The 461,373-nt window shown below is 64.4% G+C and carries 407 protein-coding genes and 5 pseudogenes (1 of these 412 only partly in view); 247 read left to right on the top strand and 165 right to left on the bottom strand.

What is annotated here, in order from left to right:
- On the bottom strand, nt 1–728 hold the beginning of the coding sequence (gene fixL / locus GGD66_RS18575; RefSeq protein WP_183258593.1) for a sensor protein FixL. It extends 790 nt beyond the left edge of the window; the window shows 728 of its 1,518 coding nt (coding positions 1–728); it begins with the start codon at nt 726–728; its stop codon lies off the left edge, out of view.
- A 200-nt stretch (nt 729–928) separates the two neighbouring features.
- Between fixL and GGD66_RS18570 the strand changes: the two genes are divergently transcribed.
- From GGD66_RS18570 to ccoS, 10 genes are all read left to right on the top strand, one after another.
- Entirely contained in the window at nt 929–1,762 is an 834-nt protein-coding gene (locus tag GGD66_RS18570; RefSeq protein ID WP_179739622.1) for a universal stress protein, read from the top strand.
- Between the two features lie 34 nt (nt 1,763–1,796).
- Entirely contained in the window at nt 1,797–2,222 is a 426-nt protein-coding gene (locus GGD66_RS18565) for an HPP family protein (protein WP_183258592.1), read from the top strand.
- A 219-nt stretch (nt 2,223–2,441) separates the two neighbouring features.
- Complete coding sequence (gene ccoN, locus GGD66_RS18560) at nt 2,442–4,091, top strand: cytochrome-c oxidase, cbb3-type subunit I (RefSeq protein WP_183258591.1); 1,650 nt, start codon at nt 2,442–2,444, stop codon at nt 4,089–4,091.
- Between the two features lie 11 nt (nt 4,092–4,102).
- Nucleotides 4,103–4,837, top strand: coding sequence for a cytochrome-c oxidase, cbb3-type subunit II (ccoO, locus tag GGD66_RS18555; protein WP_183258590.1), 735 nt, complete (start codon nt 4,103–4,105; stop codon nt 4,835–4,837).
- A 13-nt stretch (nt 4,838–4,850) separates the two neighbouring features.
- Nucleotides 4,851–5,015 carry a cbb3-type cytochrome c oxidase subunit 3 gene (locus GGD66_RS18550; RefSeq protein ID WP_018322742.1) on the top strand — a complete coding sequence of 55 codons (165 nt, stop codon included), beginning with the start codon at nt 4,851–4,853 and terminating at the stop codon, nt 5,013–5,015.
- Between the two features lie 6 nt (nt 5,016–5,021).
- Nucleotides 5,022–5,897 carry a cytochrome-c oxidase, cbb3-type subunit III gene (ccoP, locus tag GGD66_RS18545; protein ID WP_183258589.1) on the top strand — a complete coding sequence of 292 codons (876 nt, stop codon included), beginning with the start codon at nt 5,022–5,024 and terminating at the stop codon, nt 5,895–5,897.
- 112 nt (nt 5,898–6,009) lie between these two features.
- Nucleotides 6,010–7,476, top strand: a complete 1,467-nt coding sequence (gene ccoG / locus GGD66_RS18540) for a cytochrome c oxidase accessory protein CcoG (protein ID WP_183258588.1) — start codon at nt 6,010–6,012, stop codon at nt 7,474–7,476.
- A gap of 15 nt (nt 7,477–7,491) precedes the next feature.
- Complete coding sequence (locus GGD66_RS18535) at nt 7,492–7,983, top strand: FixH family protein (protein ID WP_183258587.1); 492 nt, start codon at nt 7,492–7,494, stop codon at nt 7,981–7,983.
- 11 nt (nt 7,984–7,994) lie between these two features.
- Nucleotides 7,995–10,184, top strand: coding sequence for a cation-translocating P-type ATPase (locus GGD66_RS18530; RefSeq protein WP_183258586.1), 2,190 nt, complete (start codon nt 7,995–7,997; stop codon nt 10,182–10,184).
- Nucleotides 10,184–10,351: a cbb3-type cytochrome oxidase assembly protein CcoS gene (gene ccoS / locus GGD66_RS18525; protein ID WP_018322747.1), complete on the top strand. Its 168-nt coding sequence runs from the start codon at nt 10,184–10,186 to the stop codon at nt 10,349–10,351. The genes GGD66_RS18530 and ccoS overlap by 1 nt, the downstream gene beginning before the upstream one ends.
- Here ccoS and GGD66_RS18520 read toward each other — a convergent pair.
- Both GGD66_RS18520 and GGD66_RS18515 read right to left on the bottom strand, forming a co-directional pair.
- Nucleotides 10,348–11,550: an MFS transporter gene (locus tag GGD66_RS18520; protein WP_183258585.1), complete on the bottom strand. Its 1,203-nt coding sequence runs from the start codon at nt 11,548–11,550 to the stop codon at nt 10,348–10,350. The genes ccoS and GGD66_RS18520 overlap by 4 nt on opposite strands.
- Nucleotides 11,551–11,637: 87 nt before the next feature.
- On the bottom strand, nt 11,638–12,120 hold the full coding sequence (locus GGD66_RS18515) for a cupin domain-containing protein (RefSeq protein WP_183258584.1): 483 nt from the start codon (nt 12,118–12,120) through the stop codon (nt 11,638–11,640).
- Between the two features lie 13 nt (nt 12,121–12,133).
- On the opposite strand from GGD66_RS18515, the gene GGD66_RS41165 reads away from it, so the two are divergent.
- From GGD66_RS41165 to GGD66_RS18505, 3 genes are all read left to right on the top strand, one after another.
- Nucleotides 12,134–12,310, top strand: a complete 177-nt coding sequence (locus GGD66_RS41165; protein ID WP_177237262.1) for a hypothetical protein — start codon at nt 12,134–12,136, stop codon at nt 12,308–12,310.
- Nucleotides 12,311–12,358: 48 nt separating this feature from the next.
- Nucleotides 12,359–12,643 carry a hypothetical protein gene (locus tag GGD66_RS18510; protein ID WP_026202807.1) on the top strand — a complete coding sequence of 95 codons (285 nt, stop codon included), beginning with the start codon at nt 12,359–12,361 and terminating at the stop codon, nt 12,641–12,643.
- A gap of 85 nt (nt 12,644–12,728) precedes the next feature.
- Nucleotides 12,729–13,445, top strand: coding sequence for a peroxiredoxin-like family protein (locus GGD66_RS18505; protein ID WP_183237918.1), 717 nt, complete (start codon nt 12,729–12,731; stop codon nt 13,443–13,445).
- A 17-nt stretch (nt 13,446–13,462) separates the two neighbouring features.
- Here GGD66_RS18505 and GGD66_RS18500 read toward each other — a convergent pair whose 3' ends face one another.
- Nucleotides 13,463–14,344, bottom strand: coding sequence for a LysR family transcriptional regulator (locus GGD66_RS18500; RefSeq protein WP_183258583.1), 882 nt, complete (start codon nt 14,342–14,344; stop codon nt 13,463–13,465).
- A 178-nt stretch (nt 14,345–14,522) separates the two neighbouring features.
- Here GGD66_RS18500 and GGD66_RS18495 point away from each other — a divergent pair, with 178 nt between their 5' ends.
- The 3 genes from GGD66_RS18495 (at nt 14,523) to GGD66_RS18485 (ending at nt 17,596) form a co-directional block, all read left to right on the top strand.
- Entirely contained in the window at nt 14,523–15,347 is an 825-nt protein-coding gene (locus GGD66_RS18495) for a 3-hydroxybutyrate dehydrogenase (protein ID WP_183258582.1), read from the top strand.
- Nucleotides 15,348–15,405: 58 nt separating this feature from the next.
- Nucleotides 15,406–16,554 (top strand): patatin-like phospholipase family protein, encoded by a 1,149-nt coding sequence (locus GGD66_RS18490; RefSeq protein ID WP_092259969.1) that lies wholly within the window; start codon nt 15,406–15,408, stop codon nt 16,552–16,554.
- Nucleotides 16,555–16,645: 91 nt separating this feature from the next.
- A complete protein-coding gene (locus GGD66_RS18485; protein WP_183258581.1) occupies nt 16,646–17,596 on the top strand; it encodes an oxygenase MpaB family protein in 951 nt (316 codons plus the stop codon).
- 114 nt (nt 17,597–17,710) lie between these two features.
- Here the strand turns inward: GGD66_RS18485 and glgA are convergent, their stop codons facing one another.
- Entirely contained in the window at nt 17,711–19,126 is a 1,416-nt protein-coding gene (glgA, locus tag GGD66_RS18480) for a glycogen synthase GlgA (protein ID WP_183258580.1), read from the bottom strand.
- 192 nt (nt 19,127–19,318) lie between these two features.
- Here glgA and GGD66_RS18475 point away from each other — a divergent pair, with 192 nt between their 5' ends.
- From GGD66_RS18475 to GGD66_RS18440, 8 genes are all read left to right on the top strand, one after another.
- Nucleotides 19,319–20,515, top strand: coding sequence for a CaiB/BaiF CoA-transferase family protein (locus GGD66_RS18475; protein ID WP_183258579.1), 1,197 nt, complete (start codon nt 19,319–19,321; stop codon nt 20,513–20,515).
- A gap of 131 nt (nt 20,516–20,646) precedes the next feature.
- Nucleotides 20,647–22,191: an ABC transporter substrate-binding protein gene (locus GGD66_RS18470; protein WP_183258578.1), complete on the top strand. Its 1,545-nt coding sequence runs from the start codon at nt 20,647–20,649 to the stop codon at nt 22,189–22,191.
- A 7-nt stretch (nt 22,192–22,198) separates the two neighbouring features.
- Entirely contained in the window at nt 22,199–23,149 is a 951-nt protein-coding gene (locus tag GGD66_RS18465; RefSeq protein WP_183258577.1) for an ABC transporter permease, read from the top strand.
- The gene (locus GGD66_RS18460) at nt 23,136–24,008 is read left to right on the top strand and encodes an ABC transporter permease (protein WP_183258576.1); all 873 of its coding nucleotides are present in this window, start codon (nt 23,136–23,138) and stop codon (nt 24,006–24,008) included. The genes GGD66_RS18465 and GGD66_RS18460 overlap by 14 nt, the downstream gene beginning before the upstream one ends.
- Complete coding sequence (locus GGD66_RS18455) at nt 24,005–24,997, top strand: ABC transporter ATP-binding protein (RefSeq protein ID WP_183258575.1); 993 nt, start codon at nt 24,005–24,007, stop codon at nt 24,995–24,997. The genes GGD66_RS18460 and GGD66_RS18455 overlap by 4 nt, the downstream gene beginning before the upstream one ends.
- Nucleotides 24,994–25,965, top strand: coding sequence for an ABC transporter ATP-binding protein (locus tag GGD66_RS18450; RefSeq protein WP_183258574.1), 972 nt, complete (start codon nt 24,994–24,996; stop codon nt 25,963–25,965). The genes GGD66_RS18455 and GGD66_RS18450 overlap by 4 nt, the downstream gene beginning before the upstream one ends.
- 75 nt (nt 25,966–26,040) lie before the next feature.
- Nucleotides 26,041–27,108, top strand: coding sequence for an alcohol dehydrogenase (locus GGD66_RS18445; RefSeq protein WP_018322762.1), 1,068 nt, complete (start codon nt 26,041–26,043; stop codon nt 27,106–27,108).
- 135 nt (nt 27,109–27,243) lie between these two features.
- On the top strand, nt 27,244–28,323 hold the full coding sequence (locus tag GGD66_RS18440; RefSeq protein ID WP_183258573.1) for an isocitrate/isopropylmalate dehydrogenase family protein: 1,080 nt from the start codon (nt 27,244–27,246) through the stop codon (nt 28,321–28,323).
- 66 nt (nt 28,324–28,389) lie between these two features.
- On the opposite strand, the gene GGD66_RS18435 is transcribed toward GGD66_RS18440, so the two are convergent.
- From GGD66_RS18435 to GGD66_RS18420, 4 genes are all read right to left on the bottom strand, one after another.
- Nucleotides 28,390–28,677, bottom strand: a complete 288-nt coding sequence (locus GGD66_RS18435; RefSeq protein ID WP_183258572.1) for a hypothetical protein — start codon at nt 28,675–28,677, stop codon at nt 28,390–28,392.
- A 103-nt stretch (nt 28,678–28,780) separates the two neighbouring features.
- Entirely contained in the window at nt 28,781–29,602 is an 822-nt protein-coding gene (locus GGD66_RS18430) for an enoyl-CoA hydratase (RefSeq protein WP_183258571.1), read from the bottom strand.
- Between the two features lie 272 nt (nt 29,603–29,874).
- Nucleotides 29,875–30,246 (bottom strand): helix-turn-helix domain-containing protein, encoded by a 372-nt coding sequence (locus GGD66_RS18425; RefSeq protein WP_020608151.1) that lies wholly within the window; start codon nt 30,244–30,246, stop codon nt 29,875–29,877.
- Between the two features lie 29 nt (nt 30,247–30,275).
- Entirely contained in the window at nt 30,276–31,325 is a 1,050-nt protein-coding gene (locus GGD66_RS18420; protein WP_092259708.1) for a LysR family transcriptional regulator, read from the bottom strand.
- A gap of 481 nt (nt 31,326–31,806) precedes the next feature.
- Between GGD66_RS18420 and GGD66_RS18415 the strand changes: the two genes are divergently transcribed.
- Entirely contained in the window at nt 31,807–32,073 is a 267-nt protein-coding gene (locus tag GGD66_RS18415) for a hypothetical protein (protein ID WP_018322768.1), read from the top strand.
- 206 nt (nt 32,074–32,279) lie between these two features.
- Complete coding sequence (locus tag GGD66_RS18410; RefSeq protein WP_092259704.1) at nt 32,280–33,011, top strand: cytochrome c biogenesis CcdA family protein; 732 nt, start codon at nt 32,280–32,282, stop codon at nt 33,009–33,011.
- Between the two features lie 31 nt (nt 33,012–33,042).
- On the opposite strand, the gene GGD66_RS18405 is transcribed toward GGD66_RS18410, so the two are convergent.
- Together GGD66_RS18405 and GGD66_RS18400 are read right to left on the bottom strand one after the other, a co-directional pair.
- Complete coding sequence (locus GGD66_RS18405) at nt 33,043–34,260, bottom strand: 3-hydroxybenzoate 6-monooxygenase (protein ID WP_092259702.1); 1,218 nt, start codon at nt 34,258–34,260, stop codon at nt 33,043–33,045.
- 18 nt (nt 34,261–34,278) lie between these two features.
- The gene (locus tag GGD66_RS18400; protein ID WP_177237259.1) at nt 34,279–34,833 is read right to left on the bottom strand and encodes a MarR family winged helix-turn-helix transcriptional regulator; all 555 of its coding nucleotides are present in this window, start codon (nt 34,831–34,833) and stop codon (nt 34,279–34,281) included.
- 177 nt (nt 34,834–35,010) lie between these two features.
- Here GGD66_RS18400 and GGD66_RS18395 point away from each other — a divergent pair, with 177 nt between their 5' ends.
- The 3 genes from GGD66_RS18395 to GGD66_RS18385 all read left to right on the top strand — a co-directional run bounded on the left by GGD66_RS18395 (nt 35,011) and on the right by GGD66_RS18385 (nt 37,950).
- Nucleotides 35,011–36,078 (top strand): amidohydrolase family protein, encoded by a 1,068-nt coding sequence (locus GGD66_RS18395; protein WP_183258570.1) that lies wholly within the window; start codon nt 35,011–35,013, stop codon nt 36,076–36,078.
- Nucleotides 36,047–37,405 carry an MFS transporter gene (locus GGD66_RS18390; protein WP_092259696.1) on the top strand — a complete coding sequence of 453 codons (1,359 nt, stop codon included), beginning with the start codon at nt 36,047–36,049 and terminating at the stop codon, nt 37,403–37,405. The genes GGD66_RS18395 and GGD66_RS18390 overlap by 32 nt, the downstream gene beginning before the upstream one ends.
- Nucleotides 37,406–37,485: 80 nt before the next feature.
- A complete protein-coding gene (locus tag GGD66_RS18385; protein ID WP_183258569.1) occupies nt 37,486–37,950 on the top strand; it encodes a DoxX family protein in 465 nt (154 codons plus the stop codon).
- A 39-nt stretch (nt 37,951–37,989) separates the two neighbouring features.
- Here GGD66_RS18385 and GGD66_RS18380 read toward each other — a convergent pair whose 3' ends face one another.
- The gene (locus GGD66_RS18380; protein WP_183258681.1) at nt 37,990–39,447 is read right to left on the bottom strand and encodes a sensor histidine kinase; all 1,458 of its coding nucleotides are present in this window, start codon (nt 39,445–39,447) and stop codon (nt 37,990–37,992) included.
- Nucleotides 39,448–39,534: 87 nt separating this feature from the next.
- Nucleotides 39,535–39,894, bottom strand: coding sequence for a DUF1236 domain-containing protein (locus GGD66_RS18375; RefSeq protein WP_018322777.1), 360 nt, complete (start codon nt 39,892–39,894; stop codon nt 39,535–39,537).
- A gap of 542 nt (nt 39,895–40,436) precedes the next feature.
- Here GGD66_RS18375 and GGD66_RS18370 point away from each other — a divergent pair.
- From GGD66_RS18370 to GGD66_RS18360, 3 genes are all read left to right on the top strand, one after another.
- On the top strand, nt 40,437–41,435 hold the full coding sequence (locus GGD66_RS18370; RefSeq protein ID WP_092259690.1) for a TRAP transporter substrate-binding protein: 999 nt from the start codon (nt 40,437–40,439) through the stop codon (nt 41,433–41,435).
- Between the two features lie 84 nt (nt 41,436–41,519).
- Nucleotides 41,520–42,035, top strand: a complete 516-nt coding sequence (locus GGD66_RS18365) for a TRAP transporter small permease (protein ID WP_183258568.1) — start codon at nt 41,520–41,522, stop codon at nt 42,033–42,035.
- On the top strand, nt 42,032–43,351 hold the full coding sequence (locus GGD66_RS18360) for a TRAP transporter large permease (protein WP_092259688.1): 1,320 nt from the start codon (nt 42,032–42,034) through the stop codon (nt 43,349–43,351). Before GGD66_RS18365 ends, GGD66_RS18360 begins: the two co-directional genes overlap by 4 nt.
- A 52-nt stretch (nt 43,352–43,403) precedes the next feature.
- On the opposite strand, the gene GGD66_RS18355 is transcribed toward GGD66_RS18360, so the two are convergent.
- On the bottom strand, nt 43,404–44,678 hold the full coding sequence (locus tag GGD66_RS18355) for a serine hydrolase (RefSeq protein WP_183258567.1): 1,275 nt from the start codon (nt 44,676–44,678) through the stop codon (nt 43,404–43,406).
- A gap of 159 nt (nt 44,679–44,837) precedes the next feature.
- Between GGD66_RS18355 and GGD66_RS18350 the strand changes: the two genes are divergently transcribed.
- Nucleotides 44,838–45,755: an intradiol ring-cleavage dioxygenase gene (locus GGD66_RS18350; protein ID WP_183258566.1), complete on the top strand. Its 918-nt coding sequence runs from the start codon at nt 44,838–44,840 to the stop codon at nt 45,753–45,755.
- A gap of 388 nt (nt 45,756–46,143) precedes the next feature.
- The gene (locus GGD66_RS18345; protein WP_177237258.1) at nt 46,144–46,293 is read left to right on the top strand and encodes a hypothetical protein; all 150 of its coding nucleotides are present in this window, start codon (nt 46,144–46,146) and stop codon (nt 46,291–46,293) included.
- Between the two features lie 834 nt (nt 46,294–47,127).
- Here the strand turns inward: GGD66_RS18345 and GGD66_RS18340 are convergent.
- Both GGD66_RS18340 and GGD66_RS18335 read right to left on the bottom strand, forming a co-directional pair.
- Nucleotides 47,128–48,864 (bottom strand): bifunctional protein-serine/threonine kinase/phosphatase, encoded by a 1,737-nt coding sequence (locus GGD66_RS18340; protein ID WP_183258680.1) that lies wholly within the window; start codon nt 48,862–48,864, stop codon nt 47,128–47,130.
- Between the two features lie 60 nt (nt 48,865–48,924).
- Nucleotides 48,925–49,764 (bottom strand): formate/nitrite transporter family protein, encoded by an 840-nt coding sequence (locus GGD66_RS18335; RefSeq protein ID WP_026202814.1) that lies wholly within the window; start codon nt 49,762–49,764, stop codon nt 48,925–48,927.
- 673 nt (nt 49,765–50,437) lie between these two features.
- On the opposite strand from GGD66_RS18335, the gene GGD66_RS18330 reads away from it, so the two are divergent.
- The 11 genes from GGD66_RS18330 (at nt 50,438) to GGD66_RS18280 (ending at nt 64,003) form a co-directional block, all read left to right on the top strand.
- Nucleotides 50,438–51,757: a CmpA/NrtA family ABC transporter substrate-binding protein gene (locus tag GGD66_RS18330; RefSeq protein ID WP_183258565.1), complete on the top strand. Its 1,320-nt coding sequence runs from the start codon at nt 50,438–50,440 to the stop codon at nt 51,755–51,757.
- 61 nt (nt 51,758–51,818) lie between these two features.
- Nucleotides 51,819–52,715, top strand: coding sequence for a nitrate ABC transporter permease (ntrB, locus tag GGD66_RS18325; protein ID WP_179739540.1), 897 nt, complete (start codon nt 51,819–51,821; stop codon nt 52,713–52,715).
- Between the two features lie 14 nt (nt 52,716–52,729).
- Nucleotides 52,730–53,524, top strand: coding sequence for an ABC transporter ATP-binding protein (locus GGD66_RS18320; protein ID WP_183258564.1), 795 nt, complete (start codon nt 52,730–52,732; stop codon nt 53,522–53,524).
- 336 nt (nt 53,525–53,860) lie between these two features.
- Entirely contained in the window at nt 53,861–55,240 is a 1,380-nt protein-coding gene (locus GGD66_RS18315) for an MFS transporter (RefSeq protein WP_018322790.1), read from the top strand.
- Nucleotides 55,241–55,359: 119 nt separating this feature from the next.
- Nucleotides 55,360–55,788: a globin family protein gene (locus tag GGD66_RS18310; RefSeq protein WP_183258563.1), complete on the top strand. Its 429-nt coding sequence runs from the start codon at nt 55,360–55,362 to the stop codon at nt 55,786–55,788.
- Nucleotides 55,789–55,798: 10 nt separating this feature from the next.
- Entirely contained in the window at nt 55,799–57,016 is a 1,218-nt protein-coding gene (locus GGD66_RS18305) for an NAD(P)/FAD-dependent oxidoreductase (protein WP_179739532.1), read from the top strand.
- 28 nt (nt 57,017–57,044) lie between these two features.
- Complete coding sequence (locus GGD66_RS18300) at nt 57,045–59,741, top strand: nitrate reductase (RefSeq protein WP_183258679.1); 2,697 nt, start codon at nt 57,045–57,047, stop codon at nt 59,739–59,741.
- Between the two features lie 205 nt (nt 59,742–59,946).
- Entirely contained in the window at nt 59,947–60,849 is a 903-nt protein-coding gene (locus GGD66_RS18295) for an SMP-30/gluconolactonase/LRE family protein (protein WP_183258678.1), read from the top strand.
- A gap of 45 nt (nt 60,850–60,894) precedes the next feature.
- Entirely contained in the window at nt 60,895–61,734 is an 840-nt protein-coding gene (locus tag GGD66_RS18290) for an aldo/keto reductase (protein ID WP_183258562.1), read from the top strand.
- A gap of 187 nt (nt 61,735–61,921) precedes the next feature.
- Nucleotides 61,922–62,863, top strand: coding sequence for a DMT family transporter (locus tag GGD66_RS18285; RefSeq protein WP_183258677.1), 942 nt, complete (start codon nt 61,922–61,924; stop codon nt 62,861–62,863).
- A 60-nt stretch (nt 62,864–62,923) separates the two neighbouring features.
- A complete protein-coding gene (locus GGD66_RS18280; RefSeq protein WP_183258561.1) occupies nt 62,924–64,003 on the top strand; it encodes a zinc-binding dehydrogenase in 1,080 nt (359 codons plus the stop codon).
- Between the two features lie 142 nt (nt 64,004–64,145).
- On the opposite strand, the gene ppk2 is transcribed toward GGD66_RS18280, so the two are convergent.
- Both ppk2 and GGD66_RS18270 read right to left on the bottom strand, forming a co-directional pair.
- Nucleotides 64,146–65,066, bottom strand: a complete 921-nt coding sequence (gene ppk2 / locus GGD66_RS18275; protein WP_179739524.1) for a polyphosphate kinase 2 — start codon at nt 65,064–65,066, stop codon at nt 64,146–64,148.
- A gap of 96 nt (nt 65,067–65,162) precedes the next feature.
- The gene (locus GGD66_RS18270; protein ID WP_028144303.1) at nt 65,163–65,624 is read right to left on the bottom strand and encodes an Lrp/AsnC family transcriptional regulator; all 462 of its coding nucleotides are present in this window, start codon (nt 65,622–65,624) and stop codon (nt 65,163–65,165) included.
- Between the two features lie 134 nt (nt 65,625–65,758).
- Here GGD66_RS18270 and GGD66_RS18265 point away from each other — a divergent pair, with 134 nt between their 5' ends.
- Complete coding sequence (locus GGD66_RS18265; protein ID WP_183258560.1) at nt 65,759–68,122, top strand: transketolase; 2,364 nt, start codon at nt 65,759–65,761, stop codon at nt 68,120–68,122.
- Nucleotides 68,123–68,371: 249 nt separating this feature from the next.
- Nucleotides 68,372–69,802, top strand: coding sequence for an aldehyde dehydrogenase family protein (locus GGD66_RS18260; RefSeq protein ID WP_092259658.1), 1,431 nt, complete (start codon nt 68,372–68,374; stop codon nt 69,800–69,802).
- A gap of 199 nt (nt 69,803–70,001) precedes the next feature.
- Here the strand turns inward: GGD66_RS18260 and GGD66_RS18255 are convergent, their stop codons facing one another.
- The gene (locus GGD66_RS18255; protein WP_092259656.1) at nt 70,002–70,979 is read right to left on the bottom strand and encodes an SMP-30/gluconolactonase/LRE family protein; all 978 of its coding nucleotides are present in this window, start codon (nt 70,977–70,979) and stop codon (nt 70,002–70,004) included.
- 89 nt (nt 70,980–71,068) lie between these two features.
- Here GGD66_RS18255 and GGD66_RS18250 point away from each other — a divergent pair, with 89 nt between their 5' ends.
- The gene (locus tag GGD66_RS18250) at nt 71,069–71,893 is read left to right on the top strand and encodes an NAD(P)-dependent oxidoreductase (RefSeq protein WP_092259654.1); all 825 of its coding nucleotides are present in this window, start codon (nt 71,069–71,071) and stop codon (nt 71,891–71,893) included.
- 67 nt (nt 71,894–71,960) lie between these two features.
- Here GGD66_RS18250 and mddA read toward each other — a convergent pair whose 3' ends face one another.
- From mddA to GGD66_RS18230, 4 genes are read right to left on the bottom strand one after another with little or no spacing between them, the layout of a single operon-like run.
- Nucleotides 71,961–72,734, bottom strand: coding sequence for a methanethiol S-methyltransferase (gene mddA, locus GGD66_RS18245; protein ID WP_246786107.1), 774 nt, complete (start codon nt 72,732–72,734; stop codon nt 71,961–71,963).
- Between the two features lie 42 nt (nt 72,735–72,776).
- Complete coding sequence (locus tag GGD66_RS18240) at nt 72,777–73,088, bottom strand: hypothetical protein (protein WP_143109072.1); 312 nt, start codon at nt 73,086–73,088, stop codon at nt 72,777–72,779.
- Entirely contained in the window at nt 73,046–73,300 is a 255-nt protein-coding gene (locus GGD66_RS18235) for a hypothetical protein (protein WP_092259648.1), read from the bottom strand. The genes GGD66_RS18240 and GGD66_RS18235 overlap by 43 nt, the downstream gene beginning before the upstream one ends.
- 53 nt (nt 73,301–73,353) lie before the next feature.
- On the bottom strand, nt 73,354–73,659 hold the full coding sequence (locus tag GGD66_RS18230; protein WP_092259646.1) for a nickel-binding protein: 306 nt from the start codon (nt 73,657–73,659) through the stop codon (nt 73,354–73,356).
- Between the two features lie 151 nt (nt 73,660–73,810).
- On the opposite strand from GGD66_RS18230, the gene GGD66_RS18225 reads away from it, so the two are divergent.
- Nucleotides 73,811–75,604, top strand: a complete 1,794-nt coding sequence (locus GGD66_RS18225; RefSeq protein WP_183258559.1) for a transcriptional regulator — start codon at nt 73,811–73,813, stop codon at nt 75,602–75,604.
- 203 nt (nt 75,605–75,807) lie between these two features.
- Nucleotides 75,808–76,218, top strand: coding sequence for a hypothetical protein (locus tag GGD66_RS18220; RefSeq protein WP_183258676.1), 411 nt, complete (start codon nt 75,808–75,810; stop codon nt 76,216–76,218).
- Nucleotides 76,219–76,254: 36 nt separating this feature from the next.
- Here GGD66_RS18220 and GGD66_RS18215 read toward each other — a convergent pair whose 3' ends face one another.
- The 3 genes from GGD66_RS18215 to GGD66_RS18205 all read right to left on the bottom strand — a co-directional run bounded on the left by GGD66_RS18215 (nt 76,255) and on the right by GGD66_RS18205 (nt 78,881).
- The gene (locus tag GGD66_RS18215; RefSeq protein ID WP_183258558.1) at nt 76,255–76,812 is read right to left on the bottom strand and encodes a hypothetical protein; all 558 of its coding nucleotides are present in this window, start codon (nt 76,810–76,812) and stop codon (nt 76,255–76,257) included.
- A 34-nt stretch (nt 76,813–76,846) separates the two neighbouring features.
- The gene (locus tag GGD66_RS18210) at nt 76,847–78,022 is read right to left on the bottom strand and encodes a TAXI family TRAP transporter solute-binding subunit (RefSeq protein ID WP_183258557.1); all 1,176 of its coding nucleotides are present in this window, start codon (nt 78,020–78,022) and stop codon (nt 76,847–76,849) included.
- A 175-nt stretch (nt 78,023–78,197) separates the two neighbouring features.
- Nucleotides 78,198–78,881: a GntR family transcriptional regulator gene (locus GGD66_RS18205; RefSeq protein ID WP_183258556.1), complete on the bottom strand. Its 684-nt coding sequence runs from the start codon at nt 78,879–78,881 to the stop codon at nt 78,198–78,200.
- Nucleotides 78,882–79,055: 174 nt separating this feature from the next.
- Here GGD66_RS18205 and GGD66_RS18200 point away from each other — a divergent pair, with 174 nt between their 5' ends.
- The 4 genes from GGD66_RS18200 (at nt 79,056) to GGD66_RS18185 (ending at nt 83,936) form a co-directional block, all read left to right on the top strand.
- Nucleotides 79,056–80,771: an IlvD/Edd family dehydratase gene (locus GGD66_RS18200; protein ID WP_183258555.1), complete on the top strand. Its 1,716-nt coding sequence runs from the start codon at nt 79,056–79,058 to the stop codon at nt 80,769–80,771.
- 55 nt (nt 80,772–80,826) lie between these two features.
- The gene (locus GGD66_RS18195; protein ID WP_183258554.1) at nt 80,827–81,834 is read left to right on the top strand and encodes a TRAP transporter substrate-binding protein; all 1,008 of its coding nucleotides are present in this window, start codon (nt 80,827–80,829) and stop codon (nt 81,832–81,834) included.
- 186 nt (nt 81,835–82,020) lie between these two features.
- A complete protein-coding gene (locus tag GGD66_RS18190) occupies nt 82,021–82,599 on the top strand; it encodes a TRAP transporter small permease (protein ID WP_183258553.1) in 579 nt (192 codons plus the stop codon).
- A complete protein-coding gene (locus GGD66_RS18185; protein WP_092259633.1) occupies nt 82,596–83,936 on the top strand; it encodes a TRAP transporter large permease in 1,341 nt (446 codons plus the stop codon). The genes GGD66_RS18190 and GGD66_RS18185 overlap by 4 nt, the downstream gene beginning before the upstream one ends.
- Here the strand turns inward: GGD66_RS18185 and GGD66_RS18180 are convergent.
- The gene (locus tag GGD66_RS18180) at nt 83,896–84,504 is read right to left on the bottom strand and encodes a histidine phosphatase family protein (protein WP_183258552.1); all 609 of its coding nucleotides are present in this window, start codon (nt 84,502–84,504) and stop codon (nt 83,896–83,898) included. The genes GGD66_RS18185 and GGD66_RS18180 overlap by 41 nt on opposite strands.
- Nucleotides 84,501–85,295: an enoyl-CoA hydratase/isomerase family protein gene (locus GGD66_RS18175; RefSeq protein WP_183258551.1), complete on the bottom strand. Its 795-nt coding sequence runs from the start codon at nt 85,293–85,295 to the stop codon at nt 84,501–84,503. Before GGD66_RS18175 ends, GGD66_RS18180 begins: the two co-directional genes overlap by 4 nt.
- Nucleotides 85,296–85,523: 228 nt before the next feature.
- On the opposite strand from GGD66_RS18175, the gene GGD66_RS18170 reads away from it, so the two are divergent.
- Nucleotides 85,524–86,744 carry an NAD(P)/FAD-dependent oxidoreductase gene (locus tag GGD66_RS18170; protein WP_183258550.1) on the top strand — a complete coding sequence of 407 codons (1,221 nt, stop codon included), beginning with the start codon at nt 85,524–85,526 and terminating at the stop codon, nt 86,742–86,744.
- Here the strand turns inward: GGD66_RS18170 and GGD66_RS18165 are convergent, their stop codons facing one another.
- A complete protein-coding gene (locus GGD66_RS18165; protein ID WP_183258549.1) occupies nt 86,745–87,659 on the bottom strand; it encodes a ribokinase in 915 nt (304 codons plus the stop codon). It abuts the gene before it with no gap.
- 6 nt (nt 87,660–87,665) lie between these two features.
- Complete coding sequence (locus GGD66_RS18160; RefSeq protein WP_183258548.1) at nt 87,666–88,559, bottom strand: sugar kinase; 894 nt, start codon at nt 88,557–88,559, stop codon at nt 87,666–87,668.
- A 224-nt stretch (nt 88,560–88,783) separates the two neighbouring features.
- Here GGD66_RS18160 and GGD66_RS18155 point away from each other — a divergent pair, with 224 nt between their 5' ends.
- The 9 genes from GGD66_RS18155 to GGD66_RS18115 all read left to right on the top strand — a co-directional run bounded on the left by GGD66_RS18155 (nt 88,784) and on the right by GGD66_RS18115 (nt 98,650).
- Nucleotides 88,784–89,632 carry a VOC family protein gene (locus GGD66_RS18155; RefSeq protein ID WP_183258547.1) on the top strand — a complete coding sequence of 283 codons (849 nt, stop codon included), beginning with the start codon at nt 88,784–88,786 and terminating at the stop codon, nt 89,630–89,632.
- A gap of 211 nt (nt 89,633–89,843) precedes the next feature.
- A complete protein-coding gene (locus GGD66_RS18150; RefSeq protein WP_177237255.1) occupies nt 89,844–90,551 on the top strand; it encodes a TetR/AcrR family transcriptional regulator in 708 nt (235 codons plus the stop codon).
- Nucleotides 90,552–90,859: 308 nt separating this feature from the next.
- A complete protein-coding gene (locus GGD66_RS18145; protein ID WP_018322819.1) occupies nt 90,860–91,669 on the top strand; it encodes an ABC transporter permease in 810 nt (269 codons plus the stop codon).
- A 56-nt stretch (nt 91,670–91,725) separates the two neighbouring features.
- Entirely contained in the window at nt 91,726–92,718 is a 993-nt protein-coding gene (locus GGD66_RS18140; RefSeq protein ID WP_179739487.1) for an ABC transporter substrate-binding protein, read from the top strand.
- A 151-nt stretch (nt 92,719–92,869) separates the two neighbouring features.
- A complete protein-coding gene (locus tag GGD66_RS18135; protein ID WP_183237949.1) occupies nt 92,870–93,715 on the top strand; it encodes an ABC transporter ATP-binding protein in 846 nt (281 codons plus the stop codon).
- 203 nt (nt 93,716–93,918) lie between these two features.
- On the top strand, nt 93,919–95,316 hold the full coding sequence (locus GGD66_RS18130; RefSeq protein ID WP_183258546.1) for a hypothetical protein: 1,398 nt from the start codon (nt 93,919–93,921) through the stop codon (nt 95,314–95,316).
- Complete coding sequence (locus GGD66_RS18125; protein WP_183258545.1) at nt 95,313–96,464, top strand: Gfo/Idh/MocA family protein; 1,152 nt, start codon at nt 95,313–95,315, stop codon at nt 96,462–96,464. The genes GGD66_RS18130 and GGD66_RS18125 overlap by 4 nt, the downstream gene beginning before the upstream one ends.
- Nucleotides 96,465–96,596: 132 nt before the next feature.
- Nucleotides 96,597–97,787 (top strand): dihydrodipicolinate synthase family protein, encoded by a 1,191-nt coding sequence (locus tag GGD66_RS18120; protein ID WP_183258544.1) that lies wholly within the window; start codon nt 96,597–96,599, stop codon nt 97,785–97,787.
- A complete protein-coding gene (locus GGD66_RS18115) occupies nt 97,787–98,650 on the top strand; it encodes a sugar phosphate isomerase/epimerase (RefSeq protein ID WP_183258543.1) in 864 nt (287 codons plus the stop codon). Before GGD66_RS18120 ends, GGD66_RS18115 begins: the two co-directional genes overlap by 1 nt.
- Before the next feature lie 960 nt (nt 98,651–99,610).
- Here the strand turns inward: GGD66_RS18115 and GGD66_RS18110 are convergent.
- The 3 genes from GGD66_RS18110 to GGD66_RS18100 all read right to left on the bottom strand — a co-directional run bounded on the left by GGD66_RS18110 (nt 99,611) and on the right by GGD66_RS18100 (nt 104,203).
- A complete protein-coding gene (locus GGD66_RS18110) occupies nt 99,611–100,984 on the bottom strand; it encodes a Spy/CpxP family protein refolding chaperone (protein WP_245283118.1) in 1,374 nt (457 codons plus the stop codon).
- A gap of 589 nt (nt 100,985–101,573) precedes the next feature.
- The gene (gene rocD / locus GGD66_RS18105) at nt 101,574–102,788 is read right to left on the bottom strand and encodes an ornithine--oxo-acid transaminase (protein ID WP_183258542.1); all 1,215 of its coding nucleotides are present in this window, start codon (nt 102,786–102,788) and stop codon (nt 101,574–101,576) included.
- Between the two features lie 194 nt (nt 102,789–102,982).
- Nucleotides 102,983–104,203, bottom strand: a complete 1,221-nt coding sequence (locus GGD66_RS18100) for a cytochrome P450 (RefSeq protein WP_183258541.1) — start codon at nt 104,201–104,203, stop codon at nt 102,983–102,985.
- A 105-nt stretch (nt 104,204–104,308) separates the two neighbouring features.
- On the opposite strand from GGD66_RS18100, the gene GGD66_RS18095 reads away from it, so the two are divergent.
- The 9 genes from GGD66_RS18095 (at nt 104,309) to GGD66_RS18055 (ending at nt 115,780) form a co-directional block, all read left to right on the top strand.
- Nucleotides 104,309–104,851, top strand: coding sequence for a phosphonopyruvate decarboxylase (locus GGD66_RS18095; RefSeq protein WP_026201519.1), 543 nt, complete (start codon nt 104,309–104,311; stop codon nt 104,849–104,851).
- Nucleotides 104,848–105,438 carry a thiamine pyrophosphate-dependent enzyme gene (locus tag GGD66_RS18090; RefSeq protein WP_183258540.1) on the top strand — a complete coding sequence of 197 codons (591 nt, stop codon included), beginning with the start codon at nt 104,848–104,850 and terminating at the stop codon, nt 105,436–105,438. Before GGD66_RS18095 ends, GGD66_RS18090 begins: the two co-directional genes overlap by 4 nt.
- 161 nt (nt 105,439–105,599) lie before the next feature.
- Nucleotides 105,600–106,286: a TetR/AcrR family transcriptional regulator gene (locus tag GGD66_RS18085; protein ID WP_177237251.1), complete on the top strand. Its 687-nt coding sequence runs from the start codon at nt 105,600–105,602 to the stop codon at nt 106,284–106,286.
- Nucleotide 106,287: 1 nt separating this feature from the next.
- The gene (locus GGD66_RS18080) at nt 106,288–107,481 is read left to right on the top strand and encodes an efflux RND transporter periplasmic adaptor subunit (protein ID WP_183258539.1); all 1,194 of its coding nucleotides are present in this window, start codon (nt 106,288–106,290) and stop codon (nt 107,479–107,481) included.
- A gap of 70 nt (nt 107,482–107,551) precedes the next feature.
- Entirely contained in the window at nt 107,552–110,647 is a 3,096-nt protein-coding gene (locus GGD66_RS18075) for a MexW/MexI family multidrug efflux RND transporter permease subunit (RefSeq protein WP_038972774.1), read from the top strand.
- A 146-nt stretch (nt 110,648–110,793) separates the two neighbouring features.
- Nucleotides 110,794–113,391 carry an ATP-binding protein gene (locus tag GGD66_RS18070; protein WP_092259600.1) on the top strand — a complete coding sequence of 866 codons (2,598 nt, stop codon included), beginning with the start codon at nt 110,794–110,796 and terminating at the stop codon, nt 113,389–113,391.
- Entirely contained in the window at nt 113,388–113,777 is a 390-nt protein-coding gene (locus tag GGD66_RS18065; protein WP_018315558.1) for a response regulator, read from the top strand. Before GGD66_RS18070 ends, GGD66_RS18065 begins: the two co-directional genes overlap by 4 nt.
- Nucleotides 113,774–115,024 carry an adenylate/guanylate cyclase domain-containing protein gene (locus tag GGD66_RS18060; protein ID WP_183258538.1) on the top strand — a complete coding sequence of 417 codons (1,251 nt, stop codon included), beginning with the start codon at nt 113,774–113,776 and terminating at the stop codon, nt 115,022–115,024. The genes GGD66_RS18065 and GGD66_RS18060 overlap by 4 nt, the downstream gene beginning before the upstream one ends.
- 9 nt (nt 115,025–115,033) lie before the next feature.
- Nucleotides 115,034–115,780: a hypothetical protein gene (locus tag GGD66_RS18055; RefSeq protein WP_183258537.1), complete on the top strand. Its 747-nt coding sequence runs from the start codon at nt 115,034–115,036 to the stop codon at nt 115,778–115,780.
- 216 nt (nt 115,781–115,996) lie between these two features.
- Here the strand turns inward: GGD66_RS18055 and GGD66_RS18050 are convergent, their stop codons facing one another.
- The 12 genes from GGD66_RS18050 to GGD66_RS17995 all read right to left on the bottom strand — a co-directional run bounded on the left by GGD66_RS18050 (nt 115,997) and on the right by GGD66_RS17995 (nt 129,729).
- A complete protein-coding gene (locus GGD66_RS18050) occupies nt 115,997–116,881 on the bottom strand; it encodes an ABC transporter permease (protein ID WP_092259595.1) in 885 nt (294 codons plus the stop codon).
- A gap of 3 nt (nt 116,882–116,884) precedes the next feature.
- Entirely contained in the window at nt 116,885–117,826 is a 942-nt protein-coding gene (locus GGD66_RS18045; RefSeq protein ID WP_092259593.1) for an ABC transporter permease, read from the bottom strand.
- 10 nt (nt 117,827–117,836) lie between these two features.
- Nucleotides 117,837–119,345, bottom strand: coding sequence for an ABC transporter substrate-binding protein (locus GGD66_RS18040; RefSeq protein WP_183258536.1), 1,509 nt, complete (start codon nt 119,343–119,345; stop codon nt 117,837–117,839).
- Nucleotides 119,346–119,367: 22 nt separating this feature from the next.
- Complete coding sequence (locus GGD66_RS18035) at nt 119,368–120,474, bottom strand: ABC transporter ATP-binding protein (protein WP_092259589.1); 1,107 nt, start codon at nt 120,472–120,474, stop codon at nt 119,368–119,370.
- Nucleotides 120,474–121,463 carry an ABC transporter ATP-binding protein gene (locus tag GGD66_RS18030; RefSeq protein ID WP_018315565.1) on the bottom strand — a complete coding sequence of 330 codons (990 nt, stop codon included), beginning with the start codon at nt 121,461–121,463 and terminating at the stop codon, nt 120,474–120,476. Before GGD66_RS18030 ends, GGD66_RS18035 begins: the two co-directional genes overlap by 1 nt.
- A complete protein-coding gene (locus GGD66_RS18025) occupies nt 121,460–122,170 on the bottom strand; it encodes a DUF1028 domain-containing protein (RefSeq protein WP_092259587.1) in 711 nt (236 codons plus the stop codon). The genes GGD66_RS18030 and GGD66_RS18025 overlap by 4 nt, the downstream gene beginning before the upstream one ends.
- A 9-nt stretch (nt 122,171–122,179) precedes the next feature.
- Nucleotides 122,180–123,985 (bottom strand): gamma-glutamyltransferase family protein, encoded by a 1,806-nt coding sequence (locus GGD66_RS18020; RefSeq protein ID WP_183258535.1) that lies wholly within the window; start codon nt 123,983–123,985, stop codon nt 122,180–122,182.
- A gap of 81 nt (nt 123,986–124,066) precedes the next feature.
- Nucleotides 124,067–125,056 carry an ABC transporter ATP-binding protein gene (locus GGD66_RS18015; protein WP_091953652.1) on the bottom strand — a complete coding sequence of 330 codons (990 nt, stop codon included), beginning with the start codon at nt 125,054–125,056 and terminating at the stop codon, nt 124,067–124,069.
- The gene (locus tag GGD66_RS18010; protein ID WP_183258534.1) at nt 125,053–126,039 is read right to left on the bottom strand and encodes an ABC transporter ATP-binding protein; all 987 of its coding nucleotides are present in this window, start codon (nt 126,037–126,039) and stop codon (nt 125,053–125,055) included. Before GGD66_RS18010 ends, GGD66_RS18015 begins: the two co-directional genes overlap by 4 nt.
- A gap of 28 nt (nt 126,040–126,067) precedes the next feature.
- Nucleotides 126,068–127,039, bottom strand: coding sequence for an ABC transporter permease (locus GGD66_RS18005; RefSeq protein WP_028143436.1), 972 nt, complete (start codon nt 127,037–127,039; stop codon nt 126,068–126,070).
- A 9-nt stretch (nt 127,040–127,048) separates the two neighbouring features.
- Entirely contained in the window at nt 127,049–128,029 is a 981-nt protein-coding gene (locus GGD66_RS18000) for an ABC transporter permease (RefSeq protein ID WP_026201522.1), read from the bottom strand.
- 104 nt (nt 128,030–128,133) lie between these two features.
- A complete protein-coding gene (locus GGD66_RS17995; protein WP_018315572.1) occupies nt 128,134–129,729 on the bottom strand; it encodes an ABC transporter substrate-binding protein in 1,596 nt (531 codons plus the stop codon).
- Between the two features lie 305 nt (nt 129,730–130,034).
- Here GGD66_RS17995 and GGD66_RS17990 point away from each other — a divergent pair, with 305 nt between their 5' ends.
- From GGD66_RS17990 to GGD66_RS17965, 6 genes are all read left to right on the top strand, one after another.
- Nucleotides 130,035–130,292 carry a DUF6489 family protein gene (locus tag GGD66_RS17990; protein ID WP_028135213.1) on the top strand — a complete coding sequence of 86 codons (258 nt, stop codon included), beginning with the start codon at nt 130,035–130,037 and terminating at the stop codon, nt 130,290–130,292.
- Entirely contained in the window at nt 130,292–131,092 is an 801-nt protein-coding gene (locus tag GGD66_RS17985) for a triacylglycerol lipase (protein WP_092259579.1), read from the top strand. Before GGD66_RS17990 ends, GGD66_RS17985 begins: the two co-directional genes overlap by 1 nt.
- A gap of 47 nt (nt 131,093–131,139) precedes the next feature.
- On the top strand, nt 131,140–132,690 hold the full coding sequence (locus tag GGD66_RS17980) for a wax ester/triacylglycerol synthase family O-acyltransferase (RefSeq protein WP_183258533.1): 1,551 nt from the start codon (nt 131,140–131,142) through the stop codon (nt 132,688–132,690).
- A 10-nt stretch (nt 132,691–132,700) separates the two neighbouring features.
- Complete coding sequence (locus GGD66_RS17975; RefSeq protein WP_183258532.1) at nt 132,701–133,696, top strand: alpha/beta fold hydrolase; 996 nt, start codon at nt 132,701–132,703, stop codon at nt 133,694–133,696.
- Nucleotides 133,697–133,811: 115 nt separating this feature from the next.
- Complete coding sequence (locus GGD66_RS17970; RefSeq protein WP_183258531.1) at nt 133,812–137,048, top strand: bifunctional cytochrome P450/NADPH--P450 reductase; 3,237 nt, start codon at nt 133,812–133,814, stop codon at nt 137,046–137,048.
- A 30-nt stretch (nt 137,049–137,078) separates the two neighbouring features.
- Entirely contained in the window at nt 137,079–137,753 is a 675-nt protein-coding gene (locus tag GGD66_RS17965; RefSeq protein ID WP_092259571.1) for a spermidine synthase, read from the top strand.
- Here GGD66_RS17965 and GGD66_RS17960 read toward each other — a convergent pair.
- Nucleotides 137,750–138,664, bottom strand: coding sequence for an alpha/beta fold hydrolase (locus tag GGD66_RS17960; protein WP_183258530.1), 915 nt, complete (start codon nt 138,662–138,664; stop codon nt 137,750–137,752). The genes GGD66_RS17965 and GGD66_RS17960 overlap by 4 nt on opposite strands.
- Nucleotides 138,665–138,833: 169 nt before the next feature.
- Here GGD66_RS17960 and GGD66_RS17955 point away from each other — a divergent pair, with 169 nt between their 5' ends.
- The 16 genes from GGD66_RS17955 (at nt 138,834) to GGD66_RS17880 (ending at nt 152,867) form a co-directional block, all read left to right on the top strand.
- Nucleotides 138,834–139,217, top strand: a complete 384-nt coding sequence (locus GGD66_RS17955) for a hypothetical protein (protein WP_183258529.1) — start codon at nt 138,834–138,836, stop codon at nt 139,215–139,217.
- The gene (locus GGD66_RS17950) at nt 139,214–140,296 is read left to right on the top strand and encodes an alpha/beta hydrolase (RefSeq protein WP_183258528.1); all 1,083 of its coding nucleotides are present in this window, start codon (nt 139,214–139,216) and stop codon (nt 140,294–140,296) included. Before GGD66_RS17955 ends, GGD66_RS17950 begins: the two co-directional genes overlap by 4 nt.
- Nucleotides 140,293–140,886 carry a GNAT family N-acetyltransferase gene (locus GGD66_RS17945; protein ID WP_183258527.1) on the top strand — a complete coding sequence of 198 codons (594 nt, stop codon included), beginning with the start codon at nt 140,293–140,295 and terminating at the stop codon, nt 140,884–140,886. Before GGD66_RS17950 ends, GGD66_RS17945 begins: the two co-directional genes overlap by 4 nt.
- A gap of 207 nt (nt 140,887–141,093) precedes the next feature.
- Nucleotides 141,094–141,549, top strand: a complete 456-nt coding sequence (locus GGD66_RS17940) for a phasin (protein WP_183258526.1) — start codon at nt 141,094–141,096, stop codon at nt 141,547–141,549.
- A 220-nt stretch (nt 141,550–141,769) separates the two neighbouring features.
- The gene (locus GGD66_RS17935) at nt 141,770–143,056 is read left to right on the top strand and encodes a DUF445 domain-containing protein (RefSeq protein WP_183258525.1); all 1,287 of its coding nucleotides are present in this window, start codon (nt 141,770–141,772) and stop codon (nt 143,054–143,056) included.
- A gap of 188 nt (nt 143,057–143,244) precedes the next feature.
- Complete coding sequence (locus GGD66_RS17930) at nt 143,245–144,015, top strand: triacylglycerol lipase (RefSeq protein ID WP_183258524.1); 771 nt, start codon at nt 143,245–143,247, stop codon at nt 144,013–144,015.
- 207 nt (nt 144,016–144,222) lie between these two features.
- Nucleotides 144,223–145,089 (top strand): phenylacetic acid degradation operon negative regulatory protein PaaX, encoded by an 867-nt coding sequence (gene paaX, locus GGD66_RS17925; RefSeq protein WP_183258523.1) that lies wholly within the window; start codon nt 144,223–144,225, stop codon nt 145,087–145,089.
- A 76-nt stretch (nt 145,090–145,165) separates the two neighbouring features.
- A complete protein-coding gene (gene paaA / locus GGD66_RS17920; protein WP_183258522.1) occupies nt 145,166–146,158 on the top strand; it encodes a 1,2-phenylacetyl-CoA epoxidase subunit PaaA in 993 nt (330 codons plus the stop codon).
- 10 nt (nt 146,159–146,168) lie between these two features.
- On the top strand, nt 146,169–146,456 hold the full coding sequence (gene paaB / locus GGD66_RS17915) for a 1,2-phenylacetyl-CoA epoxidase subunit PaaB (RefSeq protein ID WP_008136594.1): 288 nt from the start codon (nt 146,169–146,171) through the stop codon (nt 146,454–146,456).
- A complete protein-coding gene (gene paaC / locus GGD66_RS17910) occupies nt 146,456–147,232 on the top strand; it encodes a 1,2-phenylacetyl-CoA epoxidase subunit PaaC (protein WP_183258521.1) in 777 nt (258 codons plus the stop codon). The genes paaB and paaC overlap by 1 nt, the downstream gene beginning before the upstream one ends.
- On the top strand, nt 147,226–147,729 hold the full coding sequence (paaD, locus tag GGD66_RS17905; RefSeq protein WP_183258520.1) for a 1,2-phenylacetyl-CoA epoxidase subunit PaaD: 504 nt from the start codon (nt 147,226–147,228) through the stop codon (nt 147,727–147,729). Before paaC ends, paaD begins: the two co-directional genes overlap by 7 nt.
- 2 nt (nt 147,730–147,731) lie before the next feature.
- Nucleotides 147,732–148,814, top strand: a complete 1,083-nt coding sequence (paaE, locus tag GGD66_RS17900; protein ID WP_183258519.1) for a 1,2-phenylacetyl-CoA epoxidase subunit PaaE — start codon at nt 147,732–147,734, stop codon at nt 148,812–148,814.
- A 101-nt stretch (nt 148,815–148,915) separates the two neighbouring features.
- Entirely contained in the window at nt 148,916–149,365 is a 450-nt protein-coding gene (paaI, locus tag GGD66_RS17895; RefSeq protein WP_092259549.1) for a hydroxyphenylacetyl-CoA thioesterase PaaI, read from the top strand.
- A gap of 28 nt (nt 149,366–149,393) precedes the next feature.
- Nucleotides 149,394–150,725: a phenylacetate--CoA ligase PaaK gene (paaK, locus tag GGD66_RS17890; protein ID WP_183258518.1), complete on the top strand. Its 1,332-nt coding sequence runs from the start codon at nt 149,394–149,396 to the stop codon at nt 150,723–150,725.
- A 76-nt stretch (nt 150,726–150,801) separates the two neighbouring features.
- The gene (locus GGD66_RS17885) at nt 150,802–151,806 is read left to right on the top strand and encodes a zinc-binding alcohol dehydrogenase family protein (RefSeq protein WP_183258517.1); all 1,005 of its coding nucleotides are present in this window, start codon (nt 150,802–150,804) and stop codon (nt 151,804–151,806) included.
- 2 nt (nt 151,807–151,808) lie between these two features.
- Complete coding sequence (locus tag GGD66_RS17880) at nt 151,809–152,867, top strand: YeeE/YedE family protein (RefSeq protein ID WP_183258516.1); 1,059 nt, start codon at nt 151,809–151,811, stop codon at nt 152,865–152,867.
- On the opposite strand, the gene GGD66_RS17875 is transcribed toward GGD66_RS17880, so the two are convergent.
- On the bottom strand, nt 152,846–153,760 hold the full coding sequence (locus GGD66_RS17875; protein WP_183258515.1) for a DMT family transporter: 915 nt from the start codon (nt 153,758–153,760) through the stop codon (nt 152,846–152,848). The two genes, GGD66_RS17880 and GGD66_RS17875, sit on opposite strands and share 22 nt — an antisense overlap.
- 100 nt (nt 153,761–153,860) lie before the next feature.
- Here GGD66_RS17875 and GGD66_RS17870 point away from each other — a divergent pair, with 100 nt between their 5' ends.
- Complete coding sequence (locus GGD66_RS17870; protein WP_183258514.1) at nt 153,861–155,291, top strand: PLP-dependent aminotransferase family protein; 1,431 nt, start codon at nt 153,861–153,863, stop codon at nt 155,289–155,291.
- A 9-nt stretch (nt 155,292–155,300) separates the two neighbouring features.
- On the opposite strand, the gene GGD66_RS17865 is transcribed toward GGD66_RS17870, so the two are convergent.
- From GGD66_RS17865 to GGD66_RS17845, 5 genes are read right to left on the bottom strand one after another with little or no spacing between them, the layout of a single operon-like run.
- A complete protein-coding gene (locus tag GGD66_RS17865) occupies nt 155,301–156,524 on the bottom strand; it encodes a bifunctional alpha/beta hydrolase/OsmC family protein (RefSeq protein WP_183258513.1) in 1,224 nt (407 codons plus the stop codon).
- Nucleotides 156,525–156,551: 27 nt separating this feature from the next.
- Nucleotides 156,552–157,211, bottom strand: a complete 660-nt coding sequence (locus GGD66_RS17860; protein ID WP_018315599.1) for a sulfite oxidase-like oxidoreductase — start codon at nt 157,209–157,211, stop codon at nt 156,552–156,554.
- Between the two features lie 3 nt (nt 157,212–157,214).
- Nucleotides 157,215–158,537, bottom strand: a complete 1,323-nt coding sequence (locus tag GGD66_RS17855; RefSeq protein ID WP_183258512.1) for an MFS transporter — start codon at nt 158,535–158,537, stop codon at nt 157,215–157,217.
- 28 nt (nt 158,538–158,565) lie between these two features.
- On the bottom strand, nt 158,566–159,786 hold the full coding sequence (locus GGD66_RS17850) for a cytochrome P450 (RefSeq protein ID WP_183258511.1): 1,221 nt from the start codon (nt 159,784–159,786) through the stop codon (nt 158,566–158,568).
- Between the two features lie 54 nt (nt 159,787–159,840).
- Nucleotides 159,841–160,050, bottom strand: a complete 210-nt coding sequence (locus tag GGD66_RS17845; RefSeq protein WP_007607931.1) for a ferredoxin — start codon at nt 160,048–160,050, stop codon at nt 159,841–159,843.
- 155 nt (nt 160,051–160,205) lie between these two features.
- Here GGD66_RS17845 and GGD66_RS17840 point away from each other — a divergent pair, with 155 nt between their 5' ends.
- The gene (locus GGD66_RS17840; protein WP_092259535.1) at nt 160,206–160,853 is read left to right on the top strand and encodes a TetR/AcrR family transcriptional regulator; all 648 of its coding nucleotides are present in this window, start codon (nt 160,206–160,208) and stop codon (nt 160,851–160,853) included.
- Here GGD66_RS17840 and GGD66_RS17835 read toward each other — a convergent pair.
- The 4 genes from GGD66_RS17835 to GGD66_RS17820 form a co-directional block, all read right to left on the bottom strand.
- Nucleotides 160,850–161,500, bottom strand: a complete 651-nt coding sequence (locus GGD66_RS17835; protein WP_183258510.1) for an aspartate/glutamate racemase family protein — start codon at nt 161,498–161,500, stop codon at nt 160,850–160,852. The two genes, GGD66_RS17840 and GGD66_RS17835, sit on opposite strands and share 4 nt — an antisense overlap.
- A 148-nt stretch (nt 161,501–161,648) precedes the next feature.
- Nucleotides 161,649–162,662 carry an amino acid ABC transporter substrate-binding protein gene (locus tag GGD66_RS17830; protein WP_018315604.1) on the bottom strand — a complete coding sequence of 338 codons (1,014 nt, stop codon included), beginning with the start codon at nt 162,660–162,662 and terminating at the stop codon, nt 161,649–161,651.
- 10 nt (nt 162,663–162,672) lie between these two features.
- Nucleotides 162,673–164,022, bottom strand: coding sequence for an aspartate aminotransferase family protein (locus GGD66_RS17825; protein ID WP_183258509.1), 1,350 nt, complete (start codon nt 164,020–164,022; stop codon nt 162,673–162,675).
- A 3-nt stretch (nt 164,023–164,025) separates the two neighbouring features.
- Nucleotides 164,026–164,898 carry a MurR/RpiR family transcriptional regulator gene (locus tag GGD66_RS17820; RefSeq protein WP_183258508.1) on the bottom strand — a complete coding sequence of 291 codons (873 nt, stop codon included), beginning with the start codon at nt 164,896–164,898 and terminating at the stop codon, nt 164,026–164,028.
- 88 nt (nt 164,899–164,986) lie between these two features.
- On the opposite strand from GGD66_RS17820, the gene GGD66_RS17815 reads away from it, so the two are divergent.
- Nucleotides 164,987–166,174 carry an amino acid ABC transporter permease gene (locus GGD66_RS17815; RefSeq protein ID WP_183258507.1) on the top strand — a complete coding sequence of 396 codons (1,188 nt, stop codon included), beginning with the start codon at nt 164,987–164,989 and terminating at the stop codon, nt 166,172–166,174.
- Nucleotides 166,175–166,176: 2 nt separating this feature from the next.
- A complete protein-coding gene (locus tag GGD66_RS17810) occupies nt 166,177–167,283 on the top strand; it encodes an amino acid ABC transporter permease (RefSeq protein WP_183258506.1) in 1,107 nt (368 codons plus the stop codon).
- 184 nt (nt 167,284–167,467) lie between these two features.
- On the opposite strand, the gene GGD66_RS17805 is transcribed toward GGD66_RS17810, so the two are convergent.
- Nucleotides 167,468–168,886: an amidase gene (locus tag GGD66_RS17805; protein WP_183258505.1), complete on the bottom strand. Its 1,419-nt coding sequence runs from the start codon at nt 168,884–168,886 to the stop codon at nt 167,468–167,470.
- A 122-nt stretch (nt 168,887–169,008) separates the two neighbouring features.
- Complete coding sequence (locus GGD66_RS17800; protein ID WP_038972756.1) at nt 169,009–169,785, bottom strand: SDR family oxidoreductase; 777 nt, start codon at nt 169,783–169,785, stop codon at nt 169,009–169,011.
- Nucleotides 169,786–169,939: 154 nt separating this feature from the next.
- Between GGD66_RS17800 and GGD66_RS17795 the strand changes: the two genes are divergently transcribed.
- Complete coding sequence (locus GGD66_RS17795; RefSeq protein ID WP_183258504.1) at nt 169,940–171,013, top strand: tartrate dehydrogenase; 1,074 nt, start codon at nt 169,940–169,942, stop codon at nt 171,011–171,013.
- A 183-nt stretch (nt 171,014–171,196) separates the two neighbouring features.
- Here the strand turns inward: GGD66_RS17795 and GGD66_RS17790 are convergent, their stop codons facing one another.
- The 4 genes from GGD66_RS17790 to GGD66_RS17775 all read right to left on the bottom strand — a co-directional run bounded on the left by GGD66_RS17790 (nt 171,197) and on the right by GGD66_RS17775 (nt 175,544).
- Complete coding sequence (locus GGD66_RS17790) at nt 171,197–172,270, bottom strand: malate/lactate/ureidoglycolate dehydrogenase (RefSeq protein ID WP_183258503.1); 1,074 nt, start codon at nt 172,268–172,270, stop codon at nt 171,197–171,199.
- A gap of 148 nt (nt 172,271–172,418) precedes the next feature.
- A complete protein-coding gene (locus tag GGD66_RS17785; protein WP_183258502.1) occupies nt 172,419–173,330 on the bottom strand; it encodes an NAD(P)-dependent oxidoreductase in 912 nt (303 codons plus the stop codon).
- A 12-nt stretch (nt 173,331–173,342) separates the two neighbouring features.
- Nucleotides 173,343–174,593, bottom strand: a complete 1,251-nt coding sequence (locus GGD66_RS17780; protein WP_183258501.1) for a Zn-dependent hydrolase — start codon at nt 174,591–174,593, stop codon at nt 173,343–173,345.
- Between the two features lie 33 nt (nt 174,594–174,626).
- Entirely contained in the window at nt 174,627–175,544 is a 918-nt protein-coding gene (locus GGD66_RS17775; protein WP_092259506.1) for a LysR family transcriptional regulator, read from the bottom strand.
- A gap of 119 nt (nt 175,545–175,663) precedes the next feature.
- Here GGD66_RS17775 and GGD66_RS17770 point away from each other — a divergent pair, with 119 nt between their 5' ends.
- The 6 genes from GGD66_RS17770 to GGD66_RS17745 all read left to right on the top strand — a co-directional run bounded on the left by GGD66_RS17770 (nt 175,664) and on the right by GGD66_RS17745 (nt 181,242).
- The gene (locus tag GGD66_RS17770) at nt 175,664–176,479 is read left to right on the top strand and encodes a putative hydro-lyase (protein WP_092259503.1); all 816 of its coding nucleotides are present in this window, start codon (nt 175,664–175,666) and stop codon (nt 176,477–176,479) included.
- A gap of 89 nt (nt 176,480–176,568) precedes the next feature.
- Nucleotides 176,569–177,813: an ABC transporter substrate-binding protein gene (locus GGD66_RS17765; protein WP_026201530.1), complete on the top strand. Its 1,245-nt coding sequence runs from the start codon at nt 176,569–176,571 to the stop codon at nt 177,811–177,813.
- 196 nt (nt 177,814–178,009) lie between these two features.
- Nucleotides 178,010–178,843: a branched-chain amino acid ABC transporter permease gene (locus GGD66_RS17760; RefSeq protein ID WP_244550725.1), complete on the top strand. Its 834-nt coding sequence runs from the start codon at nt 178,010–178,012 to the stop codon at nt 178,841–178,843.
- Complete coding sequence (locus tag GGD66_RS17755; protein WP_018315619.1) at nt 178,843–179,826, top strand: branched-chain amino acid ABC transporter permease; 984 nt, start codon at nt 178,843–178,845, stop codon at nt 179,824–179,826. Before GGD66_RS17760 ends, GGD66_RS17755 begins: the two co-directional genes overlap by 1 nt.
- Nucleotides 179,823–180,554 (top strand): ABC transporter ATP-binding protein, encoded by a 732-nt coding sequence (locus GGD66_RS17750; protein WP_183258500.1) that lies wholly within the window; start codon nt 179,823–179,825, stop codon nt 180,552–180,554. Before GGD66_RS17755 ends, GGD66_RS17750 begins: the two co-directional genes overlap by 4 nt.
- Entirely contained in the window at nt 180,538–181,242 is a 705-nt protein-coding gene (locus tag GGD66_RS17745; protein WP_183258499.1) for an ABC transporter ATP-binding protein, read from the top strand. Before GGD66_RS17750 ends, GGD66_RS17745 begins: the two co-directional genes overlap by 17 nt.
- 16 nt (nt 181,243–181,258) lie before the next feature.
- Here GGD66_RS17745 and GGD66_RS17740 read toward each other — a convergent pair whose 3' ends face one another.
- Together GGD66_RS17740 and GGD66_RS17735 are read right to left on the bottom strand one after the other, a co-directional pair.
- Nucleotides 181,259–181,660, bottom strand: a complete 402-nt coding sequence (locus GGD66_RS17740) for a hypothetical protein (RefSeq protein WP_018315622.1) — start codon at nt 181,658–181,660, stop codon at nt 181,259–181,261.
- 235 nt (nt 181,661–181,895) lie between these two features.
- Nucleotides 181,896–182,582: an aldolase gene (locus GGD66_RS17735; RefSeq protein WP_177237244.1), complete on the bottom strand. Its 687-nt coding sequence runs from the start codon at nt 182,580–182,582 to the stop codon at nt 181,896–181,898.
- 104 nt (nt 182,583–182,686) lie between these two features.
- Between GGD66_RS17735 and ltnD the strand changes: the two genes are divergently transcribed.
- The 6 genes from ltnD (at nt 182,687) to GGD66_RS17705 (ending at nt 192,185) form a co-directional block, all read left to right on the top strand.
- Entirely contained in the window at nt 182,687–183,604 is a 918-nt protein-coding gene (ltnD, locus tag GGD66_RS17730; RefSeq protein WP_092259490.1) for an L-threonate dehydrogenase, read from the top strand.
- A gap of 14 nt (nt 183,605–183,618) precedes the next feature.
- Nucleotides 183,619–184,401 (top strand): 2-oxo-tetronate isomerase, encoded by a 783-nt coding sequence (gene otnI / locus GGD66_RS17725; protein ID WP_091953525.1) that lies wholly within the window; start codon nt 183,619–183,621, stop codon nt 184,399–184,401.
- Nucleotides 184,398–185,672 carry a 3-oxo-tetronate kinase gene (gene otnK, locus GGD66_RS17720; protein WP_092259487.1) on the top strand — a complete coding sequence of 425 codons (1,275 nt, stop codon included), beginning with the start codon at nt 184,398–184,400 and terminating at the stop codon, nt 185,670–185,672. The genes otnI and otnK overlap by 4 nt, the downstream gene beginning before the upstream one ends.
- A 168-nt stretch (nt 185,673–185,840) precedes the next feature.
- Nucleotides 185,841–187,532 (top strand): methyl-accepting chemotaxis protein, encoded by a 1,692-nt coding sequence (locus GGD66_RS17715; protein ID WP_183258498.1) that lies wholly within the window; start codon nt 185,841–185,843, stop codon nt 187,530–187,532.
- 284 nt (nt 187,533–187,816) lie between these two features.
- Nucleotides 187,817–190,996, top strand: coding sequence for an efflux RND transporter permease subunit (locus tag GGD66_RS17710; RefSeq protein ID WP_183258497.1), 3,180 nt, complete (start codon nt 187,817–187,819; stop codon nt 190,994–190,996).
- A complete protein-coding gene (locus GGD66_RS17705; RefSeq protein WP_018315630.1) occupies nt 190,983–192,185 on the top strand; it encodes an efflux RND transporter periplasmic adaptor subunit in 1,203 nt (400 codons plus the stop codon). Before GGD66_RS17710 ends, GGD66_RS17705 begins: the two co-directional genes overlap by 14 nt.
- Before the next feature lie 116 nt (nt 192,186–192,301).
- On the opposite strand, the gene GGD66_RS17700 is transcribed toward GGD66_RS17705, so the two are convergent.
- Nucleotides 192,302–193,816: an acetyl-CoA acetyltransferase gene (locus tag GGD66_RS17700; RefSeq protein WP_183258496.1), complete on the bottom strand. Its 1,515-nt coding sequence runs from the start codon at nt 193,814–193,816 to the stop codon at nt 192,302–192,304.
- 228 nt (nt 193,817–194,044) lie between these two features.
- Complete coding sequence (locus GGD66_RS17695; protein ID WP_018315632.1) at nt 194,045–195,178, bottom strand: nitronate monooxygenase; 1,134 nt, start codon at nt 195,176–195,178, stop codon at nt 194,045–194,047.
- Between the two features lie 316 nt (nt 195,179–195,494).
- Here GGD66_RS17695 and yghU point away from each other — a divergent pair, with 316 nt between their 5' ends.
- Nucleotides 195,495–196,376, top strand: a complete 882-nt coding sequence (gene yghU, locus GGD66_RS17690; RefSeq protein WP_092259468.1) for a glutathione-dependent disulfide-bond oxidoreductase — start codon at nt 195,495–195,497, stop codon at nt 196,374–196,376.
- 338 nt (nt 196,377–196,714) lie between these two features.
- Here yghU and GGD66_RS17685 read toward each other — a convergent pair whose 3' ends face one another.
- The 3 genes from GGD66_RS17685 to GGD66_RS17675 all read right to left on the bottom strand — a co-directional run bounded on the left by GGD66_RS17685 (nt 196,715) and on the right by GGD66_RS17675 (nt 199,558).
- Entirely contained in the window at nt 196,715–197,992 is a 1,278-nt protein-coding gene (locus GGD66_RS17685; RefSeq protein ID WP_028143270.1) for an acyl-CoA dehydrogenase family protein, read from the bottom strand.
- A gap of 298 nt (nt 197,993–198,290) precedes the next feature.
- Nucleotides 198,291–198,671, bottom strand: coding sequence for a VOC family protein (locus tag GGD66_RS17680; protein ID WP_092259462.1), 381 nt, complete (start codon nt 198,669–198,671; stop codon nt 198,291–198,293).
- A gap of 107 nt (nt 198,672–198,778) precedes the next feature.
- Nucleotides 198,779–199,558 carry an SDR family NAD(P)-dependent oxidoreductase gene (locus GGD66_RS17675; protein WP_183258495.1) on the bottom strand — a complete coding sequence of 260 codons (780 nt, stop codon included), beginning with the start codon at nt 199,556–199,558 and terminating at the stop codon, nt 198,779–198,781.
- 165 nt (nt 199,559–199,723) lie between these two features.
- Between GGD66_RS17675 and GGD66_RS17670 the strand changes: the two genes are divergently transcribed.
- From GGD66_RS17670 to GGD66_RS17660, 3 genes are read left to right on the top strand one after another with little or no spacing between them, the layout of a single operon-like run.
- On the top strand, nt 199,724–200,512 hold the full coding sequence (locus GGD66_RS17670; RefSeq protein ID WP_183258494.1) for an enoyl-CoA hydratase/isomerase: 789 nt from the start codon (nt 199,724–199,726) through the stop codon (nt 200,510–200,512).
- Nucleotides 200,509–201,495 carry a phosphotransferase family protein gene (locus GGD66_RS17665; RefSeq protein WP_183258493.1) on the top strand — a complete coding sequence of 329 codons (987 nt, stop codon included), beginning with the start codon at nt 200,509–200,511 and terminating at the stop codon, nt 201,493–201,495. Before GGD66_RS17670 ends, GGD66_RS17665 begins: the two co-directional genes overlap by 4 nt.
- A 3-nt stretch (nt 201,496–201,498) precedes the next feature.
- On the top strand, nt 201,499–201,876 hold the full coding sequence (locus tag GGD66_RS17660) for a DUF6285 domain-containing protein (RefSeq protein WP_183258492.1): 378 nt from the start codon (nt 201,499–201,501) through the stop codon (nt 201,874–201,876).
- Nucleotides 201,877–202,044: 168 nt separating this feature from the next.
- On the opposite strand, the gene GGD66_RS17655 is transcribed toward GGD66_RS17660, so the two are convergent.
- Nucleotides 202,045–202,824: an enoyl-CoA hydratase-related protein gene (locus tag GGD66_RS17655; RefSeq protein ID WP_092259450.1), complete on the bottom strand. Its 780-nt coding sequence runs from the start codon at nt 202,822–202,824 to the stop codon at nt 202,045–202,047.
- A gap of 213 nt (nt 202,825–203,037) precedes the next feature.
- Here GGD66_RS17655 and GGD66_RS17650 point away from each other — a divergent pair, with 213 nt between their 5' ends.
- Nucleotides 203,038–204,312 carry an acyl-CoA dehydrogenase family protein gene (locus GGD66_RS17650; RefSeq protein WP_183258491.1) on the top strand — a complete coding sequence of 425 codons (1,275 nt, stop codon included), beginning with the start codon at nt 203,038–203,040 and terminating at the stop codon, nt 204,310–204,312.
- Between the two features lie 151 nt (nt 204,313–204,463).
- Here GGD66_RS17650 and GGD66_RS17645 read toward each other — a convergent pair whose 3' ends face one another.
- A complete protein-coding gene (locus GGD66_RS17645) occupies nt 204,464–206,041 on the bottom strand; it encodes a fatty acid--CoA ligase (RefSeq protein WP_183258490.1) in 1,578 nt (525 codons plus the stop codon).
- Nucleotides 206,042–206,317: 276 nt separating this feature from the next.
- Nucleotides 206,318–207,190: an SDR family oxidoreductase gene (locus GGD66_RS17640; RefSeq protein WP_183258489.1), complete on the bottom strand. Its 873-nt coding sequence runs from the start codon at nt 207,188–207,190 to the stop codon at nt 206,318–206,320.
- 116 nt (nt 207,191–207,306) lie between these two features.
- Between GGD66_RS17640 and GGD66_RS17635 the strand changes: the two genes are divergently transcribed.
- From GGD66_RS17635 to GGD66_RS17615, 5 genes are all read left to right on the top strand, one after another.
- Nucleotides 207,307–208,116, top strand: coding sequence for a crotonase/enoyl-CoA hydratase family protein (locus GGD66_RS17635; RefSeq protein WP_183258488.1), 810 nt, complete (start codon nt 207,307–207,309; stop codon nt 208,114–208,116).
- A 127-nt stretch (nt 208,117–208,243) separates the two neighbouring features.
- Nucleotides 208,244–209,788: an acyl-CoA synthetase gene (locus GGD66_RS17630; protein ID WP_183258487.1), complete on the top strand. Its 1,545-nt coding sequence runs from the start codon at nt 208,244–208,246 to the stop codon at nt 209,786–209,788.
- Between the two features lie 161 nt (nt 209,789–209,949).
- Complete coding sequence (locus GGD66_RS17625; protein ID WP_183258486.1) at nt 209,950–210,744, top strand: enoyl-CoA hydratase/isomerase family protein; 795 nt, start codon at nt 209,950–209,952, stop codon at nt 210,742–210,744.
- A gap of 86 nt (nt 210,745–210,830) precedes the next feature.
- Nucleotides 210,831–211,916 carry a rhomboid family intramembrane serine protease gene (locus tag GGD66_RS17620; RefSeq protein WP_183258485.1) on the top strand — a complete coding sequence of 362 codons (1,086 nt, stop codon included), beginning with the start codon at nt 210,831–210,833 and terminating at the stop codon, nt 211,914–211,916.
- A gap of 88 nt (nt 211,917–212,004) precedes the next feature.
- Nucleotides 212,005–212,409, top strand: a complete 405-nt coding sequence (locus tag GGD66_RS17615) for a YccF domain-containing protein (protein ID WP_018315647.1) — start codon at nt 212,005–212,007, stop codon at nt 212,407–212,409.
- Nucleotides 212,410–212,488: 79 nt separating this feature from the next.
- On the opposite strand, the gene GGD66_RS17610 is transcribed toward GGD66_RS17615, so the two are convergent.
- Nucleotides 212,489–213,406, bottom strand: coding sequence for an NADP-dependent oxidoreductase (locus tag GGD66_RS17610; RefSeq protein WP_179740078.1), 918 nt, complete (start codon nt 213,404–213,406; stop codon nt 212,489–212,491).
- Between the two features lie 350 nt (nt 213,407–213,756).
- On the opposite strand from GGD66_RS17610, the pseudogene GGD66_RS42045 reads away from it, so the two are divergent.
- Nucleotides 213,757–213,904, top strand: a pseudogene (locus GGD66_RS42045) (YccF domain-containing protein); the annotation flags it as partial.
- Nucleotides 213,905–215,533: 1,629 nt separating this feature from the next.
- On the opposite strand, the gene GGD66_RS17600 reads toward GGD66_RS42045, so the two are convergent.
- Nucleotides 215,534–215,749: a hypothetical protein gene (locus GGD66_RS17600; RefSeq protein ID WP_183258484.1), complete on the bottom strand. Its 216-nt coding sequence runs from the start codon at nt 215,747–215,749 to the stop codon at nt 215,534–215,536.
- Nucleotides 215,750–217,024: 1,275 nt separating this feature from the next.
- Between GGD66_RS17600 and ppc the strand changes: the two genes are divergently transcribed.
- A complete protein-coding gene (gene ppc / locus GGD66_RS17595) occupies nt 217,025–219,823 on the top strand; it encodes a phosphoenolpyruvate carboxylase (protein WP_183258483.1) in 2,799 nt (932 codons plus the stop codon).
- A 67-nt stretch (nt 219,824–219,890) separates the two neighbouring features.
- Here the strand turns inward: ppc and GGD66_RS17590 are convergent, their stop codons facing one another.
- The 4 genes from GGD66_RS17590 to GGD66_RS17575 all read right to left on the bottom strand — a co-directional run bounded on the left by GGD66_RS17590 (nt 219,891) and on the right by GGD66_RS17575 (nt 223,694).
- Nucleotides 219,891–221,003 carry an SMP-30/gluconolactonase/LRE family protein gene (locus GGD66_RS17590; protein ID WP_183237325.1) on the bottom strand — a complete coding sequence of 371 codons (1,113 nt, stop codon included), beginning with the start codon at nt 221,001–221,003 and terminating at the stop codon, nt 219,891–219,893.
- A gap of 116 nt (nt 221,004–221,119) precedes the next feature.
- Complete coding sequence (locus tag GGD66_RS17585) at nt 221,120–222,034, bottom strand: SDR family oxidoreductase (RefSeq protein ID WP_018315654.1); 915 nt, start codon at nt 222,032–222,034, stop codon at nt 221,120–221,122.
- 103 nt (nt 222,035–222,137) lie between these two features.
- Entirely contained in the window at nt 222,138–223,277 is a 1,140-nt protein-coding gene (locus tag GGD66_RS17580; protein WP_018315655.1) for a thiolase C-terminal domain-containing protein, read from the bottom strand.
- Nucleotides 223,278–223,280: 3 nt separating this feature from the next.
- The gene (locus GGD66_RS17575; RefSeq protein ID WP_183258482.1) at nt 223,281–223,694 is read right to left on the bottom strand and encodes a Zn-ribbon domain-containing OB-fold protein; all 414 of its coding nucleotides are present in this window, start codon (nt 223,692–223,694) and stop codon (nt 223,281–223,283) included.
- A gap of 193 nt (nt 223,695–223,887) precedes the next feature.
- Here GGD66_RS17575 and GGD66_RS17570 point away from each other — a divergent pair, with 193 nt between their 5' ends.
- The 4 genes from GGD66_RS17570 (at nt 223,888) to alkB (ending at nt 227,564) form a co-directional block, all read left to right on the top strand.
- Nucleotides 223,888–225,237, top strand: a complete 1,350-nt coding sequence (locus GGD66_RS17570) for an amidase (protein ID WP_183232455.1) — start codon at nt 223,888–223,890, stop codon at nt 225,235–225,237.
- The gene (locus GGD66_RS17565) at nt 225,230–225,916 is read left to right on the top strand and encodes a DUF2848 domain-containing protein (protein ID WP_183258481.1); all 687 of its coding nucleotides are present in this window, start codon (nt 225,230–225,232) and stop codon (nt 225,914–225,916) included. Before GGD66_RS17570 ends, GGD66_RS17565 begins: the two co-directional genes overlap by 8 nt.
- Before the next feature lie 238 nt (nt 225,917–226,154).
- Nucleotides 226,155–226,901 (top strand): 2OG-Fe(II) oxygenase, encoded by a 747-nt coding sequence (locus tag GGD66_RS17560; protein ID WP_183258480.1) that lies wholly within the window; start codon nt 226,155–226,157, stop codon nt 226,899–226,901.
- A 9-nt stretch (nt 226,902–226,910) separates the two neighbouring features.
- Nucleotides 226,911–227,564 (top strand): DNA oxidative demethylase AlkB, encoded by a 654-nt coding sequence (alkB, locus tag GGD66_RS17555; protein ID WP_183258479.1) that lies wholly within the window; start codon nt 226,911–226,913, stop codon nt 227,562–227,564.
- Nucleotides 227,565–227,720: 156 nt separating this feature from the next.
- Here the strand turns inward: alkB and GGD66_RS17550 are convergent, their stop codons facing one another.
- The 6 genes from GGD66_RS17550 to hpaH all read right to left on the bottom strand — a co-directional run bounded on the left by GGD66_RS17550 (nt 227,721) and on the right by hpaH (nt 234,111).
- A complete protein-coding gene (locus GGD66_RS17550) occupies nt 227,721–229,349 on the bottom strand; it encodes a thiamine pyrophosphate-dependent enzyme (RefSeq protein ID WP_183258478.1) in 1,629 nt (542 codons plus the stop codon).
- Nucleotides 229,350–229,368: 19 nt separating this feature from the next.
- Nucleotides 229,369–230,238: a fumarylacetoacetate hydrolase family protein gene (locus GGD66_RS17545; RefSeq protein ID WP_183258477.1), complete on the bottom strand. Its 870-nt coding sequence runs from the start codon at nt 230,236–230,238 to the stop codon at nt 229,369–229,371.
- Nucleotides 230,238–231,221 (bottom strand): 3,4-dihydroxyphenylacetate 2,3-dioxygenase, encoded by a 984-nt coding sequence (gene hpaD, locus GGD66_RS17540; RefSeq protein WP_183258476.1) that lies wholly within the window; start codon nt 231,219–231,221, stop codon nt 230,238–230,240. The genes GGD66_RS17545 and hpaD overlap by 1 nt, the downstream gene beginning before the upstream one ends.
- A gap of 122 nt (nt 231,222–231,343) precedes the next feature.
- The gene (gene hpaE / locus GGD66_RS17535) at nt 231,344–232,882 is read right to left on the bottom strand and encodes a 5-carboxymethyl-2-hydroxymuconate semialdehyde dehydrogenase (RefSeq protein ID WP_183258475.1); all 1,539 of its coding nucleotides are present in this window, start codon (nt 232,880–232,882) and stop codon (nt 231,344–231,346) included.
- Nucleotides 232,875–233,273, bottom strand: a complete 399-nt coding sequence (locus tag GGD66_RS17530; RefSeq protein ID WP_183258474.1) for a 5-carboxymethyl-2-hydroxymuconate Delta-isomerase — start codon at nt 233,271–233,273, stop codon at nt 232,875–232,877. The genes hpaE and GGD66_RS17530 overlap by 8 nt, the downstream gene beginning before the upstream one ends.
- Nucleotides 233,274–233,304: 31 nt before the next feature.
- Nucleotides 233,305–234,111 carry a 2-oxo-hept-4-ene-1,7-dioate hydratase gene (gene hpaH / locus GGD66_RS17525; protein WP_183258473.1) on the bottom strand — a complete coding sequence of 269 codons (807 nt, stop codon included), beginning with the start codon at nt 234,109–234,111 and terminating at the stop codon, nt 233,305–233,307.
- Between the two features lie 111 nt (nt 234,112–234,222).
- Here hpaH and hpaR point away from each other — a divergent pair, with 111 nt between their 5' ends.
- The 15 genes from hpaR to GGD66_RS17450 all read left to right on the top strand — a co-directional run bounded on the left by hpaR (nt 234,223) and on the right by GGD66_RS17450 (nt 254,364).
- Nucleotides 234,223–234,741: a homoprotocatechuate degradation operon regulator HpaR gene (gene hpaR, locus GGD66_RS17520; protein ID WP_183258472.1), complete on the top strand. Its 519-nt coding sequence runs from the start codon at nt 234,223–234,225 to the stop codon at nt 234,739–234,741.
- A gap of 387 nt (nt 234,742–235,128) precedes the next feature.
- Nucleotides 235,129–235,905: an HpcH/HpaI aldolase/citrate lyase family protein gene (locus GGD66_RS17515; RefSeq protein ID WP_008549964.1), complete on the top strand. Its 777-nt coding sequence runs from the start codon at nt 235,129–235,131 to the stop codon at nt 235,903–235,905.
- A 95-nt stretch (nt 235,906–236,000) separates the two neighbouring features.
- Complete coding sequence (locus GGD66_RS17510) at nt 236,001–237,524, top strand: UxaA family hydrolase (RefSeq protein WP_092256842.1); 1,524 nt, start codon at nt 236,001–236,003, stop codon at nt 237,522–237,524.
- Nucleotides 237,525–237,754: 230 nt separating this feature from the next.
- Nucleotides 237,755–238,273 (top strand): PAS domain-containing protein, encoded by a 519-nt coding sequence (locus GGD66_RS17505; RefSeq protein ID WP_183258471.1) that lies wholly within the window; start codon nt 237,755–237,757, stop codon nt 238,271–238,273.
- Complete coding sequence (locus GGD66_RS17500; RefSeq protein ID WP_183258470.1) at nt 238,251–239,555, top strand: methyl-accepting chemotaxis protein; 1,305 nt, start codon at nt 238,251–238,253, stop codon at nt 239,553–239,555. Before GGD66_RS17505 ends, GGD66_RS17500 begins: the two co-directional genes overlap by 23 nt.
- 320 nt (nt 239,556–239,875) lie before the next feature.
- Nucleotides 239,876–243,145 (top strand): DUF2126 domain-containing protein, encoded by a 3,270-nt coding sequence (locus GGD66_RS17495; RefSeq protein ID WP_183258469.1) that lies wholly within the window; start codon nt 239,876–239,878, stop codon nt 243,143–243,145.
- A 27-nt stretch (nt 243,146–243,172) separates the two neighbouring features.
- Nucleotides 243,173–245,695, top strand: coding sequence for a circularly permuted type 2 ATP-grasp protein (locus GGD66_RS17490; protein ID WP_183258468.1), 2,523 nt, complete (start codon nt 243,173–243,175; stop codon nt 245,693–245,695).
- Nucleotides 245,692–246,570: a transglutaminase family protein gene (locus GGD66_RS17485; protein ID WP_183258467.1), complete on the top strand. Its 879-nt coding sequence runs from the start codon at nt 245,692–245,694 to the stop codon at nt 246,568–246,570. The genes GGD66_RS17490 and GGD66_RS17485 overlap by 4 nt, the downstream gene beginning before the upstream one ends.
- Before the next feature lie 214 nt (nt 246,571–246,784).
- Entirely contained in the window at nt 246,785–247,612 is an 828-nt protein-coding gene (locus GGD66_RS17480) for a hypothetical protein (protein WP_018315673.1), read from the top strand.
- A 114-nt stretch (nt 247,613–247,726) separates the two neighbouring features.
- The gene (locus GGD66_RS17475; RefSeq protein WP_183258466.1) at nt 247,727–248,617 is read left to right on the top strand and encodes an alpha/beta fold hydrolase; all 891 of its coding nucleotides are present in this window, start codon (nt 247,727–247,729) and stop codon (nt 248,615–248,617) included.
- Nucleotides 248,618–248,753: 136 nt separating this feature from the next.
- Nucleotides 248,754–249,380, top strand: coding sequence for a GTP cyclohydrolase I FolE (gene folE, locus GGD66_RS17470; RefSeq protein WP_018315675.1), 627 nt, complete (start codon nt 248,754–248,756; stop codon nt 249,378–249,380).
- 27 nt (nt 249,381–249,407) lie between these two features.
- Nucleotides 249,408–250,931 carry an FAD-dependent oxidoreductase gene (locus GGD66_RS17465; RefSeq protein ID WP_183258465.1) on the top strand — a complete coding sequence of 508 codons (1,524 nt, stop codon included), beginning with the start codon at nt 249,408–249,410 and terminating at the stop codon, nt 250,929–250,931.
- Between the two features lie 128 nt (nt 250,932–251,059).
- Nucleotides 251,060–251,635: an HdeD family acid-resistance protein gene (locus tag GGD66_RS17460; protein WP_026201537.1), complete on the top strand. Its 576-nt coding sequence runs from the start codon at nt 251,060–251,062 to the stop codon at nt 251,633–251,635.
- 116 nt (nt 251,636–251,751) lie between these two features.
- A complete protein-coding gene (locus tag GGD66_RS17455; RefSeq protein ID WP_018315678.1) occupies nt 251,752–252,963 on the top strand; it encodes an ABC transporter substrate-binding protein in 1,212 nt (403 codons plus the stop codon).
- A gap of 186 nt (nt 252,964–253,149) precedes the next feature.
- Complete coding sequence (locus GGD66_RS17450) at nt 253,150–254,364, top strand: acyl-CoA dehydrogenase family protein (RefSeq protein WP_183258464.1); 1,215 nt, start codon at nt 253,150–253,152, stop codon at nt 254,362–254,364.
- 65 nt (nt 254,365–254,429) lie between these two features.
- On the opposite strand, the pseudogene GGD66_RS17445 reads toward GGD66_RS17450, so the two are convergent.
- Nucleotides 254,430–255,333 (bottom strand): annotated as a pseudogene (locus GGD66_RS17445) (LysR family transcriptional regulator).
- Nucleotides 255,334–255,552: 219 nt separating this feature from the next.
- On the opposite strand from GGD66_RS17445, the gene GGD66_RS17440 reads away from it, so the two are divergent.
- Complete coding sequence (locus GGD66_RS17440) at nt 255,553–256,569, top strand: zinc-dependent alcohol dehydrogenase family protein (protein WP_092256810.1); 1,017 nt, start codon at nt 255,553–255,555, stop codon at nt 256,567–256,569.
- Nucleotides 256,570–256,651: 82 nt separating this feature from the next.
- Complete coding sequence (locus GGD66_RS17435) at nt 256,652–257,416, top strand: SDR family NAD(P)-dependent oxidoreductase (RefSeq protein WP_092256807.1); 765 nt, start codon at nt 256,652–256,654, stop codon at nt 257,414–257,416.
- Between the two features lie 25 nt (nt 257,417–257,441).
- Here GGD66_RS17435 and GGD66_RS17430 read toward each other — a convergent pair whose 3' ends face one another.
- Entirely contained in the window at nt 257,442–258,782 is a 1,341-nt protein-coding gene (locus tag GGD66_RS17430; protein WP_183258463.1) for an epoxide hydrolase family protein, read from the bottom strand.
- Nucleotides 258,783–259,346: 564 nt separating this feature from the next.
- Here GGD66_RS17430 and GGD66_RS17425 point away from each other — a divergent pair.
- Complete coding sequence (locus GGD66_RS17425; protein ID WP_183258462.1) at nt 259,347–259,739, top strand: hypothetical protein; 393 nt, start codon at nt 259,347–259,349, stop codon at nt 259,737–259,739.
- A gap of 242 nt (nt 259,740–259,981) precedes the next feature.
- Here GGD66_RS17425 and GGD66_RS17420 read toward each other — a convergent pair whose 3' ends face one another.
- Entirely contained in the window at nt 259,982–261,721 is a 1,740-nt protein-coding gene (locus tag GGD66_RS17420) for a methyl-accepting chemotaxis protein (protein ID WP_183258461.1), read from the bottom strand.
- Nucleotides 261,722–261,943: 222 nt separating this feature from the next.
- Between GGD66_RS17420 and GGD66_RS17415 the strand changes: the two genes are divergently transcribed.
- The 7 genes and pseudogenes from GGD66_RS17415 (at nt 261,944) to GGD66_RS17385 (ending at nt 270,736) form a co-directional block, all read left to right on the top strand.
- The gene (locus tag GGD66_RS17415; protein WP_183237344.1) at nt 261,944–263,326 is read left to right on the top strand and encodes an ethanolamine ammonia-lyase subunit EutB; all 1,383 of its coding nucleotides are present in this window, start codon (nt 261,944–261,946) and stop codon (nt 263,324–263,326) included.
- A gap of 148 nt (nt 263,327–263,474) precedes the next feature.
- Nucleotides 263,475–265,061, top strand: a complete 1,587-nt coding sequence (locus tag GGD66_RS17410; RefSeq protein WP_183258460.1) for a B12-binding domain-containing radical SAM protein — start codon at nt 263,475–263,477, stop codon at nt 265,059–265,061.
- 6 nt (nt 265,062–265,067) lie between these two features.
- Entirely contained in the window at nt 265,068–265,853 is a 786-nt protein-coding gene (gene eutC, locus GGD66_RS17405) for an ethanolamine ammonia-lyase subunit EutC (RefSeq protein WP_183258459.1), read from the top strand.
- Between the two features lie 208 nt (nt 265,854–266,061).
- Entirely contained in the window at nt 266,062–268,428 is a 2,367-nt protein-coding gene (locus tag GGD66_RS17400) for an RND family transporter (protein WP_018315688.1), read from the top strand.
- A 66-nt stretch (nt 268,429–268,494) separates the two neighbouring features.
- Nucleotides 268,495–268,671: pseudogene (locus GGD66_RS42230) on the top strand (hypothetical protein); the annotation flags it as partial.
- A gap of 85 nt (nt 268,672–268,756) precedes the next feature.
- Nucleotides 268,757–269,287: a class I SAM-dependent methyltransferase gene (locus GGD66_RS17390; protein ID WP_409362373.1), complete on the top strand. Its 531-nt coding sequence runs from the start codon at nt 268,757–268,759 to the stop codon at nt 269,285–269,287.
- A gap of 234 nt (nt 269,288–269,521) precedes the next feature.
- Entirely contained in the window at nt 269,522–270,736 is a 1,215-nt protein-coding gene (locus GGD66_RS17385; RefSeq protein ID WP_183258457.1) for an MFS transporter, read from the top strand.
- On the opposite strand, the gene GGD66_RS17380 is transcribed toward GGD66_RS17385, so the two are convergent.
- On the bottom strand, nt 270,702–271,535 hold the full coding sequence (locus GGD66_RS17380) for a hypothetical protein (protein ID WP_183258456.1): 834 nt from the start codon (nt 271,533–271,535) through the stop codon (nt 270,702–270,704). The two genes, GGD66_RS17385 and GGD66_RS17380, sit on opposite strands and share 35 nt — an antisense overlap.
- A 91-nt stretch (nt 271,536–271,626) precedes the next feature.
- Complete coding sequence (locus GGD66_RS17375; protein ID WP_018315692.1) at nt 271,627–272,124, bottom strand: hypothetical protein; 498 nt, start codon at nt 272,122–272,124, stop codon at nt 271,627–271,629.
- A gap of 460 nt (nt 272,125–272,584) precedes the next feature.
- Here GGD66_RS17375 and GGD66_RS17370 point away from each other — a divergent pair, with 460 nt between their 5' ends.
- From GGD66_RS17370 to GGD66_RS17340, 7 genes are all read left to right on the top strand, one after another.
- The gene (locus GGD66_RS17370; protein ID WP_018315694.1) at nt 272,585–272,818 is read left to right on the top strand and encodes a hypothetical protein; all 234 of its coding nucleotides are present in this window, start codon (nt 272,585–272,587) and stop codon (nt 272,816–272,818) included.
- Between the two features lie 192 nt (nt 272,819–273,010).
- Complete coding sequence (hpnC, locus tag GGD66_RS17365) at nt 273,011–273,895, top strand: squalene synthase HpnC (protein ID WP_179733952.1); 885 nt, start codon at nt 273,011–273,013, stop codon at nt 273,893–273,895.
- A complete protein-coding gene (gene hpnD, locus GGD66_RS17360) occupies nt 273,885–274,724 on the top strand; it encodes a presqualene diphosphate synthase HpnD (protein WP_183230993.1) in 840 nt (279 codons plus the stop codon). Before hpnC ends, hpnD begins: the two co-directional genes overlap by 11 nt.
- On the top strand, nt 274,724–275,980 hold the full coding sequence (gene hpnE, locus GGD66_RS17355) for a hydroxysqualene dehydroxylase HpnE (protein ID WP_183258455.1): 1,257 nt from the start codon (nt 274,724–274,726) through the stop codon (nt 275,978–275,980). The genes hpnD and hpnE overlap by 1 nt, the downstream gene beginning before the upstream one ends.
- A 51-nt stretch (nt 275,981–276,031) precedes the next feature.
- Complete coding sequence (gene shc / locus GGD66_RS17350; protein ID WP_183258454.1) at nt 276,032–278,029, top strand: squalene--hopene cyclase; 1,998 nt, start codon at nt 276,032–276,034, stop codon at nt 278,027–278,029.
- The gene (locus tag GGD66_RS17345) at nt 278,026–278,775 is read left to right on the top strand and encodes a phosphorylase (protein ID WP_183258453.1); all 750 of its coding nucleotides are present in this window, start codon (nt 278,026–278,028) and stop codon (nt 278,773–278,775) included. Before shc ends, GGD66_RS17345 begins: the two co-directional genes overlap by 4 nt.
- A gap of 119 nt (nt 278,776–278,894) precedes the next feature.
- Complete coding sequence (locus GGD66_RS17340; RefSeq protein WP_183258452.1) at nt 278,895–279,104, top strand: hypothetical protein; 210 nt, start codon at nt 278,895–278,897, stop codon at nt 279,102–279,104.
- A gap of 1,563 nt (nt 279,105–280,667) precedes the next feature.
- Here GGD66_RS17340 and hpnH read toward each other — a convergent pair.
- Nucleotides 280,668–281,828, bottom strand: a complete 1,161-nt coding sequence (gene hpnH, locus GGD66_RS17335; RefSeq protein WP_018315701.1) for an adenosyl-hopene transferase HpnH — start codon at nt 281,826–281,828, stop codon at nt 280,668–280,670.
- 36 nt (nt 281,829–281,864) lie between these two features.
- Nucleotides 281,865–282,791 (bottom strand): 4-hydroxy-3-methylbut-2-enyl diphosphate reductase, encoded by a 927-nt coding sequence (gene ispH, locus GGD66_RS17330; protein ID WP_018315702.1) that lies wholly within the window; start codon nt 282,789–282,791, stop codon nt 281,865–281,867.
- Between the two features lie 462 nt (nt 282,792–283,253).
- Here ispH and GGD66_RS17325 point away from each other — a divergent pair, with 462 nt between their 5' ends.
- On the top strand, nt 283,254–285,842 hold the full coding sequence (locus tag GGD66_RS17325; RefSeq protein WP_183258451.1) for an MMPL family transporter: 2,589 nt from the start codon (nt 283,254–283,256) through the stop codon (nt 285,840–285,842).
- Here GGD66_RS17325 and GGD66_RS17320 read toward each other — a convergent pair.
- Nucleotides 285,810–286,445 (bottom strand): DUF2147 domain-containing protein, encoded by a 636-nt coding sequence (locus GGD66_RS17320; protein ID WP_183258450.1) that lies wholly within the window; start codon nt 286,443–286,445, stop codon nt 285,810–285,812. The genes GGD66_RS17325 and GGD66_RS17320 overlap by 33 nt on opposite strands.
- A gap of 141 nt (nt 286,446–286,586) precedes the next feature.
- Here GGD66_RS17320 and hpnO point away from each other — a divergent pair, with 141 nt between their 5' ends.
- Nucleotides 286,587–287,978 (top strand): aminobacteriohopanetriol synthase HpnO, encoded by a 1,392-nt coding sequence (gene hpnO, locus GGD66_RS17315; RefSeq protein WP_018315705.1) that lies wholly within the window; start codon nt 286,587–286,589, stop codon nt 287,976–287,978.
- 123 nt (nt 287,979–288,101) lie between these two features.
- Here the strand turns inward: hpnO and GGD66_RS17310 are convergent, their stop codons facing one another.
- The 6 genes from GGD66_RS17310 to GGD66_RS17285 all read right to left on the bottom strand — a co-directional run bounded on the left by GGD66_RS17310 (nt 288,102) and on the right by GGD66_RS17285 (nt 293,559).
- Nucleotides 288,102–288,866, bottom strand: a complete 765-nt coding sequence (locus GGD66_RS17310) for an anti-sigma factor (RefSeq protein ID WP_018315706.1) — start codon at nt 288,864–288,866, stop codon at nt 288,102–288,104.
- Nucleotides 288,863–289,414 carry a sigma-70 family RNA polymerase sigma factor gene (locus GGD66_RS17305; RefSeq protein WP_183258449.1) on the bottom strand — a complete coding sequence of 184 codons (552 nt, stop codon included), beginning with the start codon at nt 289,412–289,414 and terminating at the stop codon, nt 288,863–288,865. Before GGD66_RS17305 ends, GGD66_RS17310 begins: the two co-directional genes overlap by 4 nt.
- A 103-nt stretch (nt 289,415–289,517) precedes the next feature.
- On the bottom strand, nt 289,518–289,853 hold the full coding sequence (locus GGD66_RS17300; RefSeq protein ID WP_183258448.1) for a cupredoxin family copper-binding protein: 336 nt from the start codon (nt 289,851–289,853) through the stop codon (nt 289,518–289,520).
- Between the two features lie 14 nt (nt 289,854–289,867).
- Complete coding sequence (locus tag GGD66_RS17295; protein WP_183258447.1) at nt 289,868–290,812, bottom strand: metallophosphoesterase; 945 nt, start codon at nt 290,810–290,812, stop codon at nt 289,868–289,870.
- 234 nt (nt 290,813–291,046) lie between these two features.
- Complete coding sequence (locus GGD66_RS17290) at nt 291,047–291,928, bottom strand: alpha/beta fold hydrolase (RefSeq protein WP_183258446.1); 882 nt, start codon at nt 291,926–291,928, stop codon at nt 291,047–291,049.
- Nucleotides 291,929–291,939: 11 nt separating this feature from the next.
- Nucleotides 291,940–293,559 carry a GMC family oxidoreductase gene (locus tag GGD66_RS17285; RefSeq protein WP_183258445.1) on the bottom strand — a complete coding sequence of 540 codons (1,620 nt, stop codon included), beginning with the start codon at nt 293,557–293,559 and terminating at the stop codon, nt 291,940–291,942.
- Nucleotides 293,560–293,758: 199 nt separating this feature from the next.
- Here GGD66_RS17285 and GGD66_RS17280 point away from each other — a divergent pair, with 199 nt between their 5' ends.
- Nucleotides 293,759–294,931: a M20 aminoacylase family protein gene (locus GGD66_RS17280; protein WP_018315712.1), complete on the top strand. Its 1,173-nt coding sequence runs from the start codon at nt 293,759–293,761 to the stop codon at nt 294,929–294,931.
- A gap of 73 nt (nt 294,932–295,004) precedes the next feature.
- On the opposite strand, the gene GGD66_RS17275 is transcribed toward GGD66_RS17280, so the two are convergent.
- The 3 genes from GGD66_RS17275 to GGD66_RS17265 form a co-directional block, all read right to left on the bottom strand.
- Complete coding sequence (locus tag GGD66_RS17275) at nt 295,005–296,633, bottom strand: inorganic phosphate transporter (RefSeq protein ID WP_183258444.1); 1,629 nt, start codon at nt 296,631–296,633, stop codon at nt 295,005–295,007.
- A gap of 98 nt (nt 296,634–296,731) precedes the next feature.
- On the bottom strand, nt 296,732–298,174 hold the full coding sequence (locus GGD66_RS17270) for a UdgX family uracil-DNA binding protein (protein ID WP_183258443.1): 1,443 nt from the start codon (nt 298,172–298,174) through the stop codon (nt 296,732–296,734).
- Nucleotides 298,174–299,409 carry a putative DNA modification/repair radical SAM protein gene (locus tag GGD66_RS17265; RefSeq protein WP_183258442.1) on the bottom strand — a complete coding sequence of 412 codons (1,236 nt, stop codon included), beginning with the start codon at nt 299,407–299,409 and terminating at the stop codon, nt 298,174–298,176. Before GGD66_RS17265 ends, GGD66_RS17270 begins: the two co-directional genes overlap by 1 nt.
- Nucleotides 299,410–299,571: 162 nt before the next feature.
- On the opposite strand from GGD66_RS17265, the gene GGD66_RS17260 reads away from it, so the two are divergent.
- From GGD66_RS17260 to GGD66_RS17250, 3 genes are read left to right on the top strand one after another with little or no spacing between them, the layout of a single operon-like run.
- A complete protein-coding gene (locus tag GGD66_RS17260; protein ID WP_183258441.1) occupies nt 299,572–300,360 on the top strand; it encodes an ImuA family protein in 789 nt (262 codons plus the stop codon).
- The gene (locus GGD66_RS17255; protein ID WP_183258440.1) at nt 300,257–301,852 is read left to right on the top strand and encodes a DNA polymerase Y family protein; all 1,596 of its coding nucleotides are present in this window, start codon (nt 300,257–300,259) and stop codon (nt 301,850–301,852) included. The genes GGD66_RS17260 and GGD66_RS17255 overlap by 104 nt, the downstream gene beginning before the upstream one ends.
- On the top strand, nt 301,849–305,223 hold the full coding sequence (locus tag GGD66_RS17250; RefSeq protein WP_183258439.1) for an error-prone DNA polymerase: 3,375 nt from the start codon (nt 301,849–301,851) through the stop codon (nt 305,221–305,223). The genes GGD66_RS17255 and GGD66_RS17250 overlap by 4 nt, the downstream gene beginning before the upstream one ends.
- A gap of 328 nt (nt 305,224–305,551) precedes the next feature.
- On the opposite strand, the gene GGD66_RS17245 is transcribed toward GGD66_RS17250, so the two are convergent.
- A complete protein-coding gene (locus GGD66_RS17245; protein ID WP_183258438.1) occupies nt 305,552–306,322 on the bottom strand; it encodes an SDR family NAD(P)-dependent oxidoreductase in 771 nt (256 codons plus the stop codon).
- Nucleotides 306,323–306,559: 237 nt separating this feature from the next.
- The gene (locus GGD66_RS17240; protein ID WP_028146977.1) at nt 306,560–306,847 is read right to left on the bottom strand and encodes a hypothetical protein; all 288 of its coding nucleotides are present in this window, start codon (nt 306,845–306,847) and stop codon (nt 306,560–306,562) included.
- A 53-nt stretch (nt 306,848–306,900) separates the two neighbouring features.
- Here GGD66_RS17240 and GGD66_RS17235 point away from each other — a divergent pair, with 53 nt between their 5' ends.
- The 3 genes from GGD66_RS17235 to GGD66_RS17225 all read left to right on the top strand — a co-directional run bounded on the left by GGD66_RS17235 (nt 306,901) and on the right by GGD66_RS17225 (nt 312,846).
- Nucleotides 306,901–308,295, top strand: coding sequence for a CoA transferase (locus GGD66_RS17235; protein ID WP_183258437.1), 1,395 nt, complete (start codon nt 306,901–306,903; stop codon nt 308,293–308,295).
- Nucleotides 308,296–308,446: 151 nt separating this feature from the next.
- Nucleotides 308,447–309,691, top strand: coding sequence for an efflux RND transporter periplasmic adaptor subunit (locus GGD66_RS17230; RefSeq protein WP_183258436.1), 1,245 nt, complete (start codon nt 308,447–308,449; stop codon nt 309,689–309,691).
- A gap of 38 nt (nt 309,692–309,729) precedes the next feature.
- Nucleotides 309,730–312,846 (top strand): efflux RND transporter permease subunit, encoded by a 3,117-nt coding sequence (locus GGD66_RS17225; protein ID WP_183258435.1) that lies wholly within the window; start codon nt 309,730–309,732, stop codon nt 312,844–312,846.
- A gap of 3 nt (nt 312,847–312,849) precedes the next feature.
- Here GGD66_RS17225 and GGD66_RS17220 read toward each other — a convergent pair whose 3' ends face one another.
- From GGD66_RS17220 to GGD66_RS17200, 5 genes are all read right to left on the bottom strand, one after another.
- A complete protein-coding gene (locus tag GGD66_RS17220; protein ID WP_092256706.1) occupies nt 312,850–313,812 on the bottom strand; it encodes an amidohydrolase family protein in 963 nt (320 codons plus the stop codon).
- Nucleotides 313,813–313,863: 51 nt separating this feature from the next.
- On the bottom strand, nt 313,864–314,421 hold the full coding sequence (locus tag GGD66_RS17215; protein WP_092256703.1) for a hypothetical protein: 558 nt from the start codon (nt 314,419–314,421) through the stop codon (nt 313,864–313,866).
- A 24-nt stretch (nt 314,422–314,445) separates the two neighbouring features.
- Nucleotides 314,446–315,876, bottom strand: a complete 1,431-nt coding sequence (locus tag GGD66_RS17210; protein WP_092256701.1) for a TolC family outer membrane protein — start codon at nt 315,874–315,876, stop codon at nt 314,446–314,448.
- Between the two features lie 188 nt (nt 315,877–316,064).
- Complete coding sequence (locus GGD66_RS17205; protein WP_092256698.1) at nt 316,065–316,844, bottom strand: enoyl-CoA hydratase; 780 nt, start codon at nt 316,842–316,844, stop codon at nt 316,065–316,067.
- Nucleotides 316,845–316,978: 134 nt separating this feature from the next.
- A complete protein-coding gene (locus tag GGD66_RS17200; protein ID WP_092256694.1) occupies nt 316,979–317,659 on the bottom strand; it encodes a hypothetical protein in 681 nt (226 codons plus the stop codon).
- Nucleotides 317,660–317,950: 291 nt separating this feature from the next.
- On the opposite strand from GGD66_RS17200, the gene GGD66_RS17195 reads away from it, so the two are divergent.
- Together GGD66_RS17195 and GGD66_RS17190 are read left to right on the top strand one after the other, a co-directional pair.
- Nucleotides 317,951–318,496: a sigma-70 family RNA polymerase sigma factor gene (locus GGD66_RS17195; protein WP_092256690.1), complete on the top strand. Its 546-nt coding sequence runs from the start codon at nt 317,951–317,953 to the stop codon at nt 318,494–318,496.
- Between the two features lie 2 nt (nt 318,497–318,498).
- The gene (locus GGD66_RS17190) at nt 318,499–319,137 is read left to right on the top strand and encodes an NrsF family protein (protein WP_183258434.1); all 639 of its coding nucleotides are present in this window, start codon (nt 318,499–318,501) and stop codon (nt 319,135–319,137) included.
- A gap of 11 nt (nt 319,138–319,148) precedes the next feature.
- Here GGD66_RS17190 and GGD66_RS17185 read toward each other — a convergent pair whose 3' ends face one another.
- Both GGD66_RS17185 and GGD66_RS17180 read right to left on the bottom strand, forming a co-directional pair.
- On the bottom strand, nt 319,149–320,252 hold the full coding sequence (locus GGD66_RS17185) for a DUF2336 domain-containing protein (RefSeq protein ID WP_183258433.1): 1,104 nt from the start codon (nt 320,250–320,252) through the stop codon (nt 319,149–319,151).
- Nucleotides 320,253–320,315: 63 nt separating this feature from the next.
- Nucleotides 320,316–321,473: a GGDEF domain-containing protein gene (locus GGD66_RS17180; protein WP_183258432.1), complete on the bottom strand. Its 1,158-nt coding sequence runs from the start codon at nt 321,471–321,473 to the stop codon at nt 320,316–320,318.
- 437 nt (nt 321,474–321,910) lie between these two features.
- On the opposite strand from GGD66_RS17180, the gene GGD66_RS17175 reads away from it, so the two are divergent.
- The 4 genes from GGD66_RS17175 (at nt 321,911) to GGD66_RS17160 (ending at nt 326,188) form a co-directional block, all read left to right on the top strand.
- Nucleotides 321,911–322,480 carry a sigma-70 family RNA polymerase sigma factor gene (locus GGD66_RS17175; RefSeq protein WP_018315733.1) on the top strand — a complete coding sequence of 190 codons (570 nt, stop codon included), beginning with the start codon at nt 321,911–321,913 and terminating at the stop codon, nt 322,478–322,480.
- On the top strand, nt 322,477–323,172 hold the full coding sequence (locus GGD66_RS17170; RefSeq protein WP_018315734.1) for a hypothetical protein: 696 nt from the start codon (nt 322,477–322,479) through the stop codon (nt 323,170–323,172). Before GGD66_RS17175 ends, GGD66_RS17170 begins: the two co-directional genes overlap by 4 nt.
- A gap of 16 nt (nt 323,173–323,188) precedes the next feature.
- On the top strand, nt 323,189–324,904 hold the full coding sequence (locus tag GGD66_RS17165) for a S8 family serine peptidase (RefSeq protein ID WP_183230989.1): 1,716 nt from the start codon (nt 323,189–323,191) through the stop codon (nt 324,902–324,904).
- A gap of 537 nt (nt 324,905–325,441) precedes the next feature.
- Nucleotides 325,442–326,188 (top strand): TIGR03809 family protein, encoded by a 747-nt coding sequence (locus tag GGD66_RS17160; RefSeq protein ID WP_177237118.1) that lies wholly within the window; start codon nt 325,442–325,444, stop codon nt 326,186–326,188.
- 29 nt (nt 326,189–326,217) lie between these two features.
- Here GGD66_RS17160 and GGD66_RS17155 read toward each other — a convergent pair whose 3' ends face one another.
- The 6 genes from GGD66_RS17155 to GGD66_RS17130 form a co-directional block, all read right to left on the bottom strand.
- Nucleotides 326,218–327,588, bottom strand: a complete 1,371-nt coding sequence (locus GGD66_RS17155) for a TIGR03808 family TAT-translocated repetitive protein (protein WP_092256676.1) — start codon at nt 327,586–327,588, stop codon at nt 326,218–326,220.
- Between the two features lie 201 nt (nt 327,589–327,789).
- Nucleotides 327,790–328,446: a pyroglutamyl-peptidase I gene (locus GGD66_RS17150; protein ID WP_183258431.1), complete on the bottom strand. Its 657-nt coding sequence runs from the start codon at nt 328,444–328,446 to the stop codon at nt 327,790–327,792.
- Nucleotides 328,443–329,432 (bottom strand): methylmalonyl Co-A mutase-associated GTPase MeaB, encoded by a 990-nt coding sequence (gene meaB, locus GGD66_RS17145; protein ID WP_183258430.1) that lies wholly within the window; start codon nt 329,430–329,432, stop codon nt 328,443–328,445. The genes GGD66_RS17150 and meaB overlap by 4 nt, the downstream gene beginning before the upstream one ends.
- 52 nt (nt 329,433–329,484) lie before the next feature.
- Nucleotides 329,485–330,996, bottom strand: a complete 1,512-nt coding sequence (locus tag GGD66_RS17140) for a tripartite tricarboxylate transporter permease (protein ID WP_183258429.1) — start codon at nt 330,994–330,996, stop codon at nt 329,485–329,487.
- 4 nt (nt 330,997–331,000) lie between these two features.
- Nucleotides 331,001–331,492, bottom strand: coding sequence for a tripartite tricarboxylate transporter TctB family protein (locus tag GGD66_RS17135; protein WP_183237382.1), 492 nt, complete (start codon nt 331,490–331,492; stop codon nt 331,001–331,003).
- Nucleotides 331,493–331,927: 435 nt separating this feature from the next.
- Entirely contained in the window at nt 331,928–332,920 is a 993-nt protein-coding gene (locus GGD66_RS17130; RefSeq protein WP_183258428.1) for a tripartite tricarboxylate transporter substrate binding protein, read from the bottom strand.
- Between the two features lie 216 nt (nt 332,921–333,136).
- Here GGD66_RS17130 and GGD66_RS17125 point away from each other — a divergent pair, with 216 nt between their 5' ends.
- Nucleotides 333,137–333,604, top strand: a complete 468-nt coding sequence (locus GGD66_RS17125; protein ID WP_183258427.1) for an SRPBCC family protein — start codon at nt 333,137–333,139, stop codon at nt 333,602–333,604.
- 7 nt (nt 333,605–333,611) lie between these two features.
- On the opposite strand, the gene GGD66_RS17120 is transcribed toward GGD66_RS17125, so the two are convergent.
- From GGD66_RS17120 to GGD66_RS17080, 9 genes are all read right to left on the bottom strand, one after another.
- Nucleotides 333,612–334,400: an RsiV family protein gene (locus GGD66_RS17120; RefSeq protein WP_246788907.1), complete on the bottom strand. Its 789-nt coding sequence runs from the start codon at nt 334,398–334,400 to the stop codon at nt 333,612–333,614.
- Nucleotides 334,401–334,438: 38 nt separating this feature from the next.
- On the bottom strand, nt 334,439–336,595 hold the full coding sequence (gene scpA / locus GGD66_RS17115) for a methylmalonyl-CoA mutase (protein ID WP_183258426.1): 2,157 nt from the start codon (nt 336,593–336,595) through the stop codon (nt 334,439–334,441).
- A 16-nt stretch (nt 336,596–336,611) separates the two neighbouring features.
- Nucleotides 336,612–337,076 (bottom strand): GFA family protein, encoded by a 465-nt coding sequence (locus GGD66_RS17110; RefSeq protein ID WP_018315747.1) that lies wholly within the window; start codon nt 337,074–337,076, stop codon nt 336,612–336,614.
- Nucleotides 337,073–338,944 carry a methylmalonyl-CoA mutase family protein gene (locus GGD66_RS17105; protein ID WP_183258425.1) on the bottom strand — a complete coding sequence of 624 codons (1,872 nt, stop codon included), beginning with the start codon at nt 338,942–338,944 and terminating at the stop codon, nt 337,073–337,075. Before GGD66_RS17105 ends, GGD66_RS17110 begins: the two co-directional genes overlap by 4 nt.
- A gap of 81 nt (nt 338,945–339,025) precedes the next feature.
- Complete coding sequence (gene folK / locus GGD66_RS17100; protein WP_018315749.1) at nt 339,026–339,517, bottom strand: 2-amino-4-hydroxy-6-hydroxymethyldihydropteridine diphosphokinase; 492 nt, start codon at nt 339,515–339,517, stop codon at nt 339,026–339,028.
- Nucleotides 339,517–339,885, bottom strand: coding sequence for a dihydroneopterin aldolase (gene folB / locus GGD66_RS17095; protein WP_018315750.1), 369 nt, complete (start codon nt 339,883–339,885; stop codon nt 339,517–339,519). Before folB ends, folK begins: the two co-directional genes overlap by 1 nt.
- Nucleotides 339,882–340,742 carry a dihydropteroate synthase gene (gene folP, locus GGD66_RS17090; RefSeq protein ID WP_018315751.1) on the bottom strand — a complete coding sequence of 287 codons (861 nt, stop codon included), beginning with the start codon at nt 340,740–340,742 and terminating at the stop codon, nt 339,882–339,884. Before folP ends, folB begins: the two co-directional genes overlap by 4 nt.
- 230 nt (nt 340,743–340,972) lie before the next feature.
- The gene (locus GGD66_RS17085; protein WP_018315752.1) at nt 340,973–341,380 is read right to left on the bottom strand and encodes a DUF4332 domain-containing protein; all 408 of its coding nucleotides are present in this window, start codon (nt 341,378–341,380) and stop codon (nt 340,973–340,975) included.
- 26 nt (nt 341,381–341,406) lie between these two features.
- The gene (locus GGD66_RS17080) at nt 341,407–341,772 is read right to left on the bottom strand and encodes a DUF2267 domain-containing protein (RefSeq protein WP_183258424.1); all 366 of its coding nucleotides are present in this window, start codon (nt 341,770–341,772) and stop codon (nt 341,407–341,409) included.
- A 348-nt stretch (nt 341,773–342,120) separates the two neighbouring features.
- Here GGD66_RS17080 and GGD66_RS17075 point away from each other — a divergent pair, with 348 nt between their 5' ends.
- From GGD66_RS17075 to GGD66_RS17065, 3 genes are all read left to right on the top strand, one after another.
- Nucleotides 342,121–343,743, top strand: a complete 1,623-nt coding sequence (locus tag GGD66_RS17075) for a helicase HerA-like domain-containing protein (protein WP_183258423.1) — start codon at nt 342,121–342,123, stop codon at nt 343,741–343,743.
- Between the two features lie 246 nt (nt 343,744–343,989).
- On the top strand, nt 343,990–345,318 hold the full coding sequence (locus GGD66_RS17070; protein WP_183258422.1) for a glycosyltransferase family 87 protein: 1,329 nt from the start codon (nt 343,990–343,992) through the stop codon (nt 345,316–345,318).
- A 25-nt stretch (nt 345,319–345,343) separates the two neighbouring features.
- On the top strand, nt 345,344–346,738 hold the full coding sequence (locus GGD66_RS17065) for a M20/M25/M40 family metallo-hydrolase (protein ID WP_183258421.1): 1,395 nt from the start codon (nt 345,344–345,346) through the stop codon (nt 346,736–346,738).
- A gap of 220 nt (nt 346,739–346,958) precedes the next feature.
- On the opposite strand, the gene GGD66_RS17060 is transcribed toward GGD66_RS17065, so the two are convergent.
- Together GGD66_RS17060 and GGD66_RS17055 are read right to left on the bottom strand one after the other, a co-directional pair.
- On the bottom strand, nt 346,959–347,738 hold the full coding sequence (locus tag GGD66_RS17060; RefSeq protein ID WP_092256635.1) for a class II aldolase/adducin family protein: 780 nt from the start codon (nt 347,736–347,738) through the stop codon (nt 346,959–346,961).
- Between the two features lie 181 nt (nt 347,739–347,919).
- A complete protein-coding gene (locus GGD66_RS17055; protein WP_183237391.1) occupies nt 347,920–349,569 on the bottom strand; it encodes a glycosyltransferase family 39 protein in 1,650 nt (549 codons plus the stop codon).
- Between the two features lie 312 nt (nt 349,570–349,881).
- On the opposite strand from GGD66_RS17055, the gene GGD66_RS17050 reads away from it, so the two are divergent.
- Together GGD66_RS17050 and GGD66_RS17045 are read left to right on the top strand one after the other, a co-directional pair.
- Entirely contained in the window at nt 349,882–350,784 is a 903-nt protein-coding gene (locus GGD66_RS17050) for a DUF308 domain-containing protein (RefSeq protein WP_179734040.1), read from the top strand.
- A gap of 133 nt (nt 350,785–350,917) precedes the next feature.
- Entirely contained in the window at nt 350,918–351,337 is a 420-nt protein-coding gene (locus GGD66_RS17045) for a MucR family transcriptional regulator (protein ID WP_183258420.1), read from the top strand.
- A 152-nt stretch (nt 351,338–351,489) separates the two neighbouring features.
- Here GGD66_RS17045 and GGD66_RS17040 read toward each other — a convergent pair whose 3' ends face one another.
- Together GGD66_RS17040 and GGD66_RS17035 are read right to left on the bottom strand one after the other, a co-directional pair.
- Nucleotides 351,490–351,918 carry a SufE family protein gene (locus tag GGD66_RS17040; protein WP_092256626.1) on the bottom strand — a complete coding sequence of 143 codons (429 nt, stop codon included), beginning with the start codon at nt 351,916–351,918 and terminating at the stop codon, nt 351,490–351,492.
- A 67-nt stretch (nt 351,919–351,985) separates the two neighbouring features.
- Entirely contained in the window at nt 351,986–352,429 is a 444-nt protein-coding gene (locus GGD66_RS17035; RefSeq protein ID WP_092256623.1) for a DUF5330 domain-containing protein, read from the bottom strand.
- Nucleotides 352,430–352,839: 410 nt separating this feature from the next.
- On the opposite strand from GGD66_RS17035, the gene GGD66_RS17030 reads away from it, so the two are divergent.
- From GGD66_RS17030 to GGD66_RS17015, 4 genes are all read left to right on the top strand, one after another.
- A complete protein-coding gene (locus GGD66_RS17030; protein WP_183258419.1) occupies nt 352,840–354,705 on the top strand; it encodes an ATP-binding protein in 1,866 nt (621 codons plus the stop codon).
- Nucleotides 354,698–355,408: a peptidoglycan-binding domain-containing protein gene (locus GGD66_RS17025; RefSeq protein ID WP_018315766.1), complete on the top strand. Its 711-nt coding sequence runs from the start codon at nt 354,698–354,700 to the stop codon at nt 355,406–355,408. The genes GGD66_RS17030 and GGD66_RS17025 overlap by 8 nt, the downstream gene beginning before the upstream one ends.
- Before the next feature lie 145 nt (nt 355,409–355,553).
- Entirely contained in the window at nt 355,554–355,763 is a 210-nt protein-coding gene (locus GGD66_RS17020) for a hypothetical protein (protein ID WP_026201548.1), read from the top strand.
- Nucleotides 355,764–355,816: 53 nt separating this feature from the next.
- Nucleotides 355,817–356,161, top strand: a complete 345-nt coding sequence (locus tag GGD66_RS17015) for a DUF1491 family protein (RefSeq protein ID WP_018315768.1) — start codon at nt 355,817–355,819, stop codon at nt 356,159–356,161.
- Nucleotides 356,162–356,240: 79 nt separating this feature from the next.
- Here the strand turns inward: GGD66_RS17015 and GGD66_RS17010 are convergent, their stop codons facing one another.
- Nucleotides 356,241–357,215, bottom strand: coding sequence for a DUF2336 domain-containing protein (locus GGD66_RS17010; protein ID WP_183258418.1), 975 nt, complete (start codon nt 357,213–357,215; stop codon nt 356,241–356,243).
- Nucleotides 357,216–357,469: 254 nt separating this feature from the next.
- Between GGD66_RS17010 and GGD66_RS17005 the strand changes: the two genes are divergently transcribed.
- The gene (locus GGD66_RS17005) at nt 357,470–357,658 is read left to right on the top strand and encodes a hypothetical protein (protein WP_018315770.1); all 189 of its coding nucleotides are present in this window, start codon (nt 357,470–357,472) and stop codon (nt 357,656–357,658) included.
- 15 nt (nt 357,659–357,673) lie between these two features.
- Nucleotides 357,674–358,435: a hypothetical protein gene (locus GGD66_RS17000; protein ID WP_183258417.1), complete on the top strand. Its 762-nt coding sequence runs from the start codon at nt 357,674–357,676 to the stop codon at nt 358,433–358,435.
- On the opposite strand, the gene GGD66_RS16995 is transcribed toward GGD66_RS17000, so the two are convergent.
- Nucleotides 358,419–359,288: a LysR family transcriptional regulator gene (locus tag GGD66_RS16995; RefSeq protein ID WP_183258416.1), complete on the bottom strand. Its 870-nt coding sequence runs from the start codon at nt 359,286–359,288 to the stop codon at nt 358,419–358,421. The genes GGD66_RS17000 and GGD66_RS16995 overlap by 17 nt on opposite strands.
- A gap of 97 nt (nt 359,289–359,385) precedes the next feature.
- Between GGD66_RS16995 and GGD66_RS16990 the strand changes: the two genes are divergently transcribed.
- Nucleotides 359,386–360,249: an MBL fold metallo-hydrolase gene (locus GGD66_RS16990; RefSeq protein ID WP_183258415.1), complete on the top strand. Its 864-nt coding sequence runs from the start codon at nt 359,386–359,388 to the stop codon at nt 360,247–360,249.
- Here the strand turns inward: GGD66_RS16990 and GGD66_RS16985 are convergent.
- Nucleotides 360,233–361,150 (bottom strand): LysR substrate-binding domain-containing protein, encoded by a 918-nt coding sequence (locus GGD66_RS16985; RefSeq protein WP_049814764.1) that lies wholly within the window; start codon nt 361,148–361,150, stop codon nt 360,233–360,235. The two genes, GGD66_RS16990 and GGD66_RS16985, sit on opposite strands and share 17 nt — an antisense overlap.
- A 133-nt stretch (nt 361,151–361,283) precedes the next feature.
- On the opposite strand from GGD66_RS16985, the gene GGD66_RS16980 reads away from it, so the two are divergent.
- From GGD66_RS16980 to GGD66_RS16960, 5 genes are all read left to right on the top strand, one after another.
- A complete protein-coding gene (locus GGD66_RS16980; RefSeq protein WP_018315774.1) occupies nt 361,284–362,045 on the top strand; it encodes an SDR family NAD(P)-dependent oxidoreductase in 762 nt (253 codons plus the stop codon).
- A gap of 20 nt (nt 362,046–362,065) precedes the next feature.
- Nucleotides 362,066–362,911: a transketolase gene (locus GGD66_RS16975; RefSeq protein ID WP_018315775.1), complete on the top strand. Its 846-nt coding sequence runs from the start codon at nt 362,066–362,068 to the stop codon at nt 362,909–362,911.
- Entirely contained in the window at nt 362,908–363,918 is a 1,011-nt protein-coding gene (locus tag GGD66_RS16970) for a transketolase family protein (protein WP_183258414.1), read from the top strand. The genes GGD66_RS16975 and GGD66_RS16970 overlap by 4 nt, the downstream gene beginning before the upstream one ends.
- Before the next feature lie 160 nt (nt 363,919–364,078).
- Entirely contained in the window at nt 364,079–365,104 is a 1,026-nt protein-coding gene (locus GGD66_RS16965) for a TRAP transporter substrate-binding protein (RefSeq protein ID WP_183258413.1), read from the top strand.
- The gene (locus GGD66_RS16960; protein WP_183258412.1) at nt 365,101–366,993 is read left to right on the top strand and encodes a TRAP transporter large permease subunit; all 1,893 of its coding nucleotides are present in this window, start codon (nt 365,101–365,103) and stop codon (nt 366,991–366,993) included. Before GGD66_RS16965 ends, GGD66_RS16960 begins: the two co-directional genes overlap by 4 nt.
- Nucleotides 366,994–367,011: 18 nt before the next feature.
- Here the strand turns inward: GGD66_RS16960 and GGD66_RS16955 are convergent, their stop codons facing one another.
- The 3 genes from GGD66_RS16955 to GGD66_RS16945 all read right to left on the bottom strand — a co-directional run bounded on the left by GGD66_RS16955 (nt 367,012) and on the right by GGD66_RS16945 (nt 369,258).
- Complete coding sequence (locus GGD66_RS16955) at nt 367,012–367,593, bottom strand: amino acid synthesis family protein (RefSeq protein WP_092256585.1); 582 nt, start codon at nt 367,591–367,593, stop codon at nt 367,012–367,014.
- A gap of 7 nt (nt 367,594–367,600) precedes the next feature.
- On the bottom strand, nt 367,601–368,464 hold the full coding sequence (locus GGD66_RS16950) for a fumarylacetoacetate hydrolase family protein (protein ID WP_183230987.1): 864 nt from the start codon (nt 368,462–368,464) through the stop codon (nt 367,601–367,603).
- A gap of 92 nt (nt 368,465–368,556) precedes the next feature.
- The gene (locus GGD66_RS16945) at nt 368,557–369,258 is read right to left on the bottom strand and encodes a GntR family transcriptional regulator (RefSeq protein ID WP_183258411.1); all 702 of its coding nucleotides are present in this window, start codon (nt 369,256–369,258) and stop codon (nt 368,557–368,559) included.
- Nucleotides 369,259–369,370: 112 nt separating this feature from the next.
- Here GGD66_RS16945 and GGD66_RS16940 point away from each other — a divergent pair, with 112 nt between their 5' ends.
- From GGD66_RS16940 to GGD66_RS16910, 7 genes are all read left to right on the top strand, one after another.
- Nucleotides 369,371–370,363 carry a zinc-dependent alcohol dehydrogenase family protein gene (locus GGD66_RS16940; RefSeq protein WP_183258410.1) on the top strand — a complete coding sequence of 331 codons (993 nt, stop codon included), beginning with the start codon at nt 369,371–369,373 and terminating at the stop codon, nt 370,361–370,363.
- 16 nt (nt 370,364–370,379) lie between these two features.
- On the top strand, nt 370,380–371,285 hold the full coding sequence (locus GGD66_RS16935) for a VOC family protein (protein ID WP_183258409.1): 906 nt from the start codon (nt 370,380–370,382) through the stop codon (nt 371,283–371,285).
- Between the two features lie 71 nt (nt 371,286–371,356).
- The gene (locus GGD66_RS16930; protein WP_183258408.1) at nt 371,357–372,334 is read left to right on the top strand and encodes a tripartite tricarboxylate transporter substrate binding protein; all 978 of its coding nucleotides are present in this window, start codon (nt 371,357–371,359) and stop codon (nt 372,332–372,334) included.
- A gap of 132 nt (nt 372,335–372,466) precedes the next feature.
- Nucleotides 372,467–372,832 carry a hypothetical protein gene (locus GGD66_RS16925; RefSeq protein WP_183258407.1) on the top strand — a complete coding sequence of 122 codons (366 nt, stop codon included), beginning with the start codon at nt 372,467–372,469 and terminating at the stop codon, nt 372,830–372,832.
- A 101-nt stretch (nt 372,833–372,933) separates the two neighbouring features.
- Nucleotides 372,934–373,326 carry a FixH family protein gene (locus tag GGD66_RS16920; RefSeq protein WP_179734069.1) on the top strand — a complete coding sequence of 131 codons (393 nt, stop codon included), beginning with the start codon at nt 372,934–372,936 and terminating at the stop codon, nt 373,324–373,326.
- A gap of 79 nt (nt 373,327–373,405) precedes the next feature.
- Nucleotides 373,406–374,827: an efflux RND transporter periplasmic adaptor subunit gene (locus GGD66_RS16915; RefSeq protein WP_183258406.1), complete on the top strand. Its 1,422-nt coding sequence runs from the start codon at nt 373,406–373,408 to the stop codon at nt 374,825–374,827.
- The gene (locus GGD66_RS16910; protein WP_183258405.1) at nt 374,824–378,012 is read left to right on the top strand and encodes an efflux RND transporter permease subunit; all 3,189 of its coding nucleotides are present in this window, start codon (nt 374,824–374,826) and stop codon (nt 378,010–378,012) included. Before GGD66_RS16915 ends, GGD66_RS16910 begins: the two co-directional genes overlap by 4 nt.
- A gap of 36 nt (nt 378,013–378,048) precedes the next feature.
- Here the strand turns inward: GGD66_RS16910 and GGD66_RS16905 are convergent, their stop codons facing one another.
- On the bottom strand, nt 378,049–379,119 hold the full coding sequence (locus GGD66_RS16905) for a Cj0069 family protein (RefSeq protein WP_183258404.1): 1,071 nt from the start codon (nt 379,117–379,119) through the stop codon (nt 378,049–378,051).
- A gap of 419 nt (nt 379,120–379,538) precedes the next feature.
- Here GGD66_RS16905 and GGD66_RS16900 point away from each other — a divergent pair, with 419 nt between their 5' ends.
- Nucleotides 379,539–379,772 carry a hypothetical protein gene (locus GGD66_RS16900; protein ID WP_179734077.1) on the top strand — a complete coding sequence of 78 codons (234 nt, stop codon included), beginning with the start codon at nt 379,539–379,541 and terminating at the stop codon, nt 379,770–379,772.
- A 46-nt stretch (nt 379,773–379,818) separates the two neighbouring features.
- Complete coding sequence (locus GGD66_RS16895; RefSeq protein WP_183258403.1) at nt 379,819–380,706, top strand: DUF1259 domain-containing protein; 888 nt, start codon at nt 379,819–379,821, stop codon at nt 380,704–380,706.
- A 33-nt stretch (nt 380,707–380,739) separates the two neighbouring features.
- Here the strand turns inward: GGD66_RS16895 and GGD66_RS16890 are convergent, their stop codons facing one another.
- The gene (locus GGD66_RS16890; RefSeq protein ID WP_183258402.1) at nt 380,740–381,147 is read right to left on the bottom strand and encodes a GFA family protein; all 408 of its coding nucleotides are present in this window, start codon (nt 381,145–381,147) and stop codon (nt 380,740–380,742) included.
- Nucleotides 381,148–381,423: 276 nt separating this feature from the next.
- Between GGD66_RS16890 and GGD66_RS16885 the strand changes: the two genes are divergently transcribed.
- Nucleotides 381,424–381,849 carry a hypothetical protein gene (locus GGD66_RS16885; protein WP_018315792.1) on the top strand — a complete coding sequence of 142 codons (426 nt, stop codon included), beginning with the start codon at nt 381,424–381,426 and terminating at the stop codon, nt 381,847–381,849.
- A 146-nt stretch (nt 381,850–381,995) separates the two neighbouring features.
- Here GGD66_RS16885 and GGD66_RS16880 read toward each other — a convergent pair whose 3' ends face one another.
- Nucleotides 381,996–382,625 (bottom strand): Crp/Fnr family transcriptional regulator, encoded by a 630-nt coding sequence (locus GGD66_RS16880; RefSeq protein ID WP_245283122.1) that lies wholly within the window; start codon nt 382,623–382,625, stop codon nt 381,996–381,998.
- Nucleotides 382,626–383,526: 901 nt separating this feature from the next.
- On the opposite strand from GGD66_RS16880, the gene GGD66_RS41520 reads away from it, so the two are divergent.
- Together GGD66_RS41520 and GGD66_RS16870 are read left to right on the top strand one after the other, a co-directional pair.
- Nucleotides 383,527–383,994, top strand: coding sequence for a phasin family protein (locus GGD66_RS41520; protein WP_143109050.1), 468 nt, complete (start codon nt 383,527–383,529; stop codon nt 383,992–383,994).
- Nucleotides 383,995–384,203: 209 nt separating this feature from the next.
- Complete coding sequence (locus tag GGD66_RS16870; RefSeq protein ID WP_092256539.1) at nt 384,204–384,419, top strand: hypothetical protein; 216 nt, start codon at nt 384,204–384,206, stop codon at nt 384,417–384,419.
- Nucleotides 384,420–384,628: 209 nt separating this feature from the next.
- Here GGD66_RS16870 and GGD66_RS16865 read toward each other — a convergent pair whose 3' ends face one another.
- Nucleotides 384,629–385,636 (bottom strand): LysR family transcriptional regulator, encoded by a 1,008-nt coding sequence (locus GGD66_RS16865; RefSeq protein WP_092256536.1) that lies wholly within the window; start codon nt 385,634–385,636, stop codon nt 384,629–384,631.
- Nucleotides 385,637–385,869: 233 nt separating this feature from the next.
- Between GGD66_RS16865 and purU the strand changes: the two genes are divergently transcribed.
- The 9 genes from purU (at nt 385,870) to GGD66_RS16820 (ending at nt 397,133) form a co-directional block, all read left to right on the top strand.
- A complete protein-coding gene (gene purU, locus GGD66_RS16860; RefSeq protein WP_183258401.1) occupies nt 385,870–386,742 on the top strand; it encodes a formyltetrahydrofolate deformylase in 873 nt (290 codons plus the stop codon).
- A gap of 16 nt (nt 386,743–386,758) precedes the next feature.
- Complete coding sequence (locus GGD66_RS16855; RefSeq protein ID WP_246788906.1) at nt 386,759–388,039, top strand: aminomethyl transferase family protein; 1,281 nt, start codon at nt 386,759–386,761, stop codon at nt 388,037–388,039.
- 7 nt (nt 388,040–388,046) lie between these two features.
- Nucleotides 388,047–388,955 carry a bifunctional 5,10-methylenetetrahydrofolate dehydrogenase/5,10-methenyltetrahydrofolate cyclohydrolase gene (locus GGD66_RS16850; protein ID WP_183258400.1) on the top strand — a complete coding sequence of 303 codons (909 nt, stop codon included), beginning with the start codon at nt 388,047–388,049 and terminating at the stop codon, nt 388,953–388,955.
- Nucleotides 388,956–388,973: 18 nt separating this feature from the next.
- Nucleotides 388,974–390,428 carry an MFS transporter gene (locus GGD66_RS16845; RefSeq protein WP_183258399.1) on the top strand — a complete coding sequence of 485 codons (1,455 nt, stop codon included), beginning with the start codon at nt 388,974–388,976 and terminating at the stop codon, nt 390,426–390,428.
- Between the two features lie 486 nt (nt 390,429–390,914).
- Nucleotides 390,915–392,420, top strand: a complete 1,506-nt coding sequence (locus tag GGD66_RS16840; protein WP_183258398.1) for a CHASE3 domain-containing protein — start codon at nt 390,915–390,917, stop codon at nt 392,418–392,420.
- Nucleotides 392,421–393,069: 649 nt separating this feature from the next.
- Nucleotides 393,070–393,582: a phasin family protein gene (locus GGD66_RS16835; protein ID WP_183258397.1), complete on the top strand. Its 513-nt coding sequence runs from the start codon at nt 393,070–393,072 to the stop codon at nt 393,580–393,582.
- 157 nt (nt 393,583–393,739) lie between these two features.
- Complete coding sequence (locus GGD66_RS16830; protein ID WP_183258396.1) at nt 393,740–394,699, top strand: alpha/beta fold hydrolase; 960 nt, start codon at nt 393,740–393,742, stop codon at nt 394,697–394,699.
- A 251-nt stretch (nt 394,700–394,950) separates the two neighbouring features.
- Nucleotides 394,951–395,907 (top strand): ABC transporter substrate-binding protein, encoded by a 957-nt coding sequence (locus GGD66_RS16825; RefSeq protein WP_161499992.1) that lies wholly within the window; start codon nt 394,951–394,953, stop codon nt 395,905–395,907.
- 245 nt (nt 395,908–396,152) lie between these two features.
- Entirely contained in the window at nt 396,153–397,133 is a 981-nt protein-coding gene (locus GGD66_RS16820; protein ID WP_092256520.1) for an ABC transporter substrate-binding protein, read from the top strand.
- Between the two features lie 216 nt (nt 397,134–397,349).
- Here the strand turns inward: GGD66_RS16820 and GGD66_RS16815 are convergent, their stop codons facing one another.
- From GGD66_RS16815 to GGD66_RS16805, 3 genes are read right to left on the bottom strand one after another with little or no spacing between them, the layout of a single operon-like run.
- Nucleotides 397,350–397,934 (bottom strand): DUF1254 domain-containing protein, encoded by a 585-nt coding sequence (locus GGD66_RS16815; protein WP_092256516.1) that lies wholly within the window; start codon nt 397,932–397,934, stop codon nt 397,350–397,352.
- Nucleotides 397,931–398,509: a DUF1214 domain-containing protein gene (locus tag GGD66_RS16810; protein ID WP_018315808.1), complete on the bottom strand. Its 579-nt coding sequence runs from the start codon at nt 398,507–398,509 to the stop codon at nt 397,931–397,933. Before GGD66_RS16810 ends, GGD66_RS16815 begins: the two co-directional genes overlap by 4 nt.
- A gap of 9 nt (nt 398,510–398,518) precedes the next feature.
- A complete protein-coding gene (locus tag GGD66_RS16805) occupies nt 398,519–400,807 on the bottom strand; it encodes a transglycosylase domain-containing protein (RefSeq protein ID WP_018315809.1) in 2,289 nt (762 codons plus the stop codon).
- Between the two features lie 294 nt (nt 400,808–401,101).
- On the opposite strand from GGD66_RS16805, the gene GGD66_RS16800 reads away from it, so the two are divergent.
- A complete protein-coding gene (locus GGD66_RS16800) occupies nt 401,102–401,617 on the top strand; it encodes a YcgN family cysteine cluster protein (RefSeq protein ID WP_018315810.1) in 516 nt (171 codons plus the stop codon).
- Between the two features lie 163 nt (nt 401,618–401,780).
- Entirely contained in the window at nt 401,781–403,364 is a 1,584-nt protein-coding gene (locus GGD66_RS16795) for an MDR family MFS transporter (protein WP_092256511.1), read from the top strand.
- Nucleotides 403,365–403,469: 105 nt separating this feature from the next.
- On the opposite strand, the gene GGD66_RS16790 is transcribed toward GGD66_RS16795, so the two are convergent.
- From GGD66_RS16790 to GGD66_RS16780, 3 genes are all read right to left on the bottom strand, one after another.
- Entirely contained in the window at nt 403,470–405,170 is a 1,701-nt protein-coding gene (locus tag GGD66_RS16790; protein WP_183258395.1) for an alpha/beta-hydrolase family protein, read from the bottom strand.
- Nucleotides 405,171–405,197: 27 nt separating this feature from the next.
- The gene (locus GGD66_RS16785) at nt 405,198–408,758 is read right to left on the bottom strand and encodes a GAF domain-containing protein (RefSeq protein ID WP_183258394.1); all 3,561 of its coding nucleotides are present in this window, start codon (nt 408,756–408,758) and stop codon (nt 405,198–405,200) included.
- Nucleotides 408,759–408,844: 86 nt separating this feature from the next.
- The gene (locus GGD66_RS16780) at nt 408,845–410,521 is read right to left on the bottom strand and encodes a thiamine pyrophosphate-requiring protein (protein ID WP_312014148.1); all 1,677 of its coding nucleotides are present in this window, start codon (nt 410,519–410,521) and stop codon (nt 408,845–408,847) included.
- 482 nt (nt 410,522–411,003) lie between these two features.
- Between GGD66_RS16780 and GGD66_RS16775 the strand changes: the two genes are divergently transcribed.
- Complete coding sequence (locus tag GGD66_RS16775; protein ID WP_092256502.1) at nt 411,004–411,675, top strand: type 1 glutamine amidotransferase domain-containing protein; 672 nt, start codon at nt 411,004–411,006, stop codon at nt 411,673–411,675.
- A 617-nt stretch (nt 411,676–412,292) separates the two neighbouring features.
- On the opposite strand, the gene GGD66_RS16770 is transcribed toward GGD66_RS16775, so the two are convergent.
- The 4 genes from GGD66_RS16770 to GGD66_RS16755 all read right to left on the bottom strand — a co-directional run bounded on the left by GGD66_RS16770 (nt 412,293) and on the right by GGD66_RS16755 (nt 417,808).
- The gene (locus tag GGD66_RS16770) at nt 412,293–415,046 is read right to left on the bottom strand and encodes a calcium-binding protein (protein ID WP_183258392.1); all 2,754 of its coding nucleotides are present in this window, start codon (nt 415,044–415,046) and stop codon (nt 412,293–412,295) included.
- Between the two features lie 1,018 nt (nt 415,047–416,064).
- Complete coding sequence (locus tag GGD66_RS16765; RefSeq protein ID WP_018315817.1) at nt 416,065–416,229, bottom strand: Flp family type IVb pilin; 165 nt, start codon at nt 416,227–416,229, stop codon at nt 416,065–416,067.
- Nucleotides 416,230–416,518: 289 nt separating this feature from the next.
- On the bottom strand, nt 416,519–416,755 hold the full coding sequence (locus tag GGD66_RS16760) for a hypothetical protein (RefSeq protein ID WP_183258391.1): 237 nt from the start codon (nt 416,753–416,755) through the stop codon (nt 416,519–416,521).
- 57 nt (nt 416,756–416,812) lie between these two features.
- Nucleotides 416,813–417,808, bottom strand: a complete 996-nt coding sequence (locus tag GGD66_RS16755) for a Ku protein (RefSeq protein WP_183258390.1) — start codon at nt 417,806–417,808, stop codon at nt 416,813–416,815.
- A 237-nt stretch (nt 417,809–418,045) separates the two neighbouring features.
- Between GGD66_RS16755 and GGD66_RS16750 the strand changes: the two genes are divergently transcribed.
- The 12 genes from GGD66_RS16750 to GGD66_RS16695 all read left to right on the top strand — a co-directional run bounded on the left by GGD66_RS16750 (nt 418,046) and on the right by GGD66_RS16695 (nt 430,968).
- Complete coding sequence (locus GGD66_RS16750) at nt 418,046–418,201, top strand: hypothetical protein (protein WP_018315820.1); 156 nt, start codon at nt 418,046–418,048, stop codon at nt 418,199–418,201.
- Nucleotides 418,202–418,431: 230 nt separating this feature from the next.
- On the top strand, nt 418,432–419,097 hold the full coding sequence (locus GGD66_RS16745) for a response regulator transcription factor (protein WP_018315821.1): 666 nt from the start codon (nt 418,432–418,434) through the stop codon (nt 419,095–419,097).
- Between the two features lie 94 nt (nt 419,098–419,191).
- On the top strand, nt 419,192–420,568 hold the full coding sequence (locus GGD66_RS16740) for a sensor histidine kinase (protein WP_018315822.1): 1,377 nt from the start codon (nt 419,192–419,194) through the stop codon (nt 420,566–420,568).
- A gap of 160 nt (nt 420,569–420,728) precedes the next feature.
- The gene (locus tag GGD66_RS16735; RefSeq protein WP_183258389.1) at nt 420,729–422,129 is read left to right on the top strand and encodes a hypothetical protein; all 1,401 of its coding nucleotides are present in this window, start codon (nt 420,729–420,731) and stop codon (nt 422,127–422,129) included.
- Nucleotides 422,130–422,229: 100 nt separating this feature from the next.
- A complete protein-coding gene (locus GGD66_RS16730; protein ID WP_028143006.1) occupies nt 422,230–422,499 on the top strand; it encodes a hypothetical protein in 270 nt (89 codons plus the stop codon).
- A 131-nt stretch (nt 422,500–422,630) separates the two neighbouring features.
- On the top strand, nt 422,631–423,740 hold the full coding sequence (gene ccmI / locus GGD66_RS16725) for a c-type cytochrome biogenesis protein CcmI (RefSeq protein WP_092256895.1): 1,110 nt from the start codon (nt 422,631–422,633) through the stop codon (nt 423,738–423,740).
- Nucleotides 423,741–423,777: 37 nt separating this feature from the next.
- Nucleotides 423,778–424,305, top strand: coding sequence for a cytochrome c maturation protein CcmE (gene ccmE, locus GGD66_RS16720; protein ID WP_028143008.1), 528 nt, complete (start codon nt 423,778–423,780; stop codon nt 424,303–424,305).
- Complete coding sequence (locus tag GGD66_RS16715; RefSeq protein ID WP_183258388.1) at nt 424,302–426,284, top strand: heme lyase CcmF/NrfE family subunit; 1,983 nt, start codon at nt 424,302–424,304, stop codon at nt 426,282–426,284. The genes ccmE and GGD66_RS16715 overlap by 4 nt, the downstream gene beginning before the upstream one ends.
- A gap of 4 nt (nt 426,285–426,288) precedes the next feature.
- On the top strand, nt 426,289–426,771 hold the full coding sequence (locus GGD66_RS16710) for a cytochrome c-type biogenesis protein (protein WP_183258387.1): 483 nt from the start codon (nt 426,289–426,291) through the stop codon (nt 426,769–426,771).
- Between the two features lie 105 nt (nt 426,772–426,876).
- Nucleotides 426,877–428,220: a methyl-accepting chemotaxis protein gene (locus GGD66_RS16705; RefSeq protein WP_183230980.1), complete on the top strand. Its 1,344-nt coding sequence runs from the start codon at nt 426,877–426,879 to the stop codon at nt 428,218–428,220.
- A gap of 215 nt (nt 428,221–428,435) precedes the next feature.
- Nucleotides 428,436–430,013, top strand: coding sequence for a Do family serine endopeptidase (locus tag GGD66_RS16700; RefSeq protein WP_092256476.1), 1,578 nt, complete (start codon nt 428,436–428,438; stop codon nt 430,011–430,013).
- A 274-nt stretch (nt 430,014–430,287) separates the two neighbouring features.
- A complete protein-coding gene (locus tag GGD66_RS16695; protein WP_038947105.1) occupies nt 430,288–430,968 on the top strand; it encodes a response regulator transcription factor in 681 nt (226 codons plus the stop codon).
- 96 nt (nt 430,969–431,064) lie between these two features.
- Here GGD66_RS16695 and GGD66_RS16690 read toward each other — a convergent pair whose 3' ends face one another.
- From GGD66_RS16690 to GGD66_RS16680, 3 genes are all read right to left on the bottom strand, one after another.
- Nucleotides 431,065–431,301, bottom strand: coding sequence for a helix-turn-helix domain-containing protein (locus GGD66_RS16690; RefSeq protein ID WP_179734115.1), 237 nt, complete (start codon nt 431,299–431,301; stop codon nt 431,065–431,067).
- Between the two features lie 823 nt (nt 431,302–432,124).
- Nucleotides 432,125–432,946 carry an SDR family NAD(P)-dependent oxidoreductase gene (locus GGD66_RS16685; protein WP_183237422.1) on the bottom strand — a complete coding sequence of 274 codons (822 nt, stop codon included), beginning with the start codon at nt 432,944–432,946 and terminating at the stop codon, nt 432,125–432,127.
- Between the two features lie 22 nt (nt 432,947–432,968).
- On the bottom strand, nt 432,969–433,802 hold the full coding sequence (locus GGD66_RS16680; protein ID WP_183237423.1) for a MurR/RpiR family transcriptional regulator: 834 nt from the start codon (nt 433,800–433,802) through the stop codon (nt 432,969–432,971).
- Between the two features lie 185 nt (nt 433,803–433,987).
- Here GGD66_RS16680 and GGD66_RS16675 point away from each other — a divergent pair, with 185 nt between their 5' ends.
- The 7 genes from GGD66_RS16675 to GGD66_RS16645 all read left to right on the top strand — a co-directional run bounded on the left by GGD66_RS16675 (nt 433,988) and on the right by GGD66_RS16645 (nt 440,859).
- A complete protein-coding gene (locus GGD66_RS16675; RefSeq protein ID WP_183237446.1) occupies nt 433,988–435,232 on the top strand; it encodes an ABC transporter substrate-binding protein in 1,245 nt (414 codons plus the stop codon).
- A gap of 91 nt (nt 435,233–435,323) precedes the next feature.
- Complete coding sequence (locus GGD66_RS16670) at nt 435,324–436,244, top strand: branched-chain amino acid ABC transporter permease (RefSeq protein WP_183237424.1); 921 nt, start codon at nt 435,324–435,326, stop codon at nt 436,242–436,244.
- A gap of 3 nt (nt 436,245–436,247) precedes the next feature.
- Nucleotides 436,248–437,291: a branched-chain amino acid ABC transporter permease gene (locus GGD66_RS16665; RefSeq protein WP_183237425.1), complete on the top strand. Its 1,044-nt coding sequence runs from the start codon at nt 436,248–436,250 to the stop codon at nt 437,289–437,291.
- The gene (locus GGD66_RS16660; RefSeq protein ID WP_183237426.1) at nt 437,288–438,031 is read left to right on the top strand and encodes an ABC transporter ATP-binding protein; all 744 of its coding nucleotides are present in this window, start codon (nt 437,288–437,290) and stop codon (nt 438,029–438,031) included. The genes GGD66_RS16665 and GGD66_RS16660 overlap by 4 nt, the downstream gene beginning before the upstream one ends.
- Nucleotides 438,028–438,729 carry an ABC transporter ATP-binding protein gene (locus GGD66_RS16655; protein WP_183237427.1) on the top strand — a complete coding sequence of 234 codons (702 nt, stop codon included), beginning with the start codon at nt 438,028–438,030 and terminating at the stop codon, nt 438,727–438,729. The genes GGD66_RS16660 and GGD66_RS16655 overlap by 4 nt, the downstream gene beginning before the upstream one ends.
- A gap of 1 nt (nt 438,730) precedes the next feature.
- Nucleotides 438,731–439,390 (top strand): ATP-binding cassette domain-containing protein, encoded by a 660-nt coding sequence (locus GGD66_RS16650; RefSeq protein WP_183237428.1) that lies wholly within the window; start codon nt 438,731–438,733, stop codon nt 439,388–439,390.
- Nucleotides 439,391–439,422: 32 nt separating this feature from the next.
- Complete coding sequence (locus GGD66_RS16645) at nt 439,423–440,859, top strand: NAD-dependent succinate-semialdehyde dehydrogenase (RefSeq protein WP_183237429.1); 1,437 nt, start codon at nt 439,423–439,425, stop codon at nt 440,857–440,859.
- A 139-nt stretch (nt 440,860–440,998) separates the two neighbouring features.
- Here GGD66_RS16645 and GGD66_RS16640 read toward each other — a convergent pair whose 3' ends face one another.
- Together GGD66_RS16640 and hisD are read right to left on the bottom strand one after the other, a co-directional pair.
- A complete protein-coding gene (locus GGD66_RS16640; protein ID WP_183237430.1) occupies nt 440,999–441,358 on the bottom strand; it encodes a RidA family protein in 360 nt (119 codons plus the stop codon).
- Entirely contained in the window at nt 441,355–442,683 is a 1,329-nt protein-coding gene (gene hisD, locus GGD66_RS16635; RefSeq protein ID WP_183237431.1) for a histidinol dehydrogenase, read from the bottom strand. The genes GGD66_RS16640 and hisD overlap by 4 nt, the downstream gene beginning before the upstream one ends.
- A gap of 68 nt (nt 442,684–442,751) precedes the next feature.
- On the opposite strand from hisD, the gene GGD66_RS16630 reads away from it, so the two are divergent.
- Complete coding sequence (locus GGD66_RS16630) at nt 442,752–443,468, top strand: GntR family transcriptional regulator (protein WP_183258386.1); 717 nt, start codon at nt 442,752–442,754, stop codon at nt 443,466–443,468.
- Between the two features lie 6 nt (nt 443,469–443,474).
- Here GGD66_RS16630 and GGD66_RS16625 read toward each other — a convergent pair whose 3' ends face one another.
- Nucleotides 443,475–443,825: a RidA family protein gene (locus GGD66_RS16625; RefSeq protein WP_183237433.1), complete on the bottom strand. Its 351-nt coding sequence runs from the start codon at nt 443,823–443,825 to the stop codon at nt 443,475–443,477.
- A 109-nt stretch (nt 443,826–443,934) separates the two neighbouring features.
- Here GGD66_RS16625 and GGD66_RS16620 point away from each other — a divergent pair, with 109 nt between their 5' ends.
- From GGD66_RS16620 to GGD66_RS42225, 7 genes and pseudogenes are all read left to right on the top strand, one after another.
- On the top strand, nt 443,935–445,014 hold the full coding sequence (locus GGD66_RS16620) for an ABC transporter substrate-binding protein (RefSeq protein ID WP_183237434.1): 1,080 nt from the start codon (nt 443,935–443,937) through the stop codon (nt 445,012–445,014).
- The gene (locus GGD66_RS16615; protein ID WP_246783427.1) at nt 444,957–446,111 is read left to right on the top strand and encodes an ABC transporter ATP-binding protein; all 1,155 of its coding nucleotides are present in this window, start codon (nt 444,957–444,959) and stop codon (nt 446,109–446,111) included. Before GGD66_RS16620 ends, GGD66_RS16615 begins: the two co-directional genes overlap by 58 nt.
- A gap of 13 nt (nt 446,112–446,124) precedes the next feature.
- Nucleotides 446,125–447,900 (top strand): ABC transporter permease subunit, encoded by a 1,776-nt coding sequence (locus tag GGD66_RS16610; protein WP_312014143.1) that lies wholly within the window; start codon nt 446,125–446,127, stop codon nt 447,898–447,900.
- A gap of 4 nt (nt 447,901–447,904) precedes the next feature.
- Nucleotides 447,905–449,170, top strand: coding sequence for an FAD-binding oxidoreductase (locus GGD66_RS16605; protein ID WP_183237435.1), 1,266 nt, complete (start codon nt 447,905–447,907; stop codon nt 449,168–449,170).
- Nucleotides 449,171–449,216: 46 nt separating this feature from the next.
- Nucleotides 449,217–450,194, top strand: a complete 978-nt coding sequence (locus GGD66_RS16600) for an aminotransferase class IV (protein WP_183237436.1) — start codon at nt 449,217–449,219, stop codon at nt 450,192–450,194.
- Between the two features lie 108 nt (nt 450,195–450,302).
- Nucleotides 450,303–450,842, top strand: a complete 540-nt coding sequence (locus GGD66_RS16595; protein ID WP_312014142.1) for an inositol monophosphatase family protein — start codon at nt 450,303–450,305, stop codon at nt 450,840–450,842.
- A 101-nt stretch (nt 450,843–450,943) separates the two neighbouring features.
- A pseudogene (locus GGD66_RS42225) lies at nt 450,944–451,069 on the top strand (hypothetical protein); the annotation flags it as partial.
- A 148-nt stretch (nt 451,070–451,217) separates the two neighbouring features.
- Here GGD66_RS42225 and GGD66_RS16585 read toward each other — a convergent pair.
- The 6 genes from GGD66_RS16585 to GGD66_RS16565 all read right to left on the bottom strand — a co-directional run bounded on the left by GGD66_RS16585 (nt 451,218) and on the right by GGD66_RS16565 (nt 455,043).
- Entirely contained in the window at nt 451,218–451,424 is a 207-nt protein-coding gene (locus GGD66_RS16585) for a hypothetical protein (protein ID WP_183237437.1), read from the bottom strand.
- Nucleotides 451,425–451,444: 20 nt separating this feature from the next.
- Nucleotides 451,445–451,699: a PilZ domain-containing protein gene (locus GGD66_RS16580; RefSeq protein WP_409333954.1), complete on the bottom strand. Its 255-nt coding sequence runs from the start codon at nt 451,697–451,699 to the stop codon at nt 451,445–451,447.
- A gap of 22 nt (nt 451,700–451,721) precedes the next feature.
- On the bottom strand, nt 451,722–452,096 hold the full coding sequence (locus GGD66_RS16575; protein ID WP_183237439.1) for a hypothetical protein: 375 nt from the start codon (nt 452,094–452,096) through the stop codon (nt 451,722–451,724).
- A gap of 366 nt (nt 452,097–452,462) precedes the next feature.
- Nucleotides 452,463–452,666: a hypothetical protein gene (locus GGD66_RS41505; RefSeq protein ID WP_312014147.1), complete on the bottom strand. Its 204-nt coding sequence runs from the start codon at nt 452,664–452,666 to the stop codon at nt 452,463–452,465.
- Between the two features lie 660 nt (nt 452,667–453,326).
- A complete protein-coding gene (locus GGD66_RS16570; protein WP_183258385.1) occupies nt 453,327–454,136 on the bottom strand; it encodes a hypothetical protein in 810 nt (269 codons plus the stop codon).
- Between the two features lie 181 nt (nt 454,137–454,317).
- A complete protein-coding gene (locus GGD66_RS16565) occupies nt 454,318–455,043 on the bottom strand; it encodes a Crp/Fnr family transcriptional regulator (RefSeq protein ID WP_183237441.1) in 726 nt (241 codons plus the stop codon).
- Between the two features lie 335 nt (nt 455,044–455,378).
- Here GGD66_RS16565 and GGD66_RS16560 point away from each other — a divergent pair, with 335 nt between their 5' ends.
- Nucleotides 455,379–456,029 carry a uridine kinase gene (locus GGD66_RS16560; protein WP_183234893.1) on the top strand — a complete coding sequence of 217 codons (651 nt, stop codon included), beginning with the start codon at nt 455,379–455,381 and terminating at the stop codon, nt 456,027–456,029.
- Nucleotides 456,030–456,650: 621 nt separating this feature from the next.
- On the opposite strand, the gene GGD66_RS16555 is transcribed toward GGD66_RS16560, so the two are convergent.
- The 4 genes from GGD66_RS16555 to GGD66_RS16540 all read right to left on the bottom strand — a co-directional run bounded on the left by GGD66_RS16555 (nt 456,651) and on the right by GGD66_RS16540 (nt 459,528).
- Nucleotides 456,651–456,881 carry a DUF6894 family protein gene (locus tag GGD66_RS16555; protein WP_183234892.1) on the bottom strand — a complete coding sequence of 77 codons (231 nt, stop codon included), beginning with the start codon at nt 456,879–456,881 and terminating at the stop codon, nt 456,651–456,653.
- A 731-nt stretch (nt 456,882–457,612) separates the two neighbouring features.
- A complete protein-coding gene (locus GGD66_RS42430) occupies nt 457,613–457,783 on the bottom strand; it encodes a Lar family restriction alleviation protein (protein WP_157644390.1) in 171 nt (56 codons plus the stop codon).
- Nucleotides 457,784–457,851: 68 nt separating this feature from the next.
- Nucleotides 457,852–458,058: a hypothetical protein gene (locus GGD66_RS16545; RefSeq protein ID WP_183234890.1), complete on the bottom strand. Its 207-nt coding sequence runs from the start codon at nt 458,056–458,058 to the stop codon at nt 457,852–457,854.
- Between the two features lie 297 nt (nt 458,059–458,355).
- Nucleotides 458,356–459,528 (bottom strand): tyrosine-type recombinase/integrase, encoded by a 1,173-nt coding sequence (locus tag GGD66_RS16540; RefSeq protein ID WP_312014141.1) that lies wholly within the window; start codon nt 459,526–459,528, stop codon nt 458,356–458,358.
- 635 nt (nt 459,529–460,163) lie between these two features.
- Between GGD66_RS16540 and GGD66_RS16530 the strand changes: the two genes are divergently transcribed.
- Nucleotides 460,164–461,048, top strand: coding sequence for an AraC family transcriptional regulator (locus GGD66_RS16530; protein ID WP_183233463.1), 885 nt, complete (start codon nt 460,164–460,166; stop codon nt 461,046–461,048).
- Nucleotides 461,049–461,247: 199 nt separating this feature from the next.
- A pseudogene (locus GGD66_RS42425) lies at nt 461,248–461,373 on the top strand (ABC transporter substrate-binding protein); the annotation flags it as partial.

The raw sequence follows: 461,373 nt of genomic DNA, 5'->3' as shown, positions 1-461,373 counted from the left end.
GATTCCATCTCGCCGATCGACAGGTGCATCGGAAAGGTCGTGCCGTCGCGGCGCTTCCCGGTCACGATGCGGCCGATGCCGATGATGTGCGGATCGTTCGTGGAGCGGTAGCGGGCGATGTAGCCGTCATGGCGGGTGCGATCGGGCTCCGGCATCAGAATGCTGACGTTCTGACCGATCGCCTCGTGCTCGGACCAGCCGAACAGGCGCTCCGCGGCCGTGCTGAACAGCTGCATGATGCCGTGGCCGTCGATGACGATCATGGCGTCGGGAATAGTATGGAGAATCGAGCGGAGGTGGGTCTCGCGCGTGCGTAGCGCCTCCTCGACCTGCTTTTCCTCGTCGATGTCGAGAAAGATGCCGCTGAGATGACGCGCCGTGCCGGCTTCGTCCCGAATGAGTCCGGCCCGGGCGCGGATCCATTGCCCGTTGCCTGAGGTGTTCGCGACCTTGAAAGACACGTCGAAGCTGCCGCCACGCTCGGAAACGCGCTTGATTGCGCTCTCGACCCGCTCCCTGTCCGTCGGTTGAAGCCGCGACAGGAAGAGATCGTAGCTCGCCGGCTGACCCGGCTCGACGCCGAGCAGGGCTCTGGCGGTATCGGACCAATCCAATTCCCGTGTCGCGAGGTCGAGATCCCAGGTGCCGACGCCAAACCCTTCGATCCGAACGCGAAAACGTTCGCCCCCACCGTCGTCCTGCGAGTGCGTTACGCGGGTCGGCGACAAATGATGTTCCTCATCCTGATGCGGCGGCTCCGGACGCGGTTACCGCTCCCCTAATGTCGCCTAAGGCCGGGCCGGAGGCAAGTTCTGTCGGCTTGCCGATTGACGGCAAGTCGGGTGCCGGCGCCCTCCTTGATCTATCTCATCCCGATGTGCGGAGGCAGGCGTAAATTCTACCAAAGTCTTTGCACTGGAGAATACCGATGACATACGCGACGGTGATGGTCAGCCTGGCGCTCGACCAATCCAACGAAGCGCGCCTTCAGGTCGCGGGCGAACTCGCCGAACGATTCGAGGCCACGCTCGTCGGGGTTGCTGCAGCCCGGTTTACGCCGCCGCTTTATTTCACCGACGGTGCGGAGGCCCAGCGCCTGATCGATCAGGAGGAGGCCTCAGTCAAGCGGTGTCTGGGCGATCTGGAGGCGGAATTCCGCGCCGCGACCCGGACTCGCGGCGGGCGCGTGGAATGGCGCTGCGCCACGGATTTTCCCACGCGGTTCGTCCTGGCTCAGGCGCGCTGCGCCGACATCATCGTCAGCGGCGGGCAGAGTCCGGCCTTCTCCGATGCCTTTTCGCTCGCAAGCCCCAGGGACTTGGTGATGCAGGTCGGCCGACCGTTGCTGGTGGTGCCTGATCGAATCAACTGGCTCGATCTGCGGAATGTGCTGGTGGCCTGGAAGGACACGCCGGAGGCGCGGCGGGCGGTGGCCGATGCGCTTCCGATGCTGCGCAAGGCAAGAGACGTCACCATCGCCACAATTCCGGAGCGCGACGACGACCGTTCGGTCGTCATGGCCGGCGTCACCGACGTTGCCGCCTGGCTCGCCCGCCACGGCGTCACCGCGGCCGCGCGCATCTGCGAAGGCGCCCGGAACGAAACCGCCGCCGCGCAATTGGAGAAAGTCGCCGGCGACGTCGATGCCGGACTGATCGTTGCGGGTGCCTATGGTCATTCGAGGTTTCGTGAACTGATCCTGGGAGGCGTCACCCAATATCTGGTCACGCAGACCGCCCGCAGCGTGCTGCTGTCACACTGACGGCCGGCCAGAATCGAATCGAGGAGGACGCGCCGTGTACAGATTTCTTGAACAGACCGTCGACGGCTACATGACGCGCAACGTCAAGACGGTGCAGCGCGACCGTGACGTGCTCGAGCTCAGCCAGATGTTCGAAACCGACGATTTCAACTCCTATCCGGTCGAGGACGATGGGCAGGTGGTCGGCATCGTCACCAAATTCGACATCCTGAAGTGCTTCGCCTTCACGCCGAGCCAGATGCTGCCGCGCTATCACGACCTGATGAGCCGCAAGATCGGCGACGTCATGACGCCCGAGTTCATCTATGTCAGCCCCGACACGCGGCTGACGCGCGTGCTCCAGATCATGGTGGAGCACCGCATCAGGAGCATCATCGTGCTCGATGGTGCGCAGAAGCTGGTCGGAATCATCGCCCGTGAGGATGTCATCGCGGCGCTGAAGGCGACGGCGCGCGACTGACGGAATAAGCCTGATCGATTTCATTGTCGCCTCCGTGATCATACGGAGGCTATTCCCGCTTGCGCGTCACGCCGGGCGGCCTGCTCGTGCGTCGAGATTTTGAAGGGAACCAGCGGGATCGCCTGCTCCGAAGAACTTAAATGCCGCTCTTGATTTCAATCAATTCCGAGTGAGGATGAATGTGGTTTCTGGCGCTGTGTTCTTTCAGAGAGAATCCGCATGAGCCAGCCCTCCATTTCCAAATCCATGACCATCGGTGAAAGCGGCCTGGCTGTCGTGTTCGCAATCACCGCTTTCCTCTGCGTGGTCGCCTCGGCCAAGGCGCTCGATGCGCCGTTCGCCTTTCACGCCGCGCTCAGCGCGGCGGCGAGCCTTGCTGCGGTGTTCGTCATCGTCAACCGCTACCTCGACCGTCCGGTGGCGCTGCCGCCACAGGAGATCAACGGGCGCCCGAACTACAACATGGGCCCGATCAAATTCTCCTCCTTCATGGCGATGTTCTGGGGCATTGCCGGCTTCCTCGTCGGCCTCATCATCGCCTCGCAGCTGGCATGGCCTGCGCTGAACTTCGACCTGCCCTGGACCAGCTTCGGCCGCCTGCGGCCGCTGCACACCTCCGCCGTGATCTTCGCCTTCGGCGGCAACGTGCTGATCGCGACCTCCTTCTACGTGGTGCAGAAGTCCTGCCGCGCGCGCCTCGCCGGCGACCTCGCGCCGTGGTTCGTCGTGGTGGGCTACAATTTCTTCATTCTGATCGCCGGCACCGGCTATCTGCTCGGCGTCACTCAATCGAAGGAATATGCCGAGCCGGAATGGTATGCCGACCTGTGGCTGACCATCGTCTGGGTCGTCTATCTGCTCGTCTTCCTTGCCACCGTCATCAAGCGCAAGGAGCCGCACATCTTCGTCGCGAACTGGTTCTATCTCGCCTTCATCGTGACGATCGCGGTGCTGCATCTCGGCAACAACCCGGCGCTTCCCGTCTCGGTGTTCGGCTCGAAGTCCTACGTCGCCTGGGGCGGCATCCAGGACGCCATGTTCCAGTGGTGGTACGGCCACAACGCGGTCGGCTTCTTCCTGACCGCCGGCTTCCTCGCCATCATGTACTACTTCATCCCGAAGCGCGCCGAGCGGCCGATCTATTCTTACCGGCTGTCGATCATCCACTTCTGGGCGCTGATCTTCCTCTACATCTGGGCAGGTCCCCACCATCTGCACTACACGGCGCTGCCGGACTGGACGCAGACGTTGGGCATGACCTTCTCGATCATGCTGTGGATGCCCTCCTGGGGCGGCATGATCAACGGCCTGATGACGCTGTCGGGTGCCTGGGACAAGCTGCGCACCGATCCCGTGCTGCGCATGCTCGTGGTCTCCGTCGCCTTCTACGGCATGTCGACCTTCGAAGGCCCGATGATGTCGATCAAGGTGGTCAACTCGCTCAGCCACTACACCGACTGGACCATCGGCCACGTGCACTCCGGCGCGCTCGGCTGGGTCGGCTTCGTGTCCTTCGGCGCGCTCTACTGCCTGGTGCCGTGGGCCTGGAATCGCAAGGGGCTCTACAGCCTGAAGCTCGTCAACTGGCACTTCTGGGTCGCGACCCTCGGCATCGTCCTCTACATCTCGGCGATGTGGGTGTCCGGCATCCTCCAGGGCCTGATGTGGCGCGCCTACACCTCGCTCGGCTTCCTCGAATATTCCTTCATCGAGACCGTCGAGGCGATGCATCCCTTCTACATCATCCGCGCCGCCGGCGGCGGGCTGTTCCTGATCGGCTCGTTGATCATGGCCTATAACCTCTGGATGACCGTTCGCGTCGGCGAGGCGGAAGTCCAGATGCCCGTCGCTCTTCAGCCGGCGGAATGAGGAGCTCCACCATGTCGTTCTGGACACGCCACCAAATCTTCGAAAAGAACTCGATCATCCTGATCGTCGGCATCCTGCTGGTGATCGCGATCGGCGGGCTCGTCGAGATCACCCCGCTGTTCTACCTCAAGAGCACGATCGAGAAGGTCGACGGGGTCAGGCCCTACACGCCGCTGGAGCTGGCGGGCCGCAACGTCTATGTCCGCGAGGGCTGCTATCTCTGCCACTCGCAGATGGTCCGCCCGCTGCGCGACGAGGTCGAGCGCTACGGCCACTTCTCGCTGGCCGCGGAGAGCATGTACGACCATCCGTTCCAGTGGGGCTCGAAGCGCACCGGTCCCGACCTCGCCCGCGTCGGCGCAAAGTATTCCGACGACTGGCACGTCACCCATCTGACCAACCCGCGCGCGATCGTGCCGCAGTCGGTGATGCCGGGCTATCCGTTCCTCAGCCAGACCGAGGTCGATCCGGACGCGATCTCCGACCACATGCGCACGCTGAAGGCCGTCGGCACGCCTTATACGGACGACCAGATCGCCAACGCGGGCGCCGACATGAAGGCCCAGGCCGACCCGGACAATTCCGGCGGCGACGCCTTCAACAAGCGCTACGCCAAAGCCGTCGTGCGCAATTTCGACGGCAAGGCCGGCACGCCGACCGAGATGGACGCGCTGGTCGCGTACCTGCAGATGCTCGGCACGCTGGTCGACTTCAAGATCTACAACGAGAAAGCCAATCTTCGCTGAGAAGGCATGAACGATGAAAGCTATCCTGTCAGTCCATAATCTAGCGTCCGAGCTCGTGACGACGATCTGGACCCCGGTGTTCGTCGCGATCTTTCTCGCGATCATCGCCTACGCATTTTGGCCCCGTAACAAGGCTGTCTTCGACGAAGCAGCGCACCTGCCGTTGCGGGAGGAGTGAGAGACCATGACCGATCATCATAGCGACATCGATTCCGTCTCCGGCAAGTCCACGACTGGACACGAGTGGGACGGTATCAAGGAGCTCAACACACCGCTGCCGCGCTGGTGGGTGATCTCGTTCTACCTCACCATCATCTGGTCGATCGGCTACTGGATCGTCTATCCGGCCTGGCCGCTGATCTCCAGCAATACCACGGGCATGTTCGGCTACTCCTCGCGCGCCGACGTCGCGGTCGAGCTCGCCAACCTCGAGAAGATCCGAGGTGACAAGATGGCGGCGCTGGGCGTCGCCTCGCTCGCCGACATCGAGAAGGACCCAGCCTTGCTGGCGCTCGCCCGCGCCAAGGGCAAGACCGTGTTCGGCGACAATTGCGCGCCTTGCCACGGCTCCGGCGCCGCCGGCGCCAAGGGCTATCCGAACCTGAACGACGACGACTGGCTGTGGGGCGGCACGCTCGACCAGATCATGCAGACCATCCAGTTCGGCGCGCGCTCCGGTCATGCCAAGACGCATGAGGGCCAGATGCTCGCCTTCGGCAAGGACGGCGTGCTGAAGGCCGACGAGATCGTCACGGTCGCCAATTACGTGCGGTCGCTGTCGGGCCTTTCGACCCGCAACGGCTTCGATGCCGCCAAGGGCGAGAAGATCTTTGCGGAGAATTGCGTCGCCTGCCACGGCGACGGCGGCAAGGGCAATTTGGAAATGGGCGCCCCGAACCTCACCGACAAGATCTGGCTCTACGGCTCCGACGAGGCGAGCCTGATCGAGACCATCAGCCAGGGCCGCGCCGGCGTGATGCCGGCCTGGGAAGGGCGGCTCGATCCCGCCACCATCAAGGCAATGGCGGTCTACGTCCATTCGCTGGGCGGTGGAAAATAACAGATCTCGCTGCAGACGGGGGTGAACAAAAGTGCCCCCGTTTGCGCTGGATCAACTGACGCGGCAGTGTCGGGTCTAGGTTCAATCGCACCTTTTCGAGAAGCACCAGGCGATGAACAAGACCGTGAACCCCAAAGACCTCACATCGGAAGATGACGTTGGGCCGCTCTACGCAGCCCACAAGAAGGTCTATCCCCAGAGCGTCAACGGCACCTTCCGCCGGATCAAATGGAGCCTGATGGCGATCTGCCTCGGCGTCTATTATTTCCTGCCGTTCGTGCGCTGGAACCGCGGTCTCGGCGCCCCCAGCCAGGCGGTGCTGATCGATCTTCCCAACAGCCGCTTCTACTTCTTCTTCATCGAGCTGTGGCCGCAGGAGGTCTACTACTTTACCGGCCTGTTGATCGTGGCCGCGGTGGCGCTGTTCCTGATGAACTCGGTCGGTGGTCGCATCTGGTGCGGCTATCTCTGTCCGCAGACGGTCTGGACCGACCTGTTCTATGCCGTCGAACGCCTGGTCGAGGGTGACCGGCGCGAGCGGATGAAGAAGGACAAATCGTCCGACCCGTTGAAGCTCGAGCGGATCTCCGAGATCGTGCTCAAGCATTCGATCTGGCTCATGATCGCCTGGTGGACCGGCGGCGCCTGGGTGCTCTACTTCAACGACGCGCCAACCCTGGTGAAGGAGCTCGTCACCTTCCAGGGCCCGATGATTGCCTATATCTGGATCGGAATCCTCACGGCGACGACCTATCTGCTCGCCGGCTACATGCGCGAGCAGGTCTGTACCTATATGTGCCCGTGGCCGCGCATCCAGGCCGCGCTCACCGACGAATGGGCGCTGAATGTCACCTACCGCTACGATCGCGGCGAGAAGCGCACCTCGGTCAAGAAGGCCGCCGAACTGCGCGCGCTCGGCGAGCAGGTTGGCGATTGCGTCGATTGCTACCAATGCGTCGCGGTTTGCCCGACCGGCATCGATATCCGCAACGGACCGCAGATGGAATGCATCCAGTGCGGCCTGTGCATCGACGCTTGCGACAACGTCATGACCAAGATCGGCCGGCCGAAGCGACTGATCGGTTACGACAACGACATCAACATCCATCGCCGCCAGGAGGGCAAGGCGCCGATCTACCGGATCGTCCGGCCCCGCACCATCGTCTACAGCGCGATCATCGCGGCCATCGGCGGCTTCATGGTCTACATGCTGGCGACGCGCAGCCTGCTCGACGTCAACGTGCTGCACGATCGCAATCCGGTTGCGGTCAAGCTCAGCGACGGCTCGATCCGCAACGCCTACACGGTGCGCCTGCTGAACAAGAGCGGCTACGACCGCGCTATCGCCATCGACGTGGAGGGGCCAGCCAACCCCACGATGCATGTCGTCGGCGTCGATTCGGTGACGCCTGATAGGCCGATCATCGTGATTCCGCGCGACTCCACCAGTGAGCTGCGGCTGCTCGTCACCGCGCCGGCCGAGAACAATCCGGAGAAGTCGATTCCGGTCCGCTTTCACGTCATGGACATCGGACTAGGCGTCGCCGCGAGCGCCGTCGACAATTTCGTCGCGCCGTAGATCCAGGAGACTATCATGGCATCCGCCCCGAAGCCGCTGACCGGAACGAAAGTCTTCCTGATGCTGGTCGCCTTTTTCGGCCTCGTGATCGGCGTCAACGTCACCATGATGAAGCTCGCGATCGCGACGCTGCCCGGCACCGAGGTCGACAGCCCCTATGCCGCGGGACTGACCTATGATCGCGAGATCTCGGCAGCGCAGGACCAGACCGCGCGCAAATGGAAGGTCAACGCCCATATCGAGCGCCGCAACGACGGCGGTGCCTTGCTTCAGGTCGAAGCACGCGATGCCGGCGGCCAGCCGATCGCCGGACTTAAATTCGGCGGCCGGCTGGAGCGGCCGACCGACAAGCGCGCCGATCTCGCCGTCGAGCTCACCGAAGCCGGCATCGGCCTCTATCGCGGCGATGCCGCGTCCGTCGCGCCGGGCCAATGGGACCTAGTGATCGAGGGCGAGGCGCGGGGGACGCGCGTGTTCCTGTCGCGTAATCGCGTGATCCTGAACTGAAGGACTTCGACATGCACGTCACGCGGGATTTTTCGCACTACGTCCGGGCTGCGGCCGAGGGCGTCCAGCACATCGATCTCGCGGTGGAAGGCGTTCATTGCGCCGGATGCATGGCCAAGATCGAACGCGGCCTGTCCGCCATTCCTGACGTCACGCTGGCGCGCGTCAACCTCACCGACCGCCGCGTCGCGCTGGAATGGAAGGCTGGCACGCTCGACCCAGGTCGGTTCATCGATCGCCTCGAGGAGCTCGGCTACAAGGCCTATCCGTTCGAGACCGAGAGCGCGGAAGCGTCCGAGGTCGCCGAATCGCGTTTCCTGCTGCGCTGCCTCGGCGTCGCCGCCTTTGCCACCATGAACGTGATGATGCTGTCGATCCCGGTGTGGTCGGGCAACGTCTCGGACATGCTGCCCGAGCAGCGCGACTTCTTCCACTGGCTGTCGGCGCTGATCGCATTGCCGGCGGCGGCCTATGCCGGCCAGCCGTTCTTTCGCTCGGCCTGGCGTGCGCTGTCGGCGAAGACGACCAACATGGACGTGCCGATCTCGATCGGCGTGATCCTCGCGCTCGGCATGTCTGTAGTCGAGACCATCCACCACGCCGAGCACGCCTATTTCGACGCGGCGATCATGCTGCTGACCTTCCTGCTCGTCGGCCGCTTCCTCGACCAGAACATGCGGCGGCGGACCCGCGCGGTCGCCGGCAATCTCGCGGCGCTGAAGGCGGAGACGGCCGCGAAGTTCGTCGGCTCCGACGAGATCTCGCAGGTGCCGGTGGCCGCGATCCATCCGGGCGACATCGTGCTGCTCAGGCCCGGCGAGCGCTGTGCGGTCGACGGCACCGTGATCGAGGGCCGTTCGGAGATCGACCAGAGCCTGATCACCGGCGAGACGCTCTATGTCACGGCCGGGCAGGGCACGCCGGTCTATGCGGGCTCGATGAACATCTCCGGCACGTTGCGGGTGCGGGTCTCGGCGGCGTCCGAGGCGACGCTGCTCGCCGAGATCACGCGGCTGCTCGACAACGCGCTGCAGGCGCGCTCGCGCTACATGCGGCTTGCCGACCGTGCTTCGCGTCTCTACGCGCCGGTGGTGCATGCGACCGCGCTTCTGACCATCCTCGGTTGGGTCATCGCCGGCGCGTCCTGGCATGATGCGATCGTGACGGGCGTTGCCGTGCTGATCATCACCTGTCCCTGCGCGCTGGGGCTCGCCATTCCGACCGTGCAGACGGTCGCCTCCGGCGCGATGTTCAAGTCCGGGGTGCTGCTGAATTCCGGCGATGCGATCGAGCGGCTGGCCGAAGCCGACCATGTCATCTTCGACAAGACCGGCACGCTGACGCTGCCCGATCTCGAAGTGATGAATGCCGCCAACATCCCCGCCGACATCTTCGAACTCGCCGGCCGGCTCGCGCTGTCGAGCCATCATCCGGTCGCCGCCGCCGTGGCGCAGGCGGCCGGCGCCAGATCGCCTGTTGTCGGTGCGGTCGAAGAGGCCGGGCAGGGCGTCCGTGCGACCGTGGAGGGCGTCGAGCTTCGCCTCGGCCGCCCCTCCTTCTGCGGTGCCGAGGCGCTGGTTGGGAGCGCCGTTGTCGATCCCGAAGCTTCCATCGTCGCTTTCAGCAAGGGCAGCGAAAGGTTCATCCTCTCGGTCCGCCAGGGCCTGCGTCCGGATGCGCAGGCCGTGATCGCGGCGCTGAAGGCGCGCAACATCGGCATTGAGATTCTCTCCGGCGATCGGGAGCCGGCAGTGATCGCGGCGGCCCATGCGCTGGGCATCGCGGAATGGCGTGCCGGCGTCACGCCGGCCGACAAGATCGCACGGATCGAGGAATTGAAGCGGCGCGGCGCCAAGGTGCTGATGGTTGGCGACGGCATGAACGACGCGCCTTCGCTGGCGGCAGCCCATGTTTCGATGTCGCCGATTTCGGCGGCGCATTTGAGCCAGGCCACCGCCGATCTCGTCTTCCTCGGCCGACCGCTGGCACCGGTGGTTGCCGCCATCGACGCCTCGCGCAAGGCGCTGCATCTGATGCGGCAGAATCTCTGGCTTGCGATCGGCTACAACGTGCTCGCGGTGCCGGTTGCGATCAGCGGCGTCGTGACGCCCCTGATCGCGGCGGCGGCCATGAGCGGATCCTCGATCCTGGTGATGCTGAATTCGCTGCGCGCGCGTAGCGCCTCGCGGGAGATCTTGTGATGGAGATCCTGGTCATCCTGGTCCCGCTGGCGCTGATGCTCGGCGGCGCTGGTCTCGTCGCCTTCCTGTGGTCGCTCAGAAGCGGCCAGTACGACGATCTCGACGGCGCCGCCTGGCGCGCCATCGCCGACGACGAACCGCCGCAGGAAGTGCCGGCCAAGCGCTAGCGCTTCAGTTTCAGTGCGAGCAGGCCAGCGGCCGCAAGGGCTATGCCCACGCCAGTCATGCAAGCGTGCCAGCCGAAGGCATCGAACAGTCGGCCGAGCACGGCGGTGCCGACTAGACCCCCACAGAAGTAGCACGCTAGATAGGTGCCGCTGGCGACGCCGCGGTGCTCGGTCGTCGTCTGTCCGACGAAGCCGGTCGCTGCCGCCTGCGCAAAGAAGGTTCCGACCGCGACCAGCACCATCCCGGTGAGCACTTCAGGTAGCCGCCCAGTCAGCATCAGTGGCAGCCCGATGCCGGCAACGGCGAGCGAGCCCCAGATCGTCGGGCGTGCTCCGATGCGTGAGGCAACCCGCCCCGCCAGCAATGTCGTGACGACCGAGGGCAGGAACACCAGGTAGACGAGGCCGAGATCCATCATCCCGAGCGACAGCGGCGGCCGGACCAGAACGAAATTGACGAAGGTGAAGGTGCCGATGAAGGCGAACAGGATGCAGAATCCGATACCGAAGGCGGCGCGCAATCGCGGATTGCGCCAATGCGCCATCGTGGCGGCCAGCGGCGATGCCGCCGGCGCCGCCGCATGCATCGGCGGCACGCGCCTGATCGTGAAGTAAACCAGCACCGCACCGGCGAGATTGAGCGCTGCGAACAGATAGAAATTCCAGGCAAGGCCGAGGCTTTCGGCAACAGCCGCCGAGACCAGCCGGCCGACAAGATTGCTCGCGACATTGCCGGTGATATAGGCGGCGAAGGCGCCGCCGGCGTCCATCGCGCTGCATTGCTCGCCGAGATGAGCCAGTGTCAGCGCGAAGGCGGAGGCCATGCACAGGCCCTGCGCGACGCGCAGGGCGGTGAAGACGGCGAGATTTGGCGCGATCGCCAGCAGGCCGGTCGGGAGCGCCAGCAGCATCAGGCTGAGCAGGATGCCGGTGCGGCGGTCGATATGCGGGCTAAGAAAGCCAATCACGAGGCTGGCTGCGGCCATGCCGAACGTGCTGGCGTTGACGGCAAAGCTCATCGCCGCGGGCGTGACGTCGTAATGGCGTGTGAGCGAGGGCAGGATCGCCTGCGTTGCGAAGAGATCGACGACGGTCAGGAACGCGGTGAGGCCGATCACGAGCGAGCGCAGCGCCAGTCCCGGCGCCTGCGCCTCCATCGTCATTGCGGCCGGTTTGATCGGCGCGGAAAGATCGGTCATGGCGATTGTCCTGTAGGGATGCGGCGCCCGGGGAAAGTCCGGGCGCCACCTCTCGTAACGAGATGTGATGGGGCCGGGGGCACTCGGTTACATGTGGTGGTCGTTGGGATCCTTGCGGACATCGCCGACATAGAGAATGACGGTCTCCTTGCCGAGGTTCTTCCACCAATGCGAGGTGCCGTGAACCTCGGGGCGGATGTCGCCAGCCTTGTGCACGATCGGATCGACGCAGTTGGAGGCATATTCGACGATCTCGCCCTGTTGCACGAAAATGAGAGCGGGGCGGTCGTCATGGCTATGCCAGGGCACGATGCCGCCGGGCTCGATGGTCAGCTTGCGGAAGCGCAGCTCGCGGCCCTCGATATGCGCCGGCTGCTTGCCGAGGTCGATCGTGCCCAGCGTGACGTCGGTCACCCCGACGGGTTTGTAGTCGACCATCTGCTGGGCGTTCGGCTTGATCTTGCCGGCCGGACATTCGCCGGCAACGACCGGCTGCGCCGAGAGCGTCAGCGCGCCGACGATGGCAAGGCCCGGCCAGATCAGACGCGACAAGGCGTGGCTCTTGGACATGGAAAGGTCTCCTGTGTTGGCCGCAACCCCGCTGGTCGCCGGCGATGACGGGAGCTTCATCGAGATCGCGTCCATCCTGAAATGCCGGCTTGCTCTCGATGCGATAGCGGCGCGCTATGTCGATGCGCAGCGGCTATCGATCCGATTGGGCAATGGCATTTCCGCTTTCGTAGCATCCGGCGTTCGATGACAGGGCGCCCCATTGGCGGGCGTTCACGTCAATTTGGAGGAGCACCCCATGCCGAAATTGTCCAAGACCCTGATCGCCACCGCCGCGTTTGCGGTCATCGCCACCTCGGCCTTTTCGGAGGCCGCCTGGGACTTCAAGGCCGGGATGGCCTATGTCTATGGCGGCCCCGGCAAGATGTCGGCGATGGCCATGGCGCCGGCCGAGAAGAACCACGAGGCGATGATGAAGAACGCCAAGAAGGTGCCCGACAACACCGTCTTCTTCATGAGCAATGGGTCGATGTACACCACCTCGGGACGGCTTGATCCGACCGGCAATTTCTACGTGAACTGAACGGGCCCTGGCATCGTGGCCGCCCCCTTGCGGGCGGCCGAACCGGGAAACTAATATTCGCCGAAGGGAATGCCGGAGCAGAAAGATGACAGCTCTCTCGCCAGCCGACGCGGAACAGCTCAGGCTTGCCTTCCAGCGCTGCCGCGACATGGACGGTACGCTGAACGATCAGCTCCGCGCCTATGCCGATGCCAGCCGTGAGGTCTTTCCGGCGTATGGTGAGGCCGTCGATCGACTGGTGGCGAGATTGGGCGGGAACGGCGGTGGTGAAACCGCGCCGCGCCCGGGCGATGCGATGCCGCCGTTCATGCTGCCGGACGAGTCCGGGCGTCTCGTCACGTTGCCGTCGCTGCTGGAGCGCGGTCCGCTCGCCGTAATGTTCTTCCGCGGCCATTGGTGTCCCTATTGCCGGCTCAATGTCCGCGCGGTGGTTCAGGCGCTCGATCGCATCGAGGCCATGGGTGCGCAGATCGTTGCAGTGATGCCGGAGACGCAGGAATACACGAGGCAGCTCAAGGCTGAATCCGGCGCGCCGTTTCCGATCCTGACCGATCTCGATAACGGCTATGCGCTGTCGCTCAATCTCGCGATCTGGCTCGGCGCCGAGATCCAGGACCTGTTGTCCTACCAGGACATGGCGAAATTCCACGGCAATGACGGCTGGATGCTGCCGATCCCGGCCGTGTTCGTGGTCGGCCGCGACGGGATCGTGAAGGCCCGCTTCGTCGATCCCGATTTCCGCAAGCGCATGGAGATCGATGATCTGCTCGCAGCGCTGGAGAGCGCGGGCAGGGAGAACTGAGCGCTCGCGACGCGGGCTTATCCTGCAATCTCCCGCCAGTCGGCGCCGCGCAGCATACGCATCACGGCGTTGGCGACCGCCGTGCGTTGCCGGCCGGCGACCCCGTAAAGGCTGACGGTGCGGCGGGCGTCGAGCCCGGCGACCGTGGCGCGCGTCAGTGTCTGCGGCAGGGGCGAAGTGTGCGGCATCATGGCGACGCCGATGTCGGCCTCGACCAGCTCGATCAGGTCGCGCTCGCTCGAAATCTCGTGTCCATGCTCGATGCCGTGCTCACGCAGGCTGGCGGAGATGCGGCGCGAGTGCTCGCAGAACGTCCGGCCCAGCAATTGCTCCGAGCGCAGATCGTCCAGTTCGATGCTGCTGCGCCCGGCCAGCCGATGCCCGTCGCCAACGACGAGCTCGAAGCTCTCGGTGAACAGCGGCCAGGCGTCGAGCCGGTCCCAGGCCTCGTCGATCTCGGCGGCGATGCCGAGCTCGGCCTCGCCCTTCTTGAGGAATTCACCGACCTCGCGGCTCGTCCCGCGCAGGAAGCGCAGTTCGAGCCGGTTGAACTGCCGCCTGATCTCGTTGAGATGGGGAATCAGCAGTGCGAGGTCGATCGAATGCGTCAGAGCGATGCGGAGCGCGCCAACCTCTCCGCTTTTAAACGAGGAGGCGAGCGATCGCGCGCCGGCGGCGGCGTCAAAACACTGTTTCAGGAGCGGATGCATGCGCTGGCCGAGTTCGGTCAGTTGCGCCGCCGGCCGCTCGCGGCGGAAGAGGTCGCCGCCAAGCTCGGCCTCAAGCTGCTTGATCGCGCGCGTCAGCGAGGGCTGCGTGACGTTGCACTCCTCCGCCGCGCGCGTGAAGTTGAGCAACTGCGCCACCGCGAGGAAATAGCGGACCTGGTGCATTTCCATGGATCGGCTCCCGGCAAGATACGCGATCTTATCCGATCGGGACGGCGAATGACATCCCGGCCGCTATAGCACGCGCCTATGGATTCGGAAGCCAGCTGGTATTTCCGTTTGGGCGGCCAATCCGCGAGGGTTCTGAAGCTCGGCCTCGAAGCCAGTCGTCGCCAAAGGAGATCGCGTCATGAACATACCGCTGAAGCCGCAGACATCTCAGTCTGCACGCGTGCTGGCCGGCAAGGTAGCGCTGGTCACCGGGTCGACCAGCGGTATCGGACTCGGCATCGCACGCGCCCTGGCTGCGGCCGGCGCCGATGTCGTGCTGAACGGCCTTGGTGTCGCCAGCGAGATCGGCCGGACACGCGAGCAGATCGCCGCCGAGTTCGACGTCAAAGCGAGTTACTCGCCGGCCGACATGACGAGGCCGAAATCGATCGCCGAGATGGTCGCTGCGACGATCGCCCAATCCGGTCGGCTCGACATCCTCGTCAACAATGCCGGCATCCAGCATGTCGCGCCGCTGGACCAGTTTCCGGTCGAGAAATGGGACCAGATCCTCGCGATCAACCTGAGCTCGGCCTTCCACACGACGCGGCTCGCGCTGCCGGCGATGCGCCAGAACGGTTTTGGCCGGATCATCAACATCGCCTCGGCGCACGGCCTGGTCGGCTCACCGTTCAAGGCGGCCTATGTCGCGGCCAAGCACGGCATCGTCGGCCTGACCAAGGTCACGGCGCTGGAGACCGCGGAGGAGGGCATCACCTGCAATGCGGTCTGTCCCGGCTACGTCTATACGCCCCTGGTCGAAGCGCAGATCGACGGGCAGGCCAAGGCACACGGCATTTCCCGCGATCAGGTGATCCACGACGTGCTGCTGGCGCAGCAGCCGAACAAGCGTTTTGCCACGGTCGATGAACTCGGCGCGCTCGTGGTGTTCCTGTCGACGGATGCGGCGGCTTCGATCACCGGCGTTGCGCTGCCAGTCGACGGCGGCTGGACCGCCCATTGACATGAGCCAGCGCAACAAGTCGAATCTTCAGCCAATGCAAGCTCATCAGGAGCGAGATATGAACGGCACACAGGACAACGCACGAGGCGAGAGCCACGACCTGCCGGGTCAGGTCGTCCTCGTGCTGCAAGGCGGCGGTGCGCTTGGCTCCTATCAGGCGGGTGTCTACCAGGCGCTGCATGAGGCTGGCATCGAGCCGGACTGGGTCATCGGCACCTCGATCGGTGCCATCAATGCGAGCCTCATCGCAGGCAACGCGCCGGAGCATCGGGTCGCTCGCTTGAGGGAGTTCTGGAAGCGGATGGAGCAGAATCCAGTCTGGGACTGGCGCGCCGCGTTTCCAGGCTTCAATGAGAAGCTGGCCTATTGGTCGACGGTCACTCACGGCATTCCAGGTTTCTTTCGGCCCAATCCGCTGGCGCATGCCGGCGATTCCTATCCGCTCGGTGCCGACAATGCGGGCTATTATTCGACCGTACCGCTGGAGAAGACTCTGAGCGAGCTGGTCGATTTCGACCTCGCCAATCGCTGCGCGCCGCGCCTGACGGTCGGTGCGGCCCACGTCGGGACCAGTGAAATGCGCTATTTCGACAGCCGCGACGGCGAACTGACGGTCAAGCATATAATGGCGTCGGGCGCGCTGCCGCCGGCTTTCCCGGCGGTGCGCATCGACGGCGAGCTCTACTGGGACGGCGGCATCCTGTCGAACACGCCGACGGAAGCGGTGTTCGATGACAACCCGCGCAGGGATTCGCTGATCTTCTCCGTGCATTTGTGGAATCCCGTCGGGGCCGAGCCGAGCACCATGGCGGAGGTGCTGAACCGGCACAAGGACGTGCAATATTCCAGCCGCATTTCGAGCCAGATTGCGCGCCAGCAGCAGGCCCATCGTCTGCGTCATGTCATCAACCAGCTCGCGGCACGGCTTTCGGAGGTCGAGCGCAACGATCCTGCTGTGAGGGAGTTGACGAGCTACGGCTGTCCGACCCGCATGCACGTGGTGCGGCTGCTCGCGCCGCAGCTCGAGCGCGAGACCCATACCAAGGATATCGACTTCAGCCCGTCGGGAATCACGCGGCGCTGGCACGCTGGTTATGCGCACACGAAGTCGGTGCTTGCGCGCAAGCCTTGGATCGGCGAATTCGACCCGCTCGCCGGCGTGGTGCTGCACGAGCATATGGAGGAGATGCCGATTGCGGCGGAGTGAGGGCCTTGCGCGTTGTTCTCTGGCGCAGTGACGATTTCCCGGCGGAGCGGTCTGGGCTATTGTTGCGCCGTCTTGGTCGCGAGGCTTGCAATTGGTTGCTGAAAAGGATCTCGAGGCAACGCTCGATCTGGTCCGCGCCAACGCGGCGGGGCCGGTGGCGGGCGTGTTCGGTCCTGAGACGCTGACCTGGCGGATCGACCGGGAGGCCGTCATCTTTCTCGGCGCCGGCCGCGCCTTGTTACTGCAACTGGCGCATCCCTGGGTCGCCGCCGCCATCGCCGAGCATTCGAAAACCCTGGCCGATCCGATCGGCCGCTTCCATCGCACCTTCGATATCGTCTTTGCCATGGTGTTCGGCTCGCTCGACCGTGCCTTGCGCTCGTCCCGGCAGCTGCACCGGCGGCACGGCATGATCGTCGGAGAGATGCCCGAGACGGTCGGCCCCTTTGCGGCAGGCTCGCGCTACTGCGCCAACGATATCCCCTCGCTGCGTTGGGTCCATGCGACGCTGGTCGAGACGGCACTGATGGCGCACGAGCTGGTTTTGCCGCCGTTCTCGGTGGAGGAGCGCGAGCGCTACTGGACCGAGAGCCGGATGTTCGGTGCGTTGTTTGGATTGACGGCGGATGATCTGCCCGCGGACTGGGCCGGTTTTACGGCCTACACCGCGGCGATGGCGCAGTCGGATACGCTGACCGTGAGCCCGGCGGCGCGCGAGATCGCGGCGCAGATTTTTGACGGCGCGCGTCCGTGGTTGCGGCCGCCGCGATGGTATCGCGCGCTGACGGCGAGCCTGTTGCCGGAACGATTGCGCGCCGGCTTCGGGTTTGAGCTCGGCGAGCGGGAGCTCAGATCGGCCGACAACGCGCTGCGATGGATCCGGCGCATCTATCCGACATTGCCGGACCGGCTGCGCTATGTCGGCCCCTATCAGGAAGCCCAGGCGCGGCTGCGAGGCGAAGCGCAGCCGGACTGGATGACGCGCTGCCTCAACAGGGCGTGGATCGGGCGGCCGCAAATGGATGTGCGCGGGAGAGGGTGAGGTTCGCTGCCTTTAGCCCCGTCGCCCTTCGAGGGCCGCTGAAGAAGCGGCCACCTCAGGGTGACGGGGAGAGATAAGCCGCGCAATGACCGAGCGTGCGGAAGCGCCTCTGTCTCACACCGAAGCCAGCTTCCGGTACAGCGCGCTGTAGCTCCCCGCCGAGATGCTCCAGGAGAACGACCGTCCCATGGCGCTGCGGCGCATGGTGTCGAGCTGGTCCTGGGCCATGAAAGCGGAGAAAGCCCGGCGGACACCGCCAAGGAAGGACTCGCGCGAGGGCCTCGAGAACAGGAAGCCGGTCTCGCCGTCGGTGATGGTTTCGGCAAGGCCGCCGGTCTGGTGACCGATCGGCAGCGAGCCGAAGCGCTGGGCGTACATCTGGCTAAGCCCGCACGGCTCGAAGCGCGAGGGCATCAGGGTGAAATCGCTGCCGGCAAAGATACGGCGGGCCTGGGCATCGTTGAAGCCGATCACCACCCCGATGGCGTCGGGGCGGCGACGATGCGCGTCGATCAGAGCTTGCTCCAGCGCCGGCTCGCCGGAACCGGTGACCACGATCTGCCCGCCGGCATCGACGATCTCGTCGGCCGCCGACAGCACGAGGTCGATGCCCTTCTGGTGCACGAGACGCGCGACGATGCCGAACATGGGGCCGCGCGACACCGCTAAGCCGAACTGCTTGCGGACGTAATCCGCATTGGCCCTCTTGCCGACCCAGTCGCCGGCGCCGAACTGCTGGGCGAGCTGGGCGCAGGAGCGCGGGTCCCAGCTCTCGTCGATGCCGTTGAGGATGCCGGTGAGCTCGGATGCGTCCGAGCGCAGGCGGAGCAGGCCCTCCAGGCCGCAGCCGAATTCGGCCGTGGTGATCTCGCGCGCATAGGTGCCGCTCACGGTGGTGAGGTGCGAGGCGTAGACGAGGCCGGCCTTGAGGAAGGAGAGCTGGTCGTAGAACTCGACGCCGTCGATGTGGAAAGAGCTTTCCGGTGCGCCGATCCGCCGCAACGAGTCCTTCGGGAAGAGGCCCTGATAGGCGAGGTTGTGAATGGTCAGGATCGAGGGCAGCTTGGAGCCGCGCCAGGCGAGATAGGCCGGCACGAGCGAGGCCTGCCAGTCATTGGCATGGATCAGGTCTGCTGCCCAATTCTTGTCCAGCTTGCCCATGGCCAGCTCAGCGGCGGCCGAGGCAAAGCGCGCGAAGCGGATGTCGTTGTCCGGCCAGTCCCGCCCGGACTCGTCGCCATAGGGGTTACCGGGCCGGTCGTAGAGTTGCGAGCAGAGCAGCACGTAGACCGGCAGGCCGTCCTTGGTCGCTGCCCGTCCGAGCGAGCAGGCCGGCATCTCCGCGAGCGCCGGGCAGCGCCCAACGATCTGAATATGCGTGAGTTGCTCGATGATGTCGCGATAGCCGGGCAGCATGATCCGGATATCGGCAAAGGAGCGAAGGGCGCGGGGCAGCGCAGCGGACACGGCTCCAAGGCCGCCGACGCGGACGAAGTCGTCCAACTCCGTGGTGACGAACAAGACCCTCAAGAACAGCTGCCCTCTGTCGATCCCGTTCGCTACTATGCAAGAACGGGTCCAGTTGTCCGGGAATTCTTAAAGCCCGCCTACGCGGCGCGTCGGTTCGGTAAACACTTTCCTACTCGGCCGCCGCCCTCTAGGGTCGCCGCATCAACAACAGAGAACTTCGAGAGTTCCTAAGACCCAAGGACGTGAGCAGGCATGCAGCTAGCAGATAAGCATGAGGGGACGACGACAAAAGCCTTCGCCGGGCTCAGGGTCCTGGATTTTTCGACCACCATCGCCGGTCCTCACTGCGCGCGGATGCTTGCCGACATGGGCGCCGAGGTCATCAAGATCGAGACCGACGGCGGGGAGACGATGCGGACCCGGCCGCCGCTGCGCAAGGGGTGCAGCACCGCGTTCGGCCAGCTCAATGTCGGCAAGAAGAGCGTCGTGCTCGACCTCAAGTCCGAGGACGGCAAGGAGGCGGTGCGCCGGCTGGCCGCGACATCAGACATCCTGGTCGAGAACTTTCGCCCCGGCGTGATGCACCGGCTGCGGCTCGACTACGACAGGCTGCGCACCGTCAATCCGAGGCTGATCTATTGCTCGATCTCAGGCTACGGGCAGACCGGCCCCTCGGCCGAGCTGCCGGCTTATGCTCCGGTGATCCATGCCGCCTCCGGCTATGACATGGCGCATCTGGCCTACCAGCCTGGCCGCAGCCGCCCGGATTATTGCGGCATCTATCACGCCGACGTCGTCACCGGCACCTATGGCTTCGGCGCGATCGCGTCCGCGCTCTATCAGCGGACCGTGACCGGCCTCGGCCAGCACATCGATGTGTCCATGCTGGAATCGATGCTGTCACTGACGCTGACCGAATTGCAGAGCGCACAATTCGCCGTGAAGCCGCCGCCGCGCCCGATGTTCGGCCCGACCGAGACGGCAAGCGGCTATGTCATGATCACGGTCGCCAGCGAGAAGACGTTCCAGGGATTGATGGGCGTTATCGGTCACCCCGAATGGATCTCCGATCCGCGCTTTGCGACCTATGCCGCGCGCCGCGAGAATTGGGCGGAGGTGATGGACGGCGTCGAAGCCTGGTCGCGGGAACTCACGACCGATGCGTGTCTCGCAGCGCTTGGCGCGGCCGGCGTGCCGGCGTCGGCTTATCGCACCGTGTCCGAGGCGCTGGCCGATCCGCAGCTCGCGCACCGGCAGGCGCTTTCCGAGGTGCGGGATGAGGGCGGCTCCTTTCAGGTGCTCAACCTGCCATTCCGGATGTCGGGTGCCGATACCACGCCGGCCAAGACGATGGCCGTGCTCGGCGAGCATACGGATGCGCTGCGCGAGGAGATCAGCCTCGCCGATGATGCATCAATTCCGACAGGCAAAACTGCCGCGACAGGCTGAGCACCATTACGCCGCACGTGCGGCGTGTGATCTGTCGCGCGTTCCTCTTGCCGTGGCGAGCTTTTGTCGCCAATCTCGTCCTCAGTCATTCAACGATCCGAAACATCGGACGAGGGATCCCGGGAGGAACCATGACGAACATCGCTGCCGCAGCGCGCAAGCACGCGCCGATTTTCCTTGTTGCGGCATTTGCCCTCCTTCCGCTGGCCGGGCCGGTGCAGGCACAGAAGCCGGGCGGCAGCATCACAGTCGGCCAGGAGCTGGAGATTGCGGGCTTCGATCCGCTCAAGGTCGGTGTCTACGACACCTCCACCTTCACCGCGGCCGCCGCGATCTTCGATACGCTGACCACGCTCGACGACAAGGGCGAAGCCGCGCCAAAGCTCGCGATGTCCTGGACTCATTCCGACGATTACAAGAGCTGGACCTTCAAGCTGCGCCAGGGCGTGACATTCCACGACGGCACGCCGTTCGATGCGCAGGCCTTCAAGGAGAATTTCGACCGACAGAAGGACCCCGCCAACAAGTGCCGCTGTGCCTTCTACATCACCAACGTCAAGGAGGTGCTGGCGCCGGACGAAACCACCGTTGTCTTCAATCTGACCGATCCCTCGGTGAACTGGCCGGCGGTGATCACAATCCAGAGCTCCAACAACGTCATTCATTCACCGACCGCGTGGAAGACCAAGGGTGACGACTACAATCGCAATCCCGTCGGCACTGGTCCCTACATCCTGAAATCGTGGACCGCAGGCGACCGCATGGTGCTGGAGAAGAATCCCAATTACTGGGACAAGGGCCGGCCCTATCTCGATCGCATCATCCTGAAGCCGCTGCCCGATGCACAGTCGCGCTCCGCCTCGCTGCAATCGGGCGAGGCCGACATCATCTGGGACGACGAGAACGACGCCGACAACATCATGAGGGCGCAGAAGGACTCCAAGCTCACGGTGCACACCTACAAGGGCTCGGGTGCCCAGGTCTACGCCTTCAACACCAAGGTCGCGCCGTTCGACGATGTCCGCGTGCGTCAGGCGCTGGTGATGGCGCTCGACCGCCCGAAAATGTCGCAGGCGATCAGCAACGGCTTGAGCCGGCCCGCGACCAATCCCTATGGCGATGGCTCCTGGGTCAAATGCAAGGACGACGGCGCGCTGCCGTTCGACGTCGAGAAGGCCAAGGCGCTGATCAAGGAGTACGGCAAGCCGGTCGAGTTCAAGATGCTGGTGACCGCGACGCCGCGCGGCCGCATGATCGGCCAGGTGCTCCAGCAATTCTGGAAGCGCGTCGGCGCCAGCATGGAGATCGAGCAGGTCGATCAGGCCACCATTCCCTCGCGCGCCTTTACACGCCAGTTCCAGATGACGCCATGGCGCATCGTCGATCTCGCCGATCCCGACCCGCAGATGTACGCGAATTTTCGCAGCGGCAGCCCGCTGGCATTGGCCGGTTTCTCGAATCCCGAGCTCGACAAGCTGCTGGACCACGCGCGCGTCACCGCCGACCTTGGGCAACGCACCGAGGATTACTGCGCCATCAGCCGCCTGATCAACAAGGAGGCAATCTGGTTCTGGACCTTCCAGAATACTTACTACGCGCTATCTAGCGTCAAGCTGAAGGGCTTCCCGAAGATCTACAATGGCGTGATCGACGTTTCGACGACCTGGCTGGAATGATGGCGCGATGCTGAACTTCGTCGTTCGGCGGCTGCTTGCCATGCTGCCGGTGCTGCTCGCCGTCTCGCTGCTGACATTCCTGATCGCCTCGCTGCTGCCGGGTGATCTCGCTCTCGTCATCCTCGGCGATCAGGCGACGCCGGAGAATGTCGCGGCGCTACGCCGGGACATGGGGCTCGACCAGCCGCTGTGGTGGCGTTACCTGAGCTGGCTCGGTCACGTCTTGCAGGGCGATCTCGGCCGCTCGTTCCGTACCGGGCAGACGGTGCTTCAGGCGGTCGCCGAGCGCATTCCGGTTTCACTTCAATTGATGCTGATGGCTGAGTTCATAGGCCTCTTGATCGGCGTTCCCGTCGCGATCGCCTGCGCCGCGCGCGCCGGCGGCGCCTTCGACCGCTTCATGACCGGCAGTGCGTTTGCGATGCTGTCGATGCCGTCCTTCCTGGTGGCGATCCTCTTGATCTATCTGTTCGCGGTCGAACTGCACTGGCTGCCGGCGACGGGCTATGTGCCGTTCACCGAAGCGCCGCTGGCGAATTTACGCTTCTTCGTGCTGCCGGCACTGACGCTGGCACTGGCGGAATGGCCCGGAATCATGCGGGTGCTGCGCTCCGACATGATCGCGACCCTGCAGGAGGATTATATCGCGCTCGCCAAGGCCAAGGGTCTCAAGCCCGCGCGTATCCTGTTCGTGCATGCGCTCAAGCCCTCGTCGCTGACGCTGGTGACGGTCACAGGCATCAATATCGGCCGCCTGCTCGGCGGCACGCTGATCGTGGAATCGATCTTCGCGCTACCGGGCATCGGCCGGCTTCTAGTCGGGGCGATCTACACCCGCGACCTCGTCATCCTCCAGGGCGTGGTGCTGCTGGTCGCCTGCGGCTTCGTCATCGTGAATTTCATCGTCGACATGCTCTACGCCGTGCTCGACCCCAGGATCCGCCATGGCCACGCTTGAGCTCTCGATGCAGGACGAGGCGGTGCCCGTGCCGGTCGGCCGCAAGCGCAGGCTCGGCCTGTTGTTCTGGATCGCGAGTGCCTGGCTCGCGATCATCCTGACGCTCGCAATCCTCGCGCCGGTGCTGCCGCTGCAGAACCCTGTAGACATGGACATGCTGGAGCGCCGTGCGGCGTTCTCTTCCGGGCACTGGCTCGGCACCGATGGGCTCGGCCGCGACGAACTCTCCCGCCTGATTTTCGGGGCGCGGGTGTCGCTGACTGTCGGGCTGATCGCGCCGATGATCGGCCTTACGCTCGGCGGCGCGCTTGGGCTGCTCGCCGGCTACTTCCGCGGTCGGTTCGAGACGCTGGTGGTCGGCAGCATGGACGTGCTGCTCGCCTTTCCGCCGCTGATCTTCGCGCTCGCCGTGACCGCCTATCTCGGCCAGTCCGTCCCCAACCTCACCTTGATTCTCGGTGTGCTCGGCATTCCCGCGTTTATGCGCGTGGCGCGCGCGGCGACGCTGAGCTTGGCTCGCCGCGAATTCGTGATCGCGGCCGAGGCATTAGGTGCCAGCCATGCGCGCATCCTCATGCGCGAGCTGTTGCCGAACGTGATCCTGCCGCTGCTGGCCTTCTTCCTGCTCGGCGTCGCCGTCACCATCGTGGTCGAGGGTGCGCTGTCCTTCCTCGGTCTCGGCGTGCCACCGCCGATGGCGAGCTGGGGCAGCATGATCGGCGAGGGGCGCGACAGCCTCGACGTCGCGCCGCGGCTGGCGTTCCTGCCGGCGGCCGGACTGTTCCTCACCGTGCTGGCCTTCAATCTGGTCGGCGACACCTTGCGGGCACTGACCGACCCGCGTCAGGGGGCGCTGTGAGCGCTGCGCTGCTGACCATCGAGGACGTTGCAGTCGAGCTACCGACGCCGCGCGGCAATCTGCGCGCCGTGGATCATGTCGACCTGTCGCTGGAGGCGGGCCGCACGCTCGGGATCGTCGGCGAATCCGGTTGCGGCAAGACCATGCTGTCGCGCGCGGTGCTTCAACTGCTGCCGAAAAAAGCAAGGCTCACGGGACGCGTGATGTTCGACGGCCAGGACCTGGTGCGACTCGATGCGGAACGCTTGCGTCGCTTGCGCGGGCGCGATCTCGCAGTCGTGTTCCAGGACCCCATGACCTCGCTCAACCCGGTGCTGACCATCGGCACGCAGCTGATGGAGACGATCCAGGAGCATCTCGAGCTTGACGTCTCCGCGGCGCGGAAGCGCAGCGTCGAGCTGCTGGCGGCCGTCGGCATTCCCGCGCCGGAGCAGCGGCTCGCGCAATATCCGCATCAATGTTCCGGCGGCATGCGCCAGCGCATTGCGATTGCGATCGCGCTGTCCTGCGAGCCGAAGCTCTTGATTGCGGACGAGCCGACCACGGCGCTCGACGTCACCATCCAGGCGCAGATCCTCGATCTGCTCGCGCGCGAGCAGCGCCGCCGCCACATGGCCATGATCATCATCACCCACGATCTCGGCGTCGTCGCCGGCCGGGCCGACGAGGTCGCGGTGATGTATGCGGGCAGGGTGGTGGAGCGCGCGCCGACGCAAGCCTTGTTCAAGCGTATGCACATGCCCTACACCGAGGCGCTGCTGGCGGCGATCCCGAAGCTGGATGCCGCGCCGCATACGCCGCTGCCGGCGATCTCCGGACGTCCGCCCGATCCGACACGACCGCTCAAGGGCTGCTCCTTTGCGCCGCGCTGCCGCTATGCCGCTAGCGGCTGTCATGAGGCCAAGCCCGACCTGAAGAGCGCTGAGAAGCCCGATCATCTCTATGCCTGCTTCCACCCGATCCAGATGGCGGAAGGAATCGGCGCATGATGCAGCTTGCCGCGCGCGTCGAGCCGCTGCTGAACGTCGACAATCTCGTCGTCGAATATGGCCTCGGCAACAAGACGGTGCACGCCGTCTCCGGCGTCAGCCTCCAGGTCGCGCGCGGCGAGACGCTCGGGCTGGTCGGAGAATCCGGCTGCGGCAAGTCGACGCTGGGGCGCGCCGTGCTGCAATTGCGCCGCGCCAAATCCGGCCGGGTGCTGTTCGACGGCGAGGACCTGACCGTGATGGAGGGCGAGGCGCTGCGCAAGATGCGGCGCCGCGTGCAACTGATTTTTCAGGATCCGATCGCCTCGCTCAATCCGCGCCGTCGCATCGGCGACATCGTGGCCGAACCGCTGATCATCGCCGGCGTCAGGGATGCCGCCGAGCGCAAGCGTAGGGTTTACGAGGTGCTCTCTGCGGTCGGGCTCGATCCTGATCTCGTCGCGGGCCGCCTGCCGCATGAGTTCTCCGGCGGGCAGTGCCAGCGCATCTGTATCGCACGATCGCTGGTGCTCAACCCCGAGTTCATTGTCTGCGACGAGCCGGTCTCGGCGCTGGACGTCTCCATTCGCGCGCAAATCCTCAATTTGCTGGAGGAGATGAAGGCGCGCTTCGGCCTGACGCTGTTGTTCATCGCGCATGATCTCGCGGTGGTCAAAGCGGTCAGCGACCGCGTCGCGGTGATGTATCTCGGCCGGCTTTGCGAGGTCGGTCCGTCGGAGCAACTGTTTGCAAATCCGGCGCATCCCTATACCGGGCTCTTGTTGCAGGCGATCCCGGTGCCCGATCCGGATATGCGTCCCGCCGAGAGTGTGGCAGCGGGTGAGCCACCATCGCCGATTGCGCCGCCGTCCGGCTGCCGCTTCCGCACCCGTTGCCCGCGGGCCGACCAGCGATGCAGCGCTGAGATACCGGAGTTGCGCGAAATCGCACCCGGCCAGTTCGCGGCTTGCCATCATCCGCTGGCCTGAACTAAGACCGGTTTGTCTCGCCTTGCCGACCATGGCATGGTGGCGCGGCGACAAGAAGAATGCGGGAGAACGCCGATGAAGAGTTTCAAGGTTGCCGATTTCAAGGCGCCGCTGCAGGAGTTCGACGAGGCGACGCCGCAGCCGTCGGGCACGCAGGTGCTGATCAAGGTGAAGGCCGCCGGCGTCTGCCACAGCGACCTCCACATCTGGGAGGGCGGCTACGATCTCGGCCACGGCCGCAAGCCGCTGTCGCTGAAGGACCGCGGCATCAACCTGCCGCTGACCATGGGTCACGAGACGGTCGGCGAAATCCTGGCCTTCGGCCCCGACGTGAAACCGACCGACCAGGGCGACCTCAAGCTCGGCGAAGTCGGCCTGGTCTATCCCTGGATCGGCTGCGGCAAATGCGCGACGTGCCTGGCCGGTGACGAGAACATGTGCCTGACGCCGCGTTCGCTCGGCGTCTATTGCGACGGCGGCTATTCCGATCACATGCTGGTGCCGCATCCGCGCTACCTGCTCAATCTGAAAGGGCTCGACCCCGCGACGACCGCGCCCTATGCCTGCTCGGGCGTCACCACCTACAGCGCGCTCAAGAAGGTCGAGCAGCATTTCGACACCCCGATCGTGATGTTCGGCGCGGGCGGGCTTGGCCTGATGGCGCTGTCGCTGCTGAAGGCGATGGGCGGCAAGGGCGCGATCATGGTCGATATCGATGCCAGGAAGCGTGAGGCGGCGGAGAAGGCCGGCGCGCTCGCCACCGTCGACCCCAAGGCGCCGGATGCGCTGGAGCAGCTTGCCAAGAAGGCGGGCGGGCCGATCCGCGCCGTGATCGACCTCGTCGGCAATGCCGCGACGACGCAGCTTGGATTCGACTGCCTGACCAAGGGCGGCAAGCTCGTGATCGTTGGCCTGTTCGGCGGCGGGGCGACCTGGGCGCTGCCCCTGATTCCGATCAAGGCAGTGACGATTCAAGGCAGCTATGTCGGAAACCTGCGCGAGACGCAGGAATTGCTCGATCTCGTCCGCACCAAGAAGGTGCCGCCGATCCCGGTGACGACGGCACCGCTCGCCAAGGCCAACGACGCGCTGGTGCAATTGCAGCAGGGCGCGGTGGTCGGGCGCACAGTGCTGACGCCGTAGTGAACACTCTCTCCTCCGTCATTGCGAGGAGCGAAGGCGACGAAGCAATCCAGACTGCCTCTGCGGATGGATTTCTGGATTGCTTCGCTTCGCTCGCAATGACGACTTGGCTAGCTCCTTTCCTTGAGGCCCTAAATGTCCGCAAACAACGCCTTCCACATTGCCGTGCTCGCCGGTGACGGCATCGGTCCCGAAGTCATGGCGCCGGCCCTCGAGGTGCTGCGCAAGATCGAGCAGAAATCGGATTTGCGCTTTCGCTTCACCGAGGCACCCGCCGGCGCCAACAATTATCGTGCCACCGGCAAGTCGATGCCTGACTCGACCATCAAGCTGTGCGAGGAGGCGGATGCGATCCTGCTCGGCGCCTGCGGCCTGCCGTCGGTGCGCTACCCCGACAATACCGAGATCGCGCCGCAGATCGAGCTGCGCTTCATCTTCGATCTCTATGCCGGCGTGCGGCCGGCGCGCCTCATTCCGGGCGTGCCGAGCCCGATCGTCGGCGCTGATGCGCGCGGCATCGATCTCGTCGTGATCCGGGAATCGACCGAAGGCCTGTTCGCCTCGATGGGCAAGGGTGTCGTCACCCATGAGGACGCGCGCGAGACCATGGTGATCACGCGCAGGACCTCCGAGCGCCTGTTCGACTTCTCGTTTCGCCTCGCCGAGCGGCGCAAGGCGCGCGGCAAGCCCGGCGCGCTTGCCTGCGTCGACAAGGCGAACGTGTTCAAGGCGTTCGCGTTCTTTCGCGGCATTTTCGACGAGATCGCCAAGAAGCATCCCGATGTGAAGACCGATCGCCTCTATGTCGATGCCTGCTCGGCGATGCTGGTGAAGCGTCCCTGGGATTTCGACGTGATGGTGATGGAGAACATGTTCGGCGACATCGTCTCCGACATTACTGCGAGCCTGATCGGCGGCCTCGGCATGGCGCCGTCGGCGGACATCGGCGACAAATATGCCGTGTTCCAGCCCTGCCACGGCACCGCGCCCGACATCATGGGGCAGGGCAAGGCCAATCCCACCGGCATGATCCTGTCGGCGGCGATGATGCTGGACTGGCTCGCCGACAAGCACGGCGTCGAGAGCGCGGCGGAAGCCGGCGAGACGATCGAGCGTGCAGTGGATCAGATCTATGCCGGCGGCATCAAGCCGATGGAGTTCGGCGGCAACAACGGCACCGCCGATATCACGAAGGCGGTGCTAGGGGCGCTCTGAGAAGCAGCCGAGTCGCGGCGCCAGTTCATCTCAAAAGAAAAAGGGGCCTCGCGGCCCCTTTGTCGTTCACCAGCGGCGCCAATGATGGTGGCGATGGCCCCAGCCCCACGGGCGCGGGCCGTAGAAGCGTCGCGGGCCGCCGTAATAGCCGTAGGCGCCGTAATAGTTCGGACGCCAGAAGCAGCGGCCCCAGGGGTTGCATACCCAGCGCACCTGATCGACGTCAGCGGCCGGACCGCTTGCAATCTTGTCCGCCTGCGGGATGCCATTCGGCATGGCCGCGAGCGCCTCGCCCGCCGCGAGCGTCACACCGCCGATGGCAACCAGAGCAAGAACAGCAGATTTCAGTGTCATCGCGATCTCCCTCGTTGTGACGGGAGAACTTTCGTCAGATCAACTGGTTGCAACCGCGCGGAGTTGCACGAGGAATTTAATCTTCGTGAACGTCGGTTCAGCTTCAACGCCCCTGGAACTGCGGTTTGCGCTTTTCCATGAAGGCCTGCCGGCCCTCGCGAAAATCCCGGGAATCCATGCAGGCGTTGCCGATCGCCTTGATCGCATCCATGTCGCGCTTGCTCTCATCCTTCAGCACCTGTGCGATGGTGATCTTGGCGGCCTTGATCGCGAGCGGGGCGTTCTGCGAGATCGTCTCGGCAATCGTCATGGTCTCGCCCCAGAGCTCGTCGACCGGGAACACGCGCTCGATAAGGCCAATGCGCAGCGCTTCGGCGGAATCGATGCGCATGCCCGTGTACATCAGGAGCCGCGCCCAGGACGGGCCGACCAGCGACACCAGGTGGCGGAGGCCGTCAAAGCCATAGGCGATGCCGAGCTTGGCCGCGGGAATGCCGAACTGGCTGCCGTGTGCGGCGATGCGGATGTCGGCGAGCATCGCGACCTGCATGCCGCCGCCGAGGCAAAAACCCTCGATGCAGGCAATCGTCGGCTTGGGATAGTCTGCGAGCAGTGCGCGCTGGGCGGCGCTGCGCCTGGCATATTCCTCGGAGGCCGCCGCGTTGTGCCGGGTCTTCTCGAACTGGCTGATGTCGGCGCCGGAGACGAAGGCCTTACCGCCGGCTCCGCGCAGGACCACGACGCGCACCGTCTCGTCGTCGCGCAAGGCGGTCAGCGCCTCGCCAAATCCCTCCCACATCTCCAGCGACATCGCGTTGCGCTTGTCGGGATTGTTGAAGGTGATCACGCCGACGCCGTCGGTGGTGTGCTGGAAAATCTTGCCGCCCGCGTAGGGGATACCGGTCGTGCTGAATATGTCGGACATCGCGCGCTCGCTCGTCATGTGCGAGGGGCAATGTGCTGCGGTGGCGCTTCCGGGGTCAACCGCGGCAGGGTGGGCGAGTCTGCATCCGCCTGTACCGGGATTGCATGGCGCGTCGTCCCGAGTGTCGCGCGTGCAAAGAAAAGGGGCGGTCGTGCCGCCCCGCAAAGGCCGCGCGCAAGCGCGCGAGCCGGAATATGATCGTTCAATCCGGCCGCGTCCCCGCGACGCGGCGGATTGAAGATCGGCCGTAAAGGCCAGACCGTCGACCGGTCTCAGCTCTCGTTCGCCGCGATCGATTCCATCAGCGAGACCAGCTGACGCTGCACGGTCTGGTCCTTGATCTTGCTGTAGGCGCGCAGCAGGCGGAGGCTGAAGGCCGAATCGAGGAACAGCAAGCTCTCGACTTCGCGCGCCTTGTTGTCACCGTCGTAGAAGAAGGTCACGGGCACGTCGAGGGCGGAAGCGATCTGCTGCAGACGAGCCGCGCCGACGCGATTGACGCCCTTCTCGTATTTCTGGACCTGCTGGAAGCTGACGCCAAGCTTCTCGCCGAGCTCGGCCTGCGAGATCTTCATCTCGACGCGCCGCAGACGAATCCGCTTGCCAAGCTCGATGTCCGGCTTGCCAGCGCTGCGCTGCTTCATTCTTTTCGCCGCTGCTTTCATCTTCGTTTTCACCTTTGTTCTTCGGTTGAAAATCCCCCGAAGAGCTGGGTCAGGGGTTCGCCCATATACGAGTCCTTGAATTCATGCGGATGCACGAACTCTTCCTTAAACCACGGGAAGCGAGCCGGACTGAAAGCTTCGATCAGCCAATCAATCATGTGCCGCACGCGCGGAATACGGCCGCTACCGGGATGGTAGGACAACCAGATATCCAGCGGTCGGTTCAACTCGACCTCCAGTGGAATCAACTTCCCGCCAAGCGCAATGGCGTAGCTCGGAAAGACGCCGATGCCGGCGCCGTTCGCGACCGCCCAGTAGTTGGCGCTCGAGACGTTGGTCTTCATGACCAGAAGGTCACGTTCCGACACGCCCGGGAAGAAGCTCTCGAAGGATTCTTTGGCGGCAAGCTGGTCGGCGAATTGCAGCACCAGGCGATGCTTGATCAATTCCGCCGCCGTGCGCGGCGCGCCATGCTTCTCGATGTATTTCTCGGAGGCCCAGAACATCAGATGCATGCGGCCGAGCCGCACCAGCTTGATGTCGAGCGCGGAGGGACGCGACAGATGGATGGCGACGTCGGCCTCGTGGCGCGAGACGTCGGCCGAGCGCATCGCGCAATGCAGGTCGACCAGGATCTTCGGATAGGCCTGCTGGAATTCAACCAGGCGCGGGGCGAGCCAGAACGTGCCGAGCCCCTCGGTGACGGCGACGCGCACCTCGCCGGACAGGGCGTTGGCCATCGAATCGCTGGCGCGCAGCACGTCGAAGGTGGCGGCCTCCATGCGCTCGACGGCGGAGACCACCAGCGCGCCTTCATCGGTCAGATGGGTGCCGTGGACGTCACGCGTGAACAGTGTGGTGCCGGTCTGGCGTTCGAAATCGTCGATTCGCCGGCGCACGGCGTTGATCGACAGCGACAGGCGCTCAGCCGCCGATCGGAAACTTCCGGATCGGACGACTTCAAGGAATATGCGAGCGGCATCCCAATCAGAGAGGCCGCTGAGATTTGTCTTTGGGCGTTCCGCCACAGGAACGCCCCTTTCCGCCAAGGAGTGCATACAATTTCCTTCGGGTGGCTAAACTGGCAGAATCTGGCGCAAACCACAACTACTGCGAGTTGGGGGATGATGAGTTTTGAACGTCATCCTTACTACGTCGTGGGTGGTATCTGAATGCTGCCAAGGCTGGGAATCGGGCGGACCATCGCCCGGATGAGGGGTGTGGCGTGAGTTCCGTTGCGAGCCGTGAAATGGCTGCGGGATTGCAGGCGCTGTCCGTAATGAATGTGCTTGCGCGAAAGCCGGCGCCGTCTCCTTCAATGGATCAATCACAGCGGGCCGGGCGTTTGCTCTCGGACTGCTTCGATCGCGGCCAACGGCGCAGCGCGGCGAAGTTAGCCAGAACCGCTGTTCCGCGGCAGAAACCCACTGAAATCAGGTTCAGAGGCGCTGTGGCCTCGTGCTATCCTCCGTATTCCATGGGGGCCGAAGGGGTCGTCACCAACACGTCTCGCAGGCCGAATTAACGGAAAGAACGCCGGTGTCGCATTCAGACGAACAATTGCAGTCGGTGCTGGAAACGCTCGAGGGGTGCCGCAGGGTTCTCAACGCGTGCGACAGCCGTGAGTCGGCCGAGCTGCTGTCGATTGTCATCCTCGACGTCAGGATGAAACTCAAAGGAATTGACAGTGCCGAACTCAAGGCACTGTGCGACGAAATGTTGCGGAGCGCTGCGAGCGAGCCGCCGTCCCCTTCCAAGCAGACGCAGGACCAGCCCCGGCGTCCGCTGCTCCGCGTGGTGAAGTAGCCACGCCGCCGAATCTCGCTTTTTGGCGAGGTTTGTGCGCGTCCCGATGCCGCACCTGTGATCGCAGGCGGCATCGGGAGGAGCCCTGGTTTGGTGCGCCTCTGTTGCGCATTCTCCGGCATCGGTTACACCAGAGCCGGTTCGGCTCCTGGCCACGCGCATTCCCGGCGCGTCGCACCGGTGCCTGAGATGGCTCAGACGGCATCATGCAAAATGTTTCGATCCCGGCGGCGCTGATTGCCGGCCTCGTCAGCTTCCTCTCGCCCTGCGTCCTGCCCCTGGTCCCGCCCTATCTGATCTACCTGACGGGCGCCACGATCGAGCATGTCGAGAGCGACGAGCCGGGCTCGGCCTCCAAGCGCGCGATCATGATGTCGGCGCTCCTGTTCGTGCTCGGCTTCTCCACGGTGTTCGTCGCCCTCGGCGCCAGCGCCTCGCTGATCGGCGGGCTGATCCGTGCCTGGTCGGCGGAGCTGTCGATCCTCGCCGGCATCGTCATCATCATCATGGGCCTGCACTTCCTCGGACTGACCCGCATCGGCCTGTTGATGCGCGAGGGACGGCTGCCGATCCCCAAGCCGGTCGGCCTGTGGGGCGCCTATATCATGGGGCTCGCCTTCGCCTTCGGCTGGACGCCCTGCATCGGCCCGATCCTCGCCGCGATCCTGTCGATCGCCGCCGCTGAGGCCACGGTGGCGAAGGGCGCGGGCCTGCTTGCGGTCTATTCGGCCGGTCTCGGCATTCCCTTCCTGATCGCCGCGCTGATGATCGAGCAGTTCTCCGCGCTGTTCGCGCGCATGAAGGGCCATCTCGTCAATGTCGAGCGCGCCATGGGCGTCCTGATGGTGATCACCGGCATCGGCTTTCTCACCGGCGCGGTCTCGAATGTGAGCATCTGGCTGCTGGAGACGTTCCCGGCGCTGCAGACGTTCGGATAGAGCCAAGCCCGGCCGGGTAAGCCACATCGGCTCAGGACTGCGCGACTCGCCGTGCCGCATCTGACGGCCGCTCGGAGAACGGGTCCTCATAGAGCCAGGCGAGATTCTCGCAGAAGCGCTCCAGGCTGGTCTCGCGCATCAGCTGATTGCGCAGCAGCGCATGGACGCCGGCCGGGTGATAGACGTGAGTGCCGAGCTCCCGGGCCTGGAGCTGGACGCGCGCGGTGCGCAGCAGGCGGGCATTCCTGTAGCGATCGAGCGCATGCGCGATGTCGTCCTGCGTCTCGTCGAGCGCATCAGCGAGACAAACCGCGTCCTCCAGCGCCATGCAGGCGCCTTGCGCGAAATATTGCAGCATCGGATGCGCGGCATCGCCCAGCAGAACGACGCGGCCGTCGATCCAGCGTTCGGTGGGATCGCGGTCGCAGGTCACCCACGCCTTCCAGTCCCTTCCGTGATGAATGATCGCCTTTGCGCGCGGATGCACATCCGGAAAACCTGCGAGGACTTCTTCGTGGGTCACGGGCCTCGCCGCGAAGGCCTCGGCGGGGTCGTTGTGGCAGGTGATCGCGAGGTTGAACACCTTCCAGCCCGAAAGCGGGTAGTGCACGAGGTGGCACTTCGCGCCGGCCCACAGCGTCGCCGCGTTCCAGCGCAGATCCTCGGGCATCTGTTCGGTCGGGATGACCGAGCGATAGGTGGTGTGGCCGGCAATGCGCGGCGCGCCGTCGCCGACCATCTGCTGGCGAATGCGGGAGCGAAGCCCGTCCGCGCCGATCAGCAGACACCCGGTGACGCGCTCGCTGGACTTGAGCGCTGCCGAGGCCTCTGTGCCGTTCTGCTCATAGGCGACTACGTCGCAGTCGGTTCGCAGCGTGACATTGGGATGCGCCTCGCAGGCGCGGACGAAGATGCCGTGCAGGTCGCCACGATGGACCACCGCGTAGGGATTGCCGAAGCGCCTACGGAAATAGCTGGCGAGATCGACATGGGTGATCTCCTCCGCCGAGATCGCGTCCATCAGGCGGAGCTTGTCGATGAAGACGGCAATCGCGCGCGCGGCATCGCCGAGCCCGAGACGATCGAAGGCGTGAAATGCGTTGGGACCGAGCTGAATGCCGGCGCCAATCTCCTGGTAGCGCGACGCGCGCTCGAGGACCGTGACCTGGAAACCCTTCTGCGCCAGCGCGATCGCGGCTGCGAGCCCGCCGATGCCGCCGCCTGCAATGATGATGGGATCCTGTCGCATGGCCTCTCCTTGGTTTCCCTATTTTCTAGATGTCCTGCCGCGCGGCTGGCTCGTCCTGGCTTTCGCCTCGGGCCGCTCGTCGCGGATTTCTTTCGGCCGCGCGGGCGGCGGGACCTTGATCGATCCGGCTTCGACTTCCTGCTCGAGCCGGTCGATGTTCTTGTAGAGCTCGACCAGCACGCGCTTGAGCTCCGCCGCTTCCTTGGCGGACATGCTGCCGGTGACGACTTCTTCATAATAGGCGGCGAGCGGCATCAGCCTTCCCGCCAACTCGGTGCCCTTGGGCGTCAGGACGACCTGGAGGCTGCGCTGGTCGTTTTCGGGACGGTCGCGCGTCAACAGGCCCGCACGGCTCATCTCCGCGACGATGCGCGACAAGGTAGACACGTCGGCCGATGTCAGCTCGGCGATTTCGCCGAGACGCAGCGGGTGACCCTGCTCGGATAGAGCGGCCAGCACGCGGTACATCGGAAGCGTCAACTTCTCGTGACGGATCACGCGCGCGAAGAGGTCGCCCATGCGCACGCCCAGCCGGGCGAGCAGATAGGGGAGCGAATTCGAAAATCGGTACATGAGTTTAGGTCCGGGCTTGGGTCCTGGCGGGAGAGCTCCGCCCGGAATAAGCGTCAACCTTCGCATGTGCAATATTTGCATATCAATCATTTGCAAATACAACTTTCTCATTGACAAGTATCTGGATCAGGCGCTTTGCTTTGTCAACGCCGAAAGCGGAGCCGAAGGAACGACGCCATGCAGGGAAAGATTGCGCTCGAGGAGCATTTCGCGATGGACGAGACCGTCCAGGACAGCGCGGGCTTCGCGCCGACCGAGGACTGGGTCGAGCTGAAGGCCCGGCTGCTCGACATCCACGATCGCCGGCTCGCGGAGATGGACGCCCACGGCATCGAGATGATGCTGCTGTCGCTGAACGCGCCCGCCGTGCAGGCCATTCCCGACCGCAACCGGGCGCTGGACCTGTCGCGCCGCGCTAACGACTTTCTGGCGGAGCAGGTCGCAAGACGGCCTGACCGCTTCCGCGGCCTCGCGGCGCTGCCGATGCAGGATCCCGAGGCGGCGGCAAGCGAACTCGATCGCTGCGTCAGCGCGCTTCGCTTTCGCGGCGCGCTCGTCAACGGTTTCAGCGAGCTCGCCGGTGTCGATCAGGCCATCTATTACGATCGCAAGGAGTTCTGGCCGTTCTGGTCGGAGGTCGAGCGTCTCGGCGTTCCCTTCTACCTGCATCCGCGCAATCCGTTGCCGAAGGACGCGGCCATCTACGAGGGCCATCGCTGGCTGCTCGGCCCGACCTGGGCGTTCGGGCAGGAGACCGCGGTGCATGCGTTGCGCCTGATGGGATCCGGCCTGTTCGACGCGCACCCGCGGCTCCAGATCATCCTCGGCCACATGGGGGAGGGGCTGCCCTATTCGATGTGGCGCGTCGATAACCACAACAAGTGGATGCGGGCGCAGAACGTCTATCCCGCACGGCGCAAGATCGCCGACTACTTCAGGGAAAATTTCTACATCACCACGTCGGGCAATTTCCGCACCCAGGCGCTGATCGACGCGATGCTCGAAATCGGCGCCGACCGCATCCTCTTCTCCGCCGACTGGCCATTCGAGAACATCGACCACGCCGCCGACTGGTTTGACACGGCTGCCATCTCCGAAGGCGACCGCATCAAGATCGGCCGCGACAACGCGTGCGCCCTGTTCGGGCTCGGCAAGGCCTCAATTCAATCTGCCGCAGAGCAGAGCAATTCATCAATTTCCATGGAGGAACCCCGTGAGCATCTCGTCCGAAATCGACGTGCATGAGGAATTGTCCGCCGCTCCGATCGGCCCGTTCCACAAGCTGCTCGGCATTCTCATCACGCTCATCACGCTGTTCGACGGCTATGACACCTTCAATCCGGCCTATGTCATCCATTACGTGGTCCAGCCCTGGGGGCTCGCACCAAGCCAGGCGGGGTTTTTGGTAAGCTCGGGTCTCGTCGGATTCCTGTTCGGCGCAATCGGACACGGTAGCGTGGCGGATCGCTTCGGCCGGCGCGGCACGCTGCTCGCGGGCTTGTGGATCGTCAACGTCTTCACGCTGCTGACTGCCGTGCTGGCGAACGATTTTTGGAGCTACTGCGCCCTCCGCTTCGTCACCGGGCTCGGCCTCGGCGTGCTGTTGCCGCTCGGCACGACCTTCATCAACGAGCTTGCGCCGAAGCGTGTCAGCAACACGTTCTCGCTCTGGGGCGTGACGCTGGGCTGGTCGCTCGGCGGCGTCTGCGCCGGTCTCGTCGGCGTTTTCCTGACGCCGCAACACGGCTGGCAGATCCTCTATTATGTTGGCGCGTTGTCGATCCCGCTGACCTTCGTGGCGCACGCCGTCCTGCCCGAAAGCCCGCAATTTCTGGCCTCGAGGTCGCGGGTCCCGGAGCTGCGCGCGCTGCTTGCGCGATTGCGGCCGGAGCGGGCGTCCGTCTACCAGACTGCGACATTCGCCGCGGCCGGCGGCGGGACGCCGCAGAGCACGATCGGTGCCTTGCTCGGTCCGCGCTATCGCCGCGTCTCGCTGACCATCTGGGTCACGGCGTTCCTCAGCCTGTTCGCGATCTTCGGTCTCACCAGCTGGATTCCGACGGTGATGCTGAAGCGCGGCGAGACCTTTGCCGCCTCGTTCGGCTTCGGGGCCCTGATGCAGGCGATGTCCTTCATCGGCGGTCTCACGCTGGCCATGCTGGCCGACCGCAATTTTACGCTGACGCCGCGCTATCTGGCGACATGGTGGCTGAGCGGCGGGATCGCGGTGCTGGCGCTCGTCTTCGTCAGCGGCCACGGCGTCAATCTCGCCATCGTCGCAATTGCCGGCTTCTGCATCATCGGCGCGCAGCACGTCCTCAACAATTTCACCGCCGGCTCGTACGAAACCTGCTTCCGCGCCAGCGGCGTCGGGATGGAGCTCGGCATCGGCCGTGTCGGAGCGATCCTCGGCCCCTATGTCATCGGTCTCCTCCAGCAAGCCACCGGCGGTCCGGATGCCGTGTTCTGGGCGATCGGCGGAGCGTCGATCGTCGGCGCGCTGGCGATCGGATCGCTTGGTCTTGCCGCTGCAACGCGCCTGCCGACGGCCGATGTCGCCGCCGCGGAGTGACGAGGCGCGTTGATCCATCCATGGGGGTGATGTGGATCATCCCTCCGCTTTCCCCGACGAAAACTAGAAGGAGATCCCGAATGCCGATATCCACTCGTTCCACTGACTCCGCAGGCCAGTTCGATGCCTGGGTGCTCCTGTTCGCGCGCGTCGCGATCGCGCCGCTGTTTCTCTACAGCGGCGTCGGAAAGGTGCTGGCATTTGCCGTGACCGCCGGCAGGCTTCCGGGAGGAGCGGATGGGTTAGGGGCCGTTCTCGCCGCGGGCGCGATTGCGGTCGAGCTCGGAGGCGGCATGGCCCTGCTGCTTGGGCTGTTCGCGCGCCAGGCGGCGATGGCTCTGATTCCGTTCACCGTCGCCGCGACGCTGATGTTCCACAATTTCTGGGCCGTGCCGGAAGCCGCGGTCGTCATGCAGACCATCAACTTCCTGAAGAATCTCGGCCTGCTCGGCGCCCTTGCTCTCATCGCCTGCTATGGACCCGGCGCTTATGCCGTACAGGCCGCCATGAAGGCCGATCCCAGGGGGGCTCCCCGGCTCTCGTGATGGTCTGCCAGGCTGGCCGCGGGAGTTCTGCTCTCCCGCTCACCGCGCCTCGTCCAGCGTACAGACCACCGTGCAGACCACGCCGCGCGGCAGGAAGTCGACGGTGGCCTCGCCGCCGAGCTGGTCGCGTGCGCTGCGCTCGATCAGGCGCGAGCCGAAGCCGCGCTGTACCGGCGCGGTCACCGGCGGTCCGCCGATCTCGGTCCAGATCAGGCGCAGCCGCGGTTTCGGGGCATCGGCGATGATCTCCCAATCCAGCGTCACCCGGCCGGTCTCGTTGGACAGCGCGCCATATTTCGCGGCGTTGGTGGCGATCTCGTGCACGATCATCGACAGCACGACGGCGAGCCGCGGCGACAGCGGTACGGCGGGTCCGGCCATGCGGATGCGGTCGGGACTGTTCATCAGGAACGGCTGAAGCGCGCGGACGATCACCTCCCGCAGCTCGGAGCCCGCCCATTTCTCCTGGCTCAGCAAATTATGTGCTTCGGCCAGTGCGCCAAGCCGTCCCTCGAACTTCATCCGCTCGTCCCGGCTGGCGCTGCGGAAGGTCTGCACGGCGATCGCCTGCATCAAGGCCAGCGTGTTCTTGACGCGATGGTTGAGCTCATCGATCAGGAGATTGTGCAGCATCTCGCCGCGCGCGATCGTGGTCGCCATCCTGACCGCGAAGGTCAGGCCGGTCAGCAGCAGGATGCCGCCGATCAGGCTGGTGATTGCGATGTTGCGCCAGAGCGGCGCGATCAGCGAGCTTTCGTCGACGCCGGCGGCGATCGTCCAGCCCGTCAGCCGCGATCGTGTGTAGGCTGCGGCCAGAGCGACGCCGTCGAGCGACACCGTCGGAAGCGATGCCTCGCTGCGGCGGAACATCTCGGCATAAAGCGAGGGCGAGGCGCGCTTGCCAAAGGTCTCGCTGGGGTTCGGCGCGCGCGCAAACACGATGCCCTTGGTATCGAGCAGAGTCACGGTCCAGAGCGGGTCGGGCCGTTGCTTCTCCACCAGCTCCTGAAAAATGCTGATCGGCGGGCTGAAGCAGAGGTCGTAGATCACCTCGCCGTCGCGGAACACCGGAACCTCGACGGTGAGCACCTGCCGCCCGTTGATCGCGCCGGTGAACAGGTCGGAATATTGCGGCGACCTGGTCGCAAATACCTTTTCGATGATCTCGAGATGGCCGCGTGGCGGCAGGCTTGCGGTGTCTTCCGTTGCGGAGGAGAACAGCAACCGGCCCTTGCGATCGGAGATCAGCACCAACCCGCCCTTGCCATATTGGTCGACGAAGCCGAGCGCGATGCGGCGGAAGTTCTGGAAGTCGTCGTTACGCAGCGAATTCGTCAGTGCAAGGACTTGCAAGCCGCCGGTCATCCGCTGCACCTCGGAGTCGAGCACGAGGCGCATGCTACGCACGTTCTCCAGCACCCGGCGGGTCGCGTCGCTTCGATCCTGTTTGTAATTGTAGAATACAATGCCAACCGCAAAGACGATCAGCGGCAACATCGTTCCCGTCACCAGAAGAGCGAGCCGGACCGGCAGGGTGAGCTTTGACAAACGCGGGCGTCCCGGTTCCGGCGCAGCGGCGCCGGATTATGATTTTGGGCAGACCATACGTGCGGGACTTGCGCGGCGCCATGTTTTTCGCAGATGGCGAGCGGTTCGGAAACGCGATGTTGCAGCGCAGTTCGGGATGTCCGCGCTCCAATCGGACGGCACGGCCTCCAGCTCGACGTCGGTCGGCACGGTCGCGCCGACGATGATCTTTTCCTTTGTCGTGACCGGACGAAGGTGATGTTCGGTGACGTAGGATTTGATCCTGGTCCGGTATTGCGGCTCGATCTGAACAGCTGCCTCGTGACCGGTTCCGGTGGTTGTCACCACGGTGGATTGCGCAAACGCACTGGTCGAGATCAGAACCGCCGCGGCGGATAGCAGGAGCAGCTTCTTCATCTTTGTCCTCCTCACGAGAATAAGCGCCGCGCGGCCGACGAATTCTGCGTCGTGCAGGACGTCAAGACGAAGAAGTGTACTCGTCGACAAGAAGCCGACGGACACGTCGATGACCGTCGTCAGCCCGTCGGGCACGATCTACAAATCGCGGACCGAAGCTGAGAGCGGCAAACGCCGGTATTGATCTTGTGGGCTGTGCCGGCCGTGCTGGTGATCGGCGGCGGCATCTATCTGATCGGGCATACACACTAGGCCTGCAGCAGCGGGCGAGCGGGTCCGTGCGTGCCGCACATTAGGTCCGCTCGTGGCCGGCCTCCTCCGGGAGTGCGACTGTGCCCATACAGCCCGCCCGCGCCGGCAGGGGCGCGAGTTGCAGTGCAACAGGTGGTGGGGGCTTAGCCCTGCGACGAAGAGTACCTCCAGCGCGCGCGAAATGACTTCCGTCCGGCCGACGTTTTTCATACGCTTCCCCTTCGCCAGCCGCATACCGGCTGCGCTCACGGCCCGGCTACAGGGCCGGAGCATCAAAGGGAGGGGAGACGATGAAGCGAAGGTCATTTCTCGCTGGTATCGGTGCGACCACTGCGGCGGCTACGATTGGGATGCCGTCGATCCTCAGGGCGCAAGCGCCGATCTCGCTGAACGGCGCGGTCCAGTTCAACGACGACCACGCCTTCAACCGGGCACTGCTCCGGTTCGAGGAGCTGGTGAAGAAGTATTACGGCAAGCCCGTCAACTTCACGCTGCACAGGAACTCCTCGCTCGGCCTCGAGAAGCAGTATTTCGAGTACATGTCGCAGGGCAAGGCGGTCGATTACGGCATCGTCTCGCCGGCTCACATGTCGACCTTCGCCAAGGCGGCCCCCTTCATCGATGCGCCCTTCGTGTTCAAGGGCATCGAGCACATGAACAAGGTCGTCGAGGCCAACATCCTGGCGCCGATCGCTGACGAGGTCGCGGCGAAGGCCGAGGTCGTCCTGATCGGTTATGCCGGCGGCGGCATCCGCAACATCTTCGCCAACAAGCCGCTCAAGAATCTCGCCGATCTCAAGGGACTCAAGGTTCGCGTGCAGGGCGCGCCGATCTGGTCGAAGACCTTTGCGGCGGTCGGCATGAGCCCGACGGTGATCGCCTATAACGAGATCTACAACGCGATCCAGAACGGCGTGATATCGGCCGGCGAAAACGAGGCGGCCGGCGTCGAGGCGATGAAGTTCTACGAAGTCGCTCCGCATCTCAACCTGACCCAGCACGCCGTGTCGATCCGGCCGATCTGCTTCTCGGTGAAGACGCTGAAGACCCTGCCGAAGGAGTTGCAGGACGCGATCATGAAGGCCGGCAAGGAGGCCGGCGACTACGGCCGTCAGCTCGAGTCGAGCGAAGAGGTCGTCAAGCTCGACACGCTCGAGAAGGCCGGCAAGCTCAAGCGCGTTCCCTTCGAGGAGCGGGACGCCATGAAGAAGCTCGCCGACCCCGTGATGGCCACCTACGCCAAGGAAATCGGTGCGGAGGGCATTTTCGAGAAGATCAACGTCGTCTGAGGTCTTTGCGTCCGCCGACAGCATCTCCGGGCAAGCCCCGCTTCTTGCCCGGAGCTGGCGGATGAGCTGCTGCACGGAGCCCCAATGTCTGAAATGCCCGTCCCGTCCACACCGTCGCTGTGGCGTCGCGTCTCGGCGGCCTATGCGAAGCTGCTGGAATTCCTGCTGGCCGCCTGCGTCGGCGTCCTGGTTGTTCCGGTCACGCTGCAAATCATCTCACGCTACACGCCCTTCATTCCGTCCTACATCTGGACGGAGGAGATGGCCCGCTTCCTGTTCGTCTGGACGATCATGATCGGTGCCATGGTCGGCGTGCGCGAAGCGCAGCATTTCGAGGTCGATGTGTGGCCCGATTTGTCGCGGCGGTCGGAGGCTGCAGTGCGAATCCTCGCGCGGCTCGGCATACTGGCGCTGGCGCTGGTGTTCGTATCGGCCGGCCTCGAGTTCACTCGCTTCGCCTGGAACAGGACTTCGGAACTGGCCGATCTGCCGCTTTGGCTGATTCACGTCGCCTGGCCCGTTGCCGGAGTCACGTGGATCGTCTTCGCGGGTGAACAGATCGTCGATGAAATGCGCATTCTGGTTGGGGCAGGGCGATGAGCGGCAATGTACTCTCTGCCGGACAGGCCGCGATGGTGCTGTTCGGGGTTTTCATCGGCCTGCTCATCGTGCGCGTGCCGGTCGCCTTCGCGCTCGGCCTTGCCTGCGTGCCGATCCTGCTGATCGAGCCGCATCTGTCGCTGATGACGCTCGCGCAGGAGACCTTCAATGCGTACAATTCATTCATCCTGCTGGCGGTGCCGTTCTTCCTGCTGACGGCGAACCTGATGAGCATCGGCGGCATCACCGACCGCCTGGTGGCGCTGTCGCGCTCGATGGTCGGTCACTGGCCGGGGTCGCTGGCGCAAATCAACGTCGTGCTGTCGGTGTTCTTTGCCGGTATCTCCGGCTCCTCGACCGCCGATGCGGCGAGCCAGTCCAAGATCTTCATCGATGCGCAGACCAAGGAGGGCTACGATCTCTCGTTCTCCATTGCCATCACGGCGGTGTCGGCGGTTCTGGCGGTAATCATCCCGCCGTCGATCCTGATGATCGTCTGGGGCGGGCTGATCTCGACCTCGATTGCGGCGATGTATCTGGCTGGCATCGTGCCGGGCCTGCTGATCGCGGGTGCGCAGATGGCGACGGTGCATGTCTATGCCGTGCGCCGCGGCTACCCGACCTATCCGAAGGCAAGCTGGGTCGAGATGCGATGCGCCATCTGGCGGTCGATACCGGCCATGATGACGCCGTTCATCATCGTTGGCGGCATCCTGCTCGGCTGGTTCACCGCGACCGAGTCCGCCTGTGTTGCGGTGCTCTATTCTGTGGTGCTCTCAGCATTCTTCTATCGCGAGACGGGTCTACGCGAATTGTACAAGGCGTTGCTCGATACCGGGCGCCTCGCCGGCGTGGCACTGTTCTGCGTCGGCACCGCAAGTGCGTTCGGCTGGCTGCTCGCCTACTACAAGATCCCTCAGGAACTGCTGGCCAATGTCTCGACATGGGGCATGGGCGCTGTTGCGGCCGGCTTCTTCATCTCCTTCTGCTTTCTGGTGGTCGGCTGCTTTCTCGACGCCATCCCTGCCATCATCATCGTCGGCACGGTGCTGGAGCCGCTCGCCAAGTCGGTCGATCTCCATCCGGTCCAGTTCGCGATCATCTCCATCGTGTCGCTGGCCTTCGGACTGGTGACGCCGCCCTACGGCCTGTGTCTGATGATCGCCTGCTCGATCGCGGGCGTGCGGCTGCGCTATGCGCTGAAGGACACGGTCATCATGCTGATTCCGATGCTGCTCGTGCTCGCGGCAGTCATCGTCTGGCCCAGCGTGTCGCTGTTCCTGCCGCGTCTGATCGTGCCGGAGATGCTTAAATGAGCGTCTGATGGCGCGATCCCGCGGCGGTGGGCCGCGGGATCGGTCGGATTGGTTACAGATTGCTCTTGGTGATCGCGGCGTAGACCATGCTGCGCAGCTCGCGCCGGATCGGGTAGGCGCTCGACGGCAGCACCTGCGTCATGAAGATCGCGACCAGCTCTTCGGCCGGATCGATCCAGAACGAGGTCGTGGCCGCGCCGCCCCAATTGTATTCGCCGGGGCTGCCGGCGATCAGCGTTTCGGACGGGCGCATGGTCACCGCGAAGCCGAGGCCGAAGCCGATGCCGTTATAGGTGGCCTCGGAGAACAACGAGCGCGACACTTCGGGCAGGGCGCCGCCGCCCGGAATGTGGTTGCTGGTCATCAGCGCCAGCGTCTTCGGCCCGATCAGCCTGACGCCGCCGAGTTCGCCGCCGTTAAGAAGCGCGCGGCAGAAGGTGAGATAGTCGGCGACCGTCGAACAGAGGCCGCCGCCGCCGGAGATGAAGGAGGGCGGAGACAGGAATGAGCTCGTTGCTGGATCGTCCTGGAGCGTCAGGCCCTCGCGCCGCTGGCCGGCATGGAAGGTCATGCCGCCGCCGGGGTCGGCCGAGTAGCAGGCGGCGAACCGGTGGGCCTTGGAAGCAGGCACGTGGAAATCGGTGTCGGTCATGCCGAGCGGGTCGAGAATGCGTTGCTTCAGGAATTGCTCGAAGGGGATTCCCGAGATCTTGCCGATGAGATAGCCGAGCACGTCGGTCGAGACCGAATAGTTCCAGGCCTCGCCCGGCGAGAACTCCAGCGGGATTTTTGCGAGGCTCTCGATCATGGTCTGGAGCGTGCCTGACTTCTCGACCTCGCCGATTTTCTCGGCGCGGTAGGCGGCATCGACATTGGAGCGTTGCTGGAAGCCGTAAGTGAGGCCGGAGGTGTGGCGCAGGAGGTCGACGATCAGCATCGGCCGGGACGGCGGACGGGTCAGGAAGGCCGGCGAAGTGCCGGCGACGAACACGCCGAGATCCTTCCATTCCGGAATGAATTTGGCGACGGGTTCGTCGATCGCGACCAGGCCTTCCTCGACCAGCATCATGAAGGCGACGCTGGTGAGCGGCTTGGTCATGGAATAGATGCGGTAGATGGTGTCGTCCTTGACCGCCAGCTTGCGCTCGACGTCGGCAAAGCCTTGAACCGAGCTGTGGGCGACCTTGCCGCGGCGGTAGACCAGAAGATGCGTGCCGGGGAAGCGGCCGGCATCGATGTACCGGTTCTTCAGATGCGCATCGATGCGGTCGAGCGCGGCCTTGGACATGCCGACGGATTCGGGCGAGGCGGGGGTGGGGGCGAGCATCAGTTCCTCCGGGCAGTTTTGTCGGTCCGTTGATAGCCAAATGACGGCCCCATTCCAAGCCGCTCGCGCTTAACGCGAGCGGGCCGGCTGGTGTAGGCTGGCCCCTGGAACGCCTCCAGGCCCCCCCGGGGCCAATGAGAAAACGCAGGGCAAACCATCATGACCCAGTTCAACGAGACTGATCTCACCCAGGCCGTCGTCAAAAGCTTCGACAGCACGCCCGATCCGCGCGCGAAATTCCTGCTCCAGGAATTGGTGAAGTCGCTGCACGATTACGTGAGCAAGACGGGTCTCACCTTCGAGGAATGGGAGTACGCCATCGATTTCCTGACCCGCACCGGGCAGAAATGCACCGAGACCCGCCAGGAGTTCATCCTGCTGTCCGACGTGCTCGGTGTCTCCATGCTGGTCGACGCGGTCAACCATCGCGACCGCGAGGGCGCCACCCAGACAACCGTGCTCGGCCCGTTCTATGTCGGCGAGCACAAGGTGACCGCGCACGGCACCGACATCTCGCCGAACAATCAAACCGGCGAGCGGATGTTCGTGCAGAGTCGCGTTACCGATCTCAAGGGCAAGCCGCTGGCCAATGTCCCCGTCGACGTCTGGCATGCCGATGACGACGGCTTCTACGATTCCCAGAAGCCGAACTATGACGAGGTCGGCGCTTCGGCGCGGGCGCGCTTCATCACCGATGACGACGGCCGCTTCTTCTTCCGTACCATCTTGCCGTGCAGCTATCCGATCCCGACCGATGGCCCGGTCGGCGAGATGATCATGCAGACCAAGCGTCATCCGATGCGCCCGGCGCACGTGCACTTCCTGGTCAACGCGAAGGGATACGAGCCGCTGATCACGCACGTCTTCATGGACGGCGACAAATATCTGGATTCCGACGTGGTGTTCGGGGTCAAGGATGATCTCGTCGCCAAGGTCGAGCCGCGCAACGATCCCGCGATGCCTGACGGCTCCAAGGCGGACGGTCAGTGGCATTTGATGAGCTATGAATTCCACCTCAAGCCCGGTGGCGGCATGGCGCCGACGCCGCTTGGTGTGAAGGCTGTGGAGCGGGCCTGATGGCCCGCCGGGATGCTGCGGCACTCCGGGCGCGTACGACGTCCGCTGTGTTTCCGATAGCGGCACAATAACGGACCTCAGCGTTCGGACTTGGGCCATCCACGGAAATCGTCAACCTACCAGCGATTGAACCGACACTTGGTCGACTGAACCGAGTCACCACCCAAGTCTACCTAGGTATGGTCACTTCATACCTGCGCGCGATGGCGCCGGCCGGGTGCTTGGTGGTACCGATGCATCCAGAGTGAAAAGCAACGGAACCGGTCTGCGAGCCGGCAGTTGCGGGACAAGGCCGGCGGCGTAGCGCCCGCCGGCCCTTCTCCCGAACTAACCGGCGCTTTGCCGCTCAATTGCTGCTGATTGCCATGGTTGGTGCAGAGAGTACGCCATGAGAAACATCGCCGATCTCCTGATGCGGTTCTGGCAGGGAAGCCGACCCGCGTCCAATACTCAGATTGCGGCTATCGCTGAAAACCAGGATCGATCCAGCATGGCTGATTTTGTCAGGATCCTGCAGGCCTACGATCAAGCCCCGTAGGGCCGACCGCGTCTGTCCGTGATACGGATGTCAGGCAAACAAAACTCAAGACGCGGCCTCACCGCTAGATGGGCCCGTCAGCGACGGGGATCTTGAAGTCTCGGAATTCGGCCGGTGCGCGCACGATGCGTTGCACGATCACCGATCAGGGTTTGGGACCCATTCCTCCGCGGTTGAGTCCCAATGATGGGTGTCGTCGAACTGTTTCCAGAGTGGCCGCCTTGACTTACTTTCACCGCTCTGTCGGTTTGCATTCGGTGCGCGGAGTTGGACGACGAGCGCCCCGGCCTTCATCACCCATTCGCGAGCGTTATATCGGGAGTTCCATTTGATTGCCGCGAGCATTGGATGCCTCCTTCAAAGTAAGAAGCTTTCGTCACTTTAGCCCGAGCCAAGACCCAAGGATGTAAACCACTTCACAGTTGGTCAACATCTTCGACATAGGGGCCGGCGACCTCACCACGGGGCGACCTCAACTAGGTTCGCTCGACGTTCCGGCCTCCGGCATGGGTCACGTTGCCGCGCGATCAAAAGGCACGCGACGAAACGCAGCATTGTACTTGCGCGCGAAGGCGCGTCCTTTTGAGAAAGTGTATTCTATCGCTGATGGGCGGCGCTCGATAGAGGCCAGCGCATGCTTGAGCTTTGGAACAGCTGGTACGACACCCTGGCGTCGGTGGAGGCGCTTGCCACGGTCATCATCATTGTCCTAGTGGCTGCAGGCGCTATCACGCTGGCGGATAGTCGGCGCCGATGGACGCGTCCGACAAAAGATTGATTTAGGGAGACCTCGATAAAGTTCCCGCATGACCGTCAAGAGTCGACGCTTCGGCCCTAGCGGGCGTGCAGCAGCGCCAGCAGCACGACGACGGCGCAGGCGAGAGCGGCCGAGGTCAGCTTCCAGAACATCAGCGGGCTGCGCTCCAATAGCGGCGTGATCCGCGTGTCGAGATAGGCCGGATTGGGCGCGCGAAGCTCGAAGACGAATTCGGACAGGTCCTCGTGCCGCTTGTAGGGATCGGGATGCAGCGCGCGGCGGAGCGCGCCGTCGATCCAGGCCGGCACATTGCGGTCGTCGTCCGCGGAGCGATATTTGAGCCTCCGCACGTCCGCCTTGCGCCGGATCCTGGCAATTTGGGCGCCGTAGGGAAGCTTTCCCGTCAGCATCTGGTAGCAGATCACCGCCAGCGAAAACATGTCGGAGCGCGGCGAGCCGCCTTGCCCGAGAAAATACTCCGGCGCCGTGTACTGGACCGTGCCCAGGATCTCGTCGGCCTCGTCCCGTGGCGCAGCCTCCGCGACGCCCGCGACCCTGACCGATCCGAAGTCGATGATCTTCGCGGTGCCGGTCTTGTCGATCAGGATGTTGTCGGGCCTGAGATCCTGATGCAGCATCTCCATGCGGTGGAAGGCGCGCAGGCCCGCGGCTATCTGCTCAATGATGCCACGCACCGTCTCGAGATCGGGGCGCGGATTGTCGGTCATCCACTGTTTCAGGGTCTGCCCCTCGACGAATTCGGTCGCGACATAGAGATAATTGCGGCGCCGCGACTGTGACAGCGGCTTCAGCACGTGCGGGCTGTCGATCCGGCGCGCGATCCACTCCTCCATCAGGAAGCGCTTGAGATAGGCGGCATTGTCGCGCAAATCGACCGACGGCAGCTTGAGCGCGACCGGCTCCTCGGTCTCGACATCGACGGCGAGATAGATGTGGCTGCGGCTGCTGCCGTGGATCTCGCGGACGATGCGGTAGCCGTCGAACATCGCGCGCGGCTCTGGCAGCGGGGGCAGCGGCAATTGTGAGGTCTGATTGAAGATGCCGGCCGGCTCGCGCTGCGGCACCGCGTCGATGCGGATAATCTGGACGGTGATGTTGTCGTCGCTGCCGCGCCGGTAGGCCTCCTCGACGATCGCCTTGGCCGCTCCATCGAGCTCGCCTGCGTGCTCGTTCAGCGCGCTTGTGATGAAGCGCGCGTCGACGAATTCGTAGGCGCCGTCGGTCGCCAGCAGGAACGTGTCGCCGGCCTCGACCTCGAACGCCAGGTAGTCGATCTCGAGCTGCGGATTGATGCCGAGCGCGCGGCCGAGATAGGTCTGCTCCGACGATACGATGATCCGGTGATCGTCGGTGAGCTGCTCGAGCGCCTTGCCCGCGACGCGGTAGATGCGGCAGTCGCCGACATGGAAGATGTGCGCTGTGGTCGCCTTGATGACCATGGCGCTCAGCGTGCAGACATAGCCCTTGTCGCGGTCATAGGCGTATTGGCTCTTGCGCGTCTGCGCGTGCAGCCAGGAATTGGTCGCATCCAGCACGCGGCGGGCGGACGTCTTCACCGTCCAGGATTCCGACGTGCAGTAATAGTCCATCAGGAAGCTCTTGACCGCCGACTCGCTGGCGATCTGGCTCACCGTGCTAGAGGAGATGCCGTCGGCGAGGACCGCCGCGATGCCCTTCAGGCCGAGCAGCGGCTCCTCCGGAATCAGGACGCCGTGGAAATCCTGGTTGACCGGCTTGCGGCCCTTGTCGGAGTGCTGGCCGACCGAGATCAGGAGTCCGCGGGTCATCGTCATCACCAGGAGAGGGGAGCCTCACCCTGGCTGGGCGAGGCTCCCCTGTCGAGACGTGTTTGATCAGGCCGCAACGCGGGGCTTCGCGGCCTTGTCGGCCTGCCGCTTCGGCAGGGTCATGACGTGCGTGGCGTAAAGGGTCATGCCGGTGAAGGCGAGGCCGCCGACGAGGTTGCCGAGCACAGTCGGGATCTCGTTCCAGATCAGATAGTCCAGGATCGAGAACTTTGCGCCGAGCAGCAGGCCGGACGGGAACAGGAACATGTTCACGACGGAATGCTCGAACACCATGTAGAAGAACACCAGGATCGGCATCCACATCGCGATGACCTTGCCGGGGACCGAGGTCGAGATCATGGCGCCGACGACGCCGGTCGAGACCATCCAGTTGCAGAGCATGCCGCGCATGAACAGCGTCGCCATGCCGGCCGCACCGTGCGCGGCGTAGCCGAGCGTCCGGCTTTCGCCGATGATTCCGATGGCGGTGCCGACCTTGTCCGGCGGCTGCGTGAAGCCAAAGGTGGTGACGAAGGCCATCATGAAGGCGACCGTGAACGCGCCGGCGAAATTACCGATGAACACGAGGCCCCAGTTGCGCAGCACGCCGCCGATCGTGACGCCGGGACGCTTGTCGATCAGGGCAAGCGGCGAGAGCACGAACACGCCGGTCAGGAGGTCGAAGCCGAGGAGGTACAGCATGACGAAGCCGACCGGAAACAAGAGCGCGCCGACCAGCGGCTGACCCGTGTTGACGTTGATCGTGACGGCGAACCATGCGGCGAGCGTGAGGATGGCGCCGGCCATGTAGGCGCGGATGATGGTATCCCGGGTGGACATGAAGATCTTGGACTCGCCCGCATCCACCATCTTGGTGACGAATTCCGAAGGCGCGAGATACGACATCAATGGTTCCTTTTGCTTCGTAAGAGAGATCGGCGCGCCCGGGAGCGCGGCTGCAACGTCATGGGCCGTGCCGGCTGGCCTGCCGCGCACGAGGGCTATGGAATGTCTGGAAGCCTTGGGAATCGCGTCACGAGGACTAAAGCCAGGAACGGCCGCGAGGCAGTTGAGCTTCCGGATGCAGCCGCCAGAGGCTGCACAATGCGGCGAGCCGCAGTCTTCGTTGACGTTCATAGAGAAGCAAGTTGCGTGCCGCGCCGTCCGGCAAGAAAAATATAGTCACATCAATAACATGGATCTGGGCCCGATCCGGCATCACAGCACTTGGCGGCCTGTTGCTTGATCGGTTGCACAAGGTTTGTGCGCCGCACAAGAATTAAGCAGGCCGCAACTTTCGCATGCGGGTTGGACCTGCGACAGTCGCGCGCAGTCTCTTTAATGTACTGATATATAATAAGTTTTCGCTGTGTCGGGCTTGGCATGAAGCTTGAATAGTTCCATGCCGACGCCATTGAAGCCGTCCCGCGAGACTTCTCATCCGACTTGCCGACGCCATCAGGCGGGGGTCTCCCCGCCGTGCGTTCGCATGCGCCAAAGACGGCGCCGCCGGACGGACGGGCTGCTCGTGTGCACTGACGCCATCAATTCTGCAACGACGCAAAGGACGATACAGCCTATGACCAAGCGCACCCGCCGGCCCTCGGAGACTGGCCTCAGCCGCCGTCAATTGTTGAAGGCCACCGGCTCGACCGCCGCACTTCTCGCCGCCGCAAAACTGAATTTCCCCGCCGGCGCTTTCGCGCAGGATTCAGGCCCCGAGGTCAAGGGTGCCAAGCTCGGCTTCATCGCGCTGAGCGATGCCGGCCCACTCTTCGTCGCCAAGGACAAGGGACTGTTCGCCAAATACGGCATGCCCGACACCGACGTGCAGAAGCAGGCCTCCTGGGGCACCACGCGCGACAATCTCGTGCTCGGCTCCGAAGGCAACGGCATCGACGGCGCGCACATCCTGACCCCGATGCCTTATCTGATCTCGGCCGGCAAGGTGACGCAGAACAACCAGCCGACGCCGATGTACATCCTGGCGCGGCTCAACCTCGACAGTCAGTGCATTTCGGTCGCCAACGAATATGCCGACCTCAAGCTCGGTGTCGACGCATCGCCGTTCAAGGCGGCGCTGGAGAAGAAGAAAGCCTCCGGCAAGGCCGTGAAGGCCGCGATGACCTTCCCCGGCGGCACGCATGATCTCTGGATCCGCTATTGGCTCGCCGCCGGTGGCATCGATCCCGACAAGGACATCGAGACCATCGTGGTGCCGCCGCCGCAGATGGTGGCCAACATGAAGGTCGGCACCATGGACTGCTTCTGCGTCGGCGAGCCCTGGAATCTGCAGCTGATCAATCAGAAGATCGGCTACACCGCGGTCAACACCGGCGAGCTCTGGAACAAGCATCCGGAAAAGTCCTTCGGCATGCGCGCCGCCTTCGTCGACAAATATCCGAAGGCCGCCAAGGCGCTGCTGATGGCCGTGATGGAAGCCCAGCAATGGGCCGACAAGGCCGAGAACAAGGCCGAGCTCGCCGCCATCATGGGCAAACGGCAGTGGATGAACTGCCCGGTCGAGGACGTGCTCGATCGCAGCGCCGGCAAGTTCGACTACGGCATCCCCGGCAAGGTGGTCGAAAACTCGCCGCACATCATGAAGTACTGGCGCGACTTCGCTTCTTACCCGTTCCAGAGCCACGACCTCTGGTTCCTCACCGAGGACATCCGCTGGGGCAAGTACGAGCCTGGCTTCGACACCAAGGCGCTGATCGCCAAGGTCAATCGCGAGGACATGTGGCGCGATGCGGCCAAGACTCTGGGCGTCGCCGCCGCGGAAATTCCAACCTCCACCTCGCGTGGCAAGGAGACCTTCTTCGACGGCAAGGTGTTCGATCCCGAAAATCCGGCAGCCTATCTGAAGTCGCTCGCGATCAAGCGCGTCGAAGTCTGATGGAGCCTGCGGCCGCCGTCAGGCGGCCGCTTCGTCCTTTGAAGCCGGAGAGGGATTTTCGATGAACATGCCTGCCACCAAGATTGAGCTTGAGATCGCGTCGCCTGCGGCCGTTGCCGCGCCGGTCGTCGCGCTGACGCCGAAGCGCCCGCCGCGCACGGAAGCCTATGCACGGATGGCGCGGGAAACTGCCGTGCGCGTGATCCCACCGCTGGTCGTGATCGCGCTTTTGACGCTGGTCTGGGAACTGGTCTGCCGCCGCGCCGGCTCGGCGCTGCCGCCGCCGTCGAAAGTATTCAAGGACACCAAGGAGCTGATCCTCGATCCGTTCTTCGACCATGGCGGCATCGACAAGGGCCTGTTCTGGCATCTGTCCGCCAGTCTGCAGCGCGTTGCCCTGGGCTATTCGCTCTCGGCGATCGCCGGCATCGCGCTCGGCGTCCTGGTCGGACAGTCGGTCTGGGCCATGCGCGGGCTCGATCCGCTATTCCAGGTCCTGCGCACGATTCCGCCGCTGGCCTGGCTGCCGCTGTCGCTCGCGGCCTTCCGCGACGGTCAGCCCTCGGCGATCTTCGTCATCTTCATCACCTCGATCTGGCCGATCATCATCAACACTGCGGTCGGCATCCGCAACATCCCGCAGGACTATCGCAACGTCGCCGCGGTGGTGCAGCTCAATCCGCTGGAATTCTTCGCCAAGATCATGATCCCGGCGGCCGCGCCCTACATCTTCACCGGCCTGCGCATCGGCATCGGCCTGTCCTGGCTCGCGATCGTCGCGGCGGAAATGCTGATCGGCGGTGTTGGCATCGGCTTCTTCATCTGGGACGCCTGGAACTCCTCGCATATCAGCGAGATCATTCTGGCGCTGTTCTATGTCGGCATCGTCGGCTTCGTGCTGGACCGCGTGATCGCGGGCCTCGGCAAGGTCGTCACCCGCGGCACCGCGCTGAACTAAGGAGGAGAGGGTACATGACCGCCTATCTGAAGCTCGACCACATCGACAAGGTCTTTACCCGCGGTGCCGCCACCACGGAGGTGCTGAAGGAGATCAATCTCACGATCGAGAAGGGCGAATACGTCTCGATCATCGGCCATTCCGGCTGCGGCAAGTCGACCCTGCTCAACATCATCGCGGGGCTGACCAACGCCACCACCGGCGGCGTGCTGCTGGAGAATCGCGAGGTCAACTCGCCGGGGCCCGACCGCGCCGTGGTGTTCCAGAACCACAGCCTGTTGCCGTGGCTCACCGTGTACGAGAACGTCAGGCTCGGTGTCGACAAGGTCTTTGCCAGGACCAAGTCCCGTGCCGAGCGCGACGCCTGGGCCATGCACAATCTCAATCTGGTGCAGATGGCCCATGCCAAGGACAAGCGTCCTTCCGAAATCTCCGGCGGCATGAAACAGCGCGTCGGCATTGCGCGCGCGCTGGCGATGGAACCGAAGGTGCTGCTGCTGGATGAGCCGTTCGGCGCGCTCGACGCACTGACCCGTGCTCACTTGCAGGACTCGGTGATGGCGCTGCATCAGAAGCTCGGCAACACCATTTTGATGATCACTCACGACGTCGACGAGGCCGTGCTGCTGTCCGACCGCATCGTGATGATGACCAATGGGCCGAGCGCGCGCATCGGCGAGGTGCTGGAGGTACCGCTGGTGCGCCCGCGCAAGCGGCTCGAGCTCGCCACCAACACCACATATCTGAAGTGCCGCCAGCGCGTGCTCGAATTCCTCTATGAGCGTCATCGCTTCGTCGAAGCCGCGTAACGAAGAGTTAACGCAAGCGGATGCCTGCGCACAAATAATCGACATCCCGCTCAATCCTTGTGCGTCGCACAAGGATTGAGCGAATCGCAAATTTTGCGTGCGAAAAAGCTCTCCAGAAATTTCTGGCAATACGAATAACGTCCTGAAATCCCTGTATTTCCAGCGTGCGCGCAACTGGCACGGAAATTGAAATGTCTTTGCGCGACGCCAACGACGACGTCCCTCAACATCATCAATCAGCATCGTGAACTCGCCACCGGGGTGAAGCCTCGGAGCGCGCCTCCATGTGAGGCAGAGCCTGCAACGACGCAGCGGTGAGCCTGGAAGGGATACTCAATGACGAAGAATCCTACTTGGATTTCAGACTGGCGCCCCGAAGATGAGGCGTTCTGGAATGCGACTGGCAAGACTATCGCGCGACGCAACCTGATCTGGTCGATCGTGGCCGAGCATATCGGCTTCTCGGTCTGGCTGATCTGGAGCATCGTCACCACCAAGCTGCCGCAGGCGGGCTTTCACTACTCGACCGACCAGCTGTTCCAGCTGATCGCGGTGCCGGGGCTGATCGGCGCCCTGATGCGCTTTCCCTACACTTTCGCGGTGACCACGTTCGGCGGTCGCAACTGGACCATCTTCAGCGCGGCGATCCTGTTCATTCCGACCTTGTCGCTTGCCTATTTCGTGAGCCAGCCCGATACGCCGTTCTGGCTGATGCTGCTGATCGCCTCGACCGCGGGTCTCGGCGGCGGCAACTTCGCCTCCAGCATGACCAACATCTCCTTCTTCTTCCCCGACCGGATGAAGGGCTGGGCGCTCGGCCTGAACGCGGCCGGCGGCAATATCGGCGTCTCCAGCGTGCAGCTCCTGACCCCGATCCTGATGACGCTCGCCGTCTTCAACCTGTTCCAGGCGACGCCGGTCGACGGCATCTTCCTGCAGAACGCCGGCCTGATGTGGGTGCTGCCGATCGCGATCGCGGTGTTCGGTGCCGTGTTCTTCATGAACAACCTGACCACGGCGAAGTCGTCGGTGAAGAACCAGCTTGCGATCGTCAAGCGCAAGCACACCTGGATCATGGCGTATCTCTATATCGGCACGTTCGGCTCGTTCATCGGCTATTCGGCTGCGTTTCCGCTGCTGATCAAGACCCAGTTCCCGCAAATCACGATTGCGATCGCGTTCCTGGGGCCGCTGGTCGGCTCGCTGTCGCGGCCGCTCGGCGGCTGGCTTGCCGACAAGATCGGTGGCTCCGTCATCACCTTCTGGAACTTCATCGTGATGGCGGGCGCAACGGTCGGCGTGCTCTACTTCGTCGGGCAGAAGGATTTCATCGGCTTCCTGTCGATGTTCCTGATCCTGTTCGTGACGACGGGCATCGGCAACGGGTCGACCTATCGCATGATCCCCTCGATCTTCCGCGAAGAGAACCTGTTCAAGGTGCGCGGCAAGGGCGATGCGGCGCGCGCGCTCGCGCTGAAGACGGCGAGCATCGAGAGTGGTGCGGCGGTCGGCTTCATCGGCGCGATCGGCGCCGTTGGCGGCTACCTGATCCCGACTGGTTTCGGCAAGTCGATCGCCCTGACCGGCGGCCCCCAGCTCGCGCTCGCGATCTATCTCGGCTTCTACGCCAGCTGCCTCGGCTTGACGTGGTGGTTCTACCTGCGTCGCGGCCCGCAGGGTGAGGGCGCGTCAAGCCTCGCGGAGGCGCGAGTCTGACACTTGGTACGAATCTCGCTTCTCCCCGTACGCGGGGAGAAGCATTGCCCGACAGTTTGACCATGAACCTGGTTCGCAATGGCGCGCACCAAGGCAAACCCAACAGGCAGGAGAACATCATGACGCCAGAACAGATCACCCTCATTCAGCAGAGCTTCGCCAAGGTCGCGCCGATTTCGCAAGCTGCCTCCGTGTTGTTCTACGATCGTCTGTTCGAAGTGGCGCCGTCCGTGCGTGCGATGTTCCCTGAAGACATGACCGACCAGCGCAAGAAGCTGATGGGCATGCTCGCCGCCGTCGTCAGCGGCCTGTCGAACCTGGAGACGATTCTTCCCGCGGCCTCCGCGCTCGCCAAGCGCCACGTCGCCTACGGCGCCACCGCCGAGCACTACCCCGTGGTCGGCGCGACTCTGCTGTGGACCCTTGAGAAGGGCCTTGGCGACGCCTGGACGCCGGAATTGGCAAAGGCCTGGACCGACGCTTACGGCGTGCTGTCCGGCTACATGATGTCCGAGGCCTATGGCGCGCAAGCGCAGGCCGCTGAATAGGAGATGCCTCGTGAGTGAACCGCTGGTCATCGTCGGTAACGGTATGGCAGCCGCGCGTCTGGTCGACGAGCTCGCCAAGTCCGCACTCGGCCGCTACGCGGTCGCCGTGATCGGCGAAGAGCCGCGGCTCGCTTACAATCGCGTGCTGCTTTCATCCGTGCTGGCCGGCGAGACCGGCTCGCACGAGATCGAGCTCCGGCCGGCCGATTGGTGGCGCCATCGCGGCGTCACGGTGCGCTACGGCTATCGCGTCACCGAGATCGACACCGGCCGCCGCGAGCTCAAGATCGAAGGCGAGGAGAGCATGGAATATTCCAAGCTCGTGCTCGCCACCGGATCGACGCCGCTGCGGCTGAATTTGCCGGGTGCCGATCTCGCCGGTGTGCACACGTTTCGCGATACGCGCGACGTCGACCTTTTGCTGACGCTGGCCGCTGCGAAGAAGCGCGTTGTCGTCGTCGGCGGCGGCCTGCTCGGGCTCGAGGCAGCCTACGGCCTTGCCAAGGCCGGTGCGCCGGTGACGCTGCTGCATTTGATGGACCGGCTGATGGAGCGTCAGCTCGATGGGCCGGCCGCCGACCTGCTCAAGACGCTGGTCGAGCGCAAGGGCATCCGCATCCTGCTCAATGCCTCGACCGCCCGCATCCATGGCGATGGTCATGTCGAGGCCGTCGAGCTTGCCGATGGTAGCCGCATCGAGGCCGATGCGGTGATCTTCGCCGCCGGGATCAAGCCGAACGTGGCGCTTGCCAAGGACGCCGGCATCGCCGTCAACCGCGGCATCGTCGTCAACGATGTGATGCAGACGGCATCGCCCGACATCTTCGCGCTCGGCGAATGTGCCGAGCATCGCGGCACCTGCTATGGCCTGGTCGAGCCCGCCTATGAGCAGGCGCGGGTGCTGGCACGGCATCTGGCCGGCCGGCCCGCCGCCTATCAGGGCAGCGTGGTCTCGACCAATTTGAAGGTCTCTGGCGTCAGCGTGTTCTCCGCCGGCGACTTCATGGGCGGGGAGGGCAGCGAGAGCCTGGTGCTGACCGACCGCAGGCGCGGCACCTACAAGAAGCTCGTGATCGCCGACGGCCGGCTCACCGGCGCGGTGCTGATCGGCGATACCGTCGATGCGCTCTGGTATCTCGAGCTGATCCGCAATCGCGACAAGGTTGCGGCGATCCGCACCGACATGATGTTCGGCCGCGCGCTTGCGCGTTCTTCCGAGGCGGCTTGATAGAGCCGGCGTGACAAGGCAGCTTGATATGACGGCGATCGATCCCGCGCTTCGTGCCACCAAGACGACCTGTCCCTATTGCGGCGTCGGCTGCGGCGTGCTGGCGACGCCGGATGGCAAGGGCGGTGCGGCGATCGCGGGCGATCCTGACCATCCCGCCAATTTCGGCCGGCTGTGCTCGAAAGGCTCAGCGCTCGGCGAGACCGTTGGCCTCGAAAGCCGTCTGCTCTATCCAATGATCCGCTGTAAGGGCGCGCTCGAACGCGTCGCCTGGAGCGATGCGCTCGATCATATCGCCCATCGCATGCAGCACATCGTGGCGCGCGACGGCGCCGACGCGGTCGCGTTCTATCTCTCCGGTCAGCTCCTCACCGAGGATTACTACGTCGCCAACAAGCTGATGAAGGGCTTTGTCGGCACGGCGAATGTCGACACCAATTCACGGCTCTGCATGTCGTCCTCGGTCGCCGGCCATCGCCGCGCCTTTGGCGCCGACACAGTCCCCGGCTGCTACGAGGATCTCGACCAGGCCGATCTGCTGGTCTTCGTCGGCTCGAACGCGGCCTGGTGCCATCCGGTGCTGTTCCAGCGCATGCTGAAGAACCGTGGGGAGCGTGGCGCGCGCATGATCGTGATCGACCCGCGCCGCACCGACACTGCGAGCGATGTCGATCTGTTCCTCGGCCTCAAGCCCGGCACCGATACCGCGCTGTTCTCCGGTCTGTTCGTCCATCTCGCCGACAATGGTGCGCTGGACCAGGACTACATCGCGCAGAACACGAGCGGTTTCGACGATGCGCTGGCGCGTGCGCGCAGCATCGCCGGCAGCGTCACTGCGACGGCGCTCGCGACGGGCCTCTCCGAGCAGGACGTCGCCACCTTCTTCAAGATGTTCCGCGACACGGACCGCGTCGTCACGCTGTATTCGCAGGGCGTCAACCAGTCGGCACAGGGCACCGACAAGGTCAACGCGATCCTGAACTGTCACCTCGCCACGGGACGCATCGGCAAGCCCGGCGCCTCCCCGTTCTCGCTCACCGGCCAGCCCAACGCGATGGGCGGCCGCGAGGTCGGCGGTCTCGCCAATATGCTCGCCGCGCATATGGGCTTCACGCCGCCCGACATCGATCGTGTCAGGCGGTTCTGGAAGGCGCCGCGCATCGCCACCCATGAGGGCTTGAAGGCGGTGCAGCTGTTCGAGGCCATCCATCGCGGCGAGGTCAAGGCGCTCTGGGTGATGGGCACCAATCCCGCGGTGTCGCTGCCCGATGCGGACTTCGTGCGTGAGGCGTTGAAGAAGCTCGAGCTGTTCGTGGTCTCCGAGAACGTGCTCTCCAACGACACGGTCGATGCCGGTCCGCATGTGCTGCTGCCGGCGCTCGCCTGGGGCGAGAAGTCGGGCACCGTGACCAATTCCGAGCGCCGCATCTCGCGCCAGCGCTCATTCCTGCCGGCTCCGGGAGAGGCGCGGCCGGACTGGTGGATCCTGAGCGAGACGGCAAAGCGTCTCGGCTTCGGCGACAGCTTCAACTACAAATCCGCCGCGGAGATTTTCCGCGAGCATGCCGCGCTCTCGGCGTTCGAGAACGACGGTAGCCGCGATTTCGACATCGGCGCGCTCACCGGGCTGTCGAACGAGGCCTTCGACGCCTTGAAGCCGGTGCAGTGGCCGGTGCGCGAAGGCGAGGCGTCCAGCGAGCGCTTCTTTGCAAAGGGCGGCTTCTTCACCAATGACGGCAAGGGCCGCTTCGTCGCGCCGGAGGTGCCGTCGCTGCGCGGCGAGACCGGCGCCTCGCGCCCGCTCAGGCTCAATACCGGACGCATCCGCGACCAGTGGCACACCATGACGCGCACGGGTCTCAGCCAGCGGCTGGGCGCGCATCTGCCGGAACCCTTCGTCGAGATCCATCCTGATGATGCCGGCAAATACGGCATCGTTCACGACGGCTATGCCCGCGTTACCACCGATTACGGTCAGTGCATCCTGAAGGTCGTCGTCAGTGACGGCACTCAGCGTGGGACATTGTTCGCGCCGATCCATTGGAGCGCGATGAATGCCTCGCATGGCCGCGTCGGAGCACTGGTTCAGTCCTTCACCGATCCGTTCTCGGGGCAGCCGGAATCCAAGGCGACGCCGGCCGCGATCGCGCCTTACGAATTCGTCTTCCGTGGCTTTGCGCTGTCGCGGAAGCAGCTCGATCTGCCGCCGAACCTGTTGTGGACCCGCGTCACGGTCACCGGCGGCTTCGGCTATCTCTTCGCCGACAACGCCGACCTTTCGCGCTGGCCGGCCTGGGTCGAGAGCGTCGCCGGCGAGGACGTCGCCGACTATCGCGATTTCGGCGGCGGGGTCTATCGTGCGGCCTCGTTCGCGGGTGATCAGATCGAAACTTGCTTGTTCGTCGGTCCCGCGCATGACGCCGGCGATTGGGAGGTGGTGAAGAGCCTGTTCGTGGCCGACCACGTCAGCGACGATCAGCGCCGCATGTTGCTGTCAGGCAAGTCCGGCGAGGGCGCCGCCTCGACCGGGCCGATCGTCTGCGCCTGCTTCGGTGTCGGCCGCGGCACCATCTGCGACACCATCGCGGCCGGCACGCGCTCGGCTGCCGAGATCGGCGCCAAGCTCAAGGCCGGCACCAATTGCGGCTCCTGCATTCCGGAGCTGAAACGCCTGATTGCAACGACGGACGTGGCACCGGTGAAGCAGGCGAAGGTCGTCGCATAGGCTCGGCTGTCATCGCCCGGCTTGACCGGGCGATCCAGTACGCCGAGACATCTGTGATGAAGCGGTGAGGCCGCGGCGTACTGGATTCCCCGCTTTCGCGGGGAATGACAGTGAGAGCGACGCGCCATGCCTCCGCCTCAATCGACGCGCCGTCGATTGTGCCCTATGCTGCGCGCTCCCCCTCAACACGTCCAAAACAACAATGATGTACCTGGAAACGCCGCCGCGCCTGATCGAGACGAAAATCTTTTCCACCATGCCCGAAAAGTTCCGCCGCAAGGGCGTGCGGACCGATTGGGCCGATGCCAACCGGCCGAATGTGCCGACCGACAGCTTCATCGAAGGACCGTCTTTCGACACGGACGGCAATCTCTACATCGTCGACATTCCCTTCGGCCGCATCTTTCGCATCGCGCCTGACGGTGAGTGGTCGCAGGTCGTCGAATATGAGGGCTGGCCGAACGGACTGAAGATCGCCGCGGACGGGCGCATCCTGGTGGCCGACTACAGGCACGGCATCATGGAGCTCGACGCCAAGGCTGGCCGCATCAAGCCCATCCTGACCGCGCGCAATTCGGAATCGTTTCGCGGCTGCAACGATCTGCATCTTGCTTCCAATGGCGACATCTATTTCACCGATCAGGGCCAGACCGGCCTGCACGACCCCAGCGGTCGCGTCTATCGTCTCGCATCGAATGGCCGGCTCGATTGCCTGGTCGACACCGGTATCAGCCCGAATGGCCTGGTGCTCGATCCCACCGAAACCGTGCTGTTCGTCGCGATGACGCGCGACAACGCGGTGTGGCGGTTGCCGTTCATGAAGGGCGGCAGCGTGTCCAAGGTCGGCCGCTTCTGCTCGCTGTTCGGCACCAGCGGTCCCGATGGCCTGACCATGGACGCCAAGGGCCGCCTGTTCGTCGGCCATGCCTCGCTCGGCCACGTCTTCGTGTTTGCGCCGAACGGCGAATTGCTTGCGCGGATCAAGTCGTGTGCGGGGCCGAATTGCACGAATGTGGCGATCGGTGGCGCCAACAAGGATCGTCTCTATATCACGGAGTCATCGACCGGCAGCGTGCTGGTGGCTGATATCAGCGGATTGAACTCCTGAGCCTTGTGGCGGTTGCCCGAGCGGAGGAGCGACAGCGGAGCAAACATGAACACAAACCCTTTCGGCAAAACCGGTGCCAACGTCTCCGTCATCGGGCAGGGCACCTGGTATCTCGACCATGGCGACCGCAAGCGCGCGATTGCCGCGCTTCAGCGCGGGCTTGATCTCGGTATGACGCACATCGACACCGCCGAGATGTATGGCGATGCGGAGCTCGTCATTGCGGATGCGATCGCGGGTCGCCGTGATGAAGTGTTCCTCGTCTCCAAGGTGTTGCCGAACAACGCGTCGCGCGGCGGAACCATCACCGCCTGCGAGCGGTCCCTAAAGCGGCTGAAGACCGACCGTCTCGATTGCTATCTCCTGCACTGGCGCGGTTCCTATCCGCTCGAAGACACCGTCGCCGCGTTCGAGGAACTGGTGAAATCAGGCAAGATCAAATCCTGGGGCGTTTCCAATTTCGACGCCGATGATCTCGACGAGATTCTCGATGTCGCCGGCGAGGATCGTATCGCCTGCAATCAGGTGCTCTATCATCTGAAGGAACGCGCGATCGAGCACGCGGTGATTCCGTGGTGCGAGCGGCATGGTGTTTCCGTGGTCGCCTATTCCCCGTTCGGTCATGACGATTTCCCTGATGCACGCAGCAAGGGCGGTGCCGTGCTGGCGCGCATCGCAGAGGCTCGTCGCGTGACGCCGCGTCAGGTCGCGCTCAGCTTCCTCACCCGTGCGACTACGGTGTTCGCGATTCCGAAGGCCTCGTCCGCCGAACATGCCGGCGAGAATGCGGCGGCCGGTGATCTCGTGCTGACGAAAGACGAGATTTCGGCGTTAGATGCGGCGTTTCCGCGCGGTCCGAAGCCGCGCAGCCTGCCCATGCTGTAACGCACAAACGGCCATTATTAACGGAGCATTGACGCGCGCGGCGGCTCGCGCATATCGGCATCCTGTTTTCGGAAGTTGTGAACGCGGCGCATTTGTCGTTTTTTACAACCGTTCTCGATTCGCATTTTCCCGGGTTCCAGCCGTGACACCGCCGCCCGCCGCAGCCGCAAGGCTCGACAGTATTCCCATGCCCGTGCCGGAGAAGAAGCAGAAGGCTCGCCGCGCGCCCGCGCGCGTCGACCATCCCTTCAAGGGCATTGCGCTGGTGCTGCTGTCGACGATCTTCCTCGGCTGCTCCGACACCACCGCGAAATATCTCTCGACCAGCCTGCCGTCGATCGAGATCACCTGGATCCGCTTCGTCACGTTCGCGCTGATGTTCACGCCGGTGATGCTGCCGGGCTCGCCGCTGCATGCGATGCGCACCGAGCGGCTCGGCCTGCAGCTGATGCGCGGTGCCGCGCTGCTCGGCTCCTCGCTGTTCTTCATCACCGGCCTGAGTTTCCTGCCCATCGCGGAAGCTTCCGCCACCGGCTTCGTTTCGCCGCTGTTCGTCACTGCGCTGTCGATCGTCTTCCTGAGCGAGAAAGTGGGCCTGCGACGCTGGATCGCGACCGGGATCGGCCTGACGGGCGTGCTGATCATCCTGCGGCCGGGCACCAGCGCGTTCCACGCCGCCGCGTTCTTCCCGATCGTCTCGGCGTTCTGCTGGGCCGCCGCGCTGATCCTGACGCGCATGATGAGCGGGCGTGAAGCCGTGCTCACCACGATGGCGTATTCCGCGCTCACGGGCGTTGCGATCCTTTCCGTGATGGTGCCGTTCGTCTGGATCACGCCGAGCTGGACCGCGATCGGGCTCGGCATCGTGATCGGCGTTGCCTCGACCGTCGGCCAGTGGATCATCGTGCTGGCCTATCGCTATGGCGATGCCTCGGTGCTTGCGCCGTTCTCCTACACGCAACTGCTCTGGGTCAGCATTTTGGGCTTCTTCATCTTCGGTGAAGTCCCTGATCTCTGGACGGTCGTCGGCGCAGCCTTCATTGTCGCCAGCGGTCTCTACATCGCCCATCGCGAGCGTATCCGCCGCGCCCAGCTGCTGGTGCTGGAAGAGCGTTCCCCGAACGCCTGACGCAAGATCACGCGTCCCGCTTCGTGCTATCAACGACTCCAACGACAGGGGAGGAGCCGGATGCGCGCTGCGATTTTCAGGAACGGTGAGATTGTCGTCGACCGGATGGCCGAGCCGAAGCCGGGCCCCGGCCAGGTGCTGGTCAAGACGCTCGCCTGCGGCATCTGCGGCTCCGACCTGCATGCGCGCCAGCACGCACCGCGGATGGTGGAGATGGCCAGGAAGACCGGTCGCACGCCGATGGATCTGTCGCGTGACGTCGTGTTCGGTCACGAATTCTGCTGCGAGATCGTCGATTACGGCCCCGGCACGGAACGCAAGCTCAAACCGGGGACGCATGTCTGCTCGCTGCCCGCGCTGGTGACGCCGGAAGGCATCAAGGGGATCGGCTATTCCAACGACTTCGTCGGCGGCTATGCGGAGCAGATGGTTTTGAGCGAGCCGCTCCTGCTCGAAGTGCCCAACGGCCTTGCGCCGGAACATGCGGCATTGACCGAGCCGCTCGCAGTCGGCGTTCACGCCGTGGCGAAGGCCAATATCCGGGGCGGCGAGGTCCCGCTCGTCATCGGTTGCGGCCCTGTTGGGCTCGCAGTGATCGCGGCGCTGAAGATCAAGGGGCTGCACCCCATCGTCGCCGCCGACTATTCGCCGGCGCGCCGCGCGCTCGCGGCAAGGCTCGGCGCCGACATCGTCGTCGATCCCAGGGTGTCGCAGCCCTATGCGACCTGGGCCGAGCACGCGCAGATGTCGGATGCGGAGAAGGCCGCGCGGCCGCCGTTCCAGGCCATGCTGCCCGCGCTGAAGCCCGCGATCATCTTCGAATGTGTCGGCGTGCCCGGTCTGCTGCAGCAGGTGTTCGAGGGAGCGCCGCGCGATGCCAAGATCGTCGTGGTCGGCGTCTGCATGGAGACCGACAAGAGCGAGCCGATGCTCGGCGTCATGAAGGAGCTCAACGTCCAATACGTGCTGGGCTACACGCCGGACGAATTCGCAGGTTCGCTGCGGCTGATCGCGGAAGGGCAGGTGGATGCGGCGGCGATGGTCACGGCCGAAGTCGGCATCGACGGCGTCGCCAAGGCGTTCGCCGATCTCGCCAATCCTGAAGCCCACACCAAGATCATCGTGCAGCCGTGGCGGTGACGGTCTCGTAGGGTGGGCAAAGGCGCAAAGCGCCGTGCCCACCATCTTTCCCGATTCAAACGCAGATGGTGGGTACGCTTCGCTTTGCCCATCCTACGAGACCTGAGTCCATACCCATGCAGGCCGAATTCGTTCGCCCCCGTCAATATTTCTCCGGCACGTACATCTCCGGCGGAACCGGGCCGCGCTGATAGTCGGGGTGGCGGACGCGCGGCGGCAGCATCACCGGCGCGCGAGCGACCTCCTGATACGGGATCTGGCTGAGGAGATGCGCGATGCAGTTGAGCCGCGCGCGCTTCTTGTCGACGGCATCGACGATCCACCACGGTGAGTCCGGCAGGTGCGTGTGCTCGAGCATCGTCTCCTTGGCCTTGGTGTATGCCTCCCAGCGGCTGCGCGCCTCGACGTCCATCGGGCTCAGCTTCCACTGCTTGAGCGGATCCTTGATGCGCATGGTGAAGCGGAACTGCTGCTCGTCGTCGGTGATCGAGAACCAGTATTTGACCAGGATGATGCCGGAGCGGATCAGCATGCGCTCGAACTCGGGCACCGTCTTGAAGAATTCCTGGTACTCCTCCTCCGAGCAGAAGCCCATCACGCGCTCGACGCCGGCGCGGTTGTACCAGCTGCGGTCGAACAGCACGATCTCGCCGCCGGCCGGCAGGTGCGACACGTAGCGCTGGAAGTACCATTGCGTGCGCTCGCGCTCGCTCGGGGCGGGAAGCGCCGCGACGCGGCAGATGCGCGGATTGAGGCGCTGGGTAATACGCTTGATGACGCCGCCCTTGCCGGCGGAGTCGCGCCCCTCGAACAGCACGACAACCTTCTTGCGCTCGCTTTGCACCCAGTCCTGCAGCTTGACCAGCTCGCCCTGGAGCCGCAGCAGCTCCCGGAAATAGAGCTTGCGATCGACCGTCGGACCCGGTGTGTCGGTTTCGTCCAGGAGCTCGTCGAGCCTCGTGTCATCGAGCTCCATCTCCAGCTCCTCGTCGAGGTCGTCGGCCATCTCCTGAATGATGCGCTCGCGCTTGGCGGTTTGGAAGGTGCGGTCGGATGCGGTCATGGGCTTCTTCTCTCGGCTAGGGTGCCAGTGTTACCAACGACCATCGGCGGGGTTTGTTGCGTCCATGTGACAGCCGCTCTGTCACGCTGAGGCAGGTCACACCGGCAGCGCGATCGAATATTTCACCTGGCTCAGCGCAAAGCTCGACTCGATCGAGGCGATGCCGTCGAGCCGGGTCAGCTTGGTCTTGAGAAACGTCTCGTAGGAGGCGAGGTCGGCCGCGACGACGCGCAGGAGGTAGTCGCGGTTGCCGGTCATCAGATAGCACTCCAGCACCTCATCCCATTTCGAGATCGCGCGCGCGAAGCGGTTGAGATCCTCCTCCTTCTGCCGCGCCAGCTTGATCGAGATGAAGACGCTGACATGCAGGCCGAGCGCCTTCTGGTCCACGGTCGCAACGTAGCGGCTGATGACGCCGCGCTCCTCCAGCAGCTTGACCCGGCGATGGCAGGGCGAGACCGAGAGCCCGACCTTGTCGGCGAGTTCCTGCATGGTCAGCCGGCTGTCGGCCTGAAGCAACGCGAGGATTTTGCGGTCGATGGCGTCGAGCTCTGGCATTGGGATGAAACCTGTATATTCGGGGTAATCATTAGTATGGTATCCCAATATCGGGTGGTATTGCGCGAAAAATTGAGAAGTTTGGCGCCTCCCACGGGCGTATCATCGTGGCACCTGTTCCCGGGAGCCTTGCCATGCCCGTCGATACCGCCCGCCTCGACACCTTGACCGCGCTGAGCCGCAAGGCGCTGTGGCTGTCGTCCTGGACCATCCACCACGCCAACCACATCCGCCCCAATGCCGACGGCCTCAAGGTCGGGGGACATCAGGCCTCGTCCGCCTCGCTCGCGACCATCATGTCGGCGCTGTATTTCCACGTGCTGCGCCCCGAGGATCGCGTCGCGGTGAAGCCGCATGCAAGCCCAGTGTTCCACGCCATCCAGTATCTGTTCGGCCGGCAGAGCCGCGAGAAGCTGGAGAACTTTCGCGGCTTCAAGGGCGCGCAGTCCTATCCCTCGCGGACCAAGGACGTCGACGACGTCGATTTCTCCACCGGCTCGGTCGGCCTCGGCGTTGCGCAGACGCTGTTCGCTTCGGTGGTGCAGGACTATGTCAAGGCGCATGGCTGGATGAAGGATCGCCGCGAAGGGCGGATGATTGCGCTGGTCGGCGATGCCGAGATGGACGAAGGCAACATTTTCGAGGCGCTCGCCGAGGGCTGGAAGCACGGCCTGCGCAACACCTGGTGGGTGGTCGACTATAACCGCCAGTCGCTCGATGCCGTCGTGCGCGAAGGGCTCTGGGAAAAGTTCGAGACCATGTTCCGCAATTTCGGCTGGGACGTCGTCATCGTGAAATACGGCCGCCTGATGCGCGAGGCCTTCGCCGAGCCCGGCGGCGAGGCGCTTAAAGCTTGGATCGACAATTGCCCGAATGCGCTCTACGCCGCGCTCTGCTTCCAGGGCGGCGCCGCGTTCCGCAAGCATCTGCATGACGAGATCGGCGACCAGGGCCCGATCACCAGGTTGATCGACAAGCGCAGCGACGACGAATTGCTGGCGCTGATGTCGAATCTCGGCGGCCACGACATGGCGAGCATGCTGGAGGCGTTCGAGTCCATCGATCACGACCGTCCGGTCTGCTTCATCGCCTACACCATCAAGGGCGTCGGCCTGCCGTTCCAGGGTCACAAGGACAATCACGCCGGCCTGATGACGGTCGCGCAGATGGAGAAATATCGCGACAGCCAGAACATCCGGCCCGGTCACGAATGGGAGAAGTACGAAGGGCTCGCGCAATCCGCCGCCGAGCTCGACGCGTTCCTCGCGCGCGTGCCGTTCAACCAGGACGGCCGCCGGCTGACCGCGCCCGTCGTCGAGGTGCCCCAGCAGCTCGCGTTCAAGCCGTCACCGCAGATGTCGACCCAGCAGGGCTTTGGCCTCGTGTTGAACGAGATCGCGCGCAGCGACAGTGAGTTGGCCAAGCGCATCGTCACGACCTCGCCCGATGTCACGGTGTCGACCAATCTCGGTCCGTGGGTCAACCGGCGCGGCCTGTTCGCGCGCGCCGAGAAGGCGGACTTATTCCGCAGCGAGAAAATTCCCTCGACGTTCAACTGGGACTTTTCGCCCAAGGGCCAGCATCTCGAGCTTGGAATTGCCGAGATGAACCTGTTCATCATGCTCTCGGCGCTTGGGCTGTCGCACCAGATCAACGGCGAGCGGCTGCTGCCGGTCGGCACGCTCTATGATCCCTTCATCGAGCGCGGGCTCGATGCGCTGAACTACGCCTGCTACCAGGACGCGCGCTTCATGGTGGCGGCGACGCCATCAGGCATCACGCTCGCGCCCGAGGGCGGCGCGCACCAGTCGATCGCAACGCCCCTGATCGGCATGGCACAGGACGGGCTCGCCTCGTTCGAGCCGGCCTTCGTCGACGAGCTCGCCGTGATCATGGCTTTCGGGTTTGAGCACATGCAGCGCGAAGCGGGCGAGGGCGGCTCGGTGTACCTGCGGCTGTCGACGCGCAGCATCGAGCAGGCGCAGCGGATCATGACGCCGGAGCTGCAGCAGGGCATCACCGACGGCGCTTATTGGCTGCGCAAGCCGGGCCCGAATGCCGAAGTCGTGATCGCCTATACCGGCGCGGTGGCACCTGAGGCGATCGAGGCGACCGGCTTCATCGGCGAGAGCCGGCGCGATATCGGCCTGCTCGCGATCACCTCGGCGGACCGCCTCCATGCGGGCTGGACCGCCGCGCGGAAATTGCGGCGGGATCGCCGCGGCGTGCAGCATCTCAGCCACATCGAAAAGCTGCTGGCGCCGCTGCCGCGCGACTGCGGCATCGTGACCGTGATCGACGGCCATCCCTCCGCGCTCGGCTGGCTCGGCAGCGTCCGCGGCCACCGCGTCGAGGCGCTCGGTGTCGAGCAGTTCGGCCAGACCGGCACGATCGCCGACCTCTATCGGCACTACGGCATCGATGCCAACGCCATCATCGATGCGGCCGAAAGCCTCACCACCGGCGCGCCGGTGCTGCACCGGAAGATGGCGGTGTAGTGGAAGTAATCGAGGTGTCATTCCGGGGCGGCTCGAAGAGCCGAACCCGGAATCTCGAGATTCCGGGTTCGATGCTTCGCATCGCCCCGGAATGACGGCTGAGAGAACCTTGCCACGTTCCCGCCATCGGCTCATATAACCTCCGTCCGCCGCAACGCTGGCCCCGCATATGGCGGGTTCAATTGCCGGCGCTTTCGTGCAAGGATGCCTGCCGAAACGCCCCCACATGCCCCCAAGAAGAGGTTAACGATGGTCAATCGCATGCAATTCTACATCGACGGCGCCTGGGTCGATCCCGCCGTCAAGAAGTCCACCGCCGTGGTCAATCCCGCGACGGAAGAGGCGATGTACGAGGTTGCGCTGGGCTCCAAGGCCGACGTGGACAAGGCGGTTGCCGCCGCCAAGCGCGCCTTCGCAACCTTCTCCCAGACCAGCCGCGAGGAGCGCGTCGCGCTGCTCACCAAGGTCATCGAGGTCTACAAGGGCCGCCTCAAGGAGATCGGCGCGGCCGTCTCCGACGAGATGGGCGCGCCGCTGCCGATGGCGGAGAAGCTCCAGGCCGGTGCCGGCCTCGGCCATCTTATGACCACGCTCGACGTGCTCAAGAACTACCATTTCGAAGAGCCGGTCGGCACCGCCATGGTGCTGCGCGAGCCGATCGGTGTGGTCGGCATGATCACGCCCTGGAACTGGCCGCTCAATCAGATCGCCTGCAAGGTCGCGCCCGCGCTCGCCGCCGGCTGCACCATGATCCTGAAGCCGTCGGAGTTCACGCCGACCTCGGCGCTGATCTTCGCGGAAATCCTCCATGAAGCTGGCGTGCCCAAGGGCGTGTTCAACCTCGTCAACGGCCTCGGCCCCGAGGTCGGCGCCGCCATGAGCGAGCACCCCGATATCGACATGATCTCCTTCACCGGCTCGACCCGCGCCGGCATCGACGTGGCCAAGCGCGCCGCGCCGACCGTGAAGCGCGTCAGCCAGGAGCTCGGCGGCAAGTCGCCGAACGTCATCCTCGAAGGCGCCGACCTCATGAAGGCGGTGACCGGCGGCGTGATGCACATGTTCAACAACTCCGGCCAGTCCTGCAACGCGCCCTCGCGCATGATCGTGCCGCTGTCCAAGATGAAGGACGTCGCCGCGATCGCGAAGGCCGTCGCCGACAAGACCAAGGCCGGCGATCCCCGCGCTGAAGGCACCACCATCGGCCCCGTCGTCAACCGCGGCCAGTGGGACAAGATCCAGGGCCTGATCAAGAAGGGCATCGACGAGGGCGCAACGCTCGTCGCCGGCGGCCCGGGCTTGCCCGAAGGCGTCAACAAGGGCTTCTATGTCCGCCCCACCATCTTCGCCGACGTCACTCCTGACATGACGATCGCTCGCGAAGAAATCTTCGGGCCGGTGCTGACCATCATCGGCGCCAAGGACGAAGCCGAAGCCGTACAGATCGCCAACGACACGCCGTATGGCCTTGCCGGCTACGTCACGGGTGCCTCGGTCGAAGACGCCAAGCGCGTCGGCCGCCAGATCCGCGCCGGCAACGTCAACCTCCAGGGCGTGCCCAACGACCGCACCGCGCCGTTCGGCGGCTACAAGCAGTCGGGCAACGGACGCGAGTGGGGCAAGTACGGCCTCGAGGACTTCCTCGAAGTGAAGGCCGTCGCCGGTTTCAACGCGGCGTAAGTTTTAGCGCGTGAACGAATGACGCCGGAGCGGGCAACCGCTCCGGCGTTTTTGTTTTGGGCGGCGTGTCGCGAAGGCGAGGTGCCGTAGGGTGGGCAAAGCGAAGCGTGCCCACGTCTTCGCGCCCGCGACGGCGCGGTGGTGGGCACGTCGCTTACGCTCCTTTGCCCACCCTACGAGACCGTCATTTGTGGAGCGCCTATCCCCCCATCGCCCCCTGCGTGTTCACATACAGCGCGTAGATCGACTGGCTCGCTGCCATGAACAGGCGGTTGCGCTTGACGCCGCCGAAGCAGACGTTCGCGCAGCGCTCGGGCAGGGCAATGCGGCCGATCATGACGCCGTCGGGCGCGAACACCACGACGCCGTCGAGCTCGGGATCTCCCATGCCCCAGCCGCACCAGAGATTGCCGTCGATGTCGCAGCGCATGCCGTCCGGCGTGCCAGGACCTGCATCGATGTGGACGCGCTTGTTGGAAATCTCGGTGCCGTCAGCCGAGACGTCATAGGCGAGGATTTTTCGGTTTGGCACGCCGCGGGATTCCACGACATAGAGGATCTTTTCATCCGGCGAGAAGCACAGCCCGTTCGGCCCGAGCACCCCCTCGGCGACAATGGTCGCCTTGCGCGTCTCGGGATCGAGCCGGTAGACATTCGGCTCGATCTCGGGCTCGGCCTTGTAGCCCTCGTAATTGCCGAGCAGGCCGAAGGTCGGATCGGTGAACCAGATCGAGCCGTCCGATTTAACAACGACATCGTTCGGCGAGTTCAACCGCTTGCCGTTGAATTGATCCATCAGCACGGCGACGCTGCCGTCATACTCAGTGCGCGTCACGCGCCGCCCGCCATGCTCGCAGGTGACGAGCCGGCCCTGCCGGTCGCGCGTGTTGCCGTTGGCGAAGTTCGAGGGCTTGCGGAACACGGAGACCGCGCCGGTCTCCTCCTCCCATTTGACGATGCGCTGGTTCGGGATGTCGCTGCACAAGAGATAGCGCCCGTCGCCGAACCACACGGGACCCTCGGCCCAGCGCAGGCCGGTCGCCAGCCGCTCCACTGCGGACAATTTCAGCCAGTATTTTTCGAAACGGGGATCGAGTGCACGAATGGCCGGGTCGGGGTAATACGTCGCCGGCCGCCAGCCTGGCCGCTCCTGGGTGTGGGACGATGCCTCATTCATGTCGGTTCTCTCGTTTCGTTCCCTCTGGACAATGCTGCTATCATTAGAGACACGTGACCGCAAATCGGTCACCAACGGCGAGGGAAGACATGCCGCGTATTTTGATGACGGGAGCTTCGGGCGGAATCGGCACGAGCCTGCGAAGACTGCTGCCGCCGATCTATTCGGATCTCCTGCTGTCCGACATCAAGCCGCCGGCCGATCTCGGCGCGAACGAGAAGTTCAAGGCAGCGGATCTCGCCGATCTCGCGCAGTGCGAGGCGATCTGCGAGGGCGTCGACGGCATCATTCATTTCGGCGGCTATTCGGTCGAAGGTAACTGGGATCAGATCCTCCAGGCCAACATCATCGGCGGCTATAATCTGTTCGAGGCGGCCTACCGCAAGGGCGTCAAGCGCGTGGTGTTCGCCTCGTCGAACCACGCCGTCGGCTTCTATCCGCGCCACCACAAGATCGGCACCGACGTCACCCCGCGCCCAGACGGTCGCTATGGTGTCAGCAAGGTGTTCGGCGAAGCCGTCGGCGCGCTCTATGCCGACAAGCACGGGCTGAAGGTGACGTGCCTGCGCATCGGCAATTTCGGCGACATGCCGCTCGATCAGCGCCGGCTCTCGATCTGGCTCAAGCCCGACGACCTCGTGCAGCTCTGCCGCATCGGGCTCGAGCATCCCGACATCCATTTCGAAATCTTCTACGGTGCATCCCTCAACGAGCGCGCCTGGTGGGACAACAGCCGCGCCTACGAATTCGGCTACCGCCCCACGGGGCGCGCCGAGGATTTCCGCGAGCACGCGATGGCCGAGCAGGCCAAGCTGAAGCCGGATCCGGTCGGCGATTATTTCCAGGGCGGCACGTTCTGCAGCATGGAGTTCGATGCGGATCCGGACCGGATCATCGACTGGAAGAAGCGCTAGGGAGCGCGCTCGACATCGTGAGAGCGGCCGAGTTCTGCTTGGCCGCTCAAATCGTAGGTTCGCCGGATCAGAACAGGCCCGGGATCAACATCGCCACCTTCTCCCTGTAGTGTCGGTACTGATCTCCGAAAAGAGTGATCAGGTCGCGCTCCTCCAACCAGATGCCGACGAAGATGTAGGCCGTCGTCACCATCGCGAACAGCATGTGCCCGAGCGTCATGGTAGGCGTCGACCAGAACGCGATAATGAAGCCGAGATAGATAGGATGCCGGATCAGGCGGTAGAGGCCCGGCGTCCTGAACTTCATCGGCTCGGCGAGCCGCCCCGCAAAGTGGCTGACGACTTGCGTCAGTCCGAACAATTCGAAATGGCTGATCAGAAACGTGCTGTACAGCACGATGAGCCAGCCGGCGAAGCTGCCGGCGACCGCGGCGTAGGCTGCCATCGGCGTCTCTATCTCCCAAACCGCGGCGGTGATGGGACGCCATTGCCAGAACAGCAGGATCAGGCTCAGGCTTGCCAGCAGCACATAGGTGCTGCGCTCGAGCGCGGGTGAGGCGAAGGCGGCGAACAGCTTCTTGAAGCCCTGGCGAGCCATGCCGCTGTGCTGGACGGCAAACAGGGACATCAGCGCGAGATCAATCAAGAGGGCCTGTGCGGTCGAACCCGCCACGCCGCTGTCGATCGTCTTGGGCATGATGAATTGCGAAATGAAGCCGACGGCGTAGAGAAAGGTCCCGAAGAAGATGAGATAGGCAAGGAGGCCATAGCTGAGCACGAAGCTTCGTGCCAAGAGCGAGCTTGCGGTCTGAGTAGGTCCGTTTTGCATGGTGATGGACATGATGGAGTTTCCAGTTCAGTGGTGAGGGCTTGAACGGCTGTTTCAGCGGGCGGTGTCACCGCCGCCTTCGTCAGGTTGAAAAGGCTGTCGGAACCGTCGCGCCCTTGCGCACTTGCCAGGGCTTTTCTGGACCACTGCGCCGCCGCTCACGCCTTCGGTGCGATGGTCGCCGAACGTCGTTGCAGCCGAAGCCAGAGCAAGCGACATCAGGACGGCCCCGAACGTCCCGATCGCCACCGCGACGATTCTGGATTTGAAATTCTTGAAACAGGAGATCTTGGCTTCGGAAGCGTCGGATTGGATGAAAGAACTCATGACAATTTCCTCGAATTGAAGCTGTTGCTGGAAATGCAAATCCTCTCATGATGAAGCGTGTCTCGAACCGTGCCATCACCGCTGGCCGTGGTGCCGCCGCAACCCTTCGCGAACTGCATTGCGGCCTTCTCGCGGTTCGCCAGCATGCTGGCGACGGACTGGTTGATGAGCCGGCGAAGCCGCAACAGGATGCCGGCGAGATATCGCTGCGAGGGGCTCGGTGCGGGCGGCGCCTGAGACTGAACGGACATTTTCTTATCCTTTCATGGAATCCCGAGTCGATGACGGCGCCCGCGCTGATTTGCTATTCGGCGGCGACCGTCTGCGGTGTGGGATCGCCGCGGACGACCACTGTCGTGGCGACCTTGTAGAACTCCTCGCCCGGCATGCCGACGCGCCGTGCATGCTCGCGGATCGACTCCCCATCGCGCGCTTCATAGATGCAGAAGGTACCGATGCGGCCGTCGGCCTCATGGACCACATAGCTGCGGATCCAACGGACGCGGTCGGACATCTGCTCGTTGCCGATCCGAGCGGACTTCGCGCCGGCGGCTTCCAGTTCGCTCAAATTTGCCCAGGCGCTCGGGCGGCGGATGACATAGAGTTCCATCAGACATCTCCTCGGGGGTTGTTGCCGGCGGTCGGAAGCGACCCGGGCCGTGAGGAGCTATAGGGGCGACCGGTGCTGACCGTCCTTACCGCGGGCTGATCATTGCCTGATCCTTGTCTGAACCTTTTCCGCATTGCCTGGACTTAACGATATGACCCTCAGGTTTGGACCCTTCGAGCTCGATGAAGAGGGCCGTGCGCTCATCCACGCGCAGCGGGAAGTCGCGTTGCAACCACGTGTGTTCGATCTGCTGGTCTACCTGACGCGCAACCGGGATCGGGTCGTCACCAAGGAAGAACTGCTCGATACCCTCTGGCCTGATGTAACCGTCACCGACAATTCGTTGCAGCGGGCGGTGAGCATGCTGCGTGGCGTGCTGCGCAAGGGTGGCATGGATAGTGCCATCCGGAACATGCCGGGCAGGGGATATCGTTTCTGCATCGACGGCGTATCGGAGATGCAGCTCGCCGCTCCCCAGACGACGGGCGGGCAAGTTCCGGACGTGCGGGCGCAAGCTCAGCGCGCCGCTGACGTGCAAGCCTGGGACGAAGCCGCAGCGTTGTTCGAGGCGGCCGATACCGTCGGACCGCTCGATGGCGCCGACTTGCACCGATGGGCGCTGGCCTTGCAGTGCACCAGCAAGGCCGATGCGGCCCTGCCTCTTTTGGCTCGTGCGGTTGCTGCCCATACCAAGGCGAGCAACGTGCCGCTGGCCGTCATCGATGCCGTCACACTCGCCGGCTTGCACTTCGAGCGCGGCCAGGCGGCGATTGCCAAGGGCTGGCTGGCACAGGCGGAGGACTGGGCCTCCGAAGTCGAGGATCCCGCCACGACTGCGCTCATTCTCTGGATGAAGTCGAAGGTCGCCGCGTTCGACGGCGAGCCTGAACAGGCGCTTTCGCTTGCCGATATCGCGTACAGCATGGTCCGGCACAAGAACGCTGTTGGCATCGAGGCGCTGAGTCTTGCTTATCGCGGGTTCTACCGGCTGTGTCTGGGCGATACACGCGCTGGCCTAGCGGATCAGGACCTCGCCGCTGCGATGGCGCTCTCCAGCGGCGATATCGATCCGATCGTCGGAGGCATCCTCTACTGCAACATTCTGTGGGCGGCGCGGATGTTCGGAGATTGGGCCAGGGCCGACCAGTGGACGCTGGGTTATCAGAAATATTGCACCGAGAGCGGGATGGAATTGTCCGGCTCCTGCCAGCTTCATCGGTCAGAAGTTCTCGGTGTCAGGGGCTCGCTCGGCGAAGCTTTGCTCCGAATTCAGGACTCGTTGGCACGGCTTACCGGTGACGCGCCTTGGGCGATCGGCGATGCCAATCGCGTGCTTGGCGACGTTTACGCAGCGATCGGCAATGAAGACGACGCGCTCGAAGCCTATGAAAAGGCCTACGCGCTCGGCTGGTGCCCGGAACCCGGTCGCGCCATGCTGTTGCTGGAGCGAGGCGAAGCGGAGGCGGCTTACGCCAGCCTCGAGCGCAGTCTGATCGGAAAGTCCTGGTGGACCCTGCAGCGGCGTGGGATCCTGTTCGCACATCTGGCACTCGCGGCCGCGCACACGGGCCGTCGTGAGCAGGCGCTTGAACTGATCGAGGAGCTCTCCGGAAGTCCGGATCGGTGGCCGATGCCGTCGATCCGCGCATTGACGAACGAAGCGCAGTCGGTCCTCGCGCATGCGCGCGACGACTATGAGGCAGCGCTGCGATATCTGCATCTGGCCCGGCAATTGTGGTCGAGCATCGACGGGCGAGTGCAGGCCGTCAGGTTGAGGCTGCGGATCGCGAAGCTGCAATTGGCGCATGATGACGTTCGAGGCGCCTCGGCGGAAATTCATGCGGCGCAGCTCGTGGCTGGCGAACTGGGCTCGCGGAAGTTCGAGGCTGAGTGTGCGGCTTTGCGACGCGAGGCCGATATGCGTGCGACGGGACGCGCTGCCTAGCGATCGTCCGCGATACCTACCCTGTCTTGTCAAGCGGCACGTGATTTTTCGTTCGGGTCAGCCGGTGCCGCCAAATGCTTTGGTTTCTCGCCCCTTGATGTGGATCAACGGTGCTCCAGCGTTTCGGCTTTCGATCTGTGCGATCGGAATTCAGCAACGGTTGCGTTGATGACGCCGCAAAAGCGGCAGCGAAAGCCACGACAATGAAAATCAAATTGTCAGTCGCGATATTCGCGATGATCGTTTCCGGACCGGCGCTAGCCGCACCCCTCACCGAGGCCGAGGCGGCATTCCTCGACCAGCTCGTCACGGCATCAGTGGTGCTCGAACAGCGATGCGACGGTTACGAGGTCGATGGCAGCGGCAGCGTTCAGCTCGGCGCCCGGCTGCTCGGCAGTCCCGACGTCGCGATGGCCATGATCGACGCCTATGCTGCGGCCATCAAGGCCCGCGACGGCGAGAGCTACGATCCCGGTAAATTCCGTCCCGAGGTGTCCGACGCGGCCCGCAAAACGTTCAGACGGGTCCGAACGGACCTGATCCAAAACCCGAAAAGGGCCTGCGCCGATTATGGCGAGACCAGCGTGGAGCGTGGCCTGCTGAGGCGGTACTGACATCGTTAGTGACGTGATCGCATGACCTGTCGTACGTCATTTGGCAACGCGCGCTTCCTGTTTCTTGGTCACGTGCCAGAGCACCACATGGTAATGCGGCACATCCACGCCGGGGTGACCTGGGTTGAAGTAGAAGCTGACGTGGTCAACTGGTCCTGCTGACCCCGCCCCCTCCAACGTTTTGTGATCGTCGATGTCCTTGTTCGGGACCATGTAGACGGTCGCGACCAGACGGTCCCTGCGATCGAAGGTCAGGAACGGCCCCAGCGGCAAGGTGTCGGGCTTGACGAATATGGTGCCGAGGCCCGGAAAGAACTTCGGAAAGTTCACGAGATCGCTGACCCGCTGGTATCCATTTTTTTCCGCGACCTCCCGCTGGTTTGGCGGGGGACGAACGACTTTGTGCTTTCTATGTGCCTTCTTTCGGTGAGGGGCTGTCCTGGTTCTTTCGACCTCGTCGGCCGGTGGTGCTGTGCCCGGGAGCAGCTGCGGCGCTTGTGGCCAGAAGGGAGCAAATTGGGCGGCGGGGCGCCTCACATCGGCGATCAAGGCGAGCAACGCAACAAGGGCTGCGCCCACCACGGTTTTGCGCATCGATACCTCCCGAGGTTTGTTTGCCCAAGTCTGCTCACTTGGCCGGATTGCGTTCTCTCCAGCGCAGGAAATCCCGAAACAGTTCTTCGCGATCAGGTAGATCGGCAGTTGGCTTTCCCTCGATGAACCGGCCGAACGCCTTGCGAAGCGCGGCTTCCCCTCCCGATTGCTGCTGGAGCCAGCGCTCTGCCGGTCGGAATCGTCGCCATCCGGGGAGTTGTGCGGCCAGGTTTACTTCGCGCCACTTAGGATGATGGGCGTCGCCGAGAAATTCGGGAAAGCGCGTGAACAATGTCTGGACGAAGAACTCGAGCAACCGAAATCGCTCGTTGCCGCTCGGCCAGTTGTAGGCGAAGAGGGCGGATTTGATCGCGATCGTGTCAACGCTCGCTTCGGCGGCGATCAGATTCGGGTAATCCTTGTGGCGGAACGTCGATGGCAGATAATCTTGTTGCAGCAGCTCGTTGAAGTAGGGGATCGGCAGGAGGTGAATACCATCGAGTTGCGAGACCTGCGTCAGGAAGCTGAGCGGTTTTCCTGAGACCAGCAGAGCGGCAGAGAGATCTCCCGTCCTCAGACCATCCAGCGCGGCCTCCGGTCCCAGGTTCGACTCCATGATCTTGACGCCCAGACGGTTCAACACTTCGCGGCCGAGAATGGCGCCGGCGCTGCCGTCGTCCCCGAGATTGACCCTCTTTCCCGAAAGGTCCGTCAGGCTTCCGATTTCCGCCCGTGCGAGAAGATGGAACTCTTCGATATAGAGCGGGGCAATGTAGGTCAGCCTGTCAGAAATATCCCCGAAGGTCCTTGTCTCCCGGAGCCGGTCGACGAGGACGACGGGCGAAATCGCCACGTCGGCACCTGCGAGGGTGAGCACATCAAGGACGTTGCGGACACCGCCGTCTCCCACGATGGGCAGGACCCGCAATGCGACTTGGCCATGAGGACCGGTCTCCTGACCGCCGGCGAGCGTGGTCGCAATGTCCTGAGCGATCGCGAATTCAGTGCATTGCGGCGAACCGGTTACAAATCCCACCGTAAACGGGTCCGCAGGTCGTCCCGTTTCCTTCTTCGGGGTGCCTTCCTTTCTCGGAGACACCTTCGTGGATTCGCTCGGAGAAGCCGACGGCCGCTTTTGCGCGAAAGAATCCTGGACCTGTCCGCCGAGCCAGGCCGCCGCAATCAATGCGATGAACAAACCGGTCCGCATCGCTCCGCAGACCCTCATTATTCAACCTGCTCGGTCAGTCCTCCCTTGGGCGCGACATGCTGCGAGAAACTGCCACCCGCGGCCTCCGAACCAAGACCGAGCCTTATGCTTGGCCTTCCAACGCGCCCGGGGCAGCGCCGTTCCGTGATGGATGCCTGCAGCAGAAGTTTGCCGATTAGCGCCTGGCCTCGTCCGCAATCCTCGCCAGATAATCCCTCTTGCTGAACTGCATATGATCGACACACAGCTGCGCCAGCGCCCAGCTGTCGCGTCCCCTGAGTAGCTCGATCATCATCTCATGCTGCCGCCGCGATTGCGCGAGGCCGTCGCGGTCGGCGAGGTTCTTGGCGCGCATCGGCAGCGTCAGGTTCATGTAGTCCTGGAGCGAGCCCACCAGATAGGGATTGCCGCAGGCCGAGAACAGCGCGAGGTGGAAAGCGTCGTTGGCTTCGTGGATGCCGCGCAGATCCTGCGCATCGGCTCTCGCGCAATATTGCCGTTGCAGCTCGGAGAGCTCGTCGATCAGCGATCGCGGCGCGGGCAGCGGGATCATCAGCGCGGCCTGCCGCGTCAGCATCTCCCGGACCTCGTAGATCTGCCGGACTTCCTCGGCCGAGTAGAACCGCACGGTGGCGCCGACGTTCTTCTCGCGGCGGACGATGCCGCGGCGCTCGGCATCCACCAAGGCTTGGCGCACGAAGTGGCGCGAGGTGCCGTAGCGCGACATCAGCGCGTCCTCGGTGAGGCGCGCGCCGGGCGGCAGGCGGCCGAAGATGATGTCCTCCTCCAACCGCGCGACGACGTCGTCCGGATCGTCTTGCCGGACCGGCATGCTGTCTGCGGTGCGAATGTCGGACATGCCCTCGGCCTCCCGGCGTCTGGCCGGCTCGCCCTGTGGAGCAGGGAAGGGACAGATTGTCAATAATTCGTGCCGAAGATGGCGCCTTTAGGCGGAAAATGCGACAATATGGACCGAGCTTATTGACAATCGAGGTGCGGACTGTACCACAATGGCAACTGAAGGAGTGGCATGATGACGAGTGGGTTGCGCAAGGGTCTGACGAGCTATGGCGATGCCGGCTTCTCGCTGTTCCTGCGCAAGGCATTCATCAAGGCCATGGGCTATTCCGACGACGCGCTGGAGCGTCCGATCGTCGGGATCACCAATACCTATAGCGACTACAATCCCTGCCACGGCAACGTTCCGCAGATCATCGAAGCCGCCAAGCGCGGCGTGATGCTGTCGGGCGCGATGCCGTTCGTGTTCCCGACCATCTCGATCGCCGAGAGCTTTGCCCATCCGACCTCGATGTATCTGCGCAATCTGATGGCGATGGACACCGAGGAGATGATCCGCGCCCAGCCGATGGATTCGGTGATCGTGATCGGCGGCTGCGACAAGACCCTTCCCGCGCAGGTGATGGCCGCAATCAGCGCGGACCTGCCGACCGTCGTTATTCCGGTGGGGCCGATGGTGGTCGGCCATCACAAGGGCGAGGTGCTGGGCGCCTGCACCGATTGCCGCCGTCTATGGGGCAAGTATCGCGCCGGCGAAATCGACGATGTCGAAATCGAAGCAGTGAACGGCCGTCTCGCGCCGTCGGTCGGCACCTGCATGGTGATGGGTACGGCCTCGACCATGGCCTGTATGATCGAAGCCATGGGCCTGTCGCTGCCGATGAGCGCGACGATCCCGGCGCCGCATGCCGAACGATTCCGCCTTGCCGAGGCGAGCGGCAAGGTCGCCGCCGAGATGGCCAAGACCAAGGGGCCGAAGCCGAGCGACCTTTTGACACCCGCATCTTTCAAGAACGCGCAGGTCGTGCTCCAGGCGATCGGTGGCTCCACCAACGGCCTGATCCATCTCACCGCGATGGCGCATCGCTCGCCGCATCGGCTCGATCTCGAAGTGTTCGACCAGATCGGCCGGGAGGTGCCGGTGCTGGTCGACCTCAAGCCGTCGGGCGAACACTACATGGAGCACTTCCACCACGCCGGCGGCGTGCCGAAGCTGCTCGCGCAGCTCGGCGACCTCGTCGATCTCGACGCCAAGACCATCTCGGGCCAGACGCTGCGCAATGTCGTCGCCAATGCCGAGGACGTGCCCGGTCAGGACGCCATTCGCTCGCGTGACAATCCGATTAAGAAAGAGGGCGGCCTTGCCGTGTTGCACGGCAATCTTGCGCCCCGCGGCGCGGTCATCAAGCAATCCGCGGCAAGTCCGAAGCTGTTGAAGCATACCGGGCGGGCCGTCGTGTTCGAATCCGTCGAGGACATGACCTTGCGGGTCGATGATCCCGATCTCGACGTCACCGCCGACGACGTGCTGGTGCTGCGCAATGCCGGCCCGAAAGGCGCGCCGGGCATGCCGGAGGCCGGCTATCTGCCGATCCCGAAGAAGCTCGCGCGCGGCGGCACCAAGGACATGGTGCGCATTTCGGATGCGCGCATGAGCGGCACCGCGTTCGGCACCATCGTTCTGCACATCACCCCGGAATCCGCCGTCGGCGGGCCGCTGGCGCTGGTGAAGAACGGCGACAAGATCAGCCTGGATGTAGCCAAGCGCAGCATCGAGCTCTTGGTCGATGCGGCCGAGCTGGAGCGCCGGCGCGCTGCCTTGAAGCCGGCGGCTGCGCCCGATGAGGCGCGGCGCGGCTATGCCTGGCTGTTCAACGAAACCATCATGCAGGCCGACGAGGGCTGCGACTTCGACTTCATGCAGAGGACTGGGAAGACCGAGACAAGCTGACGAACGACGAGCGCTCAGACCGCACAAGCGGCGGGCGATAACATAGGGGGAAACGATGATTGCACGATCCATGCCAGGATTCTTACATGGGTTGGCGGCTGCGGCCGCCGTGCTATTCGTGACCGGGGCGAGGGCGCAGGAGGTGAAGCATTATCGCTTCGCCTATGACCAGCCGCGCAACACCGGCTATTCCATCGCGGGCGACATCTTTGCCGAAAAGCTCAAGGAGTTGAGCAAAGGCACCATGATCATCGACCAGTATCCGGGCGCGCAGCTCGGGCAGGAGCCGCAGGTGCTCCAGCTCGTGAAAGCCGGAGACGTCGAATTCTCGATCATCTCCTCCGCCAACACCGCGACGATCTCGCCGCAGGCCGGCGTGATGTCGCTGCACTATCTGTTCCGTGACGAGAAGCACGTGGTCAAGGGGCTGGCCGATCCCCGCGTGTTTGAAGCGCTGAAAACCATGATCGACGAAACCACGCAGGGCCTGCACGTGATCGCGACCGGATCGCAGGGCGTGCGCCACATGTACGCCAGGAAGGAGATCCACAACGTCGGCGACATCAAGGGCGCAAAGGTCCGCGTGCAGGCGACCGCGACCGAGGACACCATGTTCCCGGCCTATGGCGCCCAGACCGTGCACATGCCGTTCGGCAGCGTTTACACCAGTTTGCAGACCGGGGTCGTCGACGTCGCCGAGAACAGCATCAACGTCTACCTCGTCAACAAGCATTACGAGGTGGCGCCGGTCCTCAACATCACCGAGCACGAGGCCAACAACGCGCTGGTGTTCATCTCCGACAAGCTCTGGCAGAGCCTGTCGGCCGAGCAGAAGGGCTGGGTACAGACGGCGGCCAACGAGATCAGCACCAAGGAGCCGGCGAAGGCGTTTGAGCTGGAGCGCACCGCCGCCGAAAAGCTGAAGAAGATGGGCGTGAAGGTCGTCGATAACGTCGACAAGAACAGCTTTGTTGCGGTCGCCGATCCCTATCTCGACAAGCTCGCCAAGGAACTCGGGCCGCACGCCGAGAAGATCAAGGACTTGATCCGGTCAATCAATTAGGTCGCTTGCGGCCATCCTTCGAGACGCCCGCCTTGCGGCGGGCTCTCAGGATGAGGTCTCGTTTCGCGGCGAGATTTTAGACCCTCATGGTGAGGAGCCCGTGAAGCGGGCGTCTCGAACCATGCAGGCCGAGCGTGATCGGCAGCTTTCCAGCTGTCACATCCGATAGCTTTGGAACGGGGACTAATGGCCATCGCCGACAAACTGCTTGTGCATCGCCAACGCCACCTGAAATGGCGCTGGCTCGACTGGCTTGAGCTGGCGCTGATGATCCTCTGCGGCGTGCTCTGCTTCGGCTTCTCGCTGTCGGTCACCGCGGACATCGTCACCCGGACCATTGGTCATCCCTGGCTGTGGCTGCAGGAGGTCACCTCGACGCTGTTCATCTACGCGATCTTCATCGGCACGGCCGCTGCGACGCGCCGCAACGACCACCTCTATCTCACCGCGATCTCCGAGGCCTTGCACGGCACCGCGCGGCTGATCGTCGAGATGATCATCCGCCTCGTCGTGCTCGGTGTCGCCTTCTGCCTGATCTGGTATGGCTACCAGAATTATCTGCGCGGCTTCGGCAGCTTTCGCCTGCCGTCAGGTACGCCGATCGCCTCGCTCTATGCGATTATCCCGCTGTCGGGCGTGCTGATCGGCCTGTTCACCATCGAGCAGCTGGTCAACGGCCTGCGCAACGGCTTCGACCATCCCGAGCCGCCCGAGGAGGATGGAACGCCCATCGTCACCGACGCGCAGGCGAGGGCGCAGCTATGAGCGCACCTGTTGTTCTGGCGTTGATGACGATCTGCTTCCTGTCGTTCGGCTATCTCGGCGTGCCCGTGCCGTTCTCGCTGATGGCCGGCGTTTTCATCGGCGCGATCCTCTCCGACGTTTCGCTCGCGGCCATCATCCAGAAGATCTTTGACGGCGTCGATTCCGAGGCGCTGCTGGCGATCCCGTTCTTTCTGCTGGTCGGCGAGCTCATGAGCTCGGCGAATGTGGTGGTGCGGATCGCGAACCTCTCGGTGTCGCTGGTCGGGCATATCAGGGGCGGGCTGTCGCAGGTCGTCGTCGTCTTCAGCATGTTCTTCTCGGAAATGTCGGGCTCGACCACCGCCGACGTCGCCGTGATGAGCCGCGCGCTTGGCGGGCCGATGAAGCGAGAGGGTTACGAGCCGGCCTTCATCGCCGCCATCATTGCCTCGGCCTCCACAATCGCCGCGCTGGTGCCGCCGAGCATCACCGCCGTGGTCTATGGCGCGGTCGGCAACGTCTCGATCGCGGGCCTGTTCATGGCGGGCGTGGTGCCCGGCCTGATGATCGGCTTCGGTCTGATGCTTTATTGCTACTTCTTCGGCCCCTCCGGCCTGCGCAAGCCGCGCGCGCCGCTTCGGCAGGTGGTGTTCGCTGCCGGCGATGCGGCGCTGCCGCTGATGATCCCGGTGATCCTGCTCGGTGGCATCCTGACCGGCTGGTTCACACCGACGGAAGCCGGCGTGGTCGCCGTGGTCTGGATCGTGCTGGTCGTGATCCCCGCGCTCAATCGCGGGCACATCAAGAGTATCCCTTACGATTTTTGCATTGCCGGACTGATCTTCTCGCTGCCGCTGGTCACCATCGGCGCGGCCAATGCCTTCGGCTGGATGCTCGCTTATCTGCGTGGGGCGAGCTACATCGCCGAAATCATCACCTCGATGGCAGGTAACGATCCGCATCTGATCATGCTGCTGATGGTGCTGCTCTTCACCGTGGTCGGCGATTTCATCGAACCGGTGCCGACCATCATCATCTTCATGCCGCTGGTCAACACACTGACGGAGGCGGGTGACATCAATAGCGTCCATATGGGCGTGGTGCTGATCGCCACGCTGGCCTTCGGCCTGATCACGCCGCCTTACGGGCTGGTGCTGCTGATGGCCTCGAAATTCGTCGGCATAAGTTTCGCGAAAGCGCTACGCGCTGCGTTGCCGATCTATCTGGTGTTCCTGGGGACGATCGCATTCGCGATCTACTTCCCGAGCGTGGTGCTGTGGCTGCCGCAGAAAGTGCTGCCGGAATCGGTCGGCTGCTTCAAGTCGCCGGCGGGGACGGGCTATATCTGTCCGAAGTAACGACTTGCTCGACGCGCCATTGCGCCTGCTCGCGCACGTAACGGAACGGCGTGCCATGGCTATTCTTGAAGTAGCTGCCGCACAGCGCGTTGGCCATCCCCTGCATCACCGCGTCATGGCAGACGAACAGGAGATCGTCGCCGGGATGACGGTCGAGCCACGCCGAGACGCAAGCCAGCGACCGTTTCGTCATGGCGTCCCAGCTCTCGCCGTCGGCTGGCAGGATCGAGACGAGGCCCGTCGCCGACTTGACCCCGTGCTTGATCATGAGGTCGCGAACGGGCAGGCCTTCAAAGCTCCCGAAGTCGAACTCGATGATGCCGTCGTCAATCGCCAGCGGCACCGAGATCGCGGCCGCGATGATCTCGGCCGTTCGCGCCGCGCGGGCCAAGGGACTTGCGACGATGCGGCTGATGCCTGCGCCGCGCAGCATGTCCACCGCCTCGTGCGCCTGCCTGAGGCCGTCCTCGTTCAGCGGATTGTCGGTCCGCCCCTGGAATCGTCCCTCGCGATTCCAGTCGGTCGCGCCGTGGCGAAGGCCGTAGAACGTACGCGCTGGTGTCGTCACTTCGACTTGCTCGTGAATTTCTTCACGGCGCTGCGAAATTCCTCCGTGTTCATCGCCAAGATGATCTTGTGCTCCTCGGCATCGAGCTGCTGCTTCACCGGCGTGGTGGCGGCCTGATAGACCAGCGATTTGGTGCCTGATATCGCCGCCGGCGGGTTCTGCGCCAGACGCTCCGCGAGTTTTCGTGTGGCCGCTTTCAGTTCGGCGGCCGGAACCGTCTTGGCGACGAGGCCCCATTCATAGGCCTGCTGCGCGGTAAAATTGTCCTCGGCGAGAAAGATCTGCAGCGCCCGGCGGGAGCCGACCGTGCCGACGATGCCGACCGTCGAGCCGCCGTCCGGCGACACCCCGATCTTGGCATAAGCCGGCGTGAATTTGGCGTCGTCCGCGGCGATGCAGAGATCGGTGACGAAGGCGAGGCCCATGCCGGCACCGGCGGCCGAGCCGTGAACGCTGGACAACGAGATTTTCGGCATGCGCCGGATGATTTCGATGAAGGCGTGATAGTACTTCAAGAGCTCGCCGACAACAGGCGTCACCGTGCCCGCTTCGGCGGCGGCACCAATCGTCTGCAGATCGCCGCCCGCCGAGAACGCACGGCCTTCGCCTTCGAGCACGACGACCTTGATGTCGTCAGCCGCTTCGATATAGGCCGCAAGCTGCTCTAGCTTCTGCGCGATGGCGAGATTGATGGAGTTGAACGCGGCGGGACGGTTGAGCGTGATGGTCGCGATCGGGCCGTCGATCCGCAGCAGGGCGGGATCATCGGGCTGGGAGATGGGAGCTGGCATCTGAGAGAGTCTCCGGCAGGAGGTGGTTGCTGCAACTAAATCGCAGAAGGGCAGGGGTGACAATCCCCGACCGCCGCCCTTGCGCGGGGCGAAACGATAGGCTCAAATGGGGCTGCCTTTGCCAAGGGACGGACACGAGCGCCGGCTCCTCGTAAGGCCAGCAACCAAAATCAGCGAGAGAGGAGACGGCATGGGTCACGCTCGTGTCTTCCGGAAATGGGCTGTCCAATGAGCGACGGTCCGGTGATCATCGTCGGTGCCGGCCATGGCGGCTATCAGGTCGCGGCATCGCTGCGCCAGGCGGGCTTTTCGCAGCGCATTTGCCTGATCAATGACGAGGCGCATCTGCCCTATCAGCGGCCGCCTTTGTCCAAGGCCTATATCAAGGGCTCGGCCGGGCCCGAGAGCCTGATGTTCCGGCCGGAGAAATTTTATCAGGACCAGAAGATCGAGCTGATCGCGGGCCGTGCAGTGTCGATCGACCGCGCCGGCCACAAGGTGCTGCTCGCCTCGGGCGAGACGCTGGCCTACGGTCATCTCGTGCTGGCGACGGGCGCGCGCAACCGGCTGCTCGACCTGCCCAACGCCAATCTGCCCGACGTGAAGTATTTGCGCATCCTCGACGAGAGCGAGGCGCTGCGTGCGATCATGCCCTCGAAGACACGGGTCGTGGTGATCGGCGCCGGCTTCATCGGCCTGGAATTCGCGGCCACCGCGCGGATCAAGGGCCTCGAGGTCGACGTGCTCGAGCTCGCCCCGCGCGTGATGGCGCGGGCGGTGACGGCGGAGGTGTCGGAGTATTTTCAGGAACGTCATCGCGAGGCCGGTATCCGCGTCCATCTCGGCGTGCAGGCGACCTCGATCGAGGCAGAAGGCGGCAAGGTCACCGGGGTCTCCCTGAGCGACGGTCGGCATCTGCCCGCCGACCTCGTCGTGGTCGGCGTCGGTGTGCTGCCCAACATCGAGCTTGCCGCGGAAGCCGGGCTGCCGGTCGCCGCCGGGATCATTGTCGACGAATATCTTTCGACGGCTGACCCTGACATCTCCGCGATCGGCGATTGCGCACTGTTCGCAAGCCCGCGCTTCGGCGGATCGCTGCGGCTGGAATCGGTGCAGAACGCCACCGACCACGCCCGCTGCCTCGCCGCGCGACTGACCGGCGACCGCAAACCTTACGACAGCCATCCCTGGTTCTGGAGCGACCAGGGCGACGATAAGCTCCAGATCTCCGGCCTCACCACCGGCTACGACCGCGTCGTGCTGCGTGGCAGCGCCGCGAACAAGGCGTTTTCCGCGTTCTGCTACAAGGGTGAGACGCTGCTCGGCATCGAATCGATCAACCGCGCCGGCGATCACATGTTCGGCCGACGGTTGCAGGGCATGAATCGCTCGATCACGCCGGCGCAGGCCGCGGATGAAAGCTTCGATCTGAAGAGCGCGCTGGCGTGATCAACCAGCGCGGAGCACAGCCGCCACTTCCGCGGCCGTCGGCATCGACGGCCCCGCGCCCATGCGCTGCACGCTGATCGAAGCGGCGGCGTTGGCGAAGGCGAGGGCGGCGCGCAAGGGCACACCGTCAGCCAGTTGCGCGGCGAGCGCGCCGACAAAACAATCACCGGCACCGGTGGTATCGACCGCCTTCACGGCACGCCCGGGCACGGCGGCCTCTTCGCGTCCCGCAAGCGCAAGCACGCCGCGCTTGCCGAGCGTGATGCAGATGGTCTGGTCCGCGCGCGCCTGAAGTATTCGCGCGACATCGAAGATTTTCGCGGGCTCGTCGCTGTCGGACAATTCCTCACCGGCGAGGAAGCCGAGCTCGGTCTCGTTCAGCACGAGGATGTCGACGAGCGCGAGCAGTTCACCGGACATCTTTTGCGCTGGCGCCGGGTTCAGCAAGGTTACGGCCCCGGCCTCGCGTGCGCGCCCAAAGAACGCGGCAATCGTCGGCAGCGGGATCTCGAACTGGCTGACGGCGACATCGCCCTTCGCCAGCGGCACTTCCGCGACATCATCCGCGCCGACCTGCGCATTGCTGCCGGGAATGACGACGATGGTGTTATCGGAGGCCGCGACCGTGATGATCGCAGTGCCGGTGTGGGTGTCGGCGTCGCGCACCGAGCCGAGATCGATGCCTTGCGCGCCGAGGAACGTCTTCAGCTCAGCCCCGAACGAATCCTTCCCCAGTCGCCCGATCAGCATGGTCTTCGCGCCGAGCCGTGACGCCGCCACCGCCTGGTTCGCGCCCTTGCCGCCTGGAAAATACAGCACCTCGCGGCCGGCGACGGTCTCGCCGACGCGCGGGTGGCGATCGGCGGTCGCCACCACATCCATGTTGATGCTGCCGGCGACGAAAACGCGCCCCATCTGGATCTAGACCCTGACCTCGAACTCGTGCCTGACCTTGGCGATGTCGACGAGCGTCGGCAAGCCGGCCTCGTTGCCGAGGCGCTGGATCTTGAAGGTCGAGGCGGCCCGGGCAAAATCAAAGTGCTCGCGCCAGCTTTTGCCGGGATGGGCGAGGTAGGAATAGACATAGGCGCCGTGGAAGACGTCGCCGGCGCCGTTGGTATCGATCACGCGCTCGCGCGGAATCGGCATCGCCGGCATCACCTGCACCGTCCCTGTTTCGTCGTACCAGAGCAGGCCCTTCTCGCCCATGGTGATGCCGCCGATCCTGCAGCCGCGGCTCTTGAGATAGTCGAGCATCTTCTCCGGCGTCAGGTCCATCTGTTCGCACAGGCGCTCGGCCACGATGGCGACGTCGATATATTCCAGCAGCTCATGGGTGTTGGTGCGCAGGCCGCCGCCGTCGAGCGAGGTCAGGATGCCGGCCTCGCGGCAGACCTTGGCGTAGTGGATCGCGGCATCGGGCTGATGACCATCCACGTGCAGCGCGCGGCAGCCGCCGAGATTGAGCATCGGAAAGGGATGGATGTGCTCGTCGTCGCGGCAGCGGACGATGGCGCGCTTGCCGTCCTTGGGCATGATGAAGGAGAGCGAGGACTGGTTGACCTTCCGCCCGTGCAGCGAGATCGCGTATTTCGCGCACATGTCCTGGAACATGCGCCCCAGCCAGTCATTGGCCGCGGTGGCGATCAGGTCGGGCACGATGCCGAGCTTGGCGCAGCAGAACGCCGCCGTCACCGCGTTGCCGCCGAAGGAGACCGCGTAGTCCGAGGCCACGTGCTTCTCGTCCCCGGTCGGCATGTGGTCGGTGATGAAGACGACGTCGATATAGGTCTGTCCGATGAAGAGAGCCTGCATTGCTTGTCCGTCATGCGCTTTGTGGTCCAGGCCGGCGCGCTTACTGTAGCACCGGTTCCGCTCAGGGATCGCTGAAATTATTCGCAAATCTGCCGCCCCAAGCGCTTGAGGTCAGCATGAGGCCGGAATACGACCATCACCGGGCAATGCCAAGCCCGGACAAGCGCCGTGTTTTCTGCGCATTGGTTCCAGGTCAATAAAAGGGTCGATCAAAAGGGGGACATATGATCACCGGCCTCGATCACGTCGTCGCTCTGGTCAGGGATATCGGTGCAGCCAAGGCGGCCTACCAGACGCTGCTCGCCCGCGCGCCGGCCTGGCAGAACTCCGGCGAGGGCGCCGACCGCGTGCTGTTCACCCTCGAGAACATGACGATCGAATTGATGGCGCCGAGCGGTTTCAGCGTGACGGCCGATCGGATGCGTGCGCTGCTCGACGACCAGGAGGGCGTGCTCGCCAGCCTGTGCTTTCGTGTCGCAGACATGAGCAGGATGCACCGGCGGCTGCAGCGGGTGGCCCTGAGCCCGGATCCGGTCGCCGAGGTCGAAAGCAGCGACGACGAGTCGGGCGCCGTCCTGCACTGGAAGCGCACGCGCGCCGCCACGGAACTCACGCGCGGCGTGCGCATGTTCTTCCTCGAACTGGCCGACGAGCGTCCGCTCTCCCCGGCGACCGACGTCGCGCCGATCGACGCACTCGACCATGTCGTCGTCACCACCGAGGATTCCGAACGCGCCGCCGCGCTCTATGGCGCACGGCTCGGGCTCGATTTGGCGCTCGACCGCTCGCACCAGGACTGGGGCCAGTTGATGTTCTTCCGCTGCGGCGATCTCATCGTCGAGGTGGTCCGCCGGCCGGTCGCCGGCGGTGACCACGCGCGTGACCGGCTCTGGGGCCTGAGCTGGCGGGTCGCCGACATTGACGCCACGCGCGCCCGCCTGATCGCCGCCGGCCTCGACGTCACCGAGGTCCGCAACGGCCGCAAGCCCGGCACGCGAATCATGACGGTGCGCAACGGCACCTGCGGCATCCAGACCGTGCTGCTGGAGCGCTCGCCCAAGCCGGTGGAGTGAAAGCGGTCTCTCCACTCGAAGACTCTCGTAGGGTGGGCAAAGCGAAGCGTGCCCACGTCTTGGCTGCTCGATGAGAAGACGTGGGCACGGCGCAAGGGCGCCCTTGCCCACCCTACGACACCGGCTTGCTTGGCTTTCACTGTCGCGAAACTATGCGGCGGGCTGCCCGCGTGTTACACGCGTACCGACAGCACCCCAGCGAGCACTCCACTTGGCGAAGGCAAAGCGAACTCTGAAATGGCAGCGTGATCCCGAAGGGATGCGGCTGCGCATTCTCGAAGCCGCCAAGCAGGAGTTTTCCGCCCACGGGCTCGCCGGCGCACGCGTCGACCGCATCGCGGCCAAGGCCGGCGCCAACAAGCGCATGCTGTACTACCACGTCGGCAACAAGGACGAGCTTTACCTCGCGGTGCTCGAAGGCGCCTATGACAAGATCCGCAGCGAGGAGCGGGGGCTCGATCTCGAGCATCTCGATCCGCCCGAGGCCATCCGGCGCCTGATCGAGTTCACCTGGAACTACTTCCTGCGCAACCCCGAATTCCTGTCGCTGCTGCAGACCGAGAACCTCGCGCGCGCCAAGCACCTGAAGAAATCGACCAAGGTCAAGTCGATGCACTCGCCCTTCGTCGAGATGATCCGTACTGTGGTGCGACGCGGTGTCGACAGCGGCGACTTCCAGGTCGCGGTCGATCCGGTGCAGCTCTACATCTCGATCGCAGGCCTCTGCTTCTTCTACCTCTCGAACTCGGCGACGCTCAGCGTGATCTTCGGCCGCGATCTCCTGGACAAAAAGGCCAAGGACGAACGGCTGGCCCATATGGTCGGCCTGGTGCTGGCGGCGCTGACGGGGCAGTCCGTGGCCTTGTTCGAGATCGCGAAAGCGCCGAAGTCGCGCAGCGTGGTGGCGCAGACGGTGTAGTGCTCGCTCGTCGCTGGTCGACGATCGGCTGCTGATGCCAAGTTTCTCCGCTGTCCTCGCCCGGGCGATCCAGTATTCCAGAGACAGCGAAGGGATGCGGAGAGGGCGCCGCGTACTGGATTCCCTGCTTTCGCGGAGAATGGCACCGAGAGTGGGGCGGTCTCATGCCCCGGACGCAGCGCAGCAACGTCCCATTTCCAAAGCACCGCGGAACCGCCGCCGCAAAACGTCACAGGGAAAGGTCTGGACAGTATTTATCCAACGGGTTAATTTCTCCCCACAACGAAGAAGACTGCCGGGAGTGAAAATTGGCCGAGCTGAAGCCGCAGAATGCGATCTCCAAGCTGCTGAATGCGGCCTGGGTTCGGCCGTTCTTGTTCCTCGTCTTCATCGTCGTCGCATGGGATCTCGCCATCCGGCTGTTCAGGATCCCCGCCTACCAGATCCCGTCGCCGCTCGATGTCGTTGCAGTATTGCGTACCGATTGGCCGGAATTGCTGCGCCAGTCCTGGCCCACGACCTATGCGACGGTCTGCGGTTTCGCGCTGTCCGCTCTGTTCGGCATTCCCGTCGCGATGCTGATTGCGGGCTCGAAGACGGTGGAGAGCTACATCTATCCGCTGCTGGTGTTCTCGCAATCCGTGCCCAAGATCGCGATCGCGCCGCTGTTCGTGGTCTGGTTCGGCTTCGGCATCATTCCAAAGGTGATCTCGGCGTTCCTGCTCGGCTTCTTTCCGGTGGTGGTCTCGGCCGTGCAGGGCTTCAAATCGGTCGATCCTGACATGGTCGATCTCGCCCGCGCCATGCAGGGCAGCCGCTTCCAGGTGTTTTGTGCGGTGAATCTGCCGCACGCGTTGCCGGCGATCTTCTCGGGTCTCAAAGTGTCGGTGACGCTCGCCGTGGTCGGCGCCGTCGTCGGCGAATTCGTGGGGTCCAATTCCGGCATCGGCTACGTGATGCAGCGCTCGATCGGCACCTTCGACCTGCCGACGATGTTCGCAGCCCTGGTGATTCTCGCGCTGCTCGGCGTGATCCTGTTCTGGATCGTCGACCGGATCGAGAAGCTGGTCATTCCCTGGCATGTCAGCCAGCGCGAGGACGTGATTTTCGCTTCTTAACTAAAGCACAAACGGCCACCAATGGCCGACGCAACAACGGCAAAGGGAGAGTGACGATGAAGCGGTGGATAGGAGCTGTCTCGGCGGTGCTGCTGACCTTCGCGGCCATGCCGGCACAAGCGGCCGACAAGGTCGTGCTGATGCTGAACTGGTACGTCTATGGCGAGCACGCGCCGTTCTATTACGGCAAGGCCAAGGGCATCTACGCCGCCGAAGGCATCGAGCTCGAAATCCAGGAGGGCCGCGGCTCGGCTGCGACCACGCAGGCCGTCGCTGCCAAGACCGCCGATTTCGGCTATGTCGACGTTCCCACCATGATGCGCGCCGCGATCAAGGGCGCGCCTGTGGTTGCGACCGGCGTGCTGCTGCAGACCTCACCGATGTCCGCCATGGGTTTTGCTGACAAGAACATCAAAAAGCCCGAAGACATCAAGGGCAAGACCGTGGCGATCACGCCGGCCGATTCCATGACCCAGATCTGGCCGCTGTTCCTGAAGAAGACGGGTCTGAAGGAGAGCGACTTCCAGACCGTTGCCGGCGACGGCCAGACCAAGCTCAACGCGGTCATCAACGGCCAGGCTGATCTGCTGCTCGGCTATGTCATGGACCAGTCGATGAAGATCAAGGACGCCACCGGCAAGGACGTCTACCCGATCAAGTTTGCCGACTACGGCATCAACATGGTCTCCTCCGGCATCATCGCCAATGCCGACTATGTGAAGGCCAATGCCGATCTCGTCCGCCGCTTCATGTCGGCGACGACCAAGGCGGTGGAAGCCGCCGAGAAGGAGCCGAAGGCCGCCGCGCAGTCGATCCTCGATGCCAACCCCAAGGGCGGCAAGATCGACACGCTGACGCAGGGTTTTGAGCTGACCATTCCGCTGTACCGGACCGCGGAGACCAAGAGCAAGCGGCCGTTCCAGGTCACGGACCAGAACATGACGGACTCCGTCAACCTGATGGTCGAATATGGCGGACTGGATGCCAAGGCCAAGGACAACCCGAAAGCCTTCTACACCAACGACTATCTGCCGAAGAGTGGCTCGTGAGCGATCAATATCCGCCGTCGTCCCTGCGAACGCAGGGACCCATAACCACCGGCCTTGATTGTTGCGGAAGGTCTTTCCCCGCGTGCCTGAACGTACCGGCACGGCGTATGGGTCCCTGCGTTCGCAGGGACGACGGGGGGAGAGCGCTGCGATGAACCCTGCGAGCAAGCCAATCGATGTCCAGCCGGCCGCCCATCTGAGACTGGTGAGCGACCGGGCCGCCGGCGATGCCTCGGGCATCAAACTGTCCGGCGTGTCGAAGACCTACCGGACGCGCGACGGCGATGTGCCGTCGCTGCGTCCGCTCGACTTCCACATCAACGACGGCGAGTTCTTCGTCGTGGTCGGGCCATCCGGCTGCGGCAAGTCCACGCTGCTCAAGCTGATCTCCGGCTTGCTGCCGCCGACATCAGGCGAGATCCTGGTCGAGGGCGAGAAGGTGACGACGCCGCACGGCAATGTCGGCATCGTCTTCCAGAACGCGTTGCTGCTGCCCTGGCGCAACATCCTGTCCAACGTCATGCTGCCGATCGACATGAAGCGGCTGCCCCGGGACAAATATCTTCCCCGCGCCAAGGCGCTGCTGAAGCTGGTCGGCCTCGAAGGCTTCGAGAAGAAGCTGCCGTGGCAGCTCTCCGGTGGCATGCAGCAGCGCGCCTCGATCTGTCGCGCACTGGTGCACGATCCAAAAATCATGCTGATGGACGAGCCGTTTGGCGCGCTCGATGCGCTGACGCGGGAGCGCATGAATGTCGAGCTGATGCGGATCCAGCGCGAGACCAGGAAGACGGTGCTGCTGATCACGCATTCGATTCCGGAGGCCGTGTTCCTGGCCGACCGCGTGCTGGTCATGACCGAGCGCCCTGGCGCAATCGCCGCGATCTACGACGTACCGCTGCCGCGCCCGCGCTCGCTCGACGTCATGGCCGACCCGGTTTTCACCGAGCTTGTGCAGCGCATCCGCAAGCATTTCTTCTCGCAAGGGGCATTGGACTGAGGCAATGCGACTGATCTCGGCTGCAACCACGACGACGATGCGCTCCCTCTCCCGCTTGCGGGGGAGGGTTGAGGAGGGGGTGTCTCCGCTCGCGAGGACCCCTAAGAGGAGAAAACCCTCACCCGGCGCGTTGCGCCGACCTCTCCCGCAAGCGGGAGAGGTGCACCGCCGCCGTGGCGAAATCGTCGGGACCAACTAGCACTATGTCACCCCGCCTGAAGCTGCGAGACATCGCCTTCTTCGAACGTCCCGTGCAGTTCGCGCGGCCATTCCGCTTCGGTGCGATCACGATCAACGCGACGCCACAATTGTTCGTGCGAGTCGAGATCGAGGTGGAGGGCAGGGGGAGCGCGGTCGGCGCCAGTGCCGAGCTGCTCGTGCCAAAATGGTTCGACAAGCGGCCGGAGCTGTCCCCGGCGCAGACGGTGGATGGCTTGCGGCGGTCGTTCGAGATTGCGCGCGGGCTTTATCTTGCGGAGACCGGGTTTCGTCCAGCGTTTGGATTGCATGCGTCGTGTATTGCCGCCCAAGTCAAAGCGTGTGCGGAAGAGGATATTCCGCCGCTTGCAGCGGGCTATGGTCCGGCGGAAATCGACAAGGCGATCCTCGACGCGCTCCTGCGCGCGGTCGGTGCGAGCTTTTTCGAGGGAATGGCTGACAACATCGCGGGGATCGACGGGCGGATGTCACTCGATCTGACCGGCGCCGAGATCGCAGGGTTTCTGAAGGGCCGAACGCCTCTGCCGCGGGTTGCTATACGGCACACGGTTGGCCTCGATGACAAGATCGAGGGCGAGGGTGGGGTAGCGGACGTACGCGAAAACGCTGGCGCTCGCTATTTCAAGCTCAAATTGTCGGGCGATCCGGAAGCAGATGTGGCACGGCTGGCGCGCATCGGCAAAGAACTCGGAAACCTGGATCGTGACTACAAGGTCTCCCTCGACGCCAACGAACAATACGCCGACCTTGCTGCATTGCGTGCATTGATCGATCGCCTTGATGGCGACGCAGCCCTGCACGGAATCTCGACCCGGCTTCTTTACATCGAGCAGCCAATGCCGCGCGATATTACATTCCAGACCGCTCTCGGGTCGCTCGCCACGCGTGACTTCATCATCGACGAAGCCGATGATTCCTACGGAACGTTTCTGGCGATGAGGCCGCTCGGCTATCGCGGCATCTCCTCGAAATCCTGCAAGGGTCTCTACAAATCGATCCTTAACGCGGTCCGCGCCGCGCAATGGACTACCGGCGCTGAAACGTTTTTCATCACAGGCGAGGATCTGACCTGCCAGGCCGGCCTCGCCGTGCAGCAGGACCTCGCGCTCGGCGCCTTCCTCGGCGTCACCCACGCCGAACGCAACGGCCATCACTATGTTGACGGCTTTGGCGACACGCCTCTCGCCGAAGCGCAGGCGTTCGCCGCCGCGCATCCCGATCTCTATGCCGATGCCGGGCAGGGCATCCGCCTCTCCATTCACAACGGCGATCTCCTGACGGGATCGCTTCACGCAACGGGCTTTGCGACGTCGGTTCATCCGGACTGGTCGGCACTCCGCCCGCTCGAACAGCCGAGATCACTTCAGGAGCATTTGACATGACCACCCAACGCCTCGGCCTCATCATGAACGGCGTCACCGGCCGCATGGGGCTCAACCAGCATCTGATCCGCTCGATCGTCGCGATCCGGGAGCAGGGCGGTGTACGGCTGAAGAACGGCGACCGCGTGATGCCAGATCCGATCCTGGTCGGCCGCAGCGCCGAGAAGGTCGAGGCGCTCGCCAAGCGCTACAATATCACACGCTGGACCACCGATCTCGATGCGGCGCTCGCCGACAAGAACGACACCATGTTCTTCGATGCCGCGACGACGCAGGCCCGGCCGGGTTTGCTGACCCAGGCGATCAATGCCGGCAAGCACGTCTATTGCGAGAAGCCGATCGCGACGAATTTTGAGGAGGCGCTCGAAGTCGTCAAGCTCGCCAATGCCAAGGGCGTCAAGCACGGCACGGTGCAGGACAAGCTGTTCCTGCCCGGCCTGAAGAAGATCGCCTTCCTGCGCGATAGCGGCTTCTTCGGCCGCATCCTCTCGGTGCGCGGCGAGTTCGGCTATTGGGTGTTTGAAGGTGGTTGGCAGGAAGCGCAGCGGCCGTCCTGGAACTACCGCGAGGAGGACGGCGGCGGCATCATTCTGGACATGGTTTGCCACTGGCGCTACGTGCTCGATAACCTCTTCGGCAATGTCCAGAGCGTGAGCTGCATCGGCAACACCGACATCCCCGAGCGTTTCGATGAGCAGGGCAAGAAGTACAAGGCGACCGCGGATGATTCCGCCTATGCGACGTTCCAGCTCGAAGGCGGCGTCATCGCCCACATCAACATGTCCTGGGTGACGCGCGTCTATCGCGACGACCTCGTCACCTTCCAGGTCGACGGCACCCATGGCTCGGCAGTCGCGGGGCTCAGCGACTGCATGATCCAGGCGCGGCAGGCCACCCCGAGGCCGGTGTGGAATCCCGACGAGAAGCGGCTGCACGATTTCTACGGCGACTGGCAGAAGCTGCCTGACAACGTCAGCTACGACAACGGTTTCAAGGAACAGTGGGAGATGTTCATCCGTCACGTCTACGAGGATGCGCCCTACAAGTTCACGCTGCTCGAAGGCGTCAAGGGCGTGCAGCTCGCCGAATGCGCGCTGAAGAGCTGGAAGGAGCGGCGCTGGATCGACGTCGCGCCGATCAAGGCGTGAGATCGATTGGATAGCGTCCCGATATCTACCAAGCCGTCATTGCGAGCGGAGCGAAGCAATCCAGAGTCTTTCTGCAGAGGCAGTCTGGATTGTCGCTTCGCTCCTCGCAATGACATGGAGAGGTTCGAAATCATGAACAAGCCCGTCCAACCCATGTCGTCATTGTCGCTGAAGTTGCCAAAGGCCGATCGCTCGATCGAGACCTACCGGCTCGCGGCTTCGCGCACGTTCCCTGCAAAGCTCGAGGGGCCGCTGAACCGCATCGCCTTTTCGGCCGTGCACACGGTGGCCGATCCCTTCGCCGACAACGATCCCTGGCTCTCGGTCGCGGTCGACTGGGACAAGACCATCGCCTTCCGCGAGCACGTATGGGACCTCGGTCTTGGCGTTGCCGAAGCCATGGACACCGCTCAGCGCGGCATGGGGCTGGACTGGCCGACCTCGCTGGAGCTGATCACGCGCTCGGTCGCCGCCGCCAAGCGCCGCAACGCGCTGGTGTTCTCCGGCGCCGGCACGGACCATCTCGCGGTCGAGGATGCCAGGGGCCTCGACGACGTGATCCGCGCCTATGAGGAGCAGATCTCGGCGGTGGAGAAGGTCGGTGGCCGCATCATCCTGATGGCATCGCGCGCGCTGGCGAAACTCGGCCGCAACGCCGATGACTACGCCAAGGTTTATGATCGCGTGCTGTCGCAGGTCCGTGAGCCCGTGATCATTCACTGGCTCGGCGACATGTTCGATCCGGCGCTGGCGGGATATTGGGGCACCGGGGATCTCGACAAGGCGATGGACACGGCGGTCGCCATCATCAACGGCAACGCCGCCAAGGTCGATGGCGTAAAAGTCTCGCTGCTCGACAAGCAGCGCGAGATCGACATGCGCCGGCGCCTCGACAAGCGCATCAAGATGTACACCGGCGATGACTTCAATTACGCGGAGCTGATCGCCGGCGACGAGCAGGGCTTTTCGCATGCGCTGCTTGGTATTTTTGACGCCATTGCGCCGGCGGCATCCTACGCACTGTCGCGGCTGGCGGCCGGCGACGAAGCCGGATTCCACGACGTGCTGGGGCCGACGGTGCCGCTGTCGCGTCACATCTTCAAGGCGCCGACGCGGTTCTACAAGACCGGCGTGGTGTTCATGGCGTATCTCAACGGCCACCAGGACCATTTCACCATGGTCGGGGGACAGGAGAGCACGCGCTCCACGTTGCATCTGGCCGAGCTGTTCCGTCTGGCCGACAAGGCCGGCCTGCTCGCCAACCCTGAACTCGCGACGCAGCGGATGAAGACCGTGCTCGCCACCCACGGTATCGAATCCTGATGCGCGATTTTTCGTCCGACCATCGCTGGCTGTCGCTGAACACGGCGACCGTCCGCAAGCAGGGTGACCTGGTCGAGATCATCAATGCCTGTGCAAAGCAAGGCATCCGCGCCATCGATCCCTGGCGCGACCAGGTGGCATCCGTCGGCCTCGACCGCGCCGCGCGCGCAGTGCGCGATGCCGGCCTCGAGCTCTCAGGCTATTGCCGCGGCGGCATGTTCACCTCGGACGCATCGCGCCGGAGTGAAGTGCGCGACGACAACAGGCGCTGCGTCGACGAGGCCAAGGCGCTGGGCGCGCCCTGCATCGTCCTGGTCGTCGGCGGCCTGCCGCAATATTCGCGGCCGGGCAGCGAGGCCTCGAAGGACATCGTGACGGCACGCGGGCAGGTCGAGGAGGCTCTCGCCGACATGCTCGACTACGCGAGGCAGGCCAAGCTGCCGCTGGCGATCGAGCCCCTGCATCCGGCTTACGCGGCCGACCGCGCCTGCGTGAATACGACGAAGCAGGCGCTCGACATCTGCGACCGGCTCGATCCTGCTCGCAGCGGCATGCTCGGCGTCGCGCTCGACGTCTATCACATCTGGTGGGATCCGGAGCTGATGAGCCAGATCGCGCGCGCCGGCAAGGATCGCCTGCTCGCGTTCCATGTCTGCGACTGGCTGGTGCCGACAAAGGACATCCTCAACGACCGCGGCATGATGGGCGACGGCGTCATCGACATCAAATCCGTGCGGGCGGCGGTCGAAGCGGAGGGCTTTGAAGGCTATTCCGAGATCGAGATCTTCTCCCACGATTGGTGGGGCAAGCCGATGGGGGAGGTGCTGCGGACCTGCATCGCGCGGCATAAGGCGGCGGTGTAAAGTTACCACGAGTGGCGGCCCCTACGGGCTGGCGAGCTGTTGCAGCGTGTTGAAGCGGACGTTCTGCCCGCTGTTCGGCGTCGATAGAACTGGTCCGGCGCAAGTTCGCCCCGCTGGCGAGGCGGCGAGCTGGTCGGAGTACCACCAAAGATGTGGTGGACTGCCATCAGCTTTCAGGCAGAATGTCATCATGCCGATGCCGCAGCCTCGCCACAGTCTGTGCCAGATCGGATGCGGTAATCAGTGGCATCAACGATCAGCAGGGACGGCGGATGTACCCATGCCTGTTGACCTTGAATGGCCCCGACGTGCAACCGTCGGGGCCATTGCCGTGTCCGGCGTGACACGGCTGGCGAGCTTTGCCGAAGGCACTGGCGTGCTTTGGCGCGGCGAAGGACCGCCAAGGACGATCTGCAATTCAATGCGCCGTGCCAAACTGGTTTTGCGATCGAATTTGCCGGGCAGGGCCGTTCGCCGAAAAGTCGGACGATTGCGCTATCATTGATTCACCGTCAAACACCGGACTATCACCCGTCAATTCGATCTGCGAAGCTGTGACGACACAATGCGCTTGCAAACAAGCAAGCGTGAAGAGAGGTTCGCAGTGGATAAGGTGCAGCGTTTGCGTGCGATGAGCTCACTATGCCGCCAACAGGCCGCGTACAACAGCATGAACAAATGGAAGCTGCTCGCAGAAGCGGAATACTGGGATCATCTGGCTAATCTCGAGTTGTCTTCTCACTTCCAGCAATGCAACGCGATCACAAACACGAATGAGGCTGGGCGGTCCTCGTGAGGTCGGAAACGAGGCTGTCGCTTGCGTTACGTGCCGCCGCACCCTCACAGAGAGTGCGCGGCAGCGACATACATGGTCTCGTTGAGCTTTGAAGCAGGACGATTACGTGACCCCGCTTCGTTCGACCGCGACGCAAATTGCAACGAGAGAACGCGATGCCGTCCTCACGGCCCCGCGACCTGTTGCAGCGTGTTGAAGCGCGCCTTCTGCTCGCTGCTCAGCGTGGCATAGAACTCGTCCAGCGCAGGCTCTACCAGCTTGGCGGCCGTCAGCATCGCCTCGAGCCGGTGCTGCATCGCCTCCAGCCGTCCGACCGGCGTCAGCGGCACATCGTTCGGGCAAGCCGCTTGCAGGCCTTCAACGCCTTTGGCTGTCGCTTCACTGAGGCGGTCGAGCGCCTCCTTCTGTTTGCCGGCTGGGTGGAGCACAGCCTCGATCCTTTGGATCGGCAGCTGGGTCAGGCTGGATTTCGGATCGCCGCAGCCCTCGACGTTGGCTTGTTGCTGCGGCGAGCGCTCGCCGACATTCGGGCCGAGCGCATTGAAGCTGGCCTTCTGCTCGTCACTGAGCGAGTTGTAGAAATTCTCCAGGGCCGGTCGAACGATCTTGACGGCTTCCAGCGTCGCGCTGATGCGGTTCATCATCGCGCGCAGGCGGCCGGGGGGAGTGAGTGCATAGGTCTCCGCGCAGGAGTCCTTGAACACGCCGGCAGCGTTGGCCGCCGCGGTCTTCAATTCATCGAGCAGCGCGCGTTGCTCCGGCGTCGGCCGCACCGCTTTCGCGATATCGGCAAGCGGCCAGGCGGTGACGCCCTTGTCCGGTGTGCCGCACAATTGCTGTAGCGTTTGCGGGCTCACGCTCGCGCGCGGACGGGCGCGACTGCTGCCGCCGGCTTGCGGATAATCATACGGGTTGGTGCTGGCATAGGCGGAATAGGGGCCGTCACCACCCCAGAACACGGTGTCGACGAAGTCGTCATAGGCGTATGCCCAATAACCGGGCTCGTAGCCATAGGACCAGAACGTGTAGTTGAAAATGTCGGAATAAGCGTAAGGCCAGAACACCGGCCCAAGCCACGCCACGAACACCGCGGGATGGCGGTGTCGCCAGGCCTGCCGGGGAGCCCAGCCGCTCTGGCGGGTGGTGAGCGCCGCCTGGGCTTGCGCAGGGGCCTGCTCGCGGAAGCGCTCGGCAAATCGCCCGCGCTCGGCCGCCTGCACGGCGGCGACGGCAGTGGCGGCTCGCCCAACTGTGGCGGGCTCGGGGCCCAACCGCTGCAGGCGCGCCTGATCGCGCTGCTGCATGCTCTGTTCGCGCTGGAGCAGGCGGTTCTGCGTCTGCAGCGTCCGCTCCTGTGCACGTTGCGCCCGCACGCCTTCCGGCTTCTGCGACTGCAATTGCTGCACGCGCTGTTGCATCCGATCGATGCGGCTCTGCCGTTCCGAGCTCTGACGCGTGAGCATCTCGCGCTGCCGCTGCTGCACGATTTGCTGTCGCTGCTGGATCTGCTGCTGATGCTGCTGCGCGCGCTGCTCCATCCCCTCCTGTCGCGGCGGCCGCGCGGTCACAGCCGATGGCCCGCTTGGACGCGAGGGGGCGGCGATATGCGGCGTCGGCCGCGGGGCCATGGCCGGACGTTGTGGTGCTGCCGGCGCCCGGTGGATTTCAGGTCGCGGCGCTGCCACGTGCGGGGCGGCTCGCGGCGGTGGTGCTGCAAAACGGGGGCCCGGACGCGGCGGCGGTGCGGCGATGTGGGGCGCCGGGCGCGGCGCCATGGCCGGTCGCTGCGGCATGGCCGGTGGATGGAACGCCGGGGCGGTGGGACGTGCCATCGCTGGCGGCGCCGCCGGACGGGCCATGGCCGGCGGTGCTGCTGGCCGTGCTGCCGGCGCTGCGGCCGGACCGGCAGGTCCGCCCCTTCCATGTCCCTGGCCGGGTCCTTGGGCGAGCGCGCCGACGCTCGTCGCCAGCATCGAGACACCAATGAAAGCAGCCGTAAGGCAAGCGCCATGCGGAAGCATGATTGTCGCTCCCAGCTCGTAATCGCCCACGACGTTCAACGCGCAGCTGGCGGAATCGTTCGTTGCCGGCCGCGGCCGGCATTGCGATCTTCCGACGCAGGCCGCCTCAAGAGAAATCCTGCGTCAGAGTGGTGGCGAGCCGCTCTAACGCCCAGTCGACCTCGTCGCTTGTGATCACCAGCGGCGGAGCGATGCGGATCGTCTGCTCGTGGGTATCCTTGGCCAAGATGCCCTTGCTCTGAAGCGCCTCGCAGTAGCGGCGGGCGCGGCCGGCCTCGGGATGCAGCTCAACCGCCAGCATCAAGCCGCGTCCGCGCACCTCGCGGATCGTGTTGGCACGAATGTCTTTCAAGCCTTCCAGAAAGCGCGCGCCCTGCCTGGCCGCGTTCTCGATCATGCCTTCCTCGGTCAGCACGCGCAGCGCCGCGCGCGCCACCGCGCAGGCAAGCGGATTGCCGCCAAACGTCGAACCATGCTGGCCGGGCCTCAATGTCCCGAGCACGTCGTTGTTCGAGAGCACGGCCGACACCGGATAGAAGCCGCCGGACAAGGCCTTACCGAGCAGCGTCACGTCAGCCTCGATTCCCTCGTGCTGTTCGGCGAGAAGCTTGCCGGTGCGGCCGAGCCCGGTCTGGATCTCGTCGAGCACCAGCATTACGTTGTTGGTGGTGCAGAGCTCCCGCACCTCAGCGAAATAACCGGCTGGAGGAAGGATGACACCGGCTTCGCCCTGGATCGGCTCGACCAGAAAAGCGACCGTGTTTGGTGTGATTGCCTCCGCCAGCGCCGTGGCGTCGCCGAACGGGATGATCTTGAAGCCCGGCGCGAACGGGCCGAAATGTGTGCGAGTGTCGGGGTCGGTTGAAAAGCCGACGATGCCCAGCGTGCGTCCGTGGAAATTATTGGCGCAGACGATGATCTCGGCCTGGCCGTCCGGCACGCCCTTCACCTCGTAGCCCCATTTTCGCACCGACTTGATCGCGCTTTCGACCGCCTCGGCGCCGCTGTTCATGGGCAGCACCTTGTGGGAGCCGGTCAGTGCCGCGATCTCTTCGTAGAAGGGGGCGAGCTGGTCGTTGTGGAAGGCGCGCGAAGTGAGCGTCAGCCTGTGCGCCTGTTCCACCATCGCCGCCAGGATCTTGGGGTGGCAGTGGCCCTGGCTGACCGCCGAATAGGCCGAGAGGCAATCGAGATAGCGGTTGCCCTCGGTATCCCAGACCCAGACACCTTCGCCGCGGGACAGGACGACCCCGATCGGCTCGTAATTATGGGCCCCAAATCGTGCTTCCGTTGCGACGAAATCAATGACCGATGCGCTCATCTGTCGTCACTCCATGGCTGCGCGCGGCGGTGCCAACCGACTGACCGCCGGCCCTCAGCTTGATCTGGGTATCAACTTGCCGCCTTGGAAGTCTTCATCCCTTCCGGTGGCGTAGCCCGATCTGATTTGCCAAAAGTATCAGAGGGTTCTCTACTGTGCATGGGGTTGTTTTCGCAGATTTTGGTGTCGAGCCCTCAGCCGATCGTACAGGCCACGCTCAAAAAGCCGCGAAACCGCACCCGTCCGCCCCGCACCGGCTGGCCGCTGACGGCATAGTTCGGGAAGCGCGCCAGGAAGCGCGAGATCGCAATCGCGCCCTCCAGCCGCGCCAGCGCCATGCCGGCGCATTGATGCGCGCCGGTGGCGAAGGCGAGATGCCGGTTCGGCGTGCGCGCGATGTCGAAGCTCTCGGGGTCCGGAAACTGTGCGGGATCGCGGTTGGCGGCGCCAATACACAGCGTCACCGAGGTGCCGGCATCGAGCATGACGCCGCCGAGTTCGATCTTTTCCGTGGTCATGCGGTTGCCGAGCTGGTTCGAGCTCTCATAGCGCAGCATCTCCTCGACGGCGGTCTTGATCATGTCGGGATTACCGATCAGCCGCTGCTTCTGGTCGCGATTGCGATCCAGCGCGACGAGGCCGTTGCCGATCAAATTGGTGGTGGTCTCGTGCCCGGCATTGAGCAGGAAGATGCAATTGTGCAGCAGCTCCTTCTCGGTCAGCCGCTCGCCATTCTCCTCACCCTGGATCAGGCGTGTCAGCACATCGCGCTCAGGATTGCCCGGCTTGTCGCGCCGGCGTGCCACCAGCGTCTGGAGATAGCTGAGAAAATCCGTCACCGCCTTGTTGCCGCGCGCGGCGACCTCGGGCGACACCACAGGTTCGAGCGCACCCAGGATCGCCAGCGACCAGTCGCGCAGTGGCCCGCGTTCCTCATGAGGCACGTCGAGCAGATTGCCGATCACCTCGATCGGGATGGACGCGGCGAAATCCTCGATCAGCTCGCAAGCCCCTTTGGCCGCGATGGCATCGAGCAGACCGTCCACCAGCTTGACGATGTCAGGCTCCATGCCGGCAATCGCCCGCGGCGACAACGCGCCCATGATCAGGCGACGCACGCGGGTATGCGCGGGCGGATCGTTGAAGACGAGGCTGGTGGTGTGATGCTCGTAGAGCGGGGTGTCGCCGTATTTCGGCGCGAACTCGCGCTTCTTGTCCGAGCTGAACGACTTGGTGTTCTTGTAGGTGGTGACGAGATCGTCATAGCGGGTCAGGAACACGGTGCCGCTGCGCAGGCGCTTGACCGGCTCGTTCTCCCGCAGTGCACGATAGGTCGGGTAGGGGTCGTCATAGAATTCCGGCGTCAGCTTCTCGAGGTCGAAGCTTGCCGCCAGCGCCTTCGCATCTGCGTTCATCCCGTTATACTCGCCGGTTAAAGCCGTTATGCCGTTTTTGTTGTTCTGGTCGGCGCACGCATGCGTCTACAGTCTGCCCACCTTGCTAGCCGACCGGACAGGAAAATGCACGCACGCGCTGACGCTGCCGACACGGCGCCGAATTGGCCCGACGATATTTTCGCGACCTTGCAACGCTTCGATGTCAGGCAGGTGCCTTACGTGCCGGATGCCGGCCATTCCAAGTTGATCCAGCGCGTGCTGGCATCGTCCACGATGCGCGGTATTCCGCTCACGACGGAGGAGGAGGGCGTGGCGCTTCTCGCCGGCGCCTGGGCCGGCGGACAGCGCGGTGTCCTGCTGATGCAATCGAGCGGCGTCGGCAATTGCATCAACATGCTGTCGCTGATCCCAATCCTGCGCTTCCCGTTCCTCACGCTGGTGACCATGCGCGGCGAGTGGGGCGAGTTCAATCCGTGGCAGGTGCCGATGGGCTCGACCACGCAGGGTGTGTTCGAGCTGTCGGGTGTCCAGGTGCTGCGGGCCTCCAGCGCGGCCGAGGTGCCGGCCGTGCTCGAAGCCGCTGCTTCGCAAGCCTACAACGCGCTCACCCCCACCGCCGTCCTTCTCTCGCAGCGCCTGATCGGCGCCAAGGTTTTCACCAAATGAGCAAGGCTAATCTCCTCGATCGCCGCCAGGTGGTGTCCACGCTGCTCGCGGACCGCAACGACGTCGTCGCGATCGGCGGCCTTGGGGCCTCCACCAACGACATGTGCGCGGCCGGCGACCACGCCCGCAATTTCTACCTCTGGGGCGGCATGGGCGGCGCCGCGATGATCGGGCTGGGGCTCGCCCTGGCGCAGCCAAAACTGCCGGTATTGGTCATCACCGGCGACGGCGAGATGCTGATGGGCATGGGCAGCCTGGCCACCATCGGGCTGCAGAAGCCGTCCAACCTCTCGATCGCAGTGCTCGACAACGAGGCCTATGGCGAAACGGGCGGCCAGACCAGCCACACCTCCGCTGCCGCCGATCTCGTTGGCGTCGCCAAGGCCTGCGGCATCGGGGATAGCCGGGCCATCACGACCATGGCCGAGGTCGAGGCCTTTGCCAAAGCCGTCCACGACGTCTCTGCGGGGCCGCGCTTTGCCAATATGAAGATCGACAGCGCCAGCCTTGAGCGGATTTTGCCAAGCCGGGACGGGACTTACATCCTCAACCGGATCCGCGGCGACCTCGGCTTCCAGCCAATCTAGGGCGGGCCTGTCCATTCCCACCGGCGCCCAGGTCCTGCACGGAAGCCGTGCAGGCAGGGCCAATTTCCACTGAATTAACGACGCACTCAGGTTGCGATGCAACATAGTGCTTGACTTTTTGCGTGGGTGAGTGCTTACTCACTAGCATGAGCTCATTGCGTATGACGAGCGACCTGAGGCGTCAATTGATCCTCGGAGCCGCGAAACGCTGCTTTGCCCGACATGGTTATACCGGCACCACGACCAAGAGCGTGGCGGCCGCCGCTGCCATTTCCGAGGCGTTGCTGTTCAAGCATTTCCCGTCCAAGGCGGCGCTCTACGCCGAAATCCTCAGCGACGAATGCGAGGCCGACCCGGCGCTCACCGAGCTTCTCGAGCGGGAGCCTTCGACCGCCACGCTGGTCGAAGTGATCCGCGGCATGGTCGAGCATTTCCTGCACATCGCTGATGGTCCCGATCAGGAAGAGGCCCAGCGCCTGCGACTGATGGCCACGAGCCATTTGGATGATGGCGAATTCGCCCGTTTGCTGTATGCCAAGATCGAGACGCTGATCGGGGCGATCTTCGTCTCCTCGCTCGAACGTGCCGTTGCCGCCGGGGACGCACGGCCATGCAGCGGCAATCCACTCAACCTGTTCTGGTTTGCGCATCACTCGGTGATGACTGCGGCGCTGACCAGGCTGCCGGCCACGCCTTGCCTCGCTTACGGCAAGGCTGAAGACCTCGAGCGGCAGCTGTGTGAGTTTCTCCTGAGGGGTATCGGACTTAACGACGCCGCAATTGCTTCGCATCTGGGCCACAATCAGGCCGCGGATGCCGGCAAGGCGGCGATTGCAGAGAGTGCATGACATGAACATCGTAACCGAACACAAGATTTCGGGCGAACCGATCGACAGCAAGGCTCCCAAGCGTCCGGTCCGGCCGGTGCTCTGGTTCATCATCGTCGGCACGCTCCTGGCGGTGCTGGTCGGCGGCCTCGTCTGGTTCAATTATTTCCGCGGCCAGATGATCAAGCAGTTCTTCGCCAACAACAAGCCGCCGCCGACCGCGGTCAGCGCGGCGGAGGCCAAGTCCGAGGTGGTGCCGAACCTGCTCACCGCGGTCGGCAGCCTCGTCGCCGTGCACCAGGTCGACGTCAGTGCCGACGTCAACGGCCGCGTCACCGAGATCAAGTTCGCGCCGGGCACGCGCGTCGAAGCCGGCACGCCGCTGGTCCAGCTGTTCGACGCGCCGGAGCAGGGCGACCTTGCCAATTACAAGGCCCAGGCGACCGTCGCGCAGCTGTCGCTTGATCGTGCCAAGCAGCTGGCCGCGCGCCAGTTCGGTCCGCAGGCGACCGTCGATACCGCGCAGGCCGCCTACGACCAGGCGCAGGCCGGCATCGCCAAGACCGAGGCGCTGATCTCGCAGAAGCTGGTGCGCGCACCGTTCTCCGGCGATCTCGGCGTCCGCAAGGTCGAGGTCGGTCAGTATCTGACGGCGGGTACGGCGATCGTGTCGTTGACCGATCTGTCGGAGCTGTGGGCCAACTTCACCGTGACGGAAAAGGATTCCGGCAGCCTCAAGGTCGGCCAGACTGTCAAGTTGAAGGTCGATGCCTATCCGGGCCGTATCTTCGAAGGCAAGATCACCACGATCGAACCGCAAATCTCGACCGACACCCGCAACATCCGCGTGCAGGCGACGATCGCCAATCCGGAGAAGATCCTGAAGCCCGGAATGTTCGTGACCACCACGGTGGTGCTGCCGGACAAGCCGGCCGTGATCACCGTTCCGGAGACGGCGGTCGACTACACGCTGTACGGCGACTCGGTGTTCGTGATCACCGAGAAGAAGGAAGAAGACGGCAAGACCAGCCTGTCCGCGGTGCGCACCTTCGTGCAGACCGGCAACCGGGTCGAAGGTCGCGTCGAAATCATCAAGGGCGTGAAGGCGGGCGACAAGGTCGTTGCCGTCGGCCAGCTCAAGCTGCAATCGGGCGCGGCGGTGTCGATTTCGACCGACCCGGCTCCGCAGATCCCGGCGCAGCCGCCGCGCTACTGACCCTCTGCATTCAAGTGATCCGGCTCGGCCGGATCACTTTTCTTGAGACATATAAATCGAGATCGCCGCGATGCGCTTTACCGATATTTTCATCAAACGCCCGGTTCTGTCGGTCGTCGTCAGTCTGCTGATCCTGCTGATCGGCCTGCGCGCGGCGATGGTGCTGCCGATCCGGCAATATCCCAAGCTGTCGAACACGGTCATCAACATCACGACCGTCTATCCGGGCGCGTCCGCGGATCTGATCCAGGGTTTCATCACCACGCCGATCGAGCAGGCGGTCGCGTCCGCCGAGGGCGTCGACTACATCACCTCGTCCTCGGTGCTCGGCACCTCGACGATCCAGGTCTACATCAAGCTGAACTTCGATCCGAACCAGGCTCTCACCGAGGTGCTTGCGAAGACGAATTCGGTCAAATACCTGATCCCGAAGGAATCCAACGACCCGATCGTCACCAAGACCACGGGCCAGACTACGGCCGTGATGTATCTCGGTTTCTCGTCCGAGGAGCTCTCGGGCTCGGCGATCTCGGATTATCTGACGCGCGTGGTGCAGCCGGTGCTGTCGACCGTCGACGGCGTGGCTTCCGCCGACATTCTCGGCGGCCAGACCTTCGCGATGCGGCTGTGGCTCGATCCCGAGAAGATGGCCGGCCGCAACGTGTCGCCGGCCGACGTCGCGGCGGCGATCACCGCCAACAACTTCCAGTCCGCGGCGGGGCAGACCAAGGGTTATCTCATCGTCTCGAACGTCTCGACGAACACGGGCCTGACCGACGTCAACCAGTTCAAGAAGATGATCGTCAAGGCCAAGGACGGCGGCTTCGTGCGGATGGAGGACATCGGCACCGTCGAGCTTGCCGCCCAAAGCACGGATGCGAGCGTCGCCTTCAACGGCGAGCACGCGATCTTCATCGGTGTGCAGGCAACCCCACAGGGCAACCCGCTGACGCTGGTCAAGGGCGTGCGCGCGCTGTTCCCCGAGCTCGAGCGCAATCTGCCGCCGTCGATGAAGATGAAGGTCGCCTACGACTCGACCAAGTTCATCCAATCCTCGATCGACGAGGTGGAGAAGACGCTCGGCGAAGCCGTGATCATCGTGATCGTGGTGATCTTCCTGTTCCTGGCGTCGCTGCGGTCGGTCATCATTCCCGTCGTCACCATCCCGCTGTCGATGATCGGCGTCTGCACCCTGATGCTGGCGCTGGGATTCAGCTTCAACCTTCTGACGCTGCTCGCGATGGTGCTGGCGATCGGCCTCGTGGTCGACGACGCTATCGTCGTGGTGGAGAACATCCATCGCCATCTGGAGGAGGGCAAGACGCCGGTCCAGGCGTCGTTGCAAGGCGCGCGCGAGATCGTCGGCCCGGTCATCTCGATGACCATCACGCTCGCCGCGGTGTACGCGCCGATCGGTTTCCTTGGCGGCCTGACCGGATCGCTGTTCCGCGAATTCGCCTTCACGCTGGCGGGCTCGGTGATCGTGTCGGGCGTGATCGCGCTGACATTGTCGCCGATGATGTGCTCGGTGCTGCTCAAAAACACCGAAGAGGGCCGCTTCGCCAAGGCCGTCAACAAGGTGTTCGGTGCGCTGACGCGCTGGTACGGCCGCAGGCTCGACCGCTCGCTCGACTACAAGGCGATCACGGGCCTGTTCGCGGTGACGATCCTCGGACTCGTCGGCTTCCTCTACATGCACACGTCGAAGGAGCTGGCGCCTGAGGAAGACCAGGGCATCGTGTTCGCGGTGACCAAAGCGCCGAAATACGCCAACATCGACTATGTCGATTTCTACGGCGACAAGCTCGACCACGAATTTTCGAAATTCCCCGAGACCGATCTGCGTTTCGTGCTGAACGGCATCAACGGCCCGCAGGGCGGCATCGCCGGCATGCTGCTCAAGCCCTGGGAGGAGCGCAAGCGCTCGTCGATCCAGTTGAAGCCGCTGGTGCAGGCCGAGCTCTCCAAGATCGAGGGCGTGCAGGCCTTCGCGTTCAACCTGCCGCCGCTGCCGGGCGGGCCGGGCGGTCTTCCGGTGCAGATGGTGATCAATTCCACCGCCGGGTTCCAGACGGTCTATGAGCAGATGGAGAAGCTGAAGGACGCTGCGCGCAAGAGCGGCATGTTCATCGTCTCCGACAGCGATCTTGCCTACAACCAGCCGAACGTGAAGGTCACGATCGACCGCACCAAGGCGCAGGATCTCGGCGTCAATATGCAGAACCTCGGCGCCACGCTCGCGGTCCTGCTGGGTGGCAACTACGTCAATCGCTTCAATCTGGAGGGCCGGTCCTACCAGGTGATCCCGCAGGTTCCGCGCGCCAAGCGGCTGTCGCCGGAATCGCTCGGTGGCTTCTATGTGACGACCAACACCGGCCAGCAGCTTCCGCTGTCGACGGTGGTGTCGATCGAGACCAAGACCGATCCAAACTCGCTGACGCACTACAATCAGCTCAATTCGGCGACGTTCTCGGCCGTGCCGATGCCCGGCGTGACCGTCGGTGCGGCGGTCGACTTCCTCGAAAGCGAGGCCAAGAAGCTGCCGCAAGGCTTCAGCCACGACTATCTCGCCGACTCCAGGCAGTACGTGCAGGAAGGCAATCAGCTTGCGATCACCTTCGGCTTCGCGCTCATCATCATCTTCCTGGTGCTGGCCGCGCAGTTCGAGAGCTTGCGTGACCCGTTGGTGATCATGATCTCGGTGCCGATGGCGATCGTCGGTGCGCTGATCCCGCTGTTCTTCGGCGTGGCGACCATGAACATCTACACCCAGGTCGGTCTGCTCACCCTGGTCGGCCTGATCACCAAGCACGGCATCCTGATGGTGGAGTTCGCCAACGAGCTTCAGGTCAACGAGCGGCTCGACCGCCGCTCGGCCATCGAAATGTCGGCCCGCATCCGCCTGCGGCCGATCCTGATGACGACGGCCGCGATGGTGACCGGACTGATCCCGCTCCTGACTGCGACCGGCGCGGGCGCGGCCAGCCGCTTCTCGATCGGCCTGGTCGTCGTGGCCGGCATGTCGATCGGCACGCTGTTCACGCTGTTCGTGCTGCCCGCGGTCTATGTGGTGCTGGCAACCGACCATCGCGCGGCCGCCGATTCCGAGCGGAACAAGCAGGTCAATGAGCTCGACCTTGGCTCCAAGGCCCTGCGGCCGACCTGACGCCGCAAGCTAGCAAGCGAACGAGGGCGGCAGCGGCGGGTCCGCTGCCGCCCTTTTTGTTGCGTCCGGGCGCCGGGCTCACTGGATGGGGCCTTATCCCGCGCTTGCGAAAGACAAGGTCCCGTCTTCTTGCTAGGTTCCGGGTGATGAGCCTTTCTCTCCATCCCGACACCCCGCAAGCCAGGACGCTGCCGAGCGCGGCCTCGGATGGCGTCGCTGCCGGCGCGGGTGCGGGGCGGGGGATCAGGACCCGGCTGTTCACCAAATATGTCGCGCTGTTCGTGGCTGTCGTCGCCATCGCGCTGCTGGCCAACGGCCTGTTCGAGGTCTTCTTCTATTATCGCGAGCACAAGGCTTCGCTGATCCGGGTCCAGCATGAGCAGGCCGAGGCGGCCGCAGCCAAGATCGGCCAATTCGTCAAGGAAATCGAGAACCAGCTCGGATGGACGACGCAACTGCCGTGGTCGGCGGGCTCGACCGAGCAGCGCCGGTTCGACGCGCTGCGGCTGCTGCGCCAGGTGCCCGGGATCACCGAGCTTGCCCAGGTGGATTCGACCGGCAAGGAACGGTTGCGGGTCTCGCGGCTGGCGATGGATGCGATCGAGAGCGGGATCGACCTGTCCAATGATCCGAAGTTCACCGAGGCGGTAGCGCACAAGGTCTATTACGGTCCGGTCTATTTCCGCCGGGAGTCTGAGCCCTACATGACGCTGGCGCTGGCCGGCGCGCGCAGGGATGCAGGTGTCAGCATCGCCGAGGTCAATCTCAAGCTGATCTGGGACGTGGTCTCGCAGATCAAGGTCGGCCAGCACGGGCATGCCTATGTCGTTGGCCCGGAAGGGCGCCTGATCGCGCACCCCGATATCAGTCTCGTGCTGCGCAACACCGACATGTCCGGCCTCGCACAGGTGCGCGCCGCGCAGGCGGCCGGCGGCACCATGCCGGACGCGCTCGAGGAAGCGCGCAACATCCAGGGCCAGAAGGTCCTGACCGCATCGGCACCAATCGAGCCGTTGCACTGGACCATGTTCGTCGAGCTGCCGGTCGAGGAGGCCTATGCGTCGCTCTACGCCTCACTGCAGCGGCTTGCGATCGTGCTGCTCGGGGCGTCGATCTTCGCGGTGCTTGCGGGGGTATTCCTTGCGCGCCGCATGGTCGGGCCGATCCAGGCGCTGCGCAGCGGTGCGGAAAGGATCGGCGGTGGCGACTTCTCCCAGCGCATCTCGATCCGGACGGGCGACGAGCTCGAAGGGCTCGCCGACCAGTTCAACGACATGGGCGCGCGCTTGCAGGAATCCTATGCCGACCTCGAAAACAAGGTCGAGCAGCGCACTGCGGAACTGCGGGAATCGCTGGAACAGCAGACCGCAACGTCCGAAGTATTGGAAGTGATCAGCTCCTCGCCGGGCGAGCTGGAGCCGGTGTTTCGCAAGATGCTGGAGAATGCCACGCGCGTGTGCGGCGCATCCTTTGGAACGATGAATTTTTGGGACGGCGAAGAGTTCAATCTGGCTGCGGACTACAACCTTCCATCCGAGTTCTCTGATTTCAGGCGACGCACACCGATGCGTCCTTATCCCGGCACCTCGCTTGAAACTGTCGTCAAGACACGCAAGTCTTCGCAGGTTCCCGATCTTAGGGAGAGCCCGGCTTACCTGGCTCGCGTTCCCAATGTCATTCCGATGGTGGAGGTTGCCGGAGCCCGCACGCTCATGGTCGTGCCCATGCTTAAGGAAGATCAATTGATCGGCGCGATTACGATCTTTCGAAAGGAGGTACGGCTCTTCACGGACAAGCAGATCGCGCTGGTTGAAAACTTCACCAGGCAAGCGGTCATCGCCATCGAGAACACGCGGCTGCTTCGAGAGTTGCGTGAGCGCACCGAGGCACTGTCCCAATCCCTGAGCGAGCTGCGCGCCGCCCAGGATCGCCTGATCCAGACCGAGAAGCTTGCCTCGCTCGGCCAGCTCACCGCCGGCATCGCCCACGAGATCAAGAACCCGCTCAACTTCGTCAACAATTTCTCCGCTCTCTCGACGGAGCTGATCGATGAGCTCAACGAGGCGCTGCAATCGGCTGCGCTCGACGGCAAGACCAGGGAGGAGGTCGACGAGCTGACCCGCATGCTCAGGAGCAATCTCGAGAAGGTGGTGCAGCACGGCAAGCGCGCCGATTCCATCGTCAGGAACATGCTGCTGCATTCGCGCGAGGGTTCCGGCGAGCATCGGGCCGTCGACATCAATGCGATCGTCGAGGAGAGCCTCAATCTCGCCTATCATGGCGCGCGCGCCGAACGGCCGTCCTTCAACGTTACGCTCCAGCGCACGTTCGATCCCGCTGCCGGTATGGTCGACATCTATCCGCAGGAGATCACGCGCGTCTTGCTCAACCTGATCTCGAACGGCTTCTATGCCACGGCCAAGCGCAAGGAGAGCGCAGGTGAGACCTTCGAGCCGAGTTTGAGCGCAGCAACAAAGGACCTTGGTGGCAGGGTCGAGATCCGGATTCGTGACAATGGCACGGGAATTCCGCCCGAGGTGAAGGAGAAGATGTTCAATCCCTTCTTCACCACCAAGCCGGCCGGCGAGGGCACTGGGCTCGGCCTCTCCATGAGCCATGACATCGTCGTGAAGCAGCACGGTGGCACCATCGACGTGAACACCACACAAGGTGTATTCACCGAGTTCATCATCACCCTGCCGCGCACGATGGCGGCGGACGGCACTTCCGGAGGCAAGTCGTGAACGTTTACATCCTGGTCGTCGACGACGAGCCCGACGTCGAGGCGCTGTTCCGGCAGCAATTCCGGCGCGAGCTGCGCGCCGGCCGCTTCCAGATGGAGTTCGCCTCCTCGGCGCCCGATGCGCTCAAGCGGGCCGCCGAGGTTCGCGATCCCTCGCTGATCCTGATCCTGTCCGACATCAACATGCCCGGCATGAGCGGGCTCGACATGCTGCCGAAGGTGCGTGCCGCGCATCCGGACGTCCCCGTCATCATGATCACGGCCTATGGCGACGCCGAGACGCGGCGAAAGGCGATCGAGCGCGGCGCCGTCGGGCTTCTCACCAAGCCGATCGACTTTGCCTTGCTGCGACAGGAGATCGACACGAGGCTCGAGCAAGCCGCATGAGCGCGACCATCCTCTTCGTCGACGACGAGCCGGATCTCGAAGCGCTGGTCCTGCAAAAGTTTCGCAGGCAGATCCGCGACGGACAGGTCGCCATCATATTCGCCCGCGACGGTATCGAGGCGCTGGCCTCGCTCGAGCAGAACCCGCAGGTCGACATGGTGATCTCCGATATCAACATGCCCAGGATGGATGGCCTCTCGCTGCTCGCGAAACTCCAGGAGGCCGAGGACAAGAAGTCGACCATCATTGTCTCGGCCTATGGCGACATGAGCAATATCCGCACCGCAATGAACCGCGGCGCGTTCGACTTCCTGACCAAGCCGATCGACTTCGCCGATCTGGAAGCCACCATCGAGAAGACCATCCGCCATATCGAGATGCTGCGCGAGGTGCGGCGGCGCCAGATGGAAGCCGAGCGCGCCCATGCCGCGCTATCGCGTCATTTCTCGCCCGAGCTTGCCAAGCGTCTGGCCGCCAGCGGCGACGGCGAGGGCATCGAAGTGCAGTGGCGCGATGTCGCCACCATCTTCACCGATATTACCGGCTTCACCTCATTGGTCGAGAGCGCGCCGCCCGAGACGTTGGGCAAGTTGCTTAACGAGTATGTCGGCGGCATGACCGAAATCGTCTTCGCCCATGAGGGCACGGTCGCAAAGATCATCGGCGATGCGATCCAGGTGCTCTTCAACGCGCCCGGCGATCAGCCGGATTATGCCACGCGTGCGGTCGCCTGCGCCCATGAGCTCGATGCCTGGGCGCAGGACTTTCGCGCGCGCCAGAGCGCCATGGGCGTGACCTTCGGTGCCACCCGCATCGGCATTCACGCCGGTCCCGCGCTGGTCGGCAATTTCGGCGGCAATCGCTTCTTCGATTACACCGCGTATGGGGACTCCATCAACATCGCGGCGCGGCTGGAGGCCGCCAACAAGCATCTGGGCACCCGCATTTGCGTCAGCGCCAGCGTCGCCGAGGCGGCTGAGAATTTTCAAGGCCGCCCCGTGGGGGAGCTGATGCTGCGCGGACGCAGCGAGCCGATGCGCGCGTTCGAGCCGCTGCCACCGGGCAAGTTCGAAGCGCCGGAAACGGCGCTGTATTCGGAGGCTTTCGCCAAGATGGAGGCCGGTAATGCGGCGGCCATGCCGGCCTTTGCAGCGCTGGTCGGCATGCACGCCGACGATTCCCTGGCCGGCTTTCACCTGAAGCGCCTGCTCAACGGCGCCAAGGGCATTCGCATGCAACTGGAATAGGAGTTCGCCATGGTTCGTGAGTTCTCTGCCGGCAACTACCGCTTCATTCCGTCCGTGTTCCAGTATTCGGCGGGGGCCGCCGCGGACGACGGCTATGAAATTGAACGCGTCCGCTTCGACCGTCTGGTCCCGCTCGCGGAAGGGTTTGCACTGGCGGCAAGATTCATTCAGGAGGCAGGACGGCCGCTGACGGCATTTTGCGCCTGCGAGCTGCGTTCACCGGCAGCCTTCAGCGAAGAGGGCTTTCGCGCGTTCAACCTGCACTACGTGAAGACGCTGTCCGAATGGAGCATCTTCGACGGCACCACCAATCCGGTGGCGCGCAGCAATGTCTGTCCCGAGATCGATCCGCCGTCCGAGCCGTCGTTCTATGCGTTCTCGTTCACGCGTCCGACCCGCTCGAAAGCGCCGTCTTTCGTGATATCAGGCGGCGCCGAGGCGCGTGAGGGCAGCGGCACCTATGTCGAGCGCACCGTGCGCTATCGCGACCTCAGCCCGGAGGGGCTGCGGGAGAAGGTGCGCTTCACGACGACGTCGCAGATGGAAAACCGGATGGCGGCCTTCGGCTTCGGCTGGAGCGACACCACCGCGGTGCAGGCCTACTCCGTGCACGACTTCCACCACGCACTCGCCGACGAACTGGTCCGCCGCGGCGCGCTGCGCTCCGGCCTGACCTGGCATTTCGCCCGCCCTCCGGTAGTCGATCTCGAATACGAGATGGATTGCCGCCGCGTGTTGCGGGAAGTGGTGATCTAGAGTTTCTGACGGCAACGCTCTCTCCGTTCCCTCCCCCCTTGTGGGGGAGGGGCAGGGAGGGGGGCCATACGGGGATTCCCTCCGTGGCGCAGCCGTTCTCCGCGCGCAATCAACCGGCACCTTTTCCTGGTTACCCCTCTCCCTAGCCCTCCCCCACAAGGGGGGAGGGAACGCACCTCCGCTGGAGGTGCTAGCTGAGTTTCCTCTGATCGGACCTCAGCGCTGCCGCGGATCGAGCGCGTCGCGCAGGCCGTCGCCGAGCAGATTCAGCGACAGCACCACCAGGAAGATCGCAAGCCCCGGCCAGATCGCCATCCACGGCGCCTGCGTCAGGAAGCGTTGCGCGGCGTTGAGCATGCTGCCCCAGGACGGCGCCGGCGGCTGCTGGCCGAGGCCGAGAAACGATAGCGCGGCTTCGGCGATGATGGCGGCGGCGATCGAGAGCGTCGCCTGCACCAGCAGCGCGGGCAGGATGTTCGGCAGGATATGCGACAGCGCGATCCGCCACGGCGGGTTGCCGAGCGCGCGCGCGGCCTCGACATAGTCCTCGGCCTTGACGACGAGCACCTGGCCGCGGGTCAGGCGGATGAAGATCGGGGTTGCGGAGATGCCGATCGCGATCATGGCATTGCCGAGGCTCGGCCCGAGGAACGCCGCCAGCGCGATCGCCAGGATCAGGAACGGGCAGGCCAGCATCGCATCCGTGATCCGGCTGATCAGCGCGTCGACGAAGCCGCCGCGATAGCCGGCGAGCAGGCCGAGCGGCACGCCGATGCCGAGCGCAATCGCAACCGAGATGAGGCCCGCAAGCAGCGAGGCGCGCGCGCCGTAGACGATCCGGCTGAAGATGTCGCGGCCGAGCTCGTCGGTGCCGAACCAATGCGCCGCGGTGGGCGGCTTGCGCACCAGGCTCCAGCTCGTCGCGATGGGATCATAGGGCACGATGAGCGGGGCCAGCACGGCGAGCACGATGAACATCGTGAGCACGGTGAGCCCGAATATCGCCGCCTTGCGCTTGAACAGCCGCCGGCGCGCGCGGTGGGCCGGGCTATCCAGCTCGTCGGCTTGCGTGAGAGGGCCCGGCAGCGCGGCGTCGGTCATGCTCTAGCCCCGCAGCCGCGGATTGACGAGGATATAGGCGATGTCGGCAACGAGATTCAGCGTGATGTAGATCGTGGCCGTCACCAGCACGACGCCTTGCACGACGGCGTAGTCGCGGTTGAAGACGGCGTCCACGATCAGCTTACCGAAGCCGGGGATGGAGAAGATCTGCTCGGTCAGGACTGCGCCTGACAATAGCGTGCCGAGCTCGAGTGCGCCGAGCGTGATGACGGGCGTCAGCGCATTGCGCATCGCGTGCTTCAGGATCACCGAGCGCTCCAACAGTCCCTTGGCCCGGGCAGTTCGGACGTAGTCGCTTTCCAGCACCTGCAGCATGGCGCTGCGGGTATGCCGCATCAGGACCGCGGCAATCGCGTTGCCGAGCACGAAAGCCGGCATGATGGTGGCCGCCAGGCTCGCGCGCCAGTTCTCGGTGAGCGGCACGTAGCCGGAAGCCGGCAGCCAGCCGAGCTCGATCGAGAACAGGAAGATCAGCATGATCCCGAGCCAGAAGTTCGGCGTGGAGATGCCCCATAGCGCAAACAGGTTCGCGCCGTAATCCCAGGCCGAGCCTTTCTTCACGGCTGCGACGATGCCGGCGGGGATGCCGATCAGGAACGCGATCACGATCGCCATCGCGCCAAGCTGCAGCGTCACCGGTAGCTTCTGAGCGATTAGCTCGCGCACCGGCATCTTGTTGCGCAGCGACTCGCCGAAATCGCCAGAGAGTACGCCCTTGATCCAGTAGGCGTACTGCACCGGGACCGGCTGATCGAGCCGGTACTGGTGGCGGATCTGTTCGATCACGGCCGGGTCGCGCTCTTCGCCCGCCATCACCAGCGCGGGATCGCCCGGCAGCAATTGCTGCAGCGAGAAGATCAGTACCGAGACGAAGAACAGCGTCGGCACGATCTGCGCGAGGCGGCGGGCGAGGAAGTTCAGCATTCTGGCGGCGTCACTTCAGCTTGAGCCCGATCACGCGCACGAGGCCGTCGGGCATCTGCTTGTAGCCTTCGAGCTTGGTCGTGTGCGCGATGATGATGCGGCGGTGGTAGAGGTACAGCAGCGGCTCCTCGTCCTGGACCAGCTTGGCCAGGGTCTCATAGCTGGCCTTGCGCTTGGCGGGATCGGTGACCGATCGGGCGTCCTCCAGTGCCTTGTCGGCCTGCGGGTTGTCCCACGCGCCGTAATTCTGCGGCGCACCGCTGTGCAGGAATACAAAGGTGTTGCCGTCGGGATCGACGCGCCCGCTCCAGGCCAGCATATAGGCCTGGTAATCGCCAGACTCCGCCTGCTTCAGCCCGGTCGCGAATTCGGTGAGGCGGATCTTCATGTCGAACCCGGCCTCGGCCGCCATCGACTGGATGACCTGCGCCGGCGTCTCGGTCTCCGCGCCCTTCGGCACCAGGAAATCGACGCTGACCGGCGGTGTCACGCCGGCCTCCTTCAGCAATGCCTTGGCCTTCTCGACGTTGCGGGGACGGACCGGAAGGGATTTCTGATAGTAGGGATGATCAGGATTGACCCATTGATTGCCGACCTGAAACTCGCCATTGAACACGACCTGATTAATCGCCTCGCGGTCGATCGCGAGGTCGAGCGCCTGCCGCACCTTGGCGGACTGGCTGAGCGGCCCCTTGGCCTTGTCCTTGCCGATGTTGAGCGTGACGCCCTGATAGCCAAGCTCGATCGCGGTCGCGACCTTCAGCCGTGAATCCGCGCGGACTTCCTTCAGGTCGGTGGCGAGCACGCGCTCGATCAAATCGAGGCCGCCGGATTTCAAGTTCGCAAGCCGCACCGTGGCATCGACGATCGGCTGGAACACGATCTTGTCGATGAAGACGTTGTCCTTGTTCCAATAGTCCGCGAATTTCTCGAACACGATGCGGTCCTGCTGCACGCGCTCGACGAATTTATAAGGGCCGGCGCAGACCGGACGCAGGCCGAACTTGTCGCCGGCTTCTTTCGCCGCCTTCGGCGACACCATCATCCCGGCGCGGTCGGTGAGCTGGGCCAGCAGCGGCGAGAACGGCGACTTCAGCACCAGCTTGACCGTGAGGGGATCGACGATTTCGATATGATCGACCGAGGCGAGCTCGGGCTTGCGGAACGAGCCGGGGAACGTCAGATGCCGCTCCAGCGAGAACTTTGCGGCTTCGGCGTCGAATGGCTCGCCGTCGTGGAATTTCACGCCCGGCCGGAGCTTGATGACCAGCGCCTTGCCGTCGTCGGCGGTCTCGCTCGACAGGGCGAGCTGCGGCACGATGTTGAGCTTCTCGTCGATGTCGAACAGCTTGTCGCAGAAGGCGGAGAACACGATGCGGCCGACATAGGTGCGCGCCATCGTGGGATCGAGGATATCAGGATCCTCGGCGAGGCCGATGCGCAGCGTGGTCTGGGCCTGCGCGGCTCCAAGCGACAGCAGGACAGCGGCGGCCGTTGCGGCCAGGCGAAACATCTTCATCGGACAATCCCCATTGCTTCGGCTACGTCGTTGTGGGCGCGGCGCCTTGTATACCAACCCCGGCAGGGCTCCCGCCTTCCGTCTTTCGGCTGAAGGCCGCGACCAATTTAGCAAGCGCCGGCGAAAACCCGCCGGCTGCCGGCAGGATGGCGTCGGCAGACGGCAGCTCCGCCGTGCGGTGACAGGCGGTGGCGTGGCCCGAGCCGTCAGCTAGAAGCGCCGGCGCCTCGTTGCGGCAGCGCTCGATCACGAACGGGCAGCGGGTGTGGAAGCGGCAGCCAGCGGGCGGATTGAGCGCGCTCGGGATCTCGCCCTCCAGCAGGACGGTCGCGCGCTTCGCCTTCGGCTGTGGCAGCGGGATCGCGGACAGCAGCGCTCGGCTATAGGGATGTCGGGGTGAGGCGAACAGCGCATCCGCCTCCGCCGTCTCGACGATCTGGCCGAGATTCATCACCGCGACGTGGTCGGCGATGTGCTTGACCACGGCGAGGTCGTGCGAGACGAAAATGTAGGCGAGGCCGAGCCGGTCCTGCAGCTCGCGCAGCAGATTGAGGATCTGCGAGCGGATCGAGACGTCGAGCGCCGAGACCGGCTCGTCGCAGATGATCAGCTTCGGCTCGACCGCGAGCGCGCGGGCGATGGCGATGCGCTGGCGCTGGCCGCCGGAGAATTCGTGCGGATAGCGCCGTGCCAGCCTCGGCTCCAGCCCGACCAGCCGCAAGATTTCCGCGACGCGCGCGCGCCGCTCTGCCGGCGGCACGAGATCGTGCAGCGCCAGCGGCTCGGTCAGGATCTGCCCGACGGTCATGCGCGGATTGAGCGAGGCGTAGGGGTCCTGAAAGATGATCTGCGCTTCGCGGCGGAAGGCGCGCAGCGCATTGGGATCAAGCGAGAGGAGATCGCGGCCGTCGAACCGGACCATACCCGCGTCCGGCTCGATCAGCCGCAGCACCAGGCGGCTTACGGTGGATTTGCCGCAACCGGATTCGCCGACGAGCGCCAGCGTCTTGCCGGCTTCGAGCGAGAAGGAGACGCCATCGACCGCCTTGACGTGCGCCAGCGCCCGGCCGAACAGCGAGCGCTCGGCGACGAAATGCTTGACCAGGCCCGTGACCTCGAGCAGCGCCATCACGACACCAGACGTTCGAGCGGCGCGCGGATGCAGCGCGAGAGGTGGCCGGGGCTGACTTCGATCAATGGCGGCGGTGCCTTGGTGCAGGCGTCCAGCACGAACGGGCAGCGCGCGGCGAAGCGGCAGCCTGCCGGCGGCTGCGCCATGTTCGGCACCATGCCCTCGATCGTCGCAAGCTGTTCGGCGCGATGGTCGAGCCGCGGGATCGAGCCGAGCAGGCCGACGGTGTAGGGATGCTGCGGCGCCGAGAACAAGTCGTCCACCGGCGCGCGCTCGACGATCTCGCCGGCATACATCACAGCGACCTCGTCGCAGACCTCGGCGACCACGCCGAGATCGTGCGTGATCAGGATGATCGCGGCGCCGCTTGCCGCTTTCAACTCCCGCATCAGCTCCAGGATTTGCGCCTGCAAGGTGACGTCGAGCGCGGTCGTCGGCTCGTCCGCGATCAGCAGGCGCGGATCGCAGGCCAGCGCCATCGCGATCATCACGCGCTGGCGCATGCCGCCGGAGAGCTTGTGCGGATATTCGTCGATCCGCCGCTCGGGCGAGGGGATGTGGACGCGGCGCAGCAGCTCGATCGCCCGCTCGCGCGCGCTTTTCCGCGAGCCGCCGCGGTGGCGCAAAATGGTCTCGATGATCTGGTCGCCGATGGTGAAGCTCGGATTGAGCGAGGTCATCGGCTCCTGGAAGATCATCGCGAGCCGGTTGCCGCGCAGATTGCGCAGGGTCTGGTCCGGCGTCCGCAGGAGGTCGAGGCCGTCGAAGCGGATCGCGCCCGATATCTCCGCACTTTGCTTCGGCAACAGGCCCATGATCGCCAGCGACGTCACGCTCTTGCCGCAACCGGATTCGCCGACGAGGCCGAGCGTCGCGCCGTTGGCGACACTGAGGTCGACACTGTCGACCGCGTGGGTGATGCGGCCGTCGTCGCCGTGGAAACGGATGCGGAGGTCCCTGATCTCGATGAGGGGGCTCGCGCTCATGATTGCCTTGCACGCGCTGCTTGGATGCTGGCGTCGATGACGCTGCGATCGGTATTGCCGGCCGGGTTCTGCCGCGTCGGCATGGATGTGCGAAAATGCACCCATAGCTCGTGGCTGACCTGCTCGAGCCGTTCGAGCTCACTGATCGGATCGGGATGGTCGTCGGCGCGAATGTCCAGTGCCGGCCATTCCTCCTCGCCATGGATCAAGAGCGCGGCGGACTGCTTGCCGCGCTTGTCGCCGCCGGCAGCTTCCCCTGCTCGCATCGCGGCGAGCAGGCGGCGCGGGAAGGACAGGCTGTCGTTGGCGATATAGGTCTTCGCGGTCTCGTCGAGCACGTCGGCGCCAGCCAGCATGTTGCCGGCGATGGAGAACCCGCTGCCTGCGATGTGCCCGCACCAGTCGACGCAGTCGCGCCCGGTATGGGCGGCGATCTCGCCGCTCGCATCCATGATGTGGATCTGACGGCTCTCGCGGCCATCGTCGGTCGCGAGCAGCGCGGCCAGCACGTCGTGCGCATTGAGGCCCTGCCGCAGCAGCTTGAGGCCGTCGATGCCGTAATAGGGGTTGACGAAGGCCTGCGTCGCGATCGCGCCGAGGCCAGCCGCGATATAGGGCACGCGCGCGCCGACGGCGAAGAACCGGGTGGCAACCGCGATGCCGAGCTGGCCGGTAGCAGGGTCTCGCGCGATGATCGACCAGGTCATGTGCTGCCTTCAGCGTCCCGCGGCGTAACCTTGCATGCCGCGCGGATTGGCGGCGGCGCGCCGCCGCACGCCGACGCGCGAGGCCGCGGTGAGGCGGCCTTCGGACCAGTCGGGACCAACTTCCACGATGTGTCCGCGCTCACGAAGGTTCTCGATCGTCGCCTTGGACACGCGGTTCTCGACCACGAGCACGCCGGGGCGGGCTGTACGCGGCCAGAACGAGATCGGGAAATGCTCGGAGTGCCAAGCCGGCGCGTCGATCGCCTCCTGGAGATTGAGATTGCAATGGACATGGCGCAGGAAGAACTGCGTGATCCACTGGTCCTGCTGGTCGCCGCCGGGCGAACCCCAGGCGAGGTACGGCTCGCCGTCGCGCAGTGCCATGGTCGGCGACAGCGTCGTGCGCGGCCGCTTGCCCGGCGCGAGCGAACCAGGTTGGTTCTCCTCCAAATCGAACATCTGCGCGCGGCTGCCGAGGCAGAAACCCAGCTCGGGAATGACAGGCGAGGATTGCAGCCAGCCCCCTGAAGGCGTCGAGGATACCATGTTGCCGGCTTTGTCGATGATGTCGAAATGCACGGTGTCGCCGCGCACATCGCCGAAGCGCCCCACGGTTGGTTCACCGGCGCCGAGCGCGCCAACGGCCTCGCGTTGGCCTTCGGCGCGGCGCAGTTTGACGACGCCGCCAAAGCCCTCGATTGCGCCGGGCCGGAGATCGAGCGAAGCCTTCTCGGTAACCAGCTTGCGGCGTTCGTCGTTATAGGCGTCCGATAGCAGCGTCGCGATCGGGATCTCGCTGAACTTGGGGTCGCCGTAGAATTTTTCGCGATCGGCAAAGGCAAGTTTTGCGCATTCGATCTGGAGATGGACGAACTCCGGCCCGGTGGGATCGAGCCCGTCGAGGGCAAAGCCCTTCAGAAGCGCGAGCTGTTGCAGCGTCACCGGACCCTGGCTCCAGACTCCGGCCTTGCAGACGGTATAGCGGCCATAGTCGTAGGTGAGCGGCGCTTCGATCGTCGGTTGCCAGCGCGCCATGTCGTCGGCAGAGAGCACGCCGCGATGCGGCGAACCGCTGACGTCCATCACCTCTTGCGTCCGGCAGAATTTGTCGATGGCTTCCGCGACGAAGCCTTGCGACCAGGCTTTGCGCGCGCGCTCGATTTCGGCATCACGGCCACCGCCGCCGCTCTCGGCTCCGCTGAGAATTCGTGCGTAGGTCGCGGCCAGCGTTTTGTTGGTAAAGAGCGTGCCGGGCTTCGGCACCTCGCCGTTCGGCAGGTAGACGGCGGCCGACGTTGGCCAATGCTTGCGGAATAATTGTTCGACGGTCTGGATCGTGGCGCAGGCGCGCTCGACCAGCGGATAGCCGTCGCGCGCATAGGAGATCGCGGGCTCCAGCACGTCGCGCACGCGCATCGTGCCATAGTCGCGCAACAGCATCATCCAGGTTTCGAAGGTGCCGGGGACGCAGGCCGCGAGCAGGCCGGTGCCGGGCACCATGTCGAGGCCTTCGCTCTTGTAATGCGCGATGGTGGCGCGCGCCGGTGCCGGACCCTGGCCGCAGATCACCTCGGTGCGGCCGCGCTTCACGTCGTGGACGATGACAGGCACGTCGCCGCCGGGGCCGTTGAGATGCGGCTCGACCACCTGCAGCGTGAAGGCGGTGGCAACGCCGGCGTCGAAGGCATTGCCGCCCTTTTCCAGGATGGCCATGCCGACGGCGGTCGCGATCCAGTGGGTTGTGGCGACGACCCCGAACGTGCCCTCGATCTCGGGGCGGGTCGTGAAGGGATCGGGATTGACATTGCTGGCCATGGATTACCTCATTTGCGGCGCGCGCAATTGATCACAGGCGATGCCGCGCCGCCAATGCGCTGCCAGCATGGCACGCGCGCGTCACGCCGGGACCGGCGCGGTGTTGACGGCGTGGCAGGCGACGCCGTCAATCAGTTCCGGCGTCTCCTTGCGGCAGAGATCGAACGCCAGCGGGCAGCGCGGATTGAAGGCGCAGCCGGGCGGCGGATTGATCGGGTTCGGGATCTCGCCCTTCACCGGAATGCGTTGGCGGCCGCTCATGGCGAGGTCGGGCACGGCACCCAGCAGCATCTTGGTGTAGGGCATACGCGGACGGGCGAACAGCTCGCGTCCTTCCGCGATCTCGACGATGCGGCCGAGATACATCACGCCGACGCGGCTCGCCATGTGGCGGACCACGGCAAGGTTGTGGCTGATGAACATGTAGGTCAGACCGAACTTGTCCTGCAGGTCGCGCATCAGGTTCAGGATCTGCGCCTGTACGGAGACGTCGAGCGCCGAAGTCGGCTCGTCGCAGACGATGAACTCGGCATCCGATGCGAGCGCCCGGGCGATCGCGATGCGCTGGCGCTGGCCGCCGGAGAATTCGTGCGGAAACTTCAACCGATCGTCGGGATGCAGGCCGACCAGGCTGAGCAGCTCGCCGACGCGCGCCTGGATGTCGCGCTCACCCTGGATCAGGTCGAAGGCGCGGATCGGCTCAGAGATGATGGCATCGACGCGGAAGCGCGGGTTCAGGCTCGCATAGGGATCCTGGAAGATCATCTGGATGCGGCGGCGCAGCTTTCGGCGCGCCGGCGCCTGCCGCGGATCGGTCATCGAGACGCCGTCGATCAAGACATCGCCGGAGCTCGGCGGCAGCAGGCCGACGACCATCCGCGCCACCGTGGTCTTGCCCGAGCCGGACTCGCCGACCAACGCAAAGGTCTCGCCCTTCCTGATATCGAAGGTGACGTGATCGACGGCCTTGAGATATTCGAGATGCCCGCCTTCGAGCACGCGGTTGAGCCAGGGTTTCGAGACGTCGAACACCCGGCGCAGATTTGTGGCCTGGACGAAGGAAGCGCTCATGCCGCGCTCTCCGCCGGCACGCTGTCATAGAGATGGCAGGCGACCGATTGCGCACCGCGCGGCAGCGGCTCGGGTCGATCGACACGACAGCGATCGAACACGAACGCGCAGCGCGGGTTGAACGAGCAGCCGCGCGGGATCGCCGACAGCCGCGGCATCGAGCCAGGAATCTGCATGAGACGCTTGTCGTCGCCGGCCAGCGTCGGGATCGCGCCCATCAAGCCCTTGGCATAGGGATGCAGGGGATTCTTCACGACGTCCTGCACCGGACCGATCTCGGCAACACGGCCGGCATACATCACGGCGACGCGGTCGGAGGTCTCCGCGATCACGCCCATGTCGTGCGTCACCAGCATCACGGCGGTGCCGTGGTCGCGGCCGAGCCGCTTGATCAGCGAGATGATCTGCGCCTGCACGGAAACGTCGAGCGCGGTGGTCGGCTCGTCCGCGATGATGAGTTCGGGCTCGGCGCAGATTGCGAGCGCAATCACGACGCGCTGGCGCATGCCGCCGGAGAATTCGTGCGGGTAGCCGTCGATGCGCTTTTCCGGCGCGGGAATGCCGACCTCGGCAAGCAGGTCGATGGCGCGGCGGCGGGCGGCCGTCTCGGAGAGATTCAGGTGGGTTCGGATCGTCTCGATGATCTGGTCACCGACCCGGTAGAGCGGATTGAGCGAGGTGAGGGGATCCTGGAAGATCATGCCGATCCGTTTGCCGCGGATGCGGCGCATCTCCTCCGGCGGCAGATTGTCGATGCGCAGGCCGGCCAGGCGAATCTCGCCGCCCGCGATCCGGCCAGGCGGGTCGATCAGGCCGATCACGGCAAGGCCGGTGACGGATTTGCCGGCGCCGGATTCGCCGACCACGCCCAGCACTTCGCCCTTGGCGATGTCGAAGGAGACGCCGTCGATGGCGCGCAGCGTGCCGCGGCGGGAGGCGAACTCCACCTGAAGGTTGCGGACGGAGAGGATGGGCTCGGTCATGAGTGAGGCGCTCTTGTCGAGGTTTTGCTCATCGGAGCTTCGGGTTGAGCGCATCGCGCAGCCAGTCGCCGAGCAGGTTGATCGACAGGATCAGCCCGGCCAGCGCGAGGCCGGGGAATGCGACGATCCACCATTCGCCCGCGAACAGATAATTGTTGCCGATGCGGATCAGCGTGCCCAGCGAGGGCATGGTGTCGGGCAGGCCGACGCCGAGGAAAGACAGCGTCGCCTCGGTGATGATGGCCAGCGCGAGGTTGATGGTGGCGATCACAAGGATCGGGCCCATCGTGTTCGGCAGCACGTGCCGCAGCATGATCTTTGGCGCGGGCAGGCCGATCAGCTGCGCGGCGGCCACGTAATCCTTGTTCTTCTCGACCATCACGGAGCCGCGCACCGTCCTTGCATACCCGACCCAGAAACTCAGGCCGATCGAGATCACCAGCACCACCAGCATGCTAGTGGCATCCAGGCGGTTGCCGAGGATGGATTTCGCGATGCCATTGACCAGCAGCGCGATCAGAATGGCGGGAAAGGTCAATTGCACGTCGGCGATCCGCATGATCACGCCATCGACCGCGCCGCCGAAATAGCCGGCGATCAGGCCGAGCGCGATGCCGAGCGCGCCGGCGAAGATCACACCGGCCACGCCGACGGCGAGCGAGATGCGCATCCCGTAGAGGATGGCGGAGAATACGTCGCGACCCTGCTCGTCGGTGCCGAGCAGGAACGGGCTTTGGCCGTCGGCGGTCCAGAGCGGCGAGATGCGCGAGTTCATCAATTGGAGCTGCGCCGGATCGAACGGGTTCTGCACCGCGAGCGCGGATGCAAAGATCGCGAGCAGGAAAAGCAGCACGGTAATGGCCGCTGCCACCATGGTCAGCTTGGAACGGCGGAACGAGTAGAAGATGTCGCTGTCGAGGGCGCGGCTGAGCCAGCTGCGACCGGCATGCGCGGGCGGCGCGCTCTGCTTGTCGGAATTGGAGGCGACGGCGTCGGACATGCAGGGGCCTTATGTAGCGCGGCCGACGGTCGCGCGCAGGCGCGGATCGACCACAGTGTAGAGAATGTCGACCACCAGATTGATGGTGACGAAGATCAGCGAGACCATCAGCAGGTAGGCGGCCATGATCGGGATATCGACGTTTTGCACGGCCTGCACGAACAGGAGTCCCATGCCCGGCCATTGGAACACGGTTTCGGTGATGATCGAAAATGCAATAACCGAGCCAAACTGAAGGCCGGCGACGGTGATGACGGGGATGAGCGTGTTCTTCAGCGCGTGGCCGAAATGGATGGCGCGGGTAGTCAGCCCGCGGGCGCGGGCGAAACGGATATAGTCGGTTCGCAGCACTTCCAGCATCTCCGCGCGCACCAGCCGCATGATCAGGGTCATCTGGAACAGGCCGAGCGTGATCGAGGGCATGATCAATGCCTTCAATCCCGACAGCGTGAGCAGACCCGTGCTCCACCAGCCGAGCTTGACCACCTCGCCGCGGCCGAACGAGGGCAACCAGCCCAATGTCACCGCGAACAGATAGATCAGGAGAATTCCGATCAGGAAAGTCGGCAATGAGATGCCGATCAGCGAAACCGCCTGGAATAATTTGGCGAGCACGGTGTCGCGCCTCAGCGCCGAATAGACGCCCATCAGAATGCCGAACACCATTGCAAACACGGTGGCGCAGATCGCAAGTTCCAGCGTGGCGGGCATACGCTCCATCAACAGCGTCGAGACCGGCTGGCGGAACTGGTAGGAGACGCCGAACTTGAATTGCGCGGCGTCGGCGAAATAACGCACGAACTGCACCGGCACGGGATCGTCCAGGCCGAGCGACTTGCGCACGGCTTCGCGTTCGGCCGCCGACGTGTCGATCGAGACGATCTGGTTGACGGGGTCGCCTGCGAAACGGAACATCGAGAAGGCGATGATGCCGACGGCGAACATGACGCCGATGGCCTGAACGGCGCGGCGAAGAGTGAAAGCGAGCATGCCTTCCACTATCCTTGGGTGTGCGTGCGGTCGACGTCTTTGTCAGCCGGAAAAGGAAAGGTCCCGGATGCCTGACGCCGCCGGGACCTCGTGTTCAACTGGCGCTATTCCTTCTTGGTCGCCCAATGGAACATGACCAGATTGTCGGCGCGCTGCGGCAGGTTGACCTTCTTCGACACGCCCCAGGCCAGTGCCTGCTGGTGCAGCGGGATGTAGGACCAGTCCTTGTTGCCGATTTCGTAGGCCTGCTTGATCAGCTGGTTGCGCTTGGCAGTATCGGTTTCGACCAGCACCTTGTCGGTGATGGCGTCGAACTCCTTGTTGCAGTAGCCGCCGAGATTGGCCTCGCCGCGTGAGGATTTCGCATCGTCGCGGCAGCCCATGATGTCGTAGAGCACGTTGTGGGAGTCCATCGTGCTCGGCGTCCAGCCCAGGAGGTAGAACGAGGTCTGGTAGCCGCCCTGCTTCAACACCTTGGCGAAGTACTGCGCCTTCGGCTGCGCCAGCAGGTTGATCTTGACGCCGATGCGGGCCAGCATGCCGACAACGGCCTGGCAGATCGCGGCGTCGTTGACGTAACGGTCGTTCGGACAATCCATCGTGACCTCGAAGCCATCGGGATAGCCGGCTTCGGTCAGGAGCTTCTTGGCTCCATCAGGGTCGAATTTCGGCCGCGTGAACTCCTTGGACAGTGCGAACAACTCCGGAGCGATCATCAGCGCCGATGGCGTCGACAGCTCGCGCATCACGCGCTTCTTGATCAGCTCGATGTCGATCGCCTTGTAGAAGGCCTCGCGGACGCGGACGTCCTTGAACGGGTTCTTGCCCTTGATGTTGGAGTAGAGCAGCTCATCGCGCATCTGATCGAAGCCGATGAAGATCGTGCGCAGCTCCGGCCCCTTCAGCACCTGGGCGTTCGGGCTGGAATCGACGCGGGAGATGTCCTGGATCGGCACCGGCTCGATGACGTCGACTTCGCCTGAGAGCAGCGCAGCGACGCGGGTTGCGTCCGAAGCGATCGGGGTGAAGACGATCTCCTTCAGGTTACCTTCGACCTTGCCCCAGTAATTGGGGTTGGCCTTGAAAACCGTCTTCACGCCGGGCTGATGGCTTTCGATGGTGAACGGACCGGTGCCGTTCTCGTGGAGAGAGGCATAGCTCGGCGTGGTGGCCGCCACCGGCGTCGGGTCGACGACGTTGTTCTCCTCGGCCCATTTCTTGTCCATGATGTACCAGACATCCCACGAGTTATGCAGGATGGGATTGGGCGAAGGCAGCACGAAATCGACGGTGTAGTCGTCGACCTTGACCACCTTGACGTCGGGCGCAAGGCGGGTCTGCATGTTGGACCCCTTCTTGCGGACGCGATCGGCCGAGAAGACTACGTCGTCGGCGGTGAAGGGGTCGCCGTTGTGGAATTTCACGCCCTTGCGCAAATGGAAGCGCCAGCGGGTCGGCTCCGGGGTTTCCCAGCTTTCGGCGAGCGCCGGAATGATCTTGAGGTCTTTGTCGCGCGCGGTGAGGCCTTGATAGACGTGGCCGAGATGGGCGTGGGTGGTGCTTTCGTTCAGCGTATAGGGATCAAGGGATTTCAGGTCACCCTGGTTGGCATAACGCAGCGTCTGGCTCGACGCCGGCGCGACCGTCAACGCAAGCGTACCGGCGAGCGTCGCCGCAAACAGACTTCGACCGACTGACATTCTTGACCCTCTCCACTCTACCGTGCCGATGATTTTTGATTGTTCGGCAGGGCTGATTGATCCATGTTGCCCAGAGTTCTCGACCGGTGCAAGCGCCATTCCAGCAAGGAACGCGCCAAGTTGCACCGCTGTGCAGCAATGCTGACCGTGCCGCCTGGCATGGAGGACCGCGTCTTTCGACTTTGGTTGACTATATCGGCCGATTGCGGGACGGGGCATGTCGCGCCTGCATCAGGTCGCTTGCGTCGCACCACAACTCGCGGCGATACTGCCGACAGGCCGCTCGAATCTCATCCGGAGGGGACATGAAAGTTAATATCGAAATCGACTGCACCCCCCTCGAGGCCCGCCAGTTCTTCGGTTTGCCTGACGTGGGGCCGATGCAGACGGCGGTGATGGACAAGCTGCAGCAGCAGGTGCTCAGCAACATCGAGAAGGTCTCGCCGGAATCGCTGATCCAGAGCTGGTTCACGTTCGATCCGAAGATCGCCGAGCGGTTTCAGGACATGTTCGTCACGATGGCGGGCCTCGGCGGCACGCGCAGCAGCGACAAGAAGAAATAATGCCGTCCGGGCCGGACGGGCGGCAGGCGCCGGGCGGGCTTCGTCCGCCGGGCCTCGCCCTGCTGCTTGCAGAAGCGCGCGGCCTGTTCGAATTCAATGCGAGCCTGCTGCTATCGCCAGTCCTGATGCGCGCGCCCAGGGGTGACGGTCATCCGGTGCTGGCGCTGCCGGGCTTTCTGGCCAGTGACCTCTCGATGGCCCCGATGCGGCGCTATCTCGCCGAGCTCGGCTATGAGGCACATGCCTGGCGGATGGGCCGCAATCTCGGCGGGCTGGGGCGGATGCGCCAGTCGCTGCGCACCCGTCTGGCCGAAATCCATGCTGCGAGCGGACGCAAGGTCAGCCTGGTCGGATGGAGCCTCGGCGGCGTCTATGCTCGCGATCTCGCGCTCCAGGCGCCCGACATGGTCCGTTATGTCGTCACGCTCGGCAGCCCTTTTGCCAATGACGTGCGGGCGACCAACGCCACGCGGCTCTACGAGGCGCTATCAGGCGAGCGGGTCGAGGATTTCGCCGAATTGCGCGAGGCGATCGCCGGCGATCTTCCGGTGCCGGCGACGTCGATCTATTCGCGGGCCGACGGTGTCGTGAACTGGCGAACCTGCTTGCTGCGTCCCTCCGACCGTGCCGAGAACATCGAGGTGCATCTGGCGAGCCATATCGGGCTCGGGGTGAACCCTGCGGCGCTGTGGGCCGTGGCCGACCGCCTGGCGCAACCGGAAGGGGAATTCTCGCCATTTGACCGGGCAGGGCCGTTTGCCATTGCATATGCCCCGCCGGAACAGGCAGTATCGGCCTGACGAGAAGCGCTGGCCAAGGCGCCCGTCAAATCTTGCGGGAGGGAACTATGGCTGACGGTAAGAAGCTGTCGTCGCTGGACGCGTCGTTTCTCTATCTGGAAACGCCGGAGATGCCGATGCATGTCGGGAGCATGGCGATCTTTCGCCTGCCCGACGACTACAAGGGCGACTTCTTCGAAGACTTCAAGGCGATGATCGTATCGCGCCTGCACATCGCGCCGATCCTGAAGGCGCGGCTGGAAAAGGCGCCGCTCGATATCGATCATCCCTCCTGGGTCGAGGACGATCAGTTCGACATCGACCGCCACATCTTCCGCGCCAGCCTGCCGCAGCCGCGCGACCGCGCCACGCTGGAGCGCATCGTCGGCTGGATGCACGCCAAGCTCTTGAACCGAGCTCGCCCGCTCTGGGAGTTCTACGTGTTCGAGGGCATGAAGGACAACGAGGTCGGGCTCTATTCGAAGATGCACCATGCCGCAATCGACGGCGGCGCTGGTGCCGCCCTGACCAACATGATCTACGACATCTCGCCGATCCCGCGGAAGGTCGATCCGCCGGCCGCGGGATCCAAGTCGGGACAGGAGCCGCGTGACATCGCCGCCAACCTGCTCGATTCCTATCAGCAGCTGTTCAACCAGCCGCTCGACGCCGGCAAGGCCGCCCAGAACCTGCAATTGCCGCGCACCGGCAAGAGCGACATCGGCTCGATCCTGTTCGACAATGCGATGTACCAGATCGAGAGCGCGGTGCGCTTTGCCGGCAATATCCCGACCATGGTCAAGAGCGTCTCCGAGGTGCTTGGCAAGGTCGCCGATCCGAAGTCGCGCGAGAGTCTCGCCAGCATGGTGTCGCCGCCGACCATGCTCAACAAGACCATCTCCTCGGAGCGAAGCTTCGCCGGCGTCTCGATCCCGCTGTCGCGGGCGAAGGCGCTGGCCAAGCAGGCCGGCGGCAAGCTCAACGACGTCGTGTTGGCGCTCGCCTCCGGCGTGGTCCGGCGTTACCTGAAGGAGTACAGCACGCTGCCGGCGAAATCGCTGACCGCGGCGGTGCCGATCTCGCTGCGCGAGGAGGGTAACACCGAAGCCAATAACCAGGTGTTCGGCATGATCTGCGCGATCGCGACCAACATCGACGATCCCAAGGCGCGGCTCGAAGCCATCATCGCGCAATCGACCAAGTCCAAGGAGATGTCGCACCCCCTGCGCGCGCTGATGCCCCAGGTCTCCAACATCTCGATGCTCGGCGCGCCGATCATGGTGCAGATCCTGGCGCTGCTCTACAGCCGCTCGAACCTGTCGGACGTGCTGCCGCCGGCCGCGAACATCACGGTGTCCAACGTGCCGGGGCCGCGGCAGACGCTCTACGCTGCCGGCGCGGAGCTATTGCACATCTTCCCGGTGTCGATCTCGACGCACGGGCAGGCGCTCAACATCACCGTGCAGAGCTATCGCGACCAGCTCGATTTCGGCTTCATCGTCGGCGCCAACATCATTCCGCATGTGCAGGTGATGTGCGACATGCTGCCGGAGGAGTTCGCCGCGCTGGAGGCGGCCTACGCGCCGCCGGCGACCGACATCAAGGGTGCCGCTGAGTAGGAATGGTTCGATGATTGAAATGCCACCGCTCAAGTTCGTGCAGACGAACGGAATCCGCATGGGCTATTACGAAGCTGGCCCGAACACCGACATGCCGCCGATGGTGCTGTGCCACGGCTGGCCCGAGCTCGCCTTCTCCTGGCGTCACCAGATCAAGGCGCTGAGCGAGGCCGGCATCCGCGTGATCGCGCCCGACCAACGCGGTTATGGCGCGACCGACCGGCCCGAGCCGGTCGAGGCTTACGACATCGAGCACCTGACCGGCGACCTCGTCGGGCTCCTCGATCATTTGAATATCGACAAGGCAATCTTCGTCGGTCACGACTGGGGTGGCTTCATTGTCTGGCAGATGCCGTTGCGCCACATTGAGCGGGTTGCGGGGGTGGTCGGCGTCAACACGCCTCATACCAACCGCGCCTGGGCCGATCCGATCGAGCTCCTGCGCGCGCGCTTCGGCGACAAGATGTACATCGTGCAGTTCCAGGATCCGGCGCGTGAACCCGACAAGATCTTTGGCAGTCGCGTCGAGCAAACCTTCGATGCTTTCATGCGCAAGCCGGTGCCGCGCCCGCCAGACGCTCCGGCAGAGGAGGTGGTTGCCGGCGTCGGCGCTTCGCCGCGGGTCAATCTGGCGTTTCCGCAAATGATTGCTGCCTATGATGCGAAGCACGATCCGCGTACGCCCATCCTGTCACCGGAAGAGAAGAAGGTGTTCGTCGACAATTTCACCAGAACCGGCTTTACCGGCGGTATCAACTGGTACCGCAACATGTCGCGCAACTGGACGCGTGCCGAAGGGCTCGATCATACGGTGCGCGTACCGTCGCTGATGATCATGGCCGAGAACGACGCGGTGCTGCCGCCGTCCTCCGCCGATGGCATGGACAAGCTGATTCCCGATCTCGAGAAGTATCTGGTGAAGGATAGCGGCCATTGGACGCAGCAGGAGAAGCCGGAAGAGGTCAGCGCCAAGCTGATCGAATGGCGTAGAAGGCGATTTGGGTGAGGACGCAGACGTCATCCCGGGGCGATGCATAGCATCGAACCCGGGATCTCGAGATTCCGGGTCTGGTCCTTCGGACCATCCCGGAATGACGCAAGGCAGGGGGAAACGCACGTCAATGTCATCCAAGAACCGTCTGGACCCGATCCCGCATCCGCCGACCAAGCCTGTGGTCGGCAACATGCTGTCGCTGGACTCGGCCGCCCCCGTGCAGCATTTGACGCGGCTCGCCAAGGAGCTCGGTCCGATCTTTTGGCTCGACATGATGGGCTCGCCGATTGTGGTCGTCTCGGGCCACGATCTCGTCGATGAGCTCTCCGACGAGAAGCGTTTCGACAAGACGGTGCGCGGCGCGCTGCGGCGCGTGCGCGCGGTTGGCGGCGACGGCCTGTTCACGGCCGACACCCGCGAGCCGAACTGGAGCAAGGCGCACAACATCCTGCTCCAGCCGTTCGGCAACCGCGCCATGCAGTCCTACCACCCGAGCATGGTCGATATCGCGGAGCAGCTTGTCCAGAAGTGGGAGCGGCTGAATGCCGACGACGAGATCGACGTCGTCCACGACATGACGGCGCTGACGCTGGACACCATCGGCCTGTGCGGTTTCGAGTATCGCTTCAATTCGTTCTACCGGCGCGACTACCATCCCTTCGTCGAGTCGCTGGTGCGCTCGCTCGAAACCATCATGATGACCCGCGGCCTGCCGTTCGAGCAGCTCTGGATGCAGAAGCGGCGCAAGACGCTCGCCGAAGACGTCGCCTTCATGAACAAGATGGTCGACGAGATCATCGCCGAGCGGCGCAAGAGCGCGGAGGGGATCGACGACAAGAAGGACATGCTCGCCGCGATGATGACTGGCGTCGACCGTTCGACCGGCGAGCAGCTCGACGATGTCAACATCCGCTACCAGATCAACACGTTCCTGATCGCGGGCCATGAGACCACCAGCGGCCTGTTGTCCTACACGCTCTATGCGCTGCTCAAGCACGCGGACATCCTCAAGAAGGCCTATGACGAGGTCGATCGTGTCTTCGGCCCCGACGTCAACGCGAAGCCGACCTACCAGCAGGTGACGCAGCTCACCTACATCACGCAGATTCTGAAAGAGGCGCTGCGGCTGTGGCCGCCGGCGCCGGCCTATGGCATCTCGCCGCTGAAGGACGAGACGCTCGGCGGCGGCAAGTACAAGCTCCGGAAGGGCACCTTCACCACCATCCTGGTGACGGCGCTGCATCGCGATCCCAGCGTCTGGGGACCGAATCCGGACGCCTTCGATCCCGAGAATTTCAGCCGTGAGGCGGAGGCCAAGCGGCCGGTCAATGCCTGGAAACCGTTCGGCAACGGCCAGCGCGCCTGCATCGGCCGCGGCTTTGCCATGCACGAGGCCGCGCTCGCGCTCGGCATGATCCTGCAGCGCTTCAAGCTGATCGATCACCAGCGCTATCAGATGCATCTGAAGGAAACTCTGACGATGAAGCCGGAAGGCTTCAAGATCAAGGTGCGTCCGCGCGCCGATCGCGAGCGTGGCGCCTATGGCGGGCCCATCGCGGCTATGTCCTCGGCGCCGAAGGCGGCGCGCCAGCCGACGGCCCGGCCCGGCCATAACACGCCGATGCTGGTGCTTTACGGCTCCAATCTCGGCACCGCCGAGGAACTCGCGACGCGCATGGCTGATCTCGCCGAGATCAACGGCTTTGCCGTGCATCTCGGCCCGCTCGACGATTACGTCGGAAAGCTGCCGCAGGAGGGCGGCGTTCTGATCATCTGCGCGTCCTACAACGGCGCGCCGCCTGACAACGCGACGCAGTTCGTCAAATGGCTCGGCGGCGATCTGCCGAAAGATGCCTTCGCCGGCGTGCGCTACGCCGTGTTCGGCTGCGGCAACAGCGACTGGGCTGCGACCTATCAATCGGTGCCGCGCCTGATTGACGAGCAATTGTCGTCGCATGGTGCGCGCGCGGTTTATCCGCGCGGCGAGGGCGATGCGCGCAGCGATCTCGACGGCCAGTTCCAGAAATGGTTCCCGGCGGCGGCCCAGGTCGCGACGAAGGAGTTCGGCATCGACTGGAATTTCACCCGCACTGCCGAAGATGATCCGCTCTATGCGATCGAGCCGGTAGCGGTCACAGCCGTCAACACCATCGTCGCCCAGGGCGGTGCTGTCGCAATGAAGGTGCTCGCCAACGACGAGCTTCAGAACAAGGGCGGATCCAATCCATCCGAGCGTTCGACGCGCCACATCGAGGTGCAGCTGCCGTCCAACGTCGCCTACCGCGTCGGCGATCATTTGAGTGTCGTGCCACGCAACGATCCGACCCTGGTGGATTCGGTCGCCCGCCGCTTCGGCTTCCTGCCCGCCGACCAGATCAGGCTTCAGGTCGCCGAGGGCCGCCGTGCGCAATTGCCGGTAGGGGATGCCGTGTCGGTCGGCCGCCTGCTCAGCGAGTTCGTCGAGCTGCAGCAGGTCGCGACGCGCAAGCAGATCCAGATCATGGCCGAGCACACCCGGTGCCCGGTCACCAAGCCGAAGCTGCTCGCCTTCGTCGGCGAGGAGCCTGAGCCGCTCGAGCGTTACCGCAGCGAGATTCTAACCAGTCGCAAATCGGTGTTCGATCTGCTGCTCGAATATCCCGCCTGCGAATTGCCGTTCCATGTCTATCTGGAAATGCTTTCGCTGCTGGCGCCGCGCTATTACTCGATCTCGTCCTCGCCGTCGGTCGACCCGGCGCGCTGCAGCGTCACGGTCGGCGTGGTCGAAGGGCCGGCCGCCTCCGGCCGCGGCACCTACAAGGGCATCTGCTCGAACTACCTCGCCAACCGTCGCGCGGGCGATGCGATCTACGCCACCGTACGCGAGACCAAGGCCGGCTTCCGGCTTCCCGACGATCCCTCGGTGCCCATCATCATGATCGGCCCCGGCACGGGCCTCGCGCCGTTCCGCGGCTTCCTTCAGGAGCGGGCGGCGCGCAAGGCGAAGGGCGCCACCCTCGGACCCGCGATGCTGTTTTTCGGCTGCCGCCATCCCGATCAGGATTTTCTCTACGCGGACGAGCTGAAGGCGCTGGCGGCGAGCGGCATCACGGAACTCTTCACGGCGTTCTCGCGCGCGGACGGACCGAAGACCTATGTGCAGCACCTGCTCGCCGCGCAGAAGGACAAGGTCTGGCCGCTGATCGGGCAGGGCGCGATCATCTATGTCTGCGGCGACGGCGGCAAGATGGAGCCGGACGTGAAGGCGGCACTGGTCGCGATCCATCGCGAGAACAGCGGCAGCGACGCGGCCGCAGCTGCGCGCTGGATCGAGGAGATGGGGACGAAGAACCGGTATGTGCTGGACGTCTGGGCGGGTGGGTGATTGTTCGCCCGATCATGCTAAACGTCCCTCATGATTCCCTGGGAAAAAATCGATACCGCCAAGATCCCCGGCTCCGACGAGGAGCTCCGCTTGATGCGGCGGGGCAAGGAGTTTTCCATCAAGCTCGGCACCAACGAGCTGATGAACAACCGCCTGTCGGGCTCGGAGGCCGCGCTCGCAACGCTCGCGGCGAAGCAGATCGAGACGGTCGCAAAACCCGTCGTCCTGATCGGCGGCCTCGGCATGGGCTTTACGCTGCGTGCAGCGCTGGCGGTGCTTGGCGCCAAGGCGAAAATCGTGGTCTCCGAGCTCGTGCCTGCGGTGGTCACCTGGGCACGTGGACCGATGGCGGAGGTCTTCGGCGATAGCCTCGATGATGCCAGGGTCAGCATCCGGGAAACCGATGTCGGCGAAGTCATCCGTGCCAAGAGCGCGGCCTTCGACGCTATCCTGCTTGACGTCGACAACGGCCCCGAGGGGCTGACCCGCAAAGGCAATGATGCGCTCTACAGCGCAAGCGGGCTGGCGGCGGCGAAGACAGCACTGCGGCCGGGCGGCGTGCTCGCCGTCTGGTCGTCGGGACCCAATCCCGCCTTCACCAAGCGCCTTAAGCGCGCGGGCTTCGACGTCAATGAAGTCGCCGTCCGCGCCACCGGCAGAGGCGGCGGCGCGCGCCACGTAATCTGGATGGCGAGGAAGAGTTAAGCCGCCTGCGCGGCCGCGCCATGCGCGTGCTTGTCGATGGCGCCAATGATCTCGGGCCAGAACCGCATCGGCAGCGCGTGGCCCATGCCCTCGATCATCAACAGTTTTGCGTTCGGGATTGACGCCGCCGTGTCCTTGCCGCCCTCGGGCCGCACCAGCGGGTCGACGGTGCCGTGAATGACCAGCGTCGGCGCCTGCACGGCGTGCAGCCTTTCCTTGCGACTGCCGGACGCCAGCACGGCGCGGAGCTGGCGGCCGACGCCGGCTGGATTGAGCCCGCGCGCGAACACGCGCTCGGCGCGTTCAGGATCGAGCGCTTCCTCCTCCGGGAAATGCCCGGCGCGCAGCACCTTCCAGGTCTGGCCGTAGCGGACGATGAACTCTTCCTTGCTGCGCGGCGGCGGCGCCATCAGCATTGCGGCCGCCTCACGCGTCGGCGGCGGGACGCGCGGATTGCCTGTCGTCGACATGATCGAGGTCAGCGATCGCACGCGCTGCGGGAACGACAGCGTCACCTCCTGCGCGATCATTCCGCCCATGGACGCACCGACAAGATGCGCCGACTTGATCCCGAGCGCGTCCATCAGCCCGACCGTGTCTTTCGCCATGTCGATCAGCCTGTAGGTTGCCGCGACGGGAATCTTGAAGAAGCGTAGCTTGAGCAGCTCGAGTGGCGTCAACCGCTTGCCGCCCGTCAGATGGCCCGACTTGCCGATGTCGCGGTTGTCGAAGCGGATCACGCGGAAGCCGCGTGCGGCAAGCTGCTCGCAGAACGCATCGTCCCAGTGGATCATCTGGGCGCCTAATCCCATGATCAGCAGCAGCGGCTCGGCATTGTCGTTGCCGAAGATCTCGTAGCAGATGTCGATGCCGTTGGCGCGGACGGTCTGAGGCGGCTGACGGGCGTTCACGGGCGCTTTCCCTTGGCTTTTTGCTCGATTGTGTATCGCACGGTTTCCCGTTGCAATGAAAGCCGCACGCGGCACCGAGCCGCTGCTTGCCGGTTGACCGGCACGGCGCAACGGTGTGGTATGGCGGAAAAAGAAGGGCATCGAAGCTCTCGACATCTGGAGGACGCCGATGACCGACAAGACCAATGACCCGGTCGCCATGTGGCAAAAGATGGTCGGTGAGATGGAGAAGGGGTTCAACTCCTTCGCCAACCAGGCCATGTCGTCACCCGAGTTTTCGCGGGCGATGAACCGTGCGGGGGGAGTTGCTGCAGGTGCTCAGAAGCAGCTCGGCGAACTCATGGAGAAGTATCTGGTCTCCATGAACCTGCCGAGCCGGGAGCAGGTCACAGGCCTTGCCGAAAGGCTGCAAGCTATCGAAGGCCAGATCGGTGAGATCAAGTCGCTGCTGAGCCAGATGGCTGCAAGTGCCGGCGTGTCTCAGGGGGCCGATTCCGCATTGCGGCCGCCACGCACCAAGCGTCCGCCGTCTGAGGGCGGAGAGCAGGCATGAATGCAGCTCCCGGACTTGATTTCGCATCTATCCCGGAACGCATCCAATCCGAGGTGCAGCGCGCCATCCAGCGCAGCATCAAGGGCGTCGAATATTTCTCGACCTCGGGTCCGTCACTTGGATCGACGCCTAAGGATGTGCTGCATTCGCGCGGCACGATGAGCCTCTATCACTATCGGCCGATGTCGGACGAGATCTACCGTGTGCCGGTGCTGATCGTGATGGCGACCACCAACCGCGGCTACATCCTCGACCTCGTGCCCGGCCAGAGCTTTATCGAATTCCTGCTCAAGCGCGGTTACGACGTCTATATGCTCGACTGGAGTGCGCCACGGCCGGAGGAGAAGAGCCTGCGGATGGAGGACTACGTCCTCGACTTCATCCCGGACTGCGTCCGCCGGGTACAGGCTGATTCCGGTGAGCAGGACGTCTCGGTCATCGGCTATTGCTTCGGCGGCGTGCTGTCGCTGCTCTACGGCGCGATCCACAAGGACGGGCCGATGAAGAATTTGATCTGCTTCACCACGCCGATCGACTTCCGAGAGATGAAGCTGTTCTCGAACTTCTCCGACCGTCGCTATTTCGACGTCGACCATCTCGTCGACAGTGTCGGCAACGTGCCGCCGGAGATGATCCTGTCCTCGTTCGAGATGTTGCGTCCGGCCTCGCGCACGGTCAGCCAGATCCAGCTCTGGGAAAACATCTGGAACGACGAGTTCGTCAAGTCCTACCGCATGTTCGACCGTTGGGCGACCGACACGCTGCCGCTGGCGGGCGAGTATTTCCGCGCCATCACCAAGGACCTGATGTGGGACAACAAGCTGTTCAACGACACCATGTCGGTCGGCGGCCGGCCTGCGAAGCTCGACAACATCAAGGTGCCGATTCTGCATGCGGTCGCCGAGCATGATCACATCGTGCCGTATGACGCCGCCAAGCACCTGATCGCGAAGATTGGATCCGCGGACAAGGAAGAGGTGATGCTGAAGGGCGGTCACGTCTCGCTCGTCGCGGGAGCCAACGCCGTCAAGCGGCTGTGGCCGAAACTGGATTCTTGGCTAGGGAAGAGATCGACATGAGCGAGCAGCGTTCCTATCCGCGCCACGTCAAGACCGACGCCGGCGATATCGAGATTCGCCTGATGTCGCCCGCGGATGAAGCCGCGGTGCTCGCCTTCGGCAAAGGCCTGCCGACCCACGATTTGCTGTTTTTGCCGCGCAATATCAGCGAACCGAAGGTGCTGTCGGCCTGGGTCAAGGAGATCGAGCGTGGCGCGATTACGAGCCTGCTTGCGGTTAGGGACGGTAAGGTCGTCGGCTGCGGCACGCTGGTGCGCGATCCGCACTCCTGGTCACCCCATGTCGGCGAGATCCGCATGGTCGTCTCGCTCGAAGTTCGCGGGAAGGGGGTAGGGCGGGCGCTGTCGCAGGAGACCTTTGCGCTCGCGCTCGGTGCGGGCCTGGAGAAACTTTCGGTTCAGATGACGGTCGACCAGCAGGCTGCGATCGCCGTATTCGAGAGCCTCGGTTTCAAGGCCGAAGCGCTGCTGCGCGACCATGTCCGGGACGTCAACGGCAAGACCCACGACATCGTCGTGCTCGGCCACAACATCGCGCAGGTCCAGGCCCAGATGGAGGCCTACGGGCTGCCAGGCGCCGTCCAGCACTAGGACCGCCGTCCAGCCACCGCTCTAGGGAACCCGCTTGGCCAGGGAGGCATCAGATTGCCGCCCGTTAAGGCTATTCACAGTTTCGTGATATCGCAGTGCAATATGAATATTGCATCGCACAATTGACTGTGCCATATAAGCCGTGCCCCGGGCCAATGCGGACGGGGTGAGCCCATAGCTCAAACCAATGAGGATGGAGAGAACCCCATGACCACTGAAACCAACACCGCTTTCGAGGGCTTCAAGGACGCTTTCAAGAACATCCAGAATCTGGAAGTTCCCGAGGCCGCCCGCGAGTTCGTCAAGAAGACCGCCAACACCGCCAAGGATCGTGCTGCCGAGGCCTTCGCAGGCTCCGAGCGCGTGACCGCCGCCGTCGAGAACGCGGTGACCGAATCCGTCGCTGAGGCCGGCAAGATCAGCCGCAACATCCAGCAGGCGATCTATGACGACGCCCAGGCGTTCTTCGCCGGCATCGACAAGCTTGCTTCCGCCAAGTCGGTCAGCGAAGCCGTCGAGATCCAGTCGAGCCTGCTCCGCGCCCGCGGCGAAGTGTTCGTCTCGCCTGCCAAGGCGACCGCCGACTATTTCGGCCAGCTCGCCGCCAACGGTGCGAAGTCCGCTCAGGACAATTTTGCCAAGGTCTACAACAAGACCGCCTGATCCGGCGCCCTGAGTGAAAACTGAAATTTGAGGCCCGCTTCGGCGGGCCTTTTGTTTCTGCGTTGCCGTCATTGTGACTGACCGTCATTCCGGGGCGCCCGAAGGGCGAACTCTGGTGCGCTCTTGCGCACCAGAGAATCTCGAGCTTCTCAGGTGCGCAAGAGCGCACCATAGTTCGATGCTTCGCATCGCCCCGGAATGACGTAATCTCCCATCCGTCATGAATGCACCCGCCACCTTCTCCTTCGACACTCCCGGCGATGCCGAACGCGCGGCCGAGCTGCGCCGCGTGAAGGCGCTGGCGACGCTGGTCTTGGCCGCGACGCTTCTGCTCTTCATCGTCGCGAAATGGCTGCTGCCGGTGCATCCCGTGTTCGGCTTCATCGCCGCCTTCGCGGAAGCCGCGACCATCGGCGGGCTTGCCGACTGGTATGCCGTGGTCGCGCTGTTCAAGCGTCCGCTCGGCCTGCCGATCCCGCATACCGCGATCATCCAGAGCAACCAGGCCCGGATCGCCGACAAGCTCGGCGAATTCATCCAGGTGCATTTCCTCGAGGCCGGTCCGGTCGAGGCCAAGCTGAAGGAGATCGATTTCGGCTCCTTCGTCGCCGACTGGCTGCGCGACCGCAAGCGCAGCGACGATCTCGCGCGCTTCGCGCTCCGCCTGTTCCCGGAAGCCGTCTCGGCGACGGAGAGCTCGGGCCTGATGACCTTCATCATCCGCCGCATGTCTTCGCAGCTCCAGGCCATCGACCTCGCCCCGCTCGCGGCCGGCACGTTGCGCGGCTTCGTGGCGGAGGGACACCATCAGATCCTGTTCGACGATCTCCTGCGCGTGATGCACGAGACGCTGAACCAGAAAGAGACGATGGGGATGATCCGGGAGAAAGTGCGCGCGGAATTGCCAACCCTGCTGCGGCTCTATCGCGCGGACAAGTTTCTGGTGAACAAGATCGTGGCGTCCGCCACCGCCTTCTTCAATGAAGTGCGCAGCGATCCCAAACATCCGTTCCGCGGCGAGTTCGATCGCATGGTGCTGAGCTTCGTCGACCGGCTCGGCACCGATCAGGCCTATATCGACCGGATCGACGGGCTGAAGCGCGATCTGCTTGCGCGGCCCGAGCTTGCCGATCTCGCCCGCACCGTCTGGGCCAACACGCGCTCTTTCATCGAGCGCAGCGCGAGCGGCGAGACGCAGGTGCTGCAGCATCATCTCGCCGGCATGTTCGTCGCCGCAGGAGAAGCGCTCGCGGGCGATGCCGAGCTGCGCGGCGAGATCAACAAGGGGCTGGTAACGGTGCTGCGCAGCTTCGTCGCCGACCAGAAAAGCGGCGTCTCCATCTTCATCTCCGACCAGGTCAAGGCGTGGGACATGGCGCAGTTGATTTCGCTGATCGAAATCAACATCGGGCGCGACCTGCAATACATCCGCTTCAACGGTTCGCTGATCGGTGGGCTCGCCGGGCTGGTGCTCTACTCCGTAGAATACCTGCTCCGATTGCTGTGACTTTTGCGTCACGGACGTTAGCATTAACGCGCGGGCCTATTGTCGCCCCGCGACTCTCCCGCTTGAATGTCGGGAACCGGCCGCCTAGCTGATTCATGCTGCGCTGCGGAACGATCAAGAAGCCGGCGTATTGGAATTCATGCCCATTTGCCGGCATCGCGCCCGGCGTCTTCTCAGGGGAAACATTGATGACCGCTACTGCCCAGACGCTGCGTCCGCCGTCGAGAACACTGATGTTTCTGGAAGGGCGCGCGATCCACGAGTTCGGCGCGTTCCTCGGCGCGCTGCCGCTGCTGAGCCTTGCGCCGCGCGGCGATGGGCATCCGGTGCTGGTGCTGCCGGGCCTCGTGGCCTCGGATGCATCCACGCGTGCGTTGCGGACGTTTCTGACCAGCAAGGGTTATGCGGTGAGCGGCTGGCGCCAGGGCCGCAACTATGGTCTGCGCGAGGGCGTGCAGCATGCCATGGTCGATCTGGTCGAGGAGCTCAGCGACACCCATGGCCGCAAGATCAGCCTGGTCGGCTGGAGCCTTGGCGGCCTCTATGCACGTCAGCTCGCCAAGATGATGCCCGAGCGCGTGCGCCAGGTGATCACGCTCGGCAGCCCCTTCGCCGGCAATCCCCGCTCCACCAACGCCTGGCGCGTCTATGAATGGGCGAGCGGGCGGAAGTCCGACGAGATCGACCCGCGGTTCGGCGGCGAGCTCGCTGTCCCGCCGCCGGTGCCGACCACCGCCATCTTCAGCCGCACCGACGGCGTCTGCGCCTGGCAGGGCTGCATGGAAAAGACGGGCGCCCAGACCGAGAGCATCGAGGTCGAGAGCAGCCATTGCGGCATGGGCCATCATCCCGCCGTGGTCTATGCGGTAGCGGACCGGCTCGCGCAGAAGGAAGGCCAGTGGCGGCCGTTCGATCGTAGCGGCTGGCACAGCCTGGCGTATCCCGATCCGCATCGGTAGTGCGCTTCCTCACCTCGCCCCGCTTGCGGGGAGAGGTCGGATCGCATCGGAGATGCGATCCGAGGGGGAGTCTCCGCGACTCCCACTCTCACCGAATGCGCGGAGGCTCCCCCTCATCCCGACCTTCTCCCCGCAAGCGGGGAGAAGGAGAAGTGGCGTCGCTCCGGTCCATTGTCGCGCCTGTATCAAACGCGCTATGCCTCGGGCATGGCGCATCCGTTGTCCCGCATCATCGACCAGCTCAAGCGCGAACCCTCGCGCACCGGCTCCATCGTCATCACCGTGTTCGGCGACGCCATCGTGCCGCGCGGCAGCTCAGTGTGGCTCGGCACGCTGCTGGAATTCTTTCAAGGGCTCGACGTCGACAGCGGCGTGGTGCGCACCGCGATGTCGCGGCTTGCGGCCGATGGCTGGCTCACGCGGGAAAAGGTCGGCCGCAACAGCTTCTATCGGCTGGCCGAGAAGGGCCGCCAGACGTTCGAGGCTGCGACGCGCCACATCTACGATCCGCCGCCATCGGATTGGACCGGCCGCTTCGAGCTGCTGCTGATCGGCAATGGCGAGGACCGCGACGCCTCGCGTGAGGCGCTGCGCAACGCCGGCTTCGGCAGTCCGCTGCCGGGCGTCTGGGTCGCGCCGTCGGGGGTGCCAGTCCCGGATGAAGCTTCGGGCGCGATCCGTCTCGAGGTCTCGGCGGAGGATGACAGCGGGCGTCGACTGCTCAGCGCGAGTTGGCCGCTGGATCGCACCGCGGATGCCTATCTGAAATTCATGAAGACGTTCGAGCCGCTGCGCGCCGCGATCGGCCGCGGCACGGATCTGTCCGAGGCCGACGCCTTCACTGCGCGCATCCTCTTGATCCACCATTACCGCCGCGTCGTGCTGCGCGATCCGCTGCTGCCCGAAAGCCTGCTGCCGACGAACTGGCCGGGCAGGGCCGCACGGGACCTGTGCGGCGAAATCTATCGTGCGCTGCTTGCCCCCTCCGAACAATGGCTTGATGGACATGGAACCAACGAAAAGGGGCCATTGCCGCCAGCGCGGAAGCTGCTGGAAAGGAGGTTCGAGGCCTGAGTTTTATGTTACAGAAATATCTTGCATGACGTAATTATTGTTATATATTCTCTCCCAATAAATCGGGAGGATGCGCATGTATACCCAGGCGCTGAATACGGCCGAGACCAACGACCGCAGTCTTGAGGACGCAGGCCGAGCTGCGCAGTTCCAGGCCCGCATCGATGTCGAGGAGCGCATCGAGCCGAACGACTGGATGCCGGCGGCCTATCGCAAGACGCTCACACGCCAGATTTCCCAGCACGCCCATTCCGAAATCGTCGGCATGCTGCCCGAAGGCAACTGGATCACCCGCGCGCCGACCCTGCGCCGCAAGGCCGCGCTCCTCGCCAAGGTGCAGGACGAGTGCGGCCACGGTCTCTATCTCTACGCCGCGGCCGAGACGCTCGGCACCTCGCGCGAAGAGCTGGTCGACGCCATGCTCGCGGGCAAAGCCAAGTATTCCTCGATCTTCAACTATCCGACGCTGACCTGGGCCGACATCGGCACCATTGGTTGGCTGGTCGACGGCGCCGCGATCATGAACCAGATCCCGCTGTGCCGCTGCTCCTATGGACCCTATGCGCGCGCGATGATCCGCGTCTGCAAGGAAGAATCCTTCCATCAGCGCCAGGGCTACGAGATCATGCTGACGCTGTGCCGCGGCTCGGACGAGCAGAAGGCGATGGCGCAGGATGCGCTGAATAGATGGTGGTGGCCGGTGCTGATGATGTTCGGCCCGCCAGATAGCACGAGCCAGCATAGCGACACTTCGACGAAGTGGAAGATCAAGCGTTTCTCCAACGACGAGCTGCGCCAGAAGTTCGTCGATGCCACCGTGCCGCAGGCGCAATATCTCGGCCTCACCATTCCCGATCCCGGCATGATTCAGGATGCCGACGGGCACTGGCGTTACAGCGAGATCGACTGGACCGAGTTCAAGCAGGTCCTTGCCGGCAACGGTCCGTGCAATCGCGATCGCATGGCTGCGCGCCGCAAGGCGCACGAAGACGGCGCCTGGGTGCGCGAAGCCGCCGCCGCCTATGCGGCCAAACGTGCGCATCGCCAGACCGCGCAAGCCGCGGAATAGGGAGACCAATATGGCCACGCCGAACACACCGCTGTGGGAAGTCTTCATTCGCAGCCGCAACGGGCTCGCGCACAAGCATGTGGGTTCGCTGCATGCGAGCGACGCGACGATGGCTCTGCAGGCCGCCCGCGACATCTACACCCGCCGCGGTGAAGGCCTGTCGATCTGGGTCGTGCCGTCGACCGCGATCACCGCGAGCGATCCCGCCGAAAAAGGCATGATGTTCGAGCCGGCGGAATCGAAGATCTACCGGCATCCGACGTTCTACGAGGTTCCGGAAGAAGTAGGGCATATGTGATGTCCGTCGCCAACATCGAGGTCTCCGAAACGCCGCTGGTGCTCTACGCGCTGCGCCGCGCCGACGATGCGTTGATCCTCGGCCATCGGCTGTCGGAATGGTGCGGGCACGCACCGATGCTGGAAGAGGACATGGCGCTCTCCAACATCGCGCTCGACCTCATCGGTCAGGCGCGCGAGCTTTACAGCTACGCAGCCAAGGCCGAAGGCAAGGACAACGACGAGGACAAGCTCGCTTATCTGCGCGACGTCAGGCAGTATCGCAACCTGCTGCTGGTCGAGCAGCCGAACGGCGATTTTGCCCAGACGCTGGTGCGACAGTTCTTCTATTCCGCGTTCGCCGACCTCTACTGGCGCGCGATGATGAATTCGCGCGACACGACGCTGGCCGCGATTGCCGCCAAATCTGAGAAGGAGAGCGCCTATCATTTGCGCCACGCCTCGGAGTGGCTCATCCGGCTCGGCGACGGCACCGATGAGAGCCACGCCCGCGCGCAGGCCGCGATCGACCAGCTCTGGGCCTTCACCGGCGAGATATTTGCCGTCGATGAGGGCGAGCGCGCGCTGATCCATGCCGGTATCGCAATCGATCCCGGCACCTTGCGTGGTCGCTGGTTGCAAACGCTTTCCGATGTCGCCAGTGAAGCCACGCTGGTCCTGCCGCAGAACGACTGGATGCAGCAGGGCGGCCGCGTGGGCCGGCACAGCGAACATCTCGGCCATCTCCTGTCCGAGCTGCAATCGATGCAGCGCACCTTTCCGGGGCTGACATGGTGAGCGTGCTCGACCGTGACAGCGAACTGCGCCGGCGCGCCTGGGACGCCGCGGCGAGCGTGGTCGATCCCGAAATTCCAGTGCTGACCATCGCCGACCTCGGCGTGCTGCGCGAGGTTGCGCTCGACGGCGATCACGTCGAGGTCGCGATCACCCCGACCTATTCCGGCTGTCCGGCGATGAACATGATCGCGCTGGAAATCGAGGTCGCGCTGGAGCGCGCCGGTTTTCGTCGGTCAAAAGTCCGCACCGTGCTGTCGCCGGCCTGGACCACCGACTGGATGAGCGAGGAGGGTCGCCACAAGCTGCGCGCCTACGGCATCGCGCCGCCGCGGGCTTCAAGCTCGCGCCGGGCACTGTTTGGTGAACAGGCAGTGGCCTGCCCGCAATGCGGCTCGGAGAACACCGAGCTGCTGTCTGAATTCGGCTCGACCTCCTGCAAAGCGCTGTGGCGCTGCAAGTCCTGCCGCGAACCGTTCGATTACTTCAAGTGTCATTGACCATGTCAGCCACCGCACCCCGCTTCCATCGCCTGGCCGTCAACGATCTCCGCCGCGAGGCGTCCGACGCCATCTCGATGACTTTCACCATCCCCGGCGAACTCGCCGGCGAGTACGCTTTCACGCCTGGCCAATACCTCACGCTCCGCACCACGCTGGACGGTGAGGAGGTGCGCCGCTCCTATTCGATCTGTTCCGGCCCTGATGACGGCGAGATCCGCATCGCCGTGAAGAAGGTCGACGGCGGTGCGTTTTCGAACTGGGCAGCCGAAGATCTCAAATGCGGCGACGAACTCGATGTGATGACGCCGACGGGCCGCTTCGGTGCGATTCCTCACGCGGATGCCGGACGCATCCATGTCGGGTTCGCCGCAGGCTCCGGCATCACGCCGATCCTGTCGATCGTCAAGGGCACGGTCGCGCGTGAGCCGGACAGCCGCTTCTTCCTGTTCTACGGCAACCGCACCACCGACAACATCATGTTCCTTGAAGCGCTCGAGGAACTGAAGGACCGCTTCATCGATCGCCTCTCGATCTTCCACGTCATCTCCGGCGAGGAGCAGGACATCCCGATCCTGCACGGCCGGCTCGACGGCGACAAGGTGAGGGTGCTGCTGCGCTCGCTGGTGCCGGCGGGAAGCGTCGATCAAGTCTACGTTTGCGGGCCCCTCGGCATGAGCGAGGATATCGAGACCACCTGCCGCGAGCTCGGCATCCTGCAGGAGCGCATCCACGTCGAGCGCTTCGTCTCCGAGTTCGGCGGCAAGCCGCGGCCGAAGAAGGCGGTCGCGCCCGACGCGCCACCGAAGGCGATCGCCTCGCTGATCATCGATGGCAAGCGCCGCGACGTGCCGGTCGCGCAGGACGAGGCGATCCTCGATGCCGCGCTGCGCGCCGGCGTCGATCTACCCTTCGCCTGCAAGGGCGGCATGTGCTCGACCTGCCGCGCCAAGCTGGTCGAGGGTGAAGCGCCGATGGACATCAACTATTCGCTGGAGCCCTGGGAGCTGAAGGCCGGGTTCGTTCTGACCTGCCAGGCCAAGCCGTCGTCAGAGCGGGTCGTGGTCGATTATGACCATGTCTGAGCCGGTGCTTCAGACGCTGACGATGCAAATGCGTCGCATTATTTGACAGTTTTGGCCAACCAGCAGAACATCATGGGCAAACATCTGGCCGGGAGAAGCGCGTGAACGTCAAAGCCGCCCTGTCGCCTGAGGATATTGCCCGCGCCTGCGCTGAGGCGATGTGGACGGAGGACGATGCCTCCAAGGGGCTCGGCATGGAGATCGTCGAGATTGGCCCCGGCTTCGCGACGCTCGCAATGACGGTGCGGCCGGACATGGTCAATGGCCAACGCATTGCCCATGGCGGCTTCATCTTCACGCTTGCCGATTCCGCCTTCGCGTTTGCCTGCAACTCGCACAACGAACGCGTGGTCGCAGCGCAGGGGCAGATCACCTTCATCAAGCCGGGCAGGCTCGGCGACCGCCTCGTTGCAAAGGCGCGCGAGATCACCCGCGGCGGCCGCTCCGGCATCTATGACGTGCGAGTTACCGCCGGTGACGTCGTCGTCGCCGAATTCCGCGGGCATTCGCGCGTCATTCCCGGCACGTGGCTGCCGACGCAAGACAAATAAAAGAACCAATCAATGTGGGGAAACGAGGATGGCTTCGACGAAGCTGAGGGAAGGCGGCAGCGCCTATAGCGCCGAGATGGACGCGCATGAGCGTGCCTCGCGCGACGAGATTATGGCGCTGCAGAAGCAGCGGCTGGCCTGGTCGCTGAAGCACGCCTATGACAACGTCGCGCATTATCGCAAGGCCTTCGACGAGGCCGGCGTGCATCCGTCCGATTTTCGCGAGCTCTCCGATCTCGCGAAATTCCCGTTCACGGTGAAAACGGATCTGCGCGACAATTATCCCTTCAACATGTTTGCCGTGCCGCGCGAAAAGCTGGTGCGCGTGCATGCATCCTCCGGCACGACCGGCAAGCCGATCGTGGTGGGATATACGCAAGGAGACATCAACACCTGGTCGGACGTGATGGCGCGCTCGATCCGCGCCGCCGGCGGGCGTACCGGCATGATCATCCACAATGCCTATGGCTACGGCCTCTTCACCGGCGGCCTCGGCGTGCACTACGGCGCCGAAAAGCTCGGCTGCACCGTGGTGCCGATCTCGGGCGGCATGACCGAGCGGCAGGTGCAGCTGATCAACGACTTCCGGCCCGACATCATCACGGTGACGCCGAGCTACATGCTGGCAATCCTCGACGAGTTCAAGCGTCAGAAGCTCGACCCGCGCCAGTGCTCGCTCAAGGTCGGCATCTTCGGTGCCGAGCCCTGGACCAATGCGATGCGCGGCGAGATCGAGGACGCCTTCGATATGGATGCGACCGACATCTATGGTCTGTCCGAGGTGATCGGCCCCGGCGTCGCCCAGGAATGCATCGAGACCAAGGATGGCCTGCACATCTGGGAGGATCATTTTTATCCCGAAGTGATCGATCCTGAAACGGGTGCGGTGCTGCCGGACGGTGAGAAGGGCGAACTGGTCTTCACCTCGCTCACCAAGGAAGCTTTTCCCGTGATCCGCTATCGCACCCGCGACCTGACGCGGCTGCTGCCGGGCACGGCGCGGCCGGGCATGCGGCGGATGGAGAAGGTGACGGGCCGCTCGGACGACATGATCATCCTGCGCGGTGTCAATCTGTTCCCGACCCAGATCGAGGAGGTGCTGCTCGCGACCGACTGGTGCGGCGGCCACTTCATCCTGGAACTGACCCGCGAAGGCCGTATGGACGAGCTGACAATCATCGCGGAGGCGCGGTCCGAAAGCTGGGACGGCCGCGGTCTCCTCGACCATGCCGACCGGATTGCGACCCACATCAAGAACACCATCGGCATTAGCTCCAGGGTGCAGGTGGTCGCGCCCGCCACGCTGGAGCGCTCGCTGGGCAAGGCCAAACGCCTCTACGACAAGCGGCCCAAGGATTGACTTTACGGATTGACTTGACGGATTGACTTGACCGGCCCCAGAGGCGACAAGGCCCGCGAGAAATCGCGGGTCTTTCATGTCGCCAGCCGATACCAAAACCATCGAAGCGCGCTGTGTGCGCCTCAATGCCAAGGCCGAGAACGCCGCCGCGGTTGCGCCGGTGGTCGAGCGTCACACGCTGACGCGCGGTCCGAACGATGTTCTGATCGAGGTCAAGGCCGCCGCCGTCAATCCCTCCGACGTCAAGGCCGCGACCGGCTTGATGCCCTATGCCGTGTTCCCGCGCACGCCGGGCCGCGACTATTCCGGCGTGGTGATCGACGGGCCGGCCGGCACGGTCGGCCGCGAGGTGTTCGGCTCCTCCGGCGATCTCGGCATCCGCCGCGACGGTACCCACGCAACCCATCTCGTCGTCGAGGCTGATGCGGTGGTGGAGAAGCCGAGCACGGTGTCGTGGGAGGAGGCCGCCGGCATCGGCGTGCCCTTCGTCACCGCGATGGAAGGCTTTCGCCGCGCCGGCGTGCCGAAGAGCGGGGAGACCGTTTTGGTGTTCGGCGTCAATGGCAAGGTCGGCCAGGCCGCGGTGCAGATCGCGACATGGCAGGGCGCGCGCGTCATCGGCGTGGTGCGCAAAGCGGAAGCTTACGAAGGCCACACCAACGCCCCCATCGAGGTGGTCGACGCCTCCGCGACCGACGTTGCCACGCGCGTGCGCGAATTGACCGGCGGCAAGGGGGTCGATGTCGTCTTCAACACGGTCGGCGATCCCTATTTCCAGGCCGCGCACAAGTCGCTCGCATTGCGTGGCCGTCAGATACTGATCGCCGCGATCGACCGCATCGTGCAGTTCAACATCCTCGAATTCTACCGGGGCCAGCACACCTATGTCGGCATCGATACACTCGGCCTGTCGTCGGCCGCGACAGGCGCAGTGCTGCGCGATCTCGGCCCGGGCTTTGCGAGCGGCCAGCTGAAGCCGTTCTCGATCAAGGCGAATGCCGTCTATCCGCTGGAGCGCGCCAAGGAGGCGTATGTCGCGGTTGCCGGCTCCTCGCGGGATCGCGTGGTCCTGAAACCGTAATCATGGACTCGTCCGCAGCAATCGTCATCTTCGCCGGCCTCGCCATCGGCCTTGTCTACGGCGCCGTCGGTCTGCTCAGCGGCTTCTGCCTGATGAGCAGCATGCGCGGCTGGCTTGCGGAGGGAGACGGACGGCTGGTGCGGACCTATGCGCTGGCGATCGCCGTCGCGATCGCCGCCAGCCAGTTCCTTGCCGGCAACGGCATTGCTGATCTGAGCAAGTCGATCTACCTGCAGCAGACGTTCTCGGTGCCGGTGCTGTTCCTCGGCGGAGTGCTGTTTGGTTACGGCATGGTGCTGTCAAACGGCTGCGGCTCGCGCGCCCTGGTGCTGCTCGGCCGCGGCAATCTCCGCTCCTTCGTCGTCGTGATCGTGCTCGCCATCGCTGCGCAGATGACGCTCAAGGGGCTGGTCGCGCCGGCTCGCATCGCGCTGGTTCAGGCCTCGCAAACCACCGTCAATGTCAATTCGCTGCCTTCGTTGCTGGCATCGCTTGGCCCCGGTGAAGCGCTCTCGCGTGCGCTGGCGGCGGCCGTGATCGTCGTCGCGCTGATCCTGTTTGCCTTCGCGCATCCGATGTTCCGGCGCTCGCCGGGCCAGATCGCGGCGGGCGTCGTCGTCGGCCTGCTCGTCGCCGCCGGCTGGCTCGTCACCGGCTATCTCGGTGCCGACGACTTCAATCCGGTGCCGGTGACCTCGCTCACCTTCATCGCGCCGATCGCGGACGCGCTGCAATACGCCATGCTCTCGACCGGCCTGACGCTCAATTTCGGTATTGCGACGGTCGCTGGCGTCTTCGCCGGCAGCCTGATCACCGCACTCGCCACAGGCCGCTTCAAGCTCGAAGGCTATTCCTCGCCGCGCCACATGCTGCGCTCGGGCAGCGGCGCCGCGCTGATGGGCATCGGCGGCGTGATGGCGTTCGGCTGCTCGATCGGGCAGGGGCTCACGGGCGTGTCGACACTGGCGCTGGGCTCGTTCGTTGCACTCGCCGGCATCCTGCTCGGCACGACCGCAGGTTTGCGTGGCGTGCTGCGGGTTCAACCGCTCGCGGTGGCCTGACCGCGCAACAGCCGGTCGCCGAGCGTCGCAAGTCCGATGCCGGTGACGATCAATCCGGCGGCGACAGCGAGGCTCAAGTCGAGGGGCTCGTCCAGCAGGATCGCAGCACTGGCGATACCGACGAGCGGTGTTCCGGTGGTGCCAAGCGACGTCGTCAGCGCCGAGATGCTTTTGTTGACCATCGACATCGCCCAATAGGCCAGCGCGCTTCCGATCAGGCCAGAGTACAGGAACAGCATAGCCAGCCGCCACGACCATTCCACGTGCGGCAGCCCGTCGATGACCATCGCAAGGGTCGAGAGCACGCCCGTGGCCACGAGCAGCTGCCAGAACAGGAGCTGGAGCGGGGAGGCGATCCAGCGATGTGCGCGGATATAGATGATGTTCGCAGCCCAGGAGATCGCGGCCAGGATGACCATGCCGGCGCCGAGCACGACGTTGGCATTGCCCCAGTCGATTGATGACGGATTCAGGATCACGGCAAGGCCGATCAGTCCGAGCAGGGCGCCGGCAAGCTTGGGTGCGGTCAGGGTGTCCTTCCCGAGTAGGGGTGCCGCAATCGCGACCCAGAGCGGTGTGGTGTAACCGAGCACGATGCCCTTGCTCGCAGGCAGGAAGCGCAGGCCCGCCGCAACCAGGATCGAGAACAGCGTCATGTGCAGCAGCGCGACGCTGAGGACCACCGGCACGTCGCGCCGCTCCGGAATCACGAGATTGTTGCTCAGCCCGAGGATCACAAACAATCCTGCCAGCGCGATCCAGCTCCGGATCGCCGAGCTCCACAGCGGTGGGACGAGCTGCACCAATTGCTTCGTCACCGACCAGTTCACGCCCCAGGCCAGCACGACGATGAGGAACAGGCCGACGGCCGCGCGGGGTGACAGGGAGTTCATCGCAAGGTCCTTGAAGCAGTCCGGTCCGGCAGATAGCATCCGCTCTGGTACTCATAAAAGTGCCAGATCTGAAAGGAACAAGGTGCCAGTTTCGGATGATATGATCTCGTCCATGATCGGCCTGAAGCGGACCGGCGACGAAGGTCTGGTGGCTCAACTGACGAGCCAGCTCCGTGGCTTGATCGCGACCGGCCGCCTCGGCAAAGGGCGCACGCTGCCGTCGAGCCGTCGGCTCGCCAGCGTTCTCGGCGTTTCCCGCAACACCGTCACCTATGCGTTCGAGCAGCTCGCCGCGGAAGGATACCTCGAGGCCTCGCACGGCCGCCGTCCGGTGGTCACCGTCGACGGCGGCGAACGACGTCAAGGAGCAGATGCCGTTGCGGCGCGCGTGCGCTCCGGCAAGCCGCGGCTTTCACCATGGGCCTCGCAGCTCAAGCAGACCGACTGGCCGATGTCCTATCAGGTGCCGCTCAGACCGTTGCGGCCAGGGCTTGGAGATGCGCGAGAGTTTCCGAACGAGATCTGGGCTCGCTGCCTGCGCCGCAGCGCCGTGCATGCGGCCAAACGCGAGCTCGGACCGGTCAACCGAACGCGCCTGCGCGAGGCGCTCGCGCATTATCTGGCCGCGAGCAGAGGCGTTCGCGCCACGCCAGAGCAGATCATGATCCTGCCGAGCGCGCAGGCCGCGCTGACCTTGATCGCGGCTGTTCTCATCTCGCCCGGTGACCAGGTCTGGGTCGAGGACCCCGGCTATCCCGGCGCAGCCGCAGCCCTCCGCGCCTCCGGCGCGCGCGTGACCGGCATGAGACTGGACGCGCAGGGCATGCAGCGGATGCCGGGCCTCGCGGCCCCGAAATTGATCTTCATGACGCCATCGCACCAGCATCCCACCGGACGGCTGATGTCGCTGGCGCGCCGCACCGAATTTCTTGGTGTGTGCATGCCCGGCAAGGGCTGGATCGTGGAGGACGATTACGACGGCGAATTCCACTATGACAGCCGGCCGGTGCCGGCCTTGCAAGGGCTCGATGCCCATGGCCGCGTGTTCTATGTCGGTACCTTCTCAAAGGTGATGACGTCGGACATCCGGCTCGGCTATCTCGTTGTGCCGCCGGCGCTGGTCAGCACCTTCGAGATCGCACAGCGGCACATCGGGCTGATCGCATCCAGCCACATCCAGGAAGCGCTGGCCGAGTTCATTGCCGACGGGCATTTCCTTGCGCATCTGCGCCGGATGCGCCGGCTCTATCACGCGCGCCGCGACCACATCGTTGCAGGACTGGAGCGCCATCTGGGCGAGATGCTCTCGGTCGAAGTGCCGGCGGGCGGCATCCAGCTCGTCGCTCGCCTCAAACACGGTAGCGCCGATCGGGCGGCGGTCAAGCGACTGGCTGCCGCGGGCGTTGAAACGCGGGCGCTGTCCAGCCTGGCGCTGGACCGGCCGCGGGATCACGGCCTGCTGCTCGGTTTTGCTGCCTGGCGCGAGAGCGAGATCGGCGCGGCATTGCGGACGATGGCATCCTGCTTCTAGCGCAGCCGGCTAGTCCACGGCCTTCGTCACGATGCGGATCTCCGACGTCAATGTCCGGTGCACGGGGCACTTGTCGGCAATCTCCATCAATTTCTTGCGCTGCTCGGCATCGAGCGCGCCATCCATCGCAATGTCGCGTTCGATCTGGTCGAGCATGCCTTCGCGTGTCTCGCACTCCGCGCAGTCTTTGGCGTAGATCTTGGAATGCTTCAATCTGACGGTGACGCGGTCGAGCGGCAGCGATTTGCGGTCGGCATAAAGACGCATGGTCATGGAGGTGCAGGCCCCTAAGCCAGCGAGTAGGAAATCATAGGGCCCAGGACCGGCATCCTCGCCGCCGGCGGCGACGGGTTCGTCCGCCACCAGACGATGTGGTCCGACCGTGACGAGCTGGTTGAACTTGCTCTTGCGCGTCTCCTGCACCACGACCTGACGCGGCGCCTCGGGAAGGTCCATCGCCTTCGCGGGCTTTGCGCTGTCGATGTAGCGGCTGGCCCAGGCCGTAATCACGTCGGCTGCGTAGAGGGCGTCGGCGGGCTTGGCAAGCAGATGGTCGGCATGGTCGAGCGAGACGAAGCTCTTGGGGTGCTTGGCCGCAACGAAGATCTTGGTCGCATTGTCGATGCCGACGGTGTCGTCGACCGGCGAGTGCATCACCAGCAGCGCCTTGTGCAGCCCTGTGATGTCCTTCATCAGCTCGTGCTCGGCGATGTCCTCGAGGAACTCGCGCTTGATCCGGAACGGGCGTCCTGCGAGCGAGACCTCAACCTCGCCCTGCGCGCGGATGTTGTCGAGATGCTCCCTGAAGAGGCCGGTCACGTGCGCCGGATCGGATGGCGCCGCGATGGTCACAACTGCCCCGGCTTCTGGGATACGTCCGGCTGCCGCGAGGATCGCCGCGCCGCCGAGGCTGTGGCCAATCAGGATCGACGGCGCCTTGCGGGCATTGCGCAGATGGTCGGCCGCGCGGACCAGATCGGCGACGTTGGAAGAAAACGTCGAATTGGCGAAATCGCCTTCGCTCGAGCCGAGCCCGGTGAAGTCGAAGCGCAGGACCGCGATGCCCTTGGCTGCCAGCGCGACCGAGATGCGCTTGGCGGCGAGCGTGTCCTTGCCGCAAGTGAAGCAGTGCGCAAACAGCGCGTAGGCCGCGGGCTCGCCGTCCGGCAACTCCAGCGCGGCGGCAAGCTGATGTCCGCCTTCGCCCGTGAATTGAAAGCGCTCCGTCGACATGGGCTTCCCCTCGTTCCTGCTTGAATTCTAATCGTCGGAATAGCGTTGCTCGGCCCAGGGGTCGCCGCGGTTATGATAGCCGCGGACTTCCCAGAAGCCCGGTGCGTCCTCGGTCAGGAATTCGATGGCCTGGAGCCATTTCGCGCTCTTCCAGAAATAGAGATGCGGCACGACCAACCGTACCGGGCCGCCATGCTCCTCCGTCAGCGGCTGGCCGGACCAGCTATGGGCGAGCAGCGCATCCTCGGCGGCAAAGTCTTCCAGCGCGAGGTTGGTGGTGTAGCCGTCATGGGAATGCAGCGTCACAAAGCGTGCGTCCTCGCGCGGCTGGCAGGCCGCGAGCAGCTCGCGCGTGGCAAGCCCTTCCCACTCATTGTCGTAGCGCGACCAGGTGGTGACGCAATGGATGTCGGAGGTGAACCGGGCCTGCTTCTGCGCGATGAATTCGGCGAATGTCCAGAACACGGGGCTCTCGATCGCGCCATAGACGTCGAGCCGCCAGCGCTCGCGTGACACCGGCGGCACGACTCCGAGGTCGAGCACAGGCCAGTCCTTGGTGAGGTGCTGGCCGGGCGGCAGCCGTTGGTCCTCCGGCCGCGTGATCTTCCCGGTGAGAAAGCGGCCCTCGCGCGCCCATTTCTCCTTGGTGCGCGTCAGCTTGCTGTCGGATGGCGTCTCGTCAGCCATGGTCTACTCGTGCCGATGCATTGCCGAAGTGTGCTTGGTGTCGCGCATGGTAGCATAGATCACCAGGGACAGGCAGATGATGCCGCTGAGGTAGAAATAGAACCATTCCTCGTGCCCGATGCTCTTGAAATAGAGTGCGATCGCCGGTGCCGTGCCGCCGAAGACCGACACCGTGATGGCATAGGGCAGGCCGACGCCGAGCGCGCGGACATTGGTCGGGAACAACTCGGCCTTCACCACCGCGTTGATCGAAGTATAGCCGGCGACGAACAGCCAGGCACAGCAGATCAGGACGAACGCGACGAAGGGCGACTTGGTCTCCTTCAGCGTCATCAACAGCGGCACGGTCGCGAGCGTGCCGGCGACACCGAAGAAGATCAAGAGCGGCTTGCGTCCGATCTTGTCGGAGATCGCGCCGTAGATCGGCTGGAGGATGGTCGCGAAGACCAACGTGCCGAAGATCACGAAAGTGGTTTGGTCCTCGGTCAGCCCGACCGAAAGCTTGACGAAGGTCTGCATGTAGGTGGTGAAGGTGTAGAACGCCGCGGTGCCGCCGGCGGTGAGGCCGACCACGAGTAGGAGCTCGCGCGGATAACGCAGCAAATTGGTGATCGAGCCGGTCGGCTTCACCACCTTCTTGGCTTCCTCGAACGCCTCCGTCTCGTGCAGGCCGCGCCGCATCACCGCGGCAAAGACCGCGAGCGCTGCACCGATCGCGAAGGGGATACGCCACCCCCAGTTCTTCAGCTCCTGTGGGGTGAGGAAGACCTTTTGCAGGAGCAGCAGCACGATGATCGCGGTGAGCTGGCCACCGATCAGGGTGACGTATTGAAAGCTCGAATAGAAGCCGCGGTGCTTGGGGTCGGCAACCTCGCTGAGATAGGTGGCACTTGCGCCATATTCGCCGCCGAGGCTGAGGCCTTCGATGACGCGGGCGAGCGCCAGGATCACCGGCGCGGCGAATCCGATCGTGGCATAGGTCGGCGTCAGCGCGATAATCAACGAACCAAAGCACATGAAGACGACAGAGAGCGTGAGCGAGATGCGCCGTCCGAAATGGTCGGCGAGATAGCCGAAGAACCAGCCGCCCAGCGGCCGCATCAGGAACGTCGCCGCGAAGACGACGGCGACGTTCAATTGCTGCACGACGGGGTCGTTGCCCGGGAAGAAGGCGGGAGCGAAATAGAGTGCGAACGCGGTGTAGGCGTAGAAATCGTACCACTCGACCAGATTGCCGATGGAGCCGATGAAAATCGCCTTGATTCGCCGCTTGGCGTCGGCGATGTCGATGTGGTCGGAGGCCGGCTTGATTGCTTGTTCAGTCACGTCCGGCCTCTCCGTTGTCTGGAAAGGCCTACATCGCCTTTCCGAGCAAGAATGGCAACTGGCGGGGGCCGCGCACCGTGCCCTGTGACCAGGTCACCGCGCCTGCCGGATCGAGCCGGAAATCTGGAATGCGTTTCAGCCATTCCTCCAGCGCAACCTGCATCTCCATGCGTGCCAGGTTGGAACCGACACAGCGGTGAATGCCGAGGCCGAAGGCGGCGTGCCGGTTTTCGCGGCGGTCGATCACGACTTTGTCAGCGTCGGGAAACATCTTTGGATCGCGGTTGGCGGCCGGGAACGACAGCAGCACCATGTTGCCCGCCTTGACCGGGCAGCCCGAGATCGTGGTCTCCTTGACCACCTCGCGGGCCATCGTCACCGGAGAATAGGCGCGCAGCAGTTCCTCAACTGCGGTCGGGATCAGTCCCGGCTCGGCGATCAGTCGCTCGCGGTCGCCCGGCGTCTTCGCGAGGTGCCAGAGCGAGGAACCGATCGCGCTCCAGGTGGTGTCGATGCCGGCGATCAGGAGCAGGCGCAGCGAGCCAAGAACGTGCGAGTCTTCGAGCGGGTTGCCCTCCTTGTTCTTGGCGTTCATCAGGTAGGAGATGAGATCGTCGGTCGGCTTGTCCTTGCGCGCCTCGATATGCGCGCTGAAATAGGCGCTCATCTCCTGCACGGCCTGCAGCAGCTTGCTCTCGTCCTTGATGCCGAGCTCGAGGATCATGTGGATCCAGTTGATGAAGAGATCGCTGTCGCTCTCGGGGATGCCGAGCATGTGGGCAATGGCCCGAACCGGGATATATTTGGCGTAGCGTGCGGCGGCGTCGACCTTGCCATCGGCGATGAAGCCGTCGATCAGCTCGTTGCAGATCGCGCGCATCCGCGGTTCCAGCTTCTTCATCGCGTCCGGCGTGAAGGGCGGCAGCAACAGCTGCTTGGCCGGCTTGTGCACAGGCGGATCTGAGGTGATCGGCGGTGCGGCGTTCCTCGCGATCTCGGGACGGACATCGCGCACGATGATGCGGCGCGAGGAAAAATGCTCGGTGTCGTTGGCGATCTCGCGCACCGCTTCATAGGTCGTCGGCATGTAGCAGCCGAGGAAACGCTCGGTGTGCACGACCGGGCTCGCTGCGCGCAGCTCGTCCCAGATCGGGAAGGGATCCTCCGTCCATTGCGGATCGGTATGGTCGAAATCATGGACCCAGTCGGTGACGGGCGGATGGGCGGCAGGCGGACTGGCGTCGGACATGGCAGGGAATCCCTTGGCTCGTGTTCGCTGGAAGGACGCGGGGGCGGCCGCGCGCTACTCCTCGATCACATCGATCGCGATTTCCGGGCAGTTGGATTTGGCAAGCCACGCCTTGTCCTCGAGCCCCGGCGGGACCGTGCCGTCGCCGGCTTCGTGGGCGTTGCCGTATTCGTCCAGCTCGAAAAGTTCCGGCGCGAGGGCCTTGCAGCGCGCGTGGCCCTGGCATTTGTCGGGATCGACGTGAACCCTCAGTCGCTCTGTCATGGCGGCATCCTCGGTCGTATCCGCGCGTGGCCCGATGGCGGCGCGTTCCTCATGTCAATTTTATCCGCGGCATTCGCCGCCGGCTTTAAGTTATATGCTATTACATTCGCGACAGGCTTTCCCTGTCAAGCGCAAACTTATAGGTTCGCTACACCATGCGCTCACAACTCGCCCGCAAGCCCGCGAACACCTACCATCATGGCGATCTTCGCGATGCCTTGGTCAAGGCCGCGTTGCGCGAGGCGGAGCAGGGCGGCGCCGAGGCCATCAGCATCAAGGCGCTGGCAAAGCAGCTCGGCGTGTCGCAGCCGGCGCCGTACCGGCATTTCGCCGACCGCGAGGCGCTGCTTGCAGCGGTGACGGCGGAGGCGTTCAGGCAGCTCAGCGCGATCTTGCGAGAGGCCATGGCTGGGACGTCGAAGCAATCAAAGCTGTCGCGGCTGGCGCAGGCGACGCTCGAGTTCGGCCTGCGGCGCAACGGCATCTACCGCTTGATGTTCGCGTCCCGCACCGTGGCATGCGCCGACAAGGGCAGCGAGCTGCACGAGGCCACGCGCGAGACCTTCTCGCTCGTGATCGAAGCCCTGGAAGCGCCCGCCGTCGGCTATTTGCGCGAGCGCCAGGCGCTCAAGATCTGGGCGGCGTTGCACGGCGTGGTGATGCTGGCCGAGCAGGGCCTGTTCACCGGCGAGGCCGCGCACGCCACGCGCGAGGAACTGGTCGAGGATTTCGTCAGCGAAACGAAGGCCGCGCTCGCCGCTGCCATCAAGGGCGCGCGGCGTCGAAAAGCGACAGGTACCTAAGCCTTCGCTTTCAGCAGCTTCATCAGCTTGTCGACCGCGCTCTCAGGCGTGGTCACGACGGGACGGCCGGTGGCTTCCGTCACCAGAGGCGCCGTCGCGGCGATGCTGAACTGCGCCAGCGCGATGACGTCGCAATCGCGCAGATCCTTTGACGCTTCGACGATCAGCCGGTCGTGGGTGGCGCGGTCGCCGCGGTCGAGCGCCGCCAGCGCGCCCTCGGCAAGCTTCGGCACGATTTGGACGGAGGCCGGAAACTCCGGCGGCATCGAGGCCAGGGTCGGCGGGAAGGTGGACAGCAGGCCGATCCGCGTGCCCATCGTCACCGCGCGCTCGATCATGGCTTCGTTGGGCTTGAGCACCGGCATCGGCGCATGCGCGCGCGCGACCGCCTCGATACAGGGGCCGAAGGCCGAGCAGGTGAACAGGATCCCGTTCGCTCCCGTCGCCGCCGCATAGTCGCCGAGCGCGAGGAAGCGCTCGGTCATGGCATCGTTGAGCGCGCCGTCGCGGGCCAGATCCGCCGACAGGCTGTCGTCGAGAAGGTTCATCAGCCGCGCCTCTGGCCAAGCCTTGGCGAACGCCGCTTCGATCGGGGCGATGGAATGCTTGAGGGCGTGGATCAGGGCGATGCGAGGGGACGTCGTCATCTAAAGTGGCTTATCCATGGGTCTCGTGCCTCGGACGCAGCGCAATGCGCAGTATTGCGCTGCAGAGCCGGGGCCCATTGTGGCCGCTGGGTCCCGGCTCTGCGCAGCGGTGTTGCACGCCGCAGCGCGTCCGGGACACGATCACGGTTTACTTGAACGGCACCGCGTACATCAAGCCACCCTTGCTCCAGAGGCCGTTGAGGCCGCGATCGAGCTTGAGCGGGCTCGCCTTGCCGACATTGCGCTCGTAGATCTCGCCGTAATTGCCGGTGGCCTTGATCGCGGTGACCAGCCATTTGTTGTCGAGCCCAAGCCGGGAGCCGAGATCGCCGGATGCGCCGAGCAGCCGCTGGATCGCGGGCGTCTGCGACTTCGCCATCTCCTCGACATTGCCTTGTGTGACGCCGAGCTCCTCGGCCTCGATCAGGCCGTAATGCAGCCAGGTGATGATGTCGCTCCAGACCTCGTCGCCGTTGCGGGTGAAGGGCCCGAGCGGCTCCTTGCTGATGGTCTGCGGCAGCACGACGTAATCGGCCGGGTTCGGCGCGGCGGTGGTCACGGCGCCGGCGAGTGCGGAGGCGTCCTGGGTCATGGCATCGCAGCGGCCGCCGAAGAATGTCTGATACATGGTGTCGACGCGGTCGAACACCAGCGGCTTCCAGTCGATGCCGTTGGCGCGGCCGTAATCGCCGAGCGTCACCTCATGCGTGGTGCCCTGCGCCACGCAGACGGTGGCGCCCTTGAGGTCCTTGATGTCCTTGACGCCCAGATCCTTCTTCACGACAAAGCCCTGGCCGTCGTAGAAGTTGATCGGACCTTGCCGCAAGCCCAGCGTCACGCCGCGCAGATAGGTCTGCGTCGAGTTGCGGTAGAGCACGTCGATCTCGCCCGACTGCAGGGCGGTGAAGCGGTTCTGCGCGGTCAGAGAGACGTAGCGCACCTTGCTGGCATCGCCCAGCACGCCGGCCGCGAGCGCGCGGCAATAATCGACGTCGAGACCTTTGTAATTGCCCTGCGAGTCGGGCGCGGAGAAACCGGCAAAGCCGGCGCTGACGCCGCACACCAGCGTGCCGCGGCTCTTCACCGTGTCGAGCGTCGCGGCGGATGCGACAATTGTCGATGCAGCGAGCACGCTCGCTGCGATAACCACTTTCCTCATCATGCTACTCCCCTCAGTGATTGACACTACGCAATACGTTGTCGACGGCCGTGCCGAGCTTGTCGACGATCAGATCGATCTCGTCCGCCGAGGCGATATAGGGCGGCGCCAGCAACACGTGGTCGCCGCGCACGCCATCCACGGTGCCGCCGCCGGGATAGCAGCCGAGCCCATTGGCGAAGGCCTCCGCCTTGATCTTCTGATTGAGCTTGAGCGCAGGATCGAACGAGGTGCGGCTGGCGCGATCAGCGACCAGCTCGATCGCCCAGAACAGGCCACGGCCCCTGATGTCGCCGACATGGCGGTGATTGCCGAAGCGCTCGGTCAGGCGCTGTTCGAGCTGCTTGCCGCGCTCCTTGACGCGGTCGAGCAGGCCGTCCTCGCGGATCACCTCCTGCACCGCCAGTGCGGCGGCGCAGGCGAGGGGATGTGCCAGATAAGTGTGGCCGTGCTGAAAGGCGCCCGAGCCGGCGCGGATGGTGTCGATGATCTTGCCGCTCGCGAGCATCGCCCCAATCGGCTGATAGCCGCCGCCGAGCCCTTTTGCGATCGCCTGGATGTCCGGCGCGACGCCTTCCTGCTCCCAGGCATGCGTGGTGCCGGTGCGGCCCATGCCGCACATGACCTCGTCGAGGATGAGCAGTGCACCGTGCCGGTCGCAGATCTCACGCACCGCCCTGAAGTAGCCGTCCGGTGCCGTCACCGCGCCGGCGGTGGCGCCGACGACCGGCTCGGCGAGGAACGCCGCGACCGTGTTGGGACCGAGCCGCTGAAATTCCGCTTCGAGCTCCGCCGCCAGCCGCGCCACGAACTGCGCATCGGATTCACCCTCGCGCTTCTCGTGATAGGCAAACGCCGGCGTCACATGGCTGAAGGCGGCCGAGAGCAGCGGCGCATAGGGCGCGCGCCGCCAGGCATTGCCGCCGGCCGCGAGGGCGCCCAGCGTGTTGCCGTGGTAGCTCTGCCGCCGTGCGATGAAATGTTGCCGCTGCGGCTCGCCGCGCTCGATGAAATATTGCCGCGCGAGCTTGATGCTCGCTTCGATCGCCTCGGACCCGCCGCTGACGAAGTAGGCATAAGCGAGGCCGCCGGGCTCGTGCCCGACCAGCGTGTCGGCGAGGGCCTCGGCCGGCTCGGACGAGAAGAAGGCGGTGTGCGCATAGGCCAGCGTGGAGGCCTGCTTTGCCATCGCCGCGATTACGCGTGGATGTTGATGGCCGAGGCAGGAGACCGCTGCGCCGCCGGAAGCGTCGATGATGCGCCGCCCGTCCTCGGCAAAGAGATAGACGCCTTCGCCGCCGATCGCCTTGGGCGGCGTCTCGCGGAGTGAGCGGTGCAGCACACGGCTGGTGCGAGCGGCCATGGGTCAACCTTTCTCTGAGACGTAGATGGAGGCAGCGGTGAGCCGCGCCTCGGTATTCTCCAGGCGCTTCTTCGCGGCGGCGCCGCCGAGCGAGAACGTCACGGCAGCCAGCGACTGCGCGATCGCGATCGCGCCGGTGAGACTCGGGAAGAAGCCGGGAGAGGAGGCCGCCTCGAACAGCAGCAAATGGTCGGCGCCCTCGGCCATCGGCGCAGAGAGGCTGTCCGCGATGGCAATCAGCGTCGCGCCGCTGCGGTGGGCGGCTTGCGCGACGCGGACGCTCGCATGGGTGTACGGCAGGAAGCCGATGACGATGACGGCTTCGCCCGGCCGGAAGGCGCCGAGGTCGAGATCGTCGGGGCCGGACACGCCGACGAGTTGCACCTGCTCGGGGCGGAACAGCCGAAGCTCGTAGTTCAGGAGCTCGGCAACGCTGCGGCAGCTGCGATAGCCGGCAATCCAGATCCGCTTGGCCTCATGCAGGGAGCGCGCGGCCTCCGCGATCGGCTGGGCCGGAATGCGCGGAAGGCCGGCGGCCTCGGCTTCGAGTTTGTCGGTGACGAGCGCGACATCGGCGTTCGGACCGGGCCGGCGGCTTCTGGCGCGGCCGGAGAAGGGCGAGGTCTGCGATGGTCGCCGCGCCTCGGTCAGCGCCGCGCGCAATTCGTCCCAGCCCGAATAACCGATCGCCTTGGCGAGCCGCGTGAACGCGGCGGGATCGGCGCCGGCTTCCGCCGCGAGGTCGCGCATCGAACGGGTGGTGGCGTCATAATCGTTGGCGGCGACGAAGCGCCCGACTTCCTGCAGCCGCATCGGCAGCGATGGCAATGCAATGCGCAGTTCGCTCAGCGGCGAGGATTTCGCGGGCTCGGCCATGAAACATTTGTTGCACGAAATATAGATTGGTGCAACAGTTGACGTGCGCCGCCGGAAATCGCTGCCTCTCGAGAAGGGTTTTTGTGCCGTGACATCGGACACGCCGAGACCGCCACCGCGCCGCCGCCTGTTCGGCGCATGGGGACGCCGCGAGCTGCAGGGCCTGTTCTGGCAGGTGCTGGTGGTCGGGATCGCGCTCGCGGTCACCGGCTTTCTCTGGTCCAACACCGTCACCAACCTTTCGGCGCGCCGCATCACGACCGGTTTTGCCTTCCTCGGACGCGAGGCCGGCATGCCCATCGCCGACAGCTTGCTCGCCTATAATCCGAGAGACACCTATCTCTGGGCCTTCGTCGTCGGCATCGGCAACACCTTGCGCGTCGCCGTGATCGGCATCGTGCTCGCGACCATCCTGGGCACCCTGATCGGCATCTCGCGACTGTCGGCCAATTGGCTGCTGTCACGACTTGCCGCCGTCTATGTCGAAACGCTCCGCGACATCCCGCTGCTGCTTCAACTCCTGTTCTGGTATGTGCTGATGCAGGCGCTGCCGGCCGCGCGCGCGGCATGGCGGCCGGTCGAGGGCGTGTTCCTGTCCAATCGCGGCTTGATCCTGCCGGCCATTCCGCTTGGCCCGCCCCAGCTTTGGGTGCTCGGCACGGCGGTGTTCGGCCTTGCCGTGGTCTATCTCATCCGGCGATGGCTGATCGCGCAGCAGATGCGCGACGGCAAGCCGCGGCCGGTATGGCCCTTTGCGGTGAGCTTCATCATCGCGTTGCCCGTGCTGGTGTCCGTACTGCTTCGCGCGTCCTGGAAGATCGAGTGGCCCGAGCTGCGCGGCTTCAATTTCGTCGGTGGGCTGACGCTCGCCCCAGAATATTTCGCGCTGCTGATCGCGCTCGTCACCTACACGTCGGCCTTCATTGCCGAGATCGTGCGCAGCGGCATCCAGTCGGTGCCGCGCGGGCAGTGGGATGCCGCCAACGCGCTTGGCCTGCGCCGTAGCTTCATGCTGCGGCAGATCATCCTGCCCCAGGCGCTGCGCGTCATCGTGCCGCCGATGACGAGCCAGTATCTCAATTTGACCAAGAATTCCTCGCTCGCGGTGGCGATCGGCTACCAGGACGTGGTCTCGATCGCCAACACCACGCTGAACCAGACCGGGCAGGCGATCGAGGCGATCGCGCTGATCATGGCGGTGTTCCTGACCATCAGCCTTTCCATCAGCTTCTTCATGAACTGGTACAATGCGCGCATCGCGCTGGTGGAGCGCTGAGCATGACCGCGATCACCGACATGCCGGAAGTGCCGCGCGCCGCCCGCCGCCCGCAGATGGGGAATCCGGCGTTGCGCTGGCTGCGCACCAATCTGTTCTCGTCGATCCCGAACGGCATCCTCACCGTCGTGCTGCTGGCGATCCTCGCCAAGGGCATCTTCAGTTTCGTTCAGTGGGGCATCGCCAATGCCGTGTGGCTGACCCCGGCAAACGATTCCAGCGCCTGCCGCGCGGTGCGCGGCCTCGGCGCCTGTTGGGCGATCATTCCCGAAAAGTACCGCTTCATCCTGTTCGGCACCTATCCGTTCGACGAGCAGTGGCGGCCGGCGCTGTCGGTCGTACTGTTCATCGCACTGTACTTTCTCTCGACCCGTCGCGTTTTGTGGCGGCGCGAACTCATCTATCTCTGGATCGGCGCGCTCGCGCTCATCAGCGTGCTGATGTGGGGCGGCGTGCTCGGCCTTTCCTTCGTCTCGCAGGATCGCTGGGGTGGTCTGCCGGTGACGCTGATACTGGCGACGTTTGGATTGGCCTTCGGCTTCCCGCTCGGCATTCTCGTCGCGCTCGGCCGGCGTTCGAAGCTGCCGGCGATCCGCTCGCTCAGCGTGCTCTATGTCGAGCTGATCCGCGGTGTGCCGCTGGTGAGCCTGCTGTTCATGGCGAGCGTGATGTTTCCGCTGTTCATGCCCAGCGGGTTCAACATCGACAAGCTGCTCCGCGCACAGATCGCGATCATCCTGTTCGCGGGCGCCTATCTCGCCGAAGTCATCCGCGGCGGCCTTCAGGCCGTGCCGCGCGGGCAGTATGAAGCGGCGGACGCGCTCGGGCTGTCCTACTGGCGCAAGAACCGGCTGATCGTCCTGCCGCAGGCGATCCGCCATGTCATCCCGCCGCTGGTCAACACCTTCATCGCTTTCTTCAAGGACACCAGCCTCGTCCTGATCATCGGCATTTTCGATCTGCTCACGACGGCGAAGACGGCGATCATCGATCCTGCGTGGCAACAGTTTTCGGTCGAGGTCTATATCTTCGTCGCTGCGATCTACTTTGTGTTCTGCTTCGCGATGTCGCGGTACAGCCGTAGCCTGGAAGCGACGAGCGGGAGGTGATCTTCCTTCTCCCCTTGTGGGAAAAGGTGGCGCGAAGCGCCGGATGAGGGGTTCTATCGTCGAATTCAGACGGCGAGGGAGTCCCTTGTGGAGAGATACCCCTCACCCGTCTCGCCGCTATGCGGCGAGCCACCCGCTCCCACAAGGGGAGAGGGTGCTACGGAGCGCGCGGTGTAGAGTGGAATTACTTCCTCACCTTCGGATCGATCGGCGTGGTGCCGCGCAGACCCAGAATATCCTCCAGCACCTTCGCGCCCGCGAGCACCTGCGCATCGCCCCTTGGCGCGCCGACGACCTGCACGCCGACCGGCAGGCCCGACGCCGTGAAGCCGCATGGCAGCGACAGCGAGGGGCAGCAGGCGAGCGTGATGGCGTAGACGATGCCGAGCCACTCGACGTAATTGTCGAATCTCTTGCCGGCGCATTCGGCGACATAGCGGTGCTCGATCGGGAAGGGCGGCACGATCGTGGTGGGCGTCAGCAGCAAATCATAGGTCTTGAAGAACTCCACCGCGCGCGCCGTCATGCCGACGCGCTGGGCCTCGGCGCGTTCGAGCTCCTCGACCGTCAGCTTGAGGCCTTCCTCGATGTTCCAGATCACCTCGGGCTTGAGCAGGTCGCGCTTGGTGCGCAGCAGATTGGCCTTGGTGATCGCGAAATCGAAGGCGCGCAGAACGTGGAAGCATTCATGCGCCTCGCGCCAGTCCGGATGCGCCTCCTCGACGATGGCGCCGGCCTCGGCAAAGCGTTCCGCCGCCTTGCGCGTGATCGCCTTCACCTCGGGATCGACAGGCGTGATGCCGAGATCGGGCGAATAGGCGATGCGCTTCGGCTTCTTGCCGGACTGAGCCGCCGACAGGAACGAGGTCGTGGGCGCCGGCAGCGACAGCGGATCGTCCGCATAATCGCCGCTCATCGCATCCAGCAGCAGCGCGAGGTCCTCGACGCTGCGCGCCATCGGGCCGACCACGCCGAGATTGCGATCGATGCCGGATTTGGGGGTATGCGCGACGCGGCCGATGCTCGGGCGCATGCCGACGACGCCGCAGAAAGCCGCGGGGCTGCGCAAGCTGCCGCCCATGTCGGAGCCCTGCGCCAGCCAGGCCATGCCGGTGGCCAGCGCCACGGCCGCGCCGCCGGAAGAGCCCGCCGCGGATTTTGAAGTATCCCAGGGATTGAGGGTTGCGCCGAACACTTCATTGAAAGTGTTGGCGCCGGCGCCGAATTCCGGCGTGTTGGATTTGGCGTAGACCATCGCGCCGTTGGCCTCGAGATTCTCGACCATAAGGTCGGACTTGGCGGGGATATTGTCCTTGAAGATCGGCGAGCCCTGCGTGTTCAACACGCCCGCAACGTCGGTCAGATCCTTGATCGGCACCGGCAGGCCCGCGAGCAGCCCCCGCGCGCCGGCCGGCTTCCGCATCAAGGCCTTGGCGTTGTCCCGCGCCCGATCGAAACACAGGGTCGGCAGCGCGTTCACCTTGCCGTCGACCTCACTGATGCGCTTCTCCGCAACATCCAGCAGCTCGAGCGGCGAGATATCGCCGGACCGCAGCTTGTCGACGACGGCGCAGGCGGTTTCACGGATCAGGTCTTGAGACAATTACTTTACTCCTGTGCTTATGGTGTTCGTCATTGCGAGGAGCGAAGCGACGAAGCAGTCCAGAGTCCCTCCGCGGCAACAATCTGGATTGCTTCGCTTCGCTCGCAATGATGCGGATAGAGTTAGCCCCAGCCAGCGCTGATGCCGCCGTCCACCGTGTAGATCACGCCCGACGTATAGCCGGCGCGGTCCGATGCCAGGAACGCCATGAGATCGCCGATCTCGCGCGCATGCGCGGGACGGCCGAGCGGCAGGCTCTTCTGGAATTCCTTGTAGCGGTTCTCGTCGCCGAACTGGTGCTTGGCCCGCGTCTTGAGCAGGGTGACGTGGCGATCGGTGCCGACGGGGCCGGGATTGATGCCGACCACGCGGATGTTGTCGGCGAGACTTTTTCCGCCGAGCGCGCGGGTGAAGGCCATCAACGCGGCATTGCCGGCGCTGCCGCAGATGTAATTGGCGTCAAACTTTTCGCCGGCTGCGCCGATATCGTTGACGATCACGCCGCCGCCCTTCGCCTTCATCTGCGCGTAGATCTGCCGCGTCAGGTTGATATAGCCGAACACCTTCAATTCCCAGGCGTGACGCCAGGTCGCCTCGTCGATCTTGTCGATCGAGCCGCCGGGGATGTCGCCCGCATTGTTGACGAGCACGTCGATGTCGGCGGCTTCCTTCGCAAGCCGCGCCAGATCCTCGGCCTTGCGAAGATCGACGATGCTCGTTGCGGCATCGATCTGGTGGGCGGAACGCAGGCGCTCGGCCAGCGCCTTGAGCTGGTCGCCGTTGCGGGCGGCGAGCAGGAGGTGCGCGCCTTCCTCGGCAAACGCTTCGGCGGCGGCGGCGCCAATGCCCTTGGACGCGCCGGTGATCAGGACGCGCTTGCCGCGCAGATGCAGATCCATGAGGGTACTCGCAGGATAGGAACAGGATGAAATCAGTAGGCGCTTGGCCGCGCCATGGTCAACATTGCAGTGCAGCGTTGCACTGCCGCTGCGTTTGGTCCATTGCAATGCGGTCAAAAGGCGGCGACTGCCGGACCAACCAAGGACGTTCTCGATGAGCAAGAAACAATACCGGATCGCGGTCATTCCCGGCGACGGCATCGGCAAGGAAGTGATGCCCGAGGGCCTGCGCGTCCTGGAGGCCGCGGCGAAGAAGCATGGGGTCTCCCTGCATTTCGACCATTTCGACTTCTCGTCCTGGGACTATTACGAGAAGCACGGCCAGATGATGCCTGACGACTGGAAGGAGAAGATCGGCAAGCACGATGCGATCTATTTCGGCGCGGTCGGCTGGCCGGCCAAGATCCCGGACCACGTCTCGCTATGGGGCTCGCTGATCAAGTTCCGCAGGGAGTTCGACCAGTACGTGAATTTGCGCCCGGTGCGGCTGATGCCCGGCGTGCCGTCGCCGCTGGCGGGCCGCAAGCCCGGCGATATCGATTTCTGGGTGGTGCGCGAGAACACCGAAGGTGAATATTCCTCCGTCGGTGGCCGCATGTTCCCCGACACCGACCGCGAGTTCGTCACCCAGCAGACGGTGATGACCCGCACCGGCGTCGACCGCATCCTGAAGTTCGCCTTCGAGCTCGCGCAGTCGCGGCCGAAGAAGCATTTGACCTCGGCGACCAAGTCCAACGGCATCTCCATCACCATGCCCTATTGGGACGAGCGCGTTGAAGCGATGGCGAAGAAGTTTCCGGGCGTGAAGTGGGACAAGTACCACATCGACATTCTCACCGCGAACTTCGTGTTGCATCCGGATTGGTTCGACGTCGTGGTCGGCTCCAATTTGTTCGGCGACATCCTCTCCGACCTCGGTCCGGCCTGCACCGGCACGATCGGCATCGCGCCGTCAGGCAATATCAACCCCGAGGGCGATTTCCCCTCGGTGTTCGAGCCGGTGCACGGCTCGGCGCCTGATATCGCCGGCCAAGGCATCGCCAACCCGATCGGCGCGATCTGGTCGGGCGCCATGATGCTCGAGCATCTCGGCGAGAAGGAAGCCGGCCAATCGATCGTCGAGGCGATCGAGCGCACGCTGGCCGAACGCACGCTCCGCACCAAGGACCTCGGCGGCAACGCCGACACCACGGCCTGCGGCAAGGCTGTCGCGGATATGGTGGATTGAGGCTCTTTACCCTCTCCCTTGTGGGAGAGGGTGGCTCGCCGCGTAGCGGCGAGACGGGTGAGGGGTATCTCTCCGCGGAGTTAAACCTCTCAAAAATTTTTCGCGGCACGAACCCCTCATCCGGCGCTTCGCGCCACCTTCTCCCACAAGGGGAGAAGGGAAGAGAGGCGTGCCCCGCGCCTTTCAGCCAGCGATGTTCTCGATCGCGGCCTGATCCAGCCCGAACTTCTTCCCGGCCTCGATGATCTCCTGCCAGGTGGTCGGATCGACCGGAATGCCTTCGGCAAGGCGCTTCTCCTTGGTCTCGCGCTCGGGCTCGCCGGCGATTCTGACCTTGTCGACGCCGGGGGCAGGCGGCGAGCCGGTTTGCCAGGCAACAAAACTCTCGACTTCGCGCGCGAGGTTTTCGCCGGTGCCGAGCTTGCCGGGATCGATGACGATCGAGAGCATGCCGTTGAGGACGTTGTACTTGCCGTCGGAGGGGCCCTTGACCACCTGCCCGCCGGAGAGCGCGCCGCCGAGGATTTCGCACACGAGCGCGAGCCCCGAGCCCTTGTGCTCGCCGAACGGCAGGATCGCGCCATGCGGCGGGATCACGGTGTAGCGCGGGTTGGTGGTGGGCTTGCCTTCATTGTCGATGATGGTGCCTGGCTCCAGCGCGACGCCCTTGTTGTGGGCGACGCGGGTCTTGCCCTGCGCGATCCGGCTGGTGGCGAAGTCGAGCACGATCGGGTCCTTGCCGGCGCGCGGGATGCCGACGCAGAACGGGTTGGTGCCGTGGCGCGCATCGCTGCCGCCCCAGGGCGCCACGATCGGGCGCGAGATCACGTTGACGAAGTGGATCGAGACCAATCCGTGGTCGATGCACTGCTCAGCCCAGTGGCCGATGCGACCGATGTGATGCGAATTGGAGAGGCCGACGAGGCACACGCCGTTTCGCTTAGCGCGGTCGGCTGCCAGCTCCATGGCTTCATGACCGATCACCTGGCCGTAGCCGGTGAGGCCGTCGAGGGTGAGGAGCGGCCCCGTGTCGAGCACGATCTTGACGTGCGCGTTCACGGCGAGGCCACCATTGGTGACGCTCTGGACATAGCGCGGGATCATGCCGACGCCGTGGGAGTCATGGCCCTTGAGGTTGGCCTCGACCAGATTGGTGGCCACGAGCTCGGCTTCGCGGTCCGAAGACCCGCCTGCCTTGACGATGGCGCGGATGGCGTTGGTGAGCGGCTCTGCCTTGATGGTGCGATAGTCGGCCATTGTTATTGCTCTTATCCTTTCACAATTTGGCGGGGAGCGTAGGGTGGGTTAGCCGAAGGCGTAACCCACCACTTCTGTCTCCGCGGAAACTAAAGAGGTGGGTTACGCCTCGCAGATGCGCTTTGCGCACCTGCAAGGCTAACCCACCCTACGAATTCACGATGCGGCGGCAATGAACCAATGCGGCTTCAATCAGGTTCTCGCTCGCCTCCGGCGTGCGGAAGGCGGAATGCGCCGACAGCGTCACGTTCGGAATTTTTGTCAGCGGATGATCGCCGGGCAGAGGCTCGGTGTTGAAGACGTCGAGGCCGGCATGGCGCATGTGGCCCGATTTCAGCGCGTCGATCATCGCCTGCTCGTCGACGATCGCGGCGCGGGCGGTGTTCACGAAGATGACGCCCGGCTTCATCTTTGCGATCTTCTCGCGCGTGATCATGCCGCGCGTCTCGTCATTGAGCAGCAGATGCAGCGACACGACGTCGCTCCTTGCCAGCACGCTGTCAAGATCGGTGAATTCCACGCCCGGATGGCTCTTCGGCGAGCGATTCCAGGCGATCACCTTCATGCCGCTGCCGGACGCAATGCGCGCGACCTCGGCGGCGATGCCGCCGAAGCCGATCAGGCCGAGCGTTTTGCCGGTGAGCTGCATACCGTCTTCGCGCAGCCAGTTGCCGCCGCGCATCTCGCGATCCATCATCGCGATGACGCGGGCCGAGGCCCACATCAGCGCGATTGCGGATTCAGCGACCGCGGTGTCGCCATAGCCCTTGATCAGGTGCACGGAGATACCGAGTTCTGCCAGCTCCTCCGGGTTCATGTAGCTGCGCGCGCCGGTGCCGAGGAACACGACGTGCTTCAGCCCCGCACATTTCTTCGCCACCTCGGTCGGCAGCGCGGTGTGATCGACGATGGCGATCTCGGCGCCGTCGAGGATGTCAGGATATTGCTCGGGCTTGATATCGGGATCCCTGTGGATCCGCACCTTGGGATCCCCGGGCTTCTCCAGCCGTTCCATGATCACGGCAAGCGCTTCATTGGCGTCGACGAAAACTCCGCGCATGGCTCTCTCCGGTCAGGACGCGACGCCGGCGATCGCCAGCACGGTATGCATGAGAACGTTGGTGCCGGCAGTGCAGTCGCCCTGCGTGGCATCCTCCAGCTCGTTGTGGCTGATGCCGTCCTTGCAGGGCACGAACACCATCGCCGCCGGCATGATCGTGTTGAGGTTGCAGGCGTCGTGGCCGGCGCCGGAGGTGATGCGGCGCGAGGAATAACCGAGCGTCTTTGCCGCGTTCTCGACTGCCGAGATCAGCTTGGGGTCGAAATGCGTCGGCGGCTTGCGCCAGACCAGGTCGATCTTGACCTCGACCTTGCGGCGCCCGGCGATCTCCGCAATGGCTGCGCGCAGATCGCGATCGAGCGCGTCCATGATGGCGCCGTCCGCGCTGCGGCAATCCATGGTGAAGGCGATCTCGCCGGGAATGACGTTGCGCGAGGGATTTGCGATCACGGCTTCGCCGATGGTGCCGACCGCGTTCGGGCCGTGCTTCTTCGCGATGGATTCCATCGCCAGCACGATCTCCGACAACGTCGCCAGCGCGTCGCGCCGCAGCGGCATCGGCGTCGATCCGGCATGGCTCTCGAAACCGGAGATCTTGCCGTCGTACCACAGCACGCCCTGGCCGGAATCGACCACGCCGATGGTCTTGCCTTCGGCCTCCAAAATCGGGCCCTGCTCGATATGCAGCTCGACGAAACAGCCGAGCTTCTGGAAGCCGACCGGCTTGTCGCCGCGATAGCCGATGCTGTCCAGCGCCTGGCCGACGGTCGTGCCCTCGGCGTCCTTGCGCGACAAAATATCGTCGGTGGTGAAGTCGCCGACATAGGCGGCGGAGGCCATCATCGCGGGTGCGAAGCGCGAGCCTTCCTCGTTGGTCCAGTTGACGACGCAGATCGGCGCTTCGGTCTCGATGCCGGCATCGTTCAGCGTGCGGATCACTTCAAGTGCGCCGAGCGTGCCCAGAATGCCGTCATACTTGCCGCCGGTCGGCTGGGTGTCGAGATGCGAGCCGATGCCGACAGGCGGCTTCGACATGTCGCGGCCCTTGCGCAGGCCGAATTGCGAGCCGAGTGCGTCGGTGTGCACTTCGAGCCCGGCGTCCTCGCATGCCTTGCGGAACCAGTCGCGCACCAGCTTGTCTTCGCTGCTCAGTGTCAGCCGCCGCACGCCGCCTTTGGCCGTCGCGCCGAATTGCGCGGTCTCGTGGATGGAGCCCCAGAGGCGGGCGGAATCGATTTGCAGATTGGTGGCGGCTCGGCTCATGCGGTGGGGTCTCTCGATTGTCCGGCGCCTTTTTCAATGACGCGCCAGCGCGGGCGCGTCAACTGCGAGGCTGCTCTGCGCAATCTGCCGTGCAAGCTCGGCGACGCGCTCCACGGCGACGACGTCGGGCGAGGCGAGCCAGCTTGCGGTGAACGTCAGCGGTGCGATCGCAAGATCGGTGTCGAGCAGCTGCAGCCGGCCGTCGGCGAGCTCGCTCTCGACGATCGCGTCGGGGATCACGGCGACGCCGAGGCCTTCGACCGCCATGTGGATGACGGTCGCGAGCGATGCGGACGCGTGCAGCCGGATCGGCGGCAGCTCCGGCCGGTCGAACACCTCGCGCACGACCTCGTAAGGCTTGGTCTTGCGCGGGAAGGTGATGATCGGAAACCGAGCAAGCTCCGCCGGTGTCACCCGGCCTTTGCCGAGGCCGAGCGAAGGGCTTGCGAGGAAGCCGATCGGGTAATCGGCGAGCACGCGATTATGCACGCCGGACGCCGACAGCGGTCCGACCACGAAGGCAAGCTCGATCTCCTGCGCGAGCAGGCGCGCGGTGAGGTTGGGCGTGATGTCGACCTCGATCTCCAGCGACAGGTTCGGATAGACCTGGTTCACGCTCTTCACCAGGCGCGGCAGCCAGGTGTGCACGATGGTCTCGGCGACGCCGAGCCGCATCACGCCCCGCATCGCCGAACGATCGCCGATCTCCGCCATCATCTGGGCGCGCAGGCCGATCAGCTTCTCCGCATAGACCATCATCTGCCGGCCGCTCGGTGTCGGCGAGGCGACGCGGTGGTCGCGGTTGAGGAGCTTCACGCCCATCTCGCGCTCGAGCTGGGCAATGCGCTGGGAGATCGCCGGCTGGGTCGTATTGAGCCGTGCTGCAGCGCCACGGAAGCTGCCGAGCTTTACGACCCAGAGAAAAGTCTCGATCGACCTGAAGTCCAGCATTGGAAGGATTTTCCTCGTCGATAAAATGAATTTATCGATATCGATTAGAAAGGACGATTAGACTTTATAGCACGCTTGGTGTTGGCTGTCTTTGTCGAGTTTATAGGCAGGTCGATTACATGACTGTTTTGGTGGCAGTGCAGCAAACTGAAACGCCCGACGCCCTTCCGAGCCGCAAGGCGCGGCTTGCCTATCGGCAAGGGCTGGTCGCCTCCACCGCCGGCGTCGCCCCCGGCTTCGTCCAGGGCAATCTGGCGATCCTGCCGGCGGAATATGCCAGCGCCTTTCATCGCTTCTGCCAGCTCAATCCGAAGCCGTGCCCGATCATCGGCATGTCCGATGTCGGCAGTCCGCACATCCCTTCGCTCGGCGCCGATCTCGACATCCGCACCGACGTGCCGCGCTACCGCGTCTGGCGCGACGGCGAGGTCGTCGACGAGCCGACCGATGTGACGAAGCATTGGCGCGATGATCTCGTGACCTTCGTGCTCGGCTGCTCCTTCTCGTTCGAAGAAGCCTTGCTCGACGAGGGCATGCCGATCCGGCACATCGAGCGCAATGTGCGCGTGCCGATGTATCGTACCAACATCGCCTGCGGCGAGGCCGGTCCGTTCGCTGGTCCCATGGTGGTCTCGATGCGTCCCTTCAAGCCGGCGGATGCGATCCGCGCGGTGCAGATCACCTCGCGCTATCCCGCCGTGCACGGCGCGCCGGTCCATCTCGGCCATCCGCATCTGATCGGCATCAAGGACATTGCCAAGCCGGACTACGGCGATCCGGTGCCGGTCGCCGACGACGAGATTCCGGTGTTCTGGGCCTGCGGCGTGACGCCGCAATCGGTGATCAACGCCGCCAAGCTTCCGTTCGCGATCACGCATTCGCCCGGCCTGATGCTGGTGACGGATCTCAAGAACAGGACCATGGCCGTGATTTAGGGGGCAGCGTTTGCTGCTTCTTCGGGCTTTACCGCATCCATCAATCGCTTCATCCGATCAGACGAAATTCAGTAACAGGGGACTTTGCCATGACGATCACTCGCCGCGACGTGTTGTTGGGAGCCACCGCGACCGCTGCACTTGTGCCGCTGGCGGCGCGCGCACAGACTTCGGAAGTCGTGATCGGCGTCATCTATCCGTTCTCCGGCGGCAGCGCGCAGCAGGGCGTCGACGCGCAGAAAGCCTATGAGACCGCGCTCGAGGTCATCAACAAGGACACCGATTTCGACCTGCCGCTGGCGAAGGGCGAGGGCCTGCCGGGCCTCGGCGGCGCAAAAGTCCGCCTCGTGTTCGCCGATCACCAGGCCGATCCGCAGAAGGGCCGAGCCGAAGCCGAGCGCCTGATCACGCAGGAGAAGGTCTCCGCCATCATCGGCACCTATCAGAGCGCCGTCGCCGTCACCGTCAGCCAGATCTGCGAGCGCTACCAGGTCCCGTTCGTGTCCGCCGACAACTCCTCGCCGAGCCTGCATCGCCGCGGCCTGAAGTATTATTTCCGCGCCGCGCCGCATGACGAGATGTATTCGGCCGCGATGTTCGACTTCTTCGACGCCATGAAGAAGAAGGGCACCAAGATCGAGACGCTGTCGCTGTTCCACGAGGACACGATCTTCGGCACCGATTCCGGCAACGCCCAGGCCAAGATCGCCGGCGAGCGCGCCTACAAGATCGTCACCGACATCAAGTATCGCGCCAACTCGCCCTCGCTCTCGGCCGAGGTGCAGCAGCTCAAGTCCGCGAATGCCGACGTGCTGATGCCCTCGAGCTACACCACCGACGGCATCCTCCTGGTCAAGACCATGGCCGAGCTCGGCTACAAGCCGAACGCGATCGTGGCGCAGGACGCCGGCTTCTCCGAGAAGGCGCTGTACGATGCCGTCGGCGACAAGCTCGAAGGTGTGATTTCGCGCGGCACGTTCTCGCTCGACCTCGCGCAGAAGCGCCCGATGGTCGGCAAGATCAACGAGATGTTCAAGACGCGGTCGGGCAAGGACTTCAACGACCTCACCTCGCGCCAGTTCATGGGCCTGATCATCCTTGCCGACGCCATCAGCCGCGCCAAGTCGACCGACGGCGAGAAGATCCGTGATGCGCTGGCCGCGACCGACATCCCGGGCGAGCAGACCATCATGCCCTGGAAGCGCGTCAAGTTCGACGAGATGGGCCAGAACAACGACGCCGACCCGGTGCTGCTGCAATATATCGGCGGCAAGTTCGTCACCATCTTCCCGCCGCAGGCCGCGATCGCGGAAGCGGTCTGGCCGATGAAGTAAGACTGGGACGCGGGAGCTCTGATGCAGCTCCGGCCCTCATCCTGAGAAGCGGGCGTAGCCCGCGTCTCGAAGGACGAGGGCTGGGCCATCCTTCGAGACGCGCGCTTGTGCGCGCTCCTCGGGATGAGGATCTATTTCGGGGGACAGACTTTTGACAGCCCAAGCCATTATCCAGAGTCTTGCCAGCGGCCTCCTGATGGGCCTGCTGTACGGACTGATCGCGGTCGGCCTCGCGCTGATCTTCGGCCTGATGGACGTCACGAACTTCGCCCATGGCGAGTTCCTGATGATCGCGATGTATCTGTCCTTCTTCCTGTTCGCGTTCTTCGCGATCGACCCCTTGCTGTCGGCGCCGTTGGTCGCCGCGGCGCTCTTTATCTTCGGAGCGGTGATCTACCTGCTCATTGTACGCTTTGCCATGCGGGCCAAGGCCAACGCCGGCATGGTGCAGATCTTCACCACCTTCGGCCTTGCCATCGTGATGCGGGGTCTGGCGCAGTTCTTCTTCACGCCTGATTATCGCAGCATTCCGCAATCCTGGCTCGGCGGCAAAACTATCTCGGTCGCCGGCATCTTCCTGCCGGAGCCGCAGCTGGTTGGCGCGCTGGTCTCGATTCTCGCCTTTGCCGGCCTCTACTTCTTCATCCATCGCACCGATTTCGGCCGCGCGCTGGAAGCCACCCGTGAAGATCCCGGTGCGGTCGCGCTGGTCGGCATCGACAAGAACCGCGTGTTCGCGTTCGGCTGGGGCCTTGGTGCCGCGCTGGTCGGTCTCGCCGGAGCGATCATGGCGAGCTTCTTCTATATCTATCCCGATGTCGGCGCGTCCTTTGCGCTGATCGCCTATGTCACGGTGGCGCTCGGCGGCTTCGGCAGCGTGTTCGGCGCCTTTGCCGGCGGCATCATCGTCGGCCTCGTCGAAGCGGTCACCGCGCTGGTGCTGCCGCCGTCGCTGAAATCGGTCGGCATCTACGCGGTTTACCTGCTGGTCGTCTTCATCCGGCCGCGCGGCCTGTTCGGATCGATCTGATGGACAAGGATTTTGCAGCGCGGCGCCGCCGCGACCTCATCATCGCCGCGGTGCTCGCCGTGATTGCCGCGCTGACGCCATTGTTCGTGAAGGACGTCGTCGTCCAGAACATCCTGATCCTGACCCTGATGTATGCGGGACTGTCGCAGAGCTGGAACATCCTGTCCGGCTATTGCGGGCAGATCTCGCTCGGGCACGCGCTGTATTTCGGCCTGGGTGCCTACACCACCGAGCTGCTGTTCACGAAGTTCGGTGTGCTGCCCTGGTTCGGCATGCTGGCGGGTGGCGTGGTGTCGGCGCTGATCGCGATGGGGCTCGGTTATCCCTTCTTCCGCCTGCGCGGCCATTACTTCGTGATCGCCACCATCGTCATCGCCGAGATCGGCTTGCTTCTGTTCCACAACTGGGAATGGGCCGGCGCCGCGATGGGCATCACGATCCCGATCCGCGGCGACAGCTGGCTGAAATTCCAGTTCCTGCGCACCAAGCTGCCGTACTTCTATTTCGCACTGGCGCTGTGCTGCCTCGCCTGGTTCGTCACCTGGTGGCTGGAGAACTCCAAATGGGGATTTTGGTGGCGGGCGGTGAAGGACAATCCGGAGGCGGCCGAAAGCCTCGGTGTCGACGTCTTCAATTCCAAGATGGGCGCGGCCGCCGTCTCCGCCTTCCTGGTCGCGGTGGGTGGCAGCTTCTATGCCCAGTTCGTCTCCTACATCGATCCTGAAAGCGTCATGGGCTTCCAGTTTTCGCTCTTGATGGCGCTGCCCGCCGTGCTCGGCGGCATCGGCACCCTGTGGGGCCCGGTGTTAGGGGCCGCCATCCTGATCCCGCTGACGGAGCTGACCCGCTTCAAGTTCGGCGGCTCCGGGCGCGGCGTCGACCTCATCGTCTATGGCACGCTGATCGTCCTCATCTCGCTGGCCTTGCCGCGGGGACTGCTCAGCCTGTTCTCACGCCCGAAGAAGACGGGGGCCGCACGATGACCGCGCTTCTTGAAACCCGCGGCGTCTGGCAGCGATTCGGCGGCCTCGTCGCCAACAGCGACGTCTCGATCTCGGTTGGCCGCGGCGAGATCGTCGGCCTGATCGGCCCGAACGGCGCCGGCAAGTCGACGCTGTTCAATCTCATCGCCGGCGTTCTGCCACCGACGCAAGGCTCGATTCTATTCGACGGCGAGGACGTCACCCACATGCTGGCGGCCGAACGCTGCCAGCGCGGGGTAGGGCGCACCTTCCAGGTGGTCAAGAGCTTCGAGACCATGACTGTCATCGACAACGTCATCGTCGGTGCCCTCGTGCGCAACACCGTGATGCGCGAAGCCCGTCGCAAGGCGCATGAAGTCTTGGAATTCACCGGCCTCGCTGCGCGCGCCGACGTGCTTGCCAGCGACCTCGTGCCCGCCGAGAAACGCCGGCTCGAAGTCGCCCGTGCGCTCGCGACCGAGCCGAAACTGCTGCTGCTCGACGAAGTCCTCACCGGCCTGACGCCGACCGAGGCGCAGACCGGTGTCGCGCTGGTGCGCAAGGTGCGCGATGCCGGCATCACCGTGTTGATGGTCGAGCATGTCATGGAAATCGTGATGCCGTTGGTCGACCGCGCCATCGTGCTCGATCTCGGCAAGGTGCTGGTCGAGGGCAAGCCCGCCGATGTCGTTCGCGATCCCAAGGTGATCAGCGCATATCTGGGAGATCGTCATGCTGTCGGTGCGTGAAGTCACGACCGCCTATCAGGGCCTGGTCGCGATCTCCTCGATCTCGATCGAGGTTCAGAAGGGCGAGATCGTCTGCGTCGCCGGCGCCAATGGCGCGGGCAAGTCGACGCTGCTCAAATCCATCGCCGGTGCCGAGCGTCCGCGCTCAGGCACCGTGACGTTCGACGGCAAGCGCCTCGACGGCATGGCGCAGCACCACATCACGGCGACCGGCATTGCCTATGTGCCGGAGAATCGCCGCCTGTTCCCGCGCCTGTCGGTGCGCGACAATCTGCGTCTCGGCAGCTATCTCTACCGTGGCGAGGCGAACCGCGAAGGACCGCTCGATCTCGTCTTCCAGCTGTTTCCACGCCTGGCTGAACGCCTGGAGCAGCGCGCCGAAACGCTCAGCGGCGGCGAGCAGCAGATGCTGGCGATCGGCCGCGCGCTGATGACGCGCCCGCGCCTGTTGATGCTGGACGAGCCCTCGCAGGGCATCATGCCGAAATTGGTCGACGAGATTTTTCAGGCCGTAAAGCGCATCCGCGATGCCGGCATGACCGTTCTGATCGTCGAGCAGCGCATGGCCGAGTGCCTGGAGATCGCCGACCGCGCCTACATCCTGCAAACCGGCCGCGTGCTGATGCAGGGCTCCGCGGCTGAGATCAGGGGCAATCCCGACGTGAGGAAGGCGTATCTCGGATTGTAGCCGCTCGCTACGATCCCTATCCTGATTGTTTCTTGTTCCGGTTCTTGCTTGCGCCACGCAGCGTCGGCGCTGGTGCCGAAGGTTGCCCGAAGCCATTCATCTGAATGCATGAGAGCAGGTCGACATAGCTTTCGATGCCACCGGCGGAGGCCTCGGTGTAGCATTGGATGCGAATTGTCTCCGGCGTTGTCGTCCAGATGGACCCGAGCTGTTGCTGTGCGGTCTGCTCGTCGCTCATGCAGGCCTCGTAGGACTGCGGCTCGGTCAGCGACTTGTCGATCTCCTGAGTTGCCTTGCAGTTGGCCTCGACCTTGAGATCGGGGACGCCGCCGCGCCCGGACGTCTGGGCGTTTGCGGAAAGTGACAAGACAATAAAGCAGGCGGCAGAGAGGAAGGCGCAGGATACTTTGAAATCCATGACAATTCTCCCAGCGATCGATGAAACAACTCCTTCAGTCAATTACAGGGGGATCATGTGCTCGCGATCCCGGCAATGCAAATCAATTCCGGTCCGCAGGTCCCGCATATCGCTCCGCTCATGTGGGCTACTCCGTCGCCACACCCCGCGTCATTGCGAGCGTAGCAAAGCAATCCAGAGTCTTTCCGCGGAGGGATTCTTGCCTCGCTGCGTTATGACGAGGTTAGAGCGGGGCTCAATCGCCGTGCCCATGCTCCGGCAGCGTCACCCCGAACACCTTCACCAGATCGGCCACCTGTTCCGGCGACAGATAGCGCGGGTTCATCCCGCGCAGCAGCAGGTACAGCTTCGCCGTCTCCTCCAGCTCCTCCGTGGCGAACACCGCCGCTTCCAGCGTGTCGCCGGCAACCACCGGGCCGTGATTGGCGAGCAGCACCGATGAATATTTCCCCGCCAGTCCCTTGATCGCGTCGGCGACCGCGGGATCGCCGGGGCGGTAGTACGGCACGAGCGCGGTGGCGCCGCATTTCATCAGATAATAGGCCGTCATCGGCGGCAGCGCGGCGCGCGGGTCGATCTCGGGCAGCATCGAGAGCGCGACCGAATGGGTGGAGTGCAGATGCACGATCGCGCGCGCACTGCCGCGCGTGTCGTAGAGCGCGGTATGGAGCGGAACCTCCTTGGTCGGCGCATCGCCCGATACCAACCGTCCCTGGTCGTCCAGCCGTGACAGTTTTGCGGGATCGAGAAAGCCGAGCGAGGCGTTGGTCGGCGTCACCAGCCAGCCGCCGCCATCGAGCCTGACGCTGATATTGCCGGAGGAGCCCGGCGTCAGACCACGCTCGAACAGGGACCGGCCGAACCGGCAGATATCCTCGCGCAGCCTCGTCTCGTTGCTCGTGTCGGTTCTCATGGCCGTCATGTCCGCTTGTCTCACGCTTTGGCAGCGCGGCCAAGCCGTGATATCGGTTCGCCGAGCCGCCGCAAAAGCCGGCCGTCCGGGAAACGTTCGCAAGGGTTAGTTGCATGTCCGCCTCCACGTCACAAAATCAGCGCATCGCGGTCATCGGGCTCGGCTCGATGGGGTTTGGCATGGCGACCTCGCTGAAGCGCGCCGGTCACGCCGTCACCGGCTACGACGTTTCGGCCGAGGCGGTGGCGCGTTTCGTGAAGGATGGCGGTGCGGGTGCCAAAACGCCGGCCGAGGCGGCCAAGGGCGCGGACATCGTCGTCAGCGTCGTCGTCAATGCCGCGCAGACGGAAGCCGTCCTGTTCGGCAAGGATGGGGCCGCCGAGACCATGCCCGAAGGCAGCGTCTTCGTATCCTCCGCCACGATGGACCCGGACGTGGCGCGACGTCTTGCCAAGCAGCTGGAGGCAACCGGCCGGCATTATCTGGATGCTCCGATTTCCGGCGGAGCGCAGCGCGCCGCGCAAGGCGAGCTGACGATCCTCGCCTCCGGCAGCCCCACAGCGTTCGCGAAGGCACGGCCCGCGCTCGATGCCATGGCCGCGAAGCTCTACGAGCTCGGCGATGCCGCTGGCCAGGGCGCTGCCTTCAAGATGATCAACCAGCTGCTCGCCGGCGTGCACATCGCCGCCGCCTCGGAGGCGATGGCATTCGCCGCCAAGCAGGGCCTCGACATCCGCAAGGTCTACGAGGTGATCACGGCCTCGGCCGGCAATTCCTGGATGTTCGAGAACCGCATGCCGCACGTGCTGGACGGCGACTACACACCGCGCAGCGCGGTCGAGATTTTCGTGAAAGATCTCGGCATCATCCAGGACATGGCGCGCAGTGCCAGGTTCCCGGTGCCGGTCTCCGCTGCCGCACTCCAGATGTTTCTGATGACATCAGCCGCCGGCATGGGCCGGGACGACGACGCCTCGGTGGCGCGGATGTATGCGCAGGTCACCGGCGTCAAGCTGCCCGGCGACAAGTAACGAAGAGGACTCCAATGCCCCGTTTCGCCGCCAATCTCTCGATGATGTTCACCGAGGTGCCGTTCCTCGATCGCTTCGATGCCGCCGCTTCAGCCGGCTTCACTGCGGTCGAGTTTCTCTTTCCCTATGAGCATCCCGCCGAGGCGGTCGGCGAGCGCCTCAAGCGCAACGGCCTGACCCAGGCGCTGTTCAACCTGCCGCCGGGCGACTGGAACGCCGGCGAGAAGGGCTTTGCGGCGCTCCCCTCGCGCTTCTCCGATCTCAAGGCGGGCCTGGAGACGGCGCTGCCCTACGCCAAGGCGACCGGCGTCAAGCGCCTGCACCTGATGGCCGGCATCGCCAACCGCGGCGAGCGCGTCGCGATCGAGGCGTTCTACAAATCGGTGGCATGGGCTGCGGAGTTCTTCGCCCCGCACGGCATCGACATCGTGCTCGAGCCGATCAATGCGCGCAACGTGCCCGGCTACTTTCTCAACGATTTCGGCTTCGCGCGCGATCTGATCCAGGAGCTGAGGCTTCCGAACCTCAAGCTCCAGTTCGACATCTATCACTGCCAGATCATCCATGGCGACGTCACGATGCGGCTGCGCGAGATGATGCCGATCATCGGCCATATCCAGATCGCCAGCATCCCCTCGCGCAACGAGCCTGACGGGGAGGAGCTGAACTATCCGTTCCTGTTCGAAGAGCTCGACCGGCTCGGCTATGCCGGCTTCGTCGGCTGCGAGTACAATCCGCGCGGCAAGACCACCGATGGCCTTGCCTGGTTCAAGCCTTATGCAGGAGTGAAGCCGTGACACTTGCGTTGGGCTGCATCGCCGACGACTACACCGGCGCTTCCGATCTCGCCAACACGCTGACACGCGCAGGCCTGCGCACCGTGCAGACCATCGGCGTGCCCGCGGACGATCTCGCACTGCCCGAGGTCGATGCCGTCGTGGTGTCGCTGAAGAGCCGCTCGATCGAGGCCGGCCTTGCCGTGTCGCGTTCGCGTGCGGCGGATCAGTGGCTGCGCGGCCGCGGCGCCGGCCACGTGCTGTTCAAGATCTGCTCGACCTTCGATTCCACCGTTTCAGGCAATATCGGTCCGGTGATGGACGCGCTGCGTGCCGATAGCGGCGAAGGTGCCGTGCTGGTGACGCCAGCCTTCCCGGAGACCGGCCGCACCGTCTACCAGGGCAACCTTTTCGTCGGCGCCGTGCCGCTCAACGAGAGCCCGCTGAAGGACCATCCGCTCAACCCGATGCACGATTCCAACCTGGTGCGCGTGCTGGCGCGCCAGAGCGGGACGCAGATCGGTCTCGTCGACCTCGCCACCGTCACCCGCGGCGCAGACGCCGTGCGGGCACGGCTGGCCGAGCTGGCGGACAAGGGCATCGGCGCTGCCATCATCGACGCGGTCTTCGACCGCGACCTCGAGACCATCGGCCTCGTTGCCGCCGAACACCGGCTGTCGGTCGGCGCCTCCGGCATCGGCCTCGGGCTCGCGCGTGCGCTGGTGTCGACGGGTAAAGTCAAATCGGCCAGGGCGAACGGCGAGACCGGCGCTGCCGTCGGTGGACCGGCGGCCTGCCTCGCCGGAAGCTGCTCTCAGGCGACGCTTCAGCAGATCGCCAACGCCGAGCGCGTCATGCCGGTGCTTCATCTCGATCCTGACCGTATCATTACGGGGGCCGGCGAAGCACAGCGTGCGTTGGACTGGGCGAGGCCGCGGCTTGCGGAAGGTCCGGTGCTGATCGTCTCGAGCGCGACGCCCGATCAGGTCGCCGCGCTGCAGGCGCGGCACGGCCGCGACGCAGCCGGCCATGCGATCGAGCAGACCATGGCCGACATCGCGGAGAGCCTTGTAAAATCAGGGGTGCGGCGACTGATCGTTGCCGGCGGCGAGACCTCCGGTGCCGTGGTCGATCGGTTGAAGATTCCCGGATTTCTCGTGGGAGTAGAAATCGCGGCAGGTGTCCCGGTGCTGCATGCGGTGGGCGCGCAAGCCGACATGCTGCTCGCTCTGAAGTCCGGAAACTTCGGCGGCGCTGAATTTTTCTCCGATGCGCTTAGGCTCATGCGCTGAGCGCAGAGCATTTTTAGCGACGTGTTCATCTCTTTAAGGCTCCGTACTCGTACGGAGTCGTAGTTAACATCTGCGCAGGTGCTCTGGTGTTGGATGTTGGTGCCGCTCCCTTTGGTTGATTCGTAAAACTTCCGGACGCGCACCGCGCCAGCACAAAGAGACCCGATTATGCTCGCCACCATTTCCATCCGCGCCAAGATCATCAGTGTCGTGGCGTTCCTGCTTGTCGCAATGGCCGGCATGGGTCTCCTGGCCGTCATGAAAATGCGGTCGATGAACGCCAACACCACCGACATCACCACGAACTGGATGCCCAGTGTGCGGGTGCTCGGCGAACTTCGGGCGAGCGTCATTACCTATCGCAACGTGGTCCGCCAGCACATGCTGTCTGAAACGCTGGACGAGAAGCTCGCCAACGAGAAGACGGGTGTGACGGTGATCGAAGCGCTGGCCAAGATCCGCGGCCGGTATGAGGCAATGATCACCTCGCCGGAGGAGCGGGCGCTCTACAACCAGTGGTCAAAACTCTGGGACGACTACAAGAAGGGCACCGAGGAGGTGATGGCGCTCTCGCGCAAGGAGGCCGGCAAGGTCCCGCACGAAGCGCAGGAGCTGAATACCAAGACCGTCAACAAGATCGGTCTTGCGTCGGATGAGGTCCTGATGAAGGACATCGAGCTCAACACCAAGGGGGGCGATCAGGCGGCTCAGGATGCTGCGGACAGCTACTCCTATGCTTTCATGCTGGTCTCGGTCATTCTCGGCGCCGCCGTCATTATCGGCATCGGCGTCGGCTTCTATCTCGTCCAGGACGTCTCGAAGGGCATCAACTCGATCATCGAGCCGATGCAGGCGCTGGGCAGGGGCGACTTGTCCGCCGAAGTCCCGCACCGGGGCGATAAGACCGAGATCGGCGCCATGGCCGACGTGCTTCAGATCTTCAAGGAGGCGCTGATCGCCAAGAAGGCCGCCGGCGAGGCTGCGGCCGCGGATGCCGAAGCCAAGATCGAGCGCGGCCGCCGCGTCGACAACATCACCCGCGAATTCGAAACCATGATCGGCGAGATCGTCCAGACCGTGTCGTCGGCCTCGACCCAGTTAGAGGCCTCCGCCTCGACGCTGACTTCGACCGCCGACCGTTCCCAGCGGCTGGCGACCACGGTCGCCGGCGCTTCGGAGGAAGCCTCGACCAACGTGCAGTCGGTGGCTTCGGCGACCGAGGAGATGGCTTCGTCGGTCGGCGAGATCAGCCGTCAGGTGCAGGAATCGGCTCGGATGGCGGGCGATGCCGTCGGCCAGGCGCGCGCCACCACCGAGCGCGTCAGCGAGTTGTCCAAGGCGGCGTCCCGCATCGGCGATGTCGTCGAGCTGATCAACACCATCGCCGGCCAGACCAATCTGCTGGCGCTGAACGCGACCATCGAAGCAGCACGTGCCGGTGAAGCTGGCCGCGGTTTCGCCGTGGTGGCCTCCGAGGTGAAGGCGCTCGCCGAGCAGACCGCTAAGGCGACCGGCGAGATCGGTCAGCAGATCTCCGGCATCCAGGCGGCGACCAACGACTCCGTCGGCGCTATCAAGGAAATCTCCTCGACCATCGAGCGCCTCTCGGAGATCTCGTCGGCGATTGCAGCGGCGGTGGAAGAGCAGGGCGCAGCGACGCAGGAGATCGCCCGCAATGTGCAGCAGGCCGCGCAGGGCACCCAGCAGGTCTCCTCCAACATCACCGACGTGCAACGCGGTGCGACCGAGACCGGCACGGCCTCCTCGCAGGTGCTGTCGGCGGCGCAAATGCTGTCGAACGATTCGGGGCGGCTGAAGAATGAGGTCAGCAAGTTCCTGACCAACGTCCGCGCCGCATAAATCCTCGTGCGACCTGTTTATCGAACGACGAGCGGCGCCAAAGGCGCCGCTCGTTTTGTTTGACCTGTGGCATCATCGAAATCGGCAAGTTCCTGAACTCCGTCCGCGCCGCCTGAGACAGGCCGCCGCATAGCTGCGATGTCGATTTCGCAGTGCGGTAGCAGGGAAGTGAATGCAGGATAGTTCTGGTTATTAGCGTTTCCGGCGGTGCTCGGGTAAAGGGAAATGGGGATCGCCGTGGGGGCAGATTCCGTATCCTCGCTTGACCCGGATTTGCCTGGCGCATGATTGCTCTGGTCCGTATTGCCCTGAGCCGGCCCTATACGTTCGTCGTGCTGGCACTCCTGCTGCTGATCATCGGACCGCTCGCGGCGCTCCGGACCCCGACCGACATCTTTCCGGACATCCGCATTCCCGTGATCGGCGTGGTCTGGCAGTACACCGGCCTGCCGCCCGACCAGATGTCCGGCCGCATCACGACGCCGTTCCAGCGTGCGCTGACGACCACGGTCAACGACATCGAGCACATCACCGCCAATTCCTATAACGGCTTTGGTATCATCAAGATCTTCTTCCAGCCCAACGTCGACATCCGTACCGCCAACGCGCAAGTCACCGCGATCTCGCAGACGCTGATCAAGCAGATGCCACCAGGCGCGACGCCGCCCTTGATCCTGAACTACTCGGCCTCCACCGTCCCGATCATCCAGGTGGCGCTGTCGGGCGACGGGCTCACCGAGCAGAACCTCGCCGACATCGGCATCAATCAGCTCCGCACGCCGCTGGTCACCGTGCCCGGCGCGGCGATCCCGTACCCGTTCGGCGGCAAGCAGCGCCAGGTCCAGATCGACCTCGATCCCACCGCGCTGCAGGCCCGCGGCCTGTCCGGCCAGGACGTCGCCAATGCGCTCGCCGCGCAGAACCTGATCACGCCGGTCGGCACCCAGAAGATCGGCCAGTTCGAGTACAACATCCAGCTCAACAACTCGCCGCTCAGGATCGACGAGCTCGGTAACCTCCCGATCAAGACGGTCAACGGCGCCATGGTCTATGTGCGCGACGTCGCCACCGTGCGCGACGGCAATCCGCCTCAGACCAACATCGTCCATGTCGACGGCAACCGCTCGGTGCTGATGATGGTGCTGAAGGCGGGCGCGACCTCGACGCTCGATATCATCGCCGGCATCAAGCAAAAGGTGATCGAGGTCAAGGACCAGCTCCCGGACGCGCTCAAGATCGGCTTCATCGGCGACCAGTCGGTGTTCGTGCGCGGCGCGATTCAGGGCGTCGCGGTCGAGGGCGTGATCGCGGCGCTGCTCACCAGCGTCATGATCCTATTGTTCCTCGGCAGCTGGCGCTCGACCATCATCATCGCGGTGTCGATCCCGCTGTCGGTGCTGGGCGCCATCATCATGCTGTCAGCGATCGGCGAGACGCTCAATATCATGACGCTCGGCGGGCTCGCGCTCGCCGTCGGCATCCTCGTCGACGACGCCACCGTCACGATCGAGAACATCAATTACCATCTGGAGCAGGGCAAGCCGGTCGAGCAGTCGATCCTCGACGGCGCCAACCAGATCGTGACGCCGGCCTTCGTGTCGCTGCTCTGCATCTGCATCGTGTTCGTGCCGATGTTCTTCCTCTCGGGCGTCGCGCGCTTCCTGTTCGTCCCGATGGCGGAAGCCGTGATGTTCGCGATGATCTGGTCGTTCATCCTGTCGCGCACGCTGGTGCCGACCATGGCAAACTATCTGCTGCAGGCGCATGTCCATCACGAAGGCGGGCCGCCGAAATCGCGCAATCCTTTTGTCTGGTTCCAGCGTGGCTTCGAGGCACGGTTCGAGCGCATCCGCGGCGGCTACCATGGCTTCCTCGGGCTGGCGCTGGCGCACCGCGCGGTGTTCGTGATCGGCTTCCTCTGTGTCGTCGGCGCCTCCTTCGCGCTGGTGCCGTTCCTCGGCCGCAATTTCTTTCCCGCGGTCGACGCCGGCAACATCCTGATGCATGTCCGCACCCAGGTCGGCACCCGCGTCGAGGAGACCGCCAACCAGCTCGCCGACGTGCAGAAGGCGGTCCGCAAGCTGATCCCCGGCGAAATCGAGACCATGACCGACAACATCGGCATGCCGATCTCCGGAATCAACATGACCTACAACAACACCGGCGTGATCGGCCCGCAGGACGGCGACATCCAGATCAAGCTAAAGGAGGGCCACAAGCCGACCGAAGAACACGTGCGCGTGCTGCGCGAGCAATTGCCGCGGCTGTTCCCCGGCGTCAGCTTCGCGTTCCTCCCTGCAGACATCGTCAGCCAGATCCTGAATTTCGGCGCGCCGGCGCCGATCGATCTCCAGATCCGCGGCGCCAATCTCAGTGCCAATTTCGCTTACGCCAACAATCTGCTGGCAAAAGTCCGCAGGATCCCCGGCGTTGCAGATGCGCGCATCCAGCAATCGCCGAACGCTCCGACCTTCAACATCGATGTCGACCGCACCCGCGCGCAATATGTCGGCCTGACCGAGCGCGACGTCACCAACAGCCTCGTGGTCAATCTCGCCGGCTCCTCGCAGGTGGCGCCGACCTACTATCTCAACCCCGAGAACGGCGTGTCCTACTCGATCGTGATGCAGACGCCGCAGTACCAGATCGATTCGCTGAGCGCGCTGCAGACGCTGCCGATCACCGCGGCCGGCAATGCGCAGTCGCCAATCCTCGGCGGCATCGCCGACATCAAGCGTTCGAGCTCGAGCGCGGTTGTCTCGCAATACGACATCCAGTCGATGGTGCAGATCTTTGCGACGACCTCGGGCCGCGATCTCGGCGCGGTCTCCGCCGATATCCGCAAGGTGATTGCCGAGACCGCCAAGGAGGTGCCGAAGGGTTCCTCCGTGGTGCTGCTCGGACAGGTGCAGACCATGAACAGCGCCTTCACCGGCCTGTTGTTCGGCCTGCTCGGCGCCGTCGTGCTGATCTATTTCCTGATCGTGGTGAACTTCCAGTCCTGGTCCGATCCGTTCGTAATCATCACGGCGCTGCCGGCCGCGCTCGCCGGCATCGTCTGGATGCTGTTCGCGACCGGGACCACGCTGTCGGTCCCGGCGCTCACCGGCGCCATCATGTGCATGGGCGTTGCGACCGCCAACAGCGTGCTGGTGATCTCCTTCGCACGCGAGCGCTACGAGGAGCTGGGCGATCCCGTCGCCGCGGCGCTCGAAGCCGGCTTCGTCCGGTTCCGCCCGGTGCTGATGACCGCGCTCGCCATGATCATCGGCATGGCGCCGATGGCGCTGGGGCTGGGTGAGGGCGGCGAGCAGAACGCGCCGCTCGGCCGCGCCGTGATCGGCGGCCTGATCTTTGCAACCTTCGCCACGCTGATGTTCGTTCCCGTGGTGTTCAGTATGGTCCACAAAAAGCAAGGCGCCAAAGCCGCCGCCCCATTGGAGACCCCGCATGTCGCCCACTGACCCCCGCTCCCCGGTTTCGCACCGGAAACTGGGCATCTTCGGCGTGGTGGCGCTGATCGCGGCCGGCCTCGTCGTCGGCACCGGCATCCGCGCGCGCGAGGAGCAGGGCTCCAGGCTGAAGGAATGGACCGACGATCAGGCCGTTCCCAGCGTCGCGGTGGCGCAGCCCAGCGCCAAGGCGCTCAACGCCACCATCGATCTGCCGGGCCGGCTGGAAGCCTATTATCGCGCGCCGATCTTCGCGCGCGTGTCGGGCTATCTGAAGAGCTGGAGCGCTGACATCGGCGCCCGCGTCAAGGCCGGGCAGGTGATCGCCGAGATCGAGGCGCCGGACCTCGATCAGCAACTGCTCCAGGCGAGAGCCGACCTCGCCAGCCAGCAGGCCAGCGCCAGGCTGTCGGAAGCAACGCTGAACCGGCGCAAGACGCTGGTCGCCTCCAACTTCGTCTCCGCGCAGGAGATCGACGAGCGCACCGCCGATCTCTCCAACAAGAATGCCGCCGTCAATTCGGGCAAGGCCAATGTCGAGCGGCTGGAAGCGCTGGCCGGCTACAAGAAGATCACCGCGCCGTTCGACGGCGTCGTCACCGCGCGCGACACCGATGTCGGCGCGTTGATCAATGCCGGTGGCGGCTCGGGCCCGGCGATGTTCGTGATCTCCGACATCACCAAGCTGCGCGTCTACGTCAACGTGCCCCAGAATTACGTGCCGGCGATCAAGATCGGCGCCAAGGCGACGATCACGCTGCCTGAGTATCCGAACCGGACTTTCCAGGCGACGGTGGAGGCGTCCTCGCAGGCCGTCGACGTCGCCTCCGGCACCACGCGCATGCAGCTCGGGCTCGACAATTCCTCAGGCGAGCTGATGCCCGGCGGCTATGCCAGCGTGAAGCTCAACCTCCAGCGCGATTCCGCGCCGCTCAGCATCCCCGCCAGCGCGCTGATCTTCAACAGCAGCGGCCTGCGCGTTGCCACCGTCGGTGCGGACGACAAGGTTCTGTTCAAACCCGTGACCATCGCCCGCGATCTCGGCCGCGAGATCGAGCTGGCCTCGGGGATCACCGCGGACGACCGCGTCATCACGGCACCGCCGGACGGGTTGTCGGACGGCGATGCAGTGCGTGTCGTCGGTGCGGGTGCGAAGGGCAAGCCGACGACCGCGTCGGAGAAGCAGGCGCCGAAGGGGTAGGGCGGCCTCGTGCCCCGGACGCAGCTCTCGTAGGGTGGGCAAAGGCGCTCTTGCGCCGTGCCCACCAATCTTTCCTGATCAGATGAAGACGGTGGGCACGCTCCGCCTTGCCCACCCTACGAAACCTTCCACTCCGGCACGCCATCCGCCGCCATTGCGATCTCGCCGAGCGAGCCAACCGGCGTGCGGTCCATGTCGAGCAAGTGTCCCAATGTCGCGCTATCACTCGCCGGAATTCGCGCCAGCGTGCGCCTGTCATCTTCCGTCCGCAGCATCACCACGCCATGCTCGACCTTGCCGCCGCGGCCGTAGAGCACCGTGAAGCTCTCGACCTTGCCCTTGCCCAAGGCCTCCGTGACGAACTCCGGCACCGCGCGCTTGTTGCGGTCGGCCTCGCCCTGCACACTCGTCTCCTGCGCCAGCGCCTGGCGCGGCCCCGCCTTCGCCACCACCAGCGCGTGATGCTTGGTGACGAAACCGCCCTGGCCGTAGAGCAGGCCAAGTTTTGCGCCCTCGCGCACACGCCGCACCATCGCGCAGGCCGCATGCGTCATGTAGGTGTTGAGCGGCGCGCCGAAGAAGGTGAGGCCGCCGGTTACGGTCGGTTGCACGTCGGCGCCAAGGCCAAGCGTTCGCCGCGCCATCTTGGGTACGCAGGGGAAGCAGCTATAGAGCTCGATGGCGTCGAAGTTCTTGGCGTCGCCGCCGGCAAGGTCCATCACCGCGTTCAGCACCGCGTTCTGCGGATGGCTCTCGTAGAACTGGTCGCGCAACAGATAGTCGCGTGGCTCCTCCGCCGAGGCGCCGCCGAGCGGATAGACCAGCCTGTCTTCCGCGATGCCGAGCGCAAGCGCCTTGGCGAGGCTGGTGAGCAGCAGCGCACCGCCCATGTTGACGCTGGGGTTGGCGATCATCAGCTTGTTGTAGGGCCACGCGATCAGCCGGTTGTCCGCGGTCGGCGTCGTGATCTCCTCGGGCGCATAACGCCGCTTCAGCCAGGCATTGGGATTTTGCGCGGCGGCTTCCGAATAGCGCGACCACAGCGTGCCGGATTCCGCCATGGCCTCGTGCGGCGTCTGGCCCCAATGCGCGGAGGAGGCGGCTTCGTAGAACGGATAGACGGTGACGGGGCGAAACACGCCGAGCTTCACCGCCAGCGGCTTCTGGAATGCCGCGCCGCGCTTGGGCTCCTCGACATCATGGGCGAACGGCGTCCACGGCAATTTGGCGCCAGCGCGCTCCGCCTTGGTTGCAGTCGACTGCGCCTCGGCACCGCAGACCGCGGCCACGGTGCATTCGCCGCGTGCGATGCGCTTGGCGGCTTCGTGGATGTAGCGGATCGGGCTCTCGCCGCCGACCGGGCCGTAATAGCAATGCGCCGGCGTGATGCCGAGGCGCTGCGCCAACAGCTGCTCCGGATCGCGGTAGCGCCAGCTCAGGAAGTTGACGACGTCGAGCGACTGCACCTCGCCGAGCAACTTTGCGCCGGCATCTGTTTCCGCGCGCCGCAGTGCCTGCTCCAGCAGGTCGAGCGGCTCGAGGCCGTCAGTGATGTCTTTCGGGCGATCGACAATCTCGCCGATGCCGACGATGACGGGGATGCGGTCTTCGGAGGTAGGGGAATTGGTCATTTCTTCTTGCTTCACGTTTCAGATTCTTGGCACGCCGTCGCCCTTCGAGGCTCGCTGCGCGGCGCTTCGCACCACGCGGCTCGCACCTCAGGGTGACGGCTACGGAGGAAGCGTCATCCCCGCGCAATGGCGAAGCCATTGTCGCTGGAGATGCGAGGCCGGCGGCGCAACGCGCCGTCGGTGGAGCCTCGAAGGATGGGCCACGGGCGCGATGCCGGCCACCGGCAATCACTCCGCCACCAGCGCATTCATGTGCTCGACGGCTTCGGCGAAATCTTCCTTGAACTCCTGCACCACCGCGCCCGCCGACTTCACGCTGTCGATGAGCCCGACGCCCTGGCCGACGAAATAGCTGACGAGATCGCGCGCCTTGGCGTTGCCGCTCGCCGCCGCGCGGTCGATCGAATTGAAGGCATCGCGGCTGACGATGCTCTGCAGCGGCATCGGCAGTGCGCCGGGGCTGTCCGGCGCGCGGTCCCAGGCATCGGTCCAGACCGAGCGGAGCTGCCGCGCCGGCTTGCCGGTGCGGCCTTTCGAGCGGACTGCATCACGGGAAGAGGCCGCGATCATCTTCTCGCGAAAGATCTCCGTGGTCTCGGCTTCCACCGTCGCGAGCCACACCGAGCCGGTCCAGGCGCCGGCCGCGCCCATCGCCATGCACGCCGCCATCTGCCGACCCGTCATGATGCCGCCGGCCGCCAGCACCGGCACGTCGCGGATGGGCTTGATCGCCTTGATCACCTCGGGCACCAGCACCATGGTCGAGACCTCGCCGCAATGCCCGCCGGCCTCGGTGCCCTGCACCACGAGGATGTCGACGCCGGCCGCGACCTGTCGCAGCGCGTGCTCCTTGGCGCCGACCAGCGCTGCGACCGGCACGCCGTGTTTCTTGCCCATCTCGATCATCGCCTTCGGCGGCACGCCCAGCGCATTGGCGATCAGGCGGATCGGATGATTGAAGGACACCTCGAGCAATTGCAGTGCCGTCTTTCCGTCGAACGGCTGCGGCTGATCGGCTGCGACCTCCGTGGTCGTCAGCTCGATGTCGTACTTCTTCAGGAGCTCGCGCGTGTAGGCGCGGTGCTCCTGCGGCACGCGCGCCTCCAGGCTCTTCCAGGTGACGTCTTTCTCGCCCGAGGTCGAGATGTTCTCGGGGATCAGCACGTCGATGCCGTAGGGCTTGCCGTCGACGTGATCGTCGATCCATTTCAGCTCGCGTTCGAGCGTATCGGGCGTGTGCACGGTGGCACCAAGCACACCGAAGCCGCCGGCGCGGCTGACGGCGGCGACGACGTCGCGGCAATGGCTGAAGGCCAGCAGCGGGAACTCGATGCCCAGCATGTCGCAGATCGGCGATTTCATGGCTCTCTCTCCCGGCGGTATTCGCGTTCTCGTTGCTTTCGCGCGAAGCAAGGTGACGCTAGCCGATCGTCACTGGCAATGACAGGCCGGATTCGGCGAGGCATCTTGTGTGTAGGCGTCGCGCTCTACCCGAAGGCCGCTGCGTCCCAGTTGACGCCGTCATTCCGAGCTCGCCCTGCGGGCGGCCGGATGACGGGAGGAGCCTGCCATGACGAAACGGTGAGATGCCCCGCCCGGCAATGCAACTCGGAGGGCTTGTCATCGGCCATTCGCGGGCTAATTAATGCAGGCGCATCTTTCCGCCGGAGCTCCTCGCATGACCGATACCCCCGCCTACGTGCCGCCCAAAGTCTGGACCTGGAACAAGGAAAATGGCGGGCAGTTCGCCAGCATCAACCGCCCGATCGCCGGTCCGACCCACGACAAGGAGCTGCCGGTTGGCAAGCATCCCTTCCAGCTCTATTCGCTGGCGACGCCGAACGGGGTGAAGGTCACGGTGATGCTGGAGGAGCTTCTGGCGCTCGGCCACAAGGGGGCCGAATACGACGCCTGGCTGATCAGAATTGGCAACGGCGACCAGTTCGGCAGCGGCTTCGTCGACATCAACCCGAACTCCAAGATCCCCGCGCTGATGGACCGCTCCGGTCCGGAGCCGATCCGGGTGTTCGAGTCCGGCTCGATCCTGCTTTATCTCGCCGAGAAGTTCGGCGCCTTCCTGCCGAAGGACATCAAGAGCCGCACCGAGGCGATGTCCTGGCTGTTCTGGCAGATGGGCAGCGCGCCCTATCTCGGCGGCGGCTTTGGCCATTTCTACGCCTATGCGCCGTTCAAGATCGAATACGCCATCGACCGTTTCGCGATGGAGACCAAGCGCCAGCTCGACGTGCTCGACCGGCGCCTTGCCGACAACGAATATCTCGGCGGCAAGGAGTATACCATCGCCGACATGGCGGTGTGGCCCTGGTACGGCGCGCTCGCCAAGGGGCTGGTCTATGGCGCCGGCGAATTCCTCTCGGTGCAGGACTACAAGAACGTGCAGCGCTGGACCGACCAGATCGCGCAGCGCCCCGCCGTGAAACGCGGGCGCATGGTCAACCGCGTCTCCGGCGATCCCGCCAGCCAGCTGCACGAGCGGCACGATGCGAGCGATTTCGAGACGAAGACGCAGGACAAGGTCGAAGCGGCGAAGACTGCGTAACGTCGCTCACCGGTGCCGTAGGGTGGGCAAAGCGAAGCGTGGCCACGGTTTCCAGCGCAACATGGAGGGATGGTGGGTACGTCGCTGACGCTCCTTTGCCCACCCTACGAAGGCTGATCCAGGCGCGTAGGGCGGATTAGCCGCAGGCGTAATCCGCCATCTTCGTCACACGAAAGTTCGGCGGATTACGCTTCGCTAATCCGCCCTACGATCTTCGTAGGGTGAGCAAAGCGAAGCGTGCCCACCACCTCACGCGTAGGCCACAATGGTGGGCACGGCGCGCGAAGTCGCCTTTGCCCACCCTACGGCTCTTCCCGAGCGGGAAGAGGAGAGACCTTTTACGCCATGCTCAGCTCGTGGCGTCCGACCACCATCCAGTGCACCTCGTCCGGGCCGTCCGCAAAGCGCAGATGGCGCACGTCCTGGTACATCTCTGCGAGCGGGGTCCAGTGCGAGATGCCGGTGGCGCCGTGCATCTGGATCGCCTGGTCGATGATCTTGCAGGCGCGCTCGGGCACCATGGCCTTGACCATGGAGACCCAGACGCGGGCCTCCTTGTTGCCGAGTACGTCCATCGCCTTGGCCGCCTTCAGCACCATCAGCCGCATCGCCTCGATCTCGCAGCGGGCCTGCGCGATGATCTGCATGTTGCCGCCGAGATGGGCGATCTTCTTGCCGAAGGCTTCGCGGGTGAGGCCACGCTGCACCATGAGATCGAGCGCCTTCTCGGCCTTGCCGATGGTGCGCATGCAGTGATGGATGCGGCCGGGTCCGAGGCGGAGCTGCGAGATCTCGAAGCCGCGGCCTTCGCCGAGCAGCATGTTCTCCTTCGGCACCCGCACATTGTTGAAGCGCATGTGCATGTGGCCGCGCGGGGCGTGGTCCTGGCCGAACACATACATGGGCCCGAGCACCTCGACGCCGGGCGTGTCGCGCGGCACCAGGATCTGCGACTGCTGCTTGCTCGGCGCCGCGTCCGGATTGGTCTTCACCATCACGATCAGGATCTTGCACCGGGGATCGCCGACGCCGGAGATGTAGTACTTCTCGCCGTTGATCACCCATTCGTCGCCGACGAGCTTCGCCGTCGTTGAGATGTTCTTGGCATCGGAGGAGGCGACGTTCGGCTCGGTCATGACATAGGCCGAGCGGATCTCGCCGTTGAGCAGCGGCTTCAGCCACTTCTCCTTCTGCTCCTTGGTGCCGACGCGCTCCAGCACCTCCATGTTGCCGGTGTCCGGCGCCGAGCAGTTCATGCTCTCGGACGCCAGCGGGCTCTTGCCGAGCTCGGAGGCGATATAGGCGTAGTCGAGATTCTTCAGGCCCTGGCCGGTCTCGTCGTCGGGCAGGAAGAAGTTCCAGAGGCCCTCCTGCTTGGCCTTGTTCTTGGCCTTCTCCAGCACCTCGAGCTGCTTCGGCGTGAAGCTCCAGCGGTCCTCCTTGCCTTCGCCGGCCTTGGCGAACTCGATCGACATCGGCTCGACGGTATCGCGGATGAACTTCTTGACGTGATCGTAGAGCGGCCGGACCTGGTCCGACATCCGGAGGTCGTTGAGCTCGTCGCCGGGATTGAGGGTGTAGTTGGTGGTGCGGGGAATATAGGTGTGTTTTGTCATTGTTCCTCCCGGGGACGCTGAGATCGTTCTGGGCGCAAGAATAGTCGCAGCGCCGCCAAAGCGCGAGCGCGTATTTTTCACGCGGAGCCATGCCACGCGATGGAATATCGCGAGGGCGTTTGAAATGTTGTTTGAATGGGGTGGAGTGAGGCGGCAGGCGCGAGCCTCACTCTCCGTTGTCATCGCCCGACTTGATCGGGCGATCCAGTATCCCAGAGGCGGCAGTGATTGAATCGAGAAGCCGCGGCGTACTGGATTCCCCGCTTTCGCGGGGAATGACATCGAGGATGTGGCTAGATCACGCCGGCATCCGATGCATCGCGCAGATCTTGTTGCCGTCGAGGTCACGCAAATAGGCGAGATACAGTTTGCCGCCCGGGCCCTGGCGGATGCCCGGCGGATCCTCGATCGATTTTGCGCCGGCTGCGACGCCAGCCGCGTGCCACGCATCGACCTGCTCCGGCGAATTGCAGGCAAAGCCGATGGTGCCGCCATTCGCGCAGGTCGCCGGCTCGCCGTTGATCGGCTTCGACACCGAGAACACGCCGGTCTTGGTGATGTAGAAGATGCGGTGGCCGTCGACCCTGGCCGGCCGCACTTCGAGCGTGCTCAGCAGGTCGTCGTAGAACGACTTGGCCTTGTCGAGGTCGTTGGTGCCGATCATGATGTGTGAGAACATTTGCCCATTCCCTCAATGTTGTAGCCCGGATGGAGCGCAGCGAAATCCGGGTCTTGCTTGCTTTTGGCTGTCCCGGATTGCGCTGCGCTCCATCCGGGCTACGAAAATCAAAACGCGGTATAGCCGCCGTCAATCACGAACGTATCGGCCGTATGATACGACGACGCCTTGCTCATCAGATACACCGCGATGCCGCCGAAATCGGATGCCTCGCCGAAGCGGCGCACCGGAATGCGGGGCATGACGTTGGCGACGAATTTTTCGTTGGCCATGAGACCGGACGTCATGTCGCTCTTGATCCAGCCCGGCAGGATCGCGTTGGCGGTGACGCCGTGGCGGGCGAGCTCGACGCCGAGCGCGCGCACCAGCGCGTTGATCGCGGCCTTGGTTGCGGCATAATGCTCGTTGCGCGCGGTGCCGAAGATCGAGGCGAGGCTCGAGGTCGCGACCAGCCGGCCGAAGGGATCGCCGGCATTGGCGCGGTCGGTCATGTGTCTCGCCGCGGCCTGGAACGCGTGGAACACGCCGTCGAGATTGGTCGCAAACATCGTGCGCCATTCTTCCTCGGTGCGCTCGATGAAGGAACGCCGGCCACCGCCGCCGATGCCGGCATTGGCGAAGCAGCCGTCGACCCGGCCGAAAATGTCGAGCGTCGCCTTCATCGCGGCATTGACCGAAGCCGGATCGGTGACGTCGCAGACCCGGGTATCGACCTTGCCTGATAGCCCCGCCATGCTCGCGGCAGCAGCCTTGTTCTTGTCGGCATTGCGGCCCCAGATCGAGACGTTGCAACCCTGGCCGGCGAGCGCCTGTGCAATACCGAGGCCGATGCCGCCATTGCCGCCGGTGATCACGGCGACGCGGCCGGAGAGGTCGAAAAGGTTCATGGCGCGTTTCCTGTTTTGGGTATCGGCGCATCAGCCGCTGCGCGCAAGATTGCTTGCTATGCTCTGATCACCATGGACAAGACCGCGCCAAAAATCAAATATGCGCCCCGACAAAACGAATTCCGGTCTGCGAAACTGACGCAGGCCGCAACTGACGAGGAAACCATGCAGTTCAAACACGTCACGCTCGATTTCGATGGCTCGGTCGCGATCCTCAAGCTCGACCATCAGGAGGTGATGAACGCGGTCTCCGTGGACATGCTGGGTGGTCTCGCCGAGGCGCTCGATGCGATCGAGGAGAAGAAGGACGAGGTGCGCTGCGTGGTGCTGACCGGCGCGGGCCGGGCGTTCTGCACCGGCGCCAATCTGCAAGGGCGCAACAACCAGTCGAAGAAGACCAAGGCCGGCCTGACGCTGGAGACCGGCTTTCACCCGTTCCTGCGCCGCATTCGCAATCTGCATTGCCCGATCGTGACCGCGGTCAACGGCCCGGCGGCGGGCGCCGGCATGAGCTTCGCGCTGCTCGGCGACATGATTTTATGCGCGCGTTCGTCCTACTTCCTGCAGGCTTTCCGCCGCATCGGCCTCGTGCCGGATTGCGGCTCGACCTGGCTGTTGCCGCGCCTCGTCGGCCGCGCGCGCTCGATCGAATTGTCGTTGATGGGCGAGCGGCTGCCGGCCGAGAAGGCGCTGGAATGGGGCCTCGTCAACCGCGTCTATGACGACGGCGTGCTGATGGAGGAAGCCATGAAGCTCGCGCGCGATCTTGCCAGCGGCCCGACGGTGGCGCTGTCGCTGATCCGCAAGCTCTATTGGGATAGCCCCGAAAACTCCTTCGAGGATCAGCTCAACCTCGAATTCCAGTGCCAGCTCCGCGCCGGCGATACCCAGGATTTCCGCGAGGGCGTCGGCGCGTTCCTGGAGAAGCGTCCCGCGCAGTTCAAAGGCAAATGATCGAAGCCGAGCTTTCACGCAGCGTCCGGCGCTGGTGCAAGGACGCGACCGGCATCACCGGCGCGGCCAGATTGTCGGGCGGCGCCAGTCAGGAAACCTGGCGCTTCGACATCACGCATCCCGATGGCGGGATCGGCGCGATCCTGCGCCGCTCGCCGAAGGGTTATGGCGCAGCGCCGACGCGCGCGGCGGGTCTTGCGGCTGAAGCGCAGCTGATGCAGCTCTCTTATGAGGCCGGCGTGCCGTCGCCGCGCGTGATGCATGTGCTCGTGCCGGAGGATGATCTCGGCACCGGCTTCATCATGCAAAGGGTCGAGGGCGAGACCATCGCGCGCAAGATTCTTCGCGATGACGAATATGCGGCGGCGCGGCCGCATCTGGCGCGGCAGATCGGCGGCATTCTTGCTGGCCTTCATAGGCTGCCAAAGGACAAGCTGCCCGAGCTGCGCAGCAGGTCGGCGACCCAGGAGATTTCCGAGTTCGAGCGCGATTATCGCAGCCTGAACTGGCCGAAGCCGGTGTTCGAGCTGGCGCTGCGCTGGCTGCGCGACAACGATCCGGGTCCGTCGGCCGAGGAGACGCTGGTGCACGGCGATTTCCGCAACGGCAATCTCATCATCGGCCGCGATGGCGTCCGCGCCGTGCTCGACTGGGAGCTCGCCCATCTCGGCGATCCCATGGAGGATCTCGGCTGGGTCTGCGTCAACTCCTGGCGTTTCGGCGAGATCGACAAGCCCGTCGGCGGCTTTGGCTCGCGCGAGGAGCTGTTCGCGGGCTATGAGGCTGCGGGCCGCCAGGTCGATCCCGCGCGCGTGAAATTCTGGGAAGTGATGGGCACGCTGCGCTGGGGCATCATGTGCGGCGGCATGATGCAGCGCTTTCGCGAGGGGCCTGACCATTCCATGGAACGCGCGATGATCGGCCGCCGCGCGAGCGAGACCGAGATCGATCTGTTGCGGCTCTTGGCGCCGCGCGGGAGCTGAGCGATGCAGGACGAACCGACCCCGATCGAGCTGACCAAGTCAGTCGCCGATTTCTTGCGCAACGACATCACCCCGCTGATCTCTGGCCACCAGGCCTTCAAGCTGCGCGTCGCTATCAACATTCTCGATCTCGTCACGCGGCAATTGACGCGGGAGGAGGGGAGTGATGCTGCGGAGGTCGAGCGCCTGCGCTCGCTGCTCGGCATCGACGGCTCGGTCGCCGATCTCAACCACGCGCTCGCCGAGCGCATCGCCAAGGGCGAGGTCGATCTCGCAACGCCAGGCCTTGCCGAGCACCTGTGGGCGACCACGATGGACAAGCTGGCGGTCGATCAGCCGAACTACGCCTCGTACAAGCGGGAGCTGGGGCGAGGCGGGTAGGCAGCGCCACATTCTCCGCTGTCATCGCCCGGCTTGACCGGGCGATCCAGTATTCCAGAGACGGCAGCGATATACTGAAAGGCCGCGGCGTACTGGATGCCCCGGTCAAGCCGGGGCATGACAGCTGTTATGTTGGCGAAATCCGTGGTCGTGACGGGAGGGACGGTCCTACTTCCCCACCCATTTCGGCGGCCGCTTCTCCGAGAACGCCTTCGGGCCCTCGATGTAATCCTGCGAGGCCGCCATCGCCTTCACCGCCGGATAGTCCCGCTGCTCCTCGATCGCCTGTTCCAGCGAGACGCCGAGCCCCTTCTGGATCGCCTGCTTGGAGGCGCGGATCGACATCGGCGAGTTCTTGGTGATCATGTCCGCCCAGCGCAGCGCGCCCGACAGCGCCTCGCCCTGCGGCACCACCTCGTTGACGAAGCCGAGCTCAAAACCTTCCTTGGCGCTGACATGGCGTGCGGTGAGGATCATGCCCATGGCGCGCTTCAGCCCGATCTGCCGCGGCAACCGGTGCAGGCCGCCGGCGAGCGCGGCGAGGCCCACGCGCGGCTCGGGCAGGGCGAAGGTCGCATTCTCCGAGGCAATGATGAGGTCGCACGCCAGCGCGATCTCGAAGCCGCCGCCCATCGCGACGCCGTTCACCGCTGCGATGATCGGCTTGTCGCAGTCGAAGCGCGCGGTGAGGCCGGCAAAGCCGCCCTTGTCCCAGCCGCGTTTTCCTCCCGCTGCCTGCCATTTCAGATCGTTGCCGGCGCAGAACGCCTTGTCGCCGGCGCCGGTGACGATCGCGACCCACTGCTCGGCATCCGCGGAGAAATCGTCGAACACCTTCTGCAGCTCGAAATGCGCATCGGTGTGCAGCGCGTTGTAGACCTCGGGACGTGACAGCGTGACGATCGTGATCGGCCCCTTGCGTTCCACCTTTGAGAATTTCAGCTCCATCGCGCGCTCCCGCATTTTCTTCCGAAGGAATATTGCCGGCATATTACCGCGCGTCGGCGCCGGGGCACCATCGAATTGCGCTGGTGCGCCTTGCGCGCGTCACACGCCTCGCTTTGCTTGACTTGCACGCGCTCTTCTCAGCTTAATCGGACGAAGCGGAAATGCGCCTAGCGCCTTAACGCAAAACGATAAAATCAATCCGGGAGAGAACCTGTGGATTTCTCATTGCCAGCCGATCTCGTCGCCTATCTCGGAGAGCTCGATCGTTTCATCGAACGCGAGATCAAGCCGCTGGAAGAGGCCGACGACAACATTCGCTTCTTCGATCATCGCCGCGAATGGGCGCGCACCGATTTCGAGAATGGCGGCCTGCCGCGGCATGAATGGGAAGCGTTGCTGCGCAAGGCGAAAGATCTCGCGGATGCCGCCGGCCATCTGCGCTTTCCCGTGCCGAGGCAATATGGCGGCAAGGATGGCTCCAACCTCTGGATGGCCGTGATCCGCGAGCATTTTGCCGCAAAGGGTCTCGGCCTGCACAATGATCTGCAGAACGAGCATTCCATCGTCGGCAACTTCCCCGTCGTCACCATGCTCGATCGCTATGGCCGCGACGATCAGAAGGCGATGATCGACGGCTCGATCAGGGGCAAGTACCGCATCACCTTCGGCCTCACCGAGCCGCATCACGGCTCCGACGCCACCCACATGGAGACGCGCGCGGTGCCGGCCACCCGCGACAACGTCAAGGGCTGGATCATCAACGGCGAGAAGATGTGGACCACGGGCATGCACGTCGCCACCCACTGCGCGCTATTTGCGCGCACTGGCGGTAATGACGGCGATGCCCGCGGCATCACCTGCTTCCTGGTGCCGGCCAAGAGCCCTGGCGTCAAGGTCGAGGAATATATGTGGACCTTCAACATGCCGACCGACCACCCCCGCGTCAGCTTTACCGACGTGTTCGTGCCTGAGGATGCGCTGTTCGGCGAGGTCGGCCGCGGCCTGTCGCTGGCGCAGTGTTTCGTGCATCAGAACCGTATCCGCCAAGCTGCGAGTTCGCTGGGCGCGGCGGTCTATTGCATCAACGAGAGCGTGAAGTATGCGCGCGAGCGCAAGCCGTTCGGGCGGGCGCTCGCCGAGAACCAGGCGATCCAGTTCCCGCTGGTCGAGCTTGCGACGCAGGCCGAAATGCTGCGCCTTCTGATCCGCAAGACCGCCTGGGAGATGGATCAGCTCACCGAGGAGCAGATCGAGCGCACGCTCTCGGATCGCGTCTCGATGTGCAACTACTGGGCAAACCGCCTCGCTTGCGAATCCGCCGACCGCGCCATGCAGGTCCATGGCGGCATGGGCTACTCACGCCACAAGCCGTTCGAACACATCTACCGCCATCACCGCAGGTATCGCATCACCGAGGGGAGCGAGGAGATCCAGATGCGGAAGGTGGCGGGGTTCCTGTTCGGCTATATGGGGCCGGGGAAGCACTGAGGCTTGCACTGCAATCGTAGGGTGGGCAAAGCGACTTGTCGCGCCGTAGCTCGAAGAGCGTAGGCGGAAGCGTGCCCACCACACCTTGAATACGGAGCGAGATGGTGGGCACGGCGCTTTGCGCCTTTGTCCACCCTACGGCAACGCGGGATCAATTCACCCGTCGATCCTTCCCCACCCAATACGGCTCGCGCAACTGCCGCCGCAGGATCTTGCCGCTCGGATTCCGCGGCAGCGCCGGCAGGAACTCCACGCTCTTCGGCGTCTTGTAGCCGGCGATGCGCGTCCGGGTGAAGTTGATGATGTCGGTGACGCTCGCCTCTTTGCCCGGCTTCATCACCACGACGGCCTTCACCGCCTCGCCCCATTTGTCGTCGGGCACGCCGATCACCGCGGCCTCGGCGACATCAGGGTGATCGCACAGCGCGCTCTCGACCTCGGCGGGATAGATGTTCTCGCCGCCGGAGATGATCATGTCCTTGATGCGGTCGTGGATGTAGAGATAGCCGTCCTCGTCCATATAGCCGGCATCGCCGGTGCGCAGCCAGCCGTCGGAACGAAGCGTCGCGGCGGTCGCCTCCGGCAAATTCCAGTAGCCCGCCATGCTGGAGCCCGAGCGCGTCGCGATCTCGCCGACCTCTCGTGGCGGCAACGGCTTGCCGTCGAGGTCGAGGATTGCGATCTCGATACCCGGCAGCGCCTTGCCCGCCGAGCGCATCCGCTCCAGCCCCTCGACGTGATCCTCCGGCGGCAGCGCGACGATGGTGCCCGTGGTCTCGGTCATCCCATACAGCTGCACAAAGCCGCATTTGAAAACCTCGATGCACTCCTTCAGCAGCGCCGCCGGTATGGGCGAGGCGCCATAGAGCATGTATTTCAATCGTGAAAAGTCCACCGTCCTGGCGCGTGGCTGCCGCACAACGAATTGCATCGCCGCCGGCACCATGAACAGCTTTGTGATGCCCGACTGCTCGAAGAAATCCAGAATCTTGGTCGGATCGAATTCGCGCGCGATCACGCCGCGGGCGCCGTGATAGAGGCCCATCACACCCCAGCCGGAACCGCCGATGTGGAAGACCGGCATCGCCACCAGCGAGACGTCGTCGGTCGACCACCGGTTCCACTCCGGCTTGTCCTCGGCATTGCCTGATTGCACCAGGTTGAGGAAGTTGGCGTGGCTCAGCATCGCGCCCTTCGGCTTGCCCGTGGTGCCGGAGGTGTAGAGCTGGATCGCGATGTCGCGCGTCGCGATCGGCACCCCGGGATCGTCACCGCTCTGCGCATCGCGCCAGGCCGGAAAACCCTGCCATTCCGGCGCGCCGCCTTCGGTGGTGATGACAGTGCGCACGCCCGGCAGCTGGTCCCTGATCTGGCGGACCTGAGTGATGAACTCCGGCCCGACGAACAGCACCGCGGCCTTGCAATCGTCGACGATGAAGGCGACCTCGGGCCCCGCGAGACGCCAGTTCACCGGCGCCATCACCACGCCCGCCTTCATCGCGCCCATCAGCAGCTCGAAATAGAGGTCGCTGTTCTTGCCGAGATAGGCGATGCGGTCGCCCTTGTTGACGCCCATCGCAATCAGCGCGTTGGCGACCTTGTTGGTCCTCGCGTCGAATTCGGCAAAGCTGGTGGTGCGGCCCTCGAACTCATAGGCGATGGCGTTGCCGCGGCTTTTGGCGCGCTCGCGCACCATGTCGGCGAGAGTTGCCAATGGCTGTGTGGACATGTTTCTCCCGTGCGTCTTGTTCTTATGCCGCGGAGTTTGGCGTCATCCGCGGGTGAAGACAAGATGGGGCCCGGCTGTCGTCCCGGACAAGCGCGCTTCAAGCGCGCGCAGATCCGGGATCCATAGCCACAGGGAGAAGTTTTGCGAAGACTCGGAGTTACCGTCTCGCGCCACAACTCCTCCCTGTGGTTATGGGTCCCCGCGGTCGCGGGGACGACAGGTGAGGGTGGGGCGAAGACGTCAGCCCCTTACATGCCCCGCATTCGCGCCAGACAACTACCCCCGCTTCGCCCGGTCCTTCTCGTTCTGCGCCATGATGCTCTCCCGCGCGGTTTTCCAGTCGTCGTCGCTCCAGTCGCGGAGCTGGTAGAAATTGCCGCCCATGGCGAGCGCCTGCGCGCCATCCATGGCGATGGTCTCGCCGTTGATCCAGTCGCAGCCGCCGGAGATCAGGAACACCGCGACGTTCTGCAATTCCTCCATGGTGCCGACGCGGCCCATCGGGTTCATCGCCTTGGTGCGTGCGCCGGCCTCGTCACCCGGCTTGATGCGCTTGCTCATGCCCTCGGTCGGGATCTCGCCGGGCGCGATGGTGTTGAGGCGGATGCCGTAGCGGCCCCATTCGGCCGCGAGCGACATCGTCATGGCATGGATCGCCGACTTGCTCATCGCCGACGGCACCACGTAGGGCGAGCCGTTGCGCACCCAGGTCGTGGTAATCGACACCACGTTGCCGGGCTGCTTGGCCGCGATCCAGCGCTTGCCGATCGCCTGCGTCACGTAGAACGTACCGTGCATGACGATGTTGGCGACGGCGTCGAAGCCGCGCGGCGACAGCTCCTCGCTGCGCGAGATGAAATTGCCGGCGGCGTTGTTGATGAGGTCGGTCAGCGGCGCGTCGCGGAAGATGGTCTCCACCATCTCCTCGACCGCGAGCGCGTTGCGGATGTCGACGCCGTGACTGGTGACGCGGCCGCCATACAGATCCATCAGCTCGGTCGCGGTCTCGTCGCAGACGATCTTGCGCCGGCCGCAAATGTGCAATTCGGCGCCGAGCTGGAGGAAGCGGGCCGCCATCGACTTGCCGAGTCCAGTGCCGCCGCCGGTCACGAGAATGCGCCGTCCGGCCAGAAGATTTTCCTTGAACATGGCTGTTTCTCCCGTACGGAATGTCAGTTAATTGGTCGATTGACTAAATCCGGCCGCCGGCGTCCTGTAAAGCGCCACTGAACAAGAACAGGCAAGAACCAGGGGAGAATTGATCCATGGAAGAGCGCGTCTCGATCTCGATCTCGGAAGGCGTCGCCGACGTGCGCCTGGTGCGCGCCGACAAGATGAATGCGCTGGATCAGCCCATGTTCGAGGCGCTCGTCGCGGCAAGCGAGCGGCTTTCGAAGGACAAGAGCGTGCGCGCTGTGGTCCTTTCCGGCGAGGGCCGCGCCTTCTGTGCCGGTCTCGACATGGGGCGTTTTGCCGCCATGAAGGAGAAGGGCGGCAATGGAATTCCGGGTGGCGAAAATCGCGATCTCACCAAGCGGACCCACGGCCAGGCGAATTTTCCGCAGCAGGCGGTGTGGGGCTGGCGTCAGCTTCCGGTTCCCGTGATTGCGGCCGTGCATGGCGTCGCCTTCGGCGGCGGCTTCCAGCTGTCACTCGGCGCCGACATGCGCTTCCTCTCCGCGGACGCGCGGATGTCGATCATGGAGATCAAATGGGGGCTCGTCCCTGACATGGCGGGCACGCCGATCCTTGCGAGCCTCGTGCGCGACGACATCCTGCGCGATCTCACCTATACGGGGCGCATCTTCTCCGCGCAGGAGGCGATGACCTACGGCCTCGCCACGCGCATCTGCGACGACCCGCGCGCGGCGGCGCTCGAAGTCGCGCGCGAGATCGCGGAAAAAAGCCCCGATGCGATCCGCGCGGCCAAGCGGCTGCTGAACAATCTCTCGGTCGATCCAGGTCCGGCACTGCTGGCGGAGTCGGTCGAGCAGCAGAAGCTGATCGGCAGCGCGAACCAGACCGAAGCGGTGCGCTCCAATCTGGAGAAGCGCGCGGCGAAGTATGCGGATTAGCTCGGTCCTCATCCCGACGAGCCGCGCAGCGGCGTCTCGAGGGATGGGCCACGGGCTCTCATGGTTCGAGACGGCGCTTCGCGCCTCCTCACCATGAGCGGCAACTCCAGCAAGAAGAAAAACAACAATGAGCGAAACGTCTGACTTCCTCGGCATCGTCTCCGGCGACCGGCGCCGCAGCCACACTGAGGTCGGAGCCCGCGCAGACCGCATCGCCTCCGGCCTCGCCAGGATCGGTGTCCGCCAAGGCGATTGCGTCTGCATGCTGATGCGCAACGACATCGCCTTCCTGGAGGCCGCCTACGCCGCGATGCGCCTCGGGGCCTATGGCGTTCCGATCAACTGGCACTTCAAGCCGGAAGAGATCACCTACATCCTGAACGACACCGGCACATCCGTGCTGATCGGGCACGCCGACATGCTGCATGCCCTGCGCGATGCGATCCCTGAGGGCGTCACCGTGCTCAGCGTGCCGACGCCGCCGGAGATCCTGTCCAGCTACAGGATCGATCCCGATCATCTGAAGACGCCGGATTTCGCCATCGATTTCGAATCCTGGCTTACGCAATTCGAGCCCTATGACGGCCCGGTCGTGCCGCAGCCGATGAACATGATCTACACCTCGGGAACTACAGGCCACCCCAAGGGCGTACGCCGCAACGCTCCGACGCCGGAGCAGCAGGCGGCGGGCGAGCGCATGCGCGCGATGATCTATGGCCTCAAGCCCGGCGCCCGCGCGATCCTGCCGGGCCCGCTCTATCATTCCGCGCCGAACTCGTTCGGCATCCGCGCCGGCAAGCTCGGCGGCGCGCTGGTGCTGATGCCGCGCTTCGAGGCGGAAGAGTTCCTCGAGCTGATCGAGCACTACAAAATCGACACCATCTTCATGGTGCCGACCATGTTCATCCGCCTGATGAAGCTGCCGGAGGCGGTGCGCAAGAAGTACGACGTCTCCTCGCTGCGCCACGTCATCCACGCCGCCGCGCCATGTCCGGCCGACGTCAAGCGCGCCATGATCGAATGGTGGGGACCGGTGATCTACGAATTCTACGGGTCGACCGAGTCCAGCGCGGTGACGTTCGCGACCTCCGAGGACGCGCTGAAGAAGCCCGGCACGGTCGGCAAAATCTCGCCCGGTGCCGAGCTGCGTTTCCTCGGTGAGGACGGCCGCGTGCTCGGCGTCGGCGAGATCGGCGAAATCTATTCCCGCATGGCCGCGCTTGCCGATTTCACCTATCACAACAAGCCGGAGAAGCGCGCGGAGATCGACCGCGACGGCTTCATCACCTCCGGCGATGTCGGTTACATCGACGAGGACGGCTACGTCTTCATCTGCGACCGCAAGCGCGACATGGTGATCTCGGGCGGCGTCAACATCTACCCGGCCGAGATCGAATCGGTGCTGCACGCTGTCCCGGGCGTGCATGATTGCGCGGTGTTCGGCATCCCCGATTCCGAATTCGGCGAGGCGCTGATGGCCGTGGTGGAGCCGCAAGCCGGCGTCGCGCTCGCAGCCGCCGACGTCCGCGCCGCGCTGAAGGCGCATCTGGCCGATTACAAGGTTCCAAAACACATCGAGATCCGCAGCGGCCTGCCGCGCGAAGATTCCGGCAAGATCTTCAAGCGCCGCCTCCGCGATCCCTATTGGGGGCAGGCGGGGCGGAAGATCTGAGGCGGTGCCGTAGGGTGGGCAAAGCGACTGGTCCGCCGTAGCTCGAAGAGCGAAGGCGGAAGCGTGCCCACGTTCTGAATGTGATCCGGAAAGATTGGTGGGCACGGCGCAAAACGCGCCTTTGCCCACCCTATGAGATTAGGGACAAGGAAACATCTGTCATGACCGACGCCGCCAACGAAGTCCTCTACACCGTCGCCGACCACATCGCGACCATCACCCTGAACGCGCCGGAGCGCATGAACACCATCTCCGGTCCGATGCTGAACGACCTCGCGCGCCTTTTGACCGAGGCCAACGAGGACAAGAATGTCCGCGTCGTCATCCTCACCGGCAAGGGCAGGGCGTTCTGCGCCGGCCTTGATCTGCGCAAGGAGCGCGACGGCAACGGCCTCAGCGCTGCGTCCTCTCCGACCACGATCAACCTGCGCAACACGCCGCCGACGGTATTGCAGGCGATGGACAAGCCGACCATCTGCGCCGTCAACGGCGGCGCGGCCGGCTATGGCATGGACACCGCGCTTGGGTGCGACATCCGCATCATGGCTGAGTCCTCGAAGCTCGCGGCCGCCTTCGTCAAGCGCGGCGTGGTGCCGGAATCCGGCGGCACATGGCTGCTGCCGCGCATGCTCGGCTGGGCCAAGGCGGCCGAGCTGATCTTCACCGGTCGCACGCTGAGCGCGCGCGAGTGCCTGGAATGGGGCCTTGCGAATGAGGTCGTGCCGGATGCCGAGCTGATGACCCGCGCCACGGCCATCGCCCGTGAGATCGCCGCCAACGCGCCGCTGGCGGTGCAGGCCTCCAAGCGCATGATGCGGATGGGTCTGAACGAGAATTTCCACGACCACGTCCACCACGTCTATCTCCAGCTCCTGCCGCTGTTCAAAACCCAGGACATGGCCGAGGGCATGAAGGCGTTCATGGAGAAGCGCGAGCCGAAATTCGAGGGGCGGTAGCCGGGGGCGTCTGGTACGCGTTGGAGTAGCAATCATCGAGCGGCTCGGCTAGGTTGGCGTTCCCACGCCAATCCCTGCGATCATCCATGCCCTCATACCGTGCCGGTTTCTTCGAAGTTCCCCATGCCGCCGTCTACGTGCTGATGACGGTGACGGTCCTCGCATCGGGGTTCTGTTTCATCCAGGCGGGCGGTCCGGCGGCGCCGGCGGAGTTGCTGTATCGCTACGGCGGCATGTATGCGACCGCGATCGCGCGGCACGAATACTGGCGTCTCGTCGCCTATGGCTTCCTGCACGTCAATTTCGTCCACCTCACCATGAACATGCTGTGCCTGGTGCTGTGGGGCGCGCATCTCGAGCGGCGGGTCGGGCCGGCCTATTTCCTTGTCATCTACCTGTGCGCGATGGTGTTCGGCGCCGTCATCGGCAATGGCATCCATTCGACGCCATATTTGACGGTCGGCGCGTCCGGCGCCACCTCAGGCATCCTCGGAGCGCTGCTCTGCCTGTGGATCCTCGGCAAGCTCGACGTCAGGTTCGACTTCTTCGCGATCAATATCGGATTGAACATCGCGTTTGCGCTCGGCAATTCGCGGATCGACTGGGGCGTGCATCTCGGTGGTTTTGCGGCCGGGCTGATCGCCTGCGCGGTGCTGGACCTGATCGAGAAAGCGAATGTGTGGGTGCTTCGCTGCAAATTTCCCGAAGCCGTGAAGGTCAATCTGACACTGCTCGGGTGCGTCGTTGCGCTGTGGGCCTGGAGCGGTCAGGCCCAGGCGATCGCAGCCGGGGGTTCTGGATGGGTCCCGGCTCTCGTCGCCGTGGTCGCGTATTGCGCCATCGTGAAGACGATTGATCTCGCACTCTCCGTCAAGAAGGGCCTTGCGATCGTCGTGGCGATTTTGGCCGGTGTGAACGCGGCCGCCGTGATGCTGTCCGGTTGGGCCCTGGCATCGTCTTGCAGCCCGCGCTGGCCCACCGGGTCTGTCCCGCTCGACAACTTACTCGCCACATTCTGCCCTAGTCCTGTTGTCATCTCGGGGCTGGCCGCGATCGGCGCCGCCGCGCTGACGCTTTGGCTCTGCTCAAAGGAGATCTCGCGCGGGATCGAGGATGTTGGGTTTGTCGGCACATCGCTGCGCGCCGAACGCAGCCGGCGTCACGGATTATGAGCTTGGAGGGGAGGGGACATCGGGGCCGTCTTAGCAGAGACAGATTTCATGCCTATATGCACGGGATCATCCACCTCCGGATCATCCCATGACCCCCGTTTCCATGCTGCTCAACATCCTCTGGATCCTCTTCGGCGGCGCCTGGATGGCGTTCGGCTGGGTGATCGCCGCGGTCATCATGGCGATCACCATCATCGGCCTGCCCTGGGCGCGGGCAGCGTTCAACATCGCCGTCTACACGCTGTTGCCGTTCGGCTCGCGGGCGGTCAGCCGCTACGACGTGACCGGTGTCGAGGATATCGGCACCGGCCCGCTCGGCGTGATCGGCAACATCATCTGGTTCGTGCTCGCCGGCTGGTGGCTGGCGCTCGGCCACTTATTGACCGCACTGGCGCTCGCGATCACCATCATCGGCATCCCCTTCGCCTGGGCCCATCTCAAGCTCGCAGGCATCGCGCTGTGGCCGATCGGCAAGGTGATCGTGCCGGCTTGAGGCCAACTCGTGGCTCGTAGGATGGGTTTCGCAAGTGCACCCCATCCTGCGCGCTGCGGACATCAATGAGCATGCTCCCTCAGGGACGAACGCGAATGATCGTATTTCCCTTGCGTCGCCCGGTCGGATTTAAGGCGGCGACCGCATCGTCGAAGGTCGAGACCTTGCCGATGTTCGTCCGCAGTCGTCCGTCCCGCGCCCGCTGGACGATCTCACTGAGTTGGGCGCGATCCGCCTCGACGACGAAGTCGACCGCCAATCCATCGGAGGGCCGCGCCTCGGCCGGCCCGACGATGGTGACCAATGTTCCTCCGGCTCGAATGCGTTCTACCGACCGCTTCTGTATGTCACCGCCGATGACATCGAACACCAGATCGACCTTGCCGACGTCTTGCAGCGAGTCTTTGTCGAGGTCGACGAACTCGTTTGCGCCCAGATCGAGCACCGTCTGACGGTCAGCGGCGCGTCCGGTGCCGATGACGTAGGCGCCGGCCTCTCGTGCGAGTTGCGTCACCATCGACCCGACTGCGCCGGCCGCGCCGTGTGCGAGGATGCTCTGCCCCGATTTGAGACGGCCATGCTGGAACAGCCCTTGCCATGCGGTCAGCCCCGAGATCGGCAGGCTCGCCCCCACTGTGAACTCGACGTCGCCCGGCAGCGGCGCAAGATTGCGCGCCTCGATCGCCACATACTCGGCCAGCGTGCCGTCGCGATACCAGTCCGCCAGGCCGAACACCCGCTGTCCCAACACCAGCCCTGTCGTTCCATAGCCAAGAGCAGTGACCACTCCGGCCAGCTCGTGTCCAGGGATCGATGGTGTTCGGTCGCGATCGAGGCGATCAGTCCAGGTCGAAGGCCACGTCAGCTCAGTCGGGACGAATCCCGACGCATGAACCTGAACCACGACGTCGTTTATCGCAGCCTGCGGCTCGGGCCGGTCCACCAGCTTCATCCCCGCCGTTCCCGCGGCCTGTTCCGTTACAACGATCGCCTTCATTGGATTGTCTCCTCAGTCATTGTCTCTTGACGCAACGGTTGCAGTCAGTGTGAGCCGCGACGGCTATCCACAAACTGCCAGACAGTGTGGAAGTGTCCGCGATTTGCATTGACCGGGGCTCCCACTGAGACTGCCGATCGGGATCGCTTCGTTCGTGGTACTAGCAGTTAGATGCGTCACGCCTGGTCATGAGACCAGTACCAAGATTGCAAAATTCGGCTGTACCAAGGGCCATTGAGACGGCGGACAGATTGAGCTCGCAGGATGGTAGAGCGCGAGCGAAACCCATCAACCCGACTGTCGATGACGAAGCATGATGGGTTTCGCAAGGGCTCTACCCATTCTACGCGCTGATCGGTAACATCATCTGGTTCGTGCTCGCCGGCTGGCGCACTGGCGCTCGCGACCACCATCATCGGCATTCCCTTCGCCTGGGCCCATCTCAAGCTCGCAGGCATCGCGCTCTGGCCGATCGGCAAGGTGATCGTGCCGGCTTGAGGTGCGGACCCGGACCAGCCATCGCTGATGGCAGGAAATTTCTGGACTATTCGATCACGTCGTCGCCTCGGCAAGCGCTAAAGGCGCGACCGTCAATCCGAGTGTTTAACGGTCTTCTGGTTGGCGGCGAAACCGAAAACCGTCGTTAGCTTTATTGATATTGCCGGGCCATGAGGCGCGGCTGCAGCAGTAATCGATGTGCAATGTCCGCCCATTGGGAACGATGGGCAACCTTGGCTCGAATGCGGGGGGGCGGGAGTCCTGCCATCTCGATCTAACCCGGAGTTGCGCCGACGGGGTCGAGCCTACAGCACGTCAAGAGCGAGCTTACCAAGTAGCAGAAGCCTAGCTTGAACAAGCTAGACCAAACGCGGTTACCGGCGATAGCGGTCGGAGTTTCTTATTCTGCAAACTTTGCTAGCTGCTGGGGGCCTATCAAGCCAATGCGTCGCGGCTTGAATATCGAACATCTCAGACTTCGGTCCGAATTCTACGACAGTCTCTTGTTTAGCCCCGCATAACGTTTCGGGCTAAAAACGTAGGTTTGCCTCGACAAGTCAACACGCTCTAGTCTCGCGCCAAACCTACGAAATATCTGGGAGCACGTACGGCTGATAGCTCCGAGCAAGATGAGCCCTTCCTGAGTGAAGGTTTCCGAAAGCTTTGCGATCAAGTGCAAATCTGCGGCCAGCTTTCTGCAGGAAAAAGCCAGCCGACCTAACACTTGATGCCGGTCACTCGTTGAAACCGACGGTAACGAAAAGATTCTCAAAAAGGTGTCGGCAATAAGCGCTTCTGTAACGAGCCCGTGTAATGCAACTCCGAATGGCCGCGTATCGGCGCTGTCTATGCCTAAACTACAGATCGGTGCACGCTCAGAAATAAAGCAATAGCGGTTCTGTTGCGACATTAGGATAGAGAACAAGGCGTGGCCTGCTTGATGGACGAATTCTTCAATCAGATGGAATTCATCACCTGCTTTTGTAAATCGAATGAAAACAGTTCCGTGAGCCCGAGTATCGTAAAAAGAATTCCTGTCGCTCCCGCAGAAAAGAAGAACCGAAGCCGTGACATCTGTTAGCATGCTCAAAACAGAGGCCTTTTCTAGAAGGGAAGTGGCCCGCGTGAGCAGACGGCGATCTTTTATCGATCGAGATACCCTAGCCTGTGGATTGTCGGCCCAGAAAAGCATTCTGTATGCTGCGGGGATTCGTTCGAGGACTTCGATTTCTCGGGAAACGAGGACAGGTGGTACATACACTGAGGGTACTGTTGGTGAAATGATATGCGGCTTTGGAAGTAAATTGACCAAGACCGTTCGAGATCGAGTTAGCTTTGGTGCACGCAAATAGCCCATAGTAGGTAGATCAATCGCACCCTCGAAACACTTGGCTTCGATTTGTTTTCGCTCCCCGAACGGCAATAGCGCTTGGGCAGGAGTGTAATGGCGACGAACCCTGGAACTTGAAACGTATGACTGCAACATCGGCATAGGCCTGTCGCTTACGATATCGGCATGCCGATCGTTTGGTACTAAGGCGCGAAGAACGTACACGGTCCGCAGACGCTGCTCGGCGACAATCCGGCAGCGCTGCGTTTGAAAATACCCTAACGCATCCAAGAAAGTACCTATCGCTTGGAGATTTCAAGCATCTTGTCGAGCTTCTTGAAGACAGGCACCAACTCCGGGATCCAAATTCCTTTCGTTTCATATAGCCAAGTGTGACATGCCTCATAGCCTTTGAGAGTGCCTAGCATTTTTCGTATTTCTGTCTGCACTTCGGGAGTTAGTTTGGATGTTGAGCGTTTAGTTGGCGGCTTCTTGGCTGTTCTGCTGGTAGCCATCGTATACTCCTTCCCTTTGTTGTGCACCTTTAAGGTGCGGTTATCGATTTTACACCATTACATGGTTCTGTCAAAAAATTGAGAGCGCAGCATCTCCGGGAGCTTTGCATTCCGCACAGTGCGACCGTGCCGCAATCACTCCTCATATCTCCCTTTGTAGTCGTTCGCTGACCTCCGCTCGAATTTTCCGCAGGTGGCTCAAAGCCGCCGATCGCAAGTTGGCCCAAGGAGATTTGCGGATCGTCAGTTTCATTGCAGTTTGATCGCCAGAGTTGGCTGACGGGCCGATTTGGCGCCGCTCGCCGGTTTCGCTGCTTGGGCCCTTAACCCAACCCCTCGCGCTACCCGTCGGGCAAAACACACCACATGCAGGTCAAGGAGCGGCGCTGCAAAATGTTCTGATTGACCGAATTGGCTATTTCGGCTAAACCGCATTCCATCCTGGCCCGTCAAAAGGGGCGTTTCGCGATCGTCACGATACGTAGGCCGGGATGCGATGGACGCGGCAGCGCCGGCGCGTGAGGTGATGGCAGGGCGGGCAAATCCCGTGAGCCATCGCGATCCGCGGCACGACACGGCGCGGTCACAGCGTTTCTTTACGGCGTTGGGGGCGAGCACGCGCGAGCTTCCGGCTGTCCGGGAAGGACGTCCGCGGACGGCAAAAGCGTGTGGTCCTGACGCCCGGGGTCTGTGCGTCAAGGCTTGCGGTGATGAAGCGGCCCAACCGGGCGCGCACATCAGTCATCTGCAAGACGACGGGGGCAATAGTGCATCGCTCCCCGGGGAGAGCGCGCCATAAGCCGTAAAACCATTGCGCAGGGAAGGCCGGGATGTCCCGGCGTCACCTGTGGTCACCCCGCGTGCGTCTTGTCGCGTGCGGACCTTCGGGTGCCAGCCGGCGCCCGGCCTTCCCTGCGCCCTTTGTTCTCGATGAGGGCGAAACGGACAGCAAAGCTCGGGCGGAATACGCCGCGAGAAGGCGAAGGCGTGCTTATCGGTACAAAGAGAAAGCTCTCGTGCCCCGGACGCAGCGAGCGCGACGCGTCTTCGCGGCGTGGTGCGCTGCTGAGCCGGGGCCCGGAAGGCGGCAGGGACGGTGTGGCTTTTGGGGTCCCGGCTCTGCGCAGCAACGCTTAAGCGTCCGGGACACGAGCGTGGCCGCCAGTTTGCACCGCTCCAACTTCGTCTTGCACTGCGGTAGAAAAATATCGCACACTCCGCTGGGCCGAGGAGCCCAGGAAGCTCTTCAAGGGAGCTCTTGAAGAGGAGCGAGCCATGTCCCTTCAGACCATATCATCCGACAGCGCTGAACATCGCGCCAATCGCCCTGAGGACGCCCAGGCGCTGGAGGCCGATGCGCGGCTGCGGGACGACATCCGCCTGCTCGGGCGCATCCTCGGCGACACCGTGCGCGATCAGGAGGGCGCCGATGTGTTCGATCTGGTCGAGCGCATCCGGCAGACCTCGATCCGGTTCCACCGCGACGAGGACCGGCTCGCCCGCCGCGAGCTCGAGCAGATCCTCGACAGCATGTCGACCTCCGAGACGGTGCGGATCGTCCGCGCCTTCAGCTATTTCTCCCACCTCGCCAATATCGCCGAGGATCAGAACAACATCCGCCAGATGCGCGCCCGAAGCGCCGCGAAGAACGGCGGCTCCGGCGTGCTGGCGGAAACGCTCGCCCATGCCCGGGACGCCGGCATCAAGCCCGATCAACTCCGCAGCTTCTTCAAGTCCGCGCTGGTGAGCCCGGTCCTGACCGCGCATCCGACCGAGGTGCGCCGCAAGAGCACCATGGACCGCGAGATGGAAGTCGCAGGCCTGCTCGACCGCCGCGAGCGCGTCGCGCTGACCGCGGAGGAGGCCGATGCCAGCGACGAGCAGCTTCGCCGCGAGGTGCTGACGCTGTGGCAGACCAATCTGCTGCGCCGGACCAAGCTCAACGTGCTCGACGAGGTCGCCAACGGCCTGTCGTTCTATGATTACACCTTCCTGCGCGAGGTGCCGCGGCTGGTCAACGCGCTGGAGGACCGGCTGGAGGAGGGCGGCGAGCAGGCCGCCTCCGAGCTCGCCTCGTTCCTGCGGATGGGCAGCTGGATCGGCGGCGACCGCGACGGCAATCCCTTCGTCACTGCCGACGTGATGCGCGGCACGCTGCGTCTGCAGTCGAGCCGGGTGATGCAGTTCTATCTGAACGAGCTGCACGTGCTCGGCTCGGAATTGTCGATCGCCGCGCATCTTGCCGACGTCTCGGAAGAGCTGCGCAACCTGGCGGAGCGCTCGCCGGATACCTCGCCGCACCGGAGCGGCGAGCCTTATCGTCTGGCGGTCTCCGGCATCTATGCGCGCTTGACCGCGACGGCCGAAAAGCTCGCGGTCGAGATCACGCGCCGGCCGGTCGGAAAGGGGGCGCCATATGCGAGCGTGAAGGAGCTGCAGGCCGATCTCGATGTGCTGCACCGCTCGCTGATCTCCAACAATGCCCGCGTCATCGCCCGCGGCCGGCTGCGGCTGCTGCGGCGCGCAGTGGATTGCTTCGGCTTCCATCTCGCGCGCCTCGACATCCGCCAGAACTCGGCGGTGCACGAACGCACCATCGCCGAGCTGATGGACGCCGCCAATCCCGGCATGTCCTATCTCGCGCTCGGCGAAGAGGCGCGCATCTCGCTACTCACCAACGAGCTGCGCTCGACGCGCGCGCTGGTCTCGCCGTTCGTCAAGTACAGCGACGAGACCATGGGCGAGCTCAACGTCTTCCATGCTGCCGCTGAAGCGCATGCGATGTTCGGCTCGGACGCCATTCCCCAATGCATCATCTCGATGTGCAAGGGCATGTCCGACATGCTCGAGGTCGCGGTGCTGCTCAAGGAGGTCGGCCTCGTCCATCCCTCCGGGCGCAGCGCCATCAACATCGTGCCGCTGTTCGAAACCATCGAGGATCTGCAGGCCTCCAGCGGCATCATGGACCGCATGCTGTCGCTGCACGATTACCGCCGCCTCGTCGACAGCCGCGGCAGCGTGCAGGAGGTCATGCTCGGCTATTCCGACAGCAACAAGGACGGCGGCTTCGTCACCTCGGGCTGGGAGCTCTACAAGGCCGAGATCGGTCTCGTCGACGTGTTCGAGCGGCATCACGTGCGGCTGCGCCTGTTCCACGGCCGCGGCGGCTCGGTCGGCCGCGGCGGCGGGCCGAGCTATGACGCCATCATCGCGCAGCCCGGCGGCGCGGTGAACGGCCAGATCCGCATCACCGAGCAGGGCGAGATCATCTCGTCGAAATATTCCAACGCCGAAGTCGGCCGCAACAATCTGGAGATCCTCGCCGCCGCAACGCTGGAGGCGAGCCTGCTCAATCCGCGCCAGAGCGCGCCGCGCCGCGAATATCTCACCGCGATGGATGAATTGTCGAACCTCGCGTTTAGAGCTTATCGCGGCCTCGTCTATGAGACCGACGGTTTCGTCGACTATTTCTGGGCCTCCACCGTCATCAACGAGATCGCGACGCTGAACATCGGCAGCCGTCCGGCCTCGCGCAAGAAGACGCGTGCGATCGAAGACCTGCGCGCGATTCCCTGGGTATTCTCCTGGGCGCAATGCCGCCTGATGCTGCCGGGCTGGTACGGCTTTGGCAGCGCGGTCGAGCAGTGGATCGCGGAGCATCCGCAACAGGGCATGCCGTTCCTGAAAGAGCTCTACAGGGAATGGCCGTTCTTCCGCATGCTGCTCTCGAACATGGACATGGTGCTCGCGAAAAGCTCGATCGCAATCGCCTCGCGCTATGCCGAGCTGGTGCCCGACGAGTCCTTGCGCGAGAAGATATTCGGCCGCATCCGCCGCGAATGGCATTCCTGCATCGAGACGCTCTTGGATATCATGGGCCAGGACCGCTTACTGCAAGGCAACCCGTTGCTGGAGCGCTCGGTGCGCCACCGCTTCCCCTATCTCGACCCGCTCAACCACGTGCAGGTCGAGCTGTTGAAGGAGCACCGCGCGCAGAACCCGGACGAGCAGGTGCTGCGCGGGATTCAGCTGACCATCAATGGTATTTCGGCGGGGCTGCGGAATACGGGGTAAATGCGAATGGCGAATAGGGAGTAGCGAATGGATCTATTCGCCATTCGCCACCCACCATTCGCCTATCTCAACAGAAATGCGCGCCTTGCGTCTCCACATAGACTGCGTAGAGCGACTGGCTCGCGGTCATGAACAGGCGGTTGCGCTTCTTGCCGCCGAAGCAGACATTGGCGCAGGTCTCGGGCAGCAGGATCTGTCCGATGCGCGCGCCGTCGTTCGGCGCGAACACCTGCACGCCGTCATAGCCGGGACCGACCCAGCCGGCGCCGACCCAGATGTTGCCCTCGGTGTCGACGCGCAATCCGTCGGGGAAGCCCGACTTGCCGTCGAGCGTCATGTCGATCAGCTTCTTCGGGTTCGACAGTTTGGCGCCGTCGATGTCGTAGGACCACACCACGTTCTTGGCCTCAGGGTAATGCGTGATGCCGGTGTCGCAGACATAGAGCTTCTTGTAGTCGTGGCTGAAGGCGATGCCGTTCGGCTTGAACGGCTCGTCCGCGACCTTGGCCACCTGTCCGGTCTGGGCGTCTATGCGATAGACGGCTTCCTTCTGGTGCGGCTGCAGCGAGCCGGTATTGGCCAGCTTGCCCTCGTAGATGCTGATCGCGCCGTAGCCGGGATCGGTGAACCAGATCGACTTGTCGTTGGGATGCACCACCATGTCGTTGGGGCCGTTAAGCGGCTTGCCACCGGCCTGCTCGGCCAGCGCCGTCACCGAGCCGTCGTGCTCATAGCGGATGAGGCGCGTGCGCTCGGCGCTGAGCTGGCGTCCCTCTGTGTCGAACGAATTGCCGTTGGCCTCGTTCGACGGCTTGTGGAACTGCTCGGAGATGTGGCCATCGTCGTCGAGGTAGCGCAGCTGCCGGTTGGCGGGGATATCGCTCCAGACTAGATATTGTCCCTGCGCATTCCACGCCGGCCCCTCCGCCCACAGGCAACCGGTGTAGAGCCGCTTGATCGCGGTGTTGCCGACCTTGGCCTTGAAGCGCTTGGGGTCGATGGCGATGATGTCGGGGTCGGGATAGCGCTGCGGCTCGGCATTGGCGCCGAAGTCGCGGGCGTCGGCTCGCGAGGCGAGGACAGTGGATGCGGCGAGAGCCGCCGTGCCTTTGAGCAGCGTGCGGCGGCCGAGGCCGCCCGTTACAGAGGTGTCGTCGGAGTTGGTCAGTGTTCTTGTCATGGTTTCCTCCCAAAGTTTCGTTGGGAGGACACCATTCGCCCGCAATCGGGCGTAAACCGGGGCGATCTCCGGCCGAGACAACCGGAGATCGCAGGGCAGGGATGCCGGAAATGCGGCTAGACGGGATCCCAGGTGAAGATGTCGGCGGAGCGGTCCAGCTCGTAGAACGAGCCCTTCAGCGCCGGCATGCCATGTTCCGCGATCGACTGCGGCGTCCAGCCTTCGCTCCGCTGCACCGAGCGGATCGGACGGTTCTGGCTGAACAGGAAGATCTCGTTCATGCGCACGCCAAAGATCTGCCCGGTGACGTCCTTGGCGGCATCGGAGATCAGATAGCCGCAGAGCGGGGCGATCTTTTCCGGGCCCATCTGCTTGATCTTCTCGACCCGCGCCTTCTCGGCCTCAGTCTCGGTCGGAATGGTGCCGATCATGCGCGTCCAGGCGAACGGCGAGACGCAGTTGGAGCGGACATTGAAACGGCCCATGTCGAGCGCGATGGATTTGGAGAGGCCGACGATGCCGAGCTTGGCGGCGGCGTAATTGGCCTGGCCGAAATTGCCGATCAGGCCCGAGGTCGAGGTGAAGTGCACGAAGGAGCCCGACTCCTGCTCGCGAAAGATTCGCGCGGCGGCGTGGCTGACGTAGAACGAGCCCATCAGATGCACCTTGATGACGGCCTCGAACGCCTCCACGCTCATCTTGTGGAAGATCATGTCACGCAGGATGCCGGCATTGTTGACGACGCCGTCGAGCCGGCCGAAATGATCGGTCGCGGTCTTCACGATCTTGCTGGCGGGGATCGCTTCAGCCACCGACTCGAAATTGGCAACCGCGGTGCCGCCGCGCTTCTTGATTTCCTCGACCACCTCCTCGGCGGGCGCCGCGTTCGAACCGGCGCCATCCGAGGCTCCACCGGGATCGTTGACCACGACCTTGGCGCCTTCCGCCGCACAAAGCAGCGCGATCTCGCGACCGATGCCGCGGCCAGCGCCGGTGACGATGATGACCTTGTCCTGCAGTGATTTAGTCATGGGATGCCTCCTGTTGTGCCCGTCATTCCGGGATGGTGCGAAGCACCAGACCCGGAATCTCGAGATTCCGAGTCGCGCTGCGCGCGCCCGGAATGACGGTGCCTTACCTCTCGTTCGTAAACACGATCGTGCCACTTGCCGCGAACATGCCGCCGACGCCGTGGCACACCGAAATCTTCGCGTTCGGCACCTGCGCCGGCGCGATGCCGCGCATCTGGCGCACGCTCTCCTGCAGCGCGTACATGCCGTACATGCCCGAATGCATGTAGCTCAATCCGCCGCCATTGGTGTTGAGCGGCAGCTTCCCGCCGGGCCGGGTGTTGCCGTCGGCAATGAACTTGCCGGTCTCCTCATGCGGCATGAAGCCGAGGTCGCCGAGGCCGAACAGCGGCAGATGCGCGAACGCATCGTAGATCATGAGGTGGTCGACGTCCTTGTGGGCGATGCCGGCTTCCTTGAACGCGAGGGGGCCTGCGGTCTTGAACGCGCGCGAGGAGTTGAAGGTCTCCATCTGGCTGACCATCGGCGTCTCCACGCTCTCGCCGGTGCCCATGATGTAGACGGGCTTGCGCGGAAAATCCCTGGCGCGATCGGCCGAGGTCAGGATCAGCGCGCCGCCGCCGTCGGTGACGAGGCAGCATTGCAGCAGGCGGAACGGATAGGCGATCATGCGCGAATTGAGCACGTCGGCGACCGTGATCGGATCCTTCATCATCGCGCGCGGATTCTTCGCGGCCCATTCCCGCTGCACCACCGCGACCGCGGCGAGCTGCTCATGCGTGATGCCGTAGGTCTTCATGAAACGCAGCACGGGAATCGGGAACATGCTCGGCGGCCCGTAGACCCCGAACGGCGCCTCGAACTGGCCTTGCAGGCTGTCGGCGGGGATCGAGCGCGGCGCCTTGCCGATCATCGACTTGCCGCTCTCGGCGTGCGTGATCAGCACGGTCTTGCACAGGCCCGCCTCAATCGCCGCCGCGGCATGACGAACGTGCAGCATGAAGGAGCAGCCGCCGACCGAGGTGCCGTCCACCCAGGTCGGCTTGATGCCGAGATAGTGGCAGACCTGCTGCGGCGTCTCGACCGCGGTGGCAAAGCCGTCGATGTCGGAGAGCTTCAGTCCGGCGTCGGCGATGGCGTTGAGCGCCGCATCCGCGTGCAGCTGGAGCTGCGAGGCGTTCGGGATGACGCCAAGTTCGGTGGTCTCGGCCGCGCCGACGACGGCAACCTGGTTTCTGCGCATGGTCTACCCCTTCGCCGGACGAAACACGGGGAGGGTGATCTTGTCGTCGAGCGCCTGGAAGGCGACCTCGAGCTTCATGTCGAGCTCGAGCGCCTCGGGCGTCTGCGGACAGTCGATGATGTTGCTCATCATCCGCGGTCCCTCGGCAAGCTCCACCACTGCGATCGCATAAGGCGGCGTGAAGCCGGGCGCGGCTGGGCGGTGGTTGATCACGTAGCTGTAGAGGAAGCCTTTGCCGCTCGCCTTGAAGATGCTGACCTTGCGCGAGGCGCAGGATGGGCAGAACGGGCGCGGCGGGAAGTAGACTTGCGCGCAGGCGTCGCAGCGCTGCAGGCGCAATTCGCCCGCCTTCGTGCCGTCCCAGAAATGCTGGGTCTCCGGCGTCGGTTTCGGTCGCGCCCGTTGCGGTTCGGCCATGTCGGAACGCCCTCCCAGAAAGCAAATCTTGATAGGGCAGGCTTCACGCCCGCCCGTTTCGATCTTGATGCGACAATCGACCATGGGGCGTCAACGGTCCAGCAATACGCATGCATGCCATCATGCGCACAATGCTTGTGTCGAACTGAGGCAGCGCTATAGATTGCGCGCGACAATATTCCGTGAGACAGACATGCCCGAATTTCCGACGCTGGCGAAGCTCGCCGAAGACCTCGAAAGCGGCCGCACCACCGCCCGCAAGCTGGTCGAAGCCTGCATCGCCAGGATCGCCGATCCCGCCGGGGAGGGCCAGCGCACCTTCCTCCATGTCGACAAGGACGCCGCGCTCGCCGCGGCCGACGCGATGGACGGCTTGCGCAAGGCCAAGGCGGCACCATCGCGCTATGCCGGCATCCCGATCTCGATCAAGGATCTGTTCGACATCAAGGGCCAGGTGACGCGCGCCGGGTCGCGCGCGCTCGACGATTCGCCGCCGGCCGAGCAGGATGCGGCGACGGTGGCGCGGCTGCGCAGGGCCGGCTTCGTCGTGATCGGGCGCACCAACATGACCGAGTTCGCCTATTCCGGCATCGGCATCAATCCGCATTACGGCACGCCGAAGGGGGCCTGGAACAGGGCCGAAGGCCACGTGCCGGGCGGCTCCTCCGCGGGCGCGGCGGTGTCCGTGCTCGACGGCATGGCACACGGCGCGCTCGGCACCGACACCGGCGGCTCCTGCCGCATTCCGGCCGCCTTCAACGGCATCGTCGGCTACAAGCCGACGCAGCGGCGCGTGCCGCTCGATGGCTCCGTGCCGCTGTCGTTCTCGCTCGACAGCATCGGGCCGCTGGCACGATCGGTCAGTTGCTGTGCCATACTCGACGCCGTGCTCGCGAACGAGCCGATCGCCCCGCTGAAGCCGCGTCCGATCCAGGGCATGCGACTGGCGGTGCCGACCACAATCGCGCTCGACGATCTCGACGCTGAGGTGGCCGAGACGTTCGAACGCGCCCTGAAAACGCTTTCCGATCACGGTGCCATCATCGAGCGCATCGAGATGGCGGAGTTTCATGACATCGGCCCGATGAACGCCAAGGGGGGCTTTGCCGCGTCCGAGAGCTACGCCTGGCACCGCTATCTCATCACGGCCAAGGGCGATGTTTATGACCCCCGTGTCTCGGTCCGCATCATGCGCGGCGAGGCGCAGAGCGCGGCCGACTACATCGATCTCCTCAACGAGCGTCGCTCGCTGATCGCCCGCGTCAACGCGCGCATTGCGCCCTATGATGCGCTGGTGCTGCCGACCACGCCCAACACGCCGCCGAAGATCGCCGACCTTGCCGATGACAAGGCGTTCACGCGCGAGAACATCCGCGCACTGCGCAACTGCACCCTGATCAACATGATCGACGGCTGCGCCATCTCGCTGCCGGCGCATCGCCAGGGCGACGTCCCGGTCGGCCTGATGCTGGCGGGCGCGGGCGGAACGGACCATCGTATTTTCGAACTTGCTGCCGGCATGGAGGCCGTCATTCGTGTTTGACCTGACTTTCACCGTCGATGCCCAGGACACCACCACGCCGCTGACGCTCGCGATCGACCAGATGGTCATTGCCGGCTGGACCGGCCGCGATCCCGTCGCGCGTGACAAGCACATCGCCGAGCTGCAGGAGATGGGCATCGCCCCGCCGGCCTCGACGCCGATCTACTACCGCGCCTCGGCGCGGCGGCTGACCCAGGAAGACAGCATCGAATGCACCGGCGGGGATTCCTCCGGCGAGGTCGAGTTCGTGCTGATCGGCTGGCAGGGCCGCATCTTCGTCGGCTGCGGCTCCGACCACACCGACCGCAAGGTCGAGGCCTACAACGTCACCGTGTCCAAGCAGATGTGCGACAAGCCGATCTCCTCCACGCTGTGGGAGCTCGAAGACGTCATCGGCCATTGGGACAAGATGATCCTGCGCTCCTATGCCACGATCAAGGGCGAGCGCGTGCTCTACCAGGAGGGCACGCTGGACGCGATGCTGCCGGTGAACGACCTGATCGCGCGCGGCTTCGAAGGAGGAAAATTCCCCGACGGTTGCGCCATGTTCGGCGGCACGTTTGCAGCCAAGGGCGGCATCCGCCCGGCGGAGCGCTTCGATTTCGAGCTGGAAGACCCCGTGCTGAAGCGGACGATCAAGCATGGCTATGACGTGGCGACGTTGCCGGTGAGAGGCTAGCTCCACAAGCGATGGTCCCGTAGGTTGGGCAAAGCGACTTGTCCGCCATAGCTCGAAGAGCGACGGCGGAAGCGTGCCCACGTCTTGCCAAGACGTGGGCACGGCGCAAGGGCGCCTTTGCCCACCCTACGAGACTGGTCTGCTTGATTTCCGCTGTCGCTCTTCCCTTGCAATGACGGGGAGACAGTCGTCGGAAATCGGGTGGCGGGGTGAACGCCGGACTGCGAAGGTGATTGTTATGACAATGACCGCACGTAAAACGGCCCAACCCTCCGGTCCCGACCTCGCCGCCCACGTCGACGCCCTCGACTGGCCGCAGATCACGGCCGAACTCGAGGCCCAGGGCTGCGCCGTCCTGAAGGGCCTGTTGACGCCGGACCAGTGCCGCGCGATTGCCGCGCTCTACCCGGACGACACGCAGTTTCGCAGCCGCATCGTCATGGGCCGCCACGGCTTCGGCCGCGGCGAGTACAAATATTTCGCCTATCCGCTGCCGGATCTGATCGCGCAGCTGCGCCCGGCGCTCTACACGCATTTGCAAGGCGTCGCCAATCGCTGGAACGAGGCGATGGGGATCGACATTCGCTATCCCGCCGCGCATGCCGCGTTCCTCAAGCGCTGCCACGAGGCCGGGCAGGCGCGGCCGACGCCGCTGCTGCTGCAATATGAGGCGGGCGACTACAATTGCCTGCACCAGGACCTCTATGGCGAGCACGTGTTCCCGCTGCAGGTCGCGATCCTGCTCTCCGAGCCGGGCCGCGACTTCAGCGGCGGCGAATTCGTGCTGACCGAGCAACGGCCGCGCATGCAGTCGCGGGCCGAGGTGGTGCCGCTGGCGCAGGGCGACGCCGTCGCCTTCGCTGTGCATCACCGCCCGGTACAGGGGACACGCGGCACTTACCGCGTTAATCTGCGCCATGGCGTCAGCCGCATCAGGTCCGGCCAGCGCCACACGTTGGGTGTAATTTTCCACGATGCCAAATGAGTGCTGCGATTGACGGCTGATCTGTTCGACAGTGTTGCCGAGGCGCAGCCGTCGCGCGAGGTGATCGCTGACGGTGCCTTGCTGCTGCGCGGCTTCGTCAAGCCGATCGAGACCGAGCTGATCGCCGCCGTGCGCGCGATCGTGGCGCAGTCGCCGTTCCGTCGCATGACCACGCCCGGTGGTCATCTGATGTCGGTGGCGATGACCAATTGCGGCGAGCGTGGCTGGATCACCGATCACACCGGCTATCGCTACGACCCCATCGATCCGCGCACCAGCGCGCCATGGCCCGAAATGCCGCCGGTGCTCCGCGATCTCGCCCGCCGCGCGGCGGAGCAGGGCGGCTTTCAAAACTTCGCGCCCGATGCCTGCCTCGTTAACCGCTACGAGCCCGGCACGCGGCTGTCGCTGCATCAGGACAAGGACGAGCTGGATTATTCGGCGCCGATCGTCTCGGTCTCGCTCGGATTGCCCGCGACCTTCCTGTTCGGCGGCCTGGCGCGCGCCGACAAGCCGCGCCGCTTCCGCCTGGTGCATGGCGATGTCGTGGTCTGGGGCGGACCTAGCCGGCTTGCCTATCACGGCGTCGCGCCGCTCGCGGAAGGTGAGCATGCGCTGCTCGGGCGCAAGCGGATCAATCTGACGTTTCGCAGGACGCGGTGACCTTCCTTCTCCCCTTGTGGGAGAAGGTGCCTTCCCGAAGGGAAGGCGGATGAGGGGTCTTTATCCGCGGAGACAGACCCCTCATCCGTCTCGCTGACGCTTCTCGTCAGCGACACAAGGGGAGAAGGGAAGAACCCTGGAACGACGATGCTCCGACTAAGGCTTCGGTGGGTGAATGAACGCCCAGGGGCTGACTTCCGAATCGCGCGTCACTTCCACCGAAATCAGATACGGCCCGCTATGCGCGAGCGCCTTTTCCAGCACGGCCTTGAACTGATCCGGCGCCGTGACACGCGCAGCCGCAACGCCAAAGGACTCCGCGAGCTTGACGAAATCCGGATTGACGAGGTCGGACGCCACCACGCGGCCGTCGAAACGTTCGCGCTGGTCGCGGCGGACGTTGCCATAGGCGTTGTTGTTGAACACCAGCGTCACCACGCCGATGTTGAACTGCACGGCGGTGGAAAGCTCCTGCACGCCGAACATGAAGCCGCCGTCGCCGGTGATCGCCACCACCGGCTTGTCGGGGTTGGCGACCTTGGCACCTAGCGCGGTCGGGAAGCCCGAGCCGAGCGTGCCCTGATAGCCCGAGGTGATGAAGGTGCGCGGCTGGTAGATCGGAAAGCCGTACCAGGAGGCAAAGCCGACCTGCGACAGTTCATCGGTGATGATCGCGTTCGCCGGCAGCACCTCGCGCAGGATGTTGAGATACGCCATCTGCGGCTGGATGCGCTGGATCTCGGCTTGCGCGGCCGCGGTCGCCTCGCGGATGTCCTCCCGCCGGCCACGGGTCCGCGTAAAGCCGGCTTTCTTCACGGCCGCGACGAGGTCCGCCGTTCCGGCCTTGGCATCGGCGACGATGGCGGCATCGACGACGACCCGGCGCATCTCGGTCGGGTCGATGTCGATCCGAACGGATTTCAGCCCCTTCGGTTGATAGGGCCAGCGGAAGCCGGATGCCGGCAGCTCTGCGCGGGTGCCGATTGCGATCATCACATCGGTTGTCGGCCACAGCTTGTAGGCCGCGGCCATTGTGAGGCCCAGCTCATGCGCATTGGAGACGATGCCGCGGCCGCTGCGGAAGGCGACCACGGGCGCATCCATCATCTCGGCAAGCTCGAGGATCTCCTCGCCCGCCTCGATCGCGCCGCTGCCGACAAAAATCATCGGTGCCTTGCTGGCCTTGATCAGCGCGGCGGCCTGCTTGATCAGATCCGGATCGGGCTGCGGCGCGGGAAGCGGCTCAAGCACCCGGGCAGCGGCGGTGTCCGCGCGCTGGGTGAAGACGTCCCAGGGCATCTCGACCGAGGCCGGGCCACGCCGTCCCGACCTCATCTCCTGGAAGGCGCGCGCGACGACCGTCGGCGCATTTCCGGGATATTCGATCCGGTCGGCCCATTTCACATAGGTGCGCAAGGTCGCGAGCTGGTCCGGCATCTCGTGCAAATGGCCGCGGCCCTTGCCCAGAAACTGCGTCGGCACCTGGCCGGTGACGCACAGCACTGGCTCGTTGCAGCCGAACGCGGTGAGCAGCGCCGCACTGGCATTGAGCACGCCGGGGCCGGGCACCACGCTGAACACGCCGGGCTTGCCGCTGGAGCGCGCATAGCCGAACGCCATGTAGCCGCAGGCCTGCTCGTGCCGCGCGCCGATCACCTTGAGCTGGGCCTGATGGAAGGCGTCGAACAGGCCGTAGACCTGCGCGCCCGGCAGGCCGAACACGGTGTCGACGCCATGGGCGACCAGGCCGCTTACGATCGCTTCGCCGCCGGTGAGGGTGGTCATTGCATCATTCCAATCTTGTTCAGGCTTCGTCGACGACACCGTTGCGCAAGCTGCCGATGCCTTCGGCCGCGACTTCGATGACGTCGCCGGGCTTCAGGTAACGCGGCGGATCGAACCGGGCACCGGCGCCGATCGGCGTGCCCGTGACGATGATATCGCCGGGGACGAGCGTTGCGAAGGTGGAGATATAGTTGATGAGATAGCGGAAGGAGAACATCAGCCGGCTGGTGCGATCGTCCTGCCTGAGCTCGCCGTTGACATGCGTGGTGAGCCTGACATCGGCGATCTGCGATTCCTGCACGTAGGGCACGAGCCATGGGCCGAGGCTGCCGCTGGAATCAAAGTTCTTGCCTTGCGTGACGTTGAACTTGGCGTGGCGCAGCCAGTCGCGCACCGAGCCTTCGTTGCACAGCGTGAGCGCCGCGATGTGATCGAGCGCGCTGCTTTCCGGGATGTGGCGGCCTTGCTTGCCGATCACCAGCACGATCTCGCCCTCATAGTCGAGCTGTGCGGACGCCCGCGGGCGCACCAGCGGCGTGTCGTGGCCGACGAAGGAGCGGGGCGAGCGCATGAACATGCTCGGATATTTCGGCGCGTCCTGGCCGTCCTTGTATTCGGCGTTACGGTCGGGATAGTTGACGCCGATGCAGATGATCTTCTCCGGCGCGGGCACTGGCGGCAGCCAGGTGATGTCGGCGAGCGCGTGATCCGGCGTGCGGCCGGCGGCTTCCTCGGCAAGGCTCACGAGCTTGCCGGCCGCGATCACCTCGCGCAGCGTCGGATAGTGTTTTGCGTAGCGCGCGGAGAGGTCGACGATGCCGTCCTCGAGGACGGCACCGTAGCTGACATCACCCTTGACGGAATAGGTGGCGAGGCGAGGGAGTTTCATCAGTCGGCCACCAGCACGTCCGCGACAAACTTCGGCTCGCGCACGGCCTGCCCGCTAAACAGCGAGCCCTGCTCGAACCAGGAGCGCGGCGCGGGTGCGCCCCACAGCGTCTGGCGGCGCGGATCGCGCAGCGACCAGCGCAGCGGCTCGTGGTCGTGATCCCCGGTGAAATAGTCGCTGGTGTAGAGCTCGAGCCGGTGTCCGTCGGGATCGCGCACGTAGAGGAAGAATGCGTTCGAGATGCCGTGGCGTCCGGGACCGCGCTCGATGTTCTTGACGAAGCCTTGGGACGCCATGACGTCGCAGAGATGGATGATGTTCATCGCCGTCGGCGTCCAGTAGGCGAAATGGTGCAGGCGAGGGCCCTTGCCGTTGGTGATCGCGAAGTCGTGGACATTGCCCTTGCGATGCATCCAGGCCGCGGCGATGCGGCCGTTCGGTCCATCCTCCTCGGCATATTCAGTGAGGCGGAAGCCGAGCCGGGCGTAGAACTCGACGGTGTCCTGCACCTCGGCGGCGAAGACGTTGAAATGATCGAGCCGCTGCGGGTGGCAGCCCCGGTAGAGATCATAGCGGCGCAGCAGATGCGGCCGGCGATCCATCGACGCATAGAGTTCGATCTGGAAGCCGAAGGGATCGGTGAACTGCAGGGTCCGGCCCTGGAACGGCTGGTCGACGAAAGCGTAGGCGAGGCCGTTCTCGGACAGAAAAGCGGCGGCCTTGTCGAGATCCCCGTCGTTGCCGACCTTGAAACCGAGCCGCGCGCACGCCGGGACTGCAGCCTTCCGCAGCACTAAAGAGTGGTGCTGATGCTCTTCCGCGGCGCGCAAGTACACGACCTTGTCGTCGGCGTCCTCGACGTGCAAGCCGACAATGGTCTCGTAGAACTCGCGGCTCAGCTTCAAATCGGTGACGTCAAGCACGACGTGGCTGGAGCGGATGATGTTGAACGGCGGCTCGAAGATGTGTTGCGGTACGGGCATTTGCGTTTCCCCTCGGCTCGGTCGTCATTCCGGGCGGCTCGAAGAGCCGAACTATGGTGCGCAATTGCGCACCTGAGATCTCGAGGTTCCGGATTCGCTTCGCGCTCCGGAACGACGAAGCGTTAAATTCCCAGTTTCTGAATCTTGTGCGTGCCCCGCGCCAGCGAGACGTGCTTGGTTTCCATGTAGAAATCGAACGAGTAATCGCCGCCATCGCGGCCGATGCCGGACGCCTTCATGCCGCCGAACGGCGTCGGCAGATGGCGGACATTCTCCGAGTTCAGCCAGATCATGCCGGCCTCCAGCGCATCTGCCACGCGCAGAGCGCGGCCGACATCGTTGGTCCAGACATAGCCGGTCAGGCCATAGCGGATGTCGTTGGCGATCTCGACGGCTTCGGCTTCGTCCTTGAAGGGCAGCACGGTGAGGAACGGGCCGAACACCTCCTCCTGCGCCACGCGCATCTTGCCGTGCGCGCCGGTGACCAAGGTGGGCTCGACATAATGTCCGCCGCCCGGGCCGTCATGGACCTTGCCGCCGACGGCGATCACAGCCCCGTCCTGGCGCGCGACGTCGAAATAGGAGCACACTTTTGCCAGATGCCGCTCGTGGATCAGCGGCCCGATCTCGGTGGCGGGATCGAGGGGATGGCCGACCTTCAGGGCCTTCACGCGCGCAGTGAGCTTCGCCGTGAACTTGTCGGCAACGCCGGCCTGAACCAGGAGGCGGCTCGATGACGTGCAGCGTTCGCCGTTGAGCGAGTAGATCATGAACACGACGGCATCGAGCGCGCGGTCGAGATCGGCATCGTCGAACACGATCACGGGGTTCTTGCCGCCGAGCTCGAAATGCACGCGCTTCAGCGTCGGCGCGCCCTGCACCATGATCGCCGAGCCCGTCGCGCTCTCGCCGACGAAGCCGATCGCCTTGATCGCGGGATGCTCGGTCAGCGCCTTGCCGGCCTCCTCGCCAAAGCCGTGGACGGTGTTGAGCACGCCGTCGGGAACGCCGGCCTGCTTGACGAGCTTGCTGAGCATGTCCGCGGTGACCGGCGACCATTCCGCCGGCTTGTGCACGACGGTGCAGCCTGCGGCAAGCGCCGGGGCGATCTTCCAGGTCGAGAGCATGAACGGCGTATTCCACGGCGTGATCACGCCGACCGGGCCGATCGGCACGCGCGTCGAGATATTCCAGTGCTCGTCGCTCGGCGTGTTGAGGCCGTCGCGCGCCTCCGCGCATTTGTCGGCGAAGAAGCGGAAATTCTCGGCGGCGCGGATCGCGGCCTTGGCCATGAAGCGATAGGCCTGGCCGGTGTCGATGCATTCGAGCACCGCGATGTCGTCGGCGTTGTCCTCGATCGCGTCGGCCACGCGATGCAGCAACTTCTTCCGCATCGCCGGGCCCATGTCGCGCCAGGACTTGAAGGCAAGCGAAGCGGCCGTTGCGGCGCGGTCGATGTCCTCGGCAGTGCCGCGCGCGACGCTTGCGAGCGTTGTGCCGTCGACCGGTGACTTCGTCTCGAACGTCTCGCCGGAGATCGAGGCAACGGCCTTGCCGTCGATCATGTGACCGATGCCGTCGGCACGCAGCTTCTTCAGCAGCGGTGCGACGCGGTCGCGGTTGGCCTGGAATACATCGGCTTTCGGGCTGGGCTTATCCATGGGCGGCTTCCACTTTCAGGGCGTCGTGGATGTTGTTGCGCTTCCAGCTGGTGTCCTTGTCGTTGATCTGCATGTCGAACGACAAAGCGAATTTGCTGGCAGCGAAGACGGGATCGAGATGGCGGGAGAGCGCCTGGAAGACGTGCTCGCCGGCTTTCTGGCGCGTGGGAAGGTCGCGGCCCTCGCCGATGCGCAGCACCATGTCGAGAAAGCCGTAGTCGTTCCGCGCGTCGGCGATCGCATAGTGCTCGCACCTGATGGCGCGGACGCGGATGCCACCGAGCGGGAAGATGCCAGTCTCGACCGCCGCCTTGCGCACGATCTCGCACACCGCCGCGATATCGAGGCGGCCATCGAGATTGGCCGAATATTCAATCGTGAAATGCGGCATCGCGGTTTCACTCCCTGTATTCTTATGCGCCTTAAGCGAAGTAGCAGCTGACCGATCCGTAGGCGCCATAATCGGCTTGAATTGTGTCGCCCTTGCGGGTCTCGATCGGGCGGATGAAGGAGCCGGCAAGCACGACCTGTCCAGGCTCCAGCGCAAGGCCGAGCGGCGCGATCTTGTTGGCGAGCCAGGCGACGGCGGTCGCCGGATGATTGAGCACGCCGGCGGCAAGGCCGGTCTCTTCGAGCTGGCCGTTTCGAAAGCACAGCGAGCCGATCCAGCGCAGGTCTGCGTCGAGCGGGCGGATCGGCCGCCCGCCGAGCACGATGCCGGCATTCGCCGCATTGTCGGCGATGGTGTCGAAGATTTTTCGCGTCGCTTTGGTCTGGGGATCGACGCGTTCGACGCGGGTGTCGAGGATCTCCAGTGCCGGCACCACGAAGTCGGTGGCGTTGAGCACGTCGAACAGCGTGCAGTCCGGCCCTGCGAGCCGCTTGCTCATGACGAAGGCGAGCTCGGCCTCGACGCGCGTCGCGATGAAGCGCTCGGTCGGAATGATCCCGCCATCGGCGAAGAACATGTCGTCGAGCAGCACGCCGGAATCGGGCTCATTGATATTAAGGGCGCTCTGCATCGCCTTCGAGGTCAGGCCGATCTTGTGGCCCTTGACGATGCGGCCCTCGGCGATCTTGACGTCGACCCAGGCCTTCTGAATCGCGTAGGCATCGGTGATGGTGATGCCGGGGAAATCCTGCGACAGCTGCCGGATCTGCACGCGGGTCTTCTCCGCCTGATGCAGACGTCGTGCGCAAGCTTGGATATCGTCGTTGGAAAGCGCCATTTGTGATCTTACAAACTAGGGTGCCGGGAGATACTTAACATGTTAAGTGAATGCGTCAAACACAATTTCGGCTTGCTGCACTGCAAACGTTTTGCGGTTTAAAAGGGCATCATGGTGAAGAGACCGGCTGATCCAGCCAACGGAAGCGCGCCTGCCGCCCGGCAGGTGCCGATGCGCGATTTTTCGCGCTCTCTGCCGATGTCGCTGTTGCGGGCCCGCGAAGCGGTGATGCGGCAGTTTCGTCCCTCGTTGCGCGAGCACGGCTTGACCGAGCAGCAATGGCGCATCCTGCGTGCACTGGCGGCGATCGAAGCGGTCGAGGTCACGGAACTCGCGCGCACGGCGTTCCTGCTCGGCCCGAGCCTGTCGCGCATCCTGCGCGATCTCGAGGCGCGCAATCTGATCGAACGAAAGACGGCGAAGGCGGACCAGCGCCGCAGCATGGTCTCGATCTCGAAAGAGGGCGTGAAGCTGATGGCCTCGGTGGCGCCGACGTCGGAAGCGATCTATGCCGAGATCACGCGACGCTTCGGTGCACGCAAGCTCGCCGAATTGCAGGAGATGCTCGGTGCGCTCGAACAGAGTCTTGCAGAGCTTGGCGCAAGCGAGGAGGCAAGTGCCGAGGAGTGAGCACGTGATGGCCGGAACCTGGGCGTCGGCGATGGTTTGACGTCGATTCGAAGGTGGGCGACGCTGGCCGTGTCGATGCCAGGGGCTAAACTGCCCATGCACGCCGCCGAGCCGATGCGGGGGATCGGGGGGCGCCGATTCCGGGCGATCCGGGGCGGAAAATCGTGACAGAGCGGCCCGATCCCTTGCCCGATGACACCCCAGGCGGCAATAGTGGGCGCCGCCCGCGAGGTCAATGTCAGCGAAGTCGGTATCCAGCGCGCGAGCGCATAGGCGTTGCGTCATTGCGAGCGTAGCGCGGCGCTCCGGTTCGCGCTAACAGCGGGTCGTGCTGTCGCGGCGCTCGTCATGGTGACGAAGGTTCAAACAACAAAGAAGGAAGGCAACGTGGCGAACAAGGTCAAGGAAATCTGGAAGTCGGGCAAGGCCGTGGTCAACGCGTGGCTCGCTATTCCCTCCGGCTTCTCGGCCGAGATGATCGCGCAATGCGGCTTCGACAGCGTCACCGTCGACATGCAGCATGGCGTGCAGGATTATCTGTCGATGGTGCAGTGCTTCCAGGCCATGGACAAGCACCCCGTGACCCCGATGGTCCGCGTGCCCTGGAACGAGCCCGGCATCATCGGCAAGGTGCTCGACGGCGGCGCCTATGGCGTGATCTGCCCGATGGTCAACACGCCGCAGGAAGCCAGGAACCTGGTCTCCTATTCCAAATATCCGCCGCAGGGCGTGCGCTCCAACGGCCCGATCCGCGCCGGCATGTACGGCACCGCGGGCTCGTATCAGAAGACCGCGAATGCCGACACCATCCTGCTGCCGATGATGGAGACCAAGACCGCGGTCGAGAACATGGAAGCGATCCTCGACGTCGAAGGCATCGACGGCGTCTATATCGGACCGTCCGATCTCGGCTTCTCCTACGGCCTCGAGCCCAAGCTCGACCGCAGCGAGCCCGAGATCCTCGCGATCTACGAGAAGATCATCAAGGAATGCGGCAAGCGCGGCCTCAACCCGGGCATCCATTGCAGCGGCGCCGAAGGCGCAGCGCGCGCCATCAACATGGGCTTCAAGCTGGTCACGCTGTCGAACGAGGTCGGCCTGATGACGACCTACGCCAAGATGCAGGTCAACGCGACCCGCAAGGATTCGGGCGGGAAGGCCTAAGACCTCGCGAATGGCGAATGGGGGGTAGCGAATAGTGCTGCTCCCCTTTTTCCATTCGCCACTCGCTACTCACTATTCGCTAAAGGAGACCTGCCATGACCATCAGCCCCGTCATCCGCCTGCATCCCGATGATGGCGTGCTGATCGCGCGCGCCAGCCTGCCGCCCGGCACTGTCGTTGCTGACGGCGTGACCACGGTCGAGCGCATTCCCTCCGGCCACAAGGTCGCGATCAAGCCGATCGCTGTGGGCGAGCCTGTCATCCGCTACGGCCAGATCATCGGCTTTGCGACCATTCCGATCGCGCCGGGCCAGCACGTGCACGTGCAGAATATCGGCATGGGCGACTTCTCAAAAGACTATGCCTATTGCGCCGACGTCAAGCCGACGCCGAATTTCGACCTGCCGGCGACCTTCGAAGGCATCCGCCGTCCGGACGGCCGCGTCGCCACGCGCAACTATATCGGCATCCTCACCTCGGTGAATTGCAGCGCGCATGTCGCAAGCCTCGTCGCCGACGTCTTCAAGAAGAATCCCTTCACCGGCGACAATCCGCTGGCCGATTTCCCCAATGTCGACGGCGTGGTCGCGCTGACCCACAAGACCGGCTGCGGCATGACGCAGAACGAGCCCTTGGCGCTGCTCCGCCGCACGCTCGGCGGCTATGCGCGCCACGTCAATTTCTCCCACGTCATCGTGCTCGGCCTCGGTTGCGAGGTGAACCAGATCGGCGGCCTGATGGAGGAGCAGAAGCTCGCGGGACGCCTGCGCGCGATGGACATCCAGGAGGTCGGCGGCACCCGCAAGACCGTGGAGGCGGGCATCGCCTTCGTGCGCGAAGCGCTGGCTGACGCCAACAAGGTCAAGCGCGAGACGGTGCCGGCGAGCGAGCTCACCGTCGCCCTGCAATGCGGCGGCTCCGACGGCTATTCCGGCGTGTCCGCCAATCCCGCGCTCGGTGCGGCCAGCGATCTCATCGTGCGTCACGGCGGCACCGTGATCCTGTCGGAGACGCCGGAGACCTACGGCGCCGAGCATCTCTTGACGCGCCGCGCCGTCAGCCGCGAGGTCGGCGAGAAGCTGGTCGACCTGATGCGCTGGTGGGACGAATACACGGAGCGCGAAGGCGCCGAGATGAACGCCAATCCGAGCCCCGGCAACAAGGCCGGCGGCCTCACCACCATTCTTGAAAAATCGCTCGGTGCGATGGCGAAGGCCGGCACCACCAACCTCGTCGAGGTACTGCGTTACGCCGAGCCCATCACCAAGAAGGGTTTCGTCTTCATGGACACGCCCGGCTACGACCCTGTTGCGGCAACCGGGCAGGTCGCGGGCGGTGCCAATCTCGTCTGCTTCACCACGGGACGTGGCAGCGTGTTCGGCTGCAAGCCGGCGCCCTCGATCAAGCTCGCCACCAACACGCCCATGTACAAGCGCATGGAAGAGGACATGGACGTCAATTGCGGCACCATCCTCGAAGGCGAGGAGAGCGTGGAGCAATGCGGCCAGCGCATCTTCGAGCTCATTCTGAAGACCGCCTCCGGCCAGCCGACCAAGAGCGAGAGCTTCGATTTTGGCGGCGCCGAGTTCGCGCCCTGGGTGCTCGGCGCGACGATGTAATCGCGCGTCGCGCAGCATAGATGCAATTGCGTGTCATTGGGGGTAACGCGCGGGCGATGGGCAGCGCGTGTGGTCGTGCGAAATGCACCGATCGTTCGCTACGTAATGATACGGAGGCACGCTCCTCTCGCCGGGGATCAGCGGCTTACACCTGATTAACAATGTTGTCCTAGACAGGCGGATGATGCGCTCCACAGCGTGGTGGGGCCGGCCTTTTGAGGATCGAACCGATGCAAGCGATACGTCCTACTGGGGTGGAAAATCTCCTCGGTGAGGAGGAGCTGATTGTATCGAAGACCGATCTCAAAGGCCGCATCACCTACGCCAATGACGTCTTTCTCCGCATGGCGAAATACCCCTGGAAGCAGCTGATGGGCGCGCCCCACAGCCTGATCCGCCATCCCGACATGCCACGCTGCGTCTTCAAGCTGCTGTGGGATACGCTCCAGGCCAAGCAGGAAATCTTCGCCTACGTCGTCAATCTCGCGGGAGATGGCAGCCATTATTGGGTGTTCGCCCACGTCACCCCGACGCTCGACGATCACGGCAACATCATCGGCTATCACTCCAATCGACGCAGGCCCGATCCGGCGCCGGTCGAGCGCATCGAGCCGATCTACAAAGCGCTCTGCGCGGAAGAGGCGCGCCACGCCAATGCCAAGGACGGCATGCGTGCAAGCTTCGAAATGATGGTCGGTCTGCTCAAGCAAAACGGTGTCGGTTACGATGAATTTGTGCTCTCTCTCTAAGGCGCAGGGAGCGACCGCAGTCGCGTGCCTTCTCGCCAGCATCGCGTTCGTCGTCACGTTGCTCGGCTGGACCGGAATTGTCGGCGCAGCGCCGCTCGGGGCGGCGATCCTGCTGCTCGGCTACGCCGTCTGGTGTCAGCACCGCACGGCGGTGGCAGTCGATGAGGTCGCCGATGTCTGCCGAAAGGCGGCGCGCGGCGATCTCGAAGCGCGGATCCTGAGCGAGCGCCAGGCCGGGCGGATCGGCGCCATCCAGAAGTCGGTCAACGACATGCTCGACATCACTGATGCCTTCGTGCGCGAGGCTTCGGCATCGATGGACTATGCCAGCCGCGGCAAGTATTTCCGCAAGATCCTCGCGCGCGGATTGCCCGGCTCGTTCCGCCGCTCGGCAACCGTCATCAATGCCGGCACCGACGGCCTCGGCCGCCGCGTGGTCGAGATCGCCGGCCTTGCAAAGCAGTTCGGCACGCATCTCGACGAAGTTGCGGGCAGCCTGATGAGCGCCGCGACCGACCTCGAAGCCGATGCCGGCCAGATGGCGGCGGCGGCGGAGACGACGAACCGCCAGACCACCGGCATGCGCAGTGCGTCCGATCAGGCCTCGAGCAACGTTGCGACGGTGGCGAGCGCCGCGGAACAGCTCGCATCCTCGATCGCAGAGATCAGCCGCCAGGTGGCCGGCTCGACCACGAGCACCGGCCGCGCCGTCGACGAAGCCAATCGTGCCGGCAGCGAGATTCGTAGCCTCGCGGATGCGGCGCTGCGGATCGGCGATGTCGTCAAGCTGATCAGCGAGATCGCCGAGCAGACCAACTTGCTGGCGCTCAACGCCACGATCGAGGCGGCGCGGGCAGGCGAGGCCGGCCGCGGCTTCGCCGTCGTGGCCTCCGAGGTCAAGAGCCTCGCCAACCAGACCGCCAAGGCGACCGAGGAGATCAGCGCCAAGGTCGGCGAGATGCAGCAATCGACCACCAATTCGGTCGCGGCCGTCGAGGCGATCGCGCAGACCATCGCGGAGATCGACGGCATCACCGCCAGCATCGCCGCCTCGATCGAGCAGCAGGGCTCCGCGACCCGCGAGATCGCCCGCAACGTCCAGGAAGCATCAGTCGGCACCTCGCAGGTGTCCTCCAACGTGTCAGGCATCAGCGAAGCCGCCGCCGACACCGGCCGCGTCGCGAGCCGCGTCAACAGCGCCTCCGAACGCGTCCACGGCGAAGTCGAGACGCTCAGGCGCGAAGTGACGCAGTTCCTGCAGCGGCTGACATCGGCGGCGTAGGGCTGCGCCACTCACCGCTGTCGTCCCAGCGCGCCCTGAAGCACGCGCCGGTCCGGGACCCATCACCAAAGGCAGAACCGTAGGGTGGGCAAAGGCGCGCACTTGCGCGCCGTGCCCACGAATTCTCACCAATCAAACGCAGGTCGTGGGCACGCTTCCGCCTTCGCTCTTCGAGCTACGGCGGACAAGTCGCCTTGCCCACCCTACGATACTGTCCGCATGGCCCGCACCTTACCTAGGCACTCTCTGCCCGTTGTTAGTGCTTGATCGCGTCCACCTCAGGTGTTCTGCTCAAAAAAGCTGCTGGAGCATCGCACCCCGTGTCGATCTACGTCGCATTACACCACGTCACGCACTACAAATACGATCGCCCGATCGATGTTGGCCCGCAGACCATCCGCCTGCGGCCGGCGCCGCATACGCGCACGCCGATCATGAGCTATTCGCTCAAGGTCACGCCATCCAACCATTTCGTGAACTGGCAGCAGGATCCGCAGGGCAACTGGCTCGCCCGCTACGTCTTCCCGGAGAAGACGACCGAATTGAAGATCGAGGTCGACTTCACGGCGCAGATGACCGTGGTCAACCCGTTCGACTTCTTCGTCGAACCCTATGCCGACAGTTTTCCGTTCGACTATCCGAACGACCTGAAGACCGAACTGGCGCCTTATCTGGAGACCATCAAGCCCGATCGCCTGTTTACGAAATATCTCGATACGATCCCGCAGGACGCTCCGAACACCGTCAACTTCCTGGTTGAGCTCAATCGCGAGCTTCAGAAGAAGATCCGCTACATCATCCGCATGGAGCCCGGCGTGCAGACGCCGGAGGAGACGCTCGCCTCGGGCGCAGGCTCGTGCCGCGACTCGGCCTGGCTCCTGATCCAGACCTTCCGTCATCTCGGCCTCGCCGCACGTTTCGTCTCCGGCTATCTCATCCAGATCCGTCCCGACATCGATCCGATCGAGGGACCGCCGGAAGTGGAGAACGACTTCACCGACCTGCACGCCTGGGCCGAGGTTTATCTGCCCGGCGCCGGCTGGATCGGTTTCGACGCGACCTCCGGCATGCTCGCGGGCGAGGGCCACATCCCGGTCGCCGCCACGCCGCATTATCGTTCAGCTGCGCCGATTTCCGGCAGCGCCGGCTTTGCCGAGGTCGAGTTCGCCTTCGATATGAGCGTCCGCCGCATCCGCGAGGCGCCGCGCATCACCAAGCCGTTCTCCGACGAATCCTGGGCGCGACTCAACGATCTCGGCGAGCAGGTCGACGGCGATCTCGCCGCGCAGGATGTGCGGCTCACCATGGGCGGCGAGCCCACCTTCGTCTCGGTCGACGATCTCGAAGCTGCGGAGTGGAATACGGAGGCCGTCGGCCCGACCAAGCGCGCGCTGGGCGACGATTTGATCCGCCGCCTGCGCTCGCGCTTCGCGTCCGGCGGCCTTCTGCATTACGGCCAGGGCAAATGGTATCCGGGCGAGAGCCTGCCGCGCTGGGCGTTTGGCCTGTACTGGCGCAAGGACGGCGTGCCGATCTGGAAGAACGCCGACCTCATCGCCAGGATCGGGAATCCGCGGCGCGCCGAGACGAAGGATGCCGAGGCCTTCATGGAGGGCACGGTGGCGCGGCTCGGGCTCGATCCCGGCTACATCATCCCGGCTTACGAGGACACCGCCTACTGGCTCCAGAAGGAAGCCGAGCTCCCCGTCAACGTCGATCCCTCCGACTCCAAATTGTCCGATCCGGAAGCGCGCGCGCGGATGGCGCGGGTGTTCGACGAGGGCCTCAACACGCCGCGCGGCTTCGTGCTGCCGGTGCAGCGCTGGAACGCGCCGCCGCGCTGGCGCAGCGAGCGTTGGGCTCTCCGGCGCAATCACCTGTTCCTGATGCCCGGCGATTCCCCGCTCGGCCTGCGCTTGCCGATCGGATCGCTCGGCCACGTCTCGCCGAACCAATATCCGTACATCGTCGAGCAGGACCCGATGGAGCCGCGGGGCAAGCTCCCGGTGTTCACGCTTGCGGCGCGCCCGCAGTCGCCGCCGCGGATCGCGCCGGAGCAGCTCAACACGTCGGTCCCGGTCCGCACCGCGATGTCGGTCGAGATCCGCGACGGCGTGCTCTGCGCCTTCATGCCGCCGGTCGAGCGCATCGAAGACTATCTCGAGCTGATCGCGGCGCTCGAAGCCACGGCCGAGGAGATGCAGCTCCCCGTCCATGTCGAGGGCTATCCGCCGCCGTTCGATCCGCGCATCGAGGTCATCAAGGTGACGCCGGATCCCGGTGTCATCGAGATCAACATCCAGCCGGCGAAGAGCTGGCGCGAGGCGGTCGACATCACCGCCGGCCTCTATGAGGACGCCGGGAAAGTTCGCCTCGGCGCCAACCGCTTCCTGGTCGACGGCCGCCACACCGGCACCGGCGGCGGCAACCACGTCGTGGTCGGCGGCTCCTCGCCGCAGGACTCGCCGTTCCTGCGCCGGCCCGATCTGCTCAAGAGTCTGGTCTTGTACTGGCAGCGGCATCCGTCGCTGTCCTATTTCTTCTCCGGCCTGTTCATCGGCCCGACCAGCCAGGCGCCGCGCATCGACGAAGCCCGCCACGACAGCATCTACGAGCTCGAAATCGCGCTCTCGCACGTGCCGCCGCCGGGCTACCAGACGCCGCTGTGGCTGGTCGACCGGCTGTTCCGGCATCTGCTGGTCGACATCACCGGCAATACCCACCGCGCCGAGATCTGCATCGACAAGCTCTATTCCCCGGAGGGCTCGACCGGCCGGCTCGGCCTCGTCGAATTCCGCGCGCTCGAAATGCCGCCCGATCCGCGCATGTCGCTGGCGCAGCAGCTCTTGATCCGCGCGTTGATCGCAAAGTTCTGGCGCGAGCCGCAGGCCGGCAAGTTCGTGCGCTGGGGCACGACGCTGCACGACCGCTTCATGCTGCCGCATTTCATCTGGGAGGATTTTCTCGACGTTCTCACTGAGCTGAAGCAATCAGGCTATCCGTTCGAGCCGGAATGGTATCTGGCCCAGCTCGAATTCCGCTTCCCCGCTTTCGGCCGCGTCCATCATGGCGGCGTGACGCTGGAGCTGCGCCAGGCGCTGGAGCCCTGGCACGTGCTGGGCGAGGAGGGCTCGGCCGGCGGCACCGTGCGCTATGTCGATTCATCGGTCGAGCGGCTTCAGGTCAAGGCGGAGGGTTTTGTCGAGGGCCGCCACATCGTCACCTGCAACGGCCGCCGCCTGCCGATGACCGCGACCGGCCGCTCGGCCGAGGCCGTGGCCGGCGTCCGCTTCAAGGCCTGGCAGCCGGCCTCCGGCCTGCACCCGACCATCCCGGTCCATGCGCCCCTGACCTTTGATCTCATTGATACCTGGAATGGCCGCTCCCTCGGTGGCTGCGTCTACCACGTCGCCCATCCCGGCGGCCGCAGCTACGACACCAAGCCGGTCAACACCTACGAGGCCGAGGCGCGGCGGCTGGCGCGCTTCCAGGACCACGGCCATACGCCGGGGCCGGTCCAGCCACCGCCCGAGGAACGCACAAATGAGTTTCCGCTGACCCTCGACTTGCGGACCCCGCTCCTGCAATGAGTATGATGGTGGGGCAGGGAGAGGCGCATGAGCGAGGGCGCAGCCGAGCAGGACAAGGCGGGTAAGGCGCAAGGCCAGCGTGAAGGCCAGCGCCGCCTTGCCCAATGGGTCCGCGACTATCGCCGCCTGCCCGGGATTCCCGACGAGTTCCTGGGGCCCGACGGCGCCCCCCGCGCGGTCTGGAGCCGATTCTTCGATGCCTTCGGGGCGCTCGCGCCCGACGAGATCGAGCGTCGCTTCGGCATGGCCGACCGTCATTTGCGCGAGGCCGGCGTCACCTACCGTGCGCCCGGCGACAGCGCCGACCGGCCGTGGTCGATCAGCCATCTGCCGCTCCTGATCGACGAGGCCGACTGGCAGCAGCTGTGCGCCGGCATCACCCAGCGCGCCGAGCTGCTCGAGCTGGTACTGCGCGACATCTATGGCGAGGGCCGCCTCGTTGCGGAAGGCGCGCTGCCCGCGGCCGCGATCGCCGGCAGTCCCGAATATCTGCGTCCCGTCTGCGGCGTGCCGCCGCCGGGCGGGCGCTATCTGTCGATCTATGCCGCCGATGTCGGCCGCGGCCCCGACGGCCGCTGGTGGGTGCTCGGCGACCGCACCCAGGCGCCGTCGGGCGCGGGCTACGCGCTGGAGAATCGCCTGGTGCTCTCGCGCGCCTTCTCCGACCTCTACAAGTCGATGAACGTGCCGCGCGTCGCGCCGTTCTTCGAGGCCTTCCGCGACAGTCTGCGCGCGCGTGCCGACCGCGACGAGCCCAGGATCGGCGTGCTCACCCCGGGCAGCTTCAGCGAGACCTATTTCGAGCACGCGACGCTGGCGCGCTATCTCGGCTTCCTCTTGGTCGAGGGCGACGATCTCGCCGTCAGCGACAACCGCATCCACATCCGCACGGTCGCCGGGCTGAAGCGGCTCGACGTGCTGCTCCGCCGGGTCGATTCCAATTCGCTCGATCCGCTCGAGCTCGATGCCTCCTCGCATCTCGGTGTGCCCGGCCTGATCGACGTGCTGCGCAAGGACGGCGTCGTCGTCGCCAACATGCCGGGCTCGGGCGTGCTGGAGGCGCGGGCGCTGCTCGGCTTCCTGCCGGCGCTCAGCCGCCGCCTGCTCGGCGAAGAGCTGAAGATGCCGCACATCGCGACCTGGTGGTGCGGCCAGCGCAGCGCGCGCGAGGAGGTGCTGGCGCGGCTCGACGAGGTCGCGATCGAAGGCGCCTACCGGCGCGGCGTGCCCGGTTTCGACAGCGCGGGACCGGTGCTCGCGAGCGAGCTGGATGCGAGCGACCGCCAGCGCCTGATCGACGCCATCGCCGCGCGCGGCATGGATTATGTCGGCCAGGAGGTGGTGCGGCTGTCGACCATGCCGGTGTGGGAGCAGGGCCAGATCACGCCGCGTCCTTTCGTGCTGCGCGTGTTCGCAGCCGCCACGCCCGACGGCTGGGCCATCATGCCCGGCGGTTTCTGCCGGATCGCCGAGCAGCCGGATGCGCGCGCGGTGTCGATGGGCGACGGTGCGCGCGCCGCCGACGTCTGGGTGGTCTCCGACAAGCAGGTCTCGACCGCGACGTTGCTGCCGGCGACCGACAAGGTCCGCATCCGCCGCATCGCCGGCGTGCTGCCGAGCCGCGCCGCCGACAATCTGTTCTGGCTCGGCCGCTATCTCGAACGCGCCGAGGCGACGCTGCGGCTGGTGCGCGCGCTTGGCTCGCCGAGCGGGCCCAACAAGGGCACCGCGGCTTCGCTACAGTCGGGCGAACGCATCCAGCGCCTGCTGGTGGCCTGGGGCGCGATCTCGCAGACATCGCGCGGCGCGCCCGGGCGGATCACCGCCGAAGCGTTGCAGAGCGCGGATCGTTTCGGCTCGGCGCTGTCGCTGGTGCGCGCGGCGCAGCGCACGGCGACCTCCTTGCGCGAGCGGCTGTCGCCCGATGCCTGGCAGGTCATCACCGAGATGGCCGAGCGCCTGGCCTACCAGGTCGAGGGCGACGACGGCGTGCTGAGCGCGGCCGAGCTGACCTTGCAGGAGCTCGCCAGTCTCGCGGGGCTGGCGCAGGAGAACATGAACCGCGCCGCCGGCTGGCGCTTTCTCGACATCGGCCGCCGCACCGAGCGCGCCATCAACACCACGCGCTTCACCCGCCAGTTCGCCTATGACGAGGCCGGCGACGAGGATCTCGACATCCTGCTGACGCTGGTGGATTGCCAGATCACCTATCGCTCGCGCTATCTGCTGGCGCCGATCCTGGCGCCGGTGCGCGATCTTGCCGTGCTCGACGGCTACAATCCACGCTCGGTGGCGTTCCAGGTGACGACGCTGAACGAGCACATCGCCGCGCTGCCCAGCCTGAAGGAGCACGGCCTGATCGAGAAGCCGCAGCGCCTTGCGGTGGCGATGCAGGCGATGCTGGCGACCGCGGAGGCCGAGAAGCTCGAGGTCAAGACACTGTTCGCGCTGGAGCAGGACCTGCTCAGCCTCGCCGATGCGATCGGTCAGCACTACTTCCCGCACGGCCCCAATGCCGCCCGGCCGGAAAAGCTGACGGGGCTGGCGTGATCTACGACATCCGTCACGTCACCACCTACGAGTACGAGAATCCGGTCAGCTTCGCCCGCTGCACGCTGCGGCTGGAGCCGAGGAGCGGTGGCGGCCAGGAGCTGATCTCGCACAAGGTCGAGATCCGCCCGCGCCCTGCCGAGCGCAACGTCCGGCGCGACTTCTTTGGCACGCTGACCGAAAGCATCGTGATCGAGGCGGCGCATCGCAATTTGCGGATCGACTCGCGCTCGCGTGTCTCGGTGTCGCGCAGGCCGCCGGCGCGCGATGGCGACAGCCCGAGCTGGGAGAGCATCCGCGACATCGCCTTCGAGGCGACCAGCCTCGGGCCGTCCTCGCCGGTTGGATATGTCTTCGCCAGCCCGCTGGTGCCGGTGCTGCGTCCGGTCAGCGCTTATGCGGGGATGAGCTTTGCGCCGGGCGCGGGCATCCTCGAGGGTGCGGTCGATCTCATGCATCGCATCCGCACCGAGTTTCGCTACGACCCCAAGGCGACGGTGATCTCGACGCCGCTGAACGAGGTCTTCGACAAGCGACACGGCGTCTGCCAGGATTTTGCCCATGTGATGATCGCAGGGCTGCGCGGGCTCGGTCTGCCAGCGGCCTATGTCAGCGGCTACTTACGCACCATTCCGCCGCCGGGCCAGGCCCGCCTGCAAGGCGCCGATGCCACCCATGCCTGGGTGTCGCTGTGGTGCGGGGCGGAGCTTGGCTGGGTCGATTTCGACCCGACCAACGATCTCTTGATTGCCAACGACCATATCGTGCTTGCGGTCGGACGCGACTTTTCCGATGTCTCGCCGGTCGACGGCATCATCGTCGGCTCACCCAAGCAGAAGCTCGGCGTCGCTGTGGACGTGGTGATGGTGGAATAAACGCGCCTCGTCGGCCGGGCTCGCCACGCGGGCGTGCCGCGCCTTCACCGCAACCGCGATCTTGCATAGCACAACGGTAACATATTTCCGTAATCGCGTTCCCGGGGGTTTGGTCACTCGGCCCAAGATGGGCTATGGTAGGTCGTTGCGTCGAGGACAAGAACGAGACTTCGGGAGCTGACATGGGACACCACCGGCACGCGGGGCTGCATCCATGATGACGTTGCCGAGACTGGCGGCTGAATCCCTGGAGAAGCTGCTGGGTACGTTTATGCGGCGTCGGTACGGCGAGACCGCTGCAAGCATGGTCGAGAGCGCAACCCGCACCGCGATGGAATGCATCGGTAACAGCGATGCACTTTACCACAATATCGAACATACGATGCTGGTGACGCTGGCGGGCCATTCGATCCTCAGTGGCCGAAATCTCCATACTCACCTGACGGCCGAGGACTACGTCCATGTTCTGATCGCCTGCCTCGCCCACGATATCGGCTATGTCCGCGGCCTGTTTGAGGAGGATGACATCGACGGCTTCGTCATCGATGCCGCCGACACCAAGATCTCGTTGCCGCGCGGTGCGTCGGACGCCAGCTTGATGATGTATCACGTCGACCGCTCGAAGCTCTATGTCTTGCGGCGGCTGCAGCACATTCCGGGTCTCGATCCTGAACGCATCGCCCGCGCTATCGAGGGAACGCGCTTTCCGGCCCAGGAAGGCCATGAGTATGACGTCGATGCCTCGATCCTGCGCGCCGCCGATTTCATCGGCCAGCTCGGCGATCCCAATTATCTGCGCAAGGCCAACGCGCTCTATTACGAATTCGAGGAGGTCGGCATCAATCGCCAGCTCGGCTACGATTCACCGGCCGACATCGTGAACCGCTATCCACAATTCTATTGGAACAGCGTCGCACCGCACATCCAGACCGAGATCGGTTACCTCAACAAGACCGAGATCGGCCGGCAATGGATCGCCAATCTCTACAGCAACGTCTTCCGCGCCGAGCGCGACATCTCGCTGTCCGGGCCGCAGCGGTAGACCTGTTGTAGCCCGGATGGAGCGCAGCGACATCCGGGATTCGCGCATGCTGGCGTTCCCGGATTGCGCTGCGCTCCATCCGGGCTACGAAATCCCCAACGCCGTGAAGCAACCATGCAACAAAAAACGATCACCACGGACGTCCTCGACATTGCCTATCGCGAATACGGCGCACCTGACGGCTGGCCCTGCATCCTGGGCCACGGCTTTCCCTATGACGTGAACGCCTATGCCGAGACCGCGCCGATCATTGCCGAGGCCGGCGCGCGCGTGCTGGTGCCCTGGCTGCGCGGCTACGGACCGACGCGGTTTCGCTTCCCGGATACGCCGCGCTCCGGCGAGCAGGCGGCGCTCGGCGCCGATCTGCTGGCCTTCATGGACGCGCTTCGTATCGAGCGCGCCGTCGTCGGCGGCTACGACTGGGGCGGGCGCGCGGCCTGCGTGGTCTCGGCGCTCTATCCGGAGCGCGTGATCGCCCTCGTCTCCGGCAATTCCTACAACATCCAGAACATCGCCCGTTCCATGGAGCCGGCCTCGCCGCCGGAGGAAGCCGCGCTCTGGTATCAATATCTCTTTCACAACGAGCGCGGACGCCGCGCGCTGGAGCGCACCCGGCGCGGCTTTGCCCGCCAGCTCTGGGCGATGTGGTCGCCGAAATGGGCGTTCGACGACACGACGTTCGAGCAGAGCGCGGTGTCGTTCGACAATCCTGACTTCGTCGATGTCGTGATCCACTCCTACCGCCACCGCTACGCGCTGGTCGCGGGCGATCCCGCCTATGCGGGGATCGAGGCGAAGCTCGCAGGCCAGCCGCCGATCCGGGTCCCGACCATTGCGATCGATGGCGACAGCGACGGCGTCAATCCCGGCACCGCCCATCACGCCAGCAAGTTCGAGGGTCCATTCGAGCGGCGTGTCTTCACCGATGCCGGTCATAATTTGCCGCAGGAGCGGCCGGCCGAATGGGCGCAGGCGGTGGTCGAGGTCCGGAAAGCGGCCTCATAAAGCTCGTTTCTCGTCCGGCCGGCTGGCTTGTCTGCCGTCCCTCCGATTTTTCCTGATCCTGGGAACCTTTTGCGATTGCAGCCGTCCAAGCTGAGGAGCCGCTTCTGTATGCGGCTCGTTGCAGGGGAGGATCTCGATGAAGTCACAAGTGCGCAAGCTGGAACGTGTCGCGGTGGCGCAGGCGCCGGTCGAACGGCCTGACAGGCTCGAGGTCGAGCAGGCGATCCGCACCATGATCCGCTGGGCCGGCGACGATCCCGCGCGCGATGGTCTGCGTGAGACGCCGGACCGGGTCGCACGTGCCTTCGAGGAGTATTTTTCCGGCTATGCGCAGGACCCGACGGAAATCCTGCAAAAGACCTTCGAGGAGATCGAAGGCTATGACGAGATGATCGTCCTGCGCGGCGTTCGCTTCGAGAGCCATTGCGAGCACCACATGGCGCCGATCGTCGGCCGCGCCTGGGTCGCCTATATCCCGCAGGGCCGTGTCGTCGGCATCAGCAAGCTTGCGCGCGTGGTGGACATCTACGCCAAGCGCCTCCAGATCCAGGAGAAGATGACCGCGCAGATCGCCAATACCATCAACGACGTGCTCAAGCCTGAAGGCGTCGGCGTCATCATCAAGGCGACGCATCACTGCATGACCACGCGCGGCGCGCACAAGCCCGGGACCGATCTTGTCACCAGCCGCATGCTGGGCGTGTTCCGCGACAATGCGCTGACGCGCCAGGAACTGTTGGGGCTCGCCAATTCGGACGATTGACCCGCGGCTGCTCAAGGAGACGGCGCCATGACCGAGAACAACAAGCCGAGCGGACCCGACCTGAGCAAAGGCGTGTCGCTGACCGCGTTCAGGGATGGCAAACTGCTCGGTCATGTCGGCGAGGAAGACGTCCTGCTGGTGCAGGCCGGCAGCGAGATTTTTGCGATCGAGCCGGCCTGCAGCCATTACCACGGGCCGCTCGCCGAGGGCTTGGTGGTGGGCGACACCATCCGCTGTCCCTGGCATCATGCCTGCTTCTCCTTGCGCACCGGCGAAGCCACCCGCCCGCCGGCGCTGAACGCGCTGGCGGTGTGGGAGGTCGCGCGCGATCGGGACAACGTCATCGTTCAGCGCAAGCGCGAGGCGCCGAAGCCGTCGATCGCTCATCGCAACGCGCCGACGCCGGAGAAATTCGTCATCGTCGGCGGCGGTGCAGCCGGCTTCGCGGCCGCCGAGACGCTCCGGCGCGAGGGCTTTGCCGGCGCCATCACCATGCTCAGCGATGACGGCGCGATGCCGGTCGACCGGCCCAACCTCTCCAAGGATTATCTCGCGGGCAGCGCACCGGAGGATTGGCTGCCGCTGCGGGGCGAGGACTATTATCAGGACGCGGGCATCGATCTCAGGCTCAACACCGGCGTCTCCGCCATAGATGCGAAGACGCGCAACGTCACGCTCGGCAATGGCGACAGGCTTCCGTTCGACCGGCTGCTGCTCGCGACCGGCGCCGAGCCGGTCAAACTGCAGATCCCGGGCGCCGACCAGCCGCATGTCCACACCTTGCGCTCCGTCGCCGACAGCCGCGCCATCATCAAGGCAGCGGGGAGTGCCAGGCGCGCTTTGGTCATCGGCGCCAGTTTCATCGGCCTCGAAGTCGCGGCGTCCCTGCGGGCGCGCAAGATCGAGGTGCACGTCGTCGCGCCGGAAGAGCGGCCGATGCAGAAGGTGCTCGGCTCGGAGATGGGCGACTTCGTCCGGTCGCTCCATGAAGAGAACGGCGTGATCTTTCACCTCAAGGACACGGTCGAAAAGCTCGACGGCACCCGCGCCACGCTAAAGAGCGGAGCTGTCATCGAAGCCGACCTCGTCGTGGTCGGCATCGGCGTCAAGCCGCGCCTTGCGCTGGCCGAGCACGCCGGCCTTGCAGCGGATCGCGGTGTCAGCGTGAGCGAATATCTCGAAACCAGTGTCGCCGGCATTTTCGCGGCCGGCGACATCGCGCGCTGGCCCGATCCGCATTCCCGGCAAACCATCCGTGTCGAACATTGGGTCGTTGCCGAACGCCAGGGCCAGACCGCGGCGCGCAACATGCTCGGCAAGCGCGAGCGCTTCGACGCGGTGCCGTTCTTCTGGTCGCAACACTACGACGTGCCGATCAACTATGTCGGCCACGCCGAGAGCTTTGACGAGATCGCGATCGACGGCAGCATCGGAGGCAAGGACTGCCTGTTGAAGTACCGCAAGGACGGCCGCGTGCTGGCGGTTGCGTCGATCTACCGCGATCTCGACAACCTCAAGGCCGAGCTAGAGATGGAGCGGTCCCGCGGCTGATGCGCCGCAGTCGATCTTGATTTGCGTCAATGTTACTGCCGGTACGGGTGTTCTGCTGGCTGTCGTCCCGGCACGGTGCGTGCTATTCTGGCGCGTGCCCCCGGGCTACGCAAGCAGGAGTGGCCGTCATGACCAGTGCTTCGGACACGTCACATCACCCAAGTCTCGGCTCCGGCATCGCGGCGCTGCATGCCAAATGGGGCTGGATCGTCGCGCTCGGCGTCGTCTATCTCATCGCCGGCTTCATTGCGCTCGGCAGCATGGTGATGGCGACGGTGGCGAGCGTGATCGTGGTCGGCGCCATGATGATCGTCGCGGGCGTCACCGAGATCATCGGCGCGTTCCAGATGAAGAGCTGGGGCAAGTTCCTGATCTGGGCCCTGCTCGGCGTGCTCTACGTGATCGCGGGCTTCCTGACCTTCGAGAATCCGCTGTTCGCGGCGGTCCTGCTGACGTTGTTTCTCGGCGCCTCGCTGATCGCCTCGGGCGCCGTCAGGCTGTTTCTCGCCTTCAGCATGAAGCGCGAGAGCCCGTGGGTCTGGGTGGCGCTGTCGGCCGTCATCACGCTGCTGCTTGGCCTGCTGATCGTCGCACGCTGGCCGGTGAACAGCGTCTACATCCTCGGTCTGTTCCTCGGCATCGATCTGATCATGGCGGGAGCAGGCTGGATCAGCCTGGGCTTCAGCCTGAAGCGGCGCGGCTAAGCCATCAGCAACTCGACGCAAGACCATCTTGCGGAACTCCGCTGATCTGACGCGCTGGCAAAAAGCAGCACGCCGCGCGGCCGCCTCGCGCGGACGATGAGCACTGGGGAGAAACCATGAAAGCCGCCTTGGCCCTGGCCGCAGCGCTCGCTGCCGCCTGCCTGTCCACATCCGTCTCCGCGCAAAAATCCTACGGTCCCGGCGTCAGCGACACCGAGATCAAGATCGGCAACACCATGCCCTATAGCGGGCCGGCTTCGCCCCTCAGCATCACGGGCAGGGTCATCGCGGCCTATTTCGACGAGGTCAACGAGAAGGGCGGGGTTGCCGGCCGCAAGCTCAATTTGATCTCGCTGGACGACGCGTTCTCGCCGCCCAAGACGATGGAGGCGGCGCGGCGGCTGGTCGAAGGTGACGGCGTCGCCTTCATCTTCGCCACCATGGGCACGGCGCCAAGCTCGGCGATCGCAAAATATCTCAACAGCAACAAGGTGCCGCAGCTGTTTCTGATCAGCTCGGCCTCGAAGTGGAACGATCCGGCCAACATGCCCTGGTCGATGGCGCTGCCCTGGGCGCCGAACTACACCAGCGAGGCTGCGATCGACGTCGCCTATGCCCGCGCCAAGAACCCGAATGCGCGCTTCGCCGTGCTCTATCAGAACGACGATGCCGGCAAGGAATATCTACGCGGCGTCAAGGAGGCGCTCGGCGCTGACGCCGACAAGGCGATCGCGATGGCCTCGAGCTTCGAGGTCGCCGATCCCACCGTCGATTCCCAGGTGCTGACCCTGGCGAACACCAAGGCCGACGTCTTCATGATCTATTCGGTGACGCCGCGCGCCTGCGCGCAGGCGATCCGCAAGGCCCACGAGGTCGGCTGGCAGCCGACGCGCTTCCTCGCTAGCGGCTGCGCCAACAAGGCGACCGTGATGGTCCCTGCGGGCCTCGAGGCCGGCAAAGGCGTGCTCTCGCTCGGCGCGCTCAAGCCGTTCGTCGAAGCGCCGAAGAACGATCCGGCGATGACGGCCTATATCGATTTCATGAAGAAGCGCCTGCCCAATGCCGACGTCAACAACGTCGCCGGCCTCTACGGCTACACCGTCGCCGAGGCGCTGGTGGTGCTGCTGAAGCAGTGCAAGGACAATCTGACGCGCGAGAACATCATGGCGCAGGCGGCGAACCTGAAGAGCGTGCCGCTGTCGCTGCTGATGCCCGGCATCACGCTGAACACCACCCCGCAGGATTTCCGCCCGATCAAGGATGGCTATATGCTGCAGTTCGACGGCAACGACTGGGTGGTCGCGAGCGAACTCTTGAAGGGGACGTGAGGGCAGGGCTCTCTCCGCGATCTCGGAATCGTAGGGTGGGCAAAGGCGCACTTGCGCCGTGCCCACGACCTGCTCAATACGGAAACAGGAACGTGGGCACGCTTCCGCCTTCGCTCTTCGAGCTACGGCGGATGCTTTGCCCACCCTACGGGACCGACGCGAGCGTCGGCGAGCGGAGGATTGAAAATGGACTTCCAACACTCCTCACGTTCGCTGGAGCTTCAGGACCGCGTCCGGCAGTTCATGCGGACGCATGTCGAGCCGGTCGAGGAGCTCTATTACGAGCAGGTGAAGCCGGAAGCCGCACGCTACAAGACGCCGGCCGTGCTGCAGGACCTGAAGCGGCTGGCGCGGGAGCAGGGGCTCTGGAACCTGTTTCTCTCCGGCGAGCACGGCCCCGGCCTCTCCAATCTCGACTATGCTCCGGTGAAGGAGATCATGGGCCGCATCCTCTGGGCGCCCGAAATCTTCAACTGCTCGGCGCCCGATGTCGGCAACATGGAGGTGCTCGCGAACTACGGCACGCCTGCACAGCAGGAGCGCTGGCTGAAGCCGTTGCTGGAGGGGCGCATCCGCTCGGGCTTCTCGATGACCGAGCCGCAGGTCGCCTCCAGCGACGCCACCAACATCCAGTGCGCCATCAAGCGCGACGGGGACGATTACGTCATCAACGGCCGGAAGTGGTTCACCTCAGGCGCGATGAACGAGGATTGCGAGATCCTGATCGTGATGGGCAAGACCGCGCCCGACGATCCCGACCGCCACCGCCAGCAATCCATGATCCTGGTGCCCAGGAACACGCCGGGCGTGCGCATCGTCCGCGACATGTTGACCTATGGCTATGACGACGCCCCTAGCGGCCATCCCGAGATCGTCTACGAGAACGTCCGCGTGCCCGTGGAGAACATCCTGCTCGGCGAGGGCCGCGGCTTCGAGATCGCGCAGGGGCGGCTCGGCCCCGGCCGCATCCACCATTGCATGCGGCTGATCGGCTGCGCCCAGCGTGCGCTCGAATTGATGTGCCAGCGATCAGTCTCCCGCGTGGCCTTCGGCAGGCCGCTCGCCGAGCAGGGCTCGGTGCGCGAGGACATCGCAAACTCGTTCTGCGAGATCGCGCAGGCGCGGCTCCTGACGCTGCAAGCCGCCGACAAGATGGACCGCGAAGGCAACAAGGCCGCGCGCGACCTGATCGCCGCGGCCAAGATCGTGGTGCCCAGCATGGCCGCCCGCGTCATCGACCGCGCCATCCAGATCCACGGCGCCGCCGGCGTCTCGCAGGATACGTTCCTGGCGCGTGCCTATGTCTACGCCCGCTTCATCCGCATCGGCGACGGCCCGGACCAGGTGCATCTGGCCGCTGTCGGCAAGGAGCTGATCAAGCGCGGCGGGGTGATGGGATAGAGCACCAGCGCTTGATTCGTTGATGTGCGGCTTCGCGCTATTTTCAAGCGCGGCGGCGAGGCAAACTAGCCACGTCTTCCTCGCGCTTCGTGATGGCGGAGTGCGTCGACGATCACCTTGAATGCAGCCGAGTTCTGCCGCGAGGTCGGATAATAGATATAGTAGCCGTCGAATTTCGGCGACCAGTCGTCGAGCACGATGACGAGCTCACCGGAACGGACGTGCCGTGTCACCATGTCCTCGGGGACATAGGCGATGCCGAAACCCTTCATGGCGGCGTCGATCATCGCCCGGGAATCGTTGAAGGTCAGTTGTCCCTCGACGCGTACCCGCAGGTCGGGACCGTTCCTGGCGAACTCCCACACGTAATGGCCGCCGGCGGCCGCGCGCCGCTTGATGCAGACGTGCTTCAGCAGGTCTTGCGGATGTCTTGGTTTCGGATGCTCCTTCAGATAGGCAGGCGAGGCGACCGCGACGAGCCGCCAGTCCGGACCGATGCGCACCGCGATCATGTCCTTCTCGACGCTTTCGCCGAGGCGGATGCCCGCATCGAAACCGTCTTCGACGATGTTGCGGAAGGCAGTGTCGAGGCTGAACTCGACCTTGAGGTCGGGGTATTTTCCCAAGACGGGCGACAGCTTCGGCCAGACGACCGTGTCCAGCGCATGGTCCGAGAGCGTGATCCGGATCGTGCCCGACGGCTTGTCACGCAGCGACATCAGCGCGGCGATATCGCGCTCGATCTCTTCGATGCGCAACTGATTTTTGAAGGCGCTCGCCCGCCTCGGTCAGGCCGACGCTTCGGGTCGTGCGCGTGAGCAGCCGCAGTCCCATCTGCGATTCCAGGCGCTTGATCGTATGGCTGAGCGTCGATTGCACCACGCCCAGTTTCGCGGCGGCCTTCGTGAAGCTGCGCTCGCGGGCGACGGCCACGAAAGCCAGCAAATCGTTGAAATCCTGGCTTGCCATGGCCGCCACTATTCATGGCCCGTATCGATTAATGCAAGCAAATTATATCGACTAATCGGCCGCCGCCCGGGACCCTAGATGATGTCGTAAACGCGCAGGCTGGGCTTCGCATCCCGCAGCCGCGTGGAGTGCGGTCTTCGCGCTGTAGCTTTGTGCCTCGGCGCGATGCGCGGCCTGTGTGTCGGCGAGTCCGGCTTTGTGACTCGAAGGAGAAAAGCAATGAAAGCGACAATCCTCTACGGACCCGGCGATGTCCGTTACGAAACCGTCGACGATCCCAAAATCGTCCACCCGACCGACGCCATCATCAAGCTGTCGGCGACGTGCATCTGCGGCTCCGATCTCTGGCCATATCGCGGCCTGCAGCCGAATGACGGCCCTGCGCATATGGGTCACGAATATTGCGGCGTGGTGGTCGAGATCGGCAGTGCGGTGCGGACCGTCAGGCCCGGCCAGTTCGTCGTCGGCTCGTTCTGCGTGTCGGACAATACTTGCCCGCATTGCAAGTTCGGCTTTCAATCGTCGTGCGAAAAGCGCGAGTTCATGTCGGGCGCGCAGGCGCCTTACGCCCGTGTCCCCCTTGCGGATGGCACGCTCGTCGCGACCAGGGAGGTGCCGGGCAGCGATCTCATCCCGCATCTGCTCGCGACCTCCGACGTGCTCGGGACCGGCTGGTACGCGGCCGACGCTGCGAATGTGAAGCAGGGCTCCGTGGTCGCGGTGGTCGGTGACGGCGCGGTCGGCCTCATGGGCGTGCTTGCGGCGAAAGAGATGGGCGCCTCGCGCATCATCGCCATGAGCCGCCACAAGACGCGGCAGGATCTGGCCAAAGCGTTCGGCGCGACCGATATCGTCATGGAACGCGGCGCAGAAGGCATCGCGCGCGTCAAGGACCTGACCCGGGGCGTCGGCGCCGATTCGGTGCTCGAATGCGTCGGTACGCAGGAAGCGATGTCGCAGGCCCTCGAATGCGCGCGTCCCGGCGGCAGTATCGGCTATGTCGGTGTTCCCCATGGTGTGACTTTCGACGGCCAGGCCCTGTTCTTCGGCCAGCGGCGCATGATGGGCGGTCCTGCCCCGGTGCGGCGGTTCTTGCCCGATCTCATGGACCGCGTCCTCAATGGACGCATACAGCCGGGCAGGGTGTTCGATCTCACGCTGCCGATCGATCAGGTCGCCGAGGGCTACAAGGCGATGGACCAGCGCCGCGCGATCAAGACGCTGCTGACGGTGTGACCGCGGAGCAGGGTGATGTCTGTCGGGAGCGGCTTTTGCAGGCTCCCGATCGGCAGCCCGACGAGTCCAAAAGGAGATCGACATGAACATTTCATTCGAAGGCAAGGTCGCCTTGGTGACCGGCGCAGCTTCCGGTCTCGGCCTCGCGGCGGCGAAAGCTTTTGCGGAATCGGGGGCGTCTGTCGCACTCGCGGACTGGAACGAGAATGCGGCGCGCACTGCCGCCGACGAACTCAATGCTCGAGGTCACAAGGCGATCGGCATCCGTTGCAATGTGGCCGATGATGCCGAGGTCGAAACCATGGTCTCAAGGACGGTCGAGACTTTCGGTCGGCTCGATGCCGCCTACAACAACGCCGGCGTCCAGAACGTGCTCGCGGAGACAGCCGATACCACTCGCGAGGATTATGAACGTGTCATGGGGATCAATCTGCAGGGCGTATGGAGCTGCATGAAGTTCGAATTGCAGCAGATGCGCAAGCAGGGCAGCGGCGCCATCGTCAATTGTTCGTCTCTCGGCGGCCTCGTCGGTGGTGCGGAACGCGGGATCTATCACGCCGCCAAGCATGGTATCCTTGGGTTCACCAAGAGCGCGGCGCTCGAATATGGAACGCGTGGCATCCGCGTCAATGCCATTTGCCCGGGATTGATATGGACGCCGATGGTGGACCAGATGGTGGCCGACGGGCAAGGCGATGCGCTCAAGGCCATGGAAAAGAGCATTCCAATGGGGCGGGTCGGACGCCCCGAGGAAATCGCAAATGCGGTTCTGTGGCTATGCAGCGATGCTGCGAGCTATGTGACCGGCCAGTCCATCTCGGTGGACGGCGGCTTCGTCATGCGTTGATCCACATGTCGAGCCGCCGAGTGCGTCAGATTGCGGGCCGAAGCGGTTTGAACGCGGCGCGTAGCTCCGCGGAAAAAAGCTCGGGCTGCTCCCAGGCCGCAAAATGACCGCCTTTGTCGACCTCATGGAAGTAGGTGAGGTTGCGATAGGCGCGCCGGGCCCACGTCTCCGGGGCTTGATAGCTCTCGCCGGGAAAGACGGTGATGGCCACCGGGAGCGAGATCTCCGCGGTCTTCTCGGGGGCGGCGAGAGCGGGACTGCGCCCGCTGTATTCCCAGTAAAGTCGCGCCGATGAAACCGCGCTGTTTGTCAGCCAGTAGAGCGTGATGTCGTCCAGTACCTCGTCGCGGGACTTCTCGGGGTCGGTGCCATCGTAATTCCAATGCGAGAAGCCTGGATGACCGAGCATCCAGGCCGCCAGTCCCACGGGAGAATCCGTCAAGCCGTAGCCGATCGTCTGCGGCCTTGTTCCCATCATCACCGCATACGATCGGTTGCCCATCCTGGCCGCCGCGCTGAATGCGTCAAACGCTGTGCGCTCCTTCTCGGACAGGCCCGCCGGGGCAGACCCGCCGGCGGCGAGGATCGCGGCGATCTCGGGCGGCACGATCGCCGGCAAATTGATGTGAATGCCGAGCAGGCCTGCCGGCGCCAGCCGCGCCATCGCGCTGGAGACGGGCGAACCCCAGTCGCCGCCCTGGGCGACGTAATGGGTGTAACCAAGTCGCTTCATGAGTTCTGCCCAGATGCGCGCCGTGTGTTCGGGACCCCAGCCGGTATCGAGCGGCTTGCCTGAGAATCCGTAGCCGGGCATCGAGGGGATCACCACGTCGAACGCGTCTTCAGGCCGCCCGCCATGGGCCGTTGGATCCGTGAGCGGATCGATCACCTTGAGCTGCTCGAACACCGATCCCGGCCAGCCGTGGGTGATGATGACAGGGAGCGCATTGGGGTGCCTGGAGCGCACGTGAATGAAATGAATGTCGATCCCGTCGATAGCGGTGATGAATTGCGGAAGCCCGTTCATCCTGGCTTCGATCTTCCGCCAGTCGTACGCCGTCGCCCAATAGTGCATCAGCGGCTGGAGCTTCGCCAAGGGGATCCCCTGCGACTGATCGGAAACCGTCTCGCGGTCAGGCCATCGTGTCGCCAGCACACGACGTCGAAGCTCGACGAGATCGGCCTCGGGGACATCGATCCGGAAGGGGCGAATTGCGCTCTCGCCGGCAGCCGATGCTTTGTGCGCGGGAAACACGCTCGCGGAAATCGCTGCTGCAATTCCAAGCACGGCGGTGCTCAGAAGCGCGCGCCGATCTTTGTCAATGATGATCCCGGAATCGGATGACGAATTGGATGATACCGGCATGGGATGGCCTCCTGGCTTCGGGCGATCGGTGCCTGCGGGGCAGGACAGTCCTTCGTCTGTCCCTGCAACATGGCCTGGAAGCTCGCCAATGGCTCGTTAGGCGTTGTTAAATGCTGTGAGCTGTCGCGAACGCTCGGCGTGGCGAAGCGAGACAAGTGCAGCATGGCTGTCCATGTCCGCTCACAAGGGCAGGGCGGACCGGGATAACGGCGGCAGCCGGCGGTAGCGGCGCTGGGAACCATCCCAGTCGTATTACGTTTCTGTTAGTTGTGGAGGCCCCTCATGAGTAACGAGTGGAATAGCCACCGCACCTCAGTCGTCCTTTTCGCTGCTGCGGTGATCGTCGCAATACTCGCGGCGTTCGTCACGACGCTTGATCGGGTCGACACAAGGACGGCGAGCAACGAGACGCCGCCTGGTACGATGGGCCTCGCAAGGCCGCATCCGCCACTGGACCGAGCACCAGGCCAGCCGATACTCGGCAACAATGAATTGCCGCATAGCGCGCCTGCCCGATGATCGAATTGTCCCTTGGACGGGCAGCTCGCGCGGCGGAGACGCACCATGGACCGCTCGCTATTTCTCGCCAGGCTGATGGGGCCAACATTTGTCGCGGTCGCGCTCGGCATACTGATCAACCTCGGCATGTACCAAAGCATGATCGTGGAGGCGCTCCACACGGGCATCCTGTTCTATCTGTCCGGCTTGCTGTCGTTGCTTGCGGGCCTCGCGATCATCAATCTGCACAATAGATGGCAGGCGGACTGGCGCTCGATCATCACAGTAATGGGCTGGCTGATGACCCTCGGCGGCATCATGCGTATCGTCTTGCCGCAGGTCGCGGTGGCGATCGGTTCGACCGTCTACAGCGGCCGGGCCGCTACCGTCGTGGTAGCGCTGATAACTGGCGCCATAGGTGCTTTCCTCAGCTTCAATGGTTACGTCCGGCGCGCCTAAGCGCGCGGCGAACGGGACGCCCCCTGGTGGGGCGACTAGGATCCCGAGCAGACCGCCATCGCCATGATGACATCATGCCGGTGTCTTGCCCGACGAGTCAAATCTATTTCGTAAAATCAGAATGATCTCGCGCCGGCAGCTAAGCCATTGATTCAGCTGCCCCCGGCTACTGTGCATGGGGTTGTTTTTCAGTTTTTTGTCGGAGCGACCCCACCGAAGGCCCTGCAGCGGTGGACGCGCCCTTATCCCGCCTTGGCGATGCGGCCGTCCGCCGACCCCGCGCGCAGGTTCTGGAAGAACTTCTCAACCTCGCGCGACAGCGTCTCTGCGGTCTCGGTCAGGCTGCCCGCCGCCGTCAACACCGAGGATGCGGCGGTATCGGTCTCGCCGATGGCGTCTCGCAGCGAGGTGATGTTGGCGACCAGCGTCTCGTTGCCCTGCGCGGCGCTTTGCGCGTTGGACGAGATCTCGCGCGTGGCCTGGTCCTGCTGACCGATGGCGCCGGCGATTGCAGAGGTGACCTCGTTGATCTCGCGTACCGCGCCGCCGATCTCGCGGACGGCGTCGACCGCGTTGCGTGTGGAGGCCTGGATCATCGAGACGTTCTCGCTGATCTCGGCGGTGGCCTTGGCGGTCTGGCCCGCGAGCGCCTTCACTTCATGAGCGACCACGGCAAAGCCGCGGCCGGCGTCGCCGGCGCGGGCGGCCTCGATGGTCGCGTTGAGCGCCAGCAGATTGGTCTGCTCGGCGATCGCCTGAATCAGATTGAGCACGCCGTCGATGCGCTGCGTGGCCGCGGCGAGGCTCTCGATCTCGGAGATCGATTTCTCGGTGCGCTGGCCGGTCTGCTCGACCGCGCCGGCGCTCTGCCGCACCTGGCGGCCGATCTCCACGACCGAGGCCGACAGCTCCTCGGCCGCGCCCGCCACCGCCGTGACGTTGTGCGAGGCCTGCTCGGTGGCGTTGGCTGCCGTGCCGGCGCGGCTAGAGGCATCCGCGGTGACGCGCGTGATGGTCTGCGCGGTCTCGCGCATGACCGAGGCGTTGTCGCTGAGGCCGCGCATGATGGCGCCGATCGCGCCGCGGAACTCCTCGACGGATTGTTCGATGTGCCGGGCGCGCTCCTCGCGCGCGGCAGCGCCCTGCGAGACCTGCGAGGCGAGGTTGCGGTTGCGGCCCATGGCCTCCTGGAAGACCTGGATCGCGCGCGCCAGCGCGCCGATCTCGTCGGCGCGTTCAGAGTGCGGCACCACGACATTCTCGGTGCCGTCGGCGACCTGCTTGATGGTCGCGGTGATCGCGGCGAGCGGCCGGGCGACCGAGCGGGCGATGATGACGATGCCGATCACGACCAGGGCCAGCGCCACGCCGCCGAGGCAGGTCAGCACGAAGGACAATTCGCGATTGGTCTCGGTCTGCTGCGCGATCTGCTTAGCGCGCTCGGCATAGACCTTGGACAGCGCCTCGAGATCCTTGTTCAGCGCCGAGCGCACGGTCCGGTTGGCGTCGTTGTCGCCCCATTCGCGACCCGCGGCCGCATTGATCTCGACGCCGCGGCGCACCAGCTCCTTGCGGAACTCGACGAACTGCTCGATGCGCTTCTTGAAGGTGGCGAACTGCTCGGCATCGTCGGCTTTGACGATGGTCTCCCAGCGCTTCACGACATCGAGGATCTGGGCGTTGAACTTGAGCAGGCCCTCGCCGTATTTCTTCACCACGGCGGGCTCGGTCGACATGTAGACGCCGCGCGACTCCATCACGACTGCATAGACCAGCGAGTTGACGCGCTCGACGTTCAGCGCGGCGGCGTTCGCCGTCTCGATCGCGCTGGTCAGGTCGGCGCCGCGGCGGCTGTTGTAGTCGGACAGCATCGCGATCGCCGCCGTCAGCAGCGCGAACAGCGCGAAGATCGCATAAAGCTTGGTGGCAAGCGTGAAACGGCCGGCCAGCTTGGCGGCATTCCCAGATTCATCTGATGTCATGGTTTTCGGAGGCCCGGAATGGCCTGCAGCGGCCGGTGAACGGGATCGTGTAGAATTGATGCAAAACTATGCAGAACGAAAATGGATGCGGCGTTAACACGGCCGTTGGCTGCCTCCGTCCTTGGTCGTAGGAAAGGCAAGTTATTTCAGCGTCTTGATCCGAAGGTAGAGTTTCAGGATAATCTTAGGTCGGCCACCGGCCGACGCACCCCGGAGCGACCCTTGGTCTACCGCCATACCATCGACGCCACGACCCACACCTTCGCGGACCTGCGCGACCTCCTTGCCAAGGCGACGCCGCCGCGCTCCGGCGACCGGCTGGCGGGGATCGCCGCCGACACCGCCGAGCAGATGATCGCGGCGCGGATGGCGCTCGCCGACGTCCCGCTCGGCCAATTCCTGCAGGAAGCCGTCATCCCCTACGAGGCCGACGAGGTCACCCGCCTCGTCATCGACAGCCATGACGCGAAGGCCTTCGCGCCGGTGGCGTCCCTGACGGTCGGCGGCTTCCGCGACTGGCTGCTGTCGGATGCGGCGACGCCGGATGTCCTGCGCAAGCTGGCGGGCGGCATCACGCCGGAGATGGCAGCTGCAGTGTCGAAGCTGATGCGCAATCAGGATCTGATTCTGGCGGCGCGGAAATGCGAGGTCACCACAGCCTTCCGCAACACCATCGGCCTGAAAGGGCGGATGAGCACGCGGCTGCAGCCCAACCATCCCTTTGACGATGCCAGGGGCATCACCGCCTCAATCCTCGACGGCATCCTGCTGGGTGCCGGCGATGCCTGCATCGGCATTAATCCCGCGAGCGACGATCCGGCCGTCATCGCGCAATTGCTGCGGCTGCTCGACGAGATCATCACGCGGCTGAAGATCCCGACGCAGGCTTGCGTGCTGACCCATGTCACGACGACGCTGGCGCTGATCGGGCAGGGCGTGCCGGTCGACCTCGTCTTCCAGTCGGTCGCCGGCACCGAGGCCGCCAACCGCAGTTTTGGAGTCGACCTTGCGCTTCTGAAGGAGGCGCAGCAGGCCGGGTTGTCGCAGGGGCGCGGCACGGTCGGGCAGAACGTGATGTATTTCGAGACCGGCCAGGGCTCGGCGCTGTCGGCGGGCGCCCATCACGGCGTCGACCAGCAGACCTGCGAGGCGCGCGCCTATGCGGTTGCCCGCGCCTTTGCCCCGTTGCTGGTCAACAGCGTGGTCGGCTTCATCGGCCCGGAATATCTCTACGACGGCAAGGAAATCATCCGGGCGGGACTGGAGGATCATTTCTGCGGCAAATTGCTCGGCCTGCCGCTCGGGATCGACATCTGCTACACCAACCATGCCGAGGCGGATCAGGACGACATGGACAATCTGCTGACGCTGCTCGCCGCCGCCGGCGTCACCTTCATCATGGGCGTGCCCGGCGCCGACGACGTCATGTTGAACTACCAGTCGACGTCTTTTCACGACGCGCTCTATGTCCGTGACGTCTTCGGTCTGCGCCGCGCGCCGGAATTCGACGACTGGCTGGCGCAGGCAGGGATTACGGGCGCCGATTTCCGTCTTGCCGGCGATGCAGGCCTGCTGCCCGATTTTGCCTCGCGGCTGATCGCCTGAGGCTGGAAGCTCCCTAAGGCCTTCAGGAAACCATTGGTCCCTCTCCGAATTATGCTTGTGCCACAATATTGAGAAATTCCGGCGGCAGCGTTACGCTATGTGTCTGGCTGGCAATTTCCGCACCATCAGTCGTGGCGGGGGAGCTTAGATGCGAGCTGAAAGTAACGGAACGTCCCGGCGGATTCTCTGTGTGTTTCCGCGCTACACCTCGTCGTTCGGGACATTCGAGCATTCCTATCCCCTGACCGATGGTGTCCGTGCCTTCATGCCGCCGCAGGGGTTGTTGCTGATCTCGGCCTATCTGCCGCCGGATTGGCAGGTCAAATTCGTCGACGAGAACCTGCGTCGCACGACCAGGGAAGAGTTCGAGTGGGCGGAAGCGGTCTTCGTCAGCGGCATGCACATCCAGCGCCAGCAGATGAACGACATCTGCCGCCGCGCTCATGAATTCAATCTGCCGGTCGCGCTCGGCGGTCCCTCCGTCAGCGCCTGTCCCGACTATTATCCGTCCTTCGACTATCTCCATGTCGGTGAGCTCGGCGATGCCACCAACCAGCTGATCGAGATCCTGTCGCGCGACGCCTCGCCTCCCGAGGCCCAGGTGGTGCTGACCACCAAAGACCGCGTGCCGATGACGGAGTTTCCGATCCCGGCCTACGAGCTTGCCGACGTGAAGAAATACTTCCTCGGCAGCATCCAGTATTCCAGCGGCTGTCCCTATCAGTGCGAGTTCTGCGATATCCCTGGTCTCTATGGCCGCAACCCGCGCCTCAAGTCGCCGGAGCAGATCATCGCCGAGCTCGACCGCCTGCGCGAATGCGGCATGACCGACACGGTCTATTTCGTCGACGACAATTTCATCGGCAATCGCAAGGCGGCGATGGACCTGCTGCCGCATCTGATCGAATGGCAGAAGCGGACCGGCTACGTGGTAAGGCTCGCCTGCGAGGCGACGCTCAACATCGCCAAGCGGCCCGAAATCCTCGAGAAGATGCGCGAGGCCTATTTCATCACCATCTTCTGCGGCATCGAGACGCCCGATCCCGACGCGCTGAAGGCGATGCAGAAGGACCACAACATGATGGTCCCGATTCTGGAGGGCGTGCGCACCATCAACTCCTACGGCATGGAGGTGGTGTCAGGCATCATCATGGGGCTCGACACCGACAAGCCGAATACGTCCGAGGCGCTGCTCGGCTTCGTCGAGGAGTCCCGGATTCCGCTGCTGACGATCAACCTGCTTCAGGCGCTGCCGAAAACGCCGCTGTGGGACCGGCTGGAGCGCGAGGGGCGCCTGATCGAGGACGACGGCCGCGATTCCAACGTCGACTTCCTGCTGCCCTATGATGACGTCGTCGCGTCCTGGAAGCACGCCATGGCGGTCGCGTATGCGCCCGAGAAGGTCTACGCGCGCTTCCAGTATCAATGCGACCACGTTTATGTTCACCGCCTCAAGGTGCCGACCCCGGATGAGATGAAGACCTGGGCCAACATCAGGCGTGGCCTCGTCATGCTGCGCAACATCTTCTGGAAGGTCGGCGTGCTCGGCGACTACAAGCGCGTGTTCTGGAAGTTCGCGCTGGGGCGCATCAAGCGCGGCGATATCGAAGGCCTGATCGGATGCACCCTGATCGCGCACCACCTCATCACCTTTGCGCGCGCGGCCTCCAGCGGCAGGCAGAACGCCTCGAACTATTCGATCCGGCTGCGCGAGGCCGCCGTTCCCGCCGAATGATGCGACATGTCTGATCCGGCCCTGCCGCACCGTCCGACCCTCGATCTGCGGGCGTTCACGCCCGCGCGCGTCGCGCTCGGCCGCAGCGGCGCGAGCGTGCCGACCAAGGCGCTGCTCGATTTCACGCTCGATCATGCCCGCGCCCGCGATGCCGTGCATGCCGCCTTCGATGCGCCGCGCCTGGCCGCCGATCTCGGCGCGCTGGGTCTTGCCGTCACGGAGGTGAGGAGCCAGGCGCTCGACCGCAAAGACTATCTGCGGCGGCCGGATCTGGGACGACGACTCGACCCCGGCTCGGCCGAGGTCTTGGCACGAGCGGCCTCGGCGCCGTGCCGGCTTGCGCTCGTGATCGGCGACGGCCTGTCCGCGGCGGCGGTCCACGCCCATGCGGTGGCGCTGGTGGGGCGCCTGCTGCCGCTGCTCGCGGAAGGGGACGACGTCGCGGTCGGCCATGTCGTCGTCGCCTCAGGCGCGCGCGTCGCGCTCGGCGACGAGATCGGCGCCATTCTCGGCGCGCGCATGGTCCTTATGCTGATCGGTGAGCGGCCGGGCCTGTCCGCGCCCGATAGCCTTGGCGCCTATCTGACCTTTGCCCCGAAGCCCGGCCGCACCGACGCCGAGCGAAATTGCGTGTCCAATATCCACCACGCTGGGTTGAGCTACGACGAGGCCGCCTTCAAGATCGCCTGGCTGGTTCGCGAGGTGCTGGCCCGGCAGGTCACCGGCGTGGCGCTGAAGGACGAGAGCGCGGACCGCGCGCCGCGTCGAATTGGCACATCTTCGCCGGGATGACCTGTGGTCAGGCCCCGAAATCGCCGCATCTTGATCGATTTGCCCACACTTCGCCTGCTTGCGAGAAGGGTGATTGACCTGCTAAACCCCGGGCGGCGATTTTCCGCGCATTTTCAAAGGGCAAGCCTCCCATTGGTATGGCGTTTTCAAGCCGTTCGCGGGGCGCAATAAGCTCTCAGACCGAGCCGATTTAGGAACTGGATAAGGCATGCTCGAAAAGCACAGCGAGAATGAGGTTCATGTCGACAAGGTCGAGCAGGGACCTACGTCCTCGATCGCCTTCGGGCTGGAGCGCATCGGGCTGATCGCCGTCCGGGCGCCGATCGTCTCCTGCATCGTCCTGCTCGTCCTGATCGTCGGCGCTGTGTTCGGCATCCACCGGATCAAGATCGACGATTCGCTGTCGCAGCTGTTTCGCTCCGACAGTCGCGAATTCCACCAATATGAAGAGGTGACCAAGAAGTTCCCGGCCGAGGAATTCGACGTCCTCGTCGTGGTCGAGGGCAAGAACCTGCTGGCCCGGAACAATCTGGAGAAGCTGCGCGACTTCATCACCGACCTGCAGCTGGTCGAAGGCACGCGCGGGCTGGTCTCGCTGTTCTCGGCACGCCAGGCGCCCGCGCCGGGCAAGCTGCCGGCGGCGCTGTTCCCGGCCGAGCTGCCCGAAGGCGCCGACTACGACAAGTTCATCGAGACCGTCAAAAACAACGAGATCATCCGCGGCAAGCTGTTGTCGGAAGACGGTACGCTGGCGCTCGTCGTGCTGTCGCTCGATCCGGAGGTGGTGGCGTCCAGCAAGCTGACCAAGACCGTCGGCGACATCCGCGCGCTGATGAAGGAGGATCTCAGCGACACCGGTCTCAACGTGCAGCTCTCCGGCGTGCCGGTGATGCAGCTCGAGATCCGCAATGCCGTCGAGCGCGACGGGCTGACCTACAACATCCTCGGCATCCTCGCCGGCTGCATCATCGCCATCATCTTCTTCCGCAAGATCTCGTTCATGGTCGCCGCGGCGTTCCCGCCGATGATCGCGATCCTCTTGGCGCTCGGCGCGCTCGGCTGGGCCAATTTCAATCTCAACATGTTCCTGAACGTGATGACGCCGCTCATCATGGTCATCAGCTTCTCGGACTCGATGCAGCTCACCTTCGCCGCGCGCGACCGGCTGATCGCGGGCCAGGACAAGTTCACCGCGTTCAAGAACGCGGTGCTGGTGGTGGGCCCGGCCTGCGTGCTGACGCACGGCACCGCCGGCATTTCCTTCATCGCGCTGCAGTTCTCCAACTCCGACCTGATCCGCAAGTTCGGCGAGGCGGGCCTCGCCGCCACCATCATCGCGCTGGTTGCGGTGCTGTCGCTGGTGCCGGTGTTCGGCGTGCTGCTCGTGCGCAACGAGAAGACGTTCGCGGTCAAATTCCAGAGCGCGGATGCCGGCGTCCAGGCGCTGCGCAATTTCTGCTACTGGATCGCGGTGCGGATGGTGGGCCGGCCCGGCCTGTTCAGCCTGATCGCGGTGCTGTTCGTCGGCGGCCTCGGCGTCATCTACGCCAATCTGGAGCCGCGCTACCGGCTTGCCGACCAGGTGCCGGACAAGCGTCAGGCCGTCGCCGCCAGCAACCGGCTCGATGCCAAGCTCACCGGCGCCAACCCGGTCAATGTGCTGATCCAGTTCCCTAAGGGTGAATCGCTCTATTCGCCGGAGACTCTGCAGACCATCGCGGACGTGCATGCGACCGTGGAGAAGGCGGCCGGTGTCGGCAATGTCTGGTCGGTCGAGACCCTGCGCCGCTGGCTTGCGGAAAAGGCCGGCAGCGCCGACGTCGCCACGCTGAAGGAATATGTCAGCGTCATTCCCGAGCATCTGGTGCGGCGCTTCATCGATGCCGAGCAGGACGCGGTGGTGGTCGCCGGCCGCGTGCCGGACAAGGATTCCAGCCAGCTTCTGCCGATCGTCGACAAGCTCGATGCCGAGCTCGACGCCGTCCGCAAGAAGCACCCGGGCTACGAGGTCGCGGTGACCGGCCTTGCCGCGATCGCGGCGCGCAACTCGGCCAGCATGATCGAGAAGCTGAACCGCGGGCTCACCGTCGAATTCGCGCTGGTCGCGATCTTCATCGGCCTCGCCTTCCGCTCCTGGGTGGTGATGTTCGCCTGCATCCTCCCGGGCATCTTCCCGGTGGTGATGTCGGGAACGGTGCTGTGGGCGATGGGCGAGGGCCTGCAATTCGCCAGCGTCGTCGCGCTCACGGTTTCGTTCGGTCTCGGCCTCAGCGCCACCATCCACTTCCTCAACCGCCTCCGGCTGGAGAGCAAGCCGGGCGTCGGCTCGGCGCTCGCGGTGGAGCGGGCGACGGTGCTGGTCGGCCCGGCGCTGATCCTGACCACGGTGGTGCTGGCCTGCGGCCTCGTCGTCACCGTGTTCTCCGACCTGCCGTCGCTCCGGCTGTTCGGCTGGCTCAGCGCCTTCTCGATGGTGATGGCCCTGGTCGCCGACCTCTTCATCCTGCGGCCGACGGCGATGTGGCTGATCAATCTGCACGCCAAGCTGCAAGGGACCGACAAGCCGGCGATCTGAGCGGCTTCATCCATCGGACATGGAATCGGCGCAGCCTGGACGACTGCGCCGGTGTTCCGGCCGAGGATGCGGCCAATGCGGTACGACAGTTCAATCGTGCAGTTTCAGCAGAAGCGAGGCGGCGATTCCGCTGCGTTCTTCATCCCGTTCCTGACGCCGGACATGATCCTGCTCGACGCCGGTTGCGGGCCGGGGACCATCACAGCGGCGCTCGCGGGCTTTGTCGGAAAGGCGGTCGGAGTCGATATCGCGCCGAAGGCGATTGCGGCCCGCCAACGAGCTCGCGGTCAAGGCGGGTTCGACCAATCTGGCCTTTGTCGAAGCCGACATGACTGCGCTTCCGTTCGAGGATGGATCGTTCGACGCCGTGTTCTTTCACGCGGTGCTCTACCATCAGAGCCGGTCGACACTGATGCGGACGCTGGCGGAAGCGCGGCGGGTGCTGAAGCCGGGTGGCTTCGTCGCAACGCGCGATGCCGATGCCGGCGGCAACATTCTTCACCCCGAAATCGACGGCGTGCACCTCGCGCTGGACCTCTGGCAACGCTGGTACGAGCACGTTGAGCCGGGGGCGCTCTTCTTCGGCCGTCGGCAGAGTTCGATTCTTCGCGCCCACGGCTTCACGCCGGTCTGGGCCGGCGCCAGCTATGTCAACCACAGTGCCGATGCCGCCAGCCGCAGCGAAGCTGTGGCCGATGCGCGGCGGAGCCTGCTTAGCCTGGGGCCGCAACTCGTCCGCAAGGGGCTCGCGACGGATGACGAAATTCAGGCGGCGCTAGCCGGCTGGGACGCGTGGGGAGAGGACCCAGACTCGGTCTATTTCAGGTGCCGGTGCGAATGCGTCGTCAGGCGGATTTGATCCTGTGTTGATCGCGTCGATCGCGATCGGCAGAAGCTGACGCCGAGCTGGTGCAACCGCGAAGTCTCGGGGAACGCGCAGACTTCTTGATGAACTTTTGCAACTCCATCTTGTTCAACTGCATGCTGCGGGGAGCTGGTCCGCGCCGCCCCTGATTCAGCGGGTGGACGTGCGAACCAACAACGCGCTGGGGAACCATATCCATGGCGCACCTCAGCTCTGAGGACGGGCGACATGCGCGCTGAGCCGGCCCACGAGGCTGTGTCTGGAGGTGGCGTCGACAGCGTCGATGCGCCGGATTGGGCGAAGGTCGCCCTCGTGACCGCAACGGTGGGCGTGTTCGCGGTCGCGGTCGGCCTGTCGTCGCCGCTGCTCGCTCTCGTTCTCAAGAGCGAGCAATTCAGCGGCCTTTTGATCGGCACCAATGCCGCGATGATGCCGATCGGGCTTTTGAGCTCCGCGCTTTGCGTGCCGCGTCTCGTGCAGGGAGCGGGTGCCTACAAGGCTGCCGTTGGGCTTGCCCTGATCGCGGCCGCAGCGCTCGCCCTGATGATGGTCTTTCGCACGCTATGGATCTGGTTTCCGGCGCGGTTCGTGCTTGGTCTCGCCATCGGCGGCTTCTACATCGTCAACAAGGCGTGGTTGAACGAGATCGCCGTGCCGGTCTATCGCGGCCGCGTCATGGGACTCTATGCGGCCGTGCTGGCCGCCGGTTTCTCGCTTGGGCCCTTCGCGCTTGCGCTCACGGGCTCCTCGGGGTGGTGGCCATTCGCGGTCGGCATATTGGCCCTGCTCGCCGCTGCGCTGATCACGGCCATCTTCGCGACGCGGCTACCCAGCTTCTCCGTCAAGGAGCGCACGCCGATCACGAGCTTCATTCCGCGCGCGCCCGTGCTGCTCGCCGCGGTCGCGACTTTTGCCCTGTTCGATCATGCCACGCTGACCTTTCTGCCGGCCTTCGGGATGAGGAACGGATATTCCGAGCAGGCGATGGCCATCGGCCTTGCCTTGCTCAATGGTGGCAACGTGTTCCTGCAAGTGCCGGTCGGTTGGCTTGCAGACCGGTGTCCGCGGCGGCTCGTGCTTTTGGGGCTTGCAGCCGCGACCGCAGCCGGCGCCGTCTTGCTCGCCATTGCCGTCCAGCAGGGACTGCTCATGCTGTTCATACTGCTGTTCGTCTGGGGCGCGTGCGCATACGGCGTCACCACCGTCGCGCTTGCCGAACTGGGCGATCGTTTCGGCGGCCCGACTTTGCTGGCGGGCAGTGCGGCCTTCACGCTCGCCAGCGGCATCGGCGGAATGTTGGGCGGCCCGCTCACCGGCGCTGCCGTCGACACTGCCGGCGACAGCGGCCTGATCCTGGTCCTGGCAGGTGCCTACGGACTGCTCGGGCTGCTGGTCGCTGTTGTCCCGCTCACGCGTCGATCCGAACGATCCCGTACGGATTGAACTTGAAATCGCTCTCGGCGTAGTCCTGCTCGTGCGACAGCGTGAGCTTGCGATCGCGCAGCGTCGCTTCGATGCCGTGCTCGGCCATGGCGTTGGCGATCTCCTCCATCAGCATCACCGCGGACCATTCGTTGCCGCGCGATTTCGCGACATAGACCTCCGGCAGGCCGACGAGGTGATAGCCGACGCTCTCAAAGTAGCGATCGCCGGCGAGCGGGCGCTTGGCGAAGGCGAGGCGACAGGCCTTGCCGACGGCGAGGGTCATGCTCAGGCCCTGGCTGGTGATGGCGCCCTTGCGCGCCTGATCCATGAGACTTCGCCACCGCGCGACGCCGTGGGCAATGCCGGCGCTTTCGCCTTTTGCGGCCACGGCGCCCGCGTCGAACATTTCGTCCACGATCTGCAAGGCGGCGGCCGAAAAGACGGCCGTCTTCTGCTGAGCCATCGGCGGGCCCAGCACGTAGAGGACTGATTTGTGGTTGGCGACCGCCGCCTCGTCCGCCGCGGACCATGCCTTCGGAAAGACGCGGTCCCAGCACACGCCGAACGATCGCGCCATGTTCGGATCGGGTTTGGCCTGCGAATAGCTGCGGTCGATCTCGAAGCCGAAATCGGCGATGGTCTTGGCCACCGCCTTCGGCGGTTGCAGCAGGCTTTCGTTCCTGCCGAGGAAGCAGAGCACGTGACGCGGCTTCACGGACGAAGGCTGCATGTTCGCTCCCTGGTGATCATTGGCGAAGGCGCGAGAGGCCACGAAGAGGCCGGCGGCCTTGAGCAGATGCCTGCGTATCGGGTCCATCTCGGCAAGTCCGTTCCGGGTGAGTTCATGTCAGCAAAAAGCCCCCGGCTCGCGAGAACCGGGGGCCATGATTCCATTGAAGCTGGACGAATCAGCTCCTCGTCATGGTGATGTTGACGCCGCGGATCTCGCCCTTGGAGCTGATCTGCACCGTCTGCTTGGTGCCGTTGGTGCGCAGCGACAGATTGGCGGCGAAGCCGTTGGCCTCGACGAACACGTCGATCTGGCCGCCGCCGGCGGTGCCCTGAAGGTTGCCGAAGATATTGCGGCTGGACTCGCTCCAGTTTCCGGAGATGCGCTCGCCCTGGCTCGTCACGTCGCTGGTGAGGTCGAACTTGTAGCTGTCGGAGGCGCAGTGCAGAGCCTGCTTCAAATTGAGGCCGCTGCCGGCGACCTTGTAGTCGGCCTTGCAGCGAATGCGCTCGGTGGAGCCGTCGGACAGCGACACCGTGCCGGTGCCGGTCCACGCGCCGTCGAAACCGGCAAAGGGGCCGGACGACTGAGCGTGGCCTGCCGAAACCGAGAAGAGCAGCGCCGCTCCGATGCCGGCCGCCTTGATTGCCAGTCCAGATCGCCCAAAGAATTTCATCTCAAATATCCCGTTTTGGAACGACGCCCGCTTACGCGTGATAACGTCTCGCCACATCGAAAGTTTAGTGCTCCGAGCCAGTGTCAGGTTCAAAGCCCGGCCGCCAGAGATGGCGGTTCACGACGCCTCTCGCCAGTCCTGGACCGGTCGATTTGCCCTGTTTCTGCGTGTTTCCGGCGGGAAAGGCGGGGCGGACAGATGCAGCTCTGCAACAGGTATGCAGTAAAACGCAGTGCATCCGAATTATGACGTAGTATCAATCTCTTACATCTGCCAATGAAGGCGCAGGGAAGACCTGATTTGGTGGGCGTGGCGCCAATTTGGCCGCATTTGCCAGTGCTTGTGCCTTCTCTGAGGCCGCACCTCCCGCGGCGACTTGCCATCAGAACAATCCGTTCCGGTCGTCCGCCCTGTGCAGTCCGGGTCCGGTGCGATTCTGCCGTCAGAATGAAGGAATACAATGCGTAAGCTTCTCGTCGCTCTCACCCTGCTGTCGGCTTCTGTTTCGACGGCGGCGTTCGCCCAGCAGGGCCGTGGCACGGACGCCGAGCAGAAGGCCTGCACGCGCGACGTGCAGAAGTTCTGCCGTCCGGTCATCGACCAGGGCGATTTCACCATCCTGGCCTGCCTCAAGGAGAACCGGGCCAAGATCTCCCAGGCCTGCGACCAGGTCCTGAAGACCCACAACCAGTAAGCTCGGCCACTGGCCTATAAGAGGCGGCCTTTGGGCCGCCTTTTCGGGCCCGATCCGCAAGGGGCAGCCATCGAGAGACAGGATTGGTTTTGCGGTCGTATTCCCCTATATGGGGGCCGCAGCGGATCGCCGGCATGAGCCCGCGCGAGCGAAGAAGCCCTTCCTGTCCAAACGATTGTAAACCAGCCCTCGATGACCTCTGCGAGCGAATTGCGATCCGGTAAGGGTGACCGCGACGAGAATTTTCCCGTCGCGTCCTGGATCATTCATCCGCGTCATCGCGCCCTGATCCTGGCGTATTACAATTTCGTCCGCACCGCCGACGACATCGCCGACCACGCGACCCTGCCGCCCGACCAGAAGCTCGCTTATCTCGACCTGCTCGAGGCGGAGCTGCTCGGCAAGGGCGAGACCCAGGCTGAGGCCGTCATCCTGCGCCGTGCCCTGGCCGAGCGCGGCATGGCGCCGCGCCATGCGCTCGACGTGCTCATCGCGTTCCGCATGGACGTGACCAAGCTGCGTTACGAGAACTGGGACGAGGTCATCCACTATTGCCGTTACTCGGCGATGCCGGTCGGCCGCTTCATGCTCGATGTCCACGGCGAGAGCACCTCGACCTGGGCCGCATCGGATGCGCTCTGCGCAGGCTTGCAGATCAACAATCACCTTCAGGATTGCGGCAAGGATTTCCGCGAGCTCAACCGCGTCTATCTGCCGCGCGATGCGCTGGCAGCACACGGTGCCTCCGTCGAGCAGCTCGGGCTTTCGCAGTCGCCGCCGGCGATGCTGGCCTGCCTGCAGGCGCTTGCGTCGCGCAACGAAGCGCTGCTCGACGAGGGCAGGTCGCTTGCTGCGGAGATCCGGGATTTCCGCCTCGGCGTCGACGTCGCGGTGATCCAGGCCTATGCCGATCGCATCGTGCGCCTCTTGAAGGTGCGCGATCCCCTGCGCGAGCGGGTGCACCTGAACAAGTTCGAACTGCTCATCTTCAGCCTTGCCGGAATGATCGGCGAGGCCGGCCGCCGCGCGATCGGACGCAAGGCCATTTCCAGACCGGGGACTGCACATGACGCTTGAGGCGACCTCGCCCGGCGCCAATTATGGCTCGACCGCATCCGGCAGCTCGTTCTACGCCGCGATGCGCATCCTGCCGCATGACCAGCGCGAAGCGATGTTCCAGATCTACAGCTTCTGCCGGCAGGTCGACGACATCGCCGATTCCGACGGCCCGCGCGCGGAGCGGCTCGCCGCGCTTCAGGAATGGCGCAACGACATCGACGCGCTCTATCAGGGCAATCCGCCGCCGCGGCTGAAGGACTACGTCGGCTCGGTGAAGACCTTCGGCCTCAAGCGCGAGGATTTCCTCGCCATCGTCGACGGCATGGAGATGGACGTGCCGCAGGACATCCGCGCGCCCGACATGGCGACGCTGGATCTGTATTGCGATCGCGTCGCCAGCGCGGTGGGACGGCTGTCGGTGCGGGTGTTCGGCCTGCCCGAGGAAGACGGCATCCAGCTCGCCTATCATCTGGGCCGCGCGCTCCAGCTCACCAATATCCTGCGCGACATCGACGAAGACGCCGGCCTTGGCCGGCTCTATCTGCCGCGCGAGGCGCTGCTGCATGCCGGCATCACCTCCGACGATCCGAACCGCGTCATCGCCGAGCGCGCGCTGCCGAAGGTCTGCCTGCCGCTGACGCAGCGTGCGAAGGCGCATTTCGAGAAGTCGGACGAGATCATGAACCGCAACAAGCGCCGCACGGTGCGCGCGCCGCGGATCATGTCGAAATACTATCATTCCATTCTGGATCTCCTGATTGCGCGCGGCTTCAACGCGCCGCGCCAGCCGGTGCGTGTGTCAAAGGTCACACGTATCCTGATCCTGCTCCGCTACGCTTTCATCTGATGCAAAAGACAGCACATATCATCGGCGCCGGGATTTCCGGCCTTTCCGCCGCCGTGCGGCTCGCCAATGCCGGCTTCAAGGTCGCCGTGCACGAGGCGACGCAGCAGGCCGGCGGCCGTTGCCGTTCCTATTTCGACGGCGCCACCAATCTCACCATCGACAACGGCAATCATCTGCTGCTGTCGGGCAATAGCCACGCGCGCGCCTATGCGCGTTCGATCGGCACCGAGGCGGGCCTCGTCGGTCCTGAAACTGCGCAGTTTCCCTTCGTCGACGTCAAGACCGGGCAGCGCTGGCAGATCGATCTCGGCAATGGTCGTCTGCCGACCTGGGTGCTCGACGAAGGCCGCCGCGTGCCCGACACGGGCCTCACCGATTATCTGAAGCTGGCGCCGCTGATCTGGGCGTCGGAAGACACGTTGGTCGGCAAATCCATTCCTTGTGAAGGCGTGCTCTATCAGCGTCTGGTGCAGCCGCTGCTGCTCGCGGCGCTCAATGTCGATCCGCCCGAGGGCTCGGCTGGCCTCGCCGGCGCCATCGTGCGCGAGACGCTGCTTGCCGGCGGACAGGCCTGCCGTCCCCTGATCGCGCGCGATGGTCTCAGCGCCGTGCTGATCGAGCCGGCCGTGAAGTTCCTGCAGGACCGTGGCCATACCGTGCAGCTGGGCCATGAGCTGCGGTCCTTCACCAGCACTGACGGCAAGGCCAGCGCGCTGAATTTCGGCGGCGAGGTTGTCGTTCAGATCGGGGAGGGGGACGTCGTCGTGATGGCGGTGCCGCCGCGCGCTGCTGCGAGCCTGCTGCCGGGCGTGAAGACGCCGACCGAATTCCGCGCCATCGTGAACGCGCATTTCCGGATCACACCGCCGCCGGGTTCGGCGCCGATCCTGGGCGTGATCGGCGGCGTCGTGGAATGGCTGTTCGCGTTCCCGAACCGGCTGTCCGTCACCATCAGCAACGGTGACCGGCTGGTCGACATGCCGCGCGAGGAACTGGCGCAGGCGATCTGGAACGACGTCTGCAAGGCCGGCGGGGTATCCGGCGAATTGCCCCCCTGGCAGATCGTGCGCGAGCGTCGTGCCACATTTGCGGCGACGCCGGCGCAGAATGCCCTGCGTCCGGGGCCGGTCACCGCGCTGAAAAACCTGTTCCTCGCGGGGGATTGGACTGCTACGGGATTGCCTGCAACCATCGAGGGATCGGTCCGGTCCGGTGATCGCGCCGCCGATCTGGTTCTCGCCGCAAAGCGGCCCTGACGGGCAGACGTCCCGGCCAATTTCAATCGACTATCGGAGCAATCGAGCGAGATGGATTCCGTGAACGCGACCAGCCGCGAAGCCCTTCAACCAGGGACCTTGCAACCAGGGATCTTGCAATCGGCCATCCTGGAATCGAGCGTTGCATCGGCGACACAGGGCGTCCTCGACTTCCAGCAGGCGGACGGCCATTGGGTGTTCGAGCTCGAGGCCGACTGCACGATTCCGGCCGAATACGTCCTGTTGCGCCACTATCTGGCAGAGCCGGTCGATGCCGTGCTCGAAGCCAAGATCGCCAATTATCTGCGCCGCGTGCAGGGCGCCCATGGCGGCTGGCCGCTGGTGCATGACGGCGAGTTCGACATGAGCGCCAGCGTGAAGGCCTATTTCGCGCTGAAGATGATCGGCGATCCCGTCGACGCCCCGCACATGGTGCGCGCGCGCGAGGCCATTCACGCCCGCGGCGGCGCGATTCACAGCAACGTCTTCACGCGCTTCCTGCTCGCGATGTTCGGCGTCGTCACTTGGCGCGCGGTGCCGGTGCTGCCGATCGAGATCGTGCTGCTGCCATTCTGGTCGCCGTTCCACCTCAACAAGATCTCATACTGGGCGCGCACCACGATGGTGCCGTTGATGGTGCTCGCAGCCCTGAAGCCGCTCGCCAAGAACCCGAAGGGCGTCGGCATCGACGAGCTGTTCCTGCAGGATCCGCGCTCGATCGGCATGACCGCGAAGGCGCCGCACCAGAGCATGGCCTGGTTCGTGCTGTTTCGCTCGCTCGACGCCGTCTTGCGCGTGATCGAGCCGATGTTCCCGAAGGCCTTGCGCAAGCGCGCCATCGATGCGGCGCTCGCCTTCACCGAGGAGCGGCTCAACGGCGAGGACGGCATGGGCGCGATCTACCCGCCCATGGCCAACATCGTCATGATGTACGACGCGCTCGGCAAGGATGAAAACTTCCCGCCGCGCGCGATCACACGCCGGGGCATCGACAAGCTGCTCGTGATCAAAGACGACGAAGCCTATTGCCAGCCCTGCGTCTCGCCGGTGTGGGACACGACGCTGACGGCGCATGCGCTGCTGGAAGCCGGCGGCGACAAGGCGGTGCCGGCAGCCAAGCAGGGCCTCGACTGGCTGATCCCGAAGCAGGAGCTAGAGCTGAAGGGCGACTGGGCCGTGAAGCGGCCCGACGTGCGTCCGGGCGGCTGGGCCTTCCAATACAACAATGCTCATTACCCCGATCTCGACGACACCGCCGTGGTGGTGATGTCGATGGACCGCATGCGCCGGGAGCACGGCGCGACCGGCTACGACGCCGCGATCGACCGCGGCCGGGAGTGGATCGAGGGCATGCAGAGCGACGATGGCGGCTGGGCTGCCTTCGACGTCAACAATCTCGAATACTATCTCAACAACATCCCGTTCTCGGACCATGGCGCGCTTCTCGACCCGCCGACCGAGGACGTCACGGCGCGCTGCATCTCGATGCTGGCCCAGCTCGGCGAGACCGAAAAGACCAGCAAGCACGTGGCCGACGGGGTCGCCTACCTCAGGAAGACCCAGCACCCTGAGGGCTCCTGGTACGGCCGCTGGGGCATGAACTTCATCTATGGAACCTGGTCGGTGCTCTGCGCCCTCAACATGGCCGGGGTCGACCACGGGGATCCCATGATTCGCAAGGCCGCGGATTGGCTGGCCTCGATCCAGAACAAGGACGGCGGCTGGGGCGAGGACGCCGTCAGCTACCGCCTCGACTACCGGGGATGGGAGGCCGCCCCCTCGACCGCCTCGCAAACGGCATGGGCCTTGCTTGCCCTGATGGCGGCAGGCGAGGTTGATCACCCGGCCGTCGCCCGCGGGGTGGAGTACCTGATTGCAACACAGAACAAAAAAGGACTGTGGGACGAGCAACGGTACACCGCCACAGGCTTTCCGCGTGTATTCTATCTGCGATATCATGGTTACCCGAAGTTCTTCCCGCTGTGGGCGTTGGCGCGGTATCGGAACTTGCGGAACACCAACAGCAGGGTGGTAGGGGTCGGAATGTGACTTTGGGGACGGGGGACTATCTTACCGCGGGTAATGCCATCGACCCGCGGCCGATACTGATCGTGACCGGACTGGTTCAGGAGGCCCGCATCGCAGCCGGGCCCGGAATGGCGGTTATTTGTTCATCCAGCAGCCCGACCCAGTTGCGGGCGCTGCTGACGGTGGTGGATCCGGAGACGATTCGCGGCGTGATCTCGTTCGGCGTGGCCGGCGGGCTCGACCCGAGCTTGCGCTCCGGCGACGTCGTGCTGGCGACCGAGGTGCTCGACGGCGACACCCGTTGGGCCGCAGGGCTCTCGCTCGGCGACGAATTGATCGACCGCCTGACCTCGGGCCGTCGCCGCGTGGTGCGTGGCAGCCTCGCCGGTGCCGAGGAAGTGGTCACCAAGCGCGCCTGCAAGGCGGCGCTGCACTCGGAGACGGGCGCTTCGGCCGTCGACATGGAAAGCCACATCGCCGCCGCCTACGCCGCCGAGGCCGGGCTGCCGTTTGCCGCGGTCCGCGTCATCAGCGATCCCGCCCACCGCGCGCTGCCGGCGCTCGCCCGTGCCGCGATCAAGCCGAACGGCCAGATCGACCTCGCCGCCGTGCTGCGCGGCATCGTGCGCAATCCGGCAACGCTGCATGCGCTGGTCTCGACCGGCATCGACTTCAACCGCGCGCTGCGCTCACTGCGCGGCTGCCGCGATTATCTGATCGGGACCGAGATCATCGAGAGCGAGGCGCTGGTGTCGAAGGCGGCGTGAGCGGGATCTTCGATCTGGCGAAAGAAAAGGCCCGGTCGTGCGACCGGGCCTTTTCTTTTGATATGCTTCGCCCGGATCGAGGTCATGAGTTCGATGTTGCGGTATAGGCGGGGATTATAATGACAGAAGATCAAGCTTACTCAGCAATGTTTATCTTCCTTGAAGAAGCTTGGAAGAGAACACGTTCTGATGGGCTAGCCATGATTCTTGGAGATATGTCGCTCCTTGAAGATGGCACCCCAGCTGATCCAGCAGTTGTTGAAGATTGGAAATCTGCCGTATCGCGAGCCTTGGGCGGCGAAAGTGCTGGACGCCTGACGCTGTCATAGAATCTGGCGTTAGGGAATTACGGTGACCGTGCTGGACTGTCACCGTAATTGCGCGCGTGGTGTTCAGCCAAAGAGGCGGCTACTCGCTCGTTCCTCGGTTGTGAAGTCAGGGCTGAAGCCCTGCGCGACGGCTGCTCGAAGCGATGCCCAAGTTCCGGCGGCGCTCCGCTGGGGGCGTAGAATGACGGCGTCACCTTTGCGAGAAACCTCGAGTTCATCGACCGAGAAATGAGATTGCGTCGGCAATCGGATGAACTGGGAGTTGCCGGATTTGAACACCTTGGCGACGTGGGGCAGGGCAGCCTCCTGTAAGCGCTGATACTAATATACACCTTCAGGTCGAAGCACGCGAGATCGTTCGTCCGGCTTCCTGCTACCTCCGTGTGGTCGCAGGCGGACGCAACGAGGCGATTGCTGTCTTCGACCGAGCCGCGCTTCTACTGTGCATGGGGTTGTTTTTCCAATTTTTGCGGGGAATCCATTGGGGCGCAGGATCAGCCGCGCGATGGATTCCGGGTTCGCGCTGCGCGCGCCCCGGAATGACGGCGAGAGGGGCGGCTAGCGGCTGGTCAAAATGACCCGTCGTGCAAAACACCCCAACACCCGTCAATCCCCTCCCGCAAAAATATTCCACTTTCCCGAATTTCGGATTTATGGCATAGAGCGCTTATCCCGGCCCTCCCAGAGGGGCGCTTCGCGATCGTCACGAGATGCGGGTCGGGGTGCGGTGGACGCGGCAGCGCCGGCGCGAGAGGCGATGACAGGGCGGGCAACCGCGAGTCATAAGCATCGCGGGACGAACGGCGTGGTCACAGCGGTTTTGGTCGTCGTCCGGGGGCGAGCACACGCTAGCTCTCGGCGATCAGGCCAGACCGTCCGCGGACGGAGAAGTCGTGTGGTCCTGACGCCCGCAGGCTGGCGTCAAGCCTTGCGGTGATGCGGCGGCCCGACCGGGCGCGTGCATCGACCAGCCGCAACGCGACGGGGGCAACAGTGCATCGCTCCCCGAGGAGAGCACGAAGGACACCGTTAAAACCATCCGCGCAGGGAAGGCCGGGCGACCGGCAACACCTGTAGTCCACCCCGTGTGCGTTTTTCCATGCACGCGGACCGCGGGTGCCGCCGGCGCCCGGTCTTCCCTGCGCCCTCTGGCTTTCATGGGGCGTGAACGAACAGCAAAGCTCGGGCGAAAGGCGCCGCGGGAATGCGAAGGTGTGTCTGCGATGAGGAGCGTGAATGGTAAGAGCAAGCTGCTGGCCGCACACTCCGTCATTGCGAGCGCAGCGACTTGTCCGCCGAAGCCTCGGCGAAGGCGGAAGCAACCAGAATCTTTCCGCAGAGGCAGTCTGGATTGCTCCGTCGCAAGAGCTCCTCGCAATGACGGCGTAGGGAGAGCGAGCAACACACTTGCGACTCGTGCCCCGGCCGTCGCGCAGCGTCCCTTCGACGATGCGCGGCAGCGCGTCCGGGACACGGGCCGCTCCTTGCGGCACATCGGCGCGCAAAGATAAAGCCCGGCCGCGAATGCGACCGGGCTTCGTCGTGAGACTAGATCGTGTCCGCTTACGCCGCGGTCGAAGCCTTCTGCGCGGCCTTTGCCTGCGCGGCCTCGGCCTCGTCCTTGCGGATCTCCGACAGGCGCTTCTGCACTTCCGCCGAGAAGATGTACTGCGCCGGGCGCTGCTTGGACATGTCGATCTCCGGCGCCATGGGACCAGAGGTCCTGATGCCGCGCAGCGACACCCACATCGCCTTCAGCGGGTTGTTGAGGGCCGCGGTCGCCGCCGTCGGCTCGTAGCCGCAATGGGCCATACAGTCGGCGCACTTCTCGTACTTGCCGGTGCCGTAGGTCTCCCAGTCGGTGGTGTCCATCAGCTCCTTGAAGGTCTTGGCGTAGCCTTCACCGAGCAGATAGCAGGGCTTCTGCCAGCCGAAGATGTTGCGCGCGGGCATGCCCCAGGGCGTGCACTCGTATTCCTGGTTGCCGGCGAGGAAGTCCAGGAACAGGCCGGAATGCATGAAATTCCACTTCTTGCCCTTGCCCATCGCAAAGACGTCGCGGAACAGCTTCTTGGTCTTGGTGCGGTTGAGGAAGTGCTCCTGGTCCGGCGCGCGCTCATAGGCGTAGCCGGGCGACATCGAGACGCCGACACCGAGCTCGACGGTGAGGTCGAGGAACTTCGCGATCTCCTCGGCCGGATGGCCGTCGAAGATGGTGGCGTTGACGTTGACGGTGAAGCCGCGCGCCTTGGCCGCCTTGATTGCGGAGACGGCGCGGTCGAACACGCCCTTCTGCGACACCGCCTTGTCGTGATGGTCCTTCAGGCCGTCGAGATGCACGGAGAAGAACAGATACGGGGAGGGCTCGAACAGATCGAGCTTCTTCTCGAGCAGCAGCGCGTTGGTGCAGAGCGAGACGAACTTCTTGCGCTCAACGAGGCCGCGCACGATCTCGCCGATCTCCTTGTGGATCAGCGGCTCGCCGCCGGGAATGGCGACCATCGGCGCGCCGCACTCGTCGGCCGCGTCCCAGCACTCCTGCGCGGTCATGCGGCGGTTGAGGATCGCATCCGGATAATCGATCTTGCCGCAGCCGACGCAGGCGAGGTTGCAACGAAACAGCGGCTCCAGCATCAGCACGAGCGGATAGCGCTTGCGGCCAAGCAGTTTCTGCTTGAGCAAATAGCCGCCGATACGCATTTCCTTGAAGAAGGGGATGGCCATTACAAGTTTCTTTCTGGGCTTTTCAATTCGGGTGGGTCAGCTCGCAGCCAGTTGGGCCGGAAGCCGGAATTCGATGTTTTCCTCGCGGCCCGGCAACACCTGGACCTTGACCGGTCCGATTCGCCGCATCGCTTCGATCACGTCATCCACGAGTACCTCGGGCGCCGAAGCGCCGGCCGTGATGCCGACGGTCCTGGCATTTTTCAACCACTCCGGATTGAGCTCGCTGCCGTCGGCAATCAAGTAACTCGCAACGCCGGCTTCGGTGCCGATTTCGCGAAGCCGGTTCGAATTCGAGCTATTGGCAGCGCCCACCACCAAGATCACGTCGACCAGCTTGCTCAAGTCCCTTACCGCAGATTGGCGGTTCTGTGTCGCATAGCAGATATCCCGGATATCCGGACCTTGAATATCTGTAAAGCGGGTCTGAAGGGCCGCGATGATATCCTTGGTGTCGTCGACCGACAGGGTGGTCTGGGTGATGTAGGCCACTGGCGTATCCGCCGGCAGCGTCAGGGCCGTAACCTCTTGAACGCTTTGGACAAGCAGCACGGGGGCGGGAACCTGGCCCATCGTGCCCTCGACCTCGGGGTGGCCGGCATGGCCGATCAGGATCAGCGTGCGGCCTTTGGTGATGTAGCGCTTCCCCTGATTGTGAACTTTCGTGACCAGCGGGCAGGTGGCATTGAGCACGGGAAGGTCGCGCGCGGCGGCCTCTTCCTCGACGCTGCGGGCGACTCCGTGAGCGCTGAAGACCGTCACCGCTTTCGGCGGCACCTCGGACAACTCCTCGACGAAGATGGCGCCTTTGTTTTTCAGGCTCTCGACGACGTATTTGTTGTGCACGATCTCATGGCGCACGTAGACGGGCGGGCCGTACTTCTCCAGCGCCCGTTCCACGATCTCGATCGCACGCACCACGCCCGCGCAGAAGCCGCGCGGTTGCGCCAGATAAACTTCCATTGGTCGCCCATCACGCAAGTTGCACCAATCCGCTTCGTAAGTCCCGGCGGCACCTCGATACTGACCAATGCGTTGCAATATCCGCACCATTGGTCCGCGCACGCGGTAGCCACCCACCCCCGTCGGGGCTCCGGCGCATGGAGGCGCAATACTTTGTGTCAAAAAATCGGCGGTAAGGAAAGCTCGAATGGATCTGGGTTCCCTGCCGAGCCGATTTTACGGTATTATAGTAGAGACGTGGGTGTATGCAAGCCAGCGACATCAGTGACCAGCCCTTCGTCACGTTCCCGCCTCAACTCCCCGGCTATACCGACCGCCCCGCATGATTTTGCCACGGTCTGCCGCCGTTTACCTCGAACCTTCTGGCGGCGAGAGCCTCTCAAAACAGCAATAGGTTTCGCCCGGGAACTCCGATAAACAGCGGGCGTTTCCGGCAAGCTGTTAACCGCAGAAAGAAAAGAAGTGCTGCAAAGCGTAGTCGTTGCCATCGTCAGGGCCTGCACCCGGTTTGCCTCCCTCGTCGTCGTTCTCGGGCTCCTGCTGTCGGTGGGAGCGGGCTATTACGCTGCGCGCCACTTCGCCATCAACACCGACATCAATTCGCTGATTTCTCAGAATCTCGACTGGCGCAAGCGTGACCAGCAGTTCGACAAGGCGTTCGATCAAAACGAAACGATCCTCGCTGTGATCGAGGCCCGGACCCCGGAGATGACGAGCGCCGCGGCGGACGCGCTCTATGCCAGGCTGAAGGACGACAAGACCAACTTCCAGTCCCTGCAGCAGCTCGGCAGCGGCGAGTTCTTCGAAAAGAACGGACTGTTGTTCCTGCCGACCGAAGAGGTCGGCAAGATCACCAGCCAATTCGAATCTGCAGCGCCCCTGATCGAGATCATGGCTGGCGATCCCTCGATCCGCGGCCTGACCGGCGCGCTGGAGACGGGACTCGCCGGCGTCAAGCGCGGCCAGGTCAAGCTCGACAACACCGAGCGTCCGTTCAACCTGATCGCGCAGACGGTCGAGACCGTGCTCAACAAGGGCAATGCGAGCTTCTCCTGGCGCGAGCTCGTCAGTGACGAGCCGCTGAAGGATTCGGACAGGCGCGCCTTCATCGAGTTCAAGCCGATCCTCGACTACAACGCGCTGGAGCCCGGCAAGGATGCCACCGACGCGATCCGCAAGGCCGCAGTGGATCTGGATTTTGCGACCAAATACCAGGCCCGGGTGCGGCTGACCGGTCCGGTCCCGATCGCCAACGAGGAATATGCGACCGTCCAGGAAGGCGCCGTCGTCAACGGCGTCGGCACGGTCCTCGTCGTGCTGCTGATCCTGTGGCTGGCGCTGCACTCGTCGAAGATCATCTTCGCGGTGTTCGTCAATCTCTTCGTCGGCCTCGCGCTGACGACCGCCGCCGGCCTGATGATGGTCGGATCGTTCAACCTGCTGTCGATCGCATTCGCGGTGCTCTTCGTCGGCCTCGGCGTCGACTTCGGCATCCAGTACAGCGTCCGCTACCGCTCCGAGCGCTACAAGCACAACGATCTCACGGGCGCGCTGGTGCTGGCGGCGAAGCGATCGGCGGTGCCGCTGTCGCTCGCGGCGATGGCGACCGCGGCTGGCTTCCTTTGCTTCATGCCGACCGACTACAAGGGCATCGCGGAGCTGGGCCAGATCGCGGGCGTCGGCATGCTGGTGGCGTTCCTTTCCTCGATCACCGTTCTGCCGGCCATGCTGAAGCTGCTGAATCCGCCCGGCGAGAAGGAGCCAGTCGGTTACGCCTTCCTGGCGCCGCTCGATCACTTTCTGGAGAAGCACCGCGTGCTGGTCGTGGGCGGCACGCTGATGCTGGCGCTCGCCGGCCTGCCGCTACTCTATTTCATGAAGTTCGACTTCAACCCGATGAACCTGCGCAACCCGAGGGCCGAATCGATCGCGACCTTCCTCGACCTGCGCAAGGATCCCAACACCGGCGCCAATGCCATCAACGTGATGACCACGTCCGAGGAGCAGGCAAAGCAGGTCGAGGCGAAGCTCGAAAAGGTGCCCGAGGTGCTGCGGGTGATGTCGCTCAACAGCTTCGTGCCGGAGGATCAGCCGCCGAAGCTGAAGCTGCTCGCGCAGGGCGCCAAGGTGCTGAATCCCGCGCTCAACCCTGATCAGATCGATGCGGCGCCGACCGACAAGGAAAACGTCGAGGCGCTGAAATCCTCGGTCGACAATCTGCGCCGGACCGCGGGCGATGCGAAGGGGCCGGGCTCGATCGCCTCGCGCCGTCTGGCAGACGCGCTCGAAAAGCTCGCCAATGGCGACGAGGCCACGCGCAACAGGGCGCAGGACGTGTTCGTCACGCCGATGAAGATCGTGTTCGACCAGCTCAGGAACGCGATGCAGGCCGGGCCCGTCACCCTGAGCTCACTGCCGCCCGATCTCGTCAGCGCCTGGAAGAGCAAGGACGGCATCATCCGCGTCGAAGCGCTGCCCAAGGGCGATCCCAACGACAACGACACGCTGCGCAGATTTGCGGCGGCGGTGCTCGTTGCCGAGCCGACCGCGATCGGCGGGCCGGTCTCGATCCTGAAATCCGGCGACACCGTGGTGCGGGCGTTCATCCACGCCGGCATTTACGCGCTGCTGGTGATCGGCCTCTTGCTGTGGATCACGTTGCGGCGGTTCGTCGACGTGCTGATGACGCTGGTGCCGCTGCTGGTTGCCGGCGCGGTGACGCTCGAGATCTGCGTGTTGATCGGCCTGCCGCTCAACTTCGCCAACATCGTCGCGTTCCCGCTGCTGCTCGGCGTCGGCGTCGCCTTCAAGATCTACTATGTCGTGGCCTGGCGCTCGGGCAGGACAAACCTGCTCCAGACCAGCCTGACGCGCGCGATCTTTTTCAGCGCGCTGACGACGGCGACCGCGTTCGGCAGCCTGTGGCTGTCGAGCCATCCCGGCACGTCCAGCATGGGCAAGCTGCTGGCACTCTCGCTGGTGACGACGCTCGCCGCCGTGCTGCTGTTCCAGCCGGCCCTAATGGGCAAACCCCGAAATCTCAGGGAGTAGGCAGATGTCGCCGACCGGGTCGGCGGCACCTTTCTGACCCGGCTTTGCAGGGGCGGTGGCGCTCTTTTGGGCGGCCGCCGGCGCAGGCGCCGCTGTCGCGCCCATCGTGCCCTGAGCCTTCGGCGCCGCGCCGGTGGACTTGGGCGCGCCCTTGGCCATGGCATTGGCGGTGCTCAAGGGGATCGGCGGGCCGACCCGGGTCCAGGTCTCGCCGCCGCAGAGGAAGCCCATCACGCAGCCCTTGATTTCAAGCTGGTCGGCGCCGGCTGGCGTGATGGTGGCGCTATAGAGCTGGCCGTCCTTGGCGTTGTAGACCTGCCCTTCCCACTGATCGGCGCCGGGCTTCTTCTTCATGTCGATCAGCGTCGCCATGCCCAGCGTCGGCCTGGTCTTTTTTGAGGCATCCGGATTGTTCTCGTCGCGGCCGCCGGGCTGCTTTTCCCAGGAAACAGCGCCCCACATGCTGCCATTGCATTGGGCGACGCGAATGTTGGCGACGCCGTCGGCAACCCGCCAGTCGCCGGTGGGATCCGCGGCGAGCGCCGGGGTCAGGCAGGTGTAACCGCCAACCAGTATTAGTCCGGTGTAAAGGGCTAAACGCATGATAGTTCCTTGGCAGTGCAACATGGGCTAAAGCTGTGCTTGCGAAGATGGTCCGAAAAAGGGCAAAAGGCCGCACAGACCGTTTTCAGTAACGGTCCCTTTTCAGTTGACGAGACGGCCCTCAACCGAAGTATGTAACGGATGCACAGCCCAAATCCAGACATGTCTGAGCTTTTCGCGGACCGTCAGGCCCAGCGCAGCACCCTGCATAATCGGTATCTGAACGAGCAGTTCGTTCGGGTTCTCAAGACCATCGGCTACGATGTCGGCTTCCAGAAGGGGCAGGGGCAGTATCTCTACGATCGCGACGGCGCGCGCTATCTCGACCTGCTGTCCGGCTTTGGCGTGTTTGCGATCGGGCGCAATCATCCGGTCATGCGCGACGCTCTCAAGAGCGTGCTCGATGCCGACCTGCCCAACCTCGTCCAGTTCGACGTCTCCGTGCTTGCCGGTGTGCTCGCCGAGCGGCTGCTGAAATATGTCCCCTATCTGGACAAGGCGTTCTTCGCCAATTCCGGCGCCGAATGCGTCGAAGCCGCGATCAAGTTCGCGCGCGGCGCCACCGGCCGCCCCGGCATCGTCTACTGCGCCCACGGCTATCACGGCCTGACCTATGGCGCGCTGTCGCTGACGGGCGATTCGAACTTCCGCACCGGCTTCGAGCCGCTGCTGCCGGGCTGCACCTCGATCCCGTTCAACGATCTGGCCGCGCTGGAAAAGGCGCTGGCCTCGCGCGAGGTCGCGGCGTTCGTGGTCGAGCCGATCCAGGGCAAGGGCGTCAACATGCCCACCGACGAGTTCCTGCCGGGCGCGGCTGCGCTCTGCAAGAAGTACGGCACGCTGTTCGTCGCCGACGAAATCCAGACCGGCATGGGCCGCACCGGCCGCTTCCTCGCGGTCGAGCATTGGAACGTCGAGCCCGACATGGTGCTGCTGTCGAAGTCGCTATCTGGCGGCCACGTGCCGGTCGGCGCGGTGCTGACGCGCAAGGCCATCTTCGACAAGATCTTCAACCAGATGGACCGCGCCGTCGTGCACGGCTCCACCTTCTCCAAGAACGACCTCGCGATGGCCGCAGGCATCGCCACGCTGGACGTGATGGAGTCAGAGAAGCTGATCGAGTCCGCCGCCAAGCGCGGCGCCGAGCTGCGCCTCGCGCTGACGCGCATGGTGCCCGGCTACGAGCTGATGAAGGAAGTGCGCGGCAAGGGCCTGATGATCGGCGTCGAGTTCGGCCCGCCGAAATCGCTGCGGCTGCGCGCCTCCTGGAACGTGCTGGAGACAGCCAACAAGGGCCTGTTCTGCCAGCTCATCACCGTGCCGCTGTTCAAAGATCACAAGATCCTCACGCAAGTGGCCGGTCACGGCAGCCACACCATCAAGCTGCTGCCGCCGCTCACCATCACCGAGGAAGATTGCAGCTGGATCGAAAAGGCGTTCGACGACGTCATCGCCGGCAGCCATAAGGTCCCCGGCGCGATCTGGTCGCTCGGCAAGACGCTGGTGGACAACGCGGTGAGAAGGTCGGCCTGAATTCGGCCGAGCTATCCCGGCAACCGTCATTGCGAGCGAAGCGAAGCAATCCAAACTATCTCGGCGGAGACAGCCTGGATTGCTTCGTCGCTGCGCTCCTCGCAATGACGTTGTGCGTTAGTTCTACCCCTCCACATTCGCCTTCATCGCTGTCTCGAACTTGTCGACGAACTCGGCGAGCTCGTCGGCGCCGATGTCGCTGACGGCCCAGAAGTTCAGGCCGCGCTCGCCCCAGCGGCGGCAGTTGAAGCCCTGCATGGTCTGGGTCTTCGGCGGCCGATGCTCGGTGCTCGCGGTCTGCGCCACGAACAAATTGATGACGTGCTGGCGACGCTTGTAGACGACGGCGCCGATGGCGCGGGCGTCGATATAGTCGAGCCGGCCGCCGACCAGCGTAAAACCCTGCGCGGTGAGATCGATCACGGGCGGGGCGACATCGAGCTTGCCGTTGAACCACGGCTTGACCGTGTGCTGGTCGGTCGAGATCACGTCGGTGAGGTGGCCAGCCTGCAGCGAGCGCAGATGCGCGGAGACGACCTCCGAGAGGATGCGCTGCTGGTCGTCCTGGCGCAGCACGATGGCGACGATTCCGGTTGCGGCGAGCGCGGAGACCGCCGAGCCCATCGCAAAGCCACGCAGCACGGAGCGGCGGCTGGGCTGGCGTTGCCGCTCGGGCAGTGAGGCCTCGATCCGCGTGCGCAGGCTTGCCGGCGCGGTGTAGCGCAGACTGGTATTGGCGAGCACGCCCTGCATCTCGCGCTGTGCGGCAAGCTCCGCCGCGCAGTCCGGGCAGCTGGCGATATGGGCTTCGACCTCGCGCGCGTGGCCGGCATCGAGCTCGTTGTCGAGCAGCGCGTGAAGCAGGATCCTTGCTTCGTCGCAGGTCATTTCGCTTGCTCCTCTTCCGCCGACCAGGCCGCGCGCAGCAGGGCACGGGCGCGGGCGAGGCGGGACATCACGGTGCCGATGGGCGCGCCGACGGCTTCTGCGATTTCACGATAGGACAGGTTGTTGATCTCACGCAGCACGAAGGCTTCCCTGAACGGTTCGGCGAGCGCGTCGATCTGCCTGCGGATGGCGCCGGCATCGCGGCTGCGCAGCACTTCGGTCTCGGGGCTCGCCTCGCTCTCCTGCCATATCGGCGTCTGCTCGTTGGCGCCGGGCGTGTCCTCGATCGCGCTGGGCCGATGCGCGCGCCGCGCATATTCGGCGTTGCAGACATTGCGCAGGATCGCGAACAGCCATGGCTTCATTGCCGGCCCGCGATAGCTGTCGAAGTGCTTCAGCGCGCGCAGATAGCACTCCTGCACCGCATCTTCCGCGTCGGAGGCATCGCGCAGCAGGTAGCGGGCGAGCGTGTAGACGTCGTCGAGATGGGGCAGCGCTGCCTCGCGGAAGCGTTGCGCCTTGTCTGGATCGTCGCTTATCGGTGGCATCGCCGCTCGCTTTGCCGTTTCGCCTGATGTCGCCGGAGACGCAGGAGCCCGGCCGGCGTGGGACCACCGGCCGGGCAAGACGTTGATGCCTTGGTTGGAGACGTTACTCAACCTTGATCATCCCCGTCATGTGCGGGTGCAGCGAACAAAAATACTTGTAATCGCCCGCGTTGGTGAAGGTGAAAGAGAACTTGTCGTCAGTGTCCAGGGTCTTGGACCTGAACTTGCCGGCCGACACCACGGTGTGGGGGATGTCGTCCCGGTTGGTCCAGGTCACGGTGGTGCCGACCTTGATCTTGAGCTCGGCCGGCTGGAAGACGAAATTGTCGATATGGATCTCCATGTCGTCGGCACGAGCGCTTGTTGCGGGCAGCAGGATGGCCGCGGCCAGAGCGAGGCCGAGATCGACGCCGAAGGCGCGGCGGTTGAGGGTCTTCATTGTCAGCTTCCACCTTAGCCCTGGAGCGGCGTGTCGATGATCGCGAGCCGCTGCTCGTTCTGCTTGAAGTTGATGCTGGCAACGCCGAGCATGCCGCGGAGCCTGGCGTCCTCGACCTTCATCGGTCCGGGCGAGGCGGCGGCTCCCGGCGCCGGCTGCGGGAAGGCGGTGGAGCGCGCGGTGTGGAAGGTCACGTTACCCTCGACTTTCTGCATCACCTGGTGAATGTGTCCGTTCAGCACGGTGACCGAGCCAAAACCCTTCACCTGTTCCAGCGCGCGGCCGCCGTCCTCGGTGCCCCAGCCCCATTCCGGATAGACGGTCCAGAGCGGGATGTGGGCGAACAGCACGATCGGCGTCGATTTCGACTTGCCGCGCAGATCGTCCTGGAGCCAGGCAAGTTGCTCGGCGCCGAGATTGCCGAGGCCGCCGGCCTTGAGGTCGACGACGTTGACGAGGCCGACGAAGTGCACGCCGCCGGCATCGAAGGAATACCAGCCCTGGCCCTTGGTGCCGCGGCCATAGCGCTCGCGATACAACTTCACCTCCTCGTCGAGGAAGTCATGCTCGCCGGGCACGTAGTGCACATCGAGCTTGCTCTGCGAGATGATGCGCTCGGCATTGTCGAATTCGGCGGCCTTGGACAGATGCGTGATGTCGCCGGTATGGATCATGAAGGACGGTTTGGCCGGCATCGCGTTGATCTTGCCCACAGCCTCCTCCAGCGTGCCGAGTGCGTTGGGATTGGCCGGCTTGTCGAAGCCGACATGGCTGTCGCTGATCTGGAGGAAGCTCATGCCGGGCGCGGCTGCCGTCGCAGCCTGTGCGGAATCGATGATGCCGAGCGAGCGCGGCACACCGCCGGTGACGGTCCAGAGCACCCCGGTGCCGGCCCAGGTCATGCATTCCAGCACCTTGCGGCGGCTGACGCCGTCGCCGTCGTGATCATGTCCGCTCATCGCATCTCTCCACGTCGCCCGGAATTGGGCTTTCAGAGGAGGTGATCGGGGGAGGGGGAGGCTTATTCGCGGGAGGTGATGACGATTTCGTGAGGTGATCCGTGTCCCGGACGCGCTGCAACGCGTAGCGTTGCTGCGCAGAGCGGGACCCAGAAGGCTTCACGGGACGTGGCGAGATGGGCCCCGGCTCAGCGCAGCAGCGTTGCACGCTGCAGCGCGTCCGGGGCACGAGACCTATTTCGAAAAATCTCTGACGGCTTCGACCACGCGCTCCGGCACTTCCTGTGCCACGCAGTGTCCGGCGTCTTCAAAGACGAACGTGCTGACGCGCGGAATCAGCGACACCGCGCGTCGCGCCATCTCCCAGTAGATCGGACCGGACTTCGCCGCGGTCGTGACGCGCACCGGGCAGTCGATTTGGGTGAGCGAGGCAAACGGATTACCGCGGGCATCGCCGACATAGACCTGCTCCATCGCCTCGTAGATCGGACGCAGGATTGCGCACTCGATCTCCGGCGTGCAGCAGAGTCGCACCCGGCCATCGTCGAGCGGCACGAAGCCGTGGCGTACATAGGCTCGAAGCGAGGTCTCGGTCCAATCCGCAAACGCCGGCGCTGTGCGGTAGCGTTCGAAGACGGCCTCGGCACTGTCGAACTCGGCGCGCCGGCGCAGCGTGCCCTGGACTCGCGACAGGGATTCCTCGCCCAACCCTCCGGGGCGCGCCGCGCGCGGGTCCATGATGGTCGGCTCCATCACGAACAGGCGTGTGAAGCGTCCGGGCAAGAGCTTTGCCGCCAGCAGCAGGTCGGTGGCGCCGGCGCTGTGGCCGATGCCGTAGACGTCGCGCAGCTCGAGTGCATCGATCACCCGGCAGACATCCTCGGCATAGTCCAGGAAGTGATAGGCGCCGGGCTTGTGGCTGGCGCCATGGCCGCGGCGGTCGAGCGCATAGACCGTATGGGTCGATGCTAGCTCGCGCGCGACTTCGTCCCAGACGTAGGCGACGAAACCGGTGCCATGCACGAGCAGAGCAGGCGGCTTGCCGCTTTCACCCCATTGCAGCATGGCGATCGCTGCGTCGGCGGGGCCGATTGAAAAGCGGTGAGGATTGATCATGCGACAGGATGCTACTTCGCATCCTCCAAAATCATCGTCGCGCCCTTCTCGGCGATCATCGCCGTCGGCGTATTCGTGTTGCCGGAGGTGATGGTCGGCATGATCGAAGCATCGACAATGCGCAGGCCTTCGAGCCCGTAGAATCGCAGGCGTTCGTCGACCACCGCCATGGGATCGCTCACCGCGCCCATCTTCGCCGTGCCGACGGGATGGAAGATGGTGGTGCCGATATCGCCGGCAGCCTTTGCGAGCGATGCATCGTCGTCGCCGACGGAGGGGCCGGGCAGATATTCGCTCGGGCGGTATCGTGCCAGCGCTTTCTGCTGCATCAGGCGGCGCGTGGTGCGGATGGCGTCGGCGCCGACCTGGCGGTCGTCGTCGGTCGACAGATAATTCGGCGCGATGATCGGCTTCTCGTCAGGGCTCGCCGAACGCAGCCGCACGGTGCCGCGCGAGGTCGGCTGGAGATTGCAGGCGCTGACCGTGATGGCGGGGAAACGATGCAGGGGATCGCCGAACTTGTCGAGCGACAGCGGTTGCACGTGGAACTGGATGTTGGCGCGTGCGCGCGTCGCGTCGGAGCGCGTGAAGATGCCGAGTTGCGACGGCGCCATGGTTAGGGGACCGCGGCGGCGGAAGGCGTAGTCGAGGCCCATCAATCCGCGGCGAAACAGATTGTAATAGGTCTCGTTCAGCGTGCGCACGCCCTCGACCTTGTAGATCGCACGCTGCTGCAGGTGATCCTGCAGATTGCGGCCGACGCCGGGCTTGTCCATGACAATGTCGATGCCGAGCGGCGACAGCCAGTCGGCGGGGCCGATGCCGGAGCGATGCAGCACCTGCACCGAGCCGATCGAGCCGGCCGAGAGGACTACCTCGCGTTTCGCACGCGCTTCGATCATCTCGCCGTTCTGGATGAAACGCACGCCGACGGCGCGGCCTTGCTCGATGATGACGCGGTCGACCAGCACATGCTTCTCGAGCCGCAGGTTCGGGCGGTTCAGCGCAGGCTTGAGGAAGCCGCGCGCTGAGGACCAGCGCCGACCGCGCTTCTGGTTGACGTGGAAATAGCTCGTGCCTTCGTTGTCGCCGGTGTTGAAATCTGGGATGCGCTTGATGCCCATCTCTTCGGCGGCATCGCCGACGGCATCGAGAACGTCCCAGGACAGCCGCGGCGCCTCGATGCGCCAGCCGCCGCCGGCGCCGTGATGCTCGCTGGCGCCGAGGAAGTGGTCTTCGAGCTTCTTGAACAGCGGCAGCACATCGTCATAGCCCCAGCCGGTCATGCCGAGCTGTCGCCAGTGGTCATAGTCCGCGGCCTGGCCGCGCATCGAGATCATGGCATTGATCGCCGAGCAGCCGCCGATGACCTTGCCGCGGGGATAGGCGAGCGAACGGCCGTTCAGGCCAGGCTCGGCCTCGGTCTTGAACATCCAGTCCGAGCGCGGATTGCCGATCGCGAAGAGATAGCCGACCGGGATGTGGAACCAGATCCAGTTGTCGTCGCCGCCGGCTTCGAGGACGAGGACGCGATTGCCGGGATCGGCCGACAGCCGGTTGGCGACGATGCAGCCCGCCGTACCAGCCCCGACGACAATGTAATCAAATTCACCTTCGAGCCGTCTCGGCATTCTGCTTCCACCCAACCGGCGTCATGCCCGGGCTTGTCCCGGCATCCACGCACTTTCTGTTCTAATAGTCAGACGTGGACGGCCGGGACAAGCCCGGCCATGACGAGAGGACAGGGTTACCCTCGGCCCGCGGCAGTTGGGTGGACTGGCGCTTGCATGGTAGACAATCCTGCATTTTCAACAAAGCTTGAGACCTTCCATGCCCATCGTGAACCGCGTCGCCGACCTTCAACCCGATATTCAGGCCTGGCGCCGGGACATCCACGAGCATCCCGAGCTGCTGTACGATGTTCATCGCACTGCAGCATTCGTCGCGGACCGGCTGCGCGAGTTCGGTTGCGACGAGGTCGTCACCGGGCTCGGCCAGACCGGCGTGGTTGGGGTGATCAAGGGCAACAAGCCGGCCGGCGAGGGGCTCAAGACGATCGGCCTGCGCGCCGACATGGATGCGCTGCCGGTCGAGGAGCAGACCAACCTGCCTTACGCCTCCAAGACCCCGGGCAAGATGCACGCCTGCGGCCATGACGGCCACACCGCGATGCTGCTCGGGGCCGCCCGCTACCTCGCCGAAACCCGCAATTTCGCCGGCGATGCGGTCGTGATCTTCCAGCCCGCCGAGGAGGGCGGCGCCGGTGGCGCGGCCATGGTCAAGGACGGCCTGATGGAGCGCTTCGGCATCGAGCAGGTCTACGGCATGCACAATGGCCCCGGTATTCCGATCGGCTCGTTCGCGATCCGGCCGGGCCCGATCATGGCGGCGACCGACGAGGTCGATATCATGATCGAGGGCCTCGGCGGTCATGCCGCGCGTCCGCACAAATGCGTCGATTCCGTGCTGGTCGGCGCGCAGGTGATCACCGCGCTGCAGTCGATCGTCGCGCGCAGCGTCGATCCGCTGGAATCGGCCGTGATCTCGATCTGCGAATTCCACGCCGGCAACGCCCGCAACGTCATTCCGCAGACCGCGACGCTGAAGGGCACCATCCGCACGCTCTCGCCCGAGGTGCGCAAGCTGGTCGAGAAGCGCGTGCATGAGGTGGTGGCGGGCGTCGCACAGATCACCGGCGCGAAGATCGACTTGCGCTACCAGCGCAACTATCCCGTCGTGAACAACCACGCTGCGGAGACCGAGGTGGCGCGGCGCATTGCAAAGCAGGTTGCCGGCGATGCCAACGTGCACGAGATGCCGCCGCTGATGGGCGGCGAGGATTTCGCTTACATGCTGGAAGCGCGCCCCGGCGCTTTCATCTTCTGCGGCAACGGCGACAGCGCCGGCCTGCATCACCCCGCCTACAATTTCAACGACGAGGCGATCGTGTTCGGCACGTCTTACTGGGTCAAGCTGGTCGAGGAATCGCTCGCGGCGTCGTAACGCCGAGCTTCAAGCGCAAATGAAAAGGGCCCGTGCATCGCACGGGCCCTTTGTCTTTGAGGAGCGTGATTGCTCAGAAGATCCGCGAGAAGATCACGTAGAGCGTGGCCGACAGCATGATCGCGCAGGGCAGCGTCAGCACCCAGGCCATCAGCAGATTGCGGATGGTCGCCATTTGCAGGCCCGAACCGTTCGCGGCCATGGTGCCGGCGACGCCGGACGACAGCACGTGGGTGGTGGAGACCGGCAGGCCGAACACGTCGGCGGCGCCGATCGTAGCGGCGGCCACGAGCTCGGCCGAGGCGCCCTGTGCGTAGGTCAGATGGCTCTTGCCGATCTTCTCGCCGACCGTGATGACGATGCGCTTCCAGCCGATCATGGTGCCGAGGCCGAGAGCGATGGCGACGGCGACCTTCACCCAGGTCGGGATGAACTTCGTGGCGCCGTCGAGCCCGCCCTTGTAGGCGTTCAAGGTCGCGACCTCTTCCTTGTTAAGGTCGTTTTCCTTGTCCTTCATCAGGAAGCGGATCGCTTCCGAGGTCAGGTACATGTCGTTACGGGTGTTGCCGACCACTTCCGCCGGCACCTTGTTGAGCGAGCCGTATTTCGCGACCTGGTCGCCGACATCCTTCACCAGCACCGACAGCGAGGGGTAGGTGCCTTCGCTGATGTGGTGCGAGGTGATGTACTGCGTCACCGCAGGACGGGGATCGCCGATGATCGAGTGACCGGCACCCTTGGCCGCGATCACCTTGGAAGCAGCATCCGAGACCTTCTGGAACTGGGCGACCTGGGATTCCGGCAGTGCGCGATTGAGCGCATAGGCGGTCGGCACGGTGCCGATCAGGATCAGCATGATCAGGCCCATGCCCTTCTGGCCGTCGTTCGAGCCGTGCGCGAAACTGACGCCGGTGCAGGTCGCGATCAAGAGGCCGCGGATCCAGAGCGGCGGCGCCTTGTTGCCCTCGGGCGCGGCATACAGGGCCGGGTTGCGCACGACGAACTTGAGCAGCAGCAGCAGCGTCGCAGCGCAGATGAAGCCGAACAGCGGCGACAGCAGCAGCGCGTAGCCGATCTCGGTCGCCTTGGTCCAGTCCACGCCCGAGGTGCCGTCGCGGCCGCGCATGACTGCGTTGGCGACGCCGACGCCGATGATCGAGCCGATCAGCGTGTGCGACGAGGAGGCGGGCAGGCCGAAGAACCAGGTGCCGAGATTCCACAGGATCGCGGCGATCAGCAACGCGAACACCATCGCGAAGCCGGCGCTGGAGCCGACCTGCAGGATCAGCTCGACCGGCAGCAGCGAGACGATGCCGAAGGCGACCGCGCCGGAGGACATGAGCACGCCGAGGAAGTTGAAGAAGCCCGACCACATCACCGCGACTTCGGCCGGCAGCGAATGGGTGTAGATCACGGTCGCCACCGCATTGGCGGTGTCGTGGAAGCCGTTGACGAATTCGAAGCCGAGCGCGATCAGCAGCGCGACGAACAACAGGATGTAGGGCAGGTAGCTCGTCACGCGTGCGCCGGTTGCGTTGACGTCGACATAGATGCTGTAGGCGACGAACAGCAGGCCCGCGGCGAGGATGCCGAAGAACAGGATCATCGTCAGCGGATTGAAGCCCTTGTCGAGATTTGGCCGCGAGGCCGGCTGGATCGGCGCGGGATCGGCTACCGCGCGGTCGAATGCTACATCGGTCATGTCTGGACGCCCCTTAACTTTGAAGTAAGGGTATTGTCCGCGATGGATTTGAAGGCTGGATGACAAGCGGCGGTTGAAAACCGTTTTCCTGCCAGTATTTAGGCGGCCCGCGCGGCTCTCTTCTGCAAGCCGGCAGCGATCTTCAAATCGTCGACAAAGCGCTGATATTCCTGCACCTTGGCTTCCGGATCGGGCAGCCGCAGCAGATAGGACGGGTGCACCGTCACCAGCGCTTTGCGTCCGTCGGGAAGGTCGATGAGCCGGCCGCGGGTCTTGCCGATGGGGGTGATCTTGCCGAACACGCTTTGCGCGGCGGTGGCACCCATCGCCACGATCAGATCAGGCTGAATTGCCAAGACTTCCCGCTCATACCATTGCCGGCAGGCCCGGATCTCCGGCGTATTCGGCTTCTGGTGCAGGCGGATCTTTCCGCGCGGCACGAATTTGAAGTGCTTCACCGCATTGGTGACATAGACCTTCTTGCGATCGACACCGGCCTCCTCCAGCGCACGGTCGAGCATCTGGCCCGCCGGACCGACGAACGGATGGCCGGCGAGATCTTCCTTGTCGCCGGGCTGCTCGCCGACCAGCATAATGTTGGCGGATCTCGGGCCTTCGCCGAACACGGTCTGGGTCGCGTCCTTGTAGAGGTGGCAGGCGCGGCAATGCGCGGCCTCCTCGCGGAGCGCTTCGAGATCGTCGGCAGCTGGCTTGCGTTTCATCGGAGCCTCCGGCCGCTTCTGAGGCTTGTGCGGATCGGTTGCGGCATTGGCGATCATGGCGCCGGTCATGCGTTCGGCGTCCTCGATCAAGGGCTTAATGATCGAAGCCTCGGGCAGGTTCCTCCAATATTTCTTCGGCATCTCGGCCTGCATCGCCTTCACCTTGAGCCGGGCCGGATTGAAGATGCTGGCGTAATAGCGCCGCCAGGTTTCCTCCAGCCGGTCTTCGCCCGGTGCTTCGCTCTTGCTGACGCCCGGCGTGAACGCGAGCGCGTGGCCGTCCCAATGTGCGCAGAGGTCCGGCGTCAGGATCGACCAAGGCATGTCGGCAAAGCGTTTTGCGAAGAACGGGGCTGCGAGCTCGACGATGTGATGCTCCGGCTCGAACCAGGCGACGTAATGCGCCTCGCGTTCCCTGCCGATCTCGCGGAAGCGGACGAAGGCGTGCATCTTGTGTTCGTCGCGATGGACCGCTCGCGCCATCGCCGTGACCTGCGCGACATCAGGGTCGGTCGCGACCTCGATGAGGTCGTGGTTGTCCTTCAGCCGAAACAGCAGCCGATAGAGGATCGCAAAGCGCTTGATATCGCGGTGCAGGATTGCGGCCTGGGCGAGTTCGACGAATTTGCCTGATACGTTGAAGGTGCCGTCGTTCACCTCGAGGATCGGAGACGGCGCTTGCGGCGCGAACAAATCGGCTTCGCCGCCCTGTACGGTCCAGGTGACATCGGTGGGCTGCACATGATGAAGCACGAGGCTGCGCGCGGCTTTGCGCCAGCCGTCGAAATCGGTTTCGTTGTCGAGGGTGATGTACTGCATCAGAAGCCAAATCCCAATTGTGTTGCTTTCGGCTTGAAGCGCTCGATCAGCCCGGCGGCATCGAGACGATGCGGCGAGGGGCGGTGATCGCTGAGGACGATGAATGGCAATGCCTTGTGCTTGGGCACGTGCAGCCGGGCGAGATCGGAGAGACGGATCGTGGTGGTGCGCCGTGTTGCAATGATGCGCTCGACCGTTTTGGTGCCGAAGCCCGGCACGCGCAGCAGCTCCTCACGGCTGGCGCGGTTGATGTCGAGCGGGAAGCGGTCGCGATGGCGCAGCGCCCAGGCGAGTTTTGGATCGATGTCGAGCGGCAGCATCGCGCTGTCGTCGACGATCTCGCCGACATCGAAACCGTAGAACCGCATCAGCCAGTCGGCCTGGTAGAGCCGGTGCTCGCGCAGCAGCGGCGGCTGCACCAGAGGCAAGGCGCGGCTGGCGTCGGGGATCGGGCTGAAGGCGGAGTAGTAGACGCGCCGCAGGCGGTAGGCGCCGTAGAGATTGGCGCTGGTGTGGAGAATGGTGTGGTCGGAGGCAGCATCAGCGCCGACGATCATCTGCGTGCTTTGGCCCGCCGGCGCGAAGCGCTGCGGCTTGGCCCTGGTCTTCGCACTGCGGCCTTCCTCGGCCTCGTCGAGCTTCAGCCGCAGCCGGCCCATTGTACGGCGGATCGCGCGCACGTCCTTCTCCGGCGCGAATTGCTGCAGGCTCGTCTCCTCGGGCATCTCGATGTTGATGGAGAGACGATCGGCATATTTGCCGGCTTCCGCGATCAGCGCATCGTCGGCCTCGGGAATGGTCTTGAGATGGATATAGCCGCGGAAGTGATGCTCCTCGCGCAGCTTTCGCGCGACGCTCAAAACCTGCTCCATGGTGTAGTCGGGGCTGCGGATGATGCCGGAGGAGAGAAACAGGCCCTCGATGTAGTTGCGACGGTAGAAGTCGAGCGTGAGCTTGACCAATTCGTCGACGGTGAAGCGGGCGCGCGGCACGTTCGAGGAGGCGCGGTTGACGCAATAGAGGCAATCGTAATTGCAGGCGTTGGTCAGCAGCACCTTGAGCAGCGAGATGCAGCGTCCATCCGGCGCGTAGGAATGGCAGATGCCCATGCCGGGCGCGGTCGAACCCATGCCCTTGCCGTCGCTGGAATCCCGCTTCTCGGTGCCGCTGGAGGCGCAGGACGCGTCGTATTTGGCGGCGTCAGCCAGGATTTCCAGCTTGCGTTGTACGTCCATCTTGGAATCCCTTTGATTCAGCTCATGAATCCGCTTGCGCGCCAATTCGATTGACTCTCTACGCGCCGTTAGCTTTATATTAGAACATATCATGAACAAATGAGCCAGCCGCTGGTTCTCTTTTTGAGAGCCATCGGCAATCACCCTGAAGGAGCGGCGAGCATGAGCGGCGCACGTCAAAGCGCGCTTGCGACCTTGCGCGGCCAGATCGAGCGTATCGAGACGGCGACGGTCGTGCATCCGCACGATCGCGTCGCACTCGGTCATAGCGAAGCCGACAACGCGCTGAAGGGCGGGCTCGCGCGCGCGGCGATCCACGAGGTGTTTTGTGAGGGACGGCAGGGGGCGGCCGCGACCGGCTTCGTCATGGGGCTTGCCGGGCGCGTCTCGGTGCAGCGGCCGTTGCTGTGGGTACGGCAGGATTTCTTGGAGATAGAGGCAGGCGCGCTGTCGATGAGCGGGCTCGCCGAGCTCGGCCTCGATCCGCGCCGCGTGGTGATGGTGCGCGCCGCCGATGTCGAGAGCGCGCTGCGTACCTCGGCCGATGCGCTCGCTTGCGATGCGCTCGGCGCCGTCGTGCTCGAGCTCTGGGGCGAGACCAGGCAGTTCGATCTCGTGGCGAGCCGCAAGCTGACGCTGGCCGCGCAAGGCTCCGGCGTCACCGGCCTGATGCTGCGGATGGCGGCGCAGCCGCTGCCTTCGACCGCGGAGACCAGGTGGATGCTGCGCGCGGCGCATTCGCCGCCGGGATCGGTGTGGGACGCATGGGGCGCGCCGCGCTTCGATGCCGAACTCTTGCGTAATCGTCATGGCCCCTGCGGCCGGTGGATCATGGAATGGAATTGTGATGAGTGCCAGTTCAGTGAACCGTCGACGTATTCTCAGCCTGTGGCTGCCGCGCCTGCCCATCGACCGGATCCAGCGTTTCTTCAACAGCGCCGGGCTGGGTAAAACCAATAATGAGCCGAGCATCGTCGTCATCAAGGACAACAATGCGCTGGTGATCCATGCGCTGGACGAGGCTGCCGAGCGCCTCGGCCTGTACATCGGTCAGCCGCTGGCCAATGCGCGGGCGATGTGCCCGGACCTGAAAGTGTTCGATGCCGATGTCGCGGCCGATGCGAAGACGCTTAGCGACATCGCCGACTGGTGCGACCGCTTCACGCCGCTGGTCGCGCTCGACCCGCCGCATGGGCTGTTCCTCGACATCACCGGCTGTGCGCATCTGTTCGGTGGCGAGGCTGCGTTGCTGCAAGCGCTGGTTCGTGCGCTCGGCCGACAAGGCTTTGCCGTCAGCGCGGCAATCGCCGGCACCTCGGTCTGCGCGCGCACGCTGACGCGGCAGGCCACGGGCACCATCGTTGCCGATGGCGAAGAGGCGAGGGCGATCAGCCGGTTTCCGGTGTCCGCGCTCGGTGCGGGCGAGGCCATCACCACCGGCCTGCGCCGCGCCGGCCTCAAGACCATCGGTGATGTCGCCGCGCGCTCGCCGAGCGAGATCACGGCGCGGTTCGGGGCGCGGTTCTCAACCTTGCTCGCACATGCGCTAGGGCAGGGCGATGCGCCGATCAACCCGCGTAAGCCGTTGCCCGATTACATCGTTGAGAAGCGTTTCGCCGAGCCGATCGCGACCGACACCATGATCGCAATGACGCTGTCGCGGCTCGCCGATACGCTGATCGCGTCGATGGAGAAGCAGGGCAAGGGCGCGCGCCGGCTAGAAGCCGCGTTCTTCCGCACCGACGGCGTGGTGCGCGCGATCATGGTCGAGACCGGACGTCCGGTGACGCGAAGCGCGGTGATCGACCGGCTGTTCCGCGAGCGTCTCGATGCGCTGGCCGATCCCCTCGATCCCGGCTTCGGCTTCGACATGGTGCGGCTGTCGGCGAGCCGGACCGAGATCGTGGTGCAGGAGCAGCGCGATCTCGACGCCCATGTCCACGACAATGACGAGCTTGCCGCGCTGATCGACCGCATCGCCGCGCGCATCGGCGGAAAGCGCGTCGTCGTGCACCTGCCTGAGGATACCCATATTCCCGAATGCGCTGTGATGGCCGCGCCGGCGCAGCATCATCTCACCGCCGCCATGCAGGCCGAATGGCCGGCACGGACCGAAAGCGAGCCGCCGCTGCGTCCCTTAAGGCTGTTCGACAAGCCGGAGCCGATCAAGGTGCCGTTCGCGGCCGTGCCGGATGGTCCGCCGCATCAGTTCACCTGGCGCCGCGCGCTGCATGCCGTGGTGCGGGTGGAAGGACCCGAGCGTATCGCGATGGAATGGTGGCGGCAGGACGGCAAGCAGCTGACGCGGGATTACTTTCGCATCGAGGACGCCGAGGGCCTGCGCTTCTGGATTTTTCGCGACGGACTTTACGAGGGGGAGGTGTTCGACGGCGACGGCGAGCCTGCTTCTCCCGGCTGGTATGTGCACGGTCTCTTCGCATGAATACGCCCGCCTATGCCGAAATCGGCATCACCACGAACTTCTCCTTCCTGCGCGGTGGCTCGGATCCGCGAGCCTATGTGCATCAGGCGAGCAAGCTCGGCATTCCCGCGATCGGAATCGCCGACCACAACACGCTCGCCGGCGTGGTGCGGGCCTGGAATGAGCTCGACAATGACAAGGTGTTGCACAAGCCGAAACTGCTGATCGGTGCGCGCATCGTCTTCATCGACGGCACGCCCGACATTTTTGTCTACCCGCGCGACCGCGCCGCCTATGGCCGGCTGTGCCAGCTCCTGACCAAAGGCAAGCGCGGCGACGACATCACGCGGATCGAGAAGGGCGAGTGCCGTCTCACCTTCGCCGATCTCCTGGAATTTTCGGAAGGCCAGCTCCTGGTCCTGACGTTGCCGCATCGCTTCGAGCCGGCGCAGGCGCTGGATGTGCTTGCAAAACTAAAGGCGAGCCGCGCCGAAGGCGTGTGGCTGGCCGCGAGCCTGATCTATCGCGGCGACGACCGGCGCCGCCTGGCACGGCTCGATGACCTCGCCGCCGAAGCAAAAGTGCCGCTGCTCGCGACCAACGAGGTGCTTTATCACGATCCCGGCCGCCGTCCGCTTCAGGACGTGCTGACCTGCATCCGGGAAAAGACCACGATCGAGGCAGTCGGACGGAAGCTGGAAGCCAATGCCGAGCGGTTTCTGAAGACGCCCAGGGAGATGGCGCGGCTGTTCCGCGATATCCCCGAGGCGATCGCGGAGACCATGCGTTTTGCGGGGAAGATCGACTTCTCACTCGACCAGCTCAAATACCAGTATCCGGACGAGCCGGTGCCGCCAGGCAAGACCGCGCAAGGGCATCTGGAGGATTTGACCTGGGCGGGCGTCGATAAATATTTTGGAGGTAAGATCGACGACAAGCTGCGCGCGACGTTGAACAAAGAGCTCGCGCTGATCGCCGAGCTGAAATACGCACATTATTTCCTCACCGTGCACGACATCGTGCACTACGCGCGCAGCCAGAACATTCTGTGCCAGGGGCGGGGATCGGCGGCGAATTCGGCGGTGTGCTACGTGCTCGGCATCACCTCGGTCGATCCGACCAAGGTCGATCTGCTGTTCGAGCGCTTCATCTCCAAGGAGCGGCTGGAGCCGCCCGATATCGACGTCGATTTCGAGCATTCCCGGCGCGAGGAGGTGATGCAATATGTCTATCGCCGCTACGGCCGCCATCGTGCCGCGATCATCGCAACGGTCATCCACTATCGCCCGCGCAGCGCCATCCGCGACGTCGGCAAGGCGCTGGGCCTGACCGAGGACGTCACCGCCGCGCTCGCCGACACCGTCTGGGGCAGCTGGGGCAAGGGTCTCAACGACATGCAGGTCAGGCAGGCCGGGCTCGATCCGCAAAATCCCATGATCAACCTTGCTGTCGAGCTTGCGACCGAGCTGATCGAATTCCCCCGCCATCTCTCCCAGCATGTCGGCGGCTATGTGCTGACGCAGGACCGGCTCGACACCTATGTCCCGATCGGCAACGCGGCGATGGACGACCGCACCTTCATCGAATGGGACAAGGACGACGTCGACGCGCTCAACATGATGAAGGTCGACGTGCTCGCGCTGGGCATGCTGACCTGCATCCGGAAATGTTTTGATCTGATCGCAGACCACAAAGGCGAGCGTTTTGTGCTGGCGAGCGTTCCCCAGGACGACCCCAAGGTTTACGACATGCTGTGTGACGGGGAATCGCTCGGCGTGTTCCAGGTCGAGAGCCGCGCCCAGATGAACATGCTGCCGCGCCTGAAGCCGCGGACGTTCTACGATCTCGTCATCGAAGTTGCCATCGTGCGCCCGGGTCCGATCCAGGGCGACATGGTACATCCGTATTTGCGGCGGCGGAACGGGCTTGAGAAAGTGACCTATCCCTCGCCATCGCCCGAGCATGGTCCCGCGGACGAGCTCTACAAGGTGCTGCACAAGACGAAGGGTGTGCCTCTCTTCCAGGAGCAGGCCATGCGCATCGCGATCGAGGCGGCAAAATTCACGTCCGAGGAAGCCAACGGCCTGCGCCGCTCGATGGCGACCTTCCGCAATGTCGGCACCATTGGCCAATACGAGGAGAAGCTGATCGGCAATATGGTCGCGCGCGGCTACGATGCCAATTTTGCCAGAAGCTGCTTTGACCAGATCAAGGGCTTTGGCTCCTACGGCTTCCCGGAGAGCCACGCCGCGAGCTTCGCCCAGCTGGTCTACATCTCGTCATGGCTGAAATATCATCACCCCGACGCCTTCTGCTGTGGCCTCCTGAACTCGCAGCCGATGGGCTTTTATGCGCCGGCACAGATCGTCAGCGATGCCCGCAAGAACGGCGTCGAGGTGCGCGATATCGACGTGTCCTATAGTTTTGCGCAGAACACGCTGGAGAATACTGACGGCAGGCATTGTGCCGTCCGCCTTGGCTTTCGCCAGATCGACGGCTTCCATTGGCTCGATCCCGATGAGGAGGTCCTCAAGAAGGAGCAGGCGAAGCGGCAAGGCAAAGTCTACGTCACTCAGGAGGACTGGGCCGACCGCATCATCGCCGCCCGCAACCGTCGCCCCTTCACCTCGCTGGAGGATTTCGCCCGCGACACCGGCCTGCCCAAGCGCGCGCTGATCCTGCTGGCCGATGCCGACGCGTTTCGCTCGCTCGGGCTCGACCGTCGCGAGGCGCTGTGGCAGGTGCGGCGGCTGCCCGACGACGTGCCGCTGCCGCTGTTCGAGGCGGCGACCGCGCGCGAGCAGCCGGACGAGCACGCGCAACCGCTGCCGGTGATGCCGCGTTCCGAGCAGGTGGTCGCGGACTACCAGACCATCCGGCTATCGCTGAAGGGGCACCCGATGGAATTCTTGCGCGAGATGTTTTCGCGCGAGCGCGTCGTCGCCTGCAAGGATGTCAGCCACGAGAACGAGCGCCGGCGCGTCCGCTGCGCCGGCGTGGTGCTGGTGCGGCAACGGCCGGGCAGCGCCAGCGGCGTCGTGTTCATGACGCTGGAGGACGAAACCGGCATCGCCAATGTCGTGGTGTGGCCCAAGATCATGGAGCAGTACCGGAAAGAGGTGATGGGCGCGCGCCTCATCCTGGTCGAGGGCTATATCCAGAGCAGCCCCGAGAAGGTGACGCATCTCATCGCCCAGCGCATGATCGATCGCTCGCACGATCTGGTCGGCCTCGCCAACGACGCCCTGAGCCGCAAGCATCCGGTGCCGGCAGGTGCCACCGTGGTCGAGCCGCTTAACGAAGACTCCCGCGCGCTTACGGACATGCCGGCGCAGAAAATCCGCCACCCCCGCAACGTCCGCATCCTGCCGCCATCGCGGGATTTTCATTGAGGGGTGGCGCGGAGTGCTGCCACACGTACGGCTGCCGTAGGGTAGGCAAAGGCGCCTAAGCGCCGTGCCCACCTCCTTTTGCGGCTCGTCGCGAAGACGTGGGCACGCCTCCGCCTTCGCTCTTCGAGCTACGGCGGACAAGTCGCTTTGCCCACCCTACGAGTTTTCCGCTCGCAATGACGAATTTGTTGAAGTAGCGTGCCACACGCTCAGCCGTCATACCCCGCGAAAGCGGGGTATCCAGTACGCCGCGGCTTCTCGGCTCTAGCCGCGCCGTCTCTGGAATACTGGATCGCCCGATCAAGTCGGGCGATGACAGTGCGCCCTTCTAAAAATTCACCCGGTTCGAGATCGCGCCGTCCACGACGAGATTCGACCCCGTCGTGAACCCCGACACCGGGCTTGCCAGAAACACCGCGGCGCTCGCGATTTCCTGCGGCGTTGCCATCCGGCCGGTCGGATTGCGCTTCATCGCGTCGTTGTAACGCTCGGGCATGTTCTTCTCGACCATCTCCCAGACGCCGCCCTTGAAATAGACGGTGCCGGGCGACACCACATTCACGCGAATCTTCTTCTTCGCATATTGCCGCGCCAGTCCCTTGGCCATGTGGATCAGCGCCGCCTTGATCGGGCCGTAGGAGCTGGCCGTGTCGGCCTGCGCCGCCGAGATCGAGGAGATGATGACGAAGGCGGCGTCGCCGCTCTTCTCGCCGCTCGTTTCGAGGAACGGCCGCGCGGCATCGAAGGCATGCACGGCGCCGAGCAGGTCGAGCTGGAAATTCTGCTGCCAGGATGCGGCATCGTGGCCCTGCGCCATCGCGCCGGCATTGGAGAACAGCATGTCGATGCCGCCGAGCTCTTTTGCGGCACCTTCGATCCAGGATTTCAGCGCAGCGCCGTCGGTTACGTCGACCGGGCCGCCGGCGGCGTTGACGCCCTCCGCCTTCAGCTCGGCAACGGTGGTCGCGACCTGATCGGCATTGCGCGCGCACACCGCGACATTGGTGCCTTCCCCGGCGAGCGTCTCCGCAATCGCCCGCCCGATGCCGCGCGTGCCGCCGAGCACGATGGCGTTCTTGCCTTTGAGACCGAGATCCATTGTTGGGTTTCCTTTTTGTTGGTCGTGGAGAGTGTAGCCGCGTGCGCGGCATCGCCGCAAATCCCATTGTTCGACCGTCACCCTGAGGTGCCGGAGCGTAGCGGAGGCCTCGAAGGGCGACAGCCCGGCTGCCACCTCGGCCGTGCATCCTTCGAGGCTCGACTTGCGATGCATCGCAGGCCTCGCACCTCAGGATGACGGGATTAGCATTGGAGGACATGCCACCACCTTACGTCCTCACTCCGGCGCGGCCCCCACCGGCGGGCCGCCGGGCGGGCGGTGCAGGAAGGTCAGCGAGGCGTAGGCGCCGGCCCAGGAGCCGATCGCCGCGAAAGCGACATAGAACGCGTTTTCGGTGTAGCTGATCACGGCGTAGGAGGAGAGCATGTACCAGACCGCGCTCCAGTTCGCAGCTGACATGCGCTTGCGCGCGATTACAGCCGAGGTGAACATCACATAGACCGCGTCTGTGGCCGCCGTTGCGATGAACACGGCACCTGCGGTGAGAGGATCGATGGCGGCCATTGCATGTCCTTATATGCTAATAGGATGTTGAAAGCTAAAGGGAGAGAAGGGTCATGCAAAGCCCCGCCGACATTCTCAGGGATATCTGGACCTCCGCCGGCGGCGATGCGTCCGCGCTCGAACGTGTGCGCTTGACCGGAGAGGAGCCGCAGATTCCATCCTCCTTTCGTGTTGCTGTTGCCGGCCAAACCACGATTGCTGCGGCGGGCCTTGCAGCGGCCGAGATATGGAGACAACGCAGCGGCGAAACCCAAAACGTCTCCGTCGACATGCGCCACGCCGTCGCCGAATGTCGCTCCGAGCGCTATCTGCGCCTCGACGACAAGCCGCCGCCGCCGGCCTGGGACGCGATCGCCGGCGTCTACAGGACCGGCGATGGCCGCTTCGTCCGCTGCCACACCAATTTCCCGCATCACCGCGACGCCGTCTGCAAGGTGCTCGGCTGCGAGGCGGAGCGCGACAAGGTGCAGGCAGCGCTGATGCAGTGGAAGGGCGAGGATTTCGAGACTGCGGCTTACGCCGCGGGCGGCGTGGTCGCTCTGATGCGGAGCTACGACGAATGGTCGGCTCTGCCGCAGGCGCGCGCGCTCGCCGGGTTGCCGCTGCTCTCGATCGAGAAGATCGGCGATGCCCCGCCAAAGCCGTGGCCACAAGGCGATCGTCCGCTTGCAGGTCTGCGCGTGCTCGATCTCTCCCGCGTCATCGCAGGCCCCGTCGCCGGCCGCACGCTCGCTGCGCATGGTGCGGACGTTCTGCTGGTGTCAGGGCCGGAGCTGCCCGCCATTCCCTGGCTCACCATCGACACCGGCCGGGGCAAGCTCGCCACGTTCGTCGAGCTCAAGGGCGAGACGGGCAGGGCGCAATTGCGCGAACTGTTGCGGGAGGCCGACATCTTCTCGCAGGGCTATCGCCCCCGCGCGCTCGCCGCCCTCGGCTTCGCTCCCGAGGATGCAGCGCAGATCAATCCGGGCATCGTCTATGTGACGCTGTCGGCCTATGGCCACGCCGGCCCCTGGGCCGAGCGGCGCGGCTTCGACTCCCTCGTGCAGACCACGACCGGATTCAATCATGCCGAGGGACGTGCTGCCGGTCTCGATGGTCCCAAGGAATTGCCGGCACAGATGCTCGATCACGCCACCGGCTATCTGATGGCGTTCGGTGCGATGATGGCCAAGGCGCGTCAGGCGCGCGAAGGCGGCAGCTGGCACGTGCGGGTGTCGCTGGCGCAGACCGGGCGCTGGCTTTGGGATCTCGGCCGGCTCGATGGCGGACTGAACACCCCGGATCTTACGGGCGAAGCCGTACATACTGCGTTCATCGAGAACATGCCATCTGGCTTCGGCATGTTGAAGGCGGTGCGCCATGCGGCGATGCTGTCGAAGACGCCGGCGCAATGGAGCCGCCCGGCAATGCCGCTCGGCAGTCATCCGGCACAGTGGCCGGCGTGAAGCTGACGTGAAGCTGACATGTCGCGAAATTTTAACGCAAACCGAAAGGCGCGCAGCGTTTTTTAGGTTGTTTGGAATTGCAATTCGGCACTATTAGCGCAACCGATAAGGCAGGCATCTGCCGAGATCGTCGCAGACACGACCGGGCTCCATGGTAGTTGAAAATACCAAGCGATTGCAGGTGTTTACGAAACAACGGGTGATCACATCCGTAGTTTTACTAGCTCTTGCCGGCGTTGGGGCCTACGGCTTTCGCTACGTCGGCGCCAAAGAAAAGAAGCACTCCGAGATCTCCAGCCAGTCGCGCAGGAATGCGCAGAATTTCACGCCGACGCCGTCGGAATGGGCGACGCTGACGATCGAGCCGGTCAAGGCCAAGGCCTTCCGCGCCGAATATGTCACCGAAGGCAAGGTCGCCGTCGACGAGGACCGCTCGACACCGGTGTTCTCGCCCTATGCCGGCCGCGTCACCAAGCTGCTGGCCAAGCCGGGTGAGATGCTGAAGCAGGGCCAACCGCTGTTCACGATCGAGGCCGCCGACACCGTGCAGGCCCAGAACGATTTCATCGCGGCGATGACCTCGCAGAACAAGGCGAAGTCGGCGCTCGAGCTCTCCGACATCCAGTTCAAGCGCGCCAAGGACCTCTATGAGGGCCATGCCATTCCGCTGAAGGATTATCAGCAGGCCGAAGCGACCCAGGTTCAGGCGCGCAACGACATGCGCTCGTCGGAGACTGCGCTGGAAGCCGCGCGCAACAAGCTGCGCATCCTCGGCTTCACCGACGAGACCATCAAGGCGTTCCAGGACAAAGGCGTGATCAATCGGGAAGTCACGATCTATTCGCCGATCTCCGGCACGGTCGTGCAGCGCAAGATCGGCCCCGGCCAGTACGTCAATTCCGGCGCCAGCGATCCGGTCTTCGTGGTCGGCGATCTCTCCACGGTCTGGCTCACCGCCTTCGTGCGCGAGAGCGATGCGGCCGCGATCTGCATCGGGCAGGACATCACCGTCAACGTGATGGCGCTGCCGGGCCGTCCCCTGACCGCCAAGATCAATTACGTCGCTGCCGCGATCGACCCCAACACCCGCCGCCTGCAGGTTCGCGCCACCATCGACAACAAGGATGGGCTGCTCAAGCCCGAGATGTTCGCCAACGTCACGATCTATTCGGCCGGCGATCGCGCCGCGCCCGCTGTGCCGAAGCAGGCGTTGATCTATGAAGCCGACAAGGTCCGCATCTGGGTCGCGCGCGAGGACAAGTCGGTCGAGCTGCGCCAGATCAAGATCGGCCTCATCAACGGCAACCTCGTCGAGGTCACCAGCAATCTGAAACCCGGCGAGCAGATCGTCACCAAAGGCAGCTTGTTCATCGACCGCGCGGCGTCCGGCAGCTGATCGACGACCCAAAAAATTGCAGACAAACTGAAGCTTGAATGGATCGTCTCGTCGCCCTTGCCGTCAACCGGCGCTTCCTGATGGTCGGGATGTTCGTCGCCGTGCTGATCGGCGGCGTCATCGCCTTCAACCAGCTCAACATCGAGGCCTATCCCGATCCGACCCCGCCGATGGTCGACATCGTGACGCAGAGCCCGGGGCTGTCGGCGGAGGAGATCGAGCGCTATATCACGATCCCGATCGAGACCCAGGTCGCAGGCCTGAAGAACATCACGACCATCCGCACCATCTCGCTCTATGGTCTCTCCGACGTCAAAATCCAATTCTCCTTCGCCTATACTTACGAAGAGGCGTTGCAGCAGGTGCTGAACCGCCTGGCGCAGCTGGCGCCGCTGCCGGGCAACGTGCAGCCGCAGATCTCGCCGCTCAGCCCGATCGGCGAGATCTTCCGCTACCGTCTCGTGGGTCCGCCGAACTACAGCGTGCTCGATCTCAAGACCATCCAGGACTGGATCCTGCAGCGCCGCTTCCGCGCCGTGCCGGGCGTCATCGACGTCACGGGATGGGGCGGCAAGAGCAAGACCTATGAGCTCCAGGTCGACTTCAACAAGCTGGTCGCCAACGGTCTGACGCTGCCGCAATTGCTCCAGGCGGTCGGCAATTCCAACGTCAATGTCGGCGGCAACACCGTCAATATCGGCCAGCAATCGGCCGTGGTGCGCGGCGTCGGCCTGATCCGCTCGATCGACGATCTCGCCAATACCATGGTGGCGCAGACCGGCGGCAATCCGGTGCTGGTCAAGGACGTCGCCACCGTCACCGTCGGTCAGAAGCCGCGCCTCGGCATTGCCGGACTCGACGAGTCCGACGACATCGTGCAGGGCATCGTCCTGATGCGCCGCGGCGAGCAGAGCTCGCCGACCATCAAGCGGGTCCATCAGCTCGTTCAGCAGATCAACAATTCCAGCATCCTGCCGCCCGGCGTGCGCATCGAGCGCATCTACGACCGCGGCGATCTGATCGAGCTCACCACCCACACCGTGCTGCACAATATGGTGGTCGGCATTCTCTTGATCGTGCTGCTGCAGTGGATCTTCCTCGGCGATCTGCGCAGCGCGCTGATCGTCGGCGCCACCATTCCGTTCGCGCTGTTCTTCGCCGTCATCATCCTGGTGCTGCGCGGGGAATCGGCCAATTTGCTCTCGGTCGGCGCGATCGATTTCGGTCTGATCGTCGATGCCACCGTCATCATGGTGGAGGCGATCTTCCGCCGTCTGACCCAGACGACGCCGATGTCCGAGACCGAGCATATGTCCCATGAGACGCTGTTCGGCATGAAGAGCCACGCCATCCTCAGCGCGGCCGCCGACGTCTCGCGCTCGATCTTCTTCGCCGCGGCGATCATCATCGCGGCCTTCCTGCCGCTGTTCACGCTGTCCGGGGTCGAGGGCAACATCTTCGGGCCGATGGCCCGCACCTACGCCTATGCGCTGGCCGGCGGGCTGCTTGCGACCTTCACCGTCACGCCGGCGCTGTCCGCGATCATCCTGCCCGCGCATGTCGAGGAAACCGAGACCAGGGTGATGCGGATCCTGCACCGGTTGTACTCGCCGTTGCTGCGATGGGCGGTCGCCAACCGCAACATCGTGCTCGGCGGTGCGGTCGGCCTCGTGCTGATGACGGTGGCGCTCAGCCGGCTGCTCGGCCTCGAATTCCTGCCGAAGCTGGAAGAGGGCAATCTCTGGATTCGCGCCACGCTGCCGCCGACCATCTCGCTCCAGGAAGGCAACAGCTACGTCAACGAGATGCGCAAGGTGATCCGCGCCCGGCCCGAGGTCGAGTCCGTCGTGTCGCAGCACGGCCGTCCCGACGACGGCACGGACGCAGCCGGCTTCTTCAACGCCGAGTTCTTCGCGCCGCTCAAGCCGATCAGCCAATGGCCAGGCACCCGCGACAAGGAAGAGCTGACCGCGCAACTGCTCAAGCAGCTCGACGATCGCTTCCCCGGCGTCGAGTTCAACTTCTCGCAATATCTCCAGGACAACGTTTCCGAAGCCGTCTCCGGCGTGAAGGGCGAGAACTCGATCAAGCTGTTCGGCAGCGACCTTCAGGCGCTCACCGACACCGCCAACAAGATCAAGTCGGTGCTGGCCACGGTGCAGGGCGTCACCGATCTTGCGGTGTTCACCTCGCTCGGGCAGCCGACCGTCCAGATCGACATCGACCGCGCCAAGGCCGCGCGCTACGGCCTTGCGCCGGGCGACATCAACGCCACCATCAAGGTCGCGATCGGCGGCGACACGGCGGGCGATCTCTACGAGTCCGGCTCCGATCGCCACTTCCCGATCATCGTCCGCCTCGCGCCGGAATACCGCCGCAGTGCCGAGGCGATCCAGAATTTGCGCATCGGCGCACCCGGGCCGAACGGCACCGTCACGCAGATTCCCCTGAGCGAGGTCGCCACCATCAGCCTCGTCTCGGGAGCGGCCTACATCTATCGCGAGCAGCAGGAGCGCTATCTGCCGATCAAGTTCTCGGTGCGCGAGCGCGACCTCGGCAGTGCGATCCGCGAGGCGCAGCAGAAGATTGCCGAGCAGGTGCAGCTGCCGCCCGGCTCGCACATGGACTGGGTCGGCGAGTTCGGCAATCTCCAGGACGCGATCCGGCGCCTGTCGATCGTGGTGCCGATCTCGCTGGCGCTGATCGGCGTGCTGCTCTGGTTCAATTTCGGCTCGATGACCGACACGCTGCTCGCGATGAGCGTGATCCCGATGGCGATCTTCGGCGGCGTGCTGGGGCTGTTGATTTCGGGCACGGCATTCAGCGTCTCCGCGGCGATCGGCTTCATCGCGCTGTTCGGCATCGCCGTGATGGACGGCATCATCATCCTGTCGCAGTTCAACCAGCTCATCGAAGAGGGCATGGACCGCGCGAGCGCGGTGGTGCGCACCGGTGAGTTGCAGCTCCGGCCGGTGCTGATGACCTGCGTCGTCGCCGGCGTCGGGCTGTTGCCGGCGGCGCTGTCCGAAGGCATCGGCTCGCAGGTGCAGAAGCCGCTCGCGGTCGTCGTCGTCACCGGCATGATGCTGGCGCCGGTCGTGATCCTCGTGACCTTGCCGGTCCTGATCTCGTTCTTCTCGCGCCGCGCGCGCTGACCGTCAAAATCCGTAGAGTCGTGCCGGGTTGTCGACCAGGATCTTCTTGCGCACGTCGGCATCCGGTGCCCACACCGGAAGCTGGTTGAGCAGGCGGCCGTCGTCGATCTGATAGAGCGGCGCGATGTCGGTGGCTTTGCGTCCCTCGACACGGCTCGAATCCGGATGCGGCCAGTCGGTGCCCCAGACGACGCGATCCGGGTTGGCCGCGATCAGCGCCTGCGCGAACGGCACCATGTCCTGATAATCCGGCGCGAGCTTGGACGAGCGATAGGCGCCGGAGATCTTCACATAGGCCTTGCCGGACTTCACCAGCGCAGCGAGATCGGAGAAACCCGGCTGCTCCAGGCCGAGCGAAGCTTCCAGCCCGCCGAAATGGTCGAACACGACAGGTACCGGCGCCGTCTCGACGAGGTCCTTGATCGCCGAGATCATAGGAAGCGTGGTGTAGAGCTGCACGTGCCAGCCGCGCGCCTTCATGCGCTCGATGGCGGTGGTGAAGCGTGACCTGCCGACATTGGGATCGTTGACGCCGCCGGTTGCGAGATTGAGGCGCATGCCGCGGAAACCGTCCGCCTGCATCGCATCGAGCTGTGCCTCGGTGGTCTTGTCGTCGATCACGGCGACGCCGCGCGCATTGGCGCCGCGTGCCTTCATGCCGAACAAGGTCGACGAATTGTCGGTGCCGTAGACGCTGGGGGTGACGATCACCACGCGCTCGATATGCAGCGCCTTGTGCAGTGCAGCCATTTCTTCGGGGCTTGCCGGCTCGGGCGTGTAGACGCGCCCGGCGAAGAACGGAAACTTCTCGACGTCGCCATGAATGTGAGTGTGGCAGTCGCAGGCATGCGCGGGGACGTCGAAATTGACCGGCGTCGCAGGCTGCGCCGCGCGGGCGTGGGCTCTGTTGGTCATGGCTACTCCGGCGGCGAGGGAGGCAAGCAGGACGCTGCGTCGATTGAGCACGGTTTCTCTCCCTGGTTGTTTTATTTGGCAGTGTGCCGGGACGGTACCACATCAGCCGAATCGAAGCTGCGCTTCGTTGCATAGCTGCTCGACGATGTCCGCAAGCAGACGTGAGCCGTCCACGCGCACGACCGGGCAGGGCAGGCCCGCGAGCCATGCTTCATGCTTGGCGAGACTGCGACCTTCGCGGTCACCGGCCTCGTAATGCGAAGCCCATTCGACGAAGGCTTCGGTCTGCTCATGACGCCAGCCGCCCGGTGCGACGGCATCAGCACCGAAATGCGCGGCCTCGCGGGCGCGCAACCGCGTCAACCGTAGTTCGCGGGGCGTGACCACGAAGACCACGAGGTCGAAATACGCGACAAGTTCGTCGCCCCAGCCGGTGGCGGTTCCGCTCAAGACCCAGTCGTGCCGCGGTAGGAACATCTCGCGCATCAGGCGTAGCCGATCCGCGGCCGGGCGCGTCGTCTGGTAGGGCGGCGCGGTCGGCAGCCAGAAATAGTCGTCGCTATCGTGATGCGGCAGCGCAAGTCGGCCGGCGAGCGCCCGGCCGAGCGTCGTCACCCCGGAGCCCGAAGCGCCCGTCAGATGGATGCGGCGGCTTTTCATGGGCACCGGCCCGATAGATTGAAACTACTGCCCCGACGGCGTGCGCAGCCCGTGCCAGGCGTCGCGGACCTGGTGGTAGTGAACCTCGGGCAGATAATCCGGCGTGTTCAGGCTCAGCGTCTTGACGTCGAGATGGCCGATGGCGCTGAGCAGCGTGTAGGAGGCGATGACGCGATCGCGGTTGGCGCCGATCAGGCGGGCCTTGGCCTGGATCAGATCGGCCTGTGAGTTCAGCACGTCCACCGTGGTGCGCTGTCCGCCGGCGGCCTCGCGCTGCACGCCCTGGAGCGCGACGGTCGCGGCCTTCACTTCGGATTCCGAGGCCGACACGGTGATCTTGGCGCCTTCATTGGCGACCCAGGCGCTCACTGCCGCCGTGCGGGCCTGGTTGCGGACCTGATCGAGCACGAGCCGGCTCTGCGCCGTGATCTCCTTGGCCTGCCGGGTCTGCGCCGCGGCCTGGCCGCCGTCGTAGATCGGCGCGGTGACATTGGCGACGATCGAGGCCTGGTCCTCGGCGAAGGTGCCGAGCGTCGGGTCATTGTTGCGGCTCTTGCTGGCGCTGCCCTGGATGGTGGCGCTCGGCAGCAATGAGCCTTCGGCGATGCGGATGTTTGTGGAGGCGACATCGACGTCGAAGCTGGCGGCCATCACCGCCGGGTGCTGGCGGATTGCCATCGTCATGGCGTCTTCGCGGCTCTTCGGCAGATAGCGATCGACGGCCTCGGCGGGGCGAAGCTGCGACGGCGCATTGCCGATCACTTGCGCATAGGTCGCCTGGCTGACGGCAAGCGCGACTTCGGCGGCGTTGAGATCGGCAAGGCCGCGGTTGAGGCGCGCTTCGGCCTGCGCGCTGTCGGTCGGCGTGACATCGCCGGCGTTGAGGCGTCGCTGGGTGACCGAGAGCGTCTCGCGCAGGAAGGCGACGTTGGAACGCTGCGCCTCGACCAGCGACTGGTTGGCGAGCACGTTGGTGTAGGCGGTGACCGCGTCGAGCAACACGCCCTGGCCGACATTGCGCAGTGCCTCCCGGCCCGACTGCACCTGGAGCTCGGCGGCCCGCACGTTGTTGGCGGTGCGGAAGCCATTGAACAGGGTCTGCGTCACGGTGACGCCGATGACCCATGGCTTCAAATTGCCGGTCTGGATCGTGTTGTCGGGCAGCAGATTGCGCACCGATTGCAGGCCGGCGCTGAGGCTCGCCACGATCTGCGGCCGGTAACCGGCGAGGGCCTGCGGCACGTTCTCGTCCGTGGCGCGTTGTCGCGCACGTTCGGCATTGAGCTGTGGATTGGTCTGGTAGGCCTTGGCGAGCGCCTCCGGCAGGGCTTCGGCCCAGGCGGCGGAGGGCAGGGCGCAACACAGCGCCAGCGTGGTCCATGTCGCAAGTACAGGACCCACGCCCGATCGATGCCGCGTCAACTCGCGACCAGCTCTGGCGGTACGCCCAATCATGTATTCCCGCTCAACCTCGGCTGTCCGCCCCCGCCGACGGTGGCCTCTTAACTGTTTAACCAGCCGAGGTCCCGCAGGCAAACTGCCGCGGGCGAAACCCCCATGAAATCCGTGCTTGTTGCAGCTTCGTCACAGGGTTTCACGGGAACGCGGCCGAGCCTTACACCAGCCTGACCCGTTCCCTGACGTTACCGGTTCTTGTTCACCGGCTTGCGCTTCTCGATGAACGCCGCCATGCCCTCGGAGCGGTCCTCCAGCGCGAAGGTCGAGTGGAACAGGTTGCGCTCGACGCTCATGCCCTCGGCGAGCGTGGTCTCGAAGGCGCGGTTCACCGCTTCCTTGGCCATCGCAGCCGCAGGGCGCGACATCGCGGCGATCTTCTCGGCCGCCGCCATCACTTCGTCCATCAGCTTGTCAGCGGGCACGATGCGGCTGACGAGCCCGCTTCGCTCGGCTTCCGCCGCATCCATCATGCGGCCGGTGAGGCAGAGGTCCATCGCCTTGGACTTGCCGATCGCGCGCGTCAGACGCTGGGTACCTCCGATGCCGGGAATGGTGCCGAGCGTGATCTCGGGCTGGCCGAACTTTGCGGTGTCGGCGGCGATGATGAAATCGCACATCATGGCGAGCTCGCAGCCGCCGCCGAGCGCATAACCGGCAACCGCGGCAACCGTCGGCTTGCGGCAACGCGCGATCCGGTCGCCGCCGATCGCGGCGAAATCCTCGGAGAACATGTCGATGAAGCCTTTCGGCTGCATCTCCTTGATGTCGGCGCCGGCGGCAAAGGCCTTCTCGCTGCCGGTCACGACGATGCAGCCGATGGCGTCATCGGCCTCGAGATCGTCGACGGCAGCTGCGACCTCGCGGAAGACGCCGAAGGAAAGCGCGTTGAGCAGCTTCGGCCGATTCAGCTTGATGATGCCGACCGCGCCTTTGCTTTCGACGATGATGTGTTCGAACGTGCTCATGCTCCACCCACGCTTTTGATTGGGCAGGCAATGTGCCCGCTGGCGCGGTGAGCTTCAAGGGGCTAACGGCCGCCGGAACACGCAGCGAGATGCGCGTTCCGGGGAGGTTTCTCAGGCCAGGATCGGGCCCGCAATCACGCCATGAACATGCGCGCGGCGGACGCCAGCGTCAGCAGCGTGCCGACGCCGATGAAGATCTTGCCGATCAGGGAGCTCTGGTCCCAGGCAGAGCTTTGCTGGGCGCTTGCCATCACCGGTGCCGGCCGGGGCTGGGCCTCGGTTGCGGCAATCACCGCCTTCTGCGCCGGCGGGTTGTCCTGTTGCGCAGCGCGGTCGATGTCGTTGAGCTGATCGGGCGCGACGACCTGGCTCTCGGCGTTCGCGGCATTGGTATTATCGGCCGCTGCCTGGACATTGGTGTTGGCGCGGTCCGTCATCGCCGAGGCCGCTGCCGCAGTCGGGGTGTCGGTTGTGGCGACCTGCGCATTGGCGTTGGCGACCGCCGGCGGCATCTGGCTCGAGGCCGGGACGCTACTATCGGCCGTGTTGTCGGCCGCCTTGTTGTCAGACTTGGCCTCGTCGGCCTGGGCCGGAGCGGCGGTCTTGTCGTCGGATTTCTGTGCTGTCTTGCCGCTGGTGGTGGTGCGGCGTGACTCATGGCGCCGGTGCTTGCTCGGCTTGGCCGCGTCGGCCTGCTTGCCCGCGCTGTCCGAATTGCTTGTGGTTGAGCTTGGGGCCGCCTGTGCAAGGCCTCCGAACAGCAACAATAGGCCGGCCAGAACGATCAGGGCCGCGCGCCCGCTGGCTTTCATCATGGTGATGATCTCCCCAATTCCGCCCGTCCCGGAAACGAACAGAGACCCCGGGGCGTGACGACAGCGGGGCAGAAAATGGGAATCTTCGGGCTACACCGGGCAAAACCGGGGCAGACCGGACCCCATGAAGCCAGCCGCCGGGTGCGGGACGGGCCGATCGGTGTTATGAGCCGTCGCAGACGTTTACGGCCGGATCGGTCGCGGTGTCCGGGGCATATCACGAATTCGTGATCTCGTCGGACCCGCGTAACAAATTGAACGGACGGCCGAATTGCATGGTGAGGGGCGCGCGTGCGCGGACGTGAGGACGAATGGACCGGCCTGATGCGGTCGGCCATGGCTGGCGATGATGCGGCCTATCATCGCCTGTTGAGGGCGGTCACGCCGGTGCTGCGTGCTGCCGCGAGGCGAGGCCTGGCACGGGCAGGCCAGCCTCCCGACCAGGCCGAGGATATCGTGCAGGAGATTCTGTTGGCGGTGCATCTGAAGCGGCACACTTGGGACAGCGAAGCCCCCTTCGCGCCCTGGCTGTTTGCCATCGGCCGCAACAAGCTGATCGACGCGCTGCGCCGGCGCGGCAGGCGCGTCTTCGTCAATATCGACGATTTCGCCGAAACCCTGCCGGGCGAGGCGCCCGAGGAAACGGCCTCCGCGGGCGAGGTCGCGGCCCAGCTCAACACCCTGCCGCAGCGCCAGCGCGACGTGCTGCAGTCGATCGCGGTCGAGAGCGCCTCGATCAAGGATACGGCGGCGAAGTTTTCGATGAGCGAGGGTGCCGTGCGGGTCGCGCTGCATCGCGGACTTGCGGCGCTGACGACCAAACTGCGGGATCAGTAGTCATGGACACCGATCAACTCATCCGTTCGCTCGCAGCCGACAACGCCCATCGGGCGCCGCGCGTCGGCACCGTGCTGACCACGGCGCTCCTGGTGGCCGCGCCCTTGTCGATCCTGATCTTCGCGACGTTCCTCGGCGTGCGTCACGACGTGATGAGCGCGATGCACAACCCGTTCTTCGACATGAAATTCGCGGTGACGCTGTCGCTCGCGATTCCCGCCATCATCGTCAGCCTGCATCTGTCGCGTCCGGAAGCCCTGCTGCGCGGCTGGGGCTGGCTGCTGCTGCTTCCCGTCGGACTGCTCGCGGTCGCGATCGGCAGTGAGGCGATGATGGCGCCGGCCATGCCGATGACGATGCGCTTGATGGGTAAGAACTCAAGGGTGTGCCTGGTCGCAATTCCGGCGATGTCGCTGCCGCTGCTTGCGGGGGCGCTGTTCGGCCTGCGCCATGGCGCGCCGTCGCGGCCGGCGCTTGCCGGAGCGCTCGCCGGCCTGGTGTCGGCCGGCCTTGCCGCGACCCTCTATGCCTCGCACTGCACTGACGATTCGCCGCTGTTCGTTGCGACCTGGTACACGCTCGCGACCGCGCTGGTGACGGCAATCGGCGCGGCGGTCGGGGCGAAAGTCCTGAGATACTGACCGCGCCGGCCTCACGCCGCCGGCGTCGGGCCCAGCTGCATGCGGTGGAAGCGCAGCACCTGCTGCGCGGTCGAGCTGCGCAGCGCCTCGTAAACGTCGCGCAGCTTCAACATGTCGGTCTGCGAGCCGCCGGAGAGCTTCTCGCGCATGGCGATGATGGCCCGCACGCTTGGCCAGGACATGCCCGCGACCTTGGCGAGGATCATCACGCCCTCGGTGCGGCTTTCGATCATCATGGTCTCGGCGGTCTCGACCGCGACGCCCGCGAGCGCCGCGAGCCCCGCATTGGTTTCGTCGAACTTGCCCTGCTCGGCGAAACTGGTGATCTGGAATTCGTTGAGACGGCCGTCCTCGTGCAGCGACCTCACCAGCGCGCGCGCCATCTCGGTCTGCTTCGTCATGGCGGCGGCGCGGACCCTCTGGGCCACTTCCTGCACCACGCTCGACACCTCGTCCATGAGTTCCGGATGCGCGGTCTCGAGCTTCCTGCGCACGCTCAAGGACGCCTTGGCGACCAGCTTCAAATAGTGATGGCGCGGCAGGTCCGGCCGCAGCCCGATGCAAGTGGCGAGGTCGTCGTCGCGCTCGGCGCGGATGACGAGATCGGTGAGGCTTCCCTCGGAGAGCCGCGCGCCCGGATTGCTGACGGTCGATTGCACCACGTCCTCGTCGCCGCGCGTCACCAGCACGTCGGTCAGCGCTTCCGACAGCACCCGCCGCAGCGAGATCGCCTTGAGATGCGCCTGACCTCGCGTGCGCGCGATCTCGATCAGGGTCGTCTCGTCGAGCCGTTCCGATTTCGACAGCACGGGGCCGGAGACCTCGATGACCTCGTCGAGCGCGAGCGTGCGGATGATTTTCGGCGGCGCGGCCGCAACCGGTGCGAGGCGGTCGGCGAGCAGCGCCCTGGCCGAGGTCTCGATCTGCTCGATCAGGCACTGGAACACGTCGTCGAACACGCGGATGTGGTCGTCGGAATAATCCACCGCGTTGCCCACGAACAGATCGGTGACGCGGCGCAGCGTCTCGACCCGGCGCGCGACGGTGCCGTGCGAGAGTGCAGCCTGCAGTTCCTCGAGCAAATTCTCGGATGTTTTTGCGGATCTGGATCTCATGGCCCTGTCCTGGAGCGCTCGGTCCGGCGGCGGCTTCTGTCGCAGCGGGAAGAAATGGATTGGTCAGCTCGTTGCAATGCGGTTGCGCCCTTGCGCCTTGGCGGAATAGAGCGCGCGATCGGCGCGCGCGAGAAACGTATCGGCAGTATCGACGTCGCGCAGCGTCACGACGCCCGCGGAAATGGTCACGCGCAAATTCAGGGAGAATGCGCTCCAGTCAAGATCGGCGACGATGCCGCGCAAGCGCTCGAGCGTGCGCTGTGCGGCCTCGCCCGTTGTGTCCGGCAGCAGCAGGAGGAATTCCTCGCCGCCGTAGCGGCCGAAGCAGTCGGCCGGGCGGATGTTGGCGAACATGGTGATCGCGAAGGTGCGCAGCACCTCGTCGCCGACGGGATGGCCGTGGGCGTCGTTGATGCGTTTGAACCAGTCGAGATCGATCAGCGCGATCGCGCAGGGCGTCGATGCCTGCCGCGACTTTTCGATCTCGGTATCGAGAAGTCGCATGATGCAGCGGCGGTTGTAGGAGCCGGTGAGTTCGTCGAGCTCGGCCAGCTCCTCGATGCGCTGATAGGCGGCTTTCAGCTCGATGCTGCGCCGGTACAGGATCTTGCGCAGCGTGGCGCCGAACAGGCCGAGGAAGGCGCACTGGCCGATCACCAGCACGAAACAGAGCATCGAGGCGGTTCGCTCCAGCCGGGTCGCAACCGGCAGCCCGATCGGCAGGTCCGAGCCCAGGAAGACCAAAGCGAGCCCGCAAGTCGCAAGGCCCCAGGTGACCATCGCCTGCTGAGAGGTCATGCGCAGCGTGCCAAATGCGAAGATCAGGAACAGCACGGCGAGGAAAGCGACCCCGGCCGTCGGCACTGCGAGCAGGAACAGCAGCTGCAGCGCCATATGCGCCGAGATCTGGAAGACGGTGAGGTAATGATCCTCGAACCGGTCGCCGAAGCCGGCTTCCGACAGCACGGTGAACGTACCGATGATCAGGAGGCCGCCGAGCCAGAATAGCGACGGAACGGCCATGGAGACCGTGCCGCCATAGGCGTAGAGCAGCAGGACCGAGGCACCCAGCGAATAGCTCGCCACCTGGCCGATATACATCTGGCGGCGCTGCCGGGCTCGGCGCGCCAGCACTTCGGACGCCGCCGCCTCGGGCGTGAGCACGAGATCCGCGACCTCAGCGGCATTCCTCTCGGGAAAGGACGTCGCGGCCGTGCTCATGGTCCCGCCAATGGTGATGTCAGCGTAAAAATCTACGTGGCAAGCCTTTAGGTTTGGTATCCTTTGAAACCGAATCCGAACCGTGCAGCGCGGAACAAGGTGCTAGGCTGGCGGGGAAATTTTGCCGGCGATCAGGCATCCGTTTGCGATGCGATCGAGCCTAAGCCGGGCTTGGCGAGACATATGTCGTGCAGGGTTGCTATGGAACCGAACGAGGCCGGGCCGCCTGTGCCGGACAGGCATTCCGCAGGGAAGTATCGCAGTATTATGTTACCGATCTGGATGAAGACGGCCGATGGCCGGGGGTGGGACAAGAAAAATACGCGTATGTGGGGTAGGTCACATAGGCGACCGTACGACTGCGGTAGATTGAACAATTTTGCGCCCCCGGTCGAACCGTCCGCCGCGCCGACCCGACCAACTTTGCGAGACGGCCTTTGAGCGTGACACAGGCGGCTTCGGACGAGGTCCTGATCGCCAGGATCGCCCAAGGTGACCGGCTCGCCATGCAGGTGCTGTACGGGCGGCACCATGTCAGGGTCTACAGGTTCGGGCTGAGGCTCGTGCGGGACGAGCAGGCGGCGGAAGACCTCATCAGCGAGGTATTTCTCGACGTCTGGCGTCAAGCCGGCAAGTTCGAGGGCCGATCCGCCGTTTCTACCTGGCTACTGGCAATCACCCGTTTCAAGGCCCTGTCTGCGCTCCGGCGCAGGAAGGATTTCGAACTGGACGAAGACGCCGCCAACGCGATCGAGGATACGTCCGACAATCCGGAAACGGTGGTGCAGAAGAAGGATACCAGTGAAGCGTTGCGGGAGTGTCTGACGGGCCTCTCGCCGGACCATCGGGAAATCGTCGATCTCGTCTACTACCACGAGAAGTCCGTGGAAGAGGTGGCCGAAATCGTCGGAATACCGGAGAACACTGTGAAGACGCGCTTGTTCTATGCGCGCAAGAAACTGGCCGAACTGCTGAAGGCAGCCGGCGTTGAGCGAGGCTGGCCATGATGGCTTTGAGCAAGAAGATGCTGGAGCAAGAGCCCAGTGAAATTGAACTGCTGCTGCCGTGGCACGCGGCCGGCACGCTGAACGCGCGCGATGCGCGGCGGGTCGAGGATGCGCTGGCGCGCGATCCCGAGCTTGCCAGGCAATATGCCGCAATCCGCGGCGAGTACGAAGAGACCATTCATCTGAACGAGAGCTTGGGCGCTCCGTCGGCGCGCGCGCTGCAGAAGCTGTTCGCCGCGATCGATGCCGAGCCGGCGCGGGCGAGCGGCTCGCTGCCGCTGTCGGCGCGCATCTCGACCTTCTTCGCGAGCCTGTCGCCGCGCACGCTGGCGTGGTCGGCGAGCCTCGGCGCCATCGCGCTGATGCTGCAAGCCGGAATCATCGGCGCCGTGCTGATGAAGAACCAGCCCGCGACCTTCCAGACCGCTTCGCTCTCGACCAGTGGTCCGATCACTCGCGAACTCGGCACCACCGTTCCGCCGGCGCGCGCGCTGGTGCGCTTCACGCCCGAGGCCCGCGTCGCCGACATCACCGCGCTGCTCGACAGCTACCAGGCCTCGATCATCGGCGATGCCAAGGGCGGCATGTTCCGCCTCCAGTTCGACAAGGCGATGAGCCAGGACGAGCTCGCCTCGCTGCTCGGCAAGATGCAGCGCGAGAAGTTCGTCAACCTCGCCGTCGCGGCGCCTTAAGCGCGCCGCTGATCCGATGACAGGCAAGTCCGAGAGCAGGGTGCGCGCCGGAGCCTACGCTTCATCGGTCGGCGCCGCGCTTTTGATCGCCGCCTGTCTCGGCGTCGAGGTTGCGCAGGCGCAGGCGATCATGCGCACGCCGACGATCAGCGTGCCCACGCGAACGCCGACCATCTCTCCGAGCATCGCCCCGCGCATCGGTCCGACCATCTCGGCCAGGGCGGTGTCCGTCGACCGCGGCCCGCGGACGATGGCGACCATTCCCCACACCACGACGTCGCGCCTGCGGCCGACGACGACGGTGCTGCCCTATGCGCGCTACTCGCCGAACCTGTATCCGGCCTGTACCGCGCCCTATCGCGATGCCGACGGCGAATGCCTGGCGCAGCCGAATGCCGGCGGCGGTGGCTTGGGCAAATCCGCCAAGAAGAGCGCCGGCAAGGGCCGCGGCAACGCCACGCCGGCCGCCGCCAATCTTCGCAGCTTCGCCAACGAATTCGTGGCCGAGATCGACGGCACATTGTCGCCCGCTGATGCCGACGCGTTGGCCCGCCGGCACGGCTTGACGCGGATCTCGTCGGAGAGCTTCCCGCTGATCGGGGCTACGTTCGGTCTGTTCCGCATCACGGATGGCCGGCCGTACGAGACGGTGCGGCGCGAATTCGCAGCCGACGGCAGCGTGCGCTCGCTCCAGCCGAACTTCCGCTATGTGCTGCAGGACCAGAAATCGCCGCCCCCGACCGAAGGCGATCCTGCGCAATATGCACTGACAAAGCTCCGCTTGCCGCAGGCGCATACGCTGGCGCACGGCGCCAACGTTACGGTTGCCGTGATCGACTCCGGCATCGACACAAGGCATCCCGAGCTCGCCAATTCCGTCGCCGACAATTTCGATGCGCTCGGCAGCGCGGAGGGGCCGCACGTCCACGGCACCGGCATCGCCGGCGCCATCGTGGCGCATGACCGGCTGATGGGCAGCGCGCCCCAGGCGCGCATCATCGCGATCCGTGCCTTCGGTGGCAGCAATGGCGGCGCCGAGAGCTCGTCCTACATCATCCTGCGGTCGCTGAATTACGCCGCCGAGCACGGCGCGCAGATCGTCAATATGAGCTTTGCCGGACCGAAGGACGCGGTGATCGAGCGCGCCATCGCGGCGACCGCCGCGCGCGGCCTCGTGCTGATCGCCGCCGCCGGCAATGCCGGCGCAAAATCGCCGCCGCTCTATCCGGCCGCCAATCCCAACGTGATTGCCGTCAGCGCGACCGACCAGCAGGACAGGCTATTCACCGCGTCCAACCGCGGCAATTACATTGCCGTCGCGGCGCCCGGGGTCGACATCTTCCTGCCGGCGCCGGACGGCAAGTACCAGATGACGTCGGGAACCTCGTTCTCGGCCGCCTATGTGTCAGGCGTCGCGGCGTTGCTGCTCGAGCGCAATTACACCTTGAAGCCGGAAGCGCTGCGCATGACGCTGGCGAAGACCGCGCGCGACCTCGGCTCCCCCGGGCGTGACGAGCTTTTCGGCGACGGCCAGACCGATGCGTTTGCCGCGGTCATGGCTGTTCCCGCCGACAGCGCGACGCCGGTTGCGGCTGCCTCCGGTACAACAAAACGTGAAGATGCCGGCAAGCGTCGCGATGAGCCTGGCACCCGCGCGATCGAACAACCTTCGTTGTCGAGTGCGGACGATAAATCCACGATTTCTCAGGCGGATAGGCCGGCGACGCGATAGCGGCTGCGACAAAGATGCGCGCGGGCCGAAGGTCAAAAAATCGAACCCCGCATTGAACGTTCAGCCAGCTGCCACGACCAAATTATGTGGGAGCGGTCATCCCTCCCCATCAGTCATATCAGGCGCGAGCGCCCATCCACCCCAAGCGCCCATATGGCTTGACCCGTCCGGTTGTCCCCCCGGACGGGTCTTTTCTTTTCGGCATCCGATTCTTCAAAGCGTCGCGTTCGTTCAGCTTGCGGTTGATGGGACGCCGCCATGTTCGAGTCGGCTGTTCGCCCGGCGCGTCGCACCTCCGCTATGCTTGTGCGAGGCTTGACTCGAAAACACAGCAAATCTCCGCACGACTACGGTGATTGACGACGAATGCCGTGTCGTTGCTGGACAAGTCAAAACTTTTCCACAAAATATTCATGTCGCGTCTAAATTGATTCGTGTGCGTTGCGTCCTCCGCGTCCGTGTTTTCCCCTGACGGGCTGGTTCATGACACATCGCCAAGAGTCTAGCTGCACGTCCGATTGGGCGTCTGCGCGTGCTGTGGTTGCTGGCCGCGACGTCGCGGCGCGCTGGTGCGCTCTCGCCGAGCAGCGGCTGCAACATCTCTCCGAAATGTTCGAGACCGGCCGCTGGCGCCGTTATCACTCCGAGATCGCATTCCTCGAAAACATCCAGGAAGCCAAGCGCGCGGTCCAGACCTGGCGCGCGCTCGCGACCGGTGGGGACGTCGCCGAGGCGGCCGCGAGCGTGACGCCGGCATTCGGCTGGTCGCCGGCGACCATGCCCCGCGTGTTTCCGCGCGAGCAACAGGCGCAGATCGTGCAGCCCAAGACCCTGCAGCCAAAGGCCGTCCACATCGCCCCCGAGACCGCCGTGCCGGTCAGGCTCGATCCGAAGCCGGACGTTCTCACTGAGATCACCAAAGCCCCGGTCGCGCCGCTCGCCGCGCCCGCAGCCTCCGCTGCGATGGCGTCGTTTATCGCGCCTGCCGAGATACCGCCGCTCAAGGCTCCAGCAGCGAAGGCGCCGCTGACCGCACCTGCCGTGAGGTCACCGCTCGCCGGGCCCGCCGCAATGGCGCCGCGCGCGGCGCCTGAAGTGAGACCGCCACTCGCGGTCCCTGCCGCGAAGCCGCAGACGGCTGCGCCAGCTGCAATGGCATCGCTCCTGCCGCAGTTCACCCCGCCGGCCGAGGAAATCGTCGCAGCCCCCGAGCGCGTCGTCGAATTCACCTTCAGCCTCGACGGCCTCGAAGCCAAGTACCCGCTGCTCAGGAACGCGTTCTAGCGTCTGGCGGCCAGAGGCGACGGGCGGCTTTAGCGCCGCACCGCATTGCCGCCGAGCACCACCTGCGCGAACCGCTGCGCGCCGTCGGCTGACAGATCCGACGTCACCGCACGCGCATGGTCCAGCCCGACCACGGCACCGCGCGGGGTCTCGGAGATCATGTTGTTGTTGACCAGCGCGATGCCGGCGCCCGACACGACGGAGACGCCGACGCCGGCGAGGGCCTTGCGGATCACGTTGCCCGTGATCGCGACGTCGCGCAGATATTTGCCCCAGCCGGCGACGATGCCGTAGGACGGTGCGTTCTCGATCACGTTTCCGGTCACCGAGGTATCCGCCTCGATGTAGATGCCGACGCCGGCATCGTCGTCCGGCGCGGTGCCGATCGGGCGCTTCGGAACGAGGTTGCGGATGATGTTGCCCTGGACCACCGCGATGCGGCCGCCTTCGTTGAAATTGCAGACGGAGACGCCGACCGCGGCGCCGTCGACCGTGTTGTTGGCGATCACCGCGGCCTCGAACGAAAACTCCGAATAGAGCGCGACCTCGCGAACGTCGCTGACGCTGTTGCCTGTGATGTGGATGTTGGAGGCGGAGTTGCCACGCACTGCGGAGTAATCGCAGTTCCTGATGCGGTTGCCGCGCACGATCACGTTGCCGGCGCGAAAGGCGTTGATGGCGTTGCCGTACTGGCCGGAGCCGCCGGGGCCGGCCTTGATGTTCTCGATGCGGTTGTCGGCAACCAGCGTGCCGTCGTCGCCGATCGCGGTGCGCAGGATCTCGATGCCGTTGTCGTTGGTGCCGAGAATCGTGTTGCGCGAGACGCTGAGGCCCCTGGCGTCGAACGAGACCACCGCCGTCACCATGATGTCAGTGAAGATGTTGCCGGAGATGTCGCCGGACACCTGTTCGAGCCAGATGCCGCTGCCGCCTGAATTCGTGATCTCGCAATCAGTGATGCGCGTGTCGCGCCCACCGAGGACATGGATCAGCCCGCGCCGCGCCGGCAGCGGAATGCTGCCGCCGTCGAAAGTGATGCCGGTGAGGCCGATGGAGTCCGAACCGTCGCTCTGGATCGCCGAGGCGCCGCCGGTGAAGACGAGTTTCGTCGCCCCGCGCACACCGATCAATTGCGCGCCGTTGGGCAGCCGCAACAGCCCGGCGCGATAGACGCCGGGTGGTAGCGCCAGCGGCAGCTGTGCGCGTGCAGCTTCGTCGATCGCGCGCTGCAGCGCGCGGGTTTGATCTTCGCTGCTGCCGGGCCGCACGCCGTATTGTGTGGCATCGCGGCCGAGCAGGGATGTCAGTGGTGCCGCGCGCGCGGCGTCGGCCGGCATGGCGAGCGCGCCCGCGATGCCTGCGGTCGAAGCCCCGATGAGATGACGGCGATTGAGGTCCATGACGCGTCCTCCGGCGGAGGCGGGAGGGCATCCGCGCCGACTAGGTAGCGCAGGGCAGGCGAGGGCGCGGGGATTGTTCGCGGTAGGGTTAAATGTTTACGCAGAGACGGTGCCGTAGGGTAGGCAAAGCGTAGCGTGCCCACGATTTGACGGGAGATGGAACGAGATGGTGGGCACGGCGCAGGGGCGCCTTTGCCCACTCTACGAAGCCGGCGTGTTCCGCCCCTTCCTCGCCAACGCCACCATCTCCATCAGCATCGCTTCCCCCGCATCCACCAGCTCTTCCAGCGTGATCCGCGGCGCACCCTTGCGCCGAACCGCGCCGCTGCGTGCGAGCGAGGGAATGTGGATGAACGCCGCGAGCTGCGGGCCGCCCGCCTTCACGTTCTCGATCGCGCGCCAGCTCAGGTAGTTGCAGAGATAGGCGCCGGCATCGCGCGAGGAGCGCGCATCGATGCCGGTGAGGCGCGCAGCGCGCAGCAGCCTTGCCGTGTGCGGACCGAAATTCATCGCGTCGGCATGGCCGGCGATGCCCCGCTTGCTCGATCGGGTGTTGGCGGCATCGGGCCAGAGCATGGTGACGGCGTTGCGCGCGCGGGTCTCGATCCGCAGGTAAGGCGTGCGCGCGGCGAGGCCGAACATCAACAGCGCATCCGGCTTCACCTTTGCGATCACCTCCGGCAATTGCCGGTTGACCGCGGCATAGGTGACCGGGAAGATGTGGCTGGAGATCGCGACATCGTCGAGTGCCGGACGGCGCAGTTGGGCGAGCCGCGCGACCAGCGGCTGGGTCGGGTTATAGGGCGCGCCGGGAAACGGGCCGAAGCCGGTGAGGAGAATGCGGAGCTTTTCGCTCATTTCAGCAACTCCAAGATCTGCTCGGCGGCGAGGGCCGGCGTGAGATGGCCCTCGGCGACCTCGGTCTCGATCTTCCGGACCTTGGTGCGAACCGAGGCTTCGCTGCGCAGCCGCGCCAGCATTCGCTGCTCCAGCATCGACCACATCCATTTCACCTGCTGCTCACGCCGCCGCGCGGCGAAATCGCCGGACGCATTCATCGCCTTGCGATGGTCTAAAACCTTCTGCCAGAGCTCGGTGATGCCGGTGCCGGCCAGCGCCGAATAGGTGACGACGGGCGGATGCCAGTGCTCGGACCTGGGGCTGAGGATATGCAGCGCGCCGCGATAATCGGCGGCGGTGATGTTGGCGCGCTTGAGATTGTCGCCATCGGCCTTGTTGATCGCGATCATGTCGGCGAGCTCGACCAGGCCCTTCTTGATGCCCTGCAATTCGTCGCCGCCGCCCGGCAGCATCAGCGCGAGGAAGAAATCGGTCATGTCGCAGACCGCGGTCTCGGACTGTCCGATGCCGACGGTTTCCACCAGCACGACGCCGAAGCCGGCGGCCTCGCATAACAGCATCGCCTCACGCGTTTTCGCGGCGACGCCGCCGAGCGTGCCCGAGGACGGCGACGGGCGGATGAAGGCATCATCCGAGGCCGACAGCCGCGCCATCCGGGTCTTGTCGCCGAGGATCGAGCCGCCGCTGCGAGCCGAGGACGGATCGACCGCGAGCACCGCGACCTTGTGGCCCTGCTCGATCAGATAGGTCCCGAGCACATCGATGGTGGTGGACTTGCCGACGCCGGGCGATCCCGTGATGCCAACGCGAAACGCCCTGCCGGTCTCTGGCAGAAGCCTCTGCACCAGCTCCCGCGCCAGCGCCTGATGGTCGCCGCGCCGGCTCTCCACCAGCGTGATGGCCCGCGCCAGCGCCGCGCGGCTGCCGCCGCGGAGCTCCTTGGCGAGGGTCTTGATGTCGAGCGAGGGCTTCTTCTCAGTCATGCCCCTGCTTTACAATGCCGAGGCGGGGCAGGCGAGGCCCGCCCGCCCGATATCACCGGCTCGTGGCTGCCGCGGCTTGCGGCTGTTTTACCTTGCGCCAGACCCACACCATCACCGGCCACAGCAGCGCGCCGATCGCCATCGCGGCGAGGATCGCGGCAACGGGGCGTTCGAAGAACGGCAAAATACTGCCGTCCGACTTGATCAGCGAGGTCACGAAGGCCTGCTCGACCATGGTGCCCATGACGATGCCGAGCACCATCGCGGCGACGGGATAGCCGTTCGCCTCCATGACGTAGCCGATCACGCCGAAGGCGGCGACGGTGACGACGCCGAACATGTTGTTGCCGATCGCGAACGAGCCGACCGCACAGCACAGCATGATGATCGGCATTATGGTCGAGCGCGGCGCCAGCAGGATGTAGGCGGCAACCCGGATCATGGCGATGCCGAGCGGGATCATCAGGATGTTCGCGATGATGAACATCAGATAGATCGCGTACATGCTCGACGCCTTCTCGGTGAACAGCGTCGGGCCCGGATTGAGGCCCTTCATGTAGAGCACGCCGATCGCGATCGCGGCGATGGTGTCGCCGGGGATGCCGAACAGCAGCGAGGGCACCCAGCCCGAGGCGATGCTGGCATTGTTGCTGGCGCCGGCCTCGACCAGCCCCTCGACATGGCCGGTGCCGAATTTTTCCGGCTCCTTGGAGAAGCGCTTCGACATCGCGTAGGATACCCAGGCGGCCATGTCGGCACCGGCGCCGGGCAGCACGCCGATGATGATGCCGACGATGTTCCCGCGCGTCATCTGCCAGTGATACAGCTTTGTCAGCCTCCACTGTCCCGCCATGATGCTTCCGAATTTTCGCCGCGGCAGCGGCGGCGGTTCCGGCGTCAGCATCGCGCGCATCACCTGCGCCACCGCGAACACGCCGACCAGCGCCGGGATCGGCTCGATGCCGCCGAACAGATCGGTGAGGCCGAAGGTGAAGCGCGGCACGCCGCCGGGATTTTCGATGCCGATGCAGGAAACCAGCAGGCCGAGGAACATGCCGGCGATCGCCTTCACCGGGGAGGAGCGCGCCACCAAGGTGGCGCACATCAGGCCGAGCAGCGCCAGCCAGAAATATTCGAAGGTCGAGAACGACAGCGCGATCTCGGCAAGCGGCGGCGCCAGGATCATCAGCGACAGCACGCCGGCGATGCCGCCGACCGCGGAAAACCACACGCCGGCCCCGAGCGCGAGCTCGGCCTGGCCCTTGCGCGTCATGGCGTAAGCTTCGTCCGCGTAAGCCGCGGAGGCCGGCGTGCCGGGAATGCGCAGCAGTGCGCCGGGGATGTCGCCGGAGAAGATCGCCATCGAGGACGCCGCGACGATGGTCGCGATCGCCGCGATCGGCGAGAGGTAGAAGGTGACGGGGACGAGCAGGGCGGTCGCCATCGTCGCCGACAGGCCCGGCAGCGAGCCGATCACGAGCCCGTACACGGAGGCCGCGAACATCGAAATGATGACCTCCCAGGTGGAGATCAGCGCGAAGGCATCAATCAGGGTCTTCAGCATGGGATTACCAGGGCGTCGGCAACAGGCCGGCGGGCAGCGGCACGCGGAGCAGCTTGCCGAAGATGAGATGGATGGCGAACGGCGACAGCGCGGCGAGCGGCAGCGCCAGCTTCCACTTCGCACCGAGCGCGGTCGAGGTCACGTAGACCATGATCGCCGCGGTGATAATGAAGCCGAGCCGGTCGGCCGCGGCGACGTAAAACAGCAGCAGCGCCGGCGGCAGCAAAGCGCGCAGGCCGTAGAGCTTGCCCTGCGGCGGTGGAGCGGCCGCCTGGCCGTCCTCCAGCGGGATCAGCTCTTCCTCCTCCTCGAAGGAGTGGCCGATCCCGAACACGATCGCGAGCCCGCACAGCGCAAGGCCGGTGCCGATCACGAGCGGAAACACGTTGGGGCCGACCGGCTGGCCCGGCACCGGCGGCAGGATATAGCCGCCATAGGCGGCAGCCGCGCCGAGCACGACGAGAAACGATCCCGTGACGGAGTCGGGAAGACGCATGGGGAGGAGTCCTACAGGAGGTGCGCTCCCTCTCCCCGCGTGCGGGGAGAGGGTCGGGGTGAGGGGGGCTCGCCGCGGGCGAGGTGAGAGTTGGAGGCGTGGAGAGGGGGGGGGGGGGGGGGGGGGGGGGGGGGGGGGGGCGGGGGGGGGGGGGGGGGGGGGGGGGGGGGGGGGGGGGGGGGGGGGGGGGGGGGGGCCCCCCCGTGGGGGGCGCCCCCCCCCGCCCCCCCCCCCCCCCCCGGCGGGGGGGGGGGGGGGGGGGGGGGGGGGGGCCCCTCGCCGCGGGCGAGGTGAGAGTTGGAGGCGTGGAGAGTCCCCCTCACCCGAATTCGAGCAAAGCTCGAATTCGACCTCTCCCCGCACGCGGGGAGAGGTGATGCAGTGAGCGAACCAACCACGTCAGCCAAAGTCATCTCACGCGAGAGCTGTGAAAGGTCACGCCTTGCTCAAGCCGGCCGCTTTCATCGCCTCGCCCATCTGGGCGTCGCCCTTGTCCATGAAGCCTGCGAACTGGCCGGCATCGCCCCACACGGTGCCGAAGCCGCGATTGCTCATGAAGTCCTTGAACTCGGCGGACTCGTAGACCTTCTTCAATGCCGCGGTGAGCTTGGTTGCGATCTCGGGCGGCAGGTTCTTCGGGGCGCCGATGCCGCGCCAGGCGCCGGTCGCATAATCGATGCCCATCGCTTCCTTCAGCGTCGGCACGTCCTTGAAGATCGGGTTGCGCGCGGGCGCCATGATGGCGAGGCTCCTGGCCTTGCCCGCCTCGATGATGGCGCGCGCCTCCGGCACCGAGCAGGTGGTGAGGTCGAGGCCGCCGGCGGCGAGATCCTGCATCGCAGGGGCCGCGCCGTTCGATGGCACCCAGGCGACCTGGTTGGCGGGCAGGCCCATCGCCTGCATCCAGCCGACCAGCGCCAGATGCCAGATGCCGCCCTGGCCGGTGCCGGAGGCCTTGAACTTGCCGGGAGGCGCCGCCTTGATCGCATCGGCGAGCTCCTTCACCGTCTTGTAGGGCGAGGAGGAGGAGACTTGGATGCCCGGGGGATCCTCGTTCATCAGCGCCAGCGGCGTGTAGCTCTTCGGCGTCAGCTCGGTGAGGCCCTGCCAGTGCATCATCGAGATTTCGACGGTCAGCATGCCGATGGTGTAGCCGTCGGGCTGTGCGGTCGCGATCGCGCTATGGCCGACCACGCCGGAGCCGCCGGTGCGGTTGACCACGTTGAAGGGCTGGCCGAGGTCCTTTTCCAGAAGTGCTGCGACAATGCGCGCGGTCGCGTCGGTTCCGCCGCCCGCGCCCCACGGCACGATCACGGTGACCGGCCGGGCCGGATAGGCTTGTGCGCGTGTGGGCTTGAAGCCGAAAGCGGCGGATGCCGCAACTGCGGCGGTCGAAGCCGCAAAGGTGCGGCGCGAAATCTTGGACATTGAATCTCTCCCAGCGGCGCCCGTGACGTCGGGTGCTCTTCTCAATGTGCCATTCTAGTCGGCTTTGCAGCACCGCCGCAAGGTAGCGCTACCAACGAGATCGCCATGTTGTGTGAAACCATGATGCCCATCGGATGGGCGGTCGGAAATCGGGTGGGTTTTGCTAGCGCAATTCGCCAACCTCTGCGCGTAACGAAAGCCAAAGGCAAGCCATCGATGACCCAAGCCTATTATAGCGCCGTGCTGGACCGCCCGCTGGACGAAGTCTGGTCGCTGATCCGCGATTTCAACAACTATCCCGCTTACATCGACGGCGTGAGCGAGAGCGAGATCGAAGACGACAAGCGCGGGGATGAAGTCGGCGCGATCAGGCGCTTCTGCTATCTCGGAAACTGGATCCGTCAGCGCCTGGTCGATCACTCGGATCGGCAGCACACCCTGACCTATGCCGGTCTCGAAGCGCTGCCGTATCCGCAAGAGGACGGAAGCCAGGCGCCTGCGCCGACGCGCTATCAAGGCACCATGCATCTGCGCCCGATTATCGAGGGCGATCGCACCCTCATCGAATGGTCGGTCGCCCTCGATACCGAGCCGGCCGACGCTGATCGCTGGCAGGCGCTATTCGCATCCTGGATTCCCGATTGGACGGACTCACTTGCGCGGACGCTGGCGCGATCCAGTTAGCGAGCGCTCACGGCTCCTCGGCGTCGCCCTTCGGCCGCGCGCCGCCGAAGATGCGGGTGCCTTCCGCGGTGAGATACGGCTTCAGCGTCTCCCACGGCACGAAGGCGACATACTCGCCCTCGGCGTAGGGGCCGACGGCGTAGGGCGGATAGTGGAAGGTGAGGCCAGAGCTCTTGCCGGCTTCAGTCGAGGGCGCGAGCGTCACAGCGCCGATCTTGAGCAGGCTCGGCGCGACACCTTTGAACCATTCGTCGGTTGCGGTCTCGCTGGCGTCGCGCTTCGTTTTCTCGGTGCGGAGCGAGGCGATCACGGCCTTCACCATCGCCTTCATCGTCGCCCCGTTATCGGCAGTCTCGGTGAAGAGCGGGCGGATCGAGATGCGCTTGTTGTCGGACTTGTCCCACAGGATCGTGTTCACGTCCGAGTTGGGATGCGCGCCGCGGGTGTTCGTATAATCGTTGCGGAGGACGCTGACGTAGCGGTCGGCAACGACGGAGCGGACCGAATATTTGCGCTCGAAATCCCAGCCACCGTCCTTGAAGAATTGCGGGTCGGCTTTGCGCGCGGCGGCAGCTTCGGCGGCATTCTTGTTGAACCATTTTTTGCCCTCCGCGACGCAATCCGCCACCAGCACCGTATCCGCCTTGATCCTGTCGTCGAGGAACATGCGCGCCTCGATGCTCTTGGTCTTGACGGCGGCGTCGGGCTTGGGGTCGGCGGCGTGGGCGGGACCGAACAGCGCGCTGCAAACCGTGGCGACGCTGAGCGCGCGCATGAACATTGGCGCGAAAAACATCACGCAAACTCCTTCTTGTCGGGAAATAGACGGCGAAGCTACTCCGCCGCCTCGCTATGGCCGAGCCGCGCATTCAGTTTGCGGATCAGCTCTTCAGCCGCATCCGCGATCACCGTGCCCGGCGGGAAGATCGCTTCAGCGCCGGCGGCGTAGAGCGCGTCGTAATCCTGCGGCGGCACCACGCCGCCGACGATGATCATGATGTCGTCACGGCCCTGCTTCTTCAGCGCGGCCTTCAACTCCGGCACCGCGGTGAGGTGGGCGGCGGCGAGCGAGGAGACGCCGAGGATGTGGACGTCGTTCTCGACCGCCTGCCGTGCGGCCTCGTCTGCGGTGGCGAACAGCGGCCCGATGTCGACGTCGAAGCCGATATCGGCAAACGCGGACGCGATCACCTTCTGGCCGCGGTCGTGGCCGTCCTGGCCGATCTTGGCGACGAGGATGCGCGGGCGGCGGCCCTCGGCCTCCTCGAAGGCGTCGATCAGCGCCTGAACCTTCTCGACCTGATTGCCCATGGTGGACGCCTCCCGCTTGTAGACGCCGGTGATGGACTTGATTTCGGCGCGGTGTCGGCCGAACACCTTCTCCATCGCGTCAGAGATTTCGCCGACGGTCGCCTTGGCGCGCGCCGCGTCGATCGCGAGCGCGAGCAGATTGCCATTGCCCTCGCCGGCCGAGCGCGTCAGCGCGGCGAGCGCGGCATCGACGTCCTTCTGGTTGCGCTCGCTCTTCAGCCTCGTCAGCTTGTCGATCTGCAGGCGGCGGACATTGGTGTTGTCGACCTTGAGGATGTCGATCGGCGCCTCGTCGGTCGGCTTGTACTTGTTGACGCCGATCACCGCCTGCTTGCCGGCGTCGATCCGCGCCTGCGTCTTGGCGGAGGCCTCCTCGATGCGCAGCTTCGGCAGGCCGGCCTCGATGGCCTTCGCCATGCCGCCGAGCTCCTCGACCTCCTGGATGTGGCCCCAGGCCTTCGCCGCGAGGTCGCGCGTCAGACGCTCGACGTAATACGAGCCGCCCCAGGGATCGATGATCCGCGTGGTGCCGCTCTCCTGCTGCAGGAACAGCTGGGTGTTGCGGGCGATGCGCGCCGAGAAGTCGGTCGGCAAGGCGAGGGCCTCGTCGAGCGCGTTGGTGTGCAGCGACTGGGTGTGGCCCTGGGTCGCCGCCATCGCCTCCACCGTCGTGCGCATCACATTGTTGAAGACGTCCTGCGCGGTCAGCGACCAGCCCGAGGTCTGGCTATGCGTGCGCAGCGACAGCGAGCGTGGGTCTTTGGGGTTGAAGGGCTTGAGCAGCTTCGCCCAGAGCAGGCGCGCGGCGCGCAGCTTGGCGACTTCCATGAAGAAGTTCATGCCGATCGCCCAGAAGAACGACAGGCGCGGCGCGAAGCGGTCGACGTCGAGACCTGCAGCTAGGCCGGCGCGCAAATATTCGACGCCGTCGGCGAGCGTATAGGCGAGCTCGAGATCCTGCGTCGCGCCGGCCTCCTGCATGTGATAGCCGGAGATCGAGATCGAATTGTATTTCGGCATCTTTTGCGAGGTGTACGCAAAGATGTCCGAGATGATCCGCATCGAAGGCGCGGGCGGATAGATGTAGGTGTTGCGCACCATGAACTCTTTCAGAATGTCGTTCTGAATGGTGCCTGACAGCTTCTCCGGCGGCACGCCCTGTTCTTCGGCCGCGGCGACGTAAAGCGCGAGGATCGGCAGCACCGCGCCGTTCATGGTCATGGACACGCTCATCTGGTCGAGCGGAATCCCAGCGAACAGCGTGCGCATGTCGTAGATGGAATCGATGGCCACACCGGCCATGCCGACGTCGCCGCCGACACGCGGATGATCGCTGTCATACCCGCGATGGGTGGCGAGATCGAAGGCGACGGAAAGGCCTTTCTGGCCGGCCGCGAGGTTGCGGCGGTAGAACGCGTTGGAATCCTCCGCCGTGGAGAAGCCGGCATATTGCCTGATAGTCCAGGGCTGGTTGACATACATGGTCGGGTAGGGGCCGCGCAGGTAGGGCGCGATGCCCGGATAGGTCTCGAGGAAATCGAGCCCGGCGAGATCGCCCTCGCCATAAGCAGGCTTCACCAAGATGCCCTCGGGCGTCAGCCACGGCTCGGCGTTGCCTGACGGCGCGGCGGTCGTGGCGCGCTCGAAGGCGACGTCTGCGAAATTGGGAATGCGGCTCATGGTTTCAACCATATCCTCAATCATGATCCGGATGCTGATGGCTGACGATGGTCGCCATCTTCTCCGGTCCGTAATTCTGTTGCGTGGTCTGGCTCGGCAGATTGGCGATGCCCACCACCCAGCCAAGGCGGGATTCGGTGCCGAACTGTCGTGTCGGAATAATCTGGTCAGGACGGTCGAAGGCGCCGGTCATGATCTCGATCCGGTCGCCGTCGATGCGGCCGAAGCTCAGCGGCGTGCCGCAGCCGGCGCAAAAGCCGCGTTCGGCGATGGTGGAGGAGCGGAAGAACGACGGCTGCCCCTTGGTCCAGGCAAAGTCCGTCTTGTTGATGTCGGCAAAGGACGCGAACGGCGCGCCGGCCGCCTTCTGGCACATGCGGCAGTGGCAGATCGAAATCCTGGTTGGCGCCGTCGTGACGCCAAAGCGCACGGCCCCGCATTGGCAGCCGCCGGTGAGAACTGGTTTGCCTGGTTCGGTCATTTCTGTTCCATCCGTCGATAGGCGTCTTGTAGCGTGGCAAGCGCATCGCCTCCGGCGAAGACAAAACCCGTGACGCCAGCGGCCCGCAGCGCCGCCTCGGTCTCGCTCGGGCGGCCTGCCAGATAAATATGTCGCCCGCCGGCCGTTTGCAGGGCCTTCGCTGCAGCTTCGGCGTGTTCCGCATAGACCTTGTCGCTGGAACAAAGACAGGCAAGCTCGGCGCCCGAGGCCTTGAACGCTGCCACCACCTTGGCCGCATCGGCAAAGCCCTCGCTATCGAGGGCTTCGATGCCGCCGGCTTCGAAGAAGCTCTTGGCAAAGGTCGCGCGCGCCGTGAAATCGGCGGCCGTGCCGAAATTGGCCAGGAACACTTTCGGCCGGGAGCCCCGCGCCTTCAGCGCCGCGTCGGATTTGTCACGCAGCGCCTCGAACGGTTCCGCCAGCCGGATCGGCGGCAGCGGATCGAACTTGTATTTCTGCTCGCCGTACGGTGCCAGCTCGACCGGCGTCGCTTTCAGCACCGCGGTCTCGCTCTCGTGCAGGTTCGGAAACTCGCTGGCGCCGGTCAGCACGTCGCGACGCTTTGCGATGTTGGCGTCACGCGCTTTTCGCGCGGCCGCGACCTTGCCCTGAAACAGGCCTTGCTGAAGCGCGGCAAACGCACCGCCGGCTGTCTCGCTCTCCTGGAATAGGGTCCAGGCCGCCTCACAAAGCTGCGCGGTCAGCGTCTCGATGCCGCCTGCGCCGGCGGCGGGATCAGAGACCTTGGCGAGGTTGCTCTCTTCCAGCAGCAGGAGCTGCGTATTGCGCGCCACGCGGCGCGCGAACGGATCGGGCAGGCCGAGGGCCAGCGTATGCGGCAGCACGGTGATCGCGTTGGCGCCGGCCAGCCCCGCCGCGAATGTCGCGATGGTCGCGCGCAGCATGTTCACGTAAGGGTCGCGCTGCGTCAGCATGCGCCAGGCCGTGTCGGCGGCGATGAACAGCGGTTTGGGCGTGAGCCCGCACGCTGTCTCGATGCGCGCCCACAACAGCCGCAGCGCGCGGAATTTCGCCATGGTCAGGAACTGGTCGGCATCCGCGGCAAGCCGCGCATAGACCATGCCTTGCGCGGCTTCGAGCGGAATGCCGGCGCCTTCGATCGCGCGCAGATAAGCGACGCCGCAGGCGAGCACGAAGGCGAGCTCCTGCACCTCGGAGCCGCCGGCATCGTGGATCACGCGTCCGTCGGCGGACGCGAACGGTCCCTTGAAACCAAGCCCGGCGAGGCCCTTGATCGCGCCGGTGACGGCAGGGGCGATCTCCTCCCAGGTATAGGGACTGTGGCCCCACACCGCGCCCGCCGCGAGCGGATCGAGCCCGAAGCGGATGTTGCAGGCGGCGGGATCGAGGCCGCTGCTCTTCACATATTCCGCGACATGGATCGTGGCCATCCGCGATTGCGGTCCGATCTGAAGCTCGAGGCCGATGCCGGCATCGAGATGGATGTCCTTCAAGACCCTTGCGATGGCTTCGGCCGAAGGTTCCAGACCGAACCCGTGAGCGCCGCTGCCGCCGGCGAACACCAGCGCGAGCCCGGTCGCGCCGTTCTCCAGATCCTGCAACGCCTGTGCATTCGCGAGCGCCGCGTCGGGATGGTCGATCCGCTGGATGATTTGCCAGGGGGCGGCGGCCGGTCGACCCACGACGGGCGCGACACCCTTGGCGCGCGGATAGAGCGGATCGATCTTGAGTTCGTCATAGGTCTTGCCGACCAGCTTCTCGAACGGCGCGCCCTTCAGAACGCCGTCGACCAGCTTGCGCCAATCCTCGACGGTCGTCTTGGGAAAATCGGCCGCCAGCGGCAGGTCGTCAGTCACGGAGGTCATGCGGCCAAGGGCTCCCAAACGTATCGTTATTCGCAGGCGAAATTGCCACGGCGGGCCGCCCCTGCAAACGGTTGTTTTTGGTTAACCGGTATCCGGAAGCCGCTCAATGCCTTGCGTCGAGACGCTGGCGAGCCCGTCACGCACTGGAATGCCCGAGATCACGCGGTCGGGTGCAATCTCGGCCAGCGGCACCAGCACGAAAGCGCGCTCGAACAGGCGCGGATGCGGCAAGGTCAGGTCCGGCTTCTGCAAGCTGACATCGTCATAGGCGATCATGTCGAGATCGAGCGTGCGCGGGCCCCAGCGCCGCTCCTTGTTCCGCGTGCGGCCGAATTTCTGCTCGACCTTCTGCAGCACGAACAGCAGCGCGTGCGGATCGAGGTCGGTCTCGATCTCGATGCAGGCATTGATGAAGGGGTCCTGCTGTTCGTCGCCCCAGGGCGGCGTGGCATAGTCCGAGGACCGCGCGATCAGGGCGCCTTGCGCCATGCCGCAGATGTGCGCGATCGCCTTGGCGAATGTCGCGCGGACATCGCCGACATTGCCACCGAGTGCGATCAGCACGCTTGCCATCAGGGGTGCCGCGAGCGGGTCAGCATGATGCCGACATCGTCGAAGATCGCGGCGATCGGCGCATGCGGCTTGTGCACGGTGACCTTCACGGCGCGGATACGCGGGAAGTGCGACAGGATGGCGTCGGCCACCGCGCCGGCGGCGCGTTCCAGAAGCTTGTAATTGGTATTCTTGAACGCTGCCGTCGTCGTCGCCACGACGTCGGCATAGGACACGGTGTCGGCGAGCCGGTCGCTGCGCGAGGGCTCCGACAAGTCGGTATAGAGTTCGAGATCGATGACGAAGCGCTGGCCGACTTCGGTCTCGTGATCCATCACGCCGTGGCGGGCGTGGATCGACAGGCCGGTGACGAAAATCGTATCGGTCATTGCTTGCCCTCGATTGCGTTCGCCACCCGCAGCGCCTGCAAGGTCTCGGCGACGTCATGGGTCCGGATGATCTTTGCGCCGCGTTGCGCGGCGATCAGGTGCGCGGCGATCGAGCCGGCGAGCCGGTCCTTCGGCTCCGATGGCGACACCGAGGCGATGAAGCGTTTTCGCGAGGCACCGACGAGGATCGGCAGGCCGAACATCTCGAATTCGCGCAAGCGCGCCAGCGCGGTCATGCTCTGCTCCGCAGTCTTGCCGAAGCCGATGCCGGGATCGAGCACGATCTTGTCGCGCGCGATGCCGGCCTTTGCGGCGATATCCAGCGAGCGCAGGAAGAACGTCTTCATGTCCGTGATGATGTCGATGGCGGGATCGGCGTCGTCGCGGTTGTGCATGACGATGACGGGAACGCCTCTCGCGGCCACCAGCGGCGCCATGGCGGCGTCGCGTTGCAGGCCCCAGACGTCGTTGGCGATCGCCGCGCCCTGGTCGAGCGCGTAGGCCACCACCTCGGCCTTCATGCTATCGATCGACACCGGCACGCCGAGCGCGACCACGCCCGCCAGCACCGGCTTCAGCCGGGCGAGCTCGTCGTCCGCCGTGACGGCCTTCGCGCCCTTGTAGGGCCGGGTGGATTCGGCGCCGATATCGATGATGTCGACGCCATCCGCGATCATCGCCCGCGCCCGTGCGAGCGCCTGCTCGGGCGCGATGAACTCGCCGCCATCGGAAAAGGAATCCGGGGTGATGTTGAGCACGCCCATCACCGCCGGGATCGGTCGTTCCAGCAGTTTCCGCAGCGCATCTGGCCCGGCCGAGCCGGCCGGCGGGACGGATGGGGAGGGCGAGGCATTCATGCCGCCCGCTTTGCGCGGTCGGGGAGGGGGAGTCAAGACGGGATGGGGCAGCACAACCCTGGTCTGAGACCGTCACCCTGAGGCGCTCGCCTCTTCGGCGAGCCTCGAAGGGCGACCGCCCGGCTCTCTCCGTGCGGATGTGGCGGTGGCCGTGCATCCTTCGAGGCTCTCCACGGGGACGCTTTGCGTCCCGTGTTTCGCACTTCAGGATGACAGAGAGAGCAAGTGAACTAATATGTGATCTTCGGCTGCAGCTTCTTCGCCTTGGCGATGATGTCGCCGACCGACTTCTCGGAAGGCAGGATGCGGAGCAGCTTCTTCTTTTCGTTGGCGTCGCGCATGCTCTGGGCGAGCCTTGCCGGATTCCGATAGGCGAGCTCGCGCACGGTGGTGACGCCGGCGGCGCGGACCAGGCCGACCTTGGCCCGACCCATGCCGGGAATACGCATGTAGTCGGAGACGTTGGCCCATTCCAGCAGCAGCTGCTCGCTGATGCCGGTCTTGGCGGAAAGCGCCTTGCGGCCCTTCACTGTGCCGGCCGCCTCGAGCAGCCCGTCGGTGGTGCGGATGCCCTGCGCCTTCAACTTGTTGGCGGCAAAGACCGACAGGCCCTCAATCTCGGAGATCGGATATGTCATGATACTCGATATGAATTGCCAAAGCTTCAGGCGAACTGGCTGAGGCCCGGCGTCCCCGCAACGATCTTGCCCATCTGATCTGCTCCGATTTTGTCTCGGCCGAAGCGGAAAAGTTCACGGGCGACGTTTTGAATCTCCGACATGCCAAGTCCGAGGCCCATCAGGCGCGTGCCGACAGCCATCAAGCCGCCGCCCATCAGCCGCGACAGTCCGCCGCCGCTCCTGGATGCCTCGATCGCGGCTTCCGCTCCGGGGATCTGATTGATCAGGGCCTGCACGCTGTCGGAAGGACCCTCGTTGCGGAGGAAGCCCAGGATGATGCCGACGCTCTTTTCAGCGACAGCACTATCTATGCTGGCGTTTGTCGCCAGCCGCCCGATCAGCTCGTCCATAAGGCCCGCCCCTCAGCCGGTTTGCTTGCCGGAGTATTTCTTTCGAAAATGATCTTGAGCCGGTGTGATGTGAAATTCAAGCGATGAACGCACGCGTCGTCGCGATTCACCTTCGAACGCGCGAAAAGTGTTGCAGCGATGCAAGAGCGGAGTTGGAATCGGCGAAAAATTGCCGCGTTGCGAACGCCTCGTTCCTACTTTCGGCTGATGTCGTCCGTCCGTTTCCGACTATGTCGCATGTTCGGCCGTGTTGAACCGTTTTAATCGGCGCGCAACATGCGTTAAACTACGGAACTGGTGCATTTGAGTTTCAATACGCGAAACCCGGCAGAGAGATCAGAGAGAATAATGACCGCACAGGACAGCAAGCTCGGCGATACCGACGACAAGATCTTCGTCGGCAAGGGAGACGAGCAGGCATGGCTGACGCTGGCGCTCGCCAATCGCCACGGCCTCGTCACGGGCGCAACCGGAACCGGCAAGACCGTGACGCTGCAAGTGATGGCGGAAGGATTTGCACGCGCCGGTGTTCCGGTCTTCGCGGCGGACATCAAGGGCGACCTCTCCGGCATCTCCGAGGTTGGCGAGGCCAAAGACTTCATCCTCAAGCGCGCTTCCGAAATGGGGCTGAATTTCCAGCCCGACCAGTTCTCGACAGTGTTCTGGGACGTGTTCGGCGAGCAGGGCCACCCGGTGCGCGCGACCGTCACGGAAATGGGGCCGCTTCTGCTCGCGCGCATGCTCGACCTCAACGACGTGCAGGAAGGCGTGCTCAACGTCGCCTTCCGCGTCGCTGACGACAACGGGCTGACCCTCATCGACATGAAGGATCTGCGCGCACTGCTCGACGCCATCGTGCCCGATAGCGCGAAGAAGGGGGCGGACGTGGGGGAGGATCCGCTCGCCGCCATCCGCAAGGCCGCGCAGGGGTTCGGCAACGTCACCAAGGCCACCGTCGGCACCATCCAGCGCCAGCTGCTGGTGCTGGAGAACCAGGGCGGCACCAAATTCTTCGGCGAACCGGCGCTGACGCTGAAGGACTTCATGAAGAGCGACCGCGACGGCCGCGGCATGGTCAACATCCTGGTCGCCGACAAGCTGCTGCAGAACCCCAGGCTTTACGCGACATTCCTGCTGTGGATGTTGTCGGAGCTGTTCGAGGAGCTGCCCGAGGCCGGCGATCTGCCCAAGCCAAAGCTCGTGTTCTTCTTCGACGAGGCGCATCTGCTGTTCAACGATGCGCCCAAGGCGCTGATGGACAAGATCGAGCAGGTGGTCCGCCTGATCCGCTCCAAGGGCGTCGGCGTCTACTTCGTGACGCAAAACCCGGTCGACGTCCCCGACCGCGTGCTCGGACAGCTCGGCAACCGGGTGCAGCACGCGCTGCGCGCCTTCACCCCTCGGGACCAGAAGGCGGTCGCCGCTGCGGCCCAGACCTTCCGGCCCAACCCGAAGCTCGACACCGCCAAGGTGATCATGGAGCTCGGCAAGGGCGAAGCGCTGGTGTCCTTCCTCGAAGGCAACGGCACTCCGGCGATGGTGGAGCGGGTGCTGATCCGGCCGCCGTCGGCTCGCATCGGGCCGATCACGCCGGACGAGCGCAAGGCGATCATGGCTGCGAGCCCGGTGAAGGGCAAATACGACACCGCGGTCGATGAAGAGTCCGCTTACGAGATGATCCAGAAGCGCATCGCCGGCACAGCGGCCACAGCGGACGGTCCGGCTGGCGGAAATGGCGGCGGCCTTCTCGGCCAGATCGGCTCGATCGTCGGCACTATCTTCGGCACCAACGTCAAGCGCGGCCGCCTGTCGACCGGCCAGGTCATTGCGCGGGACGTGACGCGATCGGTCACCAACCAGGTGATCGGCGGGATGGCCGCCAATATCGGCAAGTCTGTCGGCGGCCAGCTCGGCGGCTCGATCGGCCGCACGCTGGTCCGCGGCGCGCTCGGCGGATTGCTGCGGCGGTAGGCGGGCCGCTTTGGGCAATTCCGCTTGCCCCAAAAGGTCGTGGACGCCCAGGCCTTCGCCGCGCCGAAGCGGCTTCGGCCGCGCAGGCGGGACAAGCCCGGCCATGACGCTGTGAAAGCTCAAGTACTCTGCTAGTCACCTCATGTGCCGTTGCCCGAGGCCGCCAACGGTACAATTTCAGGTGAGGGGCTCTCCAAGCCTGCGCCGGTCTGCTACGTCCTGTTCGCCGCCGCACAGGACCACCCCGTGACTCCGCCCGCTCCGTTAGCCAAGCCTGACGCGCCCAGACGCCTGTCGCTGCGCGCGCCGCTGGACCTGTTGTTTCTGTTCTGCTGCGCCCTGCTCACCGCCGACGTGCTCGTTCCCGAGATCTTCGGCAGCGGCAAGACCAAGGATTACCCGCTGTGGTTGTGGGCCGGGCAACAGGTCCTGCAGGGTGAGCCACTCTATCCCGCCACGGCCGTCGAGTATTTCGAGTTCATCTATCCGCCGCTGCCGGCGATCCTGCTGGCGATCCCGAGCTGGTTCGGCAAGATCCCGCTCTATGTCGTCCTGTCGATCCTGAATGCCGTGGCGTGGTGGTATACCGGGACGTTCTGCCAGGTCATGGCCGGCTCGGGGCGCAGCCCCGGCCGCTGGCTGGAGGCGCTGCCTGCCGTCGTCACCGTGCCGTTCGTGTTCGACATGTTCGACCTCGGCCAGCCGAACCTCGTCCTGCTGGCCATGATGCTCTACGGTTTCTGGAGCTTGCGGCATCAACGTCCCTGGCTAGCGGGCTTCATGTTCGCGCTCGCCGCTGCCATCAAGGTGTTTCCGATCGCGGTCCTGCCGTATCTGGTCTGGCGGCGAAAATGGGCGGCGGCCGCCGGCACGGTCGCCTTCACCGGCATCCTTCTCTATGTCGTGCCGGCGCCGATCCGCGGCTTCGAGCGCAACGCGGCCGAGCTTGCGACCTGGTATCAGGGCATGGTCGGAACGAGCTCGGAAAAGGGCTTTGGCCAGCGTGACGAGCAGAACTGGTCGTGGGTCAACCAGTCCCTCATCGCCGTCACGCACCGCCTGGTCCGTCCGATCAACTTCAATCTGGAGGATCCCGGCAAGCCGCCGCGCACGATGAACATCATCGACGTCGATTACAGGACGGCGAACTGGATCGTGCTGGTGCTGTCGGCCTTGCTCGGGCTCGGCTTCGTCGCGATCATGCCGCAGCAAGCGCGGCGAACGGCGCGCTCGGATGCCGAGGAGCTCGCCATCCTGTTCTGCCTGATCACGGTGGCCTCGCCTTTGGCTCGGCAATACTACTTCATGTGGCTGTTCTTCCCGATGACGGTGCTGATGCATCGCGCCGCCTTCGACGAGCGGCCGAATGTGCGTCTCGGAACCTGGCTCGCCCTCGGCGCAGCCGGAATTCTCATGCTGCTGGCGCTGCCGTGGTTTCCAACTGTCCTCCAGGCTTGGGGCAACAATCTCCTCGCGACCGCCGTTCTTGCAGGTAGTCTTGCATGGCACATCCGGCATCCGCCCGTTGCGGCTGGCTCCGAGCCCGCGACGGCGCTAAAACCCGGTACCTCTTGAGACTCGAACGTCAGGACCAACGACCATGGCCAATGCGCAGCTTCAATCCGTGCTCGACCACATCGACAAGGATTTCGACAACAGCCTGGAGCGCCTGTTCGCGCTGCTCCGGATCAAGTCGATCTCCGCCGATCCGGCCTTCGCCGGGGATTGCAAGGCGGCGGCCGAGCATCTCGCCAAGGATATCGCGAGCCTCGGCGTCGCCACTGAAGTGAGGCCGACCGCGGGCCATCCCGCCATCGTCGGCAAGACCGGGGCCGGTGGGCGGCCGCATGTGATCTTTTACGGCCATTACGACGTGCAGCCGGTCGACCCGCTCGATCTCTGGCACCGTCCGCCGTTCGAGCCCGTCGTCACCGACCATGCCGACGGCCGCAAGATCATCGTCGCGCGCGGCGCCGAGGACGACAAGGGCCAGGTGATGACGTTCGTCGAAGCCTGCCGCGCCTGGAAGAAGGTGACGGGCTCGCTGCCGGTCGACATCACCTTTCTGATCGAAGGCGAGGAGGAGGTCGGCTCGAAGAACTTCGTGCCCTTCATCGAGGCCAACAAGGACGAATTCAAAGCCGACTACGTGCTGGTCTGCGACACCGGCATGTGGGACCGCAACACGCCGGCGATCACGACCTCGCTGCGCGGCCTGCTCTATGAGGAGCTGAAGATCACCGCCGCCAATCGCGACCTGCATTCCGGCGTGTTCGGCGGCAGCGCGATGAACCCGATCCGGGTGCTGACGAAAATTCTGGGCGGCCTGTTCGACGACGACAACCGCATCACCATTCCCGGCTTCTATGACGGCGTGAAGGATCTGCCGCCTGATATCCTGGAGCAGTGGAAGAAGCTCAACCTGACGCCGGAGATGTTCCTCAAGCCGATCGGCCTGTCGATCCCGGCCGGCGAGAAGGGGCGCCTCCTGATCGAGCAGGCCTCATCGCGCCCGACCTGCGACGTCAACGGCATCTGGGGCGGCTATATCGGCGAGGGCTCCAAGACGGTGATCCCGTCGCATGCTTCAACCAAGGTCTCGTTCCGCCTGGTCGAAGGGCAGGACCCGCAAAAGATCCGCAAGGCCTTCCGCGACTACGTGACGGGGCGCATTCCCGGCGACTGCAAGGTCGAGTTCGGCGACCATTCCGCCGCGCCCGCCGTCGCGCTCGACTGGAACATGAAGCCGCTCGCCGCCGCCAGCAAGGCGCTCACGGAGGAATGGGGCAAGGAGACCGTGCTGATGGGCTCCGGCGCCTCGATCCCGATCGTCGCCGACTTCAAGCGCACGCTTGGCCTCGACTCGCTGCTGGTCGGCTTCGGATTGGACGACGACAACATCCATTCGCCGAACGAGAAGTACGATTTGAGAAGCTTCCAGAAAGGCATCCGCTCCTGGGCCCGCATCCTCGCGGCGTTGGCGGAGGTGAAGTAGGCGAGCTGTCGTAGGGTGGGCAAAGGCGCAAAGCGCCGTGCCCACCATCTCTTACCAAACGCGAAAGAACGTGGGCACGCTGCGCTTTGCCCACCCTACGGCTCTGCTGTCGTGGCGACTACCGCCCCAAAATAAAAACGCCGCCCGGAATTGGGCGGCGTTTCATTCCAAAAGGCGTAGAGGTTAGTTGGGCGCTACCCTACACCAAATCCCGAAAATCTCAAGACCGGTAGCCCGGGAGCTCGCGGTCGAGCTTGCGCAGCAGCGGCGGCCACACGAGGTTGGTGGCGCGCAGCTCGGCGCGGTCGCGGTTGGCGAGCAGCTCGGTGTTCTTGTCGATCGCGGTATCGTCGACCGGGTAGACCGGCGTGCCGAGCGCGCGCGTGCGCACCTGCATCGAGCAGGCGCGCTCGAGGTGGTACATGCGCTCGAAGGCGGAGGCGACCGAGCGACCGACGGTGAGCGTGCCGTGATTGCGCAGCAGCATGTGGTTGTGGTCGCCGAGATCCTTCTGCAGCCGCGGCCGCTCGTCGTGATCGAGCGCGATGCCTTCATAGTCATGATAGGCGAGGTCGTGGGTGACGAGCTGGGCGGTCTGGTTCAGCGGCAGCAGGCCTTCAGCGCTGCTCGACACCGCGGTGCCGTCGAGCGTGTGGAGATGCAGCACGCAGATCGCGTCCTCGCGCACCTCGTGGATCGCCGAATGGATGGTGAAGCCCGCCGGGTTGATGCTGTATTCGCTCTCGGAGAGCTGGTTGCCGTGCAAATCGACCTTGACGAGGCTCGAGGCCGTGATCTCGTCGAACATCAGCCCATAGGGATTGATGAGAAAATGATGGTCGGGGCCGGGCACGCGCGCGGAGATGTGGGTGTCGACCAGATCGTCCCAACCGTACAGCGCGACAAGGCGGTAGCAGGCGGCGAGATTGACCCGTTGCTGCCACTCGGCCTCCGTCATATCAGACGGCACTTCCTTCAGGCGCGCTTCCGCTGGCGACATGGCTGATCTCTCCGAACATCGTTGTTGCGGGGAGGGAGCGTAGTACCGCTCGTGGCAAGCAGCAAGGCGCGACAAGCGCGCGGCAGTCAAGCGTAGCCCGCATGAGCGGAGCGACATGCGGGACCGCTCTGAGAGGGATCCCGGATGTCGCTTCGCTCATCCGGGCTACGGGAGAAGAATATTACGGCGCCGGGATCGACAGCAGGCTGGAAATGCTGCGGCCGCGGATGTCGTAGACGCGGGCGAACACGACGTCGTCGCGCTTGATCTCCACCATCACGGGCGCGGTGAGGCCCTTGCAGTAGAACTCGCCGAGCGTCATCGCGAAATCGGCCGCGTTGGAATCCCAGCCGATGGTGAAGTCGGGCCCGAGCGCGACCTGGGCGGGGCGCTGCGGACCGCAGACCGCGACCTTCCATTTGCGATTGGTCGGCGGCACTTCCTGGCGTTCGACGATCTGCTCGCGCAGCTCATCCGAGGCCTGCTTCAGCGCGAGGCCCCAATAGTCCAGCATGAAGCGGTCGTCGGCGCCGCGGACGGTGCCGGCGATGTGGTTGAAGTGGGTGTACTGATAGGGATGCAGCCGGATCATCTCGGCGAGCGAGAGCGCGAGGCCAAAGCAGAACGTGGCGAGCACGACCGGCTGCCAGGTGCGGTGATTGGCGCGCAGGCGCTCCATGGCCCAGGCGAAGGCGACGCCGCCGAGCACCGCCATCGGCGGGATCACGAACACGAAATGGCGGATGCCGTTGTACAGCGCCGGCCGCTTCACCATCGCGATCGCGAGCGGCAGGGTTGCGGCGAGCGTCAGCATCAGCATGATGGTCTTGCGCCGCGCCGGCACTTCGCTTCGCGGCAGCATGGCGAAGGTGCCGACCACGGCGCCGGCCGTCAGCACCAGCATCACCTCGGGCAGCTGCAGCGCGAACAGCGTCGGCAGATAGGACCAGGGCATGTCGGGCACGGACACGATCGCGCCGTCGAACATCTCCTTCCACGGCTTCTCGAAGAAGTGCGAGAAGTAGGTCAGCGCCTCGAAGGGATTGCCGGGCTCCATGATCGACCACGGCCAGATCAGGCCCATCACGAGGTAGCCGAACGCGAGGCCAGGCAGCAGCACATAGACGACATGGGCGAAGCGGCGGACCGACTCGCGCAGGCCCTCGCTGCGCAGTTCCTCCAGGAACAGCGGGATGAAGCCGAGCACGGCGTAGACCAGCGCAAGCCCGCCGAGAACGCGGCAGCCCAGCGAAAGGCCGGCACCCAGGCCGACGATCAGGATCGTGCGCGGCGACGGCTTGGGATATTCCTCGGCGAGCCGGACCAGGCCGAGCATCAGGATGATCATGGCCACCGCGAAGGGCGCATCCTTCGGATTCATGAACATGTGGCCGTAGAAGATCGGGCACAGCGCGAGCAGCAGCAGCGAGGCAAGACCGGCAAGGGGTCCGCCGATGCGGCGGCCGAGCCGCCACGTCACCGCAAGTCCGACGACGCCGACAATGGCGCCGACCAGTCGTCGCGTCTCGAACAGCTCGAGCGGAATGATCTTGTGCAGGAGGGCCGCGACCATGTCGAAGCCGCCGCCATACATGTAGAGATTGGCGAAGGAGAGCGCCGCGGTGTCCTTGAAGCCGGAACCGAACATGCGCAGCAGCAAATCGGCATATTCAGCGTGGGTGTAGTCATCCCAGCCGAGGCCGTAGTCGCGGAACGTCAGGCCCGCAATGACCGCGACCGCGGCCAGCACCAGCATGGCGAGATCGTCGCAAGTCCGTTCGACCGAGCGCCGCAGAGGCGTGTCGATCGCCGCAGTCGTGATGGATGTCATGGCTATCGGTGCCCCGGAATCCCCTCTTGGCCCTGCTGGTGCGCGCGGGCCTCAACCCCGGACTCCCTATAGCGCAGTTCCATTACCAAGTAATTGGGCATTATGGCTAAATTCCTGATGCGACGCAGCAATTCCGGTTACTTGAGAGCAGTCTAAGCAGTAGCGAGCCGTAGCTGAAGGGAATGTGAATAAGTCCCTGATTTCCTTCCCTTTAGGAACGCTACCGACAATTCCTCGTTGGCGTGGAACACCGGATGACGGTATCGTGGCGTAGCGGTTGTCGCGTGTGGATGGCGACCGGGGGTGAGTTCGATGAATCTGGCATTGTTGATCGCGGGGATTTTCGCCGTCGTGGCGGGCTTCCTTTCGATCCTGTTTGGCTTCTCCGTCAGGGAGTTCAGCCTCGGCAGCCCCCTCATAATCTCGGGCACGATCGCCGTCTGCTCCGGATTGTTACTGGCCGGCCTCTATGTCGTGGTCACGGAACTGAAGGGCCTCGCGCGCCGGCTGGCCGGTGCGCCGTCCGAGGTTCGGGTCAGGCCCGTGCTGCCGGGCCTCGCCGCATCCGGGCCGGGCCTTGCCGTGCCAGGCGCTGCTGCGCCCGAGCCGATGCCCGCTGCGGCGGCAAGGGGCGAGGCAAGGATCGAGCCGCCACCGTCGCCGCCGCCCGCCGCAGGCCCGCCGCCGTGGCAGAGCGAAGCCGCCGCGCGCGAGCGTCCGCGTGTCGAGACGCCGCCGGTGCCGGAAGCTCCAACGCCGCCCGCGGCTCCGGAAGCGCCGCGCCGGCGCAACCTGTTGTTCGCCTCGACCTCGCGTAAGGAACGGGAGCGTGCGGAGGCGAAGGCCATCGAGGACGCGCCGCCGCAGCTCCCTGCGGAGCCCGGTGAGGCCCTGGATACTCCGCCTGCAAGCTTCGACGATGCCTGGCCGAAGCCGGACCGCATGCGTCCGCCGGAGCCGCCGGCCGCCTTGCGCCGGCCGCCGCCGCGCTCGCCATCGACCTTTGCGGAGGCCGCTCCGCCTGCACCCGAGCCGCCGCCGCCTCCACCGCCACCTGTCGAGCAGCCGCCCGTCACCGTGCTCAAATCCGGAATCGTCGACGGCATGGCCTATTCGCTCTATTCCGACGGCTCGATCGAAGCGCAGATGCCGGAGGGCATGATGCGCTTTGCCTCGATCGACGAGCTGCGCGCCCATCTCGACCAGCGGTCCTGAGCTCTGCCGCGCAGAACTAGAGCGCCGTTGTCGCCACCGTGTCGGTCATCGTCTTGTTTCAGCCGAACGTCCTGTTGACACGGAATAGTTCGGCGTCGTCTATCCCGTGAGGCGCAAGTGGAGGGGCGGGCCGATGTCGGACGCTGGGGCAAGGAATTTCATCGAGCTGACGGCGAGCATCGTGTCGGCCTATCTCAGCAACAATCCGACGCCTGCGACGGAGATTCCGAATCTGATCAGCCAGGTGCATGGCGCCCTGGTGCGGGTGTCGTCAGGTCGCACCGAGACCGCGCCGCTCGAGCCGGCCAAGCCGGCGGTCTCGCTGAAGAAGTCGATCGCGCCCGATTATCTGGTCTGCCTGGAAGACGGCAAGCGCTTCAAGTCGCTGAAGCGCCATCTGCGCACGCAGTACAGCATGACGCCGGAGCAATACCGCGAGAAATGGGGCCTGCCGGCCGACTACCCCATGGTCGCGCCGAACTATGCGGTGGCGCGCTCGCAGCTCGCCAAGCAGATGGGCCTCGGACAGCAGCAGCGGAAGAAGGGGAAGTAGAGCAGCTCGCTCGGTCTCGTAGGGTGGGCAAAGGCGCGCTTGCGCGACGTGCCCACGAATTCTCACCAGTCACACGCAAATCGTGGGCACGCTTCCGCCTTCGCTCTTCGAGCTACGGCGGACAAGCCGCTTTGCCCACGCTACGGAGCTTCTTACGACGCTTCCGCCAGCGCCTCTTTCGCATCGGTCTTGATGCGCTCGACCATCGAGCGCAGGCCGTTGGAGCGCTGCGGCGTCAGGTGATCGCGAAAGCCGAACTCGTTGAACACCGCGATCGCGTCGGTATCGAGGATCTGCTGCGGCGTGCGGCCCGAATAGAGCGAGAGCACGATCGCGACCAGCCCGCGCACGATATGCGCGTCGCTGTCGCCGCGATATTTCAGGATCGGCGCGCCATGGCCGCGGTCGACCAGCTTCTGCAGCCAGACCTGGCTGACGCAGCCGTTGACCTTGTTCTCGGCGGAGTGTTCCGCCTCGGGCATCGGTTCCAGGGTACGGCCGAGCTCGATGACGTACCGGTAGCGGTCGTCCCACTCGTCCAGAAGCTCGAAATTGTCCCTGATTTCGTCGATCGTCGTCATGTTGGCCCGTGTTCCCGTTAGGGCCAATATAAGGATGCGAGGAGATGAAATCGATAGGGTTTGGGCGCTAATTCGCCGCCGCCGGGCCGCGCCATTCCAGCGCGAGGTCGTCCTGGCTCAGGGTATCACGCGGCGCCTCGGCCGACGCGGCATCGCCTTCGCCGGCCATCGCGATCGAGCCGGTATGGTCGGGCGCCTTCTTGTCGTTCTTGTCGTTCTTCTCGTTCTTGTCGTTGGAGATCTGCTCTTTCTTGTCGTTGATGATCTGGTAGATCTTGCGCGCCCCGTCCTGGGCGCGCTGGCCGATGATGGTCGCGGCCTGTCCGCCGACCTCACAGGCCGCCGGCTGGCGCTTGCAGAACTGGGTCATGTCGGAGACGGCCGCGGTCGCAGCCTGCACCGCATCGGCAGCACCGATCTGCGGCAGCTTGTCCGATTCGGGCGTCTTGTCCCTGGGCAGGAGCACCAGCACCAGCCCGAGCCAGAATGTGATGCGGAGCAGAAAGCGCATCTTAGCGACCTGTACGTTCGATCCCGTCCGCGGCGAACTCCGCGGATGTCGGACCTAGCAACTCTCGATAAATCGCAAGTGATTGCCTTGAGCTTAATTCGCGGAAAATTTACGCAAAATTCTTCGAGATCGACGGTGTCGTAAATTTTCGATTGACGCCGGCGCCCCTGCTTTCGCTGGCACGCATATCCACCAATTCGAAACCATGCCGGGATGCGTGAAACCCTGTGTTCACCATCCTCGCCGAAGACGTCGCCAAATCGTCTAAAAAGCCCCGCGATGACCCGGCGTCCGGCCGCACACCGAGCCGCCTTAGCACTCGTTTAAGGTCGCTCTGACACGGTGGCTCAACGACAAGGAGGCGTTGCGGCGCGTCTTCCAAAAGACGATTGAGCCGAAGCGCGAGACCCGTGACAGTTTTGAGTATCATCCGCGATTGTCTCGATGCACTGCTGCATCCCTCCGCGCGTTACGATGCGCTGATGCGGGCGCGTCATCGTGCCTTCATGGCGCCGCGGCTGCTCGGCAGCCTGGCCGCCTTTGCCGCATTCCCGGTCTTCCTCGCCATGCGTGGCGCGCCGAGCGCGGTCGAGGTCGCCGCGTTCGCCTGGTTGATCGCGCCGATCCTGCTGTCCTGGTTCCTGTCGCGCACCGGCCGCTATGAAGGCGCCCATGTGCTGTCGTCGCTGGCGCTCGCCGGCCTGATCATGGTGGTCGCGGGCACCACGGGCGGCATCGAATCATTTGCCGCGGTCTGGCTGGTCGTGGTTCCCCTCGAAGCCGCGCTGTCGGCCTCGCGCCGCGTCGCGGCCTTTGCATCCTTGCTCGCGCTGTCCTGTGCAGGACTCCTGATCCTCGTCGGCCAGCTCGGCTGGCTGCCGGTTGCAGACACCAGCCCTGCTGAACGCGGCGTGCTGATGGCGTGCGGCGTCGTCTCGGCGACGCTCTATGCCGCCGGCCTTGCCTTCGGCGCGGAATCGCTGGCGCGCACCAGCGTGGCGCTGCTCTCGCGTGAGGAGGAGCGTTATCGCCTGCTCGCCCGCAACATGAGCGACGTCGTCTCGCGGCATCGGCGCAACGGTGCGGTGCAATTCATCTCGCCCGCGGCGGAAGCCATGCTCGGCACGCCGGTGGCGCAACTGCTCGGGCATGGCCTGTTCGACCGCGTCCATGTCGCCGATCGCCCGGCCTATCTCACCGCGCTCTCCGATGCCGCGCGCGGCGATGTGCGCAGCATCGAGTTCCGGCTGCGGCGAGAGCCCGACGGTTCGGAGCGCGGTCAGGTCGATTTCCTCTGGGTCGAGATGCGCTGCCGCCCGCTCGACCGGGATATCGGCCAGAATCCTCATGGCGACGTCACGCGCGAGGCCGAAGTCGTCGCCGTGATGCGCGACGTCACCGACCACAAGCTGTCCGAGCAGGCGCTGGATCAGGCGCGCAGTGCCGCGGAAGCTGCCGATGCCGCCAAGACGCGCTTCCTCGCCACCATGAGCCACGAGCTGCGCACGCCGCTGAACGCCATCATCGGCTTCTCCGAGATGATCGCGCAGGAGCAGACCCTGATGCTGGGCTCGGCCCAGCGCCAGGAATATGCCCAGCTCATCAACGATTCCGGCCAGCACCTGCTGTCGGTCGTCAACGGCATCCTGGACATGTCGAAGATGGAGTCGGGTAATTTCGAGATCGCGTCCGAGCCGTTCGCGCCGCGCGCCTCGCTGTTGCATTGCTGCAATCTCTTGGCGCTGAAGGCTCGGGAGAACGGCATCGACCTCATCACCGACGCGCCGCAGGATCTGCCTGTCATGACCGGCGATCCCAGGGCATTCAAGCAGATCGTGCTCAATCTCGTCGCCAACGCCATCAAGTTCACAGAGCGTGGCGGTCAGGTCTCGGTAACCGCTGCCGTGTCGGGCTCGCAGCTGACGCTGCGCATCAGCGACACCGGCGTCGGCATCGCGCCCGACGATCTCAAGCGCATCGGCGCGCCGTTCTTCCAGGCGGGCAAGACCTATCAGCGCCGTCACGAGGGAACCGGCCTCGGACTTTCGATCGTGAAGAGCCTCGTGGCGTTGCATCTCGGCGAATTGACGGTACAAAGCAGATTGGGAGAGGGCACCGCCGTCACCGTCAGGCTGCCGCTCGTCTACACGCCGCCGCAAGTCAAGCCGGTCGAGAGCAAGGTCGCGACGCTGACGCCGGTGCTGCGCCAGGACCTTCAGGACCAAACTCACGACCAGTCTCAGGACCAACCCGCTCTGGTGAAGAAAAGTGCCTAAGAAGTCTGCCAAGGACGAAGCCGCTCCGCGCCGCCGTGGCGCGAAGGCCGCGGTCATCGATGTCGAGACCGAGCGCAACCTCGTGATGCGCGTGCTGCTGCACAGCCCGAAGGACACGCTCGCCGGTCTCGTCGCCGTCGCCGCGATCGGCGCGATCGTTGCCAATGCGCTGTTCCTGCAGACTGGCCGCCATCCGGCGCCGATGTTCGGCACCGTGATCAATCTTCCCGCGCCGTCCGCCGTGGCGCTGTCGAACCCAATGCCGCGTCCGCGCCCGGTCGGCGCCGATACCTCGCCGCTGGAGCCGCGCGCGACGGAGTTCCGCGCCGAGCCGAAACCTGCCGAGCGAGCCGCCGAGAAGCCGCCCGAAAAGCCCGTCGAGGCGACCGCATCGACGCCGCGCGCGGGCAGTGATCCCATGACCAATCTGGTCAAGGCGACGACCTCGACGCCGCCGTCCGCCATGCGTCCGCCCGCGCCGATTCCCGTGCCGCAGAGCCCCGCCGCACGGCGTATCGCCGGCGTGCAGCGCGCGCTGTCCGAATATGGCTACGGCAATTTGAAGATCACGGGCACGATGAGCGGCGAGACCCAGTCCGCGATCCAGAAGTTCGAGCGCGAGCACAAGATGCAGGTCACCGGCCAGCTGTCCGACCGGCTGCTGCGCGAGCTCGGCGCCGCGATCGGTCATCCCGTCGAATAACGCGCATCCCGCTGTCATTGACGCCGATCAATTCCGGGCATCACGCGCCGCCGCGCCCGCGCGCGGGCGATTTGCGTGGGATCAATGACGGCCGACGGCTTTGGGGAACATGATCGCTCATCTTCAACGAAGAAGAGAGATTGTCATGTTCAAGGTCTCGGTTCTGGTCTGGATCATGCTGGGCACGACGCTGGCGGGCGTCAGCCTGATCGTCGTGCTGATGGTGCCGAGTTTCGCCGCCGACGCGATCAGGAACATCCCCTATGCAGTCGCCGTGGGATTCGCGCTTGCGATGCCGCTGTCATATCTCGTTGCGCGCCAGATCAACGGCGGGCAACGTGTAAGCAAGGCGTGACAATCGGACGCTGAGACTGGCGGCGCGCGTCACGCTGGCCTATCGTTCGACTCATGCGTTTGAAATCCAACATATGGGTCGCGGCCTACCTGCGCCGGTGCCAGACCGAGGGCGTGTTCGGCGCGGTGCGTCGTCGCGGGGCCGAGGAGGCGGGCGCGGTGTTCGTGAAGGTGTCGTTGCTCGACGGCCATGCGATGCTCTACGCGCCGGCGCCGCAGACCGTCTATGACGACGGCCGTCCGGTCGATCGCTTCTTCGTGCCGGTCGCGCAGCAACCCCTGCCCGAGCACACGATCGAGGAGCGTCTCGCCAAGGAAATCCGCTTCGATCCGGACGCCTGGATCGTCGAGACCGAGGATCGCGGCGGGCGGCATTTCCTGGAACTGGCGAAGACGTAGCCACCGTCATTGCTTCGTCGCAAGAGCTCCTCGCAATGACGAGCTTGGACGACGCGGGATCTCACTCAGCGCGAGTCGTTCACCGCTCCGAGGACCCGTCGGTGCCGGTGCGGCGCGGCATCGCGCCGGGCTGCACGCCCGGCCGGGTCTGGCTTGCGCCGGCGCGGGCGCGCTGGCGTTCGCCGTCGTGCAGTGACGGCTGGTACTTTGCGCGGGTGACGGCCAGCGTCGAGCCGCGCCAGGCTGCCAGCATGACCAGTGCCGAGCGGTCGCTGAGGCGGTCGTAGAGCCGCGACAGCCGGTACACCTCGTTCACGGACGTGCCGATCTCCGGCTTGAAGAACAGCAGGATGCGCTGGAAGTTCGGGCTCGGCATGTCGAGCGCGCGCGCGGCGACCGCGAGCGCCTCGCCGCCGGAATCGTCGACGATCTGGGCCGCGACGCGCGAGGGCAGGATCAGGCTGTCGCCGAGCTCGAGGGTAAAATTGTCGACGTCGCCCGCGATCGCCGCCATCTCCAGGATCTGAATCGCGCGCTTGGCGCGCACGGTCGGAATGCGGGGCGCGGCCTTCAGCGGGGTCTGCGCCAGATTGTGCAGGATCAGCGCGCGCTCGGAGGCGCCGGCGCGGAAGAACATGTCGTGGATCTCGGCGGCGTCCGTCGGCTGCATCGCCATGTTGGCGGCCATGCGCAGCTCGGCGTCGGTCGGCGTGCGGGCCGGCGAGGGGGCGGGTGCGGGCGTGGCGATCTCGCGGGCGAGCGGAACCCTGCGGCCTTCCTGCGCGGCGACCAGCCCGAGCTTCTGCAGGACCGGGACGGGCGTCGACGGATAGATTGCGAGCTTGGCCTTGATGGCCGCGCGGGTGGCATCGTCGACCTGGTCGATCAGCCGCGTTGCAAGCTCGGTGAACTGGCGCTGCTCGTCGTCGCTGTGGATGCGCGTCTGCACATAGAGGTCGGTCAGCACGCGCAGCAGCGTCGGCCGAACATCGACGCCTTCGCGACGGGAGAGGGACATCAGCCCGTCGAATCCGGGAAACAGCGACTTGGTCATGGAGAGATACGCGACCTGGAAGAGATACTCGTCGCCAGCCTATCGCAGGCTCCTTTAAAGGCTCGTTAAGGAAAACGAGGCGTGAAGCCGAACGCTCGATTTGAAGCGATCTCGTGCCGCAGCGGGACGTCGGCGGCCGGCCCGTGCGGCTACGGTCCGACCGCGACGTTTACACCCCGTTAACCATGAACTGATCTTAATGAATGCATGTTGCATGAGCGCGCCTGGTCGCGCGGCAATTGAAGAGAGCTGACATGGGGACCATCATTGAATTTCCGGCCGGTCGCCGGGTGGGCTCGTCGGGGGATGTCGCTCCGCGCGCGGACATGGGAACGATCCTGATCCTTCCCGTCATCCGTATCGAGCGTGAGGCAGACGAAACCAGCGGCGATCACGGGCCGGAGCAGGGCACAGCGCCGGGGCGCCGTCGTCGCCGTCGCTGATTTCAGGCTTTTGCAATGCCGGACACCATCCGCCAGATCCGGTCTGTTCTATCGGCCATCCTGCTCACGCTGCTGGCTGTGACGCTCGGTGCCTGTAGCGGCGGCGATTTCGGCCGCACCCGCGCTGACATGCGCAGCGACGACATGCATCGCTGGTTAGGGGCCGAAGCCACCGGCAGCGTCGGCCTGACGCCGTCGCAATTCCAGCTCACCGACGAGGAGCGCCAGCTGCGCGACCTCGCCTATCCCATGATCGAGCCGCCGCTGTCACGCCCCGCATGGAAGAGCGTGTTCGGCGACTACAAGGCGATGCCTTCGCCCTGGCGGCAGAAGATCGTGTTCGACCGTACCATGTATGGTCGCACACTGATCGACGAGCCGCACCGCTCGCATTCCTCGCGCTATGCGCAGCTGATCGAGGACGTGCGCAACGACATCACCCGCTTCGAGCCGTTCTTCGCGTCCGCGATCCGCGTCATCGACCTCGACCGGAAGCGCGACGCCAGCATGGCGCGCGTCTCCGCGCTCTCGCCGAGGGAGAGGGACGACGCGGTGGCGCGCATGCAGGAGAACTCGCTGATCGTGCAGTGGGTGCAGCAATGCCTGGAGCAGCGCATCTCTTCCTATCGCTGGGCACTGGAGCGCCTGGTGATCCACGCTCCCGACGGCATGGCCGCCGACGCCGACCGCCTGATCGGCGAGCTCGCCGCCCAGACCGCCAACCCGCCGGTCCAGGCACAACCGCCTTATGGGCGTGCGGTCATCTCGAAGGGCTGAGCTTTTTGCGCGCGCCGCGGCGCTTGGTTCGATCCGGCCGCCGCTGCTTCTGCAGCTTCCCGACAAACTCCTTCAGCGCATCCGCCAGCGGCACCGAGGCGCGGTAGGCGAGGCCGACCTCGCGCTTCACCTTGACCTCGATCTCGCGCACCGCGACATCAAGATTGCCCTTCGCCACGCCTTCCGGGACGATGGCGATGCCGACGCCGGCGGCGACCAGCGCGATGGCCCAGTCTTCCGACTGTGCGATCGCCGCGGTCTGGCGCCGCTGCGCATTGCGGCCGAAGAATGCGCTCTGCTCGCAATGGCAGCGATCGATCAGTGGCACGCCGGCAAGGTCGGCGGTCCGGAGCTTGTCCTTCAGCGTCAGCGGGTGCGACGGCGGCAACGCGGCGACATAGCGCTCGCTCCACAGCGCGACGAAATGCTCGTCATCGCGCACCATGGTCTTGGCGATGATCCTCGCATCTGCGCGCTCGTCGCTGCCGACGAGGCGAAGCGCGATGTCGCTACGCGCCGTCAGCGGTTTCAAGAGCGCGATGGTCCGGGGCACGTCGAGCGTGCGCATCAGGCCCAGCGTCACCGTGGTCTTCGTGCTAGGCTTTTTGAACAGGCTGCGCGCGGCATCGGCCTCGTCGATGATGCGGCGGGCCAGCGTATGAAACTGCTCGGCCGAGGCAGTGGGCGCGACGCCCTTCTTGTGTCGGATGAACAGCGTGGTGCCGAGCTCCGCCTCCAGATTGGTGATCGCGGTCGAGATCGACGGCTGCGACACGAAGCAGGCCCGCGCCGCCGCGGTCAGATTGCGCTCGCGGTAGACGGCGGCGAAGTAGCGAAGCTCGCGGATATCCATAGGATTGGCCTAGAGATAATATCAATATTCGATATTTTACCTATGGATCGAGCCATGACAAGAGCGTCCTGCTCACGAACACCGGCAGGGATACGCGATGAAGATCCACCATCTCAACACCGGCACGATGTGCCCGATAGGCCGCCGCCTGGTGAACGGCAGCGGCAGCTTGTTCCAGCGCGCCCGCCTGGTCTGCCACTGCCTGCTGATGGAGACGAATGACGGGCTGGCTTTGGTCGACACCGGGATCGGCCTCGATGACATCGCATCGCCTGAGCGGCTGGGGCGGCGCTGGGTGAGGCAGACCGTGCCAAAGCTGGATCCCGCGGAGACGGCAGCCGAGCAGGTGAGGGCGCTCGGCTATTCACCGAACGACGTGCGTCACGTGCTGCTGACGCATCTCGACCGCGATCATGCCGGCGGCGTGCCCGACTTTCCCGATGCCGCGATCCACGTCCACCGCGCCGAATACGACATGGCGGTGCTGCGCAAGCCCGCGCCGCCGGAAGGCCGCTATGTCACGGGGCAGTGGGGCCACGGTCCGCGCTGGCAATTCTACGGTGAAGCCGGCGAGGACTGGTTCGGCTTCAAGGGCGTGCGCGCGCTCGGCGACAAGGAGGCGGACATCCTGATGATCCCGCTTGCCGGCCACACGCTCGGCCATTGCGGCATCGCGGTGCGCTCGGGCGAGACATGGCTGTTGCATGCCGGCGACAGCTACTTCCACCATGCCCAGCTCGACGCGTCGCCGCGCATGCCGTTGATGCTCGGCTACTTCCAACGCCGCGGCGACATGGACCGCGCAATGCGGATCGCGAACCAGGCGCGGCTGCGCGCGCTGAAGCGCGATCACGGCGGTCGCGTGAGCATCGTCAACAGCCACGATCCCGCCGATTACGAGCGCTGCCGGTGCGGGATCCACGGAGCGATCAAAGCCCGAGCAGTCAGCCCGTCGACTTGACTCTCGATCGGCCTGAGACCGGCCCGGCGACCGCCACCTCCCGCGTGATCCACTCGGCGAAGACGCGGATCGGTCGCCGCTGCTGGCTCGCGCGCGGGAACACCAGGTGATGGCCGATATAACGGATGTCGACGGAGCGTCCGGCGAGGGGGGCAACCAACCGCCTTGTGGCGATCTCGCGTTCGGCAAGCCGGGTTGACTCCAGCGTCACGCCGAGGCCGCTCGACGCCATCGCGATCGCCAGAAAGCTGCGATCGAAGCGCATGCCGTGAATGGCAGGCGCTTCGAGTCCGTTGGCGGTGAACCATTGGTGCCACTGCACCTGCTTCACTTCCGAGCGGATCAGCACCTGATCGAGCAGGTCCTTCGGCTTGCGGATCTTCTTCGCGAGCTCGGGCGTACAGAGCGGCGTCACGATCTCTTCGCCGAGCGGAATGACCTCGACACCCTCGGCTCTCGGCTGCCCGTAGACGATGTCGATGTCGAAATCGTCGTTGCTGAACCGGGCATATTCCGTGCTGGCGGCGAGCCGGACCTCGAGCTGGGGCTCTGCGGCCATGAAACGGGCGAGGCGCGGGGCGAGCCACTGCGCGGCAAAGCTCGGCGCGCAGTGCACCCTGAGTAATTGCGGGCCGCGGCCCGCGACCTCTTCGATCCCGCGCCGCAGATTGTCGAAGGCGGCGCCGGCATGACGCATCAGGTTCTCGCCCGCCGGCGTCAGACGGACGGCGCGGGCGCTCCGCTCGAACAATATCGTGCCCATCGCGCTTTCGAGCTTGCGGATGGCGTGGCTCACCGCGCTCGGCGTCAAATGAAGTTCGTTCGCCGCATCCCGGAACGAGCCGGTGCGTGCGGCCGCCTCGAACGCGCGGATGGACGATATCGGAATACTGGACAGCAGCATCCGACGAGTGAACCAAATTCACCTATGCAAGACAACAGCGCGTTTGTCGGAAACGGGGCAGGGGCATAATCAACGGGTCAAGAACAATGGCGCCGTCGGTGCCGGCAACAGCCGTTCAGGGAGGATCACAATGCTGCTACGCGGCAAGACAGCCATCATCACCGGAGCGGCCTCGCCGCGGGGCATCGGCCTTGCAACGGCCCGCCGCTTTGCGGCCGAAGGCGCGCGGGTCGCCATTCTCGACATCGACGGTTCGGCCGCGGAAGCCGCCGCGCGCGGGCTCGAATCCGGCACTGGCGAGCCGCATCTTGGCCTCGCCTTGGACGTCACCGACAAGCAGGCCTGCATCAAGGCCGTTGAAGCGGTCATCGCTCGGTTCAGTCAGATCGACATCCTCATCAACAATGCCGGCGTGACGCAGCCGGTGAAGCTTCTCGACATCACGCCTGAAGACTGGAACCGTATCCAGGACGTCAACCTCAAGGGCATCCTGTTCCTGTCGCAGGCCGTGATCCCGCATATGCAGAAGCGCAAGAGCGGGTCGATCGCGTGCATGTCGTCGGTCTCCGCGCAGCGCGGCGGCGGTATCTTCGGCGGACCGCATTACTCGGCGGCGAAGGCCGGCGTGCTGGGACTCGCCAAGGCAATGGCTCGCGAATTCGGGCCCGACGGTATCCGCGTCAATTGCGTGACGCCGGGCCTGATCGGCACCGATATCACCGCAGGCAAGCTCACCGACGAGATGCGGACGAAGATCCTCGAGGGCATACCGCTCGGCCGCCTCGGCGAGGCCACCGACGTCGCGGGTATCTACACCTTCCTCGCCTCGGACCTGTCGGCCTATGTCACCGGCGCGGTCATCGATGTGAACGGCGGCATGCTGATCCACTAGCCGAGGAGGGGAGAACGATCATGGCAACACCGACGCTCACAAACGCGCCGACGCTCGCACAGCGGGCCCGCAACATCCGCCGCAACGCCTTGCTGATGGGCGAGGTTCAGGGCCAGGGTTATATCGCCCAGGCGCTCGACATCGCCGACGTGCTGGCGGTGGCCTATTTCCACGCGATGCGCTTTCGCGCCGAAGATCCGGTCTGGGAAGGCCGCGACCGTTTTCTGCTGTCGAACGGACACTATGCGATTGCACTTTATGCGGCGCTGATCGAGGCCGGGATCATTCCCGAGGCTGAACTCGAAACCTACGGCTTCGACGAGAGCCGACTGCCCATGTCGGGCATGGCCTCCTATACCCCGGGCATGGAGATGTCCGGCGGCTCGCTCGGCCTTGGCCTCGGCATCGCCGTCGGCATGGCGCTCGGGCTGAAGCGGAAGAACTCGGCGGCGCGGATATTCACCCTGTTCTCGGACGGCGAGCTCGACGAGGGCTCGAAATGGGAAGCCATCATGTCTGCGGCCCATCACAAGCTCGACAACATCATCGCAATCGTCGACGTGAACAATCAGCAGGCCGACGGTCCCTCCAAGCAGATGCTCGGCTTCGAGCCGCTGGTCGATAAGCTCGAGGCCTTCGGCTGGTTCGTGCAGCGCGTCGACGGCAACGATCTCGATGCAGTGGTGGGGGCTTTCGATGCCGCGACGGCGCATGCCGAGCCGAAGCCTCGCATGATCGTCGCCGACACCTTGATGGGCAAGGGCGTTCCCTTTCTGGAGCAGCGCGAGAAGAACCATTTCATTCGCGTCGAGCCGCATGAATGGCAGCTCGCGCTGTCGGCCTTGAACGCGGGAGACCAGCCATGAAGTCCGCAGGATCCACCCCTTCGGCAAAGCCGCGCCTCACCACCTCGGCCATGATCGCCTCGATCGCGGCGGAGGGCCAGCGCACCAAACCCGCTCCCTTCGGCCACGCGCTCGTCGAGCTCGCCCGCAGCCGCGGGGACGTGGTCGGGATGACCGCCGATCTCGGCAAATACACCGACCTGCATATCTTCGCGCAGGCCTTCCCCGATCGTTACTACCAGATGGGCATGGCCGAGCAGCTGCTGTTCGCCGCAGCCTCGGGGCTCGCCGCCGAAGGCTTCATGCCGTTCGCAACGACCTACGCGGTGTTCGCCTCGCGGCGGGCCTATGACTTCATCCACCAGACCATTGCGGAAGAAGACCGCAACGTGAAGATCGCCTGCGCGCTGCCCGGCCTGACCTCGGGTTATGGACCCAGCCACCAGGCGGCCGAGGATCTCGCCCTGTTCCGTGCGATGCCGAACATGACGGTGATCGATCCCTGCGATGCGCACGAGATCGAACAGGTCGTGCCGGCGATCGCCGCGCATCGCGGGCCGGTCTATATGCGCCTGCTGCGCGGCCAGGTGCCGCTGGTGCTCGACGAGTACAATTACCGGTTCGAGCTCGGCAAGGCAGCCTTGCTTCGTGACGGCAGCGACGTCCTGGTCATCTCCTCGGGCATCATGACCATGCGCGCGCTGGAGGCGGCCCAGGCCTTGTCGGATGACCGCATTGGTGCGGCGGTCCTGCACGTTCCGACCATCAAGCCGCTCGACACCGAAGCGATCCTGCGCGAAGCGGGCAAGCCCGGCCGCCTCGTCGTCGTCGCCGAGAACCACACCGTGATCGGCGGGCTCGGCGAGGCCGTGGCGACGCTGCTGATGCGCTCGGGGGTTCATCCCGCGTTCCGCCAGATCGGACTTCCCGACGAGTTTCTCGCCGCCGGCGCGCTGCCGACCTTGCACGACCGCTACGGCATCTCGACTGCGGAAGTGAAGCGGCAGATCAAGGATTGGCTGCGCTAGCAGCCCGCCCTCCCGATCCACGACCGACATGCTTCGCAGCGCCGCTGCGAAGAACGACGGCTGCTGTCCAATGCCGGCGCATCGAGAGCCGGCCAGCAGCAACACGGGCGGTGAAGAGCCGCCTTTAGATCAACCAATCCACGCTCGACAGGAGGAAACGATGACCTTGCGCAAGCCGATAACCCTGAGCCGCCGCAAGTTGCTCATGGCCGGCGCCGCGGTGCCGCTATGTGCCATTCTCACCCGCCCGGCCTCGGCCGCGGAATTCACCTACAAGCTCGCGACGGGGCAGGATCCGACGCATCCCGTCAACATCCGCGCCAAGGAAGCGGCCGACCGCATTCGCGAGGCGACGAGCGGCCGGCTCGAGATCAACCTGTTTCCGGCCAACCAACTCGGGTCGGATACCGACCTGTTGACGCAGGTCCGCAACGGCGGCGTCGAGTTCTTCAACCTGTCCTCGCTGATCCTCGCGACGCTGGTGCCGGCTGCAGGCATCGTCAACCTCGGCTTTCTCTTCACGAACTATGACGCGGTCTGGAAGGCGATGGATGGCGAGCTCGGCGCCTATATCCGCGCGCAGATCGCGCGGACGCCGATCATGGCGGTGTCGAGCCCCTGGGATAACGGCTTCCGCCACGTCACGTCCTCTGGTCGCGAGATCAGGACACCGGACGATCTCAAGAATTTCAAGCTGCGCGTGCCGGCCGCCCCCAATCTGACATCGTTGTTCCAGGCGCTCGGGGCAGGCCCCGCGCCGATCAATTTCAACGAGGTCTACTCCGCGCTCCAGACCAAGGTGGTCGACGGTCAGGAAAATCCGCTGCCGATCATCGCGACGGCCCGGCTGTACGAGGTGCAGAAGACCTGCTCCCTGACCGGACACGTCTGGGACAATTACTGGATCCTCGGCAACAAGCGCGCTTTCGAAAAGCTGCCGAAGGATGTGCAGGGGATCGTGACGCGCGAGCTGGATCGCTCCGCCAACGACGAGCGTGCGGACGTTGCCAAGCTCAGCGAGTCCTTGCGCGCCGATCTGACCGCAAAGGGCATGCAGTTCATCGACGTCGACCGCGGCGCGTTCCGCCAGGCCCTGGCCAAGACCAGCTTTTACGCCGACTGGAAGGCCAAGTTCGGCGATGAGGCCTGGGCTCAGCTCGAGAAAGCGGCGGGCAAGCTGTCATGACCGCGATCAACCATATGCCTGGGATCGATCAGGGCGCCGCGGTCGCAGTGCCTCAATCCGGTGTGCACCGCTGGGCCGTCGCGGCCAACAGGGTGCTTGGTCATGTGGTTGCGATCCCGGCGGCACTCCTGGTGCTCGCCGAGATCGTCGTTTTGTCGGCCGGCATCGTCGGGCGATATGTCTTTCACGCTCCGATCATCTGGGCCGATGAGCTCGCCGGCATCCTGTTCCTGTGGCTCGCCATGCTGGGATCGGTGATCGCGTTCCAGCGCGGTGAGCACATGCGGATGACGGCCATCATTGGCATGCTCCGTCCCGGCGCACGTGCTTTCCTGGACGTCGTTGCCGCCGCGGCATCGCTGGCGTTCCTGTTGTTGGTGATCCATCCCGCCTACGAGTTCGCGGCCGACGAGGTGTTCGTCACGACGCCGGCGCTCGAAATCGTCAACAGTTGGCGGGCTGCCGCGTTACCCGTCGGCATCGGATTGATGCTGGTCGCGGCGGTCCTGCGGCTCGCCCGCATCTCGAGCCTGCGCAGCCTGCTCGCGGCCGCGGTGCTCGTCGCAGGCATCATCACCGCGCTCGTTCTCATCGCGCCGGTGTTGAAACCGCTGGGCAATCTCAACCTGCTGATCTTCTTCGTGGTCATCGTCGGCGCCATGGTGCTGGCGGCGGTGCCGATCGCCTTTGCCTTCGGTCTTGCTACCGTCGGCTATCTGGCGCTGACGACGAATACGCCCGATGTGGTCATCATCGGGCGCATGGACGAAGGCATGAGCCATCTGATCCTGCTGGCTGTGCCGCTCTTCGTGTTCCTCGGCCTGCTGATCGAGATGACCGGCATGGCGCGGGCCATGGTCGGCTTTCTCGCCAGCCTGCTCGGCCACGTGCGCGGCGGCCTGCATTATGTGCTGGTCGGCGCGATGTACCTGGTGTCGGGCATCTCCGGCTCGAAGGCGGCCGACATGGCCGCCGTGGCGCCGGTGCTGTTTCCGGAGATGACCAAGCGCGGCGCCAGGCCCGGTGATCTCGTCGCGCTGCTCGCGGCGACCGGGGCCCAGACCGAGACCATTCCGCCGTCGCTCGTGCTGATCACCATCGGCTCGGTGACGGGAGTGTCGATTGCGGCGCTGTTCACCGGGGGGCTGCTGCCCGGCATCGTGCTCGCCGTCGGTCTCTGCGCCGTGGTCTGGTGGCGATACCGGGGCGAGGACCTGTCGCATGTGAAGCGGGCGACGGGGAGGGAGATCGGCCGCGCCTTCGTCATTGCCATTCCGGCAATGGCGCTGCCCTTCGTCATCCGCGCCGCGGTGGTCGAGGGCGTCGCCACCGCGACCGAAGTTTCGACCATCGGCATCGTCTACTCGGTTCTCACCGGGCTTCTGATCTATCGTCAGTTCTCCTGGCGCCGGCTTTATCCAATGTTGGTGGAGACGGCGTCACTGTCAGGCGCGATCCTGCTGATCATCGGCGCTGCGACAGGGATGGCGTGGGCTCTGACCCAATCGGGCTTCTCGGCCTCGCTTGCAAAGTTCATGACGGCTCTGCCGGGCGGAACGCCTGTCTTTCTCGGCATGACCATCCTCGCCTTCGTCATTCTGGGCAGCGTGCTGGAAGGCATCCCCGCCATCGTCCTGTTCGGGCCGCTATTGTTTCCGATCGCCCGCCAGGTCGGCGTGCACGAAGTGCACTACGCGATGGTCGTCGTGCTCGCGATGGGCATCGGCCTGTTCGCCCCGCCATTCGGCGTCGGCTATTACGCGGCCTGCGCCATCAGCCGCATCAGTCCCGACGAGGGTATCAAGCCGATCGTCGGCTATATCGTCGCCCTGCTGATCGGCACGCTGATCGTCGCGGCAATTCCGTGGATCTCAACCGGCTTCCTGTGACGCGGAGACGGGCGGCGCTCAGCGCTGCCCGTCATGCACGGAGATCTCGGATGCCTTGAGGCCGCCGATGCGCGCGTGGGGGCGGCCGCCGGTCGCCATCACGAGGCCGAAGGCGATCTCGTCGCGCCGCGGCGCATCCCACAGCGTCATCTCCGCGGTGCCGAAATGGCTGCGGACATAGGCGGCATGGATGTGGCCGAGCGGCACCATCAGGCGGGTGCCGGGACCGCCGATGGTCTTCGCCGCCGGCACGATCGCCTTCGGTTGTCCCAGTACCTCGCGCATGCCATGGCCGCCGGCTTCATGCCAGACGGCGCCTTGCTCGAGCTCGCCGTCCTCGCCGACGATGATGCCTTTGCCATAGGCTTCGATGCGCTCGGCGCCGCCGAGCTGTGCGATCAGCGCGCTCGCAAGCTCGCGCCCGAGCTGACGCAAGGACGCCTGGAACGGCATCAGGTCCGGCTCATAGCGGCCGGCGAAGGGATTGCGGATCACCGCAATGGCGGTTCCGACCAGCAGCGGCTTGTCCAGCCGGGGCCCGCGCTCATGCCAGATGGTCTCGACGCCGAGCGCGGTCTTGCGAATATCGTAGGACGACATGCTGAAGCTAGGCCTCGTCCACGACGGGATTGCTGAGCACGCCGATGTTCTCGATCTCGACCTCGACCACATCACCTGGCTTGAGGAAGATCGGCGGCTTGCGGGTGAAGCCGACGCCGGCCGGCGTGCCGGTCGCGATGACGTCGCCGGGGACGAGATCGAAAATGGTCGAGCAATATTCGATCAGCCGCGGGATCGAGAAGATCAGCATCGAGGTGTCGGAGGACTGCACGGTCGCGCCGTTGACGCGCGTCTCGAGCTTCAGCTTGGTGGGATCGCCGACCTCGTCCGGCGTGACCAGCCACGGTCCGAACGGGCCTGTGCCGACGAAGTTCTTGCCGGAGGCGATCTGCTGGGCGTGGCGCTGCCAGTCGCGCACGCTGACGTCATTGTAGATCGAATAGCCCGCGACGTGATTCCAGGCATCGGCCTGGCTGATGTGACGGCCGCCCTTGCCGATGACGACGGCGAGCTCGCCCTCCCAGTCGAAATTGTTCGAGACCTTCGGCCTGATCACCGGCGCGTTGTGCGCAACCTGGGACCGCCAGACCCGCAGGAAGATCGGCGGGAATTCCGTGATCTCGCGCTTCATGCCGAACGCCACGGCTTCGTTGTGGTGGTCGAGATAGTTGCGCACGGCGCAGACGATCTTCTCGGGCCGCGGAATCACTGGCAGGTATTTGACGTCGCTCAGCGCCAGCGTCGGCTTGTGCCCGGCGACGATCGCCTCGCGCTTGGCGTAGTCATCGCTGCCGAGAAAATCCGCAAGCGTCGGGTACTGAGGCAGGGCGCGGCCCAGATCCACCACGCGGTTTTCGACAACGGCGCCCCAGCTTTCCCGATTTCCGTCCAAAAACGACAGCAGCTTCATGGTTTCGCCCCAAGGGTTCCTATTTTCGATAGGGTGTATTATTTTCGAAAATGAGGCCGGGCGCAAGCCCGCCACGTGAAAATGCAGGTCGCCTATTCGGCGTCGAGCAGATGGCCGGCATATTTGGCGACGTTGTCGGAGGTCGAGCGGATATGGGTCTCGATCAACTGCACGGCGAGATCCGCGTTGCGCGAGATGGCGGCCTGCATGATCGCCTGGTGCTCGCCGGCCTTATCGCGCGGGCGCGGCCGGAAATTGGCGGAGAGATGCCGGTAGCGCTCGGCACGATCGAACAGCTCGGCGCGAATGGCGAGCAGCGTCGCCGAGCCGCAGGCGGAGACCAGCGCCTGATGGAACTGGCGATGCGCGATCTTCCACTCGGGATCACGCAAGGGGTGCTCGGGATCGCGCTGCTCGATTCGCTTCAAGCGATGCAGCGTGGAGATCACCGCGATTTCCCAGTCGTCATCGCCCCGCTCGATCGAGCGGCGGATCAATTCCACCTCGATCAGCACCCGCGCATCGGTGACCTCCACCAGATCCTGGCGGCTGACCGGCGCGACGCGAAAGCCGCGCTGCTCCTGGGCCTCGACCAGGCCTTCGGCGGCGAGCGCGGTCAGCGCCTCGCGCAGCGTGGTGAAGCTTGCGCCGAACCGCTCGCGCAGCACGTCGAAGCGCAGCGGCTCGCCGGGCGGAAGGGCGCAGGCAATGATCTCCTCGCGCAGCCGATGCGTGATGTCGGCGGCGATGGTCTTGCCGAATTCCTTGCGGGGGCGGATGGCGCTCTCGGGCATGGGGATCTGTCGCTGAATCGATGCCTCAACATGCCGCGCTAACGAGCATCTTGCAATAATTTTCGTAAACGGTATGATTTTCGAAAATATGGTCTAGGGAGCGCGTGAAGTCATGAGGGCGGTGCTGGTGCGTCAGCCAGGTGGGCCGGATGCACTCGAGGTGGTCGAGCTTCCTGTGCCTGTGCCCGGAGCCGGCCAGGTGCAGATCCGGGCCGAGGCGTTCGGGGTCGGTCAACCCGACGTGCTGATCCGGCGCGGCGTCTACAAATGGATGCCGCCGTTGCCGGCCAATCCCGGCAACGATGTTGCGGGGCGCATTTCTGCGCTCGGGTCCGGCGTCGAGGGACTTGCCCTCGGCCAGAAGGTGCTGCTCAGCGCCCGCGATCTGTCCCAGCGCGGCGGCTGCTATGCCGATTACGTGGTCGCGCCCGCGGATGCCGTGCACGCGCTGCCCGACAATGTCGATCTGGAGGCCGCCGTGTGCCTGTCGAACTATCAGGTCGCTTACGCACTGCTGCACGAATGCCGCCATCCGCGCGCGCCCGCAAGCGCGCTGGTGATTGGCGCGGCCGGCGGCGTCGGCACGGCGCTGGTGCAACTGGCCAAGCTTGCCGGGATGACCGTCATCGGCACGGTCTCCACCGAAGATAAGGCTGCATTCGCCAGGGCGAACGGCGCCGATCATGTAATCTTCTACCGAAGCGAGGATGTCGTGGCGCGCACCCGCGAACTGACGAATGGCGAGGGCGTCGGCCTCGTGCTCGATCACGTCTGCGGTCCCGAGTTCACCTCTCATCTCGGCGCGCTCGGCAAATGGGGCACGCTGCTGTCGTACAACGCCTTCGCCGGATTGCCGGAAGAAAACCTGATGGCGGCGATGCGCGATCATCTCGACATCTGTCCGGCGATACGCTGCTTCTCCTTCCACATCTACGACCACGATCGTGACGGACGCCGTGCCCTGATGCGCAGCGTGATCGAGGCCTTGAGCCGCAATGCGATCAAGCCGGCGATCTCGGCGGTACTGAAGCTCGACGAGGTCAGGAAGGCCCATACGCTGCTCGAGCAGGGCTCCGCGCTCGGCAAGATCATCATGATTCCATGAGGGGGTGAACCGCACGATGAGCACACAAGCACCCATTGCACGTTTCACCCGGCTGCGGCACGCGACCTTCACCTCGCCCGATCCAGAGCGGCTGCTCGACTATTATCGCGGCGTGATTGGACTTGGCCTCGTGGCCCGCGATGGCAACCGCATTTTCCTCGCCAGCGATTCCGAGCAGCTCTCGCTCGTGATCGAGCCCGGCGATGCCGCGCTGAGCAGCATCGCCTTCGAGATCTCCCCGGAGGTCCAGATCGAGGCGCTGGGCGCCGCGCTCAAGCAGGCGGACTTGCGGCCCGAGCTTCGGAGCGATCCCTTGCCTGGTGTGTCCCGGCTGCTGTCGTTTAGCGATCCCGAAGGCACACGTTTCGAGTTGATCCAGGGCTGGACGCCGACGCCCGCCCAGGAGCGGATCGGCGGGCTCGCTGTCGCCAAGCTCGGCCATGTCGCGCTTCGCACGCCCGATCCGAAAGCCGCTTCGGAGTTTTACGCGAATGTGATGGGGCTGCGGGTCTCCGACTGGATCGAGGACCGCTTCGTGTTCATGCGCAGCGGCTTCGAGCATCACACGCTCAACTTCGCGCTCGCGCCTGACCGCGGTCTGCATCACATTGCTTTCGAGCTGCGCGGCCCCGAACACATGCATCGGGCCTGCGACCATCTCGCGCGTCACAAGCTCCCGGTGCTCTGGGGACCGGTGCGTCACGGCCCGGGCCACAACACGGCGATCTATCACCGCAATCCCGATGGTCATCTGGTCGAGCTGTTTCATGACCTCGATCGGATGGTGGACGAGGAGCTCGGCTATTTCGAGCCGCGTCCCTGGCATCGCGATCGTCCGCAGCGGCCGAAAGTCTGGGTCGGGCTGCCGCGCGACGTCTGGGGCATGCCGCCATCGCCTGAATGCACGGAGTTCGCGCGCTAGCGGATGTGAGGTCTAACGGAAGATCGCCGCACGCGCGGCCAACGACATAACAATTAAGGGAGGATGCATCCATGCGTCGGATGAAGCGGCTTGCTGCGGCCATTTTTCTGTTTGGTGGTTGTCTCGCGACCATCCCGGCATCGGCGGACAATTATCCGTCGCGCCCGATCCGCCTGCTGCATGGCTTTGCCGCCGGCGGCGCGGCCGACACGCTCTCGCGCATCATTGCCGACGGGCTGTCGAAGAAGCTCGGGCAGCCCATCATCGTCGAGGCCAAGCCGGGTGCCGGCGGCAACATCGCGGCGGACGCGATCTCCAAGGCGGCGCCCGACGGTTATACGCTCGGCCTCGTCACCGGCGCGCACGCGATTTCCGCGGCGACCTACAAGAGCCTCGCCTACCAGCCGGCCGAAAGCTTCGAGATGATCTCGACGCTGGTCTACTACGCGCTCGTCATCGCCGTCCGCAACGACTACCCCGCAAAATCGCTGGGTGAGCTCATTTCCATGGCCAAGGCAAAGCCGGGTTCACTCAGCTTCGGATCGGTTGGTTTCGGCAGCACGCATCATCTTGCCGGCGAATTGCTCAACGCCACCGCCGGCATCGAGATCGTGCACGTGCCGTATCGCGGCGATTCCCAATCCGTCACCGCGCTGCTCGGTGGCGACGTTCCCGTCATCGTCGGCACGCCCGTGCTGCTGGCCCCGCAGATCCAGAGCGGCGCGATCCGCGGCCTGGCCGTGACTTCGCCGACGCGCACCGCGCTGTTGCCCGATGTTCCGACCGTGCAGGAAGCCGGCATCAAGGGCTACGACGTGCGCACCTGGGCAGGCCTCTTGGCGCCCAAGGGAACGCCGCCTGCCATCATCGCCGCGCTCAATGCCGCGACTCTGGAGTCGCTCGGGGATCCCGAGCTCAGGCAGCGTCTGGAGACGGCCGTCGGCGGCGAGGTCCGCGGCAGCTCGCCGGAGGAGATGAAGAAGCTGATCGGGACCGAGATCGCCAAATGGACCGGCGTGGTGGAGCGGGCGAAGATCCCGAAGATCTGAGCCGGGCCGGCGGCAGGGCCGGTACCGGCCGGCCCCTGCTCACGAATGCTTGATCCGGATCAACAAGCGCCACCGGCACCGGGATATGCTACGAGGATACGCTGCGACCTTGATAAGGGTAACTCGATAAAGATGCGCCTCGTTCGTACCATCCTGGCATTCGCAATCGCCATATCCCTTGCGATGCTGCCCGTTGGCGCGTCCGCATCCGGGCTTGCCATGTCGTCGGACGACATGCAGGCGACCATGCAGATGGGCAGCGACGCGGGGATGGCGATGGACGATTGCTGCCCCGACATGAAGGGGACGCCGTCCCAGACCGGCGGTTACAAATGCGGGATGGGCTTCTGCTGCGTCGGCGGCACCATCGCGCTCGATGCCATCAGGCCCGTCGCCTTCGGGCATTTCGCCGTAGCGGTAAGCACGATCGCCATCCCTGAGGATCAGGTCGTCTCCGTCCGCGGCAGCAGTCCTCCCTTCCGACCTCCTCGAATCTGATCTCGCAACAGCCGAACGCGCGCAGCACGTTTGCGCGCGACGACGACTGACGCGTGCGCGCCATGCGCCGCGGCGAAAGATCAGATCATGAGGACAGGACAATGCTTTCCAAATTCACCACCGCGGCGCTCGCCGCCACCCTTTCGCTTGCCGCTTCCGCGGCGATGGCGGGCGCCGGCGATTACGCTTTCGAGCCGGTCACTGCGCAAATGAAGAAGGGCGACGACGTTACGCTCTCGGTTCGCCTGACCAACAAGCAGACCGGCAAGCCGGTGGCGGACGCCGTCATCTTCAAGACCCGCGTCGACATGGCCCCGGACGGGATGGCCGAGATGGAATCGGCGGTAGCGCCGCTGCCGTCGAAAGAGCCGGGCGTCTACGCCTTCCGGACGGACCTGCCGATGGCCGGCCGCTACCAGGTGACGCTGTCGGCCAAGGTCCAGGGCGAGTCCGAGACCGTCACCGGTAAGGTGATCGTCACGGCGACCAAGTGAGCGTGCGGACGCCGCGCGCGGCGTCCGAACTCCTCTGTCCCATTCACATGGATGCGCGCACGCCGCGCGAAGGCACACCATGAAGACGCTGCGTCTCCTGACAACACTCGCGCTGGGCGGCGGCCTGGTTTTGGGTGCGTACTGGTTCTCGAATCACGGACGCTGGTCCGTTCATGCCGAGGCGACCCCGGCTTCGGCCCAGGCGGACCGGACCCCGCTCTACTACCGCGATCCCAGCGGCGCGCCGCTCTGGTCCGCTGGTCCGAAGCAGGACGACCGTGGCCGGGATTATCTGCCGGTCTATGAGGACGGTCAGGCGAATGCGGCGGCACCAAAGCCACCGCAGGCGGCTTCCTCGCGAAAAATCCTCTACTACCGCAATCCCATGGGCCTGCCCGACACCTCGCCGGTGCCGAAGAAGGACCCGATGGGGATGAACTACGTCCCCGTCTACGAAGGCGACGAGGTCGACGATGGCACGGTGAAGCTGTCGCCGGGCAAGATCCAGCGCACTGGCGTCAAGTCCGAGCCCGCCCGGCGGCGCGCGATCCGCGTCGCAGTGAGGGCACCCGGCACGATCCAGCTCGACGAGCGCCGCGTCTCTGTCATCGCGATGCGTGCCGAAAGCTTCGTGCAGAAAGTCGCCGACGTCACCACCGGCACGCGGGTGAAGGCGGGCCAGCCGCTGATGGAGATCTACAGTTCGGCGGTGGCGTCCGCCGCGGCGGAATATCTCGCGACCATCACCTCGAAGACGGTGGGCGGCGTCGAGATGTACGGCCGCGGCTCGCGGCAACGGCTGGTCAATCTCGACGTACCCGAACAGGTCATCGCCGAGATGGAGCGGACGCGCGTTGCGCCCCTCACCGTGCATTGGTCGGCGCCGCGCGACGGCATCGTGCTCGAGCGCAACGCGATCGACGGCATGCGCGCCAATTCCGGCGAGGTGCTGTTCCGGATTGCGGACACCTCGGTCGTCTGGGCGTTGGCCGACGTCGCCGAGCGCGATCTCGGCAACATCGCGGTAGGGCAGTCCGTGGCGGTGCGCGCGCGCAGCTTTCTCGGCCGTATCTTCAGCGGCAAGATCGCCGTGGTCTATCCGCAGGTGAACCGCGACACCAGGACGGTTCGCGTCCGGATCGAGCTCGCCAATCCCGATGCGGCGCTGCTGCCGGACATGTATGTCGATGCCGAGATCGACACGGCCGATAGCGCGCCCGTGCTGGCGATCCAGGATAGCTCGGTGCTCGACACCGGCACGCGCCAGGCCGTCCTCGTCGACAAGGGGGAAGGGCGCTTCGAGCCGCGTGAGGTGAAGCTCGGCCGGCGCGGCGGCGGCTACATCGAGGTGCGGGACGGGCTTGCCGACGGCGAGGCGGTGGTCACATCCGCCACCTTCCTGATCGATGCGGAAAGCAATCTGAAGGCCGCGCTCAAGGGGTTTGCGGAGGGAGCGCCTCAGGCGTCCGATGCGGGCCATGCGGCGGGAGAGCACAAATGATCGCCCGCATCATCGCCTGGTCGGCGCGCAATTTGCTGCTGGTACTGTTTGGCACCGGCTTTGCGGCCGCCGCCGGTCTCTACGCGCTGGTTCACCTGCCGCTGGATGCAATCCCGGATCTCTCCGACACCCAGGTCATCGTCTACACCGAATATCCCGGTCAGGCGCCGCAGGTGATCGAGGATCAGGTCACCTATCCCTTGACGACGGCGATGCTGACCGTGCCGAAATCGAAAGTGGTGCGCGGCTTCTCCTTCTTCGGCGCCTCGTTCGTCTATGTGATCTTCGAGGACGGCACCGACATCTATTGGGCGCGCTCGCGCGTGCTGGAATTTTTGAACGGCGCTGCGTCGCGGCTGCCGGCCGGGGTCAGCCCGACCATCGGGCCCGATGCGACCGGCGTCGGCTGGGTCTACCAGTATGCGGTCCTGTCCAAGGAATTGAACCTGGCGGATACCCGCACAATCCAGGACTGGAATCTGAAATTCGCGCTGGCTAAGGCCGAAGGCGTCGCCGAGGTCGCCAGCATCGGCGGCTTCGTCAAGCAGTACAATGTCGTGCTCGATCCGCAGCGGATGCGGGATCGCGGCATCAGCATGCAAAAAATTCGCGAGGCGATCCGCGCCAGCAACGCCGACGTCGGCGGGCGCACCGTCGAGCTCGCCGAGTTCGAATATGTCATCCGTGGCAAGGGCTATATCAAGAGCATCAACGATCTCGGCAACATCGTGCTGAAGACCTCCGGCGGAACGCCGGTGCTGCTCCGCGACGTCGCCAGTGTCGAGCTCGGACCGGACGAGCGCAGGGGCATCACCGAGCTGAATGGCGAGGGCGAGGTCGCCAGCGGCATCGTGCTGCAGCGCTTCGGCGTCAATGCGCTCGACGTCATCGAGAACGTCAAGAAGCGCTTCAAGGAGATCGCGAGCAGCCTGCCGAAATCGGTCGAGATCGTGCCGGTGTACGATCGCTCCAACCTGATCTACGCGGCCATCGACACGCTCAAGCACACGTTGTTCGAGGAGAGCGTCGTCGTCGCGCTGGTCTGCATCGTGTTCCTGCTGCACGTCCGTAGCGCGCTGGTCGCGATCCTGATGCTGCCGGTCGGTGTGCTGATGGCGTTCGGTGCCATGAAGCTGCTCGGCCTCGGCTCCAACATCATGAGTCTCGGCGGCATCGCGATTGCGATCGGCGCCATGGTGGATGCCGCGATCGTCATGATCGAGAACGCCCACAAGCATCTCGAGCGCGCCGGGCCCGGCCAATCGCGCGTGCAGGTCCTGATCGATGCCGCCGCGGAGGTCGGCCCCGCGCTGTTCTTCAGCCTGCTGATCATCACCGTGTCGTTCATGCCGATCTTCACGCTGGAATCGCAGGAGGGACGGCTGTTCAGCCCGCTGGCGTTCACCAAGACGTTTTCGATGGCGGCCGCGGCCCTCTTGTCCGTGACGCTTGTGCCCACCCTGATGGTGATCTTCGTTCGCGGCCGGATCGTGCCGGAGAGCAAAAATGTCATCAATCGTTTCCTGATCTGGATCTACCGGCCCGTGATCAAGGGCGTGCTTCGCGCCAGGACGCTGGTGATCCTGGTCTCGGTCGCAGTCCTTGCCGTCACGATCTGGCCGGCCCGCCAGCTCGGCACCGAGTTCATGCCGGCGCTGAACGAGGGCACGCTGCTCTATATGCCGACGACGCTGCCCGGCATCTCCGTCACCAAGGCGGCCGAACTGATGCAGATTCAGGATCGCATCATCAAGTCGTTCCCCGAAGTCGCCTCCGTCTACGGCAAGGCCGGACGGGCGGCGACCGCGACCGATCCGGCCCCGACCGAAATGTTCGAGACGGTGGTCAATCTGAAGCCGAAGGAGCAGTGGCGCTCCGGCGTCACCGTCGACAGCCTGATTGCGGAGATGGACAAGGCGCTGCAGTTTCCCGGTGTCTCCAACGCCTGGACCATGCCGATCAAGGCGCGCATCGACATGCTCTCCACCGGCATCCGCACGCCTGTCGGCGTCAAGGTCATGGGCACCGACCTCGTCGAGATCGACCGGCTGGCGCGGCAGGTCGAGCGGGTAATCAAGACCGTCCCGGGGACCTCGTCTGCCTACGCCGAGCGCGGCATCGGCGGCTACTATCTCGAGATCGTCCCGGACCGCGAGGCGCTCGCCCGCTACGGCATCCTGATCCAGGACGTGCAGGACACCATCGCGGCCGCGCTCGGCGGCCAGACGGTCACGACGACGGTGGAGGGCCGGCAGCGGTTCACGGTCAACATGCGCTATCCGCGCGACCTGCGCGACAATCCCAAGGCGATCGCTGGCGATATCCTGGTGCCGATGCCGGCGGGCGGCGCCGTGCCGCTCGGCGAGGTCGCAAAGGTCGAGCCGGCGCGCGGTCCGACCTCGATCCGCACCGAGAACGGCCAGCTGGCGACCTACATCTATGTCGACATCCGCGATCGCGACATCGGCAGCTACGTCGCGGACGCGCAGCGCGCGGTGACGGAGAGCATCCCGTTCCCCACCGGCACCTATGTCGTCTGGAGCGGCCAGTACGAATATCTCCAGCGCGCGGCAGCGCGCCTCAAAATCGTCGTGCCCGTGACGCTGACGATCATCTTCCTGCTGCTGTATCTGAACTTCAGGGCGCTGACCGAGACGCTGATCGTGATGCTGTCGCTGCCGTTCGCGCTGGTCGGCGGCATCTGGATGATGTGGTGGTTCGGCTTCAATCTGTCCGTCGCGGTCGCCGTCGGCTTCATCGCGCTCGCCGGCGTTGCCGCCGAGACCGGCGTCGTGATGCTGATCTACCTCGATCACGCGCTGGCCGAGATGAAGGCGAGGCGCGAGGCCGAGGGCGGGGTCTTCACTCGGCGCGATCTCCATGACGCCATCATGGTGGGCGCGGTCGAGCGCGTCCGGCCCAAGATGATGACGGTGGTCGCCATCATGGCGGGCCTGCTGCCGATCATGTGGAGCACCGGCGCCGGATCGGAGATCATGCAGCGCATCGCGCTGCCGATGATCGGCGGGATGATCTCCTCGACACTGCTGACGCTGATCGTGATCCCGGCGATTTTCGGGCTGGTGAAGGGGCGGGGGCTGCCTGATGGCGAGCAACCGGCGCTCGTCGACGAACATGCCGTTGAAATGGAGAACGGCATGCGCCCTCCGCAAGCGGCCGAATAGGATCGCGAGACGCCGTCCGGCTTCCCGGGCTTTGGCTCAGCCGGACCGTGTCTCCTGGCTCCGCAGCAGGCGGTGCGTCACCGTTCGTGCGATCGCCGCCGGCGCCTCCTCGGGGATCGCAAAGCAGGAGCTCGCGTTGATCTCGCACAGCACGTAGGTGTCGGCGCCCGCCGCATCGCGCGGCCCGTACAGGAAATCCGCATCCCAGATCACTGGCAGTGACGATTCATCGATGCCGAGCGTTTCCACCATCTGCGGCGTCCATTCATCCTCCATCGACCTTCGCAGCGCCCGGAACGGCGGGGCATCAGGGCCGTGCATGATCCGCGGTCCGGGCTGCGCCTCGGGCGCGTCGAGGCCTTCCGGAGGCGGTGGGATCAAGGCCTTGATCAATTGGTGCCCAAAGCCCGCGACCCTGGCGCCGCTCATGTAGCAGCGGATCATCCCGTCGGGCAGACGAGGTTGAAACGCCTGGTCGATGATGCAGCCACCCCAGCCGAAATACGGCGCGCAGCGCGCCACCAGATCGTCGAACCTGATGTCCTCGGGCCGGCTCCCGCGCTGGGCATGGAGCACGCGAACCGTCTCGGTCGTGTTCGGAAGCGCTTCGACCTTCCACACCCCCTGGCCGCCATTGCCGCGATTTTGCTTGAGCACGCGGGGGCCGTCCGCCCGAAGGCGCGAGGGAAATTCGGCGCGGAACGCCGCGGCGGTGTCATAGCGATGGGTGTCGGTCCCCCAGCCCAGGTGGCGCGTTCGGTAAAGCACCTCCTTGACGCCCATCTTCAGGATCACGTCGGGATGGGCGCTCACCCAGGGACCTCGCGCGGCGACGTCGCGCAGCAGGATATCGAGCTCGGCGCGCGTCTTGCCCTGGTGGATCGGATCGACCCAGACCAGCACGCCGTCGGCCGCGAGCAGTTGATCGCGGACTGCGTCGGCAAAGCTCTCGTCGTAGATCACGGGGCGCGCGTCGATGCCGAACGCGGCGAGGGCTTCGAAGACGCGGACGAAGCGGCTATTGTGCGGCGTTGCGGCCGCTCGCGCGGCGGCGTCTCCGCGCGAGAGGATGGCGATAACATTGCGGGAAGAGAAGTCGGTGTCCATGCGCAAGCTCCACGAATGGCGTGCTGCGCAGAGCTTGGACCGGGGTCTCACGGGGAGTCTGCTTCGTCCCCACGTGACGAACCCTAATGAGATCGCCCGATCGTTTCAAGATGCCGGTTGGCGCGGTTCCGTTCCGAGTGAACTCTTCGTGACGCGCCTCGGCGATGCGCCGGTTGACAGCTGGGCCACCCGGGTTTCTATTCGACGTGACGGGGATTTGCGATCTCCCCGCGAGGCGACATGCCCAAGCATCGCGTCCTGATCACCAAGGGCGCAGCATGTCATCGTTTCCCAATCTCATCAGACAAATCGTGATTTTTCATTCGTGCGCGGCGGCCGCGCCGAAGCGCGTTGGCGTCATCTCGTCGCGCCGCGCCGAAAACGACTTCACCTGGGGCAGGAGACGCCAGGAGAATGTCATGCGGAGAAGAGTCATCTTTCACACAATCCTCTTTCTGGCGATCGCCAGCGGGCTGTCGAGCGCACGCGCTCTGACACAAGAGGAGGTCGTCGCCAAAATCCAGGCGGCCGGCTACACGCAGGTCAGCGACATCAAATCGACCGCCGAGGGCACGACTGCAAAAGCCGTGAAGAACGGCAAGGAGGTGCGGCTTGTCATGGATAGCAGCGGCCAGATCAAGGAGCAGAAGTGAACCCCGGGGCACAAGAGCCTGAAATCCAAGCTTAGGGAGCAGTTCAATGCGAAAGACAATTTTGGCACTGATCGGCGTCGGTGCCTGCTTCATCGCGAGCGCCCATGCGCAGGAACTCGACTGGAAGAAGGTCGACGAGACACTGGGCCGCAAGCCCGCCGTCGCGGACGATGTCCACCGCTACGGCTTTCCTCGCACCGATCTCACCGTGACTTTGGACGGGGTGACGATCAAGCCGGCGCTGGCGCTCGGCGGCTGGCTCGCGTTCAAGCCCGCGCATGGCGGTGCCATGGTCATGGGCGATCTCGTGCTCCTCGAGACCGAGATCAATCCCGTGATGGCGAAGATGATCGCGAGCGGTATCGAGATCACCGCCGTGCATAATCATCTGCTGCGTGCGAGCCCGGCGACGTTTTACATGCACGTCGCCGGACACGGCGATCCCGTCAAGCTGGCCTCGGCGATCCACGATGCGCTGGCCGAAAGCAAAACCCCCTTGACGGTCGCGGTGCCGGCGGGCCCGCCGCCTGCCATCGACCTCGACACCGCAAAGCTCGATCAGGTCATCGGCGTCAAGGGGCAGGCCAACGGCGGCGTCTACCAGTTCAACGTCAAGCGGCGCGACCCGATCACGGAGGACGGCATGCTGCTGACCCCCGTCGGTGCGATGGGCGTTGCGATCGCCATCAACTTCCAGCCGACCGGAGCAGGCAAGGCCGCCATCACCGGCGATTTCGTGCTGACCAGCGACGAGGTGAACCCGGTCATCGTGGCGCTGCGCACGCACGGCATCGAGGTCACGGCGCTGCACAGCCACATGCTGGACGAGCAGCCGCGACTGTTCTTCATGCACTTCTGGGCCAATGACGACGCGGTCAAGCTCGCGAACGGGCTGCGCGCCGCGCTGGACAAGACTGCAAGCACGAAAGGCTGACGGCGAGGCCGAGCCGGCGATGATGTCTCGCGCTTACGGCTGCGGCGGAAAGCGGTCGAACGTCGGCAGTTCGTGCGCGTGCTCCATCCAGCGCAGGCGCTCGGCGACCTGGATGTGCATCGTCGGCGGCACGGCGTCGGGATCGTCATAGGTCGCGCTCTGGATATCGATGATCCCGGGCATCAGGCTGGCATTGTCGTAGAACAGGCCGGTGCCGCAATTGGCGCAAAAGTGCCGCCGGACATGTTCAGAGGAGCGGTACACCTTCGGCTCGCCCTTGGTCACCTTGAGAGCGCTCTCCGCATACATCGTCCAGCCGACCACCGGAGCGCCGGCGTGGAGCCGGCAATCGCGGCAGTGGCACAGCGCATGCACGATCGCCTCGCCCTCGACCTCGTAACGGATTGCGCCGCAGTGACAGCCGCCGGTGATGGTGCTCATGCATTCCTCCGATGGAAGGCGGGTTTGGTGGATCGATAACTCGCGAGACGCGCGGCTTCAACGGCGCAAGCGATTTGAAGTTGCGTCCTACTGTCGCCTGACAGCTGCTGCCATGCCAGGCCTTCGGTGCCACGCCAAGCCCTTGGCGCCGCGGCTTCGCCACGGGATCTTCAGCCTCGGTTTTCCACACCCACGACCCGCAGTATCGAATTGCGGATCCAACCTACTAGCGATCGATAATTTGCCAGCGCCGTCGGGCGCAGCTTTGATGACGGCATGAGCACCAAATCACGCGAGGTCATCTGGGGCGGCCGGATTCTGGGTGCGGAAATTTCGGCCAAGCACGCGCGCGAGGAGGCCAGGAAGGCGGTTCGCGAGGCTGATCGGGCCGAAGCCGAAGCCTGGTCGGTCCGCATGGAAGGTTACGGTGGTCCCTCGCAGCCCTCGCCGACGATCGGCCAATGCCTGAACGGCGGCATGGGCTGGCTCGAGGTCGAGTGCAACAGGTGCAAGGCGCGTGCGAGCCTGCCGCTCGACGCAATCCGCCGTCCCCGCGATACGCCGATCTGGAAGCTGGAAGCCTCGCTCAAGTGCCGGTCGTGCCGAAAGGGACGTTCCGCGCCGCCCGTCCACATGATCAAGCTGACGGCCACGCAAAGCATCACGCCCTACAAATGGGTGCATCCGACCGAGGAGCGGTAATCAGGCGCTGCGACGACAACAGCCCGCGCGCCTTGTCGACCTCTGGCCCCTGGCGCCGGATGTCGTTCCTCGCTCTGGCGTCGGCTCTTCGGGCTAAACCGGTCATCGTCACGGTCAAATCTGCCTCGGCAGAACCAAACGCGAGTTCAAGCTGGATCGATAGAAAAGATATCGTCGACTTCGAGACGCATGGTGTCGCGGCATTCGCACGCCGCCGCTGCGAGCCGCGATGGGTCGATCTCGATTTCGCCTCGCCGTTCGGATCTGATCGCTCCGGAAGCACGCAGATTGCGCATCAGGAGCGTCACCGTCGTCCGTCGCACACCCAGTATTTGCGAAAGCGTCTCCTGCGTGAGCGGGAGGACGTCGTGGTCGACGCGGTCGTGAAGATGGAGCAGCCAGCGTGCCATGCGGGCTTGGACCGGATGCAGCGCATTGCAGGCTCCACCGATTTGTAGCTGTATCAGCATTGCCTTGAAGTGAAGCTGGACAGCGTGGCGGATCGCGGGGCTACGGCTAAAAGCCGCGTGGAATCGCGATACGGGGATCCGCGAGGCGGTGCCGGCGGCACGAACGATGGCGGTAAGGGCCGCAGGGGACGGCCCCAGCACGGAAAGGGTGCCTACTGCTCCCTCGCGCCCTATCGCAGCGCTGGCGACCGTCTCCCCGTTCGCCATGTCGATCATCACCGAAATGGCCCCACTATGAGGGAAGAGGACGTGCTCGGTCTGGTCACCCGCCCGCGAGATGACCGCGTCCCGATCGAGCGCGACCATCTCCAGCTCGGGTGCTAGCAGACCGAGATCTGCCGCCGGTAGGGCGGCGAGAAGTCGGTTACCAATTCCGCTGGGATGCGTCACGGTAGCCCACCGCGAACCGCATTTCGAGCGGCATAGGACGGCAAACTCGAACTTTGTTTGAAACCGCGTACGCTTCGCGCTCCGAAATCCAATTCAGCTGCGGAAGCTCTCAATTTCAAAAATAAAACTCCGAACACACGCGACCGCGAGGCGCGTTTTGCCTTACGCCATCATTCAGGACTTAGATTCAAGCGCTATGTGGCACAATTGCAAAATGCGTATGGGTAACACCATAAGGGGTTCCAATTTCCGGAGCGCGGCAAACGCTGCGGTGAGAGAGTTGGGCGAACCATGCCCTTCACCGCGATCGGCGCGATCTACGCGATGATGAGCACAAGCTACTGAAAGGGCCGTTCAGGAACTCCGCCAGCACACTCCGCCGGTTTCGTTTGTCCGAAAGTGGCCCGTGAGCGATGGGCAGGGTGAAGCCAGAAGGGCAGGCGGCTTGAGGCTTGCAAGCTACCGTTGCAGGCACGTCGCGTGATGTCCGTTCTTGCGCAAACGTAGCGCATCCCGACGCAGCCAGCGCGGGGCTCCTTTGCAAGGCTTGCGCTAAGGAAGGAACTTCTTGCCCCTTGCGATATCCCAGTTATGCACAGTCACTCCCCGACATACCTTCGTCTGTGTTGACAATTCCAAAAAAAGTTTGAGCGAGAGTCACAAACCGAACCGACTTCCCGCTTCTCGCAGCACAAAGTCGTGGCGGGTCGGGGCTAGATCAAGGCTCATCCAAAATCTGATCGAACACAGAGCGTGAGCTCTCGTGACGCAAGCGAGCGTTGCGAGGAGTGCTTTCGCTTGAGAAAGGAAATGTTGCGTGACTGAAAGCCAAACGAAACTGCCGCCGAACGGAACGAACGTTTTCGCGATGCCATGGTTGGATTTCTCGAAGGTCGTGTTGCCCGGCGTGGGGCGCGAGCTTGCCGAGCAGGGCCTCGCCCGCGCACGGGAAGGCTGCGAGAAGATCAAGGCCGCATCGGAAGAAATGACGCAGGCGCTGCGTGAGACCTATTCGAGCAATGCGAGATGCACGACCGACTACGGGCTCAAGGTGTTCGAAATCTCAAACGCCAATGCCGCTTCTGCGCTCGATTTCTTCGTCGATCTGTTCGGCAGCAAGTCCGCGACCGATGCCTATACATTGTCGGCGGCGCAAGCGCGCAAGGCTTTCGACACCGCCTCTGACCAGAACAGGGAATTGTGGGCGCTTGCCCAGAAGCTCGCGACGGAAACGGGTGAGCCGATCAGGAAGCATTTCACCAGGGTCCTCCACCCAGGCGGCTAAAAGCGCGTTCAATTTCACATTCGGGTTCGTCTGAGGAGGAGATCCGGCTGGTTGGAACACGCTCAACTGAGCGAGCACGCCCCACTGCCCCATGCTCGACCAACAAGGTGCGCGATGCCTCTCAGGCCTCGCACCGACGAGAGGCGCATTCCAGCCGGCCGGTGTTTTTCTGCAAACCACAACAAAGACAAATCGCAAGGGAGGGCAACATGGGAATGGTCATGGTCAAATGTCCACAAACCGGACACGCGATTCCCACCGGCATCAAGACCGATCGCGAGAGCTTTGGACGCCGCGCGGTGTTTTTCTCCCGCACCCGGTGTCCGATCTGCCGCACCGATCACGCATGGTTCGCGCGGGAAGCCTGGGTCGACGAGCCGGCCACCCGCGCCGCGAGCTGGCGTCTGGCACCGGAATATGGATGAAATGGTCGCCGGCGCCCCTCATTGAAAGGCACCGCGTCAAAGACGACATGACGCATGAGTTGGTGCTGGCGGACCACAGCTCAGGGTCTTGATCTTTCCAGCAGCGTTAAATGCCAAGACCGCGTTCACTACATTTTCCCCGCTGATGTAGCCGGTACGCGCGGACTGGCGCGGTTTCCTCCAAATGGTGAACTCTTCGTGACGCGCGCTTACCGCCGCCGTGACGTCGTCGTTGCCGCAGACCGCCCGGCGATGGGTGCCGCGGCTTTGGCCCGCGACTTGGCATAATCGGCCGACATCGCCAGCGCGGGGTCGCGGTCCCGGAGCTCCTCGGCCACGATCGTTTGAAGCCATCGCACGGCGGGTTCGTTGTCCATCCGCCGGTGCCAGTGCTGCTTCAACTCGATGAGAGGTATCGAGACCGGCGGGGGCAGCAGCTTCAGCCCCGCGTTCGCGTACCAGGCCCCGAGCGAGAACGGCACGGTGGAGATCATGTCGCTCGTCGCAATCAATTGCGGCACGCTCATGAAATGCGGCAGGTGCAGCACGACGCGGCGTTGCAGCTTGAGCTCGCGAACGCGCCTTTCGAAGATCTCCTGACTGCGCCCCTGCTGGTTTACGACGATATGGTCCGCGGCGAGAAACTGTTCGAGCGAGAGGGTGTCACCGATCGTTGGATGGTCCTTGCGGACGATGCTGGTGAAGGGATGATCGAACAGATCCTCCGTCACGATGTTCGGACCGACGAGGTCCGGAAAATAGCCTATCGCCAGATCGATCTCGCCGCTTTCGAGCGCGTCTTCCAGATCCTCGTGCGACGTCGGCAGGCACCGCAAGCTCGCTCCGGGAGCCATGCTGCGAATGCGTTGGAGGATCGGCGGGATGAAAATCAGGACGCCGATATCCGAGGTTGTGACAGTGAACACGCGGTCGCTGTCTTCCGGCACGAAACGCGGCTTGCGGAGTATCTGCTGATCGACGGTGGACAGCACTGTCCGCACGGCTTCGGCGATTGATTCCGCGAAGGGCGTTGGCCGCATGCCGCGCCCGGTCGAGAGAAACAGGGGATCGCCAAAGAAATCCCGCAGCTTGCGCAGGCCGGTGCTGGCCATTGGCTGGCTCATTCCGAGCTCACGCGAGAGCGCCGACAGGTTCTGGGTGCGGAAGAGCCCGTCGAGCAGCAGAAGAAGGTTCAGGTCGAGCCGTCTGATATCCATCACATTGATATCTTGTATTGAATAATACCGGATTTTCAATGACGGCTTTATGGGCGATGGTCTCCTCCAACGCCCGCAGGGGTGACTTTGGGAGTGAAATCAAAGCCGTAGGTCGCCGGCCGCACAGGCTGGTCCGGTCCCCTTCCTCAGTCCGCCTCTCACCTTTTCCACATCCGCTCACCCCGTCGGTGCGTCGGAGCACGACCGCGCGTGGCGCGAGGAATCGTCCGCAGATGCAGCCTGAACTTGCTGGAAGCTCTCAATACATCCTGACCCTGTCATGCCGCGATGTGCCCGGGATCGTGGCCGACGTTTCGCGCTGTCTGTTCGAGAACGGCGGCAACATCATCGAGGCGGCGCAGGTCGACGAGATCATGAGCGAACGCTTCTTCATGAGGGTCGGTGTCACACTGTCGGAAGAGGGCGCGCAGAAGGCGCGAGCAGGCCTTGAGATCATCGCCCGAAGGTTCGGCATGGAGTGGAAGCTCCGATCCCCGGCCGAACGCAAGCGCGTGCTCCTGTTCGTTTCCAAATTCGATCACTGCCTGGGCGATCTCCTCTATCGCCACAGGCTCGGCGAGCTCCAGATGGACGTCGTCGGGATCGTTTCCAACCATCCGCGTTCGGCCCTTGCCGTGAGCCTCGTCGGCGACATCCCTTTCCATCACCTTCCGGTTACGAAGGAAACGAAGATGGAGCAGGAAGCGCAGATCAAGGCGCTTGTCGCGACGACGAATGCCGATCTCGTCGTTCTCGCGCGTTACATGCAGATCCTCTCGGACGATCTCTCGCGCCATCTCCATGGCCGTTGCATCAACATCCACCACAGCTTCCTGCCGGGGTTCAAGGGCGCAAAACCCTATCACCAGGCGCACGCGCGTGGCGTGAAGCTCATCGGAGCGACCGCGCACTTCGCGACGAGCGATCTGGACGAAGGTCCGATCATCGAACAGGACGTCGAGCGCGTCAGCCACCGCGATACGCCGGACGATCTGGTCCGGAAGGGGCGCGACATCGAACGGCGCGTCCTCTCGCGCGCGGTCCATCTCTTCCTCGAGGACCGCGTCATCATCAACGGCGATCGAACGATCGTCTTCTCCAATTGAGAAACGGAGCACGACAATGTTGACCCCCAAGGGTATGCGCAAGACCCCCGAAGGCTATTTCACCTCGCGTTGGGGCCTTCCCGAATACACCGACTGGATCGACGAGAGCATGTCGTGGAAGGAGACCTGCGCGATCGGCGACTGGTCGTTCCTCTGGGAGCGGCGCTTCAAGGGACCCGACGCCCTGAAGCTTTTCTCGGATACTTCCGTCAACAGCTTCCAGAAGTTCGACATCCGTCAGTCCAAGCACGTCGTCCATACGACAAAGCAGGGAAAAGTCATCGCCGAGGGCATCCTCACGCGGTTGTCCGAAGACGAGTTCATGTTGTTCGGGCGCGGCACATTCTGGGTCGACTACATCCGCCGGCACGGCGACTACAAGGTGACGTCCGCAGCCGATGACTGGTTCAATTTCCAGGTCCAGGGGCCGACATCGCTCGCGCTCCTTGAAAAGGTCGCGAAGCAATCGCTGCGAGACGTCAAGTTCATGCATTCGGGCGAGATCGAGATTGCCGGCTGCAAGATGCTCGCGCTGCGGCAGGGCATGTCCGGCGAGATCGGCTTCGAGCTTCAGGGGCCGATGGGGCAGGCGGCGGCCGTCTACGACGCCATCGTCGCTGCCGGCCAGGAGTTCGGCCTGCGCCGGATCGGCGGCCGCGCGATCTTCATCAACCACCTCGAGGCCTGCTTCCCGACGATCGTCACCGACTACATGCCCGCGATCTTCGACGAGGACATGAAGGAGTATCAGGATGAGTTCCGCGCAGCGATGCCGGGGTTCGCCTCGACCTTCAACATCGCAGGCAGCTTCCAGTCGGACGACGTCCGTGACTGGTACCGGAGCCCGGTCGAGCTGGGCTGGGCCAAGAACATCAAGTTCGATCATGACTTCATCGGACGCGCGGCGCTCGAGGACGAAATTGCCCATCCAAAGCGCGTGATCCGCACGCTCGTCTGGAACGGAGACGATGTGGCCGACGTTCACGCCTCCCTCTTTCAGAAGGAGCATGAGCCGTACCAGTACATGGAGATGCCTCGCGACCAGCGCGGCTTCATGTACGCCGACCGCGTGCTGAGTGGCGGAAAGGACGTCGGCGTGACGACGTCGCGGGGATATAGCTACTTCTTCCGCGAAATGTTGTCGCTCTGCACCATCGACGTCGATCGTTCCGAGATTGGCAATGAGGTCGTCGTGGTCTGGGGCGAGCCCGGACGTCGGCAAAAGCAGATCCGCGCCAAGGTGGCGCTGGCGCCCTACAAGAAGGACAACCGGCGCGCTGATCTCTCCAAGGTCTGACCCGCCCATGTCCGCGCGCATCATCGATGGAAGGGCGCTCGCTGCCGAGGTTCGGAATGAAGTGGCCAAAGGCGTCGCCGCCCTGGTTGCCGGCGGCGCGGCGGTCCCGGAGTTGGCCGTCGTGCTGATCGGCGACGACCCCGCCAGCCACGTCTATGTCTCGAACAAGGTGCGGCAGACCGAAGCTGTTGGCATGCGATCACGCCGGTTCGTGCTCGCTGCGGACACGCCGGAGCGGCTGTTGCTCGACCTGATCGAGCAGTTGAACCGCGATCCCGCCGTGAGCGGGATATTGGTTCAGTTTCCGTTGCCCTCTCAGATCGATGCCGCGCGCGTCGTGACGGCTATCCGGCCCGACAAGGATGTCGATGGATTCAATCCGTTGAACGTGGGGCGGACGGCCGCCGGAATGGAAGGTGCCCTGGTTCCGTGCACGCCTCTCGGCATCCTGCGTTTGATCAAATCGGTGCACGACGACATCGCCGGCTTCGGAGCACTGGTCGTCGGAGCATCGAACGTCGTAGGCCGGCCGATGGCGCGGTTGCTGTTGCAAGAGATGTGCACGGTCTCCATCGCGCACGTTCGGACCACCGATCTGGAACGGCGCTGCAGGGAAGCCGACATCCTCGTTGTCGCAACCGGCGTCCCGGGCCTGATCCGCGGTCATTTCATCAAGCCGGGCGCAACGGTCATCGACGTCGGCATCACTCGCATCAAGTCCGGTTCAGGAGCCGAGAAGCTTGTCGGCGATGTCGCTTTCGACGAGGCAATTGAGGTCGCCGGCGCGATCACGCCCGTTCCGGGTGGCGTCGGGCCGATGACCATCGCGTGTCTGCTCGCCAACACGCTGGGCGCGGCCCGAATGGAAGCCGCCCGCTCGAAGGCGAATGAGGCGGACGTGACGACGGCTGCCTGACTGCAACCGCGGACGAACGTGCCTGGCGAGAATCGGGCGGGCCGAGTTGCGGCCGCCCGAGCAGAGATATTCGAAAGCGTTTACAAAAGGGGGAGAACGAACGTGACGACACAGGTCCTGGACACACCGCAGCAGCGGGTTATCGACATCGGTTCGCTCGCAGAGGAGGGGACGTGGAACGCCCCGCGAAAGCAGGTGCTGCTCCTCTGCGCTCTCGCCATCGTCCTCGACGGTCTGGACAATCAAATTCTCGGCTTCGCCATACCATCGATGATCAAGGAGTGGAGCGTCACGCGCGGCGATTTCGCTCCGGCCCTCGCGTTGGGCTTCGTGGGCATGACGATCGGCACGCCGATCGGGGGCGTCGTCGGCGACTGGCTCGGACGCAAGGTTGCCCTCATCGCATCCGTCTTCCTGTTTGGTGCGGCGACCTTCGCGATTGCGGTCGCTCATGGTGTCGGCGAGGTCGGCCTGTATCGTTTCCTGGCGGGCCTTGGACTTGGCGGTGCCCTTCCGGCGGCGACCGCGTTGATCGCGGAATTTACGCCTAGGCGAAATCGCAGTCTTTCCGTGATGCTGGGCATTGTCTGCATCCCCATCGGAGGCATGATTGGCGGCCTGATCGCCGCTCAGCTGCAGCCCGAATATGGTTGGCGCATGCTCTTCGTGGTCAGCGGCGTGTTGCCGGCGATCGTCGCCGCGATCCTGATGTTTGCACTGCCGGAATCGCCGCAATATCTATTGGCGCGTGGCGCTGACATGGAAAGGGTGGCGAAATCCGTTCGGATCCTGGACGAGGCCGCTGCCGCTTCCAAAGCCTTCATCGACCGGCGCGACATCGGTGTCGAACGTGCTTCGCTCACCGCATTATTCACAGCCGGATTTCGTCGTACGACGACCGCGCTCTGGATCGCGTTCTTCTTCTGTTTGTTGCCGGTCTACGTCCTCTACGCGTGGGCTCCCACTCTTTTGACCGGCAAGGGTTTCGACGTGCAGACGGCGAGCTTCGGTCTGGCACTGTTCAACTTCGGCGGCGTCGGTGGCTGCATCGTCACCGGTTGGGCGATCGGCAGGTATGGAACGCGCGTTGCGATCCTGACTGTTGCCGGCGCGGCGGCCATCGGCGCGATGATCCTGGCATCGATACCGCTATCGACCGAAACCCAGCCGCTGCTCATGGCTCTCTTGTGCATCGAAGGCTTCTGTCTGCTCGGCGCGCAGGGCTCTCTCTATGCGCTGGCGGCCCACATCTATCCGACCAACGTCCGGTCGACCGGTGTCGGTGCGGCAGCCGGCTTCGGCCGGGCGGGGGCCATTGTCAGCGCGTATGTCGGCACATTCGCACTCAACTACGGTGCGACCGTGTTCTTCGCCGTCATCGCCTTCTGCGTCGCGATTACGTTCATCGCGGTGGCGATCGTCGATATGCATCAGGCGGCGATGAGAGCCGAAACGGCGAGTTCCGGCATCTGAGGGAGATGCCCCTGCTACTGTGCATGGGGTTGTTTTCTCGCTTTTGTTTTGCGAACGCCTAAACAGCCCCGCTCAGCGCCGGCCGTGCGGGGCCTCGGCCTTGACCCGCGTTGACGAAGTAATCGAATAGAATAGGATTTGCCGCGATGCCGAGCCCGGAATTGGCCCGTGGCTGCCGTTACCCCCAGAGCAACGAAGACGCCTGCTTCCGACAGGTGACCCGACCAATCTCATGCTGGCCGGCTAGTCAGCGCCGCACGAAAGTTCTCGATGAAGCCATCGAATTCCTTCTGCAAGGCAGGAGAAGCGACGGCTTTCTTCGGCGCCTGGACGACGGCCGACGAGACACACTGACTGCGCTCCACTCCGGAGGCTGCGCCGCTTTGCCCCGTCCCCGTCCCAGACCAATTCTTGCGAATGCCATCGCTTGGGAGCAATCTTGAGCTAGCTGTCTGGTCGGTCGCGGACTTCGGCCTTGAGGGTCAGGTGCCCCAGTTTTCGAGTTTGCTGATTTTGCACAAATTGATGGCGGCATTTGCCGCCGTGGTAGCGGTCATATTTGTGAGCGGCGCAATAGTCTACGACAGACTTAGCCTGATCGAAGAGGCCAAAAACCGGCGGGTCCATACCACTGACGTGTTGGACACGTTAGAGGCGGCAGTAGCCGCAGCGCTGGATCAACAAACTAGTTTACGCGGCTATTTGATCAGCGGCGACGAGAAGTTCTTGGACCCGTACCGCAGAGGCGGCGCCGACTTCAGCGCGGCAATCCGAAAATTAAAAGAACAGACTTCGGATAACCCAGACCAGCAAGGTCGTCTAGATGAATTGAACAAGCTGGCGATGACTTGGCGCGTCGAGACCGCTGAGCGGGAGATCGCGCTGATGGCGCATCCCACGACTCGCGAGCAGGCGCGCACGTTGGAGGGGGCGACCGGCAAAGCTGCCATGGACGCAATCCGCGCCAAGGCGAGGGAAATCGAGGAGGTTGAGCGCGATCTGTTGGCAAGGCGAGACGCCGTCCAGAAGTTGGCATACGCTACTGCATATACGGCAACCGTGATGGGCGCCGCAGCCTCGCTCATGATCGCAGTGTTGATGGGCATACTACTCACACGCGCGATCGCGCGGCCGATCACAGGCATGACCGGGGCTATGGCGGCACTTGCCAAGGGAGACACGAGCATCGACGTGCCTGGAATTGATCGGCGTGACGAAATCGGTGCAATGGCGGCCGCGGTCAATGTTTTCAAGAAAGGCATTATCGAACGCCAGAAGACACAGGTCGAGCTCGCTCATGTCAGTCGCGTAGCCACAATGGGGCAGCTGACGGCCTCGATTGCCCATGAGATCAATCAGCCGATCTCGGCTGCGCTTACTAACGCCGACGCCGCCTTGAACTGGCTCGCCGCGGACCCACCAAACCTGGACAAGGGTCGCGAGTCCCTCCACCACATTGTCACAGATTGCCAACGAGCCGGCGACATCGTCCACCGGATCCGCGCTATGGTCAGGAAAGCGCCGTTGCCCAAAAGTCGGCTCGACGTCAACGCAGCCGTTCTGGACGTCATCGCCATGGTCCGGAGCGAGGCGGTGAGGCATGGAATCTCGGTACAGATACAACTCGCTGAGGACCTGCCGCAAATCGAAGGTGAGCGCATTCAGCTGCAGCAAGTGCTCCTTAATCTGATCCTCAACGCCGTGGAAGCCATGAACAGCCTTGAGGATGGCAAGCGGGAGTTGCAGATCAGTACCGAAAGGGATGTTGCAGGCGGCGTGCTCGTCGCTGTACGGGATTCAGGCCCGGGGCTCGAGCCGACGAATGCGGAACGTGTTTTCGACGCGTTTTACACGACCAAGTCCAACGGCCTAGGCATGGGGCTTGCCATCTGTCGGTCGATCATTGCGGCTCATGGCGGACGATTGTGGGTCACCCTGAATACACCGCGGGGCGCCGTCTTCCAGTTTACCCTCGCTCCCCTTCATGACTAGGCCACTTGGCCTATTGCAAGAGCGCTCAGGTTGTCCTCGAGCACGTCGCCGAGCTTCCGGGTCAGCTTGCCGCCTCTATCCGCCAGCGCGGCGCGCCATGTGCCTGCGGGATGAAGTCACCTTTCAGGCTTTCAACTCGAAAGGGGCCGCAGATTTTTCGAGAGATCTAGAACCTTTGAGCGCCCATGCTCGATTGGTCAAGGCGACGCCTCCGCCCGATCCGAAGCTACCGGAACCAACAATGTCCTCCGGACGATCTCGCAAAGCCGAACTGCTAGTGACGAGAACATTCAAATTGCTGCAGCGATGCGGCCCATCAACGGCCGCAACCGATGCTGCTCTCCGAAGGTTCGATACGAGGAGGCCTCGCGATCAAGGCATGAATGTTTGCGTAGTCGCCGCAAAGCACAACGGTCGGAAAGCTGATTGTTCTCAGGCCGACGCCCATTGAGCATAGTCTGGAAGATCGCCAGCTAGACGTTTGTTGGTTGGAGTTGCTACCTGAAATCAACGCCCACGTCGCAGAACCTGCGTGTCTCAGTTCATGCGGAACTCCAACAATTCGCGGGTTTGGAACGCCACATCACAAAGCCTGTTGTCCGTTCAGAAATGACTGTGTGGTCGCCCCCCATATTCTTTGGAGCGTCAGATGAGCAAACGCAAACCGCCACCAGCGTCAAAGCGCGCCCCCAATCCGAAAACGGCCGCGCGGGCCCAACGGAACAAGCAGGCCATTGTTAAAAGCTCGAAAGAGAATGGACCTCGCTCTGTTGCGGCAGCCTCGATTGAACCACCTCTTAAGCTTCATAACGATCCTAGACCCGAGGTTCCTATCATTGAGTCTCGGGTGGATGCCCTGCCAAATGACCTCAGTCGGAGAATGATTAATAGCGATCCAATGAAAGGCTTTGCCTTAGCCACGGCAAACATGCAGGCGTACCAAGCAAAGCTTCTTGAGATAGCTCAGGCCAACGTGCAATTTGCTTTCGATTTCGGCCTGAGACTTGCGACGATCAGGTCACCAACTGAATTTTTCCCCGTCATTATGGAGTTTACAACCAGACGGGTCGATATGTTCGGGCAGCATTCGAAAGAACTGGCGGCATATCCGTTCTGGCGCATCGAGCCGCTCCGAGAGCTCACGGCTCTGCCGGGACGATAACTGCAAGCCGTGCCCGCTGCGGCAAAGGAGACGCAACGCGGATCACGCACGGGGCGATCACGGTTCTTTTGGCTAGAAGGGAGCGGAATCAGCAGCCCTTAGAGGGCGCGATGCCGCCAATCCGAGGGACCCGCGATCGGGAATGGAGGTTGACACCATGTCGACAACTGAAGCCGTTCTGCTGATCGTTTTGGCAGGACTTGTCGTTCTGATCCTCTGCAACATCACGTTTCAGGTGACAGCGGAGCGAAGGAATCCGCCTATCGGCGTCTTCACCGTGTGCGACGGAGTGCGCATTCACTATATCGAACGGGGCGATGCCGCAGCGCCTTGCGTGGTCCTGCTCCACGGAAATGGCACCATGGTTCAGGATCTCGTCCTCAGCGGGTTGGTCGACCGCCTTGCCCGCAACTATCGCGTTGTTTGCTTCGACCGGCCAGGGTTTGGCTACAGCGACCGTCCGCGCACGCGCATCTGGACGCCCACAACGCAAGCTTCCTTGTTCGCGAAGGCCCTTGATCAGCTCGGAGTGCGCAATCCCGTGGTGCTCGGCCACTCCTGGGGAACGCTGGTGGCAATCGCGCTGGCGCTGCGAAGCGGTTATGCCGTGAGCGGGCTGGTGCTTGTGTCCGGCTACTATTTTCCAACCTCTCGGATGGACTTTTGGCTCATGTCAGGTCCGGCACTGCCGCTGCTGGGCGATCTTATGCGCTACACGATCTCGCCGATCATATCGTGGGCTATCGCGCCGAAGCTGATGCGCACGCTGTTCGCGCCGCGTGCCATTCCGCCGGAATTCAAGAATGAATTTCCGATCTCGTTGGCTCTCCGGCCCAAGCAGTTGAGGGCGGCAGCCGAGGAGAGCGCGTTCCTTATTCCCGCTGCTGCGCAATTGCAGCTTCAGTATCAGGGTATCCGGTGTCCCGTCAGGATCGTGCATGGGAAGAGTGACCGGCTCATCGAGGCCGACCAGTCGCGCCGCCTGCACGAGGCGTTGCCCCGCTCCATGCTACACTTGGTGGAGGATGCCGGTCACATGGTTACCTATGCAGATTCGCCGGGAATAGCGGATGCCGTGGCGGCGCTGGCGCTCACCGCGCCGCTGAAGACCGCATAGGGTTTCCTGTTGCAATGCGGGCGTCCCGGAAGTGGCCCTCAACCGCACAAGGCTGAGGCCATTGTGGTGTCGGCTATCCGCGGCAGACCGGACGCGGGGCCATGCCCACTTCGAACTGGTGACCCACACCAGACATCACCAACGTTTCAATCCACCATTTCAACGGCTATGATGGCAAGCGCGCGCGCTGCCGAAATTGGAAATGCACCATCAGAGCGATCATGAGTGGGCGCCGGTGTTTTATAGCTTTAATGGGAGCGGCCATCCTCGTCGCGCCGCTCTCGACACGCGCGCAACAGCCGGCCACACCGGTCATTGGATTCCTCAACAACTTGTCGCCTGGTGCGATCGCCCGCCCCGTAGCCGCGTTCCGCGAGGGCCTGAAGGAAGCCGGCTTTATCGAAGGCCACAACCTCGTGATCGAATATCGCTGGGCCGAGAATCACAATGATCGTTTACCCGCGCTGGCTGCCGATCTGGTTCGGCGCCAGGTTGCGGTGGTTGTTGCGACCGGCGGTGGCGCCTCGGCGCTAGCCGCGAAGGCTGCGACCACCACAATTCCGACCGTGTTTTCCTCAGCCACTGATCCTGTCGAGCTGGGCCTCGTTGTCAGCCTAAACCGACCCGGCGGAAACGCCACCGGCGTTTATGTGATGACCAACTCTTTGGAAGCCAAGCGGCTGGGCCTGCTGCACGAACTGGTGCCAAACGCCGCGACCATCGCCATGCTGGTCAATCCGGGCACTCCCGGCGCCGACAGCCAGTTGACGGAAGCAAAGACGGCTGCGCAAACCCTCGCGCGGGAGATTCACGTTCTAAGGGCACACAACGAGCCGGAGCTCGACAGGGCCTTCGCGATCCTGGCCGAGCACCATACCGACGCTCTCCTCGTCGCGGCCGATCCGTTCTTCAACGCTCACCGCCAGCAGATCGTCACAATGGCAGCGCGCTACGCCGTTCCCGCAATCTACGAGTTCCGGGAGTTTGTGGTGGCCGGCGGCCTGATGAGCTACGGGATCAGCCTGGCCGACGCGTACCGGCAGATTGGACTTTATACCGGCAAAATTCTTCAGGGCGCCAAGGCCGCTGACTTGCCGGTTATGCAGCCGACCAAATTCGAATTGGTCATCAATCTCAAGGCCGCGAAGGCGCTGGGCATCACTGTCCCGCCGATGCTGCTCGCCCGCGCCGACGAGGTGATCGATTAGGGGAGTTGTTGCTGCGGTGCACGAGTCAGCTTGTGGCCGTTGCTGATCTCAGCCCAGAGCTGCGTCGATGTCCGCTTCATAGAGGTGACCCGACCAAGGTCTTCTGGCTGCCGAAGGCAGCCTTTGACCCATTGCGGGCATATCTTCGCGCCGGTTTGCGATGCAATATTGCACTCACCAAGTGCCACCTCTGTCGAGAACTGATATACTGCACCGCGTCGTCCTCAAGTTGTGATGAGGGTCGAATGAAGCGGCGGGAGTTCATAGCGGCCGCTGCAGCGTTACTCGTTTCGTCACGGGGTTTGCGGGCGCAGAGCAGACGCTATCGACTTGGCTTTCTCGCTGTAGGTGACGGAAGCGCGCGGACGCTCAATCAAACCGAACTGGCGTTGTTTGATGGGCTGCGAAACCACGGTTGGATAGACGGAAGAAATCTGATTATCGATTATCGTTTTTCCCAACCTCCGGATCGACTGCCCGCTTCAGTTGCCGATCTGATTGCCCTCAGTCCCGATGTGCTCATCGTCGCGGCACCGCAGGCAACCAAGGCCCTGAAATCGGCAACTGCTACCATTCCCATCGTATTCGTAGCTGTGGCTGACCCTGTGGGACTTGGCCTCGTGCAAAGCCTAGCGCGTCCCGGCGGCAACATAACGGGACTCGCGACTTACGTGCCGGGGGATTTTGTCGCAAAACGAATAGAAATCCTGCGGGAACTGGTGCCTGGTGCCTCGCGGTTTGCAATCCTGGCCAATCCAGGCAACCCGATGCATAGGCTGTTGTTAGCCGACGAGGTACCCAGTACGGCCCGCAACCTGGGTGTGGCTCTGCCGATAGTTCAGGCGATCACGGCCGAGGAGCTTGATGTGGCCTTTGCCTCGGCTGCCGCCCAGCGCGCTGATGCTATCATTGTTTTTGGCGATACTCTGACCGTTGTCGAGGCCCCCCGAGTCGTCGCGCTCGCGGCGAAACATCATCTGCCTGCTGTTCATTTCTCCCGACAATTCGCCAATGGGGGATTGATCGTCTACGGGCCCGATATCGCCGATCTGTTCCGCCGTGCAGGCGGCTACGTCGATAGGATACTTAAAGGCGCCAAACCGTCCGATCTGCCGGTAGAGCAGCCGACTAAATTCGAGTTCGTGATCAACATGAAGACTGCCAGAGCACTCGGCCTCAGCGTGCCGACCTCATTACTGCTTCGCGCTGATGAGGTGATCGAATAGAGATCCTATTTGCTGCGATGCACGAGTTTCTTGTTGGCCCCAAAAGCGAAGTTCAGTCGCGGCCACTTTCGCGCCGCTGTTGGACGCTGAGCCGTCATTTGGGCGCCGGGCGCGCTTAGGAGCCCACGCACAAGCCCAATGATCTCAACGTCCCCGCTACTGTGCATGGGGTTGTTTTTCAGCTTTTTGTTTTGAGGGCCACCTAACCAGCCGCGCTCAGCGCCGGCCGCGCGGGGCCTCGGCCTTGGCGGGCTGTTCGGTCTGCGGGCCGCAGCTCGCGGCTGCAAGCGTCGCCTGCGCTTGCGGCATCAGGCCGGGCTCGGGGGCGAGCGCTTTCATCACGATCAGGCCGGTGGTGCTGGGGGAGTCGATGATCAGGCGGTCGGCCGCAGTGACCTCTTCGTCCTCGGGCAGCTCGTTGTGCTGCGCTTCCGTCATCAGGTCGAGCTCGATCACCTTGCGGCCGGCCGAGCGGTCGTTGATGGCGTAATAGGCGATCTCGTTGCGGGTGTAGAACGACACCGAGGTGTAGGCCTGGCTCACCGGCACCGTCAGCTTGATCGGCCCGCTTGTGAGGTCGTAGCGGCAGATCGCCAGCGCGAAGGCCGGGTCCATGAACGGCATCGGTGAAGTGTTGGGATCGGCGAGGGGAAGCTGGCTGACGCCGTTGAGCTTCGTCATCGGCGTCAGCCGCGAATAGGCATCCTGCGTCGCGATCCGCGGCAGCGCCAGCACGCTGACGAGGTGGACCACGAGGCCCAGCACCACGCCGGCAACGACGGTGAACAAGAGGCGGATCATGAGCAGCCCACCGTCGAAATCGTCGGCATCGGCGCATCGCGCTGGGTGCGCGTCGCAACGCCGACCGGGGTGTCGTAGAGGCGCAGCATCAGCGCGTAGCGCTCGATGCCGCCGGTCGGCAGCCAGTTGCCGGCGCGCGAGCGCGAAGCGATGCGGATCTCGAACGAGCCGTCGGACTGGCGCACGATCTCCTGGCTGGTGAAGCCGTAGCGGGCCAGCGAGTTGGCGACGAGGTGGCCTTTGCGGTCGTACAGCGTCAGCGTCCAGAACCGCGCCGGCGGCGTCACGCCGGAGACGATTACGTCGCAGCGGCCGTCGAGCGCCTTCTTCTTGTCGTCGGTGGTCGCGGTGAAGGCGACGCCGTCGCCGGTGCCGATCGGCAGCTCGCCGTTGCGCACGATGGTGGCACGCGAATAGGGATCGACGTCGGCGGTGCCGGTGCGCGGCCGCGCGGTCCAGGCGCCGATGGTCAGCGCGCCGATCTCGGTGCCGCGCGTCGTCGTCATCCAGGTTGCGCCGAGGCCCACCACCGTCGCGAGCAGAAGGGCCGTCAATGTGATCAGGATCAGCCGCACTTGTTTCGATCAGTTCTTGCGCGGGGCGGAGGCGTTGGCATTCTCTTCCGCATAGTTCTGCGGGAAGGCGAGCGCGCTCGTCGCCGAGGGCGGCCTGGCCGCCTTGGTGTCGGCATCCGCCGATTTCTTTGCCGTCTTGGCGGCGTCATCCAGCAGCTTCTCGACCCGCACCAAAATGTCGGCGCCGCGCTTGGTCAGCACCGGCGGAGGACCCGGCTTGGTCTCCAGCACCTTCGGCGCCGCATTGGCCTGCGCGTTGCTCACGTGCTGCGGCGGCAGCTTCTGGCCCATGCCGATGCCGGGGATTTCCCGGACCTCGACGCCCTGATGCGCCGCGAGCATGATGTCGTGCCAGGTCTGCGCCGGCAGCGAGCCGCCGGTCATGCGGTTGGTCGGCGAGTAGTCGTCGTTGCCGTACCAGACCGCGCAGGTGAAATTACCAGTGTAGCCGACGAACCAGGCGTCGCGATACGCATTGGTCGTGCCGGTCTTGCCCGCGGTCGGAATGCCGTCGAGCGCGGCGCGGCGCGCGGTGCCTTCGCTGACGACGTGGCTCATCATGCCGGCCATGTCGGCGGCAACGGAGGCGGGGATCGCCTGCCGCGGCTTCGGGCCGTCGCGGTCCCAGCGCCAGACGAGGTCGCCGGCGCCGGTGCGCACTTCGAGCACCGAATGCGGCGTCACCGCCTTGCCGCGGTTGGGGAAGGTCGCGTAGGCGACCGCGTGCTCGAGCACGGTGACTTCGTCCGAGCCGATCGGCAGCGACGGCGTGTCGGGCAGCGGCGCCTTGAGGCCGAAGCGGCGCGCGACCTCGACGATCTTGGCGCGGCCGATCTTGGCCGGGTTCGGCGCCTTCGGCTGCTCCTTCTGGCCGATCGCGATCGACAGCTTCACCGGCACGACGTTGATCGAGCGCGTGATCGCCTGCGTCAGGGTCACCGAGCCGGAATAGGAATGGCCATAGTTCTGCGGGCACCAATTGCCGATGCAGACCGGGCCGTCGACCACGATCGAGTTCGGCGTAAAACCGTTCAGTAGCGCGGTGGTGTAGACGTAAGGCTTGAACGAGGAGCCCGGCTGGCGATAGGCGTCGGTGGCGCGGTTGAACTGGCTGGCGCCGTAGTCGCGGCCACCGACCATGGCACGGATGCCGCCGTCGAGATCGGACACCACGGTCGCGGCCTGCGTTGCGTGATAGTCGCGGCCGAACTGGCGCAGCTGGTTCTCGACCGCGTCTTCGGCGGCCTTCTGCACGTTGGTGTCGATGGCGAGGCGCACCACGAAGACGCGCTCGGTGTAGGACTTCGGGAAAGTGTCGACCAGCTTGCGCATCTCGTCGAAGGCGTAGTCGAGATAGTAGTTCGGCGAAGCCTCGTCGCGGCGGTCGACCGCGAAGGCCGGGTTGCGACGGGCGCCGAACACCTGGCCCTCGGTCATGAAGCCGGCATCGACGAGGTTGTCGAGCACGACGTTGGCGCGGGCGCGGGCGGCGGGCAGGTTGATGTGCGGTGCGTATTTCGTCGGGGCCTTGAACAGGCCGGCGAGCATCGCGGCTTCCGCCAAGGTCACGTCGCGCGCGGATTTGTTGAAGTAGAAATGCGCCGCGCCGTCGACGCCGAAAGTGCCGCCGCCCATATAGGCGCGGTCCAGATACAACTTGAGGATCTCGTTCTTGGTCAGGCGCCATTCCAGCCAGACCGCGAGGAAGGCTTCGTTGACCTTGCGCTCTATGGTGCGCTCGTTGCTCAGGAACAGGTTCTTGGCGAGCTGCTGGGTGATCGAGGAGCCGCCCTGGCGGACGCCGCCGGCTTGGGCGTTGGTCACGAGCGCGCGCGCGGTGCCGGCGATGTCGATGCCGAAATGCTCGTAGAAGCGGCGGTCCTCGGTCGCCAGCGTCGCCTTGATCAGCACGTCCGGAAAGTCTTCCAGCGGGATCGAGTCGTTGTGCTTGATGCCGCGGCTGCCGATCGGGTTGCCGTAGCGGTCGAGGAAGCTCACCGCGAGATCGGATTTCTTCAGCCAGTCCTCGTCCGCGGTCTCGCGGAAGGCGGGGATGGCGAGGGTGAGCATCACAACCAGGCCGCCGAGGCCGAGGGTGGCGGCCTCCGACAGCGGCTCGATGAACACCCAGCGCTTCCAGCGTCCGACATAGAACCGGTCCATGAAGGTCGAGTAGCGCTCGTAGAGCTCGCGGATGCCCTTGGCCGAGGAGAACAGCGAGGAGTCGATGCGCGCATCAAGGTCCAGGAAGAAATTCCGGACCTTCTGCTTCCAATGCGGTGGTATGATCTGGCGCACCTAGAACCCTTGAGGCTTGGTTCGAAAGCGTTCAAGCACCCGGCCGGGGGCGGCATCGAGACGTCTTGAGGGAATGTTGCGGCAAACCCAAGGCGCCCGGCCAGCATCCGAGGGACTTGCTGTTCCTTCTAGCCGAGCGGGGCCCATAAACCAATGGTCAGGCTCGCGATTTTGAACAACAGGCCTAATTGACCCCGGGTCATTACGGGCCTCAAAGGCGCCTTGCTTGCACCACCCCGGCCGCACGCCCTAGATGGCTTAAGCCGTAGCTCTTTCGAACCTTTGTTGAGGCGCATGACCGCAGTTCCCAAACGACCTTCAGGCCAGGAAGGATTCTTCTGGAAAACCAAGACGTTGGAAGAGATGTCGGCGGGCGAATGGGAAAGCCTGTGCGACGGCTGCGGGCGCTGCTGCCTGAACAAGCTCGAGGACGAGGATACCGGGCAGATCTATTTCACCCATATCGGCTGCAAGCTGCTCGATGGGATGAGCTGTGCCTGCAAGGACTATCCGAATCGCTCAGACAAGGTTCCTGACTGCGTCCGCCTGACGCCGGCCAATGTCCGCACCCTGAACTGGCTGCCGCCGAGCTGCGGCTACAAGCTCGTCGCCGAGGGGCGCGATCTCTATTGGTGGCATCCGCTGGTCTCCGGTGATCCCAACACCGTGCATGACGCCGGCGTCTCCGTGCGCGGCCGGGTCGAAGGCAGCGAGGACGAGATCCCGGACGAGGAGCTCGAGGACCACATCGTGCAATGGCCGGCCCTGCTGCCGAAACGGGCCCGCCTGAAGCGACGTCCGAAGGACTGAACCGTCGTCAGGTCTTGCGCGGTGATCACGTCTTCGGGATGGCCCGGGGGCGGGATGCACCCATGCGCCGCGGCGTCTGCCTGGGACAAACTTTGCTGTCTACATTGGGCTGCATAGAACGAATCCTTTGCGGCGTTGCGCCGCCCCACGACGTCCGAGCGAGATGAACAAGTTCGACCGGCAGAGCAGTTCTGCCGACATCCAGACTTTGCCTGACGATATCGCCGAGGAGCTGTCCCGGCTTCCGAGCGAAGTCATCAGCGTCGATGACGCGCCCTCCATCGCGCCGCCGGTGCCGCTGTCGCAGGACGAGGTCCGCACCATCGTCATCAGCTTGATGCTGACGATGTTCCTGGCGGCGCTCGACCAGACCATCGTGGCGACCGCGCTGCCGACCATCGGGCGCCAGTTCCAGGACGTCTCCAATCTCTCCTGGGTCATCACCGCCTATCTGCTCGCTTCAACGGCGGTGGCGCCGGTGTTCGGCACGCTCAGCGACATCTACGGCCGCCGCGTCATGATCATCATCTCGCTCAGCCTGTTCGTGGCGGGCTCGGTGCTGTGCGCGATCGCACCGAACATGCCGATGCTGATCCTGGCGCGCGGCCTTCAGGGGCTCGGCGGCGGCGGCATCATGCCGGTCGTGCAGACCGTGATCTCGGACGTCGTCTCCCCGCGCGAGCGCGGCCAGTACCAGGCCTATTTCTCCAGCGTCTGGATGGTTGGCGGCATTTTGGGCCCGGTCATCGGCGGCGTGTTCGCCGAGCATCTGCACTGGTCGATGATCTTCTGGATCAACCTGCCGCTCGCGGCTGCGGCGATCGTGATGCTGCTGCCGAAGATGAAGAAGATCCCGGTGTTCCACCGCAAGCGCAAGGTCGACTGGCTTGGCGGCGTGCTGTTGATGGCCTCCGCCGTCGTCTTCATGCTGGTGCTGACCTGGGGCGGTTCGCGCTACCCCTGGCTGTCGCCGACCGTGCTGGCGATGGTGGGCGGCGCCGTCGCGCTCGCGGTCAGCTTCGTCTGGCACGCCCGGCGGGCCGACGAGCCGTTCCTGCCATTGAAGCTGCTGACTGGATCGGTGGCGCCGTTCGCGCTGACCGCCGGCGGCTGCGGGCTCGGGGCGATCACCGGCCTCACCGTGCAGCTGCCGCTGTATTACGAGTCGGTCTACCATTTGAGCGCAAGCGAGGCCGGCCTCGCGCTGATCCCGCTCGCGGCGGTCTCGACCGTCGGCGCGGCCGTCGCCGGCCGCACCATGGCCCGTGCCAAGCACTACAAGCGCGTCGCGATCATCGGCACCTCCTGGGCCGCGCTGTGCGGCCTCGGCCTCACGCTCACCACTCTGCCGCTGTGGGGCTTGCTGACGCTGATGGCGGCGTTCGCGCTCGGGCTCGGCACCACCTTCCCGGTGTGCGTCGTCTCGCTGCAGAACTCGGTCGCGCGCCCGCAGGTCGGCACCATCACCGGCGCGATGAACTTCTTCCGCTCGCTGATGTCCTCGTTCACGGTCGCCGCGTTCGCCGCGATCCTGCTGATCGCGCTCGGCATCGACGTGCCGCTCGCCGGCGAGCACCACGCCGCAGGCGCCGTCGCTATCCCCGCTGACGACATGCGCCACGCCTTCCGCTACGTGTTCGGCGCCGCCACCGCGCTGATGACCATCGCCGCGCTGTGCCTGATCGCGATGGAGGAGCGGCCGCTGGCCGGTCCCGCCACGGCGCAGCCGGTGGAGATGGCGGAGTAGGCGCCTAAACCGCGATGCGATGAGGATGAATCGTCATCGCGCTTTAGGTTGTTGTTTAAGCATGATCTCTTCGGAAAACCGCTGCGCACTTTTCCGGATCATGCTCTAGCCGCCGCGGTCGGGATCCTCGTCGATAGTGCCCGCGCCCGTCTTCCGCGCTTTCGCCGCGAGCTGCTCTTTGAGCTGTGCCAGCGCGCCGGCGGACCAGTCATGGACATCGGTCACTGCGATCCAGGCATCGACATAATGCTCGGGCGCGTAGACATGGCCAAAGCCCATCGGCGTGTTGGTCGCAACCGCCATGTCGAGGGCGAGCTGGAGCATCGTCACGATCGGATACCATCGCAGCTCCGGTGACACGTCCGGCCCGCGCGGCGCGCTCATCCAGGCCGGGGCCCGGTAGGCATCGCGATAGGCGAAGAAGGTGATCGCGTCGCTGGCATATTGCAGGTAGACGACGCGCATCGGACCCCACGGCGCGTCTGCCGGGACCGTCGGTCCGTTCTGGTTCATGAAGCGCACGAAGCGGTTGTCGCGGAATTCCGGCAGCCACGCCGGCGATCCCGGATTGCGGTTCGCAGTGATCGAGCGCCAGAAGCGGCTCTCGAACGGCGCCCCGCTCCATAGCGCGCCGGCGATGGGATCGCCGATCATCTCGAACAGCTCCGCGGATTTCTCCGAATTCATGGCCCCAAGGCTGAGCCCGTGCAGATACAGTTTCGGCCGCCTGTCCTTCGGCAGCGTCGTCCAGTAGCCGTAGATCTCCGCGAACAGCGCGCGCGCCGCCTCCGCGCCGTATTCGGGCTGAAACAACAGCGACATCGGGCTGTTGAGATAGGAGTACTGCATTGCGACGCTGGCGACGTCGCCATGGTGGAGATATTCGACGGTGTCCATCGCAGCAGGGTCGATCCAGCCGGTGCCGGTCGGCGTGACGACGATCAGGATCTTGCGATCAAAACCGTGCTGGCGCTTGAGCTCCTCGAGTGCAAGCCTGGCACGCGCCTGCGCGGTGGCGCCGCCGGCGAGGCCCACATAGACCCGGATCGGGTCCTGCGCCGGCCTTCCGCTGACGGCGCTGATCTCGGTTGCGTTCGGACCCGAGGCAATGAAGCGGCGCCCCATGCGCCCGAGCTCTTGCCACTTCACCAGTGATGCCAGGCTTCCGGTCCGACCGGGATCAGTCGGCTGCGGCCGCTCGGGCTCGAGCAGGACGTCGAGTTCGCGGAAGGAGGAGTCGAGTGCGCGAAACGCCGCGTTGATCAGGACATTGCTGGCGATCGACCAGAACAGCAGGCCCGCGGCGAGCACGCCGATGACGTTGGCGAGCTTCCGCGGAATGACGCGCCTCGTATGCTCGGCGAGGAAGCGGGCGAGGAGCGTGAACAGCCGCCCCAGCACCAGCAGCACGACGAAGGTTATCAGGGCGATGATGCAGACCTTGAGCGGATGCGCGGTCTCGACCGGCGCCATCTTCATCACGGCGCGGATCGAGTTCTGCCATTCGGCTGCTCGCCACAGAAAGACGATGACGACGAGCAGGCAGGCGGCTGCCGCCAGCGCATTCGCAATCGATCTGGCGCGCGCCGACGGCTCAGGCAGCTCGAGATAGTGCCACAGCCGCCGCCACAGCACGCCGGCGAAATAGCCGATCGCAAAGCAGCCGCCGGCGAGGACGCCTTGCGTGAGATAGCTCCTGGGGATCAGCGTCGGCGTCAGTGCAGCCGCGAAGAACAGCGCGCCAAGCATGAGGCCGACGCCGGATAGCGAGAGGAGTTGCCGCCGAATGAACCGCGCCAGATTCATCAAAACGCCTCCCGGGCGAAATTATCCTCAGGGCTTGCCTGAAAAGCTGCTCTTGCGCGGCAGCACGATCGTGAATTCGGTGAACTCGCCGGGCGCGGTCGCGACGTCGATCGTGCCGCCATGCTGCTTCACCACGATGTCGTGGCTCATCGACAGCCCGAGGCCGGTGCCTTCGCCGGCCGGCTTGGTGGTGAAGAACGGATTGAACATCTTCTCCTTCACATCGTCCGGGATGCCGGTGCCGTTGTCGCGGATGCGGATCTCGACGTGATCGCCGCGGTCGCGGGTCGCGGCCGTCACGACCGGCTCGTAACCGGCCGCCTCGGTCTCCGCCTTGCGCTTGGCGACCGCATGGAATCCGTTTCCGATCAGGTTCAGCAGCACCCTCGTGATCTCCTGCGGGAACACGTCGGCCGAGCCTGCCGCCGGATCGAGCTCGCGTTTGAGCGTCACGTCGAACTGCGGCTTCTCGGCCCGTGCGCCGTGATAGGCGAGGTTGAGGCTCTCCTCGACCACGGCGTTGACGTCGCTCAACCGATGCTCGCCGCCGCCCTCGCGCGAATGCAGCAGCATGTTCTTGACGATGGAATCGGCGCGCCGTCCGTGCTGGACGATTTTCCCGAGATTGTCCTTGAGAAGCCCGGTGAGCTCGTCGACTTCGCCGCGGATATCGTCCGCGAGTGTCACGGGCGCGAGCACCTCGTTCAGCTCGTCGGTCAATTCGGCGGACAGCGAGGCAAAATTGTTGACGAAGTTGAGCGGGTTCTTGATCTCGTGCGCGATGCCGGCGGTGAGCTGGCCGAGGGAAGCGAGCTTCTCGGTCTGGATCAGGCGATCCTGCGCCGCGCGCAAATCGTCGAGCGATTTCGCAAGCTCCCGGGTGCGGTCCTGCACTTCGTCGAAGAGGCGCACATTCTCGATCGCGATGACGGCTTGGTCGGCGAAACTGGTAACGAGTTCGATTTGCTTTTCGCTAAACGGCCGGATCGCGCGACGTGCGAGAACAATAGCGCCAACGGTGCTGCCTTCGCGCAGTAGGGGCACACCCAGGAAGCTACGCGGATTGCCGCTCAATTCCTGGCCTTCAAAGGAGTAATCGGGGTCCTCGAGCACATCGGTGACATGAACAACCTTGTCGCCGAGCAGAGTCCTGCCCGTGATGGTGCGCCTATCCGGCCGGACCGGAAGATCTCTTACATATTCGACGAATTTGGCTGGAAAGCCGTAGGAGCCCGCCCGGAAATAGGAGCTGCCGGATTTGCGGGTAATCGCCGCCATATCGGCTTCGCATAGTCGCGCCGCCGATTCGACCAGCGTATCGAGCACGGCTTGCAAGTCGAACGCCGAGCGGCTGATAACCTTGAGCACGTCGGCAGTCGCCGTCTGTTGTTGCAGCGACTCGGTCAAATTCTCGGTGCGCTGACGCAATTCACTGAGCAGCCGCGCGTTCTCGATGGCGATCACGGCTTGCGCCGCGAACTGGTTCAGCAGGGTGATCTGCTTCTCCGAGAACCGTCGGCTCTCCTGCCTGAAGATCATGACGTTGCCGACCACGCGCTCATCCTGAAGCAACGGCACCGCGAGCAGGCAGCGGGCGCCGCCGAGATCGACCAGCGCCCGACCATTCGGCTCGCCGCTGCGATAGACGTCTGACTCCAGCAGGTCGACAATTTCGACGAACGGTTCGCCCTTCAAAAGCCGCGCGGGCGCGGTGGCCGAACCATAGTTGAGGGGCGCCTTGCGCCTGTATTCATCGTAAGCGGGGGGCAGTCCGTAAGTGGCGGCTGTGCGGAACTGCGTGCCGTCGTAGGTGTTGAGCACGCCGAAACTGGCGCCGCAGAGCTGCATTGCCTTGCTGAGCATCGCCTCGAATACCGGCGCGAGATCCCCGGCCGATCTGCTGATGACGCTGAGCACCTCCGATGTTGCAGTCTGCTGCTCCAGTGACTCTGCGAGTTCGTGCGTCCGCGCCTGCACCTCGTTGAACAGGCGCGTGTTCTCGATCGCGATCACGGCCTGGTCGGCAAAGGTCTTGAGCAGGTTGATGGCCTTGTCCGGGAAATGGCCGGCTTGCGGCCGCGTCACGGCGATGGTGCCGATTGCGACGCCGTCGCGCAGCATCGGCACCGCGAGGATGCTGCGATAGCCCCGCGTCCGCGCCAGCTCCTTCATGGCCTCGGTGAGATCAGGCTCGTTCTGCATGTCGCTGCGGAAGGCATATTCTCCGCTTCGAGCCACCCGGCTGTGAATGCCCGGCGACGACAGCGGTGCGGGGAACGAGCTGAGCAGATCGGCATTGCCGGCTGCATTATCCGTGGTGAAGGCGGCCAGATGCAGCTTGTCGTCGACCACGCGGGTGACGGTGGACGAATGTCCGCCGATCAGCGTCTTGGCGCTGTCGGAGATGGCCTGGAACACCGGCGTGACGTCGGCAGGCGAAGCCGCGATCACCTTGAGGATGTCGGCGGTCGCGGTCTGACGCTCCAGCGCCTCCCGCGTCGCATTGAACAGGCTGACATTCTTGATCGCGATCACGGCTTGGTCGGCGAAGGTCTGCAGCAGCCGCACATGATGCTCGGTGAAGGCGCCGGTCGCACGGCGCGTCGCGATGATGATGCCGATCGCTTCGCCCTCGCTCATCAGCGGCGCGAACAGCATGCTGCGATAGCCGCGGGCGCGGGCGATGTCGCGGGCGGCCGGCTCGAGCTCGGTGTCGGGCAGTTGCGCCGCCGCACCCTTGGCCACGAGCTGGTAGGGCGGAAACTGCGCGAACGGCACCGGGAACGAGGCCTGCAGCACGCGATCGCCGGCCGGATCGGTCGGCGTGAACGCGGCAAGGTGGGCGGCGCCATCGACATAGCGCAGCACGGCCGTGGAGAAGCCGCCGATCAGCCGGTTGGCATTGGCCGCAATGGCCTCGAACACCGGCTGCACGTCCGAGGGCGAGGCCGCCATCACCTTCAAAATATCGGCGGTGGCGGTCTGGCGCTCCAGTGCCTCGCGCGTCGTGTTGAACAGCCGTGCATTCTCGATCGCGATCACGGCCTGGTCGGCAAGGGTCTGGAGCAGCTGCACGAGGTCGGGTGCGAACGCGCCAGGCTCGGCGCGGGTGACGCTGATCATGCCGACCGGCGTGCCCCGGTTCATCAGCGGCATGAACAGCACGCTGCGGAAGCCGCGCAGCCGCGCCAGATCGCGGTTCAGCTGCGGCACCTCGGCGGCCTCGCTGTCGGGAAACTGGATCGTCTCGCCCCCGCGTACCAGCGCAAAGGTCGGAAACTCCGTGATCTTGCGCGGGAACGAAGCCTTGAGCCCTTCGTCGGCCTCCGGGCTGGTCGGCGTGTAGGCCACGAGGTGCAGCTCGTCGCCGATGAACTGGAGCACGGTGGCGGAGAAACCGTCGAGCAGCCGCTTGGAACTCGACGCGATCGCCTCGAACACCGGCCGGGCATCGGAGGGCGAGGCCGCGATGGTCCGCAGGATCTCCGCGCTGGCGCTTTGGCGATCCCGCGCAGTTGCCAGCGCGTTGCGCAGCTGCGCATTCTCGGCTGCGAGCTCATCGGCGATGTCATGGGAAAGGTTGGTCATTTGCAATCCGGCTTGATGCCGCGACAGGCGCGGCACCGAGGCGGATTATCACATTCCCTGCGGCCGGAGCCAGCGTCTGGCTTGCCTCACGTGCCCGGCCGCGACACCTCCGTCTCCTTGCTGGTGATGAACTCCAGCAGCACCGGGATGCCTTCCTTCGTCTTCTCGATGCCGCGTTTGATCGCGGGGATGATGTCCTCCGGCCTCGTCACCCGCTCGCCATAGCCGCCGAAGGCGCGCGCCATTGCGGCGTAGTCGCCGGAAATGTCGGTCGAGCGATATTTTTCGGTCGAGACCGGCATCACCTTCAATTCGATCGCCATGGAGAAATTGTTGAGCAGGATCGACATGATCGGGATGCGCTCGCGCACCGCGGTCTCGAAATCCATGCCGGTGAAGCCGATCGCCGCATCGCCCCAGACGTTGATGCAGAGCTTGTCGGGCTTTGCCAGTTTCGCCCCCATCGCCAGGCCGAGGCCGTAGCCGAGCTGCGTCGTCTTTCCCCAGCCGAGATAGGTGAGGGGTTTTACCGATTTCCAGAACGGCGAGAGCTGGTCGCGCGGACTGCCGGCATCATGCGTGATGACAGTGTTCTCGATGTCGACGGTGTGCTGGAGATCCCACAGCACGCGATACGGGCTGAGCGGCGCGTCGTTGCTGGTGAGCTTCGGCATCCATTTCGCCAGCCACTCCTTGTGCGAGGCCGCGATCTCGGCCGCGACCGCTGACGCATCGCGATCAGCAGTGACGGTCTTGCCGATCTCCTCCAGCAGCGCGTCGAGCACGAGGCCGGCGTCGCCGACCAGGCCGATCTTCGCCTCTACATCCTTGTTGAGATGGTTGGGATCGAGCGTGGAATGGATGATGGTCTTGCCCTTCGGCATCGCGATGCCGAAGTTCGTTTCCGTGAAGGAGCAGCCGATGCCGAAGGTGATGTCGGCCTCGGCGAGGAATTTTGGCACCGCGCGCGGCACCGCAAGTCCGCCGGAGCCGAGCGAGAGCGGATGCGTTTCCGGAAACGAGGATTTGCCGCCTAGGCTGGTGGTGACGGGGATCGCCAGCCGCTCCGCGAGCCGCTGCAACTGCGGCCAGGCCCGCGCGTAATGCACGCCCTGGCCGGCATAGATCACCGCACGCTTGGCGTTGACGAGCAGGGCTGCCGCCTCCTTCACATGCACGGGGTCGGCGCCGTAGCGGGTGCGCAGCACCGGCGTGTAGTCGAGCGGCTCCGGCACCTCCTCGTTCCACATGTCCGAGGGGATTTCGACGATCACGGGACCGCCGCGGCCGTTCTTCAGCTTGGTGAAGGCGCGGCGGAAGATGTTGGCGACCTCGGCGGCCAGAATGATCGGCTCCGACGATTTCGCGAACGGCTTCATCGCCTCGCTGGAATTGAAGTTCGGCTCGATATGCGCCAGCCGGCGCTGATAGCCCATCGGCAACACCAGCACGGGAACGGATTCGCCAAAACACTGCGCGACGCCGCCCATCGCGTTCTCCGCACCGGGCCCGTGCTGCATGCAGAACGCGCCGATCGAGCGTCCCGAGGTCACGCGCGAGATCGCATCCGCCATGTGGATGCCGACGCGCTCCTGCCGCACCATCACCGGGCGGATCTCGGCTTTCGCCGCATGCTCGATCAGGTGATTGACCGGATAGCCGCAGAGGATCTCGATCCCCTCGCGCCTCATGATTTCCGCAATGGCGGTGCCGAGCTTCATGGCGTCTCTCTCCCTTGAGGCTTGACCGGTTGATCCGGCGATTACGGGGAGAGGATCAGGAAATTCAGGAGGCGTAAAGCGCGGTGGATCACACCGGCGGGTAGGTCAGCCATGCAGAACGCGCGCGCAGGACGGGGCGCCATCGTGACGTTGAGATTCGCCGCGCCGTCTCACCATTGATCAGAATGTCGCGACGAGACGTACTCATGCGCTGCGCTGCTGTCGCAATAGGGAACTCACCGCATCCGGCTTGCTTCCGAATTGGCATCTGTAATCGTTGCCGTGCGAATTTGAAACCGCGCACCGATGCAAAGGGGATTCGGTTTGACAGTCACGGATGCTCGAAGCACGCTGGCGTCGACATTGCGAAGGGGGGCATATCGACATGATCGAGCTCAGGGTGAACGGGATCAACCGCAGCGTCGACGTTGTTCCCGAGATAGCCGGGCAGCCCTGTCCGAACTGATGCGTTCCCCGCGTCGCACCAGCGCGACCCCACACGGCGTCATCGAAAGGAAGAAAACGTGACCCAGCATGTCCTCTTCATCGTCACCAACGCAGCCGTGATCGGTCCGCATAGCCGCAAGACCGGATTCTTTTTCGCCGAGATCGCCCATCCTTTCGAAGTGCTTGACAAGGCCGGGGTCGCGGTCGAGTTCGCATCCCCGGCCGGGGGATGGACGCCCTACGATGCGTATGACGAGAAAGATCCCGCCCAGAGAGATTTTCTCGCGAGCAAGGCCTTTCGTCGCCTGAATCACAGTCGCAGACTGTCCGAGGTGGACGCTGCCGACTACGACGCCATCCTGGTGCCCGGCGGTCTTGGGCCCATGGTGGACATCCAGCGCAATGCAACGGTCCAGAGTGCCGTCGTGCGCGCCTGGACCACCGGCAAGCTCGTCGCCGCTGTTTGTCACGGGCCGTGCGCGCTGCTCGGCGTCAACCTCGGTGATGGCACCCCGTTCGTGCGCGGCAAGAAGCTCACGTCCTTCTCGAGGAAGGAAGAATACGACTACGCCCGCGATGATGTGCCTTACGAGCTCGAGGACGCGTTGAGGGCCGAGGGCGCCGACTACTCGTCGGCCGCCAATTGGCAACCTCACGTCGTCGTCGATGGCCGGCTCATCACGGGGCAGAACCCCGCTTCGGCCGGACCGTTGGGAAAAGAGTTGCTGTCCGCCCTTAAGGATCGGTGACGTCCTATCTGCAGCCCTGGCAGATCATCAGCTTTCGCTTTAACGCCCCATCTTCCTGATCGGGGCCATCCGCATCCGCATGGGACCCGGTGTTCTTTGCGGCGCGTGACCTCATTGGCGGCGTCGCCTGGTGCGGGGCGTCATTGTCATCGACGGTGCCGATGCTGAAGCCGTCGTAGTCGGCGGCCGGATTCGGTATCGCTTGAGGCCGGCCTATCGTGGGTGTCGAAGTCTCTCTGCCGGCCGCCGGCGGAGCCCTGTTTGTCGTCACGCGTGCCGGCTTGGTGGCACCCGGACGCGGCGACGCATCGGGCGCAGCAAGCGAAACCGGCGGGGCGACCGAAGTCTGGCTTCTCGCGTTCTGGTGCGGCCATGCGACGACAAACATGAGGCCGAGAGCCAGGAGCGTCACGCGTCTCATCCGCATCCTTTCGGCGGCTCAGGTTCAACGATCGATGGCATGGCCCGCCGAACCACGACGCGGACAGAGTATCAGGACCAGCCTTGCCGTCAAAGCGTCATGGCCCGGACAGCGCGCTGCGCCATCCGGGCGGTATTCGGCTGCATGGCCCGACAGGCAAGACCTGCCGGCGCCGGGCGAAGCGCGCCTCGTCGGCTCAGATCAGCGTGCCCGCATGGAAGCTTGCTTGGGCGAGCAGCGATTGAATCACGACATTGTCGCCGGGACCGCCATCCAGCACGTCGAGGCCGCCGCCGCCGATCAGCACATCGTCGCCGACCCCGCCGAGCAGCGTGTCGTTGCCGGCGCTGCCGATGAGCACGTCGTCGCCGCCACCGCCGTCGAAGACCAGATGCGGCCCGCCGGGGCCGACGCCCGACGCCTCGATCACGTCGTCCCCGCTGAGGCCGTTGATGGTGATGGTGTCGTTGAAGTCGAAATTCTCGATCACCATTTGGCTTGCCAGGCCGTCGATCACCAGCGCGCCGTTGCTGTTGAGCGACAGCGTGATGACGTCGTCGCCGGTGGTGCCGTTGATCACGATGTTGTCGGCCGCGCCGTCGCCGCCGGGAGTGCCGGGGACGCCGCCAAGGTCGATCTTCACCTGCGTCACGTCGGTGCCGCTCATGTCGCCGACAATGATCTTGTCGGCGCCGCCGCGGGCATTGAACGCGATCGTCTCGACGCCGCCCGTGTCCATCGTGATTGAGGCGACGTCGCGCGTCAGCTCGGCGCGGGCGCCGTTGGCGAAGATGTTGATGGTTTCCGCGATGTTGGCGCCGTTGAACAGCAGGGTGTCGCTGCCGGCCTGGCCCTCGATCGTGTCGTTGTCGTCGCCCGGATTCCAGACGAAGGTGTCATTGCCCGCGCCCATCAGCGCGACATCGTTGCCGTCGCCGCCGTTGATCAGGTCGTCGCCCTGGCTGCCAATGATGGTGTCGTTACCGATGCCGCCGTTGATCGTCAGCTGCAGCACGCCGGCGGCGAGGCCGCTGGCGTCGATGGTGTCGTCGCCGGCAAGGCCATTGAGCGTCAGCTGATCGGTTGCGTCCATTGCGGTCAGGTGGCTGGCCGCGTGCAGGCCGAACACCGTGACGCCGGCGGCATTGCCGCTGACGCCGAACGTATCGGCCCCCTGGGTCGCATCGACCGCGACGGTATCGACGGCGCCGTCGGGCGTTCCGGCCGAACCGCCGAGGTCGATGTTCACCCGCGTCACGTCGGTGCCGGTCAGATCACCGACCGTGACATGATCGCTCCCGCCCAGCGCGTGGATATCGACCTGCTCGACCCCGTGCAGGTCCATCGTGATGTTTGCGACATCGCGCGTCAGCAGCGCGCGATCGCCGTTGGCGGCAATGGCGATGTTCTCGGCAATGTTGGCGCCGAAGAACCGCAGCGCGTCGACGCCGGTGCCGCCCTCGACGGTGTCGCTGCCGTCGCCCGGATTCCACTGGACGATATCGTTGCCGGCGCCCAGCAGGGCGACGTCGTTGCCCTGGTTGCCGTCGATGAAATCATTGCCGTCGCCGCCGATCAGCGTGTCGTTGCCGGCGCTGCCGAGGATCGTATCGTTGCCGGCGCCGCCATCGATCGTCAGGTGCACGATCCCTGCGACCAATGCCGCCGCCGAGATCGTGTCGTTGCCGCCGAGGCCTTGGATGAGAAGCGCATCGTTCGCGCCTTCCGCACTGGTGATGGCGACATCGGCCGGCAATCCCGTGATCGCAACCGAATTGCCGGAGCCGGACACCTCGATGGTATCGGCGCTGCGGGCGCCTTCGAGCGTCACGGTATCGGCCGCCCCGTCTCCGGTGCCGCCTGATCCGAGATCGATATTGACCTGCCTGACGTCGGTTCTCGTCAGGTCGCTGACGACGATGTTGTCGCTGCCGCCCTGCGCGTTGATGGTGACGGTTTCGATGCCGTCGAGGTCCATCGTGATGTTGCCGACATTGCGGGTCAGCAGCGTGCGTCCGTCATGGGCAGCGGACAGGGTGATCTCCTCACCGATGTTCGAGCCGTTGAACAACAGGGTGTCGGTGCCGGCCTGTCCTTCGACCTTGTCGCTGCCGTCGCCGGGATCCCACTGGAAGGTATCGTTGCCGGCGCCGAGCAGGGCGGTGTCGTTGCCTTGATTGCCGTCGATGAAGTCGTTGCCATCGCCGCCCAGCAGGCGGTCCGCGCCGTTGCCGCCGAGGATCGTGTCGTTGCCGGCCCCGCCGTCGATCGTCAGATTGATCAGTGCGGCGAGATTGCCAGTTGCGGTGACGACGTCGTCGCCGCCGCCGGCCTTGAGCACGAGGTTCTCGGTGGTGCCGATGTCCAGCGAGAACGGGGCCACATCGACCCGGTCGAAGCGCACGCGTGTGCCGTTGGCCGTGATGGCGAAGGTCTCGCCGCCGTTGCCGCCGTTCACCTCGGCGGTGTCGATGCCTTCGCCGCCTTCCATCAGGTCGCTGTCGTCGCCGGGGTTCCAGATCATGCGGTCGTTGCCCGCTTCGCCGAACATCTGGTCGTTACCGTCGCCGCCGATCAGCACGTCATTGCCGGAGCCGCCGAACAGCAAATCGTTGCCGCCCTTGCCGAACAGCGTGTCGTGACCGGACTGGCCGAACAGCATGTCGCCAGCGGATCCGCCGGTCAGCGTATCGTTGCCCGCGCCGCCGAACAGGTTCGCCGCAGGCATCGCGCCGTTGCTCTCGTCTATCGTGATGATGTCGTTGCCGTCGAGGCCGAAGGCCTGGATCAATTTGGTGTTGGCGACCGTCGCGGGGCCACCCTTGATTGCGACCGCGCCATGGTTGACGACGATCGTCCCTGCTGGGTTGCGGCCCAACAAGACCGTGTTGTTGTGGCCGTTGCCAAAGACGCTGAGGATTCCGGCAGAAAAATTTGCTGTGACAGCCATATGCACTTCTCGCTTTGCGTGATCGAAATGGGCCGTGCGGCGGTATTGCCGGGGCGAACGGCAGACGATCTCATCTGTAGGCCGGGATGCCGGTTCCGGCTTGACGAAGGTCTTCCGAGGGCCTCCTGTTTTTCTTGAGAACAGCTTGATTTTCGGAAGGAGCGCGGGTTTCGGGGCGCTCGACCACCCCAACCACCATTCGTTGTGTTGCCCGACGGGCAAAACACACCAGCGGTGGGTCCACCCCCTCGCGCCAAAATATTCGTATTTACAGAAATTCCGTTTTCCCGTACAAGCCGAAACATCCCGCCCGCCACAAGGGGCGTTTCGCGATCGTCACGGGACGCGGGCCGGGATGCGGTGGCCGCGACGGCGTCGGCGCGTCATGTTGGTTGCAGGGCGGGGAAACCCGTGAGCGGCGACAGGCGCGATACGACACGGCGCTGACAGCGTCTCTGTCCAGTCTCGATGGCGAGCGCACGCCAGCAATCGGGAATGCGGATGGGGATGTGCGCGGACGGAGAAGTCGTGTGGTCCTGACGCCCGGGGTCTGTGCGTCAAGTCCTGCGGTGATGTCGCGCCAACCGGCGCGCATCGATCATTCCCGCAAGGCGACGGGGGCAATAGTGCATCGCTCCCCGGGGAGAGCACGAAGGACACCGTGAAAACCATCGCGCAGGGAAGGCCGGGCGACCGGCATCACCTGTCGTCCACCCCGTGCGCGCTTCTTGAGCACACGCGGGACTTCGGGTGCCAGCCGGCGCCCGGCCTTCCCTGCGCCCTTGCTTTTGACGAGGGCGGAAGAAGACAGCAAAGCTCGGGCGAAACCAGCCGCGAGGATGCGAAGGTATGTCGGCGGATGAAGCGCAAGCCGTTAGAGCGACGTCATCTCTCCATACTCCGTCATTGCGAGCGAAGCTCGTCATGGCAAGCGCGCCGGTCCGGAGATGATGCGAAGAGGGAGGGAATGCGGCGGCGGTCTCGCCGATGTCGGCCTGGTTCGTTCAGCCCCCGGCCGTTACTTGATCCCCGTGCTGATCGCGACAAACTTGTTGTTGAGGAGGGCGCCGCCCATGGTGTTCACGGCCGTTATGATCGCGAGCGCGATGCCTGCGGCAATGAGGCCGTACTCGATCGCGGTTGCACCATTCTCATCGGCAAGGAAGGACCTAAGCAAACGCATTGCCAACTCCCGTTCATCCGATCCAACGTATGGTCGCGTCGTTATCGGACTTGCAAAAGGATCGAATAAGTATTCATGCGCGCCAAAAGAATTAAGCCCCGGCGAACGCGTTCCTGCTCATACGACGGCATTCATTAAATTAAGGTTCTATCGATCCGTCCAAATGGATTCATACCGGCAGGGCTCCGCCGGGCTGCGCGGGCGCGGCGCCCGTCAGGCCGCGATCGTGCGGACGCTTAACCGATTGTTGAGCCTGTTCGTCAACGGGCCGGCAAGGACACCATCGCGCTCATCCGCGCCGGTCCTCCGCATTCAGCGCCCGCAACATCGCGATGCGGGCGAACATCACCCAGCCGCCGCCCGTCTCGGCCGCATTGATCAAGGTCTCGATGGCGGTCTGCCAGCGCGGCTCGTGCTGGACGTCCTCGGGCAGCCGCATGATGTAGTCGGCCGCCTCCTGAAGCGTCAGCAGCTGGCGCTTGTTGCTCACGCGAACGGGGTCGTCGAACGCCGTCGACCAGGGCATGTCAGGCCGCCTGATCGGCGAGGGGTGGCATCACGGCGCAATCGCGGGGGGATGCGGCTAGCCGGCCTTCTTCGCCCGAGCAGGCGCGCGCACGGGCTTGTCGGCCTTCTTCGAAGTTTCCCTGGTCGCTTCCCTGGTCGCCGTCTTCGCAGCAGCGTCCTTGCCGCCTTTGCCGGCGATCGGCAGCAGCATCTCGCGCTGGCCCGCGACGCGCTTCTTCGGCTTCTTGGCTTTGGCTGCTTCCTTGGCGACCTTCGCCGCAGGCGCGGCGTCCTTCTCGTTGGCGATGCTCTTCTTCAGCGCGTCCATCAAGTTGATGACGTTGCCGCCGCTCTTCGGCGCGGCCTTGGCGGTGATCGGGGCGCCGCTGCGCTTCTTGTTGATGAGATCGATCAGCGCGGTCTCGTAATGGTCCTCGAACAGCTCGGGCTCGAATGCGCCGGACTTCTTCTCGACGATGTGCTTGGCGAGGTCGAGCATGTCCCTGGTCAGCTTCACGTCCTGGATGTCGTCGAAATATTCGGTCTCGCTGCGGACCTCGTAGGGATAGCGCAGCAGCGTGCCCATCAGCCCGCTCTCGAGCGGCTCGAGTGCGATGATATGCTCGCGGTTGGTCAGCACCACGCGGCCGATCGCGACCTTGTCCATGCTGCGGATGGTCTCGCGGATCACCGCATAGGCGTCATGGCCGACCTTGCCGTCGGGCACGAGATAATAGGGGCGGATCAGATAGCGGTTGTCGATGTCGGCCTTCGGCACGAACTCGTCGATATCGATCGTGTGGGTCGAGTCGAGCGCGATGTCGTCGAGCTCGTCCTTGGTGACCTCGATATAGGTGTCGGTGTCGACCTTGTAGCCCTTGACGATGTCCTCGGAGGTCACCTCGTCGCCGGTCTCGGCGTCGACCTTGAGGTACTTGATGCGGTGGCCGGTCTTGCGGTTGATCTGGTTGAAGGAGACCTTCTCGGTATCCGAAGTGGCCGGATAGAGCGCGACCGGGCAGGTCACGAGCGACAAACGCAGAAAACCCTTCCAATTGGCGCGGGGGGCCATGGGCTACTCCAAACGCAACAAGGACAGACTTACGAGGATACCATCGGGAAACAGCGAATCATAGCAAGGCCGGGCGTTGAATCTTCCAACTGCGTTAACCGGCCATAGGGCGTGGGGTTGCTGTCCCGATCGGGTGGCAGAAGCCGGAACATCACATCGGATCGGGCGTTGGCTCCGCATGCACGGCTGCGAGGAGGTCGCGGTCATCGGAGGCGACACGCAGAGATTGAGGGCATCATGGCAACCACGCGAGAGCAGCGTCAGATCGTCGAAACACCAACCGAGGCGCGTCAGGGCGAACCTGGGCCGTCAGTTGCCGCATTGCTCGCCATCTCGACCGGGCTTGCGATCCTGATCCTCGCCGTCATCTGGTTCGTGTTCTTCCGGACCTGACGGCCGAAAACACGGGAAGGGCGGACCTTCCGACCTGCCGCGGCACGCGGCACGTTGCGCCCGCCATGTTGCCGGCTCGTCCGGTCGCATGGCGGGCGCAGTCGCATCGGCTGCTGACCTATCGTATATGACCAAAAAGTAACGCGCCCGGTTCCCCGCGTTCATATTCAGTTCACGCCGGAATTGCTCATCTGGTGTGGTGTTGATGCGGCCTATGTCTGGAGAGAAGCGTGCGCCTGCTCGTTGTTGAGGACGACCCCGATCTCAATCGCCAGCTCACCAAGGCGTTGACCGACGCCGGCTATGTCGTCGATCGCGCCTTCGACGGAGAGGAGGGGCACTATCTCGGCGATAACGAGCCGTATGATGCCGTCGTGCTCGACATCGGCCTGCCGAAGAAGGACGGCATCTCGGTGCTGGAGGCCTGGCGCCGCAACGGCCGCACCATGCCGGTCCTGATCCTCACCGCACGCGACCGCTGGAGCGACAAGGTGCAGGGCTTCGATGCCGGCGCCGACGACTACGTCGCAAAGCCGTTCCATCTGGAGGAGGTGCTGGCGCGCATCCGCGCGCTGCTGCGCCGCTCGACCGGCCATGCCCAGAGCGAGCTGAGCTGCGGTCCCGTCACGCTAGACACCAGGACCGGCCGCGTCAGCGTCTCCGGCAATCCGGTCAAGATGACCTCGCACGAATATCGGCTTCTGGCCTACCTGATGCACCATTCCGGGCGCGTGGTCTCGCGCACCGAGCTGGTCGAGCACCTCTACGATCAGGATTTCGACCGCGACTCCAATACGATCGAGGTGTTCGTCGGCCGCATCCGCAAGAAGCTCGACGTCGACATCATCCAGACCGTCCGCGGCCTCGGCTATCTCCTGACCCCGCCGGCCGCCTGACGCGTTCCGGGGCTTGACGGGCAGCCCGGCAGGGGCCTTGGTCCGGTCATGAGCTCTGACGCCCCGCCATCCTGCGCCTCCCGGGATCATTCCGATGGCCGCTAGTTCGCTTGCGACCCGCCTGTTCCTGTCGGCGACCGCCTGGCTCGTGGTGATCCTGGCCATCACCGGCGTGGTGCTGTCGTCGGTCTACAAGAATGCCACCGAGCGCGCCTTCGACAGGCGGCTCAATCTCTATCTCCGCACCCTCATCGCCGAGGTCGCAACTCCCGACGAGCCGCCCGACCGCCAGTTCCAGTCGCTGGGCGAGCCACTGTTCGAGCTGCCGCTGTCCGGCTGGTACTGGCAGATCACGCGGACCGACACCGAAAAGCCGGAGGTGCGCTCCTCGCGCTCGCTCTGGGACAAGAAGCTGCCGAAGCTGGAAGAGCAGGGCGCCGAGCTCACCGCCGCCGGCATCCGGCTGGCCTATGTCGACGGGCCCGAAGGCCAGAATCTGCGCATGGTGGAACGGCCGGTCGATCTCGGCGCCGACGGCAAGTTTCTGGTCAGCGTCGCCGGCGACGACACCGAGATCTTCGACGAGACGCGCAGCTTCGACTATTATCTCGGCGGCACCTTCACCGCGCTCGGCATCGTGCTGCTGCTGACGACCGTATTCCAGGTCCGCTTCGGCCTCGCACCGCTCAAGCGCATCTCGGAATCGATCGCCGACATCCGTTCTGGGCGGGCTGAGCGGCTCGAGGGCGAATTCCCGGTCGAGATTGCGCCGCTGGCGCGCGAGACCAACGCGCTGATCGATGCCAATCGCGAGATCGTCGAGCGCGCGCGCACCCATGTCGGCAATCTCGCCCACGCGATCAAGACGCCGCTCTCGGTCATCGTCAACGAGGCCGGCGCCCACATCACCGATCCCTTCGCGGCCAAGGTGATGGAGCAGGCGGATGTGATGCGCGACCAGGTCGCTCATCACCTGGAGCGCGCGCGTATCGCGGCGCGAGTCTCGGTGGTCGCGACCGTGACGGAAGTGGCGCCGGCCATCGAGGCATTGCGGCGGACCATGGAGAAGATCCATCGCGACCGCGGCATCGTCGTCGAAGCCAAGGCCGATCCGTCGGCAAAATTTCGCGGCGAGCGGCAGGATCTGGAGGAGATGGTCGGCAATCTCGTCGACAATGCCTGCAAATGGGCGGCCTTGCGCGTCTTCATCGAGGTCCTGGTGGAGCCGCCGCACCAGGCGGGGGTGGGCCCGCGGCTGCGGATCATCGTCGATGACGACGGCCGCGGCCTGTCGGAAGCCGAGCGTGCGCAGGTCTCGCGGCGCGGCCAGCGGCTCGACGAGTCCAAGCCCGGCTCGGGGCTGGGGCTGTCGATCGTGACCGACCTCGCCGCACTCTATGGCGGCAGCCTCTCGCTCGGTGGTGCGCCGACCGGCGGCCTGCGCGCTGAACTGGTCCTTCCCGGCATGTAATCCATTGTTCCGACGAGGTTATTCGTCCTCGTCGATGCCCGGCCGCAGCAAACTGGCGGGATTCGGTCCGACGTCCTAAACGGCTTCTTAAGTGGGGGCCTCCTATGATCGCGCCGGACCCATCCCATGTCCGCCATTTTACCGTGCATTACCCGGGCGCATGAGCCAGACATCGATCGAGCGGCTGAGGGAATATCTCGCGCAGCTCCCGCCGCAGGCGCAGGCGCTGCTGATGCGGGAGTTCGAGCGCGCGCTCGAGCGCGGCCAGGACACGGCTGTCGCGACCCTGGTGCTCGAGCAGTTGCGCAAGATCGTCCGCAAGTCCGAAGCCGATGAAGCCCCGCCACCGCGCACGGACGATCTGTCGCGGCTGCTGTTCCAGGCGCTGGAACCGTTCCTGATCGAGGCTGGCGTCCCGCTGCGGGTCGGGCAGATCCGCCGCACCTCGCTCCAGCCGATCTGGCAATGGCTCGGCCGCGACGGCGCACCGGATAAGGTGAACGAATTCGAGGCCGCGCTGGCGCGGATGCCCCTCGATAGTGCGGGGCAGGTCGAGGCCCTCGCGCAGAAGCTCCAGGGGGTGGCTGCGGATGCCATTTTCGAGCTGACCGGTCCCGGCGGCGGCGACAAGTCGCGCGCGCTGGCCCGGGTCGGCGCGCCCAACGTGATCGAGGACCTCTATTCGATCGGAGCGGTGCTTCAGGTCCGGGAGGCTATCGCCGGCCTGAACGAGAAGCTGCCGCGCACCTTGCGCGCCTTCGGCGATCCCCAGATCGCCTCGGTGACGTCGGCGCTCAACATTCCGGTGCTGCAGACCCCGCAGATGCTGCCCTTCGCGCTGTCGATCGTGGTGCAGCGGATGACGGCCCCGTGGCAGATCATCCGCCTCGCCATCAAGATTGCCGCGTCTGACGACGAGATCCGCGTTGCGGCGACGCCTTACGGCGTTGCCGTCACGATCGCGCTGCACGACCTGTCCTGTGTTGCCGCCACCCTGCGCATGGACATCAAGCGCGGCCATTTCGACAACGTTGCCGGCAACCTCAAGGCGTTGCACGATGGCGTGCGCGGCCTGCGCACCGAGCTTGACCTGCGCAACGATTCCGCCTGGGGCAAGCAATTGACCTCGATCCGGGCCGACATCTCCAATGCGCTGCAATCCGAGATCGACAGCGTTCCCGGCCGCGTTCGCCGCATCCTGCGCCAGCGCCCCGAGAAAGACATTCCGCCGGGTGCGCGGATCGACAGCACCGAGGTGGAGGAAACGGCGGCGCTGATCGATTTCGTCGCGACCTGCCGCAATTATGCGAGCGAGCTTGCGATCAACGAGGTGACGCTGCGCACCTATTCCGACCTCCAGCAATATGTCGAACGTTCGACCGAGCAGCTGGTGCAGTCGCTGCGCGCCGCCGATCACAAGGTCCGCACCTATCGGCAGCAGCAGGTGCAGGCCGCGATTCGCTTCTGCCAGGTGCTGTTTGGCGATGATTACGCCTCGTTGATGAGCCGGGCCGCGGAGAACGCAGCGACCGGCGAGCGCAAATCGTCGCGCGCGAGCTAACCTAAGCGCATATTTTCGTGATCACAATTTGTGGTTGACGGTACCGGTGGTGCGCCGTACGGTCCCCGTGCAAGTCCGGGGAACTTCTATTTGTGGGCGCATGAAACCCGTTATCAGCTCCATTGAAATCGAGAACCGCATCATTGTTGCCAAGTATCAGAGACTGATGGTCGGTGCCAAAGTGGTGCTGGTCGAGAAGGCAAGCGGTCGGCAACTCTCTGAGACAATCACGAGGGTTGCATCCCCGGTTCCGGTCGGAGCGCTGCGCATCAGATTGCCGGACGCAGTCAAGCCGGGAACATACTTCCTGAGGGCCTTCAACGGCCACGGTGAGGACGCCGCGCAAAGTACGGACTTCGAGATCGGCTAAGCCGTTGGATTTTCACCGTTTCGAGACCGCGCGCGGTCGCGCCAAATTGACAATTGTCAATTGCCGCATCGTCCGGCCGTGGTGTAAAGCCACCTATGGGCGCGGTTCGTGCGCTGCCGGAAGCTTGCCAGATGACGCTATGGTTCGTGTTCGCGCTGATGACGGTCGCGGCGATTTTCGCCGTGCTCTGGCCGCTTGGCCGCAATGGACGCGCGCAAGACCAGGGCAGCGAGGTCGCGGTTTACAAGGACCAATTGGCCGAGATCGAGCGTGATCTCGCCGCAGGCTTGATTCCCGCGCCGGACGCCGAGGCTGCGCGCGTCGAGATCAGCCGCAGGCTGCTCGCTGCGGCCGCCAGCGAGCCAGCCATGGCGCCGAAATCGAATCTCAAATGGCGCCGCGCGGCGGCCGTGCTGGCGCTCGCGGGCCTGCCGCTCGTTGCGATCGGCATTTATATGCCACTCGGCTCGCCCCGGCTTCAGGACTTTCCCCTGGCGCAGCGCGAGCGCGGATCCGGGTCCGGCGTGGCGCAGTCACTCGAGAATCTCGTCGTGCAGGTCCAGCAGCATCTGGAGAAGAATCCGACCGACGGGCGCGGCTGGAATGTGCTCGCGCCGGTGCTGGAGCGGCTCGGCCGTTTCGACGATGCGGTGCGTGCCTATCGCAACTCGCTCACCTATAATGGCGAGAGCGCGGAGCGCCGGTCCGATCTCGGCGAAGCGATCTCGGCTGCCGCCGGCGGTGTAGTGACCGTCGAGGCCAAGGCGGAGTTCGAGCGTGCGCAGGCCCTGAACGCGGACGATCCCAAGGCGAACTACTTCCTGGGCCTTGCCGCCGAGCAGGATGGTCGCAAGGGCGATGCAGCCACGATCTGGCGCGCGCTGCTTGTGAAAGCGCCCGCGGATGCGCCGTGGCGTGCCCTGGTGCAATCCTCGCTGGCGCGGGTCGGTGGCGGGACGATGCCGGCTCTGTCGGACGAGACGATCGCCGCTTCCAAGGATATGGCCGAAGGCGATCGCAACGCGATGGTGCGCGGCATGGTCGATCGTCTGGCTACCCGGTTGAAGCAGAACGGCGACGACGTCGATGGATGGTTGCGCCTGGTGCGTGCCTATCTCGTGATGGGCGAGCGGGACAAAGCCATGGGGGCATCGGCCGATGCCCGGCAGGCGGTTGCCAGCGACGCCGAGCGGCTGCGCCAGCTCAACGAAGGCCTCAGGACTCTCGGGCTCGGCGGATGACGATGTCGGGACGAGCGAAGCGGAGAACGGATACGCCATGACGCGCAAGCAGCGACGTATGACCATCATCGGCGGCTCGCTCGCCGTGCTCGCGCTCGCGGCCGCGCTGGTGCTCAATGCACTTCGCGACTCCATCGTGTTCTTCTCGACGCCGACTATGGTCGCCGAGAAGCACGTCGAGCCAGGCAAGCGGTTTCGCCTCGGTGGACTGGTGCAGCCCGGCTCGCTCCAGCGCGGCGACAATCTCGCGGTGACCTTCGAGGTTGCCGACGGCAATGCCAAGCTGCCGGTGGCCTATAAGGGCATCCTGCCCGACCTGTTCCGCGAGGGGCAGGGCGTCGTCGCCGAAGGCGCGCTCGACGCCCATGGTGTGTTCAAGGCCGATACGGTGCTTGCCAAGCACGACGAGACCTACATGCCCAAGGACGTCGCCGATGCCCTCAAGAAGCAGGGGCATTGGAAGGACGATTACGGCGGCAAGCCTTCTGACAGCGGCAAGACGTCCGATGCGGGCAAGCCCGCGGCGACGACCGCGCAGGGCAACCCGCAGGGAGCAATGCGGTGATCGCAGAATCCGGACATTACGCGCTGGTGCTGGCACTTGGGCTCGCACTGATCCAGTCGATCGTGCCCCTGATCGGCGCGCGCCTGAACGATGCCGCGCTGATGAATGTGGCGCGCTCCACGGCGCTGGCGCAGCTGCTGTTCGTCGGTGCCTCGTTCGTTGCTCTCGTGATGCTGCACGTGAACTCGGACTTCTCCGTCGCGAACGTCTACGAGAACTCCCACTCGATGAAGCCGCTGCTCTACAAGATCACCGGCGTCTGGGGAAACCATGAAGGCTCGATGCTGTTGTGGGTGTCGATCCTCGCGCTGTTCGGCGGGCTGGTCGCAGCGTTCGGCAACAATCTGCCGCTGTCGCTGCGCGCGCACGTGCTCGCCGTGCAGGCGTGGGTCGCCAGCGCCTTCTACCTCTTCATCCTCGTGACATCGAACCCGTTCCTGCGCATCGTCACCCCGCCGGTCGAGGGCCGCGATCTCAATCCGGTGCTCCAGGACATTGGGCTCGCCGTGCATCCGCCGATGCTCTATCTCGGTTATGTCGGCTTTTCGATCTCGTTCTCCTTCGCGATCGCGGCGCTGATGGAGGGCCGGATCGATGCGGCCTGGGCGCGCTGGGTGCGTCCGTGGACGCTGGTCGCCTGGATATTTCTGACGCTTGGCATCGCCATGGGCTCGTACTGGGCCTATTACGAGCTCGGCTGGGGCGGCTGGTGGTTCTGGGATCCGGTCGAGAATGCCTCGTTGATGCCGTGGCTCTCCGGTACCGCGCTGCTGCATTCGGCCCTGGTGATGGAGAAGCGCAACGCGCTGAAGGTCTGGACCATCCTGCTCTCGATCCTGACCTTCTCGCTGTCACTGCTCGGCACCTTCCTGGTGCGCTCGGGCGTCATCACCTCGGTGCACGCCTTCGCCACCGATCCCACCCGTGGCGTGTTCATCCTGCTGATCCTCTGCCTGTTCATCGGCGGCAGCCTGGCCCTGTTCGCGGGCCGCGCCACGTCGTTGAAGCAGGGCGGCCTGTTCGCGCCGATCTCGCGCGAGGGTGCGCTGGTGCTGAACAATTTGCTGCTCACGGTCGCCTGCGCGGTCGTGCTGTTCGGCACGCTCTATCCACTCGCGATGGAAATGCTCGCCGACTTCAAGATGTCGGTCGGTGCGCCCTTCTACAATCTCACCTTCGCGCCGCTGTTTACCCTGTTGCTGCTTGCCGTGCCGTTCGGGCCGATGCTGGCGTGGAAGCGCGGCGATCTGCTCGGCGTGACGCAGCGCCTGCTAGCTGCGGGCGTCGCCGGGCTCGTCGCCGTCGCCATCGCCTGGGGCTGGGCCAGCGGGGGCAGCACGCTGGCGCCGCTCGCGATCGGGCTTGGCATCTTCGTCATCGGCGGCGCGGTCACCGACATCGTCGAACGGACCGGCTTCGTGCGGCTGCCGTTCGCAACGGTGCTGCACCGGGCGCGCGGCATGCCGCGCTCGGCCTGGGGCACGGCGTTCGCGCATGCCGGCCTCGGCGTCGCGCTGATCGGGATCGTCTGCGAAACCACCTGGAATAGCGAATATATCGCGACCATGAAGCAGAACGACGTCGCCCACATCGCCGGCTTCGACGTGAAGCTCGACGGATTGCTGCAGCGTCAGGGCCCGAATTACCGCGAGATGATCGCCGAGTTCAACGTCGGCCTCGATGGCAAGCCGCTCAGCGTCATGACGCCCTCCAAGCGCAGCTTCACCACCCGCGGCTCCTCGACCACCGAGGCCGCGCTACTGACGCGCGGCGCGAGCCAGCTCTACATTTCGCTCGGCGAGGCCAATGCCGAGGGCGCCATCGCCGTGCGGATCTATCACAAGCCGCTGGTGCTGCTGATCTGGTGGGGGCCGGTGCTGATGGCGTTCGGTGGCGTGCTGTCGCTGTCCGACCGGCGGCTGCGGGTCGGCGCGCCGAAGCCGGCGCGGGCCAAGCAGCGCCTCCAGCCGGCGGAGTGATCCGATGCGCCGGATGATGGCCGCGTTCGTCCTGCTGATGCTGCTGGCCTTGCCGGTGGCCCACGCCGTGCAGCCCGACGAGATCATGCCGGATCCTGCCAAGGAAGCCCGCGCGCGGGAGCTGTCGCGCGAGCTGCGCTGCATGGTCTGCCAGAACCAGTCGATCGATGATTCCGATGCGCCGCTGGCGCGCGACCTGCGGCTCCTGGTGCGCGAGCGCATCGGCGCCGGCGACAGCAACTCGCAGGTGCTCGACTTCCTGGTCGCGCGCTATGGCGAGTTCGTGCTGCTGAAACCACGCTTCGAACGTCAGACCCTGCTGCTGTGGCTGCTCGGGCCGCTGCTGCTGATCGGCGGCGGAGTGGCGCTTTGGCTGCAAATCCGGCGTCGTGCGCGCAGTGGTGCAGACGTACCTGCTCCGCCGCTCACTGCGGACGAACAGGCGCGGCTCGCCGCGTTGATGTCCGATGATGCGAAGTCGTCCTAGGCTACGTAATGATACTTAGGCCGCTTGGCGCAGCTTGTTTCATGCTCTGTTGACCTTTGTCTGGAAGCTTGTCGCAAGATTCGATTCCAGCCTTTGAGTCCCCCCATGTTCGCGAACAGCAATCTGACGATCCGCTTCCTGGTCGGCGCCGTCGTCGCTGCATTATTGTTTCTGCTGGGCATCGGCGGCGGCACCGGCTTCATCGCGGTGCTCTATCTCAACAACGAGATCACCAGCCTGTCGGCGGACTTCGCCGCGCTGAGCGGCCCCGCGCGCGACCACGCCATGCAGATCTACCAGCAGGCGCAGACTGCGTTCTCCTATTTCCTGATGGCCTGCGGCGTGATCGCCGTCGTCGCCGTCGCGATCTGCTTCACCACCTGGTTCGCCGTGCGCAACGGCATCCTCAGTCCACTGGCCGCGATCGTGCACGCCATGCGCGAGGTCGCCGACCAGAAATTCCAGACATCGGTTCCGGGGCTTGGCCGCACCAACGAGATCGGCCTGCTCGCCGGTGCGCTGGAGGTCTTCAAGACCAACGGGCTCGAGCGGCGCCATCTCACCGAGCAGCAGCTGCGCGAAGCCCAGCACCAGGCCGAGCGATCGAAATTCCTGGACGACCGGATCAAGCGCTTCAACGATCTCGTCGCCAGCGTCGTCGACAGCGTGGCCTCATCGGCCGTGCATCTGAAGAGCAACGCCGAGACGCTGTCGCGGACCGCCAACGACACCAGCACCAAGGCCAATGCAGTCGCGAGCGCGGCGAGCCAGGCCAGCGCCAGCGTGCAGACGGTCGCAGGTTCTGCCGAGGAGATGACGAACTCGATCGGCACGATCAGCCGCCGCGTCACCGACGCGACCCAGCGCGCCGAGGGCGCGGCGTCCCAGGCGGAGAAGAGCCGCGACACCATCCACACACTGTCGGATGCCGCCGACAAGATCGGCGAGGTCGTGCAGCTCGTGCAGGCGATCGCATCGCAGACCAATCTGTTGGCGCTGAACGCCACCATCGAGGCGGCGCGGGCAGGAGAGGCCGGCAAGGGGTTTGCGGTGGTCGCCTCGGAGGTGAAGAATCTGGCGCATCAGACCAGCAAGGCGACGGAGGAGATCACCTCTCATGTCGCCAGCATTCAGGGCATCACCGCGGAGACGCGCGGCGCGATCGACGGCATTTCCAAGACGCTGTCTGAGATCTCGTCCATCATGTCCGGCATCGAGGTCGATACCGCCCAGCAGCGCAACGCCACGCAGGAGATCACGCGCAGCGCCCAGAACGCCGCGCACGGAACCCTCGACGTCTCCAACCATATCGTTCAGATCACCTCGACCTCCGCACAGACCGGCCGCATGGCCGCCGAGGCGCGGGATTCCGCGGTCGACCTGTCGCAGCAGGCCGCGACCCTGAAGCGCGAGGTCGACGAGTTCATCGTCAGCGTCAGGGCAAGCTGAGCGCGCCAAAACGCGCCTGCATCACGGGAACTCGGTTAAGTTCCTGTGAGACCACAATTTTCGGTCTGCGCTGAACTGCCGCATCGGACCTCGCCCTTCATTACAAAAGTTTAACCCCGCCGCCAGCGCACGGTAAGGCGGGAGCCCCCATCTTCAGGACCGTAAGGTGCCGCCATCGGGCACCAAATGGATTTCAAGGCCCTGGAGATCTCCGCATGACCGACCGTCCCGACCTCTCGAACCTTCCGTCCTACCGGCAGCCGCGCCGGTCGGTGTTTTCTGCGCGCAAGTTCGCGCTGATGGCCTCGGTCGTCGCCGGTCTCGGCGCGGCCGTCTATGGCTTCAGCCCCTCGACCTCGCCGGCCGACCTGTTCTCGACCCCGGCGCATGCGCAGGTCAACAACGAGGTCCGCAAGGTCGAACGCCCGGTCGGTTTCGCCGACATCGTCGAGCGTGTGAAGCCGTCGGTGATCTCGGTGAAGGTCAACATCAAGGAGAAGACCGCGAGCAACGACGACGGCGATGATTCCTCCTCGCCGTTCCAGCCGGGCTCGCCGATGGAGCGCTTCTTCCGCCGCTTCGGCGGTCCGGATGGTTTCCCGGGCCTGAAGGGCGGCCGTGGCCGCGTCGTGCAGGGTCAGGGCTCGGGCTTCTTCATCTCGGCTGACGGCTTTGCCGTGACCAACAACCACGTGGTCGACGGCGCCGACAAGGTCGAGGTCACCACCGATGACGGCAAGACCTACACCGCCAAGGTGATCGGCACCGACCAGCGCACCGACCTCGCTTTGATCAAGGTCGAGGGCAGCTCGAACTTCCCGTTCGCCAAGCTCGCCGACGCCAAGCCGCGGATCGGCGACTGGGTGCTCGCGGTCGGCAATCCGTTCGGCCTCGGTGGCACCGTGACCGCGGGCATCGTCTCGGCGAGCGGCCGCGACATCGGCAACGGTCCGTACGACGATTTCATCCAGATCGACGCGCCCGTGAACAAGGGCAATTCCGGCGGTCCCGCTTTCGACACCAACGGCGAAGTGATGGGCGTCAACACTGCCATCTACTCGCCCTCGGGCGGCAGCGTCGGCATCGCGTTCTCGATTCCCGCGAGCACGGTGAAGAGCGTGGTCGCCCAGCTCAAGGACAAGGGCTCAGTCAGCCGCGGCTGGATCGGCGTGCAGATTCAGCCTGTCACCTCCGACATCGCCGAGAGCCTCGGCATGAAGAAGGCCGAAGGCGCGCTGGTGGCGGAGCCTCAAGCGAACGGTCCGGCCGCGAAGGCCGGCATCGAGTCCGGCGACGTGATCACGGCGGTCAATGGCGAGTCGGTCAAGGACGCCCGCGAGCTTGCCCGCACCATCGGCGGCATGGCACCCGGTGCGACCGTGAAGCTCAACGTGCTGCACAAGGGCCAGGACAAGGTCGTGAACATGACGCTCGGCCAATTGCCGAACACGGTCGAGGCCAAGGCCGATAACGACAATGACAGCGGCAAGGGTGCGAGCAAGGGCACCGACGTGCCCAAGCTCGGCATGACCGTTGCCCCCGCCAATTCGGTGGCCGGCGCCGGCAAGGAAGGCGTCGTGGTCACCGAAGTCGATCCGAAGAGCGCCGCGGCCGAGCGCGGCTTCAAGGAAGGCGACGTGATTCTCGAAGTCGGCGGCAAGAGCGTGGCCACCGCCGGCGAAGTTCGCGATGCCATCAACATGGCGCGGACCGACAACAAGAACAGCGTCCTGATGCGCGTGAAGAGCGGCGGCCAGTCGCGCTTCGTCGCGGTACCCCTCGCCAAGGGCTGAGGCTTCAGGAGGCCTACGAGATGAAGGGTGTCGCCGGCATCAGTCGCCCCCGCCGACGGCGCTCTTCTGGGAAGCAGCGCAACGTTCGCTTCCCCTGTCTACCTTCCGGTGGAATTACGCCCCCCTCCGTCGGAAGGCCTAGGGCGGTGAAGTCCCCCCAGCTTCACCGCCCGCCTTTTTCTCGATGCCAGAGTCTCCCCCTCGGCTTGCATGCGATTGCCGCTCGCGCCATGTTTAGAGAAGGTTGACCTCCTTGACCGCCGCCGAACGCACGATGCGCCTCCTCATCATTGAAGACGACCGCGAATCCGCCGACTACCTCGTGAAGGCGTTTCGCGAAGTCGGACACATTGCCGACCACGCCGCCGACGGCGAGGAAGGCCTCGCCATGGCTGAGAACGGCGATTACGACGTGCTGGTGGTCGACCGCATGCTGCCCAAGCGCGACGGCCTGTCGCTGATCGGTGCGCTGCGCGACCAGGACAACACGACGCCGGTGCTGATTCTCTCCGCGCTCGGACAGGTCGACGACCGCATCAAGGGCCTGCGCGCCGGCGGCGACGACTATCTACCAAAACCCTATTCCTTCGCCGAGCTGCTGGCCCGCGTCGAGGTGCTGTCGCGCCGCCGCGGGGGGCCTGCCGAGGACACGCTCTACCGCGTCGGCGATCTCGAGCTCGACCGGCTCTCCCACCGCGTCGCCCGCGGCAAGGACGAGCTGACGCTGCAGCCGCGCGAATTCCGCCTGCTCGAATATCTGATGAAGCATGCCGGCCAGGTGGTGACGCGCACCATGCTGCTCGAGAACGTCTGGGACTATCATTTCGATCCGCAGACCAACGTGATCGACGTGCACATTTCGCGGCTGCGCTCCAAGATCGACAAGGGCTTCGAGCGGCCGCTGCTGCATACGATCCGCGGCGCCGGGTACATGATCCGTGACGGAATAAGATAAGATGCGGTACCTACTGCAGTTCTTCAGTGGGCTTGGTTCTTGATTGCCAATTTCTTACCGAATCCTTTTGCCGTTGGCTCAAAATAGAAGCCCCGCCTAAGCGGGGCTTTCTACAATCGGCTTCCGGGCGTCGGGCAGTGTTCCCAGCCACACTCTCAAATCTTCGGGCAAGATGATCGTGCGCCTCCCGTGCTTCTTAGCCCTAAGTTTGCCGGCGCTGATCGCTTCGCGAATGGAAGTCAATCCGATCCCGGTGAGGGCGCTTGCCTCCTCAGGTGACACCGCGAATCGTTCCGAGAGCGGTACCTCACCCTTCTGTCCGAATTCGTTCATCTCAAAGCTCGATCTTTTGCGGAGTCACGACAGTGTGGCGGATCCAATCGGCTTACGCTTCGACCTATGTTGCCAACGCTGGTGCCTGCTTGGTTCGCCTACAGTGCGGTTGACGGCCATGAAGCACTGCAAACATTATTTCTGTTGGTGGCTCAACACCAAGGAAAGCAAACTTGCTGCACCGTGCGCCTAGATCGCGATGGATACGTCATCCTGATACGGCTCGCCGCTACTACGTCGAACGGATCATATTCGTGTTATCATCGCATCTGTCGAGCTAAATCATCGTCAGCGTGGCAGCCCATTGTGCGGAGGTGCATTGCGAACTTCGCGGCACCACGTCAGATTCCCCTGTAAGGAACACCAGCACACACTTCGAGCGCGTCTGAAAACGTTGAACGAAGCAAAATATGCGCCGGCCTTGGCTATGCCGGACACGCACCACTAGCTTTCTTCTTCACCGAAGGTGGTGGACGACCTTTCCGGTAATTGGCTGCAATCGAACATCGATTGCTGGAGTCAGCTCGAACTCTCCAATGATGGATTGGATCGAGAGTTCAAATTTTTCAGTCGGTTAGCGCATGTGCACAGCGTGTTCACCGGGAAATCAAGCAGAAATCCATCAGGGGCAAGCACCGGCAAGTCCTCATTCGAAGCGATGTCCGAAGAGCGGTGGCGTCGGAAACCGGCGCGCCGCAGGAAGCCGACCAGTACTACGACTTAGATCGATCTGGTACGCTCGATGGCAGCGCCTTGGCGCCATACACGCTGATGCTCTGCCACGCAGTGGGCGAATCGCCGAGAGCATCGAGGTTGCACGTGCTCACGCCGGCCACGCCTGCCCGCCACCGTCGATGCGCAGCACCTGACCAGAGATGAAGGCGCCCATCGGCCCGGCGAACAACTCGACCACGCGCGCGACCTCGTCGACGGTCGCGATACGATCGAGCGTGCCGGTCTCGACCATCCTGTCAGGATCGACTGCGCGCGTGCCGAGGAAGCGGCCGGTGCGGGTGTCGCCGGGCGCGATGCAGTTGACAGCGATGTCGTAGGCGCGGAGCTGGTCGGCGAGGCAGCGCGTGTAATGGGTGACGCCCGCTTTCGCCACCGCATAGATCGAGCCGTTGGTGCGCCCCTTGAAGGCGGCGACCGAGCCGAGCGTGACAATGCGGCCGCGCCGCCGCTCCATCATGCCCTTTGCGACCGCCTGGCAGGTCAGGATGATCGAGAGCAAATTGCGCTCGAGCACCGCGCGCACGTCGGCTTCTTTGATGTTGACGGCGTCGTTCGGATCGGGCTTGCCGCCGGCAGCCGCGATATCGCCGCCGGCATTGTGCACGAGGATATCGATCGGGCCGAGCGCGCTTTCTGTCTCGGCGATCACGCGCGCAATGTCCTCGCCCTTGGTGAGATCGCCCAGCATACGCTGGCTGCGTACGCCGAATTGCCGGCTGACTTCCGCGGCGACGGCGGTGAGGGTGGTGCCCTCGCCATATTCCGCCGGGCCGTTCTCGCGCATGCCGTGAATGGCGACGTCGGCGCCGAGGGCTGCGAGCTTCTCTGCAAAGGCGCGGCCGAGTCCGCGCCCCGCGCCGGTCACCAGCGCTACTTGGCCTGCCAATACTTTCGCGTCATGTGCAACCATGATCTTCTCCCGTCTTGAAAGCCTAATCTCCCGCGAGATCAAGGCCGATCGCCAGCGCCTGCACCAGGCACATCGGCGCCACCAGCGTCCGCAGCGCCGGCTCGGGCATGTCCTGGATCTCGAATACCACGCTGGCGCTCTCGACGATCGGGCTCAGCAGGCTGTCGGTTATGGAGATTGTAGGCACGCCCCGCGCGACGAGCTCCGGGAACAGCCGTGCCGTGTCGGGATAGTAGTTTCGGAAGCTGATGGCGACCAGCGCATCGTCCGCAGTCGCCGCGTGCGACTGCTCATGAATGCTGCCGCCGACGCCGTCCAGCAGCACGACGCGCCGTCCGAGCTTGCGCAAGACATAGGCGAGGTGGATCGCGACCGGAAACGAGCCGCCGAGGCCGAGCAGATAGATGTCGCGGGCTTTCGCGAGGATCGCCGTCGCTGCCTCGAGGTCGCGCGTGTGCACGGACTGACTGAGCGTCATCAGCGCCGATTGCGCTTCTGAGACGAAGCGTGACAGCACCGCGGCGGGCTGGCGGCCGAGCACTGATTTCTCCTCGCTCTTCATGCGCGCGAGCCGCGCCTTGTAGCTGGGAGCAACGCCGGCGACGAGGCGGGAGCGGAACACCTGCTGCATCTCGGTGAAGCCGCCGAATCCGAGCGCATGGGCAAAGCGCACGATCGCCGAGGGCGGCACGCCCGAGCGCTGCGCGACCTCCGCCACGGTGCCGAGCGCGACATCGGTCGGGTGATCGAGCACGAACTCCGCGATCTGTTGCAGCCGGCCCGACAAGGCGCGGTGCCGCTGCGCAATCTCGCCGCGCAGCTCGTCGTAACTCGTCACTCCCTGGGCCTTGTTCATCGAGTCGGGTCTCCGGATCGGCAAACCTGTTTAACGGCATTTCACGGCTTGGATCAAATATTCTACTTTACTTCACCAGTGGAATGAATATTCTGAGCACACAAAAAAGAGCAAGAACGTCGAAACGGGAGGAAGCGATGAGAGTGCGTCAGATCTCACGGCGAAGCGTTTTGAAAGGCAGCTTGATGGCCAGTGTCCTCGCCGGCACCGGCGGCTTCTTCGGGCCATGGCGGGAGAACCACGTCTGGGCGGAAGGCGCGAAGCCGATCAAGCTCGGCCTGACCTGCGATGCCAGCGGTCAATACGGCAACAGCGGCCAGGATGATTTGCGCGGCATCAAGATGGCGATCGACGAGTTCAACGCCAAAGGCGGCGTGCTCGGCCGTCAGGTCAGTTTCGTCACCGCAGACACCGAAACCACGCCGGCCACCGGCAGCCGCGTCGCCGAACGCTTCATCACCCGCGAGGACTGCACCATCCTGATCGGCGCGCTGCATTCTGGCGTCGCCAACGCCATCACCCAGGTCGCCAGCAAATACGGCGTGATCTATCTGAACACGAACTCCTCGGCGCCGAGCGAAGCCGGCGAGAACTGCTCGCGCGTCAAGTTCGTCTGGGACGGCAACGGCACCAATTTCTCCAAGGCATCGGTCAAGAACGCGGTCGATTCCATCGGCAAGAACTGGATGCTGCTGACCAACGACTATGTCTGGGGCCACACGACCTCCGCCGCGACCAAGGCGCAGGTCGAGGCTGCGGGCGGCAAGATCATCGACAATCTCCTGGTGCCGCAGAACACGCGCGACTTCACCGCCTATCTGCTGAAGATCCAGCAAGCCAAACCCGACGTTGTGGCGACTGCGATCGGCGGTGACGACATCAAGGCGCTGCGCGAGCAGGTGGCGCAGCTCAAGCTCGACGGCAAGCCGGCCTGGATCAACAACCAGCAGGACTGGCCCGACGTCTGGGGCGCGCCCGATAGCCTGTTCGGCGTGTTCGGCACGACCTGGTACCACAAGCTGCAGCTGCCCGGCGTCGCCGACTTCGTGAAGAAGTGGCAGGCCGCCAACAAGGACGGACCGATCCCGGTGCCCGGCAATGTCTCCTACAACGGATACATGTCGACGCGTGAGCTGCTCCGGGCGATCGAGCGGGCAGGGTCGACCAACAACGTCAAGATCATCAAGGAGCTCGAGAACCTGAAAGTCTCGGCGACCGACCGCATGCAGCATTTCGATGCCTACATGGATCCGGTGACGCATCAGATGCAGCAGACGATCTATCTGGCGCGGCGCAACGCCAAGCTGTCGGACAATACCGATCTCTACGAGATCATCAGCTGGACCGAACCGAAATCGGCCGCCGATGACGCCGCGCCCACCAAGTGCAAGCTCACGCCCTATGAACAGGTGCCGACCGTCGATTCCTGAACAAGGGTCGTCATATCGATAGAAGCGGTGGCGCCACCAGCACGGCGTCACCCGCGCCCGCCTTGGAATGACAATTGCGAGACCAAATACCTTGCTCGACCTCCTTCCGCATCTCGTGAACGGCCTGACTCTCGGCCTGTTGTTCGCGCTGATCGCGCTCGGCTTCATGCTCATCGTCGGGCTGATGGAGCAGATCAATCTGGCGCACGGCTCGTTGTTCGCGCTCGGCGCCTATGTCGCGATGCAGCTCACCGGGCCGCGCCCGCCTTTGCCGCCCGATCTTGCGAAATTGTGGCTCGCGCTGCCGCTCGGCTGGCGCTATGCCGCAACGCTCGTCATTGCGCCCGTCATTGTGAGCCTCGTCGGCATGCTGATCGAGGTCTGCATGCGGCGGACCTATGGCAAGGACCCGCTGTACGGCCTGTTGCTGACCTTCGGCGCGGCGATGGTGATCGAGGAACTGATCCGCCTGGTCTGGGGCACGCGCGACTATGTGCTGCAGGTGCCGTCGGCCATCAATGGCGGCTTCCTGTTCGGCGACCTGATCTGGTCGAGCTATCGCTTCTACGCAGCCGGCATCGCGGTCGGGATCATCGCTCTGGTCTGGGTCCTGATCGAAAAGACCTCGTTCGGCGCGACTGTGAAAGCGGGCGCCCATGATAGCGAGATCGTGCGCGCGCTCGGCATCAATCTGTCGCGGCTGCGGCTGCTGGTGTTCGTGTTCGGCACCATGCTGGCGGCGATCGCCGGCATCATCGTCGCGCCGATCTGGGGCATCCGCCCGCATATGGGCGTCGACGCCGTCATCCCCGCCTTCCTCGTCATCGTACTCGGCGGCGTTGGAAGCTTTTGGGGCGCTGTCGTCGCCGGTCTCCTGGTCGGGCTCTGCGTCGGCCTCGCCGGCGCCTATGCGTCCGAATGGTCGCTGCTATCCATGTACATCCTGCTCGTTGCCGTCGTGACGTTCCGCGCGCGCGGCCTCTGGGGCAAGCAGAGCGTGCTCGAGGTCTAGGGAATGATTGTGGGCTCGACGACCTCATCCGACGCTGCGCGTCTGCTCACGCCGACGATGCTGGTGCTCTGGCTGGTGCTGGCGACGGTGCCGCTCTGGATCACGCGTATCGGGCTTTATCCCTATCTCGGCATTGAGATCCTGATCTGGTCGCTCTATGCGCTGGCCTTCAACCTGGTGCTGGGTACGGCCGGGCTGCCGTCGTTCGGCCACGGCGCCTATTTCGGCATCGGTGCCTATGCCTTCGGGCTCTGCCAGTTCGATGTCGTCGCGAATCTCTGGGTTTGTCTTGCCGCGGCGGCCGTTGTCGCGGGGCTCGCCGGCGCGCTGGTGGCGCTGTTCATCTCGCACCGGCGAGGTATCTATTACGCCTTCATGACGATCGCCTTCGGCCAGATTTTCTGGACGCTTGCGATCAAGTCGCACCGAGTCACCGGCGGCGAGGACGGGCTGCTCAAGATCAAGCGTCTGCCGGCGGATTTTGGCCTGTTGTCGTTCGATCTCACAGATAATGTCGCATTCTTCTATTTCGTGCTCGCGGTGTTCGCGGTCGCCGTCGCGGTGATGTGGCGCCTGGTGCATTCGCCCTATGGCCGCGTGGTTGCGGCCATCCGTCAGAGCGAGGTTCGCGCCGCGCATCTCGGCTACAATGTGTGGCTCTACAAGGCTTCGGTCTTCACCCTGTCGGCTGCGCTGTCAGGCTTTGCCGGCGGCCTGTTCGCGATGGCGCAGCTCGCCGCATTCCCTGATGTCATGAGCCTGCATCAGTCCGGCTACGTCGTGATGATGACGCTGGTCGGCGGTGGCCTAGTCAGCTTCTGGGGTCCAGTGATCGGAGTATTCCTTTTCCTCACCGCCCGCGACGTCATTGGCGCGCTGACCAATGCCTGGATGCTCTATTTCGGCCTTCTGTTCATGGCGATAGTGCTGTTCCGCCCCGAGGGCATCGCCGGGGCGCTCTCGGCGGCCGTGCGCCAGCATTCCCTCAACGCTCTCAGGCGGCGGGGGACGTCGGCCATGCGGCTCCTGGTCGGAGGCGGGCGATGAGCATGATCGAGGCCGCGGGCGTGCATGTCCGCTTCGGCGATCGCGTGGTGCTGGAGAGCATCGATCTCGACGTCGGGGAGGGTGAATTCCACGGCGTGATGGGGCCGAATGGCGCTGGCAAGACCACATTCTTCAACGTCCTCACCGGCCGGGTGAAACCGAGTCGCGGCTCGATCCGGCTCGGCGGCGAGGACGTCACGGGCCTGAGCCCGCATCGCATCGCGGCCAAGGGCATTGCCCGCTCGTTCCAGATCATGACGCTGTTCGACGAATTTTCCGCGCGCGACAACGTCGTGGTCGGCCTGCCGGCGTTTCGCGCGCGGGGGCTCGACGTCGCGCGCGCCGCGGCCGGCGATTGCAGTTTCGCCGATCAAGCGAGCGAAGCGCTCGCCGCCGTCGGGCTTGCGGACAAGGGCGATGTCCGCGCCAGGGATCTCTCCTACGGCGACCGCCGCGCGCTCGAGATAGCGGTCGCGCTGGCACAGGCGCCGCGGGTGCTGTGCCTGGACGAGCCGACCTCCGGCCTCGGCTCAGACGGCGTGCAGCGGCTGGCTGCCCTCGTCGCACGTCTGAAGGGCAAGCTCACTATCGTTGCGATCGAGCACGACATGGAGTTCCTGTTCTCGCTCGCTGACCGCATCTCCGTCATCCACTGGGGCCAGGTGGTGGCGCGCGGCACGCCCCATGAACTGCAGCAGAACGAATGGGTCCGGCGCTCCAATCTCGGGAAATTCGCATGATCCTCGAAGTGGACGGGCTCGATACGTTCTACGGCGAGACCCAGGCGCTGTTCGGCGCCTCGCTCGCCATCGAGCAGGCAAAGGTCTTTGCGCTGCTCGGGCCCAACGGCGCCGGCAAGACCACCATGCTGCGCTCGATCCTCGGGCTGACGCGGCCGCGCCGTGGCGCGGTGCGCTTCGACGGGTACGACGTTACGCGCAACCCGACTCATGAAATCGCGCGCGCCGGCATCGGCTGGGTGCCCGACGACCGGCGGCTGTGCCCAACCCTGTCAGTGGCGCGCAATCTGTCGATCGCGCAGAAGCGCACGCGCTTCCGCAACTGGTCCGTCAAGGAAGCCGCCGCAATCTTCTCGCCGCTCGAATATCTGATGGAGCGAGACTGCGAGAATCTGTCGGGCGGCGAGATGCAGATGGTGGCGATCGCTCGCGCGCTGGTCGGCTCGCCCGGGCTGGTGCTGTTTGACGAGCCGAGCCAGGGGCTGGCGCCGAAGATCGTTGGCGACGTGCTCGCGACGATTCTGCGGATGAAGGACGAGGGCATCGCCTCGCTGGTCGTCGAGCAGAATGCCGAGATCGCGCTGTCGGTCGCCGACCATGCCGCGGTGATCGACCGCGGCCGGATCGTCTGGACCGGGGAGGCCGCCACGCTCCGCGATGATCGCGGGCTTCGTCAGCGCTTGCTGGGAGTGCAATAGAGTGTCCGCGCCGCTGCTCGTTCTCGATGATATCCGCAAGGTCTACACCAGAGGCCGCGTCATCCGACGCCTCACCTTCACGCTCGAAGCAAATCTGTCGCTGGACGAGCCGGGCATCGTCGGCGTCGTGGGGCCGAACGGAGCCGGCAAGACCACGCTGTTCGAGATGATGACGGGCTCCAATGCGCCCACCTCAGGCCGCGTGCTGGTTGCCGGTACCGATATCCACGGCGTCAAATACCGGGAGCGCGACCGGCTCGCGATCCACTATCACCAATCCTACCAGGTCCGGCGCTTTCGCAAGCGGGTGCCGTCGGCCTTGCTGGCGCCGTCGCCGACCCGGACGCCCCTGGTGCATCTGTTCGACGAGCCGCAATTCAACCTGCAGGACGGCTATATCGGTTTCATGCTCGATTTCTTCCGCAAGCTGCGTGACGAGGGCAGGCTCGTCATCCTCTGCATGCACCCGACGGCGAGCTGGCACCTGGACATCCTGGCCGAGATCGCGGAGCAATTCCTGTTCGTGGCCGACGGTGGGGTGAGGCGCATGGCGGATTTCCGCGCCCTTGCCGCTGAGCCGCGCTTCCGCTCTTATCTCGGACCAGAGATGACCCGTGCCGCCGATGCCATCGTCGCGGCGGCCCGGCCGTCCACGCATTGAAGCAATATGGAAGCGATCAAGGGGAGAGACACTTGGCTTACTCGAGCACCCAGCTTTTCATCGGCGGCAAATGGCGTCCGGCCCAGTCGGGCAAGGTCATCGAGGTCGTCAACCCCGCGACCGAAGAGGTGATCGGCACCGTCGCCCACGCCGACACGGCCGACCTCGACGAGGCACTCGCTGCGGCCGCAGCCGGCTTCAAGGTCTGGCGCAATGTCGCCCCCTTCGAGCGCTGCCGCATCATGCGCAAGGCCGCGGCGATCATGCGCGAGCGTAACGACGAGATCGCGCCGCTGCTGACGATGGAGCAGGGCAAGACGCTCGGCGAAGCCAGGATGGAAGCGATGGCCGCCGCCGACGTGATCGAGTGGTTTGCCGAAGAGGCCAAGCGTGCCTATGGCCGCGTGATCCCGGCGCGCGGACCGGGCATCTACCAGCTCGCGATCAAGGAGCCGGTCGGGCCGGTCGCGGCGTTCACGCCCTGGAACTTCCCGATCAACCAGGTCGTGCGCAAGCTCTCGGCCGCGCTTGCCGCCGGCTGCTCGATTATCGTCAAGGCGCCGGAGGAGACCCCGGCCTCGCCCGCGCAGCTGATCCGCGCCTTCGCGGATGCCGGCGTGCCCGACGGCGTCATCAACCTCGTCTATGGCGTGCCGGCAGAGATCTCCGAATATTTCATCCCGCATCCGGTGATCCGCAAGATCTCGTTCACGGGCTCGACCAGCGTCGGCAAGCAGCTCAACGCGCTCGCCGGCCTGCACATGAAGCGCGCCACCATGGAGCTTGGCGGCCACGCGCCGGCGATCGTGTTCAAGGACGCTGACGTCGCGTCAGCTGCGAAGATACTGTCGGCCGCGAAATATCGCAACGCGGGCCAGGTCTGCATCTCGCCGACCCGCATGCTGGTGCACGACGACGTCTTCAAGGAGTTCGTCGACAAGTTCGTGGACGGTGCCAGGGCATTCAAGGTCGGCAACGGCCTCGACCCCGAGTCCAAGATGGGCTCGCTCGCCAATCCGCGCCGGGTCACCGCGATCGAAGGCATGGTGCAGGACGCCGTCGGCAGGGGCGCCAAGCTCGAGACCGGCGGCAAGCGCGTCGGCAACAAAGGCTATTTCTTCGAGCCGACCGTCGTCAGCGATGTGCCGAAGGACGCCCGCGCCATGAACGAGGAGCCGTTCGGCCCGCTGGCGCTGATCTCGCGCTTCTCGACCTTCGACGAGGTGGTTGAGGAAGCCAATCGCCTGCCGTTTGGCCTCGCGTCCTACGCCTTTACTTCATCGGCCAAGACCGCGACCGCGATCGGCTCTGCAGTCGAAGCCGGCATGATGTCGATCAACAGTTTCGGTCTCGCGCTGCCGGAAGTTCCGTTCGGCGGCATTAAGGATTCCGGCTACGGCTCGGAAGGCGGCACCGAGGCGATGGAGGGCTATTTCAATACTAAGTTCATCACGCAGAGCGGTGTGTGAGTAAAATCGCCGCTATCGGTGGCAATGCGCATTTAGCTAAAACGGCGAGGCCTCTTAATTAGCCTCGCCCAGTACATTCGCGGTGCCGTCTGACGAGACCAATGCAAGTCGCGATGCCAATGCGAGCGCGTAGCGGCTCTCAGGAGAAAGATTTACCAGCCGCAATCGCCGTCAGTTCTAATTTGACTCCAGCACCAAGATCAGCGACGCCGATCACGGCGCGCGCAGGCAGCTGAGCGGGTGCGAAATGCGCGGTCCAGGCGGAGTTGAGAGCAGCCTTCTCGCCGGGATCCGTCAGATAGATAGTCACCTGCAAGACGTTGGACAGGTTAGATCCGACTTTCTGGAGTAGACGTGACAGTTGGCCCAGCACGTCTTCTGCCTGGCCGGCCATTTCCAGGGTCGTGTCCTCCGCGACGATTCCGCCGATGTAGAGCACGCCGTTATGCTCAACAACTTCGTGGAGCAGTGCTTCGTATGGCAGGGTGCGCTTGATCATTGTGCCACCGATGATGACGCAGCCACGGACGCGCCATAGGGCACGTTCTTTCCGCCATAACGGCGCACTCGGATATTGGCCTGCTCAGCGTGACCGACAAACCCTTCGAGATTGCAGAGCCGCGAGCAATAGGCGCCCACCTCTGCCGCGGCCTTGTCAGTAATGACGCGCTGATACGTCACGGTCTTCAGGAACTTCCCTACCCAAAGACCACCGGTGTAGCGAGCGGCGGTCCTTGTCGGCAGCGTGTGGTTTGTCCCGATGACCTTGTCGCCAAACGCGACGTTCGTGCGCGGCCCGAGGAAGAGTGAGCCGTAATTGGTGAGGTGCTCCAGGAAGTAATCGGGATCGCGCGTCATGACCTGGACGTGCTCAGATGCGATACGATTGGCTTCTCGCACCATCTCGGCGTCATCTGCGCAAACGATCACCTCCCCATGTGCCTCCCAAGCTTTCCGGGCGATAGTCGCCGTCGGCAGAATGCCGAGCAGTCTCTCGATCTCTGAGATCGTGTCCTTTGCCAACTTCTCAGAAGTTGTCAGAAGAATTGCCGGGGAATCGGGTCCATGTTCGGCCTGGCCCAGCAGGTCGGTGGCGCACAATTCACCATCGATTGAATCGTCGGCAATTACCAGGGTTTCAGTCGGTCCGGCGAACAAATCGATGCCGACGCGACCAAACAGCTGCCGTTTCGCTTCCGCAACGTATGCGTTGCCCGGTCCAACCAGCATGTCGGCGGCCGGAATGGATTCAGTGCCGAGTGCCATTGCGCCGACTGCCTGAACGCCACCAAGACAATATACTTCATCGGCGCCTGCAAGCTTCTGAGCTGCCACGATCGCTGGGGCTGGACGACCTTGATAGGGCGGAGCGCACGTCAGGACACGCTTCACCCCTGCAACTTTGGCGGTAATGACGGACATGTGGGCCGAAGCGAGCAGGGGGTACTTGCCACCCGGAACGTAGCAACCGACAGCGTCGACCGGGATATTCTTGTGACCAAGGATGACCCCCGGAAGTGTCTCCGCCTCGACATCCTTAAGGGCGGAACGTTGAATTTCGGCGAAGTTGCGGACTTGCTCCTGCGCAAACCGGATGTCATCGAGGTCCTGACGCGACAACTGGCTGATGCAGTCTGCAATTTCTTTCTCGGTAAGCCTGAAATCGGCGCGGTCCCAACCGTCGAACTTGCGCGATGCATCGCGCACGGCGGCATCCCCTCGCGAAGCAATGTCCGCCAACAGCGTTTCAACCGTTGCCCGGATGCTCGCATCCTCGATCGCCTGAGCGCCGGCATCCCGTCCTGACTTCACAATCTTCGGCATATAGGTTATCCTCCGGCCAGTTGTCTGACATGTCACATCTGACATGTCAATAGGTGCGAGGGCGTGTCTTGGACGAGGCGATCGAAGGTCAGATCAAGGACCAGTTCTACGAGACGTTGAAACTTGCAATCATTTCCTGCGAGCTGCCGCCGGGGGAGGAGTTGTCCGAGGGCTATCTCGCTGCCCACTATGGTGTCGGCAAGGCGTCAGTGCGGCACGCGCTGTCCCGTCTCGGCCAGGACGGCTGGGTTACGAGCAGGCCGCGTAGTGGGCATGTCGTGGCGCCGATGACGATGGAAGATGTGGTGGATATCTTCGCCATGCGCGAGATCGTCGAGCCGGAGTCTGCCGCGCGTGCGGCGGGTAACATTTCAGAAGCGAAACTGAGGCGTCTGAACAAGGCATGCGCCAATCCCTATCGCGTGAGCGACATCTCCGCCAAACGACGGTTTCTGCTCGCCAACCGCGACTTTCATGTCGCGATCGCCAACGCCAGCGGAAGCTCCCGGCTGGCGAAATCCGTGGCAAAGCTGCACGACGAATCCCTGCGCATTCTATATCTAACCGCCAGCGAATCGGAGTTGTCGGACGACTGGTCGCGCGGTCATGGTCCGATGATCGAGGCTATTGTCGCAGGCGATCGGGCTGCGGCGCATAGAACCACGCTCGACGGGATCAGGCGCAGCCAGGACCGCGTCATGGCAGTCTTCGCGGCTGCGCCCGAACTGATTACAGGTCGACGGACGCTCAGGATCCCGGCGCGTCTGGCGGCGGCGAGATCTTGATGGCTTTCAATCTATGGCGGCGGTCACCTTGATCTCGACGAAGTGACGCTGAGAGGCGAGCGACGCGCCGACTGTGGCACGCGCCGGCGCCTGGCCTTCCGGCATCCACTCTTCCCATATCGCATTCATCTTCGGCGCGTCTTCCATCGATGCGAGCCAGATCTGCGCCGACAGGATCTTTGTTTTGTCGCTGCCCGCTTCCTTGAGCAGCGCGTCAATTTTCGCAAGCGTCTCCCTGGTCTGTCCCTCGACCGGAGCGTTCAGGTCGTCGGCGACCTGTCCCGCCAGATATGCAATTCCACGGTGAACGACGAGTTTGCTCAGCCGCTTGTTGGTTCCGCTGCGGTGGATCGTCATGGGGCATTCTCCTTCGATTGCCAATCAAACCGCGCGCCCATTGACATGTCAGAACTGACATGTCAATGATGTCCCAACTGGTGTTTTGAGTCGAGACGAGGGAGGCCCCATGAGCAGGATTAAGCCTACGACCGCTCTGTCGCGTCGCGCATTTCTGGGAACGGCGGCTGTTGCCGGTGGAGCGGTGTTCGCGCCTTCGATCTGGGGGCTGCGGGCACAAGAAAACCGACGCATCGTGCTACGCGATCCCGGTGGCCCTTACACTCCCGGCTTCACCGTGGCGTTCTACGAACCCTTCAAGAAGGCCACCGGCATCGAAGTGGCTGGCGTGGTCGGCCAGCATGATCCGATTGCCTATATAAAAAGCATGGTCGAGACTAAGAGTTACGTCTGGGACGGCGCTCTTCTGAACAACATGTCTCACGATGTGCTCATGGACTCGAAGTCCGGTATGTTTCTCGATGAGCATCGGGCCTCGGCCGGCGGCATTCCGGAGCGCTATGTTACCCCGAGCTTTATGCCGGTCCTGGCGCTCCAGACCGTGTTCGCTTATCGCGGCGATGCCTTCGTTGGAAAGACGGCTCCTGGCTCGTGGGCTGATTTCTGGAACGTGAAGGACTTTCCGGGCCGCCGCGCGTTGCGGAAGGCGCCTCAGGATACTCTCGAGCAAGCGCTTCTTGCGGACGGCGTTCCTGCCGATCAGCTCTACCCTCTGGACCTCGATCGCGCCTTCAAAAGCCTCGATCTCCTGAAGAAGGACGTGCAGATCTGGTGGACTGGCGGCGCTCAGACCTCGCAGATGCTGAAAACTCGCGAAGTGGATCTCTGCCCAACGTGGAACGCGCGCGCTCAGGCGGCGGTCGATGAGGGAGCGCCGGCGAAACTGGTGTTCAACCAGGGTCTTCTTGGGACGGAGGGATTCTGTGTCATCAAGGGCGGACCAAAGGCTGATCTCGTCCGCGAATTCATTGCTTTCACGCGAGATCCCCAACGCCAGGCGGCGTTCACCAAGGACCTTTCCTATGGGCCAGTCCACCCCGACGCCTACAAGTATATCGGCGCCGAGCGCGCCAAGGTGCTTCCGACCTCGCCTGAGAACTTAAAGACAGCCGTCCAGATCAACACGAAGTATTGGGCTGGAGTGCAAAGCGCGGTTCAAGAGCGCTTCAACGCCTGGCTGCTGGGATGAGGGGAGCCAATTTGGCGAAATCTATCAAGCTCGCGACGCGCAATGTCGGCAAAACGTATGGTTCAGTCGTTGCGCTCCAGGGTGCGTCTTTCGATCTAGCGGAAGGCGAGTTCCTGACGCTGCTGGGACCGTCCGGCTCGGGAAAGACCACCCTGCTCATGATCGTAGCAGGGCTGGTCATGCCAACCTCGGGGCAGGTGATGATCGACGGTCGGCCAGCCACAAATGCGCCGAGTTACGATCGGGACATCGGCATGGTGTTCCAGAGCTACGCGCTGTTTCCGCATCTGTCTGTTGCGGAGAACGTGGCGTTTCCACTCGAGATGAGAAAGCTGCGAAAGGCCGAGATCGAGGAACGCGTGCGCGCGACGCTGGACCTTGTCCGCCTCGGTCATCTCGCGGACCGATTGCCAGCGCGTCTGTCCGGCGGCCAGCAACAGCGCGTGGCGCTCGCCCGTGCGATGGTCTATCGGCCCTCGATCATATTGATGGATGAGCCTTTGGGTGCGCTCGACAAGAAGCTGCGCGAGCAGATGCAGGAAGAGATTCGTCGTCTCCACCGAGAGCTCGGCATCACCGTTCTTTATGTGACGCACGACCAGGATGAGGCCATGGGCCTTTCGGACCGGATTTGCCTCATGAACAATGCGCAGATCGAGCAAATCGGTTCGCCTGACGAGTTGTATTTCCGCCCGCAGACGGCATTTGCGGCAAACTTCATCGGTGAGTCCAACCTGCTGCCGGTCTCGATAACGAGCTCCGCGGGCCACGAGCGCGAACTCAAGAGCAAGGTCGGAACGACCTTCCATGGATGCGCAGTCGACGGAAGTCCGGTCCAGGGCGAGGCGCTTCTCGGGATTCGACCGGAGCGGCTGAGGCTGCTCGCCAGCGCCGAAGTCGCGGACAACGAGTTGACGGGCAAGATTCGCGAGAGCGTGATGCTGGGCGCGCTGACGCGCGTCACGATCGACGCCGAAGATGGCGGTCGATTGACAGCTCTCCTCCTGACGGCTGGGAACAGCCGGCTCAAGCCGGGCGAAGTGGTGCGCGTCGGCTGGGAAACCGGCGCAGGAATTGTGCTTCCAAAAGCTGCGTGAGTCGAGGAAGCCTGTGACCATTCTATCCGAAACAACCCCATCGGAGCCCCTTACAATTTCGCCGCGTCGCGAGAACGCCGGCGGTTGGGTGCTTCTGATCCCAATTGCGGTTCTGCTGGGCGGTTTCTTCCTTTATCCGGTCGTCAGGCTCCTGGGACTCAGCCTGTTTGATGGTTCAGGCCACTTCACTCTCCTCCAGTACAGCCGCCTGTTCGGAAGCCCGGTGTACGTGTCCGTCCTCTGGACGACGCTGCAGATCGCGTTCTGGACGACCGTCGTCTCGCTGATTGCGGGTTATCCAGTCGCCTACGCGATCGCGCGAGCGGACGGGCAAGGTCGCGCGCGTCTGATGCTTTGGGTCCTGCTGCCGTTTTGGACCAGCTTCCTCGTTCGCACATTCGCATGGATTGTACTGCTGGGGCGAACCGGCGTGGTCAACGATACGCTCCTGAGGCTCGGACTGACGCAAGCGCCGTTGGACCTGATCTACAATATGGCGAGCGTGCTGGTCGGCATGGTTCACGCCTTGATGCCACTTGCGATCCTGACGCTCGTCCCGGTGATGGAGAAGATCAACCGCGACCTCGAGCGAGCGGCCTCGATCATGGGAGCGCGCGGAGGAGCGACGTTCTGGCGGATCTACTTTCCGCTGTCCTTCCCAGGTGTCGCCGCGGCGGGACTGCTCGTCTTTATCTCGGCCCTCGGCTTCTTCATCACGCCTGCCCTGCTCGGGTCGCCAAAGCAGACGATGATCGGGCAACTCATCATCCAGCAAATCCAGGAAATGATGAATTGGCCTTTTGCTGGCGCCATCTCGGCACTGCTAATCATCGCCACCCTGATAATCTTCTTGCTGTATGACCGCCTACTCGGCATGTCGACGCTGGCGGGCGAATCGAATGACAGCTCCCGCTCCTCGACCGGCTCGAGCAAGATCAGCAAGGTCTGCCTCGGGCTGGCTGGGCGTTGCTCAGACGGTATGGCCTCATGGCTCGGCGCGCTCGGCATTAAGGGCGGACCAGCCACACTGGGGCAGGGAACGCGAGTTCTTGTTCTGCTGTTTCTTTCAGTACCCGCACTCTTTCTGATACCGGTGTCATTCTCAAAGGGGGCTTTCATCGAATGGCCGCCGGCATTGTTCTCGCTCCAATGGTACGCCGGCATCGCCGAGTCTTCGCAATGGCTGCAGGCGGCAACGCGGTCCATTTTGGTCGCGGGACTGTCTGCATTGCTGGCGCTCCTGATCGGGACACCTGCGGCGTTCGCGCTCAATCGCTTCAATCTGCCGGGCAAGTCAGCTGTGCTCGCGATGATTTTGGCGCCGTTGATTGTGCCCCGTATCGTCACCGCGGTCGGGCTCTTCTATCTCTTCGCACAGCTGGGTCTCATCGGAAGTACCTTCGGCTTGATCCTTGGGCACGCGGTCCTCTCGGTCCCCTATGTGACGATCACCGTGATGGCCGTGCTCCGGCATCATGACTGGCGCCTCGAGCAAGCTGCGTCGACGATGGGAGCTCGGCGGGTCGCCACGCTTCGCCGCGTCACGCTTCCTCTCATCCGGAATGGGCTGGTCGCAGCTTATCTCTTTGCATTCGTCACCTCCTTCGACGAATTGACGGTGGCTCTCTTCGTCACCGGCGGTCTGTTCGGAACGCTTCCAAAGCAAATGTGGGACGACGCCCTTCTGAAGGTGAGTCCCACGCTCGCTGCCGTTTCGGTCGTTCTTCTAGTCCTGATCACGGCATTCGTCATGATAGCCGAGCGCCTCTCGCGCGCCCGCAGCGCTTAGAGCAATGTCTGTGCAAGAAAGTCGACATGCGGAACGAACGGTTTTCGTCATTGGAGCTGGAGCAGTCGGGTTAAGTGCTGCCATTCAGCTCAGGCGACGTGGATTGGCCGTCACCGTAGTTGAGGAGGGGCAGCCCGCGGCCGGCGCATCTTACGGGAATTCCGGCATGCTTGTGGCCGACACCGCAATGCCGACATCTCAGCCCGGGATGATCTGGAAGGTGCCTGGGTGGCTCGCCGATCCTCTGGGGCCGTTGACGGTGAAGGCACGCTACTTCCCAAGGGCTCTGCCGTGGCTATTGCGCTACCTCCTCTCAGGCACGCGTAGCCACGTATTTCATGCTTCGATGGCTTTGCGCGCGCTTCATCAATCGACTTTTGAGGGTTGGCGGGAAAACGTCGGGGCGAATGCGATGAATCGCCTGACGCGCCGCGATGGCCAAGTCTACCTTTGGGAAGGCCTGACCGAGGCGCCTCCCCGCAGCCTTGAAGATGATGTGCGATCCCATTTGGGAATCGAAGCAGAAACACTGGGAATCGATCAGATCCGGCAATTCTTTCCGGGAATCTCGTCCGATGTGTCGTACGGATTGCTCATCCGGGGCAACGGTCACACGGTGGATCCGGGAGCTCTCATCCGTGCCCTGGCGACCCAATTCCTCGGTGAGGGCGGCGACTTCGTGCAGGAGCGCGTCGTCAAGCTTTGGCGCAACGAGACCGGCCGCTGGGTCATCATGACCAATCTCAACAACTATCAGGCGGATCTGGTCGTGGTGGCGGCCGGCGCCTGGTCCGCGCGATTGCTCGAACCGCTTGGCGTGAGAATTCCATTGGAGAGCGAGCGTGGCTATCATGTTATGCTGCGCAATCCCTCGGTCCGCCTCGGGATGCCGATCCTCAACAAGACCAGCTATTTCGGCGTCAGCTCGATGTCGGAAGGTCTGCGCGTATCAGGAACAGTCGAGATCGGAGGATTGGACGCGCCGCCATCGTTGCCGCGGGCGGAAAATCTCATCAAGCTTGCCACGCGCCTGTTTCCGCAGCTGACGTATGACGAGACAGCCTATTGGATGGGGCACCGTCCCTCAACGCCGGACGGTCTTCCGGTGATCGGCCCGATCACCGGTCAGCAGGGACTGCACGTTTGCTTCGGGCACGGACATTCGGGTTTGACCGGTGCGCCCATGAGCGGGCGACTGCTTGCGCAGCTCATGACAGGCGAAAAGCCCGCGATCGATCCGACGCCATATGCGCCGGCACGCTTTGCCTGATCGAAGAAGTTCGCAGCGATGGAATTCAAACCGAGGGAGACAGTGAATGGCCACCGAAGAAGCGAATCAGAGAACGCTGGTTTGGCCGCAGCTTCCGCATTCCAACCGCCGGCCGATCGATAGCCGCTTTGAAAAGGGAGCGGCTTATGTTGCCGGCGAGTTCTGCCCGATCGAGGAAGCAACGTTGCCGCTGCTCGACTGGGGCTTTCTGCGATCGGATGCTTGCCAGGAGACCATCTCGACGTGGAACGGCCAGTTCTTCCGGCTGCAGGATCATCTCGATCGTTTTGAGCGCTCTCTGAAGCGACTGCGAATGGAATCGCCGGAGACGATCGGACGCATCCGTGAAATCGCCCACAGGCTCGTAGCCATTTGTGGCTATTCGGATGCCTACGTTCAGATTATCATGACGCGCGGGCGGCCGCCGATAGGTAGCCGCGATATCAGGCTGTGCAAGAACCGCTTTCAGGCCTTCTGCATACCGTACATGTGGCTTGCGAAGCCCGAAGTGCAGCAGAAGGGTCTTTCACTGTTCATCAGCAGACGTGTGCGTGTTCCCTCCGTCTCAGTCGATCCATTCATCAAGCACTACCACTGGCTCGACTTCGAGATGAGCTTGTTCGACGGGTTTGATGCCGGAGCTGACACTGTCGTTCTGGTCGATCTGAACGGTAAGATCACGGAGGGCCCGGGGTTCAATTTATTCGCCGATATCGATGGCCGGCTCGTGACGCCATCGACCGGCGTGCTGGATGGCATGACTCGTCGGACCACGTTGGAGTTGTGCGAGGAGATGGGAATCGCTGCCGCCGCTGGTTCGATCTCCGAGACGCAGCTCCTGCAATCAAATGAAATCTTCCTCACCAGCACCGCTGGTGGGATTATCCCGATCACGTCCATCGGCGAACGGACTGTTGGAGATGGTCGACCCGGTCCGAAGACGGTTCAGCTCCACAGGGCCTACTGGTCGAGGCGGGCTGCCGGTTGGCTCGGCGAACCGGTGAGATACGACATTGCGCCGTAACTGATCCGGTCAGGTTGCCACTCCGGCGTTCTGCTGCATTTCAGCGAAAGAAGTCATCGCGACGTTCGGGTGGCCCGGGCGCACTAATGCACGATATGGAGAGATCCTGTGCCGCAATTGCCGAGTGCCGATTTCCTTCACCATCTGGCAGACGTCGCCGATCGCGAAACCCTGCCACGCTTTCGAACCGAACTCGCTATCGATACAAAGTTCAAGGAGGGTTACACGTTCGACCCGGTGACAGAGGCTGATCGGCAAGCTGAAATTGCCGTTCGAGCCGCAACTGGCGCAAAATATCCGGATCACGCCATTTTAGGTGAAGAAACCGGTCTAATCGGGACGGGTCCTTTCCGCTGGGTGTTGGATCCGGTAGATGGGACGCGTCCCTTCATTTGTGGCCTTCCTGTTTGGGGCACGCTGATTGGCCTGACCGTCAACGGGCGGGCCGAGCTAGGGCTGATGAGCCAGCCCTTCACGGGCGAGCGTTTCTGGGCCGACACTGATGGGGCGTGGTACGAACGTCACGGCAGGCGGCAGCGACTGTTCACGCGCGATGTCGGCACGTTGTCGAACGCCATCCTGCATACGACGTCGCCCGAGCACTATCACGGGGATCTAAAGTCAGGATTTGATCGCTTAGCGGCTTGACGATCCGCTTAATTTCAATCGCACCGCGACCGTCATTCCGGGGTCTTCATCCCGCGTCTAGCGAATGCCGATGTGCTGGTCATCACCGCGGCCGATGCCAGCCATCCATCGCGCTGCCGTTCGTTATCCGGACTGCCGTCGTCGAGGGCGTTGCGACGGCAACGGAGGTCTCGACTATCGGCATCCTGTACTCGACCTGCGCGGGTCTTCTCATTTACCGGCAGTTCGTGGTTGCGAACGTTGCGAAAATATTGGCCGGGATTGAGGCGTCCTCCCGGCCAAACCGCCGCGCGCGTCTATTAGAACATTCCGATCGAGGCGAAAAGCGCAACCTCGATTAGGACAGTGAGGCTCATGATAGGTCGATAAAGATCGTCACTTCGAGAGAGCAGATATGTAGCTTCGGTCTAAGACGGTCGGTCTGACCGCGCCGTCGAACAGCACCGTAACGCCGGGGGTGCGAATACTTATTTCGACAATGGTGCCGGTCTTGTGGGCCAAGCTTGGGAACTGAACGATCCCCAGGTCGCTCATCTTGAAACGACTGCCGACAACAAGCCTGTTATCCTGCTCAGCGGTCATTTGGTAAATCCCAACCCGTCTCATTGTGAGCCGACAAGACGTTTCTGTGGGCTTGCCTTGGCCTTTGTCTTTGCTGTGACGAATTGAATTCCGACGTGAGACCCGTCCACCCAAATCAGCTCGCAGCGCCGAAATGCCAGTCCAGTGGACGACAGAACCAAGAAGAATTCCTGTGCCTTCAGGGGGTCCGTTGACCCCTCGACCTCAAGCTTGGCACCGCTTGCAGAGGCGTCGATGAGAATGCAGCTTCTTCGCCACGTGCCATCAACACGCATGATGCTCACGATGTGCTTGTGTTCAAATCGAACGCGGTGCGCCTTTCGATTGTTCTCTGTCATCTGCAATCCACGATTTTAAATCAGTTGGTTCAAATAAACAGGTTGCCTCTCTGCGCGTCTCTGCAATCAGCAGATCGATCCGCGCCGACTGAGCCAGTAAAGTCGTTCTGGTTGTCTCATTCAGTCGGGTCTGTCCGACGATCAACTGGATGCAGCCATTCGCGAGTTCAAGAATGAAGATGGCCTGACGAGCGTCATCTAATGTCTGAATTTCGAAAGCTTGAACCTGCGCCAACCAAGCGACGACGTTCCTCAAAACATCGGGCAGTCCATAGCACGAGGGGCTTGTTGCAGTTTTCTTGTATGGCCGTCGAAATTCCAGCACTGACGACATCTGTCGCAAATCTCTCTGTAATGCGGTTCGGCGCTGTCGTGCCGAAAGAACCAAAAAAGCGATGATGAAAAAAGCGAGTACAACGGGACACTCGGGCAAGCATTGCCATTGCAAAGATGGCAGCGCCGACCGGGCTGTAAACTGTCCGTGTACAGAATTTAAGTTAAAGCAGTTGAAAAAGAGTTAGCAGGTTGCAAGCAACCGGTATTGTAGTACGCAAGTTGCGTCGGGAACGTATCGAAATTCGGCGAACAATGGGTTGCCAAATAATCCAGGCTCGCGGCTCTGCGCGGAAGGCGATGCGGACGGTAGTGGCTGCTGATCTTCTAGGCATTGCAATGGGCTCATCAGCGTCGCCGACGGCGCTCACTTAATCGTGCCCTCCTTCGCGACACGGAAGCTACGAACATAACATCCTTGTCGCTGAACGGCTGACCTAATTTCGTCGCTTACTTTGCGAATTCTTTTCCTGCTCTTACGCCAACTATTTGCTGAGTAAGCGCCGGGTATCGCGGCTCCTGTGCCTAGAACGAGTAAGTCCCGCTTGCCATTGCGATAGACATCAAACACTTTGCGCCCCCGCTGTTCGTATGAAGTAAACATGAAATATGTTTCGGCCGTATCAATGGACGAGTTTAGTATCTGGAATGTCTGTGCGGGTTGTAAATCTGCAACGCCCGAGACTTTTGCTTCGCCGCGCTCCGGTATTGGAACGAACTGATGCAAAGCCCAGACCATCGTCAAACTGAGGCGCGCGCCTTAGCGCAGGGAGTAAGAACCGACCGAACTCCGCCACAACTGAATGAACAAATGCACGCATGCCCCAAGCCACCCGATGCGATCACTGCAACGAAGAGTTCGCGCCCGAAGAGCTGACCGTTCTTGCGCCACCGGCCGGGGACGGCGAGCTGATCTGCGCTCGGTGCATCGAGATCAAGCTGCGTCGAGCTGTCGCGAAGCTGGCGCGCGGTGATAACTCACGCTGGAGACCCGTTGGGGATGAACGCCTTGGCGTTGCTCCCGATGCGCGAGATGCCTTCGCGAAGTGTTCGGCGAGCTGGCCAAGCACGAGGTGATCGGCCCCGGCATCATTGGTAGCGTCGCGCCAAGGTGCAGCGCCAGCACCTCGCGCCACACACCGGGCAAAACACGATACGATGACTGTTACCCTGCTTCAGCTCAGATCGAAAAAACGGCAGCGATGACATCACTCGATGGCCCGCCGAACGTCTACCGCTTATTTGCCGCCCCCCAGCCGAGGCGTTCGCAGTAGAGGATTGCAAGGTCCGCTTGTGAGAGAGTCTTGAGATAATCGATGTCGTCGGCCGTTACCATCCACTCAAGCAACTTCTCGCGAGACGTGGACTTGTAGGTCTCGTAAAAGGACAATGCCAGCTCTAACCAGTTTGTCGCTTGCCTCGGAATCTGTCGCCGCTCTCGAAAGAAAGTGTCGGGATGACGTTTCCACGCAGCCAGTTCTACATCGGTAATTGGCGTGCGCACCATAATGTTCTGGCCCCCATCGAGAGACTGATAGCACCCCATGATAGCCTTCTCGTGCTCCAAAACGATCGCCTCATAGAGCCGAGCCGGGACTTCTTTTCCTCTCGCATCTGGGACTGAATAGACTTCGCCGAAACGCAGCCGTGGCGGCGAATCTTCGGGTGCGAAGGCGAACTCCGGATTTTCGCAATTGAATGTGGAAGGGATTTCGTAATGCTCTTTCATCGAATCAAGAAGAGCGAGCATTTCCTTATGCCTTTCATGGGACTCGAGAACGTCCTTTAAGCGGTTGAAGCCGACGTCAGGTCCAAAGTCTGGAATGCGGCAACCTGCTGCGATCACCTGAGTGTTGCTGCCGATTGCGTCCAGGTTGTTGTGGAACGAGTGGTTAGTCACCAGCACGTATGCACTTGGCTTTTCTCCACCATCCGGAGCCCCCGCCCTTTCCACGCTGCGGATCTGATCAAGGGCTGCTCTGGGCCATCCGACTTGGAATGATGGTTCCGTCACTATATCCGGCACATTGACTTCGATCACTGCGGGCCAGAAGGCGACATTCCTGCCTCGTCAAAGAGGTCAGTGATCAAGTCGGCCTTGCGGCGCGTCGGCCTCTTAGCCTCGTCGCGCGCTTCGGCGGGCAATGCGAGTGAGCTAGAGGTCGCTATGTTTTGTGCGAAGTCGCCACGGCTGGGCCTAATTAGTACCTGCCAGAGACGGATCAAATTCCGCGTTTGCCATCATCGATGTGCAAATAATCTGCATTGAACTCGGCAAGGGCTTCGAGTTCTCCACGATTCAGAAGCATTACCTCGCGCTTTTCCCACTCGATCAAATCACGAGATCGAAGTTCCTGGATCATCCGGTTGACATGCACAACCGATAGGCCGCAGGCGTCCGCCATGTTCTGCTGTGTGAATGGGAACTCGAAACTGTTGTTGCGCATGAGCCCGACGACTTCGAGGCGGGCTGCAAGCTCACAGAGAAGGTGCGCGATCCTCGACAAGGCTGAACGCGCTCCAAGGGCTGCAACCCACTCCCGGAATACAGCGCCATCGGTCAACGTTTCGCGCCAAAAAACATGAGTTAGCGGCGCGGATGATGCCAGTAAGTTTTGCAGATGCGAGTGCGGAATAAACGCCACTGTCGAGGGACCCACGCTGCAAAGATCATGATCCATGCGCGGGAGATGCAGGGTATGCAAATCGGGAATATCGCCTGGAACGTACAATGCGAGAATTTGCGATCGGCTGCCAACAATCTTTTGGCGAAAAACATACCCGTTAACGACCGCGCCACAGTGAGTCGCTGTATCGCCCTCGCGTAATATGTAATCGCCGTCAGCGAACTGCTTCAACTTAACGGGTAGTCTCAACAGTTGGTCGCGCTCCATTGGGGACAGGCCATTAACAGCTTGCAAGCGGCCGATGAGCCTTTCGAGTGACATTTTGTAGCCCCCTGAAGTTCAGGGAATTTTCCTCCATTGAAGCAAAGGTAGCACTAGCGGCCGCGTGAGACCAAGCGCGGCCAAGTTTGTCCCGACCTACGCAATAGAATCAAGGCCTTGGAAGAAATGCAGGCACCTTGGACTAAGTGGCTGCCAACTCCAGAATTTCCGCAACGGTGAAAAGCGCCGTTTCGACGACCGCCGAGGCGCTTCCGGTTTACCTCCGGCATCGGACAGCTCGTGTGAGGCGCCAACGGAAGCGATGGGCCAATTGCGGAAGTGACCAGCTCCATTGTAGGTTTGAGTGCCTTTCGCTCAGCGCATTTTCTATCCAGATGGAAAAGAGAAATAGACTTCTATCCGACTTGGCTGATCGCTTTGTCGTAACCTCGCCAGATCAGACGGCCCGCGTCGCTATTGACGGCATCGACGGGGCAGGAAAGACCACATTCGCTGATGAACTCGGAAGCCTCATTGCGACTAAGGGGCGGCCCGTGATTCGAGCATCGGTAGACGGATTTCATAATCCCAAGGCGGTCAGATATCGGCGGGGACGTCATTCACCGGAAGGCGTTTTCGAGGACTCGTACAATTACTCGGCATTGAAGCAATACCTGATGGACCCGTTAAGTCCCGGCGGTTCTCGCAGGTATCGCCGAGCAATCTTCGATCATGTGACCGATGACATTGTACCTGCCAATGATCTGGAGGCACCGCCGTCTTCCATTTTGCTGATAGATGGCATGTTTCTGCATCGACCCGAATTGCTCACGTGCTGGGACGCTTCAATCTTCCTCCGAACAGACTTTACTGTATCCGTTGCGCGGTGCGCTTCGCGCGATGGTTTGTCGCCCGACCCTGCGGCTCCATCGAACCGACGGTACGTTGAGGGACAGCGGCTCTATCTTCGAAGCTGCCAGCCCGAAGCGAAGGCCACGATTGTAATCGATTACAACGATCTTGCGACCCCCTCGATTGTGACGTGAACAGTTCGAGCGACAAGGTCGGCTGTGGGTCAGAAGCTGCCATCACGCAACATGCCGAGATTGGTCAGCTACTCGTCAATCTGTATGAGGATTCACCGCCAGGTCCATGAATGAGCATGGCAACATCTGGCAAAATTGCCGCAGTGCCCTTCGATTGTCCGGATTGCGCGTGGCTCATCGAGGCGACGCAAATTGTTGCAGCGAAGGCAAGAACGATCCGGTTCAAAGTGCTGCTCCAAATAAGTTCGTTTCGTGTGAGTGCCCGGCAACAGTCATCGGCTTCGCACGGCACCCGGTCAATCCTAGATCTGCTTAAGCACGACTAGGTTGTAAAACGAGCTTCGGCAACCGTTAGCGCGCAGAATGATCAATTTTCAATGAAGCCGCTGCGACTTCCGCTATGGGCACAAGCGGTCCTCAACGGCCATCACCGTGAAGGTCCGCTCGGGGCCGGCAACTGACATTGGAAGTAAAGAGGCCGCCCACTGAGGCGACCTCAATGCATCAGCACAGACAGGAAGTAGCCCGCGACGATTGCGAGCCAGACGAGCGATAGGCGGTAGTACAGCGTGTCCCGTTGCGGTTGTTCTGGCCCGGAGAACACGGTCCCCATAGGCGGCCTTACTTCGGCTTCTCGGCGTGGATGTGGAGAACGTAGAGGGTGTTCTGGAACTCGTCCACGACCTCCATCCGCCATCCACGATCTGGCGTTAGCTTCCCATCGAGGCTTTGGAGTATCTGCCCAGCCGTCACCGTGGCTTCACGCCAAGCGGCGTGTTTGTCGGGCAGTTCCTCGCCTTCGAGGTCGGGTTCATGACGTTCGTGGGTCACATGGAAGAAGTAGCGCGGCATACGCCAGTAATGCTGACTAGCCGGCTCGCGTTCCGAAACAGGCCACTGCGGAATTCAGTCAGAGCTCTCTCGCACCAGGCGAGCGACCCTACGGGGGCCGTCCCAAAGCTCTACAACAGGGTGTGCCTCTAGATATTTCTCGGCTCGGTCTTGCGCGTCTTTGTCTGTCGGGCAATCGATCTCGTAAAGTGCACGAGCAACACCGGATAGATCTACCGAGTACGCAACATAACGCATTTGCAGTCCCCAGCTGAGGAAAGCTGCAAACTAGATTCGTTCGCGGGCCTATAGTTCCTACACAAAAAATACGGCCCCAGCCGTCTGGCGGCGACTGGGGCCGTTGGACTTACTCCGGCCCGTACGGGGGCATGGAGCCGGAGCACAGCACCAAGCCTGTCCGGTGCCACTCGTTCCTAAAAAGCCAGCCCGCCAACTGAGGCGCGCCTAATTCATCTTGCGACGGAGTTTCCTGAGGATCTCGCGCAGATCCGCGGGGTACTCCTCGATGATCCGCTGCGCATCCTCAAGACGTGTTGGCTTGGGCGGGGGCTCCTTGCTTGGACCTGGGTCATCGGTCTGGGGCACAGCTCAAGGGCGGGCCGGAACCAGCCGGGACCATTGAGATAAATCAAACTAGCCACTGAGATTTTCAATCTAGGCCAACGCCACGCTCCAAGCCTGGTCGTTCGGCCACTGATTGAGAGCTAGATAGCCGGAGGGTTGGCTTCGCCTTAGGGGCTGATGCGTTTGTTCCAGCGCTCGGCCGCCTGCCTAACGGTCGGCGCATTGGGCCCGAAAGCTGAACATTCCTTACATACTACGAATTTTGGGTCGATGTCGCCGTTGATCCAAACCTCCGAACCGCCGCAGAAAGGACAGGGCCGCAGCGATTGTACAGACATAGGGAATCCGCGCAGCGGATCGATAGCTGCGCTCTCGCTAGGCTTCGTAGGCATCTTAACGCGAGCGTTTAGGACGGTAGTTCTGGGCCGATGTCGACGACCTCGATGAAATGATGACCGACGTCGCGATTGAAGCCGATGAAGTCCCACTTCGCACCGTCGCCTTGGCAAGTAGCGCCGGTGAAGCGTGCCGGCTGCCACTCGAGAGTTTTCGTGCTTGAGCGCACAAGGACCCAATAGAAGCGACCTGGAATCAACTGTGTGACGTCAATCATGGAATCATTTGCAGACCCTCGCTCACGCCGCCGCGCAAAGCTCGGTCGAGCGCAGAGATCAGAGTCGTTCCTGCGGACACCTGTCTTGTCTCGGAAGGGGATCGTCCCAGCCATTGCTGTCTGATCATCATGGGCTTCGCATGCCGCTCCAAGGTCGCCAATAAGCCGGCCCTGCCGTCCGTTGCGGGTCTCTCTTAATCAGCGCGTCCCAGGTTCGAGCCCTGGTGCGCCCACCATATAAATCAAACACTCAGCGCTGATCGCGATACAGTAAGTGGCTTCATTTTACAGGCCATTTTACAGTTTTGTTCGCGCTTCGAGCTTCAGCACCGCAGCTTCGGCAAGCTGAATATCTCGGCCAAGATAATGTGCATCGAGAATGGCCTCGACGTCCTTTAGCGAGTGACCAGTCACGGCCGCGATCTGCGGCACGCTCGCGCCGGCAATGGCCAACCGAACCACGGCAGTGCCTCTCAGGTCGTGAAACGTGAGGCCGCTGATGCCAGCTCGTTCGCATGCCTTTGCCCAGGACGTCCGAAAGCCGTCTGACGTCCAGGGCCGCCCGAGCGTGTTCGTCAGGATGAGCGGCCCTCGGCGCTCGGTGGTGTCGAGTAGAGCTCGCAGAGGGCCTCCGGCGGGCATTGCGACACGCCGGCCGCCTTTCGACTGCCGAAGGCGAATGTAAGGGCTTGCGTAGGCTGACCACGGCAGCCGTAGCAGGTCTCCCTGCCGCTGCCCGCTCCACAAAGCCAAGATGAGGGCGAGCTGGATCTCGCTGGATGCGACTGCAAGGACGGCGGCAATGTCTTGTTCGGTCCAGATCTTATCCTTGCGGTCGGCCACATAGAGCCGGCCACCCCGCTCGCATGGATTGGTGGTGATGATGCCGCGGTCCTTCGCGAATGACAGGATGCGCGCCAACACCGTCCAGGCCAGATCAGCCTTTCGTGGCGTGTTTGCGTATTTGTCGCGCCAGCTTTTGAAGTCGCCGCGAATCCGACGGTCGGCGAGGGCAGCAATCGGTAAATCGCCGAATTCGTCTTCAATCAGTTTTATGTATCTCAGGTAATCGCGGCGTGTAAAAGACAAATCGATTGCCAAAGTCGCGGGACCAGCGCCTTGCTTGGCTCGCTTTCTCCCAAACTCGATCAGCCGCTCTCGATTAAGCGCGAGCAGCTTCACACTGCCGAGCTCAGCCTTGAGCGACGCCATCACAGCAGCCTTTGACCGGCGAGGGGGTTTTCCAACCTCGCGCATGTCTTCGTCGTGCAGATCAATCAGATCGCCAAATGTGCGAACGTTGCGCACCGCGCGTGGTTTAAACGATCCATTGCGGTCAATGTTGCGCTCCATCTCGAGCGCCCATTCTTCGCCGTCCTTGCGCCGCCGGAAAGTCTCGGCCACATAGCGGTTCTTGCGGCGGACTTGAACGCGCCAGTTTCCCGATCCCAATTGAGTGAAGGTCGCCACGCGTGTGCACTCCGGCTTTCGTGTGCACTATGTGTGCACCGAGAGGTCAAAACGGGTACAAACGTGTGCAATCTCGGCTAGTTTGGAGTGCACACGTTCGTGCTTCATCCCATTGAGAGGATAGGATAAACGATTGAGTGGCGCCCATGATGGATTGGAGCGAGAGTTCAAATTTTCCAATTGGTTAGATGCTTGCGTGTGCGCGGCGTGTTCACCGAGAGATTCCATAAAAATCCAGTCATGATCATTGTGAGCGTGGGTTTTGAAGAGCAGCGCCCCGGTTGTCGCAGCTCATTCCGTGGGTTGAATGCGAGTGGCAACAGACAGCCCCAATCACCGGAAGCCTTCCGCGCAATCGTGACCTGCTGTGCGCAACCGCCGTGCCTGTGCGAGACCGCACTTTCGGTAGAGCCGCTGTAGTGAGATGCCCGTTTCGCGGAGAGTGCGGACCCGGTTGCGGGGCTCGGGACTGTCTGCGGCACATCAAAAAAGTATCAGTTGCACATTGAAATGGTGGTGGCGGGCCCGGGTACCGGTCGCTACGATCCCTAACGAGAGGAAGCGCTGAGCAAATTCAGCCGATAAGGGAACAGGGGCGGATCATCAAAAACCGCACCGGCCCGAAGGGAGCGGATATGGAACCGGACCTGGAAGTTGTCCAGATACGGCGCGGCGAATCGTTCAAGGCGTGGTCGCACGGCTACCCATTCCACACGGTCCGCTGGCATTTCCATCCCGAATACGAGCTCCACCAGGTCGTGGCGACCAGCGGTCGCTATTTCGTCGGCGACTTCATCGGCGAGTTCGAGCCGGGCAATCTCGTGCTCACCGGCCCCAATCTGCCGCACAATTGGGTGAGCGATCTGCCGGCCGGCAGCACCATCCCACTGCGCGGACGCGTCCTCCAGTTCAGCGAGGAATTCATCGGGGACCTGATGAAGGTCATGCCGGAACTGTCGGGCCTTGCCGCGCTGCTGGATTTCTCGCGGCGCGGCGCGCTTTTCACGTGCAGCACCAGCGACAGGGTCGCTCCACTGATGGAGGAGATCGTGACCGCGAACGGTGTGCGCCGGATCGAGTTGTTCCTGATGATCCTGGGAACACTTGGCCGCGCCCGCAATGCGCGTCCGCTTTCCAGTCCGAATTATCTGCCCGACCCGTCCGGATATATGTCGGCGGGCATGAACAAGGCGCTCGCCTTCATCCGGCAGAACCTGACGCAGCCTTTCGGTGAAGCCGAGCTAGCGGCGATCGCAGGCCAGTCGCAAAGCGCGTTTTCGCGTTCCTTCCGCCGGCACACCGGCATGTCGCTGGTGCAATACGTCAAGCGGCTGCGCATCAATCTCGCCTGCCAGATCTTGATGAGCGACGAGCAGGCGTCCATCACCGACATCTGCTTCGAGGTCGGCTTCAACAATCTCTCTAATTTCAACCGGCAGTTTTTGGCCGAGAAAGGCATGCCGCCTTCGCGCTTCAGGCGATTGCTCGCGCAGAACATCAATACGGCACGCGCGGCCTAGCCGGCGAAAAGCAAAGGAGGAGACCACCACGGGAAGAATGACGCGGGCATGCCGATGGCAGCCCGCGACAGGAATCGCTTGTCCAGGAATTCCGCGCGGCTTCGGAGCACCGGCACTCATCGCCGCCGGGGACGGGAGCCGCGAGGGCCCATCTTCAAGGATCAACCACAGCACTCTAGTTCTGGAAAGGAAAGTCCGAATGAAAAGGTTCTCCCCGAAACATACGGGCGCACTGGCCCTGGCCCTGTCGCTGCTCGGTACAACGGCCATGTTCTCGCAGGCCGCAGAGGTGAAGGACGCGACCGTTGCCTTCCTGATGCCGGAT

The organism is Bradyrhizobium sp. CIR48, assembly GCF_014198315.1.
In the GTDB taxonomy this organism is placed as follows: domain Bacteria; phylum Pseudomonadota; class Alphaproteobacteria; order Rhizobiales; family Xanthobacteraceae; genus Bradyrhizobium.
This window is presented reverse-complemented; position numbering and strand designations above follow the sequence as displayed.

Coding starts and splice junctions, on each gene's coding strand:
- GGD66_RS18570 (WP_179739622.1), top strand. CDS start 929: ATGACATACGCGACGGTGATGGTCAGCCTGGCGCTCGACCAATCCAAC.
- ccoN (WP_183258591.1), top strand. CDS start 2,442: ATGAGCCAGCCCTCCATTTCCAAATCCATGACCATCGGTGAAAGCGGC.
- ccoO (WP_183258590.1), top strand. CDS start 4,103: ATGTCGTTCTGGACACGCCACCAAATCTTCGAAAAGAACTCGATCATC.
- GGD66_RS18550 (WP_018322742.1), top strand. CDS start 4,851: ATGAAAGCTATCCTGTCAGTCCATAATCTAGCGTCCGAGCTCGTGACG.
- ccoP (WP_183258589.1), top strand. CDS start 5,022: ATGACCGATCATCATAGCGACATCGATTCCGTCTCCGGCAAGTCCACG.
- ccoG (WP_183258588.1), top strand. CDS start 6,010: ATGAACAAGACCGTGAACCCCAAAGACCTCACATCGGAAGATGACGTT.
- GGD66_RS18535 (WP_183258587.1), top strand. CDS start 7,492: ATGGCATCCGCCCCGAAGCCGCTGACCGGAACGAAAGTCTTCCTGATG.
- GGD66_RS18530 (WP_183258586.1), top strand. CDS start 7,995: ATGCACGTCACGCGGGATTTTTCGCACTACGTCCGGGCTGCGGCCGAG.
- ccoS (WP_018322747.1), top strand. CDS start 10,184: ATGGAGATCCTGGTCATCCTGGTCCCGCTGGCGCTGATGCTCGGCGGC.
- GGD66_RS18520 (WP_183258585.1), bottom strand. CDS start 11,550: ATGACCGATCTTTCCGCGCCGATCAAACCGGCCGCAATGACGATGGAG.
- GGD66_RS18515 (WP_183258584.1), bottom strand. CDS start 12,120: ATGTCCAAGAGCCACGCCTTGTCGCGTCTGATCTGGCCGGGCCTTGCC.
- GGD66_RS18510 (WP_026202807.1), top strand. CDS start 12,359: ATGCCGAAATTGTCCAAGACCCTGATCGCCACCGCCGCGTTTGCGGTC.
- GGD66_RS18505 (WP_183237918.1), top strand. CDS start 12,729: ATGACAGCTCTCTCGCCAGCCGACGCGGAACAGCTCAGGCTTGCCTTC.
- GGD66_RS18500 (WP_183258583.1), bottom strand. CDS start 14,344: ATGGAAATGCACCAGGTCCGCTATTTCCTCGCGGTGGCGCAGTTGCTC.
- GGD66_RS18495 (WP_183258582.1), top strand. CDS start 14,523: ATGAACATACCGCTGAAGCCGCAGACATCTCAGTCTGCACGCGTGCTG.
- GGD66_RS18490 (WP_092259969.1), top strand. CDS start 15,406: ATGAACGGCACACAGGACAACGCACGAGGCGAGAGCCACGACCTGCCG.
- GGD66_RS18475 (WP_183258579.1), top strand. CDS start 19,319: ATGCAGCTAGCAGATAAGCATGAGGGGACGACGACAAAAGCCTTCGCC.
- GGD66_RS18470 (WP_183258578.1), top strand. CDS start 20,647: ATGACGAACATCGCTGCCGCAGCGCGCAAGCACGCGCCGATTTTCCTT.
- GGD66_RS18465 (WP_183258577.1), top strand. CDS start 22,199: ATGCTGAACTTCGTCGTTCGGCGGCTGCTTGCCATGCTGCCGGTGCTG.
- GGD66_RS18460 (WP_183258576.1), top strand. CDS start 23,136: ATGGCCACGCTTGAGCTCTCGATGCAGGACGAGGCGGTGCCCGTGCCG.
- GGD66_RS18450 (WP_183258574.1), top strand. CDS start 24,994: ATGATGCAGCTTGCCGCGCGCGTCGAGCCGCTGCTGAACGTCGACAAT.
- GGD66_RS18445 (WP_018322762.1), top strand. CDS start 26,041: ATGAAGAGTTTCAAGGTTGCCGATTTCAAGGCGCCGCTGCAGGAGTTC.
- GGD66_RS18440 (WP_183258573.1), top strand. CDS start 27,244: ATGTCCGCAAACAACGCCTTCCACATTGCCGTGCTCGCCGGTGACGGC.
- GGD66_RS18435 (WP_183258572.1), bottom strand. CDS start 28,677: ATGACACTGAAATCTGCTGTTCTTGCTCTGGTTGCCATCGGCGGTGTG.
- GGD66_RS18430 (WP_183258571.1), bottom strand. CDS start 29,602: ATGTCCGACATATTCAGCACGACCGGTATCCCCTACGCGGGCGGCAAG.
- GGD66_RS18425 (WP_020608151.1), bottom strand. CDS start 30,246: ATGAAGCAGCGCAGCGCTGGCAAGCCGGACATCGAGCTTGGCAAGCGG.
- GGD66_RS18420 (WP_092259708.1), bottom strand. CDS start 31,325: ATGCACTCCTTGGCGGAAAGGGGCGTTCCTGTGGCGGAACGCCCAAAG.
- GGD66_RS18410 (WP_092259704.1), top strand. CDS start 32,280: ATGCAAAATGTTTCGATCCCGGCGGCGCTGATTGCCGGCCTCGTCAGC.
- GGD66_RS18405 (WP_092259702.1), bottom strand. CDS start 34,260: ATGCGACAGGATCCCATCATCATTGCAGGCGGCGGCATCGGCGGGCTC.
- GGD66_RS18400 (WP_177237259.1), bottom strand. CDS start 34,833: ATGTACCGATTTTCGAATTCGCTCCCCTATCTGCTCGCCCGGCTGGGC.
- GGD66_RS18395 (WP_183258570.1), top strand. CDS start 35,011: ATGCAGGGAAAGATTGCGCTCGAGGAGCATTTCGCGATGGACGAGACC.
- GGD66_RS18385 (WP_183258569.1), top strand. CDS start 37,486: ATGCCGATATCCACTCGTTCCACTGACTCCGCAGGCCAGTTCGATGCC.
- GGD66_RS18380 (WP_183258681.1), bottom strand. CDS start 39,447: ATGTTGCCGCTGATCGTCTTTGCGGTTGGCATTGTATTCTACAATTAC.
- GGD66_RS18375 (WP_018322777.1), bottom strand. CDS start 39,894: ATGAAGAAGCTGCTCCTGCTATCCGCCGCGGCGGTTCTGATCTCGACC.
- GGD66_RS18370 (WP_092259690.1), top strand. CDS start 40,437: ATGAAGCGAAGGTCATTTCTCGCTGGTATCGGTGCGACCACTGCGGCG.
- GGD66_RS18365 (WP_183258568.1), top strand. CDS start 41,520: ATGTCTGAAATGCCCGTCCCGTCCACACCGTCGCTGTGGCGTCGCGTC.
- GGD66_RS18360 (WP_092259688.1), top strand. CDS start 42,032: ATGAGCGGCAATGTACTCTCTGCCGGACAGGCCGCGATGGTGCTGTTC.
- GGD66_RS18355 (WP_183258567.1), bottom strand. CDS start 44,678: ATGCTCGCCCCCACCCCCGCCTCGCCCGAATCCGTCGGCATGTCCAAG.
- GGD66_RS18350 (WP_183258566.1), top strand. CDS start 44,838: ATGACCCAGTTCAACGAGACTGATCTCACCCAGGCCGTCGTCAAAAGC.
- GGD66_RS18345 (WP_177237258.1), top strand. CDS start 46,144: ATGAGAAACATCGCCGATCTCCTGATGCGGTTCTGGCAGGGAAGCCGA.
- GGD66_RS18340 (WP_183258680.1), bottom strand. CDS start 48,864: ATGACGATGACCCGCGGACTCCTGATCTCGGTCGGCCAGCACTCCGAC.
- GGD66_RS18335 (WP_026202814.1), bottom strand. CDS start 49,764: ATGTCGTATCTCGCGCCTTCGGAATTCGTCACCAAGATGGTGGATGCG.
- GGD66_RS18330 (WP_183258565.1), top strand. CDS start 50,438: ATGACCAAGCGCACCCGCCGGCCCTCGGAGACTGGCCTCAGCCGCCGT.
- ntrB (WP_179739540.1), top strand. CDS start 51,819: ATGAACATGCCTGCCACCAAGATTGAGCTTGAGATCGCGTCGCCTGCG.
- GGD66_RS18320 (WP_183258564.1), top strand. CDS start 52,730: ATGACCGCCTATCTGAAGCTCGACCACATCGACAAGGTCTTTACCCGC.
- GGD66_RS18315 (WP_018322790.1), top strand. CDS start 53,861: ATGACGAAGAATCCTACTTGGATTTCAGACTGGCGCCCCGAAGATGAG.
- GGD66_RS18310 (WP_183258563.1), top strand. CDS start 55,360: ATGACGCCAGAACAGATCACCCTCATTCAGCAGAGCTTCGCCAAGGTC.
- GGD66_RS18300 (WP_183258679.1), top strand. CDS start 57,045: ATGACGGCGATCGATCCCGCGCTTCGTGCCACCAAGACGACCTGTCCC.
- GGD66_RS18295 (WP_183258678.1), top strand. CDS start 59,947: ATGTACCTGGAAACGCCGCCGCGCCTGATCGAGACGAAAATCTTTTCC.
- GGD66_RS18290 (WP_183258562.1), top strand. CDS start 60,895: ATGAACACAAACCCTTTCGGCAAAACCGGTGCCAACGTCTCCGTCATC.
- GGD66_RS18285 (WP_183258677.1), top strand. CDS start 61,922: ATGCCCGTGCCGGAGAAGAAGCAGAAGGCTCGCCGCGCGCCCGCGCGC.
- GGD66_RS18280 (WP_183258561.1), top strand. CDS start 62,924: ATGCGCGCTGCGATTTTCAGGAACGGTGAGATTGTCGTCGACCGGATG.
- ppk2 (WP_179739524.1), bottom strand. CDS start 65,066: ATGACCGCATCCGACCGCACCTTCCAAACCGCCAAGCGCGAGCGCATC.
- GGD66_RS18270 (WP_028144303.1), bottom strand. CDS start 65,624: ATGCCAGAGCTCGACGCCATCGACCGCAAAATCCTCGCGTTGCTTCAG.
- GGD66_RS18265 (WP_183258560.1), top strand. CDS start 65,759: ATGCCCGTCGATACCGCCCGCCTCGACACCTTGACCGCGCTGAGCCGC.
- GGD66_RS18260 (WP_092259658.1), top strand. CDS start 68,372: ATGGTCAATCGCATGCAATTCTACATCGACGGCGCCTGGGTCGATCCC.
- GGD66_RS18255 (WP_092259656.1), bottom strand. CDS start 70,979: ATGAATGAGGCATCGTCCCACACCCAGGAGCGGCCAGGCTGGCGGCCG.
- GGD66_RS18250 (WP_092259654.1), top strand. CDS start 71,069: ATGCCGCGTATTTTGATGACGGGAGCTTCGGGCGGAATCGGCACGAGC.
- mddA (WP_246786107.1), bottom strand. CDS start 72,734: ATGTCCATCACCATGCAAAACGGACCTACTCAGACCGCAAGCTCGCTC.
- GGD66_RS18235 (WP_092259648.1), bottom strand. CDS start 73,300: ATGTCCGTTCAGTCTCAGGCGCCGCCCGCACCGAGCCCCTCGCAGCGA.
- GGD66_RS18230 (WP_092259646.1), bottom strand. CDS start 73,659: ATGGAACTCTATGTCATCCGCCGCCCGAGCGCCTGGGCAAATTTGAGC.
- GGD66_RS18225 (WP_183258559.1), top strand. CDS start 73,811: ATGACCCTCAGGTTTGGACCCTTCGAGCTCGATGAAGAGGGCCGTGCG.
- GGD66_RS18220 (WP_183258676.1), top strand. CDS start 75,808: ATGAAAATCAAATTGTCAGTCGCGATATTCGCGATGATCGTTTCCGGA.
- GGD66_RS18215 (WP_183258558.1), bottom strand. CDS start 76,812: ATGCGCAAAACCGTGGTGGGCGCAGCCCTTGTTGCGTTGCTCGCCTTG.
- GGD66_RS18210 (WP_183258557.1), bottom strand. CDS start 78,022: ATGCGGACCGGTTTGTTCATCGCATTGATTGCGGCGGCCTGGCTCGGC.
- GGD66_RS18205 (WP_183258556.1), bottom strand. CDS start 78,881: ATGTCCGACATTCGCACCGCAGACAGCATGCCGGTCCGGCAAGACGAT.
- GGD66_RS18200 (WP_183258555.1), top strand. CDS start 79,056: ATGACGAGTGGGTTGCGCAAGGGTCTGACGAGCTATGGCGATGCCGGC.
- GGD66_RS18195 (WP_183258554.1), top strand. CDS start 80,827: ATGATTGCACGATCCATGCCAGGATTCTTACATGGGTTGGCGGCTGCG.
- GGD66_RS18190 (WP_183258553.1), top strand. CDS start 82,021: ATGGCCATCGCCGACAAACTGCTTGTGCATCGCCAACGCCACCTGAAA.
- GGD66_RS18185 (WP_092259633.1), top strand. CDS start 82,596: ATGAGCGCACCTGTTGTTCTGGCGTTGATGACGATCTGCTTCCTGTCG.
- GGD66_RS18175 (WP_183258551.1), bottom strand. CDS start 85,295: ATGCCAGCTCCCATCTCCCAGCCCGATGATCCCGCCCTGCTGCGGATC.
- GGD66_RS18170 (WP_183258550.1), top strand. CDS start 85,524: ATGAGCGACGGTCCGGTGATCATCGTCGGTGCCGGCCATGGCGGCTAT.
- GGD66_RS18165 (WP_183258549.1), bottom strand. CDS start 87,659: ATGGGGCGCGTTTTCGTCGCCGGCAGCATCAACATGGATGTGGTGGCG.
- GGD66_RS18160 (WP_183258548.1), bottom strand. CDS start 88,559: ATGCAGGCTCTCTTCATCGGACAGACCTATATCGACGTCGTCTTCATC.
- GGD66_RS18155 (WP_183258547.1), top strand. CDS start 88,784: ATGATCACCGGCCTCGATCACGTCGTCGCTCTGGTCAGGGATATCGGT.
- GGD66_RS18140 (WP_179739487.1), top strand. CDS start 91,726: ATGAAGCGGTGGATAGGAGCTGTCTCGGCGGTGCTGCTGACCTTCGCG.
- GGD66_RS18135 (WP_183237949.1), top strand. CDS start 92,870: ATGAACCCTGCGAGCAAGCCAATCGATGTCCAGCCGGCCGCCCATCTG.
- GGD66_RS18130 (WP_183258546.1), top strand. CDS start 93,919: ATGTCACCCCGCCTGAAGCTGCGAGACATCGCCTTCTTCGAACGTCCC.
- GGD66_RS18125 (WP_183258545.1), top strand. CDS start 95,313: ATGACCACCCAACGCCTCGGCCTCATCATGAACGGCGTCACCGGCCGC.
- GGD66_RS18120 (WP_183258544.1), top strand. CDS start 96,597: ATGAACAAGCCCGTCCAACCCATGTCGTCATTGTCGCTGAAGTTGCCA.
- GGD66_RS18115 (WP_183258543.1), top strand. CDS start 97,787: ATGCGCGATTTTTCGTCCGACCATCGCTGGCTGTCGCTGAACACGGCG.
- GGD66_RS18110 (WP_245283118.1), bottom strand. CDS start 100,984: ATGGAGCAGCGCGCGCAGCAGCATCAGCAGCAGATCCAGCAGCGACAG.
- rocD (WP_183258542.1), bottom strand. CDS start 102,788: ATGAGCGCATCGGTCATTGATTTCGTCGCAACGGAAGCACGATTTGGG.
- GGD66_RS18100 (WP_183258541.1), bottom strand. CDS start 104,203: ATGAACGCAGATGCGAAGGCGCTGGCGGCAAGCTTCGACCTCGAGAAG.
- GGD66_RS18095 (WP_026201519.1), top strand. CDS start 104,309: ATGCACGCACGCGCTGACGCTGCCGACACGGCGCCGAATTGGCCCGAC.
- GGD66_RS18090 (WP_183258540.1), top strand. CDS start 104,848: ATGAGCAAGGCTAATCTCCTCGATCGCCGCCAGGTGGTGTCCACGCTG.
- GGD66_RS18085 (WP_177237251.1), top strand. CDS start 105,600: ATGACGAGCGACCTGAGGCGTCAATTGATCCTCGGAGCCGCGAAACGC.
- GGD66_RS18080 (WP_183258539.1), top strand. CDS start 106,288: ATGAACATCGTAACCGAACACAAGATTTCGGGCGAACCGATCGACAGC.
- GGD66_RS18075 (WP_038972774.1), top strand. CDS start 107,552: ATGCGCTTTACCGATATTTTCATCAAACGCCCGGTTCTGTCGGTCGTC.
- GGD66_RS18070 (WP_092259600.1), top strand. CDS start 110,794: ATGAGCCTTTCTCTCCATCCCGACACCCCGCAAGCCAGGACGCTGCCG.
- GGD66_RS18060 (WP_183258538.1), top strand. CDS start 113,774: ATGAGCGCGACCATCCTCTTCGTCGACGACGAGCCGGATCTCGAAGCG.
- GGD66_RS18055 (WP_183258537.1), top strand. CDS start 115,034: ATGGTTCGTGAGTTCTCTGCCGGCAACTACCGCTTCATTCCGTCCGTG.
- GGD66_RS18050 (WP_092259595.1), bottom strand. CDS start 116,881: ATGACCGACGCCGCGCTGCCGGGCCCTCTCACGCAAGCCGACGAGCTG.
- GGD66_RS18045 (WP_092259593.1), bottom strand. CDS start 117,826: ATGCTGAACTTCCTCGCCCGCCGCCTCGCGCAGATCGTGCCGACGCTG.
- GGD66_RS18040 (WP_183258536.1), bottom strand. CDS start 119,345: ATGAAGATGTTTCGCCTGGCCGCAACGGCCGCCGCTGTCCTGCTGTCG.
- GGD66_RS18035 (WP_092259589.1), bottom strand. CDS start 120,474: ATGGCGCTGCTCGAGGTCACGGGCCTGGTCAAGCATTTCGTCGCCGAG.
- GGD66_RS18030 (WP_018315565.1), bottom strand. CDS start 121,463: ATGAGCGCGAGCCCCCTCATCGAGATCAGGGACCTCCGCATCCGTTTC.
- GGD66_RS18025 (WP_092259587.1), bottom strand. CDS start 122,170: ATGACCTGGTCGATCATCGCGCGAGACCCTGCTACCGGCCAGCTCGGC.
- GGD66_RS18020 (WP_183258535.1), bottom strand. CDS start 123,985: ATGGCCAGCAATGTCAATCCCGATCCCTTCACGACCCGCCCCGAGATC.
- GGD66_RS18015 (WP_091953652.1), bottom strand. CDS start 125,056: ATGAGCGCTTCCTTCGTCCAGGCCACAAATCTGCGCCGGGTGTTCGAC.
- GGD66_RS18010 (WP_183258534.1), bottom strand. CDS start 126,039: ATGACCGAGCCCATCCTCTCCGTCCGCAACCTTCAGGTGGAGTTCGCC.
- GGD66_RS18005 (WP_028143436.1), bottom strand. CDS start 127,039: ATGTCCGACGCCGTCGCCTCCAATTCCGACAAGCAGAGCGCGCCGCCC.
- GGD66_RS18000 (WP_026201522.1), bottom strand. CDS start 128,029: ATGCTCGCTTTCACTCTTCGCCGCGCCGTTCAGGCCATCGGCGTCATG.
- GGD66_RS17995 (WP_018315572.1), bottom strand. CDS start 129,729: ATGTCAGTCGGTCGAAGTCTGTTTGCGGCGACGCTCGCCGGTACGCTT.
- GGD66_RS17990 (WP_028135213.1), top strand. CDS start 130,035: ATGAAAGTTAATATCGAAATCGACTGCACCCCCCTCGAGGCCCGCCAG.
- GGD66_RS17985 (WP_092259579.1), top strand. CDS start 130,292: ATGCCGTCCGGGCCGGACGGGCGGCAGGCGCCGGGCGGGCTTCGTCCG.
- GGD66_RS17980 (WP_183258533.1), top strand. CDS start 131,140: ATGGCTGACGGTAAGAAGCTGTCGTCGCTGGACGCGTCGTTTCTCTAT.
- GGD66_RS17975 (WP_183258532.1), top strand. CDS start 132,701: ATGATTGAAATGCCACCGCTCAAGTTCGTGCAGACGAACGGAATCCGC.
- GGD66_RS17970 (WP_183258531.1), top strand. CDS start 133,812: ATGTCATCCAAGAACCGTCTGGACCCGATCCCGCATCCGCCGACCAAG.
- GGD66_RS17965 (WP_092259571.1), top strand. CDS start 137,079: ATGATTCCCTGGGAAAAAATCGATACCGCCAAGATCCCCGGCTCCGAC.
- GGD66_RS17955 (WP_183258529.1), top strand. CDS start 138,834: ATGACCGACAAGACCAATGACCCGGTCGCCATGTGGCAAAAGATGGTC.
- GGD66_RS17950 (WP_183258528.1), top strand. CDS start 139,214: ATGAATGCAGCTCCCGGACTTGATTTCGCATCTATCCCGGAACGCATC.
- GGD66_RS17945 (WP_183258527.1), top strand. CDS start 140,293: ATGAGCGAGCAGCGTTCCTATCCGCGCCACGTCAAGACCGACGCCGGC.
- GGD66_RS17940 (WP_183258526.1), top strand. CDS start 141,094: ATGACCACTGAAACCAACACCGCTTTCGAGGGCTTCAAGGACGCTTTC.
- GGD66_RS17935 (WP_183258525.1), top strand. CDS start 141,770: ATGAATGCACCCGCCACCTTCTCCTTCGACACTCCCGGCGATGCCGAA.
- GGD66_RS17930 (WP_183258524.1), top strand. CDS start 143,245: ATGACCGCTACTGCCCAGACGCTGCGTCCGCCGTCGAGAACACTGATG.
- paaX (WP_183258523.1), top strand. CDS start 144,223: ATGGCGCATCCGTTGTCCCGCATCATCGACCAGCTCAAGCGCGAACCC.
- paaA (WP_183258522.1), top strand. CDS start 145,166: ATGTATACCCAGGCGCTGAATACGGCCGAGACCAACGACCGCAGTCTT.
- paaB (WP_008136594.1), top strand. CDS start 146,169: ATGGCCACGCCGAACACACCGCTGTGGGAAGTCTTCATTCGCAGCCGC.
- paaC (WP_183258521.1), top strand. CDS start 146,456: ATGTCCGTCGCCAACATCGAGGTCTCCGAAACGCCGCTGGTGCTCTAC.
- paaD (WP_183258520.1), top strand. CDS start 147,226: ATGGTGAGCGTGCTCGACCGTGACAGCGAACTGCGCCGGCGCGCCTGG.
- paaE (WP_183258519.1), top strand. CDS start 147,732: ATGTCAGCCACCGCACCCCGCTTCCATCGCCTGGCCGTCAACGATCTC.
- paaK (WP_183258518.1), top strand. CDS start 149,394: ATGGCTTCGACGAAGCTGAGGGAAGGCGGCAGCGCCTATAGCGCCGAG.
- GGD66_RS17885 (WP_183258517.1), top strand. CDS start 150,802: ATGTCGCCAGCCGATACCAAAACCATCGAAGCGCGCTGTGTGCGCCTC.
- GGD66_RS17880 (WP_183258516.1), top strand. CDS start 151,809: ATGGACTCGTCCGCAGCAATCGTCATCTTCGCCGGCCTCGCCATCGGC.
- GGD66_RS17875 (WP_183258515.1), bottom strand. CDS start 153,760: ATGAACTCCCTGTCACCCCGCGCGGCCGTCGGCCTGTTCCTCATCGTC.
- GGD66_RS17870 (WP_183258514.1), top strand. CDS start 153,861: ATGATCTCGTCCATGATCGGCCTGAAGCGGACCGGCGACGAAGGTCTG.
- GGD66_RS17865 (WP_183258513.1), bottom strand. CDS start 156,524: ATGTCGACGGAGCGCTTTCAATTCACGGGCGAAGGCGGACATCAGCTT.
- GGD66_RS17860 (WP_018315599.1), bottom strand. CDS start 157,211: ATGGCTGACGAGACGCCATCCGACAGCAAGCTGACGCGCACCAAGGAG.
- GGD66_RS17850 (WP_183258511.1), bottom strand. CDS start 159,786: ATGTCCGACGCCAGTCCGCCTGCCGCCCATCCGCCCGTCACCGACTGG.
- GGD66_RS17845 (WP_007607931.1), bottom strand. CDS start 160,050: ATGACAGAGCGACTGAGGGTTCACGTCGATCCCGACAAATGCCAGGGC.
- GGD66_RS17840 (WP_092259535.1), top strand. CDS start 160,206: ATGCGCTCACAACTCGCCCGCAAGCCCGCGAACACCTACCATCATGGC.
- GGD66_RS17835 (WP_183258510.1), bottom strand. CDS start 161,500: ATGACGACGTCCCCTCGCATCGCCCTGATCCACGCCCTCAAGCATTCC.
- GGD66_RS17830 (WP_018315604.1), bottom strand. CDS start 162,662: ATGATGAGGAAAGTGGTTATCGCAGCGAGCGTGCTCGCTGCATCGACA.
- GGD66_RS17825 (WP_183258509.1), bottom strand. CDS start 164,022: ATGGCCGCTCGCACCAGCCGTGTGCTGCACCGCTCACTCCGCGAGACG.
- GGD66_RS17820 (WP_183258508.1), bottom strand. CDS start 164,898: ATGGCCGAGCCCGCGAAATCCTCGCCGCTGAGCGAACTGCGCATTGCA.
- GGD66_RS17810 (WP_183258506.1), top strand. CDS start 166,177: ATGACCGCGATCACCGACATGCCGGAAGTGCCGCGCGCCGCCCGCCGC.
- GGD66_RS17800 (WP_038972756.1), bottom strand. CDS start 169,785: ATGGATCTGCATCTGCGCGGCAAGCGCGTCCTGATCACCGGCGCGTCC.
- GGD66_RS17795 (WP_183258504.1), top strand. CDS start 169,940: ATGAGCAAGAAACAATACCGGATCGCGGTCATTCCCGGCGACGGCATC.
- GGD66_RS17790 (WP_183258503.1), bottom strand. CDS start 172,270: ATGGCCGACTATCGCACCATCAAGGCAGAGCCGCTCACCAACGCCATC.
- GGD66_RS17785 (WP_183258502.1), bottom strand. CDS start 173,330: ATGCGCGGAGTTTTCGTCGACGCCAATGAAGCGCTTGCCGTGATCATG.
- GGD66_RS17780 (WP_183258501.1), bottom strand. CDS start 174,593: ATGAGCCGAGCCGCCACCAATCTGCAAATCGATTCCGCCCGCCTCTGG.
- GGD66_RS17775 (WP_092259506.1), bottom strand. CDS start 175,544: ATGCTGGACTTCAGGTCGATCGAGACTTTTCTCTGGGTCGTAAAGCTC.
- GGD66_RS17770 (WP_092259503.1), top strand. CDS start 175,664: ATGACTGTTTTGGTGGCAGTGCAGCAAACTGAAACGCCCGACGCCCTT.
- GGD66_RS17765 (WP_026201530.1), top strand. CDS start 176,569: ATGACGATCACTCGCCGCGACGTGTTGTTGGGAGCCACCGCGACCGCT.
- GGD66_RS17760 (WP_244550725.1), top strand. CDS start 178,010: ATGGGCCTGCTGTACGGACTGATCGCGGTCGGCCTCGCGCTGATCTTC.
- GGD66_RS17755 (WP_018315619.1), top strand. CDS start 178,843: ATGGACAAGGATTTTGCAGCGCGGCGCCGCCGCGACCTCATCATCGCC.
- GGD66_RS17750 (WP_183258500.1), top strand. CDS start 179,823: ATGACCGCGCTTCTTGAAACCCGCGGCGTCTGGCAGCGATTCGGCGGC.
- GGD66_RS17745 (WP_183258499.1), top strand. CDS start 180,538: ATGCTGTCGGTGCGTGAAGTCACGACCGCCTATCAGGGCCTGGTCGCG.
- GGD66_RS17740 (WP_018315622.1), bottom strand. CDS start 181,660: ATGGATTTCAAAGTATCCTGCGCCTTCCTCTCTGCCGCCTGCTTTATT.
- GGD66_RS17735 (WP_177237244.1), bottom strand. CDS start 182,582: ATGACGGCCATGAGAACCGACACGAGCAACGAGACGAGGCTGCGCGAG.
- ltnD (WP_092259490.1), top strand. CDS start 182,687: ATGTCCGCCTCCACGTCACAAAATCAGCGCATCGCGGTCATCGGGCTC.
- otnI (WP_091953525.1), top strand. CDS start 183,619: ATGCCCCGTTTCGCCGCCAATCTCTCGATGATGTTCACCGAGGTGCCG.
- GGD66_RS17715 (WP_183258498.1), top strand. CDS start 185,841: ATGCTCGCCACCATTTCCATCCGCGCCAAGATCATCAGTGTCGTGGCG.
- GGD66_RS17710 (WP_183258497.1), top strand. CDS start 187,817: ATGATTGCTCTGGTCCGTATTGCCCTGAGCCGGCCCTATACGTTCGTC.
- GGD66_RS17705 (WP_018315630.1), top strand. CDS start 190,983: ATGTCGCCCACTGACCCCCGCTCCCCGGTTTCGCACCGGAAACTGGGC.
- GGD66_RS17700 (WP_183258496.1), bottom strand. CDS start 193,816: ATGACCAATTCCCCTACCTCCGAAGACCGCATCCCCGTCATCGTCGGC.
- GGD66_RS17695 (WP_018315632.1), bottom strand. CDS start 195,178: ATGAAATCGCCGATCTGCGACATGCTGGGCATCGAGTTCCCGCTGCTG.
- yghU (WP_092259468.1), top strand. CDS start 195,495: ATGACCGATACCCCCGCCTACGTGCCGCCCAAAGTCTGGACCTGGAAC.
- GGD66_RS17685 (WP_028143270.1), bottom strand. CDS start 197,992: ATGACAAAACACACCTATATTCCCCGCACCACCAACTACACCCTCAAT.
- GGD66_RS17680 (WP_092259462.1), bottom strand. CDS start 198,671: ATGTTCTCACACATCATGATCGGCACCAACGACCTCGACAAGGCCAAG.
- GGD66_RS17675 (WP_183258495.1), bottom strand. CDS start 199,558: ATGAACCTTTTCGACCTCTCCGGCCGCGTCGCCGTGATCACCGGCGGC.
- GGD66_RS17670 (WP_183258494.1), top strand. CDS start 199,724: ATGCAGTTCAAACACGTCACGCTCGATTTCGATGGCTCGGTCGCGATC.
- GGD66_RS17665 (WP_183258493.1), top strand. CDS start 200,509: ATGATCGAAGCCGAGCTTTCACGCAGCGTCCGGCGCTGGTGCAAGGAC.
- GGD66_RS17660 (WP_183258492.1), top strand. CDS start 201,499: ATGCAGGACGAACCGACCCCGATCGAGCTGACCAAGTCAGTCGCCGAT.
- GGD66_RS17655 (WP_092259450.1), bottom strand. CDS start 202,824: ATGGAGCTGAAATTCTCAAAGGTGGAACGCAAGGGGCCGATCACGATC.
- GGD66_RS17645 (WP_183258490.1), bottom strand. CDS start 206,041: ATGTCCACACAGCCATTGGCAACTCTCGCCGACATGGTGCGCGAGCGC.
- GGD66_RS17640 (WP_183258489.1), bottom strand. CDS start 207,190: ATGTTCAAGGAAAATCTTCTGGCCGGACGGCGCATTCTCGTGACCGGC.
- GGD66_RS17635 (WP_183258488.1), top strand. CDS start 207,307: ATGGAAGAGCGCGTCTCGATCTCGATCTCGGAAGGCGTCGCCGACGTG.
- GGD66_RS17630 (WP_183258487.1), top strand. CDS start 208,244: ATGAGCGAAACGTCTGACTTCCTCGGCATCGTCTCCGGCGACCGGCGC.
- GGD66_RS17625 (WP_183258486.1), top strand. CDS start 209,950: ATGACCGACGCCGCCAACGAAGTCCTCTACACCGTCGCCGACCACATC.
- GGD66_RS17620 (WP_183258485.1), top strand. CDS start 210,831: ATGCCCTCATACCGTGCCGGTTTCTTCGAAGTTCCCCATGCCGCCGTC.
- GGD66_RS17615 (WP_018315647.1), top strand. CDS start 212,005: ATGACCCCCGTTTCCATGCTGCTCAACATCCTCTGGATCCTCTTCGGC.
- GGD66_RS17610 (WP_179740078.1), bottom strand. CDS start 213,406: ATGAAGGCGATCGTTGTAACGGAACAGGCCGCGGGAACGGCGGGGATG.
- GGD66_RS17600 (WP_183258484.1), bottom strand. CDS start 215,749: ATGGCTACCAGCAGAACAGCCAAGAAGCCGCCAACTAAACGCTCAACA.
- ppc (WP_183258483.1), top strand. CDS start 217,025: ATGTCCCTTCAGACCATATCATCCGACAGCGCTGAACATCGCGCCAAT.
- GGD66_RS17590 (WP_183237325.1), bottom strand. CDS start 221,003: ATGACAAGAACACTGACCAACTCCGACGACACCTCTGTAACGGGCGGC.
- GGD66_RS17585 (WP_018315654.1), bottom strand. CDS start 222,034: ATGACTAAATCACTGCAGGACAAGGTCATCATCGTCACCGGCGCTGGC.
- GGD66_RS17580 (WP_018315655.1), bottom strand. CDS start 223,277: ATGCGCAGAAACCAGGTTGCCGTCGTCGGCGCGGCCGAGACCACCGAA.
- GGD66_RS17575 (WP_183258482.1), bottom strand. CDS start 223,694: ATGGCCGAACCGCAACGGGCGCGACCGAAACCGACGCCGGAGACCCAG.
- GGD66_RS17570 (WP_183232455.1), top strand. CDS start 223,888: ATGCCCGAATTTCCGACGCTGGCGAAGCTCGCCGAAGACCTCGAAAGC.
- GGD66_RS17560 (WP_183258480.1), top strand. CDS start 226,155: ATGACAATGACCGCACGTAAAACGGCCCAACCCTCCGGTCCCGACCTC.
- GGD66_RS17550 (WP_183258478.1), bottom strand. CDS start 229,349: ATGACCACCCTCACCGGCGGCGAAGCGATCGTAAGCGGCCTGGTCGCC.
- GGD66_RS17545 (WP_183258477.1), bottom strand. CDS start 230,238: ATGAAACTCCCTCGCCTCGCCACCTATTCCGTCAAGGGTGATGTCAGC.
- hpaD (WP_183258476.1), bottom strand. CDS start 231,221: ATGCCCGTACCGCAACACATCTTCGAGCCGCCGTTCAACATCATCCGC.
- hpaE (WP_183258475.1), bottom strand. CDS start 232,882: ATGGATAAGCCCAGCCCGAAAGCCGATGTATTCCAGGCCAACCGCGAC.
- GGD66_RS17530 (WP_183258474.1), bottom strand. CDS start 233,273: ATGCCGCATTTCACGATTGAATATTCGGCCAATCTCGATGGCCGCCTC.
- hpaH (WP_183258473.1), bottom strand. CDS start 234,111: ATGGCGCTTTCCAACGACGATATCCAAGCTTGCGCACGACGTCTGCAT.
- hpaR (WP_183258472.1), top strand. CDS start 234,223: ATGGTGAAGAGACCGGCTGATCCAGCCAACGGAAGCGCGCCTGCCGCC.
- GGD66_RS17510 (WP_092256842.1), top strand. CDS start 236,001: ATGACCATCAGCCCCGTCATCCGCCTGCATCCCGATGATGGCGTGCTG.
- GGD66_RS17505 (WP_183258471.1), top strand. CDS start 237,755: ATGCAAGCGATACGTCCTACTGGGGTGGAAAATCTCCTCGGTGAGGAG.
- GGD66_RS17500 (WP_183258470.1), top strand. CDS start 238,251: ATGAATTTGTGCTCTCTCTCTAAGGCGCAGGGAGCGACCGCAGTCGCG.
- GGD66_RS17490 (WP_183258468.1), top strand. CDS start 243,173: ATGAGCGAGGGCGCAGCCGAGCAGGACAAGGCGGGTAAGGCGCAAGGC.
- GGD66_RS17480 (WP_018315673.1), top strand. CDS start 246,785: ATGATGACGTTGCCGAGACTGGCGGCTGAATCCCTGGAGAAGCTGCTG.
- GGD66_RS17475 (WP_183258466.1), top strand. CDS start 247,727: ATGCAACAAAAAACGATCACCACGGACGTCCTCGACATTGCCTATCGC.
- folE (WP_018315675.1), top strand. CDS start 248,754: ATGAAGTCACAAGTGCGCAAGCTGGAACGTGTCGCGGTGGCGCAGGCG.
- GGD66_RS17465 (WP_183258465.1), top strand. CDS start 249,408: ATGACCGAGAACAACAAGCCGAGCGGACCCGACCTGAGCAAAGGCGTG.
- GGD66_RS17460 (WP_026201537.1), top strand. CDS start 251,060: ATGACCAGTGCTTCGGACACGTCACATCACCCAAGTCTCGGCTCCGGC.
- GGD66_RS17455 (WP_018315678.1), top strand. CDS start 251,752: ATGAAAGCCGCCTTGGCCCTGGCCGCAGCGCTCGCTGCCGCCTGCCTG.
- GGD66_RS17450 (WP_183258464.1), top strand. CDS start 253,150: ATGGACTTCCAACACTCCTCACGTTCGCTGGAGCTTCAGGACCGCGTC.
- GGD66_RS17440 (WP_092256810.1), top strand. CDS start 255,553: ATGAAAGCGACAATCCTCTACGGACCCGGCGATGTCCGTTACGAAACC.
- GGD66_RS17435 (WP_092256807.1), top strand. CDS start 256,652: ATGAACATTTCATTCGAAGGCAAGGTCGCCTTGGTGACCGGCGCAGCT.
- GGD66_RS17430 (WP_183258463.1), bottom strand. CDS start 258,782: ATGCCGGTATCATCCAATTCGTCATCCGATTCCGGGATCATCATTGAC.
- GGD66_RS17425 (WP_183258462.1), top strand. CDS start 259,347: ATGGACCGCTCGCTATTTCTCGCCAGGCTGATGGGGCCAACATTTGTC.
- GGD66_RS17420 (WP_183258461.1), bottom strand. CDS start 261,721: ATGACATCAGATGAATCTGGGAATGCCGCCAAGCTGGCCGGCCGTTTC.
- GGD66_RS17410 (WP_183258460.1), top strand. CDS start 263,475: ATGCGAGCTGAAAGTAACGGAACGTCCCGGCGGATTCTCTGTGTGTTT.
- eutC (WP_183258459.1), top strand. CDS start 265,068: ATGTCTGATCCGGCCCTGCCGCACCGTCCGACCCTCGATCTGCGGGCG.
- GGD66_RS17400 (WP_018315688.1), top strand. CDS start 266,062: ATGCTCGAAAAGCACAGCGAGAATGAGGTTCATGTCGACAAGGTCGAG.
- GGD66_RS17390 (WP_409362373.1), top strand. CDS start 268,757: ATGACTGCGCTTCCGTTCGAGGATGGATCGTTCGACGCCGTGTTCTTT.
- GGD66_RS17385 (WP_183258457.1), top strand. CDS start 269,522: ATGCGCGCTGAGCCGGCCCACGAGGCTGTGTCTGGAGGTGGCGTCGAC.
- GGD66_RS17380 (WP_183258456.1), bottom strand. CDS start 271,535: ATGGACCCGATACGCAGGCATCTGCTCAAGGCCGCCGGCCTCTTCGTG.
- GGD66_RS17375 (WP_018315692.1), bottom strand. CDS start 272,124: ATGAAATTCTTTGGGCGATCTGGACTGGCAATCAAGGCGGCCGGCATC.
- GGD66_RS17370 (WP_018315694.1), top strand. CDS start 272,585: ATGCGTAAGCTTCTCGTCGCTCTCACCCTGCTGTCGGCTTCTGTTTCG.
- hpnC (WP_179733952.1), top strand. CDS start 273,011: ATGACCTCTGCGAGCGAATTGCGATCCGGTAAGGGTGACCGCGACGAG.
- hpnD (WP_183230993.1), top strand. CDS start 273,885: ATGACGCTTGAGGCGACCTCGCCCGGCGCCAATTATGGCTCGACCGCA.
- hpnE (WP_183258455.1), top strand. CDS start 274,724: ATGCAAAAGACAGCACATATCATCGGCGCCGGGATTTCCGGCCTTTCC.
- shc (WP_183258454.1), top strand. CDS start 276,032: ATGGATTCCGTGAACGCGACCAGCCGCGAAGCCCTTCAACCAGGGACC.
- GGD66_RS17340 (WP_183258452.1), top strand. CDS start 278,895: ATGACAGAAGATCAAGCTTACTCAGCAATGTTTATCTTCCTTGAAGAA.
- hpnH (WP_018315701.1), bottom strand. CDS start 281,828: ATGGCCATCCCCTTCTTCAAGGAAATGCGTATCGGCGGCTATTTGCTC.
- ispH (WP_018315702.1), bottom strand. CDS start 282,791: ATGGAAGTTTATCTGGCGCAACCGCGCGGCTTCTGCGCGGGCGTGGTG.
- GGD66_RS17320 (WP_183258450.1), bottom strand. CDS start 286,445: ATGCGTTTAGCCCTTTACACCGGACTAATACTGGTTGGCGGTTACACC.
- hpnO (WP_018315705.1), top strand. CDS start 286,587: ATGCACAGCCCAAATCCAGACATGTCTGAGCTTTTCGCGGACCGTCAG.
- GGD66_RS17310 (WP_018315706.1), bottom strand. CDS start 288,866: ATGACCTGCGACGAAGCAAGGATCCTGCTTCACGCGCTGCTCGACAAC.
- GGD66_RS17305 (WP_183258449.1), bottom strand. CDS start 289,414: ATGCCACCGATAAGCGACGATCCAGACAAGGCGCAACGCTTCCGCGAG.
- GGD66_RS17300 (WP_183258448.1), bottom strand. CDS start 289,853: ATGAAGACCCTCAACCGCCGCGCCTTCGGCGTCGATCTCGGCCTCGCT.
- GGD66_RS17295 (WP_183258447.1), bottom strand. CDS start 290,812: ATGAGCGGACATGATCACGACGGCGACGGCGTCAGCCGCCGCAAGGTG.
- GGD66_RS17290 (WP_183258446.1), bottom strand. CDS start 291,928: ATGATCAATCCTCACCGCTTTTCAATCGGCCCCGCCGACGCAGCGATC.
- GGD66_RS17285 (WP_183258445.1), bottom strand. CDS start 293,559: ATGCCGAGACGGCTCGAAGGTGAATTTGATTACATTGTCGTCGGGGCT.
- GGD66_RS17280 (WP_018315712.1), top strand. CDS start 293,759: ATGCCCATCGTGAACCGCGTCGCCGACCTTCAACCCGATATTCAGGCC.
- GGD66_RS17275 (WP_183258444.1), bottom strand. CDS start 296,633: ATGACCGATGTAGCATTCGACCGCGCGGTAGCCGATCCCGCGCCGATC.
- GGD66_RS17270 (WP_183258443.1), bottom strand. CDS start 298,174: ATGCAGTACATCACCCTCGACAACGAAACCGATTTCGACGGCTGGCGC.
- GGD66_RS17265 (WP_183258442.1), bottom strand. CDS start 299,409: ATGGACGTACAACGCAAGCTGGAAATCCTGGCTGACGCCGCCAAATAC.
- GGD66_RS17260 (WP_183258441.1), top strand. CDS start 299,572: ATGAGCGGCGCACGTCAAAGCGCGCTTGCGACCTTGCGCGGCCAGATC.
- GGD66_RS17255 (WP_183258440.1), top strand. CDS start 300,257: ATGAGTGCCAGTTCAGTGAACCGTCGACGTATTCTCAGCCTGTGGCTG.
- GGD66_RS17250 (WP_183258439.1), top strand. CDS start 301,849: ATGAATACGCCCGCCTATGCCGAAATCGGCATCACCACGAACTTCTCC.
- GGD66_RS17245 (WP_183258438.1), bottom strand. CDS start 306,322: ATGGATCTCGGTCTCAAAGGCAAGAACGCCATCGTGCTCGGCGGCACG.
- GGD66_RS17240 (WP_028146977.1), bottom strand. CDS start 306,847: ATGGCCGCCATCGATCCTCTCACCGCAGGTGCCGTGTTCATCGCAACG.
- GGD66_RS17235 (WP_183258437.1), top strand. CDS start 306,901: ATGCAAAGCCCCGCCGACATTCTCAGGGATATCTGGACCTCCGCCGGC.
- GGD66_RS17230 (WP_183258436.1), top strand. CDS start 308,447: ATGGTAGTTGAAAATACCAAGCGATTGCAGGTGTTTACGAAACAACGG.
- GGD66_RS17225 (WP_183258435.1), top strand. CDS start 309,730: ATGGATCGTCTCGTCGCCCTTGCCGTCAACCGGCGCTTCCTGATGGTC.
- GGD66_RS17215 (WP_092256703.1), bottom strand. CDS start 314,421: ATGAAAAGCCGCCGCATCCATCTGACGGGCGCTTCGGGCTCCGGGGTG.
- GGD66_RS17210 (WP_092256701.1), bottom strand. CDS start 315,876: ATGATTGGGCGTACCGCCAGAGCTGGTCGCGAGTTGACGCGGCATCGA.
- GGD66_RS17205 (WP_092256698.1), bottom strand. CDS start 316,844: ATGAGCACGTTCGAACACATCATCGTCGAAAGCAAAGGCGCGGTCGGC.
- GGD66_RS17200 (WP_092256694.1), bottom strand. CDS start 317,659: ATGATGAAAGCCAGCGGGCGCGCGGCCCTGATCGTTCTGGCCGGCCTA.
- GGD66_RS17190 (WP_183258434.1), top strand. CDS start 318,499: ATGGACACCGATCAACTCATCCGTTCGCTCGCAGCCGACAACGCCCAT.
- GGD66_RS17185 (WP_183258433.1), bottom strand. CDS start 320,252: ATGAGATCCAGATCCGCAAAAACATCCGAGAATTTGCTCGAGGAACTG.
- GGD66_RS17180 (WP_183258432.1), bottom strand. CDS start 321,473: ATGAGCACGGCCGCGACGTCCTTTCCCGAGAGGAATGCCGCTGAGGTC.
- GGD66_RS17170 (WP_018315734.1), top strand. CDS start 322,477: ATGATGGCTTTGAGCAAGAAGATGCTGGAGCAAGAGCCCAGTGAAATT.
- GGD66_RS17165 (WP_183230989.1), top strand. CDS start 323,189: ATGACAGGCAAGTCCGAGAGCAGGGTGCGCGCCGGAGCCTACGCTTCA.
- GGD66_RS17155 (WP_092256676.1), bottom strand. CDS start 327,588: ATGGACCTCAATCGCCGTCATCTCATCGGGGCTTCGACCGCAGGCATC.
- GGD66_RS17150 (WP_183258431.1), bottom strand. CDS start 328,446: ATGAGCGAAAAGCTCCGCATTCTCCTCACCGGCTTCGGCCCGTTTCCC.
- meaB (WP_183258430.1), bottom strand. CDS start 329,432: ATGACTGAGAAGAAGCCCTCGCTCGACATCAAGACCCTCGCCAAGGAG.
- GGD66_RS17140 (WP_183258429.1), bottom strand. CDS start 330,996: ATGCTGAAGACCCTGATTGATGCCTTCGCGCTGATCTCCACCTGGGAG.
- GGD66_RS17135 (WP_183237382.1), bottom strand. CDS start 331,492: ATGCGTCTTCCCGACTCCGTCACGGGATCGTTTCTCGTCGTGCTCGGC.
- GGD66_RS17130 (WP_183258428.1), bottom strand. CDS start 332,920: ATGTCCAAGATTTCGCGCCGCACCTTTGCGGCTTCGACCGCCGCAGTT.
- GGD66_RS17125 (WP_183258427.1), top strand. CDS start 333,137: ATGACCCAAGCCTATTATAGCGCCGTGCTGGACCGCCCGCTGGACGAA.
- GGD66_RS17120 (WP_246788907.1), bottom strand. CDS start 334,400: ATGTTTTTCGCGCCAATGTTCATGCGCGCGCTCAGCGTCGCCACGGTT.
- scpA (WP_183258426.1), bottom strand. CDS start 336,595: ATGAGCCGCATTCCCAATTTCGCAGACGTCGCCTTCGAGCGCGCCACG.
- GGD66_RS17110 (WP_018315747.1), bottom strand. CDS start 337,076: ATGACCGAACCAGGCAAACCAGTTCTCACCGGCGGCTGCCAATGCGGG.
- GGD66_RS17105 (WP_183258425.1), bottom strand. CDS start 338,944: ATGACCTCCGTGACTGACGACCTGCCGCTGGCGGCCGATTTTCCCAAG.
- folK (WP_018315749.1), bottom strand. CDS start 339,517: ATGGCAAGCGTGCTGATCGCACTCGGTGGCAATGTCGGCGATGTCCGC.
- folB (WP_018315750.1), bottom strand. CDS start 339,885: ATGACCGATACGATTTTCGTCACCGGCCTGTCGATCCACGCCCGCCAC.
- folP (WP_018315751.1), bottom strand. CDS start 340,742: ATGAATGCCTCGCCCTCCCCATCCGTCCCGCCGGCCGGCTCGGCCGGG.
- GGD66_RS17085 (WP_018315752.1), bottom strand. CDS start 341,380: ATGACATATCCGATCTCCGAGATTGAGGGCCTGTCGGTCTTTGCCGCC.
- GGD66_RS17080 (WP_183258424.1), bottom strand. CDS start 341,772: ATGGACGAGCTGATCGGGCGGCTGGCGACAAACGCCAGCATAGATAGT.
- GGD66_RS17075 (WP_183258423.1), top strand. CDS start 342,121: ATGACCGCACAGGACAGCAAGCTCGGCGATACCGACGACAAGATCTTC.
- GGD66_RS17065 (WP_183258421.1), top strand. CDS start 345,344: ATGGCCAATGCGCAGCTTCAATCCGTGCTCGACCACATCGACAAGGAT.
- GGD66_RS17060 (WP_092256635.1), bottom strand. CDS start 347,738: ATGTCGCCAGCGGAAGCGCGCCTGAAGGAAGTGCCGTCTGATATGACG.
- GGD66_RS17055 (WP_183237391.1), bottom strand. CDS start 349,569: ATGACATCCATCACGACTGCGGCGATCGACACGCCTCTGCGGCGCTCG.
- GGD66_RS17050 (WP_179734040.1), top strand. CDS start 349,882: ATGAATCTGGCATTGTTGATCGCGGGGATTTTCGCCGTCGTGGCGGGC.
- GGD66_RS17045 (WP_183258420.1), top strand. CDS start 350,918: ATGTCGGACGCTGGGGCAAGGAATTTCATCGAGCTGACGGCGAGCATC.
- GGD66_RS17040 (WP_092256626.1), bottom strand. CDS start 351,918: ATGACGACGATCGACGAAATCAGGGACAATTTCGAGCTTCTGGACGAG.
- GGD66_RS17035 (WP_092256623.1), bottom strand. CDS start 352,429: ATGCGCTTTCTGCTCCGCATCACATTCTGGCTCGGGCTGGTGCTGGTG.
- GGD66_RS17020 (WP_026201548.1), top strand. CDS start 355,554: ATGTTCAAGGTCTCGGTTCTGGTCTGGATCATGCTGGGCACGACGCTG.
- GGD66_RS17015 (WP_018315768.1), top strand. CDS start 355,817: ATGCGTTTGAAATCCAACATATGGGTCGCGGCCTACCTGCGCCGGTGC.
- GGD66_RS17010 (WP_183258418.1), bottom strand. CDS start 357,215: ATGACCAAGTCGCTGTTTCCCGGATTCGACGGGCTGATGTCCCTCTCC.
- GGD66_RS17005 (WP_018315770.1), top strand. CDS start 357,470: ATGGGGACCATCATTGAATTTCCGGCCGGTCGCCGGGTGGGCTCGTCG.
- GGD66_RS17000 (WP_183258417.1), top strand. CDS start 357,674: ATGCCGGACACCATCCGCCAGATCCGGTCTGTTCTATCGGCCATCCTG.
- GGD66_RS16995 (WP_183258416.1), bottom strand. CDS start 359,288: ATGGATATCCGCGAGCTTCGCTACTTCGCCGCCGTCTACCGCGAGCGC.
- GGD66_RS16990 (WP_183258415.1), top strand. CDS start 359,386: ATGAAGATCCACCATCTCAACACCGGCACGATGTGCCCGATAGGCCGC.
- GGD66_RS16980 (WP_018315774.1), top strand. CDS start 361,284: ATGCTGCTACGCGGCAAGACAGCCATCATCACCGGAGCGGCCTCGCCG.
- GGD66_RS16975 (WP_018315775.1), top strand. CDS start 362,066: ATGGCAACACCGACGCTCACAAACGCGCCGACGCTCGCACAGCGGGCC.
- GGD66_RS16970 (WP_183258414.1), top strand. CDS start 362,908: ATGAAGTCCGCAGGATCCACCCCTTCGGCAAAGCCGCGCCTCACCACC.
- GGD66_RS16965 (WP_183258413.1), top strand. CDS start 364,079: ATGACCTTGCGCAAGCCGATAACCCTGAGCCGCCGCAAGTTGCTCATG.
- GGD66_RS16960 (WP_183258412.1), top strand. CDS start 365,101: ATGACCGCGATCAACCATATGCCTGGGATCGATCAGGGCGCCGCGGTC.
- GGD66_RS16955 (WP_092256585.1), bottom strand. CDS start 367,593: ATGTCGTCCTACGATATTCGCAAGACCGCGCTCGGCGTCGAGACCATC.
- GGD66_RS16950 (WP_183230987.1), bottom strand. CDS start 368,464: ATGAAGCTGCTGTCGTTTTTGGACGGAAATCGGGAAAGCTGGGGCGCC.
- GGD66_RS16945 (WP_183258411.1), bottom strand. CDS start 369,258: ATGCCCGAGAGCGCCATCCGCCCCCGCAAGGAATTCGGCAAGACCATC.
- GGD66_RS16940 (WP_183258410.1), top strand. CDS start 369,371: ATGAGGGCGGTGCTGGTGCGTCAGCCAGGTGGGCCGGATGCACTCGAG.
- GGD66_RS16935 (WP_183258409.1), top strand. CDS start 370,380: ATGAGCACACAAGCACCCATTGCACGTTTCACCCGGCTGCGGCACGCG.
- GGD66_RS16930 (WP_183258408.1), top strand. CDS start 371,357: ATGCGTCGGATGAAGCGGCTTGCTGCGGCCATTTTTCTGTTTGGTGGT.
- GGD66_RS16925 (WP_183258407.1), top strand. CDS start 372,467: ATGCGCCTCGTTCGTACCATCCTGGCATTCGCAATCGCCATATCCCTT.
- GGD66_RS16920 (WP_179734069.1), top strand. CDS start 372,934: ATGCTTTCCAAATTCACCACCGCGGCGCTCGCCGCCACCCTTTCGCTT.
- GGD66_RS16915 (WP_183258406.1), top strand. CDS start 373,406: ATGAAGACGCTGCGTCTCCTGACAACACTCGCGCTGGGCGGCGGCCTG.
- GGD66_RS16910 (WP_183258405.1), top strand. CDS start 374,824: ATGATCGCCCGCATCATCGCCTGGTCGGCGCGCAATTTGCTGCTGGTA.
- GGD66_RS16905 (WP_183258404.1), bottom strand. CDS start 379,119: ATGGACACCGACTTCTCTTCCCGCAATGTTATCGCCATCCTCTCGCGC.
- GGD66_RS16900 (WP_179734077.1), top strand. CDS start 379,539: ATGCGGAGAAGAGTCATCTTTCACACAATCCTCTTTCTGGCGATCGCC.
- GGD66_RS16895 (WP_183258403.1), top strand. CDS start 379,819: ATGCGAAAGACAATTTTGGCACTGATCGGCGTCGGTGCCTGCTTCATC.
- GGD66_RS16890 (WP_183258402.1), bottom strand. CDS start 381,147: ATGAGCACCATCACCGGCGGCTGTCACTGCGGCGCAATCCGTTACGAG.
- GGD66_RS16885 (WP_018315792.1), top strand. CDS start 381,424: ATGAGCACCAAATCACGCGAGGTCATCTGGGGCGGCCGGATTCTGGGT.
- GGD66_RS16880 (WP_245283122.1), bottom strand. CDS start 382,625: ATGGTCGCGCTCGATCGGGACGCGGTCATCTCGCGGGCGGGTGACCAG.
- GGD66_RS16870 (WP_092256539.1), top strand. CDS start 384,204: ATGGGAATGGTCATGGTCAAATGTCCACAAACCGGACACGCGATTCCC.
- GGD66_RS16865 (WP_092256536.1), bottom strand. CDS start 385,636: ATGGATATCAGACGGCTCGACCTGAACCTTCTTCTGCTGCTCGACGGG.
- purU (WP_183258401.1), top strand. CDS start 385,870: ATGCAGCCTGAACTTGCTGGAAGCTCTCAATACATCCTGACCCTGTCA.
- GGD66_RS16855 (WP_246788906.1), top strand. CDS start 386,759: ATGTTGACCCCCAAGGGTATGCGCAAGACCCCCGAAGGCTATTTCACC.
- GGD66_RS16850 (WP_183258400.1), top strand. CDS start 388,047: ATGTCCGCGCGCATCATCGATGGAAGGGCGCTCGCTGCCGAGGTTCGG.
- GGD66_RS16835 (WP_183258397.1), top strand. CDS start 393,070: ATGAGCAAACGCAAACCGCCACCAGCGTCAAAGCGCGCCCCCAATCCG.
- GGD66_RS16830 (WP_183258396.1), top strand. CDS start 393,740: ATGTCGACAACTGAAGCCGTTCTGCTGATCGTTTTGGCAGGACTTGTC.
- GGD66_RS16825 (WP_161499992.1), top strand. CDS start 394,951: ATGGGAGCGGCCATCCTCGTCGCGCCGCTCTCGACACGCGCGCAACAG.
- GGD66_RS16820 (WP_092256520.1), top strand. CDS start 396,153: ATGAAGCGGCGGGAGTTCATAGCGGCCGCTGCAGCGTTACTCGTTTCG.
- GGD66_RS16815 (WP_092256516.1), bottom strand. CDS start 397,934: ATGATCCGCCTCTTGTTCACCGTCGTTGCCGGCGTGGTGCTGGGCCTC.
- GGD66_RS16800 (WP_018315810.1), top strand. CDS start 401,102: ATGACCGCAGTTCCCAAACGACCTTCAGGCCAGGAAGGATTCTTCTGG.
- GGD66_RS16795 (WP_092256511.1), top strand. CDS start 401,781: ATGAACAAGTTCGACCGGCAGAGCAGTTCTGCCGACATCCAGACTTTG.
- GGD66_RS16790 (WP_183258395.1), bottom strand. CDS start 405,170: ATGAATCTGGCGCGGTTCATTCGGCGGCAACTCCTCTCGCTATCCGGC.
- GGD66_RS16785 (WP_183258394.1), bottom strand. CDS start 408,758: ATGACCAACCTTTCCCATGACATCGCCGATGAGCTCGCAGCCGAGAAT.
- GGD66_RS16770 (WP_183258392.1), bottom strand. CDS start 415,046: ATGGCTGTCACAGCAAATTTTTCTGCCGGAATCCTCAGCGTCTTTGGC.
- GGD66_RS16765 (WP_018315817.1), bottom strand. CDS start 416,229: ATGCGTTTGCTTAGGTCCTTCCTTGCCGATGAGAATGGTGCAACCGCG.
- GGD66_RS16760 (WP_183258391.1), bottom strand. CDS start 416,755: ATGCCCTGGTCGACGGCGTTCGACGACCCCGTTCGCGTGAGCAACAAG.
- GGD66_RS16755 (WP_183258390.1), bottom strand. CDS start 417,808: ATGGCCCCCCGCGCCAATTGGAAGGGTTTTCTGCGTTTGTCGCTCGTG.
- GGD66_RS16750 (WP_018315820.1), top strand. CDS start 418,046: ATGGCAACCACGCGAGAGCAGCGTCAGATCGTCGAAACACCAACCGAG.
- GGD66_RS16740 (WP_018315822.1), top strand. CDS start 419,192: ATGGCCGCTAGTTCGCTTGCGACCCGCCTGTTCCTGTCGGCGACCGCC.
- GGD66_RS16735 (WP_183258389.1), top strand. CDS start 420,729: ATGAGCCAGACATCGATCGAGCGGCTGAGGGAATATCTCGCGCAGCTC.
- GGD66_RS16730 (WP_028143006.1), top strand. CDS start 422,230: ATGAAACCCGTTATCAGCTCCATTGAAATCGAGAACCGCATCATTGTT.
- ccmI (WP_092256895.1), top strand. CDS start 422,631: ATGACGCTATGGTTCGTGTTCGCGCTGATGACGGTCGCGGCGATTTTC.
- ccmE (WP_028143008.1), top strand. CDS start 423,778: ATGACGCGCAAGCAGCGACGTATGACCATCATCGGCGGCTCGCTCGCC.
- GGD66_RS16710 (WP_183258387.1), top strand. CDS start 426,289: ATGCGCCGGATGATGGCCGCGTTCGTCCTGCTGATGCTGCTGGCCTTG.
- GGD66_RS16705 (WP_183230980.1), top strand. CDS start 426,877: ATGTTCGCGAACAGCAATCTGACGATCCGCTTCCTGGTCGGCGCCGTC.
- GGD66_RS16700 (WP_092256476.1), top strand. CDS start 428,436: ATGACCGACCGTCCCGACCTCTCGAACCTTCCGTCCTACCGGCAGCCG.
- GGD66_RS16695 (WP_038947105.1), top strand. CDS start 430,288: ATGCGCCTCCTCATCATTGAAGACGACCGCGAATCCGCCGACTACCTC.
- GGD66_RS16690 (WP_179734115.1), bottom strand. CDS start 431,301: ATGAACGAATTCGGACAGAAGGGTGAGGTACCGCTCTCGGAACGATTC.
- GGD66_RS16685 (WP_183237422.1), bottom strand. CDS start 432,946: ATGGTTGCACATGACGCGAAAGTATTGGCAGGCCAAGTAGCGCTGGTG.
- GGD66_RS16680 (WP_183237423.1), bottom strand. CDS start 433,802: ATGAACAAGGCCCAGGGAGTGACGAGTTACGACGAGCTGCGCGGCGAG.
- GGD66_RS16675 (WP_183237446.1), top strand. CDS start 433,988: ATGGCCAGTGTCCTCGCCGGCACCGGCGGCTTCTTCGGGCCATGGCGG.
- GGD66_RS16665 (WP_183237425.1), top strand. CDS start 436,248: ATGATTGTGGGCTCGACGACCTCATCCGACGCTGCGCGTCTGCTCACG.
- GGD66_RS16660 (WP_183237426.1), top strand. CDS start 437,288: ATGAGCATGATCGAGGCCGCGGGCGTGCATGTCCGCTTCGGCGATCGC.
- GGD66_RS16655 (WP_183237427.1), top strand. CDS start 438,028: ATGATCCTCGAAGTGGACGGGCTCGATACGTTCTACGGCGAGACCCAG.
- GGD66_RS16640 (WP_183237430.1), bottom strand. CDS start 441,358: ATGATCAAGCGCACCCTGCCATACGAAGCACTGCTCCACGAAGTTGTT.
- hisD (WP_183237431.1), bottom strand. CDS start 442,683: ATGCCGAAGATTGTGAAGTCAGGACGGGATGCCGGCGCTCAGGCGATC.
- GGD66_RS16625 (WP_183237433.1), bottom strand. CDS start 443,825: ATGACGATCCACCGCAGCGGAACCAACAAGCGGCTGAGCAAACTCGTC.
- GGD66_RS16620 (WP_183237434.1), top strand. CDS start 443,935: ATGAGCAGGATTAAGCCTACGACCGCTCTGTCGCGTCGCGCATTTCTG.
- GGD66_RS16605 (WP_183237435.1), top strand. CDS start 447,905: ATGTCTGTGCAAGAAAGTCGACATGCGGAACGAACGGTTTTCGTCATT.
- GGD66_RS16600 (WP_183237436.1), top strand. CDS start 449,217: ATGGCCACCGAAGAAGCGAATCAGAGAACGCTGGTTTGGCCGCAGCTT.
- GGD66_RS16585 (WP_183237437.1), bottom strand. CDS start 451,424: ATGACCGCTGAGCAGGATAACAGGCTTGTTGTCGGCAGTCGTTTCAAG.
- GGD66_RS16580 (WP_409333954.1), bottom strand. CDS start 451,699: ATGCGTGTTGATGGCACGTGGCGAAGAAGCTGCATTCTCATCGACGCC.
- GGD66_RS16575 (WP_183237439.1), bottom strand. CDS start 452,096: ATGTCGTCAGTGCTGGAATTTCGACGGCCATACAAGAAAACTGCAACA.
- GGD66_RS16565 (WP_183237441.1), bottom strand. CDS start 455,043: ATGTCACTCGAAAGGCTCATCGGCCGCTTGCAAGCTGTTAATGGCCTG.
- GGD66_RS16560 (WP_183234893.1), top strand. CDS start 455,379: ATGGAAAAGAGAAATAGACTTCTATCCGACTTGGCTGATCGCTTTGTC.
- GGD66_RS16555 (WP_183234892.1), bottom strand. CDS start 456,881: ATGCCGCGCTACTTCTTCCATGTGACCCACGAACGTCATGAACCCGAC.
- GGD66_RS42430 (WP_157644390.1), bottom strand. CDS start 457,783: ATGTCTGTACAATCGCTGCGGCCCTGTCCTTTCTGCGGCGGTTCGGAG.
- GGD66_RS16545 (WP_183234890.1), bottom strand. CDS start 458,058: ATGATTGACGTCACACAGTTGATTCCAGGTCGCTTCTATTGGGTCCTT.
- GGD66_RS16530 (WP_183233463.1), top strand. CDS start 460,164: ATGGAACCGGACCTGGAAGTTGTCCAGATACGGCGCGGCGAATCGTTC.